The sequence below is a fragment of the Azotobacter salinestris genome, from assembly GCF_009363155.1.
Lineage (GTDB): Bacteria > Pseudomonadota > Gammaproteobacteria > Pseudomonadales > Pseudomonadaceae > Azotobacter > Azotobacter salinestris.
On sequence record NZ_CP045302.1, the window covers coordinates 2,525,001 to 2,986,373 of the forward strand.

The 461,373-nt window shown below is 67.1% G+C and carries 381 protein-coding genes and 13 pseudogenes (1 of these 394 cut by a window edge); 229 read left to right on the forward strand and 165 right to left on the reverse strand.

Annotation, left to right across the window (positions count from 1 at the left end):
* On the reverse strand, positions 1 to 1,165 hold the 5' portion of the coding sequence (locus tag GCU53_RS11810; RefSeq protein WP_152387786.1) for a CaiB/BaiF CoA transferase family protein. The gene continues 56 nt to the left of window position 1, outside the view; only the first 1,165 of its 1,221 coding nucleotides appear in the window; the start codon lies at positions 1,163 to 1,165; its stop codon lies beyond the left edge, outside the window.
* Between the two features lie 337 nt (positions 1,166 to 1,502).
* Here GCU53_RS11810 and GCU53_RS11815 point away from each other — a divergent pair, with 337 nt between their 5' ends.
* The 12 genes from GCU53_RS11815 to GCU53_RS11870 all read left to right on the forward strand — a co-directional run bounded on the left by GCU53_RS11815 (position 1,503) and on the right by GCU53_RS11870 (position 13,184).
* Positions 1,503 to 2,675: a Re/Si-specific NAD(P)(+) transhydrogenase subunit alpha gene (locus tag GCU53_RS11815; RefSeq protein ID WP_152389874.1), complete on the forward strand. Its 1,173-nt coding sequence runs from the start codon at positions 1,503 to 1,505 to the stop codon at positions 2,673 to 2,675.
* Between the two features lie 10 nt (positions 2,676 to 2,685).
* Positions 2,686 to 2,994 carry an NAD(P) transhydrogenase subunit alpha part 2 gene (locus GCU53_RS11820; protein ID WP_039800922.1) on the forward strand — a complete coding sequence of 103 codons (309 nt, stop codon included), beginning with the start codon at positions 2,686 to 2,688 and terminating at the stop codon, positions 2,992 to 2,994.
* Positions 2,995 to 4,428: an NAD(P)(+) transhydrogenase (Re/Si-specific) subunit beta gene (locus tag GCU53_RS11825; RefSeq protein WP_152387787.1), complete on the forward strand. Its 1,434-nt coding sequence runs from the start codon at positions 2,995 to 2,997 to the stop codon at positions 4,426 to 4,428.
* Between the two features lie 235 nt (positions 4,429 to 4,663).
* Positions 4,664 to 4,972, forward strand: coding sequence for a DUF2388 domain-containing protein (locus GCU53_RS11830; protein ID WP_152387788.1), 309 nt, complete (start codon positions 4,664 to 4,666; stop codon positions 4,970 to 4,972).
* A gap of 247 nt (positions 4,973 to 5,219) precedes the next feature.
* Positions 5,220 to 5,534, forward strand: a complete 315-nt coding sequence (locus GCU53_RS11835) for a DUF2388 domain-containing protein (protein WP_152387789.1) — start codon at positions 5,220 to 5,222, stop codon at positions 5,532 to 5,534.
* Positions 5,531 to 7,525 carry a DUF7844 domain-containing protein gene (locus GCU53_RS11840; protein WP_152387790.1) on the forward strand — a complete coding sequence of 665 codons (1,995 nt, stop codon included), beginning with the start codon at positions 5,531 to 5,533 and terminating at the stop codon, positions 7,523 to 7,525. The genes GCU53_RS11835 and GCU53_RS11840 overlap by 4 nt, the downstream gene beginning before the upstream one ends.
* Positions 7,526 to 7,556: 31 nt before the next feature.
* Positions 7,557 to 7,982: an OsmC family protein gene (locus GCU53_RS11845; RefSeq protein WP_152387791.1), complete on the forward strand. Its 426-nt coding sequence runs from the start codon at positions 7,557 to 7,559 to the stop codon at positions 7,980 to 7,982.
* A 176-nt stretch (positions 7,983 to 8,158) separates the two neighbouring features.
* Positions 8,159 to 9,061 carry an AEC family transporter gene (locus GCU53_RS11850; protein WP_152389875.1) on the forward strand — a complete coding sequence of 301 codons (903 nt, stop codon included), beginning with the start codon at positions 8,159 to 8,161 and terminating at the stop codon, positions 9,059 to 9,061.
* A gap of 177 nt (positions 9,062 to 9,238) precedes the next feature.
* Positions 9,239 to 10,954, forward strand: a complete 1,716-nt coding sequence (locus GCU53_RS11855) for a Na/Pi cotransporter family protein (RefSeq protein WP_152387792.1) — start codon at positions 9,239 to 9,241, stop codon at positions 10,952 to 10,954.
* 96 nt (positions 10,955 to 11,050) lie between these two features.
* Entirely contained in the window at positions 11,051 to 12,064 is a 1,014-nt protein-coding gene (locus GCU53_RS11860; protein ID WP_152387793.1) for a DUF5924 family protein, read from the forward strand.
* Between the two features lie 147 nt (positions 12,065 to 12,211).
* Positions 12,212 to 12,697 (forward strand): acyl-CoA thioesterase, encoded by a 486-nt coding sequence (locus GCU53_RS11865; RefSeq protein WP_152387794.1) that lies wholly within the window; start codon positions 12,212 to 12,214, stop codon positions 12,695 to 12,697.
* Between the two features lie 79 nt (positions 12,698 to 12,776).
* Positions 12,777 to 13,184: a DUF3301 domain-containing protein gene (locus GCU53_RS11870; RefSeq protein WP_152387795.1), complete on the forward strand. Its 408-nt coding sequence runs from the start codon at positions 12,777 to 12,779 to the stop codon at positions 13,182 to 13,184.
* 43 nt (positions 13,185 to 13,227) lie between these two features.
* Here GCU53_RS11870 and GCU53_RS11875 read toward each other — a convergent pair whose 3' ends face one another.
* Both GCU53_RS11875 and GCU53_RS11880 read right to left on the reverse strand, forming a co-directional pair.
* Positions 13,228 to 14,109, reverse strand: a complete 882-nt coding sequence (locus GCU53_RS11875) for an alpha/beta fold hydrolase (protein ID WP_152387796.1) — start codon at positions 14,107 to 14,109, stop codon at positions 13,228 to 13,230.
* Positions 14,110 to 14,180: 71 nt separating this feature from the next.
* Positions 14,181 to 15,155, reverse strand: coding sequence for a CobW family GTP-binding protein (locus tag GCU53_RS11880; protein WP_152387797.1), 975 nt, complete (start codon positions 15,153 to 15,155; stop codon positions 14,181 to 14,183).
* Positions 15,156 to 15,264: 109 nt separating this feature from the next.
* Between GCU53_RS11880 and GCU53_RS11885 the strand changes: the two genes are divergently transcribed.
* The 4 genes from GCU53_RS11885 (at position 15,265) to GCU53_RS11900 (ending at position 17,710) form a co-directional block, all read left to right on the forward strand.
* Positions 15,265 to 15,618, forward strand: a complete 354-nt coding sequence (locus tag GCU53_RS11885) for an NADH:ubiquinone oxidoreductase (RefSeq protein ID WP_152387798.1) — start codon at positions 15,265 to 15,267, stop codon at positions 15,616 to 15,618.
* Between the two features lie 21 nt (positions 15,619 to 15,639).
* Complete coding sequence (locus GCU53_RS11890) at positions 15,640 to 16,101, forward strand: hypothetical protein (RefSeq protein ID WP_208845224.1); 462 nt, start codon at positions 15,640 to 15,642, stop codon at positions 16,099 to 16,101.
* 335 nt (positions 16,102 to 16,436) lie between these two features.
* Positions 16,437 to 16,826 (forward strand): hypothetical protein, encoded by a 390-nt coding sequence (locus GCU53_RS11895; protein ID WP_152387799.1) that lies wholly within the window; start codon positions 16,437 to 16,439, stop codon positions 16,824 to 16,826.
* A 503-nt stretch (positions 16,827 to 17,329) separates the two neighbouring features.
* Complete coding sequence (locus GCU53_RS11900; RefSeq protein ID WP_152387800.1) at positions 17,330 to 17,710, forward strand: hypothetical protein; 381 nt, start codon at positions 17,330 to 17,332, stop codon at positions 17,708 to 17,710.
* 354 nt (positions 17,711 to 18,064) lie between these two features.
* Here the strand turns inward: GCU53_RS11900 and GCU53_RS11905 are convergent, their stop codons facing one another.
* The 12 genes from GCU53_RS11905 to GCU53_RS11960 form a co-directional block, all read right to left on the reverse strand.
* Positions 18,065 to 18,607, reverse strand: a complete 543-nt coding sequence (locus GCU53_RS11905) for a flavodoxin (protein ID WP_152387801.1) — start codon at positions 18,605 to 18,607, stop codon at positions 18,065 to 18,067.
* 230 nt (positions 18,608 to 18,837) lie between these two features.
* Entirely contained in the window at positions 18,838 to 20,160 is a 1,323-nt protein-coding gene (clpX, locus tag GCU53_RS11910; RefSeq protein WP_152387802.1) for an ATP-dependent Clp protease ATP-binding subunit ClpX, read from the reverse strand.
* Positions 20,153 to 21,034, reverse strand: coding sequence for a nitrogen fixation protein NifM (gene nifM / locus GCU53_RS11915; protein ID WP_152387803.1), 882 nt, complete (start codon positions 21,032 to 21,034; stop codon positions 20,153 to 20,155). The genes clpX and nifM overlap by 8 nt, the downstream gene beginning before the upstream one ends.
* Positions 21,024 to 21,500 carry a nitrogen fixation protein NifZ gene (locus GCU53_RS11920; RefSeq protein ID WP_152387804.1) on the reverse strand — a complete coding sequence of 159 codons (477 nt, stop codon included), beginning with the start codon at positions 21,498 to 21,500 and terminating at the stop codon, positions 21,024 to 21,026. Before GCU53_RS11920 ends, nifM begins: the two co-directional genes overlap by 11 nt.
* A 19-nt stretch (positions 21,501 to 21,519) precedes the next feature.
* Complete coding sequence (gene nifW, locus GCU53_RS11925) at positions 21,520 to 21,867, reverse strand: nitrogenase-stabilizing/protective protein NifW (protein WP_039800887.1); 348 nt, start codon at positions 21,865 to 21,867, stop codon at positions 21,520 to 21,522.
* Complete coding sequence (locus GCU53_RS11930) at positions 21,864 to 22,403, reverse strand: tetratricopeptide repeat protein (protein WP_152387805.1); 540 nt, start codon at positions 22,401 to 22,403, stop codon at positions 21,864 to 21,866. Before GCU53_RS11930 ends, nifW begins: the two co-directional genes overlap by 4 nt.
* A gap of 28 nt (positions 22,404 to 22,431) precedes the next feature.
* Positions 22,432 to 23,229, reverse strand: coding sequence for a serine O-acetyltransferase (gene cysE / locus GCU53_RS11935; protein ID WP_152387806.1), 798 nt, complete (start codon positions 23,227 to 23,229; stop codon positions 22,432 to 22,434).
* Positions 23,226 to 24,380 carry a homocitrate synthase gene (gene nifV, locus GCU53_RS11940; protein WP_152387807.1) on the reverse strand — a complete coding sequence of 385 codons (1,155 nt, stop codon included), beginning with the start codon at positions 24,378 to 24,380 and terminating at the stop codon, positions 23,226 to 23,228. Before nifV ends, cysE begins: the two co-directional genes overlap by 4 nt.
* A gap of 69 nt (positions 24,381 to 24,449) precedes the next feature.
* Positions 24,450 to 25,658 carry a cysteine desulfurase NifS gene (gene nifS / locus GCU53_RS11945; RefSeq protein WP_152387808.1) on the reverse strand — a complete coding sequence of 403 codons (1,209 nt, stop codon included), beginning with the start codon at positions 25,656 to 25,658 and terminating at the stop codon, positions 24,450 to 24,452.
* Between the two features lies 1 nt (position 25,659).
* On the reverse strand, positions 25,660 to 26,601 hold the full coding sequence (gene nifU / locus GCU53_RS11950; protein WP_152387809.1) for a Fe-S cluster assembly protein NifU: 942 nt from the start codon (positions 26,599 to 26,601) through the stop codon (positions 25,660 to 25,662).
* A gap of 64 nt (positions 26,602 to 26,665) precedes the next feature.
* Complete coding sequence (locus GCU53_RS11955; protein ID WP_039800873.1) at positions 26,666 to 26,989, reverse strand: HesB/IscA family protein; 324 nt, start codon at positions 26,987 to 26,989, stop codon at positions 26,666 to 26,668.
* Positions 26,990 to 27,230: 241 nt separating this feature from the next.
* A complete protein-coding gene (locus tag GCU53_RS11960) occupies positions 27,231 to 27,992 on the reverse strand; it encodes a hypothetical protein (RefSeq protein ID WP_152387810.1) in 762 nt (253 codons plus the stop codon).
* Between the two features lie 373 nt (positions 27,993 to 28,365).
* Between GCU53_RS11960 and modC (GCU53_RS11965) the strand changes: the two genes are divergently transcribed.
* On the forward strand, positions 28,366 to 29,442 hold the full coding sequence (gene modC / locus GCU53_RS11965) for a molybdenum ABC transporter ATP-binding protein (RefSeq protein ID WP_152387811.1): 1,077 nt from the start codon (positions 28,366 to 28,368) through the stop codon (positions 29,440 to 29,442).
* 178 nt (positions 29,443 to 29,620) lie between these two features.
* Positions 29,621 to 29,839 carry a Nif11-like leader peptide family natural product precursor gene (locus GCU53_RS11970; RefSeq protein WP_152387812.1) on the forward strand — a complete coding sequence of 73 codons (219 nt, stop codon included), beginning with the start codon at positions 29,621 to 29,623 and terminating at the stop codon, positions 29,837 to 29,839.
* Between the two features lie 48 nt (positions 29,840 to 29,887).
* On the opposite strand, the gene GCU53_RS11975 is transcribed toward GCU53_RS11970, so the two are convergent.
* The 18 genes from GCU53_RS11975 to nifH all read right to left on the reverse strand — a co-directional run bounded on the left by GCU53_RS11975 (position 29,888) and on the right by nifH (position 43,416).
* The gene (locus GCU53_RS11975) at positions 29,888 to 30,319 is read right to left on the reverse strand and encodes a hypothetical protein (RefSeq protein ID WP_244306735.1); all 432 of its coding nucleotides are present in this window, start codon (positions 30,317 to 30,319) and stop codon (positions 29,888 to 29,890) included.
* A complete protein-coding gene (locus tag GCU53_RS11980) occupies positions 30,316 to 31,074 on the reverse strand; it encodes a DUF364 domain-containing protein (RefSeq protein WP_208845226.1) in 759 nt (252 codons plus the stop codon). Before GCU53_RS11980 ends, GCU53_RS11975 begins: the two co-directional genes overlap by 4 nt.
* A complete protein-coding gene (locus GCU53_RS11985; RefSeq protein ID WP_152387813.1) occupies positions 31,071 to 31,448 on the reverse strand; it encodes a hypothetical protein in 378 nt (125 codons plus the stop codon). Before GCU53_RS11985 ends, GCU53_RS11980 begins: the two co-directional genes overlap by 4 nt.
* On the reverse strand, positions 31,445 to 31,945 hold the full coding sequence (locus GCU53_RS11990) for a hypothetical protein (protein WP_152387814.1): 501 nt from the start codon (positions 31,943 to 31,945) through the stop codon (positions 31,445 to 31,447). The genes GCU53_RS11985 and GCU53_RS11990 overlap by 4 nt, the downstream gene beginning before the upstream one ends.
* Before the next feature lie 5 nt (positions 31,946 to 31,950).
* A complete protein-coding gene (locus tag GCU53_RS11995; protein WP_152387815.1) occupies positions 31,951 to 32,274 on the reverse strand; it encodes a 2Fe-2S ferredoxin in 324 nt (107 codons plus the stop codon).
* A 12-nt stretch (positions 32,275 to 32,286) separates the two neighbouring features.
* Complete coding sequence (fdxB, locus tag GCU53_RS12000; protein ID WP_152387816.1) at positions 32,287 to 32,577, reverse strand: ferredoxin III, nif-specific; 291 nt, start codon at positions 32,575 to 32,577, stop codon at positions 32,287 to 32,289.
* 286 nt (positions 32,578 to 32,863) lie between these two features.
* On the reverse strand, positions 32,864 to 33,073 hold the full coding sequence (locus GCU53_RS12005) for a CCE_0567 family metalloprotein (RefSeq protein ID WP_152387817.1): 210 nt from the start codon (positions 33,071 to 33,073) through the stop codon (positions 32,864 to 32,866).
* Between the two features lie 15 nt (positions 33,074 to 33,088).
* Positions 33,089 to 33,571, reverse strand: coding sequence for a NifX-associated nitrogen fixation protein (locus GCU53_RS12010; RefSeq protein ID WP_152387818.1), 483 nt, complete (start codon positions 33,569 to 33,571; stop codon positions 33,089 to 33,091).
* Positions 33,572 to 33,602: 31 nt separating this feature from the next.
* Positions 33,603 to 34,079 (reverse strand): NifB/NifX family molybdenum-iron cluster-binding protein, encoded by a 477-nt coding sequence (locus GCU53_RS12015; RefSeq protein ID WP_152387819.1) that lies wholly within the window; start codon positions 34,077 to 34,079, stop codon positions 33,603 to 33,605.
* A 3-nt stretch (positions 34,080 to 34,082) separates the two neighbouring features.
* Positions 34,083 to 35,459: a nitrogenase iron-molybdenum cofactor biosynthesis protein NifN gene (nifN, locus tag GCU53_RS12020; protein WP_152387820.1), complete on the reverse strand. Its 1,377-nt coding sequence runs from the start codon at positions 35,457 to 35,459 to the stop codon at positions 34,083 to 34,085.
* A gap of 10 nt (positions 35,460 to 35,469) precedes the next feature.
* Positions 35,470 to 36,879, reverse strand: a complete 1,410-nt coding sequence (nifE, locus tag GCU53_RS12025) for a nitrogenase iron-molybdenum cofactor biosynthesis protein NifE (RefSeq protein WP_152387821.1) — start codon at positions 36,877 to 36,879, stop codon at positions 35,470 to 35,472.
* Between the two features lie 264 nt (positions 36,880 to 37,143).
* Positions 37,144 to 37,878, reverse strand: coding sequence for a 4Fe4S-binding leucine-rich repeat protein (locus tag GCU53_RS12030; protein WP_152387822.1), 735 nt, complete (start codon positions 37,876 to 37,878; stop codon positions 37,144 to 37,146).
* Between the two features lie 8 nt (positions 37,879 to 37,886).
* Complete coding sequence (locus GCU53_RS12035) at positions 37,887 to 38,156, reverse strand: DUF6129 family protein (protein WP_152387823.1); 270 nt, start codon at positions 38,154 to 38,156, stop codon at positions 37,887 to 37,889.
* Positions 38,157 to 38,179: 23 nt separating this feature from the next.
* The gene (locus GCU53_RS12040; protein WP_152387824.1) at positions 38,180 to 38,908 is read right to left on the reverse strand and encodes a dinitrogenase iron-molybdenum cofactor biosynthesis protein; all 729 of its coding nucleotides are present in this window, start codon (positions 38,906 to 38,908) and stop codon (positions 38,180 to 38,182) included.
* 4 nt (positions 38,909 to 38,912) lie between these two features.
* Entirely contained in the window at positions 38,913 to 39,131 is a 219-nt protein-coding gene (gene nifT / locus GCU53_RS12045) for a putative nitrogen fixation protein NifT (protein ID WP_152387825.1), read from the reverse strand.
* 130 nt (positions 39,132 to 39,261) lie between these two features.
* Positions 39,262 to 40,833, reverse strand: coding sequence for a nitrogenase molybdenum-iron protein subunit beta (gene nifK, locus GCU53_RS12050; RefSeq protein ID WP_152387826.1), 1,572 nt, complete (start codon positions 40,831 to 40,833; stop codon positions 39,262 to 39,264).
* 101 nt (positions 40,834 to 40,934) lie between these two features.
* Positions 40,935 to 42,413 carry a nitrogenase molybdenum-iron protein alpha chain gene (gene nifD, locus GCU53_RS12055; RefSeq protein WP_152387827.1) on the reverse strand — a complete coding sequence of 493 codons (1,479 nt, stop codon included), beginning with the start codon at positions 42,411 to 42,413 and terminating at the stop codon, positions 40,935 to 40,937.
* 130 nt (positions 42,414 to 42,543) lie between these two features.
* Entirely contained in the window at positions 42,544 to 43,416 is an 873-nt protein-coding gene (nifH, locus tag GCU53_RS12060; protein WP_089166737.1) for a nitrogenase iron protein, read from the reverse strand.
* A gap of 454 nt (positions 43,417 to 43,870) precedes the next feature.
* Here nifH and GCU53_RS12065 point away from each other — a divergent pair, with 454 nt between their 5' ends.
* Both GCU53_RS12065 and GCU53_RS12070 read left to right on the forward strand, forming a co-directional pair.
* Positions 43,871 to 44,734, forward strand: coding sequence for an SIR2 family protein (locus tag GCU53_RS12065; protein ID WP_152387828.1), 864 nt, complete (start codon positions 43,871 to 43,873; stop codon positions 44,732 to 44,734).
* A gap of 33 nt (positions 44,735 to 44,767) precedes the next feature.
* A complete protein-coding gene (locus GCU53_RS12070) occupies positions 44,768 to 45,331 on the forward strand; it encodes a hypothetical protein (protein WP_152387829.1) in 564 nt (187 codons plus the stop codon).
* Positions 45,332 to 45,479: 148 nt separating this feature from the next.
* On the opposite strand, the gene GCU53_RS12075 is transcribed toward GCU53_RS12070, so the two are convergent.
* On the reverse strand, positions 45,480 to 46,217 hold the full coding sequence (locus tag GCU53_RS12075) for a helix-turn-helix domain-containing protein (RefSeq protein ID WP_152387830.1): 738 nt from the start codon (positions 46,215 to 46,217) through the stop codon (positions 45,480 to 45,482).
* A gap of 119 nt (positions 46,218 to 46,336) precedes the next feature.
* Between GCU53_RS12075 and aas the strand changes: the two genes are divergently transcribed.
* Genes aas through GCU53_RS12090 form a run of 3 tightly spaced genes read left to right on the forward strand, consistent with a single transcriptional unit; the run spans position 46,337 to position 50,204 of the window.
* Complete coding sequence (gene aas / locus GCU53_RS12080) at positions 46,337 to 48,469, forward strand: bifunctional acyl-ACP--phospholipid O-acyltransferase/long-chain-fatty-acid--ACP ligase (protein WP_152387831.1); 2,133 nt, start codon at positions 46,337 to 46,339, stop codon at positions 48,467 to 48,469.
* Entirely contained in the window at positions 48,466 to 49,839 is a 1,374-nt protein-coding gene (locus tag GCU53_RS12085; RefSeq protein WP_152387832.1) for an MFS transporter, read from the forward strand. Before aas ends, GCU53_RS12085 begins: the two co-directional genes overlap by 4 nt.
* The gene (locus GCU53_RS12090) at positions 49,836 to 50,204 is read left to right on the forward strand and encodes a cupin domain-containing protein (protein ID WP_152387833.1); all 369 of its coding nucleotides are present in this window, start codon (positions 49,836 to 49,838) and stop codon (positions 50,202 to 50,204) included. Before GCU53_RS12085 ends, GCU53_RS12090 begins: the two co-directional genes overlap by 4 nt.
* Positions 50,205 to 50,696: 492 nt before the next feature.
* Here the strand turns inward: GCU53_RS12090 and GCU53_RS12095 are convergent, their stop codons facing one another.
* The gene (locus GCU53_RS12095; protein ID WP_152387834.1) at positions 50,697 to 51,101 is read right to left on the reverse strand and encodes a bacteriohemerythrin; all 405 of its coding nucleotides are present in this window, start codon (positions 51,099 to 51,101) and stop codon (positions 50,697 to 50,699) included.
* Positions 51,102 to 51,881: 780 nt separating this feature from the next.
* On the opposite strand from GCU53_RS12095, the gene GCU53_RS12100 reads away from it, so the two are divergent.
* Positions 51,882 to 53,228 (forward strand): OprD family porin, encoded by a 1,347-nt coding sequence (locus GCU53_RS12100; RefSeq protein ID WP_152387835.1) that lies wholly within the window; start codon positions 51,882 to 51,884, stop codon positions 53,226 to 53,228.
* Positions 53,229 to 53,316: 88 nt separating this feature from the next.
* Here the strand turns inward: GCU53_RS12100 and GCU53_RS12105 are convergent, their stop codons facing one another.
* Positions 53,317 to 53,856: a DUF3299 domain-containing protein gene (locus tag GCU53_RS12105; RefSeq protein WP_152387836.1), complete on the reverse strand. Its 540-nt coding sequence runs from the start codon at positions 53,854 to 53,856 to the stop codon at positions 53,317 to 53,319.
* 213 nt (positions 53,857 to 54,069) lie between these two features.
* On the opposite strand from GCU53_RS12105, the gene pbpG reads away from it, so the two are divergent.
* The gene (gene pbpG, locus GCU53_RS12110; RefSeq protein WP_152387837.1) at positions 54,070 to 55,026 is read left to right on the forward strand and encodes a D-alanyl-D-alanine endopeptidase; all 957 of its coding nucleotides are present in this window, start codon (positions 54,070 to 54,072) and stop codon (positions 55,024 to 55,026) included.
* Here the strand turns inward: pbpG and GCU53_RS12115 are convergent.
* The 3 genes from GCU53_RS12115 to purE all read right to left on the reverse strand — a co-directional run bounded on the left by GCU53_RS12115 (position 55,008) and on the right by purE (position 56,935).
* Positions 55,008 to 55,253 (reverse strand): GlsB/YeaQ/YmgE family stress response membrane protein, encoded by a 246-nt coding sequence (locus GCU53_RS12115; RefSeq protein WP_152387838.1) that lies wholly within the window; start codon positions 55,251 to 55,253, stop codon positions 55,008 to 55,010. The two genes, pbpG and GCU53_RS12115, sit on opposite strands and share 19 nt — an antisense overlap.
* 88 nt (positions 55,254 to 55,341) lie before the next feature.
* The gene (locus tag GCU53_RS12120; RefSeq protein ID WP_152387839.1) at positions 55,342 to 56,427 is read right to left on the reverse strand and encodes a 5-(carboxyamino)imidazole ribonucleotide synthase; all 1,086 of its coding nucleotides are present in this window, start codon (positions 56,425 to 56,427) and stop codon (positions 55,342 to 55,344) included.
* 16 nt (positions 56,428 to 56,443) lie between these two features.
* Positions 56,444 to 56,935 (reverse strand): 5-(carboxyamino)imidazole ribonucleotide mutase, encoded by a 492-nt coding sequence (gene purE, locus GCU53_RS12125; RefSeq protein ID WP_152387840.1) that lies wholly within the window; start codon positions 56,933 to 56,935, stop codon positions 56,444 to 56,446.
* A gap of 217 nt (positions 56,936 to 57,152) precedes the next feature.
* Here purE and GCU53_RS12130 point away from each other — a divergent pair, with 217 nt between their 5' ends.
* On the forward strand, positions 57,153 to 58,145 hold the full coding sequence (locus tag GCU53_RS12130) for an asparaginase (protein WP_152387841.1): 993 nt from the start codon (positions 57,153 to 57,155) through the stop codon (positions 58,143 to 58,145).
* A gap of 82 nt (positions 58,146 to 58,227) precedes the next feature.
* On the opposite strand, the gene GCU53_RS12135 is transcribed toward GCU53_RS12130, so the two are convergent.
* Together GCU53_RS12135 and GCU53_RS12140 are read right to left on the reverse strand one after the other, a co-directional pair.
* The gene (locus tag GCU53_RS12135; protein ID WP_152387842.1) at positions 58,228 to 58,644 is read right to left on the reverse strand and encodes a PA0061/PA0062 family lipoprotein; all 417 of its coding nucleotides are present in this window, start codon (positions 58,642 to 58,644) and stop codon (positions 58,228 to 58,230) included.
* Positions 58,645 to 58,676: 32 nt separating this feature from the next.
* Positions 58,677 to 59,096, reverse strand: coding sequence for a PA0061/PA0062 family lipoprotein (locus tag GCU53_RS12140; RefSeq protein WP_152387843.1), 420 nt, complete (start codon positions 59,094 to 59,096; stop codon positions 58,677 to 58,679).
* A 177-nt stretch (positions 59,097 to 59,273) separates the two neighbouring features.
* On the opposite strand from GCU53_RS12140, the gene GCU53_RS12145 reads away from it, so the two are divergent.
* Both GCU53_RS12145 and GCU53_RS12150 read left to right on the forward strand, forming a co-directional pair.
* The gene (locus GCU53_RS12145; RefSeq protein WP_208845228.1) at positions 59,274 to 60,374 is read left to right on the forward strand and encodes an aminopeptidase; all 1,101 of its coding nucleotides are present in this window, start codon (positions 59,274 to 59,276) and stop codon (positions 60,372 to 60,374) included.
* Positions 60,371 to 60,598 (forward strand): annotated as a pseudogene (locus GCU53_RS12150) (DUF1161 domain-containing protein); the annotation flags it as partial. The gene GCU53_RS12145 and the pseudogene GCU53_RS12150, both read left to right, overlap by 4 nt.
* A 540-nt stretch (positions 60,599 to 61,138) precedes the next feature.
* Here the strand turns inward: GCU53_RS12150 and GCU53_RS12155 are convergent.
* The 4 genes from GCU53_RS12155 to GCU53_RS12170 form a co-directional block, all read right to left on the reverse strand.
* Positions 61,139 to 61,717 (reverse strand): gamma carbonic anhydrase family protein, encoded by a 579-nt coding sequence (locus GCU53_RS12155; RefSeq protein ID WP_152387845.1) that lies wholly within the window; start codon positions 61,715 to 61,717, stop codon positions 61,139 to 61,141.
* Between the two features lie 71 nt (positions 61,718 to 61,788).
* Positions 61,789 to 64,188, reverse strand: coding sequence for a TonB-dependent siderophore receptor (locus tag GCU53_RS12160; protein WP_152387846.1), 2,400 nt, complete (start codon positions 64,186 to 64,188; stop codon positions 61,789 to 61,791).
* Positions 64,189 to 64,395: 207 nt separating this feature from the next.
* The gene (locus GCU53_RS12165) at positions 64,396 to 65,379 is read right to left on the reverse strand and encodes a FecR domain-containing protein (protein ID WP_244306736.1); all 984 of its coding nucleotides are present in this window, start codon (positions 65,377 to 65,379) and stop codon (positions 64,396 to 64,398) included.
* Complete coding sequence (locus GCU53_RS12170; protein WP_152387847.1) at positions 65,363 to 65,893, reverse strand: sigma-70 family RNA polymerase sigma factor; 531 nt, start codon at positions 65,891 to 65,893, stop codon at positions 65,363 to 65,365. Before GCU53_RS12170 ends, GCU53_RS12165 begins: the two co-directional genes overlap by 17 nt.
* A gap of 423 nt (positions 65,894 to 66,316) precedes the next feature.
* On the opposite strand from GCU53_RS12170, the gene prlC reads away from it, so the two are divergent.
* Entirely contained in the window at positions 66,317 to 68,398 is a 2,082-nt protein-coding gene (gene prlC, locus GCU53_RS12175; protein WP_208845230.1) for an oligopeptidase A, read from the forward strand.
* A gap of 9 nt (positions 68,399 to 68,407) precedes the next feature.
* A complete protein-coding gene (locus GCU53_RS12180) occupies positions 68,408 to 68,689 on the forward strand; it encodes a YheV family putative zinc ribbon protein (RefSeq protein ID WP_152387849.1) in 282 nt (93 codons plus the stop codon).
* A gap of 43 nt (positions 68,690 to 68,732) precedes the next feature.
* On the opposite strand, the gene GCU53_RS12185 is transcribed toward GCU53_RS12180, so the two are convergent.
* Positions 68,733 to 69,047 carry a hypothetical protein gene (locus GCU53_RS12185; protein WP_152387850.1) on the reverse strand — a complete coding sequence of 105 codons (315 nt, stop codon included), beginning with the start codon at positions 69,045 to 69,047 and terminating at the stop codon, positions 68,733 to 68,735.
* A 175-nt stretch (positions 69,048 to 69,222) separates the two neighbouring features.
* Here GCU53_RS12185 and GCU53_RS12190 point away from each other — a divergent pair, with 175 nt between their 5' ends.
* From GCU53_RS12190 to GCU53_RS12200, 3 genes are all read left to right on the forward strand, one after another.
* On the forward strand, positions 69,223 to 70,005 hold the full coding sequence (locus GCU53_RS12190; RefSeq protein ID WP_341873498.1) for a DUF3658 domain-containing protein: 783 nt from the start codon (positions 69,223 to 69,225) through the stop codon (positions 70,003 to 70,005).
* Between the two features lie 523 nt (positions 70,006 to 70,528).
* On the forward strand, positions 70,529 to 71,275 hold the full coding sequence (locus tag GCU53_RS12195; RefSeq protein WP_152387851.1) for a carbonic anhydrase: 747 nt from the start codon (positions 70,529 to 70,531) through the stop codon (positions 71,273 to 71,275).
* Positions 71,276 to 71,377: 102 nt separating this feature from the next.
* Positions 71,378 to 72,952: a SulP family inorganic anion transporter gene (locus GCU53_RS12200; RefSeq protein ID WP_152387852.1), complete on the forward strand. Its 1,575-nt coding sequence runs from the start codon at positions 71,378 to 71,380 to the stop codon at positions 72,950 to 72,952.
* A gap of 145 nt (positions 72,953 to 73,097) precedes the next feature.
* Here the strand turns inward: GCU53_RS12200 and GCU53_RS12205 are convergent, their stop codons facing one another.
* Positions 73,098 to 73,775: a hypothetical protein gene (locus GCU53_RS12205; protein WP_152387853.1), complete on the reverse strand. Its 678-nt coding sequence runs from the start codon at positions 73,773 to 73,775 to the stop codon at positions 73,098 to 73,100.
* A 472-nt stretch (positions 73,776 to 74,247) separates the two neighbouring features.
* Here GCU53_RS12205 and coxB point away from each other — a divergent pair, with 472 nt between their 5' ends.
* From coxB to GCU53_RS12230, 4 genes are read left to right on the forward strand one after another with little or no spacing between them, the layout of a single operon-like run.
* The gene (gene coxB / locus GCU53_RS12215; RefSeq protein ID WP_152387855.1) at positions 74,248 to 75,423 is read left to right on the forward strand and encodes a cytochrome c oxidase subunit II; all 1,176 of its coding nucleotides are present in this window, start codon (positions 74,248 to 74,250) and stop codon (positions 75,421 to 75,423) included.
* Positions 75,424 to 75,436: 13 nt separating this feature from the next.
* Complete coding sequence (gene ctaD, locus GCU53_RS12220; protein WP_152387856.1) at positions 75,437 to 77,029, forward strand: cytochrome c oxidase subunit I; 1,593 nt, start codon at positions 75,437 to 75,439, stop codon at positions 77,027 to 77,029.
* Position 77,030: 1 nt separating this feature from the next.
* Complete coding sequence (locus tag GCU53_RS12225) at positions 77,031 to 77,579, forward strand: cytochrome c oxidase assembly protein (RefSeq protein ID WP_152387857.1); 549 nt, start codon at positions 77,031 to 77,033, stop codon at positions 77,577 to 77,579.
* Between the two features lie 14 nt (positions 77,580 to 77,593).
* Positions 77,594 to 78,484, forward strand: a complete 891-nt coding sequence (locus tag GCU53_RS12230; RefSeq protein WP_152387858.1) for a cytochrome c oxidase subunit 3 — start codon at positions 77,594 to 77,596, stop codon at positions 78,482 to 78,484.
* A gap of 163 nt (positions 78,485 to 78,647) precedes the next feature.
* On the opposite strand, the gene GCU53_RS12235 is transcribed toward GCU53_RS12230, so the two are convergent.
* Positions 78,648 to 78,851 carry a twin transmembrane helix small protein gene (locus tag GCU53_RS12235; protein ID WP_167520112.1) on the reverse strand — a complete coding sequence of 68 codons (204 nt, stop codon included), beginning with the start codon at positions 78,849 to 78,851 and terminating at the stop codon, positions 78,648 to 78,650.
* Between the two features lie 33 nt (positions 78,852 to 78,884).
* Between GCU53_RS12235 and GCU53_RS12240 the strand changes: the two genes are divergently transcribed.
* The 7 genes from GCU53_RS12240 (at position 78,885) to GCU53_RS12270 (ending at position 85,897) form a co-directional block, all read left to right on the forward strand.
* Entirely contained in the window at positions 78,885 to 79,652 is a 768-nt protein-coding gene (locus GCU53_RS12240) for an SURF1 family protein (protein ID WP_152387860.1), read from the forward strand.
* Positions 79,627 to 80,214 (forward strand): hypothetical protein, encoded by a 588-nt coding sequence (locus GCU53_RS12245; protein ID WP_152387861.1) that lies wholly within the window; start codon positions 79,627 to 79,629, stop codon positions 80,212 to 80,214. Before GCU53_RS12240 ends, GCU53_RS12245 begins: the two co-directional genes overlap by 26 nt.
* A 48-nt stretch (positions 80,215 to 80,262) precedes the next feature.
* Positions 80,263 to 81,333, forward strand: coding sequence for a COX15/CtaA family protein (locus GCU53_RS12250; protein WP_152387862.1), 1,071 nt, complete (start codon positions 80,263 to 80,265; stop codon positions 81,331 to 81,333).
* Positions 81,334 to 81,422: 89 nt separating this feature from the next.
* On the forward strand, positions 81,423 to 82,322 hold the full coding sequence (gene cyoE, locus GCU53_RS12255; protein WP_152387863.1) for a heme o synthase: 900 nt from the start codon (positions 81,423 to 81,425) through the stop codon (positions 82,320 to 82,322).
* A gap of 17 nt (positions 82,323 to 82,339) precedes the next feature.
* Positions 82,340 to 82,972 (forward strand): SCO family protein, encoded by a 633-nt coding sequence (locus GCU53_RS12260; RefSeq protein ID WP_152387864.1) that lies wholly within the window; start codon positions 82,340 to 82,342, stop codon positions 82,970 to 82,972.
* Positions 82,973 to 83,060: 88 nt separating this feature from the next.
* Positions 83,061 to 84,044: a zinc-dependent alcohol dehydrogenase family protein gene (locus GCU53_RS12265; RefSeq protein ID WP_152387865.1), complete on the forward strand. Its 984-nt coding sequence runs from the start codon at positions 83,061 to 83,063 to the stop codon at positions 84,042 to 84,044.
* Positions 84,045 to 84,184: 140 nt separating this feature from the next.
* A complete protein-coding gene (locus tag GCU53_RS12270) occupies positions 84,185 to 85,897 on the forward strand; it encodes a bifunctional metallophosphatase/5'-nucleotidase (protein WP_152389881.1) in 1,713 nt (570 codons plus the stop codon).
* Positions 85,898 to 86,034: 137 nt separating this feature from the next.
* Here the strand turns inward: GCU53_RS12270 and GCU53_RS12275 are convergent, their stop codons facing one another.
* From GCU53_RS12275 to GCU53_RS12290, 4 genes are all read right to left on the reverse strand, one after another.
* Positions 86,035 to 86,421 (reverse strand): hypothetical protein, encoded by a 387-nt coding sequence (locus tag GCU53_RS12275; RefSeq protein WP_152387866.1) that lies wholly within the window; start codon positions 86,419 to 86,421, stop codon positions 86,035 to 86,037.
* Between the two features lie 85 nt (positions 86,422 to 86,506).
* Positions 86,507 to 87,295, reverse strand: a complete 789-nt coding sequence (gene znuB, locus GCU53_RS12280) for a zinc ABC transporter permease subunit ZnuB (RefSeq protein ID WP_152387867.1) — start codon at positions 87,293 to 87,295, stop codon at positions 86,507 to 86,509.
* Complete coding sequence (gene znuC, locus GCU53_RS12285) at positions 87,288 to 88,058, reverse strand: zinc ABC transporter ATP-binding protein ZnuC (RefSeq protein ID WP_152387868.1); 771 nt, start codon at positions 88,056 to 88,058, stop codon at positions 87,288 to 87,290. The genes znuB and znuC overlap by 8 nt, the downstream gene beginning before the upstream one ends.
* Positions 88,055 to 88,540, reverse strand: coding sequence for a Fur family transcriptional regulator (locus tag GCU53_RS12290; RefSeq protein ID WP_152387869.1), 486 nt, complete (start codon positions 88,538 to 88,540; stop codon positions 88,055 to 88,057). The genes znuC and GCU53_RS12290 overlap by 4 nt, the downstream gene beginning before the upstream one ends.
* 62 nt (positions 88,541 to 88,602) lie before the next feature.
* Between GCU53_RS12290 and GCU53_RS12295 the strand changes: the two genes are divergently transcribed.
* From GCU53_RS12295 to GCU53_RS12310, 4 genes are all read left to right on the forward strand, one after another.
* On the forward strand, positions 88,603 to 89,502 hold the full coding sequence (locus GCU53_RS12295; RefSeq protein ID WP_152387870.1) for a zinc ABC transporter substrate-binding protein: 900 nt from the start codon (positions 88,603 to 88,605) through the stop codon (positions 89,500 to 89,502).
* Positions 89,503 to 89,622: 120 nt separating this feature from the next.
* Positions 89,623 to 90,558 carry a transglutaminase family protein gene (locus GCU53_RS12300; RefSeq protein WP_152387871.1) on the forward strand — a complete coding sequence of 312 codons (936 nt, stop codon included), beginning with the start codon at positions 89,623 to 89,625 and terminating at the stop codon, positions 90,556 to 90,558.
* 30 nt (positions 90,559 to 90,588) lie between these two features.
* Positions 90,589 to 93,852, forward strand: coding sequence for an LAGLIDADG family homing endonuclease (locus GCU53_RS12305; RefSeq protein ID WP_152387872.1), 3,264 nt, complete (start codon positions 90,589 to 90,591; stop codon positions 93,850 to 93,852).
* A gap of 257 nt (positions 93,853 to 94,109) precedes the next feature.
* Positions 94,110 to 94,793, forward strand: a complete 684-nt coding sequence (locus GCU53_RS12310) for a TSCPD domain-containing protein (protein WP_152387873.1) — start codon at positions 94,110 to 94,112, stop codon at positions 94,791 to 94,793.
* Between the two features lie 63 nt (positions 94,794 to 94,856).
* Here the strand turns inward: GCU53_RS12310 and GCU53_RS12315 are convergent, their stop codons facing one another.
* Positions 94,857 to 95,822: an integron integrase gene (locus tag GCU53_RS12315; RefSeq protein ID WP_152387874.1), complete on the reverse strand. Its 966-nt coding sequence runs from the start codon at positions 95,820 to 95,822 to the stop codon at positions 94,857 to 94,859.
* Between the two features lie 162 nt (positions 95,823 to 95,984).
* Here GCU53_RS12315 and GCU53_RS26675 point away from each other — a divergent pair, with 162 nt between their 5' ends.
* The 6 genes from GCU53_RS26675 (at position 95,985) to GCU53_RS12345 (ending at position 101,287) form a co-directional block, all read left to right on the forward strand.
* Positions 95,985 to 96,449: a DUF6882 domain-containing protein gene (locus GCU53_RS26675; RefSeq protein ID WP_341873499.1), complete on the forward strand. Its 465-nt coding sequence runs from the start codon at positions 95,985 to 95,987 to the stop codon at positions 96,447 to 96,449.
* Positions 96,450 to 96,527: 78 nt separating this feature from the next.
* Positions 96,528 to 96,899, forward strand: a complete 372-nt coding sequence (locus GCU53_RS12325) for an SMI1/KNR4 family protein (protein ID WP_152387875.1) — start codon at positions 96,528 to 96,530, stop codon at positions 96,897 to 96,899.
* Positions 96,871 to 97,548: a hypothetical protein gene (locus tag GCU53_RS12330; RefSeq protein WP_152387876.1), complete on the forward strand. Its 678-nt coding sequence runs from the start codon at positions 96,871 to 96,873 to the stop codon at positions 97,546 to 97,548. Before GCU53_RS12325 ends, GCU53_RS12330 begins: the two co-directional genes overlap by 29 nt.
* Before the next feature lie 335 nt (positions 97,549 to 97,883).
* The gene (locus GCU53_RS12335) at positions 97,884 to 99,410 is read left to right on the forward strand and encodes a transposase (protein ID WP_152387877.1); all 1,527 of its coding nucleotides are present in this window, start codon (positions 97,884 to 97,886) and stop codon (positions 99,408 to 99,410) included.
* Between the two features lie 208 nt (positions 99,411 to 99,618).
* Positions 99,619 to 100,143: a hypothetical protein gene (locus GCU53_RS12340; RefSeq protein WP_152387878.1), complete on the forward strand. Its 525-nt coding sequence runs from the start codon at positions 99,619 to 99,621 to the stop codon at positions 100,141 to 100,143.
* A gap of 46 nt (positions 100,144 to 100,189) precedes the next feature.
* Complete coding sequence (locus GCU53_RS12345) at positions 100,190 to 101,287, forward strand: IS630 family transposase (RefSeq protein WP_152386010.1); 1,098 nt, start codon at positions 100,190 to 100,192, stop codon at positions 101,285 to 101,287.
* Positions 101,288 to 101,296: 9 nt separating this feature from the next.
* On the opposite strand, the gene GCU53_RS26105 is transcribed toward GCU53_RS12345, so the two are convergent.
* The 3 genes from GCU53_RS26105 to GCU53_RS12360 form a co-directional block, all read right to left on the reverse strand.
* Positions 101,297 to 102,150, reverse strand: a protein-coding gene (locus GCU53_RS26105; RefSeq protein ID WP_152386036.1) for an IS5 family transposase whose coding sequence is annotated in 2 segments (ribosomal slippage) — positions 101,297 to 101,796 and positions 101,796 to 102,150 — 855 coding nt in all. Because the reading frame shifts where the segments join, the coding sequence is not laid out codon by codon here.
* 341 nt (positions 102,151 to 102,491) lie between these two features.
* Positions 102,492 to 103,472, reverse strand: coding sequence for an IS5 family transposase (locus GCU53_RS12355; RefSeq protein ID WP_152385832.1), 981 nt, complete (start codon positions 103,470 to 103,472; stop codon positions 102,492 to 102,494).
* 176 nt (positions 103,473 to 103,648) lie between these two features.
* Positions 103,649 to 104,740 (reverse strand): IS630 family transposase, encoded by a 1,092-nt coding sequence (locus GCU53_RS12360; protein ID WP_152387879.1) that lies wholly within the window; start codon positions 104,738 to 104,740, stop codon positions 103,649 to 103,651.
* Positions 104,741 to 104,834: 94 nt separating this feature from the next.
* On the opposite strand from GCU53_RS12360, the gene GCU53_RS12365 reads away from it, so the two are divergent.
* Entirely contained in the window at positions 104,835 to 105,116 is a 282-nt protein-coding gene (locus GCU53_RS12365; protein ID WP_208845234.1) for a hypothetical protein, read from the forward strand.
* A gap of 71 nt (positions 105,117 to 105,187) precedes the next feature.
* On the opposite strand, the gene GCU53_RS12370 is transcribed toward GCU53_RS12365, so the two are convergent.
* Complete coding sequence (locus GCU53_RS12370) at positions 105,188 to 106,336, reverse strand: hypothetical protein (protein WP_244306741.1); 1,149 nt, start codon at positions 106,334 to 106,336, stop codon at positions 105,188 to 105,190.
* Positions 106,337 to 106,916: 580 nt separating this feature from the next.
* Between GCU53_RS12370 and GCU53_RS25485 the strand changes: the two genes are divergently transcribed.
* Both GCU53_RS25485 and GCU53_RS12380 read left to right on the forward strand, forming a co-directional pair.
* Positions 106,917 to 107,375, forward strand: coding sequence for a lysozyme inhibitor LprI family protein (locus GCU53_RS25485; RefSeq protein ID WP_167520064.1), 459 nt, complete (start codon positions 106,917 to 106,919; stop codon positions 107,373 to 107,375).
* A 123-nt stretch (positions 107,376 to 107,498) separates the two neighbouring features.
* Positions 107,499 to 108,341 (forward strand): alpha/beta fold hydrolase, encoded by an 843-nt coding sequence (locus GCU53_RS12380; RefSeq protein WP_152387881.1) that lies wholly within the window; start codon positions 107,499 to 107,501, stop codon positions 108,339 to 108,341.
* A 221-nt stretch (positions 108,342 to 108,562) separates the two neighbouring features.
* Here GCU53_RS12380 and GCU53_RS12385 read toward each other — a convergent pair whose 3' ends face one another.
* Together GCU53_RS12385 and GCU53_RS12390 are read right to left on the reverse strand one after the other, a co-directional pair.
* On the reverse strand, positions 108,563 to 109,513 hold the full coding sequence (locus tag GCU53_RS12385) for a homoserine kinase (protein WP_152387882.1): 951 nt from the start codon (positions 109,511 to 109,513) through the stop codon (positions 108,563 to 108,565).
* A gap of 16 nt (positions 109,514 to 109,529) precedes the next feature.
* Positions 109,530 to 109,817, reverse strand: coding sequence for a DUF2782 domain-containing protein (locus tag GCU53_RS12390; RefSeq protein ID WP_152387883.1), 288 nt, complete (start codon positions 109,815 to 109,817; stop codon positions 109,530 to 109,532).
* Between the two features lie 73 nt (positions 109,818 to 109,890).
* On the opposite strand from GCU53_RS12390, the gene polA reads away from it, so the two are divergent.
* A complete protein-coding gene (polA, locus tag GCU53_RS12395) occupies positions 109,891 to 112,617 on the forward strand; it encodes a DNA polymerase I (protein ID WP_152387884.1) in 2,727 nt (908 codons plus the stop codon).
* A 514-nt stretch (positions 112,618 to 113,131) separates the two neighbouring features.
* Here the strand turns inward: polA and GCU53_RS12400 are convergent.
* From GCU53_RS12400 to GCU53_RS12410, 3 genes are all read right to left on the reverse strand, one after another.
* Positions 113,132 to 113,533: a hypothetical protein gene (locus GCU53_RS12400; RefSeq protein ID WP_152387885.1), complete on the reverse strand. Its 402-nt coding sequence runs from the start codon at positions 113,531 to 113,533 to the stop codon at positions 113,132 to 113,134.
* A gap of 430 nt (positions 113,534 to 113,963) precedes the next feature.
* A complete protein-coding gene (locus GCU53_RS12405; RefSeq protein WP_244306744.1) occupies positions 113,964 to 114,251 on the reverse strand; it encodes a hypothetical protein in 288 nt (95 codons plus the stop codon).
* Between the two features lie 76 nt (positions 114,252 to 114,327).
* Positions 114,328 to 114,639 carry a hypothetical protein gene (locus GCU53_RS12410; RefSeq protein ID WP_152387887.1) on the reverse strand — a complete coding sequence of 104 codons (312 nt, stop codon included), beginning with the start codon at positions 114,637 to 114,639 and terminating at the stop codon, positions 114,328 to 114,330.
* Between GCU53_RS12410 and trhP the strand changes: the two genes are divergently transcribed.
* Positions 114,638 to 115,999 (forward strand): prephenate-dependent tRNA uridine(34) hydroxylase TrhP, encoded by a 1,362-nt coding sequence (gene trhP, locus GCU53_RS12415; protein ID WP_152387888.1) that lies wholly within the window; start codon positions 114,638 to 114,640, stop codon positions 115,997 to 115,999. The two genes, GCU53_RS12410 and trhP, sit on opposite strands and share 2 nt — an antisense overlap.
* 3 nt (positions 116,000 to 116,002) lie before the next feature.
* On the opposite strand, the gene GCU53_RS12420 is transcribed toward trhP, so the two are convergent.
* A complete protein-coding gene (locus tag GCU53_RS12420; RefSeq protein ID WP_425278152.1) occupies positions 116,003 to 118,168 on the reverse strand; it encodes a putative bifunctional diguanylate cyclase/phosphodiesterase in 2,166 nt (721 codons plus the stop codon).
* A 123-nt stretch (positions 118,169 to 118,291) separates the two neighbouring features.
* On the opposite strand from GCU53_RS12420, the gene uvrD reads away from it, so the two are divergent.
* From uvrD to GCU53_RS12435, 3 genes are all read left to right on the forward strand, one after another.
* Positions 118,292 to 120,472, forward strand: coding sequence for a DNA helicase II (gene uvrD / locus GCU53_RS12425; protein ID WP_152387890.1), 2,181 nt, complete (start codon positions 118,292 to 118,294; stop codon positions 120,470 to 120,472).
* Between the two features lie 101 nt (positions 120,473 to 120,573).
* Positions 120,574 to 121,140, forward strand: a complete 567-nt coding sequence (locus GCU53_RS12430) for a TetR/AcrR family transcriptional regulator (RefSeq protein ID WP_152387891.1) — start codon at positions 120,574 to 120,576, stop codon at positions 121,138 to 121,140.
* 156 nt (positions 121,141 to 121,296) lie between these two features.
* Positions 121,297 to 122,151: a Tim44 domain-containing protein gene (locus tag GCU53_RS12435; RefSeq protein WP_152387892.1), complete on the forward strand. Its 855-nt coding sequence runs from the start codon at positions 121,297 to 121,299 to the stop codon at positions 122,149 to 122,151.
* Positions 122,152 to 122,198: 47 nt separating this feature from the next.
* Here GCU53_RS12435 and GCU53_RS12440 read toward each other — a convergent pair whose 3' ends face one another.
* On the reverse strand, positions 122,199 to 123,593 hold the full coding sequence (locus GCU53_RS12440) for a diguanylate cyclase (protein ID WP_152387893.1): 1,395 nt from the start codon (positions 123,591 to 123,593) through the stop codon (positions 122,199 to 122,201).
* Positions 123,594 to 124,111: 518 nt separating this feature from the next.
* Positions 124,112 to 124,441 carry a four-helix bundle copper-binding protein gene (locus tag GCU53_RS12445; protein ID WP_152387894.1) on the reverse strand — a complete coding sequence of 110 codons (330 nt, stop codon included), beginning with the start codon at positions 124,439 to 124,441 and terminating at the stop codon, positions 124,112 to 124,114.
* A 218-nt stretch (positions 124,442 to 124,659) separates the two neighbouring features.
* Here GCU53_RS12445 and GCU53_RS12450 point away from each other — a divergent pair, with 218 nt between their 5' ends.
* Positions 124,660 to 125,067 carry an SMI1/KNR4 family protein gene (locus GCU53_RS12450; RefSeq protein WP_152387895.1) on the forward strand — a complete coding sequence of 136 codons (408 nt, stop codon included), beginning with the start codon at positions 124,660 to 124,662 and terminating at the stop codon, positions 125,065 to 125,067.
* A gap of 16 nt (positions 125,068 to 125,083) precedes the next feature.
* On the opposite strand, the gene GCU53_RS12455 is transcribed toward GCU53_RS12450, so the two are convergent.
* Positions 125,084 to 126,313, reverse strand: coding sequence for a nucleoside recognition domain-containing protein (locus GCU53_RS12455; RefSeq protein WP_152389884.1), 1,230 nt, complete (start codon positions 126,311 to 126,313; stop codon positions 125,084 to 125,086).
* 107 nt (positions 126,314 to 126,420) lie between these two features.
* Here GCU53_RS12455 and wrbA point away from each other — a divergent pair, with 107 nt between their 5' ends.
* Positions 126,421 to 127,017: an NAD(P)H:quinone oxidoreductase gene (wrbA, locus tag GCU53_RS12460; RefSeq protein WP_152387896.1), complete on the forward strand. Its 597-nt coding sequence runs from the start codon at positions 126,421 to 126,423 to the stop codon at positions 127,015 to 127,017.
* 295 nt (positions 127,018 to 127,312) lie between these two features.
* Positions 127,313 to 128,866, forward strand: coding sequence for a sensor domain-containing diguanylate cyclase (locus GCU53_RS12465; RefSeq protein WP_152387897.1), 1,554 nt, complete (start codon positions 127,313 to 127,315; stop codon positions 128,864 to 128,866).
* A gap of 92 nt (positions 128,867 to 128,958) precedes the next feature.
* Here the strand turns inward: GCU53_RS12465 and GCU53_RS12470 are convergent, their stop codons facing one another.
* A complete protein-coding gene (locus tag GCU53_RS12470; RefSeq protein WP_152387898.1) occupies positions 128,959 to 129,273 on the reverse strand; it encodes a c-type cytochrome in 315 nt (104 codons plus the stop codon).
* A gap of 261 nt (positions 129,274 to 129,534) precedes the next feature.
* On the opposite strand from GCU53_RS12470, the gene GCU53_RS12475 reads away from it, so the two are divergent.
* Positions 129,535 to 129,969 carry a hypothetical protein gene (locus GCU53_RS12475; protein WP_152387899.1) on the forward strand — a complete coding sequence of 145 codons (435 nt, stop codon included), beginning with the start codon at positions 129,535 to 129,537 and terminating at the stop codon, positions 129,967 to 129,969.
* A gap of 36 nt (positions 129,970 to 130,005) precedes the next feature.
* On the opposite strand, the gene treF is transcribed toward GCU53_RS12475, so the two are convergent.
* The 3 genes and pseudogenes from treF to GCU53_RS12485 form a co-directional block, all read right to left on the reverse strand.
* Positions 130,006 to 131,604 (reverse strand): alpha,alpha-trehalase TreF, encoded by a 1,599-nt coding sequence (gene treF / locus GCU53_RS12480; protein WP_152387900.1) that lies wholly within the window; start codon positions 131,602 to 131,604, stop codon positions 130,006 to 130,008.
* 1 nt (position 131,605) lies between these two features.
* The gene (locus GCU53_RS26115) at positions 131,606 to 131,797 is read right to left on the reverse strand and encodes an SDR family oxidoreductase (protein ID WP_244307178.1); all 192 of its coding nucleotides are present in this window, start codon (positions 131,795 to 131,797) and stop codon (positions 131,606 to 131,608) included.
* A gap of 73 nt (positions 131,798 to 131,870) precedes the next feature.
* Positions 131,871 to 132,530, reverse strand: a pseudogene (locus GCU53_RS12485) (SDR family NAD(P)-dependent oxidoreductase); the annotation flags it as partial.
* On the opposite strand from GCU53_RS12485, the gene GCU53_RS12490 reads away from it, so the two are divergent.
* Positions 132,531 to 133,607 carry a DUF748 domain-containing protein gene (locus GCU53_RS12490; protein WP_152387901.1) on the forward strand — a complete coding sequence of 359 codons (1,077 nt, stop codon included), beginning with the start codon at positions 132,531 to 132,533 and terminating at the stop codon, positions 133,605 to 133,607.
* A gap of 12 nt (positions 133,608 to 133,619) precedes the next feature.
* Here GCU53_RS12490 and GCU53_RS12495 read toward each other — a convergent pair whose 3' ends face one another.
* Positions 133,620 to 134,375, reverse strand: coding sequence for an alpha/beta hydrolase family protein (locus GCU53_RS12495; RefSeq protein WP_152387902.1), 756 nt, complete (start codon positions 134,373 to 134,375; stop codon positions 133,620 to 133,622).
* Positions 134,362 to 135,489, reverse strand: a complete 1,128-nt coding sequence (locus tag GCU53_RS12500) for a DUF3182 family protein (protein ID WP_208845236.1) — start codon at positions 135,487 to 135,489, stop codon at positions 134,362 to 134,364. The genes GCU53_RS12495 and GCU53_RS12500 overlap by 14 nt, the downstream gene beginning before the upstream one ends.
* Before the next feature lie 199 nt (positions 135,490 to 135,688).
* Here GCU53_RS12500 and GCU53_RS12505 point away from each other — a divergent pair, with 199 nt between their 5' ends.
* Positions 135,689 to 136,162 carry a hemerythrin domain-containing protein gene (locus GCU53_RS12505; protein WP_152387903.1) on the forward strand — a complete coding sequence of 158 codons (474 nt, stop codon included), beginning with the start codon at positions 135,689 to 135,691 and terminating at the stop codon, positions 136,160 to 136,162.
* A gap of 94 nt (positions 136,163 to 136,256) precedes the next feature.
* Here GCU53_RS12505 and GCU53_RS12510 read toward each other — a convergent pair whose 3' ends face one another.
* A complete protein-coding gene (locus tag GCU53_RS12510) occupies positions 136,257 to 136,481 on the reverse strand; it encodes a hypothetical protein (protein WP_152387904.1) in 225 nt (74 codons plus the stop codon).
* 159 nt (positions 136,482 to 136,640) lie between these two features.
* Between GCU53_RS12510 and GCU53_RS12515 the strand changes: the two genes are divergently transcribed.
* The gene (locus tag GCU53_RS12515; protein WP_152387905.1) at positions 136,641 to 137,135 is read left to right on the forward strand and encodes an MgtC/SapB family protein; all 495 of its coding nucleotides are present in this window, start codon (positions 136,641 to 136,643) and stop codon (positions 137,133 to 137,135) included.
* Positions 137,136 to 137,140: 5 nt separating this feature from the next.
* Here GCU53_RS12515 and GCU53_RS12520 read toward each other — a convergent pair whose 3' ends face one another.
* Positions 137,141 to 138,091, reverse strand: a complete 951-nt coding sequence (locus GCU53_RS12520; RefSeq protein ID WP_425278173.1) for a copper resistance protein B — start codon at positions 138,089 to 138,091, stop codon at positions 137,141 to 137,143.
* 2 nt (positions 138,092 to 138,093) lie between these two features.
* A complete protein-coding gene (locus GCU53_RS12525; RefSeq protein ID WP_152387907.1) occupies positions 138,094 to 140,001 on the reverse strand; it encodes a copper resistance system multicopper oxidase in 1,908 nt (635 codons plus the stop codon).
* 227 nt (positions 140,002 to 140,228) lie between these two features.
* Between GCU53_RS12525 and GCU53_RS12530 the strand changes: the two genes are divergently transcribed.
* Positions 140,229 to 140,564, forward strand: coding sequence for an ElaB/YgaM/YqjD family protein (locus GCU53_RS12530; protein ID WP_152387908.1), 336 nt, complete (start codon positions 140,229 to 140,231; stop codon positions 140,562 to 140,564).
* A gap of 6 nt (positions 140,565 to 140,570) precedes the next feature.
* Here the strand turns inward: GCU53_RS12530 and aroE are convergent, their stop codons facing one another.
* Both aroE and hemF read right to left on the reverse strand, forming a co-directional pair.
* The gene (aroE, locus tag GCU53_RS12535) at positions 140,571 to 141,383 is read right to left on the reverse strand and encodes a shikimate dehydrogenase (protein WP_152387909.1); all 813 of its coding nucleotides are present in this window, start codon (positions 141,381 to 141,383) and stop codon (positions 140,571 to 140,573) included.
* Between the two features lie 197 nt (positions 141,384 to 141,580).
* A complete protein-coding gene (gene hemF, locus GCU53_RS12540) occupies positions 141,581 to 142,495 on the reverse strand; it encodes an oxygen-dependent coproporphyrinogen oxidase (protein WP_152387910.1) in 915 nt (304 codons plus the stop codon).
* A 171-nt stretch (positions 142,496 to 142,666) separates the two neighbouring features.
* Here hemF and GCU53_RS12545 point away from each other — a divergent pair, with 171 nt between their 5' ends.
* The gene (locus GCU53_RS12545) at positions 142,667 to 143,644 is read left to right on the forward strand and encodes an NADPH:quinone reductase (RefSeq protein WP_152387911.1); all 978 of its coding nucleotides are present in this window, start codon (positions 142,667 to 142,669) and stop codon (positions 143,642 to 143,644) included.
* 41 nt (positions 143,645 to 143,685) lie between these two features.
* Here the strand turns inward: GCU53_RS12545 and tsaC are convergent, their stop codons facing one another.
* The 3 genes from tsaC to GCU53_RS12560 form a co-directional block, all read right to left on the reverse strand.
* Positions 143,686 to 144,243, reverse strand: coding sequence for an L-threonylcarbamoyladenylate synthase type 1 TsaC (gene tsaC, locus GCU53_RS12550; protein WP_152387912.1), 558 nt, complete (start codon positions 144,241 to 144,243; stop codon positions 143,686 to 143,688).
* Positions 144,244 to 144,305: 62 nt separating this feature from the next.
* The gene (gene dprA / locus GCU53_RS12555) at positions 144,306 to 145,406 is read right to left on the reverse strand and encodes a DNA-processing protein DprA (protein ID WP_152387913.1); all 1,101 of its coding nucleotides are present in this window, start codon (positions 145,404 to 145,406) and stop codon (positions 144,306 to 144,308) included.
* A 115-nt stretch (positions 145,407 to 145,521) separates the two neighbouring features.
* A complete protein-coding gene (locus tag GCU53_RS12560) occupies positions 145,522 to 146,550 on the reverse strand; it encodes a LysM peptidoglycan-binding domain-containing protein (RefSeq protein ID WP_152387914.1) in 1,029 nt (342 codons plus the stop codon).
* A 152-nt stretch (positions 146,551 to 146,702) separates the two neighbouring features.
* On the opposite strand from GCU53_RS12560, the gene def reads away from it, so the two are divergent.
* Genes def through trkA form a run of 4 tightly spaced genes read left to right on the forward strand, consistent with a single transcriptional unit; the run spans position 146,703 to position 150,924 of the window.
* On the forward strand, positions 146,703 to 147,209 hold the full coding sequence (gene def, locus GCU53_RS12565; protein ID WP_152387915.1) for a peptide deformylase: 507 nt from the start codon (positions 146,703 to 146,705) through the stop codon (positions 147,207 to 147,209).
* Between the two features lie 57 nt (positions 147,210 to 147,266).
* Positions 147,267 to 148,211 carry a methionyl-tRNA formyltransferase gene (gene fmt / locus GCU53_RS12570; protein WP_152387916.1) on the forward strand — a complete coding sequence of 315 codons (945 nt, stop codon included), beginning with the start codon at positions 147,267 to 147,269 and terminating at the stop codon, positions 148,209 to 148,211.
* Between the two features lie 2 nt (positions 148,212 to 148,213).
* The gene (gene rsmB, locus GCU53_RS12575) at positions 148,214 to 149,539 is read left to right on the forward strand and encodes a 16S rRNA (cytosine(967)-C(5))-methyltransferase RsmB (protein WP_208845513.1); all 1,326 of its coding nucleotides are present in this window, start codon (positions 148,214 to 148,216) and stop codon (positions 149,537 to 149,539) included.
* A gap of 11 nt (positions 149,540 to 149,550) precedes the next feature.
* The gene (gene trkA, locus GCU53_RS12580) at positions 149,551 to 150,924 is read left to right on the forward strand and encodes a Trk system potassium transporter TrkA (protein ID WP_152387918.1); all 1,374 of its coding nucleotides are present in this window, start codon (positions 149,551 to 149,553) and stop codon (positions 150,922 to 150,924) included.
* Between the two features lie 22 nt (positions 150,925 to 150,946).
* Here trkA and GCU53_RS12585 read toward each other — a convergent pair whose 3' ends face one another.
* Together GCU53_RS12585 and GCU53_RS12590 are read right to left on the reverse strand one after the other, a co-directional pair.
* Complete coding sequence (locus tag GCU53_RS12585) at positions 150,947 to 151,834, reverse strand: lysophospholipid acyltransferase (protein WP_152387919.1); 888 nt, start codon at positions 151,832 to 151,834, stop codon at positions 150,947 to 150,949.
* A 245-nt stretch (positions 151,835 to 152,079) separates the two neighbouring features.
* On the reverse strand, positions 152,080 to 152,664 hold the full coding sequence (locus GCU53_RS12590; protein WP_152387920.1) for a DNA-3-methyladenine glycosylase I: 585 nt from the start codon (positions 152,662 to 152,664) through the stop codon (positions 152,080 to 152,082).
* A gap of 85 nt (positions 152,665 to 152,749) precedes the next feature.
* Between GCU53_RS12590 and glyQ the strand changes: the two genes are divergently transcribed.
* From glyQ to GCU53_RS12635, 9 genes and pseudogenes are all read left to right on the forward strand, one after another.
* On the forward strand, positions 152,750 to 153,697 hold the full coding sequence (gene glyQ, locus GCU53_RS12595) for a glycine--tRNA ligase subunit alpha (protein ID WP_152387921.1): 948 nt from the start codon (positions 152,750 to 152,752) through the stop codon (positions 153,695 to 153,697).
* Positions 153,694 to 155,751 (forward strand): glycine--tRNA ligase subunit beta, encoded by a 2,058-nt coding sequence (glyS, locus tag GCU53_RS12600; RefSeq protein ID WP_152387922.1) that lies wholly within the window; start codon positions 153,694 to 153,696, stop codon positions 155,749 to 155,751. The genes glyQ and glyS overlap by 4 nt, the downstream gene beginning before the upstream one ends.
* Before the next feature lie 2 nt (positions 155,752 to 155,753).
* Entirely contained in the window at positions 155,754 to 156,296 is a 543-nt protein-coding gene (gmhB, locus tag GCU53_RS12605; protein ID WP_152387923.1) for a D-glycero-beta-D-manno-heptose 1,7-bisphosphate 7-phosphatase, read from the forward strand.
* A 6-nt stretch (positions 156,297 to 156,302) separates the two neighbouring features.
* On the forward strand, positions 156,303 to 157,064 hold the full coding sequence (locus tag GCU53_RS12610) for a lysophospholipid acyltransferase family protein (RefSeq protein ID WP_208845240.1): 762 nt from the start codon (positions 156,303 to 156,305) through the stop codon (positions 157,062 to 157,064).
* A gap of 238 nt (positions 157,065 to 157,302) precedes the next feature.
* Positions 157,303 to 158,316 (forward strand): hypothetical protein, encoded by a 1,014-nt coding sequence (locus GCU53_RS12615; protein ID WP_244306747.1) that lies wholly within the window; start codon positions 157,303 to 157,305, stop codon positions 158,314 to 158,316.
* Between the two features lie 318 nt (positions 158,317 to 158,634).
* Entirely contained in the window at positions 158,635 to 160,053 is a 1,419-nt protein-coding gene (locus GCU53_RS12620) for an IS4 family transposase (RefSeq protein WP_152387924.1), read from the forward strand.
* 83 nt (positions 160,054 to 160,136) lie between these two features.
* Positions 160,137 to 160,484 carry an IS66 family insertion sequence element accessory protein TnpB gene (gene tnpB, locus GCU53_RS12625; RefSeq protein WP_244306749.1) on the forward strand — a complete coding sequence of 116 codons (348 nt, stop codon included), beginning with the start codon at positions 160,137 to 160,139 and terminating at the stop codon, positions 160,482 to 160,484.
* Positions 160,485 to 160,503: 19 nt separating this feature from the next.
* A pseudogene (gene tnpC, locus GCU53_RS12630) lies at positions 160,504 to 162,079 on the forward strand (IS66 family transposase).
* Positions 162,080 to 162,111: 32 nt separating this feature from the next.
* A complete protein-coding gene (locus tag GCU53_RS12635; protein ID WP_152389889.1) occupies positions 162,112 to 162,951 on the forward strand; it encodes a Dyp-type peroxidase in 840 nt (279 codons plus the stop codon).
* Between the two features lie 182 nt (positions 162,952 to 163,133).
* Here the strand turns inward: GCU53_RS12635 and hmuQ are convergent, their stop codons facing one another.
* From hmuQ to GCU53_RS12665, 6 genes are all read right to left on the reverse strand, one after another.
* Entirely contained in the window at positions 163,134 to 163,439 is a 306-nt protein-coding gene (gene hmuQ / locus GCU53_RS12640; RefSeq protein ID WP_152387925.1) for a heme-degrading protein HmuQ, read from the reverse strand.
* A gap of 196 nt (positions 163,440 to 163,635) precedes the next feature.
* The gene (gene gyrB / locus GCU53_RS12645; protein WP_152387926.1) at positions 163,636 to 166,056 is read right to left on the reverse strand and encodes a DNA topoisomerase (ATP-hydrolyzing) subunit B; all 2,421 of its coding nucleotides are present in this window, start codon (positions 166,054 to 166,056) and stop codon (positions 163,636 to 163,638) included.
* A gap of 5 nt (positions 166,057 to 166,061) precedes the next feature.
* Positions 166,062 to 167,162: a DNA replication/repair protein RecF gene (gene recF / locus GCU53_RS12650; RefSeq protein WP_152387927.1), complete on the reverse strand. Its 1,101-nt coding sequence runs from the start codon at positions 167,160 to 167,162 to the stop codon at positions 166,062 to 166,064.
* Between the two features lie 18 nt (positions 167,163 to 167,180).
* On the reverse strand, positions 167,181 to 168,284 hold the full coding sequence (gene dnaN / locus GCU53_RS12655) for a DNA polymerase III subunit beta (RefSeq protein ID WP_152387928.1): 1,104 nt from the start codon (positions 168,282 to 168,284) through the stop codon (positions 167,181 to 167,183).
* A gap of 29 nt (positions 168,285 to 168,313) precedes the next feature.
* Complete coding sequence (gene dnaA / locus GCU53_RS12660) at positions 168,314 to 169,762, reverse strand: chromosomal replication initiator protein DnaA (protein ID WP_152387929.1); 1,449 nt, start codon at positions 169,760 to 169,762, stop codon at positions 168,314 to 168,316.
* A 346-nt stretch (positions 169,763 to 170,108) separates the two neighbouring features.
* Positions 170,109 to 170,357, reverse strand: a complete 249-nt coding sequence (locus tag GCU53_RS12665; protein ID WP_152387930.1) for a hypothetical protein — start codon at positions 170,355 to 170,357, stop codon at positions 170,109 to 170,111.
* Between GCU53_RS12665 and rpmH the strand changes: the two genes are divergently transcribed.
* From rpmH to glmS, 32 genes are all read left to right on the forward strand, one after another.
* On the forward strand, positions 170,356 to 170,490 hold the full coding sequence (gene rpmH, locus GCU53_RS12670) for a 50S ribosomal protein L34 (protein WP_003458028.1): 135 nt from the start codon (positions 170,356 to 170,358) through the stop codon (positions 170,488 to 170,490). The genes GCU53_RS12665 and rpmH overlap by 2 nt on opposite strands.
* A gap of 17 nt (positions 170,491 to 170,507) precedes the next feature.
* A complete protein-coding gene (gene rnpA, locus GCU53_RS12675; RefSeq protein ID WP_152387931.1) occupies positions 170,508 to 170,897 on the forward strand; it encodes a ribonuclease P protein component in 390 nt (129 codons plus the stop codon).
* Complete coding sequence (gene yidD, locus GCU53_RS12680; RefSeq protein WP_152387932.1) at positions 170,890 to 171,135, forward strand: membrane protein insertion efficiency factor YidD; 246 nt, start codon at positions 170,890 to 170,892, stop codon at positions 171,133 to 171,135. The genes rnpA and yidD overlap by 8 nt, the downstream gene beginning before the upstream one ends.
* 2 nt (positions 171,136 to 171,137) lie before the next feature.
* A complete protein-coding gene (gene yidC / locus GCU53_RS12685; RefSeq protein WP_152387933.1) occupies positions 171,138 to 172,811 on the forward strand; it encodes a membrane protein insertase YidC in 1,674 nt (557 codons plus the stop codon).
* 66 nt (positions 172,812 to 172,877) lie between these two features.
* Positions 172,878 to 174,245: a tRNA uridine-5-carboxymethylaminomethyl(34) synthesis GTPase MnmE gene (gene mnmE / locus GCU53_RS12690; RefSeq protein WP_152387934.1), complete on the forward strand. Its 1,368-nt coding sequence runs from the start codon at positions 172,878 to 172,880 to the stop codon at positions 174,243 to 174,245.
* Positions 174,246 to 174,767: 522 nt separating this feature from the next.
* Positions 174,768 to 176,660: a tRNA uridine-5-carboxymethylaminomethyl(34) synthesis enzyme MnmG gene (gene mnmG / locus GCU53_RS12695; RefSeq protein WP_152387935.1), complete on the forward strand. Its 1,893-nt coding sequence runs from the start codon at positions 174,768 to 174,770 to the stop codon at positions 176,658 to 176,660.
* The gene (gene rsmG, locus GCU53_RS12700; RefSeq protein WP_152387936.1) at positions 176,660 to 177,307 is read left to right on the forward strand and encodes a 16S rRNA (guanine(527)-N(7))-methyltransferase RsmG; all 648 of its coding nucleotides are present in this window, start codon (positions 176,660 to 176,662) and stop codon (positions 177,305 to 177,307) included. Before mnmG ends, rsmG begins: the two co-directional genes overlap by 1 nt.
* 18 nt (positions 177,308 to 177,325) lie before the next feature.
* Positions 177,326 to 178,114: a ParA family protein gene (locus GCU53_RS12705; RefSeq protein ID WP_152387937.1), complete on the forward strand. Its 789-nt coding sequence runs from the start codon at positions 177,326 to 177,328 to the stop codon at positions 178,112 to 178,114.
* Between the two features lie 9 nt (positions 178,115 to 178,123).
* Complete coding sequence (locus GCU53_RS12710; RefSeq protein ID WP_152387938.1) at positions 178,124 to 179,002, forward strand: ParB/RepB/Spo0J family partition protein; 879 nt, start codon at positions 178,124 to 178,126, stop codon at positions 179,000 to 179,002.
* A 132-nt stretch (positions 179,003 to 179,134) separates the two neighbouring features.
* Complete coding sequence (locus GCU53_RS12715) at positions 179,135 to 179,533, forward strand: F0F1 ATP synthase subunit I (protein WP_152387939.1); 399 nt, start codon at positions 179,135 to 179,137, stop codon at positions 179,531 to 179,533.
* A 15-nt stretch (positions 179,534 to 179,548) separates the two neighbouring features.
* On the forward strand, positions 179,549 to 180,367 hold the full coding sequence (gene atpB, locus GCU53_RS12720) for a F0F1 ATP synthase subunit A (RefSeq protein ID WP_152387940.1): 819 nt from the start codon (positions 179,549 to 179,551) through the stop codon (positions 180,365 to 180,367).
* A 53-nt stretch (positions 180,368 to 180,420) separates the two neighbouring features.
* The gene (gene atpE, locus GCU53_RS12725; protein WP_012703649.1) at positions 180,421 to 180,657 is read left to right on the forward strand and encodes a F0F1 ATP synthase subunit C; all 237 of its coding nucleotides are present in this window, start codon (positions 180,421 to 180,423) and stop codon (positions 180,655 to 180,657) included.
* 93 nt (positions 180,658 to 180,750) lie between these two features.
* A complete protein-coding gene (locus GCU53_RS12730) occupies positions 180,751 to 181,221 on the forward strand; it encodes a F0F1 ATP synthase subunit B (protein WP_152387941.1) in 471 nt (156 codons plus the stop codon).
* 12 nt (positions 181,222 to 181,233) lie between these two features.
* Positions 181,234 to 181,770, forward strand: coding sequence for a F0F1 ATP synthase subunit delta (locus tag GCU53_RS12735; RefSeq protein WP_152387942.1), 537 nt, complete (start codon positions 181,234 to 181,236; stop codon positions 181,768 to 181,770).
* A 15-nt stretch (positions 181,771 to 181,785) separates the two neighbouring features.
* Positions 181,786 to 183,330, forward strand: a complete 1,545-nt coding sequence (gene atpA / locus GCU53_RS12740; RefSeq protein WP_152387943.1) for a F0F1 ATP synthase subunit alpha — start codon at positions 181,786 to 181,788, stop codon at positions 183,328 to 183,330.
* 50 nt (positions 183,331 to 183,380) lie between these two features.
* Positions 183,381 to 184,244 carry a F0F1 ATP synthase subunit gamma gene (gene atpG / locus GCU53_RS12745; RefSeq protein ID WP_152387944.1) on the forward strand — a complete coding sequence of 288 codons (864 nt, stop codon included), beginning with the start codon at positions 183,381 to 183,383 and terminating at the stop codon, positions 184,242 to 184,244.
* A 31-nt stretch (positions 184,245 to 184,275) separates the two neighbouring features.
* Positions 184,276 to 185,652 carry a F0F1 ATP synthase subunit beta gene (gene atpD, locus GCU53_RS12750; protein WP_152387945.1) on the forward strand — a complete coding sequence of 459 codons (1,377 nt, stop codon included), beginning with the start codon at positions 184,276 to 184,278 and terminating at the stop codon, positions 185,650 to 185,652.
* Positions 185,653 to 185,729: 77 nt separating this feature from the next.
* Positions 185,730 to 186,158: a F0F1 ATP synthase subunit epsilon gene (locus GCU53_RS12755; RefSeq protein WP_152387946.1), complete on the forward strand. Its 429-nt coding sequence runs from the start codon at positions 185,730 to 185,732 to the stop codon at positions 186,156 to 186,158.
* Positions 186,159 to 186,712: 554 nt separating this feature from the next.
* Positions 186,713 to 188,158: an SrfA family protein gene (locus GCU53_RS12760; protein WP_152387947.1), complete on the forward strand. Its 1,446-nt coding sequence runs from the start codon at positions 186,713 to 186,715 to the stop codon at positions 188,156 to 188,158.
* Between the two features lie 16 nt (positions 188,159 to 188,174).
* Positions 188,175 to 191,153, forward strand: a complete 2,979-nt coding sequence (locus tag GCU53_RS12765; RefSeq protein WP_152387948.1) for a virulence factor SrfB — start codon at positions 188,175 to 188,177, stop codon at positions 191,151 to 191,153.
* Between the two features lie 765 nt (positions 191,154 to 191,918).
* Positions 191,919 to 194,648, forward strand: coding sequence for a putative virulence factor (locus GCU53_RS12780; protein ID WP_152387949.1), 2,730 nt, complete (start codon positions 191,919 to 191,921; stop codon positions 194,646 to 194,648).
* Positions 194,649 to 194,651: 3 nt separating this feature from the next.
* The gene (locus GCU53_RS12785) at positions 194,652 to 195,698 is read left to right on the forward strand and encodes a hypothetical protein (RefSeq protein ID WP_152387950.1); all 1,047 of its coding nucleotides are present in this window, start codon (positions 194,652 to 194,654) and stop codon (positions 195,696 to 195,698) included.
* Between the two features lie 17 nt (positions 195,699 to 195,715).
* The gene (locus tag GCU53_RS12790; RefSeq protein ID WP_152387951.1) at positions 195,716 to 197,677 is read left to right on the forward strand and encodes a vWA domain-containing protein; all 1,962 of its coding nucleotides are present in this window, start codon (positions 195,716 to 195,718) and stop codon (positions 197,675 to 197,677) included.
* A 729-nt stretch (positions 197,678 to 198,406) separates the two neighbouring features.
* Positions 198,407 to 199,114 carry an ABC transporter ATP-binding protein gene (locus tag GCU53_RS12800; RefSeq protein WP_208845243.1) on the forward strand — a complete coding sequence of 236 codons (708 nt, stop codon included), beginning with the start codon at positions 198,407 to 198,409 and terminating at the stop codon, positions 199,112 to 199,114.
* Positions 199,104 to 200,327 (forward strand): ABC transporter permease, encoded by a 1,224-nt coding sequence (locus GCU53_RS12805; protein WP_152387953.1) that lies wholly within the window; start codon positions 199,104 to 199,106, stop codon positions 200,325 to 200,327. Before GCU53_RS12800 ends, GCU53_RS12805 begins: the two co-directional genes overlap by 11 nt.
* A gap of 25 nt (positions 200,328 to 200,352) precedes the next feature.
* On the forward strand, positions 200,353 to 201,891 hold the full coding sequence (locus GCU53_RS12810) for a formylglycine-generating enzyme family protein (protein ID WP_208845514.1): 1,539 nt from the start codon (positions 200,353 to 200,355) through the stop codon (positions 201,889 to 201,891).
* 21 nt (positions 201,892 to 201,912) lie between these two features.
* Positions 201,913 to 202,632 (forward strand): hypothetical protein, encoded by a 720-nt coding sequence (locus GCU53_RS12815; protein WP_152387954.1) that lies wholly within the window; start codon positions 201,913 to 201,915, stop codon positions 202,630 to 202,632.
* A gap of 3 nt (positions 202,633 to 202,635) precedes the next feature.
* Positions 202,636 to 203,133 (forward strand): ATP-binding protein, encoded by a 498-nt coding sequence (locus GCU53_RS12820; RefSeq protein ID WP_152387955.1) that lies wholly within the window; start codon positions 202,636 to 202,638, stop codon positions 203,131 to 203,133.
* A gap of 18 nt (positions 203,134 to 203,151) precedes the next feature.
* Complete coding sequence (locus tag GCU53_RS12825) at positions 203,152 to 204,930, forward strand: VWA domain-containing protein (protein WP_152387956.1); 1,779 nt, start codon at positions 203,152 to 203,154, stop codon at positions 204,928 to 204,930.
* A 169-nt stretch (positions 204,931 to 205,099) separates the two neighbouring features.
* Positions 205,100 to 206,464 carry a bifunctional UDP-N-acetylglucosamine diphosphorylase/glucosamine-1-phosphate N-acetyltransferase GlmU gene (glmU, locus tag GCU53_RS12830; RefSeq protein WP_152387957.1) on the forward strand — a complete coding sequence of 455 codons (1,365 nt, stop codon included), beginning with the start codon at positions 205,100 to 205,102 and terminating at the stop codon, positions 206,462 to 206,464.
* Between the two features lie 173 nt (positions 206,465 to 206,637).
* Complete coding sequence (locus GCU53_RS12835) at positions 206,638 to 207,402, forward strand: DeoR/GlpR family DNA-binding transcription regulator (RefSeq protein WP_152387958.1); 765 nt, start codon at positions 206,638 to 206,640, stop codon at positions 207,400 to 207,402.
* Between the two features lie 13 nt (positions 207,403 to 207,415).
* Positions 207,416 to 209,251, forward strand: coding sequence for a glutamine--fructose-6-phosphate transaminase (isomerizing) (gene glmS / locus GCU53_RS12840; protein ID WP_152387959.1), 1,836 nt, complete (start codon positions 207,416 to 207,418; stop codon positions 209,249 to 209,251).
* An 84-nt stretch (positions 209,252 to 209,335) separates the two neighbouring features.
* Here the strand turns inward: glmS and GCU53_RS12845 are convergent, their stop codons facing one another.
* Positions 209,336 to 209,995, reverse strand: coding sequence for a glutathione S-transferase family protein (locus GCU53_RS12845; protein ID WP_152387960.1), 660 nt, complete (start codon positions 209,993 to 209,995; stop codon positions 209,336 to 209,338).
* A gap of 119 nt (positions 209,996 to 210,114) precedes the next feature.
* On the opposite strand from GCU53_RS12845, the gene GCU53_RS12850 reads away from it, so the two are divergent.
* Positions 210,115 to 210,675 (forward strand): TetR/AcrR family transcriptional regulator, encoded by a 561-nt coding sequence (locus GCU53_RS12850; protein ID WP_152387961.1) that lies wholly within the window; start codon positions 210,115 to 210,117, stop codon positions 210,673 to 210,675.
* A 268-nt stretch (positions 210,676 to 210,943) separates the two neighbouring features.
* On the opposite strand, the gene GCU53_RS12855 is transcribed toward GCU53_RS12850, so the two are convergent.
* From GCU53_RS12855 to GCU53_RS12885, 7 genes are all read right to left on the reverse strand, one after another.
* Positions 210,944 to 212,569, reverse strand: coding sequence for a glycoside hydrolase family 32 protein (locus GCU53_RS12855; RefSeq protein ID WP_152387962.1), 1,626 nt, complete (start codon positions 212,567 to 212,569; stop codon positions 210,944 to 210,946).
* Positions 212,570 to 212,768: 199 nt separating this feature from the next.
* A complete protein-coding gene (locus GCU53_RS12860) occupies positions 212,769 to 214,157 on the reverse strand; it encodes a C69 family dipeptidase (RefSeq protein ID WP_152387963.1) in 1,389 nt (462 codons plus the stop codon).
* Positions 214,158 to 214,470: 313 nt separating this feature from the next.
* Entirely contained in the window at positions 214,471 to 215,193 is a 723-nt protein-coding gene (locus GCU53_RS12865) for an aspartate/glutamate racemase family protein (RefSeq protein ID WP_152387964.1), read from the reverse strand.
* Entirely contained in the window at positions 215,190 to 216,410 is a 1,221-nt protein-coding gene (locus tag GCU53_RS12870; protein ID WP_152387965.1) for an S-methyl thiohydantoin desulfurase domain-containing protein, read from the reverse strand. Before GCU53_RS12870 ends, GCU53_RS12865 begins: the two co-directional genes overlap by 4 nt.
* A 39-nt stretch (positions 216,411 to 216,449) precedes the next feature.
* Entirely contained in the window at positions 216,450 to 218,708 is a 2,259-nt protein-coding gene (locus GCU53_RS12875; protein ID WP_152387966.1) for a sigma-54-dependent transcriptional regulator, read from the reverse strand.
* A 292-nt stretch (positions 218,709 to 219,000) separates the two neighbouring features.
* A complete protein-coding gene (locus tag GCU53_RS12880) occupies positions 219,001 to 219,999 on the reverse strand; it encodes a LacI family DNA-binding transcriptional regulator (RefSeq protein ID WP_152387967.1) in 999 nt (332 codons plus the stop codon).
* Between the two features lie 129 nt (positions 220,000 to 220,128).
* Positions 220,129 to 221,778, reverse strand: a complete 1,650-nt coding sequence (locus GCU53_RS12885; RefSeq protein ID WP_152387968.1) for a glycoside hydrolase family 13 protein — start codon at positions 221,776 to 221,778, stop codon at positions 220,129 to 220,131.
* Positions 221,779 to 221,907: 129 nt separating this feature from the next.
* On the opposite strand from GCU53_RS12885, the gene GCU53_RS12890 reads away from it, so the two are divergent.
* Together GCU53_RS12890 and GCU53_RS12895 are read left to right on the forward strand one after the other, a co-directional pair.
* Positions 221,908 to 223,047: a substrate-binding domain-containing protein gene (locus tag GCU53_RS12890; RefSeq protein ID WP_208845245.1), complete on the forward strand. Its 1,140-nt coding sequence runs from the start codon at positions 221,908 to 221,910 to the stop codon at positions 223,045 to 223,047.
* A gap of 37 nt (positions 223,048 to 223,084) precedes the next feature.
* Positions 223,085 to 224,125, forward strand: a complete 1,041-nt coding sequence (locus GCU53_RS12895) for an IS630 family transposase (protein WP_152385914.1) — start codon at positions 223,085 to 223,087, stop codon at positions 224,123 to 224,125.
* A gap of 177 nt (positions 224,126 to 224,302) precedes the next feature.
* Here GCU53_RS12895 and GCU53_RS12900 read toward each other — a convergent pair whose 3' ends face one another.
* Both GCU53_RS12900 and GCU53_RS12905 read right to left on the reverse strand, forming a co-directional pair.
* The gene (locus GCU53_RS12900) at positions 224,303 to 225,781 is read right to left on the reverse strand and encodes a glycoside hydrolase family 32 protein (protein ID WP_152387969.1); all 1,479 of its coding nucleotides are present in this window, start codon (positions 225,779 to 225,781) and stop codon (positions 224,303 to 224,305) included.
* Between the two features lie 98 nt (positions 225,782 to 225,879).
* Positions 225,880 to 227,163 carry an MFS transporter gene (locus GCU53_RS12905; protein WP_152387970.1) on the reverse strand — a complete coding sequence of 428 codons (1,284 nt, stop codon included), beginning with the start codon at positions 227,161 to 227,163 and terminating at the stop codon, positions 225,880 to 225,882.
* Positions 227,164 to 227,427: 264 nt separating this feature from the next.
* Between GCU53_RS12905 and GCU53_RS12910 the strand changes: the two genes are divergently transcribed.
* Entirely contained in the window at positions 227,428 to 229,047 is a 1,620-nt protein-coding gene (locus GCU53_RS12910) for a carbohydrate porin (RefSeq protein WP_152387971.1), read from the forward strand.
* Positions 229,048 to 229,620: 573 nt separating this feature from the next.
* Positions 229,621 to 231,642: a glycoside hydrolase family 97 protein gene (locus tag GCU53_RS12915; RefSeq protein ID WP_152387972.1), complete on the forward strand. Its 2,022-nt coding sequence runs from the start codon at positions 229,621 to 229,623 to the stop codon at positions 231,640 to 231,642.
* A 256-nt stretch (positions 231,643 to 231,898) separates the two neighbouring features.
* Here the strand turns inward: GCU53_RS12915 and trhA are convergent, their stop codons facing one another.
* The gene (gene trhA, locus GCU53_RS12920; RefSeq protein WP_152387973.1) at positions 231,899 to 232,516 is read right to left on the reverse strand and encodes a PAQR family membrane homeostasis protein TrhA; all 618 of its coding nucleotides are present in this window, start codon (positions 232,514 to 232,516) and stop codon (positions 231,899 to 231,901) included.
* A gap of 284 nt (positions 232,517 to 232,800) precedes the next feature.
* Here trhA and GCU53_RS12925 point away from each other — a divergent pair, with 284 nt between their 5' ends.
* From GCU53_RS12925 to GCU53_RS26550, 6 genes and pseudogenes are all read left to right on the forward strand, one after another.
* Positions 232,801 to 233,124: an Arc family DNA-binding protein gene (locus GCU53_RS12925; RefSeq protein ID WP_152387974.1), complete on the forward strand. Its 324-nt coding sequence runs from the start codon at positions 232,801 to 232,803 to the stop codon at positions 233,122 to 233,124.
* A gap of 183 nt (positions 233,125 to 233,307) precedes the next feature.
* Positions 233,308 to 234,642, forward strand: coding sequence for a Na+/H+ antiporter NhaA (gene nhaA / locus GCU53_RS12930; RefSeq protein WP_152387975.1), 1,335 nt, complete (start codon positions 233,308 to 233,310; stop codon positions 234,640 to 234,642).
* Between the two features lie 133 nt (positions 234,643 to 234,775).
* Positions 234,776 to 238,231: an exodeoxyribonuclease V subunit gamma gene (recC, locus tag GCU53_RS12935; RefSeq protein ID WP_152387976.1), complete on the forward strand. Its 3,456-nt coding sequence runs from the start codon at positions 234,776 to 234,778 to the stop codon at positions 238,229 to 238,231.
* A complete protein-coding gene (gene recB, locus GCU53_RS12940; protein ID WP_152387977.1) occupies positions 238,228 to 241,902 on the forward strand; it encodes an exodeoxyribonuclease V subunit beta in 3,675 nt (1,224 codons plus the stop codon). Before recC ends, recB begins: the two co-directional genes overlap by 4 nt.
* Positions 241,899 to 243,974 carry an exodeoxyribonuclease V subunit alpha gene (gene recD, locus GCU53_RS12945; RefSeq protein ID WP_152387978.1) on the forward strand — a complete coding sequence of 692 codons (2,076 nt, stop codon included), beginning with the start codon at positions 241,899 to 241,901 and terminating at the stop codon, positions 243,972 to 243,974. Before recB ends, recD begins: the two co-directional genes overlap by 4 nt.
* 55 nt (positions 243,975 to 244,029) lie before the next feature.
* Positions 244,030 to 244,140, forward strand: a pseudogene (locus GCU53_RS26550) (DUF559 domain-containing protein); the annotation flags it as partial.
* Between the two features lie 88 nt (positions 244,141 to 244,228).
* Here the strand turns inward: GCU53_RS26550 and GCU53_RS12955 are convergent.
* Positions 244,229 to 244,642: a hypothetical protein gene (locus tag GCU53_RS12955; protein WP_244306752.1), complete on the reverse strand. Its 414-nt coding sequence runs from the start codon at positions 244,640 to 244,642 to the stop codon at positions 244,229 to 244,231.
* 317 nt (positions 244,643 to 244,959) lie between these two features.
* Between GCU53_RS12955 and GCU53_RS12960 the strand changes: the two genes are divergently transcribed.
* The gene (locus GCU53_RS12960) at positions 244,960 to 247,197 is read left to right on the forward strand and encodes a GGDEF domain-containing protein (RefSeq protein WP_167520065.1); all 2,238 of its coding nucleotides are present in this window, start codon (positions 244,960 to 244,962) and stop codon (positions 247,195 to 247,197) included.
* Between the two features lie 216 nt (positions 247,198 to 247,413).
* On the opposite strand, the gene GCU53_RS12965 is transcribed toward GCU53_RS12960, so the two are convergent.
* Together GCU53_RS12965 and GCU53_RS12970 are read right to left on the reverse strand one after the other, a co-directional pair.
* Positions 247,414 to 247,923 (reverse strand): hypothetical protein, encoded by a 510-nt coding sequence (locus GCU53_RS12965; RefSeq protein ID WP_152387980.1) that lies wholly within the window; start codon positions 247,921 to 247,923, stop codon positions 247,414 to 247,416.
* Positions 247,920 to 249,203, reverse strand: a complete 1,284-nt coding sequence (locus GCU53_RS12970) for an AAA family ATPase (RefSeq protein ID WP_152387981.1) — start codon at positions 249,201 to 249,203, stop codon at positions 247,920 to 247,922. Before GCU53_RS12970 ends, GCU53_RS12965 begins: the two co-directional genes overlap by 4 nt.
* Positions 249,204 to 249,627: 424 nt before the next feature.
* On the opposite strand from GCU53_RS12970, the gene GCU53_RS12975 reads away from it, so the two are divergent.
* The 10 genes and pseudogenes from GCU53_RS12975 (at position 249,628) to GCU53_RS13020 (ending at position 256,747) form a co-directional block, all read left to right on the forward strand.
* Complete coding sequence (locus GCU53_RS12975; protein WP_244307180.1) at positions 249,628 to 250,209, forward strand: YjfI family protein; 582 nt, start codon at positions 249,628 to 249,630, stop codon at positions 250,207 to 250,209.
* Between the two features lie 15 nt (positions 250,210 to 250,224).
* Entirely contained in the window at positions 250,225 to 250,926 is a 702-nt protein-coding gene (locus GCU53_RS12980; protein WP_152387983.1) for a PspA/IM30 family protein, read from the forward strand.
* Positions 250,927 to 250,984: 58 nt separating this feature from the next.
* A complete protein-coding gene (locus tag GCU53_RS12985) occupies positions 250,985 to 251,317 on the forward strand; it encodes a rhomboid family intramembrane serine protease (protein ID WP_152387984.1) in 333 nt (110 codons plus the stop codon).
* A gap of 40 nt (positions 251,318 to 251,357) precedes the next feature.
* Positions 251,358 to 252,395: an IS630 family transposase gene (locus tag GCU53_RS12990; protein ID WP_152387985.1), complete on the forward strand. Its 1,038-nt coding sequence runs from the start codon at positions 251,358 to 251,360 to the stop codon at positions 252,393 to 252,395.
* 35 nt (positions 252,396 to 252,430) lie between these two features.
* Positions 252,431 to 252,700, forward strand: a pseudogene (locus GCU53_RS12995) (rhomboid family intramembrane serine protease); the annotation flags it as partial.
* 58 nt (positions 252,701 to 252,758) lie between these two features.
* On the forward strand, positions 252,759 to 253,793 hold the full coding sequence (locus GCU53_RS13000) for an ion channel (RefSeq protein ID WP_152387987.1): 1,035 nt from the start codon (positions 252,759 to 252,761) through the stop codon (positions 253,791 to 253,793).
* Entirely contained in the window at positions 253,780 to 254,433 is a 654-nt protein-coding gene (locus GCU53_RS13005; protein ID WP_152387988.1) for a DUF2491 family protein, read from the forward strand. Before GCU53_RS13000 ends, GCU53_RS13005 begins: the two co-directional genes overlap by 14 nt.
* Positions 254,434 to 254,447: 14 nt before the next feature.
* Entirely contained in the window at positions 254,448 to 254,870 is a 423-nt protein-coding gene (locus GCU53_RS13010) for a DUF350 domain-containing protein (protein ID WP_152387989.1), read from the forward strand.
* A 20-nt stretch (positions 254,871 to 254,890) separates the two neighbouring features.
* Positions 254,891 to 255,580, forward strand: a complete 690-nt coding sequence (locus GCU53_RS13015; RefSeq protein ID WP_152387990.1) for a DUF1190 domain-containing protein — start codon at positions 254,891 to 254,893, stop codon at positions 255,578 to 255,580.
* Positions 255,581 to 255,589: 9 nt separating this feature from the next.
* Entirely contained in the window at positions 255,590 to 256,747 is a 1,158-nt protein-coding gene (locus GCU53_RS13020; RefSeq protein WP_152387991.1) for a glutathionylspermidine synthase family protein, read from the forward strand.
* Between the two features lie 95 nt (positions 256,748 to 256,842).
* Here the strand turns inward: GCU53_RS13020 and GCU53_RS13025 are convergent, their stop codons facing one another.
* Positions 256,843 to 257,001 (reverse strand): hypothetical protein, encoded by a 159-nt coding sequence (locus GCU53_RS13025; RefSeq protein WP_167520001.1) that lies wholly within the window; start codon positions 256,999 to 257,001, stop codon positions 256,843 to 256,845.
* A 149-nt stretch (positions 257,002 to 257,150) separates the two neighbouring features.
* Between GCU53_RS13025 and GCU53_RS13030 the strand changes: the two genes are divergently transcribed.
* Both GCU53_RS13030 and GCU53_RS13035 read left to right on the forward strand, forming a co-directional pair.
* Positions 257,151 to 258,131, forward strand: coding sequence for an IS5 family transposase (locus tag GCU53_RS13030; protein ID WP_152385958.1), 981 nt, complete (start codon positions 257,151 to 257,153; stop codon positions 258,129 to 258,131).
* Between the two features lie 486 nt (positions 258,132 to 258,617).
* Positions 258,618 to 259,574 carry a CsbD family protein gene (locus GCU53_RS13035; protein ID WP_152387993.1) on the forward strand — a complete coding sequence of 319 codons (957 nt, stop codon included), beginning with the start codon at positions 258,618 to 258,620 and terminating at the stop codon, positions 259,572 to 259,574.
* A 411-nt stretch (positions 259,575 to 259,985) separates the two neighbouring features.
* Here GCU53_RS13035 and GCU53_RS13040 read toward each other — a convergent pair whose 3' ends face one another.
* From GCU53_RS13040 to GCU53_RS13050, 3 genes are all read right to left on the reverse strand, one after another.
* Positions 259,986 to 261,689, reverse strand: coding sequence for a methyl-accepting chemotaxis protein (locus GCU53_RS13040; RefSeq protein ID WP_152387994.1), 1,704 nt, complete (start codon positions 261,687 to 261,689; stop codon positions 259,986 to 259,988).
* A gap of 123 nt (positions 261,690 to 261,812) precedes the next feature.
* Complete coding sequence (locus GCU53_RS13045; RefSeq protein WP_152387995.1) at positions 261,813 to 263,618, reverse strand: bifunctional diguanylate cyclase/phosphodiesterase; 1,806 nt, start codon at positions 263,616 to 263,618, stop codon at positions 261,813 to 261,815.
* Positions 263,619 to 263,738: 120 nt separating this feature from the next.
* Positions 263,739 to 264,359, reverse strand: a complete 621-nt coding sequence (locus GCU53_RS13050; RefSeq protein WP_152387996.1) for a phosphoesterase — start codon at positions 264,357 to 264,359, stop codon at positions 263,739 to 263,741.
* Positions 264,360 to 264,488: 129 nt separating this feature from the next.
* Between GCU53_RS13050 and lpxO the strand changes: the two genes are divergently transcribed.
* Entirely contained in the window at positions 264,489 to 265,388 is a 900-nt protein-coding gene (gene lpxO / locus GCU53_RS13055; protein WP_152387997.1) for a lipid A hydroxylase LpxO, read from the forward strand.
* A 102-nt stretch (positions 265,389 to 265,490) separates the two neighbouring features.
* On the opposite strand, the gene GCU53_RS13060 is transcribed toward lpxO, so the two are convergent.
* Together GCU53_RS13060 and GCU53_RS13065 are read right to left on the reverse strand one after the other, a co-directional pair.
* Positions 265,491 to 266,546, reverse strand: coding sequence for a substrate-binding domain-containing protein (locus tag GCU53_RS13060; protein WP_152387998.1), 1,056 nt, complete (start codon positions 266,544 to 266,546; stop codon positions 265,491 to 265,493).
* 178 nt (positions 266,547 to 266,724) lie between these two features.
* A complete protein-coding gene (locus GCU53_RS13065) occupies positions 266,725 to 267,630 on the reverse strand; it encodes a LysR family transcriptional regulator (RefSeq protein WP_152387999.1) in 906 nt (301 codons plus the stop codon).
* Positions 267,631 to 267,764: 134 nt separating this feature from the next.
* On the opposite strand from GCU53_RS13065, the gene GCU53_RS13070 reads away from it, so the two are divergent.
* The 4 genes from GCU53_RS13070 to GCU53_RS13085 are packed head-to-tail and all read left to right on the forward strand — an operon-like array spanning position 267,765 to position 271,058.
* On the forward strand, positions 267,765 to 268,463 hold the full coding sequence (locus GCU53_RS13070) for a CoA transferase subunit A (protein WP_152388000.1): 699 nt from the start codon (positions 267,765 to 267,767) through the stop codon (positions 268,461 to 268,463).
* A 33-nt stretch (positions 268,464 to 268,496) separates the two neighbouring features.
* On the forward strand, positions 268,497 to 269,153 hold the full coding sequence (locus tag GCU53_RS13075; RefSeq protein WP_152388001.1) for a CoA transferase subunit B: 657 nt from the start codon (positions 268,497 to 268,499) through the stop codon (positions 269,151 to 269,153).
* 33 nt (positions 269,154 to 269,186) lie between these two features.
* Positions 269,187 to 270,377, forward strand: coding sequence for an acetyl-CoA C-acetyltransferase (locus GCU53_RS13080; RefSeq protein ID WP_152388002.1), 1,191 nt, complete (start codon positions 269,187 to 269,189; stop codon positions 270,375 to 270,377).
* A 45-nt stretch (positions 270,378 to 270,422) separates the two neighbouring features.
* Positions 270,423 to 271,058 (forward strand): 3-hydroxyacyl-CoA dehydrogenase family protein, encoded by a 636-nt coding sequence (locus GCU53_RS13085; protein ID WP_152388003.1) that lies wholly within the window; start codon positions 270,423 to 270,425, stop codon positions 271,056 to 271,058.
* Between the two features lie 57 nt (positions 271,059 to 271,115).
* Here the strand turns inward: GCU53_RS13085 and GCU53_RS13090 are convergent, their stop codons facing one another.
* Genes GCU53_RS13090 through GCU53_RS13100 form a run of 3 tightly spaced genes read right to left on the reverse strand, consistent with a single transcriptional unit; the run spans position 271,116 to position 276,931 of the window.
* On the reverse strand, positions 271,116 to 272,648 hold the full coding sequence (locus GCU53_RS13090; protein WP_152388004.1) for an efflux transporter outer membrane subunit: 1,533 nt from the start codon (positions 272,646 to 272,648) through the stop codon (positions 271,116 to 271,118).
* Positions 272,645 to 275,776 (reverse strand): efflux RND transporter permease subunit, encoded by a 3,132-nt coding sequence (locus tag GCU53_RS13095; protein ID WP_152388005.1) that lies wholly within the window; start codon positions 275,774 to 275,776, stop codon positions 272,645 to 272,647. Before GCU53_RS13095 ends, GCU53_RS13090 begins: the two co-directional genes overlap by 4 nt.
* Positions 275,777 to 275,779: 3 nt before the next feature.
* Entirely contained in the window at positions 275,780 to 276,931 is a 1,152-nt protein-coding gene (locus tag GCU53_RS13100; RefSeq protein WP_152388006.1) for an efflux RND transporter periplasmic adaptor subunit, read from the reverse strand.
* 212 nt (positions 276,932 to 277,143) lie between these two features.
* Here GCU53_RS13100 and GCU53_RS13105 point away from each other — a divergent pair, with 212 nt between their 5' ends.
* Entirely contained in the window at positions 277,144 to 277,929 is a 786-nt protein-coding gene (locus GCU53_RS13105; RefSeq protein ID WP_152388007.1) for an IclR family transcriptional regulator, read from the forward strand.
* A 34-nt stretch (positions 277,930 to 277,963) separates the two neighbouring features.
* Here GCU53_RS13105 and mgrA read toward each other — a convergent pair whose 3' ends face one another.
* From mgrA to melA, 13 genes are all read right to left on the reverse strand, one after another.
* Positions 277,964 to 279,007 carry an L-glyceraldehyde 3-phosphate reductase gene (gene mgrA, locus GCU53_RS13110; protein ID WP_152388008.1) on the reverse strand — a complete coding sequence of 348 codons (1,044 nt, stop codon included), beginning with the start codon at positions 279,005 to 279,007 and terminating at the stop codon, positions 277,964 to 277,966.
* A gap of 579 nt (positions 279,008 to 279,586) precedes the next feature.
* On the reverse strand, positions 279,587 to 281,305 hold the full coding sequence (locus GCU53_RS13120) for a carbohydrate porin (protein ID WP_152388009.1): 1,719 nt from the start codon (positions 281,303 to 281,305) through the stop codon (positions 279,587 to 279,589).
* A 217-nt stretch (positions 281,306 to 281,522) separates the two neighbouring features.
* Entirely contained in the window at positions 281,523 to 281,870 is a 348-nt protein-coding gene (locus GCU53_RS13125) for a hypothetical protein (protein WP_152388010.1), read from the reverse strand.
* 1,194 nt (positions 281,871 to 283,064) lie between these two features.
* Positions 283,065 to 284,045, reverse strand: a complete 981-nt coding sequence (locus tag GCU53_RS13130) for an IS5 family transposase (protein ID WP_152385958.1) — start codon at positions 284,043 to 284,045, stop codon at positions 283,065 to 283,067.
* Between the two features lie 65 nt (positions 284,046 to 284,110).
* Positions 284,111 to 285,148 carry an IS630 family transposase gene (locus GCU53_RS13135; protein WP_152388011.1) on the reverse strand — a complete coding sequence of 346 codons (1,038 nt, stop codon included), beginning with the start codon at positions 285,146 to 285,148 and terminating at the stop codon, positions 284,111 to 284,113.
* Positions 285,149 to 285,309: 161 nt separating this feature from the next.
* On the reverse strand, positions 285,310 to 285,471 hold the full coding sequence (locus GCU53_RS26775; protein ID WP_425278174.1) for a hypothetical protein: 162 nt from the start codon (positions 285,469 to 285,471) through the stop codon (positions 285,310 to 285,312).
* A gap of 23 nt (positions 285,472 to 285,494) precedes the next feature.
* Positions 285,495 to 286,124, reverse strand: a complete 630-nt coding sequence (locus GCU53_RS13140) for an LbetaH domain-containing protein (protein ID WP_152388012.1) — start codon at positions 286,122 to 286,124, stop codon at positions 285,495 to 285,497.
* A 226-nt stretch (positions 286,125 to 286,350) separates the two neighbouring features.
* Positions 286,351 to 288,045, reverse strand: coding sequence for a glycoside hydrolase family 13 protein (locus GCU53_RS13145; protein WP_152388013.1), 1,695 nt, complete (start codon positions 288,043 to 288,045; stop codon positions 286,351 to 286,353).
* Positions 288,046 to 288,171: 126 nt separating this feature from the next.
* Positions 288,172 to 289,029, reverse strand: a complete 858-nt coding sequence (locus GCU53_RS13150; protein ID WP_152388014.1) for an aldose 1-epimerase — start codon at positions 289,027 to 289,029, stop codon at positions 288,172 to 288,174.
* Positions 289,030 to 289,043: 14 nt separating this feature from the next.
* Positions 289,044 to 289,898, reverse strand: a complete 855-nt coding sequence (locus GCU53_RS13155) for an SMP-30/gluconolactonase/LRE family protein (protein ID WP_152388015.1) — start codon at positions 289,896 to 289,898, stop codon at positions 289,044 to 289,046.
* Between the two features lie 148 nt (positions 289,899 to 290,046).
* Positions 290,047 to 290,811, reverse strand: a complete 765-nt coding sequence (locus GCU53_RS13160) for an SDR family NAD(P)-dependent oxidoreductase (protein ID WP_208845247.1) — start codon at positions 290,809 to 290,811, stop codon at positions 290,047 to 290,049.
* 152 nt (positions 290,812 to 290,963) lie between these two features.
* Entirely contained in the window at positions 290,964 to 292,283 is a 1,320-nt protein-coding gene (locus GCU53_RS13165) for an oligosaccharide MFS transporter (protein WP_152388017.1), read from the reverse strand.
* A gap of 201 nt (positions 292,284 to 292,484) precedes the next feature.
* Positions 292,485 to 293,810 carry an alpha-glucosidase/alpha-galactosidase gene (melA, locus tag GCU53_RS13170; RefSeq protein WP_152388018.1) on the reverse strand — a complete coding sequence of 442 codons (1,326 nt, stop codon included), beginning with the start codon at positions 293,808 to 293,810 and terminating at the stop codon, positions 292,485 to 292,487.
* Positions 293,811 to 294,327: 517 nt separating this feature from the next.
* On the opposite strand from melA, the gene GCU53_RS13175 reads away from it, so the two are divergent.
* From GCU53_RS13175 to GCU53_RS13185, 3 genes are all read left to right on the forward strand, one after another.
* Positions 294,328 to 296,529, forward strand: a complete 2,202-nt coding sequence (locus GCU53_RS13175) for an alpha-galactosidase (RefSeq protein WP_152388019.1) — start codon at positions 294,328 to 294,330, stop codon at positions 296,527 to 296,529.
* 387 nt (positions 296,530 to 296,916) lie between these two features.
* A complete protein-coding gene (locus tag GCU53_RS13180) occupies positions 296,917 to 297,801 on the forward strand; it encodes a helix-turn-helix transcriptional regulator (RefSeq protein WP_244306754.1) in 885 nt (294 codons plus the stop codon).
* Between the two features lie 145 nt (positions 297,802 to 297,946).
* A complete protein-coding gene (locus tag GCU53_RS13185; RefSeq protein WP_152388021.1) occupies positions 297,947 to 298,144 on the forward strand; it encodes a hypothetical protein in 198 nt (65 codons plus the stop codon).
* Positions 298,145 to 298,195: 51 nt separating this feature from the next.
* On the opposite strand, the gene GCU53_RS13190 is transcribed toward GCU53_RS13185, so the two are convergent.
* Positions 298,196 to 299,434 (reverse strand): maltoporin, encoded by a 1,239-nt coding sequence (locus GCU53_RS13190; protein WP_152388022.1) that lies wholly within the window; start codon positions 299,432 to 299,434, stop codon positions 298,196 to 298,198.
* Positions 299,435 to 300,274: 840 nt separating this feature from the next.
* On the opposite strand from GCU53_RS13190, the gene GCU53_RS13200 reads away from it, so the two are divergent.
* From GCU53_RS13200 to GCU53_RS13220, 5 genes are all read left to right on the forward strand, one after another.
* Positions 300,275 to 301,060, forward strand: a complete 786-nt coding sequence (locus tag GCU53_RS13200; protein ID WP_152388024.1) for an IclR family transcriptional regulator — start codon at positions 300,275 to 300,277, stop codon at positions 301,058 to 301,060.
* A complete protein-coding gene (locus GCU53_RS13205; protein WP_152388025.1) occupies positions 301,057 to 302,022 on the forward strand; it encodes a 2-dehydro-3-deoxygalactonokinase in 966 nt (321 codons plus the stop codon). Before GCU53_RS13200 ends, GCU53_RS13205 begins: the two co-directional genes overlap by 4 nt.
* Positions 302,015 to 302,638 carry a 2-dehydro-3-deoxy-6-phosphogalactonate aldolase gene (locus GCU53_RS13210; RefSeq protein ID WP_152388026.1) on the forward strand — a complete coding sequence of 208 codons (624 nt, stop codon included), beginning with the start codon at positions 302,015 to 302,017 and terminating at the stop codon, positions 302,636 to 302,638. The genes GCU53_RS13205 and GCU53_RS13210 overlap by 8 nt, the downstream gene beginning before the upstream one ends.
* A 72-nt stretch (positions 302,639 to 302,710) precedes the next feature.
* Positions 302,711 to 303,859 carry a galactonate dehydratase gene (dgoD, locus tag GCU53_RS13215; RefSeq protein ID WP_131341830.1) on the forward strand — a complete coding sequence of 383 codons (1,149 nt, stop codon included), beginning with the start codon at positions 302,711 to 302,713 and terminating at the stop codon, positions 303,857 to 303,859.
* Positions 303,860 to 303,966: 107 nt separating this feature from the next.
* Positions 303,967 to 305,271, forward strand: coding sequence for an MFS transporter (locus GCU53_RS13220; protein WP_152388027.1), 1,305 nt, complete (start codon positions 303,967 to 303,969; stop codon positions 305,269 to 305,271).
* Positions 305,272 to 305,326: 55 nt separating this feature from the next.
* Here the strand turns inward: GCU53_RS13220 and GCU53_RS13225 are convergent, their stop codons facing one another.
* The gene (locus tag GCU53_RS13225; RefSeq protein WP_152388028.1) at positions 305,327 to 307,915 is read right to left on the reverse strand and encodes a M10 family metallopeptidase C-terminal domain-containing protein; all 2,589 of its coding nucleotides are present in this window, start codon (positions 307,913 to 307,915) and stop codon (positions 305,327 to 305,329) included.
* A gap of 107 nt (positions 307,916 to 308,022) precedes the next feature.
* Positions 308,023 to 308,292, reverse strand: a complete 270-nt coding sequence (locus GCU53_RS13230) for a hypothetical protein (RefSeq protein ID WP_152388029.1) — start codon at positions 308,290 to 308,292, stop codon at positions 308,023 to 308,025.
* 316 nt (positions 308,293 to 308,608) lie between these two features.
* On the opposite strand from GCU53_RS13230, the gene GCU53_RS13235 reads away from it, so the two are divergent.
* The 8 genes from GCU53_RS13235 to GCU53_RS13275 all read left to right on the forward strand — a co-directional run bounded on the left by GCU53_RS13235 (position 308,609) and on the right by GCU53_RS13275 (position 330,097).
* The gene (locus GCU53_RS13235) at positions 308,609 to 311,179 is read left to right on the forward strand and encodes a M10 family metallopeptidase C-terminal domain-containing protein (protein ID WP_152388030.1); all 2,571 of its coding nucleotides are present in this window, start codon (positions 308,609 to 308,611) and stop codon (positions 311,177 to 311,179) included.
* A 943-nt stretch (positions 311,180 to 312,122) separates the two neighbouring features.
* Positions 312,123 to 315,050, forward strand: coding sequence for a M10 family metallopeptidase C-terminal domain-containing protein (locus GCU53_RS13240; RefSeq protein WP_244306756.1), 2,928 nt, complete (start codon positions 312,123 to 312,125; stop codon positions 315,048 to 315,050).
* Positions 315,051 to 315,285: 235 nt separating this feature from the next.
* Positions 315,286 to 317,907, forward strand: a complete 2,622-nt coding sequence (locus GCU53_RS13245) for a M10 family metallopeptidase C-terminal domain-containing protein (protein WP_152388031.1) — start codon at positions 315,286 to 315,288, stop codon at positions 317,905 to 317,907.
* 270 nt (positions 317,908 to 318,177) lie between these two features.
* A complete protein-coding gene (locus GCU53_RS13250) occupies positions 318,178 to 319,863 on the forward strand; it encodes a glycosyl hydrolase family 28-related protein (protein WP_152388032.1) in 1,686 nt (561 codons plus the stop codon).
* A 300-nt stretch (positions 319,864 to 320,163) separates the two neighbouring features.
* The gene (locus tag GCU53_RS13255) at positions 320,164 to 323,925 is read left to right on the forward strand and encodes a glycosyl hydrolase family 28-related protein (RefSeq protein WP_152388033.1); all 3,762 of its coding nucleotides are present in this window, start codon (positions 320,164 to 320,166) and stop codon (positions 323,923 to 323,925) included.
* A gap of 264 nt (positions 323,926 to 324,189) precedes the next feature.
* On the forward strand, positions 324,190 to 327,177 hold the full coding sequence (locus GCU53_RS26555; protein WP_152388034.1) for a M10 family metallopeptidase C-terminal domain-containing protein: 2,988 nt from the start codon (positions 324,190 to 324,192) through the stop codon (positions 327,175 to 327,177).
* Between the two features lie 225 nt (positions 327,178 to 327,402).
* Positions 327,403 to 328,251, forward strand: a complete 849-nt coding sequence (locus tag GCU53_RS13265; protein ID WP_152388035.1) for a LysR family transcriptional regulator — start codon at positions 327,403 to 327,405, stop codon at positions 328,249 to 328,251.
* A 526-nt stretch (positions 328,252 to 328,777) separates the two neighbouring features.
* Complete coding sequence (locus tag GCU53_RS13275; protein ID WP_152388036.1) at positions 328,778 to 330,097, forward strand: MFS transporter; 1,320 nt, start codon at positions 328,778 to 328,780, stop codon at positions 330,095 to 330,097.
* Positions 330,098 to 330,162: 65 nt separating this feature from the next.
* On the opposite strand, the gene GCU53_RS13280 is transcribed toward GCU53_RS13275, so the two are convergent.
* From GCU53_RS13280 to hmpA (GCU53_RS13295), 4 genes are all read right to left on the reverse strand, one after another.
* Positions 330,163 to 330,984, reverse strand: a complete 822-nt coding sequence (locus tag GCU53_RS13280) for a formate/nitrite transporter family protein (protein ID WP_152388037.1) — start codon at positions 330,982 to 330,984, stop codon at positions 330,163 to 330,165.
* Positions 330,985 to 331,074: 90 nt separating this feature from the next.
* A complete protein-coding gene (hmpA, locus tag GCU53_RS13285) occupies positions 331,075 to 332,289 on the reverse strand; it encodes an NO-inducible flavohemoprotein (protein ID WP_152388038.1) in 1,215 nt (404 codons plus the stop codon).
* A gap of 111 nt (positions 332,290 to 332,400) precedes the next feature.
* The gene (locus GCU53_RS13290; RefSeq protein WP_152388039.1) at positions 332,401 to 333,528 is read right to left on the reverse strand and encodes a CBS domain-containing protein; all 1,128 of its coding nucleotides are present in this window, start codon (positions 333,526 to 333,528) and stop codon (positions 332,401 to 332,403) included.
* Between the two features lie 190 nt (positions 333,529 to 333,718).
* Entirely contained in the window at positions 333,719 to 334,900 is a 1,182-nt protein-coding gene (gene hmpA / locus GCU53_RS13295; protein ID WP_152388040.1) for an NO-inducible flavohemoprotein, read from the reverse strand.
* Positions 334,901 to 335,069: 169 nt separating this feature from the next.
* Between hmpA (GCU53_RS13295) and norR the strand changes: the two genes are divergently transcribed.
* Positions 335,070 to 336,614, forward strand: a complete 1,545-nt coding sequence (norR, locus tag GCU53_RS13300) for a nitric oxide reductase transcriptional regulator NorR (protein WP_152388041.1) — start codon at positions 335,070 to 335,072, stop codon at positions 336,612 to 336,614.
* A gap of 86 nt (positions 336,615 to 336,700) precedes the next feature.
* On the opposite strand, the gene grxD is transcribed toward norR, so the two are convergent.
* The 8 genes from grxD to nifL all read right to left on the reverse strand — a co-directional run bounded on the left by grxD (position 336,701) and on the right by nifL (position 343,707).
* Positions 336,701 to 337,030 carry a Grx4 family monothiol glutaredoxin gene (gene grxD, locus GCU53_RS13305; RefSeq protein ID WP_152388042.1) on the reverse strand — a complete coding sequence of 110 codons (330 nt, stop codon included), beginning with the start codon at positions 337,028 to 337,030 and terminating at the stop codon, positions 336,701 to 336,703.
* Positions 337,031 to 337,039: 9 nt separating this feature from the next.
* Positions 337,040 to 337,402, reverse strand: coding sequence for a rhodanese-like domain-containing protein (locus GCU53_RS13310; protein ID WP_152388043.1), 363 nt, complete (start codon positions 337,400 to 337,402; stop codon positions 337,040 to 337,042).
* A complete protein-coding gene (locus GCU53_RS13315; RefSeq protein WP_152388044.1) occupies positions 337,399 to 337,986 on the reverse strand; it encodes a nitrogen fixation protein NifQ in 588 nt (195 codons plus the stop codon). Before GCU53_RS13315 ends, GCU53_RS13310 begins: the two co-directional genes overlap by 4 nt.
* Positions 337,986 to 338,429, reverse strand: a complete 444-nt coding sequence (locus GCU53_RS13320; RefSeq protein WP_152388045.1) for an ArsC/Spx/MgsR family protein — start codon at positions 338,427 to 338,429, stop codon at positions 337,986 to 337,988. Before GCU53_RS13320 ends, GCU53_RS13315 begins: the two co-directional genes overlap by 1 nt.
* A 12-nt stretch (positions 338,430 to 338,441) precedes the next feature.
* A complete protein-coding gene (locus tag GCU53_RS13325; RefSeq protein WP_152388046.1) occupies positions 338,442 to 338,720 on the reverse strand; it encodes a 4Fe-4S binding protein in 279 nt (92 codons plus the stop codon).
* 41 nt (positions 338,721 to 338,761) lie between these two features.
* Positions 338,762 to 340,174, reverse strand: coding sequence for a nitrogenase cofactor biosynthesis protein NifB (gene nifB, locus GCU53_RS13330; protein ID WP_244306758.1), 1,413 nt, complete (start codon positions 340,172 to 340,174; stop codon positions 338,762 to 338,764).
* 385 nt (positions 340,175 to 340,559) lie between these two features.
* Entirely contained in the window at positions 340,560 to 342,128 is a 1,569-nt protein-coding gene (gene nifA, locus GCU53_RS13335) for a nif-specific transcriptional activator NifA (protein ID WP_152388048.1), read from the reverse strand.
* A 19-nt stretch (positions 342,129 to 342,147) separates the two neighbouring features.
* Entirely contained in the window at positions 342,148 to 343,707 is a 1,560-nt protein-coding gene (nifL, locus tag GCU53_RS13340; RefSeq protein ID WP_152388049.1) for a nitrogen fixation negative regulator NifL, read from the reverse strand.
* A 429-nt stretch (positions 343,708 to 344,136) separates the two neighbouring features.
* On the opposite strand from nifL, the gene rsxA reads away from it, so the two are divergent.
* The 9 genes from rsxA to GCU53_RS13385 are packed head-to-tail and all read left to right on the forward strand — an operon-like array spanning position 344,137 to position 350,768.
* Positions 344,137 to 344,709 carry an electron transport complex subunit RsxA gene (rsxA, locus tag GCU53_RS13345; RefSeq protein WP_152388050.1) on the forward strand — a complete coding sequence of 191 codons (573 nt, stop codon included), beginning with the start codon at positions 344,137 to 344,139 and terminating at the stop codon, positions 344,707 to 344,709.
* 49 nt (positions 344,710 to 344,758) lie between these two features.
* Positions 344,759 to 345,283: an RnfABCDGE type electron transport complex subunit B gene (locus GCU53_RS13350; RefSeq protein ID WP_152388051.1), complete on the forward strand. Its 525-nt coding sequence runs from the start codon at positions 344,759 to 344,761 to the stop codon at positions 345,281 to 345,283.
* Positions 345,284 to 345,303: 20 nt separating this feature from the next.
* Positions 345,304 to 346,818 carry an electron transport complex subunit RsxC gene (rsxC, locus tag GCU53_RS13355; RefSeq protein WP_152388052.1) on the forward strand — a complete coding sequence of 505 codons (1,515 nt, stop codon included), beginning with the start codon at positions 345,304 to 345,306 and terminating at the stop codon, positions 346,816 to 346,818.
* Positions 346,815 to 347,915, forward strand: coding sequence for an RnfABCDGE type electron transport complex subunit D (locus GCU53_RS13360; protein WP_152388053.1), 1,101 nt, complete (start codon positions 346,815 to 346,817; stop codon positions 347,913 to 347,915). The genes rsxC and GCU53_RS13360 overlap by 4 nt, the downstream gene beginning before the upstream one ends.
* The gene (gene rsxG, locus GCU53_RS13365) at positions 347,912 to 348,601 is read left to right on the forward strand and encodes an electron transport complex subunit RsxG (RefSeq protein WP_152388054.1); all 690 of its coding nucleotides are present in this window, start codon (positions 347,912 to 347,914) and stop codon (positions 348,599 to 348,601) included. Before GCU53_RS13360 ends, rsxG begins: the two co-directional genes overlap by 4 nt.
* A gap of 13 nt (positions 348,602 to 348,614) precedes the next feature.
* Positions 348,615 to 349,334 carry an electron transport complex subunit E gene (locus GCU53_RS13370; protein WP_152388055.1) on the forward strand — a complete coding sequence of 240 codons (720 nt, stop codon included), beginning with the start codon at positions 348,615 to 348,617 and terminating at the stop codon, positions 349,332 to 349,334.
* Positions 349,335 to 349,356: 22 nt separating this feature from the next.
* Positions 349,357 to 349,620: an RnfH family protein gene (locus GCU53_RS13375; RefSeq protein ID WP_152388056.1), complete on the forward strand. Its 264-nt coding sequence runs from the start codon at positions 349,357 to 349,359 to the stop codon at positions 349,618 to 349,620.
* A 24-nt stretch (positions 349,621 to 349,644) separates the two neighbouring features.
* The gene (locus GCU53_RS13380; RefSeq protein ID WP_152388057.1) at positions 349,645 to 350,376 is read left to right on the forward strand and encodes a dinitrogenase iron-molybdenum cofactor biosynthesis protein; all 732 of its coding nucleotides are present in this window, start codon (positions 349,645 to 349,647) and stop codon (positions 350,374 to 350,376) included.
* Positions 350,373 to 350,768, forward strand: a complete 396-nt coding sequence (locus tag GCU53_RS13385) for a NifB/NifX family molybdenum-iron cluster-binding protein (RefSeq protein WP_152388058.1) — start codon at positions 350,373 to 350,375, stop codon at positions 350,766 to 350,768. Before GCU53_RS13380 ends, GCU53_RS13385 begins: the two co-directional genes overlap by 4 nt.
* Positions 350,769 to 351,018: 250 nt before the next feature.
* Here the strand turns inward: GCU53_RS13385 and GCU53_RS13390 are convergent, their stop codons facing one another.
* Complete coding sequence (locus tag GCU53_RS13390) at positions 351,019 to 351,717, reverse strand: potassium channel family protein (RefSeq protein ID WP_208845249.1); 699 nt, start codon at positions 351,715 to 351,717, stop codon at positions 351,019 to 351,021.
* Complete coding sequence (locus GCU53_RS13395; protein WP_152388060.1) at positions 351,707 to 353,035, reverse strand: TrkH family potassium uptake protein; 1,329 nt, start codon at positions 353,033 to 353,035, stop codon at positions 351,707 to 351,709. Before GCU53_RS13395 ends, GCU53_RS13390 begins: the two co-directional genes overlap by 11 nt.
* Before the next feature lie 362 nt (positions 353,036 to 353,397).
* Between GCU53_RS13395 and modA (GCU53_RS13400) the strand changes: the two genes are divergently transcribed.
* The 6 genes and pseudogenes from modA (GCU53_RS13400) to GCU53_RS13425 all read left to right on the forward strand — a co-directional run bounded on the left by modA (GCU53_RS13400) (position 353,398) and on the right by GCU53_RS13425 (position 358,120).
* Positions 353,398 to 354,186 (forward strand): molybdate ABC transporter substrate-binding protein, encoded by a 789-nt coding sequence (modA, locus tag GCU53_RS13400; protein ID WP_152388061.1) that lies wholly within the window; start codon positions 353,398 to 353,400, stop codon positions 354,184 to 354,186.
* The gene (locus tag GCU53_RS13405; protein WP_152388062.1) at positions 354,183 to 354,878 is read left to right on the forward strand and encodes a molybdate ABC transporter permease subunit; all 696 of its coding nucleotides are present in this window, start codon (positions 354,183 to 354,185) and stop codon (positions 354,876 to 354,878) included. Before modA (GCU53_RS13400) ends, GCU53_RS13405 begins: the two co-directional genes overlap by 4 nt.
* A gap of 88 nt (positions 354,879 to 354,966) precedes the next feature.
* Positions 354,967 to 356,364 (forward strand): TonB-dependent receptor, encoded by a 1,398-nt coding sequence (locus GCU53_RS13410; protein ID WP_152388063.1) that lies wholly within the window; start codon positions 354,967 to 354,969, stop codon positions 356,362 to 356,364.
* A 30-nt stretch (positions 356,365 to 356,394) separates the two neighbouring features.
* A pseudogene (locus GCU53_RS26780) lies at positions 356,395 to 356,835 on the forward strand (TonB-dependent receptor domain-containing protein); the annotation flags it as partial.
* 31 nt (positions 356,836 to 356,866) lie between these two features.
* Positions 356,867 to 357,214, forward strand: a complete 348-nt coding sequence (locus GCU53_RS26560) for a TonB-dependent receptor domain-containing protein (protein ID WP_280115882.1) — start codon at positions 356,867 to 356,869, stop codon at positions 357,212 to 357,214.
* Positions 357,215 to 357,226: 12 nt separating this feature from the next.
* Positions 357,227 to 358,120, forward strand: a complete 894-nt coding sequence (locus GCU53_RS13425) for a substrate-binding domain-containing protein (protein ID WP_152388065.1) — start codon at positions 357,227 to 357,229, stop codon at positions 358,118 to 358,120.
* Here GCU53_RS13425 and GCU53_RS13430 read toward each other — a convergent pair.
* Together GCU53_RS13430 and GCU53_RS13435 are read right to left on the reverse strand one after the other, a co-directional pair.
* Complete coding sequence (locus GCU53_RS13430; RefSeq protein WP_152388066.1) at positions 358,074 to 359,024, reverse strand: ATP-binding cassette domain-containing protein; 951 nt, start codon at positions 359,022 to 359,024, stop codon at positions 358,074 to 358,076. The genes GCU53_RS13425 and GCU53_RS13430 overlap by 47 nt on opposite strands.
* 70 nt (positions 359,025 to 359,094) lie before the next feature.
* Positions 359,095 to 359,523, reverse strand: coding sequence for a TOBE domain-containing protein (locus GCU53_RS13435; protein ID WP_152388067.1), 429 nt, complete (start codon positions 359,521 to 359,523; stop codon positions 359,095 to 359,097).
* A gap of 203 nt (positions 359,524 to 359,726) precedes the next feature.
* On the opposite strand from GCU53_RS13435, the gene GCU53_RS13440 reads away from it, so the two are divergent.
* The 4 genes from GCU53_RS13440 to modC (GCU53_RS13455) are packed head-to-tail and all read left to right on the forward strand — an operon-like array spanning position 359,727 to position 363,200.
* Complete coding sequence (locus GCU53_RS13440; protein WP_152388068.1) at positions 359,727 to 360,539, forward strand: TOBE domain-containing protein; 813 nt, start codon at positions 359,727 to 359,729, stop codon at positions 360,537 to 360,539.
* Between the two features lie 41 nt (positions 360,540 to 360,580).
* Positions 360,581 to 361,336, forward strand: coding sequence for a molybdate ABC transporter substrate-binding protein (modA, locus tag GCU53_RS13445; protein WP_152388069.1), 756 nt, complete (start codon positions 360,581 to 360,583; stop codon positions 361,334 to 361,336).
* A gap of 24 nt (positions 361,337 to 361,360) precedes the next feature.
* On the forward strand, positions 361,361 to 362,041 hold the full coding sequence (gene modB, locus GCU53_RS13450; RefSeq protein ID WP_152388070.1) for a molybdate ABC transporter permease subunit: 681 nt from the start codon (positions 361,361 to 361,363) through the stop codon (positions 362,039 to 362,041).
* A gap of 16 nt (positions 362,042 to 362,057) precedes the next feature.
* A complete protein-coding gene (gene modC, locus GCU53_RS13455) occupies positions 362,058 to 363,200 on the forward strand; it encodes a molybdenum ABC transporter ATP-binding protein (RefSeq protein WP_152388071.1) in 1,143 nt (380 codons plus the stop codon).
* A 6-nt stretch (positions 363,201 to 363,206) separates the two neighbouring features.
* Here the strand turns inward: modC (GCU53_RS13455) and GCU53_RS13460 are convergent, their stop codons facing one another.
* The 3 genes from GCU53_RS13460 to GCU53_RS13470 all read right to left on the reverse strand — a co-directional run bounded on the left by GCU53_RS13460 (position 363,207) and on the right by GCU53_RS13470 (position 369,192).
* Positions 363,207 to 364,169: an NAD(P)/FAD-dependent oxidoreductase gene (locus GCU53_RS13460; RefSeq protein ID WP_152388072.1), complete on the reverse strand. Its 963-nt coding sequence runs from the start codon at positions 364,167 to 364,169 to the stop codon at positions 363,207 to 363,209.
* A 136-nt stretch (positions 364,170 to 364,305) separates the two neighbouring features.
* A complete protein-coding gene (locus GCU53_RS13465; RefSeq protein WP_152388073.1) occupies positions 364,306 to 365,349 on the reverse strand; it encodes an HD-GYP domain-containing protein in 1,044 nt (347 codons plus the stop codon).
* Positions 365,350 to 365,382: 33 nt separating this feature from the next.
* Positions 365,383 to 369,192: a response regulator gene (locus GCU53_RS13470; protein ID WP_208845251.1), complete on the reverse strand. Its 3,810-nt coding sequence runs from the start codon at positions 369,190 to 369,192 to the stop codon at positions 365,383 to 365,385.
* Between the two features lie 391 nt (positions 369,193 to 369,583).
* On the opposite strand from GCU53_RS13470, the gene GCU53_RS13475 reads away from it, so the two are divergent.
* The 17 genes from GCU53_RS13475 (at position 369,584) to hypE (ending at position 384,832) form a co-directional block, all read left to right on the forward strand.
* Positions 369,584 to 370,876, forward strand: a complete 1,293-nt coding sequence (locus GCU53_RS13475; RefSeq protein ID WP_152388075.1) for an Nramp family divalent metal transporter — start codon at positions 369,584 to 369,586, stop codon at positions 370,874 to 370,876.
* A 198-nt stretch (positions 370,877 to 371,074) separates the two neighbouring features.
* On the forward strand, positions 371,075 to 372,151 hold the full coding sequence (locus GCU53_RS13480; protein WP_152388076.1) for a hydrogenase small subunit: 1,077 nt from the start codon (positions 371,075 to 371,077) through the stop codon (positions 372,149 to 372,151).
* Positions 372,148 to 373,956: a nickel-dependent hydrogenase large subunit gene (locus tag GCU53_RS13485; protein WP_152388077.1), complete on the forward strand. Its 1,809-nt coding sequence runs from the start codon at positions 372,148 to 372,150 to the stop codon at positions 373,954 to 373,956. The genes GCU53_RS13480 and GCU53_RS13485 overlap by 4 nt, the downstream gene beginning before the upstream one ends.
* 16 nt (positions 373,957 to 373,972) lie before the next feature.
* Positions 373,973 to 374,695 (forward strand): Ni/Fe-hydrogenase, b-type cytochrome subunit, encoded by a 723-nt coding sequence (gene cybH / locus GCU53_RS13490; protein WP_152388078.1) that lies wholly within the window; start codon positions 373,973 to 373,975, stop codon positions 374,693 to 374,695.
* A 149-nt stretch (positions 374,696 to 374,844) separates the two neighbouring features.
* A complete protein-coding gene (locus GCU53_RS13495; RefSeq protein ID WP_152388079.1) occupies positions 374,845 to 375,474 on the forward strand; it encodes a HyaD/HybD family hydrogenase maturation endopeptidase in 630 nt (209 codons plus the stop codon).
* Positions 375,475 to 375,476: 2 nt separating this feature from the next.
* Entirely contained in the window at positions 375,477 to 375,803 is a 327-nt protein-coding gene (gene hypC, locus GCU53_RS13500) for a HypC/HybG/HupF family hydrogenase formation chaperone (protein WP_152388080.1), read from the forward strand.
* Positions 375,800 to 376,246 carry a thioredoxin domain-containing protein gene (locus GCU53_RS13505; protein ID WP_152388081.1) on the forward strand — a complete coding sequence of 149 codons (447 nt, stop codon included), beginning with the start codon at positions 375,800 to 375,802 and terminating at the stop codon, positions 376,244 to 376,246. Before hypC ends, GCU53_RS13505 begins: the two co-directional genes overlap by 4 nt.
* A complete protein-coding gene (locus GCU53_RS13510; protein ID WP_152388082.1) occupies positions 376,243 to 377,094 on the forward strand; it encodes a hydrogenase expression/formation protein in 852 nt (283 codons plus the stop codon). The genes GCU53_RS13505 and GCU53_RS13510 overlap by 4 nt, the downstream gene beginning before the upstream one ends.
* Positions 377,091 to 377,309 carry a rubredoxin gene (locus tag GCU53_RS13515; protein WP_152388083.1) on the forward strand — a complete coding sequence of 73 codons (219 nt, stop codon included), beginning with the start codon at positions 377,091 to 377,093 and terminating at the stop codon, positions 377,307 to 377,309. The genes GCU53_RS13510 and GCU53_RS13515 overlap by 4 nt, the downstream gene beginning before the upstream one ends.
* Positions 377,310 to 377,313: 4 nt before the next feature.
* On the forward strand, positions 377,314 to 377,763 hold the full coding sequence (gene hybE / locus GCU53_RS13520) for a [NiFe]-hydrogenase assembly chaperone HybE (protein WP_152388084.1): 450 nt from the start codon (positions 377,314 to 377,316) through the stop codon (positions 377,761 to 377,763).
* Positions 377,760 to 378,809 (forward strand): nickel-dependent hydrogenase large subunit, encoded by a 1,050-nt coding sequence (locus tag GCU53_RS13525; protein ID WP_152388085.1) that lies wholly within the window; start codon positions 377,760 to 377,762, stop codon positions 378,807 to 378,809. The genes hybE and GCU53_RS13525 overlap by 4 nt, the downstream gene beginning before the upstream one ends.
* Positions 378,802 to 379,143: a hydrogenase maturation nickel metallochaperone HypA gene (hypA, locus tag GCU53_RS13530; protein ID WP_244306761.1), complete on the forward strand. Its 342-nt coding sequence runs from the start codon at positions 378,802 to 378,804 to the stop codon at positions 379,141 to 379,143. Before GCU53_RS13525 ends, hypA begins: the two co-directional genes overlap by 8 nt.
* A 2-nt stretch (positions 379,144 to 379,145) precedes the next feature.
* Entirely contained in the window at positions 379,146 to 380,093 is a 948-nt protein-coding gene (hypB, locus tag GCU53_RS13535; RefSeq protein WP_152388086.1) for a hydrogenase nickel incorporation protein HypB, read from the forward strand.
* Positions 380,094 to 380,113: 20 nt separating this feature from the next.
* The gene (hypF, locus tag GCU53_RS13540) at positions 380,114 to 382,420 is read left to right on the forward strand and encodes a carbamoyltransferase HypF (RefSeq protein WP_152388087.1); all 2,307 of its coding nucleotides are present in this window, start codon (positions 380,114 to 380,116) and stop codon (positions 382,418 to 382,420) included.
* The gene (locus GCU53_RS13545) at positions 382,420 to 382,674 is read left to right on the forward strand and encodes a HypC/HybG/HupF family hydrogenase formation chaperone (RefSeq protein WP_090621515.1); all 255 of its coding nucleotides are present in this window, start codon (positions 382,420 to 382,422) and stop codon (positions 382,672 to 382,674) included. Before hypF ends, GCU53_RS13545 begins: the two co-directional genes overlap by 1 nt.
* Positions 382,671 to 383,810 (forward strand): hydrogenase formation protein HypD, encoded by a 1,140-nt coding sequence (gene hypD, locus GCU53_RS13550; RefSeq protein WP_152388088.1) that lies wholly within the window; start codon positions 382,671 to 382,673, stop codon positions 383,808 to 383,810. The genes GCU53_RS13545 and hypD overlap by 4 nt, the downstream gene beginning before the upstream one ends.
* Positions 383,807 to 384,832 carry a hydrogenase expression/formation protein HypE gene (gene hypE / locus GCU53_RS13555; RefSeq protein WP_152388089.1) on the forward strand — a complete coding sequence of 342 codons (1,026 nt, stop codon included), beginning with the start codon at positions 383,807 to 383,809 and terminating at the stop codon, positions 384,830 to 384,832. Before hypD ends, hypE begins: the two co-directional genes overlap by 4 nt.
* An 815-nt stretch (positions 384,833 to 385,647) precedes the next feature.
* Here the strand turns inward: hypE and GCU53_RS13565 are convergent.
* The 4 genes from GCU53_RS13565 to GCU53_RS13580 all read right to left on the reverse strand — a co-directional run bounded on the left by GCU53_RS13565 (position 385,648) and on the right by GCU53_RS13580 (position 388,499).
* Positions 385,648 to 386,043, reverse strand: a complete 396-nt coding sequence (locus GCU53_RS13565) for a hypothetical protein (RefSeq protein ID WP_152388090.1) — start codon at positions 386,041 to 386,043, stop codon at positions 385,648 to 385,650.
* Between the two features lie 321 nt (positions 386,044 to 386,364).
* Complete coding sequence (locus GCU53_RS13570) at positions 386,365 to 386,754, reverse strand: hypothetical protein (protein WP_152389894.1); 390 nt, start codon at positions 386,752 to 386,754, stop codon at positions 386,365 to 386,367.
* 294 nt (positions 386,755 to 387,048) lie between these two features.
* Positions 387,049 to 387,612: a HupE/UreJ family protein gene (locus GCU53_RS13575; protein WP_152388091.1), complete on the reverse strand. Its 564-nt coding sequence runs from the start codon at positions 387,610 to 387,612 to the stop codon at positions 387,049 to 387,051.
* A 146-nt stretch (positions 387,613 to 387,758) separates the two neighbouring features.
* Positions 387,759 to 388,499: a sulfite exporter TauE/SafE family protein gene (locus GCU53_RS13580; protein WP_152388092.1), complete on the reverse strand. Its 741-nt coding sequence runs from the start codon at positions 388,497 to 388,499 to the stop codon at positions 387,759 to 387,761.
* A 236-nt stretch (positions 388,500 to 388,735) separates the two neighbouring features.
* Between GCU53_RS13580 and GCU53_RS13585 the strand changes: the two genes are divergently transcribed.
* From GCU53_RS13585 to GCU53_RS13600, 4 genes and pseudogenes are all read left to right on the forward strand, one after another.
* The gene (locus GCU53_RS13585) at positions 388,736 to 388,939 is read left to right on the forward strand and encodes an MbtH family protein (RefSeq protein WP_152388093.1); all 204 of its coding nucleotides are present in this window, start codon (positions 388,736 to 388,738) and stop codon (positions 388,937 to 388,939) included.
* Between the two features lie 181 nt (positions 388,940 to 389,120).
* Positions 389,121 to 391,112, forward strand: coding sequence for a condensation domain-containing protein (locus GCU53_RS25500; RefSeq protein WP_244306763.1), 1,992 nt, complete (start codon positions 389,121 to 389,123; stop codon positions 391,110 to 391,112).
* A 359-nt stretch (positions 391,113 to 391,471) separates the two neighbouring features.
* Positions 391,472 to 392,083, forward strand: a pseudogene (locus tag GCU53_RS13595) (GNAT family N-acetyltransferase); the annotation flags it as partial.
* Between the two features lie 128 nt (positions 392,084 to 392,211).
* Entirely contained in the window at positions 392,212 to 393,516 is a 1,305-nt protein-coding gene (locus GCU53_RS13600; protein ID WP_152388095.1) for a lysine N(6)-hydroxylase/L-ornithine N(5)-oxygenase family protein, read from the forward strand.
* 287 nt (positions 393,517 to 393,803) lie between these two features.
* Here the strand turns inward: GCU53_RS13600 and GCU53_RS13605 are convergent, their stop codons facing one another.
* The 5 genes from GCU53_RS13605 to GCU53_RS13625 all read right to left on the reverse strand — a co-directional run bounded on the left by GCU53_RS13605 (position 393,804) and on the right by GCU53_RS13625 (position 399,252).
* Positions 393,804 to 395,024 (reverse strand): DUF3500 domain-containing protein, encoded by a 1,221-nt coding sequence (locus GCU53_RS13605; RefSeq protein ID WP_208845253.1) that lies wholly within the window; start codon positions 395,022 to 395,024, stop codon positions 393,804 to 393,806.
* A 165-nt stretch (positions 395,025 to 395,189) separates the two neighbouring features.
* A complete protein-coding gene (locus tag GCU53_RS13610; protein ID WP_152389896.1) occupies positions 395,190 to 395,735 on the reverse strand; it encodes an RNA polymerase factor sigma-70 in 546 nt (181 codons plus the stop codon).
* A gap of 228 nt (positions 395,736 to 395,963) precedes the next feature.
* Positions 395,964 to 397,397, reverse strand: a complete 1,434-nt coding sequence (locus GCU53_RS13615; RefSeq protein ID WP_152388096.1) for an efflux transporter outer membrane subunit — start codon at positions 397,395 to 397,397, stop codon at positions 395,964 to 395,966.
* Between the two features lie 152 nt (positions 397,398 to 397,549).
* On the reverse strand, positions 397,550 to 398,695 hold the full coding sequence (locus tag GCU53_RS13620; protein WP_152388097.1) for an efflux RND transporter periplasmic adaptor subunit: 1,146 nt from the start codon (positions 398,693 to 398,695) through the stop codon (positions 397,550 to 397,552).
* 155 nt (positions 398,696 to 398,850) lie between these two features.
* A complete protein-coding gene (locus GCU53_RS13625; protein ID WP_152388098.1) occupies positions 398,851 to 399,252 on the reverse strand; it encodes a FecR/PupR family sigma factor regulator in 402 nt (133 codons plus the stop codon).
* Positions 399,253 to 399,538: 286 nt separating this feature from the next.
* Between GCU53_RS13625 and GCU53_RS13630 the strand changes: the two genes are divergently transcribed.
* The 9 genes from GCU53_RS13630 (at position 399,539) to GCU53_RS13670 (ending at position 427,739) form a co-directional block, all read left to right on the forward strand.
* Positions 399,539 to 399,784, forward strand: coding sequence for an MbtH family protein (locus tag GCU53_RS13630; protein WP_152388099.1), 246 nt, complete (start codon positions 399,539 to 399,541; stop codon positions 399,782 to 399,784).
* 8 nt (positions 399,785 to 399,792) lie between these two features.
* Positions 399,793 to 400,533 carry a thioesterase II family protein gene (locus tag GCU53_RS13635; protein WP_152388100.1) on the forward strand — a complete coding sequence of 247 codons (741 nt, stop codon included), beginning with the start codon at positions 399,793 to 399,795 and terminating at the stop codon, positions 400,531 to 400,533.
* Positions 400,511 to 401,218: a 4'-phosphopantetheinyl transferase family protein gene (locus tag GCU53_RS13640; RefSeq protein WP_152388101.1), complete on the forward strand. Its 708-nt coding sequence runs from the start codon at positions 400,511 to 400,513 to the stop codon at positions 401,216 to 401,218. Before GCU53_RS13635 ends, GCU53_RS13640 begins: the two co-directional genes overlap by 23 nt.
* Positions 401,215 to 402,192: a TauD/TfdA family dioxygenase gene (locus GCU53_RS13645; RefSeq protein WP_152388102.1), complete on the forward strand. Its 978-nt coding sequence runs from the start codon at positions 401,215 to 401,217 to the stop codon at positions 402,190 to 402,192. Before GCU53_RS13640 ends, GCU53_RS13645 begins: the two co-directional genes overlap by 4 nt.
* A gap of 37 nt (positions 402,193 to 402,229) precedes the next feature.
* Positions 402,230 to 407,518: a non-ribosomal peptide synthetase gene (locus tag GCU53_RS13650; protein WP_208845255.1), complete on the forward strand. Its 5,289-nt coding sequence runs from the start codon at positions 402,230 to 402,232 to the stop codon at positions 407,516 to 407,518.
* Positions 407,515 to 412,059 (forward strand): type I polyketide synthase, encoded by a 4,545-nt coding sequence (locus GCU53_RS13655; RefSeq protein ID WP_152388104.1) that lies wholly within the window; start codon positions 407,515 to 407,517, stop codon positions 412,057 to 412,059. Before GCU53_RS13650 ends, GCU53_RS13655 begins: the two co-directional genes overlap by 4 nt.
* A 447-nt stretch (positions 412,060 to 412,506) precedes the next feature.
* Positions 412,507 to 415,854, forward strand: a complete 3,348-nt coding sequence (locus GCU53_RS13660) for a non-ribosomal peptide synthetase (protein WP_152388105.1) — start codon at positions 412,507 to 412,509, stop codon at positions 415,852 to 415,854.
* 3 nt (positions 415,855 to 415,857) lie between these two features.
* Entirely contained in the window at positions 415,858 to 423,648 is a 7,791-nt protein-coding gene (locus tag GCU53_RS13665; protein ID WP_152388106.1) for a non-ribosomal peptide synthetase, read from the forward strand.
* Positions 423,648 to 427,739, forward strand: a complete 4,092-nt coding sequence (locus GCU53_RS13670) for a non-ribosomal peptide synthetase (RefSeq protein ID WP_152388107.1) — start codon at positions 423,648 to 423,650, stop codon at positions 427,737 to 427,739. The genes GCU53_RS13665 and GCU53_RS13670 overlap by 1 nt, the downstream gene beginning before the upstream one ends.
* A gap of 421 nt (positions 427,740 to 428,160) precedes the next feature.
* Here the strand turns inward: GCU53_RS13670 and GCU53_RS13675 are convergent, their stop codons facing one another.
* Complete coding sequence (locus GCU53_RS13675; RefSeq protein WP_152388108.1) at positions 428,161 to 430,419, reverse strand: TonB-dependent siderophore receptor; 2,259 nt, start codon at positions 430,417 to 430,419, stop codon at positions 428,161 to 428,163.
* 512 nt (positions 430,420 to 430,931) lie between these two features.
* On the opposite strand from GCU53_RS13675, the gene GCU53_RS13680 reads away from it, so the two are divergent.
* The 5 genes from GCU53_RS13680 to GCU53_RS13700 all read left to right on the forward strand — a co-directional run bounded on the left by GCU53_RS13680 (position 430,932) and on the right by GCU53_RS13700 (position 438,495).
* Positions 430,932 to 431,756, forward strand: coding sequence for a formyl transferase (locus GCU53_RS13680; RefSeq protein WP_152388109.1), 825 nt, complete (start codon positions 430,932 to 430,934; stop codon positions 431,754 to 431,756).
* A gap of 12 nt (positions 431,757 to 431,768) precedes the next feature.
* Entirely contained in the window at positions 431,769 to 432,812 is a 1,044-nt protein-coding gene (locus GCU53_RS13685) for a histone deacetylase family protein (RefSeq protein ID WP_152388110.1), read from the forward strand.
* Between the two features lie 115 nt (positions 432,813 to 432,927).
* Entirely contained in the window at positions 432,928 to 435,408 is a 2,481-nt protein-coding gene (locus GCU53_RS13690; RefSeq protein WP_152388111.1) for a penicillin acylase family protein, read from the forward strand.
* 67 nt (positions 435,409 to 435,475) lie between these two features.
* Positions 435,476 to 437,176, forward strand: coding sequence for a cyclic peptide export ABC transporter (locus tag GCU53_RS13695; RefSeq protein WP_280115883.1), 1,701 nt, complete (start codon positions 435,476 to 435,478; stop codon positions 437,174 to 437,176).
* The gene (locus GCU53_RS13700; protein ID WP_208845257.1) at positions 437,173 to 438,495 is read left to right on the forward strand and encodes a PepSY-associated TM helix domain-containing protein; all 1,323 of its coding nucleotides are present in this window, start codon (positions 437,173 to 437,175) and stop codon (positions 438,493 to 438,495) included. The genes GCU53_RS13695 and GCU53_RS13700 overlap by 4 nt, the downstream gene beginning before the upstream one ends.
* A gap of 239 nt (positions 438,496 to 438,734) precedes the next feature.
* Here GCU53_RS13700 and GCU53_RS13705 read toward each other — a convergent pair whose 3' ends face one another.
* The gene (locus GCU53_RS13705; protein ID WP_152388113.1) at positions 438,735 to 439,502 is read right to left on the reverse strand and encodes an ABC transporter ATP-binding protein; all 768 of its coding nucleotides are present in this window, start codon (positions 439,500 to 439,502) and stop codon (positions 438,735 to 438,737) included.
* A 185-nt stretch (positions 439,503 to 439,687) separates the two neighbouring features.
* On the opposite strand from GCU53_RS13705, the pseudogene GCU53_RS26145 reads away from it, so the two are divergent.
* Positions 439,688 to 439,807, forward strand: a pseudogene (locus GCU53_RS26145) (IS630 family transposase); the annotation flags it as partial.
* On the opposite strand, the pseudogene GCU53_RS13710 reads toward GCU53_RS26145, so the two are convergent.
* Positions 439,781 to 440,461, reverse strand: a pseudogene (locus GCU53_RS13710) (TolC family protein); the annotation flags it as partial. The pseudogenes GCU53_RS26145 and GCU53_RS13710 overlap by 27 nt on opposite strands.
* Positions 440,462 to 440,565: 104 nt before the next feature.
* Between GCU53_RS13710 and GCU53_RS13715 the strand changes: the two are divergent.
* From GCU53_RS13715 to GCU53_RS13740, 6 genes are all read left to right on the forward strand, one after another.
* On the forward strand, positions 440,566 to 441,183 hold the full coding sequence (locus GCU53_RS13715; protein ID WP_152388114.1) for a TetR/AcrR family transcriptional regulator: 618 nt from the start codon (positions 440,566 to 440,568) through the stop codon (positions 441,181 to 441,183).
* Positions 441,184 to 441,265: 82 nt separating this feature from the next.
* Complete coding sequence (locus GCU53_RS13720; RefSeq protein ID WP_152388115.1) at positions 441,266 to 442,384, forward strand: efflux RND transporter periplasmic adaptor subunit; 1,119 nt, start codon at positions 441,266 to 441,268, stop codon at positions 442,382 to 442,384.
* Complete coding sequence (locus GCU53_RS13725; protein ID WP_152388116.1) at positions 442,381 to 445,470, forward strand: efflux RND transporter permease subunit; 3,090 nt, start codon at positions 442,381 to 442,383, stop codon at positions 445,468 to 445,470. The genes GCU53_RS13720 and GCU53_RS13725 overlap by 4 nt, the downstream gene beginning before the upstream one ends.
* Before the next feature lie 138 nt (positions 445,471 to 445,608).
* A complete protein-coding gene (locus GCU53_RS13730; protein WP_152386010.1) occupies positions 445,609 to 446,706 on the forward strand; it encodes an IS630 family transposase in 1,098 nt (365 codons plus the stop codon).
* 87 nt (positions 446,707 to 446,793) lie between these two features.
* Positions 446,794 to 447,891: an IS630 family transposase gene (locus GCU53_RS13735; RefSeq protein WP_152388117.1), complete on the forward strand. Its 1,098-nt coding sequence runs from the start codon at positions 446,794 to 446,796 to the stop codon at positions 447,889 to 447,891.
* Between the two features lie 87 nt (positions 447,892 to 447,978).
* Positions 447,979 to 449,076 (forward strand): IS630 family transposase, encoded by a 1,098-nt coding sequence (locus tag GCU53_RS13740; RefSeq protein WP_152388118.1) that lies wholly within the window; start codon positions 447,979 to 447,981, stop codon positions 449,074 to 449,076.
* Between the two features lie 12 nt (positions 449,077 to 449,088).
* On the opposite strand, the pseudogene GCU53_RS26150 reads toward GCU53_RS13740, so the two are convergent.
* Positions 449,089 to 449,762, reverse strand: a pseudogene (locus tag GCU53_RS26150) (IS5 family transposase); the annotation flags it as partial.
* A gap of 103 nt (positions 449,763 to 449,865) precedes the next feature.
* Here GCU53_RS26150 and GCU53_RS13755 point away from each other — a divergent pair.
* Both GCU53_RS13755 and GCU53_RS13760 read left to right on the forward strand, forming a co-directional pair.
* The gene (locus GCU53_RS13755; RefSeq protein ID WP_152388121.1) at positions 449,866 to 450,903 is read left to right on the forward strand and encodes an IS630 family transposase; all 1,038 of its coding nucleotides are present in this window, start codon (positions 449,866 to 449,868) and stop codon (positions 450,901 to 450,903) included.
* A gap of 652 nt (positions 450,904 to 451,555) precedes the next feature.
* Positions 451,556 to 452,401, forward strand: coding sequence for a calcium-binding protein (locus tag GCU53_RS13760; protein ID WP_152388122.1), 846 nt, complete (start codon positions 451,556 to 451,558; stop codon positions 452,399 to 452,401).
* A 99-nt stretch (positions 452,402 to 452,500) separates the two neighbouring features.
* Here the strand turns inward: GCU53_RS13760 and GCU53_RS13765 are convergent, their stop codons facing one another.
* Entirely contained in the window at positions 452,501 to 453,430 is a 930-nt protein-coding gene (locus GCU53_RS13765) for a MurR/RpiR family transcriptional regulator (RefSeq protein WP_152388123.1), read from the reverse strand.
* 218 nt (positions 453,431 to 453,648) lie between these two features.
* Between GCU53_RS13765 and GCU53_RS13770 the strand changes: the two are divergent.
* The 3 genes and pseudogenes from GCU53_RS13770 to GCU53_RS13780 all read left to right on the forward strand — a co-directional run.
* Positions 453,649 to 454,029: pseudogene (locus GCU53_RS13770) on the forward strand (aldehyde dehydrogenase family protein); the annotation flags it as partial.
* A gap of 38 nt (positions 454,030 to 454,067) precedes the next feature.
* Entirely contained in the window at positions 454,068 to 454,910 is an 843-nt protein-coding gene (locus GCU53_RS13775; RefSeq protein WP_152388124.1) for a TIM barrel protein, read from the forward strand.
* A gap of 102 nt (positions 454,911 to 455,012) precedes the next feature.
* Positions 455,013 to 456,024: pseudogene (locus GCU53_RS13780) on the forward strand (IS110 family RNA-guided transposase).
* 283 nt (positions 456,025 to 456,307) lie between these two features.
* On the opposite strand, the pseudogene GCU53_RS13785 reads toward GCU53_RS13780, so the two are convergent.
* From GCU53_RS13785 to GCU53_RS13805, 5 genes and pseudogenes are all read right to left on the reverse strand, one after another.
* Positions 456,308 to 456,553, reverse strand: a pseudogene (locus GCU53_RS13785) (IS4 family transposase); the annotation flags it as partial.
* Positions 456,554 to 456,771: 218 nt separating this feature from the next.
* Complete coding sequence (locus GCU53_RS13790) at positions 456,772 to 457,191, reverse strand: Csu type fimbrial protein (protein WP_167520067.1); 420 nt, start codon at positions 457,189 to 457,191, stop codon at positions 456,772 to 456,774.
* An 83-nt stretch (positions 457,192 to 457,274) separates the two neighbouring features.
* Positions 457,275 to 459,674 carry a fimbria/pilus outer membrane usher protein gene (locus GCU53_RS13795; RefSeq protein ID WP_167520068.1) on the reverse strand — a complete coding sequence of 800 codons (2,400 nt, stop codon included), beginning with the start codon at positions 459,672 to 459,674 and terminating at the stop codon, positions 457,275 to 457,277.
* Positions 459,646 to 460,392: a fimbria/pilus periplasmic chaperone gene (locus tag GCU53_RS13800; protein WP_152388127.1), complete on the reverse strand. Its 747-nt coding sequence runs from the start codon at positions 460,390 to 460,392 to the stop codon at positions 459,646 to 459,648. Before GCU53_RS13800 ends, GCU53_RS13795 begins: the two co-directional genes overlap by 29 nt.
* Positions 460,392 to 460,925: a Csu type fimbrial protein gene (locus GCU53_RS13805; protein ID WP_167520070.1), complete on the reverse strand. Its 534-nt coding sequence runs from the start codon at positions 460,923 to 460,925 to the stop codon at positions 460,392 to 460,394. Before GCU53_RS13805 ends, GCU53_RS13800 begins: the two co-directional genes overlap by 1 nt.
* Positions 460,926 to 461,373 lie beyond the last annotated feature (448 nt).

A 461,373-nucleotide genomic window follows, 5' to 3' on the forward strand; every position in this document is an offset into this window, starting at 1 on the left:
CAGTGAGCACTTGTTCTGTGTGTTCTCCGAGCAACGGAGGAGCCTGTCGATATGAGACCGGTGTACCGGATAACCGGATTGGACTGGCCACCTGCGGCACCATACCAGCCAAGGGATGCGGCAGTTCCATTTGGAGCCTGCGAGCCACGATTTGTGGGTCGGCGAACACTTGAGCCAAGTCATTGATCGGCCCACAGGGAACGCCAACTGTCTCCAGCGCAGCCAGCCAATCGGCGGTGGTACGGAACACCGTGGTCTGTCGGATCAACGGAATCAGCTTGTCGCGATGAGCAACGCGTGCCTGATTGCTCGCAAAGCGCTCATCCAAGGACCACTCTGGATGCCCGGCCACCTCACAGAAACTATGAAACTGCTCGTCGTTACCCACGGTAAGAATGAAGCTTCCATCCGCCGTAGGGAAATCCTGATACGGCACTATGTTCGGATGGGCGTTGCCGAGCCGGCGCGGCGGCTGACCCGTAGTCAGATAGTTCAGCGTCTGATTGGCCAGACAGGCCACCTGCACGTCCATGAGAGCCAGGTCGATGTACTGACCGATGCCACTCTGCTTGCAGTGATACAGGGCTGCCAGCACAGCAACGGCGGCATAAAGCCCGGTAAGAACGTCGGTCACTGCCACTCCGACCTTGAGCGGGCCAGCCCCCACCTCGCCGTCCGCACGCCCGGTCAGGCTCATCAGCCCCCCCATGGCCTGGATCATGAAGTCGTAACCAGGACGTTCGGCATAGGGTCCGGTCTGGCCAAAACCGGTGATGGAGCAGTAGACCAATCGCGGATTGATGGACCTGAGCGACGCATAGTCAAGACCATAGGCAGCCAATCCGCCTACCTTGAAGTTCTCCAGCAGCACATCGGAGCGGCAGGCCAAATCGCGGATCAGCCGCTGGCCTTCGGGCCGCCTCAGATCAACAGTGATGGAGCGCTTGTTGCGGTTGGCCGAGAGGAAGTAGGCCGCCTCGGAGGTCTCCTTGCCTTGGGCATCTTTGAGAAAGGGCGGCCCCCAGTGGCGGGTATCGTCCCCCACTCCGGGGCGCTCGACCTTTATGACCTCAGCGCCAAGGTCGGCCAGAATCTGTCCAGCCCAAGGCCCGGCAAGCACCCTAGAAAGCTCAAGCACACGGATCGAGGAGAGCGCGCCGGACATGGGAACTCATCAACAAGTAACGCAGATAGCCAAAGCCTAGCCCAGCGGATCGCTGCTCGCCGCAAGAGGAAGCATGCAACCTTTTTGCTTCCATCCACTCTGATAGCGCGGGTATTTTAGACTAAAGTAGGGAGTGGTAATTTCATTACGCGGAATGAGGCAGCCCCCTCAAATTCATCCGCTAGCCCAAGCGACAGCGACAGGCCGGCCCCGTCGACCCGGATTGGCACCGACAGCCCGCCTCTGGTCTAGGCCACCAATGTTTCGCTGTGGCCGAACAAGACTTCTTCGAGTTTTGGCCCAGGGAAGAGTTACGAAATCAAACAAGGAGAAAAACGTGCATATTGGCGTTCCACTAGAAACCCATATCGGGGAGACAAGGGTTGCCGCTACGCCGGAAACGGTAAAGAAGCTGGTCAATCAAGGTCACACTGTCACCGTGCAAAGCGGGGCCGGCCTCAATGCCAGCCTTCCGGATGGTGCATTCGAAACAGCTGGTGCGAAGGTTGGCGATGCAGCAGCGGCCCTCGGTGCCGACATCGTGCTCAAGGTCGTGGCCCCCAGCTCGGCCGAATTGGCCCAGATGAAGACCGGCGCAGTGCTGATCGGCATGCTCAACCCATTCGACGATGACAACATCGCACGCATGGCCGAATGCGGCATCACCGCCTTCGCCCTGGAGGCAGCGCCGCGCACCTCACGGGCGCAAAGCCTCGACGTGTTGTCCTCGCAGGCCAACATTGCCGGCTACAAGGCGGTCATCCTCGCAGCCAACCACTACCCGCGCTTCATGCCGATGCTGATGACTGCCGCCGGCACCGTGAAAGCGGCCCGCGTGTTGATCCTTGGTGCCGGCGTCGCCGGTCTGCAGGCGATCGCCACAGCCAAGCGTCTGGGTGCGGTGATCGAGGCCTCCGACGTGCGTCCGGCGGTGAAGGAGCAGATCGAATCCCTCGGTGCCAAGTTCGTCGATGTCGCTTTCGAAACCGAGGAAGAGCGCCAATGCGCCGAGGGTGTGGGCGGCTATGCCCGGCCGATGCCGGCATCCTGGATGGAGCGCCAGGCCAAGGCTGTGCATGAGCGCGCCAAGCAGGCCGATATCGTCATTACCACGGCGCTGATTCCCGGGCGCAAGGCGCCGACCCTGCTGCACGAAGCCACCGTACAGGAAATGAAGCCGGGCTCGGTGGTCGTCGATCTCGCCGCCGCACAGGGCGGCAACTGTCCGCTGACGGTGCCCGACGAGGTGGTGGTCCGTCACGGCGTAACCATCGTCGGCCACAGCAACCTGCCGGCCCTGGTGCCGGCCGACGCCTCCGCGCTTTACGCGCGCAACCTGCTGGACTTCCTCAAGCTGGTGATCGACAAGGACGGCCACTTCCACCTCGACCTGGAAGACGACATCGTCAAGGCCTGCCTGATGTGTGAAGGCGGTCGGGTCGCGCGGATCAACGGCGGAACCTCCAGCCCGTCGGCCTCCGCAGCGCAGGCAACGAAAGAAAAGGCATAAGGATAAGAACATGGACCTGATTTCCGACGGGCTTTACAACCTGATCATTTTTGTACTGGCGATCTACGTCGGCTACCACGTGGTGTGGAACGTCACACCCGCCCTGCACACTCCGCTGATGGCGGTAACCAACGCCATATCCGCGATCGTCATCGTCGGCGCCATGCTCGCTGCCGCACTCACCGAAACCGGCCTGGGCAAGCTGATGGGCACCCTCGCCGTGGCCCTGGCCGCCGTCAACGTGTTCGGCGGCTTCCTAGTCACCCGGCGCATGCTGGAAATGTTCAAGAAAAAAGCGGCGAAGGCGGAGGCCAAATAAATGAGCATGAACCAGATCACCCTCCTTTACCTGATTGCCTCGGTGTGCTTCATCCAGGCGCTGAAGGGGCTCTCGCATCCGACCAGCTCGCAGCGCGGCAACCTGTTCGGCATGGTCGGCATGGCCATTGCCGTGCTCACCACGCTGGCCCTGGTGTTCAAGCTGAATGCCGAAGTCGCGGGCAGCGGCATTGCCTTCATCATCCTCGGCCTGTTGCTCGGTGGTGGCGTTGGCACCCTGATGGCCAAGCGCGTCGAGATGACCAAGATGCCCGAGCTGGTCGCCTTCATGCACAGCATGATCGGTCTGGCCGCAGTATTTATCGCCATTGCCGCCGTAGTGGAGCCGCAGTCGCTGGGTATCGTGCAGACCATGGATGCGCCGATCCCGGCTGGCAACCGCCTGGAGCTGTTCCTCGGCGCGGCGATCGGTGCCATTACCTTCTCCGGCTCGGTGATCGCCTTCGGCAAGCTGTCGGGCAAGTACAAGTTCCGTCTGTTCCAGGGCGCACCGGTGCGCTTCCAGGGCCAGCACCTGATCAACCTGCTGGTTGGTCTGCTCATTCTCGCCCTCGGCCTGGCCTTCACCTTCAATGGCAGTACCAGCGCCTTCACCCTGCTGTTGCTGCTGTCCTTCGCCATCGGCGTGCTGCTGATCATTCCCATCGGCGGCGCCGACATGCCGGTCGTGGTGTCGATGCTCAACAGCTACTCGGGCTGGGCCGCGGCCGGCATCGGCTTCTCGCTGAACAACTCGATGCTGATCGTCGCAGGTTCGCTGGTCGGCTCGAGTGGCGCGATCCTCTCCTACATCATGTGCAAGGCCATGAACCGGTCGTTCGTCAACGTGCTGCTCGGCGGCTTCGGTGCCGATGCCAGCGCCGGCGGCGAAACCGTCCAGGAGCAGCGCAGCGTCAAGTCCGGCTCGGCGGACGATGCGACCTTCCTGCTGTCCAATGCCGATAGTGTGATCATCGTCCCCGGCTATGGCCTGGCGGTGGCCCGCGCCCAGCATGCGCTGAAGGAGCTGGCGGAAAAGCTCACCGAGCACGGCGTCGACGTGAAGTTCGCCATCCACCCGGTCGCCGGTCGCATGCCCGGGCACATGAACGTGCTGCTGGCCGAGGCCGAGCTGCCCTACGAGCAGGTCTACGAGATGGAGGACATCAACTCCGAATTCGGCCAGACCGACGTGGTGCTGGTGCTGGGCGCCAACGACGTGGTCAACCCGGCGGCGAAGAACGATCCCAAGTCGCCGATCGCCGGCATGCCGATCCTGGAGGCCTTCAAGGCCAAGACCATCATCGTCAACAAGCGCTCCATGGCCAGCGGCTATGCGGGGCTCGACAACGAGCTGTTCTACCTGGACAAGACCATGATGGTCTTCGGCGACGCCAAGAAGGTGCTCGAGGACATGGTCAAGGCCGTGGCCTGAAGCATCCACACCTTCCCCTCCGACCGGTCCGCAAGCGCGGACCGGCAAACGCCCCGGCCTGTTCGGGGCGTTTGCCTTTAACGATGCATGAAAACTCGAACGGTTCCGGACGGACGGCGCTGCCGGCCTGGCCGGCACCGCAGGGCTTGAACTAAACTGCGCCGACCAGCGAAGGAGCTCTCACGATCCGAGCTCTGCATGCCCCCATCACCTGCCAGGTTGGAAGGAGTTGCCCATGTCTCGTTTGCACCTGTTCGGCGCAGCCGTACTGCTGCTCGCAGCCACCAGCGCCCCAGCCACCAGCTTTGTGGTCACCACCGACACCACTGTCGACGCCCTGGATGCCACTACCGACGTCACGTCCTCGCCCTTCAGGGACGACAAGATCGTCCGTGCCGCCCATGCCGATGCCGCCAGCTTCGTAGCCAGCGACGGCGCCATTCGTGGTGCGCGCCTGGAAGCAGCACTCGCGCATATCCGTAGCCAGCTGCCGCAGCTGAACGCCAGCGACATGCAACTGGCGCAGGCCATCCTCGCCCTCTGAGCCGGCGCCCGAAGCCTCCCGCCGCTGCCTGTGCAGGATGGCGGCACGCTCCAGCCTGCGCCCGAGTCTGCCTGCAGAGGTCGCACTCGTCTCTCCACCTGTCCCAAGATACTGGTCCGGCCGGATCGATTCCGTTACTTTCTCGCTCCCGACTACCGGCTGTCGCCCAGGCATGTACCCGGCCGCTGACATCGCCCTGAACGTCCAGCCCGTCGAAACGCTTCCAGCCGTAACCGAGATATCCGTCATGCGTCATTCCCTGCTCGCCATCACCCTGCTGCTGCTCAGCGCCGCCACTCAGGCCCAGACCCTGAAGGCCACCAGCAACATCGTCGTGCGCGCCCTCGATCGCTCCATCGATTTCACTTCCGACACCACCACCTCGATCCGTGACATGAAGGTGGTGCTCGATGCTCGCGACGATGCCGCCAGTTTTGTCGCCAGCGCCGGCGCGATCCGCGGCGCGCAACTGGAAGCCGCTCTCGGCGCGATTCGCGAGCGCCTGCCGGAAGCCCGCGAAGTCAGCGACCAGGCCCTGGCCGAAGCCATCCTCGCCCGGTGACCAGACACGGCGCCGGGCTGCTCGCTGCAGCCCTGCTGCTGGCCAGCACCAGCCTGCATGCCGAGCTGCGCCTCGCCCTGCATACCGACGGCCTGAGCGCGGCCCAACGCCAGGCCAGCCAGACCCTGCTCGACGAAGCCCGGGCCCTCCTGCCGCCCCGCCTGCGCAGCCAGCTGGATCGCACCGTGGAGGTGCGCTGGAGCCGGCACCTGCCGGAAAACGGCTACGGCCGGGCCAGCCGTCCCGATCGCCTCGAACTCAACGCCCGCCTGCTGCCGGGACTGGCCGACGGCACGGCGGCCAGCGCCAGGACCGGTCGCCCCCATGGCACGGTGCGCCGCGAACTGCTGGCCACCGTGCTGCATGAGCTGACCCACCTCTACGACCGCAGCCGCGCCTGGCCGGCGGAACATCGGGTGCTGCTGCAGCGCTGTCGCCAGCAGGCCGGCAGCCTCGGCCCGGTCGGTCTCGCTGAGCGCTGTCGCGGCCAGACCGAGCGCCGCTTCACCCTCTCCGACGACCCGCGCCTGCTGGATCTGGCCGGCTGGCAACAGGCCGTCGGCCGCCGCGGCGAGCGCGAGCGCGACAACGGCCAGGTGGCGCGCAGCCCGGACCTCTACGAATTGAGCAACCCGCGCGAATTCGTCGCGGTGAATCTCGAATACTTCCTGCTCGATCCCGCCTACGCCTGTCGGCGCCCGTCGCTGTACCGCTACTTCAGGGAGCACTTCGGCTGGGCACCTGCAGAGCCCGCCGAGTGCCCGTCGACCTACCCCTACCTCAACGCCGGCCGCGACTTCGCCCGCCAGCCCCTCGGCCAGCTCGATCCCGAGCGGGTCTACGAAGTCGACTACCTGTTCGCCGAGGCCAACGACAACTGGGTCAGCCGCTGGGGCCACAGCATGCTGCGCCTGGTGATCTGCGCCCCCGGCCGGCCGCGCGGACCGGCCTGCCGACTGGATCTCGACCAGCATCTGGTGCTTTCCTACCGGGCCTTCGTCGGCGATGTGCAGCTCTCCAGCTGGGACGGCCTGACCGGCAACTACCCTTCGCGGCTGTTCGTCCTGCCACTCAATCAGGTGATCGACGAGTACACCAAGGTCGAGCTGCGCAGTTTGGCCTCGGTGCCGCTCAGACTCAGCGACGAGGAGCGCCGCAGCCTGTTCGAGCGCGCCGCCGAGCAGCACTGGAGCTATGACGGCGACTACTGGTTCCTGTCCAACAACTGCGCGGTGGAGACCCTCAAGCTGCTGCGCGCCGGCACGGCCCGCGCAGAGCTGGAGAGTCTCGACAGCATCATGCCCAACGGCCTGCTCGACCTGCTGGTCGGCCGCGGCCTGGCCGATCGCAGCCGGTTGGACGATCCGCAGGAGGCGCTGCGCCTGGGCTACCGCTTCGACTCCTTCCGCGAACGTTACCAGGCGATGTTCGCGATCCTGCGCCAGCGCCTGAGCGTGCCCCAGGAAAGCGTCGAGGACTGGCTCGCGCTGCCCGCCGACGAGCGCCGGCCCTGGCTTGCCCGTGCCGATCTGCGCGCCAGTGCTGCTCTGCTGCTGCTCGAACAGGCAGCCATGCGACGTCAGCTGCTGCTCGCCCAGGAAGAGCTCAAGCAGCGTTATCTGAGCGGCCGCGAGGAGGATCGCCGCACCCCCGAGTTGGCCCGGGCCGGCGCCACCCTGGACAAGATTCTCGCCAACAGCGGCTTCCTGAGCCGCCCGGCGGAGTTGCTCGACGGTGGCTACGGCCTGCCGCAGGCCGGCGAGTGGCCACGCCTCGAACAGCAGAGTGCCGCTCGCCAGCAGGGCCTGCGCCAGCTCAACGACGACCTCGACCGGGAGTTGCGCGCCCTGCTGCTGCCGCGGCGCCTGGCCGAGCTGCAGGCCGTCGAGACCAACCTCCGCCAGCTCGGCGAGCACCTGCGCATGCTGCACAGGGCTGCCGAGGGCCTGCAACTGCCCGGCGCCGAACTTGTCCGTCCCGCACCGCTCTGATGAGAACACCCCACTCGACGGAGGACACCTCATGAAAAGGACAGGATCGGCCGTCTGGCAAGGCAACCTGAAGGAAGGCAAAGGCAGCGTCAGCACCCAGAGCGGCGCGCTCAAGGAGCAACCCTATGGTTTCAACACCCGCTTCGAGGACCAACCCGGTACCAACCCCGAGGAGCTGATCGGCGCAGCCCACGCCGGCTGTTTCTCCATGGCGCTGTCCAAGATGCTGGGCGATGCGGGCCTGACCCCGGAGCGCTTGGAGACCCGGGCCGACGTCACCCTGGAAAAGCAGGGCGAGGGCTTCGCAATCACGGTCATCGACCTGACCCTCAAGGCCCGGGTGCCAGGGGCCACGCCCGAGCAGTTCGATGAGCTCGCCAACAAGGCGAAGGAGGGCTGTCCGGTCTCCAAGCTGCTGAATGCGCAGATCAACCTGAAGGCCACGCTGGAAGGCTGAAGCCGCAGGCGGCCTTGAGCACAGCGCATCTCCGTCTTGGATGACGTGTGGGCAAGGCCGCGCTTTCTCGTATCTCCAGCATTCCCCAGCAGGGCTTCGCCTGTACCTATCAAGCGCTTGCCTCACAGGGCGGCCCCTGTCCAAGATGACCGGTCTCGGGAAGTCTGGGGATGCTCATGCCCGCCCTGCTGTTGGCCCTCTGGCCGCTGTTCGCGCTGATCGTCGGCGGCTACCTGCTGCGCCGCCGGAACTTCCTCGGTGAAGGCTTCTGGCCCGGTGCCGAGCGGCTGAACTACTTCGTCCTGTTCCCCGCCCTGCTGTTTCACAGCCTCGCCAAGGCACCGCTGGACAACCCGGCCCTGCCGCGCCTGGCAGCAGCCGTGCTTCTGGGACTCGCGCTGGCCTGGAGCACCCTGCTGCTGGGACGGCTACTGTACGGCTGGCCTGCTGCGCGCTTCGGCGCCCTCGTCCAGGGCCTGCTGCGCTTCAATACCTACCTCGGCCTGGCCGCGATCGGCAGTCTGTTCGGCCCGCCGGGTCTGGCCCTCGCTGCGCTGATGCTGGCGCTGCTGGTACCGGCGGTGAACCTGCTGTCGGTCTGGGCGCTGACCGCCGAGCGCGGACTCAATATCGGCCTGCTCCTGCCCATCGTGAAGAACCCGCTGATCCTCGCCTGCCTGGCCGGGGCACTGATCAATCTGACGGGATTGCCCCTGCCCGCCGGCAGCGAACGCCTGCTGTCCCTGCTCGCGGCGGCCAGCCTGCCGCTCGGCCTGCTTTGCGTCGGCGCTGCCCTGCAGCCGCGAGAGCTCGCCGGCGAGCTGCCGGCCCTCGCCTGGAACTGTGCCCTGCGGCTGCTCGCCATGCCGCTGCTGGCCTGGACCGTGGCCCGCCTGCTCGCCCTGCCGGCCCTGGAAAGCACCGTGCTGGTGCTGTTCTTCGCCCTGCCCACCGCCCCCACCGCCTACGTGCTGACCCGCCAACTGGGCGGCGACGGCCACCTGATGGCCGGTCTCATCACCCTGCAGACCCTGCTGGCAGCCGCCAGCCTGCCGCTGGTGCTGACACTGCTACCCTGATCCGGACGGGCGCCAAGCGTGGCCCCGTCGCCGGCAGCGCCCCCCCCTTTTAGGCGAAGTGGAGCTCTTTTGTGACAGAAATATGATATGAATCAAAAAAGCGCTCCGGGCATGATCACCGCGACGGTGAACACGCCGGCGCTCCCCATTGTCCCAACTGCTCAGGGGGGCCTCAGCATGCTAACGCTGCTTCACCTGCTGTCTGCCATCGCCCTGCTCGTGTGGGGCACACATATCGTCCGTACCGGCATCCTGCGCGTCTACGGCATGCAACTGCGCCAGCTGCTCAGCCACAGCATGCGGCGGACGCCCCTGGCCTTTCTCACCGGCATCGGCGTCACCGCTCTGGTGCAAAGCAGCAACGCCACGGCCATGCTGGCCAGCGCCTTCGTCGCCGAGGGGCTGATGGCTCTGGCCCCGGCGCTGGCGGCCATGCTCGGCGCGGACGTCGGCACGGCCGTGATGGCGCGGGTGCTGACCCTGAATCTGTCCTGGCTGTCGCCGCTGCTGCTGCTGTGCGGCGTCAGCCTGTTCCTGTCGCAGAAGCGGAACCGCGCCGGCCAGCTCGGCCGGGTGGCGATCGGCCTCGGCCTGATCATGCTCGCCCTCGAACTGATCGTCGCGGCCAGCGAGCCCATCACCCATGCCCAGGGACTGGGCCTGCTGTTCGCCTCGCTGACCGGCGACCCGCTGCTCGCTGCAGTGATCGGTGCCCTGTTCGCCATGCTCACCTATTCCAGCCTGGCCACGGTGCTGCTCACCGCCACCCTGGCCGGTGCCGGGCTGATCGATCTGCCGCTGGCCATCGGCCTGGTGATCGGCGCCAACATCGGCAGCGGCATGCTCGCCTATCTCAACAGCAGCCTGCTGGCCGCCGCCGGACGCCGGGTCGCCCTCGGCAACCTGCTGTACAAGCTGCTCGGACTGCTGGTGCTGCCGCTGCTCGATCCGCTGGCGACCTGGATGCGGACGCTGCCGCTCAGCCTGCAGGACCAGGTGATCGGTTTCCATCTGGCCTACAACAGCCTGCGCTGCCTGCTGCTGCTGCCCAGCGTCACGCCGATGGCGCACCTGTGCACCCGCCTGCTGCCGGAGCGGGTGACGGAAAGGAATAGCACGGCCCAGCCGCGCTATCTCGACCCCGATGCCCTGCCCACACCGACCCTGGCGCTTGCCAACGCGGTGCGCGAGACCCTGCGCATCGGCGATCTGGTCGAGCAGATGCTCGGCCATCTGCAGGACGTGCTGCTGGAGCACCGGGCCGAGGCGGGCCATGAGCTCCGCCGGCTCGAGGACGAGCTGGACAAGCTCTACGGAGCGGTGAAGCTGTATCTGGCCAAGCTGCCGCGGCAGGCGCTGGACGAGGCGGAAGACCGCCGTTGGGCGGAAATCATCGAACTGGCGGTCAACCTGCGGCAGGCCGGCTACATCCTCGCCAAGATGCAGCGCAGGGCCGAGCGGCGCAGCATCACTCGCCCCGATCTCGAGGAGCTGGCGGAGCTGCATGCCGAACTGCTGGCCAACCTGCGCCTGGGACTGAGCGTGTTCCTTTCCGGCGACCCGCGCAGCGCACGCCAGCTGCTGCGCCAGAAGCGCCGCTTCCGCGCCCTCGAGCGGCGCCTGGCGCACGCTCATGTCGACCGCCTGCATCGCCAGATCCTGCACAGCCCCGAAGTCGGCTCGGCCCATCTGGAGCTGCTGGAGGACATGAAGCGCCTCAACTCGCTGTTCTGCTGCAGCGCCTATGTGGTGCTGGAGGCCGAGGCCCAGAATGCCGACCGGCCGAACGAGAAGTCCGAACACGACCGGCAGGATGGCGAGCTGCATTGCCTGCTGGCCGATGACGCGGCGAACAGGCCGCCCGGCCGGACAGCGGGAGGCTCAGCCGGCTGAACGCGGAGCGGGCCGGCCCCCGGCAGGTGCGGCAAAGCCCGTGCGCATGCGTGCCTTGCCGCTAGAATCCGCCTTCCGCGTTCCGATGATGTCGTCATGCAGTCCTGGCAAAACCGCCTCCAGCAATTGATCGCCCTGACCAGCCGCCATCCCCGCCTGCTCGCCCTGTTCGGCTTCGTGTCCGGCCTCGCCAGCTTCCTCCTGGTCGAGCGCAAGGAAAATCTGGCCAGCCTCATCGCCGTGGTGATGCTGGTGAGCTGGGCCTGGCTGCTGCTGGAAAACCTGCTGAACCGCCGCCTGAGTCGCTGGTTCGGGCTGAAGCTGCCTCCGCCGCTGCTGCGCTACGCGACGCAGATGGTCCATCAGGAAAGCCTGTTCTTCGTCCTGCCCTTCTTCTTCACCACCACCACCTGGAACAGCGGCCAGGCAGCCTTCACCGGCCTGCTCGGCCTGGCCGCACTGGTATCGATCATCGACCCGCTGTACTACCGCTGGCTGGCGCCGAAGCGCTGGGCATTCATGGCCTTCCACTGCCTGACCCTGTTCGCTGTGCTGCTCACCACCCTGCCGCTGATCTACCAGCTGGCGACGCCGCAGAGCTACCGGCTGGCCCTGGCCAGCGCGGTGCTGCTGGCTTTCCCCAGCCTGCTCGGAGCCTTGAACGGGCAGAGCTGGCGGCGCCGGCTGCTCCTGATCGGCCTGCTCACCGCCCTCGGCGGTGCCGGCTGGTGGGCCCGCACTTGGGTACCGCCGGCCACCCTGTGGCTGAACGCGGTGGCGGTGACCCAAGAAATCGACGGACGCAACCGCAAGCCCGGCACCAGCCTCAAGCGCATCGAACTCGCGCGGCTGCAGGCCCAAGGTCTCTATGCCTACACTGCGATCCACGCCCCGCGCGGCCTGAACGAGCGCATCTATCACGTCTGGCGGCGTGCCGGCCGGGAGGTGGACCGCATCCCCCTGGAGATCCGCGGCGGCCGCCAGGAAGGCTACCGTGCCTGGAGTCACAAGCGGCGCTTCCCCGCAGATGCCCTCGGCCGCTGGGAAGTCCGCGTGCAGACAGAAGCCGGCCAGTTGATCGGCGTGCTGCGCTTTCGGGTCGTCGAATAGATTGATGGCTATCTGGAGCACTCGTCCCAGACGGTCTGGCAGTATATTTTACCGGTGCATGGCAATTAGCTGCAGGCAAATCCGCTCAATTCGGTTATCGTTGCGGCATTACGTCTCACCCAACATTAGGCTACTAGGAGGCCACTGATGGAATATGGTAATGCCCAGCTGACCATGACCGTGCTGATGACGCCGGACATGGCCAACTTTTCCGGCAACGTACATGGCGGCACGCTGCTCAAACTGCTCGACGAAGTCGCCTACGCCTGTGCCAGCCGCTATGCCGGCTGCTATGCAGTGACCCTCTCGGTGGACCAGGTGACCTTCCGCCAGCCGGTCCACGTCGGCGAGCTGGTGACCTTCCTCGCCTCGGTCAACTATACTGGCAGTACATCCATGGAGATCGGCATTCGGGTCGTCACCGAGAACATCCGCGAGCGCACCGTACGCCACACCAACAGCTGCTTCTTCACCATGGTGGCCCTCGACGAGAATCGCAAGCCCACCCAGGTACCGCCGCTGCAGCCCACCACGGAACAGGAAATTCGCCGCTACGAACAGGCCAAGCGGCGCCGCGAACTGCGCCAGGAACTGGAAACACGCTACAGGCAGATCAAGAACAAGGCCTCCTGATCCAGACGACGAATGCACAGGCGTCGACCGACGGATCAACTAAGCTGGGCTCGACGTCACAGGTAGAACAACAACAATCATGCTGACTCTCGCCAACCTGTCCATTCTGTTGCTGCTGGCCGGCATTGGTGCCTGGCTGTGGCATACCCATGGTCTGCGTGAGCGGGCCCTGGCCGCAGTCAGGCAGCACTGCGCGAAGACGGGCGTCGAACTGCTCGACGACAACGTCGCCCTACGCAGTTTCGGCCCGCACCCTGATGCCCGTGGTCGCCAGCGCATGGCCCGCATCTACGATTTCGAATTCACCGTCACCGGCGAACAACGCTATAACGGCAGCATCGTCATGTTCGGCCGGCATGTCGCCCGCATCGAATTGGGCGCCCATCCCTTTCCCGCACCGCCACATTCCTCTCGCCAGTCCGCCGAGGTGATCCAGTTCGATCAGTGGCGCCGCAAGCACCCCCCGCACAAGCAACACCATCACTGAACGCCTGCACGACACCCGAACGCCAAGCCGCGGCTCTCGCCTCTCACCCCCGCCGTAGCAGAAATCCGGCTACCCGCTCGGCACTCTCCTCGGGCCGCTCCTGCATGAAACAGTGCCCGCCAGGCAGCGTATGGACCGTAATCCGGGAATTCATGGCGCACCAGCGTGCCGCCGAGCGGGCGACGAAGGAAAAACTGTGCCGGCCGTTGAGCAGCAGGGTCGGCGTGCGCACTCCGGCCAGCGCCGACCAGAGCCGGCGGGGGCAGGAGTTGAAGATCTCGACCTCCCGGCTGGGCCGACATTTCAGCTCGATGCCGCCATCTGCCGCCGCCTTCAGAGCGTGCTGCACATAGGCATGCAGCGCCGCATCGCTCCAGCCCCTGAATACGCCGCGCCCATGCAGGCAGGCATAGGCGGTGGCGCGATCCGGCCAGTGCCGGCGGCGCCCGGCCGCCTGGCGCGCCAAGGTATTGAAACGCTGTAGCCCGAAGAATTCGGAAATCCCCAGCACACCGATCATCGCCCGCCCGAACAGCACCGGGTCGAGCAGCACCGCGCGCTGGAACAGGGTCGGCTCGCCAGCCAGAATCAGGCAGCTCAGAACCCCGCCGAAGCTGTGCCCGCAGGCGTGGCGTGGCACGCCACCGAAGCGCCCGCGGCCGGCCTGGAATGCTTCCAGGGCCAGCTCGGCGGTACGGTTCCAGCCCAGGAAAAGGCCACCGTGATCGCTGTCGCCATGCCCCTGGACATCGCAGAGCCAGAGGTCGAAGTCCGCGGCCAGCAGGCGCAGCAGCGGCTCGTAGGCCCTGCCGCAGAAACCGTTGCCATGCAGGAAGTGCAGCAGCGGCCTGCCAGTCGGCGCACTGTGCCAGCCACGCAGGGTAAAGCCGGCCGAGGTGGTGTGGGACCAGGGATACAGGATCATGCGCACCCTCCATGGATGACCAGCGTAATCATCTGTCTCGAGGCGCGGCCGCGCGCCATTGGCCGGACAGCTCAGCCGGGCAAACGACAGGCCTCCATCCCGGCCTTGAGCGCGACCTCGTCCTGAACCTCGGCAAAAATCAGCTCGAGCCGCGAATCCCGACGCCACTCGCTGGGCTGCCAGCGGATCGGCTCGCTGCCCAGCGCATTGCCGGACCACCAGCCCGTCTCGGCGTGCAGAATCAGCTTGGCGCGCCGCCAGGGCAGGCCGGACAGCCAGCACTGGATGCGCGACAGTTCGAAACGTTGACTGGCATGCCAGCGCCAGCCGATGCTCCAGCCTTCGGCCCGGGCCTGACTGGCGCAGACCGGGCGCTCCGGATCCAGCCAGACCTCTCCCGGTGCCGGTGCCGCAGCCGGCAATTCGGTGCCCGACGATCCGTCGCCCGGCCTGGCGTGCGCGCCCACCCCCGGCAACAGCGCCAGCGGCAGAGCCCCCTGGCAGGTCCAGTACAGCGGACGCGGCGGCAGTCGCTCCGCCAATTGCACACGGGCCGATCCGCCCAGCGATTCCGCCTTGTTCATGACCAGCAGCCCGGCCATGGCCAGCGCCTCCGCCTGACTCGGCGGCAGCGCCTGGCCACCAGCCAGGGCGGCAGCGTCCAACACCAGCACGACCGGCTGCAGCGCCAGCACGCCAGCCCAGGGCGGAGCGCCGAGCTGGCGCCACAGCTCGGCCGGATGACCGAGCCCGGAGGGCTCGATCAGCAGACGGTCGGGCCGGGCCTTGCGCAGCAGGCGTGCCAGACCGACCTGGAAGGGCGCACCGTTGACGCAACAAAGGCAGCCGCCGGCGACTTCGGCGAAAGCGATGCCGTCCGCGCCGGTATCCAGCAGAGCGGTATCCAGGCCGATCCGACCGAATTCGTTGATCAGCACTGCCCAGCGCTCGGCAACCGGCTTCTGTGCCAGCAGCTGGCGGATCAGGCTGGTCTTGCCTGCGCCGAGGGGGCCGGCAATCAGGTGGGTGGGAATATTCTTCAGCATTCGTGCATGGTGGAGCTTTTTGCACGGTGCGGGAAGCCCGTCGCGGCAGTGCGGCCCGATGGCAACTGCGGCGTGCTAGAGTCGCGCGCTCATTCCGGAGGAATTCTCCATGCGCCTACTCCTGCTGTTCCTGTCGCTCACCCTGTCCGGCCAGGCCCTGGCCGATGCCTGCATGGTGCATAGCCGCAGCGAGCGGGTCGAAGTGCGGATCTGCCAGGAGAACCGCAGCATTCCGGCCAAGCTGTTCCGCGAAGGCTTCTGCCAGCCGCAACTGGCCGGTCAGCAGGTCGAGGTGTGCTTCGTCGAGCATTGCCCCGAGGGCAGCTTCGGCATCTGCCGCGAAGCCAAGGTCGAAGGCACTCCTTACCGGCAGGATATCCACTACTACGGGGTGGCCGGCGATGCCCGTTATCTCAAGCCCTCCTGCGAAACTCGCAGCGACGGTCGCTGGATCGCGCCCTGAGCGCACCCTCTCCAGAGCCAAATGGTTGATTTTGCATGGCCGGCCGTCTGGCATGTTTCGTGGAGCAAGCTGGATGAAGCCCACCGAAACGTCTCCGCAGGAACCGCCACGAAAAAACTCGACATCCCGGCCCTGACCCTCGGCCTGCTCGGCGCAGGCGGCATCAACGCTGCCGAGATGTTCGAGGAACCCCAGGAGCGGACTTCCGGCAAGGCAGTGGGCGGCATGGGCATCGGCACCGCAGCCGGCGCCAGCTATCCTGCCGATCAGGCGCGGACCGGGCAGCGGCAAGGTGAAGACTGTGCGCCCCCCCCAACCGCCGCTTCGCCATCGGGGGCCAGGTCGAGATCCGCGGCAACCGCCCGCACCCCAAGGTTCTTGACGCCGCCCTGGCCGATGCCAACAACGGATGCCCGCATCCTGCGCCGAGGACTGTTCCGGCCCGGAGCCTCCGACCGGGCCGTCATCTCCCCTTCGTCTTGAACGCCAGCCGCCCCTTCCCGAGCCCCCCCCGCCAGGCTCTCCGGATCAGCTCCTGACTCTCGCAAAGGCGCCCCACGGACAATGAGCACAGCTCGGCCCGATATCCAACGCCTGGCTGCAGACGCACGAATCAGGCGCGGCCGACCTGAGCTGGACCAGAAAATGCGCCTCTTCTGGCGGGATCCCGACAAAGCTCCAGTCGCCATCGCAACACTTTGTCGGCTGCCCGAGCAACCATATTCGCCAAGTACTTGATTTTTGGAACATCACCGACTGGCATGCTTCGTGGATGGACATGGGCAGAGAATTCGATACGCCCCCATGGAGGAAGCCGCATGAAAAGATTCGCCACCCTCACCCTAACCCTCGCCTTGCTGGCCACTGGCAGCGTACAGGCCGCCGAGGTTCTCGAGGAAGCCAAGGACCAGACTGCCGGCAAGTCGGTCGGCGGCATGAGCGGCATGATGATCGGCGCCATCGGCGGCCCGATCGGTGCCTTGGTTGGCGCCGGGATCGGCGCGCTGTTCGGCGGTGAGGCTCAGGATACCGCCGGCCTCAGCGAGCGGGCCTACAAGGTCCGCACTGCCGGCGGCAAGGAAAAGGTGCTGCGCTCCCCGGACAACGAACTGGCGATCGGCGAGAAAGTCGAGACTCGCGGCAACCGTGCCTATCCCGAGAACACCACCCTGGCCGACGCCCGCGAAACCCTGCGCACCGTCCACTGAAATACGATCCCCTCCCTCCCTGGCGGGCCCTCTGCAGGGCCCCAGCCACTTCCGGGCACCTTTCAGCAAACCAGGGAGCCGGCGCCAGCTGCGCTTTCCAGCCCTCCTTCTGGCGACGATCAGACACCCAGGCGATCGACTGACAGACCGCTGCGGCAATACCGGCCCGCATCCGCTGCTCGACCAAGCGCGCGGAGTGCCCCCGGAGCGCAAGGGACAAGTCGCCCCCCACCTGCATCCTCTCTCGAGGGGATACGACGCTAGCTATTGGCCACCCACAACAGCCGAAGCATAAAATCACGAAAGCTTTCTTGATCCTGATCAACTAAAGCGCATGTTTTTGTACGAAAGCAGACAATGCCTTGTCGGCATCGCCACACTTTGTCGCTTAACAGGTTCTCCATTGAAATATAAGCAATTGATTCTTAAGGAATATTCATCTGGCACGCTTCGTGGATAGCTAAAGAGCAAAGACTGCTGAACGCTTCCTCGGAGGACCCGCCATGAAAAAGCTCGGCACCCTGGCCCTGACCCTCACCCTGCTGGCCGCCGGCGGTGCACATGCCGCCGAAGTCCTCGAGGAAACCAAGGACCAGACCTCCGGCAAGTCGGTCGGCGGCATGAGCGGCATGATGGTCGGCGCCATCGGCGGACCGATCGGCATGCTGGTCGGTGCCGGCATCGGCGCGCTGTTCGGCGGCGAAGCCCAGGATGCCGCCGGCCTCAGCGAACGGGCCTACAAGGTCCGTACCGCCGACGGCGAGGAGAGGGTGCTGCGCTCCCCGGACAACGAACTGGCCATCGGCGAGAAGGTCGAAACCCGTGGCAACCGCGTGTATCGCGAGGCCACCACCCTGGCCGATGCCGGCGTCAGCTACCGCTGAGTTCGCCTTCGCAACCCTTTAAGTCGTCGGGTCTGTCCGTCCTCCCATCCGGGCAGACCTGACGCATTTCCACCCCCAGGCCTCGTTCGCCATCGGCAGCGAGGCCTCCTGACAGACAAGCGGATCTGTCCGGCAGGCATGCCGATACGGGACACCATATGGTGCCGAAGCCCTGATCGAACAAGAGACGGTAGACCAGATGCGGGAGCAGAATCCGGCCGAAAGAGCCGGCAGCCCTGCAGTGCGGCAGCATGCGCCGGACGGCGCACGGACAGGAAAGCGAGGGAAAGGCGAAGGATGACGATGCCGATCAATCACCGGTCATGCAGCGAAGCTGCATGACCGGATCGACCCTTACAGGGACAGCCCGAACTCGGGAGCGATCTGTGCCAGCCAGGCGGCGACGCGCTCGTCGGTCTTGCCGCTCTGGTTGTCCAGGTCCAGCGCCAGACCGACGAACTTGTCATCGACCACAGCCGTGGAGCTTTCGAACTCGTAGCCGTCGGTCGGCCAGGAGCCTACGACCTTGGCACCGCGCTCGGTGAAGAAGGCGTGCAGTTCGCCCATGGCATCGAGGAAGTTCTCGGGATAGCCGACCTGGTCGCCCAGACCGAACAGAGCCACGGTCTTGCCACTGAAGTCCACGCCTTCGATCTTCGGCAGGAACTCTTCCCAGCTCTCGTTCTCGCAGTCGGAGGACAGACCGGGGAGCTCGCCTTCGCCGAGGGTCGGAGTACCCAGGATCAGGAACTGGTACTGGGCGAAGTCTTCAGCAGAGACGCGGTTGACGTTCACTGCATCGGACATGGTTTCGTCGTCGAAACGCTTCTTGATCGACTTGGCGACCTTGCGGGTTTTACCGGTGTTGCTACCGAAGAAGAGTCCAATCTTGGCCATAACTTAACCTCTGGCTGCGTGCATGAGATTCGTGGTCGGGGCGCCAGGCTCCGGGCTTGCACACCTGGCTGACCGGTGAGTAGTAGCAAGAAGCAGACCACTCGCCAAACCCCGAACGCATTTACCAACTTATTGATTTAAAAGCTTTTTTTCTGACAACAAAAAGTCCTGTCGCAAATGCGACGATATGGGTGCGGCAGGCAAGCAGGCCTTGTCGTTTTTACAACACCTCAAAGATCGGCCGACAGTGCGGATTTTTCCTCCACGATGGGGGACGAACCGGGCTGGATCCGCTCGCTGCCGTCCTCGGCCATCCGGCTCAAGACCTCCAGCGAACGGCCGCCATCCCCGCGCTCGACCAGGTCCAGCGTGCAACCGCGCAGCTGCGGCTGCGAGGGCATGTTGAACATGGTCTGCTGCAGGGCCGCCTCCAGTACCGCGCGCAGGCCACGGGCCCCGGTCTTGCGGGCCAGCGCCTGGTCGGCGATGTAACTGAGGGCCGCATCGGTGATCACCAGCTCGATGCCCTGATAGGCGAACAGCTGCTTGTACTGCTTGACCAGCGCATTGCGCGGCTCGGTGAGAATGCGCAGCAGGGTGGCGTGGTCGAGCTCCTGCAGGAAGGTGATGATCGGGAAACGGCCGATGAATTCGGGAATCAGGCCGAACTCGTGCAGGTCGTCCGGCAGCAGCGAGGCCATCAGCTCGTTGATCGACGGCGTCTCCCGGCGCGGCTGGGCATGGAAACCGATGCCGGTATTCTTCGGCTGGATGCGGCTGGAGACCATCGCCTCCAGGCCCGGGAAAGCGCCGCCGGCGATGAACAGGATGTTGCGGGTGTCGACCACCTGCTCTTCGCTGTGCTCGTTGCGCCGCCCGGACTTGCTGATGCGCACCTCGGTGCCCTCGACCATCTTCAGCAGGGCCTGCTGCACGCCTTCGCCGGAGATGTCGCGCACCGCAGTACCGCCACCGCTGCGCTTGGCCAGCTTGTCCACCTCGTCGATGTAGACGATGCCCCACTGCGCCAGCTGCACGTCGCCGCCGGCCGCATCGAGCAGACGGGTGATGATGCTGTCGACGTCGTCACCGACATAGCCGGCCTGGGTCAGGGTGGTGGCGTCGGCCATGGCGAAGGGCACCCCGAGGATGCGCGCCAGGGTGCGCACCAACAGGGTCTTGCCGGTGCCCGAGGGACCGGCCATGAGGATGTTGGACTTCTCCAGCTCGACCTGCTCGCCGAGCTGGCAGACCGGTTCGCGGTCGCAGTTGAGCAGCCGCAGGTAATGGTTGTAGACCGCGACCGCCAGGGTCTCCTTGGCCGCCTCCTGGCCGATCACCGACTCGTCCAGGTGCTTCTTGTATTCCGCAGGGGTACGCAGCTGCGGGGCCATCTGCTGGTTCTTGCGCCGCTGCCCCCAGCTGCTGACCACCTGATGGGCCAGCTTGACGCAGGCCTCGCAGATCCGCCCGTCGTTGCCGGCGATCAGCGGGACGCTGGGACTCTTCTCCGCACCGCAGAACGAGCAGCAGGGTTTGTCCGTTTTATCCATGGGCGAGGTTCTCCAAAGTGGCGTTTTGTTGGAGCAGGCTTTCCAGCCATTTGCGCTGATACGCCTTGCGCTGCCGGAGCTGCAGCCTGTCGCGCAGACGCGGCAGGATCTCCTCGTGGGTGAGCTGCCGGGCGGGGCTCACGCTTTCGCAGTACAGCACGTGAAAACCGATCGGCGACTCCAGCACCGGGCTCAGTTCTCCCCGCGCCATCTGGAACAGGCAGGCGTCCAGCTCGGGATACAGAGTCCCCGGGACCACCTCGCCGAGCAGCCCGCCCTGCATCGCGGTGGGGCATTCGGAGTGCTTCATCGCCTGCTCGGCGAAGCGCTCCGGCTTGCCGCGCAGCCGCTTGAGGATGCCCTCGATGCGCGTCCGGGCAGCGTCGCGGGTATTCTCCGGAAAGTCCTCGTTGATGGTGATCAGGATGTGCCGGGCCTTGTGCCGGGCGGGCACCTTGAACTGCTCGGCATGGTTGAAGTAGTAGAGGCTCACGTCGGTGTCGCTGATCTCCGGCAGACCGGCGCAGACGCAGTCGAGCACGGCCTGGACCTTGAGCTCCCGGGCCAGCATGGTGCGCATGCCGACGGCATCCAGGCCCTGGGCATCGAGGCCCTGCTGCAGGGCCTCAGGACTCTCGTAGCGGTTGGCGATGTGCGTCCAGGCCTCCTCGACCTGAGACGGCGGGATCACCACACCGGCCGCGTCGGGGCTGCGCAGCACCGCATCCTCGATGTGCCGCTGCCGGCCGATGATGCGCTCGGCCTGCTGGAGCTGTTCCTCGCTGAGCTCGCCGGGCGCGCAGCCGAACTGCTCGTGGGCGATCTTCAACAGGTAGTAACGGCTGTCGCCATCGGCAGGACGCTCAAAGCTCATCGAGCACCTCCATCGCCGCCTCGGTCTCGGCCATCACCAGACTCTGCTCGGGCACCTGCAGCACCAGGCCGTCGCCGAAATGCACGTGGTACTGGATACCGAGTTCGGACTCATCGCGCAGCACCTTCATGATACTGCCGAGCTGGCCACGCTTAACCAGCACCTGACCGCGCACGGCGAGGCTGCGGGTAGCGATCACGTTGTCACGGAACTCGAACAGGTTGGGAATCCACGGGGCCGAGGCGAGGATCAACTCCTCCTCGCGGCAACCGACGGTGCGCCCCTCGTTGAGGAAATGCACGCGATAGATCAGCTGGTCCTGCAGGTAGGTGCCGACGTCGTACACGCAGCCCACCGCACCGCGGCGAATGAGCAGAGCGCCGGTATCCATGCCCGGATAGGTGCCGTCGTTACGCACGTTGCGGATCAGGCGTACCTCATCACCATATTCAAACTGCGGCAGCATGGCGCCTCCCCTTCTGTGCTCAGCTCAACAGCTGGTCGATGGAAACGAAGGTCTTCTGCGGTTCGTGCATGCGGAAGACCTTGAACACCTTCTCGGTCAGGGCGTCGGACTCGACGAAGTCCAGGTAGGCGCGCGCCAGCAGCTGCTGGAACACCGCATAGCGGGCCTGATCGTCATGCTCGTCCAGATCGCCGGCCTTGGTCAGGTAGTCGTGGTAGCGCTGCATGATGTGCAGGCGGTTGACGTGCACGACCGTCTGATCGAAGGGCACGCCGAAAAACTCCAGGAAGTCTTCGGCCGAGACCAGCTCGTCCATGGCCTCGTCCAGGGTCAGGTCGGAATCCGGGGAAAAGGGTTGCACGGTCATGGTCGTATCTCCGCGTTGGCCGCAGTGGGGAAAATCAGGATTTCAGCGCTGTGCTCGGCCAGCACGTCCAACAGCAGCCTGGCTCCCAGGCGGTTTTCCGTGTCCAGCTCGACGACCTTGGCGAGCATGGCCTTGCCCTGCTCGAACCGGCCCAGACGCAGGCTCAGATAGCCGGCGCCCTTGAGCGCCAGCAGGTAGAAACGCAGGAGCGCGATGCCCCGCTCGACCGCCACCACGAGGTGGTCGGCATTGATCGTGCGCCAGTCCGCGGGCAGCAGCAGCCGGGGACCGACCACCTCCAGCGCCCGCCAGGCGACCTGCAGGGCGTCCTGGTAGCGATGCTGGTAGTAGTAGAAGCGGTAGAGGCCGACCAGCACCGTCAGATCGTCCGGCGCAAGCGCCTGCGCCTCGAGGAGCGGCTGCTCGGCAGTGCCCTCGGCGTACTGCTCGGCGGCCGCGACCAGGCGGGCCGCCACCTCCGGGGCGAGCGGCTCGTCGTAGTACAGGTTGTCGCTGTCGAAGTCCTGCAGATCCATGGTCAATCGCTCCCCGTAAACCTGCCGCTCATTCGGTCACCGGCGTAGGCGCGGCCCGCCGGCGTCCGCTCGGCTGCTGGGCCAGTGCGTTGGCGCCGCCGGAGCAATCGCTCTCGCAGATACTGTTGTCGGGAGCACAGCCCTGATAGAACTGCTGCTGGTTGCCGGCGGCGACCAGCCCGCCCGCCTCGACCTTCTTCTCCAGCACGTCGATGCGCTCCAGCAGGCAGGCGATGGCCTTGCCCACCGGGTCGGGAATCAGGTGATGGTCGAGGTCGATGCCGTAGGGATTCGGACGGCCGGCTTCGCGCACCTTGACCACCTTGCCGGGAATGCCGACCACCGTGCAGCCCTCGGGCACATCCTGGACCACCACCGAGTTGGCGCCGACCCGGGCATTGGCGCCCACGGTGATGGGACCGAGGATCTTGGCCCCGGCCCCCACCAGCACGCCGTCGCTCAGCGTCGGATGGCGCTTGCCCTTGTTCCAGCTGGTGCCGCCGAGAGTCACGCCATGGTAGAGGGTCACGTCGTTGCCGATCTCGGCGGTCTCGCCGATCACCACACAGGCGCCATGGTCGATGAAGAAACGCTCGCCGATGGTGGCTCCCGGGTGGATGTCCACGTTGCTCAGCATGCGGGCGACGAACGACAGCAGGCGTGCCGGGTAGCGCCAGCCAGCCCGCCACAGGCGATTGGCCAGCCGGTAGCTCATGATCGCGTGCACGCCCGGATAGGTGGTGAGCACCTCGAAGGTAGTGCGTGCCGCCGGATCGCGCTCGAATACGCAGCGGATGTCTTCACGCCATTGCGCAAGCAGACTCATGCCATTCCTCCTGCAGCCAGTTCGGGGGTGCCCTGCTCGCACAGCTGACGATAGAAATCCTGCAGCTCGGCGGACTGCGGGCTGCGCTTGGTGCAGGTGGAGAAGGCACGGATGCGGCCGAGCAGCGCCTGGCTCTGCCAGTCCGCCAGCTCGATGCCCAGCTCGCGGTAAGTGTTGCGCACCATGTGCGCGCCGGAATGCTTGCCCAGCACCAGGCTGTGGCTGCGGCCAAGCTCGTCGGGATTGAGCCCTTCGTAGTTGCGCCGGTGCTTGAGCAGTCCGTCGACGTGAATGCCGGCCTCGTGGGTGAACACCCCGGCGCCGACCACGCTCTTCTGCCAGGCCACCTGACGCCCGGAAGCCCGCTCGACCAGCGCCGAGATGGCCGGGATGCCACGGGTGTCGATACCGGTGTCGATGCCGTGGAGGTTCTTGAGCGCCAGCACGCACTCCTCCAGCGCAGCGTTGCCGGCACGCTCGCCGAGCCCGTTGACCGTGGTGTTGATGTGGGTCGCCCCGCCCATCACCGCGGCCAGGGTGTTGGCGGTGGCCAGGCCGAAGTCGTCGTGGGCGTGCACCTCCAGCTCCATGTCCAGGCGCTGGCGGAGGAAGCGGAAGCGGTCGAGCATGCCGAACGGCTCCATCACCCCGACGGTATCGGCGAAGCGCAGGCGGCGGGCACCGGCGGCCTGCGCCACTACCCCCACCCGCACGATGAACTCCAGATCCGCCCGCGAGGCGTCCTCGCAGCCCAGGCACACCTCGAGCCCGGCCATGCGCGCCTCGCCGACCAGGCGGGACACCTCGCGCAAGGCCCAGTCGCGGTCGCGGTTGAGCTTGTGGCGCAGCATCAGGTCGGACACCGGCAGCGAGAGGTCGACCATGCTCACCCCCGTGGAGCGCGCCGCCGCGAGATCGACGTCGCACAGCCGGCACCAGGCCAGCAGGCGCGACGGCAGACCGAGACCGGCGATGGCCCGCATCACCTCACGCTCCTCCTCGCCCATGCTGGGAATGCCGATCTCCAGCTCCGGCACGCCCAGCTCGGCGAGCGCCCACGCGATGGCGATCTTCTCGTCGGCATTGAAGGCGACCCCGGCACTCTGTTCACCGTCACGCAGGGTGGTGTCGTCGATGATCACGCTAGCCATGGCTTTCTCCAACAACTCGGGCGGGATGGGGGCGATTGCCTGCGGGATGCGCTCCCGCAGGACGGCGGCTCAGCCGTAGACCGGCGCGAAGGCCTTGCCCGGATCGTCCACCGGACCGTTGCCGCTCCAGTAGGGCGACAACTTGCGCAGCTGGGCCACGATCGGCGGTACCTCGCGGATCACCCGGTCGATCTCCTCCTCGGTGGTGTAGCGCGACAGGGAGAAGCGCACGGTGCCGTGGGCGGCGGTGTAGGGAATATCCATGGCGCGCATCACGTGGGAGGGCTCCAGGGAGCCGGAGGTGCAGGCCGAGCCGCTGGAGGCGGCGATGCCGACCTTGTTCAACAGCAGCAGGATGGCCTCGCCCTCGATGTACTCGAACGCGATGTTGGCGGTGTTGGGCAGGCGGTTGTCCGGGTCGCCGGTGACGAAGGCATGCGGCACGGCGGCGAGGATGCCGGCCTCCAGCTTATCGCGCAGGCGCTTGACCTCGGTGTTCTCGTGCTCCAGGAACTCGAGCGCGCGCTCGGCGGCGACGCCCATGGCGATGATGGAGGCGGCATTCTCGGTGCCGGCCCGGCGGCCGCGCTCCTGGTGGCCACCGCGCAGCAGCGGGCGGAAGCGGGTGCCGCGGCGCAGGTAGAGCACGCCGACGCCCTTGGGCGCGTGCAGCTTGTGACCCGACAGCGAGAGCATGTGGATCGCCGAGCTCTTCAGGTCGATCGGCACCTTGCCGACGGCCTGCACGGCATCGGTGTGGAACATGATGCCGGCGTCGTCGGCCATGCGCGCCATTTCCTCGACCGGGAACAGGGTGCCGGTCTCGTTGTTGGCCCACATCACCGACACCACGGCGACGTCGTCGCTCAGCAGGCTGGCATAGTGGTCCAGATCCAGGCGGCCCTTCTTGTCCACCGGCAGCTTGTGCACGGTGTAGCCCTCGCTGGCGAGGTAGTCGCACAGGCTCAGCACCGCCGGGTGCTCGACCACGGTGGTGATCACGGTCTTGCGCTCGGGCTGGGCCTTGAGCGCCGAGAGGATCGCAGTGGAGTCCGACTCGGTGCCACAGGAGGTGAAGATGATTTCCGAGTCGTGCTCGGCGCCGAGCAGCTTCTGCACGCTCTGACGGGCCTTCTTCAGCGCCAGGCCGACCTGGTTGCCGAAGCTGTGCAGCGACGAGGGGTTGCCGAACTGCTCGGTGAAGAACGGCAGCATGGCCTGGACGACTTCGTCGTCCACGCGGGTGGTGGCGTTGTTGTCGAGATAGATGTCGGCCATGTCACACCTCCATCTGGGCGTGAGCCGTGGCGCTGACCGGGATCACCTTGACGAACTCGCCGAGCTCCTCGATCAGGCGCTGCTGAATGCCGCCGAGAGTCATGGAGGCCATCTGGCAGCCGGTGCAGGCGCCGGTGAGCTTGACGTAGATGTTCTTGCCGTCGACATCGATCAGCTCGACGTCGCCCTTGTCGCGCTGCAGGGTCGGACGGATCGCTGCCAGCACGGTCTCGATGCGGCGGATGCGCTGCAGGTTGCTCAGCTTCGGCGGAGCTGCCGGAGTCTCCTCGGCCACCGGAGCGGGAGCCGGCTCGGGAGCGAGAACCTTGACCTTCTTCTTCGCCTTGGTCGGCGCGGCGACGAAGACTTCACCACGAGCGGCCAGCTCTTCGGTCAGCACGCGCTCGATGCCCTCGTGGCAAGCCGAGCAGCCGCCGCCGGCCTTGGTGTAGTTGGTCACGTCCTCAACGGTGGACAGCTTGTTGGCACGGATGGTGTCGCGGACCATCACCTCGTCGATGGCGAAGCACTTGCAGATCAGCGCGCCCTCTTCGTGGTCGTCCTCGAGCACTTCGCCGCGGTAGTTGGCCACGGCGGCCTGCAGAGCTTCGCGGCCCATCACCGAGCAATGCATCTTTTCCGGCGGCAGGCCGTCGAGGTAGTCGGCGATGTCCTGGTTGCTGATCTTCAGCGCATCGTCCAGGGTCAGCCCCTTGACCATCTCGGTCAGCGCCGAGGAGGAGGCGATGGCGGAGCCACAGCCGAAGGTCTGGAAGCCGGCATCCAGGATCACGTCGGTTTCCGGATCCACCTTCAGGGTCAGACGCAGCGCGTCACCGCAGCTCAGCGATCCGACGTCGCCGATGGCGTTGGCGCCTTCCACGGCTCCGGCATTCTTGGGGTTGTAGAAATGCTCTTTGACTTTTTCCGAATAATCCCACATGTCGGCTTCATCTCCCGGTGAGTCTTTGGGGGCCGGCCCAGCCGGCGACCTCAGGGTTGCCTAATCAGCAAGCAAAAGACTTGCCACAACCACAGCTGTTGCTGGCATTCGGATTGACGAAGGTGAAACCGCTACCTTCCATGCTTTCCACAAAGTCCATGGTCACGCCGTTGAGCAGAGGAGCGCTGGCATCGTCGACCAGCAGGGTGATGCCGTCGCAGTCGATCAGCTGATCGCCTTCCGCACCTGCCTCCTCTAGCTTCAGGCTGTATTTCAGACCGGAGCAGCCGCCACCCTCGACCCGGATGCGCAAACCGGCGACCGGCTTGCCAGTGCTGCTGATGAAGCGGGTAACCGCGCTCTTGGCGCTCTCTGTCAGGGTAATCATCGGCTTGTCTCCTCAAAACTTGGCGGTTGCATGCTCAACCTGTCACAACTCATTGCTGCAACCGGCATGCCACGCCGAACTCACAAAAATTAATCTTTAAAATCAATATGTTATCTTTTAGAGGGCCAGCCTTTGGGTGTAGCGAACAATACCTGTGGCAATGAATGTCTGATTTCCGACAAGGCTTGTCGACCTAATGCGCAACGGCATGCCCGACAGCCCGCGCCGCGCGCCGCAACGCTCAGTCGCCGGCCAGGGCCGCTTCGCTGAAATAGGGGGTGCGGTGCAGCTGCGCCGCACCATAACGGACCACCAGGCAGCTGTTGCGCTCCACCCGCTCGGCCGCCCCGAGCAGCCCCTGCTGACGAATCAGCACGTCACCCTTGCGCAGCGCCAGCAGGCGCATGGCCTGCCCGGCCGACGACTCCTGGGCGCGCGTCCGCTGCAGGCGCACCTCGAGCTGGCGCCACTGCTCCAGACTCGCACCCTCCTCGTGCATCCGCTGCAGCTGGGCGGCCAGTGCCGGATTGCCGGCCAGCAGTCGCCGCAGGGAGCGACGGCTGTCCAGATGACTGCCCGGCTGAACCTTGAGTCCGGCCTCGAGAGGAACCGAGCGCAGGGCGATCAGGACGCTCAGGTGCGGCGCATCGCCCGTGCAGGCACCGCAGGCGAGCGATACCGGCGCGCTTTCGAAGGCATCGATGCCGAGCAGATAGCTTCTCTCGCCGGCCAGCATGTTCAGCGGCGCGAGCAGTCGCTCGTGCAGCACCAGACCGAGGATGCCGGCCGCCTGCAGGCGGAAGGCGCTGCGCTGGCGCAACGCCTGCGGATGGGCCTGGGGCTGCCTGCCGGACGGCTTGCAGCGCAGACGGTAGGCCGCCACCGCGGCGGCATGCCGGTCGACCAGGCTTTCGGGAAGGCAGTCGCGCAGCAGGATGAAGCCGTCGCGAGCGAACGCGAAGCTGTCGGGCAGCAGTGCGGTTGCGCGGCTTGCTTCCAGCATGGTCCAGGACCTCCTGCAGTGACGGCATGACGGACCGACAGCGGGCAGCCCCGTGCTGACAGACATGCGTTATATAAAGACAGACACCAATAATTGCTGACTGTGTGTGGTGCAATGAATCTGCCAATGCGTTAAATTTAGGCAAAACATGGGGTTGCGCCGCATTCCGGCTTGTCTACTTATACACAAAGCTACATATATAAATCGACCTTGTCCCCTAGCCGACAAGCCCTCCGGGGAGCCCCCCCCCGCAAGCCGGAGCGCGAGATGCGGGCAGGCGGCATGCCCGGATCATTCCGGCGCGACAGCAGGGCACTCGCGCCCTGCCCACCGTCCTTTACCTTTTCCGGCCTCCGGGCACGGGAGACTTCAGATGCCAGAACAAGGGATAGAGGTGCAGCTGCGCCTGGAGCGAGGGGCCTTCCGGCTCGATGCCCGCCTGCAACTGCCGGGCAACGGTATCAGCGTGCTGCTCGGCCGCTCCGGCAGCGGCAAGACTACGCTGTTGCGCGCCATCGCCGGACTGGAGCGGGCCGAAGGCTTTCTCCAGGTCCGCGGGCAGCTCTGGCAGGACGCCATCCGCTTCCGTCCCAGCCACCAGCGTGCGCTGGGCTATGTCGGCCAGACCAGCGAGCTGCTCCCGCACCTGAGCGTGCGGGCCAACCTTGAATTCGGCTACCGGCGTACACCCTGCGCCCGACGGCGCCTCGGCCTCGACGAGGCGATCGGCCGGTTCGGCCTTGAGGATCTGCTCGACCAGCGGGCCGGGCGGCTTCCCAACGGCCCACGCCAGCGCGTGGCGATCGCCTGCGCCCTGCTGACCAGCCCCGACCTGCTGTTGCTGGATGCTCCGCTGGCCTGTCTGGACCGTCATAGCCGGGCGGAGATCCTCCCCGTTCTCGAGCAGCTGCGCGCGCGGCTGCAGCTTCCTCTGCTTTACGTCACCCACAGCCAGGACGAAGTTACCCGACTGGCCGATCATCTGGTTCTGCTGGACAAGGGCAAGACACTCGCCAGCGGCTCGCCGGAATTGTTGCTGAGCGATCCGCGCCTGCCGCTCGGCCATCCGGACGAAGCCGCAGTGGTGCTCATCGGCCAAGTGGAGCGCCACGATCTGCATTACCGGCTGAGCACCGTCCGGGTGCCCGGCGGCATCCTCAGCGTCGCCCTCAGCCGCCTGCCGCCGGGGGCGGAGACGCGGGTGCGCATCTTCGCCCGGGACGTGAGCCTTTCCCTCGATCTGCCCCACAACAGCAGCATTCTCAACATCCTCCAGGCCCGCATCGTCGACCTGTTCCACGAGCACGACTCGGCACGGGTCATGGTGCGCCTGGACCTGAACAGCGCCTGCATCCTGGCGCGGATCACCCGCCTGTCGGCCGACCGGCTGGGGCTGATGCCGGGCCGGCGGGTGTATGCGCAGATCAAGTCGGTGGCGGTGATGGAGTGAGTCGAACCGCTGTCGCGATTGCGCCAAGGCACCTTGGCGATTGTCGTCAATGCAACAATCATAAAAAGCTAATTCATTGATTTAAATAGGAAAATTCACACAGGCACTCTGGTTGCATAAGGCCTGCACCCGCGGATTCGACGATCCGGGGTTGTGCAACCAACAAAGAGAGAAGTGCATGTCAATCAAGGAAATCCAAGCCTTCGCCGAGAAGGCCAAGGCCGACCCGGCCCTTGCCGAGAAGCTGAAAGCCTGCGAAAAGGTCCGCGACATCCTCGCCCTGATCAAGGAATCCGGCTTCAACGTCATCGAGGATGCGCTGTATCCGCCAAACGAACCGCAGTTCAGCAAGGACCAGCTGTCGCCGAAGATGGCCAAGGCCCTGCTGCCTGCCTGAGCCCGTCCGCCGGGGCGCCACGCCCCGGCACCCGTTTCGGCCCGGCGATCAGCCGAAGCCGATCAGCGACTCGTAGACGCGCCGCAGCAGTTCGCGGTCGAGCCAGGGCATGCCGATGCTCTGCGTCAGCTCGATCCAGCGGGTGCCTTCCGGCGGCGAAGGAAGTTCGTGCCCGGACACGGCGGCCAGATAGACCGGCATAATCTGCCCCGGCACCTCCATGTTCAGATGGAACTCGCCGATCAGCTCCAGTTGCCAGTCGAGCACCATCGTCTCCTGCAGGCTGCGCAGCGCACTGGCCGGATGGCACTGCACGGGCGCCTCCTGATCCTCGGCGATCACCGCCAGCCTGGGCAGGGCCTGCGGCAGCACCACGCCACCCTCGGTCGGGATCAGAAAGCGCAGGCGCGCGCTCACCGGATGCTTGTGACAGAGCAGGATCCGCCATGCCAAATCTTCACTGGTTTGTCGTTCGTTCATGAGTCCAGACCCAACAGGGCATATTCCACCGGCCCGGCGAACAGCCGGGTACCGCCTCCTTCGGCGACCACCTGGCGCACGGCGCGGGCATCGCGCACCTGCACGCCCGCCAGGTAGTTCACCCCGAATCGTCGCCAGTCGTAGATCCACGGCAGACTCGGCCCCATCAGCACCACCTGGGCGTGCGACGACAGCTCCAGCAGGCGCGGCAGGGTCTTGTTGGCCAGGCTGCTGGCGGTGATGAATACCCATTCGGCCTCGGGCAGCAGGTGCTCGACGGCCGTGTCGGGCAAATCGCCCTCCCGCGGCTCGCGCTCGAAGCAGCGGTACGGCAGGTCCCTCCACAGCTGCGCGAGCCCCGGATAGTGGCCGATCACCGCGACCTTCTGCCCTTCCAGGCGCGGCCGGAAATGCTCGAACACGCTCAGGTTGCCGGGCGCCTCGCCACGCAGCGGCTGGGCCTGGCGCAGACAGGGCGAGGCGCGGTTGATCACCGCATTGACCACCGCCAGCCCCACGGCCGACTCGGCAGCGTTCCAGGACAGCAGCCAGGGGTAGAGGCGCTCCGCCGCCTGGCCGCCCAGGGTGCCGGCCCAGCTCAGGGTGCGCGGCACCTGGCGCGGGCCGAAGGCGAAGCCGAGCCCGTCGCCGACCTCCGCCAAGGTCCAGCTGAGGCCGAGACAGACCCGCTCGACGGGCTCGTCGCGGGTGACGCCGGCGGCATGCTCCAGCAGCCAGTCGTACAGGCCGTTCATGAGTCGAGCGCCGGCAGCAGGCGGAGTTCGCTCTTCAGCGCACCCCGATAGCCCCAGGCGGTAGCCGCCTCGATCACCCACTTCGGTTTGCCTGGGTGCGGCAGCAGCACGTCGAACTCGGCGAAGGCCTGGCCATCGCCATGGATCAGCACGCTGCCCAGATAGCCGCCGCCCGGCGTGCGCCATTCGGCATACAGGGACTGGCTGCGATCGTAGGAGTCCTCGCGCAGCTCGACGCGCGCAGGCGACGTGCCGGACACCGCCAGGCCCTGGTCGAGTCCGGCCTCGCACAGGCTGTCGGCCAGCCTCTGCCAGATTTCCGCGAACAGCGGCCGGGCATCTTCCAGACGCTTCTCAAGCATCGCATTGGTCAAGCGGCATCCTCCTCGAAGGAACGGGCGATGTGCAGGAAGGCACCGCCGCCGATCTCGTCGCCGGGGTCGAGCTCCAGCAGCTTTTCCAGCACCTGCCGGGCCATCGCCACCTTGGCGCGGCGCAGGCGGATCACCCCCAGCGCCTTGAGGCTGAACAGGTACAGCCGCTCGGCGCCCTGGCGCCGACTCCAGTCGGCACTGCCCGGGTGCAGGCGACGGTAGTTGCGGTCGAAGCCGGCCACCCCGGCGGCTGCACGCAGCGCCGCCCAGACGGCTGCCTCGGCCTCTTCGTAGCGCTTGCTGACGAAGTAGAATTTGTACAGGCCGATGTGCGCGTCCGGCTCCTCCGGCCAGCGCCGCCGCGCCTCCAGCAACAGCGCCTCGACGGCATCGGGAGTCCCGGCGCAGAGGGCGTTGTTGAGCAGATAGCGCAGCGGCTGGGGCGTGTTGTCGGAGAAGAACGCCCGCTCGCCGGCGAACAGCAGCACATCGGCCATGTCGGTTACCAGATCTCGGCAGGGGTGAGCTTGTCCGCGTAGGGCTCGCCGCCCAGCAGATGCTGCTCGACGATGGTCGCGGCGTCGGCGGGCTCCACCCAGCTGTACATGACCGCCCCGGGGTAGATCAGCACGTTGGCGCCGGCCTGGCACGGGCCGAGGCAGCCGGTGGTGGTCAGGGCGATGCGATTGGTCAGGTTCTTCTGGATCAGCACCTGGGCGAAGGCGTTGTAGACGCCTTCGGCACCCTTGGCGCCGCAGCTGCCGCGCGGATGGCCGGCGGGACGGTTCTGACCGCAGATGAAGATGTGGAACTCAGGCTTGGCCATGATGCTGTCTCCTCAAGCCGCCGCGGCTTCGTGGGTGTGGCACTGCTTGGGGCAGACCTTGGCGCACGAGGTGCAGCCGATGCAGTCCTGGCCATCCTTGACGGCCATGACCATCATTTCATCGTCGTCGTCATGGTCGTCGTCGGCTTCCATGACGTCGGCGCGGTCGACCAGTTCGAACACGTCGCGCGGACAGACCTTGTAGCAGCGGCCGCAGCCGATGCAGGTCTGCGGATTCACTGCGCTAATAAACTGCGGAACCCACTCGGCGCCGCCACGGGTACGCCCGGTAATCATAGCCATCTACTTTCTCCTGCCCGCCCCTTCACGGTGGCGGAGGCCAAACGGTTGTCGAAATCGATAAACGATAAAGGCGGTTCGAAGCCCGCTCTCAGGTTGTGTTCGTTGCTGCCCGACTGGATCGGACACCGCCCGGCTTCGTGGGCATGGGCGGCAGCTGCCCGCCGCCAGGGACGGGCTGCAGGGGTTCGGGCCGACAAGGCCCTGGTGTAGAGGAGCCGGGCCTCGTGAGCCCGGGTCCGGGCACGCCGCGCGGACGTGCCGTTCTGCGGCGAAAGCCGCCGCCCGGCTAGGCGGCGCCGGTCGCGTCGAGACGCGCCTTGGCTTCGGCCCACTCGACACAGGCCTGGTGCGCCTGGCGGGCCAGCTCCGGCAGCGAGTCGTAATCATTGAACAGGCGATCCTCGACCAGGTCGTGGATCTGCGAAGCCCACTCGGTCGCGATGCGCTTCTTCTGGCTGACCTCTTTCTTCAAGGCCTTGATGTCTTCTTCGGTCATCGGTGTCCTCTCGAATCAAAGCTCGGCGACGGTACGGTGCTCGTTGACCAGCGCGGTCGCCTTGCCCAGCTGCTTGTTGGCCTCGATGACCAGCGCCTCGAGGGAGTCGAACCCGAAGCGGTGAACGTCACGCAGAACCTTGTCCAGGGCAACCAGCTTGCCGACCAGGATCAGGGCGCGGCCGAAACCTTCGTGGGTGATGTTGATCACCGGCACGGCGAGCAGCCCGGTCTCGCGCTCGATCATCTGGGCAAGGGCGTTGTAGTAGGCCTTGACCCGGGAAATGGTGGTCTCGTCCGGATCGCCGACCACCGGGATGGCCTTGCGGCGCGCCTTGGTCAGCACCAGCGGATCGAGCACGCGGGCATCGCTCCAGGTGTCGTAGGTGCCATAGCTGTCCATGGAGCGCAGCTGGATCACCATCTGGCGGATAAGAGGATCTTGCAGGAACTTGTCGTCTTCCTGCACCACGGGTTCTTGTTGGTCTTCGTAGTACATGTACGCTTCCTCGCTGAAAAAATGATCGGACCTACTCGTCCCAGCCTTCGGCGGCCATGGCGTCGAAGCGGTTCATATCGGAGCCACGGGTGCGCTGGATGGCCTTGGCCAGCCAGACCGACGGGCCTTCGCGCAGCTCGGCCTGGAGAGCCTCGACGAGTTCGGCGATGCGTGCGCCTTCGCTCACCTTGACCGGCTGCACGCCAATCGACATCAGCTGGCGCACCGCCGAGGCGCCGCAGGCACAGCAGTACACGGCGACGCAGCCGTCGAGCAGCTCGATCTTGCGGACCAGCTTGTCCTCGTTGCCGTCCTGCTCCAGCTCGCCGAACTCGACGACCGAGAGCAGTTGGGAGCGCTCGGGATTGACCCCGTAGATGGCGAAGGAACGTGAAGAGCCGAAATGCTGGTCGATCAGCTCGCGATCGGACGAGGCGAAGGCGACCTTCAGCAGAGTGCCGTCGTCCTCGCTATCCAGTACCTGCAATTGTCGGGTCGGGCTGGACATTGCTCAGTGTCTCCATTGAGGCTGTTCGTTTGCGGGTTTCTGCGCATAGATCGAGTGATGGGGCTGAATACCCTGATGGTGCTCGACCAGCAGGTTGGCCATGTCGAACAGGGCCTGGGTGGTGCCGCGATAGCCGCACCAGCAACGCTGGAAACCGCCGATCAGGTCGTACTGCGGGAAGCCGACGCGCAGCAGCGGCACGCCCAGACGCTTGGCCGGCTGCAGCGCATGGCTGTTGCCCAGCACCAGCTCGGCACCCTCGGCGCGTGCGCTGTTTTCCAGGTCTTCCAGATCACCGATCTGGATGGTGGCCAGCGGCGAGTCTTCCAGCGCCGGGGCACGAGCCGGCACCACCGCAGTCACGGTGCGCGAGCCGACGCTGCGCAGCAGGCGGTCGTAGGCCAGCAGCAGGTCGGGGTCTGCGGCGATGGCCACCCGGCTGTCACCCAGCATGAAATGGGTATCCAGCATGGCGTCCTGCAGCTGCTGACGCTGGCGCTGCAGACGCGGCGGCACCGGGTTGCCGCTCAGGTCCGACAGAGTGATCAGCCACTGGTCCACGGCTTCCAGACCCATCAGCAGGCCGAAGCGGTGATCCGGCACCCCGGTGCGCTCCTTCAGCAGGTCGGCGGCCGGGAACAGGCTCTCGCCCACCACCAGGGTGGCGATACTCTGGTTGCAGCTCTTCAGCTCGTCCACGGTCAGGCCGCCAGTGGTCAGCGAGTTGAGGCGCGACTCTTCCAGGTGGCCGTCCAGCGAGCCGGACAGGTCCGGGATCAACACCGGACGCAGGCCGAAGCCCTCGATGCTCTCGCTGATGAACTCCAGGTCGCCGGGAGTCAGGCTGGAGGAGCACAGCACGTTGACCTGGCGCTGACGCTGGCCGACCTTGCTGCGGTCTTCCGGCACCAGGGTGTCGATGATCGCCGTCACCGTGAGGGCATAGCCACTCTCGAAGCTGCCGGAGAAGTCCGGGGTGTTGACGGTCACCACCGGCACGTTGTCGAACTGCGGGAACTTGCTGCGGAACTCGTGCAGCGCCGAGTGCAGGTCACAGCCCTGGGTTTCCGACAGGCCGGTGGTGACCAGGCCGATCAGGCCGGGCTTGTTCTTTTCGCTGATGACCTTCAGCGCTTCGACGATGTTGTCGTCGGCGCCCATGATCGAGGTCACCTGATCCATCGCGGTGGTCTGCAGCGGGATCGGCTCACGGAAGTGACGGACGAAGAACACCTTGGCAAAGGCGGTGCAGCCCTGGGAACCATGCATGACAGGCATGCTGCGTGCCATGCCGAGGATGGCAAGCACGCCACCCATGGTCTGGCTGGCCTTCAGCGGACTGACGGCCAGCGCCTTCTTGCGATTGATGATCTCGGCCATGTCTCTCTCCTCAGGCGCCGGTCTTCGCCGGATGCGGGTAACCGTTGCTGTCCCACGGTGCCGGGCTGCGGGTAGCCTCCCAGACCGGGCTCTCGATGGTCAGGCACAGCTGACGCACCAGTTCGATCATGCCGTCGTAGCCGGCATAGCCGAACTCACGCTCCTGGTTGATGTCGAGGAAGGGCACGCGACCCTTGAGCGAGGTGTACAGGTTGCGGCCGCCGGCAATCAGGATGTCGGCCTTGTAGTCCTCGACGGTCTGCAGCAGGATCTTCGGGCTGCCCTCGTCCAGCATGCGGACGTCATCGCCCATCAGCTCGCGGATGCGCGCCTTGTCTTCCTCGGTGGACTTGCGGGTGCCGGTGGCCACCACCTTCATGCCCAGATCCTGCAGGGCGGAGATCACCGACCAGGATTTCACGCCGCCGGTGTACAGCAGCACGCGCTTGCCGCTCAGGCGCTCGCGCCACGGCTCCAGCGCGGCACGCACCTTGGCCTCTTCGCGCGCGATCAGCGCTTCGGTGCGGGCGATCAGGTCTTCGTCACCGATCAGGCGGGCGAAGTCGCGCAGGGCCTGGGAGGTGTCGGTGATACCGTAGAAGCTGCCCTCGAACCACGGAGTGCCGTAGCGCTCCTGCAGCTTGCGGGCGACGTTGAGCATGGCCTTGGAGCAGACCATCATGTTCACTTCGGCGCGGTGCATGGTCTGCACCTCGCGGTAGCGTGCATCGCCGGCCAGGGTGCAGAGCACGCGGATGCCCAGCTCATCGAGCAGCGGCAACACGTGCCAGAACTCGCCGGCGATGTTGTATTCGCCGATCAGATTGACGTCGTGCACCTTGATGCCGGGGCGCTCGCAGCCCTCCGGCAGCGGATCGGGCTCGCGGGTGCCGATCACGTGCTTGAGCATGGCCTCGCCGGCGATGCGGTTGCCGAGGTTCTTGGTGCCATAGAAGCCGGCACAGTCCACCGGAACCACCGGGGTGCTGAAACGCTCGGCAGCGGCCTTGCACACCGCGTCGAGGTCGTCGCCGATCAGCGCCGGTACGCAGGTGTTGTAGACGAACACCGCCGGTGGCGCGTAGGTCTCCACGGCCTGCCGGATCGAATGGAACAGGCGCTTCTCCGCACGCCCCATGATCACGTCGTTCTCGGTGAGATCGGTGGTCATGCCGATGCGGTACAGGTCCGGCCCGCTGGAGCGGGTGCCGCGATTGTCCCAGGAGCTGCCGGCACAGGCGATCGGGCCGTGCACGATATGCGCGACATCCACGATCGGCAGCAGAGCGATCTGCGCACCGTCAAAGGCACAGCCACCGGCAGTGGCGCCGGGCTTGGGCTTGGAACAGCCGGACTTTTCCTTCTTGTTGTGCTCGCATGCAGGCTCGTCGAGCAGCTCGGCAATGTCCTTGGCTTTCATCGCTTACCCCTCTGGTCGTTGATGCAGCGTGTGCAATGGATCACTGCAATGCCTGTACCACAACGCAATGCATTGATTTTAAAGGGCTTGCTATGAAAAACCTTTGTCACAAACGCGCCTTCCTGTCGGGTTTGCAACAAGCGGAGGGCGCGCAACGGGCATTCCCGCCAACGCCGGGCGGAAGACGACAAGAAGGGAGGGCGAGCCGGCACGGGGGCGGCCGGCGAACCGCCCCGCCCGCCAGGGACGGGGCGACAGCGGGGATCAGGCGGTGCCGAGCCGCTCGGTGATCGCCAGGCGAACTTCCGGATCGGCCTCTTCGAGCTTGTGCAGCGCCTCCAGCGGCGCGTGCTCCACGGCGGCCAGGCGCACCGTCCAGTCCGGGTCGTGGAGCAGCTCGAGCAGGTCGTCGCCGCGCAGGCGCGAGGCGATGATGCGCCGGACCTCGGGCTCCGGGTCCTGACTCATGAGCCCCAGACTTTCCTCGGGCAGACGCTTGGCCACCAGCTTGCGCACCTGGCGGTCCTCGTCGCGCATGAAGCGGAACAGGCGGCCCTGGGGGATGCGCTGAACCACGTAGGCACGCACCAGGTAGTCCTTGTCGGCGGCCATCCGCTCCAGCTGCTCCAGCGGCAGGCGGTCGGCCACGGTGATGCGCACTTCGCGGTCCTCGTCGTGCATCAGCGCCCCCAACTGCTCGCGGGGCAGGCGGTAGGCGACGGCACGGCGAACCACCTCGTCGCTGTCGCGGATCAGCGGGGTCAGTGCCTCCACCGGCGAATAGCGTACGGCGATGGCGCGACGCTCCCAGAAGGAGTCGGCCAGATACTGCACGGCCAGATGCGGATTGTTGCGGAAGAAGCGGTCGATCTGCCGCCCGCTGTCCACCGCCACGCAGGCATCACCCGGCGTGCAGCGGCCGGTCAGCAGCAGATTCATGCGAAAACTGCAGGCCCGGCAGTCGCCGATGGGGGTGATGTCGCCTTGATCGTCAGCCATGCCTCACCTCAATCCTCGATGATTTCCGCCAGGACGATGCCGGAGGCGGAGTCCAGATCGTTGCTCAGCACCGAGCAGTGGTCGCTGGAGTTGACCAGGTAGACGTTGAAACCCGGGCGCTCGGCGACCGGCTTGGCGTTGACCACGATGTCGTCGTCCATGCAGCAGGTGAAGTGCACACCCGGATGGGCAGCGCGCAAGCTGGCGAGCAGGCTTTCGCCCAGCCCCCCCTGTTCGGCCTGGCGGATGACATCGTCGAGAAGTGTTTGGCTGATCATGGCTATGTCCTCATCCGGAGCAGTTACTGGGTGAAACGTACGCGCTGGTCGGGCCCGGCGCCCATGGCCTTGGCCAGCCAGGGAGGCGGCGCGGTGGCCAGCACCCGCTGCAGCTCCTCGACGATCTCGCGGGCCGGCCGGGCACGGGCCAGACGCACCGGATGGATGCCGGCACGCACCACCTTGGCCGCCGCCGGACCGCCGATGCTCAGGGTGTAGAGCAGCTGGCAGTCGGCGAGCAATTCTGCCCGGCGCGCATGACGGTCTTCATCGTCGCGGCCGGGACCGGGCTCGCGCAGATCGACCAGGCGAGTCTCGCGGGGCGAAATCTGGTAGATGAGAAAGCGCGCGCAGTTGCTGAAGATGCCGTCCAGGCGCTCGCCGCTGTCGGAGGCGCAGGCGATACGCACCGAGTAGGGGAATTCGCCCTCGCGATAGGGCTCGGGGATCGGCAGGGGATCTTCCGGCATGCGTACGCCGCGGCCCTTGAGCAGGCCGAGCGCGCTGTGCAGCTGACGATCGGTCAGCGTCAGCGGCGCCCCGCTCCCGCACGCCTCGAGCAGACGGGCACGCAGGCGGGAAGCACGCAGTTTGCGCAGACGCGCTTCCGTGATGGGTTCGCCAACGGCGGCAATCAGGGCGCGCAGCAGGTGGGCGGTGTCCACCCCCTTGAGCGAGCGTGCCGCCAGGGCAATGCGCAGGGCCAGATGGGCCGGCAGGGGGGCCTGGCCGTACGGCGGTTGCGCACTCATGGAATCAGGCCTCGCCGGCTCGCTTGGCGCGCACGGTGATCGGCAGCTTGGGTTGCGGGATCGGCTCGATGTAGTAGCTCGAACCGTCGCCAAGCGTGACTTCGCCGCCCCATTGCTCGGGACTGTCATGCTCCAGGGACACCACGATTTCTTCCTGGTCTTTCTTGGCGATATAGAAGGTCAGTTGACCTGCGTCGTTGCGGCGGATCATGACACTGGGCATGGGCTTGCTCCTTAGACAGATTTGGCGGTTGCCGCAGGCCGAGGATACTGAAGACCCACCACCTGCAGCCGCCGCCAAGGAAGTACCGGAGCGGCGCATGCCGCTCCGGCCAGGACCACTGAACTACGACTTAGCGAACCAGGTCGTGGTTGTAGTCGGTGGCCTGCATACCGCGGGTTTCCTCGTCCAGACGATCCAGGATCGAGTTCACCAGGGTGGTCAGGATCTGCATGGCGCCTTCGTAGCCCATGGTGGTCTGACGGTGCAGGTGGTGACGGTCGAAGATCGGGAAGCCGATACGGATCAGCGGAACTTCGAACTCTTTGCCCTTGTGCAGGGTGTCGCGCTGGATGAACTTGCCGTAGCTGTTGCCGATCATGAAGTCAGGCTTGTCGGTGAAGACCAGCGAGCGCAGGTGCCACAGGTCCTTTCCGACGTAGACGGTGGCGTTCTTGCCGTAGGGCGAAGCTTCGAGGATGGCGTCGACCGCCTTCTTCCAGCGCTTGCTGCCGTTGTTGCACAGGATGTGCACCGGCTCGCAGCCCAGTTCCAGCAGGAACTTGACCATGCCCATGACGAAGTCCGGGTCACCCCACAGGGCGAAACGCTTGCCGTGCAGCCAGGTGTGGGAGTCGGTCATCATGTCGACCAGACGGCCACGCTCCTTGGTCAGGCTTGCCGGAATCGGCTGGCCGCTGATTTCGCTGACTTTCATCAGGAATTCGTCGGTCCAGTCCAGACCCATCGGGATGTTCAGCTTCGGAACTTCGTGCTTCCAGGTGCCTTCGACCAGTTTCTTGGTCTTCTCCAACTGCCAGGGTTGCAGCAGAACGGTGCTGAGAGCGTTCGGCGCGTCCTTCATCTCTTCCTGGGTGGTGCCGCCCGCGTACATGCGGAACTGACCGTCAGCCGGGGTATCCAGCACTTCTTCCGGATCGGAGAGCAGGCTGTAGCCCACGCCCATTTCCGAGAGCATGCGCTTGATCACGCGGAAGTTGCCCAGGTAGGTTTCGAAGCCGGGGACGATGTTGAGCTTGCCGTTGCTGCCAACCACCTTGTCGTCCATGGACTTCACGGTGAAGTAGCGAGCAATGCCTTCGAACATGTTGTCCCAGCCGGTCACGTGGCTGCCCACGAAGCTCGGGGTGTGAGCGAACGGCACCGGGTACTCGTCAGGAATGAAACCTTCCTTCTTCGAGTTGTTGATGAAGGCGTTGAGGTCGTCACCGATGACCTCGGCCATGCAGGTGGTGGACACTGCGATCATGTCGGGCTTGTAGGTAGCCTTACAGTTCTGCAGACCGTCCTTCATGTTCTGCTGGCCGCCGAACACCGCCGCGTCTTCGGTCATGGAGTCGGAAACGCAGGAAACCGGCTCGCGGAAGTGACGGTTGAAGTAGGAGCGGAAATAGGCCACGCAACCCTGGGAACCGTGCACGTAGGGCATGGTCTTCTCGAAGCCCAGTGCGCACAGGACAGCGCCCAGCGGCTGGCAAGCCTTGGCCGGGTTGATGGTCAGCGCTTCACGCTGGAAGTTCAGTTCCTTGTATTCTTCAGTGGTGGTCCACTGGAATACTTCGTCGATCTTCTCTTGCGGATGCTTTTCCTCGAAGCCGTCGCGCTTCTTGGCAAGCATGTCCTTGTAATCTTCGTCGAGGAACAGCGGGTAGCTGGCTTTGATGTTATCGACTTGCTGGCTCATGACTCTCTCCTACGCCCCACTCATCTGTGGACGGCGATAGCGGATGTCGGCTGCGGGCGGGCGGCCCTCCCACAGCGGACGTTGCGTACGATTGCGGACTATCAGGCGCTGGCGGCGACTTTCTCGGCAGCTTCGGAAGCTTCCCAAGGAGCCTGCAGCTTCTTCCAGCACGGATTGTTCAGGGTCATGTCCATGTCACGGGCGAAGATGGCGAAGCCGTCGAAGCCGTGGTACGGGCCGGAATAATCCCAGGAGTGCATCTGACGGAAGGGGATGCCCATCTTCTGGAAGATGAACTTTTCCTTGATGCCGGAGCCAATCAGATCGGGCTTGATCTTCTTGACGAATTCTTCGAATTCATAGCCGGTCACGTCATCGTACAGCAGGGTGGAGTCACCCATTTCCTTGATGGTACGGTCGTAGTCGTCGTTGTGAGCGAACTCGTAGCCGGTACCCACCACTTCCATGCCCAGATCTTCGTAGGCGCCGATCACGTGACGCGGACGCAGGCCACCGATGTAGAGCATGACGCGCTTGCCTTCCAGGCGCGGACGGTACTTGGCGACCACCGCTTCCCACTCAGGCTTGTACTTGGCGATGACTTCTTCGCACTTCTTCTGGATGCTCTCGTCGAACTTGGCGGCGATGGCACGCAGCGACTCGATGGTCTTGGTCGGGCCGAAGAAGTTGTACTCCATCCATGGGATACCGTACTTCTCTTCCATGTGACGGGAGATGTAGTTCATCGAGCGGTAGCAGTGAACCAGGTTCAGCTTGACCTTCGGGGTCAGCTCGATTTCGGCGATGGAGCCGTCGCCGGACCACTGGGCGACGCAACGCAGGCCCATTTCTTCCAGCAGGATGCGCGAGGACCAGGCGTCACCACCGATGTTGTAGTCACCGATGATGGCTACGTCGTACGGAGTGGTTTCGAAGCTGTTGTCGTCGTCGCGGTTGCCCAGGACCCAGTCACGGACTGCGTCGTTGGCGATGTGGTGACCCAGGGACTGGGAAACGCCGCGGAAGCCTTCGCAACGCACCGGAACCACGGTGGTGTTGTGCTCGGCGCCCTTCACCTTGGACACGGATTCGATGTCGTCGCCGATCAGGCCGATCGGGCACTCGGACTGAATGGAGATGCCCTTGTTCAGCGGGAACAGGGTTTCCACTTCGTCGATCAGCTTGGCGAGCTTCTTGTCGCCGCCGAACACGATGTCCTTCTCCTGGAAGTCCGAGGTGAAGTTCATGGTGACGAAAGCGTTCACACCGGTGGTGCCGATGTAGTAGTTACGACGGCCGGCACGCGAATACTGGCCGCAACCCACCGGGCCGTGGGAAATGTGGATCATGTCCTTGATCGGACCCCAGACCACGCCCTTGGAGCCGGCGTAGGCACAGCCACGGATGGTCATCAGACCGGGCTGGGACTTCTTGTTGGAAGTGATGCACTTCTTCGACTGGGTCACCGACTGGTCGTTGACGGCCAGGTGCTTGGCGCGGTCTTTACGGGCTTTCTCGGGGTAAACTTCCAGGACTTCCTGGATGAGGGATTCGACCTCTTCGCGCGACATACCGGTCATGGGTATGACTCCTCATTGCTTTGCGTTCATTTGCGGGTAACGGATGGGCCGCACTGCGCACTGCGCAGTGCGCAGTGCGACGCTCCGGCAGGGCCCATCTGCCCTGCCCCGTCCTACTGAAGCGGAGCTATCACTCTTCGGCAGCGGCCTTGCCGACGATGGACTCGTCTTCTTCTTCCATAACGCCGAATTCCATCAGCAGAGCTTCGAGCTCGTCCATGGTGATCGGGTTCGGGATGACCAGCATCTTGTTGTCGACAACCTTGCGAGCCAGGGTGCGGTACTCGTCGGCTTGCTTGGCGGCCGGATCGTATTCGATCACGGTCATACGACGGATTTCGGCGCGCTGTACAACGTTGTCGCGCGGTACGAAGTGGATCATCTGGGTGCCCAGCTTGGCAGCCAGGGCGATGATCAGCTCGTCTTCGCGGTCGGTGTTACGGCTGTTGCAGATCAGGCCGCCCAGACGCACGCTACCGGAGTTGGCGTACTTCACGATGCCCTTGGAGATGTTGTTGGCGGCGTACATGGCCATCATCTCGCCGGAGCAAACGATGTAGATTTCCTGAGCCTTGTTTTCGCGGATCGGCATGGCGAAGCCACCGCACACCACGTCGCCCAGTACGTCGTAGAATACGAAGTCCAGGTCGTCTTCGTAGGCGCCTTCCTCTTCCAGGAAGTTGATCGCGGTGATAACACCACGGCCAGCGCAACCAACGCCCGGCTCCGGACCACCGGACTCAACGCACTTGACGCCGCCGTAGCCGACCTTCAGCACGTCTTCCAGCTCCAGATCTTCCACGGTGCCGGCTTCGGCAGCCATTTCCATGATGGTGTTCTGGGCCTTGGAGTGCAGGATCAGGCGAGTGGAGTCAGCTTTCGGGTCACAACCAACGATCATGACCTTCTTGCCCATCTCGGCCAGGGCCGCCACGAGGTTCTGAGTGGTGGTGGATTTACCGATACCGCCCTTGCCGTAGATGGCGCATTGACGCATAGCCATAGTTAAGTTCCTCAGGTTGCATTTCCACTTGAAAGTTCGGCTTGTCAGCCTGAACAAGTCCGCGCCCTGATCACAATGCAGTGTCTGTGCCAGCACCCACCAGAAAACAATAAATAGTTGATTTTTAATGATAAATTTCTTGGAGGCAGGCCTGCCAGGCGGTTTGATACATAACAATCCCCCTACAATCCCCCTACTCCGACTGTTGTAATTGCTACAACCGAACAATGTCCCGACACCCGACCACCCGCCCCTACCTCCCCCCACCCGGTGCCTGTGACAAAACCGACAATTGTCGCGAAGCTGCGCCCCATCCTGGCCCACGGACACGACAAGCCCCCCTGCAATGCGCAGTAAATTCCTTATTTTTCATGTATTTAGATCGAAAAGATGATTAGGCGCGGATATTGCAAAGGCTTATCGATTCTTGCCCTTCCCTCAGCAGGAGAGTCCAGTGACCGACAGCTTATTAAAGGAAATCTTCGCCCAGCTCGGCTCGGGCGACATCGTTCCCTACCTGGGCCCGGGCGTCCTGCGTGGAGTCGTTGATTGCAACACGGGCAAGCCGATTCCCGCCGACAGCGACAGCCTGATCCTCGCTATGACCGGCGGTCAGCCGATGTCGCCACGTCTCATGTATGAGTTTCCCCGGGCCGCCATGCACCTGGAGAACAAGAAGGGCCGCAGCTTCATCGAGCGCTTTCTGACCCAGGTCTACGGCGGCAACAACTGGACCCCGTCCCCGGTCCACCAGTGGCTGGCCAGCCTCGATCTGCCCTATATCATCGACTGCAACCGCGACACCCAGCTGCAGCGCTGCTATATCGATGCCGGGCGCAAACATACCCTGGTAGTCGGCGCCGCGCGCATCGCCGCGACGCCCTACCGCTTCGACCTGTACCAGTTCGAGGACGGCAAGTACCGCAAGGTCGCGCTGGAAGAGGTCGACACCGCCCTGCCGGTGCTGTTCAAGCCGCTCGGCACGCCGCTGCCCAAGCCGGGCTACGTGGCCTCGGATGCCGACTTCGTCGACTACATCACCGAGCTGATGGGCGGCTTCGCCATTCCCGACTGGGTCAAGCTGTGCCGCAAGAACAAGCGCTACCTGTTCCTTGGCCAGCACTTCAACCGTGACACCGAGCGCATGGTGATGAGCGATCTGATCTACGATGCCGCCGAGCCGGCCGGCTGGGTCCTGATCGATCAGCCAAGCGACAAAGAACGCAAGGTCTGCGAGCGCAAGAACCTGCAACTGATCGAGGCCGACTGGAGCAGTCTCCTCGCCCTCGCCAACCCCAGTGCCACGGAAGTGGCCTGACCTCTCTTCCTTCATCTAGACGAGAAGCCAACCATGCTGTTGAAAAGCTACGAAGACCAATCCCTGCTGTGCAACCTCAGCGTCAAGGGCGCAACCACCGAAGCCGGCGTCGAAGCCTTCCGTGGCGACCTGGTCGTGATCGAAGGCGAAATCGCCGACGACGCCGGCCGCCGCCTGCCGCCGAAAGCCGTGCTGAAGCAAGCCGGCCTGCTGTTCAAGAACGACAAGCTGAGCATGGTTTCCGGTGGCCTGGATCAACTGGCCCACATCCAGCCCTTCTTCGACCGCTACAAGGGCGACCTGGCTGCCGACGTACAAGTGATCTTCTACGTGGGCAACCTGAGCAAGCCGGTTTACACCGAGCTCGACGGCGTCAAGATGATTCTTCAGCCGCACGAAGAAGGCGCCATCTGGAACACCATGATGGACGACCTGCGCCTGGACAAAGAAGACTTCAAAGGCCAGAGCGCCGAAGACAAGGTCATCACCATGGCCCAGGGCCTGGCCGACTACAAGCCGAAGTACGAGACCGCCGCCTTCGCCGACGCCCTCGGCTTCGTCTCCACCGTCGTGCGTGAGCACCGCGGTCCGGTTTAATCGACTGCTCGATCTTCCCCTTTCTTTGGCAAGGATGCTCCACTAGGCCTTGTTCGCCACTCCCCCTTCCCGCAGGGGGAGTTTTCTTTTCGGGCCCCGCCTTTTCCCGCCGGCCGCTTCGGCAACGGGACGATCGCCCGCCCTCCCCTCAAGCCATGCGCCGCAGCCGGGTGAAGGCTCCCAGCTCCCACTCGCGCAGCGCCAGCAGCATTCCCGTGCCATGCCGCTTCGCCAGGGGCGCGACCAGACTCTCCTCGTGCAGTTCGGCAAAGCGCCGGCGCAGCGTGCGGATCTCCGCCTGCAGCTTGGCCAGCGCCGACTCGGTGAGCATGCCGTGGGAAAAGGCCATGACCTCGTCCGTGCCGGCGAAATCGCCATGCAGGAAATCCCCCAACCCCTGGCGGCGGAAGAAGCTGCGGATCGGCCCGCCGGGCAGCCAGTCGAAATCCCGCGCGATGTTGAGGCGGACGCGATTGCCCGGCAGCAGATCGAGCAGGCGCAGACGGTCCAGCCGCGCCAGGCGCCGGATGCACTCCGCCTCGCTGAGCCGGTAGACCTCGAGGATCTCGCCGACCGTCCATTGGTTCAGCACGCAGACGGCCACCAGCAGCAGCTTCTCGTCGGAGACCAGCTCGCGCTCCTGGCTTTCGCTCAGGGTGTGCAGGCGCATTCCGCTCAGCGCCGCCTCCTGGGCCAGCTCGGCGAGACTGAAGCCGAGCAGATGGCTGATCTCGAGCAACCGGTCGAGACTGAAACGTCGGGTTGCGAACATGCGCTTGACGCTCGCCTCGGACAGGCCGAGGCGCGTGCCCAGCTCGCGATAGGTGATGCCCTGGGCTTTCAGGCGCTGCTTGAGGGTGCCAATCAGGCGGTCGAGTTCACTCATCGGACAAAGGTATCGTTTTTCGCTACTTACCCGCTAATTGTGCACGACTTTTTCCGACAAGGTTTCGCTTCAATCCACGAGTCGCCATGCTGGCGACTCCCCCATGCCAGAGATCGATCATGCTCAAGTCCTTTCTGCGCCTGCTCCTCAAGACCCTGTTCCGGGTCGAACTCCAGGGCGACCGCAACGTCTTCGGCGATCCGCGCACGCTGATCGTCGCCAACCACGAATCCTTCCTCGACGGCCTGCTGCTCGGCGTGTTCCTGCCAGTGGACGCGGTGTTCGCAGTGCACACGCAGATCGCCGGCCATCCGCTGCTCCGTGTCCTGCTGCGCTTCGTGCCGCACCTCACGATCGACTCGAGCAGCCCGCTGGCGGTCAAACAGATCGTCAGGCTGGTGGAAAGCGGACAGCCGGTGGTGGTCTTCCCAGAAGGCCGGATCACCCGCACCGGTTCGCTGATGAAGATCTACGACGGCGCGGCCCTCGTCGCCGCCAAGACCGGCGCCACCGTCGTGCCGGTGCGCATCGAAGGCGCCGCACAAAGCTATTTCGGCCGCCTGGCCGGAGTCTTCCCGCGCAAGGCGTTTCCCAGGGTGCGCATCTCGATTCGCCCGCCACAGCGCATTCCCATGCCCGACCTGCCCTCGGCACGACTGCGCCGCCGCCGTGCCGGCGAGCTGCTGCGCCACATCCTGCTCGACATGCTGGTCGCCACCCGCCCGCAGCGCACCCTGTACGAGGCCTTCCTCGACGCCAAGGCAACCTTCGGCACCCACTACCACCTGGTCGAAGACATCCGCCTGCAGGAGGAATCCTACGGTTCGCTGCTGAAGATGGCGCTGGCCCTCGCCCGCCTGACCTCGCGCCTGAGCGCGCCGGGCGAGACGGTCGGGGTGCTCGCCCCCAACGCCGCACCGACCCTCGGCCTGCTGCTCGGCCTGTCGCTCGGCCGGCGCATCCCCGCCCTGCTCAACTACACGGCCGGCCCCGAAGGGCTGCGCGCCGCCTGCATTGCCGCCGACATCAAGACCCTCTTCGCCTCGCGCACCTTCGTCGAGAAGGCGCATCTCGGCCCGCTGCTCGCCGCCGTGCCGGAGCTCCGCGTGCACTACCTGGAGGATCTGAAGGCCGATTTCGGCCTCACCGACCGGCTGTGGGTCCTCTGGCACCTGGCCTTTCCGCGTAGCGCCGCGCTGCCGCAGGCACCCGAGGATGCCGCCGTGGTGCTGTTCACCTCGGGCTCGGAAGGCAAGCCCAAGGGCGTGGTCCACTCCCACGCCGCATTGCTGGCCAATATCGCGCAGATCCGCGCGGTGGCCGACTTCACCCCGCAGGACAAGCTCATGATGGCCCTGCCGATGTTCCACGCCTTCGGCCTGACCTGCGGCGCGCTACTGCCGCTGGTCTCCGGCTGCCAAGTGTTCCTCTATCCCAACCCGCTGCACTACCGGGTCATCCCCGAGCTGGTCTACGACCGCAACTGCACCGTGCTGTTCGGCACCTCGACCTTTCTCGGCAACTACGCCAAGTTCGCCCATCCCTACGACTTCGGTCGGCTACGCTACGTGGTCGCCGGCGCCGAGCGGCTGGCCGAGAGCGTGCGCGAGCAGTGGCTCGACAAGTTCGGCATCCGCATCCTCGAGGGCTACGGCGTCACCGAGTGCGCCCCGGTGGTAGCGGTCAACGTGCCAATGGCCTGCCGAAACGGCAGCGTCGGCCAGCTGCTGCCCGGCATCGACTACGAACTGGAGCCGGTGCCCGGCATCGCCGAGGGTGGTGCCCTGCATCTGACAGGGCCGAACCTGCTCAAGGGCTACCTGCTGTTCGACCGGCCCGGGGTCATCCAGCCGCCGCCGGCGATCCGCCCCGGCTGGTATGCCACCGGCGACATCGCCAGCGTCGATGCCGACGGCTTCCTCTACATCCGCGGCCGCCTCAAGCGCTTCGCCAAGATCGCCGGCGAGATGATCTCGCTGGAGGCGGTGGAAAGCCTCGCTGCACACGCCGCCCCGGACTTCGCCCACGCCGCCGCGACCCGCAGCGACACCAGCCGCGGCGAAGCGCTGGTACTCTTCACCACCGCCCCGGAACTCGGCCGCGAACGTCTGCTCGCCGCCGCCCGGGCGCTCGGCCTGCCGGAGCTGGCAGTGCCGCGGGTGATCCGCCGGGTCGATGCGCTGCCCCTGCTCGGCACCGGCAAGACCGACTACCAGAGCCTCAAGCGCATGGCCGAGGAGATTCCCGCATGAGTTCGCCCTTCGCCCTGCTCGGCGCCCGCCGCTTCGGACCGCTGTTCGTCACCCAGTTCCTCGGCGCCTTCAACGACAACCTGTTCAAGAACGCCCTGGTCGTGCTGCTGACCTTCCAGACCGCACAGTGGACCAGCCTGTCCCCCGGCCTGCTGGCCAACCTGGCGGCGGGCCTGTTCATCCTGCCGTTCTTCCTGTTCTCGGCGAGCGCCGGTCAACTGGCCGACAAATACGACAAGGCCCTGCTGGCGCGCCGGGTCAAGCTGCTGGAGATCGTCATCGTGCTGCTCGCCGGCGCCGGCTTCTGGCTGCACAGCCTGGAAATCCTGCTGGCCAGCCTGTTCCTCCTCGGCCTGCAGTCGACCCTGTTCGGCCCGGTGAAATACGCCATCCTGCCGCAGCACCTGGGCGAGGCCGAGCTGGTCGCCGGCAACGCCCTGATCGAGGCCGGCACCTTCGTCGCCATCCTGATCGGCACCCTGTCCGGCGGCCTGCTCGCCGGCATCCAGGGTGGCACCCTGTGGATCACCGCCGGCTGCCTGCTCGTCGCCGTGCTCGGCTACCTCGGCAGCCGGCGCATCCCGGTGGCGGCCCCGCCGGAGCCCGGCCTGTGCCTCAACCCCAATCCGCTCGAGGAAACCCGGCGCAGCCTCGGCTTCGCCCGCGAAGACCGCAGTGTGTTTCTGGCGATCCTCGGCATCTCCTGGTTCTGGCTGTACGGCGCGCTGCTGCTCGCCCAGTTCCCGGCCTACACCAAGGACGTGCTCGGTGCCGGGGAAAGCGGCGTGACCCTGCTGCTCACCGTCTTCACCCTGGGGATCGGCAGCGGCTCGCTGCTCTGCGAGCGCCTCTCGAAGCGGCCTGGGGAGATCGGCCTGGTACAGCTGGGCGCCCTCGGCCTCAGCCTGTTCGGCCTCGACCTGGCCCTCGCCTCCCCGGCCGCGGTGCCGGACCTCGCGCGGGACCTCGCCACGCTGCTGGCGGCACCGGGCACCCTGCGCGTGCTCGCCGACCTGTTCGCCCTCGGCCTGTCCGGCGGCCTCTTCATCGTCCCGCTGTACACCCTGATGCAGCTGCGCTCGGCTGCTGCGCACCGGGCGCGGATCGTCGCCGCCAACAACATCCTCAACGCCCTGTTCATGGTGGCAGGCGCCCTCGCGGCAGCGGTTCTGCTGGCGGCGGGACTGTCCATCCCCGCGCTGTTCGGCGTTGCCGCGCTGGCCAACGCCGGCGTGGCGCTCTGCCTCATGCGCCTGCAACCAGAACGCCTGCGACGCCTCGCCACCCGACTGCCGCTCCTGGGCGGCCTGCTGCGGCGCGGTACGCCAGGCTCGACGACGACATCGGAAAAATCGGAGGAACATCCATGAAACCGACCATCCTGCGCCCCGATCCCGCTGCGGCCTTTCCGACCGCGGAGCGCTGCCGCATCCTCGAACTGTGCAACAGCGCCGACGATCCGGCGCTGTCCATCGCACTGGCCACGGTGGCGCCGGGCGAGACCACCCAGCTACACCGCCTGCATGGGGTGGACGAGCGCTATCTGATCCTCCACGGCCAGGGCCTCGTCACCCTCGGCGCCGAGCCGCCCGCGCCGGTCGGCCCCGGCGATCTGGTCGTCATCCCGGCGGGCGTGACGCAGAAGATCGCCAACACCGGCGATAGCGAACTGGCCTTCTACTGCCTCTGCACGCCATGCTTCACGCCTGAGTGTTATGAGACGTTGGGGGATTGAGCCTTAGTCCCTCTAACAGTGAGCCTTCGCAAGAAGCTCCGCCCACGCCCATACGTCTTTCCCTGGAACGTGCGTGCCCCCCATGGGTTCTTCCTCGGATTACCCGTTTCACGTGGAACAACCATGTCGCAGGGTTGCTCCGGCCGATAATGCAGGGATATTTCCTGGCCACGTTCTGGCGGGCAATGGGATGGGGAACAGGAAACCAGGGGCTGACAACCGCCGCCGACGGTCGGTCTACGATCCCGTCCTCATTGAGGATCGATCCGGCAACCCGCGAGGACGACTGGGCGAACACACCGGCATCCCACCGCTATCGGTCCGGCCGGCTCACTCATCCTCCGATATAGCCAGGTGGCACAGGCCGGTTTCGTCTTGCGTCAAGACGCCAGGCATCCGTGCATCGCCCATGGGGCCTTGGCAGTGCCAGGGCTCATAGCCCGTGTGATCGAGCCCCCCAAAAAGCAAGCCCCTCTGGGAAAGGAGGGCACCTCAACTCTGCTGACGGAGGTGGGCCACCAGGGCGCTGTCCATGGTCTTGGCGTGCAGGTCGAACCAGGCCGGCAGGCTGTCGTTCAGCCAGGCACGGGCCATCTGTGCGCGGCCGGCGGCGGCGCGCTGGCAGAGGCGGTCCATGTCGCCGAGGATGCGCTGGTGGTTGGCGCGGTGCTCGCCGAAGGCGGGGTAGCCGGAGGCCTGCATCTTCGCCTCCTCGTCGGCGAAGTGGCGGCTGGTGTGCTCGAACAGCGCCTTGAAGGCGTCGGCGAACTCCGGCCCCCTGGCGTTCGCGGCGGCCAGGCAGAGTTCGAGGAATTCGCGGTGGGTATGGTCGATCGCCTCGTCGCCCAGGGCGTAGCTGTCCTGGAAGCGCTCCAGCATTTCTTGGGGGGTGGGCATGGCGGATGGTCCTTCTGTGGCAGGGCGCACGAAGGATACGGCAAGCCTGCGATCGGCGGTACGACTTACCCGTTATCAAAAAGCCAGCGCCGACGGCCGCAGGCCATGCCTTGGCCGCCCCGACTCCCTCGGGAGGACAACCCGTTTTTCCGGCCTGCACCACAGCCAGCCCCTGTTGCACCCTTGTGCGCCCAAGGAAAACACATCGAAACAGAACCGGCCTTCGGCCACGGGAAAGACGGCCATCACCGAATACCATGGAGCATCGCCAGCAACCAGCCGCCATCCGTTGTAGCGTTGTATACAAAACAACATATCGTAACGACAGACCGAAGCATAGACGACAAGCCAACAGGCTGGGCCATCTATGAATAACTCATTGTTATTATTAATATTTATTTATAAGATCGGATACAGGCACATGCATTGCAAAAGCGCCGAACAGCAATGCGCAGAAGAATATAGAAAAGGGGATTCCGGCCCCGGCGGCCACTTCAGAAGACTTCATCCGCTTGCTGCATGGACTGTTTCAGATCGAGCGACCGGGCAACCAATTCCGAGTGCAGCGCTCGGGATGCATTTAGCTTGCCGCTAAGGCTGCATGCCGCCTTAGCACAAGTGACTCAGATCAAGGGAAGACATCATTTCGGGCGGAAGGCGCCGATCTCAATTTTCAAATCGACACACAAATGTCATGTTCCGCCGCCCGGCACGCCGCAGCCCCCCGGACCGGACCGGCTCATGGACAACATGCACTACACACCTGGAGAAAAGGAACTGATGAACAAGTCCACTCTGACTCTGGCCGTGACGGCAGCCATTCTGGGTCAGACCCTGTCGCAACAGGCGAGCGCTGCGGGCTTCTTCGAAGACAGCAAGGCTACGCTCAGCATGCGTAACTTTTATTACAACCAGGACATCCGCAACGAGGATCGCGCCGGTTCCGAGGAGTGGGGCCAGGGCTTCGTGCTCGACTATCAGTCCGGCTTCACCGAAGGCCCCGTCGGCTTCGGCCTCGATCTGCTGGGCTCCTACGGCTTGCGCCTGGATGCCGGCGGCGATGCCGACAAGTCGCTCACCGAGGTCGATCGCGTTCCGGGACAGGTCTTCCCGCTGGAGAGCAACGGCAAGGCCAAACGCGACTTCGGCCGGCTCGGCGTGACCGGCAAGATGCGCTTCTCCCAGACCCTGGTGCAGTACGGCACCCTGCGCCCGCGCCTGCCGGTGGTGATCGCCAACGACGGCCGCCTGCTGCCGCAGACCTACGAGGGCGGGCAGGTCACCGTCAACGAGCTGAAGGACTTCACCTTCATCGCCGGCAAGCTGGAGCACTCCACCGAGCGTAACTCCAGCAACAGCGACAGCCTGTCCATCGAGGGCTCGAACAACGCCAAGACCGGCCAGTTCAGCAACGAGTTCTACTACGGCGGCGTCGACTACAAGGTCAACAAGGACCTGTTGCTGCAGTACTACTACGGCAACCTGCGCGACTTCTACAAGCAGCACTTCCTCGGTCTGACCCACAACTGGGCGCTGCCGGTCGGCGCGCTGAAGACCGACCTGCGCTACTTCGACAGCGACTCCGACGGCGAGAACGCCAGCGCCTCCGGCCGTGCCGAGGGCTATCGCGCCAACGGCTACTGGGGCGCCGGAAGCTCCAATCGCTTTGAGGTGGACAACCGTGTTTGGAGCGCCATGTTCACCTACAGCCTGAGCGGCCACTCGCTGGGCGCCGGCTACCAGAAGATCACCGGCAACAGCGACTTCCCGCACCTCAACCAGGGCGCGGGCCGGGTGCTCTACCTGATCACCGATGCCCAGGTGCACAAGTTCCACAACGCCGGCGAGAACACCTGGGTGGTCAAGTACGCCTACGATTTCGCCAAGGTTGGCGTGCCGGGCCTGAAGGCCGGCCTGAACTACTTCAGCGGCGACGACATCGATGCCGACGGCAGCGACCGTCGCGAGTGGGAACGCGACTTCCGCCTCGACTACACCGTACAGGACGGCATGTTCAAAGGCCTCGGCCTCACCTGGATGAGCGCCATGTGGCGCGGCAACGACGTCAACCAGCGGGACGTGGACGAGAACCGCCTGATCGTCAACTACAGCATTCCGCTGCTCTGAGCCCTCCGCCGCTGAAATCGCAGGGACGCGATTTCGCCCGGACAGCCATCGGCGTAATGCCGCCCTCCGCCAGGACGCTCCGCCGTCCCTACAGCGCCTCCTCCTCGACCGGCTCGACCTTGCTCGCCTCGATGGCATAGGCGGCATCCGCCAGCTCGTTGCTGACCTTCTCGACCCGCAGCGTGCCGTCCACCCACAGCGGGATGGAGATGTCCTCCACGCGAAAGCCCTTCGGATAGCGGACCAGGACGATCTGGTTGGGCGGCGGCGGCGGCAGATGGATGCAGGCGCCCGGATAGGGCACCAGGAAGAAGGTGGTGCTGTATCCCTTGCCGTCGCTCTCCAGCGGCACCGGATAGCCTCCCAGGCGAATCTCCCGGCCGTTCAGCGCCGGGACCGTCTTCGCCGAGTACATCACGGCCGGCAGGTTCCGGGACTTCTGCTTGAGGCCGCCCTTGGCACTGAAGTCGCCATCGGCTTCCGGCGTGTCGTGGGTGATGTCCGGCATCTCTTCCAGTGCCTGGCGATCGTCTTCGGGCATCAGTTCCAGCCAGTCCAGTTCCGGCGGTTCGGCATGCGACAGGGAACTGGCGAGAAGCAGGGTGAGGAGGAACGATGATCGGCGCATGGAATCGAATCGGCGGTTGAGGAAGAGATAAGGAACGCGAGCGGCATGATGTCATCGACCGAAGCGCCGATAAAGAGCAGCATAGTGGGGCCTGACGGCCAGCCATGGGCTTTCCTGCCTGGCAGCATTGAAAAGCGCCGGCAATTGGCTATACCGCATAAAATGGCTTGTTAGCAGCACCAGCCTCCACGCAATCCACGGCGAGTCATGCGCATGAAAACCCGTTCCCCTTTCCTAGCCCTCCTGCTGGCCTGCGCATGTGTCGTCGCCATGCCCGGCGTGCAGGCCGTCGACAAGACTCCGCCGCCCCGCACGCCACCGTCTCTGGAGCTGGCTTCGGCCAGTGCCCTGGTGGTCGACCTGAACAGCGGCAAGGAGCTGTTCACCAGCCACCCGGACGTGGTCGTGCCGATCGCCTCGATCAGCAAGCTGATGACCGCCGTGGTGGCCCTGGACGCCCATCAACCGCTCGACGAGGTGATCCCGGTGCTGATCCACGACACCCGCGAGCTGCGCGGCGTCTACTCGCGGGTGCGGGTCAACAGCCGCATCAGCCGCAGGGAGATGCTGCGCCTGGCGCTGATGTCCTCGGAGAACCGCGCGGCGGCGAGCCTGGCGCACAACTACCCGGGCGGCCACGCGCGCTTCGTCGCGGCGATGAATGCCAAGGCGCGCGCGCTGGGCATGCACAGCACCCGCTTCGTCGAGCCGACCGGCCTGTCGGAGAAGAACGTCTCCACTGCCCGCGATCTGGTGAAGCTGCTCAGGGCCGCCCGGCAGTACCCGCTGATCCGCGAGCTGAGCACCACGCCGAGCCGCAGTGCGCACTTCCAGAAGCCGAGCTACGTGCAGAACTTCAACAACACCAACCCGCTGGTGCGCAATGCCGCCTGGCGCATCGAGGTCACCAAGACCGGCTTCATCAACGAGGCAGGCCACTGCCTGGCCATGCTCGCGATGGTGCAGAACCGCCCGGTGGCCATGGTGCTGCTGAACACCCTCGGCAAGCACACCCATGTCGGCGACGCCACCCGCGTGCGGCGCTGGCTGGAAACCGGCAAGAGTTCTCCGATCCCGCTGGTGGCCCAGCGTCACAAGCAGCAGAAGCACCTGGAATGGCGGAAGACCCAGGCCACCGCCACGGCTACCGCTCAGGATTTGCGCAGATAGCCGTAGATCACCAGCAGGAGAATGGCGCCGATCACCGCGCCGATGAAGCCGGCGGCTTCGCCGGCGCGGTAGATGCCCAGCGCCTGGCCGCCGTAGGTGGCCAGGAGCGAGCCGCCGATGCCGAGCAGGATGGTTATGATCCAGCCCATGGACTGCCTGCCGGGTATGAGGAAACGCGCGACCACGCCGATCAGCAGGCCGATGAGGATGGTGCCGAGGATGCCCATCGCAGAGCCCTCCCAGAAGTCCTTGACCCCCTCAGCCTAGTCGTGCCCCGGCATGCCCGCCATCCGGGCAGCGGGCTAGGGGCCTCGCTCAGCCCCTGGCAATCAGCGCCTCGACCTCTTTGACCCGTGCCTCGAGGGTCGGCAGGTCCCTGCTGCGCAGGGTGGCATGGCCGACCTTGCGCCCGGCCTTGAAGGCCTTGCCGTAGTGATGCAGGTGGCAGTCGGCGATGGCCGCCACCCTGTCCACCGGCGGCACCTCGCCGATGAAGTTGAGCATGGCGCTCTCGCCGACCTTGGCGGTCGAGCCCAGCGGCAGGCCGGCCACCGCGCGCAGGTGGTTCTCGAACTGGCTGCACTCGGCGCCCTCGATGGTCCAGTGCCCGGAGTTGTGCACCCTGGGGGCGATCTCGTTGGCCTTGAGGCCGCCGTCCACCTCGAAGAACTCGAAGGCCAGCACGCCGACGTAGTCCAGCTTCTCCAGCACGCGGCCGACATAGTCCTCGGCCAGCGCCTGCAGCGGATGTCCGCTGCTGGCCACCGACAGGCGCAGGATGCCGCTCTCGTGGGTATTGTGCACCAAGGGGTAGAAGCGCGCCTCGCCGTCGCGGCTGCGCACGGCGATCAGCGACACCTCGCCGGTGAAGGGCACGAAGCCCTCGAGGATGCAGGGCACGCTGCCCAGTTCGGCGAAGGCGCCGACGACGTCTTCGGGCTTGCGCAAAACCTTCTGGCCCTTGCCGTCGTAGCCCAGGGTGCGGGTCTTGAGCACCGCCGGCAGGCCGATCTCGGCCACGGCGGCGTCCAGGTCGACCTGCGAGTGGATGTTGGCGAACTCCGGCGTGGGGATGCCCAGGCTTCTGAACAGGCTCTTCTCGAACCAGCGGTCGCGGGCGATGCGCAGGGCCTCGGCGGAGGGGTAGACGGGGACGAACTGGGAGAGGAAGGCCACGGTTTCGGCCGGCACGCTCTCGAACTCGAAGGTGACCAGATCGACCTCGTCGGCCAGTTGGCGCAGGTGATCCTGATCGCCGTAGTCGGCGCGGATGTGCTCGCCGAGGGCGGCTGCGCAGGCATCCGGTGCCGGGTCGAGGAAGGCGAAGTTCATGCCCAGCGGAGTGCCCGCCAGAGCCAGCATGCGGCCCAGCTGGCCGCCACCGATCACGCCGATCTTCATCTTGAGGCCTCCTTTCTCACGCGTCGCGCGGGTCCGGATTGTCGAGCACGGTACGGGTCTGCTCGTCGCGAAAACGCTTGAGCGCCTCGTGGAACTGCGGGTGCTGGCCGCCGAGGATGCCGGCGGCGAGCAGCGCGGCGTTGATCGCGCCGGCCCGGCCGATGGCCAGGGTGGCGACCGGCACGCCGGCCGGCATCTGCACGATGGAGAGCAGCGAATCGACCCCGGAGAGCATCGACGACTGCACCGGCACGCCGAGCACCGGCAGGTGGGTCTTGGCCGCGCACATGCCCGGCAGGTGGGCGGCGCCGCCGGCCCCGGCGATGATCACCTGGATGCCGCGGGACTCCGCCTGCTCGGCGTACTGGAAGAGCAGATCCGGAGTGCGGTGGGCGGAAACCACCTTGACTTCGTTGGGGATGCCCAGCTTGTCCAGCATCTCCACGGTGTGACAGAGGGTGCTCCAGTCCGACTTGGAACCCATGATCACGCCTACCAGTGCGCTCATCGTCGTGCCTCTTCGTTGGCGCCCGCAGGCGCGTCAAAAAACAACAAGCCACGCTGGCAGGGCGTGGCTTGGCAGGAAGTGCGCACCTTCCCGGATTGCGAGAGGGTCGCATTATCAAGCGGCCGAGTATAACCCAAAGCCGAACGCGGAAGTGCAGACGCGTGCACCTCCCGTCCGGGTTACCATGAATGCTTCACCCCTCCTCCGAGATCAGGCCATGTCCGCGATCAACCACCTCATGGTCCTCTACAGCGGCGGTACCATCGGCATGCAGGCCAGCCCCCGCGGTTTGGTGCCGGCCGCCGGTTTCGATGCCCGCCTCAACGAACGGCTGGCCGCCGAGCCGCCGCGCCGCATGCCCCCCTGGCGGTACCGCGAGCTGACCCCGCCGATCGACAGCGCCAACATGCACCAGGGCCACTGGCTGGCCCTGCGCGACGCCATCGTCGCCGCGGTCGAGGAGGACGGCTGCGACGCCGTGCTGCTGCTGCACGGTACCGACACCCTGGCCTACAGCGCCGCAGCGCTGAGCTTCCTGCTGCTCGGCCTGGGCGTGCCGGTCGTGCTGACCGGCGCCATGCTGCCGGCGGGCGTCCCGGGCAGCGACGCCTGGGACAATCTGTTCGGCGCCGTGGACGCGCTCGACCAGGGCCTGGCCCCCGGCGTGCATCTCTACTTCGCCGGCTGCCTGCTGCACGGCGCGCGGGCCAGCAAGCTGGGCAGCGCGACCTTCGGGGCCTTCGCCGAGCTGCCGCGCCAGCGCCACGGCAGGCGCGCCGCCGCCCTGCCCGCCGAACTCGACTACCGCCGCCTTCGCCAGCCGGTGAACCTCGCCGTGCTGCCGCTGTTCCCCGGCCTGCAGGCGGCGCAGCTGCGCGCCCTGCTCGAGAGCGGCGTGCAGGGCCTGGTGCTGGAGTGCTACGGCAGCGGCACCGGCCCCTCGGGCGACGCCGCGCTACTCGAAACGCTGCGCGAGGCCCGCCGGCGCGGCGTGGTGCTGCTCGGTATCAGCCAGTGCCCGCACGGCCATGTGGCATTCGACACCTATGCCGCCGGCAGTGCCCTGCGCGAGGCCGGGCTGGTCAGCGGCGACGGCATGACCCGCGAGGCGGCGCTCGGCAAGCTGTTCGCCCTGCTCGGCGCCGGCCTGGCGGCGGACGAGACGGAATACTGGCTGGCGCAGGACCTGTGCGGCGAGTGCGCCGACTAGGCTCCTTCCACGCGGTACTACCCGATCCCGGCCCTGCCCCGCGCAACGGGATCGGCGCGGGCAGCCCGCGAGCCTCCGGGATCTAGAACTGCCCACACCCCAACACCTCGGCCTCGGCCAGCTCCCGTCCGGCGCTGTCGTAGAGCACGGCGTAGACCTGGGTGGCCATGGCCCAGGCCTCCAGCCGGTAGCGCTGCCCGGCGGCGAAGTCCGGATAGCGCAGGCGCAGCCAGCAGCTGGTGGGCAGCGGGTTGCGGCCCATCGGGTTGCCCTGATAGTAGTAGCGGAACGTCGCCTCCAGCTCATGGGCGCCGGGGGTGACCTGGAAATAGCGGCCATCGCGCAGCCGCTTGCCATCCTGCCAGTCCGCCATCAGCAGGCTGGTCACCTCGCGGGCCTCCAGTTCGACCCAGGCCATCCGCGGGTCCGGCTCGGGCAACGGACTGGCGCAGCCGGCCAGCAGCAGGGGAAGGATCAGCCAGGGAAATCGTCCATGCATGGGCGGCCTCGCACAAGAAAACGGGCGAGGCGTCAGACGCCGCTGCTGCAGCCGCTCTCCCGTCCGCTCGCCACCATGCGGCGCTGGTCGTCATAGAGCCTGGCCCAGGCACGGAAACCGACCTCGCCGACCTCCAGACTATACCGCTGACCGGGTGCGAACTCCTCGTAGTTCAGGCGGATCAGGCAATTGCGCTCGTGGGGCTCGCTGTTCGGGCCGATGTTGCTGGCCGCCACCTCGAAGCGGTAACGCATACCCAGCTCGTGGGCACCGGGACTGACCTGGAAGAAGCGGTGGTCGTCCAGCGCCTTGCGGTCCACCTCGGCGGCGCGCAGCGAATGGGGCACCCGGGGATTCAGCTCGATCCAGGCATGACCGGGATCGTGTCGCGGCAGCAGCAGGTTGCAGCCGCCAAGGGCCAGCAGACAGGGAAGCAGAATAAGGACTCGCATGAGAAGCTCCGGAGTGTCGTGGTCATGGAACCGGTGGCGCTGGAAAAACCGGGCCGGCTTCCACCACATCGAAGCGCGCGATTGTCCGTCCGCTGCCTGTACACTCCGTGATGCACGGGCGAGCGAACCGCCCGCCTTCCCTTCCTTGAACGCCTGCAAGGCCACCGGGTTCACCGGATGAAAGTTTTCAGCTCACTCGACAACCTTACCGTGCGAGGGGTTCCCTTGTTGCTAGCCGTCTGTCTGAACGGCTGTACCACGCTCGACTATTACGCGCACCTGGCCGGCGGCCAGCTCGAGCTCTTGCGCCGGCGCGAACCGGTCGCCACGGTGATCGCCGATCCGGTCCGCGACCCCGCGCTGCGCCAGCGTCTCGCCCAGGCCCAGGCGGTCCGCCGCTTCGCCAGCGCCCGGCTCGGCCTGCCGGACAACGCCAGCTACCGTCTCTACGCCGACCTGGGACGGCCCTACGTGGTGTGGAATCTCTTCGCCACCGAAGAATTCTCGGTGGCGCCGGTCACCCACTGCTTCCCGATCGCCGGCTGCGTCGCCTATCGCGGCTTCTACGAACTCGGCCGGGCGCGCGGCGCGGCGGCGCTGCTGAACCGCCAGGGTCTGGACACCTTCGTCGGCGGCGTGGAGGCCTATTCCACCCTCGGCTGGTTCGCCGACCCGATCCTCGCCGGCATGCTGCGCCACGGCGACGACGCCCTGGCCGCGCTGATCTTCCACGAGCTGGCGCACCAAAGGCTCTACGTGCCGAACGACACCGCCTTCAACGAATCCTTCGCCAGCTTCGTCGAGCGCGAGGGCCTGCGCCAGTGGCGCGCCAGCCGCGGCCTGCCGCCGCCCGACGAGCGCCGTGCGCACCGGAGCGAGCAGTTCGCCCGCCTGGTGCTGGAGACCCGCGAACAGCTGCGCCAGCTCTATGCCAGCGGCCTGCCGGCGGACGAGCTGCGCCGGCGCAAGGCGGCCGAATTCGAACGCCTGCGTCAGCGCTACCGGGCGCTGCGCGACGTCGAGTGGCAGGGCGACCGGCGCTACGACGCCTGGGTCGAGGGGCCGCTGAACAACGCCAAGCTGCTGCCGTTCGGCCTGTATGATGGCTGGGTGCCGGCCTTTGCGGAAATATTCCGCCGCGCCGGCCGGGATTGGCCACGCTTCTACGAACAAGCCGAGCGCCTGACACGGCTGCCGGCCGCCGCGCGCGAACGGCGCCTGGCGGAGCTGCAGGCAGGCGCGCCACCCACCCTCGCCACCCAGGAGGACACCCCATGAACCGAAGCTGTCTTGCCCTCTCGCTGTGCCTGCTGAGCGCCCCGCTGCTGGCGGCGGTCAAGCCCTGCGAGGAACTCAGGGAGGAGATCGAGGTGAAGATCCAGGCCGCCGGCGTGACTTCCTACACCCTGGAGATCGTGCCCAACGCGGACGTCACCGACCCCGGCATGGTGGTCGGCAGCTGCGACGGCGGCCGCAGGAAGATCCTCTATCAGCGCAACGACGGCAGCGGCCGGCGCAGCGAGGCGCCGACATCCAGCCCTGCGCCCGCCCCCGCGCCCGCCGAAGCCCCGTTCGCGGACTGAGCCGCATCTTCGGCCATTCCGGATTGGCGCACGATGCGCCGTGGGGAAGACGCAGCCAGGGAGCCGCCCAGGAACCCTTCGATTGCCTGGCCAATCCGGAGAACCGACGAGCGGCGGACGCCGAGCACCTGCCGAGGTGTGCCACCCGGGTAGGCGGAGTCTTGCACCGAGCGCGGCGCCTGCCGCCTTGCATGCGGCCGCTGGTCGTCGAACGGAACGCAAATAAAAAACGGCGAGAGGATCGCTCTCGCCGTTTTCGGAATAGCTACTTCTTCCGTTGAGTCATCATCCTGATGAAATCGCTCTCCTGCGAAGTCCTTGGCCGCCATCCTGGTCAGCCGGTGCCGATCCGTCGGCACAGGGGCAATAGTAGGGAGGGGGCCTGCGGCCGGTAAGTGGACAAGCACCTGAATCCATGTAAGCGATAACCTACACGGCACGCCGGCCTGCCGAAGGGCTTCAGTCCTCGTGGTCGGCGAGCAGGTGCGGCTCCTTCAGCGGCAGGTAGCCCTCGGCCAGGTGCTGATCCTTCAGGCGCACGTAGTTGTCGGCGCTGTAGCGGAAGAAGTTGCGCTCCTTGTCGTTCAGCGGGCGCACCTGCTTCACCGGGCTGCCGACGTACAGGAAGCCGCTCTCCAGCGTCTTGCCGGGCGGCACCAGGCTGCCGGCGCCGATGATCACCTCGTCCTCGACCAGCGCACCGTCCAGCACGATGGCGCCCATGCCGACCAGCACGCGATTGCCGATGCGGCAGCCGTGCAGGGTCACCTGGTGGCCGACGGTCACGTCGTCGCCGATCTCCAGCGGGTAGCCGTCCGGGTTGAACGGCCCGGCGTGGGTGACGTGCAGCACGCTGCAATCCTGGATGCTGGTGCGCGCGCCGATGCGGATGCGGTGCACGTCGCCGCGGATCGCCACCTGCGGCCAGATCGAGCTGTCGTCGCCGACCGCCACGTCGCCGAGGACCACGGCGGTGGGGTCGACGAAGACCCGCTCGCCCAGTGTCGGGGTGATGCCCTGGAAGGTTCTGATGCTCATGCTGAAGACTCCATGTGGGGTTCCGTATCGTCCCGAACTGGCCCGGCGGGCGCAATAGCGCGGGCCGCCGCTCAGAAGTCCACGGTCGCCGACAGTGTGGCGGTGCGCGCCGCGCCCCAGGACACCCGGTTGCTGGTGCCGCCGCTGGAGATGAAGTATTCCTTGTCGGTCAGGTTGTCGACGTTCAGCTGCAGCTCGGTCTTCTTGCCGATCAGGTTCGGCAGCGTCCAGGTGACGAAGGCGTCGTAGGTGGTATAGCCGGACAGCTCGAAGCTGTTCGCCGTGTCGCCCTCGCGCGAGCCGACATGGCGGGCGCCGCCGCCGAGTCGGAGGGTGCCGGGCAGGACGCTCTGCGGCAGGTCGTAGGAAAGGAACAGGCCGGCGACGTTGTGGGCGACGTTGAGCAGTTCGTTGCCCTCGTTGGCCGGCGTGTCCTCGAGCACCTCGGTATCGGTGTAGGCGTAGTTGGCGATGAGGTTCCAGCGCTCGCCCAGCTGGCCGTTGAGGCTGGCCTCCAGGCCCCGCGAGCGCGCCTCGCCCACCGCGCGGGTGACCTGCTCGCCGTTGATGGTCTCGGTGGTCTGGATGTTCTCCTTGCGGATGTCGAACAGCGCGACCAGCCCCGACAGCCAGCCGTTGTCGTAGCGCAGGCCGATCTCGTACTGGCGGCCCTCCTCCGGGTCGCTGCCGCTTTCCACCAGCGTGCCGGAGGCGATGACGTTCGGCTTGTAGGATTCGCTGTAGTTGGCGTACAGCGAGAACTCGTCGTCCAGCTTGTAGACCAGGCCGACGAAGGGCAGGTTCTTGCTCTTGTTCAGGTTGGTGCCGATCTGGCTGGGGATGCCCGCCCAGTCCCGCTGGCGGAAGCGCTGGTGGCGCAGGCCCAGGGACAGGATCCAGTGCTCGCCGACATGGATGTTGTCCTTGACGTAGGCGGACAGCATGCGCACCCGCGAGCGCTGCTGGCTGTTGCCGGGGTTGACCACCTCGACCTGTTTCAGATCGCCATAATGGGGCGACTCCGGATCGAAGCCCCACACATTGGGCCCCTGGTGGAAGAAGCCGTTCGACTCATCGTGGCGCTCGTGGTCGGCGCCGAGGGTCAGTTCGTGGCGCATGCCGCCCAGCTCCAGGTCGTTGAGCCAGTCGAGGGACGCATAGTTGCGGGTCCGCTCGACGTCCGGGTTGCTGCGAAAACGCCGGCGCAGCTCTCCGGTCGCCGGATCGTAGGCGTTCGGGTCGGCCTGGTAGTCGCTGTAGGCATTCTCGTTCCAGCCATAGTTGAAGCGCAGCCGCGAGCTGTCGGAGAAGCGGTACTCCATGGCCAGGCTGGCGTACTGGCGCTGGCCGTCGATCCGCGTCCAGTGCTCGTCGAGCCGGTGGTCGCGGTCGCCGACCGCATGGCCGTTGTAGAAGAAGGCGCCGCGGTCGAGGACCGAGGTGTAGTCGGAATACTCGTAGGACAGGGTGGCCGAGAACGCCTCGCTCTCGAAGGCCAGCGACGGCGCAACCAGCTTGTCGCGGTTGACGCCGTAGTTGCGCCAGTAGTCCTCGTCCTTGTGCTGGCCGATCAGGCGGAACGCGAAGCCGCTCTCGCCCAGGGGGCCGGACACATCGAAATAGCCGCTGCCGCCGCCTTCGCTGGACAGCTGTCCGCCCAGAGTGCTGCGCCACTGGTAGGTGGGCTTCTTGCTGATGACGTTGATCACCCCGCCCGGCTCCTGCATGCCGTAGAGCAGCGAGGCCGGGCCCTTGAGCACCTCGACCCGCTCGGTGGTGACGCTGTTGTAGTTGCGCCCCTCGCTGGTGCGGATGCCGTCGCGCAGGACCCCGCCGTCGCTGCCGTTGCCGAAGCCGCGCTTGACCAGGGAGTCCTGGGTGCCGCCGAAGCTGTTGCCGATGGTGATGCCGGGGACGAACTTGATGGTTTCCTCCAGATCGCTCACCGCGAAGTCGTCCAGCACCTGCCGGTTGACGCTGTAGGCAGTCTGCGACTGCTCGAGGAAGAGCGTCTCGAACTTGTCGCCGATGGCGCTCTCCGCGCCCCGGTAGGTCCGCTCGTCCGTCATGGCGCTGACCGTGACCGCATCCAGCTCCAGCGCACTCCCGTCATCCGGCAGGGCCTGCACCTCATAGCCACCGGAACGGGTCGGCACCGCCTGCAGGCCACTGCCGCCGAGCAGGATGCGCAGCGCTTCCCCGACCTCGTAGCGGCCCTTGAGCGGCTGGCTCCGCTTGCCGGCGGTGAGGGCGGCATCGCCGGCCAGGTAGATGCCGGCCTGGGCGGCGAACTGGTTGAGCCGCTCGGCCAGCGGGCCGGCGGGAATGTCGTAGTGCTGTGTCTGCAGCTGCTCGGCGGCCTGGCTGGCGCCGGCATGGAGCAAGGCGGGCGCGCCGCACAGGAGGCACGGAACGGCCAGCGTCAGTGGGGCGAGCGGAAAGCGGAGGCGGCGAGCGTGGCGTGGTGACATGGGATTTCCCTTACTGCATTTCGGTCGGCGCGAGGCCGTTGTCACCAGTCAATTCGGATGAGCAGGAAAAACCGGAAGCGAAAATGAGAATTTTTATTAACTTTCTCGGCGGACGACCGCCGGCAGAGGGAGGCGCCGCAGCGGGCGCCGCTGAGAAAGCGCGCGGTTACGCCAGAACAGGCGCATTGGGAGAAGGACGGACACGGCTCACGGACGGGCGCCGATGCTCGTCCACCAGGGCAGCGGGCGGTGAACGGCGATCGGCAGGGCGCTTTCCAGCATGGCCAGGATCTGCTCGGGGTCATGCAGGGGATAGGCGCCCATGACCCGCAGCTGGGCGACTTCCGGGGCGACCCCCAGGTAGCCGCGGTGGTAGCGCGACAGCTCCTCGACGAACGCCGCCAGGGGCATGTCGCCGACCAGCAGGATGCCCCTGGCCCAGGCCTGGCGCGTCGCTGCGGCCGGCTCCGGGATGCCGATGGCGTGCCGGCCGAAGCGCAGCTGCTCGCCGGCCCGGACGAGGCGCACGGCACCCGTGCCGGCGGTGCGCACCTCCACCGCGCCCTCGAAGACCGCCAGCCGGGTGCCTCCGTCCTGCTGGGTCACGCTGAAACGCGTCCCCAGGGCCCGCAGCCGGCCTTCGGCAGTGTCGACGATGAAGGGGCGGGCCTCCTCGGCGGTATCGATCAGCACTTCGCCGGCGAGCAGCCGCAGGCGCCGCCACTCGGGCCGATAGTCGGCATCCAGGGCGCTGGCGCCGTTGAGCCAGATGTGCGTGCCGTCGGCCAGCAGGAAGTCGCGCACCTCCCCGGTCGCCGTGCGGTAGTCGGCCTGCCAGGCCATGAGCAGCTGCGGCAGGGGCGTGGCGCGCCAGCCGATCCAGCCGAGCAGGGCGCCGCCCGACAACAGCGCCAGGCTGCGCACCGCGTGGCGGCGGGAAAGGTTCGTGCGGCGTGCCGTGCGCAGGGTCTGCGCGGTCGCGTCGACGTCGCCCTGCAAAGAGGCGAAACGCCGGCTGACGCGTTCCACGTACTGCCAGGCCTGGCGATGCGCCTCGCTCTGCCCGTGCCAGCGCCGCCAGGCCTCGCCAGTGGTGTCGTCGTGCGGATCGGCGTGCAGCCGGGCGAACCACTCGGCCGCCTGCTGCAGGGTGGCGTGGTCGGGCTTGCCGGCCTCAGGCGAGGGCTTCATCGAGTTCGGCCTCGAGCAGCAGGCACTGGTACATCGCCTGGGACATGTAGGTGGTCACGGTGCGCTCGGAAACCCCCAGGCGCTCGCCGATGGCCTTGTAGCCGAGCCCCTCGAGCTGGGCCAGGAGAAAGGCCTCGGCAACCCTCTCCGGCAGGCGGGAAAGCATCGCATGTACCTGCTGCAGGGCTTCCAGCACCAGGGCGCGGTGCTCCTCCGAGGGCGCCAAGGCTTCGGGGCGGCCGGCCATGACCTCCAGCCAGGCCAGCTCGACCTGCCGTCGGCGCCAGAAATCCACGCAGACGTTGCGGGACATGCCATGCAGGTAGGCGCGGGCATGGCTGTCGCTGTCGAAGCGGCGCGGCCGGGCCAGCAGGCGCAGGAACACGTCGTGGGCCAGGTCGGCGGAGTCGCAGGCATTGCCCAGCTTCCGGTAAAGCCAGGCGCGTATCCAGCCATGATGCTCGGCATAGTAGTGCGCTACCTGCTGCTGATAGGTCGTGTCGGGGATCGACATGGCCGGTTACCGTCCGCTTGTCTGGGTCGTGCAAATAAGATGAATTCTCATCTTATGTCGACTAATACTTAGCTAGCAATGCATGTATCGACGTACGGTAATGCTCCGGCAGGCGCCGGAACAGGCCGGCGGCCGTCGTTCCTGCCCTGCAGAGTGGCAACAGAAACCCCGAGCAAACATGTCAAGACAGCAGTCCGGCAGCGCTTCGCATGCGTAGAGGCGGGCGCCGAGAACAGCGCCCATGATGGCGCAAGGCGTGGCGGCATCCGGAGAACCGTTCCTCAGGCACTCTGCCGCGCCGCTTGCTGACCCGGATTGACCAGGTCCCGGACGCTGGCCGCCCGGCGACCGTCGTCGCCGCTGCGAACCGGCGATGCGCCGACAGTAGTATCCTTGCTGCACCGTCGGAAATTTCTCATTAACATGGTCGGCGAACCTACCGATTCAGGGGCAACCGCCGTGACTGCCAGCAATCCTCTCCTGCAAGCCTTCGATCTGCCGCCCTACTCGCAGATTCGTCCGGAGCATGTCGAGCCGGCCATCGACCGGATCCTCGCCGACAACCGCGCCGCCATCGCGCAGATCCTCGCCGAGCAGGCCGGCGCACCGAGTTGGAGCGGCCTGGTGCTGGCGCTGGACGAGCTGGGCGAGCGTCTCGGCCGGGCCTGGAGTCCGGTCAGTCATCTCAATGCGGTGCGCAACAGCCCCGAGCTGCGCGCCGCCTACGAGGCCTGCCTGCCCAAGCTGTCCGCCTACTGGACCGAGATGGGCCAGAACCGCGCCCTCTGCGACGCCTACAAGGCCTTGGCCGCCAGCCCCGAGGCTGCCGGCTTCGACGTGGCGCAGAAGACCATCCTCGAGCACACCCTGCGCGACTTCCACCTGTCCGGCATCGACCTGCCGGAAGACCGGCAGAAGCGCTACGGCGAGATCCAGATGCGCCTGTCCGAGCTGACCAGCCGCTTCTCCAACCAATTGCTCGACGCCACCCAGGCCTGGACCAAGCACGTCACCGACGAGGCCGCGCTGGCCGGCCTGACCGACTCGGCCAGGGCGCAGATGGCCCAGGCCGCCCAGGCCAAGGGGCTCGACGGCTGGCTGATCACCCTGGAGTTCCCCAGCTACTACGCGGTGATGACCTACGCCGACGACCGCGCCCTGCGCGAGGAGCTCTACGCCGCCTACTGCACCCGCGCTTCCGACCAGGGGCCGAACGCCGGGCAGTTCGACAACGGCCCGCTGATGGAGCAGATCCTCGACCTGCGCCGCGAGCTGGCCCAGTTGCTCGGCTACCCGAGCTACGCCGAGCTGTCGCTGGCGACCAAGATGGCCGACTCCGGCGAGCAGGTGCTGACCTTCCTGCGCGATCTGGCCGCGCGCAGCCGGCCGTTCGCCGAGCAGGACCTGGCCGAGCTGCGCGCCTTCGCCTTTGATCAGGGCTGCAGCGACCTCGCCAGCTGGGACGTCGGCTACTACAGCGAGAAGCTACGCCAGGCGCGCTACAGCATCTCCCAGGAGCAGTTGCGTGCCTACTTCCCGATCGACAAGGTGCTGACCGGCCTGTTCGCCATGGTCCAGCGCCTGTACGGCATCGAGATCCGCGAGCTTGCGGACTTCGACACCTGGCATCCGGACGTGCGCCTGTTCGAGATTCGCGAGAACGGCAAGCACGTCGGGCGCTTCTTCTTCGACCTCTACGCGCGGGCCAACAAGCGCGGCGGCGCCTGGATGGACGGCGCCCGCGACAAGCGCCGCAACGCCGCGGGCGAGCTGGTCAGCCCGGTGGCCAACCTGGTGTGCAACTTCACCCCGGCGGTGGGCGGCAAGCCGGCGCTGCTCACCCACGACGAGGTGACCACCCTGTTCCACGAGTTCGGCCACGGCCTGCACCACCTGCTGACGCGCATCGAGCATGCCGGCGCCTCCGGCATCAGCGGGGTGCCCTGGGACGCGGTGGAGCTGCCCAGCCAGTTCATGGAGAACTGGTGCTGGGAGCCGGAAGGCCTGGCGCTGATCTCCGCTCACTACGAGACCGGCGAGCCCCTGCCCGCCGACCTGCTGGAGAAGATGCTGGCGGCGAAGAACTTCCAGTCCGGCATGATGATGGCGCGCCAGCTGGAGTTCTCGCTGTTCGACTTCGAGCTGCACGTCCACCATGGCGACGGGCGCAGCGTGCTCGAGGTGCTCAAGGGCATCCGCGACGAGGTCTCGGTGATGCAGCCGCCGGCTTACAACCGCTTCCCCAACAGCTTCTCGCACATCTTCGCCGGCGGTTACGCGGCCGGTTACTACAGCTACAAGTGGGCGGAAGTGCTCTCCGCCGACGCCTTCTCCCGCTTCGAGGAGGATGGCGTGTTCAACCCCGTCACCGGCCAGGCCTTCCGCGAGGCGATTCTGGCCCGTGGCGGTTCGCAGGACCCCATGGTGCTGTTCGTCGATTTCCGCGGCCGCGAGCCGTCCATCGACGCCCTGCTCCGTCACCTTGGCCTGAGCGCGGCGGCCTGAGAGAAGATCATGAGCGGACACAAGAAGCAGTTCATCGCCGGCGCCGTGTGCCCGGCCTGCGAAACCATGGACACCGTGCGCATGTGGAACGTCGACGGCGTGCCGCACCGCGAGTGCGTGTCCTGTTCCTTCGCCGACATCCTCAATGCTCAGGGCCTGTCGGTGCCCCTCGAACTCGGCACCCGGGTGAACAAGGCCGAGGCGGCCCCGGCCGCCCCCGCCCCCGCCCCCGCCGCGCCCAAGGTGCACACCGCGCAGTTCTTTCCCAATCCGAAGCTGAAGAAGCCATAGGATCAGGCAGGCAGCGCTCCCTCGAGCGCGCGGGGCGTCTGACCTAGGCCAGGCGCACCTCGAACGCATGGCAGCCCCAGGCCGGCAGGTCGAGGTAGAGGCCGCGGGCGGCGAGTTCCGTGCCGTCGCGCTCGTACCGCGCAGAACCCAGCCGGTCGCGCAGTTGCCAGCTGCGCCCGGCGAGGTCGCGCCACGGCAGCCTGACGAACCCCTGGCTCGGATGGTCGGCGTAGTTCACCGCGACCAGCCGGCGCCGTCCGCCCGGGCCGCTCCAGGCGAAGGCGATCAGCGCGTCGTGGCTGGGGTTGCCCGCCCAGGCGGGATCGGCGTCGAGCAGTTGCCAGTGACCGTCGCGCATGGCCGAATCCTTCAGACGGCTAAAAGGATTATCGTAGAAGGCGGCAAGCGCACCGTCCCGCCCGGACCGGCCCTTGGCGGGCTGCGGGCGGGTGCTTGACCAGGAACAATGAGCCTTTGCGGCTGCCCGACGCGGCCGTGCCCGGCGTTAACCGACCGAACATGGAGTCCTGCCAATGACGATGAACCATGGCTGGCAGCTGGTCTGCGGCGACCTCGCCGCCGAGGCCATCCGCCCGCTGCTCGGCGAGACGGCGCGGATCGCGGTGCTGCACGACGACCTGGCGGTCGGCCCGCTGCTGGATGTGGACGAGCCGCCCTGCGCGGTACGTGCGGCCTTCTGGCAAAGCGTCTGGCCACCCGGCCAGGCGCAGCCGCCGTTCGCCGAGCAGCTCGCCGGGGAAGCCCGCTGGCTGATGGATCTGGCCGGCCAGGGCGGGCCGGTGACGCTCTGGCACGGCGACAGCACATCCGAGCAGCTGCTGCTGGCGCGAGTCGCCGCACTGCTCGGCGAGGCGCCGCTGGAGCTGCGTGAAGTCGCCTGCGGCACGGGCGACAGCGGGGTGCGCCGGCGCCGTGCGGTTTCCCAGTGCTCGCCGCAGCAGCTGCGCGACTTCCAGCGCCAGGCCCGGCCGCTGTCGGCCGAACGCCGTGACGGGCTGGCCGGCCAGTGGCGGCAGGCGCTGGCGGAAAACGGCAGCGTGCGCCGCTGGCGGGCCGGCGCCTTCCACTCCGAGGACTACCGGCTGGTCGACGGCATGCTGCTGTGCCTGTGCAGCCACGACTGGCAGCCGCTGGTACCGCTGCTGTCCCAGGCGATGCGCTGCTGCAGCGGCTTCTTCGCCACCGACCTGTTCCTCGCCTGGCGCCTGCGCGAGCTGGCCCGTCAGGGCCGCGTCGATCTCGAAGCCGGGCAGACCGACCTCGCCGGCATGCGCGTGCGGCGGCTGGCCGATTAATATTCCAGCCCCCTTGTCCCGCCAACGGGAAACAACTTCCCACAAAGTTACTTATCGGACATTAGTCAATAAAGCGTTATGTAAGAAAATATGTGAGCCGCTATAGATAAGGCGAATGCTGGCAGTTGCCTATATGTAAAAAAATGTGTGTCGCAGCCTGCCCGTCACGCAAGTCAATTTTTCCGCAACAGCCCTGCCAGACGCCCGAGCGTTGCTCTGGAAGGCAGACACGACGCCGCATGTGGCTTATTGACATCAATCATGGAAAGAGCTTGCCGGGGCAGTCGGCGGACACAAATTTTGTTGCATTCGGTTTCATTTAAGTTGTGTAGCCCGCTATTCAGTTTCACTTAACTTATTGGTACTGCGCATTCAGCTTTATTTAAGTTGAATGACGCAGGCTGATTTCATCGAGGGCATCCAGTGCCCCGCGCCCGCCTGTGCCGAATCGGTCGTCCCGACTCGTCACAGCGAGGGCGACTATCGAGCCTTGCCACTTTCCGCTACCCAGGGAGGTTATGCCATGAACCATTTCATCTCGGGACAGAGCCCGTCGCAGGGAACGACCGAGGCCCGGACCGAATCCGAAAACGCCGAGGTGGCCCTGAAGAACATCGTCGAGGGCTTCCACCGCTTCCGCACCGAGGTCTTTCCCCAGCAGCGGGAGTTCTACCGCGCCCTGGCCAGTGCCCAGCGCCCACGAGCGATGTTCATCACCTGCGCCGACTCGCGCATCGTCCCCGAACTGATCACCCAGAGCGCGCCGGGCGACCTGTTCGTCACCCGCAACGTCGGCAACGTGGTGCCGCCCTACGGGCAGATCAACGGCGGCGTGTCCACCGCCATCGAATATGCGGTGATGGCGCTCGGCGTGCATCACATCATCGTCTGTGGCCATTCCGACTGCGGCGCCATGAAGGCGGTGATGGACCCGCCGACCCTGGAGAGCATGCCCACCGTCAAGGCCTGGCTGCGCCATGCCGAGGTGGCCAAGACCGTGGTGGAGCAGAACCGCTGCAGCTGCGCCGGCCGCGACACCCTGGAAGTGCTCACCGAGGAGAACGTGGTCGCCCAGCTCGACCACCTGCGCACCCATCCCTCGGTGGCGGCACGCCTGGCCAACGGCCAGTTGTTCATCCACGGCTGGGTCTACTCCATCGAGACGTCCGAGATCAAGGCCTACGATGCCGAGCAGGGCTGCTTCCGCCCCCTCGACAGCGAAGGCTCGGTTCCCATGGCTACCCCGCGCCCGCGCTTCCACCAGCGCTAGCGCCGCGGCAAGTCCGCCAGGCCGATCCCCGTGATCGGCCTTGTTTTTTACTTTCGCCCGGTCTTCCGGTGCGGGGCTGCCGCCCTGCGCCGCGGGCGGGTCATGTCCGATTCGCACATGGAAGGAGCCTCCATGAACCTTGAAACCCTGAAATCCACCCTGCCACGGGACGCCATGGCCTCCGTGGTGGTCTTTCTCGTCGCCCTGCCGCTGTGCATGGGCGTCGCCATCGCCTCCGGCATGCCGCCGGCCAAGGGCCTGATCACCGGCATCATCGGCGGCCTGGTGGTCGGCGCTCTGGCCGGTGCGCCGCTGCAGGTCAGCGGTCCGGCTGCGGGCCTCGCCGTGCTGGTCTTCGAGCTGGTGCGCCAGCACGGCATCGCCATGCTCGGACCGATCCTGCTGCTCGCCGGCCTGATCCAGCTGCTCGCCGGACGCCTGCGCCTGGGCTGCTGGTTCCGCGTCACCGCGCCGGCGGTGGTCTACGGCATGCTGGCGGGGATCGGCATCCTGATCATCCTGTCGCAGCTGCACGTGATGCTCGACGCTTCGCCGCAGGCCTCCGGCCTGAACAACCTGCAGGCCTTCCCGGCGGCGCTGGTCGATGCCCTGCCGTTCGGCGCCGGCGACGGCTGGAGCGCCGGCCTGCTCGGCCTGCTGACCATCGGCACGATGTGGCTGTGGGACAAGCGCAAGCCGGCCAAGCTGCGTTTCCTGCCCGGCGCGCTGCTCGGCGTGAGCCTGGCGACGCTGCTCAGCCTGATCTTCTCGATGGACGTGCGCCGGGTCGAGGTGCCGGCCAACCTGGGCGATGCCATCGACTGGGTGCAGCCGGCCGACCTGCTGCGCCTGCTGACCGATCCCACCCTGCTGATCGCGGCGCTGACCCTGGCCTTCATCGCCAGCGCCGAGACCCTGCTGTCGGCCGCCGCGGTGGACCGCATGCACCAGGGCAAGCGCGCCGACTTCGACCGCGAGCTGACTTCCCAGGGCGTCGGCAACATGCTCTGCGGCCTGCTCGGCGCCCTGCCGATGACCGGGGTGATCGTGCGCAGCTCGGCCAACGTGCAGGCCGGCGCCGTCACCCGCATGTCCGCCATCCTCCACGGCCTCTGGCTGCTGGCCTTCGTCCTGCTGCTGACCGCGGTGCTGCAGAGCATTCCGGTGGCCAGCCTGGCCGGGGTGCTGGTCTACACCGGGGTCAAGCTGGTCGACATCAAGGCCCTGCGCGGTCTGGGCCGCTACGGCCGCATGCCGATGTTCGTCTACGGCGCCACGGCGCTGGCGATCGTCTTCACCGACCTGCTGACCGGGGTGATGATCGGTTTCGCCCTGACCCTGGGCAAGCTCGCCTGGCGCGCCTCGCGGCTGAAGATCAACCTGGTCTATGACGAGGGCGGGCGCACCGCGGAACTGCGCATGGTCGGCTCCGCGACCTTCCTCAAGGTGCCGGAACTGTCCCGCGTGCTGGCCTCGGTCCGCCCGGGCACCCAGCTGCACGTACCGCTGGATCACCTGAACTATATCGACCACGCCTGCATGGAGCTGCTCGACGAATGGCGCGCCGCCAGCGCGGCCAACGGCTCCGAGCTGGTGCTCGAGTCCCGTGCGGTGAAGCGCCGCCTGGAAGGCCGGGTGCGCACCACCGTCGGCATCGGCGGCGCCGGCTCGGCCTGAAAATCCGCTCAGGCCCCGGCCATCCGCCCTCCCGCAACCGCGAGGGCGGATGGCTCGGTGAAACCCCCTCAGCTTCCCGCCGCCCCGATGCCCCTGAGAAGGCGCGCAGGCAATCTCCGGGAACCGGAAACGCCGTCTCCTGCGCCTATCGACCGGCGCGCAGCGCCACCGGCATGGTCCCCAGCCGGCTCAGCTGCAACTCCACCCCGAACTGCCGTGACAGGCAGGGCCAGGCCAGCCAGGCGGCGACGGTCTTCGGATTGCTCAGGCGGGCGCGGTAGGCGTCCAGGGACACCTGCTCGGACAGGGTGTTGCCGAGCAGGCCGTTCACCGCGAGCGCCACGGCCTCGTCCAGCCGGTTGGCGAAGTCCTCGCCGATCAGCCGGTGGGCGATCAGGTTGGCCACCGTGGTATCCAGGGGGATCAGCGGCTGGCCGATGAAGGCGATGTAGCGATCGTTCACCTCCTCGACCAGCCGATGCGCCAGATAGGCCTCGTCGAGCAGGCCGGCGAGGCCTTCCTGCCCCTCCAGCATCTCCGGCGGGCTGAGGAAGAAGTGTTCGGCCACCTTCAGCACCGGCTTGATCTGCGCCTCGATGCCGGCTTCGCAGGCGACCGCGTGGGCCGCCTCGAGCAGTTCCGGCACCTGCTCCAGATATCCATCGACAAACTTCGTCAGCACCCCCAGCGCATCCTCCTCGGGCAGGCAGATGGCGGGGTGCAGGTACTGCATCCGGCTTTCCAGCTGGCGAGTGAGCGTGCCGTGACGGGCTTCGTGCAGGCGGGCGCTCTCGATCAGCTGGCGCAAGGCTGGAATATTCAAAGGCGGTACTCCTCGGGTTTCTGCGGTAAGGCAGCCTCCCTGGCCACTGGATAGACCTGCCTAGCTTAGACGCCCGTACCGCGTGCCGCTATTGGCCAGTGGCCGCCCGGGCTGCAAAAACCATCCCCCTCCTCGCCGCTGTCTATACTCGACTCGAAACACGCTTACCGGAGTAAGGCCCGACTGCGCCGCGCAGGCCGGGGTTCTGCGGTAGCGGGTCGCGGGAATAGGGAAGGCCGGCATGCAGGCCATGTGGGAGCGCAGCGGGCAAGGCCAGGCAAGGCGGGAGCGAACAGGGACGACGAGCGCGCGCTCCGGTCCGGCTCCGCGCGGCATGGTCGAGCACGGCGATTTCACAGGGACTGCTCCGGCGGTTTCCGGTGACCCGTCCGAGCCGGAGAAGGCCCGGCAGCAGCACCCTGCGTCGACGGTTCCGCCAGCGGGATTAAAAGAACGATAAGGGGAACCCGCAATGATGCGACATCCACGACTCTGGATGGGTCTTCTGTCGTGCTCGGCCCTGTCCCAGGCGCAGGCCGCCTGGGATGTGAACATGCGGCCGGGAGTCACGGAAGTCAGCCGTTCCGTCTTCGACCTGCACATGACCATCTTCTGGATCTGCGTGGCCATCGGCGTGCTGGTGTTCGGCGTGATGTTCTGGTCGATGTTCGCCCACCGCCGCTCACGGCACCCACAGCCCGCGCACTTCCACGAGAACACCAAGGTCGAGGTGCTGTGGACGGTGATCCCGCTCCTGATCCTGATCGCCATGGCGGTGCCGGCGACCCGCACCCTGCTGCACATCTACGACCCGTCCGAGCCCGACCTGGACATCCAGGTCACCGGCTACCAGTGGAAGTGGCACTACAAGTACCTGGGCGAGGACGTCGAGTTCTTCAGCAACATGTCCACCGCGCGCGAGGCCATCGGCGATCAGGCGCCGAAGAACGACCACTACCTGCTGGAAGTGGACGAGCCGCTGGTGATCCCGGCCGGCGCCAAGGTGCGCTTTCTGGTCACCGCGGCGGACGTCATCCATTCCTGGTGGGTGCCGGAGCTGGCGGTGAAGAAGGACGCCATTCCCGGCTTCATCAACGAGACCTGGACCCGCGTCGGCGAGCCGGGCCTCTACCGCGGCCAGTGCACCGAGCTGTGCGGCAAGGATCATGGCTTCATGCCGGTGGTGGTGGAGGTCAAGGCGCCCGCCGACTACAGCGCCTGGCTGGCCGGCCGCAAGGCCGCCGCCGCCGAGCGCGCGGCGCAGGCCGCCCGGGAGTGGACCCGCGAGGAGCTGATCGCCCAGGGCGAGCAGGTCTACCGGACCGCCTGCGCCGCCTGCCACCAGCTCGGCGGCCAGGGCGTGCCGCCGGCGTTCCCGGCCCTCACCGGCTCGGCGATCGCCACCGGGCCGAAGGAAGGCCACATCGACATCGTCGTCAACGGCAAGCCGGGCACCGCCATGGCCGCCTTCGGCAAGCAGTTCTCCGACGTCGATCTGGCCGCGGTGATCACCTACGAGCGCAACGCCCTGGGCAACGCAGTCGGCGACAGCGTCACCCCGCAGGACATTCACACCTTCCGGCAAGCCCAGGAGGCCGGCCAGGGTATGCAGCCCGGCCAATCCCAACCCCAGTCCCAGCCCCAATAGAGGAGAGGCCACGATGAGCGCAGTGATCGAGCCGGGCCACGCCGGCCATGACGAACACCCTCACGGTCCGGCCAGGGGCCTGATGCGCTGGGTGCTGACCACCAACCACAAGGACATCGGCACCCTGTACCTGTGGTTCAGCTTCACCGCCTTCCTGCTCGGCGGCAGCATGGCCATGATCATCCGCGCCGAGCTGTTCCAGCCGGGACTGCAGATCGTCCAGCCGGAATTCTTCAACCAGATGACCACCATGCACGGCCTGATCATGGTCTTCGGCGCGGTGATGCCGGCCTTCGTCGGCCTGGCCAACTGGATGATCCCGCTGATGATCGGCGCGCCGGACATGGCCTTGCCGAGGATGAACAACTTCAGCTTCTGGCTGCTGCCGGCGGCCTTCAGCCTGCTGGTCAGCACCCTGTTCATGGAGGGCGGCGGGCCGAACTTCGGCTGGACCTTCTACGCGCCGCTGTCCACCACCTTCGCGCCGGAGAGCGTGACCTTCTTCATCTTCGCCATCCACCTGATGGGCATCAGCTCGATCATGGGCGCGATCAACGTGATCGCCACGGTGCTCAACCTGCGCGCCCCCGGCATGACCCTGATGAAGATGCCGCTGTTCTGCTGGACCTGGCTGATCACCGCCTTCCTCCTCATCGCGGTGATGCCGGTGCTGGCCGGGGTGGTGACCATGATGCTGATGGACATCCACTTCGGCACCAGCTTCTTCAATGCCGCCGGCGGCGGCGACCCGGTGCTGTTCCAGCACGTGTTCTGGTTCTTCGGCCACCCCGAGGTATACATCATGATCCTGCCGGCCTTCGGCGCGGTCAGCTCGATCATTCCGACCTTCAGCCGCAAGCCGCTGTTCGGCTACACCTCGATGGTCTACGCCACCGGCGCCATCGCCTTCCTGTCCTTCATCGTCTGGGCCCACCACATGTTCACCGTGGGCATGCCGGTGGCCGGCGAGCTGTTCTTCATGTACGCCACCATGCTGATCGCCGTGCCCACCGGGGTGAAGGTGTTCAACTGGGTGAGCACCATGTGGCGCGGCTCGCTGACCTTCGAGGCGCCGATGCTGTTCGCCGTGGCCTTCGTCATCCTCTTCACCATCGGCGGCTTCTCCGGGCTGATGCTGTCCATCGCCCCGGCCGACTTCCAGTACCACGACACCTACTTCGTGGTGGCGCACTTCCACTACGTGCTGGTGCCCGGGGCGATCTTCGGCATCTTCGCCTCGGCCTACTACTGGCTGCCCAAGTGGACCGGGCACATGTACGACGAAACCCTGGCCAGGTGGCATTTCTGGCTGTCCTTCGTCGGCATGAACCTGGCCTTCTTCCCCATGCACTTCGTCGGCCTGGCCGGCATGCCGCGGCGCATCCCCGACTACAACCTGCAGTTCGCCGACTTCAACATGCTCTCCAGCATCGGCGCCTTCCTGTTCGGCGCCACCCAGCTGCTGTTCCTGTACCTGGTCATCAAGTGCATCCGCGGCGGCGAGCCGGCCTCGGCCAAGCCCTGGGACGGCGCCCACGGCCTCGAGTGGTCGGTGCCCTCCCCGGCGCCCTACCACACCTTCAGCATCCCGCCGGAGGTGAAGTGACATGAACGACGGCCTGCCGACTGCCCGCCTGGTCCGCCGCCTGCTGCTGGTGGTGGCGGCCATGTTCGCCTTCGGCTTCGCCCTGGTGCCCCTGTACGACGTGATGTGCCAGGCCTTCGGCATCAACGGCAAGACCGCCGGCGCCTGGCAGGGCACGCAGGCGGTGGACGAATCGCGCACCGTGCGCGTGCAGTTCCTCGCCAGCAACGCCGCCGGCATGACCTGGGAATTCCAGCCGCTGCAGGACGAGCTGGTGGTGCATCCCGGCGCCAGCAACCAGATGCTGTTCGTCGCCCATAACCCCAGCGACCGGCCGATGACCGCCCAGGCCATCCCCAGCGTCGCCCCGGCGCGGGCGGCGGCCTGGTTCCACAAGACCGAGTGCTTCTGCTTCACCCAGCAGGTCCTCATGCCGGGCGAGCGCATCGAGATGCCGGTGCGCTTCGTCGTCGACCGCGACCTGCCGGACGACGTGCGGCACCTGACCCTCGGCTACACGCTGTTCGACATCACCGAGCGCCAGGGGCCGCCGGCCCAGGCCGCCCGTTAAGGAGAAGAACGACCATGTCGACGCCCCACGAGCACTATTACGTTCCCGCCCAGAGCAAGTGGCCGATCATCGCCACCCTCGGCCTGCTGATCACCGTCTTCGGGCTCGGCAGCTGGTTCAACGACCTCAAGGCCGGACGCGACGAGATCTCCGGGCCGGTGATCTTCTTCGTCGGCGCCCTGCTGATCGCCTGGATGCTGTTCGGCTGGTTCGGCAACGTGATCCGCGAAGGCCGCGCCGGGCTCTACAGCGCGCAGATGGACCGCTCGTTCCGCTGGGGCATGAGTTGGTTCATCTTCTCCGAGGTGATGTTCTTCCTGGCCTTCTTCGGCACCCTCTTCTACATCCGCTACTGGACCGGCCCCTGGCTCGCCGGCGAGGGCGACAAGGGCATCAGCCACATGCTCTGGCCGGACTTCCAGTACACCTGGCCGCTGCTGGAGAACCCCGATCCGAAGCAGTACCCGGCACCGAGCGGGACCATCAGCCCCTGGTCGCTGCCGCTGGTCAACACCATCCTGCTGGTGTCCTCCAGCTTCACCGTGACCTTCGCCCACCACGCGCTGAAGAACGGCAATCGCCAGAAGCTGAAGCTCTGGCTGGCGCTGACCGTCGGGCTCGGGGTGACCTTCCTGATCCTGCAGGCCGAGGAATACGTGCACGCCTACCAGGAGCTGGGGCTGACCCTGGGCTCGGGCATTTACGGCGCCACCTTCTTCATGCTCACCGGCTTCCACGGCGCCCACGTGACCATCGGCGCGATCATCCTCACGGTGATGCTGTTCCGCGTGCTGCGCGGCCACTTCACCCCCCAGGAGCACTTCGGCTTCGAGGCGGCGAGCTGGTACTGGCACTTCGTCGACGTGGTGTGGATCGGCCTGTTCATCTTCGTCTACGTGCTGTGAACAGGAAGCGGGACAGGGCGCAGGGTGGGTAACGGCGCAGCCTTGCCCACCAGAACCAAGGTGCTTGGTGGAAAACTCGCACAGCGATTTTCCACCGCACGGAACACCCACGGCGGGAAAGACCTGCGGTCGTTTCCCACCCTACGAAACTACGAAACGGCGGCTACCAGGTCACATGGGAAACGAGCTGGCCGCTGTAGAAGCCCCAGGCGACCAGCGCCAGGGTCAGCGCGGCCAGACAGACCCGAACGTACAGCGCCTGCAGCACCCGGCGGGTACGGCCGGCGTCGTGGACCAGGAAGAACAGGCCGCTGAACAGGCTGGCCAGCATCGCCAGCAGCGACAGGACAATCGCCACCTTGAGCAGCATGGACGGCTCCGGGGGGGTTAAGGGGGATGCGTGCAGTATAGTCCGCCGTCGAGAACGCCCGGCCGCCTGCCGTGGCGCCGCTTCCGCCCCGGCTGGGCGCCGAGCTTGCTGGTCGCGCTGCTGCTGCCGGTGCTGATCGGCCTGGGCTTCTGGCAGCTGTCGCGGGCCGAGGACAAGCGCGCCCTGCTCGACCAGTTCGAGGCCCGCCGCCAGGCCGAACCGCTCGCCCCGCCGGCGCTGAACGCCGCCGGTGCGCCGGCCTGGCAGCGGGTACGCCTGCACGGCCGCTTCGACCCGCAGCACAGCCTGCTGCTGGACAGCCGCACCCGCGCCGGCCGGCCCGGCGTCGAGCTGCTGCAACCCTTCCGGGACGACAGCGGCCAGTGGCTGCTGGTCAACCGCGGCTGGCTGCCCTGGCCCGACCGCCGCGTGATGCCGGCCTTCGCAACGCCGGACGAAGCTTTGTCACTGACCGCCTGGGTCTACCGCTCGCCCGGCAATCCCTTCCTGCTCGAGCACACCAGCGGCGACGCCTGGCCGCGGCTGGTCAACCGGGTCGACGCCGCCGCCCTCTGGCGCGAGCTGGGCCGCGACGGCCTGCCCGTCGAGCTGCGCCTGGAACCCGGTCCGGCCGCCTACGCGGTGGACTGGCCGCTGCTCGCCATGGCCCCGGAGAAGCACCTGGGCTACGCCGTGCAATGGTTCGCCCTGGCCGCCGCCCTGCTCGTCCTGTTCATCTACCTCGGCATCCACCGCGCACGGGAGACCTCGCATGCCCTCACTCACCGCCCGGACTGAACCCCGCCTCTCGCCCCGGCGCGGCCGCCTGCAGCTGCTGGCGCTCCTCGCCGTGGTGCTCGGCCCCATGCTGCTGGCCGGCGCCATGTACCAGTGGCGCTTCTGGGTGCCGGAAGGCCGCACCTACCACGGCACGCTGATCGGCACCGGCCAGAGCCGCGCCGAGCTGGGCATCGCGCCGACCGGGGGCGCCGAGTCGCGCTGGCAGCTGCTGGTCACCGCCCCGGAGGAATGCGCCGCCGACTGCCGGCGCCTGGTCTATCTGGCCCGGCAGATCCATATCGGCCTCGGCCGTGAGGCCGAGCGCGGCGCCCATGCCCTGGCCGTGGGCCAGCCGCTGACCGTCGAGGAGACGCGGCGGCTGGAACGGGAATACCCGCAGCTCGGTCATTACCGCCTGGAACCCGCGCTCTACGAGCATGCGGCGCCGGGACTGTCCGGGGCGCAGCTGTGGATCGTCGACCCGCTCGGCAACCTGGTGCTGCGCTACGGCGCCGAGGCCGACGGCAAGGGCGTGCTGGAAGATCTGCGCCTGCTGCTCAAGCTGTCGAAGATCGGCTGAGCCTGCGCAAACGGCGCCGAACGGATCGACGATGAAAGGGAGATCGCCATGCCGACACCTCGCAAGCCGGGCTTCCGCCTGGCCCTGTTCGCCACCCTGCTGGCCTTCGCGGTGGTGCTGCTGGGAGCCTACACCCGCCTGACCCACGCCGGGCTCGGCTGCCCGGACTGGCCGGGCTGCTACGGCTTCCTCGCGGTGCCGACCAGCGAGGCGCAGCTGGCCCATGCCGAACGGCACTTCCCCGATGCGCCGGTGGAGGCACAGAAGGGCTGGAACGAGATGATCCACCGCTACTTCGCCGGCACCCTGGGGCTGGTCATCCTCGCCCTGGCGCTGCAGGCGCTGCGCCGCCGGACCGACGCCGGGCAGCCGCGCGCCCTGCCGCTGGCGCTGCTCGGGGTGGTCGTCGCCCAGGCGCTGTTCGGCATGTGGACCGTGACCCTCAAGCTCTGGCCGCAGGTGGTGGTCGCCCACCTGCTCGGCGGCATGACCACCCTCGCCCTGCTGTTTCTGCTCGGCCTGCGCCTGTCCGGCGCCGTCCCTGCCCTGCCCTCCCCGGTGCCGGGGCTGCGCGCCCTGGCCGGCGGCGCCCTGGCGCTGAGCGTCGGGCAGATCGCCCTGGGCGGCTGGGTCAGCAGCAACTACGCGGCGGTGGCCTGCCTCGACCTGCCGACCTGCCACGGCCAGTGGTGGCCGGAAGGCATGGATTTCGCCAACGCCTTCCACCTGACCCAGGAAATCGGCCCCAACTACCTGGGCGGCATGCTCGACGGCCCGGCGCGCACCGCCATCCACCTGAGCCACCGCCTCGGCGCCCTGGCCGTCGCCCTGACGCTCATGGCGCTGGCCTGGCGGCTGTGGCGCCACGGCCTCGGCCGGTTCGCCGCCCTGCTGCTCGCCGCACTTCTGCTTCAGGCCGGGCTGGGCATCGGCAACGTGCTCTGGCAGCTGCCGCTGCCGCTGGCGGTCGCCCACAACGGCGGCGCCGCCCTGCTGCTGCTGAGCCTGGTGCTGGTCAACTACCGGCTGCGCGTGCAGCCGGTGCGTGATTTCGATGGCGCCCGCGCTCCTGCGTGGGAGCCCCGGACAGGACGCTCCGCGTCTGCAGACCTGGGGTGAGGAGCGCGGAGTGTCCCGGGTTGCGTTCCCACGCGGGAGCGTAGGAGCGATCCATCGCAGGACAAGAACGACGACAAGGAGAAACGACCATGGCCACCCTACTCGCCACCCGCAGCCAGCGGGCCACCTGGCGCGACTATCTGGAGCTGACCAAGCCCAAGGTGGTGGTGCTGATGCTGATCACCTCGCTGGTCGGCATGTTCCTCGCCTCCCGCGCCGGCGTGCCCTGGACGGTGCTGGTCTTCGGCAACCTCGGCATCGGCCTCTGCGCCGGGGCGGCGGCGGCGGTCAACCACGTGGTGGACCGGCGCATCGACGCGCTCATGGCGCGCACCCGCCGCCGGCCGCTGGCCGAGGGCCGCGTCGCGCCGCGCGCCGCGCTGGGCTTCGCGCTGCTGCTGGCGCTGACCGGCATGGCCCTGCTGCTGACCTTCACCAATCCGCTGGCGGCCTGGCTGACCCTGGCCTCGCTGCTCGGCTACGCGGTGATCTACACCGGCTTTCTCAAGCGCGCCACGCCGCAGAACATCGTCATCGGCGGCCTGGCCGGCGCCGCCCCGCCGCTGCTCGGCTGGGTCGCGGTGAGCGGCCAGCTGTCCGCCGAGCCGCTGCTGCTGGTGCTGATCGTCTTCACCTGGACCCCGCCGCACTTCTGGGCGCTGGCCATCCACCGCAAGGCCGAATACGCCAAGGCCGAGATCCCCATGCTGCCGGTGACCCACGGCGAGGCCTACACCAAGCTGCACATCCTGCTCTACACCCTGGCGCTGCTGGCAGTGACCCTGCTGCCCTACGCCATCCACATGAGCGGCCCGCTCTATCTGGCCGGCGCCCTGCTCCTCGGCGGACGCTTCCTGCACTGGGCCTGGGCGCTGTATCGCGACAGCAAGCCCCATGCGGCGATCGGCACCTTCAAGTTCAGCATCAAGTACCTGTTCCTGCTGTTCATCGCCCTGCTGGTGGATCACTATCTGCCGCTGCCACTCTGACATACGCAGGACAATCCATGACCCGCATCCAGAAGACCGTTCTCATCCTCGTCGCCCTGATCGCCGTCGTGCTCGGCCTGACCTTTTCCAAGGTCCTGAACGGCTCGCGCCAGACCGACCCGGCACAGCTTCTGGAAGCGGGCATCGTCCTGCTGCCGCAGGCCCGCGGCCTGCCGCCCGTCACCCTGACCGACCAGGACGGCCAGGCGGTCGCGCTGCAATCGCTCACCGGCAAGTGGAGCCTGGTGTTCTTCGGCTACACCTTCTGTCCGGACATCTGTCCGACCACCCTCGCCCAGCTGCGCCAGCTCGAAGGCCGGCTGCCGCCGGCGATCCGCGAGCGCCTGCAGGTGGTGATGGTCAGCGTCGATCCGGGGCGCGACACCCCGGCGCAGCTCAAGCAGTACCTGGCCTTCTTCGATCCGGACTACCGCGGCCTGACCGGCGAGCTGGACAGCATCCAGCAGTTGGCCAATACCCTCGGCATCCCCTTCATCCCCGGCGACCCCAGCCGGGAAAACTACACCGTGGACCACAGCGGCAACCTCGCCCTGCTCGGCCCGGACGGCACCCAGCGCGGTTTCATCCGCGCTCCGCTGGACGTCGCCAGGCTGGCCGAGCGCCTGCCGCAGCTGGTCGAGCAGCCCTGAGACGGTTGGTGAGCGGCGAAGGCTTGTCGTTCCTGTAGAGGCATACCGCTGGCCGGGGTTTTCCACCTTCGACGAGAGGAGAAACGCGATGCGCGCCATGGTGCTCGAAGCGCTCGGCCACCCCCTGGTGCTGCGCGAGCTGCCCGACCCGCAGCCGGGACCGGGCGAGCTGCGGGTGCGGGTCAGCGCCTGCGGGGTATGCCGCACCGACCTGCACGTGGTCGACGGCGAGCTGCCGGCGGTGGCCCCGCCGGTCATCCCCGGCCACGAGATCGTCGGCCGGGTGGACGCCATTGGTCCGGGCGTCGAGGGCTTCGTGCCCGGCCAGCGGGTCGGCATTCCCTGGCTGGGGCACACCTGCGGGCAGTGCTGGTACTGCCGGCACGCGGCGGAGAACCTCTGCGACGCGCCGCAGTTCACCGGCTACACCCGCCCCGGCGGCTACGCCGAGTGCGTGGTGGCCGACGCCCGTTTCGTCTTCGCCCTGGGCGAGGACGGCGACGACGTGGCCCTGGCGCCGCTGCTCTGCGCCGGGCTGATCGGCTGGCGTTCGCTGGTCAAGGCAGGCCCGGCCCGGCGCCTCGGTCTCTACGGCTTCGGCGCCGCGGCGCACATCGTCATGCAGGTGGCGCGCTGGCAGGGCCGCGACGTGTACGCCTTCAGCCGACCCGGCGATGTCGCCGCCCAGGACTTCGCCCGCTCGCTCGGCGCGGTCTGGGCCGGTCCCTCCGACCAACTGCCGCCGGAGCCGCTGGATGCGGCGATCCTCTACGCGCCGGCCGGCGAGCTGGTGCCGGCGGCCCTGCGCGCGCTGCGCAAGGGTGGCCGGGTGGTCTGCGCCGGCATCCACATGAGCGACATCCCGAGCTTTCCCTACGACATCCTCTGGGAGGAACGCGAGGTGGTGTCGGTGGCCAATCTGACCCGCCAGGACGGCCTCGACTTCTTCGCCGTCGCCGCGCAGGCCGGCATCCGCACGGAAACCCACCGCTATGCCCTGGAGGATGCCAACCGGGCGCTGGACGACCTGCGCCACGGGCGCTTCCAGGGAGCGGCGGTGCTGGTGCCCTGAGCGGCAGAAGCTCAGGCATACTGCAGTAACATTGCCGTGCCAGCCTGCGGGGCGGGCCGATTCCATAGGGGAGGCATCTGCGCCGCCCCCCGGCGGAGTGTCCCGCCCCCATGAACCGTCACCGTCCGCGAATCCAGGGCATGCCGATCCTCCACTCCCTCGCCCGCTCCGTGGGCCTGCCGCTCGCGCTGGCGCTGGGCGGCTGCAGCCTGGGCGCCTCGCCCGCCCCGGCGCCGCTCGAAGTCAATCTGGCGGTGATCAACGACCTGCACGGCCATGTCCGCAGCGGCCCCTTCAGCTACCGGCTTCCGGCCGGCGGCGAGATCACCCTCGCGGCTGGCGGCATCGATGCCCTGAGCGGCGTGCTGGCCGAGCTGCGCCGGCAGGACCCGGAGCTGCTGTTCGTCGCCGCTGGCGACCTGATCGGCGGCAGTCCGCCGCTCTCCGGCCTGTGGGCCGACGAGCCGACCCTGGAGGCGCTGAATCTCATGGGCCTGGATGTCTCCGCGGTCGGCAACCACGAGCTGGACAACGGCAGGCAGGAGCTGCTGCGGCAGATCCACGGTGGCTGCGCCTCGCCGCGGCCGGACAAGGCCTGCCGCTTCGACGGCAGGCACCGTGGCACGCGCTTTCCCTACATCGCCGCCAACCTGATCGACAGCGCCAGCGGCCAGCCGCTGTTCGCCCCCTACCACATCGAGGAGGTGCGCGGACTGAAGATCGCCTTCGTCGGTGCGGTGACCGCGGATTTGCCCTATCTGGTTCCCCGCAGCAGCATGCAAGGGCTGCACACCCTGGACGAGGCCGAGGCGATCAACGCGCAGATTCCCGCGCTCGAGCGGCATGGCGTCGATGCCATCATTGCCGTGGTGCACAGCGGCGGCCGCACGGCCGCGGCCTTCGACCGGCCGGACTGCAACAACCTGAGCGGCGACATCGTCGGGGTGGCCCGGCGACTCGATTCCCGGATCGGACTGCTGATCAGCGCCCATACCCACGAGGGCTATCTCTGCCGGGTCGGCAGCCTGCCGGTGACCCAGGCGGCGTCCTACGGCCGCCTGCTCACCCACCTGACCCTGCGCATCGACCCGGTCAGCCGCCGGGTGCTGGGGGTGGAGGCGCGCAATCTCGTGGTCGATCCGCAGCGCTACCCCGGCAGCGCCGAGGTGACGGCGCTGAAGCAGGCGATCGAGCAGCGCGGCCGGGAAACCCTCGAGCGGCCGATGGCGCGCCTGGGCGCCAAGCGTGTTCCCCGCCGGCCCGATGCCGCCGGCGAATCGCCCATGGGCGACCTCGTCGCCGATGCGCAGCTGGCCGCTACCCGGCACCTGGGCGCCCGGGCGGCACTGACCAACCTGGGCGGCATCCGTGGCGAGCTGGCGCTGGAGCCGGGCCAGAGCCAGGTCAGTTTCGGCCAGCTGGTCACGGCACAGCCGTTCGACAACCATCTGGTCGTGCTGTCCCTGAGCGGCGCCCAATTGCGCGAGCTGCTCGAGCAGCAGTGGCACGACGGCGCGTTCCGCCCGCTGCAGGTATCCGCCTCGCTGAGCTACCGCTGGGACGCCTCCCGGCCTCCCGGCCAGCGCGTGCTGCCGGGCAGCCTGCGGATCGACGGCAGGCCGGTTCGCGATCAGGAGTCCTACCGGATCACGGTCAATTCCTTCCTGGCCGGCGGCGGTGATCATTTCGAGGTGCTGACCCGCGGCGCAGAGCGACTGGATACCCACCTCAGGGATCGCCAGGCGCTGATCGACTACCTCCAGGCGCACGACCGCGGCGGCGAGCCGGCCGGACGCAGCGAATCGGCCCGGCGCATCGGCAGGGCCGATGCGGCAGTCGCCACAGGGCGGTAGCCGCGGGCCGGCAATGCGCGAGCGTCCAGGGGAAGGAGGCTGGTGCCCCAAGAAAGGGAGAGGATTTGTCGTCGCTGCAGGAGCCGCCGGGCTCCTGCGGGATCGGCTGCGGAGGAGCGGCTACGGCAGAGCCTGCCTCAGGGCTTGGCAGTGGAGCCGTTCTGGCGCGGCAGGTTCAGCGACGGGGCTCTGGGCATCAGCGCGCGGGCGTTGCCCAGGGCGGTGGCCGCGGCGCTCATGTCGCCGCGCTCCAGGGCCTGTTCGCCGCGCTTCAGCCAGGCTTCGGACAGGCGGCGCTGGTAGGTCTCCAGCGCGGGGCCGGGCTGCTCGATCTGCAGGCGCTTGAAGCTGGCGGTGGCGGCGGGCAGGTCGCCTTCCTGCAGCTGCTGCTCGAGCTCCTGGCTGAGACTCGGCGGTGACGGCGGCGGGGCGGTGTCGGCGGGCTCCGTCGCCCGATGCTGGCAGGCGGCGAGCAACAGCGGCAGCAACAGCGGGGAAAGGTAGCGAAGGAGCGGCGCGGGCATGACAGGATTCTCTAGCCATTATCTCCTACCACTCTACACCTGCCGCCGGTCCATCAGGAAGCAGACCCCGGAACGGCGACCGAGTTCAACCGGCGCGCCGCGGCAGGAGCAGGCTGGCGAGGAACAGCGAGGCCGCCGAAACCACGATGGACGGCCCGGCCGGGGTGTCCTGAAACCACGACAGCGAGAGCCCGGCGCAGACCGCGACCACCCCCAGGACACTGGCGCCGGCGGCCATCTGCTCGGGGGTGCGCGCATGCCGCTGGGCGCTCGCGGCCGGGATGATCAGCAGCGAGGTGATCAGCAGCACGCCGACGATCTTCATCGCCACCGCGATCACCAGGGCGATCAGCAGCATCAGCGCCAGGCGGATGCCGGCCACCGGCAAGCCTTCCACCCGCGCCAGCTCCTCGTGCACGGTGATCGCCAGAAGCGGCCGCCACAGCGGCACCAGCAGCAGCAGGACCAGCGCGCTGCCGCCGAGAATCCACGCCAGATCGGCCGGGCCGACCGCCAGCAGATCGCCGAACAGGTAGCTCATCAGGTCGATGCGCACGTCGTCCATGAAGCTCAGCACCACCAGGCCGAGCGACAGAGTGCTCGGCGCGAGGATACCGAGCAGGGTGTCCGAGGCCAGCGCCTGGCGCTGCTGCAGGGCCACCAGCAGCACGGCGAGCAGCAGGCAGCCGGCGATCACCGCCAGGGTCGGACTGACGTCGAGCAGCAGGCCGACGGCCACGCCGAGCAGCGCGGCATGGGACAGGGTGTCGCCGAAGTAGGCCATGCGCCGCCAGACCACGAAGGAGCCCAGCGGCCCGGCGACCAGCGCCAGGGCGAGCCCGGCGAGCAGGGCGTTGAGCAGGAAATCAGCCATGGTTGCAATCGGGGCCGTGTACGTGGGGTTTCAGCACCACGCCGCCGTGCAGGTCGTGGGCGTGGTCGTGATGGTGCTGGTAGAGCGCCAGGCTGCGCGCCGCCTGGCCGAACAGCGCGACGAAGGCCGGGTCGCCGCTGACCTGTTCGGGCCGTCCGGAGCAGCAGATGTGATGGTTCAGGCAGACCACCTGGTCGGTGGTGCTCATCACCACGTTGAGGTCGTGGGAGACCATCAGCACGCCGCAGCCGTGGCGCTCGCGCAGCCGGGTGATCAGCCGGTACAGCTCGGCCTGGCCGGCCACGTCGACGCCCTGCACCGGCTCGTCGAGCACCAGCAGCTCGGGCTTGCGCAGCAGCGCGCGGGCCAGCAGCACGCGCTGCAGCTCGCCGCCGGAGATGTTCTGCAGCGGGCTGTCGATGACCTGGGTGGCGCCGACCTCGGCCAGCGCGGCGGCGGCAGCGGTGCGGTCGACGCCGGGCACCAGGCGCAGGAAGCGCAGCACCGTCAGCGGCAGGCTGGGATTGACCTGCAGTTTCTGCGGCATGTAGCCGATGCGCAGCTGCGGGCGGCGCCAGACCGTGCCGGCATCGGGGGTCAGCAGGCCGAGCACGACGCGCACCAGGGTGGTCTTGCCGGCGCCGTTGGGACCGATGAGGGTGACGATCTCGCCGGGCTGCACGCACAGGTGCACGTCACGCAGCATCTCCCGGCCGGCGAAGGCCACGCGCACGCCGTCGAGACGGATCAGGCTGTCGCTCATGGCGCGCCCTGGCAGCGGGCGCAGAGGCCGACCACCTCCACGGTCTGACCCTCGACCCGGAAACCCAGGCCCCTGGCGCTGTCGAGGATGCTGTCGCTGATCGTCGAGCGCTCCAGCTCGATGGCCGCATGGCACTGCCGGCAGATGAAGAACTGGCCCTGATGGGCGTGACCCGGATGGTTGCAGCCGACGAAGGCGTTGAGCGAGGCGATGCGGTGCACCAGGCCGTGCTCGAGGAGGAAGTCCAGTGCCCGGTAGACGGTCGGCGGTGCCGCGCGGCGGCCGTCCTGCTCGCTCAGCACGGCGAGGATGTCGTAGGCGCCGAGCGGCCTGTGGCTCTGCCAGACCAGCTCCAGCACGCGCCGGCGCAGGGCGGTCAGGCGCAGGCCGTGCCGGGAGCAGAGCGTTTCGGCCTCGGCCAGGGCCTGTTCGATGCAGTGACGGTGGTCGTGGGGCTGACAGGCCAGGGGCGGAGTGGTCATGGGCGACGTCCGATTATGGGGACGTTATTCTATTACATTTTAGACTCGGGGGATTGCTCGCCATGTTCCGTCCACTCGTCGCCCTGCTGTTCGCCGGCTGCATGGCCTCGGCAGCGGCCGAAGTGCGCCTGCTGACCAGCGTCAAACCCCTGCAGCTGATCGCCGCCGCCGTGCAGGACGGCGCCGGCAGCCCGGCGGCGCTGCTGCCGCCCGGCGCCTCGCCGCACCACTATGCGCTGCGCCCCTCCGACGTGCGCGCACTGCGCGAGGCGGCCCTGTTCTACTGGATCGGCCCGGATCTGGAGGGCTTCCTGCCCAAGGTGCTGGCAGGACGTCAGGGGCCGAGCCTGGCCGTGCAGGAACTGCCCGGCCTGCAGCTGCGCCACTTCGCCAGCGATCCCGAGGCGCACGGAGACGAGCACGACCATGCCCACCGCCCCGGCACCCTGGATGCCCACCTCTGGCTGCTGCCGGCCAACGCCCGGCTGATCGCCGAGCGGATGGCCGCCGACCTGGCCGCCGCCGACCCGGACAACGCCGCCCGCTACCAGGCCAACCTGGCCACCTTCCAGGCGCGCCTGGATGCACTCGACGGGCGCCTGAGAGCGCGTCTGGAAAGGCTCGCCGGCAAGCCCTACTTCGTCTTCCACGAGGCCTACGACTACTTCGAGGCCGCCTACGGCCTCGACCACGCCGGGGTGTTCAGCGTCTCCCCGGACGTCCAGCCCGGCGCCCGCCAGGTCGCCCGCATGCGCCAGCGCCTGCAGGAGGCCGGGCCGACCTGCGTGTTCAGCGAGCCGCCGCTGCAGCCGCGCCTGGCGCGGACCCTGAGCGCCGGCCTGCCGGTGCGTCTGGCCGAGCTCGATCCGCTGGGCAGCGGCGTGCCGGTCGGGCCGCAGGGCTACGAGCAGCTGCTCGAACGTCTCGGCGAGGGACTGGCCGGCTGCCTGGAGTCCCTGTAGGCCTTCCCCCCACCGCAGGTCGTCCCCGGAGCGCCAGTCAGGACACCGGAACCGCCATGCCCGCCGGCAGTCCCACCAGAAACGACAGGCCGCCGCCGGTGGCGGCCAAGGAGGGGGGACATGCAGCGCTACAAGATCGTTCACCGCACCCATTACGGCTTTACCGCGCCCGTCGAGCTGGGGCCGCACTCCCTGCTGCTGCGCCCGCGCGAGGGACATGAACTGCGCATCGAATCCTCGAAACTGGACATCACGCCCACGCCGGACAGCCTAAACTGGTACCGCGACGTGCAGGACAACTCGGTGGCCATCGTCACCTTCAGGGAGCCCACCGACAAGCTGACCATCGAGAGCGAGATCCTCATCCAGCAGTACAACGAGTCGCCGCTGGACTTCATGGTGGCCGACTATGCGGTGAACTACCCTTTCGTCTACAAGCCTGAGGACCGGCTGGTGCTCTCGCCCTACATGAACTCCGCCGAGCACACCGGCAACGACCAGCTCAGCGAGTGGCTCGGTCAGCTCTGGCAGCCGGGCGAACCGATCCAGACCTACGCCCTGCTGCAGCGGATCAACGAGCACATCCCCAAGACGCTGACCTACCAGATGCGCGAGGAGCCCGGGGTGCAGGGCGCCGGGGAAACACTCACGCTCGGCACGGGCTCCTGCCGCGACTTCGCCAACCTGTTCATGGAGGCGGCCCGGTTGCTCGGCCTGCCGGCCCGCTTCGTCAGCGGCTACCTGCATGTCGAGCCGGGCGGACTGCAGGGCGGCTCGACCCATGCCTGGGCCGAGGTCTACCTGCCGGGCGCCGGCTGGAAGGGCTTCGATCCCACCCACGGGGAGGTGGTCGGCACCAACTACATCGCCGTGGCCGTGGCGCACCTGCCCGAATCGGTGCCGCCGGTGGCCGGCTCGTTCGTCGGGCCGCTGGGCGCGGGGCGGCTCGAGGTGGGCGTCTGGGTGACCCGGGAGCCGCTCTCCGGAGAGCAAGAGCAGGAGCTGAAGAAAGCCGAGCCGCCCCAGCTCAAGGATATGGAAAAGGCGAAAAAATAAGGAAACCCCCGCCCGCACGAGAGGCCGAGCATGGCGAAGCACGGCGAACCCCTGTCGCAGGACCTGGGTGGCATCCCCCTGCAGGCCGCCTCCGAGGACATCTGGGCGCAGAAGTACCGGCTGGTCGGACCCGACGGCACGCCGGTCGACGCCGACATCGACGCCACCTGGCAGCGGGTCGCCCGCGCCCTCGCCGACATCGAGCGCGAAGACCTTCGCGAGCACTGGTACTGGCAATTCCTCTGGGCCCTGCGCAACGGCGCCATCCCCGCCGGACGGATCGTCGCCAACGCCGGCGCCCAGACCTGGCGGCCGGCCACCTCGACGATCAACTGCACCGTCTCCGGGACCATCCACGACTCGATGGACGACATCCTCGCCAAGGTCCAGGAGGCCGGGCTAACGCTGAAGGCGGGCAGTGGCATCGGCTACGAATTCTCCACCCTGCGCCCGTGCAACGCCTTCGTCTCCGGTGCCGGCGCGCGCACCAGCGGGCCGCTGTCATTCATGGATATCTTCGACAAGATGTGCTTCACGGTCAGCTCCGCGGGCGGGCGGCGCGGCGCACAGATGGCCACCTTCGACGTGGCCCACCCGGACGTGCGCGAGTTCATCCGCGCCAAGCGCGAGAACGGCCGCCTGCGCCAGTTCAACCTGAGCCTCCTGATCACCGACGAATTCATGCAGGCGGTGGAGAACGATGCCGAGTGGCTGCTGGTGTTCCCGGTGCATCCCAGGGAGGTGGCCGAGCTGGACCTCGACGACCCGAACCAGGTGCTCTGGCGCGACTGGCCGCTGCACGAGGGCTACCCCGTGCGCGACGACGGCAAGGTGGCCTGCAAGGTCTACGGCAAGGTCCGCGCCCGCCACCTGTGGGACATGCTGATGGCCTCCACCTACGACTTCGCCGAGCCGGGCTTCATCCTCATCGACCGGGTCAACCAGCTGAACAACAACTGGTGGTGCGAGGAGATACGGGCGACCAACCCGTGCGTGACCGCCGATACCTGGGTACAGACCGCGGCGGGGCCGCGTCAGGTACGCGACCTGCTCGGGCGCGCTTTCCTGGCCCGCATCGACGGGCGGGAGCATGCCAGCGGCAGCGACGGCTTCTTCCGCACGTCCACCCGGCAAGTGCTCGCGCTGCAGACCGAGGAAGGCTATTGCCTGCGCCTCACCGTGGACCACCTCGTGCGGCGCGTGGCGCGTCTCAGCCGCTGGAGCCTGGAAACCGAATGGTGCGCCGCCGGGCGGCTGCGCCCGGGCGATCAGGTGCTGCTCAACGATCACCGTGCCAACGCCCAGTGGGCCGGCGCGCTCAGCGCCGAACAGGGCTACCTGCTCGGCCTGCTGGTCGGCGACGGCACGCTCAAGGGCGATGCCGCGATCCTCTCGGCCTGGCCGCGGGCTGCAGAAGTGAACGCGCCTGATGACTGCGGCGTGCGCGCGTTGATGGCCGAGGCACTGCGCTGCGCACGAACGCTGCCACACCGTGCCGACTTCGCCGGCTGGTCGGAGGTACGCGGCCGCAGCGAATGGCGCCTCAAGTCCGCCGCGCTGCGCGACCTGGCTTTCGCGCTGGGCATGGCCCCCGGCGACAAGCGCATCACCCCTGCGCTCGAGCAGGCATCCAGCGATGCCTGCCGCGGTTTCCTGCGCGGTTTCTTCGATGCCGACGGTTCGGTGCAAGGCAACCAAGCCAAAGGCGTTTCCGTGCGGCTGGCGCAGTCGAACCTGGCGTGCCTGCAGGCCGTACAGCGCATGCTGCTGCGCCTGGGCATCAGGTCGCGCATCTATCGTGAGCGCCGGCCCGCAGGCCTTTCGGTATTGCCGGACGGCTGCGGCGGTCGGCAGACCTACCCCATCCGGGCGCAGCATGAACTGGCCATCGCCGGCGAGTCGCTGCACCGCTTCGCCGAACTGGTCGGCTTCGCCGACAGCGACAAGGCTGCCCGCCTCGCTGCAGCGCTGGCCGCTTACTGGCGCAGCCCCAACCGCGAACGCTTCGTCGCCACGGTAGCCACACTGCATGCCGACGGCATCGAGGACGTCTACGACGTGCAGATACCGGGTATCAACGCCTTCGACGCCAACGGCCTGCATGCCCACAACTGCGGCGAACAACCGCTTCCCCCTTACGGCTCCTGCCTGCTCGGCTCGGTCAACCTGACCGCCTTCGTCGAGGAGCCGTTTTCCGTCAGGGCGCGTTTCGACTGGGAGCGCTTCCGCCAGGTGGTGCGCATCTTCACCCGCCTCTTGGACAACGTGGTGGAGATCAACAACCTGCCGCTGGAGGCGCAGCGCCGCGAGATTCTCGACAAGCGCCGCCACGGCATGGGCTTTCTCGGCCTCGGCTCGGCGCTGACCCTGCTCCGGCTGCGCTACGGCAGCCCCGAGGCCTGCGTGTTCACCGAGGAGGTGGCCCGCGAAATGGCCCTGGTCGGCTGGCAGGTGGCGCTGGAGCTGGCCAGGGAGAAGGGCCCGGCGCCGCTGCTGGCGCAGGAGTTCGAGGTCACCGCGAAGATGCTCCGCCAGCGCCCGGAGATGGCCACCGACGGCTACAAGGTCGGCGACCGGGTGCCGGGCCGCGTGCTGCACGCACGCTACTCGCGCTACCTGCAGCGCCTGGCCGAATTCGTCCCCGAACTGGTCGCCGCGCTGGCCGAGCAGGGCGCGCGCTTCACCCACCACAGCTCCATCGCGCCGACCGGCACCATCAGCCTGAGCCTGGCCAACAACGCCTCCAACGGCATCGAGCCGAGCTTCGCCCACCAGTACTCGCGCAACCTGATCCGCCCCGGCCGCAAGGCCAAGGAAAAGGTCGAGGTGTTCAGCTACGAGCTGCTCGCCTACCGCGCCCTGGTCGATCCGCAGGCGCAGCCGGGCGGCGACGACCCGGCGCACCGGCTGCCCGACTGGTTCGTCAGCGCCGACGACATCGGCCCGACCCAGCACGTGGACATCCAGGCGGCGGCGCAGAAGTGGGTGGACTCGTCGATCTCCAAGACCGCCAACGTGCCCACCGACTACCCCTTCGAGGCGTTCAAGGATATCTACCGCTACGCCTGGCGCCAGGGCCTCAAGGGCTGCACCACCTTCCGCTTCAACCCGGCGGCCTTCCAGGGCGTGCTGGTCCGAGAGGCGGATCTTGCGAACACCCTGTACCGCTTCGAGCTGGAGGACGGCAGCATGGTCGAGCTCAAGGGCAACGAACTGGTGGAGTACGACGGCGAGGTGAACACCGCCGCCAACCTGTTCGATGCGCTGAAGGAGGGCTATTACGGCAAGTACTGAATGCCTGCGGCGATGCCCGTGTTTGCGTAGGGTGGGTTAGGCCGCAGGCCGTAACCCACCGACCGGCCGCCACGCCGGCAATGGGGATGCCTGTCGGCATCTGTGGTGGGTTACGCCGCTATGCGGCTAACCCCACCCTACGGAAAAGCCTTTACCGACAACGGGTTGCAAGCTCAGTAGGGTGGATGGCCACCCCGTGGAAAACCGCGCAGCGTTTTCCACCACAGCCCGCATCGGGGAGAAAAGGGAGAACACCCATGACCGTCAGGATCACGCAGCGCATCAAGAGCTTCCAGGTGGTCGACGAACGCCTGCGTCCCGCCGCCGAGACCGAGGCCGGCAAGCCGCCCGAGCAACTGGACGAGCACCTGGAACGCCCGGAGATGCTGATCGGCGTGACCTACAAGATCAAATCGCCGCTGTTCGAGCATGCCCTCTACGTGACCATCAACGACATCCTGCTCAACGCCGGCACCCGCTTCGAACAGCGCCGTCCCTTCGAGATTTTCATCAACTCGAAGAACATGGACCACTTCCAGTGGATCGTCGCCCTCACCCGGATCATGTCCGCCGTGCTGCGCAAGGGCGGCGACTGCACCTTCCTGGTCGAGGAGCTCAAGGCGGTGTTCGACCCGCGCGGCGGCTACCTGAAGAAGGGCGGCATCTACATGCCCTCGATCGTCGCCGAGATCGGTGCGGTGCTGGAGCGCCATCTGATCGCCATCGGTCTGCTGCACGGCCACGCGCCGGACGAGGCCCAGCGCCGCTACCTGGCCGAAAAGCGCGCCGCCTACGAAGCCAGCCAGGGCGCCGCCGCCCTGGAACCCGGCGAAGGCTTCCCGCCCGGTGCGCAGCTTTGCGGCCAGTGCCATACCCAGGCAGTGGTGCAACTGGAAGGGTGCACGAGTTGCCTGAATTGCGGGCATTCGAAGTGTGGATGAGGAAGACGGACGGGTAGGGTGGATGACGCTCTGCTCATCCACCACGAAAAAAGCGCGACGCCTTCAAGGCCGGTCCAGCGGACTCAACACGCCCAAACCGCCCCGGTTGAGCACATGGGTGTAGATCATGGTGGTTTTCACGTCCGCATGACCCAGCAGCTCCTGCACGGTCCGAATGTCCTGCCCGCTTTCCAGCAGATGGGTGGCGAAACAGTGACGCAGGGTGTGCGGCGTGGCCGGCTTGACGATTCCCGTCTCCCGCACGGCGCTCTTGAAGGCCCGCTGCACTCGCTTCTCGTCCATATGGTGACGGCGCTTGATGCCGGAACGAGGATCGACCGAGCGGCCGGGAGCCGGAAAAGCGTATTGCCAGCCCCATTCCTTCGCGGCGTTCGGATACTTGCGCGCCAGGGCGAACGGCAGATAGACCTCGCCGAAACCCTCGGCAAGATCGCGCTCGTGCAAGGCCTTCACACAGTCGAGGTGCCGTTTCAGCGGCTGACTCAACCGGCCCGGCAGCAAGGTGACGCGGTCCTTCATGCCCTTGCCGTCCCGGACCAGAATTTCGCTGCGCACGAAATCCATGTCCTTCACCCGCAGACGCATCGCTTCCATGAGGCGCAGACCGGAGCCGTACAGCAACCCCGTGACCAAAGCCAGCTCGCCCTCGAAGCAGGCCAGCAGCCGCTGCGTTTCCTCGCGGGACAGGACGACCGGCAAGCGCTCGGGCCGCCTGGCGCGCACCACGTCGTTCAGCCAGGGAAGATCGATGGCCAGGACATGCCTGTAGAGAAACAACAGGGCAGCCAGCGCCTGATTCTGCGTGGAGGCCGCCATATTCAAGTCCATCGCGAGATGTGACAGAAATCGCTCCACCTCAGGAGCGCCCATTTCTGCCGGATGACGCAAGTTATGGTAACGGATAAAATCCCGCACCCACTTGATACAAGCGGTTTCAGTACGGATTGAATAATGACGAATACGGATTTGTTCGCGCAGCCGATCCAACAACCTGGGCTTGCCGTCCATGGTGTATAACTCCCTGAAAGAACACCAGCCTCCTGCTGGAGGCCGCAGGCTACAAGGGAGCTGCTAGCAGCGGCAAGGGAATGTTATGCACCAAATGGTGTGTTTGTTCACACCATTTGGTGTCGAATAGTAGTTGGGCGGCGTGTCTAGAGAGGTGTTGAATTGGAAGTAACGGAAGCTTACCGGTCTCTTGTTACCGAGGCTCACCAGTACATAACGGAATGCCAGGATCGTCTGCGCTCCGAATATCAGTTGGATGCTTGGCCGAGATATGACTGGGAACAAGAATCCGCCAGTCTCGTGTTTTCAGATGAAACCGGCCCTAGAGTTCGCGCGTCGATTCAATTTGTTGGGTCAATATCGACAAGATCGAATACGTGGCTTTGGTCGTGGGCTAATGACTCTCTGCTGCATCAGGTAACGTGCCTGATGTCTCGTGTCAAAGAGCACGGTGAGCAGAAGGAAATCAAACAACTAGCAACGGATTACTGGCCTGCAGACGAGATTGACGGGTGGGAGATGACATCAATCGCTGGCTATCTGCTAGGCGCTAAAGGAGCTTACCGAACACCGGATGAAAAAGGCTTCACCTACATGGTCATCATGGATGTCAGCTGGGTGTCTTAGTGAGCCGCCGCCCAACCATTCGCTCCAGCGGACGTCCCTGACGGGCCGCCGCTGAGCTCTACGTTAGCGGAAAGAGGCATGGACATACTGACGCGGTATCTAGAAGCCTACGAATCCGTAATCCGCGGGCCAGTTGATGCCGAGGTAGCGGACGCGATCTTGACGCGCCACGGAGTTTCAAATGGCAGCTACCGCAGTTGGTTACTTGCGAGCGGTGGCGGCCCCATCGGTCCGGATTGGTACGATGGAGTGGAAGAGTTGCAGCAGAGCCAAGAGAAATTCAAAGAAGAGAAGTGGAATGTAGCGGGGTTCGTCATTGGTTGGGATGGTGCGGGGAACCCAATCGTGCTTAGCAACGGCGGCAAGATATTGATCGAAGACCACAACTTCGGTGGAATTCACGAACTAGCGGAGAGCTTTGATGAGTTGCTTGCAGCCAACATCCGCTAACAACCGCTTCGAGTCCGACGGCTTACCCTTCCGCTGCGCTCCAGGGCAAGCCGCGGCTCAAGCGGAACGTTATGGCTGTTTAATCAAACGAGGGTATATGGAAATAATAAAAAGTGTGGGCATTAGTGCTGCGTTTAACGGATTTATTATATTCTTTGTGTATGGGCTTCTAACCACTTTGGCTATAGGAGCCTTCTATGGCCTAGATTCCGAACTGCCTAATGAAATGGTGGCGACTCTCGAAGGACCGATTTCTATTTACACGTTTGGCTGGCTAGCTTTGTTCGGCTTGATTGCACTGGCAGCTGTAACAAGATTTGGAAAAATCGAGTGCAATTTTAATATCAACAGACCCAAAAGAGTGTTCTATTTTGCATTGCCAGTGTGTGAGGCAGCCATTGCTCTAGGGGTTGTCATCGGAGGTACTCTGCTAGGCGTGGCTGTATGTGCGCATCTCCTTTTTGCTTGCTCTTTTACTAGTGTGGCTATCTACCCACAGTTTTATGGTCTATCTGCATTTATGTTTCTCATTACATATCCTGTTGCATACTTCACAATCGCACTGATTGATACGAATAAAACAACATTCTTTTGGATAAACGCTACTGCAATAATATATACAGTGTTTATTGCATCTACCTTCTATTAATCCGGCAATACAATAGGGCACTTTCTGTATTTTGGTTTCTCCTTGAAAATCAAGGATATATGCCGATACTGGTATGAGCCTTATTTGTGCTTTCGTATTGCCGGATTAATATTTCACACTGCCCGTAGAAAATGCAACGGCGGTTGGTGCGCAAGCTGTGGTCGCCATTATTGGGTACGCCATTTGGCAAGCCATAACGATACGCTCCAACCGACGTGGTCTGCTGCGCAGCCCACGCGGCTGAGCTAAGCGTTGAGGCTGTAGAAAAACCTGCTATCGGTCCGTGTCGGGCCTGATACCCTTCGACCCATCCATTCGCAGGAAGGCGCGAGGCGATGCCTCGGTTCAAGTGCGTTCACAAGGGGTTAAAGCTGCTCCCCGTGGATTTCGACAAGCAGTTGCTGCCCGGCAGCTTCGAGCATGCCCTGTGTTACCTGGTCGACCACGAACTGGATCTCTCCGGCTTCCACGCCCGCTACCGCAACGACGTCGAAGGCGCTCCGGCCTTCGATCCGGCCGTGCTGCTGAAGATCGTTCTGCTGGCCTACAGCCGCGGCATCGTCAGCAGCCGCAAGATGGAAGCCGCCTGCCGCGAGCATGTGCTGTTCATGGCCGTATCCGGCGACAGCCAGCCGCACTTCACCACCCTGGCCGCGTTCGTCTCCAACATGGGCGACCTGGCCGCCAAGCTGTTCGCCCAGGTGCTCGCCGTCTGTGACCGCCAGGGCCTGATTGGCCGCGAGATGTTCGCCATCGATGGCGTGAAGCTGCCGAGCAACGCCAGCAAGGCCCGCAAGGCCCGCAGCGGCACCCGTGCCGACTTCCTGCGTCAAGCCGAGAAAATGGAAAAGGCCGCCCGGGCGATGATCGAGCGGCAGCGTCAGAGCGACCATAGTCCGGAGGGCGAGGATCAGCGTGCTGCACGCCAGCTCGAGCGCCTGCAAGCCAGTGCCCGGCAACTGCGTGCCTGGCTGAATGACAATCCGGAGGACCACAAGGGCGTGACCGGACGGGTCAACCTGTCCAATCGCACCGACAACGAGTCGGCCAAGATGGCCACCGGCAAGGGCGTGATCCAGGGCTACACCGGGGTCGCGGCGGTGGACGAGAAGGCACAGATCATCGTCGAAGCCCAGGCCCATGGCACCGGCGCAGAGCAGGCGTTGCTCGGCCCGGCGGTCGAGGCTACGGCCCATGTCCGCTCCCCCGACACCTGCTACACCGCCGATGCCGGCTACCACAGCCGAGCCGGACTCGAACAACTGAGCGCAGCCGGCATCCCGGCCTATATCCCCGACAACGGCTATCGTCAGCGCGACCCGCGCTATGCCGGGCAGGAGCTGCACCTGAGCAAGCCCGACCCGCTCTGGGACAAAAACCCCAAGCCACGTGCTTCCAAACTGTATACGCCCGCCGATTTCCGCTTCGATCCGGAGCAGAAAACTTGCGTGTGTCCGGCCGGTAAGTCGCTGTACGGCAACGGCAGCCACTGTTTGATCAAGGGCCTGCGGGCCATCAAGTTCCAGGGCGCCATGCGCGACTGCCTGGCCTGCCTGCAGCGCGCGAAATGCCTGCGTAACCCGGAGAAAACCGCGGCACGGCAGGTGGCGTTTTTCCTGCCCAGGGCTCAGCGGGAGGACGATGTGCTGGAGCAGATGCGTCAGCGCATCGACAGCCCGCAGGGGCGCGAGATGATCGGCCGGCGCTTCGCCACGGTGGAACCGGTGTTCGGCAACCTGCGCTACAACAAGCGCCTGGACCGCTTCACCCTGCGGGGCCGGGAGCGCGTGGACGGGCAGTGGAAGCTCTATTGCCTGATTCACAACATCGAGAAACTGGCGACCCACGGGGCCTGGCAATGAGTGCCGGCCCCTGCAGCCGCCCCAACCGGGCGCCTCGTCAGGGCTTGCCTGTCCGACATGGACGCCCACTGGGCGGGTATCCGCTCAAAACATCCTCGAATGCCCTGCTGACCATGCAATCCGGCCGTGCGCAAAAAACGCGGCGCTGGGGCGTGCGTGGCGGCAGTGTTTTTGGGGTTTTTCTACAGCTTCGTTAGGTCGCTCAAACATGACTCCTTGGGATCTCCACGAAACATACCGACTTGTGCAACGTGTGTTTGGCCGCGACCAAGAGAAACTCACCCGCGAGAGTGCGAGGTCGGTAACAGACCGGCAGGCTTTTTCTTCTTATCACTTTGCTGAAGCGATGCGTCTTTCGAAAGACTTTGAGAGAAAGCATCTCGGCGGCAACACAAGAACTATCCTTGAAATTCACGTGCAGGGTGCAGAGAAGAAGGAGCGAGCGTTTCAGGTCTTTATGGTGCAAGCCGGGGCGCATTCGTTAGCGGCAGTGCAAAGCCTGCACGCCATTCCAGACATATTTGCGCATGCAATCTACTTTGCTGCAGGCCAGAACTTGCAGTCATACGCATTGGATGATTCGAAAGTTGCAGTTCAAAGTGTCGTTTCATGCCTCAAAAAAGATAGCCAGTTCGCACGTCTTTCCTCGGCACTGCACTCAATGCAATCAGGCCCCGGTTGGCAGCATTTGGCTGCCGTTTCTAGTGTGGTGAATCACAACTACTCAGGATAAGACTTGTCTACCGCGGAGCTGACAGAGTTTTTTCGGAGGGCATGCGATGAAAACAGGCCGCCCAGCCGTTCGGATCGAACTGACCGAACACGAGCATGCCGAACTCACCCGCCGCCGAGCCAGGCACAAGGGGCCTGCCGATATGCAGCTGCGCGCCGAGATCATTCTGTCCTGCGCTCGAGGCGAGTCCGGCTCTTCCATTGCTCGACGGCTCGGCATTACGGCGCAAACCGTTTCGAGGTGGCGCCTTCGCTTCGCCCGTTTGGGCCTGCAAGGCCTCAATGACGAGCCGCGCTCAGGCCGCCCACGCAGCATCAGCGATGAAAAGGTCCAGGAAGTGGTCGACCGGGTGCGGCAGACCCGGCCCGACGATGCCAGTCATTGGAGCTCGCGCCGGATGAGCAAGGCCACCCATATTTCACCGGCGAGCGTACAGCGTATCTGGCGAGCCTTCGGGCTCAAGCCTCACCTGGAGCACACCTTCAAGCTGTCCACCGATCCCGCCTTTGTCGACAAAGTGCAGGATATCGTAGGGCTCTACCTGAATCCGCCGGATAAAGCGCTGGTACTGTGCGTCGATGAGAAAAGCCAGATCCAGGCGCTCAATCGAACACAGCCGGGGCTGCCGCTGGAGCCTGGGTATCCGGCGACCCGTACCCATGATTATCAGCGCCATGGCACGACGTCCTTGTTTGCCGCCCTGGATGTGGCCACCGGCGAGGTGATCGGACGTCTCAAGCGCCGTCACCGCAGCGCAGAATTCCTGGAGTTTCTCAGGGCCATCGAGGAAACGGTCGAGAGCGACAAGGCCATCCACCTGATCATGGATAACTATGCCGTGCACAAGACCGACAAGGTGCGTGCCTGGCTTGTCGCGCACCCGCGTTATCACGTGCATTTCACCCCGACGTCTGCGTCATGGCTGAATCTGGTGGAGCGCTTTTTCTCGATGCTCACCCAGAAGTGGATAAAGCGCCAGGCCCATACCAGCGTGAAGGATCTCGAGCAGTCCATCGAGTATTACCTGGCGACCTACAACCAGAATCCAAGGCCTTTCCGCTGGAGTAAGGGAGCAGGTGAAATCCTGGCCTCTGTCGGCAGGGCTGCTCGAGCCTTGCAAAGAAATAATGAAGCGAACTTGTGATTCACCACACTAGGGTTTGTCTGAAAAGTCGGCACGTAAGCATTTTTCGATGCAGGCCAGCGTGACCATGGCCTTGAAACTGCTGGCCAGCTTGTCATAACGGGTGCAAAGACGGCGCTTTTCCTTGAGCCAACTGAACAGTCGTTCAATGGCGTTGCGCTTTTGGTACTGCGGTCTGTCAAATAGGCGAGGCAAGCCCGGTCGAGGCTTACGGTGCATCTTGCGTAAGGGAATGATGGGCTTCATGCCATACCGGTCGCAGTATTGGCGCAGGCTTTCGCTGTCGTAGCCTTTGTCAGCCAGTACATACCGGCAGCGCTTGCGCGGACGACCCTGGCTGCCAGGCAGGCTGATCTGCTCAAGCAAGGGCATGAAATAGCGCGAGTCGGCGTCCTGCCCGGGTGAAAGCATCACTGCCAGCGGATACCCGTTGCTGTCACAGGCCAGATGAAGCTTGGTGGTCAGCCCACCACGGCTTCGGCCGAGACATTGGTGCTGCGGCTCTTGCAGGCCCCTTTTTTTCTCGCACCGCTGGCGGCTCTGGTGGCCCGAATCGACGTTGAGTCGACCATCCAGGTATCCAGGTCGATAAAGCCGTCCTCACGCAGACGCAGATGCAGATGCCGCAGCACCTGCTCGAAGGTGCCGTTGTCACGCCACAGCCTGAAGCGCTGATATACCGTCTTCCAGGGGCCATAACGCTCGGGAAGATCGCGCCACTTGGCCCCTGAGCACAGAATCCAGAAGATGCCGTTGAGCATCTGGCGGTCATCTCGCCGGGGGCGGCCCATGCGTTGAGGGGGAGAAACGATGGCTTCGATCATCGCCCAGCGCTGGGCAGAAATCTCGTAACGGCCTGACATGGCTGCGCTCGGAACAACGGAGGCGGCATTTTAGCCAAATCGACTTTTCAGACAAACCCTAATATGAGCAAGCATCGAAGTGTGGTGTGCGCCGCGTATAACGAGGACTGGACAGGGGAACGACAGACTCTCCGAGAACTTCATGTATCCGCATTCGAGCGAAATGGAAAGAGCTATCCTGCTGTGTCGCTTAGGATGGTCTGAAGTAGTCATGTATTTCTGGCTGACTTCAGCCCCCCGCCGACTTTGAAAGCGGAGAATCGATCAAAAACGATCAGATCACCCGCTCGTTTCTGCGTTTTTTAGCTGCCGCGAGCACGTCGCAGCAACCGTTTCCCGCATTACAGGCGCACCTCTCCTGCATTCGCCAGTAAATATCGGCGCGCCATCCACAGATTCGACAAGGCGAACAGCGTCACCAACTGTGACGTGTTTTTGGCCAATCCCCGGAAGCGCACCTTGGTGTAGCCAAACTGGCGCTTGATCACGCGGAACGGATGTTCGACCTTGGCTCGTACCTGGGCCTTGGCCTTCTCGATCTTGTGGATCGCTTTGTATAAGGCGCTACGCTTGCCATGCTTCTTGTAGGTACTGCGCCGGGCCGCGACCTGCCAGATGACCTGCCGACCTTCATGCTCGGGGCGCTTCTCTACGCCGGTATAGCCCGCATCGGCACTCACTACGTTTTCCTCGCCATGCAGCAGTTGGTCGACTTGGGTGACATCTGCCACGTTGGCTGCCGTGACCACCACGCTGTGCACCAGACCCGACTCAGCGTCGGCACCAATGTGAGCTTTTGCGCCGAAGTAGTACTGGTTGCCCTTCTTCGTCGAGTGCATTTCCGGGTCGCGCTTGCCGTCCTTGTTCTTCGTCGAGCTCGGCGCATGGATCAGGGTGGCGTCGACAATGGTGCCCTGGCGCAGCGACAGTCCGCGCTCGCCCAGATAGCCGTTGATCACCTCCAGTATTCCCCCGGCCAGTTCGTGCTTCTCCAGCAGGCGACGGAAGTTGAGGAGGGTCGTTTCGTCCGGGATGCGCTCCAGGCTCAGGCCGGCGAACTGGCGCAGGAGAGTGGTTTCGTACAGCGCTTCCTCCATCGCCGGATCGCTGTAGCCGAACCAGTTCTGCATCAGGTGCACGCGCAGCATGGCTGCCAGCGGGTAGGCGGGCCGACCGCCTTCGCCCTTGGGATAGTAGGGCTCGATCAGGGCGATCAGCCCCTGCCACGGCACCACCTGGTCCATCTCGAGCAGGAAGCGCTCGCGGCGGGTCTGCTTGCGCTTGCCGGCATACTCGGCATCGGCGAAGGACAGTTGCTTCATCGGGAAACTCGGACAAGGGAGCGGGTGTATTTCACCAGAATCGGGAAGTCTTTTTCAGGATTTCCCTTAGAGAGCTTCTGGAGCCCGAATACGAGCGAATAATGAGCACTGTCATCACGGTCGGGAACGAGCTCAATGCCTGTTTGCGCTCTGCAGCTGCCTAATGGACTGTCTGGTTAATCCAATAACTCATTCCGAATAACTGCCAGCTTTGCTCGATGCACCGAGCCGATAATCGACTCAGCCGTTTTGTTCCAGCGGAACGGCTTGGCCGAATGTTCGTTATGAGCCTCGATGAACCGACGAATAGCCGCTCTCAGATCAGCCACGCTGCTGAAGGTGTCACGATAAAGCGCCCGTCTTTCCAGCTGAGCGAACCAGCCCTCCACGGCGTTCAGCCATGAGGCGCTGGTCGGCGTGAAGTGCAGCTTGAAACGGGGATGCTTTCCCAGCCACTCCTTGACGGCCACCGTCTTGTGAGTCGAGCCATTGTCCAGAATCACATGCAGGTCCAGCTCGGACGGGGTGCTACGGTCGATCTGTCGCAGGAACTCGAGAAACTCCCTGGCCCTGTGTCGCTGAGTGATACGGCCCATGACCTTGCCCGTCAGGATGTCGAAGGCGACATACAAGCTGGCCGTCCCATGACGCTTGTAGTCATGCGTCCGCCGCTCAACCTGCCCGGATTTGAGCGGCAGCATGGACTGCGTGCGATCCAGCGCCTGGATCTGCGTTTTTTCATCAACAGACAGCACAAGGGCGTTGTCGGGCGGATTCAAGTACAGCCCGACGACATCGACCACTTTGTCTGCAAAGTGCGGATCGTTACTGATCTTGAAGGTTTTCAACCGGTGCGGTTTAAGATCGGCAGCCGCCCACACCTGTGCGACTTGCCAGAGGCTGACCCCAGCGTACCTGGCCATCAATCGCAGGCTCCAGTGGGTAGCCTCGTGCGGCACCCGCTGGGTCGTCAGCGTCAGGATTTCCTTGATCTTCGCCTCGTCGAGCTTGCGCGGTGCTCCACTGCGCCGCAGGTCGCTCAGTCCCTCAAGGCCAGCCTCCTGATAGCGCTTGCGCCATTTGAAGATCACTGGCGCGGAGACGTGCAGCTGCTCGCTGATCTCCCTGGGCGTGAGGCCATTGGCCAGCAGCAACAGGATTCTGGCTCGCTGGCCGATGCTCTGAGGCAGCGCCCCCATGCGCAGCCAGCCTTGCAGCTTATCGGCATCACCGGGGTTCAAGAGAAAAGGAGCTGCTGGCCGGGCCATATGAATGCTCAATCCAGGGCGATAGAGCGCACAGTATACTGGCCTGGCATTGGATTAACGAACTTTACAGACAGTCCACTAGTACACCGGCACCGTGACGCTGGAACTCGTTCGCGCGCAGAGCTTCGATCAGTACGGGGCCTACAACTTCAAGCTGGAAGTGCCGGGCTATGGCACATACCTCGGGCAGGCTGCCGCGCAGGGCACCCATATGGGGGTCTACTTCGCCCTTACCGATCAGAGCACCCGGGACAATGGCACGGGGATCGCGTCACTCGTCCGGAACGAGGCCGGGAAATGGACCTTCGACAAGTATTACTACGAGCCCGAATTCAAGGGCGGCAACTTCGGGACCGAGAAATGCGTGCAGCGCTGAAGTAGTTTTTGAGACTTTATTGAGTCGCGCCTACGGGCCCGAAGAGCCGCAAGCCCGTGGCTATCAGGCCTTCACTGGCAAGGAAAGCGACGAAGGAAGGACTCGAACTGCGATTCCGATCCTTTTCCCGCACGAGGCAATTGGGCAGGCCAGCCACGACTCAAGTCATACCCCTGAGCCCTGAGCAGATCCCGCCGCGCCGAATCCCACCAGACATCGCGACATGCCTGCGCGTAGCCGCTTGAAGGCAGGAAGCTGCCATACATGAGCTTCTTGCCGATCTGGCGCAGTTCCGGATTCACGCCCTTGAGTCGCCATTTGATCTGCAGACGGCGCAGCACTGACGGACAGGGTCTTTGCCTCGGTACTTCCCGGCTCAGGGAAACCAGCTTCCGGCTGAAGTCTTCACCGTACCGCGCAAAGAAGACTTCCTGCATGGCATGGAAGAAGGCCTTTTGCGCATAGTAGTGATGAATGATGCCGCGCCCTTCGCTGACCACCCTGTCCCGGAGGGCGAACGACAGTGCGATCTGCTCGACCGTATGCAGCCGGGAGGCATGCTCGCCCCATTGATCGATCCTTGCGATGACCTCTTCGATCAGAGGCGCATCCTGTCTCGAGATTCCGCACAGGCCGCTGTTGTAGAGCCTCAGCTCGTCGGGCGGGCGCTGGCCGCTGGCTTCCAGGGCTGTCGCCAGTTGCGAATAGGCGGGGCGAGTGACTGCTTCCTTCCAGTGCCACTCGAATTCGTCGACGAGATACCTTCCAGGCCCGACCTTGCCGAAGAGGCTGCCGGGCGCAGCCAGGAAAAGGGTGTCGCAATCGATGAATACGGTCTTCTCCGCCCAGCCTGCGGCCAGGGCAATCGCGCAGGCCTTGCGTCTATGGACATAGCCGAAGTTTCCGGCCCATTTATCCAGGGTTATCGAGTCCAGCGGAATGATATCCACAGGCCAGCCTTCGAACGCCTGTGGATCATCGGTCATCAGCCGGATAACGAAACCGTTCGGTTTGTCATGCCTGGCCAGGGCGGTGAGTATGCTGAACTTGGCTTCGTACCTGTAGGCCGGTTTCTTCCCGTAGAGCAGGTACAGCAATTGATTGGCTGGCTGCATCATGGCGGTGACGAAATCGGGGAGGCTGCCTTGGCACCTTGCCGAAAGGGCTTTTCGAGGGCCGATCCGGTTATGCCCGACCGGCGAAGTTTCGGAGACGAACATGCACATATCGCCTCCCAAACGGGATCAAGTCGAATGAGCAAGATGGGAAAGATACCCACAGACCGTGGACGGTTTGCATCCACAGTCGAAACATGCTGGGCATCTAAGACAGCAGTGTCAGACATGGCTTTCCCTGACCTCCCTCCTCGTCGGTGGATCCGGTCGGCGTGCAGAAAGCCCCCCGAATCCTGGCCACAAGAGTAGCCTTGCCCGAGCAGTCGGCCAGTCGGCGGCGCCGGGACACGCCGAGGGGCATCCCATGTGCTGCAGGAGTGCCTTTCCAGATTCACGAGTGCCCTTCGGTCACTTGGGGAAACGCTGTTTCAGACGATGCTCTGGTGGATCCGGCTTCCTCATCGGAACGCTTCAGGCAGCGCCTCGTTATATGAGCCGGCTTCAACCGGCATGCTCTTCTTTCCGGCCTCGTCATGGCACTCTCCTTGGATCGACCTCTGGCGCCGTTCTGGGGCTTCCGTTCGGCGCCATCCTGCTGGTGCCGGCCCTGTGTGTCGGACACACACACGGGATTCGCCAGATACGCAAAGCTCCTTTCATGGATCGCAACCCTCGGAGATTTGTCATGAAGTTCCGCCATCGCCGCCAGCCGCCTTCCTCTCGCGTCCGGCTGGCGGGATACCCTCTGTGGCTGTGCCTGCCGGCTCTCGCTCTTTGCCTGTCCGCAACGCTGCCGAGCGCGGCATCGGAAGCCCCCATCGATTGCGGGGCGGCCGTTTCCACGCCGGATCTCAATCACTGCGCCGCCCTCGAACAGGCGAAGGTCGAGCGCAAGCTCAATGCCGCCTACCAGAAGCTGGTGCAGCAGTTGTCCCAGCCGGACACGGAACTCGATGACTACACCGCAATGCGTCAGAAGCTGCTCGAGGCCCAGCGGGCATGGATCAGGTTCCGCGAAGCCGACTGCGCCGTGCAGTACGCCATGCACGCCTCGGGTACGATCCGCACCCTGGTCCATATCGGCTGCATGCAGGAGCGGGCGGAGCAGCGCATCAAGGAGCTGGAGAACTATGTGCCCTATTGACCGGCAACCGTCGCACCGCCGGCTTCGGGCTCCCGTGGATCGCCCGGCTATCCTCTGAAAATCGAAGGCGAGCCTTTCCGGCAGCCTTCACCCGTCACTGCCCGCTATCGGAGGAAGCAGCCCATGGAGCGGTTCGTACAGACCAACGGCCTTCGACTGCACTGTCTGGATCATCCCGGCGGCGAGCCGCCGCTGGTGCTGATGCCCGGCCTGACCGCCAATGCCCATGCCTTTGATGGCCTGATCGCGGCGGGGCTGAGTCCGGCGCTGCGGGTGCTGGCCGTGGATCTGCGCGGGCGCGGGCTGAGCGATAAGCCGGACCGCGGCTACGGCATGGCCGAGCATGCCGCCGACGTGGTCGGCCTGCTGGATGCGCTGGGCTTGGCGCAGGTGGTGCTGGGCGGGCATTCGTTCGGCGGCCTGCTGGCCCTGTACATGGCGGCGCATTACCCCGGGAGGGTCGGCAGGCTGGTAGTGCTCGATGCGGCCTGCTCCTTCCATCCGCAGGTGCGCGAGCTGATCCAGCCGTCCCTGGACCGTCTGGGTACGGTGCATCCCTCGTGGGATGAGTATCTGGCGACGATCAAGCGGATGCCGTTCTACGCGGGCTGGTGGGACCCGGCCATCGAAAGCGCCTACCGCGCCGACGTGGAAACCCGCGACGACGGCACGCTCAGGCCGCGCTCGCGCCCCGAGGCGATCGGCGAGGCGCTCGACGGGCTGCTCGCCGAGGACTGGCCGGGCCATCTGGCCGCCGTCCGCCAGCCCATGCTGCTGGTCAATGCCCCGGGCGCCTACGGGCCGCCGGGCACGCCGCCGGTGCTGCCGCGCGAGCAGGCGCTGGAGACGGTCGCGGCGGTGGCCGACGGACGTTACGTCGAGGTGCCCGGCAACCACATGACCATGCTCTTCGGGGAAGGCGCCGCGCGGACGGTGGAGGCGATTCTGGATTTCGTGCGCCCATAGCCGGGCAGGTGGTGGAAAAGCGCTGCGCGCGTTTTCCACCCTACCGTCCGGTACCAGGCCAAGCGGCGGTGCCAGCGTTGCGTAGGGCGGGTTAGCCGCCATGCGGCGTAACCCGCCAAGGATGCCGGCAGGCATCCCCATTGCCGGCCTCGCGGCCGGTCGGTGGGTTACAGCCTGCGGCCTAACCCACCCTACGTGGGACTGGGGTTTTACGACGGGGATTACAGGGCGAAGGGCAGGGCGACCTGGACGTGGCGGCGCGCCTGCAGGCGGCAGCGGAACACTTCGGGGTCGTGGATCAGCACCTGCTGGCCGGCGAAGGCCTGGGCGGCGATCAGCCGGGACAGCCAGAAGCGCAGGCAGGCGATGCGCAGCATGGCCGGCCAGAGTTCGGCCTCGGCGGCGCGGAACGGGCGTTTGGCCGAGTAGGCGGCGAGCATGGCCTGGGTGAGCTGCGGATCGAGGGGGCCGTCTTCCCGGGAGCACCAGTCGTTCACGGCGATCGCCAGGTCGTAGAGCATCGGGCCGGAGAAGGCGTTGTAGAAGTCGATCACCCCGGTCAGATGCGCACCGTCGAACAGCACATTGTCGCGGAACAGGTCGGCGTGCAGGTTGGCCGCAGGCAGAGCGAGCAGGCGGGCCTTCAGCCGGGCGACCTCGGCCAGCGCCTCGCGCAGCAGCGGCAGCTGCTCGTCCGGCAGCGACAGGGCGAGTTCCGGGCCCTTTTCCTGCATCCATTCCAAGCCGCGGTCGCTGGGCCGCGGCAGCGGGTTCTTGCAGGTCGCGAGGTGCAGGCGGGCGAGCAGGCTGCCGACTTCGCGACAGTGGTGCGCGTTGGGCTCCTGCACGTGCCTGCCGGGCAGGCGCGGCTGCAGCAGCGCCGGCTTCTCGGCCAGCTTGCGCAGGGCCTGGCCGTCGGTGGTGCGCAGGGCGTAGGGCACCGGCAGGTCGGCCGTGTGCAGCACGTCGAGCAGTTCGATGAAGAACGGCAGATCGTCCATCTGGCCGCGTTCGACCAGGGTCAGGACGTACTCGCCCTGTTCCATGCTGACGAAGAAGTTGCTGTTCTCGCTGCCTTCGGCAATGCCTTGGAAATCCAGCAGCCGGCCGAGCCCGTAGGGCGCGACGAAGGTTTCCAGCTCGTGGCGTTCGAGAGGGGTAAAAACCGACATGTTCAGGAGGGCTCACTTACCATTCGAAGATTTTCCAGGCGGGGATCCGCATGGTCGGCTCGTCGGAGCGCACGAAGTTGGCATCGTTGCCGTCGGCGCGCACCAGGAAATAGGGTTTGCCAAACTTGGGGGTGACCTTGATGGCATAGAGGAAGCCATTGACGCGGTATTCCTCGATGGTCTTGTCGTCCTCCTCGCGGATGGTCACGTCGGGCTCGCCGGACGGTGCATCCTGCTGAGCGAAGACGCCAACCGCACCGAAGGCCAGCAGACCGGCCAGCAGCAGGCGAGGGAAGGTGTGCATGGTAACCTTGTCCTTTCGTCGTCAAGTCTTGTCATTCTAGCGCCGCACCCGCGGAAAAGGTTGATTCTTCGTCATGGCCCAGACCCCTCTCGTCCTGGTGGACGGCTCCTCCTACCTGTACCGCGCCTTCCACGCCCTGCCGCCGCTGACCACCTCCGCTGGCCTGCCCACCGGGGCGGTGAAGGGCGTGCTGAACATGCTGCTCAGCCTGCGCAGGCAGTATCCGGACAGCCCCTTCGCGGTGGTGTTCGACGCCAAGGGGCCGACCTTCCGCGACGAACTGTTCGAGCACTACAAGTCGCACCGCCCGCCGATGCCCGACGACCTGCGGGTGCAGATCGAGGCGCTGCACGCCTGCGTGCGGGCGCTCGGCCTGCCGCTCCTGTGCATCGACGGGGTGGAGGCCGACGACGTGATCGGCACCCTGGCCTGCTCGAGCGCTGCCGTTGATCGGCCGGTAGTGATCTCCACCGGCGACAAGGACATGGCGCAGCTGGTCGACGGCCACATCAGCCTGGTCAACACCATGACCGGCAGCCGGCTGGACCGTGCCGGGGTGGTGGAGAAGTTCGGCGTCGGCCCGGAGCTGATCATCGACTTCCTGGCGCTGATGGGCGACAAGGTGGACAACATCCCCGGCGTGCCGGGGGTCGGCGAGAAGACCGCGCTCGGCCTGCTGCAGGGGCTGGGCGGTGGCCTCGACACCATCTATGCCAGTCTCGACAAGGTGGCGGAACTGCCGATCCGCGGCGCCAGGTCGCTGGCCGCCAGGCTCGAGGAGCACCGCGAGATGGCCTACCTGTCCTACCAGCTGGCGACCATCAAGACCGACGTGGCGCTGGATATCGAGGTTGAGGCGCTGCACCCGGCGGCGGCGGACCGCACGGCGCTGATCGAGCTGTACCGCGAGCTGGAGTTCAAGAGCTGGCTGGACGAGCTGCTGCGCGAGGCCGGCGCGGACGGCCCCGCGGCGGACCCGGCGGCGCCCCAGGCGCACTACGAGACCGTGCTCGACCGGGAGCGCTTCGCGGCCTGGCTGGGCAAGCTGGCGCAGGCCGAGCTGATCGCCTTCGACAGCGAAACCACCAGCCTGGACGCCCAGCAGGCGGAGCTGGTCGGCCTGTCCTTCGCCGTCTCCCCTCACGAGGCGGCCTATATCCCGCTGGCGCACAGCTACATGGGCGTGCCCGAGCAGCTCGACCGCGACGCCGTGCTGGCCGCGCTCAAGCCGCTGCTCGAGGACCCGGCCCGGGCCAAGGTCGGCCAGCACGCCAAGTACGACATGAACGTGCTGGCGCACTACGGCATCGAGGTGCGCGGCGTGGCCTACGACACCATGCTGGAATCCTACGTGCTGGACTCCACGGCGACCCGTCACGACATGGACAGCCTGGCGCTGAAGTACCTCGGCCACGGCACCATCCGCTTCGAGGACATCGCCGGCAAGGGCGCCAAGCAGCTGACCTTCGACCAGATCGCCCTGGAGCAGGCCGGCCCCTACGCGGCCGAGGACGCCGACGTGACCCTGCGCCTGCACCAGTGCCTGTGGCAGAAGCTCGAGGCCATCCCGGCGCTGGCGAAGGTGCTGACCGAGATCGAGATGCCGCTGGTGCCGGTGCTGGCGCGCATCGAGCGCCACGGCGCGCTGGTCGACGCCAAACTGCTCGGCGAGCAGAGCCTGGAGCTGGGCGGGAAGCTGCAGCAGCTGGAGCGCGAGGCCTTTGATCTGGCCGGCGAGGCGTTCAACCTGGCCTCGCCCAAGCAGCTCTGCGCCATCCTCTACGAAAAACTCGGCCTGCCGGTCCTGTCCAAGACCGCCAAGGGCCAGCCGTCCACCGCCGAGAGCGTGCTCGCCGAGCTGGCCGAGCAGGGCTACCCGCTGCCCCAGGTGATCATGCAGCACCGCAGCCTCAGCAAGCTCAAGGGCACCTACACCGACAAGCTGCCGCAGCAGATCAACCCGCGCACCGGACGCATCCACACCAGCTACCACCAGGCGGTGACCGCCACCGGGCGGCTGTCCTCCTCGGACCCGAACCTGCAGAACATCCCGATCCGCACTCCCGAAGGCCGGCGCATCCGCCAGGCCTTCGTCGCACCGCCGGGCTACAAGCTGGTGGCCGCCGACTACTCGCAGATCGAGCTGCGCATCATGGCCCACCTGGCCCGGGACGAGGGCCTGCTGGACGCCTTCCGCCACGACCGCGACGTGCACCGCGCCACCGCCGCCGAGGTGTTCGGCGTCGAGCTGGAGCAGGTCACCCATGATCAGCGGCGCAGCGCCAAGGCGATCAACTTCGGGCTGATCTACGGGATGAGCGCCTTCGGCCTGGCCAAGCAGATCGGCGTCGACCGCAAGCAGGCCCAGGCCTACATCGACCGCTACTTCGCCAGATACCCCGGCGTGCTCGCCTACATGGAGCGCACCCGGGCGCAGGCCGCCGAGCAGGGCTACGTGGAGACCCTGTTCGGCCGCCGCCTGTACCTGCCGGAGATCCAGTCGAAGAACGGCGCCCTGCGCAAGGCCGCCGAGCGCACGGCGATCAACGCGCCGATGCAGGGCAGCGCGGCGGACATCATCAAGCGCGCCATGGTGACGGTGGACGCCTGGCTGCTGGAGAGCGGGCTGGATGCGCGGATGATCCTGCAGGTGCACGACGAACTGGTGCTGGAGGTGCGCGAGGACCAGGTCGAGGCGCTCAAGGCCGGCTTGCTGCCGCGCATGAGCGGCGCCGCCGCGCTGGACGTGCCGCTGCTGGTGGAGGCCGGGGTCGGCGGCAACTGGGACGAGGCGCACTGAGCCGCGCCGCCTCAACGCCATCGAGAAGACGGAAATTCCCCCTGGAAAGCTGCATTTTCCGCTGAAAATGTTTTTCGGTCCGACTGAACTTTTGGAGCAACCGTGCAGTCAGACCCGTACGACTGGCTGAAAAGCCTCTCGATGCTCCTTGTTGTGTTAAGTGTTGGCAGATATTCGGACTCCCTGGAGTCCGAAGTTAAACCCCGGACTTCTCCCTCCCCCACATGAAGTCCGGGGTTTTTTTTGCTTCATTGCCTCGGCCCGGGCATCGCGGTCCGGCGGAGCGGTTCGCCCGGGAAACCTGAAACCGGGGAAAAAGACGGCACAGCCGGCCGGAAAACGGAAACGGAAAGGCGCCGATACGGCCCCGGTTGCGCGGGAGAGGCCGACGGCGTGGCATTGGCGTAGGGAGTGAGGGCGGCTCTCCCGCCGCTTCGATCGCCAGGGGGGGGGCAGGGGAGCGGGAGAGCCTAACGCGGTAACGGCCCGGTCGGAGGTCCGGGCCGGAAAATGCTTAGCGGATGGTGCGCAGCGCGTCGCTGGCGTCGGCCAGGGCGGTGGTCTTGGGCTTCTTCGGATGCGGACGGTTGCCGCGGATCTCGACCTTGTCGCCGGCGGCGAAGACGCGGTTCGGCGAGCGCACCGTCTTCAGCTCGCCACTGTCGGTGCGGACCACGTAGGCACGGTCGCTGCCACCAGTTGCGTCCTGGGCGGAGCCGCCGAACAGCGCACCGATGCCGGCACCGACCAGGGCGCCGATCGGCCCGCCAACGGCGCCGACCATCATGCCGGTCATGCCACCTGTTGCCTTGCCGGAGGTCTGATCCTTCACTTCACGAACGATCTCGTCTGCGTTGACGGTGCCGATGGTGGTCAGCAGGCCAAAGGTCAGAGCCAGGATGCCGAGCTTTTTCATGGCGGTTCCTCCGAGGAACTTTCAGTGGGCTACATCATGGTTATTCCACGAAACATGCCAGAGGGGTTGGCACGTAGAATCAATGACTTAGCTTCCTTTCCCCGGGCCGATTCGCGACAAAATGTCACGTCACGGACAAGCGCTTGTCGGAACTCCTCCCAAAAAATGAACTTTCATTGATCCAGGTCAAGAAATCGTAGCCGCGCTTGTGCTTGCCCGCCTTGTGGGCGACGGATGGAGTTGCCGGACGGACAGGTTTGATACAGGACAGAGGAGGAGCGGCACGGCCACGGCGCAGCGCTGGCGATGGTCGCTGGCAAGGTGGGCGCGCTCGTGCGGCGTGCGGCGTGTGGCGTGTGGCGTGTGGCGGGCGGGGAGGGAAAGGCGCTCCCGGCAGAGGGCGGCGAGGCAGCGGCCGGGAGCGGTCCGCTCAGTTGGGCGCGCGCAGCGCCTTGCTCTCGCCGTCGCTGCCCCCGGTCTCGTAGCTGCGCTCGCTGAGACCGGCAGCCTCCTGGGCGGTGCCGCCGAACAGCGCGCCGATGCCGGCACCGATCAGCATGCCGAGCGGGCCGCCGATGGCGCCGATCATCATGCCGTTCATGCCACCCAGCGACCTGCCGGTGGTCTGGTCTTCGGTTTCCTTGACCGCCTCGGCGGCATGGGCGCTGCCGAGCGCCGACAGGCTGAGGATCAGGGTCAGGATCGCGAAGTTCTTCATGGACATTCCTCCGTGGAACATTTCAGGTTTCTGCTGCTTCCTTGACCCGCCCGACTCACATCGCCGTCCTGAGGTGTCAGGAACCGGAAGTGGCGGGCGGCACCCGGGCGCTGCGCTGTTGGCGTCGCCCGTCGAAACAAAAAGCAATGGTTTTGTTGATCCAGATCAATGCGCGACGGGCGATTTTCTGCCTTTGAGTAGCCAATCGCTGCCTGATCACGTCCGTAAAGCCCCATGATACGTGGGTTTTTAATTTATGCAGAATTCGTACCGCATAAAATAAATGGAAATGGTGGCCCTTGCCCACATCCATCGGAAAGGGCGCACATCCCGGCAAAGCGCAGTAGAATCCTTCGCCCTTTTGCTGCCCCGCGAGTCGCTGCGCCATGACCGCCTCCGTCTTCCGTCCCGAACTGCTGTCCCCCGCCGGCACCCTCAAGTCCATGCGCTATGCCTTCGCCTACGGCGCCGATGCGGTGTATGCCGGGCAGCCGCGCTACAGCCTGCGGGTGCGCAACAACGAGTTCGATCATGCCCACCTGGCGCTCGGCATCGACGAGGCCCACGCCCAGGGCAAGCAGTTCTACGTGGTGGTCAACATCGCCCCGCACAACGCCAAGCTGAAGACCTTCCTCAAGGACCTGCAGCCGGTGATCGACATGCAGCCGGATGCGCTGATCATGTCCGACCCGGGGCTGATCATGCTGGTGCGCGAGCACTTTCCGGAGATGGCCATCCACCTCTCGGTGCAGGCCAACGCGGTGAACTGGGCCAGCGTGGAGTTCTGGCGCCGTCAGGGGCTGACCCGGACGATTCTCTCCCGCGAGCTGTCGCTGGAGGAAATCGGCGAGATGCGCGAGCGGGTGCCGGGCATGGAGCTTGAGGTGTTCGTCCACGGCGCGCTGTGCATGGCCTATTCCGGACGCTGCCTGCTGTCCGGCTACATCAATCACCGCGACCCCAACCAGGGCACCTGCACCAACGCCTGCCGCTGGGAGTACAAGGCCCACGAGGGCAAGGAAGACGAGCTGGGCAACATCGTCCACGTCCAGGAGCCGGTCCGGGTGCAGCCGGGCGAGCCGACCCTCGGCAGCGGCGCGCCCACCGAGCGGCTGATGCTGCTCGAGGAAAGCAAGCGACCGGGCGAGTACATGGAGGCCTTCGAGGACGAGCACGGCACCTACATCATGAACTCCAAGGACCTGCGCGCCGTGCAGCACGTCGAGCGGCTGGTGCAGATGGGCGTGCATTCGCTGAAGATCGAGGGCCGCACCAAGAGCCACTACTATGTGGCGCGCACCGCCCAGGTCTACCGCAAGGCGATCGACGACGCGGTGGCCGGCCGGCCGTTCGACAAGTCCTTGATGGACACCCTGGAGTCGCTGGCCCACCGCGGCTACACCGAGGGCTTCCTGCGCCGCCACGTGCACGACGAGTACCAGAACTACGCCTACGGCTATTCGCTGTCCGAGCGCCAGCAGTTCGTCGGCGAGCTGACCGGCGAGCGTCGCAACGGTCTGGCCGAGGTGCAGGTGAAGAATCGCTTCGCCCTCGGCGACCGCCTGGAGCTGATGACCCCCCAGGGCAACCTGAACTTCCGTCTGGAAGCCCTGGAGAACAAGCGCGGCGAGCGTACCGAGGTAGCGCCGGGCGACGGCCACACCCTCTACCTGCCGGTGCCGGAGGGCGTGGACCTCGGCTATGCCCTCCTGATGCGCGAGCTGGACGGCGCCACCACCCGCGGCTGAGGCTCAGTTGACCGCACAGGACAGTTGCGCGGCCTGCTCGCGCAGCTGGCTCGCCAGGGTCGCCGCCTCCACCGGCCGGCCGATCAGATAGCCCTGGATCTCGTCGCAGCCGTGCTCACGCAGGAATTCGAGCTGCGCCGGCTCCTCGACCCCCTCGGCGACCACCTCCAGGCCCAGGCTGTGGGCCATGACGATGATCGCCCGGGTGATCGCCGCGTCGCCGCCGCGGCCGGAGCCATCCAGGCTGCGGATGAAGGTCTGGTCGATCTTCACCACGTTGACCGGCAGGTGCTTGAGATAGCCGAGCGACGAATAGCCGGTGCCGAAATCGTCGATCGCCAGGCGCACGCCCAGCGCGCGCAGCTTGCCGAACACCTGGGCCAGGTGTTCGACGTCGTCCGACAGCTGGCTTTCGGTCAGCTCCAGCTCCAGCAGGTGCGCCGGCAGGCCGGTCCTGGCCAGCACGGCGCCGACCCGCTCGACGAAGTCGCCCTGGCGCAGCTGGCCCATGGAGATGTTCACCGCCACGCGCAGCTCGGCGATGCCTGCCTGTTGCCAGGCGCGCGCCTGGGCACAGGCCTGGTCCAGGACGAAGTCGCCGATGGCGTCGATCTGCCCGGTTTCCTCGGCCAGGGGGATGAACTGGGCCGGCGACACCAGGCCGCGCTGGGGATGGCGCCAGCGCACCAGCGCCTCGGCGCCCTGCAGACGGTTCGCCGCAAAATTCAGCTTCGGCTGGTAGAACACCTCCAATTCGCCGCGCACCAGCGCCTTGTCCAGCTGCGCCTCGAGCAGCAGGCGCTCGCGGCTGCTGCTCTGCAGGCTGTCGCGGTAGAACTGCACGGTGTTGCAGCCGAGCTGCTTGGCATGGCGCATGGCCATGGCCGCCTGGCAGAGCAGCGTCGCCGGATCGCCGCCGGCCGCGGACAGCAGACCGATCCCCAGCGAAGCGCTGACCACCACCTCGTGCTCGTCCACCGACACGCCGTGGCGCAGCAGGGTGAGCAGGCGCCGCCCGAGCTGCTCCACCTCCTCAAGGGACTTGTCGGTTTCCAGCAGCACGGCGAATTCGTCGACGGCGATCCGCGCGACGATGTCGGCCCGGCGCAGGCTGCCGCCGAGGCGCCGGGCCAGCTCGCAGATGATCTGGTCGGCGACCTGATGGCCGAGGCTCTCGTTGAGCCGCTTGAAGCGATCCAGGTTGAAATGCATCAGCACCAGTTCGCGGCCGAGTACCCGCGGGCGCCCGATCAGGAGTTTCAGGCGGCGCAGCAGCAGGCTGCGGTTGGCCAGGCCGGTCATCGGGTCGTGGCTGGACAGGTAGCGGCGCAACGCCTTTTCCTCGCGGCGCGCCTGCTCGCTGGCGGTCAGCGCCCGGGTGCGCTCGTTGACCCGCTCCTCCAGCGCCCGCTGCGCGCTGCGCAGCTCCTCCTCGACCTGGCGGCGCAGTTGCACCTCGCGCGCCAGCTCGTCGTTCAGTTGGACGGTGGCCTGTCGCGTCTGCTTCTCGAATTCCAGCAGCGAGCGGTTCTGGAAGCACTGCAGCAGGTTGCGGCGAGTCGCCCGGTTGATCTGCCAGGCACTGAGCACGAGGGCCGCCAGCAGGATCAGGCCGAGGATGCCCCAGCCCTGCAGCTCGCCATTGTCGAGGCTGAGCAGATACAGGCTGGAGGGCAGCAGGGCGGGCAGGGCGAAGGCGAGGAAGGCGCCCAGGCTGGCCGCATAGGCCATGCTGGCGCAGATGGTCGCCGCCGCCAGCAGGCCATGGATCAGCGCCTGCTGCAGCGGCGTGGCCAGCGGCATGAGAAAGATGCCGATCTGGGTCAGGGTCGCACCCGAAACGGCTGCGCCGAGCAGGAAGCTGTGCCGCCAGGCCGCATCGGCCTGGCGCTCCTTCGGCGCCCGGTGGAAGGCCAGGATGCGCCACAGGCTCAGGCCGATCAGCAGGCCCAGCCAGAGCGCCAGCCAGGCCAGGGTGCTCGGGCTGTGCTGTTCCCAGCGCAGCAGCACGCAGCTCAGGCCGCCGCTCAGCATCAGCATGATCGGCAGCGGCGCGGCACGGTACAGGCGGCGGTTCAGGGCCGCCTCCATCTGTACGCCGTAACGCTCCCGGATGCTCTCCGGCGCGATGGCCGGCGGCATGACGTTGGCAGAAAAAACGAAATTCATGTCCATGATTCTGGTTATACGCGTCCTGTCCCAAGGTAAGCGGTCGAACGTTCTTCCTCGGTGTGGCATCGGCAAGGTCACCCGAGTTTGCCCCGTCTTCGCAGCCGCCGCTAGAATGCCGTGATGCGCGAAGACCTATCCTTTCTGCTAAGTGCACTCAACGCCGCCCAGCGCCAAGCTGTAGCTGCCCCATTGGGTCCACACCTGGTGCTGGCCGGCGCCGGCTCGGGCAAGACCCGCGTGCTGGTGCACCGTATCGCCTGGCTGATCGAGGTGGAAAACGCCTCGCCCCACTCGATTCTCGCCGTGACCTTCACCAACAAGGCCGCCGCCGAAATGCGCGCGCGCATCGAGCAGTTGCTCGGGATGAGCCCGATGGGCATGTGGGTCGGCACCTTCCACGGCCTGGCCCACCGCCTGCTGCGCGCCCACTGGCAGGAGGCGGGGCTGGCCGAGAACTTCCAGATCCTCGATTCCGACGACCAGCAGCGGCTGGTCAAGCGGGTGATCCGCGAGCTGGGCCTCGACGAGCAGCGCTGGCCGGCCCGCCAGGCGCAGTGGTTCATCAACGCGAAGAAGGACGAAGGCCTGCGCCCGCAGCACATCCAGCCGGGCGGCGACCTGTTCCTCGCCACCCAGGTGAAGATCTACGCGGCCTACGAGGCGGCCTGCGCGCGCGCCGGGGTGATCGACTTCGCCGAGCTGCTGCTGCGCGCCCTCGATCTGTGGCGCGACCGGCCGGGCCTTCTGGAGCACTACCAGCGGCGCTTCCGCCATGTGCTGGTGGACGAGTTCCAGGACACCAACGCGGTGCAGTACGCCTGGCTGCGCCTGCTGGCGCAGGGCGGCGCCAGCCTGATGGCGGTGGGCGACGACGACCAGTCGATCTACGGCTGGCGCGGCGCGCGGATCGAGAACATCCAGCAGTTCTGCCAGGACTTCCCCGCCGCCGAGACCATCCGCCTGGAGCAGAACTACCGCTCCACCGGCAGCATCCTCAAGGCCGCCAATGCGCTGATCGCCAACAACCAGGGCCGCCTCGGCAAGGAGCTGTGGACCGAGGGCGCGGACGGCGAGCCGATCGGCCTCTATGCCGCCTTCAACGAGCACGACGAAGCGCGCTACGTGGTGGACAGCATCCGCCAGGCGCTCAAGGACGGCCTGGCGCACGGCGAGATCGCCATCCTCTACCGCTCCAACGCCCAGTCGCGGGTGCTCGAGGAAGCGCTGCTGCGGGAGAAGATCCCCTACCGCATTTACGGCGGCCAGCGCTTCTTCGAGCGCGCCGAGATCAGGAACGCGGTAGCCTACCTGCGGCTGATCCATACCCGCCACAACGACGCGGCGCTGGAGCGGGTCATCAACCTGCCGGCCCGCGGCATCGGCGAGAAGACCGTCGAGACCCTGCGCCAGCTGGCCCGCGAGGCCGACCTCTCGCTGTGGAGCGTGCTGCATCAGGCGGTCGGCGGCAAGCTGGTTTCCGGCCGCGCCGCCAGCGCGCTGAACGCCTTCGTCGAGCTGATCGACACCCTGGCCCTGAAGGTCGAGCAGCTGCCGCTGGCGCAGACGATCCAGGTGGTGATCGAGGATTCCGGGCTGCGCGCCTACCACGGTGCGGAAAAGGGCGAGAAGGCCCAGGCCCGGGTGGAGAACCTCGAAGAGCTGGTCAGCGCCGCCCGCGCCTTCGAGCACCACGAGGACGAGGGCCTGCAGACACCGCTGGCGGCCTTCCTCGACCACGCCTCGCTGGAAGCCGGCGAGCAGCAGGCCGGCGACTTCGAGGACAGCGTGCAGCTGATGACCCTGCACAGCGCCAAGGGCCTGGAATTCCCGCTGGTATTCCTGGTCGGCATGGAGGAGGGCCTGTTCCCCCACAAGATGAGCCTGGAGGAACCCGGCCGCCTCGAAGAGGAGCGCCGCCTGGCCTATGTCGGCATCACCCGCGCCATGCAGCGCCTGGTGGTGAGCTATGCCGAGACCCGCCGCCTGTACGGCAGCGAGACCTACAACAGGATCTCGCGCTTCGTCCGCGAACTGCCCCCGGCGCTGATCCGCGAGGTGCGCCTGACCAACACCGTCAGCCGCCCTGTCGCCGCCCGCCCCGGCCACGCCGCGGTGCTCGCTGGCGCCGCCGTGCCGGACACCCCCTTCGCCCTCGGCCAGCGCGTGCGTCATCCGCTGTTCGGCGAGGGCACCATCCTCAACTTCGAGGGCGCCGGCGCCCAGGCGCGGGTGCAGGTGAACTTCGAGGATGAAGGCAGCAAGTGGCTGATGCTCGGCTACGCCAAGCTGGAGGCGGTGTAGCCGGATCGCCCCGGCCAGCCCGGCCCAAATTCTTCCGCCACCGGTCGCCGCCACCGGCAGCCGCTGCGGCAGCGGCCATACTCAAAAGCGGAGGTGAGTCCATGACCGGTTCCGCGCAGATCCTCGACACCGCCCTGCAAATCGCCGAGCGTAGCGGCTGGGAGCGCCTGCGCCTGTTCGACGTGGCCGCCACGCTGGACATCGGGCTGGACGAGATCGCCCGCCACTATCGGGACAAGGACGCCCTGGTGGAAGCCTGGTTCGACCGCGCCGACGCCGCCCTGCTGGCCCGTGCCCGGGACACCGCCCTGGCGGCGATGGCCCCTGCCGGACGGCTGGAGGAGTTGATGGTGGCCTGGTTCGCCACTCTGGCCCCGCACCGGACCCTGACCGGGGAGATGCTGTGCTACAAGCTCGAGTTGGGCCACCTCCATCTGCAGGCGCAGGGACTGATGCGCATCAGCCGCACCGTGCAGTGGTGGCGCGAGGCGGCCGGACGGAACAACGCCTACTTCTCGCGCATCGGCGAGGAGTGCGCGCTCAGCGCCGTCTACCTGTGCACCCTCTCCCACTGGCTGCGCCATCGCCGGGACGACGAGGCGGCGCTGCGCGCCTACCTGCGCCGGCGCCTGCACGGCCTGCCGCTGGCCTGCCTGCTGCGGCCCTGAGCCGGCACGGCACGGGCGCAAAAGCTCGAAACATTTTTTCGCGGGCGCGGTCCGGCGACCGGCCACCATCGCTTCCAGCTTGGGAAATAATGAATGACAGGCCCCGGCACTGCTGGGCAAGATGAAATGCGTGACATCAACTACGGGAACTCCCACATGCGCCGTTTTCTCAGTCTTTTCATGGCATGTTGCGTGGCCATGACCCTCAGCCTCGACGCCAACGCCAAGCGTTTCGGCGGCGGCAAGTCGTCCGGCAGTGCGCCGATCCACCAGAGCCGCCAGGCCCAGCCGCAGCAGCCGGCCGGCAGCACCGCCACGGCGCCGAACGCGGCCGCGCCGACCCCCGCCCGTCCGGCCAGCGGCGCTTCGCGCTGGCTCGGTCCGCTGGCCGGCATCGCCGCCGGCGGCCTGCTCGCCTCGATGTTCATGGGCGACGGCTTCGATGGCATCCAACTGCTCGACATCCTGATCCTCGCGCTGATCGCCTTCCTGGTGTACCGCCTGATCGCCGCCCGCCGGCGCAAGCTGCACCCGGCCATGGCCGGCCACGCGCCGATGCAGCGGGAAATGCCGGCCCAGCCGCGTCCGACCGCCAGCGCCGCGCCGGCTGCCGCCCAGCGTCGGGCTCCGATCCAGGCGCCGGCTTGGTTCAACGAGCAGCGCTTCCTGGAAGCCGCACGCCAGCATTTCATGTCCCTGCAGCAGCACTGGGACGCCAACGAGATGGACAAGATCGCCGAGTTCGTCACCCCGCAGATGCTCGAGTTCATTCGCAAGGAACGCGCCGAGCTGGGCGACGGCTTCCAGTCCACCTACGTCGACAACCTGCAGGTGCAGCTGGACGGCCTGGACGATCTGGCCGACAAGACCGTCGCCACCCTGACCTTCAGCGGCGTGTCGAAGAACTCCCGCTTCGAGCAGGGCGAGGCCTTCAGCGAGAGCTGGCGCATGGAGCGCCGCCATGGCGAGAACCAGCCCTGGCTGATCGCCGGCATCCGCCAGAACGGCTGAGCCAGGCTCCAGAGACAGGAAACCCGGGCTTGCCCGGGTTTCCTTTTTCAGCTTCCCATTTCCCGGGCCAGTGCCACCCGGTTGCGCCCGCCATGCTTGGCGTCGTACAGCGCACGGTCGGCCTGGCGCAACAGGCGCTGATAGTCCGGGTGGCTGTCGTGCAGGGCCACGCCGATGCTCACGGTCAGCTGCAGGTCATGCTCGCCCGACAGGCGGAAGCGCTCCTTCTCGGCCTGCTGGCGCAGCTTCTCGGCCACCCCGAGCGCATGCCCCTGGTTGACGTCGACCAGCAGCACGAGAAACTCCTCGCCGCCCATGCGGAACACGTAGTCGCCGCCGCGGCAATTGTTGCTGAGCAGGGCGGCGAGCTGTTGCAGGACCAGATCGCCGGCTTCGTGGCCGAACTCGTCGTTGATGTGCTTGAAATGGTCGATATCCACGGCCAGCACGGCGAAGGAGCGCTCGTTCTGCCGCGCATAGGCCACCTCCTTGGCCAGGATCACCGGCAGGAACTTGCGGTTGAGCATGCGCGTCAGCACGTCGCGGCCGCTCTCCAGCACATTGGCCTGCTCGAACAGGTTGTCGAGGTGGAAGACGATGCCCTTGGCCTGTTCGCGCAACGTTCGCAGGGTATGCAGGCGCTGCTCCACGCTCGGCTCGGCCGCCGGCTGCTCGAACAGCGGCAGCAGTACCTCGTCGATCTGCCGCATGCCCTCCAGGATCAGCTCGGTTTCCCGGGAACCCTGGAAGGCATGGGCCCCCTTGTGGCGGAACCAGAGGCCGAACTCCGAGCCGGACAGCCGCGGTAGTTGCGTGAAGGGCTGGCCGACCGCCAGGTCGAACATCAACTGATTTTCCCAGTCGAGCAGGGCGGAGCGCTGGCGCTCCTGCTCGACGCCGATGTTCTGCGCCACCGAGAACAGCCGATAGCCTTCCTCGCTGCGCGAATTGCGGTCATGGGCGTCGGAGAAGGCTCGGCTCATGACCTCCATGGCCAGATCGACGGTCTCGCCGATCAGGCGCTGGCCGAGGAGCTTGTGCTCGGGATCGAGGGGCTGCCGGCAGAGCAGCGCGAACAGCCGCTCGCGCAGATGGCGGGCGCCGCGCAGCACCAGATGGATGGGGATCTTGATGCGCGCATGGATCTCGCCGATCTGCTTTTGCTGGGTGATCAGCGTTTGCAGCGCAGCATCGTCGTCGCCCGCGGAAAACACCGAGACGATCCATTGCTGCAGGGTGCCATGCAGACGGCTCTTCACCTGCTCGTGGGTGAGGAAGAGCGTGGCCTGTTCGTCCTGCAGCATCTGCTCGTAGAAATACCCGGCCAGCTCGGCCTGGTGGGTAGTGGTCAGCTCCCTGACCTGGACGACGACCGACGCAGGAAATTGCGCGAGCAATAGTTTCCATTCAACGGCCTGTTGTTCTGGGGAAGTACCGGGCATAGAAGATCCTGCTCTGTTCTGGAGTGTCGCACTGGGGGCTGTGATCGAAGCGATCGTTGGTCCACCGTCGCCCGCCGCGGCCGGACGAATGCTTCGTCGCCGGCGGGCCATCAGGAGGGAAGCCGTCAAGGTGTATTCTCAACCATCGCAGTCGAAGCGACCTTGACCGGATGCAACACCTTGAAGGCAACCGTCGTGCATCCGGCTTCGTCGTCCTGCCCCCGTCTCCGCTGGCAGGGGCAACCAGCGCCCGAGGTCTGGCCACCGTGAGGTACGGGCTTGGCGTGCGATCAGCAGGCAGTATCGCGGAGCACCGGGGGGGAGTCCAGATTGTCGTCGACCGCTCGGAAGGCTTCCAAGCGGTGCATTCTGCGACATTATGGCGCACCCCTTGACAAGCGCCAGAGCCCAGTCATTTTTGGGCGTCGTTATATTGACGCCCGTCTGCGCAGCGGTCGGCGCACCTGCTGCCGGCCGTCCTCCCGCCGCATGAACAGACCCTGGCGGCCGCCTGAGTATCAGGCGGCCATCCGTTCGCACTCCTCGGCACATGCCCGGCAGGCCTGAGCGCAGCGCTGGCAGTGCTCGGCCTCGTGCCGGGCGCATTCCTCGCCGCAGGCACGGCAGACCTGCGCGCATTGCCGGCAGAAGGCCTGGGCATAGTCGCTGCCCCGCGCCATCAGGGTGGCCGCCATCTTGCAGAAGTCGGCGCAATCCATGTCCAGGGCGATGCAGCGCGCCATCATCTGCACGTTGTCCTCGCGCAGACAGGACGCCGCACAGGTCTCGCAGGCCCAGGCGCAGTGGCTGCAGGCCTGGATGCAGGATTCGTACATGGAAGCATTCATGTTCGTTCTCCTTCGCGGGGTAATGGACCGGAACGGCTGCGAAAACCACAGCCTTCCGGTGGACTTTGCGCCATCGGAGGAGGTTTCTGCAGAGGAGACGAATGGTCCGCAACAGAACGGCCGGGGCCGGGCTATACAGTGCCTGCGACCCGGCGCGATTCTGCTTGTCCGGATGCTGGGGTATAAAGCGCGCATCATTGCCTGAGGACGAACGAGCCGTGGAAGACGTCATCGACCAACTGCGCGAGCTGAACGAGCCCGTGCCGGTACCCCTGGAGCTGCCCGACGAAGACCTGCTGGTGGAGATCGAGGAGCAGCTTCTGATCAACCTGCCCTTCGAGCTGCGCGAGTTCCTGCTCAAGGTCAGCGACGTGGTCTACGGCGGCCTGGAGCCGGTGACCGTGACCGATCCCCAGTCGCACACCTACCTGCCGGAAGTCGCCGCGGTCGCCTGGGACCAGGGCGTGCCGCGCGACCTGGTGCCGCTGTGCCAGGCCGGCGACGACTACTACGTGGTGGACATCGAGGGCCAGGTGCTGCTGTGGAGCGGCGACAGCGGCGAGCTGACCGACGAGAGCTGGGATTCGGTGTGGCACTGGGTGAAGGACGTCTGGCTCGAGAGCTGAGCCTGCGCCGTCCGCCTCAGCCGAAGAACCAGTAGCACACGCCGATCGCCGCCAGCACGCCGCAGAAGTCCGCCAGCAGGGCGCAGCCGACCGCGTGGCGGGCACGCTGGATGCCGACCGCGCCGAAGTACACGGCGAGCACGTAGAAGGTGGTCTCGGTGCTGCCCTGCACGGTGGCGGCGACCAGCGCGGGGAAGCTGTCCACACCGTGGGTCTGCATGGTCTCGATCAGCATGGCGCGTGCCGCGCTGCCGGAGAACGGCTTGACCAGCGCGGTGGGCAGGGCATCGATGAAGCGCACGTCCCAGCCGGCCGCCCCGGCCAGCCAGCGCAGGCCCTCCAGCGCGTAGTCCAGCGCCCCCGAGGCGCGCAGCACGCCCACCGCGCAGAGCATGGCGACCAGATAGGGCAGAAGGCTCCTCGCCACCTCGAAGCCCTCCCTGGCGCCCTCGACGAAGTGCTCGTAGACCGCCACCTTGCGCAGCGCCCCCAGCACCAGGAACAGCAGGATCAGGCTGAACAGCACCAGGTTGCCGAGCAGCGAGGACAGCGCGGACAGCGCCGTGGACGAGAGCCCGGCGAGCACAGTCATGAAGGCGCCGAGCAGCAGTGCGCCGGGCAGCAGGTAGGCGAGCACCACCGGGTCGCGCAGCTTCAGCCGCTGCATGAAGGCCACGGCGAGCAGGCCGGCCAGGCTCGAGGCACTGGTCGCCAGCAGGATCGGCAGGAACACCAGGGTCGGGTCGTCGGCGCCCTGCTGGGCGCGGTACATGAAGATCGACACCGGCAGCAGGGTCAGCGAGGAGGCGTTGAGCACCAGAAAGAGGATCTGCGCGTTGCTCGCCGTGTTGCCGCTCGGGTTGAGCTCCTGCAGGGCGCGCATCGCCTTGAGGCCGATCGGCGTGGCGGCGTTGTCCAGGCCCAGGCCGTTGGCGGCGAAGTTGAGGGTGATCAGCCCGAGCGCCGGATGACCGGGCGGCACCTCCGGCATCAGCCGGCGGAACAGCGGGCCGAGCAGCCGCGCCAGGCGCTCCACCAGCCCGGCCTGTTCGGCGATGCGCAGAAAGCCCAGCCAGAGGGTGAGGGTGCCGAACAGCAGGATCATCACTTCCACCGCCAGCCTGGCCATGGCGAACAGGCTGTCGACCATGGCGGCGAACACCGCAGGCTCGCCACCCAGCAGCCAGCGCCCGAAGGCGGTCAGCGCGGCGATCAGGAAAAAACCCAGCCAGAGGCCGTTGAGCATCTCGATCTCCCGGAAAGCGTGACCGCGCATGATAGCGGCTCGACCGCAGCGCTGTCCGGGCACTGCTATACCTGTCTGATTCGCTCAGCAAACAGGAAGACAGTGCCATGAAGAAGATTCTCGTCCTCTATTACTCCATGTACGGTCACATCGAGCGCATGGCCGAAGCGGTGGCCGAGGGCGCGCGCAGCGTGCCGGGGGTGGAGGTGACCCTCAAGCGGGTGCCCGAGACCATGCCCGAGGAGGTGGCGCGCAAGGCCGGCGCCAAGCTGGACCAGGCGGCGCCGGTGGCCGACCCGAAGGAGCTGGCCGACTACGACGCCATCCTGTTCGGCACGCCGACACGCTTCGGCAACATGGCCGGGCAGATGCGCAACTTCCTCGACCAGACCGGCGGCCTGTGGGTCAGCGGCGCCCTGGTCGGCAAGTTCGCCAGCGTGTTCACCAGCACCGGCAGCGGCGGCGGCTCGGAAACCACCATCACCTCGTTCTGGCACACCCTGGCGCACCAGGGCATGGTGATCGTCGGCCTGCCCTACGTGCTGCCGGAACTGAGCGACATCAGCGAGCTGCGCGGCGGCTCGCCCTACGGCGCGGCGACCATCGCCGGGGCGGACGGCTCGCGCCAGCCGAGCGAGAAGGAACTGATCCTGGCCAGCTTCCAGGGCGCCCACGTGGCGCGCCTGACGGTGCGCATGCAATAGCGCGGATCGGTACCTTCGAAGGCCCGATTTCCGACCATTGACACGCCACAGAGCCTGATAGGCTTTTCCGCAGAGACTCTTTGCCACCACAATCCTGATCGATACGCAACGGCGCCCTGCGCGGACAGGGACGCCGTTGCGTTCGGCTGTCCGGCGGCCTCATGCCGAATCCGCGTGAGCTCCCGAGGGGTGACAAACGGCGTCCTGCGCATTCTCACGGATCGAGGGTAGGCACCTGTCTGCCACCGGCATTCGACAAGGGAATCTGCCGGTGGTCATTTTTCCCAGAGACCTTATGCATCACCTCGATCTGCGCCGACTGATCCTGCTGTTGACGATCACCGCCACCCTGCTGACCTTCCTCAACAGCTTTCACGCCAGCTACCAGACCCTGCACCGCCAGCTGATCGCCCAGACCCTGGAGGCCAACCGGGCCTATGCCGCCAAGCTGGCGCACAGCACGGACAACTTCCTCCAGGCCGCGCAGCAGCAGCTCGCCTACAGTGCCGGCCTGCTGCCGGGGGTGCTCGACCGGGAGGAACGCCTCGATGCCGAGGTCGCGCGCCTGAAGGAGCAGACCGGCACCTTCAACGGGATCTTCGTCGTAAACACCGATGGCCGGGTGCTGGCCACCGCGCCGAGCGGCCTGGGGCTGGCCGGCAGCGTGCTGAAGACCCGGGAAGCGCAGGCGGCCCTGAACGCGCGCCAGCCCCGGATCAGCGCGCCCTATGTCGGCGCCCGCGGGCATCTGCTGGTCTTCCTGTCGCAGCCGATCTTCGCCCGGGACGGCCGCTACCTGGGCTATGTCGGCGGCGCCATCCACCTGGGCGAGAACGACGGCAGCCTGCAGGCACTGCTCGGCGACCACTACTACAAGGACGGTTCGCAGCTGTATGTGGTGGACCAGAACCGCCACCGTATCCATCACCAGAATCCGTCGCAGATCGGCGAGGTCGTCACCGGCAATCCGGCGGTCGAGGCCGTGCTCCGCGGCGAGGAGGGCAGCCGGCAGCTGCTCGACTCGAAGGGCGTCGACATGCTCGCCGGCTATGCCCCGGTCGCCAGCACCGGCTGGGGCGTGGTCGCCCAGCGGCCCAGCGCGGCCACGCTGGCGGCGCTGGACGGCCTGATGCTGGAGATCCTGCTCAATGCGCTGCTCTTCTTCGTTCCGATGCTGGCAGCCATCTGGTGGCTGTCGAAGCTGATCGTGCGCCCGCTGCGCCAGCTGGCCATCACCGCCCGGCACTGGGAGTTCTCCGCCGCCCAGGAGCAGATCCGCCAGGTGCGCGCCTGGTATTTCGAGGCCGAGCAGCTCAAGCTCGCCATGCTGGGCGGCCTCGCGCTGCTGCACGGCAAGCTCGGCCGGCTCAACCAGGAGAACATCACCGATCCTCTGACCGGGCTGGTCAACCGACGCGGCCAGCAGCTCGCCCTGGAGCGCTGGCAGGCGCAGCGGCGGCCCTTCGCGGTGATCACCCTGGATATCGACCATTTCAAGCAGGTCAACGACACCTACGGCCACGATATCGGCGACCAGGTGCTGCAGCACGTGAGCCAACTGATGGACAGCGTCTCGCGCAGCAGCGACCTGGCCTGCCGGAGCGGCGGCGAGGAGTTCGCCCTGCTGCTGCCCGAAGCCAGCTTGGAGGCGGCCGCACAGGTCGCCGAACGGCTGCGCGGCCTGATCAGCCACACACAGAGTCCCACCGGCTCCTTCGTCACCATCTCCGCCGGCATCGCCCACTGGCCGGACAGCGCCACTTCCGTGCCGGCGGTGCTCAAGCTGGCCGACGAGGCGCTGTACCGGGCCAAGCGGGACGGCCGCAACCGCATCGTGGTGGCCGGGTAGAAGGAGGTTGGGAGCGAGGATGCGCCGGTGGGTTGACGACGGCGCGAGGCGGGCAGGGGGAAGGACGCCGGACCGGCCGGCGTCCGGAACGCTTACTTGTGGGTCATGACCCACTCGGCGAGGGTCTTGGCCTCTTCCTCGGTGACCGCGTTCGGCGGCATGGGGATCTGCCCCCAGTTGCCCGACCCGCCGTTCTTGATCTTGGCGGCGAGCATGTCGGCGATATCGGCCTGGCCGGCGTACTTGGCGGCGACCTCCTTGAAGGCGGGGCCGACCAGCTTGCTGTCGATGGCATGACAAACCGTGCAGCCCTTGGTCTTGTACAGCTCCTCGCCGGTCTCGGCCAGGGCGGGCTGCAGGGCCAGCGCACCACCGAAGGCGAGCAACGGGATCAGAATCTTCTTCATGTTTTTGACTTCCTCAAGGCTAACGAAGACTGGGTGACGCATGCCCGGCTCGAGTCTGGCAATGGCCAGGAACATACCGAGCGCCCCCCTGTTCACGTTAGAGCCAGGGAGGAGGCAAATCAATGTCCCTGGCCCGGCGGCGGTACGGGCACGCCGGGCGCCGCCGGTCCTCCCGGGACGAACTCTCGCCGGGAAACGCCAGTCCCACGCGAAAGGGCCGCATTCGCGCCGGAACTCTCACGCCGCCTCCAGGAGCCTCCCATGAAGCGCCTACTCTGCATCGGGGTTTTTCTCTTCGCCGGTCTTTCCAGTCCGCTGCTGCTCGCCGAGGCCTGCCATGTCACCGAGCAACTGGCGGTGGCCGGGACCGCGAGCGACGTCATGGAGTCCTGCTTCGAGCACCGCGGCATGCCGGCCGGCTCGCTCGACTGGTCCTGCAGCACGGACAAGAGCCCCGTGGCCGGGGTGCACAAGGAAAAGCGCGCGAACTGCCCGAGCGGCTATTTCGGCAAGTGCACCGCGGCCCTGACCCAGGAAGCCCTGGCCAACGAGGAGGCCACCGGCCAGTACGGCGGGGGCACCTGGCCGGACCCGTTGCCGGAGGATGCGCAGATCGTCACCTACTACTACCGGGTGCAGGATCAGAAGCAGACCCGCATCGACTGCGAGAGCGGCGGCGGGCAGTGGAGCCAGTGAGCGCAGCGCTGTCCCACCCGCCCCGAACGGCCGGCGTCAGAACCCCAGACGCCCCGCCCGGCAGCGGTTCGCCGCGTGCTGCGGATCCTCCTGCAGCAGTTTGAGGGTGACGCCGTTGGTCCAGCCGAAGCCGTCCTGCAAGGGATACTCGCCGCCCCCGGCATGCCCGGCCCCGGGCCGCAGGACGTACTTTTCCACCAGCTTGTTCTCCCGCTCGAACAGCTCGCCAACGGTCCGCAGCCAGCGCCTCCTGATCTCGCCGGCGAGTTCGGTCTGGCCGTACTCCTCGAGGCCGCGGATGCCGATCCACTGCAGCGGCGCCCAGCCGTTGGGACGGTCCCACTGCTGGCCGCTGTCGCCGACCTCGGTGGTGGCCAGTCCGCCGGGCGCCAGCAGCCGGCCGCGCACGGTGTCGGCCACCCGTCGCGCCTGCTGCGGACCGGCCAGGCGAACGAACAGCGGAGTGAGCATGGCGGCGGTGAGATCCCCGCGCTGCCGTTCCAGCTGCCAGTCGTAATCCAGGTAGGCGCCGGCGCTTTCGCTCCACAGGTACCTGTCGATCGCCATGCGCCGCGCCTCGGCGCGGATGCGGTACTCCTCGGCGCAGGCGGCGTCACCCCAGACCTGGCTGAGCAGGGCGATCTGCCTCTCGAGCCTGAACAGCAGGCTGTTAAGATCGACCGGCAGGATCGCCGTGGTGCGGATGCTGGACAGCCGGCTGTGATCGCCCAGCCAGCGGGAACTGTAATCCCAGCCGGATTCGGCGCCGGCGCGCAGGTCGCGGTAGACGTCATGGACCGGCCGGTCGGACTCGCGGGCGGTCAGCACATCCTCCAGGTAGGATTCCTCCCGCGGCGTGTCGCGGTCGTCCCAGTAGCGGTTCAGCACCTCCCCGCCGGCCAAGCGCACGCAGCGCCGGTGGCACTCGCCCGGACGCAGGCAGTCGGCGCCATCCATCCAGAAGGCGTATTCCTTGCGCAGCTGCGGCAGGTAATCGCTGGCGCGGCAGATGCTCTTCTCCTCGAACAGGTCGATCATCAGGGCGAACACCGGCGGCTGCGAACGGCTCAGGTAGTAGGTGCGGTTGCCGTTGGGCACGTGTCCGTAGGTGTCGATCAGGTAGGCGAAGTTGTCCGCCATCGAACGCAGCAGATGGCTCTGGCCGCTCTGGTCCAGCCCCAGCATGATGAAGTAGGCATCCCAGTAGTACTGCTCGATGAAGCGTCCGCCCGGCACCACGTAGTCGTGGGGCAGCGGCAGCAGCGAGGAACGCGGCGGATGTTCCTGGGGCCGGCGGGTCAGCACCGGCCAGAGCCGGTCGATATGCTGCGCCAGCGTGCAGTCCGGATCGGCGACGAAATCGCTCGGCGGGATTTCATAGCGGCGAAAATGCTCGGCGACGAACGCCGCCAGATCGAAGCCGGGGAGCCTGCAGCGGCTGCGGTAGGCCTCCAGAATCCGCTCCGGATGCAGGCGCGGCGCGCAGTCGACGAAGGTCTTGCTGTCGGCGAACACCCGGTTCATCTGGACTTCGACGAACAGCTCCTGGTAACGGTCCGCCGGGGTCAGCGGGTCGGCCGGGGAAACCGCCGCCACGTGCTTCTCGAAGGGATCGGGCAACCCGCTGCCGTTCATGTCACTGCTCGGCGTACTGGCGCAGCAGGCCGCCGTCGACCACCAGGGCCTCGCCGGTGATGTAGTCGGCATCGCTTGAGGCCAGGAAGGCCGCTATGCCGGCGATGTCCTGCGGCTGGCCCAGGCGCCGCAGGGGAATCTTGCCGAGCAGCTTGGCGAGTTTGTCCGGCTGGTGCAGCAGGGCGCTGTTCATCGGCGTATCGATGGCGCCGGGGGGCGATGTTGTTGATGGTGATGCCCAGCGGCGCCAGTTCCACCGCCAGGCTGCGTGTCATCATGCGCATGCCGCCCTTGCTCATGTAGTAGCTGGTGAAGTCGGGGAAGGCCAGCTCCTCGTGCCCCGAACTGGTCTTGATGATCCTGCCGCCGCGCCGACCATCGGCCAGGTGCCGGACGAAGGCCTAGGTGACGAAGAAGGCGCCGCGCAGGTTCACCTGCATGACCCGGTCGTAGTCCTCCCCGCGCACTTCGAGGAAGGGCGCGCGGATCTGCATGCCGGCATTGTTGGCCAGGATGTCGAGATGCCCAATCTGCTCGATGCTTTCGCGTACCAGGCGCCGGCAATCGTCCAGCCGCCCGAGGTCCGCCGCCACCAGGCAGACGCGCCGGCCCAGGGCACGGATCTGCTCGGCCGTCTGGCAAGCCTGATCGTCCAGCGCGGGGCCGGTCACCACGATGTCCGCACCCTCCGCGGCCAGCCTCTCGGCGATGCCGCGGCCGATGCCCTGCGAGCTGCCGGTGACCAGGGCGATCTTGTTTGCCAGTCTCATGGGTTCCTCCGGACCTTCTGCGCCAGAACCGACGGCTGTGCCGTCCCTGTAATTCCTGAGTGGCGAGGGTCCTGGAAAATTCCCGGCCTCCTGTCGCCTGCTGCCGCTCTTCGCCATGGCCGGAACTGCGGTGGCCGCGGCGCAGTCATCCTCCATATGAAAAGACGCTACCGCACGCCGCTGGTCATTCTCGGCGGCCTCGCCCTGTTCCTGCTGGCGCTGCACCTGGCCCTGCCTTCTCTGGTACGCGACTACCTGAACGACAGGCTGGCGACCATGGGTGACTACCGCGGCCAGCTCGATCGGGTGGAGCTGGCCTGGTGGCGCGGCGCCTACCGCATCGAGGGGCTGAAGATCGTCAAGCAGGAAGGCCGCATCCCGGTGCCCTTTCTCGAGGCGCCCGGTATCGATCTGGCGGTGAGCTGGCATGCGCTCTGGCACGAGCGCACCGTGGTCGCCCGGGCGGTCTTCGAGCAGCCGCAGCTGAACTTCGTCGACGGCGACAGCCGGGAAGACTCCCAGAGCGGCGAGGGGGTCGACTGGCGCGAGCAACTGGAGCGGCTGCTGCCGATCACCCTGAACGAGGTACGCATCGAGGACGGCCGCCTAGCCTTCCGCAACTTCGAGGCCGATCCGCCGGTGAACCTGCAGGCCACCGCGGTGAACGCCACCCTGCACAACCTGACCAATGTCGGCGGCGCCGGCCAGGGCCGGGCCGCCCGCCTCGAAGCCACCGCCCAGGTGCTCGGCCAGGCGCCGCTGGAGACCAGCGCGCGCTTCGACCCCTTCGACGAGTGGCGCGACTTCGAGTGGCGCCTGCGCATCACCGGCATCGAGCTGCGTCGGCTGAATGCCTTTTCCCGCGCCTACGGGCGCTTCGACTTCAATGCCGGCCGCGGCGACTTGGTACTCGAGGTGGAGGCCGACGATTTCCGCCTCGACGGCTACGTCAAGCCGCTGTTGAAGGACGTCGACGTGTTCGACTGGCAGCAGGACGTGGAAAAGGAGGAGAAGGGCTTTTTGCGCGGCCTCTGGGAGGCGCTGGTCGGCGGCGGGCAGACGGCGCTGAAGAACCAGCGCAAGGACCAGTTCGCCACCCGCATCGAGCTGTCCGGCACCCTCGAGCAGCAGGACATCAGCCCGCTACAGGCCTTCGTGGCCATCCTGCGCAACGCCTTCGTGCAGGCCTTCACCCCGCGCTTCGAGCGGGCGCTGGAGGAGGAGCGGGATTGACCCCACGCGCCCTCAGTCCCGGTAGATGTTGCCGACCCGCGACTTGACCACCATCTCGGTCACCCAGTGCACCAGGATCGAGGTGTAGGCCTGCTGGCAGAGGTCATCGCTCAGCGCGTGGTCGGCACCGTCGATGATCCGGTGGGTCAGCGAATGGGCACGAACGAAGGCGCTGCGGTAGTTCATGATGGTGGTGTGCGGGATCAGGTGGTCGCTCTCCGACTCGACGATCAGCACGTCGCCGCGAAACGCCGCGCAGGCCGCCAGCGCCCGGTTGTCGGCAGGCGCCAGCGGCGAGTGCCGGTACAGCTGCAGATCCTGGCGGTCGAGCTCGCGCTTGGGGCGGCCCCACTCGGCGTCCCGGTACAGCGCCGGCACGCGCAGGCCGAGCCAGCGTACCGGGCGCAGGGAGCTGAGGATCGCCGCCAGGTAGCCGCCGTAGCTGCTGCCGATCACCGCGATGGCCTCGCGGTCGATGGCCGGATGCCGGGCCAGCAGGTCGTAGGCGGCGACCAGATCGCGCAGGTTGTCCTCCCGCGTCACCCCCTGCTGCTGCGCCAGGGTGCCGCCGTGGCCGCGCATGTCGAAGGTCAGGCAGACGCAGCCGAGGCCGGCGATGCCGCGCGCGCGCTTCAGGTCGCGCTCCTGGCTGCCGCCCCAGCCGTGCACGAACAGCAGGCCCGGCATCTGGGTGTCCGGGGTGAGAAAGGTGCCGGCGAGCCGCTCGCTCTCCACCAGCAGTTCGATGCTTTCGCTACGGGTTGCCATAGTCCGTTATCACCACGCATTTGGTCATGTAGCCGAGTTCCGGGTCTTCGCCGCGGAACAGTACACAGGCCCCGGCGGGCGCGACCTTGTCCTCGCCGAACAGCTCCAGGGAGGACGCCCGCACCGCCTGCGCGCCGGCACGGAACGCCTCCAGCGCGGCGATCTCCGCGCTGCTGGCGCCGCCGATGCGCCAGGACTGCTCGAGCACCCCGGAGCGGGTGCATCCCCGGCTGTCCAGGCCGCGGGCGATGTCGTAATTGCGTCGCGAGGCGAAGAAGCCGTCGAAGCTGGCCAGGGCGGCGGCGTCGTAGCGCCGCGCCTGCTGCACGGCCAGGCGGACCGGGTCGTCCAGCTCGAGGGCGAGCAGCGCCTCGAAGCCGCCGGCCACCACCAGCAGATCCGAGCCGCCGTAGACCTCCTCGCCCTGGTTGTCGACGGTCAGCCGCTGGGTGCCGCAGTAGGTCGCCAGCAGGTCGCCGACCTGCACCTGGCCGACGCTGTAGGTCGACACCTCCTCCAGCTGTTCCTCCAGCACCAGGCCGAAGCGGCCCAGTTCATCCTCGTCCAGCGCCGCCAGCTGCCGGTCCAGTTCGGCCGGGTCCTCGACCAGGCACTGCCCGCGGCCGCCGGTGGCCAGCACCGGCTTGATCCGCAGCGGCCCCCCGGCCAGCAGCTGGCGGCCGGCCTCGCCGGCCTCTTCCCGGCTGAACACGGTGAAGCCGCGCAGCACCGCGTCCGCCACCCGCCGGGCGAAGTTGCGCGACCAGCCGGGCGGCGCCTGGGCGCCGCTGCGCAGCAGCCCGTGGGTGATCGCCTTGGTCGCCATGAAGGGCTGCGGCACCACCCCGCCGAACAGGTCCGCGGCGCTGCGCATGCCGAGGCGCTGGGCGTTCTGCCGGCCGATCACCGTGCCGGTGGGCACGAAGTACAAAAATCCCGGATAGGCGGTGCCCGGGTCGTACTCGCCGCCGAACTCCAGCCCCTGCAGCCGCGCCAGCCGGTGCCCCAGGTCGAGGTGCACGGCCCGTTCGTGCAGGGCCTCGCGGCCGCGGTTGCTGTAGATCACCACGGTGCCGGAGCCGCTCCGTCCTTCCCGCTCCACGTCTGTCTTCATCGCTGTTCTCCTGCCTGTCCGCCTGTGCCGGAGCGACCGAGACGCCGACGCTCATACCGGTATGGACTGCCGCTGGGCCAGGAACATTCCCCCGATGTGAGCAAAGCGCCGGAGAGACGAACGGAGGCACGGAAACATCGAACCCATGGACCGGAAGGGGAGTCAGCTTAGAGGCGACACCACTCCAAGGAGATTGACGATGAACGCTGTCGAACTGCTGAAGCACGATCACGAGACGGTCAAGCAACTCTTCGAGCGCCTGTGCAAAACCACCGAGCGCGGAGTCAAGACGCGCGAGGAGCTGATGCGCCACCTGCACGAGGAGCTGATGGCCCACACCCGGCTCGAGGAGGAGATCTTCTACCCGGCCTTCAGGGCGGCGAGCGGCAAGGAAGGCGAGGTCCTGTTCCACGAGGCGACCGAGGAGCACCGCGCGGTGGAGGCGCTGATCCTGCCCGACCTGGAGAAGACCGATCCGTCCAGCGCCGAATTCGCCGGCCGGGTGAAGGTGCTCAAGGACGTGGTCGAGCACCATATCGAGGAGGAAGAGCAGGAGATGCTGCCCAAGGCCAGCGAGCTGCTGGGCGAGGATCGCCTCGAGGAGCTGGGCGCGCAGATGGAGAGCCGCAAGAAGGAACTCAGGAAACAACTGTCCGGGGAACGCGCCGCCTGATCCGCCTGGCCTGCACCGCCGCCGGCGGGCAGGCCTTCTCCATTGCCTTCATTCCACTCCCTGCAAACGATCTCCGCCTGGTGCGGATGGCCGTTCACGGCTGCTGGTAGTGCCCGGGGGTGGTGCCCGGCTCCTTGGGGTGGAGGATCCTGGTCACCTGCACGTCGGTGATGTTTGCCGGCTTCTGTGCGCTGTGCAGGGCGGCGATGTGGGCGTGCGCCTGGTCGACGGAGAGGGTTTCCGCTTCCGACTCGATTTCGGTCGATTGCGGCTGGTTGTCGAGGATGTAGCTGACGAGGAAGAGGTGCTTCTGGGCCACGGGAGACTCCTCCATGCTGGACAAACACGGGCTTTAGACCTCACGCGCCAGGGCACTGGTTCCCCCGCCGCGGTTCGCGCGTCCAGCGCGACGGACCTGCTTTACTGATAGCGTTTTCCGGTCATTTCGTACCCACCCAGGACTTGCCGGAGGGAGAGTGTGACTGCATGGGACGTATTCGTGGCGACCTTGGCCCAGGAGTTCTCCGATCTGTCCGAGCTGGAGCAGACCATCCGGGTCGGCCTGCGCCTGCTCCTGGCCGTCCTGCTCGGCGGTCTGCTGGGTTTCGAGCGCGAGCATCACGGTCATGCCGCCGGCGTGCGCACGCACATGCTGGTGGCCCTGGGCGCCGCGCTGTTCGTGCTGATCCCGGAGCAGGACGGCGCCCATAACGACGCCCTGAGCCGGGTGATCCAGGGCATCGTGGCCGGCATCGGTTTCCTCTGCGCCGGCACCATCCTGAAGAGCCGCGACCTGACCCACGTGAAGGGCCTGACCACCTCGGCCGGCCTCTGGCTCACCACCGCCATCGGCGTGGCGGTCGGTCTCGGCCACCAGGCCACGGCGGTGCTCGGCACCCTGCTGGGCCTGTTCACCCTGAACGTCGTGTCCTGGCTGATCAACCGCCTGGAGAAGGACCGCAACAGGGCATAGGGCGCTCAGAACCAGAGGCGGATGCCGGCGACGAAGCGGGCTTCCTCCTCGTCCTCGCCCGCGTCGCGGGCCAGGTCCTCGCTGTTGCCGTACAGGCGGCCCCAGGTGACGCCGAGGTAGGGCGCGAACTGGCGGGTGATCTCGTAGCGCAGGCGCAGTCCGGCCTCGATCTCGCCCAATCCGGAGCCGGCCCCGCGTTCGCGATCGTTGCGGCCGTAGAAGTTGGCCTCCACGGTCGGCTCGAGGATCAGCCGGTTGGTCAGCAGGAGCTCGTAGTCGGCCTCCAGGCGCAGGGAGGTCTGGCCGCCCTCGCCGTAGTAGGCGGTGATTTCCGTCTCCAGGCCGTAGAAGGGCGTACCCTGGATACCAAAGGCGGCCCAGGTCTGCGCCGAAGCGGGCTTGAAGTCCTGGCGCACGCCGCCGACCAGCTCCCACCAAGGGCCGATGGCATGGCCCCAGAGCGCCTGGAGTTCGGCCTGCTCGGTATGCCCGTTGGTGCGCTCGCCCTCCGAGCGCAGCCACAGCCGGTCGACATCGCCGCCGATCCAGGCATTGGCGTCCCAGACCAGGGCGCTGCCGTCGTCGGCGTCCTGGTATTCGAGCTTCTCGAACAGCAGCAGGCTGTTGAGCGAGCGGCCATGGGGGGCATGGCCGGACAGCGGGGGAAAGGCGGCGGCGCGGTCGGCGGCGGTGGGAACCGGAATGCCCGGCATCTGGTAGGCGTCGTCATGGCCGCCATGCTCCTCGCCATGCCCGTCGTGATTGCCGTGATCCCGGTCGCCATGCTGGCCGTGGTCCATGCTGCCGTGGTCCATCGCGCCATGCTCCGCGGCGGCCGGATGCCGGGCGTGACCGGCATGCCCGTCGGCGGCCAGCACCGGCAGGGGCGCGGCGGCCAGGGCGGCGGCCAGGGCGGCGGCGCGGGGCAAGCGGACCGGCAATCCCTGCAGTGTGATCATCATTCCTCCACCCGCACTTCGCGGAACATGCCCGTTTCCATGTGGAACATGAGATGGCAATGATAGGCCCAGCGCCCCAGGGCGTCGGCGGTGACGCGGTAGCTGCGCCTCGATCCGGGCGGCATGTCGAGGGTGTGCTTGCGCACCAGGAAGTTGCCCTGCTCGTCCTCCAGGTCGCTCCACATGCCGTGCAGGTGGATGGGATGGGTCATCATGGTGTCGTTGACCAGCACGATGCGCAGCCGTTCGCCGTACTTGAGCCGCAGCGGCTCGGCGTCGGCGAAGGGGATGCCGTCGAACGACCAGGCGAATTTCTCCATGTGGCCGGTCAGGTGCAGTTCGAGGGTGCGGCTCGGCTCGCGGCCGTCCGGGTCGGCGAAGGCACTCCGCAGGTCGGCGTAGGTCAGCACCCGGCGGCCGTTGTCGCGCAGGCCGATGCCGGGATCGTCCAGCTTGGCCGTGGGGGTCATGGTCTGCATGTCGACCAGCGGATTGCCGGCCTCCGAGGCCGGATGCGCCTGCATGGCCCCGCCCGAAGCGGCATGCTCCATCCCGGCATGGCCGCCATGGCTCATGGCGCCATGGTCCATGCCCGCGTGGCCACTATGGTCCATGCTTCCTTGAGGCAGGCCGCCGTGACCGCTGTGGTCCATGCCACCCGGCTTCATGCCTGTCATGTCGTCATGACCGGCATGCGCGCCCCCGTGCCCATCGTGGTCCATGCCGGCATGCCCGGCCGGCTTGCCGCCTGCCGGCGCCGCCGCTCCGTGCGCCGCGTGCTCCATGCCGCCGTGGCCCATGTCGGCCATGCTCAGCAGCGGGCGCGGATCGGGCGTGGGCACCGGTGCGCTCAGGCCCTCGCGCAGCGCCAGGGTGCCGCGCGCGTAGCCGCTGCGATCCAGGGACTGGGCGAACAGGGTGTAGGCCTCGGCGTCCTGCGGCTCGACGATCACGTCATAGGTCTCGGCCACGGCGATGCGCAGTTCGTCGACGCTCACCGGCTCGATGTACTGTCCGTCGGCGGCGACCACGGTCATCTTCAGGCCGGGAATGCGCACGTCGAAGTAGGTCATCGCCGAGGCGTTGATCAGGCGCAGACGGATCCGCTCGCCGGGGCGGAACAGGCCGGTCCAGTTGCCGGCCGGGGACTGGCCGTTCATCAGGTAGGTGTAGGTGTGGGCGCTGACGTCGGCCAGGTCGGTGGGCGTCATGTTCATCGCCGCCCAGGCCTTGCGTTCGGCGACGGTCGCCGCCCAGCCGTGCTCGCCGACGTCGCGGATGAAGTCGCCGAGGGTGCGCTTGTGGAAGTTGTAGTAGTCCGACTGCTTCTTGAGCTTCTTCAGCACCCGCGCCGGGTTCTCGTCGGTCCAGTCGCTGAGCATCACCACGTAGTCGCGCTCGTAGCGGAAGGGCTCCGGTTCGCGCGGATCGATGATCAGCGCGCCGTAGACGCCGGTCTGCTCCTGGAAGCCGGAGTGGCTGTGGTACCAGTAGGTGCCGCTCTGCTTCACCCTGAAGCGGTATTCGTACAAGCCGCCCGGGGCGATGCCGTCGAAGCTCAGGCCCGGCACGCCGTCCATGTTGGCCGGCAGGAGGATGCCGTGCCAGTGGATCGAGGTGTCCTCGTCCAGGCGGTTGCGCACGCGCAGGGTGACGGTGTCGCCCTCGCGCCAGCGCAGGGTGGGGCCGGGCAGGGAGCCGTTGATGACGGTGGCGGTGCGCGGCTTGCCGGTGATGTTCACCGGGATTTCGCCGATGGCGAGATCGAATTCGCTGCCGGAAAGCAGCATGGGGCGGGGCGGGTTGCCCAGCGCCCAGACCGGCGCTCGCCAGAGGCCGAGACCGGCGAGGAGACCGCCGGCGGCGAGGCCCTTGACGAAAGTCCGCCGCGAGGTTTTGCAATGCATGCCGTTCATGTCCAGTCGATCGGAAAACAGGCCGCGCAAGGCGGCGTTCCGAAAAAACTGCCATATCCGGCGAAGGCGGGTGATTACAATTCCGTAAGGTGGGACGGCTCCGGCGAATGCCCCTGCCCGCGGTCGAGACGCCGGGCACACTGGTCTATGCTTGCTCGACGGCGCGGCACGCCGGAGCCTGCCGCGGCACATCCATGACCACCGGAATGGAGTTGCCCATGTCGCTGTTCAAGACCCCCCGCACGTCCCTGGCCGAGGAACGCCTCGAGAAGGAGATCCACGACCTGATGCATGCCCTGGAGCATCTCAGGAGCAGCGCCTCGCGCGATACCCGCAGCAACTACGAGCGACTTAGGGAGCGTGCCGAAGATCTGCTGCAGCAATCTCGCCACCACTATCATGACACCCGCCACAGCCTGACCCACCAGTGTCATCAGGTCGGTCAGTGCACCCGCGACTGTGTCCGTGCCCATCCCTGGGCCAGCCTGGCGGTGGGAGTGGGCGCCGCCGCGCTGTTCGGCCTGCTGTTCGCCCGCGACCGCCACCGCCACTGAGCAGCCTCAGAGTGCGCGGCGCAGCGCCTCCAGCACGCTGGCGGTGTCCGGGCGCACGCCGCGCCACAGCTGGAAGGATTCGGCCGCCTGCTCGACCAGCATGCCCAGGCCGTCGCGGGTCCGCGCCGCGCCCTGCTGCTGGGCCCAGCGGCAGAAGGGCGTGGCCTCGCGGCCGTACATCATGTCGTAGCAGAAACCGCGGCCCGGCTGGACCAGGCCGGCGGGCAGCGGCGGCAGCTCGCCGGCCAGGCTCGCCGAGGTGCCGTTGACGATCAGATCGAACGGCCCGTGCAGCGCGGCGAAGCCGCAGGCTCTCAGCGGACCGAGTTCGGCGAACTCGCCGACCAGTTGCTCGGCCTTGTCCTCGCTGCGATTGGCGATCACCAGCGCGGCCGGACGCTCCGCCAGCAGCGGCTCGAGCACCCCGCGCACCGCGCCGCCGGCGCCGAGCAGCAGGATGCGCAGCCCCTGCAGGGCCAGGCCGGCCTGCTTGAGGTCGCGTACCAGTCCGGCGCCGTCGGTGTTGTCGCCGAGCAGCGCGCCGTCCTCGAGCTTCATCAGGGTGTTCACCGCCCCGGCGCGCCGGGCACGCGGGGTGAGCTCGTCGGCCAGACGGAAGGCATCCTCCTTGAAGGGCACGGTGACATTGGCGCCCCTGCCGTCGACGAAGAAGGCGCGGGCCGCCCCGGCGAAGTCATCCAAAGGCGCCAGCAGGGGCTCGTAGCTGAGCGCCTGGCCAGTCTGCTCGGCGAACAGGCGATGGATCTGCGGCGACTTGCTGTGGCCGATGGGATTGCCGAACACGACGTAGCGGTCCATGGGAAGAAGATCCTCCGGCAACGAGGGAACGCCTGCGGCGTCCGCCTCAAAGGGTGTGTGGTCTGTCCATGCTGAAGGGCTCGTCCTGACTTGCGGGGTGGAAGGCGCACGCAGCAACTTCCACCGCTGGCGGGAAGGGCTCGCGGCCGCTCCCGCCCTAAGTTACTACTCCACGGGGCCTCGCGGCACGCGCCGGCTCAGGCCTGGGCCAGCCAGTCGCGGTCGGTGAGGAAGTACTCGGTCAGGCGCGCCTCGGGCGTGCCCGGCTCCGGCTTCCAGTCGTAGCCCCAGCGCACCTGCGCCGGCAGCGACATGAGGATCGACTCGGTGCGCCCGCCGGACTGCAGGCCGAACAGGGTGCCGCGGTCGTAGACCAGGTTGAACTCCACGTAGCGGCCGCGGCGATAGGCCTGGAACTCGCGCTCGCGCTCGCCGTAGGGGATGGCCTTGCGCTTCTGCACGATGGGCAGGTAGGCCTTGATGTAGGCATCGCCGACGGCGCGCAGGAAGGCGAAGCAGGTGTCGAAATCCCACGCGTTGAGGTCGTCGAAGAACAGACCGCCGATGCCGCGCGGCTCGTTGCGGTGCTTGAGGTGGAAGTAGCGGTCGCACCACGCCTTGAAGCGCGGGTAGACGTCGGCGCCGAAGGGCGCGCAGGCGTCGCGGGCGACCTCGTGCCAGAACACGCAGTCTTCCTCGAAGGCGTAGTAGGGGGTCAGGTCGAAGCCGCCGCCGAACCACCAGACCGGCGCCTCGCCCTCCTTCTCGGCGACGAACAGCCGCACATTGGCGTGGGAGGTCGGCACGTAGGGATTGCGCGGGTGGATCACCAGGGACACGCCAAGGGCCTGGAAGCCGCGCCCGGCCAGTTCCGGACGATGCGCGCTGGCCGACGGCGGCAGGCCGGCGCCGTACACGTGGGAAAAGTTGACGCCACCCTTCTCGATCAGCGCGCCGTTCTCCAGCACCCGGGTGCGGCCACCGCCGCCGCCCTCGCGCAGCCAGGCGTCCTCGCGAAAGCGCGCGCCGCCGTCCTCGGCCTCGAGGGCGGCGCAGATACGGTCTTGCAGGTCGAGCAGGTAGGCCTTCACGGCCTCGATTTGATCGTTCACGGCATTTCCCATGTTGAAAACGGCACTGGACAGGCGGCCGACCCGGCCGGGCCGCTAGCATAGCACTGCGCAATCCCTTGCCGAAGTTGACGGGATGGAGGGCTTGGCGCTTGGATAGCCCCCTCGGCGCGCATGCGGCGCCATCTACCGCGATCCCGGAGGAACAGAGACATGGCCAAGCGCATCCAGATCAGCCGCCACGGCGGCCCCGAAGTCCTCGAATGGGTCGACTGCACGCCGCCGGAGCCGGGGCCGCACGAGGTCCGGGTGCGCAACCGGGCGATCGGCCTGAACTTCATCGACACCTACTACCGCAGCGGCCTCTATGCCCCGCCGCGACTGCCCTCCAGCCTCGGCACCGAGGGCGCAGGGGAGGTCGAGGCGGTCGGCAGCGCGGTCGAGCGCTTCCGGGTCGGCGACCGGGTCGCCTACGCCACCGGGCCACTGGGCGCCTACGGCGAGTTCCACGTGCTGCCGGCGGGCAATCTGGTCAGGCTGCCGGATTCGATCGATTTCGAGCAGGCCGCCGCGGCGATGCTCAAGGGCCTCACCGTGCAGTACCTGCTGCGCCAGATCGGCCGTTTCCAGGGCGGCGAGATCATCCTCTTCCATGCCGCGGCCGGTGGCGTCGGCAGCCTCGCCTGCCAATGGGCCAGGGCGCTCGGCCTCCGGCTGATCGGCACCGTCGGCTCGCCGGAGAAGGCCGGACGGGCCAGGGCCCTGGGCGCCTGGGCGACCATCGACTACAGCCGCGAGAACGTGGCGCAGCGGGTGCTGGAGCTGACCGACGGGCGCAAGTGCCCAGTGGTCTACGACTCGATCGGCAAGGACACCTGGGAAACCTCGCTGGACTGCGTCGCCCCGCGCGGCCTGCTGGTCAGCTTCGGCAACGCTTCCGGGCCGGTGAGCGGAGTCAATCTCGGGGTGCTGGCGCAGAAGGGCTCGCTGTTCGTCACCCGCCCCCAGTTGGCCGGCTATGCCGATACCCCGGAGCGCCTGCAGGCGATGGCCGACGAGCTGTTCGCCGTGCTCGCCAGCGGCCAGGTACAGGTCGAGATCGGCCAGCGCTTTCCCCTCGCCGAGGCCGCCCGGGCCCACGAGGCGCTGGCCTCGCGCCAGACCGTCGGCTCGACTGTCCTGCTGCCGTGATAGGGGCTGTTGATGTTTTGGCGTAGGCCGCGGCGGCAGCCCTAAGCCGGGCGGATCACCTGGCCGCTGGCCAGGTCGCGGATCAGGCTGGGATTGCGCCGCCCGCCCAGGGCGCCGCCGAGCACGGCGTCCAGTTGGTGCGGGAAGTACTGCTCGACGCGCAGCCGCGAGCGCGCGGCGGGGCGGCCGGCAGGGTTGGCCGAGGTGGACACCAGCGGGCCGGCGAGGCGGCACAGCGCGCGCACCAGCGGATGGTCGCTGACGCGCAGGGCGACGCTCGCGTGGCGGCCGGTGATCCACACCGGCAGGCGGCCCCGGTGCGGCACCAGCCAGGTGTTCGGCCCCGGCCAGGTTGCGGCCAGGCGCTCGAGCCAGGCCGGCGGCAGATCCTCGAGCAGGAAGTCGAACTGGCCGATGTCGGCGGCGACCAGGATCAGCCCCTTCTCCTGCGGCCTTTGCTTGAGCGCCAGCAGGCGGCGCACGGCATCCGCGCTCCATGGATCGCAGCCCAGGCCCCAGACCGCCTCGGTCGGATAGGCGATCACCCCGCCCCGGCGCACCACCTGCGCCACCTGTCGCACCCGCCAACTGCCGTGCATCGCTTGTCTCCGAAAAATGAATCGACGCAGTGTACCCAAGGCGCCGGCAGCGACGTAGCCCGTCAGCCGGCGCGTCCCAGCCAGCGCCCGCCCTCGCAGGCCACCATGCCGTCCAGTTCCAGCTCGGTGAGCGCCGCCAGTACCCGGGCGAGCGGCCAGCCGCTGGCCAGGGCCAGCTCCTCGCTGGTCTGCGGCGCGGCATGCAGCAGCGCCAGCAGCGGGTGCCGCTCGTCGGCCTGAACCGGCCCGGCTTGCGGCTCGGGCGGCGGCGCCAGGTTCTGCCAGCCGCGTAGCGCTTCCAGGATGTGCTCGATGCTTTCCACCAGGGTCGCGCCGTCGCGGATTAACTGGTGGCAGCCGCGGGCGCCGGGGTGGTGGATGGAGCCGGGAATCGCGTAGACCTCGCGGCCCTGCTCGGCGGCCAGCCGGGCGGTGATCAGCGAGCCGCTGGAGGGGCTGGCCTCGACCACCAGCACGCCGAGGGACAGGCCGCTGATGATGCGGTTGCGGCGCGGGAAATTGCCCGCCTGGGGCGGACAGTCCAGCGGCAGTTCGGAGATCAGCGCACCGCCGCCGGCGAGGAGATCCGCCGCCAGGGACGCGTGCCGTGCCGGATAGAGGCGCTGCAGGCCGGTACCGAGCACAGCCAGCGTCCGCCCGCCGGCCTCCAGCGCGCCCCGGTGGGCGGCGCCGTCGATGCCCAGGGCCAGCCCGCTGGTGATGACGAAGCCGGCGCCGGCAAGCTGCCGGGCGAAGGCGCGGGCGGTGTCGAGCCCGGGTTTCGAGGCGCGCCGGCTGCCGACCATGGCCAGCTGCGGCTGCTCGAGGAGCGCCGCATCGCCTTCGACGAAGAGCAGCGGCGGGGCATCCTCCAGCTCGGCCAGCAGGGCCGGATAGCCGGGCTTGCCGAGCAGCAGCAGCTGCCGTTGCGGCTTTTCCAGCCAGGCCAGCGCCTGCGCGGCCTGCTGGCGGACCTCGGCGCTGCGCCGCGCCTCGGCGCAGCCGGCCGGCAGTCCCAGCGCGCGCCAGGCGGCGGCCGGTGCGCTGAGCGCCGCCGAGGCACTGGCGAAGGCCTCGAGCAGGCGGCGATGGCGGCGCGGCCCGAAGCCGGGCAGGGCATGCAGGCGCAGGCGCGCCTCCAGTTCGGCGGGCGAAAGGGGCATGGGGGCGATCATCCTTGATCCATGGAACGAAAAGCCCGGGCCGAAGCGGGGGAATCCCTCTCGGCCCGTCGTCCCCCTCGGCGGAAGGGGACATGCAGCGGAATCGGTCCGGGCGTTACGGGTTGCGCACCTTGTCCAGCACCGCCAGCTGGCGGCTGGCGGTGAGGATCAGGCCGTAGCTGAGCCGCTCATAGGTACGGAACACCATCAGCAGACCGGAGCGCTCGTCGGGAATCTTCACCGGCTCGCCGGTGATGCGGTCGCGCACGGTTTCGCCGGTCTTGTACACCGCCAGCACGTCGCCTTCGGCCAGCCCGTCCCGGCTGCCCTTGTTCAGGGTGACCACGTCGAAGTTGCCGATCTGGGTCACGCCGCGCGGCACGTCGAGGATCACCCCGTCGACCGGGACGCTCGGCTCGTTGGGCATGAAGGTCGAGTTGACGGCCCGCTCCTCGGTGGGGAACAGGCGGTCGCCGATGCGCACTTCCTGGGTCGAGCGGCTGAGCAGCAGGGTGGCGATGTCGCCTTCCTCGGCGACCACCTCGCCGGTGCCGATGTCGTCGGCGTTGATGCCGAGCACTTCCCTGGTTTCCGGATCGATGTAGGTCTTGCCCTGGCGGAAGATGCCGTAGGCCGCCTCGCCGGCGGCAAAGTCGCCGCGTGCGTAGACCCGGTCGCCGGCGCCGCTGACCACCCGCTCGGCATTGCCGGCAACCACGTAGGGCGCGCCCTGGAACTGCACGGCGTCGTCGATGATGCGGTTGCTGAGCAGGAAGCTGTTGATCTTCTCCAGCGGAATGGTCGGGATGGCCTGGACCATCGGCGTGCGGCGGATCTGCGGCGACAGCTTGATGGTGCCGCGGCTGGCGCCACGGTTGAGCATCAGGCGCGGCTGGCCGTCGATGTAGACCAGGCTCAGCACGTCGCCCGGGTAGATCAGGTGGGGGTTCTCGATCTGCGGGTTGACGTGCCAGAGCTGCGGCCACTGCCAGGGCGCGCGAAGGAACTTGCCGGAGATATCCCACAGGGTGTCGCCCTGGACGACCGTGTAGCTCTGCGGATGACCCTCGCGGAGCTGCACCTCGGCCTGCGCCAGAGTGCTGCCGGCAGCCAGCAGCAGCAGGGCGAGTAGTGATTTCCTCATGCGGTGAATCCCTTTATGATGTGCCTTCGCGTGAAACGTCGAGCGCCGCCGGATTTCCTTTCGGGATCGCGGCGTAAAGCCGTTTTTTCAATGCTGCTCAGCATCTTAGCAGCAGCCGTTTCGATCAATTCCCAAGTGCATCACAAACGCATATGGCGATACTGAACATCCTCGAATTCCCCGACCCGCGCCTGCGCACCGTCGCCAAGCCCATCGAGGCGGTGGACGACGACCTGCGCCGGCTGATCGACGACATGTTCGAGACCATGTACGCCGCGCCCGGCATCGGCCTGGCGGCGACCCAGGTGAACGTGCACAAGCGCCTGGTGGTGATGGATCTGTCCGAGGACAAGAGCGAGCCGTGGGTGTTCATCAACCCGGAGTTCGAGTCGCTCACCGAGGAACTGGAGCCCTACCAGGAAGGCTGCCTGTCGGTACCCGGCTTCTACGAGAACGTCGATCGCCCGCAGAAGGTCCGCGTCCGCGCCCTGGACCGCGACGGCCAGCCCTTCGAGCTGATCGCCGAAGGGCTGCTGGCGGTGTGCATCCAGCACGAATGCGATCATCTGAACGGCAAGCTGTTCGTCGACTACCTTTCGACACTCAAGCGTGATCGCATTCGCAAGAAGCTGGAGAAGCAACACCGCCAGCACGGCTGAGGCCGCCCTTGCGAAGGCTTGCCGTGGCAAGCCTTTTTCTTTTTCGAGCGAGAGACCATGACCCAGCCTTTGCGCCTCGTCTTCGCCGGCACCCCCGAATTCGCCGCCGAGCACCTCCAGGCCCTGCTGACCGCCGGCCAGCGGCCGATCGCCGTCTACACCCAGCCGGACCGCCCCGCCGGACGCGGGCAGAAGCTGATGCCCAGCCCGGTGAAGCAGCTCGCCCTGCAGCATGCCATTCCCGTCCTGCAGCCTGCGAGCCTGCGCGATCCCGCCGCCCAGGCGGAACTGGCGGCGCTCGAACCCGACCTGCTGCTGGTGGTCGCCTACGGGCTGATCCTGCCGCAGGCGGTGCTGGACATCCCGCGTCTCGGCTGCGTCAACAGCCATGCCTCGCTGCTGCCGCGCTGGCGCGGCGCGGCGCCGATCCAGCGGGCGATCGAGGCCGGCGACCGCGAGTCCGGGGTCACCGTGATGCGCATGGAAGCCGGCCTGGACACCGGGCCGATGCTGCTCAAGGTCGCCACGCCGATCCGCCCCGACGAGACCGGCGGCAGCCTGCACGACCGCCTGGCCGGGCTGGGCGCGCAGGCCCTGGTCGAGGCCGTCGGCGCTCTGGCCGCCGGCGGACTCGCCGGCGAAGTGCAGGACGACGCCCTGGCCACCTACGCGCACAAGCTGAACAAGGATGAGGCGCGGCTCGACTGGAACCGCCCGGCGGACGAGCTGGAGCGGCGGATCCGCGCCTTCGATCCCTGGCCGGTCTGCCACAGCAGTCTGAACGGCACGCCGCTGAAGGTGTTCGGCGCGGCCGTCGAACAGGGCAGGGGGGCGCCGGGAACCATCCTCGCCGCCAGCCGCGACGGCCTGACCGTGGCCTGCGGCAGCGGCGCCCTGCGCCTGACCCGCCTGCAGTTGCCGGGCGGCAGGCCGCTGGCCTTCGCCGAGCTGTACAACAGCCGCCGCGAGCAGTTCGCCGTCGGCCAGGTGCTGGGGGCATGAGCCTGAATCCGCGTCTGGCCGCCGCCCGCGCCCTTGCCGCCGTGCTCGCCGGCAAGGCCTCGCTCGCCGCCCTGCCGGCACAGCTGGAGCAGGTCGAGCCACGCGACCGCGCACTGGCCCAGGAGCTGGCCTTCGGCACCGCCCGCTGGCAGCCGCGCCTGGCGCTGCTCGCCGAAAAGCTGCTGCGCAAGCCGTTCAAGGCCGCCGACCGGGATATCGAGGCGCTGCTGCTGATCGGCCTTTACCAGCTGCTGCACACCCGCATCCCCGCCCATGCGGCGATCGGCGAAACCGTGGCCTGTGCCGAACAACTGAGAAAGCCCTGGGCCAAGGCCCTGCTGAACGCCGTGCTGCGCCGTGTGCAGCGCGAAGGCGAGGCGCTGCTCGGCGCGCTGGAGAACGATCCGGTGGCGCGCACCGCCCATCCGCGCTGGCTGCAGCAGGCCCTGGCGAAGCACTGGCCGGAGCACTGGGAAGCCATCTGCGCCGCCAACAACGAGCACCCGCCGCTGACCCTGCGGGTCAACCGCCGGCTGACCTCGCGCGATATCTACCTCGCCGAGCTGGAGGCCGCCGGCATCCCGGCCAGCGCCTGCCGCTTCAGCCGCGACGGCATCCTGCTCGGCGAGCCGCGCGACGTGCGCAGCCTGCCGGGCTTCGCCGAGGGCCGCATCAGCGTGCAGGACGAGGCCGCCCAGCTGGCCGCCTACCTGCTCGAACTGATGCCCGGCCAGCGCGTGCTGGATGCCTGCTGCGCGCCCGGCGGCAAGACCTGCCACCTGCTGGAGACCGAGCCGCGGCTGGCCGAGCTGGTCGCTCTCGATGCGGAGGAGAAGCGTCTGGCGCGGGTCCGCGAAAACCTCGACCGGCTGGGCCTCGAGGCCCGGCTGATCGCCGCCGATGCACGGGCCACCGACGCCTGGTGGGACGGTCGCCGCTTCCAGCGCATCCTGCTCGATGCGCCCTGTTCCGCCACTGGGGTGATCCGCCGCCATCCGGACATCAAGCTGACCCGCCAGGCCAGCGACATCCCCGCGCTCGCCGTCCTGCAAGGCGAGTTGCTGGACGCCCTGTGGCCGACTCTCGAGGTCGGCGGCATCCTGCTCTATGCCACCTGCTCGATCCTGCCGGCGGAGAACAGCGACACCATCGCCGCCTTTCTCGCCCGCACGCCCGGCGCCCGCGAACTGGACATCGCCTCCAGCTTCGTCGGCGTCAAACCGGGCCTGGCACAGCGCCACGGCCGCCAGCTGCTGCCGCAGCCGCACGGCCATGACGGCTTCTACTACGCCAAGTTGATCAAGATCGCCGCCGGTCCGCGCGGCTGAGGAAAGAGTCGATGAAGATCATCATTCTCGGCGCCGGCCAGGTCGGCGGCACCCTGGCCGAGCACCTGGCCAGCGAGGCCAACGACATCACCGTGGTGGACACCGACAGCGACCGCCTGCGCGATCTCGGCGACCGCCTGGACATCCGCACCATCCTCGGCAAGGGCTCCTTCCCCACCGTGCTGCGCCAGGCCGGTGCGGACGACGCCGACATGCTGGTGGCGGTGACCAACAGCGACGAAACCAACATGGTCGCCTGCCAGGTCGCCTACACCCTGTTCCACACCCCGACGCGGATCGCCCGGGTGCGCGAATCGGCCTACCTGACCCGCGCCGGGCTGTTCAGCAACGAGGCGATTCCGGTGGACGTGCTGATCAGCCCGGAGCAGGTGGTGACCAACCACATCAAGCGCCTGATCGAATACCCCGGCGCCCTGCAGGTGATCGACTTCGCCGACGGCAAGGCCCAGCTGGTCGCGGTACGCGCCTACTACGGCGGCCCGCTGGTCGGCCAGCAGCTCAGGCAGATCCGCGAGCACATGCCCACCGTGGACGCCCGGGTGGCGGCGATCTTCCGCCGCAACCGGGCGATCCTGCCCAAGGGCGACACGGTGATCGAGGCCGACGACGAGGTGTTCTTCATCGCCGCGAGGACCCATATCCGCGCGGTGATGAGCGAGCTGCGGCGCCTCGAGATCAGCAACAAGCGCATCGTCATCGCCGGCGGCGGGCACATCGGCGAGCGTCTGGCCGAGGCCATCGAGAGCCGCTACCAGGTGAAGATCATCGAGTCCAATCCGGCGCGCTGCCGCTACCTCTCGGACACCCTGGACAGCAGCATCGTGCTGCAGGGCAACGCCTCGGACAAGGACCTGCTGGTCGAGGAGAATATCAACGAGGCCGACATCTTCCTCGCCCTGACCAACGATGACGAGGCCAACATCATGTCCTCGCTGCTGGCCAAGCGCCTCGGCGCGCGCAAGGTGATGAGCATCATCAACAACCCGGCCTACGTCGACCTGGTGCAGGGCGGCGAGATCGACATCGCCATCAGCCCGCAACTGGCCACCATCGGCACCCTGCTGACCCACGTGCGCCGCGGCGACATCGTCAGCGTGCACTCGCTGCGCCGTGGCGCGGCGGAGGCCATCGAGGCCATCGCCCACGGCGACTCGAAGTCGAGCAAGGTGGTCGGGCGCATGATCGGCGAGATCGAGCTGCCCCCGGGCACCACCATCGGCGCGGTGATCCGCGACGAGCAGGTGCTGATCGCCCACGACGACACCCTGATCGAATCCGGCGACCACGTGATCCTGTTCCTGGTCGACAAGAAGTACATCCGCGACGTGGAGCGGCTGTTCCAGGTGGGGCTGACCTTCTTCTGAAGGCGGGTGCCGCACGGCGTCTTCAATACCATGCCCGCTCGCCCGGCGGGCGCCGCTTGAAGCGCTTCATGGTCCACATGTACTGGCTGGGATAGGCGCGCACGTACCTGCCGATCACCCTGCTCATCGCCGTCACGGCGGCTTCCGTGTCCTCGCTGTACATCTCCGGTGGCGCCGCCTCGAGGATCACCCGGTAGCCCGAGCCGTCGTCCAGGCGCACCGCGTGCAGGAAAACGCCGACCGCCTTGCCTCCGGCGAGCATGTTCGGCACGAATTTGCTGGTCAGCGCCCGGGTGCCGAGGAAGGGCACGAAGAGACCGCTGCCCTGGGCCGGCTCCGGATCGGCCGGAATCCCCACCGCGCCGCCCCGGCGCACTTCGTGGAGTACGCAGAGGATGCCTTCGCGGGTCGAGGGCGCGATGCGGTTTCCTAGCTGCACGCGCTGGCGCTGCAGCAGCTCGTCCACCGCCCGGAGCTTCGACGGCCGGTAGAAGATGACCGGTTTGCACTGGCTGCAATAGAAGTGGTTGAGCACTTCCCAATTGCCCAGGTGGCTGGTGATGCCGACCACGCCCTTGCCGGAGGCCAGCGCCTGCTCGAGAACCTCCAGACCCTCCACCTCGCGCACCCGGGCGAGGGACTTGCGCGCCGGCCAGATCCAGGCGCAGGCGCTTTCGGTGAGGGTCCTGCCGGTGTCCCGCAGGCTCTGCCGCACCAGACGCGCGCGCGCGCCGGCATCGAGTTCGGGAAAGCAGTGTTCGATGTTGATTCGCACCACCTCGAGCGAACGGTTCGGCACATGCGCCATCAACCAGCCGATGCCGGCACCGACGCCCTGCACGGCACGCCACGGCAGCAGAGCGAAGAGGCGCAGCGAGGCGACCACCACTGCACCCTTGAACTTTTCCACCAGTGGCCCTCCGAGTCGAAAAAGAAAGCCCTGAAATCCGCAAAGGCCGGCCCCCATCGGCTGGAGAGCCGGCCGGTCCGCCAGGAACGCCAGGACGACGCAAGCCCCCTCAGGCGCGCCCCGTTCGTCCGGCCCACCCTGGGGGAGGGGATTATAGGGACTCCCACACCGGGGATGGGGAACATGGGGAAAGTCGTTCAGCAGCCGTTCAGGCAGCAGGGAAGGGGATTGCCGCCTGCGACGCCTCAGCATCCGCCGGCAGGTGCCTGCCGGGCAGGCCGGCCGGCCAGCGCGGCATGGCGATCGCAGTCGATAGTGTGGTCCATGACCATTCCGCACGCCTGCATGAAGGCATAGCAGATGGTCGGCCCGACGAAGACGAAGCCGGCCTTCTTCAGTGCCCGGCTGAGCGCCTCGGCCGCAGGCGTCGTCGTCGGCACCTCGGCCGGTGTACGGAAGCGGTTGATCCGCGGCACGCCGCCGACGAAGGACCACAGCCAGCCGGCCGGATCCTCGAGCCGCAGCCAGGCCCTGGCGTTCTGCCGGGCCGCTTCGAGCTTGCGGCGGTTGCGGATGATGCCGGGATCCTGCAGCAGCCGTTCGATCTGGGCATCGTCCAGAACCGCCAGGCGCTTCGCATCGAAACCGAACAGCACCCGGCGGTAGTGCTCGCGCTTCTTCAGCACGGTGAACCAGGACAATCCGGCCTGGAATCCCTCCAGGAGCAGCAGTTCGAACAGGCGCTGCGGATCGTGCAGGGGCACGCCCCATTCCGCGTCGTGATAGGCCTGGTACAGCGGGTCGTCGGAGCACCAGAAGCAGCGTGGCATGGGCGTTCGCATCAGGGTGGAGGCCGCCGGGAATCGGGTATACTCGCAGCCCTTTACGTCGCAGCCTCAGGACAGGGTGATTTTTGTGAGCCAGACTACGCCTGCCGTGCGCACCTTCCAAGACCTGATTCTCGCCCTGCAAAACTACTGGGCCGAACAGGGTTGCGTGGTGCTGCAGCCCTACGATATGGAAGTGGGCGCCGGCACCTTCCACACCGCCACCTTTCTGCGCGCCATCGGCCCGGAAACCTGGAACGCCGCCTACGTACAGCCCTCGCGCCGCCCGGCCGACGGCCGCTATGGCGAGAACCCCAACCGCCTGCAGCACTACTACCAGTTCCAGGTGGTCCTGAAGCCCAACCCGGACGACATCCAGGAGCTCTACCTCGAATCCCTGCGCCGCATCGGCATCGACACCCGGGTGCACGACGTGCGCTTCGTCGAGGACAACTGGGAGTCGCCGACCCTGGGCGCCTGGGGCCTGGGCTGGGAAGTCTGGCTGAACGGCATGGAAGTCACCCAGTTCACCTACTTCCAGCAGGTCGGCGGCATCGAGTGCTATCCGGTCACCGGCGAGATCACCTACGGCCTGGAGCGTCTGGCCATGTATCTGCAGGGCGTCGACTCGGTGTACGACCTGGTCTGGACCGACGGCCCGTTCGGCAAGGTCACCTACGGCGACGTGTTCCACCAGAACGAGGTGGAGCAGTCGACCTACAATTTCGAACACGCCAACGTGGCCAAGCTGTTCGAACTGTTCGATTTCTACGAGTCCGAGGCCAACCGCCTGATCGAACTGGAGCTGCCGCTGCCAACCTACGAGATGGTCCTCAAGGCCTCGCACACCTTCAACCTGCTGGACGCCCGCCGCGCCATCTCGGTGACCGAGCGCCAGCGCTACATCCTGCGCGTGCGGACCCTGGCCCGCGCCGTGGCGCAGAGTTACCTGCAGGCGCGTGCCAAGCTCGGCTTCCCCATGGCCCCCCCCGAACTGCGTGACGAAGTCCTGGCCAAGCTGGAGGCTGCAGAATGAGTGCACAAGATTTCCTGGTCGAACTGGGCAGCGAAGAGCTGCCGCCGAAAGCCCTGAAGAACCTGGCCGCCGCCTTCCTCGCCAGCGTCGAGAAGGGTCTGGCCAACGCCGGCCTCGAGTATCGGGTCGCCCGCGTCTATGCCGCGCCGCGCCGCCTGGCGGTGCAGGTCGAGCAGCTGGCCACCCAGCAGCCGGACCGCACCGTCAACCTGGACGGCCCGCCGGTCGTCGCCGCCTTCGACGCCGAGGGCACCCCGACCCAGGCCGCCCTGGGCTTCGCCCGCAAGTGCGGCGTGGAGCTGCACGAGATCGACAGCAGCGGCGCCAAGCTGCGCTACAGCCGCCACATTCCCGGCCAGCCGGCCACTGCGCTGCTGCCGGCGATCGTCCAGGCCGCCCTCGACGAGCTGCCGATTCCCAAGCGCATGCGCTGGGGCGCGCGCAAGGAGGAATTCGTCCGGCCGAGCCAGTGGCTGGTGATGCTGCTGGGCACCCAGGTGATCGACTGCGAGATCCTCGCCCAGAAGGCCGGCCGCGAATCCATGGGCCACCGCTTCCACCACCCGGACGCGGTGCGCATCAGCCAGCCGTCCAGCTACTTGGAAGACCTGCGCAGCGCCTACGTGCTGGCCGACTTCGCCGAGCGCCGCGAGCTGATCGCCGGCCGCGTCGCCGAGCTGGCCGCGCAACAGCAGGGCAGCGCCATCGTCCCCGAGGACCTGCTCGACGAGGTGACCGCGCTGGTCGAGTGGCCGGTGCCGCTGGTCTGCTCTTTCGAGGAGCGCTTCCTCGCGGTGCCCCAGGAGGCGCTGATCTCCACCATGCAGGACAACCAGAAGTACTTCTGCCTGCTGGACTCCACCGGCAAGCTGCTGCCGCGCTTCATCACCGTGGCCAACATCGAGAGCAAGGACCCGGCGCAGATCGTCGCCGGCAACGAGAAGGTGGTGCGCCCGCGCCTGACCGACGCCGAGTTCTTCTTCAACCAGGACAAGCGGCAGCCGCTGGAGAGCTTCAACCAGCGCCTGGCCAACGTGGTCTTCCAGGCCCAGCTCGGCAGCGTGCTGGACAAGGCCGAGCGCGTCTCCCGGCTGGCCGGCTTCATTGCCGAGCGCATCGGCGCCAATCCGGAGCACGCCATCCGCGCCGGCATCCTGTCGAAGGCCGACCTGGCCAGCGAGATGGTCGGCGAATTCCCCGAACTGCAGGGCATCGCCGGCTACCACTACGCCCTCAACGACAGCGAGCCGGAGGATGTCGCCCGCGCCCTCGACGAGCAGTACATGCCGCGCGGCGCCGGCGCCGAGCTGCCGTCGACCCTGACCGGCGCCGCCGTGGCGATGGCCGACAAGCTCGACACCCTGGTCGGCATCTTCGGCATCGGCATGCCGCCGACCGGCAGCAAGGACCCCTATGCCCTGCGCCGGGCTGCCCTGGGTATCCTGCGCATCCTCATCGAGAAACAGCTGGACCTGAATCTCGAGGAGGCCAGCCACTTCGCGGTCGCCCAGTACGGCAGCAAGGTCAAGGCCGCCGGCCTTGCCGAGCAGGTCAGCGAGTTCGTCTTCGACCGCCTGCGCGCGCGCTACGAGGACGAAGGCATCGACGTTTCCAGCTATCTGGCGGTACGCACCCTGCAGCCGGCCTCGGCCTACGACCTGGACCTGCGCGTACAGGCGGTGCAGGCCTTCCGCCGCCTGCCGGAAGCCGAAGCACTGGCCGCGGTGAACAAGCGCGTTTCCAATCTGCTCGGCAAGTACGAGGGCAAGCTGCCGACCGCCATCGAGGCCCGCTACTTCGACAACGCCAGCGAGTTCTCCCTGTACTCGGCACTGCAGCAGGCTCAGCACGCGGTCCGGCCGCTGGCCGCCGAACGCCGCTATCGCGAGGCGCTGGAGCGTCTGGCCAGCCTGCGCGGTCCGGTGGACGCCTACTTCGAGGCAGTGCTGGTCAACGCCGAGGACCCGGCGATCCGCGCCAACCGCCATGCCATGCTGGCGCAGCTGCGCGGCCTGTTCCTCTGCGTCGCCGACATCTCGGTACTGGGACAATAAGGATGAAGCTGATCGTGCTCGATCGCGACGGGGTCATCAACGAGGACTCCGACGCCTTCGTCAAATCCGCGGAGGAATGGATTCCCATCCCCGGCTCTATCGAGGCGATCGCCCGCCTGAGCAAGGCCGGCTGGAAGGTGGCGGTCGCCACCAACCAGTCGGGCCTGGCCCGCGGCCTGTTCGACATGACGGCCCTCACCGACATGCACCTGAAGATGCAGCAGCTGGTGATGGAGCAGGGCGGGCAGATCGATCTGATCGTGCACTGTCCGCATGGCCCGCAGGACGGCTGCACCTGCCGCAAGCCGCTGCCCGGCATGTTCCGCAGCATCGCCGAACATTTCCGGCTTCCCGACCTCAAGGGCGTACCGGTGGTCGGCGACAGCCACCGCGACCTGCACGCCGGCCTGGTGCTCGGCGGCAGCCCCTACCTGGTGAAGACCGGCAAGGGCCAGCGCACCCTGCAAAACATCCTGCCGCCCGGCACCCAGGTGTTCGATGACCTGGCGGCCGTCGTCGATCATCTTCTCAAGGCCGCAGGCTGAGCCCTCATGCAATCCCTTCGCATTCCGATCTTCTATCTGCTGCTGTCCCTGAGCACCGTCATCTGGTGCCTGATCAGTCTGGTGGTCGCGGTCTTCCTGCCGTTCCGTGCCCGCTACCGCTTCGTCGTGCAGACCTGGTGCCGCTGCGCCGTCTGGCTGGCCTGGCACATCGTCGGCATCCGCTATGAACTGCACGGCGTGGAGAACATCCCTCAGCGGCCCTGCGTGATTCTCGCCAAGCACCAGAGCACCTGGGAAACCTTCTTCCTCTCGGCGTACTTCGAGCCGCTCAGCCAGGTGCTCAAGCGCGAGCTGCTGCGCATCCCCTTCTTCGGCTGGGCAATCGCCCTGCTCAAGCCGATCGCCATCGACCGCAGCAATCCCAAGGCGGCACTCAAGCAACTGGCCGAGCAGGGCCGCAAGCGGCTGGGGCAGGGTGCCTGGGTACTGATCTTCCCCGAGGGCACCCGCGTGCCGATCGGCCAGATCGGCAGGTTCTCCCGTGGCGGCGCCGCCCTCGCGGCGAATGCCGGACTGCCGGTGCTACCGGTTGCCCATGACGCCGGTCGCTACTGGCCCAAGGATGGCTGGGGCAAGACGCCCGGCACCATCCGGGTGGTCTTCGGTCCGCCGATGCAGGCCGAGGGCGAAGGTCCGCGCGCCATTGCCGAACTCAACGACCGCGCCTTCGCCTGGGTCGAGCAGACCCAGCGACAGCTCGGCACCCTGGCCGACAACCCAGTGGTCGATGGAGCAGCCAAGGTTTAACATCCGGGCATGAGCTCCCAGACAAAGCCGGCCTCCATGCCGGCTTTCCTGTGGATCCGTCCGGCGCCGCCGGGCCATGTTCCACGTGGAACCCACGCACGGCATGCCGCCCGATAGATCTTCTCGCCAGACCAGACGTAGCCGGAACCCTTCCCATGGATTACACCGCCCAATGCCGTCGCCACAGCCTCCTCAACCACCGAGCCGGCAGGAGCTCCGCGAGCGGGATGCCCTCGTCATGACGGCCGAAACCGTCCCGCTGCAGGAGGCGATGATCGAAGGCACGCTGTTCTTCCTGCCCCTGCCGCAGCTGCTGGAACTGCTCAACCTGCCCGTGCAGAACCCGGACAAATTGCCGGAAGCACTCGGCGATCATGGCTACTGGTCTTGCCATGCCCAGTGGCAGCAGTTGCTCGATGGCGGCCTGCTCACCCATTCGGTAGCCCGCGCGTACTGGCGGCAGCGCCTGGAGGAGGAGCGCGCGCTGGCTTGCCAGATCCTGACGCAGCAGGACTCCGGCCTCGGACGGCTCCATTGTCTGGTGCACAGCCCCCTGGCCGGCGAGCTCGGCTGCCCGCCGGCCGGCGAGCGCCTGCGACGCCAGCTGCAGGATACCGACGAGACCGACGCCTTGTTGGAGAGCGAGCTGCTGCTCGAGACGCGACTCGCCGACGTGTTCGCCCTGGCGTTGCGCCTGGCCGCCTGGCGGGTGGTCGACCTCAGCCTGCAGCACTGGGAGTTGCTGACGGAAGGCGGCGAGCAGGACGAGGTGCTGCTCGAGCGCTTTCTGCCGGCCTTCGATGACATGAGCGGGCACTGGAACAACCCCGTGGAGGACTACCTCGCCCATCTCGCCACTCTAGCCGGCTGTGCGGAGCAGGAGGGCGAGTTCAGCGGCCTGGCCAGACTCTGGGCAGGGGAGGGCATGGATGTCCGGACCAGAGAGTACCTGCTCGGCGCCTGGTGCCAGGGTCACCGCCGGGCGGATGCGCGGGCTGTTACCGGGCTGATGGACGCCGTCCTGCGCCGGCTGCTCGGCGCCGGCGAGGCGCCAGACGACCTCGCCCTCAATCGTCAGCTGCTCTGCGAATCCTTCCGCTTCGTGGAAAGCTGCGCCTACCTGCAGCGGACCCTGAGCCGGCTGGGCATGGCGGACGGGGCGATCGGCGAAATCTTTGCCGTCTACCGCAGCGAATACCGCCGGGCACGGGCCGCACTGGGCAGGCCGCTGGCAGAAGACGGCGGGCGCTGAAGCCCGCCGCTCCGCCCCACGGGGGAAGGGCGACCCCTTCCTGAGAACGCCCTCCTGCAAGCCCGGCTCGCTTCGAGACCGGCAGGAATTCCGGCACAATGGCCTTTCGGAATAATCCCTTTCCAGAAAGGAGCATTCATGACCTATTCCCAGCCGGGCATCCTGGCCGGCGTACCGTCGCAGGCACGCCATCTGTTCTTCGAAAGCGCTCCATGAACCTTTCAATTACCCATATCTGCGAGCGGTCCATATGAGCTTGTGACAAGAGGTCGCCCCATGATTCATTGGAGGCACCGAAACGCATAGCCGAGGTGTCCCATGGACCGCTCTGTTTTGGCTGACGCCTCCTGGGTTGAACAGGAACTCGCCGGCTCGACGTTCCGGGACGAACGCCTTGGCCGGCGGCTGCGCAAGCTGCTGCTGCAAATGGCGAATGCCGTGGGAGAACCCATCCCGCTGGCCTGCCAGGACTGGGCGAATACCAAGGCGGCCTACCGCTTCCTTTCCAACACGGCAGTAGACGAGGCGCGGATTCTGGCCGGGCACTTCCAGTCGACGCGTATTCGCGCTGCTGCCGTCGACGGTCCCCTGCTGGTCCTTCAGGATACGACCGAGTTTTCGTACAAGCGGGCGCACCCCGAGCAGATCGGCACGCTTACCACCATCCCCGGCCGGAAAACCGATGGCCGCAGGCCCATGCATACGCTCTGTGGCCTGCTGATGCATTCCAGCCTGGTCGTCACGCCGGAGGGGCTCCCCCTGGGACTGGCCGCAATCCGCTTCTGGACACGCTCGAAGTTCAGGGGAGTGACGGCTCTCAAGCGCCGGATCAATCCGACCCGCGTGCCGATCGAGCACAAGGAGAGCGTCCGCTGGCTGGAAAACCTGCGCGATGCCACCGCGCTGCTCGGCGATCCGGCACGGCTGGTCCATGTCGGGGACCGGGAAAACGATATCTATGAGTTCTTCTGTGCGGCACGCTCTGCCGGTACCCATTTCCTTGTCAGGACCTGTGTCGACCGCCTGGCCGGCAGCGGCAAACAGACGATTGCCGACCAGATGAGCGAGGTTGCCGTCCAGGGACTTCATGACGTCCTGGTCGAAGAGGGCAGGAAAACCACCCGAGCCATCGTCGAGCTTCGTTATCGTCGTATCCACGTGCTACCGCCGATCGGCAAGCAGAGACATTATTCAGCCATCGACCTGACCGTGATCCAGGCGCGGGAGCGTGGGGAGCCGAGCGGCAGGCCGGCCATCGACTGGCAGCTCATCACCGACTTGCCGGTCACCTCGCCGCAGGAGGCGATCGAGAAGCTTGACTGGTATGCCCTGCGCTGGAAGATCGAGTCGTTCCACAAGATCCTGAAATCCGGCTGCCGTGCGGAGGAGGCCAGGCTCAGGACGGCCGAGCGTCTGGTCAATCTCATAGCCTTGTTCTGCATCATTGCCTGGCGTCTGTTCTGGATGACCATGCTCAACCGCACCGAGCCCGAGGCCTCTCCCCGCATTGCCTTGACCCGGGACGAAATTGGCCTGCTTGACCGGATGATCGACGCCACCGGCCAACCTCCTCCATCGAGGGCACTTTCCGACTACCTGATTCACATTGCGAGGCTTGGCGGCTATCTCGCCCGTGCCTCGGATCCGCCACCCGGCAATGTCGTTCTCTGGAGAGGCTGGTGCCGTCTCATGGACATCAAGCTGGGAGCACTACTCGTCGCTTCCCGCTATGGGTAATTGAAAGTCCATGAACCCCATCTTCAACCGAGGTAAAGGCCCGCCGATGCTGTGCTCCCGATTTCTTTCTGGAGCCAGCCACCATGATGCGACCCGACGCCAAGGTCGAAAAGATCTACCTCTATCCCAAGCCTGTCGATTTCCGAAAATCCATCGACGGCCTCGCCGCCCTGGTCGAGCTGGACATCCAGGTGGCGGTGTTCGATCCGGTGCTGTTCGTGTTTCTCAACCGGGCGCGCAATCGGGTGAAGATCCTGTACGGCTTCTGTCTCTGGCTCAAGCGCCTGGAGGCCGAGCGCTTCAAGGTGCCGCCAGAGCCCGGCGACGAGGCCATCGTCCTCAGCGCCGAGGAGTTGAACTGGCTGCTGGATGGCTTCGACCTCTGGCGCAACCGCCCGCACCGGGTGTTGAGGCCGCGCTATGTGGCCTGAGCCGGTATAATCCGGCTCCATGACTTTTGTGCCCGACACCTTTCCCGACGATCCGCTTTTGCTCAAGCAGTTATTGCTGTCGGCGAACGAGCAGATGTCGGCAAAGGATGCTCGCATAGAACAGCTTCAGGAACAGGTCGCCCTGCTGCGTCAACGCCTGTTCGGCCCGAAATCCGAGCGCAGTATCGATCCGGACTCACCGCAACTGGCGATGTTCAACGAAGCCGAGCAGTTGGCCGAAGAGCCGGCGCCTGCCGTTGAAGCCGAAGCACGAGAGATCGCCGAGGCCGAAGAAGGCGTCGCCCCGATCAAGCGCCGTGGCAAACGCAAACCGCTGCCGGCCGAACTGCCACGGATCGAGGTCGTCCACGAACTGCCCGAGCACGGAACTGAGCTGCGCCTGCGGCTGCCGCAAGCAGGCCATCGGCGAGGAAGTCAGCGAGCAGCTCGACATCGTGCCGATGCAGGTCCGGGTGATCCGGCACATCCGCAAGGTCTACGCCTGCCGGGGCTGCGAAAGCGCACCGGCCACCGCCGACAAGCCGGCGCAACCGATCGAGAAAAGCCTGGCCAGTCCCGGCGTGCTGGCGATGCTGCTGACCACCAAGTACGTCGACGGCCTGCCGCTGCACCGCTTCGAGAGGGTGCTCGCCCGCCACGGCGTCGAGATCCCCCGGCAGACCCTGGCGCGCTGGGCGATCCAGTGCGCCGGGCAGCTGCAACCCTTGCTCAACCTGATGCGCGACCGGCTGCTGGAAAGCCCGGTGATCCACTGCGACGAGACGCGGGTGCAGGTGCTCAAGGAGCCGGACCGGGATCCCTCCAGCCAGTCCTGGATGTGGGTGCAGACCGGCGGCCCGCCGGAGCAGCCGGTCGTCCTCTTCGACTACAGCCCCAGCCGGGCACAGGAGGTGCCCTTGCGCCTGCTCGCCGGCTACCGCGGCTACCTGATGACCGGGTCGCGCCAGACCGACGACTACGCCGGCTACAACGCCCTGGCCGCGCAACCGGGCATCGAGCGCCAGGGCTGCTGGGCCCATGCCCGGCGCAAGTTCGTCGAGGCGCAGCAGGTGCAGCCCAAAGGCAAGACCGGGCGCGCCGACCAGGCATTGGCCTGGATCAACCGGCTCTACGCTATCGAGCGCGACCTCCGACAGGCCGGCGATGCCGAGCGCCTGGAGGCGCGCCGGCAACACAGCCTGCCGGTCCTCGCCCAGCTCAAGGCCTGGCTGGACAAGACCCAGCCGCAGGTCACGGCGCAGAATGCGCTGGGCAAGGCGGTGAACTACCTGGCCAGCAACTGGAGCCGGCTCATCCGCTATACCGAGGCGGGCTACCTGCCGATCGACAACAACCGTGCCGAACGGGCCATTCGCCCGTTCGTCATCGGGCGCAAGAACTGGCTGTTCAGCGACACGCCCAAAGGCGCGACGGCCAGCGCGCAGCTCTACAGCCTGGTGGAAACCGCCAGGGTCAACGGGCAGGAGCCCTACGCCTGGCTGCGCCACGTCCTCGAACGCCTGCCGGCAGCGCAAGGCGTCGAAGACTACGAGGCGCTGCTGCCGTGGAACTGCACGCCGACGGCGCCACTGTAAACGACCGGCTCGGCCGTCAACAGGTGGGGTTTATGGATCGCTTTCTGTTCTTCTCCCTCGAATCGGCGCAAGACCTGCCCACTGCCCTCGACCGGCTCGCCAGCCTGGCCGATGGCGAGACGATCGTCGTCGGCCTCGGCGAGTCGCTGCTGCAGGCGCAGGGCCGTCGACTCGCCAGCCTGCGTGTGTTCCCAGCACTGAGCGGCACCGCCGTGGATATCCCCTCGACCCAGCACGCCCTGTGGTGCTGGCTGCGAGGCGAGGATCGCGGCGAGCTGCTGCAGCTCAGTCGCGCGCTCGCCGCCGCCCTGGCCCCGGCCCTGCGCCTGGTGCAGAGCACCGACGCCTTCCGCTACCGGGAAGGCCGCGATCTGACCGGCTACGAGGACGGCACCGAGAATCCCCAAGGAGAAGCGGCCATTGCCGCCGCACTCGTCGGCGAAGGCTCCGAGGGCGAACGGGGTGGCAGCTTCGCCGCCGTGCAGCACTGGGTACACGACCTCGACCGCTTCGGCGCCCTGTCGCCGGACGAACAGGACCATATCGTCGGCCGGCGCAAGCGCGACAACGAGGAGCTGGAGGACGCGCCGGCCTCCGCCCACGTCAAGCGCACCGCCCAGGAAAGCTTCAGCCCGGAGGCCTTCGTCCTGCGCCGCTCGATGCCCTGGAACGACGGCCAGCAGGCCGGCCTGCTGTTCCTCGCCTTTGGCCACAGCCTGGATGCCTTCGAAGCCCAGCTGCGCCGCATGGCCGGCCTGGAGGACGGCATCGTCGATGCCCTGTTCCGCTTCAGCAAGCCGGTCAGCGGAGGCTATTACTGGTGCCCGCCGGTGCGCGCGGGCAGGGTGGATCTGCAGAAGGTACAGGGATAAGGCCGCGATATGCTGCCTCCGGAAAAACATCGGAGCAGGGGAAGCATGTGCGGACCGGCGGGCGCGCTGGACAGCCTCGTACTTATCCAGGGCGCCCCGGAAATGCCGCTCGAGGCAGGCGAATTCGACGGAAAGCCCGGGCAAGACGCTGCCCGGGAAAGGCAAGGCAGGTACGGCGACCGCTACAGCACGGCTTCGAACAACTCCAGCTGCGGCGGCCCCAGGTAAAGTTCACGCGGGCTGCTACCGGCGTTGGCATGCGCCTTGCGGAAGGCTTCGGAACGCGTCCAGTCCTCGAAGGCCTGCGCGGATTCCCATTCGGTATAGGAACTGAACAGGGTGGATTCCTCACCCTGCGGTCCCTGCAGAAGGTGGAAACGGACAAAGCCGGGCACCTCGTGAAGATAGCTTTCGCGCTCGCGCCAGTGGGCGATGAAGGCTTCCTCGTGTCCTCGGGCAATCTTGAAACGGTTCATGGCAAGGAACATGTCTTGGACTCCGCGTGGTCGACAAACGGCCATTCTAGACAAGAACCTCGGCTTTCACAGAATCGAGCCTCCCCTTATCAGGTAAGGGCCGCCCCGGGTGGATAACCCAGCGCTCGACGAAAAACCCCCTGGCAGATGTGCATCCGCCAGGGGGCCTCTTGTGTCTGTGGATATTTTTCTTATCCACACCTGCTACTCACACGTCCAGATTCGCCACCGCCAGGGCGTTGTTCTCGATGAATTCGCGGCGCGGTTCGACGGCATCGCCCATCAGGGTGTTGAAGATCAGGTCGGTGGCGATGGCGTCCTCGATGGTGACCTTGAGCATGCGCCGCACGCTCGGGTCCATGGTGGTTTCCCACAGCTGCTCGGGGTTCATCTCGCCGAGGCCCTTGTAGCGCTGGATGCTGTGGCGCTTGGTGCTTTCCGCCATCAGCCAGGCGAGGGCTTCCTTGAAGCTGGATACCGGTTTCCTGCGCTCGCCGCGCTGCACGTAGGCGCCGTCTTCCAGCAGGCTGTTCAGCTGTTCGCCGAGGGCGGTGACGGTGCGGTAGTCGTTGCTGGCGAAGAAGTCGCGGTTGAAGGTGACATAGCTGGACAGCCCGTGGGCGACCATCTCCACCTCCGGCAGCCAGAGGTGGCGCTCGCGATCCTCGCGCAGGCTGGCCCGGTAGGCCAGCCCGGATTTCTCGCTGGCCTTCAGGCGGGTCTGGAACCGCTCCAGCCAGGCCTGCATGGCCGCCTGGTCACCCAGCAGTTCGAGACCGACGCGCGGCAGGTAGACGAAGTGCTCGGTGATCTCCTGGGGATAAAGCCGCGACAGGCGGGCAAGGGTCTTCATCACCGTGCGGTAGTCGTTGACCAGTCTTTCCAAAGCCGGCCCGCCCAGCCCCGGAGCGCTCTCGTTGACGTGCAGGCTGGCGTCCTCGAGGGCCGACTGGGTCATGTATTCCTCCATGGCCTCGTCGTCCTTGATGTACTGCTCCTGCTTGCCCTTCTTCACCTTGTACAGCGGCGGCTGGGCGATGTAGACGTAGCCGCGCTCGATCAGCTCGGGCATCTGGCGGAAGAAGAAGGTCAGCAGAAGGGTGCGGATGTGCGAGCCGTCGACGTCGGCATCGGTCATGATGATGATGTTGTGATAGCGCAGCTTGTCGATGTTGTACTCCTCGCGGCCAATTCCGCAGCCCAGCGCGGTGATCAGGGTGCCGACCTCGGCGGAGGAGAGCATCTTGTCGAAGCGCGCCTTCTCGACGTTGAGGATCTTGCCCTTGAGCGGCAGGATCGCCTGGGTCCGCCGGTTGCGGCCCTGCTTGGCCGAGCCGCCGGCGGAGTCGCCCTCGACGATGTAGAGCTCGGAAAGGGCCGGATCCTTCTCCTGGCAGTCGGCCAGCTTGCCAGGCAGGCCGGCGATGTCCAGCGCGCCCTTGCGGCGGGTCATTTCGCGGGCCTTGCGGGCGGCCTCGCGGGCACGGGCGGCATCGATCATCTTGCCGACCACCGCCCTGGCCTCGTTGGGATTCTCCAGCAGGAAGTCGCCGAAGTACTTGCCCATCTCCTGCTCGACAGCGGTCTTCACCTCGCTGGAGACCAGCTTGTCCTTGGTCTGCGAGCTGAACTTGGGATCCGGCACCTTGACCGAGATGATCGCGGTCAGGCCCTCGCGGGCGTCGTCGCCGGTGGTTGCCACCTTGTGCTTCTTGGCCAGACCTTCCTGTTCGATATAGGCGTTCAGGTTGCGCGTCAGCGCCGAGCGGAATCCGGCCAGATGGGTGCCGCCGTCACGCTGGGGAATGTTGTTGGTGAAGCAGAGGATGTTCTCGTTGAACCCATCGTTCCATTGCAGGGCGACCTCCACGCCGACGCCGTCCTCCTCGCGCTGCACGCTGAAGTGGAACACCTGGCTGACCGCGTTCTTGTTGGTGTTCAGGTAGTCGACAAAAGCCTTCAGGCCGCCTTCGTACTTGAACAGCTCCTCCTTGCCGCTGCGCTCGTCCTTGAGGACGATACCGACGCCGGAATTGAGGAAGGACAGTTCGCGCAGGCGTTTGGCGAGGATGTCCCAACTGAAGTGGATGTTGTGGAAGGTTTCCGCGGAGGGCTTGAAGTGGATCTGCGTGCCGGTGCCCTCGGTATCGCCGACCGCGGCCAGCGGTGCCTGCGGCACGCCGTGCACGTAGGTCTGCTCCCACACCTTGCCGTCGCGGCGAATGGTCAACACCAATTCCTCGGAGAGCGCATTGACTACCGAAACGCCCACGCCGTGCAGGCCGCCGGACACCTTGTAACTGTTGTCGTCGAATTTGCCGCCGGCATGCAGCACGGTCATGATGACCTCGGCGGCGGAGACGCCTTCTTCCTTGTGCAGATCGACCGGAATGCCCCGGCCGTTGTCGCGCACGGTGATGGACTCGTCGGTGTGAATGGTGATGCTGATATCGTTGCAGTAGCCGGCCAGCGCCTCGTCAATCGAGTTGTCGACCACCTCGAACACCATGTGGTGCAGACCGGTACCGTCATCGGTATCACCGATGTACATGCCGGGGCGTTTGCGTACGGCATCCAGGCCCTTCAGGACTTTGATGCTGGACGAGTCGTACGTCTGGTTTTCGCTCATTACCTTCACTCCCGATCGTGGGTCTGGGTGATACGGCCCTGTTCCACGTGGAACAGGGCAACTGGCGTATCCGTGCGCCAGCCTTCACGCAATGCTTCTAGGTCTACGCAGGTGATGAATACCTGGCAATGCAGTTCTTCGAGCAGACGGCAGAGGGCACGACGGTGCTGCTCGTCCAGTTCGGAGGGCAGGTCGTCGACCAGATAGATGCACTGGCCGCGCCTGGTGCGCTCGACGAGATGCCCCTGGGCGATCTTCAGCGCACAGACCACCAGCTTCTGCTGACCACGCGACAGCAGGTCCGCGGCGTTGTGCGCCGCCAGGCGAAGGCGCAGGTCGGCCCGCTGGGGACCTGCGTGGGTATGTCCCAGCAACTGATCGCGCGGGAGGGACGCAGCAAGAACCTCGCCGAGCGAGCGCTCCCGATCCCAGCCGCGGTAGTAGCTCAGGGTCAGACCGTCCAGCTCCACCAACTCGCCCAGGACGCTCTCGAAGACCGGCTTCAGCGCCTGAATGTAGCTGCGTCGATAACTGTCGATTTCCTCGCTCGCCAGGCACAGTTCCCGGTCCCAGGCGGCCTGCGAAACAGGGTCGATTCTACCATGGCGTAGCCAGGAGTTCCGCTGGCGCAGGGCCGTCTGCAGGCGTTGCCAGGCCGGAAGGAAGCGGTGTTCCACGTGGAACACGCCCCAATCGAGGAACTGCCGGCGCACCTTGGGCGCCCCCTCGAGCAGGCGGAAACTGTCCGGATTGATCAGCTGCATCGGCAGGGATTCGGCAAGCTGCGCAGCGCTGCGCACGTTCTGCCCGTCGATGCGGATCTGCAGTTCGCCCAGCCGGTTGCGGGACACGCCAAGATTGCGCACCCGACCGTCGCTCCACTGCACCTGGCCGAATACCGTGCAGGCCGGCTGCTCGTGCTGGATCACCGGCGACAGGCGCTGGCTGCGGAAGGAGCGCGCCAGGCCGAGCAGGTGGATCGCCTCCAGCAGGCTGGTCTTGCCGCTGCCGTTGGGACCGTAGAGGATGTTGATGCGGGGCGAGGGAGTGAGGGTCACCGGGTGCAGGTTGCGCACCGCGGTGACGGTCACGCGGCCGAGGGACATCGAGGCAAGACGGCAGGCTTACAGGCGCATCGGCATGACGACATAGGCAGAGTCGTCATTGTCCGCTTCCTGCAGCAGGGCACTGCTGTTGGAGTCGGACAGGGTCAGGCGCACCTGCTCGGCACTCATCACCCCCAACACGTCGAGCAGATAGCTGACGTTGAAACCGATCTCCAGGGCTTCGCCGCTGTAGTCCACCGCCACTTCCTCTTCGGCTTCCTCCTGCTCCGGGTTGTTCGCCTGGATCTTCAGCAGGCCGCTGGCCAGTTGCAGGCGGATGCCGCGGTACTTCTCGTTAGAGAGGATGGCCGTACGGCTGAAGGCCTCGCGCAGCAGTTGGCGATCGCCAAGCACCTTCTTGTCGCCACCGCGCGGCAACACCCGCTCATAGTCGGGGAACTTGCCGTCGACCAGCTTGGAGGTGAAAGTGAACTCGCCGGTGGTGGCACGGATGTGATGCTGGCCGAGAACGATGCTGACTTCGCCGTCCTGGTCGGTGAGCAGGCGCGCCAGCTCCAGAATGCCCTTGCGCGGCACGATGACCTGGTGACGGTCGGCATGCTCGATACCGGCCTGCATGGCACACAGCGCCAGACGGTGACCGTCGGTGGCGACCGCGCGCAGCACGCCCGCGTTCATCTCCAGCAGCATGCCGTTCAGATAGTAACGTACGTCCTGCTGGGCCATGGCGAAGCTGGTGCGCTCGATCAGCCGGCGCAGCTTGCTCTGTACCAGGGAAAAGGTCAGCGAGCCCTGGCCTTCCTCGGCGGTGGGAAAATCGCTGGCCGGCAGAGTGGACAGGGTGAAACGGCTGCGGCCGGCCTTGATCAGCAGCTTCTGCTCGTCCAGACGAATGTCGATCAGCGTGTCGTTCGGCAGGCTCTTGCAGATGTCCATCAGCTTGCGCGCCGGCACGGTGATCTCGCCGGACTCGGCGCTTTCTTCCAGCGGCACGCGGCCGACCAGCTCGACCTCCAGGTCGGTGCCGGTGAGCGACAGCTGCTGTTTCTCGACGACCAGCAGCACGTTGGAGAGCACCGGCAGGGTCTGCCGGCGTTCGACGACGCCGGCGACCAGTTGCAGTGGTTTCAGCAGGGCTTCGCGTTGAATGGTGAAATGCATGGTCCAGTCCCCAGTCGGTTGCGTCTGGCTCAGGTGGTCAGGGTGCGCAGCAGGTTCTTGTAGTCCTCGCGAATGTCCGCATCGGTTTCGCGCAGCTCGGCGATCTTGCGGCAAGCATGGAGGACGGTGGTGTGATCGCGGCCGCCAAAGGAATCGCCGATCTCCGGCAGGCTGTGGTTGGTCAGCTCCTTGGACAGCGCCATGGCGACCTGCCGCGGGCGGGCCACCGAACGCGAGCGACGCTTGGAAAGCAGATCGGCGATCTTGATCTTGTAGTACTCGGCGACGGTGCGCTGGATGTTGTCGACGCTGACCAGCTTGTCCTGCAGCGCCAGCAGATCCTTCAGCGATTCGCGGATCAGTTCGATGGTGATCGGGTGGTTGGTGAAGTGCGAGTGGGCGATGACCCTCTTGAGCGCGCCTTCCAGTTCGCGCACGTTGGAGCGGATACGCTGTGCAATGAAGAAGGCGGCGTCGTGGGGCAGCTCGACCTTGGTCTGCTCGGCCTTCTTCATCAGGATCGCTACTCGGGTTTCCAGCTCCGGTGGCTCCACGGCCACGGTCAGGCCCCAGCCGAAACGCGACTTCAGCCGCTCCTCGAGCCCCTCGATCTCCTTTGGATAGCGGTCGCTGGTGAGAATTACCTGCTGCCCGCCTTCGAGCAGGGCGTTGAAGGTATGGAAGAACTCCTCCTGGGAGCGCTCCTTCTTGGCGAAGAACTGGATATCGTCGATCAGCAGCGCGTCCACGGAACGGTAGAAGCGCTTGAACTCGTTGATCGCGTTGAGCTGCAGGGCCTTCACCATGTCGGCGACGAAGCGTTCCGAATGCAGGTAGACCACCTTGGCATTGGGGTTCTTCTTCAGCAGGTGGTTGCCCACGGCATGCATCAGATGGGTCTTGCCGAGACCGACGCCTCCATAGAGGAACAGCGGGTTGTAACCGTGCTTGGGATTGTCCGCCACCTGCCAGGCGGCGGCACGCGCCAACTGGTTGGACTTGCCCTCGACGAAATTTTCGAAGGTGAAGGCCCGGTTCAGATAGCTGGTGTGCTTGAGGGCTCCCTCGACCTGCACCGAACGCTCGGTACGCACCGCGGCCGGGTTCGCCGCCGGCTGTGGCTGTACATCCACAGGACGAGCAGTCGATACCTCGTCGATCGCCGCCGGTGCTGGCGCCTGCACCACCGGCGGCGGCGGAGAGGCCGGCTGCGCCGCGCGGGGAGCCGGGCTGCGCTTGCTGCCGATCAGCAGGGAAACGGAGGGCGTGACGTCCTCGCTTCGCTCGCCGAGCAGTTCGAGCAACCGGCCGAGGTACTTCTCGTTGACCCAGTCGAGCACGAAACGATTGGGCGCATAGACGCGCAGCTCGTCGCCATCGGCTTCCACCTGCAGAGGACGAATCCAGGTATTGAATTGCTGGGCGGGCAGTTCGTCGCGCAGCAGCTCGACGCACTGCTGCCAAAGTTCCACGGACACGTATCTCCCCCCGCCGCCCGAACGGCTGGCAAAAAAACAGTCTGCCATTGTATCCGCCCGGCACAAGGTTATCCACATGGATTGTGCAACCACCGTTCGCGACCAGGCCAAAGCGATCGCAAAAAGTCCCTGACGCCCCTCCAGAGACCTGTTGATAACTACTCATGAACGCCGTGCACAAGCTGACGGAAAAATCAGTGGATAAAATCCCTGTGCATAAAGCCTGCATCCATGCCCAGCTTATCCGTAGGCTCCACACAGACAGGCCACTCGCAATCGACAGGTTTGTCCTTCCCGGAAAGGCATGCCCTGCCGGACCCTGGATAAGTTTTCCACAGACTGGCAGTCAGCCAGTCACTACATAAACAATCAGCTCTTCAAAGAATTTTCCACCTTGATCTATTTGTGGAAGACTTTTCCACAGAGGCTCGGATATTCGTCTGTAGACGGAACGGCTCCTCGCAACCGATACCTGAGCGCTCGACCGTATCGCTGGTTGGAAATTGACCTGTCCTGCGGCTTTCTCTAGAATCGCCGGTCTCTTTAAAACGGGGGCCACTTCCGGCCCGTTAGTGACCACCAGGTAGAGCATCATGAAACGCACTTTCCAACCCAGCACCCTCAAGCGCGCTCGCACCCACGGTTTCCGCGCTCGCATGGCTACCAAGAACGGCCGTCAAGTCCTGTCGCGTCGCCGCGCCAAGGGCCGCAAGCGCCTGACCGTCTGACTCAGCCGGAACGGACGGTGAGTCGAGACTTCGGTCGGGAAAAGCGCCTGCTGATTCCCCGCCAGTTCAAGGCCGTCTTCGACTCCCCGACCGCCAAGGTTCCGGGCAAGCACGTCCTGCTCCTCGCGCGTCCCAACGATCTGGACCATCCCCGCCTCGGGCTGGTGATCGGCAAGAAGAGCGTCAAGCTCTCCGTCGGGCGCAACCGCCTGAAACGTCTGATACGCGAATCCTTCCGCCTGAATCAGGATAGCCTGGCCGGCTGGGATGTCGTGGTGGTCGCACGCAAGGGCCTCGGCGAGCTGGAAAACGCCGAAGTGACGCAACAATTCGGCAAGCTCTGGAAACGACTCGCCCGCAGCCGGCCGCAGACCGCTGCCGAGGCGGCTGGAAACTCCCATGCGTAAACTGGCCCTCGCCGCGATCCAGTTCTACCGCTATGCGATCAGTCCGCTGATGGCCAACCATTGTCGTTTCCATCCCAGCTGCTCCTGCTATGCGCACGAGGCCATCTCCACTCATGGCCTGCTGCGCGGCGGCTGGTTGAGCCTGCGTCGTCTAGGGCGCTGCCACCCCTGGAATCCGGGTGGCTACGACCCCGTTCCCCCGATCAAAACCTCCCGACCCTCTTCGATGGCCGAGTAACCATGGATATCAAACGCTCGATCCTGCTCGTCGCCCTGGCAGTCGTGTCCTATCTGCTGGTTTTGCAGTGGAACCAGGATTACGGCCAGGCGGCACTACCGCCCCAGAACGCCGTGGCCCAAAGCGCCCCGTCGGCCCAGCCGGAAGCCGTGCCCGCCGCTCCCTCGGCCAGTGCGGACGTTCCCACCGCCGGCAGCGAGAACCGGGTGCCGGACACCGTGGCGAGCACCGTCGGTGCCGATCTGATCCAGGTCCGCACCGATGTATTGGAAGTGGCCATCGATCCGCGCGGTGGCGACGTCGTGCAGCTCAAGCTGCCCAAGTTTCCACGCCGCCAGGATCATCCGGAGATACCCTTCCAGCTGTTCGACAACGGCAGCGAGCGCCTGTATCTGGCACAGAGTGGCTTGACCGGTGCCAACGGCCCGGATGCCCGCACCAGCGGTCGCCCGCTGTACGTCAGCGAGCAACGCAGCTACCAGTTGGCCGATGGGCAAGACAGCCTGGTGGTCGAGCTAAAATTCAGCGAAGGCGGCGTCGACTACGTCAAGCGCTTCACCTTCAAGCGCGGGGCGTACGATCTGGAAGTCCGCCACCTGATCGCCAACAACAGCGACCAGTCCTGGAGCGGCAACCTGTTCGCCCAGCTCAAGCGCGATGCCAGCGCCGACCCGTCCTCGACCACCGCGACCGGTACCGCCACCTATCTGGGCGCCGCCCTGTGGACCGCCGACGAGCCGTACAAGAAGGTGTCCATGGGCGACATGGACGACAAGAGCCTGCGCGAGACCGTGCAGGGCGGCTGGATCGCCTGGTTGCAGCACTACTTCGTGACCGCCTGGGTTCCCAACAAGGACGACACCAACCTGGTCACCACCCGCAAGGACAGCCAGGGCAACTACATCATCGGCTTCACCGGACCGACCCTGAACATCCCGGCCGGCGCCAGCGGCGAAACCGTCAGCCGCCTGTATGCCGGTCCGAAGGACCAGGACCAGCTGGAGGCCGTCTCGCCCGGCCTGGAGCTGACCGTCGACTACGGCTTCCTGTGGTTCATCGCCCAGCCGATCTTCTGGCTGCTGGAGCTGATCCATGCGCTGCTGGGCAACTGGGGCTGGTCGATCATCGTGCTGACCATCATCATCAAGCTGGCCTTCTTCCCGCTCTCGGCGGCCAGCTACCGTTCGATGGGCCGCATGCGCGCGGTCGCCCCCAAGCTGCAGGCGCTTAAGGAGCAGTACGGCGAGGATCGCCAGAAGCTGTCTCAGGCGATGATGGAGCTGTACAAGAAGGAGAAGATCAACCCGCTCGGCGGCTGCCTGCCGATTCTGGTGCAGATGCCGGTGTTCCTCGCCCTCTACTGGGTGCTGCTGGAAAGCGTGGAGATGCGCCAGGCGCCCTGGCTGGGTTGGATCACCGACCTGTCGATCAAGGACCCGTACTTCATCCTGCCGATCATCATGGGCGCGACCATGTTCTTCCAGCAGACGCTCAACCCGACGCCGCCGGATCCCATGCAGGCCAGGGTGATGAAGCTGATGCCGATCATCTTCACCTTCTTCTTCCTCTGGTTCCCGGCCGGCCTGGTGCTGTACTGGGTGGTCAACAACGTCCTCTCCATCGGTCAGCAGTGGTACATTACCCGGCAGATCGAGAAGGCCGCCCAGCCGGCCTGATCCTTGCCGCTGCCAGCCCGACCTCGACGCCCCCGCAGTGGGGCGTCTTGCTATCCGGAGTCCGCAATGCACAGCGCACGCGAAACCATCGCCGCCATCGCCACCGCCCAAGGCCGGGGTGGGGTCGGCATCGTGCGGGTTTCAGGCCCCTTGGCCGGGGTAGTCGCCGCGGGCATCTGCGAACGCCCGCTCAAGCCGCGGCATGCCCACTATGGCAGCTTCCGTGATGGATCGGGCCAGGTGCTCGACGAGGGCATCGCGCTGTTCTTTCCCGGTCCCCATTCCTTCACTGGCGAGGACGTGCTCGAGCTGCAGGGCCATGGCGGCCCGCTGGTGCTCGACCTGCTGCTGCGCCGCTGCCTGGAGCTGGGGGCGCGCATGGCACGGCCGGGCGAATTCAGCGAGCAGGCCTTTCTCAACGACAAGCTGGACCTGGCCCAGGCCGAGGCGATCGCCGACCTGATCGAGGCCAGTTCGGCACAGGCGGCACGCAATGCGCTGCGCTCGCTGCAGGGCGAGTTTTCCCGGCGCGTGAACGCACTCGCCGAGCGGCTGATCGAGCTGCGCCTCTACGTCGAGGCCGCCATCGACTTTCCCGAAGAGGAAATCGACTTCCTCGCCGATGGCCGCGTGCTCGAGCTGCTCGAAGGCCTGCGCACCGACTTGTCCACAGTGCTGCGCGAGGCGGGTCAGGGTGCGCTCCTGCGCGACGGCATGACCGTGGTCATCGCCGGCCGGCCGAATGCCGGCAAATCCAGCCTGCTCAACGCCCTGGCCGGCCGCGAATCGGCGATCGTCACCGACATCGCCGGCACCACCCGGGACCTGCTGCGCGAACATATCCACATCGACGGCATGCCGCTGCATGTCGTGGATACCGCCGGGCTCAGGGAAACCGCCGACCAAGTCGAACGGATCGGTGTCGAACGCGCCCTCCAGGCCATCCGCGAAGCCGACCGGGTGTTGTTGGTAGTCGATGCCAGCGCTCCGGAAGCGGCCGATCCCTTCGCCCTCTGGCCGGAATTCCTCGACCTGCGCCCGGAGCCGGGCAAGGTCACCCTGATCCGTAACAAGGTCGACCTGTCCGGCGAGCCGGTCGTCCAGGAGCAGGGCAGCGACGGCCACGTCGTCCTCGGCCTGTCGGCCCGCACCGGTGAAGGCCTGGATCTGCTGCGCGAGCATCTGAAGGCCTGCATGGGCTTCGAGCAGACCATCGAGAGCAGCTTCAGCGCCCGTCGTCGCCATCTTGAAGCCCTGCGCCAGGCTGCCGCCTGTCTCGACCACGGGCACGCCCAGCTCATCGGCTGCGGGGCCGGCGAACTGCTTGCCGAGGACCTGCGCCAGGCCCAGCAGGCGCTCGGAGAAATCACTGGCACCTTCACACCGGACGATCTGCTCGGCCGCATCTTTTCCAGCTTCTGCATCGGCAAATAGTCGAATCCTTCCTGTCCCGCCTGTCTTTGCCTCCTGGCTCGATGGGCCGACCCTGTGCGCTGTCTCGTTATCCACACGCATGTCCGATTTTTTCCCGAACACCGGGCCGACAGCGCTCCGGCGCATGCCAATCAGCCCTGTGGAAAACCCTCGATGAGCTTCGTCAATAAGCCGGTGGCGAAAAGGCGGACAATTTCTCCTGTGGATAAATGCTAGATCAATGCACAGGCCGTCGACAGCCTACCCCATATCCACAGGCAGGATCGTCACAGGCTTATCCTGAGTGGAAAAGTCGATGGGAAACAGCTTCCCATTGGTTATCCACAGAAATTGGCCTGATTAGACATAAACACAAGAACAGGCTTTTAAAAGAATTCATTCCTTTTATCTCTGTTTGAAACCTGCAAACCAAGTGCTCGGGACATACTGGTTATTTTTTGTGCATGACCTTCATTCGCTCCGCCTAACTCTCTATACTTGCCGCCCTTCCTTTTCCCCCTACGAACAGGCACGAGGTGCGTGGTGGACTTCCCTTCCCGTTTTGACGTGATCGTGATCGGCGGCGGCCATGCCGGTACCGAAGCCGCACTCGCGGCTGCGCGCATGGGTGCGAAGACCCTGCTGCTTTCCCACAATGTGGAAACCCTCGGGCACATGAGTTGCAACCCGGCCATCGGTGGGATCGGCAAGAGTCATCTGGTCAAGGAAATCGATGCGCTCGGCGGCGCCATGGCCCAAGCCACCGATGTGGCCGGTATCCAGTTCCGCGTTCTCAACAGCCGCAAGGGACCGGCGGTACGCGCCACGCGCGCCCAGGCCGACCGCGCGCTGTACAAGGCGGAGATCCGCCGCATCCTGGAAAACCAGCCCAACCTGTGGATTTTCCAGCAGTCTGCCGACGACCTGATCGTCGAGGGCGAGCAGGTGCGTGGCGTGGTCACCCAGATGGGCCTGAAATTCCGTGCCGACAACGTGGTCCTCACGGCCGGCACCTTCCTCGGCGGACTTATCCACATAGGTCTGGAGAATTATTCAGGCGGCCGTGCTGGCGATCCGCCGTCACTGGCGCTGGCCCGTCGCCTGCGCGAGCTGCCGTTGCGCGTCGGTCGCCTGAAGACCGGCACGCCGCCGCGCATCGACGGCCGCTCCATCGACTTCTCGGCGATGACCGAACAGCCGGGCGATATGCCCGTGCCGGTGATGTCCTTCCTCGGCTCGCGCGAGCAGCATCCGCGGCAGGTCAGCTGCTGGATCACCCACACCAATGCGCGCACCCATGAAATCATTGCCGGCAACCTGGACCGCTCGCCGATGTACTCGGGGGTGATCGAGGGCATCGGCCCGCGTTACTGCCCGTCGATCGAGGACAAGATCCACCGCTTCGCCGACAAGGACAGCCACCAGGTGTTTCTCGAGCCAGAAGGCCTGTCGACCCACGAGATCTATCCCAACGGCATCTCCACCTCGCTGCCGTTCGACGTGCAGCTCGAGATCGTCCGCTCCATCCGCGGTCTGGAGAACGCCCACATCGTCCGTCCGGGCTACGCCATCGAGTACGACTTCTTCGATCCACGCGATCTCAGGTACTCGCTGGAAACCAAGGTGATCGGCGGCCTGTTCTTCGCGGGGCAGATCAACGGCACCACCGGCTACGAGGAGGCCGGCGCCCAGGGCCTGCTCGCCGGCACCAACGCCGCGCTGCGCGCCCAGGGCCGCGAGGCCTGGTGTCCGCGCCGCGACGAGGCCTATCTCGGCGTGCTGGTCGACGACCTGATCACCCTCGGCACCCAGGAGCCGTACCGCATGTTCACCTCGCGCGCCGAGTACCGGTTGATCCTGCGCGAAGACAACGCCGACCTGCGCCTGACCGAGCAGGGCCGTGCGCTGGGCCTGGTCGGCGACGACCGCTGGGCGGCGTTCTGTGCCAAGCGCGAAGGCATCGAGCGCGAAGAGCAGCGCCTGAGCACGACCTGGGTGCGCCCCGGCACGCCGGAGGGCGAGGCGGTCGCTGCGCGTTTCGGCAGCCCGTTGACCCGCGAGTACAACCTGCTCAGCCTGCTGACGCGGCCGGAAGTCGATTACGCCGGTCTGGTCGAGCTGACCGGCGGCGGCGCCGAAGACGAGCAGGTGGCCGAGCAGGTGGAGATCAAGACCAAGTACGCCGGCTACATCGATCGCCAGCAGGACGAGATCGCCCGCCTGCGTGCCAGTGAAAGCACGCGCCTGCCGGACGATCTGGACTACGCGTCGATTTCCGGACTGTCCAAGGAGATCCAGCACAAGCTCGGCCAGGCCCGCCCGCAGACGCTCGGTCAGGCCTCGCGGATTCCGGGGGTTACCCCTGCGGCGATTTCCCTGCTGCTGATCCATCTGAAGAAGCGCGACGCCGGCCGGAACCTGGAGCGGAGCGCCTGATGTCCACGGTCACCTCCCGTCACGCCGAGGAACTGCTCAGTGGTGCTCGCGAACTGGGCGTCGAACTGTCCGGCCGCCAGCAGGAACGGCTGCTGACCTACCTGGCGCTGTTGATCAAGTGGAACAAGGCCTACAATCTCACCGCCGTGCGCGATCCGGACGAGATGGTCTCGCGTCATCTGCTCGACAGCCTCAGCGTGGCGCCGCAGGTCGCCGAGGCTGGGGATGACTGGCTGGATGTCGGCAGCGGGGGCGGCATGCCGGGTATTCCGCTGGCCATCCTGTTTCCCGAACGACGCTTCACCCTGCTGGATTCCAACGGCAAGAAGACCCGTTTCCTTACCCAGGTGAAACTGGAACTGCAATTGCAAAACCTGGAAGTTGTTCACAGTCGGGTCGAGGCATTCAAACCCGTGCAGCCGTTTTCCGGCATCTGTTCGCGGGCGTTCAGTTCGCTGGCGGATTTCGCCAACTGGACCCGTCATCTGGGCGACGCAGGCACCCGCTGGCTGGCCATGAAGGGCGTGCAGCCGGACGACGAACTGCAGGCCCTGCCGGACGATTTTCGACTGGAACGTACCTATGAGCTCAAGGTTCCCGGTTGTCAGGGTCAGCGCCATCTGCTGATACTGCGCCGCACTCCATGATCCGGACAGACGCTGACCATGGCTAAAGTACTCGCCATCGCCAACCAGAAGGGCGGTGTGGCCAAGACCACCACTTGCATCAACCTGGCCGCCTCGCTGGTGGCCACGCGCAGACGCGTGCTGCTGATCGATCTCGATCCCCAGGGCAACGCCACCACCGGCAGCGGTGTGGACAAGCTGAGCCTGGAGCATTCGGTCTACGACGTGCTGACCGGCGACTGCAGCTTCGCCGAGGCCATGCATTTCTCCGAGCACGGCGGCTACCAGCTGCTGCCGGCCAACCGCGATCTCACCGCGGCCGAGGTCGTCCTGCTCGACAAGCCGGGCAAGGAGCACCGCCTGCGCGAGGCACTGGCGCCGATCCGCGAGAACTACGACTACATCCTGATCGACTGCCCGCCGTCGTTGTCCATGCTGACCGTCAATGCCCTGGCCGCCGCCGACGGGGTGATCATCCCCATGCAGTGCGAGTACTACGCCTTGGAGGGATTGAGCGATCTGGTCAACTCGATCCAGCGCATCGGCCAGGCGCTCAATCCGAACCTGCAGATCGAGGGCCTGCTGCGCACCATGTACGATCCGCGCATCAGCCTGACCAACGAGGTGTCCGACCAACTCCAGGCGCACTTCGGCGACAAGCTCTACGAAACCGTCATTCCGCGCAACGTACGACTCGCCGAGGCACCCAGCCACGGCATGCCGGCGCTGGTCTACGACAAGCAATCCAAGGGTGCCCAGGCCTATCTGGCGCTGGCCAGCGAGCTGTCGCGTCGCCAGCGCAAGGCTGCGCGCGGGGCCAGAGCATAAGGAGCTTCCATGGCGATCAAGAAACGAGGCCTGGGCCGCGGGCTGGATGCCTTGCTGGGCGGTACCGGTGGCGTGGCCGCCCTGCAGAAGGAGGTCGAGCAGAAGCTCGATGGCCATGAGCTGCAACACCTGCCGCTGGAGCTGATCCAGCGCGGCAAATACCAGCCGCGCCGCGACATGGACCCGGTGGCGCTGGAGGAGCTGGCGCAATCGATCCTGGCCCAGGGGGTAATGCAGCCGATCGTGGTGCGCCCGGTCGACGGCCAGCGCTACGAGATCATCGCCGGCGAGCGGCGCTGGCGGGCCAGTCAGCAGGCCGGACTGGAGAGGATTCCGGCCATCGTCCGCGAGGTGCCGGACGAGGCCGCCATCGCCATGGCGCTGATCGAGAACATCCAGCGCGAGAACCTCAACCCCATCGAGGAGGCTTTCGCCCTTCAACGCCTGCAGCAGGAGTTCCAGCTGACCCAGCAGCAGGTCGCCGATGCGGTGGGCAAGTCGCGGGTCAGCATCAGCAATCTGTTGCGGCTGATTTCCCTGCCGGAGGAGATCAAGACCCTGCTTTCCCATGGCGATCTGGAAATGGGCCACGCCCGTGCATTGCTCGGACTTCCCGCCGAACGGCAGGTGGAAGGCGCGCGACATGTTGTCGCACGAGGCCTGACCGTCCGTCAGACCGAAGCGTTGGTGCGCCAATGGCTGAGCGACCAGCCGCAAGCGGAGAAAACCCCTACGGAGGATCCGGACATAACCCGTCTGGAACAGCGGCTGGCCGAGCGTTTGGGCTCTCCGGTCGAGATCAGGCACAGCCAGAAAGGCAAGGGCCAACTTGTGATCCGCTACAACTCTCTGGACGAACTTCAAGGCGTCCTGGCCCATATCCGTTGAGATTCGGGCGTGTAGCGGGCGATCGGAAAAGACTACCCGAAGGTTGAACCGACTTGGAAGCGACCCTATACTCGCCGCGCATTTTGATAGCGGTAGGCTCGTTGAACGCTCCGCCATGGCGACGGGGATCGTGTGAATATACGTAATCGAACACCTTTCCATCGCCTTCCCGTGTTTCGTGTATTGGTCGTGCAGGCCCTGACCGGACTTGCCACGGCCTTTGCGTGCGGTGTGTTTTTTGGGTTGGTCGCAGGGTATTCGGCCCTGCTGGGGGGCCTGATCGCCTGGCTGGCCAACCTGTATTTCGCCCACAAGGCCTTTCGCTACTTCGGCGCGCGTTCGGCCAGAGCCGTGGTCCAGTCCCTCTGGGCCGGTGAGATGGGAAAACTAATTCTGACAGCGGCGCTCTTCGCGCTGGTGTTTGTGGGGGTGCAGCCTCTCGAGCCGCTGGCGCTGTTCGGCGGCTACCTGCTGGTGCTCGGCGTCGGAGCGAGCGCACTCCTGCTGATGAGAAACAAACCGAAGCATTGAGCATTTGAGGCGTTTATGGCGAACACTCCAGTCGAATATATACAGCACCACCTACAGAATCTGGTCTTCGGGGCGCATCCGGAAAAGGGCTGGATCATCGCGAGTACGGCAGAAGAGGCGGGACAGATGGGCTTCTGGTCCATCCACCTGGATACCCTCGGTTGGTCGATCGCCATGGGCGTGCTGTTCCTGTGGCTGTTCCGCAAGGCCGCCCTCACTGCTACCACCAAGGTGCCGGGCCCCCTGCAGAACATCGCCGAGATGTGCATCGAGTTCGTCGAGGGCATGGTTCGCGACACCTTCCATGGCCGCAACCCGCTGATCGCTCCCCTGGCCCTGACCATCTTCGTCTGGGTGTTCCTGATGAACAGCCTGAAGTGGATTCCGGTCGACTTCATCCCCGGACTGGCCCATCTGCTGGGTGCGCCCTACTTCAAGATCGTGCCGACCGCCGATCCGAATGGCACCTTCGGTATCTCGATCGGCGTGTTCCTCCTGATCATCTACTACAGCATCAAGGTTAAGGGTGTGGGGGGATTCGCCAAAGAACTCTCGCTGACCCCGTTCAATCATTGGGCGTTGATTCCGTTCAACCTGTTCCTTGAAATCCTGGGTCTGCTGACCAAGCCGCTGACCCTGGCTCTGCGTCTGTTCGGCAACATGTATGCCGGTGAAGTGGTGTTCATCCTCATCGCCTTGCTGCCGTTCTGGGCCCAGTGGACCCTGAATCTGCCTTGGGCAATCTTCCATATCCTGGTGATTCCGCTTCAGGCATTCATCTTCATGGTGCTGACCATCGTGTACCTGAGCGCTGCCCATGAAGACCACCATTGACCGGCAATAACGCTTCCCCTAAACCAACCTACCCTTAGCTTCAGGAGCTTTACATGGAACTTGTCATCATCGCCGCCTCCATCATGATCGGTCTGGGTGCACTGAGCACCGGTATCGGCTTCGCCCTGCTGGGTGGCAAGCTGCTGGAATCCACCGCTCGTCAGCCCGAGCTGGCTCCCCAGCTGCAAACCAAGACCTTCCTGATGGCGGGTCTGCTCGACGCCGTTCCGATGATCGGCGTTGGTATCGCGATGTACCTCATCTTCGTTGTCGCTCCCTCTGCTGCTTAAGCATTTCCCGGTTTAAGAAGGGGTTCGCCCAGCGAGCCCCCTCGTCCCGGAAATGGCAAGCACGCCGAACGAGATAGCACGAGGTAAATCGCTGTGAACATAAATTTGACGCTATTTGGTCAAACGATCGCCTTCGCTATTTTCGTCTGGTTCTGCATGAAGTACGTTTGGCCGCCACTCACCCAGGCCATGCAGGAACGCCAGAAGAAAATCGCCGAAGGCTTGGATGCTGCAGGCCGTGCCCAGCAGGATCTGAAGCTGGCCCAGGAAAAGGTTTCCAACACCCTGCGTGAATCCCGCGAGCAGGCTACCCAGATCATCGAGCAGGCGAACAAGCAAGCCAATGCGATCATCGAAGACGCCAAGCAGCAGGCACATGCCGAGGGCGAGCGACTGATTGCCGGGGCCAAGGCCGAGATCGAGCAGGAAGTGAACCGTGCCAGGGAAGAACTGCGCACTCAGGTGGCAGCTCTGGCCATCCTGGGCGCGGAGAAGATCCTGGAGTCCAAAGTGGACACCAAGGCACACAACAAGCTGGTCGAAAAACTGGCCTCCCAACTCTAAGCGAGGCAAGCGATGATCAATAACCAGACGCTTGCTCGGCCTTACGCAAAAGCCGCTTTCGAGTATGCCAGCGCGGCCAATAGCAGCGACGCTTGGTCGGGCATGTTGGGCCTGGCCGCCGCTGTCGTTGAAGCCCCCGAAGTCGCCGAACTGCTGCGCAACCCGCGCCTGACCCGCGAAAGCAAGGTCGAGGCCGTGCTGCGTCTGTTCGCCGCCGACGTCGATGAGGCGTTCCGCAACTTCATCGCCAACATGGGCGAGCACGATCGCCTGTTCGTGTTGCCGACTGTGCGCGAACTGTTCGAGACATACAAGGCAGAAGCCGAGAAGACGCTCGACGTCGAACTCGAAACGGCCTACGAGCTTTCCGCTGAGCAACTCGAAACCTTGGCTGCCGCCCTGTCGAAGCGGCTAGATCGTTCCGTCAACCCCAGGCAGGTAGTGAATCCTGCTCTGATCGGTGGCCTGGTCATCCGCGCCGGCGACCTGGTTGTCGACGGTTCGGTCCGCGGCAAACTGAGCCAGTTGGCCGAATCGTTGAAATCCTGATTTGAGGGTCATGGCATGCAGCAACTGAATCCTGCTGAGATTAGTGAAATCATCAAGCAGCGCATCGCGAACACCGATGTGACTGCTCAAGCCCGCAACGAGGGCACCGTCGTCAGCGTATCTGACGGTATCGTTCGCATCTACGGTCTGGCCGACGTCATGTACGGCGAGATGATCGAGTTCCCCGGCGGCATCTATGGCATGGCGCTGAACCTGGAGCAAGATTCCGTCGGTGCCGTGGTTCTGGGTAGCTACCTGGGCCTGACCGAAGGCATGAGCGCCAAGTGCACCGGCCGTATCCTGGAAGTCCCGGTCGGTCCGGAACTGCTGGGCCGCGTGGTCGACGCCCTGGGCAACCCGATCGACGGCAAGGGCCCGATCGGCGCCAAGCTCACCGATGCGGTCGAGAAAGTGGCGCCGGGCGTGATCTGGCGTAAGTCGGTCGACCAGCCGGTGCAGACCGGCTACAAGTCGGTCGATGCCATGATCCCGGTCGGCCGGGGCCAGCGCGAGCTGATCATCGGCGACCGCCAGATCGGCAAGACCGCGATGGCCATCGACGCCATCATCAACCAGAAGAACAGCGGCATCCGCTGCGTGTACGTAGCCATCGGTCAGAAGCAGTCGACCATCGCCAACGTGGTGCGCAAGCTGGAAGAGCACGGCGCTCTGGCCAACACCATTGTGGTGGCAGCGTCCGCTTCCGAATCCGCTGCCCTGCAGTACCTGGCTCCCTACGCTGGCTGCACCATGGGCGAGTACTTCCGTGATCGCGGCGAAGACGCGCTGATCGTCTACGATGACCTGTCCAAGCAGGCCGTCGCCTATCGCCAGATCTCCCTGCTGCTGCGCCGTCCGCCGGGCCGCGAAGCCTATCCGGGCGACGTGTTCTATCTCCACAGCCGTCTGCTGGAGCGCGCTTCCCGCGTCTCCGAAGAGTACGTGGAGCAGTTCACCAAGGGCGAAGTGAAGGGCCAGACCGGTTCGCTGACTGCGCTGCCGATCATCGAAACCCAGGCCGGCGACGTGTCCGCCTTCGTTCCGACCAACGTGATCTCCATCACCGACGGTCAGATCTTCCTGGAATCCTCCATGTTCAACTCGGGCATCCGTCCGGCGGTCAACGCCGGTATTTCGGTATCCCGCGTCGGTGGTGCGGCCCAGACCAAGATCATCAAGAAGCTGTCCGGCGGTATCCGTACCGCTCTGGCCCAGTACCGTGAACTGGCGGCCTTCGCCCAGTTCGCCTCGGACCTCGACGAAGCTACCCGCAAGCAGCTCGAGCACGGTCAGCGTGTGACCGAGCTGATGAAGCAGAAGCAGTATGCGCCGATGTCCATCGCCGAAATGTCGCTGTCCCTGTATGCCGCCGAGCGCGGTTTCCTGCAGGACGTCGCAGTGGCCAAAATTGGCGCCTTCGAGCAGGCGTTGATCGGTTACTTCCAGCGTGAGAATGCAGATCTGCTGGCGAAGATCAACGAGAAGGGTGATTTCAACGACGAAATCGACGCAGGCCTCAAGGCTGGCATCGAGAAGTTCAAGGCCACCCAGTCCTGGTAAGCCGCAGCGGGAGCCGCAAGGCTCCCGCCTGCTAACCCGAAAGGTGTCAAATGGCAGGCGCAAAAGAGATTCGCAGCAAGATTGCGAGCATCAAGAGCACGCAGAAGATCACCAGCGCCATGGAAAAGGTGGCGGTCAGCAAGATGCGCAAGGCCCAGATGCGCATGGCTGCCAGCCGTCCCTATGCGGAGCGGATCCGTCAGGTCATCGGCCATCTGGCCAAGGCCAACCCGGAGTACAAGCATCCGTTCATGGTCGAGCGCCCGGTCAAGCGCGTCGGTTACATCCTCGTCTCCACCGACCGCGGTCTGTGCGGTGGCCTGAACATCAACCTGTTCAAGGCCCTGATCAAGAGCATGAAGGAGTGGCACGACAAGGGCGTCGAAGCCGACTTCTGCGTGATTGGCAACAAGGGTGCCAGTTTCTTCCGCAGCTACGGCGGCAATGTGGTCGCGGCGATCGGCAACCTGGGTGAAGAGCCCTCGATCAACAGTCTGATCGGCAGCATCAAGGTGATGCTGGACGCCTTCCACGAAGGCCGTGTGGACCGTCTGTACCTGGCGTCGAACAAGTTCATCAACACCATGACCCAGAAGCCCGTCGTCGAGCAGCTGCTGCCGCTGGCCGCAAGCGACGACGAAGGTGTCCAGAAGGGCACCTGGGACTATCTGTACGAGCCCAATGCCCAGCAACTGCTGGACGCCCTGCTGGTTCGCTACATGGAGTCGCAGGTCTATCAGGCCGTGGTGGAGAACGGCGCGGCCGAGCAGGCGGCGCGGATGATCGCGATGAAGAACGCGACCGACAACGCCGGCGAGCTGATCAGCGATCTGCAGCTGGTCTACAACAAGGCCCGTCAGGCGGCGATCACCCAGGAAATTTCGGAAATCGTCGGCGGCGCTGCCGCGGTTTAAGAACGGTTCATAAGGTTAGAGGAACCAAGTAATGAGTAGCGGACGTATCGTTCAAATCATCGGCGCCGTTATCGACGTGGAATTCCCGCGCGATCAGGTGCCGAACGTCTATGACGCGCTGAAAGTCGAAGGCGCGCAGACCACCCTGGAAGTCCAGCAGCAACTGGGCGACGGCATCGTTCGTTCGATCGCCATGGGTTCCACCGAAGGCCTCAAGCGCGGCCTGAACGTGAACAACACCGGTGCCGGCATCGCCGTGCCGGTCGGCACGGCCACTCTGGGCCGCATCATGGATGTGCTGGGCAACCCGATCGACGAAGCGGGTCCCATCGGCGAGGAAGAGCGCTGGACCATCCACCGCGCTGCTCCGTCCTATGCCGAGCAGGCTGGCGGCAACGACCTGCTGGAAACCGGCATCAAGGTAATCGACCTGGTATGCCCGTTCGCCAAGGGCGGTAAAGTGGGTCTGTTCGGCGGCGCCGGCGTGGGCAAGACCGTGAACATGATGGAGCTGATCCGCAACATCGCCATGGAGCACAGCGGTTACTCCGTGTTCGCCGGCGTGGGTGAGCGTACTCGTGAAGGTAACGACTTCTATCACGAGATGAAGGACTCCAACGTTCTGGACAAGGTGGCTCTGGTCTACGGCCAGATGAACGAGCCGCCGGGCAACCGTCTGCGCGTGGCCCTGACCGGCCTGACCATGGCCGAGAAGTTCCGTGACGAAGGCCGCGACGTTCTGCTGTTCGTCGACAACATCTACCGTTACACCCTGGCCGGTACCGAAGTGTCCGCGCTGCTGGGCCGTATGCCGTCCGCCGTGGGCTACCAGCCGACCCTGGCCGAGGAAATGGGCGTTCTGCAGGAGCGCATCACCTCTACCAAGACCGGCTCGATCACCTCCGTGCAGGCCGTGTACGTTCCCGCGGACGACCTGACCGACCCGAGCCCGGCGACCACCTTCGCCCACCTGGACGCCACCGTGGTACTGTCCCGCGACATCGCCTCCCTGGGTATCTACCCGGCAGTCGATCCGCTGGACTCCACCTCCCGCCAGCTGGATCCGCTGGTGATCGGCCAGGAGCACTACGACACCGCCCGCGGCGTCCAGTACGTGCTGCAGCGCTACAAGGAGCTGAAGGACATCATCGCGATCCTCGGCATGGACGAACTGTCCGAATCCGACAAGCAGCTGGTATCCCGCGCTCGTAAGATCCAGCGCTTCCTGTCCCAGCCGTTCTTCGTGGCCGAAGTCTTCACCGGCTCCCCGGGCAAGTACGTTCCGCTGAAGGAAACCATCCGCGGCTTCGCCGGCATCCTCAATGGCGACTACGACCACCTGCCGGAGCAGGCGTTCTACATGGTGGGCGGCATCGACGAAGCCATCGAGAAGGCCAAGAAACTGTAACCTGGCGCGCCCGCTAGCGGGCGCTCGACCAGGCGGTCGCCACCTCGGTGGCGCCGCCTGCTAACCGAGGCATGAATATGGCTATGTCAGTCCATTGCGACATCGTCAGCGCGGAAGAAGAGCTGTTCTCGGGTCTGGTGGAAATGGTCATCGCCCACGCCAATATGGGTGACGTCGGTATCCTCCCGGGCCACATGCCGCTGCTGACCGATCTCAAGCCCGGTCCGGTGCGGGTGATCAAGCAGGGTGGCGACGAGGAAATCTTCTACATCTCCGGCGGCTTCCTCGAAGTGCAGCCAAGCATGGTGAAGGTCCTCGCCGATACCGCGACCCGCGCCAAGGATCTGGACGAGGTCGCCGCCCAGGAAGCCGTCAAGGCTGCCCAGAAGGCCCTCAACGAGAAGGGTGCGGAGTTCGACTACGGTTCCGCCGCCGCCCGTCTGGCAGAGGCTGCCGCTCAGCTGCGCACCATCAACGAGCTGCGCAAGAAGTACGGTCGTCACTGACTTCGACGCAGCTTCGCTCGACGAAAAAAGGGTAGCCTTGGCTACCCTTTTTCTTTTCCGGCCCGTCGGGCCGGATGCGTCCTGGCCCTATCTTTTCCTGAGGCCCGGGTGTGCTTTCGCTCCGATGGCGCTGCTCGCCAGAGCATGCCTGTACTGGCCTCCCCACGACCTGAGGCGGTGCTGCTGCCGGTCTTTGCCGTGCAACTTCCGCCGCGCCCCGCTGTCCGACAGGCCCCGGCGCGCACCGGACGGGGCGGGTTTGCTTCCGAAGCGGCGACCGGGCGAAAATGAGCCGCGCCGCACGCTTTCCAGGTGGCCCTCCTTGTCTACAGCGGCTGCGCCGCCTGCGGCGTTCCGGACCCTGGCAGTTTCTGGCCGACGCGGCCACGGCCTGGCCATCCGTTCTCTGCCCGACTGCTTGCCGCGGGGACGGCCGATCCGGCGGAGCGCGGCGTGGCCTGGGCAGTGGCTCAGGGCGCTGCCCGTGTCTGGGGGGCGATATCGTTCAGCAAGGCCGGACTGCTACCGACCGGCCGGGAGAAAGGATAACCAGGATGCCGGGTGCATTGCTTCGTACGGGAACGCTGCGGGAGTTCAGGGCGCTCGGCGTCGATGGTCAGCCAGTCCATGGCGTGGCGCTGCAGTTGCGCGAGGCCATTCGCCTGAAGATGCATCGCGAGGCGGCCGACTGTCTGGCCATCCCGCAGTCCAACGAGACCGGCGATCGCATCGACTGGTACGCGCCATTCGAAGGGGATGTGGTGCCCTGGTCGGCGGCGACCCCGGAAGAGCGTCAACAGGCCCATGCCCGGCTCGAGGCGATGCAGGCGCAGCTGCGCACCACCGGTGAGAGCATGCGCAACGATGCGCAGAACCGCGAGAAGCAGGTCTTCGGCCGCCTGCTGGAAAAGGCCCTGCATTTTCCCGATGCCAACCATGTCTATCTGGTCAACGGCAGACCGGTGGTCACCTTCTGGGGCTTCACCCATCAACAGGCCGGCCAGCTGTCCGACCCCCTGGCCTGCCTGCAGACGGCCAGGCCGGCTGCGGCTGCCGTGGCGGACGCCGCGCTGCCGCCGCCCGTGGCGCCTGCGGTCGCGGCAAGATCCGGCTGGCGGCGCTGGCTGTGGCTGCTGCTTCTGCCGCTGCTCCTGCTGCTGGCGTTGTTCGTCATGCGCGCCTGCGCACCGAGTGTCGAGCTGCCGTTCGAGCTGTCCCATGTCGATCTGCCCGGCCTGCCGGCCAAGGAAACGACTCCGGAGGATGTCCGGCTGCGCGAGGAGGTCGTGGCGCTGGACAGGACCCTCGGCAATGCCGGAGTCGTCGGAGTGGAGGCTGGACCCGTGGAGGACGTGCAGGTGCCAGGCAAGGAGACGACCGTCGAGGATGTGCCGATCGAGGAAGTGTTGAGCAGCGAACCCGAAGCCGGCGAACCCACGGCGGAGGAGCCCGCGGCCGACGAACCCGTGGCGGAGGATCGGCAACCGCCCGCCGAGGAAGGGGAGCCCGAGCCGAAACCCGAAGACGCACAGGAGCCGCCGGTTCCGCCGCAGCTCGATGAGGAAAAGGCGGCCGACGAGCCGAAGGCCGTCCAGGAAGACTCGGCCAGGGCGCAGGAGGTGGCCAAGCCCATGAGCATCCCGCCCGAGGCGCAAAAGACGGGGTCGACCCGCTTCCTCGACGGCAACTGGCAGGCCGGCGCCGGCATCCAGGACGCCAGGACCGGCAAGCCGCTGCAGCTCGGCTACGACTTCAAGGACGGCCAGGGTCGGGTCAGTATCCGACGCGACGATGGCGTGCAATGCTCAGGTGTGGTGAACGCCTCGATGCAGGGCGGCAACCTGGCGATCGCCAGCCAGGGACAGGCGACCTGCAGCGACGGCAGCCGCTACCGCATGCCGGAAGTGACCTGCAAGCCGGATGCGCGCAGCGCGGCCGACTGCACCGGCCGCTACGGCGACCAGCAATTCCCCATGTCGATCCGCCAGGGCGGCAACTGAGGCGAGCACGAGCAGCATGTTTCCGGAAAAGACCGATTACGAAGACAGGATCACCCTGATCATGGGCAGCGGCATCCAGTTCCTGGATTTCGCCGTCAAACTGGAGTTGCGCCGCGAGCCGGCCGGCGAGTTCGTCCGGCCGCGCAGCGACGGTCCCCTGGTCCGGCTGCTGTTCGATCCGCGCAGCAACGGCTTCCATCATCCGGGCGAGCCGGGCAGGGCGGTGACGCCGGCCTTCAGCGTGGCGCCCGAGGATTCGCTGCGCCTGCTCAAGGGGCTCTGGCTGCCCCTGCCGTTCTTCCGCTGCAGCCCGCCGCGGCGTTTCGACGACGGCCCGAGCAACTGGTCGCGGGTGCGCATCGTCGAACTCGCCGAGGGCGAGGACCCGGACGGCAACACCCACCGCATCACCTTCGCCTTCGACACCAAGGTCTTCGACAGCCGCGAGGCCACCACCTACCTGGCGCCGACCCGCGAGGACGTCCGCGCCGGCGCCAGCTTCGCCCTGGCCCATCGAGCCGACGAGATGGGCTGGTTCCTCGACCTCGGCTGGATCGACGGCTGGCTGCGCGAGGTGTTCAGCGAGCAGGCGCGGCTGCCGCCGCTGCGCATGCAGCCCGACGACATCCAGGCCGAGTGCGAGCAGCTCCAGCATCAGGCGCACTACCTCAACTTGCTGCACCTGCTGGGCAGCCACCTGCCGGTGCCGGAACTCAAGGTGGTGTCCAACCGCGACAGCGACGTGCACAAGGCGATCCCGGTGGACATGGTGCTGGACGTCGGCAACTCGCGCACCTGCGGCATCCTGATCGAGGACCATCCGCAGGAGAACGACGGCCTGAGCAAGCGCTACGAACTGGAGCTGCGCGACCTGACCCGCCCCGAGCAGGTCTATCCGGAGCCCTTCGAGAGCCGCGTCGAGTTCGCCCAGGCGATGTTTGGCAAGGACCACTTCTCGGTGCAGAGCGGCCGCCGCGAGGCCTTCCTGTGGCCGACCATCGCCCGCGTCGGCCGCGAGGCCGGGCGCCTGGCCGGGCGCCGGCGCGGCACCGAAGGCTCGACCGGGCTGTCGAGTCCCAAGCGCTACCTGTGGGACGAGGACGGCTACGAGCCGGGCTGGCGCTTCAACTGCGCCGCGCTGCGTACCGAGAGCGAGCCGCACGCCACCGCCGCGCCGGTCGCCGGGCTGATCAACGAGAAGGGCCAGGCGCTCTACACGCTGCCCTTCGACGAGCGCATGCCGGTGTTCCACCCGCACTATTCGCGCAGCTCGCTGATGACCTTCATGCTCTCCGAGGTCCTCGGCCAGGCGCTGATGCAAATCAACAGCCCGTCGCAGCGCCTGCGCATGAGCCACTCGCGGGTGCCGCGCCACCTGCGCTCGATCATCCTCACCGTGCCGCCGTCAATGCCCAAGCCCGAGCGCGAGATCTTCGCCAAGTGCATGGAGCAGGCCATCGGCCTGGTCTGGAAGAGCCTCGGCTGGCATCCCGAGGACGATTCCGTCGACCTCAAGGACCCGAAGAGCCGCGAGAGCGCCTGGCCCTGGTTCCCCGAGGTCCATGTGCAGTGGGACGAGGCCACCTGCGGCCAGGTGGTCTACCTGTTCAACGAAACCCAGAACAACTTCGCCGGACGCTCGGAGGAATTCTTCGCCGCCATGGCGCGTCCGGACCAGCCGCACCGGGACCGCCTGACCATTGCCTCGATCGACATCGGCGGCGGCACCACGGATCTGGTGATCACCGAATACCGCCTCGACGACGGGGTCGGCGGCAACGTCTACATCAGCCCGGAGCAGCGCTTTCGCGACGGCTTCAAGGTCGCCGGCGACGACATCCTGCTCGACGTGATCCGCCAGTTCGTCCTGCCGGCGCTGCGCGAGGCACTGTCTCGCGCCGGCATCGCCGTGCCCGAGGCGCTGCTGTCGCGCTTGATCGGCAGCGAGCCCTTGGCCGTGCAGGAGGCCGTGCTGCGCCAGCAACTGAGCCTGCAGGTATTCGGTCCCATCGGCCTGCGTCTGCTCAAGGCCTACGAACAGTACGACCCGCTGGAGCCGGGCAGCCGGGTCAGCGCCACCTTCGGCGAGCTGCTCGGCGAGCGCCCGACCGAGGACGTGCTCGACTACGTCGCCGGCGCCGTGCGCCGCCAGCTGGGCAATGAGGCCGTGCCCTTCGACATCCTCGCCACCCCGCTGGACGTCAGCCTGCGGCGCATCCACGAAGCCTTCATCGGCGACCGCATGAGCATCGGCAAGACCATCCAGGCGCTCTGCGAGGTGGTCAACGCCTATCCCTGCGACGTGCTCCTGCTCACCGGCCGGCCCTCGTGCCTGCCCGGCGTGCAGGCGCTGTTCCGCGAACTGCTGCCGCTGCCGCCGGGGCGCATCCTGTCGCTCAACCAGTACCGCACCGGCGGCTGGTACCCCTTCAACAAGCTCGACCGCATCGAGGACCCGAAGACCACCGCGGCGGTTGGCGCCATGCTCTGCCTGCTGAGCCGCAGCCTGCGCCTGCCGAACTTCTACTTCCGCGTGGCGGCCTTCAAGTCCTACTCGACGCTCAGGCACCTGGGGCTGATCGACAACAACAACGTCCTCAAGGACAGCAACGTCTACTACCGCGACATCGACCTGGACGATCCCGACTACCGCCTGCCCGACACCCCCTTCGACATGCGCGGCACCATGCGCCTGGGCTTCCGCCAACTGGCCTGCGAGCGCTGGTCGGCCGCGCCGCTGTACATCCTCGGTATCGAGAACCCGAAACTGCGCGAGGAAATGGCCTCCAAGGGACTGGTGCTCAAGGTGCGCCTGGGCATCAAGCCGTCGCGCAACCCGGCCGAGGGCAGCGAGCGTTTCGAACTGCTCGGGGTGGAGTCGGACAACGGGGCGGTCAGTCGGGCGCATGTGCGGCTGAAGCTCAACACCCTGCCCGATGCCGGGCTGGGCGAGTCACAGTACTGGCTCGACAGTGGGAGTGTGTTTCGGAAATGAGTGTGGGAAGAGGGGTGTTTGGGGGGGCGGTCATGGTGCCGGGCCGGGCACTTTCCTCGGCTGACGCGACAGGTTTCGCCTTGCACGGCGAGTCACTTTTTCTTGCTTGGCCAAGAAAAAGTAACCAAAAAGAAGGCCACCCCCGTCGTCAGGCCCTGCGCTTCGCTCCGGGTTCCCTCGCTCCATCGCCGCTCCAGGGGGCCGGCCCGAAGGGCCATCCATGGCCCACGGGCCTTTCGCCGCATCCCTGCGGCTCAACCCCTTGCGCGGCGATTCCGTTCGGCCTGACGAAGGGGGAATGGGTGCAGTCCTCACCTCCGCGAATGAAAAGCAAAGAGCGAAAAGGCTTTTTCAGGATCGATCCCGAGCTTGCAGGCAACGCCCCAATCCCGTTCAGAAGGCCGAACGCAGGCGTCGTGGAGGGGGACGCGAGGCAGGACGCCGAGCAAGTCGCGAAGGGACAGGGACGTCCCTTCGTGACGTGCCCCCGGAGCGGCGCCGGAGGGAGGGAACCCCGGCGCAGCCGGGGCCGGATGATCGGGCGCGCTTTCTCTTTGGTTACTTTCTCTTTGCGCGCGCAAAGAGAAAGTGACTCGCCGTGCAAGGCGAAACCTGTCGCGTCAGCCGAGGAAAGCGCCCGGCTTGACACCAAACCTTCCCGCCAGCATCCCAAAACACCCCAGCTCCAGGCAGGAAGAGCGCCCGGCTCGGCACCGAAGCCCCAGACCACCAACGCCTCGCCCGCCCCACAGGGAACCCCGACCGATGACCTACCCTGACCAATCCCCCGAACGCCTGTCCCAGCGCTGGTCCGCCGTCCACGGCGGGGCGGGCGAGGCGATCCGCTGGATCGACGAGGTGCGCCACTTTGCGCCGCGTCTGGACAACGAGGCGGACGACCTGATCCTCAGCCTGCGCCGCGTGCGCAATACCGCGCGGCGCCTCGGCGCGGTTTCCGCGCTGCCGATGACCGTGGGCTTCTTCGGCCTGTCCCAGGCCGGCAAGTCCTACCTGATCTCCACCCTGGCGGCCGGCGCCAACGGCAAGCTGGAAACCGACCTGGGCGGCGACCGTCTGGACTTCCTCACCCACGTCAACCCGCCGGGCGGCGGCAAGGAGGCCACCGGCCTGGTGACGCGCTTCAGCCGCACCGCCCGCTCGGGACCGGCGGAATTCCCGCTGGAGCTCAAGCTGTTCGCCGAGATCGAGCTGGCCAAGGTCCTGGCCAACTCCTTCTTCAACGACTTCAACACCGAGAAGGTGCGCTACAGCTTCGACGAAACGGCGATCCGCCAGCTGCTCCGCGACCTGGAGCGGCGCCGCCAGCCGTACCCGGTGCCGGGCGTCGACGCCGACGCCGTGGTGGACCTGTGGGACTACCTGCAGGGCAGCTTCCCGGGTTCGCTGGGCGCGCTGGCGGCCTACTACTGGCCGACCGCGGTCGAGCTGGCGCCGAACCTGGCGCTGGAGGACCGCGCCCGGCTGTTCTCGATCTTCTGGGGCGAGATCCCCGAGCTGAGCGACACCTACCTGGCCTTTGCCCGCACCCTGGCCGGCCTGGGCCATGCCGAGCGGGTCTTCGCGCCGCTGACCGCGCTGGTGCGGCCGACGGCGCAGGGCGGGCTGTCGCAGGCCGACAGCATCATGAATGTGGACATGCTCGAGCGCCTGGGCAAGGACAGCGACCAGCGCATCGCCGTGCGGCCCTGGCGCGACGGCATGCTGCGCGGCGAGGTCGAGCTGAGCCTGGCGCAGCTGGCGGCGCTCACCGCCGAGCTGGTCTTCCCGCTGGTCGAGCCGACCAGCGAGCCCCTCTTCGAAGAGGTCGACCTGCTCGACTTCCCCGGCTACCGCGGCCGTCTCGGCGTCGAGTCGCTGGACGAGGTGCGCCGCGCGGTGAACAGCGAGGACAGCAACCCGGTGGCGCAGCTCATCCTGCGCGGCAAGGTCGCCTACCTGTTCGAGCGCTACACCGACAGCCAGGAAATGAACGTGCTGATCGTCTGCACGCCGTCCAACAAGCAGTCCGACGTCACCAGCGTCGGCCCGGTGCTGAGCCGCTGGATCGACCGCACCCAGGGCGAGACGCCGGCCGAGCGGGCGCGGCGCAAGCCGGGCCTGCTGTGGGCGATCACCATGTTCGACATGCGCATCGGCAGCGACCTGGACAAGGGCGAGGACCTCCTGCGCCTGGGCTGGGGCAGCGGCGGCATGATGAAGATGACCATGCTCGAGCGCTTCGGCCAGTACGCCTGGCTGCAGGACTGGGCCGGCGGTCGGCCGTTCGACAACAGCTTCCTGGTGCGCAAGCCGCGCCTGAAGGTGACCTTCCTCGACCTGGAGGACGGTCAGGAGGTGGCGATCCACGAAGCCGCGCGCGAACCGCTGGCGCTGATGCGCCGGACCTTCTGCGAGGACGAGACGGTCAACCGCCATATCCACGCCCCGGAAGACGCCTGGGACGCCATGCTGGCGCTGAACGACGGCGGCATGGGACGGATCGGCCGCTACCTGCGCCAGGTCGCCCTGCGCGAGGTCAAGCTGGGGCGCATCCGCGAACAGCTGGACGCCGTCCTGCACCTGCTGGAAAGCCGCCTCGGCCACTGGTTTCAGGCCGAGGGCGCCGGCGAGCTGGAGCGCAAGCGGCGCATCGCCCGGCAGATCTCCGACGCCCTGTGGCCGCGGCGCCTGCTGCTCGGCGAGCTGCTGCAGCGCATGCAGCTGCCCGACGACCTGCTGCGCGCCCTCTACCTGCGCGCCGGCGACGAGGACGACACGCCGGCGCCGGCCGGCAGCCCCCGGCTGCTCGGCGTTACGCCGCCGGCGGGGGCACTCAACCTCGGCCTCGACCTGGACCGCGACGACACCTTCGACCCCTTCGGCGACAGCGAGCCGCCGGCCGCCAGCGCGGCGACGCCGGCACGGCAGGCGCGCGGCAGCGATGCGCGTTTCGCCCAGGCGGTGCTGCGCGAATGGATCGGCCACCTGCGCCACCTGCCCGAGGACGTGCGGCTGATGACCTACCTGGGCTTCGCCAAGCCGGCGGTCGAGGCCCTGGTCGACGAGCTGGTCACCGGCGCCAGCCGGCTCGGCCTGGAACAACGCCTGCTGCAGGCCATCGTCAGCACCGAGCAGGTCGGCACCAAGCGCGAGCAGCTGGCCGGCCGCCAGGTGCTCACCGCCAAGACGGTGCTCGGCGACTTCATCGGCTGGCTGGGTTTCCTCGAGCAGCCCCTCGAGCAGCGCCCGGACAGCCGCATCGAGCGCGGCGCCAGGCTGTTCCAGCCGGCGCCGCCGGTCGCCTACGGTCAGCTGCCGCGCCTGGCGGAGCAACCCCAGGACTACACCCGGCGCTACGTCGGCGACTGGCTGGTGGCCCTGGCGCGGATCGCCGAGGAAAATGCCGGCCACAGCGCCGGCCGGGAAATCACCCTCGAACAGAACGAAGCGCTGGGGCGGATCCTCGCCACCTTCCAATCGGCACGGGCAGACTGACGCATGCTGAGAATCGAACTGACGGCCGCCGCCGGCGGCCAACCCGGCTATGGCGAACTGACCGTGCGCGGCTGGCCGGGCGGCACCGACGGCCTGGAGCTGAGCGTGCTGCGCAACCAGGACAGCCTCTATCTGGATGCCGGCGGCGGCTGGGACAGCCTGCCGGTCTGGCATGCCATCGACGGTCTGGAGCGGCGCGGCGAGCTGCTAGCCGGCCGCGTCGGCCCCTGGCTGGTCGATCCTCTGGTCCGCGACCCGAAGATGGTCTACCGGCTGCAATTGCGCGATGCCGGGCAGAGCGACGGCGGTGTGCTGCGCATCGTCGGCAACCTGCTGTCCTCGCCGGCGGTCGGCCATCCGCAGCCGGAAGAGCCGGCGCCCAGGCCGGTGGTCGCGCCGCCAGAACCGCAACCCGAGCCGGAACCCGAGCCTCTGCTCGTCGAGCCGCCGCCGGTCGAGAAGCCGCGCGCCGACCGGCCGCTGTTCGCCGAGCGCGACGAGGAGTTCCGTGCCGCGCCGGCGCCGAAGCCGCGCAAACCGGTGCGCTGGCTGCCGCTGGCCCTCGGCCTGGTGCTGCTGCTCGGCATCGGGCTGGGGGCCTACTGGTACTTCGTGCTGCGCCCGCAGACGCAAACGCCCGTGGCGGCCGCCCCGGCCCCGGCCCCGACGCCAGCGCCTGCCGCCGCGGCCGGCGGCGAAGAGAATCCCTGCGGCGAGACGGCCCTGGAAGGCGTCGGCGACGACCTGGCATTCATCCAGGCCTGCCTGCGCTCGAATCCGTCCAGCACCCAGGTGCTGGAGGTGATCGACGCCGCCAAGCAGTCCAGGCGCTGCGGCGTGGTCCAGCGCCTCTACGCACACAAGGCCCAGGCCGGCGACGCCGCCATCGCGCTCGCCTACGCCCGCGAGTACGACCCGCAGACCTTCAAGGCCGGCGGCTGCGTGCAGTCCGCCGATGCCGAGACCGCCGCCTACTGGTACGAGATCGCCCTGGCCAACGATCCCGCCAACGCCGACGCCAAGAAGCGCCTGGAGGCCCTGAAACCATGAATCCGTGCGGAAGGAAGATGACGATGATGGCCCTGCTCGGCGGCCTGCTGCTGGCGGCCGGCCCGGTGCTGGCGGCCGACGACAAGCCCCTGCTGCAGGCCGGCAAGAAGAGCCTCTACCAGCGCGTGCTGACCACCCCGAGTTGCCGCCTCGGCGACCAGCCCGGCGCGGCCGGCGGCCAGCCGCAGCCGGCCTTCACCCGCTTCTACGTGTACCAGAGGCAGCAGGTCGGCGGCGCCGAATGGCTCAAGGTGGGCCCGGACAGCTACGGCAAGACCCTCGGCTGGATCGACGCCGGCTGCGCAGTGGAGTGGAAGATGCAGATGACCCTGGCGCTGACCAACCCGGCCGGGCGCGAACCGCTGCTGTTCTTCCGCCAGCGCGAGACCCTCGACAAGCTGTTCGCCGCGGGCGACCCCGGCAAGCTGCTCAAGCCGATCCGCGCCAACCTGGCCAGCCAGGGCCGCGATTCCGCCGTGGTCGCCCGCGAGCCGGACTACGCCGTCGACCTGGCCAAGCGCTTCTACCTGCTGCCGGTGCTGAACGCCCGGGAAATCATGACCGAGAAGGGCTTCCAGGTGCGCGAGCTGGAAGTCGCCTCGGTGACCGCTGCCGAGCAGAAGAGCGCCGAGCAGACCGCCCAGGACAAGGCCGGCGAGGTGAACACCCTGAAGGGCTTCAGTGCCGCGGTGGTGTTCGTCATCGACTCGACCATCTCCATGGGCCCGTACATCGACCGCACCCGCGAAGCGATCAGGAAGATCTACCAGCACATCGAGCAGGAAAAGCTGCTCGACCAGGTCAAGTTCGGCCTGGTCGCCTACCGCTCCAACATCAAGGCAGTGCCGGCGCTGGAGTACGTCAGCAAGCTGTACGTCGACCCGACCCAGGTGAAGGGCGGCGAGGATTTCCTCGCCAGGATGGCGGCGCTGAAGCCGGCCACGGTGTCCAGCAGCCGCTTCGACGAGGACGCCTACGCCGGGGTCATGAAGGCTCTGGACGGCATCGACTGGACCCAGTTCGGTGCCCGCTACATCGTGCTGGTCAGCGATGCCGGCGCGCTGGACGGCAGCGACCCGCTGTCCGCCACCGGCCTCGACGCCGCCCAGGTGCGCCTGGAGGCCAAGCACCGCGGCGTGGCCATCTACAGCCTGCACCTGAAGACCCCGAGCGGGGCGAAAAACCACGCCTCCGCCGAGGCGCAGTACCGCGACCTGTCGAACAACCCGATCCTCAACAAGCCGCTGTACTACCCGGTGAACGCCGGCGACGTGGACAGCTTCGGCCGCAAGATCGACGCCCTGGCCGCCGCCATCACCGGCCAGGTCAAGGCCGCCTACCGCGGCGAAATGGCCGCCGGCAGCGCCCTCGGCGCCGACGCCGACTACGGCAAGCCGGCCGACGACGCCCTGCTGGAAGACACCGCCAAGCTCGGCCACGCCATGCGCCTGGCCTACCTCGGCGAAGTCACCGGCGCCAGCGCGCCGCCAGTGTTCCACGCCTGGATCAGCGACCGTGACTTCGTCAAGCAGAACGTGCCGACCACCGAGGTCCGCGTGCTGCTGACCAAGGCCCAGCTCAGCGATCTCGCCGAGGTGGTCAAGAAGATCGCCGACGCCGCCAACGAGGGCCTGATCTCGCCCAACGAGATGTTCGAGCGCCTGCGCTCGGTGGCCGCGACCATGGGCAAGGACCCCAGCCAGCTGCAGAAGGGCGGCAAGTCCGCCACCCTGGCCGAGATGGGCCTGATGGCCGAGTACCTGGAGAGCCTGCCATACCTCAGCGAAGTGCTCAGCCTCGACGAGGAGACCTGGAAGGGCATGGAGGGACTGGAGCAGGAGAAGTTCATCCGCCGGCTGAACACCAAGCTCAAGTACTACCAGAAGTACAACGCCGACGCCGACCGCTGGGTGTCCCTGGCCGAGGGGAGCGATCCGCGGGATCATGTGTATCCGGTGCCGTTGGAGGCGTTGCCTTGAGGAGTGGTTTTTGGTGGCCTTGTCGGTGGAGTGAGGACGAGGCGCTTTCCTCGGCCCGGCCTACAGGTTTCGCCTTGTACGGCGAGTCACTTTTTCTTGTTTGGCCAAGAAAAAGTAACCAAAAAGAAGGCCACCCCCATCGTCAGGCCCCGGCTGCGCCGGGGTTCCCTCCCTCCGTCGTCATTCCAGGGGTACGCCACGAAGGGCCATCCATGGCCCTCGCGGCTCTCGCGGCATCCATGCCGCTCGGCCCCTTCCATGCCGACTCCGCTCGGCCTGATGAAGGGGGAATGGGTGTTGTACCCACCTCCGCGAACGAAAAGCAAAGCGAAGAGCGAAGAAGCTTTTTCAGGACTGACCCTGTACCTGCAGGCAACACCTCCGTCCCGTTCAGGAGGCCGAGCGCAGGCGCCGCAGAGGGGGCGAGCCGCATGGATGCGGCGAGAGCCGTAAAGGGGCATGGATGCCCCTTGTACGGCGGCCTCCGGAGCGGCGCCGGAGCGAGGGAACCCCGGCCGCGCAGCGACTGGGGCCGGATGACCGGGCGTGTTTTCTCTTTGGTTACTTTCTCTTTGCACGAGCAAAGAGAAAGTGACTCGCCGTACAAGGCGAAACCTGTCGCATCAGCCGAGGAAAGCGCCCCGGCCCGGCACCAAAACCCTTTGCCAGCCCCCATAGACAACCCAGTCGCGTTTGCTTGGAGCATGTGAACAGACCATGACTCCCCCCATGCTCCACATCGAAAACCTCGCCATCCACCGCGGCACTTACCGCATCCTCCTGCCGCGCCTGTCGCTGACGCGCGGCGAGGTGGCGGCGATCACCGGCGCCAGCGGCTGCGGCAAGAGCACCCTCCTGGAAATGATCGGCCTGATCCTGCGCCCCGAGCGCCTCGACCGCTACGAGCTGACCGGCGGGGAGGGCGCCGCGCCGCTGGACATCGCCGCCCTGCTGCGCGAGGACCGCCAGGCGCGCCTGGCCGACCTGCGCGCCCAGCGCCTCGGCTTCGTCCCGCAGAGCGGCGGCCTGCTGCCGTTTCTCGACGTGCGCCGCAACATCGAACTGCCGCGGCGCATGCTCGGCCTGCCGGCCACGGGCGAGCGGGTGGAGGAGGCCATCGAGCGCCTGGGGCTGCAGCTGCTGCTGCACAAGAAGCCCGCCCAGCTGTCGATCGGCGAGCGCCAGCGCGCCTCCTTCGTCCGCGCCATCGCCCACGAGCCGGACCTGCTGCTGGCCGACGAGCCCACCGCCGCGCTGGATCCGCTGCAGGCGCGCCGGCTGTTCGAGCTGATCGTCGAGACCAGCCAGCGCCTGCGCATCGCCACCCTCTTGGTCAGCCACGACTGGGGACTGCTGCGCGCCTGCGCGATCCGCCGGCTGGTGGGCGTGGCGGACGCCGATAACAACGGTGGCACGGTGTTTCGCGATGCGGCCTGACGCGCGCCCCGGCTGGGGCCTGCTCGCCGCTCTGGCAACCCGCGACCTGTGGCACGACCGCAAGGTGTCGCTGTGCATCGTCGCCTCGCTGGTGGCGGTGATCGCGCCGCTCCTGCTGCTGTTCGGCCTCAAGCACGGCGTGGTCTCGCAGCTGCGCGGCGAACTGCTCGACGATCCGCGCAACCTGGAGATCCGCCTGCTCGGCAACCACGACCTGGACCGCGCCTGGCTCGCGCAGCTGGCCGCGCAGCCGGGGGTCGGCTTCGTCATGCCGCTGACCCGTTCGCTGAACACCCAGGCCGATCTGGCGCGCGACGGCCAGCATTTTGTCGCCGATGCCGAGGTCATCCCCAGCGGCCTCGGCGATCCCTTGCTCGGCAATCGTCTCGCGCCGCCGGAGGGCGACCGGGTAATGCTCAGCGCCAGTGCGGCGCGCCGGCTGGAGGTGGGCGCCGGCGAGCGCATCCGCCTCTCGGTGCTGCGCAAGCTGGACGGCAACAACGAACGCGGCCAGCGCGAGCTGACGGTCGCCGGGGTCTTGCCGGAGACGGCCTTCCCGCGCCCGGCGCTGCTGGTACCACTGGATCTCTTGGTGGCCATGGAGGACTTTCGCGACGGTTTCGCGGTGCCCGCGCTCGGTTTTGCCAGCGGCCGGACGGCGCCGCCGCGCGAGCGCTATGCCCGCGCCCGGGTCTACGCCAGCACTCTGGACGCGGTCGCCCCGGTCGCCGCCTGGCTGGAGGGGCAGCGCATCGAGACCGGCACCCGGCTGCGCGAGATCGAGTCGGTGAAGGCCATCGACCGGGTGCTCGGGCTGATCTTCGCGGTGATCGCCTGGACCGCGGCGATCGGTTGCATCGCCTCGCTGGCCGGCGCCTTCCTCGCCAACATCGACCGCAAGCGCAAGGACCTGGCCCTGCTGCGCCTGCTTGGCTTTCGCCGCGCCGCGGTCGGCGTCTACGTGATGGTGCAGGCGGCGCTGCTCACCTGCCTGGCCTTCGGCCTGGGCTATGCGGCCTATCTGGCCGGCAGCACGGTGTTCAACCGCGCCCTGGGCGCCAACCTGGCCGCCGACGCCTTCGTCTGCCGGCTGGAAAACCTGCATATTCTGCTGGCCTTCGCCAGTGCGTTGCTGATCGCCATCCTGGTGGCGGCGGTAGGAGGGTATCGTGCGATTCACATTCAACCGGCGGAAAGCCTGCGGGATCTCTGAGCGGCGCCGTGCGCCGGCCGCGGCGCTGGGACTGGCGGCGGCGCTGGCCAGCCTGCCGGCCGCCGCGGCCTGGGACGCGAAGTACTACAACCCCCAGCCGCAGAAGGACGACGTGCTGTTGCCGATGCCCTGCGGCGGCTTCATGGCCTGGCGCCAGGTGCGCGTGCCGATGGCCAGCCCGCTGGACGACTACGCCATCACCCTGGGTCAGGACAGCGAGGAGTGGGGCTATCTGGAGCAGGCGCGGCCGACCCACATCGCCGGCAGCTTCAGCGTCGGCAAGCCCGAGCCGGGGCGCTACTACCTGCTGGCCAAGTACGAGGTCAGCGAGCTGCAGTACCGCGCGGTGATGGACGGCCAGTGCCCCGAGCCCGCGGCCCAGTTGCGCCTGCCGAAGACCGGGCTGAGCTGGTTCGACGCCGTCGCCTTCACCGACCGCTACAACCTCTGGCTGCGCCAGAACGCCCCGGACAAGCTGCCCAGGGAAGACGGCGTGGCCGGCTTCCTGCGCCTGCCCACCGAGGTCGAGTGGGAGTTCGCCGCGCGCGGCGGCCTGGCGGTGTCCCAGGCGGAGTTCCGCGACACCCGCTTCCCGATGCCGGAGGGCATCGAGGCCTACGCCTGGTTCGCCGGCGCGCAGTCGGCCAACGGCAAGCTGCAGCTGGCCGGCCTGCTCAAGCCCAACCCGCTCGGCCTGCACGACGTGCTCGGCAACGTCGACGAGATGCTCTTCGAACCCTTCCACCTGAACAAGCTGGACCGCCAGCACGGCCAGGCCGGCGGCTACATCCTGCGCGGCGGCAACTACCTGACCCCGCAGGCCGAGCTGCGCACCGCGCTGCGCCAGGAGCAGCCCTACTACGCCGCCGACGGCAGCGCGCAGAATCGCCTGAAGACCGGCGGCTTCCGCCCGGCCCTGGTGGCGCCGGCGCTGACCTCCCGCGAGCGGATCAGGCAGGTCGAGGCCGACTGGAAGAAGCTCGGCGTGACCCGCCCCGAGACCCGGGACGAAGCCGGCGCGCGGCCGGCCGGCCGGGACCCGGCGAGCGAGATCGCCAGCATTGCCAAAGACGTGCAGGACGACGCGCTCAAGCAGCAGCTGGAGAAGCTGCGCAGCGACCTGCGCGCCAACACCCAGGCGCGCGACGAGCAGCGCGACCAGGCGATCCGCTCCGAGCTGCAGCTGGGCGCCTTCCTGTGCACCAAGCTCAAGGACGACGGGCTCTTCCTCGACACCCTCGAAGGCAATTACAGTCGCAGCTGCGGCACCGGCGGCACGGAGCCCAAGGCCCGCTGCGAGGCGCGCCGGGAGCAGCTGGACGGTCATCGCAAGGTGCTCGATTTCATGCTCAACTACTACGCCGACAGCGTGGTCGGCACGGCCCTGAACTATAGCCAGGCGACCGTCGAACCCCAGATCGGCCTGGTCGCGCAACAGCTGGCCGCACGCGGCAAGAGCAACCTGCGCGGCTACCTCGATACCCACTGGAACAACCTGCGCACCTACCTGAAAGACGGCAAGGTGGCGCGTGCCCACTGGCTGCAATCCTGCAAATCCCTCTGATCGGAGACAGCGAGACTAGACATGAAGGTGGCCTCGTTCACGGCTAAACGGATCGCTTGGGCGGCGCTCGCCCTGTTGCTGGCGGGCTGCGAGACCCTGGACGGTCCCGGCATGGGCATGGGACAGACCGACCCGCGGCTGTCCAACAGCAGCTCGGCGCGCTTTTTCAGCAAGTCCGGCTGGCAGGCCTGCGCCGGCGGCGCGGTGGTCGGCGTGCTGGCCTGCCAGCTGGCCAACCCGGACAAGAAGGGCGAGTGCATGGCTGCCGCGGCGGTGGTCGGCTGCGGGGCCGGCATGGGCGCCAACTACTACCTCGACCAGCGTCGCAGTCAGTACGCCAACGCCGAACAGCGCCTCGACGTGGCCATCGCCGACGTGCGCAAGGACAACCGCGAGCTGCAGGACCTGAGCCGCACCGCACGCAACGTGATTGCCGACGACCGCCAGAGCATCGCCATGATCCAGCGCGATATCGCTGCCAACCGGGTGCAGAGGGCCCATGCCCAGCAGCGCCTGGCCAAGGTCGACGCCAACCTGGGGTTCCTGCGCGACAAGCTGGCCAACGCCCGCACCCGGCAGCAGGAATGGCGCAAGGTGGCCGCCGCCGAACGCGGCACCGCCAGCGCCGCGCGCATCGACACCCTGAACGCCGAGATCAACAGCATGCAGCGGCAGATTAATGCCCTCGAAGCCGAGATCGACCAGCTCTACCGACAACGTTCCGCCATCCGCCTGGGTTGAGCCATGCACCGATTTTTCCGAGTCCTGTCCCTTTCCGTCGCCAGCCTGTCGCTCGGCGCCTGCGCGGTGAGCCCGCAGGAATGCGACCCGCGCAACGTCGACGCCGGCTTCGCCACCAAGTTCGGCTGCAACATGCACGGCGGCTACGCCCAGCGCATCGAGCAGAAGGAGAAGATCCTGCTCGACGAGCGCCGGACCAACCAGCTGTTCCGCGACACCTACGCCGCCCTCGACAAGGAGCGCAGCGAGGTCGGCCGCGAGCTGGACCGCCAGCGCAGCGAATACGCCGCGCTCAACAAGGCGATGAACGCGCTGCTCGCCGAGCTCAAGCAGAAGACCGGCAACAATCAGCGCATGCAGAACGAGATCGCCGCGCTGGAAAAGGACATGGCCAGCCTCAACCGCCAGAACGACAACGCGGCCGTGGCGCAGAAGCAGTACGAGCTGCAGAAGCTGCGCACCCGGCTGGCCGGCCTGGAAAGCGACCTGGGCCTGCGCTAGGGCTGGATAGAGGCGACCATGAAGCGAATCACCCGTTTATCCAGCGCCGGGCGCAGCGCGGCCGACGCCCTGGCCGGCCACGCGGAACTGGCGGCCATCCTGCGCCGCCACCTGCCGCCGAGCACGGCGGCCCTGTTCGCCAAACCCAGGCAGGCCGAAGGCGACGTCATCGAGTGGTACTCGGACCTCGGCGGCCAGCCGGTACCCTTTGACGAACTGGCGCCGCAGGAGGCGCGGCAGGTCCGCCAGCTGCTGGAGGAGCGCCTGGCTTCCATCACGGAGCTGGCCGGGCGTCTCGAAGGGCAGGGCGAGGAGGGCCGTCGCCAGGCCGAACTGCTGCGCCAGGCCGCGCGCTATCCGGACACCACCACCCTCTACGCGCTGAACGGCCAGCCGCTGGTGACCTTCTGGGGCGGCGGCGAGCCGCCCGCCGCGCCGCTCCCGCCGGGCACCTTGCCGGGACCGGCGGCGGTTGCGGCGGCCGGCGCCGCGGCGCCCCTGCTGGCGGCCGAGGCGCCGCAGCGCCGCTGGTGGCCCTGGCTGCTCCTGCTGCTGCTGCTCCTGGCCCTGCTCGCCGGCCTCTGGTGGTGGCTGCTCGGCCGCGAGGAGCCGCCGCTTGAGCCGCTCGCCGCGACCGAGCCGCCGGCCGTCCAGGAAGAACCCAGGCCGCCGGTCGAGGAGCCGAAAAAGCCCGAGGAGCCGCCCGCGCCGGAAGTCCCGCCGCCGGCCGAAGAGCCCAAGCCCGAGCCTGCGGTGCCGGCCGAGGAAAAACCGGAACCCGAACCTGTGGTCCCGCCGGTGCCTGTTGTGAAGCCCGAGCCCAAGGTCGAGGCGGTGGCGCCGCCCAAGCCCGAACCCAAGGTGGAGCCCAAGCCCGAGCCGAAGCCGGCACCCAAGCCGGAACCGAAACCGGAGCCCAAGCCGGACCCGGTCGAGCTGGCGCACAAGCGCATCGTCGCCGCGGGCAGCAACTGCAACGCCCTGCAGCAGCTGCTCAGCCAGGACCCGCAGGTCAAGCAGAACCCGACGCTGCGCGCCGAGGTCGAGGCGAAGCTCAAGCAGCAGTGCCGCCAGCAGCTGATCGCCAACGCCAAGAACCTCTGCCCGGAGGAGCGGCCCAAGGAGCTGGCGCCGGAGCTGGCCATCGTCTTCGACGCCTCCGGCTCGATGGACATCAGCCTGCTGGCGACCAAGCAGGAGATCGACCGGGCGGTGATGATGCAGGGCATGACCGACATCGCCGCGCGCGTGCTGCTGGGCGGCAACCCGGGGATCGACACCACCGGCCACCTGTACCGCGAGCCCAAGCGCATCACCGCGGCCAAGCAGGCGACCACCGCGGTTGTGCAGCGCCTGCCCAGCGACGTCAGCGCCGGCCTGGTACTGATCGAACGCTGCCCCAGTTCGCGCAGCATGGGCTTCTTCACCCCGGCCCAGCGCGGCGGCCTGCTGGCGCGGCTGAACTCCATCGAGCCGGTGGAAGGCACGCCGCTGGCCGACGGCGTCGCCAAGGCCGGACAGATGCTCGACGGCGTCAACCGCGAGTCGGTGATGGTGGTGGTTTCCGACGGCGAGGAGAGCTGCCACCAGGACCCCTGCGCGGTGGCCCGCGACCTGGCGCGGCGCAAGCCGCACCTGAAGATCAACGTGGTCGACATCGCCGGCACCGGCGCCGGCAACTGCCTAGCCCAGGCCACCGGCGGTCGGGTGTTCAATGCGAGGAACGCCGGCGAACTGGCCGCGATGACCCGCCAGGCCGCCCAGGACGTGCTGCCGCCGGCGCACTGCCGGCAGTGAGCGCTGTCTGAGCCGTACAGCGCCGCGTTTCGGGCGGCGCTCGCGGCTTTGTGCCCGGGTGTCTTGAAAGCGCCGGCCGCACTGGGCACAGTCGGAGCCCGGTCGCCCTTGCCCGTGCGCCGGGTTTCGCCGAGGCTTCATTCACTCCGTCCATGTCAGGATCCTTTCCATGTCCCTCGATATCGTCATCCTCGCCGCCGGCCAGGGCACGCGCATGCGTTCCGCCCTGCCGAAAGTCCTGCACCCGGTCGCCGGCAACTCGATGCTCGGCCATGTCGTCGCCACGGCTCGCCAGCTGGCGCCGCAGGGCATCCACGTGGTGATCGGGCACGGTGCCGAACGGGTGCGCGAGCGACTGGCGGCGGACGACCTGAACTTCGTCCTGCAGGCCGAACAGCTGGGCACCGGGCATGCCGTGGCCCAGGCGCTGCCGGCGCTGTCCGCCGAGCGGGTGCTGATCCTCTACGGTGACGTGCCGCTGATCGAGGCGGACACCCTGCAGCGCCTGCTGGCGCAGGTCGGCCCCGACCGCCTGGCCCTGCTCACCGTGGACCTGGTCGACCCCACCGGCTACGGGCGGATCATCCGCGATGCCGCCGGGCAGGTCGTCGCCATCGTCGAGCACAAGGACGCCAGCCCCGAGCAGCGCGCCATCTGCGAAGGCAACACCGGCATCCTCGCGGTGCCCGGCGCGCGCCTGGCCGACTGGCTGGGGCGGCTGTCCAACGACAACGCCCAGGGCGAGTACTACCTCACCGACGTGATCGCCATGGCGGTGGCCGACGGCCTGACGATCGCCACCGAGCAGCCGCAGGACGCCATGGAGGTGCAGGGCGCCAACGACCGCCTGCAGCTCGCCCAGCTCGAGCGCCACTACCAGCTGCGCGCCGCGCGGAGGCTGATGGCCCAGGGCGTGACCCTGCGCGATCCGGCGCGTTTCGATGTGCGCGGCGAGGTTAGCGTCGGCCGCGACGTGCTGATCGACGTCAACGTGATTCTCGAGGGCAGGGTGACGATCGAGGACGGCGTGGAGATCGGCCCGAACTGCGTGATCAAGGACAGCACCCTGCGCCGGGGCGCCCAGGTCAAGGCCAACAGCCACCTGGAGGGCGCCGAGCTGGGCGAGGGCGCCGACTGCGGCCCCTTCGCCCGCCTGCGCCCGGGTGCGGTGCTGGGCGCCAAGGCCCACGTCGGCAACTTCGTCGAGCTGAAGAACGCCGTGCTGGGCGAGGGCGCCAAGGCCGGGCACCTGTCCTACCTGGGCGATGCCGAGATCGGCGCGCGCACCAACATCGGTGCCGGCACCATCACCTGCAACTACGACGGCGCCAACAAGTTCAGGACGCTGATGGGCGAGGACGTGTTCATCGGCTCGAACAGCGCGCTGGTCGCCCCGGTCACCCTCGGCGACCGCGCCACCACCGGCGCCGGCTCGGTGATCACCGAGGACGTGCCGGCCGACAACCTGGCCTTGGGGCGCGGCCGCCAGCGCAACATCGAAGGCTGGAAGCGCCCGGAAAAGATCAAGAAGTAACGCTCCGTCCCCCCGCCGTGCGGGTCCTCGCGCGTCGGCGCGAGAACCCGCGACGGTCCCGCCGGTCTCATTTTCCCTCCCGCACGCCGTTCCGCTTGGCGGTTTCCGCTTGACCTGCAGGCGCTGGCGGGCTTTCATTCGATCATCCGTTATTTCGAAACGAAAGTTTTTAGATGTCGAAGCGAAACACACCGCAACGCCGCCATGCCATTCTCGCCCTGCTCGCCGAACGGGGCGAGGTCAGCGTGGATGAGCTGTCCCGACGTTTCGAGACCTCGGAAGTCACCATCCGCAAGGACCTCGCCGCCCTGGAGAAGAACGGCCTGCTGCTGCGCCGCTACGGCGGCGCGGTGCCGCTGCCGCAGGAGCTGGCCGAAGACCGACCGCTGTCCGCCTGCAAGCAGGCGATCGCCAAAGCCGCCGCGGCGCGCATCCGCGAGCATGCGCGGATCGTCGTCGACAGCGGCAGCACCACCGCGGCGCTGATCCCCGAGCTGGCCCACAAGCGCGGCCTGGTGGTGATGACCAATTCCCTCGACGTCGCCAACGCCCTGCGCGAGCTGGAGAACGAGCCGGTGCTGCTGATGACCGGCGGCACCTGGGACCCGCATTCCGAGTCCTTCCAGGGCCAGGTCGCCGAGCAGGTGCTGCGCTCCTACGACTTCGACCAGCTGTTCGTCGGCGCCGACGGCATCGACCTGGCGCGCGGCACCACCACCTTCAACGAACTGCTCGGCCTGTCCAGGGTCATGGCCGAGGTCGCCCGGGAAGTCGTCGTCATGCTTGAGTCCGACAAGGTCGGCCGGCGGATGCCCAACCTGGAGCTGCCCTGGCGCAGCATCCACACCCTGATCACCGACGAGCGCCTCCTGCCCGAGGCGCGCGAACAGATTGCGGCGCATGGCGTGGAGCTGGTCTGCGTCGCCGTACCCGCCTGAAGGAGAACCGACCATGTGCGGAATCGTTGGCGCCATCGCCGAACGCAACATCACCCCCATCCTGCTGGAAGGCCTCAAGCGCCTGGAGTACCGGGGCTACGACAGCGCCGGCGTGGCGGTGATCGACGGTGCGGGCAAGCTCGCCCGCTGCCGGCGTTCGGGCAAGATCGCCGAGCTGGAGCAGGCCCTGCAGGTCGAGCCGCTGAGCGGGCGCCTGGGCATCGCCCATACCCGCTGGGCCACCCACGGCGCGCCGCTGGAGCGCAACGCCCACCCGCACTGTTCCGCCGACGAGGTGGCAGTGGTGCACAATGGCATCATCGAGAACTACCTGCAGCTGCGCGAGCGCCTGCAGGGCCTCGGCTACCGCTTCGAGTCGGATACCGACACCGAGGTCATCGTCCACCTGCTGCACCACAAGCTGCAGGAAACCGCCGACCTCACCGCCGCGCTCAAGGCCGTCATTCCCGAGCTGCACGGCGCCTACGGCCTGGCGGTGGTCGGCGCCGGGCAGCCGGACCGCCTGCTCGCCGCGCGCAGCGGCAGCCCGCTGGTGATCGGCCTCGGCCACGGCGAGAACTTCCTCGCCTCCGATCAGCTCGCCCTGCGCCAGGTGACCGACCGTTTCGTCTACCTGGAGGAGGGCGACATCGCCGAGATCCGCTGCGACGGCGTGCGGATCTGGGACGTGCATGGCAATCCCGTGCAGCGCGAGGCGGTGCAGTACCGCGACGGCGCCGAAGCCGCCGACAAGGGCGAGTTCCGCCACTTCATGCTCAAGGAGATCCACGAGCAGCCGACCGTGGTGCGCCGTACCCTGGAGAACCGCCTGGCGGCCAACCACGTGCTGGTCGAGGCCTTCGGCCCGCAGGCCGCCGAGCTGTTCGGCCGGGTGAGGAACGTGCAGATCGTCGCCTGCGGCACCAGCTTCCACGCCGGCATGGTCGCCCGCTACTGGCTGGAAGGGCTGGCCGGGATTCCCTGCCAGGTCGAGGTGGCCAGCGAGTTCCGCTATCGCAAGGTGGTGGTGCAGCCGGACAGCCTGTTCGTCACCATCTCCCAGTCCGGCGAGACCGCCGACACCCTGGCCGCCCTGCGCAGCGCCAGGGACCTCGGCTATCTGGCCAGCCTGGCGATCTGCAACGTCGGCACCAGTTCGCTGGTGCGCGAGTCCGACCTCAGCCTGCTGACTCAGGCCGGCCCGGAGATCGGCGTCGCCTCGACCAAGGCCTTCACCACCCAGCTGGTCGCCCTGCTGCTCTTGACCCTGGCCCTCGGCCAGGCGCGCAGCAGCCTCGCCGCCGGCGTCGAGGCCGGGCTGGTCGAGGAGCTGCGCCGCCTGCCGGCGCGCCTCGACGAGGCGCTGGCGATGGACGCCACCATCCAGCAGATCGCCGAATTCTTCGCCGACAAGAACAACTGCCTGTTTCTCGGCCGCGGCGCCCAGTATCCGGTGGCGATGGAGGGCGCGCTCAAGCTCAAGGAGATCTCCTACATCCACGCCGAGGCCTACCCGGCAGGCGAGCTCAAGCACGGCCCGCTGGCGCTGGTCGACGCGAGCATGCCGGTGGTCACCGTGGCGCCGAACAACGAGCTCTTGGAGAAGCTCAAGTCCAACCTGCAGGAGGTTCGCGCCCGCGGCGGCGAGCTGATCGTCTTCGCCGACGGCGAGGCCGGCATCCACAACGGCGAGGGCACCCGCCTGGTGAAGATGCCGCACATCCACCACCAGCTCGCGCCGATCCTCTACACCCTGCCGCTGCAGCTGCTCTCCTACCATGTCGCGGTGCTCAAGGGCACCGACGTCGACCAGCCGCGCAACCTGGCCAAGAGCGTGACGGTGGAGTGAGAAGGGTGGGGATGGCGCGAGGCGCCATCCCGGCCAGTGCCGTACCGCCGAGCGCAGTGGCAGGCGGCGCGGGTCGCGCCGGCTTCACGCCAGGTCGCGATCCCTGTCGGGTCGCCCCAGGACCGCCTGCCCCGAGGGGCGCAGGCGCATGCGCTGCAGGTAGGCATGCAGGTTCTGCTGCTGCTCCAGCCAGACGGCCGAGTGGGGCAGCTGCTGCAGATAGTCCAGCATGGGCGTGAGCAGAGCATCCGCCATGCTGTACTGTGCGCCGCAGAAGAACGCACGCTCGCCGAGTTGCCGGGCGAGCAGGTCCAGGGTCTGGATGACCGCCGGCTCGGCCGCGGCCAGCGCGGCCGGATCGACCGGACGGGGCGGGGAAAGCGGCGAGGCGACCAGCAGCAGGTAGCGGCGGATCAGCCGGTCGTCGACGTACAGGGCGAGCGCGGCCGACCACTGGTCGACCTCGCTGCGGTGCGCCAGGTCGTGCGGCTGCAGCGAGGATTGCGGAAAGGCCGCGTCGAGGTAGCGGCAGATGCTGGTGGTTTCGAAAATCCGCCGTTCGCCGTGCAGCAGCACGGGCACCTTGCCGAAGGGGTGCAGGGCCAGGTGTTCGGCGCCGTGCAGGGCGATGGGCCTGCCGTCCACCTGCAGGCCATGGGTGTATTCCAGCGTCTTTTCCTCGCAGTACAGCCGGACGCTGCGCACGAAGGTGCTGAAGCCTGGGCCGAGTATGTGCAGCTTCATGGGGCGCTCCCTGGGGGTGAAGAGACCCGCATATTGACGGCCACGACCTTATGTTCAAGAACATAGGGTGCGCTTTTGGCAGACTGCCTGCCCGCGTTCCATTGCAAGGAGAAATGCCCATGTCCTGGCCTGTCACGCAGCGTGCAGCGACCCGCCAGCGGATTCTGGAGAGTGCAGCCCGGCTGTTCGCCCTGGAAGGCTTCGAGCAGGTCAGCATCGAGGCGATCATGCGCGAGGCCGGCCTGACCCGCGGGGCCTTCTATCATCACTTCGCCTCCAAGACCGAGCTGTACGGCGAGGCGATCCAGGTCGCGGCCCACCAGGGCGGACTGCTGCTCGAGCAGGCGGGCAGCGGCGGCCTGCAGCGGCTGGTGGAGAACTATCTGCGCATGGATCACCGCGACGGCAGCCGGATGCAATGCCCCTTGGCCTTCCTGGTGACCGATGCCGCCCGCCAGGATACGTCGATCCGCGGCAGCTATACCCGCATGCTCGGGGCATTCGTGGCCCGCCTGGAGGCCGGCATGCCGGAGACGGCGGCCGGCGCGCGGCTGCGCGCCCTGCAGGTCACGGTGGGCATGATCGGCGGGCTGGCCCTGGCCCGTGCGGTCGACGATGCCGGGCTGGCCGAGGAGATCCTGGCGGCCTGCCAGGCCGGCTGTCTGTCCCTGCTGGAATAGGCCCCAGGTGTTCGGTCCCGGAAAGTAATGGCCAGGATCGTCTTTGAAGTGCTGCGGATCCTTATGCCACTGTTATGGGCGCATCCTCGGCCGTGTCGCGGCTGCGCCATTTGCGAACCGTCCTGGAGGCCCGCCTGGGGGGTTGAGGTGGTAGCGCCTGCTCTACGCGCTTCATCGAGGTATGTGAGATCGGCGAGGTCGAACAGACTCTGGAGCAGACCCTACTACGCTGGAGGCCTCGGAATCTCGCCGCTTGACCGTACAGACCTCATTGCTGACTATCACCCTGGCGCGCCGGCGGGGCGGGCGCGAGCGGGGCGACGCTCATCGAGCGGATGATGGCGAGCCCGTCGAACGCCTCGGCGGTGACGCCGTTCGCGTCGTTCGCGCCGTACACGACCGCGCTCAGCGCGTGCTCGTCGCCGTTCACGAACATCTCGACCGAAGTGCGATCGACGATGAGGTCGAGATCGACGACGCCATCGCGTGGCCGGACGCGGATCGTGCGCCCGCTCCGGTATACTTCAGTCAGTTGTTCGGCGATCGCATCGTGATCGCGGACGATGAATGCCGTTTCGGTGGCGAAGTCATAGCCGATGGTCGCGAAGCGCGTGCCATCGGTCTTGAGCTTCAAGCGCACCTCCCGGGCCGGCTGGAGCGGGTCCTGCGCAATCGAGGCGCGCAACCGATACGCGGCACTCATTGGCTGCGGCACCGCCCAGGTCTCGCCGTGGCCGATCCACAATTGCTCGATGCGGGCCTGTTCGCCCTCGAGCGTGCCGATCGTGTCGATCGGGCGTGAGCTGAGCGTGAGCCGGCCGTCGATGTTCTTCAGGTGCAGCTCGCGCACGAGCGAGAGGTGGCTGCCGCCCCACTCACCGGCGGGAAGCCGGCGGGCGTAGTCCCAGTTGTTCGCCCAGCCGATGGCATACCGGGTATGCAGCTGCTCTTCGGCGGTCTGCCGTGGGTCGGTCCAGGTGACGGCGGCATAGAAGTCCGATCCGTTGTCGAGCCACTGGGGTTCGGCCTGATCGGGGTGGAAGTTGGTTCCATCCCATTCGCCGGTCCAGTAGGCATACCCGGAATTCATGCCGTAGTTGAAGCCGTTCGCGCCGGTCGCCAGCACCCAGGTCGTGCGCGACGGGGCGCCCTCGACCGACATGCGAAACAGCTCCGGGCACTCCATGATGCCCAGGTCATCGCGCTCGAACCCCGACAGGTAGCTCCATTCCTTCAGGTTCGCGGAAGTGTAGAAACCGATCTTGTGCGGCTCGGAGATGAGCATCAGCCAGCGCGAATGCTCCGCGTCCCAGGTGATCTTCGGATCGCGAAAGTCCCCGCCGCCCGCCGGGTTGCGCATGATGGGGTTGCTTTCATATTGCTCGAAGGTGTGGCCGCCATCGATGGAGTAGAACAGCGACTGGGTCTGCACGGTATCCAGTTGCTGCGTCGCGACGGCGACGATCGCGCCGGCACCGAATCCGGCCGTGTCGTTCACGTCGATGATGGCGCTGCCGGACTGGATATCGCCATCGCCGCGCGTGTACTTGTGGATCGCCACACCCTCGTCGGACCAGTGCACCAGGTCGGTCGAGGTGACGTGGTACCACTCGGTACCGTTCCCGTTCGGGTAGTCCTCGTTGTAGAGGTAGTACAGGTGCCAGCGGCCATCGAGGAAAAACGGCCGCTGCGGGTCGTTCATCCAGCCGCTCGCCGACGTCAGGTGCACCTCGGGGCGCAGTTCGCCAAGCCCCTCGGCGCTCACCTGTGAGGCGACGACGGAGTTGCTCTCTTCAGCAGCCGCGAGCGCGGCGATGCCGGCGGTGAGCACGGCTGCGACAACGATGTGCAGCAATCCTCGGGGCACGGTGAGTCGGAGTCGCTCGGTGGTCATGGGGAATGCTCTTTTCACTCTTTCTGTTCGTCATGCCGGGACGGCAGAGGGGGCTGGAACGCCTCCGGTCCAGTCCGTATCGTACCGCACATCGAAATATCCAGCGGGATCGAGATCTGTTTCGCATCGTGCCGAGCGTGCAGATACCCGCCTGTAGCCATGACGCCAGGGACGGTTTGCCCCTGTGGAGCGGAGCTTCCTACGCGTTGTCCCGCTTCTCCGTGGAGTTCGTCATCAGGCGCTGGCATTCGCGCTGTGCCTTTTCCACCATCTGCAGGACGCTGCCCGTGCTGTAGTGCTGGGCGAAGGCGAGGGCGCTCTGCGGCGACTGCTGGTACATGGAGATCAGCATCGTCTTCAGGTGGTATTGCTGGAAGATGAACTCCTGCTCCTGGGCGTGCCACATGGCCTGCAGGCTGCGAAGAGCCCCGGACGTTTCGCTGCCGGCCTGCGAAAGGAGCGCCTTGAAGGCCCGGTAGGCGGAGTTGCCGCCCTGCGGATCCGAGCCACGGCTCAGCTCGTGGGGAATCTCCTGCAGCGCGTGGTAGAGCGGCAGGTAGGGCGTGCCCAGCGGAGAGCCCAGGGTCTGCCAGATCAGCCCCTGCAGTTCGGTGGGCATTTCCCCGTTCAGGCAGATGATGTGGCTGGCTTCGACCTGGTCGTGGCCGCTCGGTCGTTCCCTCCTGCCTTCGAACACCCGCCATGTGCTGGTGCTCCGCAAGACCGTCATGACGTCGGTGACGCAGAGCGGGCTGTCCGGCTTGAGGAACAGGGGATGTCGTGTCCGCCGCGGCCTCTGTCGCAGCGAGGGGGTCAGATGCTTCTGGGCGAGCCAGATCCGCTCGGCATCGTGGGCGCTGCCGGGGACGCCGAATGCCTGGGCGAAATCGAAGCGCTGGCGGTTGGGACAGACGAGGAGCCGCTGGTCCCGGACGAATTCGAACAGGCCGGGCGAGTGCAGCACGTCGTCCCCGTCGAAGTCGACGTCGTGGACGCGCATGCCGCCGGCCACGACCAGGTAGCTGTCGGCGGGAACCCTCACCGCGATCCAGTGATGTGCCGAGCCGGTCTCCAGGTACCAGGCCTCGAAGGGGTCGGCGACGATCACACCGCTGGCTTCGCTGGCGCCATGGACGGCGATGTAGCCGCCCAGCAGCTCTATGCCGTGGCGGGCGCTCAGGGCCTGGGGCAGCAGCAGGGTGGGGATGACGGCTTCCGAGACGCCGCCTTCGACCAGCAGGGGATCGGCCGCCCTGGCCAAGAGATTCATGGCCCGGCCGCTCGTCGTCGAGACGGCGACATTGTTCTCGTTGATCCCGCGCCCCTCGTGCAGGTGGCGCTCGGCTTCCCCGGCGCCGGCGGCGTTCGGCATGACGCTGTAGGCGAACCGGCTGGCCGGGACAGGAACGCTCAGGCCATTGCCCAGGGTCCATTTCCCATCGCGCACGACGAGGGGGTTGGCGTACTCCGGAGCGTGCCGATAGGCGAGATACCTGTTCCAGCGATGTCTGCTGCCATCTTCGTTACGGCAGATCATGGTCTGGTTGTCCGTGCTTGCTTCCCTGCCGATAGCGATGTTGATGCACATGAAACGACTCTCCTGTTGTGCCGGAAATCACGGGGCACCCATGGGAGGAAAACACCCGGCGGACAGAGCCATGCGCCGCAGGCGCTTGCATATCTGTCCGCGCTCCAGGAAGCAAGGTCTGTTCCATATTTATAAGTGATTGGTTTATAAGTATTTTTTTGAAATTTCGAGGCGGAGCGGAAAGCAGTGGTCGATTTCGTCCACTCGAACGCCGACTGGATGGACAGGATCGTCCGCGAGGAGGAGGCGCCCCGGAGCGGGGCGCCAGTCGAGGTTTCCGGGGCGGGGAGGCCATGGCAGCCTCCCCGACAGGCTAGAGAGCCGAGACCTTGCTGTAGGTCAGCCGGCTGGGGCGCAGCCGCATGCGCACCAGGGAGACCAGGAAGCCGAAACCGGCCTGGTTGGGATCGATGACCGGGACGTAGGTGCCCAGGCTCTCCTCCAACAGGGCGGCGACCCGGCCGGCCACGTCGACGAAGCCGGTGCAGCCCAGCAGCAGGGACTGCGCGCCGTCCTCGCGGACGGCCTTCAGGGCCTGCTCGAAGGTTCTGGCGACCACCACGTCGAGGTCGGCGAGCTCGGCCACGCTGCAGTCCACGGCGCGGATCGAGGCGAAGGAATTCTCCAGGCCGTAGGTCAGGACATGGCCGCGCTGCATGGCCAGCGTGCTCTGCAGCACGGTGAGGATGGAAAAGCGCTGGCTCAGGCTCAGGGCGGCGAAGGCCGAGGGCGGGAAACCGCCGACGATGGGGATGTCGACGACCTCGCGGGCCTCCTCGACGCCGCACATGTCGAAGTCGGTCAGCCAGATGCCGTCGAAGCCCTCCTGCTCCAGGCGGCGCGCCAGCGCCACCACCGGCATGCCGTTGCGCAGCCAGTGGGTGCGGTTCTCGATGCAGGGATAGCCTTCGGCGAGGTGGCGGATCTCCACCCGCACGTCGGCCGGCACCACCGGATCGATGGCCTGCAGGATGCGCTCGTCGTAGGCGCCGGTCGCCGCCGGGACCAGCACGCAGATGCGGATCGGCGCGCTCATGCCGCGGCCTCCGCGGCGCGGCGCTGCAGCCTGGCGACCGGCACGTAGGGCCCCAGGTAGCCCAGGTTCGCCAGCAACTGCCGGAAGGACTCGAAGATCAGCCCGCCCGGCTTGCGCAGCTCGGCATCGGCCTGCCAGGCGAGCAGGGTCACGGTGCGGTGCCTGACGCCGGGGGCGAGCTGGCCATCGGCCTGCAGCAGATCGCCGTTGGAATACACCGCCTGGTCCGGGCCCTCGAAGAAGTAGGCCAGACTGTCGGGGGCCAGCAGGATGGGCTGGGGACTCTCGCTGTCCCAGGCCAGCAGCGATTCGTTCTGGTAGACCACGGTGTAGCGGTGCTGTCCGGCCTGGATATGGACCTTGCCCAGATCGAAGCCGCCGACGGTGTCCGCCTCGGCCGCCACCAGCTCGCCCGGCTGGGAAACCGCATGGGCGACGATGCCGAGCTGGGTGTCCAGGTAGTCGATCATGGCCGCCGCGCTGCCGATCTGCCCGGATTCCAGGGCCCGTCCCAGCTTCAGCGCGCGGGACAGGGTGGCGCGGATCGGCAGGGCGACGGCCAGCTGGGCCGGGGTCATGACCCACATGGCCAGGCCGCCGAACTCGCCGAACTGCGGGGCGGCGACGATGGGCCGGGTCATCTGCTCGACGATCACCGACACGTCGTGCTGGTGCGTCGGATCGCCGGCGCCGCTGCCGCGCGGCGTCACGTCCAGCTCCACGCACAGCTCGTTCTGGCTGACCAGGAAGGCCGGCCGCGGGTTTATCCCGGCGGCGGCATAGGTGAGCATCGGCAGCGACGGCACGGCGCGCCCGGCACCGTCGGCGTCGATCACCGCCAGCCCCAGCCTGGCGGCCACCAGGCAGGCGACGACGAAGCCGAGGGCCCCGCTTTCCGGGGGCGCCACGTAGGCCAGCCGGCGCCCCTGGGCGGCCAGGCGTTCCTGCACCTGGCGGGCGGCCGCCACGGGGCCGATGGGGTAGGTCGTGGTGTTGATCGCCTCGGGTGCGCCCATGTAGGCGACCATCACGGTGTCTCCGGCGGTGGCCTCTTCCACCGACACCACCTGGACGCGCTCGGTGGGGTAGTAGTCGCCTTCGCGGAACTGCTCCGCCAGACGGCGGGCGGAGATGACGGTGCCGCCGCCTCCGCTGCCGAAGAAGGCGCCCCCCAGCAGCAGGGCTTCCATGTCCTGAGGACCGAGTTCGTACGCCATGGTGTTACTCCTTGTAATGCATGGTTGGGTAGTACGTGATCAGCGGCTGTTTTCGAGCTCCTCAAGCAACTGTAGCGCCCTGGCCAGCATCGGGCTGGGTGTCTGCTGCGACGCGACGCCGCGCAGCGCCCGGCCGAGCGGCTCGGCGGCCTGCGCCGCGCGCCGGGTCTGGCGCAGGAGCCGGGCGAGCTGGGTGGCGGCGGCGATGCGCGCCGACACCGAGCCCAGCGCCAGGGCGGTGGACAGGGCGCTGCGCAGTTCCTGCTCGGCACCGTCCTGATCGCCCTGTGCCCAGCGGGCCCGCGCCTTGAGGGTCAGCAGCTCGCCCAGGTAGGCGCGTTCCTGGCGCTCCAGGGCCAGGTCCAGCGCTTCGGCGAGCAGGCTCTCGCATTCGGCGGGACGTCCGGCCTGCAGCAGCAGCTCGCCGCGCTGCCAGGCCTGGAAGGAATGGAGCAGGCGGCCGCCGTGGTTCAGCATGTGGCTCTGGTAGCCCTCCAGCATGAGCCGCTCGGCCTCGTCGAAGGCGCCCAGCGAGCCCATGTGACAGCCGCGGAAGACCTGGCCGAGGCCCCGGTAGAAGGTGAAGCCGTGAGCCTCGGCGAGGGATTCCAGGTCCGCCGCCAGCGGCCCCAGGCGCTCCCGGTCCTCGAACAGGCAGGCCAGCCAGACGGCGCCCTGCAGGGCCAGGGCCCGGTTGAAGGGATGCGGGTTGTCCTCCCCGCAGCGCAGCAGCAGGCGCTGCATGGCCTGCCGCGCCTGCACGAAGGCACCCAGCTGGAAGGCCGCCAGGCCCTCGAAGGTCAGCGCCAGGGCACTCAGGTCGAAGCCCTGCAGGCCGTTGCGCGCCTCGCCCTCGCCGCCCTGCAGCAGCCCGCCGCGCGCCAGGCAGGCCAGGGCCTCCTCGTAGTCGCCCAGCCAGAACAGGGTGTTGGCCATGGCCACCTGGGCCTCGTCCAGGGCGGCCGGGCTGCCGATGTCGCGGGCGCGCTGCAGCATGTCCTGAGCCGTGGCGCGGGCCCGGCCCAGCTCCAGGGTCATCAGCTGGGCGACCCAGATGCCGAACTGCATGGAGACCAGCTCGGCATCCCGGTTCAGCCCCTCGCCCGCCTGCAGGGCCGCCTCATGGCAGGCGCAGGCCTCGGCGCACAACCAGCCGTTCACGCCGCGCAGGGCGATTCCCAGCAGGCGGTAAACCTCGAACCGCAAGGCGCGCGCATCGTTGCGTCGACCCAGCTTTCCCAGGCAGCGGCGCAACAGCGTGATCGCCTCGCGGAACTTCGCCACCTCGATCCGCTGGCGGGCGTTCTCCAGCAGGAGTTCGGCCTCCTGGCCGCGGGCCTCGCGGGACTTCAGGCGGCGCTCGACCACCTTGCGGCCGATGCCCAGCAACTGGGCGGCCGCGCTCTTGTTGCCGCCGCTGAGTTGCAGCGCCCGGTCGATCAGCAGTTGCTCGGCCGCCTGCAGCTTGTTGTCGCCTTCCAGCGCCAGCAGGGCGTCGGCCAGGCTGGCGCGCCCGGCGGCGGCCGGCTCGGCCGGGGCGAGGAAGGGCTCCAGTTCGGCGATGCCGATCCGCTCGGAGAGGGCTAGTACCCCCAGGCGGTCGATCAGGTTGCGCAGCTGGCGCACATGGCCCGGCCAGGGCGCCTGGCACAGCCGCTCCAGCGCCGCCTCGGAGAACGACAGCGGCCGCGGCTGGCGGGCGGCGAAGTGCGCGACCAGCGCCGGAATGTCCTCGCGGCGCTGGTCGAGGCCGGGGACTTCGAGCACGAACACCGTCAGGCGGTGATACAGGTCCTCGCGGAAGCGGCCTTCGCGGACCATGGCCGGTAGATCCCGGTGGGTGGCGGCGATCACCCGGCCCTCGAAGCGCAGGGGCTCGTTCGAGCCGATCGGACGGAAGCTGCGGGTTTCCAGCACCCGCAGCAGGCGGGTCTGCAGCGCCAGCGGCAGCTCGCCGATCTCGTCGAGAAACAGCGTGCCGCGACCCACCTGCCGGAAGTGGCCGGGACGCTGGCTGGTCGCGCCGGTGAAGGCGCCGCGGGCATGGCCGAACAGCTCGGATTCGATCAGGTTCTCCGGAATCGCCCCGCAGTTGACGTCGACGAACGGCTGCTCGGGATGCAGGCTCCTGGCATGCACCCGCCGCGCCACCACCTCCTTGCCCGAGCCGGTCGGTCCGCAGATCAGCAGGGTGTGGGTGGTGGGCGCGATGCGGTCGACCAGATTCAGCAGGCTGCGGAGCGCGGCCGACTTGCCGACGGTTTCCGTCGGTATGCCGAATGAGGAGGGCTCGTACATCGTACCGTTCCTTGGCGGGGAGGAATAAGGCGGGAGGAGAGGCGGGAGCGGCAGCTTGCAGCGATTTGGAGCGTTCGTCCAGATTTCTCTGCCCGCAATATAGCGTGCTTGACGCGTTGCGGCTTGAGCGGATCGCCTTGTCCAGCTTGCCATGAGCCTTGTCGGGAGGCCTGGAGCAGCCGGAGGACAGGGGGCTTGGCCGGGGCCCCGTCCTTTGCGGGGGCATGATCCTAGGGGGAGGCGATCCGAGGTGCAGCGTTTCGAGATCTGGATCCGCACGATCCGGCTTCGTTCACCAGGACTGGCGAGCCACGACGGGGCAGGGTACCCAGTGGGTGAAGGGCTCGTCGCGCTCCTCGATCAGGTGCTGCGCGGCGCGGCGGCCCAGCTCGTAGTAGGGGAGCTGCACGGTGCTCAGTGGCGGATAGAACAGCTCGGCGACGCCCACCATGTTGTCGTAGCCGAGCACCGCCACGTCGGCCGGGATGCGCAGGCCGCGGCTGAGCAGGTACTGGTAGGCGACCAGGGCGATGCGGTCGTTGCCACAGACCAGCAGGTCGAAGGCCGGTTTGCCGTGCGACTCGCTCAGCTGGCGCTCCAGCTCGGCGATGGTTTCCCCGTAGGCGTCGTCGGTCGACAGGTCGTACTGGCGGACGCTCTCCGGGGCGATGCCGGCCTCCGCAAGGGCGCGCGACAGGCCCTGCTGGCGCAGCTTCCAGGCCAGGCTGTGGCGCGGCAGGTTGATGCACAGCGGGCGGCGATAGCCGCGTTGCAGCGCCTGGCGCACGGCCTGGTACTGGCCGTCCTCGTCGTCGGGCACGTAGCAGGCCACGCCGGGCTCGGTGCTCATACAGCCGCTCAGCACCAGCGGCTTGCTGCGCAGCGCCGGGGGAATCTCCAGTTCACGCAGCTGCATGGCGCTGAACACGATGCCGTCCGGCCGGTGCGACAGCATCAGGTCGATGGTTTGCGGGTTCAGCGGGATTTCGAACACGTTGAGGATGAACACGTTCCAGCCGTGTTCCCGGGCGGTGCGTTCCACCGAGAGCAGCATTTCCACGGCGAAGGGGGTGGTCGCCGTGTCGAGCGCGAAGACGCCGATGGTCTTGCCGCTGGAATGGCCGCCGCGGATCTTGCGGGCGGAAAGACTGGGCACGTAGTTCAGGGCTTCGATGGCCTGGCGGACCTTCGCCAGGGTTTCCGGGTTGAGCTTTTCCGGGGTGTTGATCGCTCGGGACACGGTCATCGGGGAGACCCCCGCCAACCGTGCGACATCTTTGACCGAAGCCATGTGCGGGTGCCATTGCCTGTATGGCCGGGCATGATGTCATGCCCGGCGAAAGCATGACAACACGACGGCAGGCGGCACGGGCGGGGCAAGAAGGATCGCTCGAGGCTGAGGAGCCGGCGCTGGCGGGCGTCAAGTCGCCTGTGTGTCCAGCGCGATGGCAAAGGACTCGTAGGGCTGCAGCGCTAGGTCCTGCCCGAGCACGTTGCGGGGCCCGTAGTTACTCACCAGGCTTTCGCCCGCGAGGTCGCGCAGATCGGCCGGCAGCTCAAGCTCGACCAGTTGCCCGGAAAAGTTGTTGATGACCACGATGCGCTGGTCGCCAAGCTGGCGCTCGTAGGCGAAGACCTGCGGATGCGCGTCCAGAAGCGGCCGGTAGTCGCCGTGGACGATCACCGGGCGCTCCTTGCGCAGCCGGATCAGCGTGCGGTAGTGGTGAAGGATCGACCCCGGATCGTCGAGCGCGGCGGCGACATTGATCTCGCGATAATTGGGATTGATCCTCATCCACGGCTTGCCGTGCGAAAAGCCGGCATGCTCGCTCGCATCCCAGTGCATTGGCGTACGTGCGTTGCCACGGCTGTTGGCGTAGATGCCTTCCATCATCGCCTCATGTGACACGCCCGCCGCAATGCGCTCGCGGTATAGGCCCAGCGATTCGGCATCCTGGTAATCCTCGACCGACTCAAAGCGCACGTTGGTCATGCCGATTTCCTCGCCCTGATAGATGTAGGGCGTGCCCTTCAGAAAATGCAGCGCAGTGGCGAGCATCTTCGCCGACTCGACCCGGTAGCGGCCGGGATCGCCGTAGCTCGACACCGCCCGCGGCAGGTCATGGTTGTTCCAGAACAGCGAGTTCCAGCCAGTGTCGCCAAGAGCGCTCTGCCACTTGCCGATGACCCCCTTGAATTCGCGCAGGTCGAAGGCGCGCGGCGTCCATTTGCCGTCCTGCTGGTCCCAGGTCAGGGTGATGTGCTCGAACTGGAACACCATTGACAACTCGCGGCGGGCGGGCTCCGAATACAGCTTGGCGATCTCCGGCGTCACGCCCCAGGTCTCGCCGACCGTCAGCACGTCGCGTTCGCCGAAGGTCGCGGCGTTCATCTCCTGCAGCAACTGGTGCAGGTGCGGGCCGTTGGTCGTGATGCCGCGATCGATGTCCTTGCCGATCAGGTCGATGACGTCCATGCGGAAGCCGCCGATGCCCTTGTCCAGCCACCAGTTCATCATCTGGTGTACTTCCTGCTGCACCTGTGGATTGGCCCAGTTCAGGTCCGGCTGACGCTTCGAGAACAGGTGGAAGAAGTACTCGCCGGTCGTCGCGTCGAATTCCCAGGCGCTGCCGCCGAAGTTCGAGCGCTGTTCGTCCGGCGCGGAGCCATCAGCGCGGGGGGCACGCCATATGTAGTAGTCGCGGTAAGGGTTGTCCCTGGATTTGCGCGCCTCGATGAACCAGGGATGCTCATCGGAAGTGTGGTTGACAACCAGGTCCATGAGGATACGGATGTCGCGCCGCGCGGCCTCGGCGATCAGCGCTTCCATCTCCGCGAGCGTGCCGAACTCCGGCGCGATGTCGCAATAGTCCGAGATGTCGTAGCCGTGGTCGTCCATCGGCGAGCGGAACACCGGCGACAGCCAGATCACATTGATGCCCAGCGTCTGCAAATAGTCGAGCTTGCCGATGATGCCCGCGAGGTCGCCGATGCCGTCGCCATTGGCGTCGGCGAAAGAGCGTGGGTAGATCTGATACACCACGGCGTTATGCCACCACTTCGTTTCCACGATGAGAACCCTCGTTAATTTTTTTGTTCGTCCCAAAGATTCGACGGAATCGTGAAGCATCTCTGGTGATGAATTTGCTGATGAGCACGATATCCAAAGCGATTTGGATATTAATTAAAAGCGCTTTGGATGAAAAAATTTTTTCAGCGCCAGGATGAGGTCCCTTGGAAATCATTAAACCTTGCGCATTCGGCAGATCGGCGTATGTCGGTCGATCAGCGCCAGGAACAGGCGGAAGAAGGGCATATGAAAGTAAATCTGAAGATGTTGTCCGAGTCGCTCGGACTGTCGCAAACGACTGTAAGCCGGGCGCTCAATGGCTACTCGGAAGTCAGCGAAAGGACACGCCAGCGGGTCATGGAGGCGGCGGAAAGGCTCGGTTATCAGCCCAACTCGCAAGCACGCCAGCTCGCTACCGGCCGCACTGACACAATCGGTATCGTTTTTCCATTCAGCGTAAGCACTATCGGCGACATCCGTTTCGGTGAGGTCGTGTCCGGCATCACCGAGCGGCTTGCCGAGCATAACCTTGACTTGCTGATTCATTCGGCGCGGCCCGACGCCGAGCTCGAAACCTACCGCCGTCTGATCGACAGCCGACGCGTCGATGCGTTGATCGTGACACGCACGCGGGTCGATGATCCGCGCATAGGCCTTCTGCAGGAGCGGAACTTCCCCTTCGTCGCCTATGGCCGCACGCAGAGCCGCATCCCCTACGCCTGGTTCGACTTCGACAACGAAACTGGCGGCCGCCTGGCAGCCGAGCGCCTGCTTGCGCTCGGCCACCGCCGCATCGCCTTGGTTCACGCGCCGCTGGAGATGAACTTCGCGATGCAGCGTCATGCGGGCTTCGTCGCGGCCCTGTGCGCAGCCGGAATCGAACCCGATCCCGAATTGATCGTCGAGGCGCCGGCTGACCGTACCGGTGGTTACCAGGCGGTTCGCAAACTGCTTGCCATGCAACAGCCGCCCACGGCCCTGCTCGTCGACAACAATGCGATTGGCGCTCTTCGAGCGCTTGGCGACTGTGGCTGGAAGCCGGGTAGCGGCCCGTCGCTGATCGTATACGACAGCATTCCCTTCGAAATTCCGTTGACCTACAAGGTCACCTCAGTGATGCAGCCGACCGGCGAATCGACCGGCCAGGCGCTGGCCGATCTGGTTGTCGACGTGCTGGCGGGCAAGCCGCTCGACCAGTTGCACCAGCTCAAGGTGCCATACATCGACCCCGGTGAGACCGACGGTCCTCCCATCGTTTTCGGTTATTAAGGTGGCCCTTAAATAGACGTCTAGTTAGACTTCAGGCATGGAAAAGATCGACGCCCGCAAACTGACCGCAGAGAGTCGCAAGCTGCTTCGCCAGATAGTGATTCGCCTGCGCCAGCAGTCCAACATGAAAGTCGAGGAGTTGGCCTCGGTCACCGGTGTGCATCCGACCACCATCAAGACTTGGCTGACCCGTGCCAACCGCGAGGGCGCGCAAGCCCTGGAGGAAAAGCGTCGGGGGCGCCCGGCGGGCGCCTGCCGCAAGCTGACGCCGGCCGACGAGCAGTGGCTGCGCGAGCAAATCGTCGAGCAACCCCCGCAGCAGCTGCAGTTGCCGTTTGCCCTGTGGACGCGCCCGGCCATCAAGGCGCTGGCCAGGGAACGCCTCGGGATCGAGCTGCAGGACCGGTTGATCGGCAAGTATCTCAAGCGCTGGGGGTTTACGCCTCAGCGTCCCGTGAAGCGGGCGCAGGAGCAGCGGCCGGAGGACATCGAGCGCTGGCTGAAGCAGACCTACCCCCAGGTCAAGGCGCGCGCCGCTGCCGAAGGAGCGGTGATTCACTGGGGGGACGAAACCGCAGTCAAGGAGGATGCGAACTGGATACGCGGCTACGCCCCCAGGGGCCAGACGCCAGTGCTGGCGACGCCCACTCGCTGGCACAAGCTGTCGATGATCTCCGCAATTTCGCCCCGTGGCGAGGTGGCCTTCCAGATCGTCGAAGGCAGTATCAACGCGCTGCGTTTCATCGACTTCCTGAGCCGCCTCGTTGAAGGGACACCGCAGAAGATCTTCCTGGTGGTCGATAACCTGCGCGTCCACCATGCCAAGGTGGTCAGCGAGTGGCTCAGTGACAAGCAGGACAGGATCGAACTGGTGTTCCTACCACCCTATGCGCCCGAGTCCAATCCCGACGAGTACCTGAATCGGGATTTCAAGACGGCGCTGCGCAGCGGCCCGGTCAGCCATGACAAGGCCAGCCTGCTGGACAAGGCGATGGCTTTCATGAACACACTCGGCAGCTTGCCCGACAAGGTCATGGCCTATTTCCAGCATCCTGCAGCACGCTATGCCATGGCGTGAATTTAAGGGCCTGATTAATAGCATGCAAGCGGCGGCGATAGCCGCGCTCGAACGCCTGGCGCACGGCCCGGTACTGGTGGCCGTCCTCGTCGTCGGGCACGTAGCAGGCCACCCCGGGCTCCGTGTCCATGCAGCCAACACGACGGCCGGCGGCACGGACGACGCCAGGGAGACCGTTCAGAGCCTGAGGTCGGCCAGGCTCCAGGCCGTACCCTCGCCGAACACCCCGCGCCCGTTGACGGCGAAGGCGCCCACGCCCAGGCTGTCGGGACGCGGATAGATGCGGCTGCTCAGGGTGTAGGCGCCGTCGTCGACGAACACCTCGATGGACGAACGATCGAGGAAGATCCGCAGGGCGATCCGCGCCTGTCCCGGCGCGATCGGCACGCTGCGCACGCCGCTCACGCCGGCCCCCGAGTGCTGCCGGTCGAGCACCAGGCGCCGGGCCATGGCGTCGAAATACAGCAGGGTGCGCTCCCGTTCGTCGTCGCTGCAGCGCAGGGCCAGCCCGAAGCGCTCGGCCGTGCTGCTGGTCAGCTCCAGTTCCAGTTCGAGCTCCAGCAGGGCGCCGCGCACCTCGAGCCTGCGGCTCTGCGCCTCGAGCGTGCCGATCGCCAGCGCCTGCCGGGACTGGCGCAGCGCCGTCAGCTCGCGGGCCGGGCGCATGCGCAGCCGGTCGCCGTCGCGGCTCAGCTCGCGCGGCAGGGACAGCGCGCCGCACCAGTGGTGGGCCTGGCTCGGCATCGGGCTTTGCCACATGTCCATCCACGCCCAGAGCAGGCGGCGCCCATCCGGCGCCAGCAGGGTCTGCGCCGCGTAGAAGTCGTGGCCGTGGTCGATCTCGCGCAGTTCGGTCTCCGCGACGAAGCGCGCGTTCTCGCCCAGCCGGCCGAGGAGATAGCTGTTCTGGAACAGGTTCCAGCGCTCGTAGCCGTCGGGCTCCAGGCCCTGCGGCGAGAACAGGAAGACGTCGCGCCCCTCCAGCTCGAACAGGTCCGGGCACTCCCACATGTAGCCGTCGGGCTGCCGCCGGCCCTCCAGGGCGCGGCCGAGGCATTCCCATTGGCGCAGGTCCCGGGAGCGATAGAGCAGCAGCTGCGGGTCGTCGCCCTGGCGGGCGCCGAGCGCCATCCACCAGTGGTCGCCGCGCCGCCAGACCTTGGGATCGCGGAAATGGATGATGTCCGGATGCGGCGCCGCCTCGATCACCACCCCGTGCTTGGTGAAGGTGATGCCGTCCGTGCTGCTGGCCAGGCACTGGACTTGGTGCATGCCGTGCTCGTCATTGCCCGGCTCGCCCAGCCAGCGGTGCCCGGTGTAGATCAGGTACAGGGTGTCGCCCTCCACCACGGCCGACCCGGAAAAGCAGCCGTCCCGGTCATAGGCGTCGCCGGGGGCCAGGGCGATGGGCAGATGCTCCCAGTGGACCAGGTCCGCGCTCCTGGCATGCCCCCAGTACATCGGTCCCCACTGGGGCGAATACGGATGGTGCTGGTAGAAGACATGGTACTCGCCGCGGAAATACACCAGTCCGTTCGGGTCGTTCATCCAGCCGGCCGGGGGCGACAGATGGTAGCCGAGGCGGTAGTCGTCGCCGCGCTCGGGCAGGGTTGTTTCAAGGGCGCGCTGCGCCTCGTCCAGTAGATCAACCGGCATGTCGTGATCCTTGAGGGTGCGTGGGAAGGTCTTGAGCGGGCCTCATCCCCGCCGGGACGGGGATGAGGCGAAATGGCTTTTTCGGGAGCCTTTCCCCACTAGGGTTCGTAGTGGTTGGCCGCCTGGGCGATGGCCGGCAGCTCCAGGGAGCTGTCCGCCACCCGGGAGGCCTTGCGCGACGGGTCGGCGCGCAGCAGCGACCAGGACAGCAGCAGGCAGACGCCGACCAGGCCGGCCAGCAGCAGGTAGACGCTGGCGAAGCCGATCCTGTCGTAGCCGTAGCCCACCGCCGGCGACAGCAGCATGGCGGTCAGCTGCTGGGCGAACTGGAAACTGACCAGATAGAGCGTGGCCGACAGCCGCGCGTCGAAGTTGACGGAGATGTACTTGAACACCGCGACCAGCAGGATCGGCACCTCGATGGCATGCAGCATCTTGCAGGCGCCGACGGTCCAGGCCTCGGTGGCCAGCCCGGAGCCGAGGATGCGCACGAACATGATGGCGCCGGCCAGCAGCAGGCCGTACTTGGCGCCGGTGCGGGCGACCACCCAGGGCGCGAACAGCATGAGCACGGCCTCGACCAGCACCTGCGAGGAGTTCAGGTAGCCGTAGGCGCGGGTGCCTTCCTCCGGGGTGGGGAAGAAGGAGGCGAAGTACACCGGGAACTGCTGCTCGTAGATCATGTAGACCCCGGCGACCCCGGTCAGGAACAGGCTGAACGCCCAGAAGCGCGGCAGGCGCAGCAGCTGCAGGATGTCGGCGGTGCGTACCGGCGTGGACTCGCCGCCCTGCGCCTCATGGTTCCTGAAGGCGTCCATGTCCAGCCGGGAGAGGATCAGCAGGAACGCCAGGCCGGCGGCGCTGCTCATGTAGAAGGCGATGTCCGGGTCGATGTTGAACACCACGCCGACCACGCCCGTCGCGGCCGCCCAGCCCAGCGAGCCCCACATCCGGGTGGTGCCGAACTCGAAGCCGGCATGCCGCGACAGCCGCTCGGTGTAGGACTCGATGACGCCCACGCCGGCGAGCATGGCGAAGGCCAGGAAGGCGGCGCCGACCAGGGCGCCGAGCACCACGTTGTGCGCTAGCAGTCCGGCATAGACGTGGATCGCGAAGGGCGCTGCGCAGGCGAGCAGCACGCCGATCCAGACCAGCAGCTTGCGGGATAGGCCAAGGCGATCCTGCAGGGCGCCGTAGAACGGCTGGATGAGCAGCGCGGCGATGGCGTTGGCGGCGAAGATGAAGCCGGTTTCCGTGCCGCTCAGGCCGATGACCCGGTGCAGCCAGATCGAGAACAGCGAATAGCTCGACGACCAGGCGAAGAAGAAGAAGAACAGCAGGCCACTGACCAGCCAATACTCGCGCTTGAAGGGGAAATGCATGAAAAAACCCTCTTGTTTTTATTGGAGGTAACGTTAACATCGAGATCTATTACGCTACTCCCGCCGGCTTTCTGTCAAGCGTAATCGTTCGGTCGGAGAGCGTGAGCAGGCGTTGAGGATGTCGCGAAGGGCCGCTTTCCGTTGCCCGTCGCGCTAGCGGGAATTCTACCGATCCGAGCCTTACGGGTCGCCCGCGGTGCGCGAGGGAACGGCCGGTTCGAAGGCGTCCTGGCAGTACCTACTACAAGAACAAGAGGTTTACCCATGCATTCCGCGGCCTGTCGCCCCTGGGCTGGCTTGTCCCTGCTTTTCTTCTCCACCCATCTCCTTGCTGCACCGGCGCTGAGCGTCGAGGAGCGTCTCGCCCGGCTCGAGGCCAGAACCGTCGCCGCCGAGAGGCGGGCGGTGGCAGCCGAGGCCGATGCCGCTCGATTGCGCAGGGAGGTCGAGCGGCTCGATAGGCAGTTCGCCATCAATTCCTCACTGCCCACACAATTACAGCTCTCGCTCAGCGAGCGAGTCGCCCAGATCGAGGCGCGCCAGCAGTCCCTGGAGACCCGCACCTCGACGCTGGCGTCTTCGGTGGATTCGATAGAGGACCTGACGGAGGGCTTCTCCTTTGGCGCCTATGCCCGTTCCGGCATGATGACCGATGGAATCGGCGGCGGTCGCGGTGGACCCAACGTGACCCCCGCCGGCTCGATAGGTGGATCCGTCGGCCGGCTCGGCAATGAGGTCGACACCTACGTGGAGGCGAAATTCTCGAAGGAAACTCAGGCCAGCAACGGCACGCGCTCGAAGTACATGTTTGCGATCGCCGATGGGGTGGAAACCCCCAATGACTGGACCTCGGGCGACAGTTCGCTCAACGTGCGCCAGGTATATGCCGAGCTCAGCCATCTGGCATCGTTCCAGGACATTCCCATGCTGCGCGACGCCACCATCTGGGCCGGCAAGCGCTTCGACCGGGACAACTACGACATCCACTGGCTCGACCGGGGCATCGTGTTCCTGGCCGGAACTGGTGGTGGCATCTACGACGTGCGGCCGACCGACGGCTGGCGCCTCAATGCCTCGCTGATGAGTCGCTCCTACGGCGATTTCGGCACGGAGACGAACAAGGACATCAGGACTTATGTCGCCACCCTCAATCAGTATTTCGATGACGATCGCTGGCAACTCATGCTGAGCGCGATTTCTTCGGGCCAGAACAATGACAAGCTGAACGGTGACAAGAGGAAGCTATCCGACGAGGACAGCCGGGTGAACAAGGCGGGGTTCAGTCCCGGTGAAAAGGGCTGGCATGGCATGTTCGCCTATCACCGGCCGGATTTTTTCGGTGGTGAAGGCTTCTTCAAGACCGCGCTGCTGTACGGCAAGGGGCTGGGAGGGGAGGTCAATACCATCGGCGGCGATGGCGAACTGCTCGATGAGGCCGAAACGCTGCGCCTGGCGATTTATGGCCATACCCGTCTGAACGACGATTGGCGCATCGCGCCGGCCCTGATTGCCGAAAAGAGCAAGAACCGATATGTGCCCGACGACGATTACAACTATCTGACCTTCAATGTACGGCTGGCCAACGAGCTGAGCAGCAACTTCGAAATGCTCTACGAGTTTACCTGGCAGACCATGGACCTCGATGCGCGTGATTACGATGGCCGGCAAACGGCCAACGGCGACTTCTGGAAGATCACCTTCGCACCGACCTTCAAGGCAGAGACCGGAGATTTCTTCACGCGCCCGGAACTGCGCCTGTTCGCCACCTATATGAATTGGAGCAAGGATCTAGATAATTTCAGCACAAAAGACGATTTCGGGCAGAAGGGTTTCAAATCCGGTGGTGTTTGGCAGCTTGGAGTGCAAATGGAGACCTGGTTCTAATCATGCGAATTGAAAGTTCAATTTGTGATGCCACGGCTCTGCAGTGTGGCATGGCTGGCCTTTTCCCTACTCAGGAAGCAAGTCTGGCACGGGTGCCCGATGAAAACCGGTTGGCAAACAAATTTGCAAGTGCTAAGTTAACGTTAACTTAATTGGTGAAGAATCATGCTGGCCACAGCTTTATCAAGGCCTCTATGGCCGGTAAGGTTCAAAAATAACAAGAAGCGGCGACAGACCAGACTTTTGAGAATTATAGACCCTACAGCTGAACGCGCTGTCTCCGCGCCGAGATTTCCATGGCTTTACCTACCGGTGCGTGCAGAGTCAGGGAAAATTTCACTTCTAGTTTCCACTCTGGAAGTATTCGCACGCTCTCGTTTCGGTCCAGAAAGAAGGGCAATGGCGTACCAGTCAGCAAAGTCACCCCTAACTTGCAAGTTCGATTTCTGATGCACGTATTACAACTTTTGTTTTTCGGTTTGTTTTGGCTCTGAGATTGAGTTCTGTGTTGGAGAGTAATGCGAAAGGAAGCAGGCATATTGCAACCAATAATGTTAACAATAGGAAGTCAAGATGTTTTCACGCCATAAGCTATTAGCGTTTTTCTTGTTGTCCACTACGTTTGGTGCCTTTGCCGAACAGGTTGATCAGCAACAATTGTCGTCGCCGGATGGTCGCATTCGGGTGAGTGTGAATAACCAGCCTGCTGGCCTGGAGTACTCCATCAGTTTTAACGACAAAATTATTATCAAACCATCCAGGCTTGGCTTTGCGATAAAGGGCCAGCCCGACCTGGCAGGTGATTTGGAGCTTGTAAAAGCAGACAAGGAGACAGTGCGAAAGCAGTGGCAACCAGTCTGGGGCGAGCGTGCCGCCGTGAGCGACGAGCACAATGAGCTACACCTCTACTTGACTGAAAAAACAGGGCTGAAGCGCAAGTTTGAATTGGTTTTTCGCGCGTTTGATGACGGTGTCGGTTTCCGGTATGTCATACCCAAGCAAGAGGAGCTGGATAAATTTTCCATTGAGGATGAGTTGACCGAATTTGCCTTTGCACGGAATTTCAATGCCTGGTGGATCCCTGCACACCGTGAACAGGACTATGAGTATCAATATCTAAAGTCTGCGCTCAGCAGTATCGATGTGGCGCATACACCGTTAACTCTAACCGGAGTCGAGGATAATGTAGCTATCGCTGTGCACGAAGCAGCGCTTATCGACTACGCCGGCATGACACTGCGCAATACCGCCGAAAATCACATTACCCTCAAGGCAGATTTGGTTCCTTGGGCTGATGGAACCCGTGTCTATGCGCAAACACCGCTGGAGACACCATGGCGCACGATCCAAATCGCCGATAGCGCTGCCGATTTGCTCGATTCTGATTTGGTATTGAATCTGAACGAGCCGAACAAGCTCGGTGACGTTTCATCCTATGTGAAGCCGGGCAAATACATGGGTGTTTGGTGGGAGATGCACATCGGTAACAAGTCGTGGAGTCCTGGCGAGGATCAAGGTGCGACTACGGAGCGCGTCAAGCAGTATATAGATTTTGCCGCCAAGCATGATATCGACGGTGTGCTGGTCGAAGGCTGGAATAAGGGCTGGGAAGGCGAGTGGTGGAAGCGCAAACCAACCTTCGTGTTTGATGAGCCTGTGGTCGGCTTCGATATCGACGCCGCGACCGAGTATGCCCAGTCAAAGGGCTTGCGCTTGATTGGCCATCATGAAACTGCAGCGGGTGTAGCGCATTACGAGGCGCAGATGGAACGAGCCTTTGCCTACTATAAAAAGCTGGGAATTCAATCTGTGAAAATGGGCTATGTAGGTCCTCGCTTGGATGGCAAGGAATCGCATCAAGGGCAATTTATGGTGCGCCACTTCCAGAAAGTTATCGAGACGGCAGCCAAGTACAACATCATGGTGAATGCGCACGAAACCGTTAAAGATACCGGGCTGCGTCGCACCTACCCCAACCTGATGACACGCGAGGGCGTGCGCGGTATGGAATACAACGGCGGCAGCCCCGATACGGGCAACCTGCCAAATCACACGGTGATTATTCCCTTTACCCGCGGTCTGTCTGGCCCTACCGACTTTACCCCGGGTATTTTCAATTTCGACTACAAAAAGCATCGACCCAATAATCGCGTGCCCAGCACTTTGGCCAATCAGTTGGCATTGTATGTTACCATTTACAGCCCATTGCAAATGGCGGCAGACCTGCCAGAAAATTATGAAGGCAAACCTGCTTTCAAATTTATCGATGACGTACCAACGGACTGGTCAGACAGTAAGGCACTTGCCGGTGAGATCGGGCAGTACTTGGTTATGGCGCGCCGGGATAAACACAGCAGCGATTGGTACCTAGGTGCAATCACAAATGAAGATGCTAGAGTGCTGCCGGTGGATCTGTCGTTCCTGGAGCCTGCTGCACAATACCGTGCCGAGATCTACCGCGACGCTGCCAACGCGGATTGGCACGATAATCCCGAGGCGATCGAAATCGTTTCCCAGACCGTTAGTCGAGATACTGTGCTCAGCCTGGATCTGAAGCCTGGCGGTGGTACCGCTATCCGTTTCATCAAACTTTAACTCCATATATGGGCAAGCCCGGGGTGACTCGGGCTTGCAATTCCCTCCTGAATTATTCACCCACGGAATTGTTCAAGCTGCCTCTCTCCGAACGGGATCGTCGGCGTGAATGCGAGTGACCTCGGTGCAAATGCGAGTGACCTTCCCGAGCCCCTGCTGGCCGCGATTGCAGCGTTGTCACCCAAGCCGCGCCGGGACAGACTCTGGCCAGTGATTCTCCGGCTGAACATGGAAACCGACCGGATCAGCCTGCCCTTCACACCACATAAAAGAAGATCGTCACGAAGTGCAGCAAACTGCCGGCCATGACGAACAGGTGCCAGATGCCGTGCCAGTGGCGGAAGCGGCTGTCGAAGGCGAAGAAGACGATCCCCACGGTGTAGGCGATCCCGCCCGCCAGCAGCCAGGTGAAGCCGTCGCTGCCCAGGGCGGCGAGCAGCGGCTTGACCGCCACCAGGATCAGCCAGCCCATCACCGCGTAGATCACCAGCGAGAGAATCCGCGCCTCGGACTGCTGCTTGAACTCCTGCAGCATGCCGAACAGCGCCAGGCTCCAGATGACCGCCAGCAGCGACCAGCCCCAGGGTTCGGGCAGGGTGACCAGGCAGAAGGGCGTGTAGCTGCCGGCGATCAGCAGGTAGATGGAGAGGTGATCGAGCTTGCGCAGGATCGTCTTCGCCCGTCCGCGCAGGCTGTGGTAGATGGTCGAGATGCAGTAGAGCGAGAGCAGGGTGGCGCCGTAGATCGCGCTGGCGACGATCTTGTGCGGCTCGCCGTCCAGACTCGCCATCACCAGCAGCCAGATCATGCCGACCAGGGCCAGGACCGCACCGACCAGATGAGTCCAGGCGTTGAATCTTTCACCGTGATACATACCGTGCACCTCAGTGGTGATGCATTCAGCAATCGGTATCCGCTTGAGTTGGACATCAACAGTGGCCCTTGTGCACAGGATAGTGCAACCACAAGCCTTCGGCCTCGCCTGACCGCCAGCCAGGCGGCACTGCACGCGCTCTGCCCCATGGCCCGGACCGTGGGTCAGCCCGGCCGCATTTCCTTGCACGGGTTGCCATACTGAACTGGACGGCCAGGGAGGAGAGGTGGCAGCCAGTTCTAGGGAGTAGTCCCACCAACACTATCCAGATCGAGGCCCCCCGCATGAGCCACACAGACTCGCACTTCAATCTCCGTCTTCCGGAGGGGCTGAAAGCCAAGCTCACGGCGGCTGCCAGAGAGAACAATCGATCAACCACGGCCGAGGCCATCGCCCGGCTGGAAGAAACCTTCGCCCGTCAGGATATTGTCGAAGCCAAGGCCACCCGGGACGCGCTGATGGTCGAGCTGAGCGCCGTGCTGCAAGCCGGCCTTAGCGCCGCCGAAGATCTTGACGAGGTGCAAAGCGCCCTTCAGGAGGCGCAAAAGATCCTGGATGCGAAGCTGGCTGCACCTCGCCCCTCGGAAGAAAACGAGCCCAGGCAATAACCCTCGCCTGGATCAGCCTCTTGGCGATGGCCGCAACCGCTGTGTTGGCAGCGATCCGCAGCGCGTTGAGATGCCGTCGGTGCAAACCCAAAAGCGATGCCCGAGCCGGCTGTACCGCTCCAGTCAGGCGAAAGAGTTCCGGCAGATTGCAACTGCCTGAGCCAACATCCGAGGACGCGCGCCATGCCCGAAGAGCAGCAGGGAAGCTCCGATTTCGCCCAACTGCCGCATGAGTCCGTACACCGACTGACCAGACCGCTGGCTCGCTTCCTGCGCATCGAGGCCGTCGCCGCTGCCATTCTGTTGTTTTTCACCATCGCTGCCGTGGGGTTTGCCAATTCGCCCTGGGCCGAGTCCTTTCTGGGCATATGGGAAACTCCGCTGGGACTCCGGATCGGCTCGCTGGAGTTTGTCCGCTCCATGAAAGACTGGATCGGTGACGGGCTGATGACGCTGTTCTTCTTCCTCGTCGCCGTGGAGCTCAAGCGGGAGCTGGTCCTGGGCGAGTTGCGCCATCCGCGCATGGCCGCCTTGTCGGTTTCGGCGGCGCTGGGGGGCATGGCGGTACCGGCGGTGCTATATCTGCTCCTGCAGTCGGGGCAGCCCGGCGAGGCGGGCTGGGGCGTGGTCATGTCCACCGACACCGCCTTCGTGATCGGCTGCCTGGCGCTGCTGAAGTCGCGCATTCCGCAAAGCCTGCGGGTATTCATGCTGTCGCTGGCGATCGTCGACGACATCGGCGCCATCCTGGTGGTCGCCATCGGCTATGGCCATGACCTGTCCTGGAATGCGCTGGCTTTCGCCGTCGTGGGTCTCGCGGTGGTTCGCCTGATGGCCCACGTCGGTATTCGCAGCATTGCGCTCTACATCCTGGCGGGCGTCTTCATCTGGTTCGCCGTCGACCGCTCCGGAGTCCATGCGACGATCAGCGGCGTGCTCCTGGGGTTGATGACACCCACCGGCCGGTGGGTCAGCGACGAGCGCCTGTATGGCATTCTGGATCGAGTCATCGCGTATCCGGCCGGCAACGAGGGGAGCGGGGCAACCCGGGACCGGCAGTCCTTGCGTCTGGCGGAAACCGCGGCGCGCGAAACCCTGGCGCCGGCCGAACGGATCCAGATCGCCCTGCATCCGTGGGTAGCCTATCTCGTCATGCCGCTCTTCGCCTTCGCCAACGCCGGGGTGTCGCTGTCCCCGGGCGATCTCGGCAACTCCGTCACCGTTGCGGTGTTCGTCGGCTTCGCGCTCGGCAAGCCCGCTGGCATCCTGGCCTTCACCTGGCTGGCGCTGCGCCTGGGCGCGCTGAAGCCTGCGGAGCTTGACTGGAGTCTGCTGGCCGGTGGCGGCATCCTCGCCGGGATCGGCTTCACCATGGCGCTGTTCATCAGCAACCTGGCGTTCGACGAAAGCCTGATCAATCAAGCCAAGCTGGGCATCTTCCTCGCCTCGCTCTTTTCCGCCGCCGCAGGCCTCATGCTCCTGTTCCGAGTGACCCGCCCGAAAAACCAACCCCTGTAACGCACCCGGAGAACGGTCGCGGACCCGGCGCGCGGCTGCCTGCTTGCCACCTCGCCGGCGGCGGTCGGACGCGACACCCACTGTCGCCCTCGAATGGCACAATGGCGCCCTTCTTTGCGCAAGGGAGCAGGGCATGCAGGGTGACGAGGGGCTGACTGCGGGGTTGATGGTGGTGCACGGCAACCGCCTGGAGGAGCTGCGCGAGCTGGTGGTGGAGTGGATGCGCCTGCATCCGCTGGCGCCGCTGGAGAACGAGGTGGTGCTGGTGCAGAGCAACGGCATCGCCCAGTGGCTGAAGCTGGCGCTGGCCGGGCAGGACAGCTGCGGCATCGCCGCGGCGATCCAGGTCGAGCTGCCGGCGCGCTTTCTCTGGCAGAGCTACCGCACCGTGCTGGGCAATGCCGACATCCCCCGGGAATCGCCGCTCGACAAGGCGCCGCTGACCTGGCGACTGATGCGCCTGCTGCCGAATCTCCTGGAAGGCGAGGCTTTCGCCCCGCTGCGCCGCTTCCTCGAAGGCGACGCCGACCTGCGCAAGCGCCACCAGTTGGCCGAGCGTCTGGCCGACCTGTTCGACCAGTACCAGGTGTACCGCGCCGACTGGCTGGCCGACTGGGCCGAGGGCCGCGACCGGCTGCGCACCTCGCGCCAGGGCGCGAGGCCCCTCGACGAGGCGGCGCGCTGGCAGCCGGCGCTGTGGCGCGCGCTGCTCGAGGACGTCGGCCGGGACGCGGTGGCCGCCAGCCGCGCCGGCGTGCACCTGCGCTTCGTCGAGCGCCTGCGCGGCCTCGACGCGCCGCCGCTCGGCCTGCCACGGCGGGTCATCGTGTTCGGCATCTCTGCGCTGCCGGCGCAGGCCCTCGAGGCGCTGGCCACCCTGGCGCGCTTCAGCCAGGTGCTGCTCTGCGTGCACAACCCCTGCCGGTACCACTGGGGCGACATCGTTCCCGACCAGGACCTGCTGCGCCACCAGTACCGCCGCCAGCAGCGCAAGGGCGGCATGGCGCCGGGGCTGTCCGCCGAGGACCTGCACCAGCACGCCCATCCGCTCCTGGCCGCCTGGGGCAAGCAGGGCCGCGACTACATCAACCTGCTGGACATGTACGACGATCCCGAACACTACCGCGAGCGCTTCGCCATTTTCGGCGGGCGCATCGACCTGTTCGACGAGGAGGATTGCCCCAAGCCCGAGCACCTGCTCGGCCAGCTGCAGGGCGACATCCTCCATCTGCGCACCCTGGAGGAAACCCGCCAGGCGTGGCCGCCGGTCGATCCGAAGGCCGACCGCTCGCTGCGCTTCCACATCGCCCACAGCGCCCAGCGCGAGGTCGAGATCCTTCACGACCAGCTGCTGGCGCGCTTCGCCGCCGACCCGAGCCTGCGCCCGCGCGAGGTGATCATCATGGTCCCGGACGTCAACGCCTACGCGCCGCACATCCAGGCGGTGTTCGGCCAGTACGCCCAGGACGACGACCGCTACATCCCCTTCACCCTAGCCGACCAGGGGCAGCGCGGCTGCGATCCGCTGCCGATCGCCGTCGAACAGCTGCTGAAACTGCCGGAAGGCCGGCTGACCGTCAGCGAGGTGCTCGACCTGCTCGACGTGCCGGCGCTGCGCGCGCGCTTCGCCATCGAGGCGAGCGAGCTGCCGACCCTGCGCCGCTGGATCGAGGGTGCCGGCATCCGCTGGGGCCTGGACGCCGAGCGCCGCGCCGGCCTCGGCCTGCCGGCCGATCTGGAGCAGAACACCTGGCGCTTCGGCCTGCGCCGCATGCTGCTCGGCTATGCGGTAGGCCGCGGCGCGCCCTGCGCCGGCATCGAGCCCTACGACGAGATCGGCGGCCTGGACGCCGCGCTGATCGGCCCGCTGGTGCGGCTGCTCGACGCCCTCGACGCCCTGCACCGGCGCCTGGCCCGGCCCGCCGCGCCGGCCGAGTGGGGGTGCATCCTGCAGGCCATGCTGGGCGACTTCTTCCTGGCACAGAGCGAGCGCGACGAGACCCTGCTCGGCCAGCTCGGCGAGGCGCTGGAGGAATGGCTGGAGCTGTGCGCCGGGGTCGCTCTGACTGAGCCGCTGCCGCTCGGCGTGGTGCGCGAGGCCTGGCTCGGCCTGCTGGACCAGGGCCGCCTGAGCCAGCGCTTTCTCGCCGGCGCAGTGAACTTCTGCACCCTGATGCCGATGCGCGCCATCCCGTTCCGCGTGGTCTGCCTGCTCGGCATGAACGACGGCGACTACCCGCGCAGCGTGACGCCTTTGGACTTCGACCTGATGGCCGGCGACTACCGCCCCGGCGATCGCTCGCGTCGCGAGGACGACCGCTACCTGCTGCTCGAGGCGCTGCTCGCCGCCCGCGAGCAGCTCTACGTCAGCTGGGTGGGACGCAGCATTCGCGACAACTGCGAGCGGCCGGCATCGGTGCTGCTCGGCCAGCTGCGCGACCATCTGGCCAGCGGCTGGACCCTCGCCGGCGGCGGCGACCTGCTGGCGGCGCTGACCACCGAACACCCGCTGCAGCCGTTCAGCCGCCGCTACTTCGCGGGCGACGGCGCGCTGTTCAGCTACGCCCGCGAATGGGCTGCGCTGCACCGCCAGGACGTGCCGGCCGCGGCGGCGCAGGCGCTGCCGCCGTTCGAGCCGGACGGCGCGCTGGCCCTGGAGACCCTGCAGAACTTCCTGCGCGATCCGGTCAAGCACTTCTTCACCCAGCGCCTCAAGGTGCACCTCGACGAGGAGCTGCAGGCGCAGCTCGACGAGGAGCCCTTTGGCCTCGCCGGCCTGGAGCTGCACCAGCTGCGCCAGACCCTGCTGGACGCCGCCAGCCTGGCCCTGGAGGACGACCCGGCGCAGGTCGGGCCGGCGCTCGAGGCCGCCGCCCTGCGTCTGCAGCGCAGCGGCCGGCTGCCGCTGGCCGGTTTCGGCGAGCGCCTGCGCGAGCAGCTGCTGAAGCCGCTACCGGCGCAGATGCAGCGCTATCAGGACCTCTGCGCCCTTTGGCCGGCGCGGCTGGAGTCGCCCAGGCCGCTGCAGTTCGCGCATGCCGGCATCGAGCTGGCCGGCTGGCTCGGCGGCCTGCGCGAAGGTGCCGACGGCGCGCTGGCGCGCATCGAGCTGCAGCCCGGCGACCTCCGGCGCGGCAAGGACGGCTGGAAATGGCACCGCCTGCTCAGGCCCTGGGTGGCGCATGTCGCCGCCGCGGCCTGCGCCGTGCCGCTGACCACCCTGCTGGTCGGCGAGGATGCCAGCCTCGAATTCGCCCCACTCGAGCAGCCGAAGGCGCAGGCGATCCTCCGCCTGTGGCTGGAGGCCTGGCGCGCCGGGCTGGAGGCGCCGCTGCCGGTGGCGCTGAACACCGCCATCGCCTGGCTGGGCGCGGACGACGAGAACAAGGCCGCCGAGGCCGCGCGCAAGGCCTACGAGGGCGGCTACAACCACGGCGGCGAGGCGGCCGGCAGCGCCAGCCTGGCGCGCCAGTACCCGACCTTCGACACGCTCATCGCCGATGGCGATTTCTACGAATGGAGCCGCGACCTGTACCAGTCGCTCCTCGACCACCCGCCCGCAGAACTCACGGAGGAGGGCCGCGCATGAACCTGCCGATGACCGCCGCACGCCCGCTGGCGCTGCGTTTCCCGCTGCACGGCAGCCGGCTGATCGAGGCCAGCGCCGGCACCGGCAAGACCTTCACCATCTCCGCCCTGTACCTGCGCCTGGTGCTCGGCCACGGCGGCGAGGCGGGCTTTGCCCGCGAGCTGCTGCCGCCGGAGATCCTCGTGGTGACCTTTACCGACGCCGCCACCCGCGAGCTGCGCGACCGCATCCGCGCGCGGCTGGTCGAGGCGGCCGGGGTGTTTCGCGAGGAGGCGCCGGGCGATGCGCTGCTGCAGCAGTTGCGCGCCGACTTTTCCCCCGAGCGCTGGCCGGCCTGCGCGCGCCGCCTGGACATCGCCGCGCAGTGGATGGACGAGGCGGCGGTGTCGACCATCCACGGCTGGTGCCAGCGCATGCTGCGCGAGCACGCCTTCGACAGCGGCAGCCTGTTCACCCAGACCCTGGAGACCGACCACGGCGAGCTGATGGCCGAGGTGGTGCGCGACTACTGGCGCCAGCACTGCTACCCGCTTTCCGGCGCGGCGCTGGGCTGGGTGATGGAGCACTGGCAGCACCCCGATGCGCTGCTCAGGGACAAGTTGCGCCCGCTGCTCGGCGAGCCGCAGCCGCAGCCCGCCGAGCCGCTCGGCGCGCTGCTGGAGCGGGCGCTGGCCGAGCAGGCCGGCACGCTGGCCCGGCTGAAGGAGGGCTGGGACGCCTGGGCCGACGAGCTGGAGGCGCTGCTCGATGCGGCGGTGAAGGCCAGGCAGGTGGACGGGCGCAAGATCCAGGCGCGCTACTACCAGCCCTGGTGCGAGAAGCTGCGCGCCTGGGCCACCGGCGATGCGGCCAGCCTCGATCTCGGCACCGGCTTCGCCCGCCTGACCCCCGAGGGCCTGGCCGAGGCCTGGAAGGGCGAGCCGCCACGGCACGCGGCGCTGGAGGCCCTGCGCGAGCTGCCGGCGCGCCTGAAGGCGCTGCCCGACCCCGACGAGCCGGCCCGCCGCCACGCCGCCGCCTGGGTCTGCCGGCGCTTCGAGCAGGAGAAGCGCCGCCGCGCCGAGATGGGCTTCGACGACATGCTGACCCGCCTCGACGCCGCCCTGCAGGGCGACAACGGCGAGCGTCTGGCCGGGGTGATCCGCGGCCAGTTCCCGGTGGCGCTGATCGACGAATTCCAGGACACCGACCCCCTGCAGTACCGCATCTTCGACCGCATCTACGCCATCGAGAGCAACCGCGCCGACGGCGGCCTGTTTTTGATCGGCGACCCCAAGCAGGCGATCTACGCCTTCCGCGGCGCCGACATCCATACCTACCTGCGCGCCCGCCAGGCCACCACCGGCCGCCACTACGACCTGGAGACCAACTTCCGCTCCAGCCATGCGCTGGTCGCCGCGGTCAACCGGGTGTTCCGCCTGGCCGAGCAGCGCGAGGCCGGGCACGGCGCCTTCCTGTTCCGCGATGGCGCGGCCAACCCGTTGCCCTTTCTCGAAGTGGGCGCGAAGGGCCGCGAGGAAGTCTGGCAGGTCGAGGGCAGCGTGCCGCCGGCGCTGAACCTCTGGCATCTGGCGAGCGAGGCGCCGCTGCCCGGCGGCGCCTACCGCACGCAGATGGCCGAGCGCGCCGCCACCGAGATCGCCCGGCTGCTGACCCTCGGTCAGCAGGGCAAGGCGGGCTTCGCCCGGGACGGGCGGCTGCAGCCGCTGTGCCCCAGCGACATCGCCATCCTGGTGCGCGACTTCAAGGAGGCCGAGGCGATCCGCGACGAGCTGGCCGAGCGCGGGGTGCGCAGCGTCTACCTGTCGGACAAGGACTCGGTGTTCGCCAGCCCCGAGGCGCGCGACCTGTTGCTCTGGCTGCGCGCCTGCGCCGAGCCGGACGTCGACCGCCCGCTGCGCGCCGCGCTGGCCAGCCGCAGCCTGGGCCTCGCGCTGGCCGAGCTGGAAGAACTCAACCAGGACGAGCGCATCTGGGAGCGGCGCGTCATGCAGTTCCGCGGTTACCGCCAGCGCTGGCAGCGCCAGGGCGTGCTGCCGATGCTGCACCAGCTGTTGCACGACTTCGACCTGCCGCAGCGGCTGATGGCGCGCCCCGACGGCGAGCGCGCGCTGACCAACCTGCTGCACCTGGCCGAACTGCTGCAGCGCGCCGCCGCCGAGCTGGACGGCGAGCAGGCGCTGATCCGCCACCTGTCCGAGCTGCTGGCCGGCGAGATCCAGGCCGCCGAGGAGCAGATCCTGCGCCTGGAGAGCGACGCGGCGCTGGTGCGGGTGGTGACCATCCACAAGTCCAAGGGCCTGGAATACCCGCTGGTGTTCCTGCCGTTCGTCTGCGCCTTCCGCGCGGTGGAGGGCGGCAGGCCGCTGCAGGTGCACGACGGCGAGCGCCGCCGGCTGGTGCTGAACCCGGGCGAAGAGGAGGTGGCGCGCGCCGACCGCGAACGCCTCGGCGAGGAGCTGCGCCTGCTCTACGTGGCCCTGACCCGCGCCCGCCACGCCTGCTGGCTGGGCATCGCCGACCTTTGCGTCGGCAACGCCAAAAGTTCGCGCCTGCACCACTCGGCGCTCGGCTACCTGCTCGGCGGTGGCGCGGTGCTGGCGAGCAGCGCCGCCCTGGCCGACTGGCTCGCGCCGCTGGCGGTGGCCGGCGAGAGCTGCGTGCTGCCGGCGCCGGAGCCCGAGAGCCTGCGCTTCGTCGAGCAGGCCGCCGGCCACAGCAAGCCGCACTGGCGCACGCCCGGACGGCGTGCCGCCGAGCACTGGTGGATCGCCTCCTACAGCGCCCTGCGTACCGACGCCGGCGAGGAAGCGATCGCCGTACCGGCCAGCCGCTTCGACGACGCCGCGCCGGACAGCCCGGCGGCGCAGAAGGCCGCCGACGACGAGCGGGTGAGCGTCTTCGTGCCGTTGTGCGCGGGCGAAGCGCCGACCCTGCACCGTTTCCCGCGCGGCCCCAACCCCGGCACCTTCCTCCACGGCCTTTTGGAAATGGCTGGGCGCGAGGGCTTCGCCGCGCTGGCCGAAAACCCTGCGCGGCTGCGCGAGCTGATCGCCCGGCGCTGCCAGCTGCGCGGCATGAGCGAATGGATCGAGCCTTTGGCCGACTGGCTGCTCGATCTCTTGACCACGCCCCTGGCGCTCGGCGGGGACGCGCGCGCGGCGCTGGCCGGGCTCGGCCAGTACCAGCCGGAGCTGGAGTTCTGGTTCGAGGTGCGCGGCGTCGACGTGCGCCGCATCGACGCGCTGGTCCGGCATCAGGTGCTGCCCGGCCTGCCGCGCCCGGCGCTGGCCAAGGACCGGCTCAACGGCATGTTCAAGGGCTTCATCGACCTGGTGTTCGAGCACGGCGGGCGCTACTACCTGCTCGACTACAAGTCCAACTGGCTGGGCGAGGGCGATGCCGCCTACACCGTCGAGGCGATGGCGGCGGCAATCGTCGGCCAGCGCTACGACCTGCAATCGGTGCTCTACCTGCTGGCGCTGCACCGCCAGCTGCAGGCGCGCCTGCCCGGCTACGACTATGACGAGCACCTGGGCGGCGCGCTCTATCTGTTCCTGCGCGGCAGCCGCACGGCGGGGCAGGGCATCCACCACGTTCGCCCGCCGCGCGCACTGATCGAGACGCTGGATGCGTTGTTCAAGGGGGAAAAAGTGGAGGTTCCGGCATGAGCGAACAACTGTCCCTGGAGTTGGAAAGCGCGGCGCCGTCGGGCGCCCTGCAGGACGCCGCCGGCCTGCTGGCGCTGCTCGACGCCTGGGTCGAGCGCGGCTGGCTGCGCGCCCTGGACCGTGCCCTGGCCGGCTTCTTCGGCGAGCTGGACGAGAGCTGCCCGCCGCTGGCGCTGCTCGCTGCCGCCCTGGCCAGCCACCAGCTCGGCCACGGCCACGTCTGCCTGGACCTGGCGGCGACCCTGGCCAGCCCGGACTTCGCCCTGTCGCTGCCGCCGGAAGGCGAGGACGCCGCGCGCGCGACCCTGCTGCCCTCGGAGATCCTCGCCGGCGTCGGGCTGGCGCAGTGGCGGGCGGCGCTGGCCGGCAGCCGGCTGGTGGCGCTCGACGGCGCGGGCGAGGAGGCGCCGCTGGTGCTCGCCGGCGAGCGCCTCTACCTGCGCCGCTACTGGAACTACGAGCGCGCGGTGGCCGCGGCGATCGGCGCGCGGCTGCAGGATGCGCCGGCACTGCCGGAAGATCTTCCCGCCCGCCTGGGCCAGCTCTTCCCCGAGCCGCTCGCGGTCGACGGCGTGCGCCAGACCGACTGGCAGAAGCTCGCCTGCGCCCTGGCCGCGCGCGGCAGCTTCAGCCTGATCACCGGCGGCCCCGGCACCGGCAAGACCACCACCGTGGTGCGCCTGCTCGCGCTGCTGCAGGCCTCGGCGCTGGCCGCCGGCCAGACGCTGCGCATCCGCCTCGCCGCGCCGACCGGCAAGGCCGCCGCGCGGCTCACCGAGTCCATCGGCGCCCAGATCGCCTCGCTGAAGGTGGACGAGGAGGTGAAGAAGGCCATTCCCAGCGAGGTCACCACCCTGCACCGGCTGCTCGGCAGCCTGCCGGACAGCCGCCACTTCCGCCATCATGCCGGCAACCTGCTGCCGCTGGACGTGCTGGTGGTCGACGAGGCGTCGATGATCGACCTGGAGATGATGGCCTGCCTGCTCGACGCCCTGCCGCGCCACTCCCGGCTGATCCTCCTGGGCGACAAGGACCAGCTCGCCTCGGTGGAGGCCGGCGCGCTGCTCGGCGACCTGTGCCGCGACGCCGAGGGCGGTTTCTACAGCGCCGAGACCCGCGCCTGGCTGGAGGAGGCCGGCGGCGCACCCCTCGCCGACCCCGCCCTGCGCGAAGGTGACGCCGGGAGCCGGCCGCTGGCCCAGCGCACCGTGATGCTGCGCCACTCGCGGCGCTTCGGCAGCGGCTCGGGCATCGGCCGCCTGGCCCGCGCGGTCAATGCCCGCGATGCGGCGCAGGCCCGCTCGATCCTCGCCGAAGGCGGCCGCGACCTGCACGTGCTGCGCCTGCGCACCGAGCAGGACCGGGCCTTCGAGCGCCTGGCGCTCGACGGCCTGCCGGCGCAGGGCGAGAGCAAGCCGCAGGGCTACGCCCATTACCTCGGATTGCTGCGCGGCTCGCGCCCGGCCGACGATTGCCCGCCCGACCATGCGGATTGGAAGAACTGGGCAGCAGCGGTGCTCAAGGCCTTCGGCGAGTTCCAGCTGCTCTGCGCCGTGCGCAAGGGGCCCTGGGGCGTGGAGGGGCTGAACCCGCGCATCGCCGCGGCCCTGCGCCAGCGTGGCCTGCTCGAGGGCGACCAGGGCTGGTACGAAGGCCGTCCGGTGCTGATGACCCGCAACGACTACAGCCTGGGCCTGATGAACGGCGACATCGGCATCGCCCTGCGCCTGCCCGAGCCCGACGCGCCGGCGCAGAAGGTGCTGCGCGTGGTCTTTCCGCGCAACGACGGCTCGGACGGGCTGCGCCACATCCTGCCCAGCCGCCTGAGCGCGGTGGAGACGGTGTTCGCCATGACCGTGCACAAGTCCCAGGGTTCGGAGTTCGCCCACACCGCGCTGATCCTGCCCGACACCCTCAACCCGGTGCTGACCAAGGAGCTGGTCTACACCGGCATCACCCGCGCGCGGCACTGGTTCAGCCTGATCGAAACCCGGCGCGGCGTGTTCGACGAGGCGGTCAGGCGGCAGGTGGAGCGGCGCAGCGGGCTGGTCGAGGCGCTGGTGGGCGGGTAGCGTCCCTCCCCCCCGGCCCCTCTCCCGCCTGCCCGAGCAGCGCCTCGGGTACCACCTGCGTGCCCATCGCCGGCTCCGGGACGACTGGCTGCGGGAGCAGGGCTTTGCGGTGCTGCGCTTCTGGAATCATGAAGCGCTGCAGCAGACGGAGGCTGTGCTGGAGCGGATTCGTCTGTGGCTGGAACGGGAGCGGCCGGGCACGAACAGCTCCTCTCCCGCGTGCGGGAGAGGGCGACAGCCCGCGCCTTCGCGCGCTACGGATTTTTGCGTTTGGGCGTGGAAACCATGCTCTGGGCATTCTCTTGTTCCGCAGCCGACAGGTCAACGGCCCGGGCGAAGCAGTTGGCCAGCAGGTCGAGATCCTGGATGCTGCTGCAGGACTTGAACCAGGCGTCGAGCGCCAGGGCCTTGCGCAGTTCCGCCGGGTCGAGCATGCGCTCTTCGCAGGCCAGATAGCGGCGGATGCCTTCGTCGCCGGGGCGCCCGTCGAACTCCAGGTCGCAGGCCCTGGCCATCTGGGCGTTCCAGATCAGGCCGTCATGCCGGGCCACCATGCTGGCCGCGAACCGCTCGTGCAGTTCCCGGCTTGCCTGGCGGCCCTGTTCGTGCAGGTAGATGCCACCGACGGCGACGAGCAGTCCTACAGCGCTGACAACGAGGATTCTCACGGTACAACCTCCCTGTTTCCTGTTCGATACGGCTGGATGTGCGCACCGGCCCCCTCGCAGGCAGACAGCCATCAACGCGGCGGGCAATCGGTGGTTTGTCCCCGAATTCCGCGTTTGGTTCGCTTCAATTCCACGTTCAATATCAGGTTATTCTCTGCAGCGGGATGGCGAAGCCGCTGGTGGGGCCGGTCGGCGTCTCCCGCCTGCGAGAGAGGGAAGACAGCATGCTCCCGGGCGGAGCGGTAAACTCTCCGGCATCGCGCAGGCCCTGCGCATTGGTCCGAGCCCTCCCGAGCAGCAGTGGCGAAACCGTCCCGATGGCCCAGTCCGCAGTCCGATCACCGTTTGGCCTTCGCAACCTGGCATCCCTGCCGGCATTCCTCGCCGTCGCCGTGCTGTTGCTGCTGCCCGGCCTCGCGCAGGCCGCGTCGGTCGACTTGAGGCAGGGCTGGGAATACCGCTGGGGCGATTCGCCCTTCAGCGCGGACGGGGTGCCGCTCTGGACCCTGGAGCCCGACAGCCGGGCCTGGAAGGCGATCGACTTCCCCTCCAATCCGCCGGGCCGCGAGGGGCGGGAGAACGTCTGGTACCGCATCACCCTGCCGGCGGGCGAGTGGCGCGATCCGGTCTTGTACATCTACAGCGTCGACCTGATCGTCGAGGCCTACCTGGACGGCCGCCGGATCTACCGGTTCGGCCGGTTCGATGCGCAGGGCAGGGGGCAGTTCGCCGGCTGGCCCTGGCACATGATCACGCTGCCCGCGGAAAGCGTCGGCAAGACCCTCTACTTCCGCATCTATTCCAACTACTACGACATCGGGCTGTGGGGCGAGGTCCGGCTGATGGAGCGCATGGAGCTGATCGGCGACATCCTCCAGCACTCGGCCAGCGAGCTGGCGACAGGCAGCTTCAGCCTCTGCCTCGCGCTGCTGTCCCTGCTCTTCGCGCTGTTGCAGGCGCAGCGCAGGCTCTTCCTGGCGATCGCGCTGCATGCCCTCGCCTCCGGCGGCATGGCCATCGGCAACAGCCAGGCCAGGCTGCTGCTGCTGAACCAGCCTTTGCTCTGGGAATACGTGGCGGCCGGCAGCTACTTCCTGGTTCCCGTGGCGATGGCCATGCTGCTGGAGCAGTGGCTGTCGGGCGCGCTCGGGCGGCTGTTCCGCGCCTTCTGGCGGTTCTACCTGCTCTACCTGGTTGGCGCGCTGGCGCTCTCGCTGACGGGCCTGGTCGCCCTGTCGGACACCTATCCGGTCTTCGACCTGCTGTTCGTGCTCAGCCTGCCGCTTCTGCTGGTGCCGGCATGGCGCTACCGGAAGCGGGCCAGCACCGAGCAGCGCGCCATCCTGGCGGCCAATGCGCTGCTGACCCTGCTGCTGCTGATCAGCATGGCCGTGGCCCATGGCGTGCTGCCCTGGAGCCGGGTGCCGCTGAGCTGGGGCGCCTTCGCGTTCACCCTGGCCATAGTGGCGATCTCCCTGCGCCATTACATCCGTACCCAGCGGGCGCTGCAGACACTGAACGCCTCCCTGGAAGCCAAGGTCAGGGCCCGCACGGCGGAGCTGGAGACGCTGGCCGCCCGCGAGAGCGGCCGTGCCCGTGCGCTGGAGTTCTGCAGCCGGAAGAACGGCATTCTCGAGGGGCTGGTCGCGGCGCTGCAGGGCTGCCGCCGGCTGCAGGACACCCATCGGCTGCTCGGCGCGGGCCTGGCCGAACTGTGCCGGCCGATCCGCGGCTGCCTCTACCTGCACGACGACGGCGCCGGCTATCGGCTGGCCGACTGCTGGGACTATCCGGACGCCGAACGGCCCGCCGCGCGGATCGCCTCCGAGCGGGAGCTGCACGGGGCCGACCGCCGCTACTGGTGCTTTCCGCTGGCCTTCGAGCATCTGCGCCTGGGCAGGCGGCCGCTGGGCCTGCTGGCGCTGCAGGTGGGCGATGCCGGGCTGGCGATCGATGCCGAGTTCAGCCACGGCATGCTGCACAACCTGCTCGAGCGCGGCGTCGAGAGGATCAACCTGGCGCTGTCGATGCTGAGCCTGCAGGAGGAGCTCGGGCGGTTCTCCTACGAGGATGCGCTGACCGGCCTGAAGAACCGGCGCTTCCTCGACGACCTGCTCGCCCGCGAGATCCGGCTGGCGCAACGCCGGCAGGCGCCGCTGTCGGTCATCCTCTGCGACATCGACCACTTCAAGCGCTTCAACGACACCCACGGCCATGCCGCCGGCGACGAGGCGCTGCGGGTGGTCGCCCGGCAACTGGGCGGCCTGCTCCGCCAGACCGACATCGCCTGCCGCTACGGCGGCGAGGAGTTCGTGATCGTCATGCCGGCGGCCGGCCTGGAGGACTGCCGCCAGCGCGCGGAAGCCCTGCGCCGGGCGGTGGCCGCCGCGCCGTTCCAGTTCGAGGGAAGCGCGCTGGGCCCGATCACCCTCTCGGCCGGGGTCGCGTGCTGGCCCGATTCGGCCGGCGATCCGCACCAACTGCTGGCCAGCGCGGACAAGGCGCTGTATCTGGCCAAGCAGCGCGGGCGCGACCGCGTCGAGTGCGTCGTTTGAGGCGACTGCACAGCGCAGGTGGGTGTGCGGCAATGCGCCTGATGCGATCTGTCCTGCATCCTCACGCCGATGCTGAGCGGGGCATTGGTCTACATCGATATCACCACGCCCGGCATTGGTTCAGTCTGATCGAAACCCGCTCCGGTGCGTTCGATGAAGCACTGCACCGGCTGGCGGAGGGGTGCAGCGGGTTGGTGAGGTAGAGGAAACTCTCGATCAGCGCCGCCGCCGGGGTATAGGGACCGGCTGAATAGGTTCAGAAGCCTTCAAGCCGGCATCCCCGGTCAGAATTTCAACCTCGAAACCGGCCTTGGCATAGTGCTCGGCAACATCCTTGATGGTGGCATCGCCGATCGACAGCTTTTGCGCTGCCTGGGCCGGCCAGCTGTCAGCAAGGCGGAGAAGGTTATCAGCTTGCCAGAGTTCGGTCTGATCGGTGAATGCTGCCCATGGAGACTGTGCATTTGCAGCCTCACGAAGATATTGCGCGAGTTCCTGGGCTCGCTCGAAGCGTTGGTCGGCAGCTTGAGCGATGTGATTGCCGGTTTCGATCAGCGTTGCCAGGGGCAGCACCAGAGTACTTCGCTTCTTTTGCTCTTCTTCCAGCAGCTGACTGATCCGCGCATGGTTCCAGCGGTCACCTGTTGGGCCAGCTTCTTCCTTGCCGGGGACCAGCAACCAGCAGCACAACACCGAGGTGTCCAGAATCAGCACGCGCCTGCTCACCGAGCGACTCCTTCCGCCGTTGCCACTTGCTCGTTGGCCAGGCTTTGCTCGATTAATCCTTGGCTGGAAAGCCGGCCAATCGGCCCTTGGGCCAGCAGTTTCGGCAGTTGATCGAGTTCCTCCAGCAGGGTCAGCATGCTATGCCCGGTGACGGGATCGCGATTGGCCACGGTGATGAAGGGGACCATTTCGGTTCCCATGGCATCCAACAAGGCTGGGTTATGGGTAGTCACCAGAACATCCACGCCTCGCTGGGCTCCCACGGTTTTGAGCATGTCCAGCAGAAGGCGGGCCCGGGAGGGATGCAGGCCGTTGTCCACTTCTTCGATGACCAGCAGACTGGATTTCGGGCGTGTCAGCAGTGCCGTGAGGATGGCGAGGAATCGGAGGGTGCCATCGGACATGCCTCGGGCATCCACTGTGGGTGTTTCACCTTCGTCCAGCCAATGCTCTTCGCAATAGAGCATGGCGTCCGAGTTGAATTTTCCGACCGTTTCCGCGTAGACCCTGCGAATGTCCCGCTCGGGCAGTTGGCTTGCGTAGCGAGTCAGAACGGCTTCGATTTCCCACTGCTTTTCGTCCGGCAGCGCAGCCAGCACTCCGGCGATATTGCGGGCATCGGACTCCAGACGCTCCGCCAGCGGCGAATAATCGCGCATATGTGAGGGGATGGGGTCGAGAATGAAAATGTCGCGCAGAGCGGAAACAACCGTATTCACACCATCCTGAATCTCCTGGCGTAGCTTCTGTCCGACCAGTTGGAACAGGACCGAATGCGCTCGGCTCAACTGACGTGGCGAGCCCTGCTTTTCGTTGTAGAGGCGGGCAACGATGGTGGGCGAGTCTTCCGCGCAGGGGTCGGTACGAAACAGCTTGATACTGCCAGCCTGCGACTTTCTGGAGCCGTCCTTGCCCGGCCGGTACTTGATGCGGGTCAACTGTTCGGCATGCAGGTCGCAGCGATTTTCCCGGATCGAACCTTCGAGACGGTATTGGTAGTCGGTCAGATCGTCGGCCCGGCAGGTCACGCCCAAAGCAAAGTTCGAGCCAGGACGCCTGGCTGCCCATTCCACGCCGCCCCTCAGCGGAACCTGGACGCCATCGCCTTTCAGGGCCGAGGTCAGCATGACGCCCGAAGCCACCCGGTTGAGCATCAGCAGAGCATCCAGGGCATTCGACTTGCCGCTGGCATTGGTGCCGATCAATACCGAAAGCGGGTCGATATGCAGGGTGGCCCGTTCGTAGCTCTTCCAATTCTCCAGCAGCAGTTCGGTAATCATGGGGGCTCCATGCAGGCACGATCCATGGGGGGAAGGCATCATACAGCCAACCTTCCGTTCATGCGGTAAGGCTGATGGCTCCACCGGTGGGCGGAGGGCATGGTGTGGCCTGATCGTAGTGCGGCAGATGCCTCGAACCGTAGTGAATACATCGTTCCAAATAGGTGGCGGATCCTGTTTTCAGTCCCGCAGGCGGCTACAACATCCTTCTGTTTGCCAACCGCGTCGCGATTCGCGGATGTCGTCCGAATATCTCACGTGTGAGATATTGTCTGTATCGAACCCTTGTTCTAACTTTTCTCACATGTGATGGATTCGAGCCATGCCAAGCAGAAAATCCACCCCGAACGGGACTGCGCAGCCGGGCGCCCCCCAGGCCGGGGCGAAGAAGCCGGGTGCGGCGAAGAAGCCGTCCAGCTTCTACATGAAGCGCATGCGCGGCGCCCTGGCCGAGGCCGGCTACGTGAAGCACGAGGCCTGGGTGCTGCCCGAGAACCGGGAGCTGCTCAAGCGGCTCGAGAAGCGACTACGCCAGCCGGTGTTGGCCGGCACATTCAGACTGGAGGAATACATGAGCGCAGGGGAAAGCTGGACCATCGACCGCCTCTACGGCGCCTTGCAGGCGCTGGACGAGGTGACCTCCGGGGAGATCGGCATCGCCCTGGTCCAGGGCGCCGAGCCGAGCATCAGGCTGGCGATGAACGAGTACGGCGGCCTGCCGATCTACCTCGCGGTGGTCGGCGAGCAGATCGTCGTCGACTCGGTGCTGGTCGACATGGAGGCCGTCGCCGATGTCGCCCGCTTCAACGATGCCGTGCTGCGCAGCCGGGAGCTGTTCCCGCTGTCCTCGATCGGCATCGAGACCATGCCCAACGGGCAGACCGTCTACAACATGTTCGGCGCGCTCAGCGCCGGCTCCAGCCTGACCAACGTGGTGACCGAGGTGTTCACCCTGGTCGACAACCTTCAGCGCGCCGCCGAGGCGTTCGAAGACTTCTTCAAGTAACAGGGGAGTATCCGCATGTCAGGCACGTCCATCTGGAGCAAGCTGTTCACCGCCATCCGCGGCGGCGCCAGCGAAGTCGGCGAAGCCATCGTCGACCAGCAGGCGCTGCGCATCCTCGACCAGGAGATCCGCGACGCCGATGCCGCACTGGCCAGCGCCCGTCAGGAACTGGCCGCGATCATGGCCAAGCACAGCCTGGCGACCCGCCGCGTGGCCGAGCACGAGGCCAAGATCCAGGACCTCGAGGCCAAGGCCCTGGCGGCGCTGAAGGCCAACCGCGAGGATCTGGCGACCGAGATCGCGCAGCTGATCGCCAACCTGACCAACGAGCGCGACGCCGAGCACCGGCAGGCCGGCGAGTTCGGCGCCTACGTCGAGAAGATGCGCAAGGACGTGGCCAAGGCCGAGGCGCGCATCAGGAGCCTGCGCCAGCAGGTGGACATGGCCCGCGCCCGCGAGAGCGTGCAGAAGGCCCAGGTCAGCGCTTCCATTGCCAGCGGCGGGGCCAACGGCAAGCTGGAGACCGCGGTCGGCACCCTGAATCGCCTGAAGGCCAGGCAGGACCAGCGCGCCGCCGAGCTGGAAGCCCGGGAGCAACTGGCCGAGGCTTCCACCGGCAGCGACTTGGAGCGCCGTCTGAAGGAGGCCGGTATCGTGCCGGATGCCGACAGCGCCAGTGCGGTGCTGGAGCGCCTGCGCAAGCAGGCTGCCGAGTGAGCTGACGCCGGGAGCGGGGAGAAGCCGCTGTCGGCGGGCCGCAGGGCAGGGACGGGCCATGAGTTTCGTCGGCGGATTCGGGGTGGTGCTCGCGGCGGCCGGGCTGATGCTCGCGCTGCAGGTGATCAACGCGCTCAGCGGCTACAGCCTCAACGGCTTCGGCCTGCTGCCGCAGTCGCCCGCCGGGCTGGCGGGCATCATCGTCGCGCCCTTCCTGCATGGCTCGTTCCTGCACCTGGCCGGCAACCTGCTGCCCTTTCTGGTGCTCGGCACCCTGGTGGCCGCCGACGGCGCGCGGCGCTTCGTGGCCGTCAGCCTGGTCGTCGTCCTGCTCGGCGGCCTAGGGCCTGTTAACGCTACTCCACGCGGCAACGCGGTTCGCGGAGAGTAGTGTTATTAACGCGGCAATCAAATTCACGATATAAAGAGGCATGAAAAAGATCGATGCCCGAAAGCTCTCTCGAGAAACTCAGGACCAGATGCGGCGCCTGGCCATGAATCTGCGTGAGCAGCGCGAACTGACTTGGCAAGAGGTTGCCGACGCATTGGGCGTACATCTGAGTACCGTACTAGCCTGGTCCAAACGCTACAGCGAGCAAGGCAGCGAAGGTCTGAAATCCAGGACACGAGGTCGGCGCCAGGCAAGCGGACGGACCTTGACGCTCGCACAGGAGTGGCAGTTGCGCTCGATTCTGGTGGGCCAGACCCCGAACCAGTTGCAACTCGACTTTGCCCTGTGGAACCGCCGGGCCGTCATGCAGTTGATCAAGCACTTGTATGGCGTCGAGATGCCGATCCGGACGGTGGGTCAGTACCTTCAGCGCTGGGGATATACCCCACAGCGGCCGACCCGGCAGGCGCTGGAGCAGAACCCGGAGGCGGTCGAGCACTGGCTCGAAGAGACCTATCCGACCGTTGTGGCACGCGCCAAGGCCGAAAACGCGACGATCTACTGGGGTGATGAAACGGCCGTAGCTGAAGATGGGCATTGGATTCGAGGCTATGCGCCGGCAGGCGTCACGCCGGTGCTGGTGGCGCCGACTCGGCGTCATGGCCTGAGCATGGTCTCAGCGATCAGCAACCAGGGACTGGTACGGTTCGAGTTCCTGGAGGGGGCCATGAATACCGAGCGGATGATCGGTTTCATGTCGAGGCTGGTGGCGGACAGTGACAGGAAGATCTTTCTGATCCTGGACAACCTGCGTGTCCATCATGCGCGTCTGGTCAGGGAATGGCTCGAAGGGCACAAGGAAGAAATCGAAGCGTTCTACCTGCCACCCTATTCGCCTGAGTGTAATCCGGACGAGTATTTGAACCGCGACCTCAAGACACGCTTGCGCACCAGTGACCGGGCGCGAAACAAGTCGGAATTGCTGGAGAAGGCCGAGGCATTCATGAGCTGGTTGGCCAAAACCCCGGAGCGGGTAGTTGCCTACTTCCAGCATGCGTCGGTGCGTTATGCCACTTAGATTGGGTATTTGATTGCCGGGTTAATAACAGGCCCTTAGTCTGGCTGTTCGGCCGCGAGGGGCTGCACATCGGCGCCAGCGGCTGGGTGTTCGGCCTGTGGACCTGGCTGCTGGCGCGGGCCTGCTACCGGCGCAGCGCAAGGAACCTGCTGGCGGCCGGCCTCGCGCTCTTTCTCTACGGCGGCCTGGTCTTCGGCCTCCTGCCGTGGCGGGGGACCTCGTTCGAGTCGCACATCGCCGGGGCGCTCGCCGGTCTGGTCGCGGCGCGGCTGCTGCCGCCCGCAGGACGCGGCGCCCGCGCATGATGGGCAAGGTTTGGGGAGGGCGCGGCGGCCCGCACCCTTCGATGGAATTCAGGAACCCATGTCGATTCTCGTATTGCTGCGTTACCACGCGGTCGCCTTCCTGGAGCGCTTCGGCTGGGCCGGGCTGGGCCTGGCCACCGCGCTGCACGCCCTGTTCGCCTACGCGGGCCTGCTGGCGCTGGGCGAGTCGCATCTGACGGACCCGGCGACCTATGCGTACTTCTATCTGACCACGGCGCTGACCGTCGGCTACGGGGACCTGGCGCCGCTGTCGCCGGCCGGGCGCATCTTCGTCGCGGTCTGGGTGATGCTCGGCGGCATCGCCCTGCTCAGCGCGGCGATCGGCAAGGCAACCAATCTGGTGATCGAACTCTGGAGAACAGGCATGAAGGGCAAGGGGGACTATTCCGAGCGCACGGCCCATACGGTGCTGATCGGCTGGGAGGGGCGGGTCAGCGAGCGGGTCGTCGAGCTGCTGCTGCAGGACGAAACCTCCAACGACGACCTGATCGTGATCTGCGATGCGGAGCTGGAGGAGAACCCGCTGCCGGGCAAGGCCGCCTTCGTCCGCGGCGACAGCCTGTCCTCGGCCGCCCTGCTGCGCCGCGCCGGGGTGCCCGGCGCCGAGCGGGTGCTGGTGCGCACCGGCTCGGACGACCTGACCCTGGCCACGGTGCTGGCGGTCAACCGGCTGGAGCCGGCGGGCCATGTCGTGGCGCACTTCAACGACAGCGAAATCGCCGCCCTGGCCCGCGCCTACGCGCCCAGGCTGGAGTGCACCTCCGGCATGGCCATCGAGATGCTGGTGCGTTCCTCCCAGGATCCGGGCTCCTCGGAGGTGATCAACGAGCTGCTCAGCGTCGGCCACGGCGCCACCCAGTACCGGATGAGGCTGCCGGAGGACTTCGAGGGACGCTTCGGCGAACTCTACCAGCATTTCAAGCAGCGTCACAACGCGACCCTCATCGGCTACCGCGCCAGCGGCGCGCACCAGCCGGCGGTCAACCCGCCCGGCGACACCCGCATCCGCGGCGGCGAGCTGTTCTACATCGCCGCCGCCCGTCTCCGGGAGGACTGCCATGAGCTGGCTTAAGCGCGTACTGGGCCTCGCGGCGCCGAAGGGCGCGGACACGGCGCCGGCGGCCGGTCCGCTGGGCCTCGCCCGCGGCCGGGCGGTGCGCTTCGACCCCAGCCTGGGCCTGCTGCTCGAGGGCCATTCCCGGGTCTGCGTGCCCGCCAGCCAGTCGATCTGGAGCGAGGGGGTGATCGATCTCGGCCAGTCCCACTGGCTGTCGCGCTACTATCTGGACGACCAGGACTTCTGGCTGCAGGTGCACACCACCGGCGCGCGGGACGGGCAGGTCGAGTCGCTGATCCTGTTCAACTACCTCGACTGCGTCGGCATCTCCAGTGAGGCGGAACTGCGCCGCCTGGCCGGGCCGGACAGCCCCATCGGCCTGCCGCGCTACAGCCTCGACGGCGTCGAGTTCGCCCGCGAGTGGGGCAGCGAGGCGGGCCAGACCAAATTGGTGGATTTCTTCGAGCGGGTGCGCAGCATGAACGACGAAGCCTACGGCATCGGCCACTACGCCATGCTCTACGCCCGCGACACCGGGCTCACCGCGCGGCGCGAATTCCTGCTCTTTTCGGTCGAGGAGGACGCCGCGGGCGCGGTCAGCCTCAGCACCGCGCTGGGCGTCTCGCTCTACACCACCGATCTGCACCTCATCTGAAACAGGAAATACCCATGCTCGACGCACTGCAAATGTCGCTCAACAAGGCGGCCGTGTCCGGCTTCCTTGCCTACATGCTGGGCGCGGCGGTCCTCTTCGTGCTCTTCCAGCTGGTCTACACGCGGCTCACCCCGCACCGCGAGTTCAGCCTGATCCGCGAGGGCAACGTGGCGGCGGCGATCGCCCTGGCCGGGGCGGTCATCGGCTTCGCCCTCCCGGCCAGCAACGTGATCGCCTATTCTGTCGGCCTGCTCGACTTCGTGGTCTGGGCGCTGATCGCCGCCGTCGTCCAGCTGCTGGCCTTCTTCGCCGTCCATCTGGCGCTGCGCGACCTGGCGGCGCGCATCCAGAAGGGCGAGATCGCCGCCGGCATCTACGTGGCGGCGGTGGCGGTCGGCGTCGGCCTGCTCAACGCGGCCTGCATGACCCCGAACTGAGCGGCCGACGGGAGGCCCCGATGAAGCGCAGCAGTTACGTCCAACTGTCCCTGGCCACCTCGATCAGCCTGGCGATCGCCGGCTGCGACGACGGGCGGCAGAACCTCTACAACCTCGAGCAGAAGTTCCGCTTCCAGTCGGTGCAGGAATGCGTGAACCAGCAGTTTCCGGTCGACGTCTGCTCCGACGCCTACATGGCCGCGCTGGCCGAGCACCGGCGCATCGCGCCGGTGTACGAGCGCCAGGCCGACTGCGAGGCCGACTTCGTGCCCGGCTACTGCCAGACCGATTCCGCCGGCCGCTACGTGCCGCAGCCGGGCGGCTTCGAGCTGACCGCCAGCGGCGCCGTCACCCAGAAGCAGATGGACAGCGCCCGCGCCCAGGCGGCCGCCTCGGGCGGCTCCCTGGACGGCCTGCTGATGGGCATGCTGATCGGCAACCTGATGAGCGGCGTCGGCGGCGGGCGCTATTACAGCGAGCCGGTGTACCGCTACCGCGACGGCCGCGGCGCCTTCTCCAGCTCGACCCTGGGCCGGCGCATCGAGCAGGGTGCGACCTTCCCGAACTCGCAGCAGAGCCGCTACGGCCAGGGCTACAGCCGCTCCACCGGCAAGCCGATCTCGACTTCCGCGGCCACCTCGCGCGGCGGCTTCGGCAGCCAGTCCAGCGCGCGCAGCGGCTGGGGCGGCAGCAGCAGCGTCGGCGGCTGAGGAGGCCTCATGCAGAGAATCGCGATCGACGAACGGCCGGACTGGCGGCGAACCGCCGAACGGCTCGGCTTCCACTTCCACACCATCGACGGCGAGGCCTACTGGGACGAGCGCGCCTACTACCGCTTCAGCCTCGCCCAGGTCGAGCAGGACATCGAGGCGCCGACCAACGAGCTGCACGCGATGTGCATGGATCTGGTCGACCGGGTGGTGCACAGCGAGGAGCTGCTCGCGCGCCTGGCGATCCCGCCGGCGTTCCACGAGCTGATCCGCACCTCCTGGGTCGAGGGCCATCCGCACCTCTACGGGCGCATGGACTTCTCCTACGACGGGCGCGGGCCGGCCAGGCTGCTCGAGCTGAACTACGATACCCCGACCAGCCTCTACGAGAGCGCCGCCTTCCAGTGGGGCTGGCTGGAGGAGTGCATGGCCCTCGGCAGGCTGCCGCGCCACGCCGACCAGTTCAACAGCATCGAGGACCAGCTGCGCCAGGCGCTCTCCGAGCTGGGCATCCGCCGGCCCTTCTACTTCGCCTCGATCCGCGGCTCGGCCGAGGACCGCGGCACCACCGACTACCTGCGCGGGATCGCCGAGCAGGTGGGCATCGCGACCCGGCACATCGACCTCGAGGACATCGGCCTGAACGCTGCCGGCCGCTTCGTCGACCTGGAGGAGCGCTGGATTCCCCACCTGTTCAAGCTGCATCCCTGGGAGTTCGTCTTCCACGAGCCGTTCGGCGCGGCGCTGGCCGATTGCGACACGCAGTTCTTCGAGCCGCCCTGGAAGGCGGTGCTCTCCAACAAGGGCATCCTGCCGCTGCTCTGGGAGTTCCACGAAGGCCATCCGAACCTGCTGCCCTGCCATCTGGACACGGATGCCGCGAAGCCGGTGCCCAAAGGCTGGGTGCGCAAGCCCTTCTTCTCCCGCGAGGGGGCCAACGTGGAGCTGTGCACGGCGGCGGGCGAGACCTTCCGGGTCGATGGTCCCTACACCGACGCGCCCTACATCCTGCAGGCCTGCGCGCCGCTGCCGCGCTTCGCCGGCGGCTACACCCTGATCGGCTCCTGGGTGATCGGCGACAACGCCGCGGGCATGGGCATCCGCGAGGACGACGGCCCGATCACCCGCGATTCCAGCCGCTTCCTGCCGCACGTCATCCTCGACTGAAGGCCCGGCGCCGCAGGCCTGCAGTGCGGCGTCCAGTGGTAACAGGTGCCCGAACCGAAGTGGCCGGATAGCGTCACAGCACGGTTACGCTGGATTCATCGCCTTGTTGCCCTGTGTGCAGGGAGATGATGCGGGGCCTGCAATCGCGCCTGTAACTGCGCGATGAACACCTCCGCTTTGATCTGGTTTGGGAAATGCACCTGGTATTGATTCAACCAGACTGTGCAGCCGGTTTCGCCATTGATCTTTTCCATTCTTATTATCATTTTCGGAGCCCGGAACAATTGAAGTAAATCGAAATGCCCTTGCAATCGAATGCTTGGCTTTCAAGTACTCAGGGAAATCCTGAAAAAGACTTCCCGATTCTGGTGAAATACACCCGCTCCCTTGTCCGAGTTTCCCGATGAAGCAACTGTCCTTCGCCGATGCCGAGTATGCCGGCAAGCGCAAGCAGACCCGCCGCGAGCGCTTCCTGCTCGAGATGGACCAGGTGGTGCCGTGGCAGGGGCTGATCGCCCTGATCGAGCCCTACTATCCCAAGGGCGAAGGCGGTCGGCCCGCCTACCCGCTGGCAGCCATGCTGCGCGTGCACCTGATGCAGAACTGGTTCGGCTACAGCGATCCGGCGATGGAGGAAGCGCTGTACGAAACCACTCTCCTGCGCCAGTTCGCCGGCCTGAGCCTGGAGCGCATCCCGGACGAAACGACCCTCCTCAACTTCCGTCGCCTGCTGGAGAAGCACGAACTGGCCGGGGGAATACTGGAGGTGATCAACGGCTATCTGGGCGAGCGCGGACTGTCGCTGCGCCAGGGCACCATTGTCGACGCCACCCTGATCCATGCGCCGAGCTCGACGAAGAACAAGGACGGCAAGCGCGACCCGGAAATGCACTCGACGAAGAAGGGCAACCAGTACTACTTCGGCGCAAAAGCTCACATTGGTGCCGACGCTGAGTCGGGTCTGGTGCACAGCGTGGTGGTCACGGCAGCCAACGTGGCAGATGTCACCCAAGTCGACCAACTGCTGCATGGCGAGGAAAACGTAGTGAGTGCCGATGCGGGCTATACCGGCGTAGAGAAGCGCCCCGAGCATGAAGGTCGGCAGGTCATCTGGCAGGTCGCGGCCCGGCGCAGTACCTACAAGAAGCATGGCAAGCGTAGCGCCTTATACAAAGCGATCCGCAAGATCGAGAAGGCCAAGGCCCAGGTACGAGCCAAGGTCGAACATCCGTTCCGCGTGATCAAGCGCCAGTTTGGCTACACCAAGGTGCGCTTCCGGGGATTGGCCAAAAACACGTCACAGTTGGTGACGCTGTTCGCCTTGTCGAATCTGTGGATGGCGCGCCGATATTTACTGGCGAATGCAGGAGAGGTGCGCCTGTAATGCGGGAAACGGTTGCTGCGACGTGCTCGCGGCAGCTAAAAAACGCAGAAACGAGCGGGTGATCTGATCGTTTTTGATCGATTCTCCGCTTTCAAAGTCGGCGGGGGGCTGAAGTCAGCCAGAAATACATGACTACTTCAGACCATCCTCAGGCGATAATGACCATGAGCCATGATTTCGGCATTTATTCAATGCCGGCATGACACCTATGGCCCGGCAGTTCTCTTGCAAAGTTGCAAAACCCAGCATGCCCACTTTCATGGCCGTCATTGAAGTATTCATCGGCGAGGTCTTCACCTCCTAGCATGAAAAAGGCGCTGACCATGTCGCTTCGGCTCATGGTGTTACTGATCAGCGCCAATGCTGAACATATTTACACTGAATATATTTACCTTGTGCATTTCATCGAAAGATGGGGTATGGCCTGCTGAATGTAATCTAGCATGAAAAAGTTCAACTCCTCCTTCCAAATAAGGAATATTCCTTATGGCTAACTTACCCGTCGATTCCCCCGCAGCCTTACAGCAGTCCACCTCGGCTTCCGGCGTTTCCTGGGGCGCCATACTGGCTGGCGCAGCGGGGGCAGCCGCACTGTCACTGATCCTGACGTTGCTGGGCGCGGGCCTCGGATTTTCGGTCGCGTCGCCATGGGTAGGCCGGGGCATGAGCGCTGAAGGAATAGGCGTCTCGACCATTATCTGGCTCGCGCTTACCCAGATTCTTGCTTCTGGGTTGGGCGGCTACATCGCCGGTCGTCTACGGGTGAAATGGGCGAACATGCACGGCGACGAGGTGTATTTTCGCGATACGGCGCATGGCTTCCTTGCCTGGGCAGTGGCCACACTGGTGACGGCCGCCCTTTTGGTCGGCACGGTGAGCCATATTGTGAGTAGCGGCGTACAAGCCGGCGCCACCGTCGCATCGGGTGCCGCCACTGCGGCGACCCAGGCGGCAGGCAGCATGGCGCGTGATACTAGCAGCCAGGATTATGGTTATTTCGTCGATAGCCTGTTCCGCAGCGATCGCCCCGTTAGCGATGACGCTGCCGCTCATACCGTTGTGGTGCGCATTTTTGCCAAAAGCTTGAGCAGCGGCGGGCAAATGACCGGCCAAGACCGTGCCTATCTGGCACAACTGATTTCTCAACGCACCGGCCTCAGCCAGGCAGAAGCCGAGCAACGGGTCGATCAGGTCTATGCACAAACCCGCCAAGCGGTGGAGGACGCCAAAGTCGCCGCGAAAAAAGCCGTCGACACCGCGGCTACCATTGCCGCCTGGACCTCGCTCTGGATGTTCGTTGTGCTGCTATGCGGCGCCTTCTTCGCCAGCTTCGCCGCAACCTTCGGCGGGCGCCAACGGGATGCCGTGGTTTACCACGATGACCTGACGCGTCCCTCTGAAACGGCCTATGTCGCTTCCACCACTCCACCCATTCGTAATTAGGAGAATAACGATGCGCTCGATACTGCTGTGGCTCCTCGGTGTTCCGATCCCGCTCATCATCCTGATCGCGTTGTTTTTGTAGTGGTCGGATAAGGCAGGATAACCTTTCTTGCTGGCCCTGGCGTGGCGAACAAGAAATAGCGGGTTCGTGGCACCTCCAGCCTTTCAGCCTGTTCGGAAGAGTTGCCCCGTCCTCTGGGCGGCGCGGCCGGAACGGCACACCGCACGCGGCTGGCGGCCCGTTGCCGAAGGCCGCATCCCTGAACGCATCGACTCAAGGTAGATCAGCGCCGGTTGCTTGCAGGCGGGTTTCCAGAAGGTCTGTGAAGTGGGAACCCCTCTCGCGGGAAGGAGAGGGGGATGACGAACACGGGCGCTGAAGAAAGGAAACGCTCCCGCGCGTCGTGGCGGTCAGAAGGCTTCCCACTGCTCCTCGGCAACGATCGGCGCGGGCCTGGCGCGTTTTTTAGCCAGCTCCGGCCGGCGCTGCTGGTGCGCCGCGTCGTTTCGCTCCCGAATTTCCTGTGGCGCTGCGCGTGGCGGCTCCGCGCCCAGCTGGAACACCGCCACCGCCTCCTCCAGCTGCCGCGCCTGCCCGGCCAGCGAGGCCGAGGCCGCCGAGGCCTCCTGCACCAGCGCCGCGTTCTGCTGGGTCACCTCGTCCATCTGCGCGACCGCCGTGTTCACCTGGGCGATCCCCTCGCTCTGCTCGTGCGAGGCCGCCGAGATCTCGTCGATGATGTCGGTCACCCGGTGCACCGAACGCACCACCTCCTCCATGGTCCGGCCGGCCTGCTCGGCCAGCTGCGCGCCGTCGCCGACCCGCTGGGTGGAGGCCTCGATCAGCGCCTTGATCTCCCGCGCCGCCTCCGCCGAACGCCCGGCCAGGTTGCGCACCTCGCCGGCCACCACCGCGAAGCCGCGACCCTGCTCGCCGGCGCGTGCCGCCTCCACCGAGGCATTCAGGGCGAGGATGTTGGTCTGGAAGGCGATCGAGTCGATCACCCCGACGATCTTGGCGATCTGCTGCGAGCTGTCGCTGATCTCGCGCATGGTCTCCACCACCCGGCCGACCACTGCGCGGCCCTGCCCGGCGGTGCCCGACGCGTCGTTGGCCAGCGCGCTGGCCTGGCGGGCGTTGTCGGCGTTCTGCCTCACCGTGGCGGTCAGCTCCTCCATGCTCGCCGCGGTTTCCTCCAGCGAGGCCGCCTGCTGCTCGGTGCGCGAGGACAGGTCGGCGTTGCCGCTGGCGATCTGCTGCGCGCCGACCAGGATCGAGCCGCTGCCGGCGCGCACGCTGCCGACGATGCGCACCAGGCTTTCCTGCATCTCGCGCAGCGCGCCCAGCAACTGGCCGATCTCGTTGCGCGAGGTGACCGGGATCGCCTGCGAGAGATCCGCCTGGGCCAGGCGCTGCACATGGCCCACCGCCTCGTGCACCGGGCGGACCACGAAGCCCATCAGCATCGCCCGCAGGGCCAGCATCAGCAGCAGGGCGACGGCCAGGGCGATAGTGCCGACGATGGCGAAATCCCGGAGGCTCGCGTGATAGTCGTCCAGCTGCCGTGCGCCATGGGTTTCGAGGGAGGTCATGGCTTCCGCCAGGTCCTGGGCGACCTGCGGGCCGCGCTTGAAGATCATGTCGTCCTCGAGCTGGTCGAAGGCGGCGGTGTCGTCCTCCTTCCAGGCCAGCAGCTGCTTGTCGAGCGCCGCCAGGGATTCGTCCAGATCGGCGGCCACCCTTTCCAGCAACTGGCGCACGTCTTCCCGGGAGGCGGGCGGCATGGCCTTGAAGTCCGCCAGGGACTGGCCGGCCTGGCCGAGCAGCTGCTTGAGCTCGTCCTCCTGCTTCTGCCGCTCGACCATGCCGACCAGGCCGACGGAACTCATCTTGCCGTAGGCCTCCAGGTGGGCGAAGACCTTCAGGCGCAGCGTGTCGATCTGGCGCAGCAGGTCGATGCGCGTGGTGGTCCGCGTGCGCTCCTCGAGGGCCTGGTTGGCCATGGTGGTGCCGGTGTAGCCCAGCGCGGCGACGATGCCGAGCAGGAGCGCGAAACAGGCCAGGGTGGTGGTGACGATGGCTCTGATGCTCAGACTGCGTAGAAAACCCTGCATGGAACTCTCCGTAAGACTGGTGCGCAGCGCCGGCTCGGGCCGGCGCCGCCTCGAATCGCCCGGTCGGTCCGGCTCGGGCCGGGACCAGGCTCGCTCGCATGTGCCCTGAAGCGCACCGCGGTATCAGGTCGGGCCTTCGGGCCCCCGCGCCTGGCCGACCGCTTCTCCCCGCCGCGCCAGCCGGCGGGTGTCGACCACCCGCAGGCTGTTGCCGGGCAGGGCCTTGGCCTGCTGCTTGGCCTGCGAGGCCAGCTCGGCGAGCTGCGCGGCGTCCAGGTGCGCGCAGGCTTCGGGAAACAGGTGGACGGCGCCCAGCGACAGGCTGAGCAGCGGGAACGCGCGCTGCTGGCCCTGGCGGTCGTGGCTGCCGAAGTGGCCGGCCTCCAGGTGCTCGCGCTTGTAGTGGCGCCGGCAGTGCGCCGGGAATGCCTCCTGCAGGCGGGTCAGGCGCTGCCGCCAGTCGGGGGAGGTCAGCACCAGCAGGAAGTCGTCGCCGCCGATGTGGCCGAGGAAGTCGCACTGCGGGTCGATCTGGTTGCTCAGGCACTGGGCCAGGTCGAGCAGCACCTCGTCGCCCTTGGCGTAGCCGTAGCAGTCGTTGAATGGCTTGAAGTGGTCGATATCCACGTAGCAGACCAGCGCCTCGCGCGAGTTCTGCAGCAGGCGGGTCAGGCACTGCTGGATCGGCACGTTGCCCGGCAGCAGGGTCAGCGGGTTGGCGTGGCGGGCCTGCTGCAGCTTCTGTTCGGTGATCAGCCTGAGCACGTCGATGGCCCGGCCGATGCCCCGGTAGCGGCCGTCCTGGGTAATCACGAAGTCTTCCTCGATGCGCTGGCGGGCGCGGCCGGTCAGCAGGCGGCTGACCTGCTGCAGGGAATGGCTCTGGTCGACGGCGAGGAAGTCCTCGCTCATCAGCCGCTCGATCGCCTTGCGCGCGAACAGCTCGGGGCCGAAGGGCTTGAGCAGGGCATCGGAGAGCGCGTGGCGGTGTACCACACCGACCGGCCGCTGCCCGGCATCGAGGACCGCCAGCAGGTTCAGCGAGGCCTGGCGGCGGAACAGCTCGAGGACTTCGGCGACCGGCGTGCTGTCGGCCACCCCCGGCTGCTCGGTGAGCAGCGCGGCGAGGCCGGCGTCCTCCTCGGCGAGCAGCGCGCTGGACGGCCTGGGCTGCGGCAGGCAGGCGCGGACCTGTCTGGCCGGGCGCTCTTCGGGCCGGGCGAACAGGTAGCCCTGCAGCAGGTCGACGCCCATCTCGACCAGGGTGGCCAGCTCCTCCGGGCGCTCGATGCCCTCGGCGATGATCCGCGCCTGGGAGGCCCGCGCCATGCGCAGGATGGAGTCGACGAATTCGCGCTTGAGCGGATCGCGGTCGATGCCGTCGATGAAGTGGCGGTCGATCTTCACGTAGTCCGGGCGCAGCTCGGACCACAGGCGCAGGCTGGCGTAGCCGGCGCCGAGGTCGTCGAGGGCGATGGAGAAGCCCATGGCGCGGTAGTAGCACAGCGCTGTGTCGAGCAGGGCGAAGTCCTCGATGGGGGTCTGCTCGGTCAGCTCGATCACCACCTTGTGCGGCGGGATGCCCAGCGCGTTGAGCAGCTCCAGGGTGTGCCCGGTGCGCCGCTCCGGTTCCAGCAGCACCTCCGGCGAGACGTTGAGGAACAGCCGGCCATCCAGGTCGAGTTCGTGGAAGCGCCGGCAGGCGTTCTTGCGGCACAGGGCTTCGAGTTCGCTGAGGCGGCCGGCGTGGCGGGCGGCGCCGAACAGCGGCACGGGCGCGTGCAGCGGGCTGTTGGAGGGGCCGCGGCTGAGCGCCTCGTAGCCGTGGACGCACTGTTCGGAGAGGCTGAGGATGGGCTGGAACAGGGTATTCAGGGTGCCGCGGGCAAGGATCAGGTCCAGGGCGCTCAGCTGCTCGGTGACGGTCATGGAGGGACCCCCGCTGGGGTAAGGCAAATTGCCATGATTTCGATACGCGGCTATTGCACGACAAATCCATGACGGTTGTATGACGTGCGTGCCAGATACGCCGAAAAGCGTTCCGTCCGCTCAGGGCGTCGGTCCGGGATCGCGCCAGTCGGACGGGGCGAGGGCCATCGACCGGCCGGACAGGGACAGCGCCAGGCGATCCAGCCAGGCCTCGATCGGCAGCCTCGGCGCCTGGGTGGCAGTACCGATGGCGAGCAGGCCGAGGATCAGGACGCCGGCCGGGATGCGCCGCAGCGCGAGCCGTTCGAGATGGCGCAAAAAGAGCAGGGCGCCGGCCATGCCGAGCAGGCAGCCGGCGATGGCTTCGGAGCGCGGGTGCGAGGCGGCGGCGACCTGGAACAGGCCGTACCACCAGGCCACGGCCAGGGCCGCCAGGGCGGCCGGCCAGCGCCAGGCGGAGCGGATCTGGCGGGCCAGCAGGCTGCCCAGGACCACCAGCATCAGGGTCGCGTTCATCGCCTGGCCACTGATGACCGTGATATCCAGCCAGCGGATGCCGAGACCCCAGCCCTTGAAGGCGAGCTTGCTCAGGGCGACCGGCAGGTAGCAGGCGAGCAGGGTGGCCAGCCAGGCGCCCAGCGCCCGCGGGGATCTGGCCGCCAGCAGCCAGAGGGCGATCACCGCGGCGGCGGGCAGCATGACCGACAGGTCGGAGTAGCGGGTCAGCCCCTCGGGCAGCATGCCGCTTCCGCGTCCGGGCAGCGTCGGTGACCGGCCGGCACAGGCGCATGGCTGCCTGGCTGATGGCATCTCGGTGCCGTCCGGCGTAGCATGGGTTCTCTTCTTTTTCCAGTCATGATCCTAAGTGCCGTGAAATACCTCATCCTTGCAGTCCTGGTCTTTTCCGTCGGCTATGTGCATCTGCGCGGCCGGGTCCGTCACAAGCTCACCCGCCAGCTCACCGATCATTCGAGCTTCCTGGCACCGCTGAACACCCTCCTGTACCTGACCTCCAGCGTCCCCAACAAGCCCTACCTGTCCCCCGACGACTTCCCCGAGATGAAGCGCTTCCAGGACAACTGGGAAACCATCCGCGAGGAGGCGCAGGCGCTGTTTCAGGCCGGCGAGATCAAGCGCTCCGACACCTACAACGATGCCGGCTTCAACTCCTTCTTCAAGAGCGGCTGGAAGCGCTTCTACCTGAAGTGGTACGGCGACAGCCATCCCTCGGCCAGCAAGCTGTGCCCGAAGACCATCGCGCTGCTGCAGGAGGTCGGCTCGGTCAAGGCGGCGATGTTCACCGTGATGCCGGCGCACTCCAAGCTGGTGCGCCACCGCGACCCCTACGCCGGTTCGCTGCGCTACCACCTGGGCCTGTCCACCCCCAACGATCCGGGCTGCTTCATCAGCGTCGACGGGCAGAGCTATGCCTGGAAGGACGGCGAGGCGGTGGTGTTCGACGAGACCTACATCCACCATGTGGAGAACACCACCGACAAGGATCGCCTGATCTTCTTCTGCGACATGGAGCGTCCTCTGAAATACGCCTGGGCGACCGCGCTGAACCGCTGGTTCAGCCGCACCGTGATGGCCGCCGCCAGCTCGCCCAACGACGCCGGCGACAAGACCGGCGGGGTCAACCGGGCCTTCAAGTACCTGTACTGGCTGCGTCTGCAGGGCAAGGCATTGAAGAAGCGTAGCCGCAACCTCTACTACACGCTGAAGTGGGGCACCCTGGGCAGTCTGTTCGGAATGTTCCTGCTCAGCTGAGACCTTTCCGGAATGCCGAAACCGGGCCACCTTGGGTGGCCCGTTTCGTTTGCGGCGGGGCCGGACATCGCCCCCGCGGCCCGTGACGGCCGCCAGGCCCTCTCAAGGCGCTGTACGGGTTTCCGGTGACGAGCGGGGTAGATAGACCTCGAAATGGTCGACGAGCACCCGCTCGGGAACGCTCTCGCCCTGCACCAGGCGCTTGAGCATCCAGTAGCTTTGGCGACCGATCTCGCGGCTGTTCATGTCCACGTAGGCCTGTACCAGACCCTCGTCGAGCAGGGCATGCTGCGCCGCGTCGGGCTCGGACGTGGCAATGATGATGACCGGACGCCTTCCTGCTTTCTCGAGCTCGGCGAGCGCCGGGCCGATGTGCCGGCGATAGGCATCGACCTTGTAAACGGGCCACATGCCCAGGCTTATGATGACGTCGAATTGGCCGGTGCTCAGCAGGTCGGCCAGCTGCAGCACGGCGTTCTCGGGCGTCTCCGCGCGATTCAGCGGGCAGCGGTGGGGTTCGCTCCAGCCGTTCTCTCCATGCAACTGGTCGGTGACCCCGGTGCCCGCGACACCGCCGAGCTGCCGGCGGATTCCCTGGAGGCGTTCGTGCTGATTGGTGCTCCAGAGGTTGTCCTGCAGGATGCACAGTCTGCCGCCCTGGGGTCTCAATTGCTGGGCGAGTTCGCCCAGGCGATGGCCGAAGGCCAGGTTGTCGAGCCCGACGTAGCCCTTGCGCAAATGCCGTTCCGCCGGCTCCAGATCCGTTTCGAAGGTGACCAGGGGCACCCGTCCTATTCCCTGCAAGGCGTGTTCGGCCAGCCATTTCGAGTGAGTCACCGCCAGGGCGATACCGTCCAGGTCACGGGTGAGGGTCTGTTCCAGGGCCTTGTTCTGGCGCCGGAAATGCGGCGATCCCGGGGCCCCCAGAAACAGGCAGGTATCGCCCTGGGTCTGGGCGGCCTCGGCACACCCCTTCCCGCTCAGGATGCAGTGGTGCTGGTCGTTGCGCTTGGCGACCAGGGCGAACTGCAAGGGCTCGGCCTGGGTGGGAAGGGAGATCAGCAGCCCATGGAGCAGAGCCGCCATGGCGAGGCGGAGCACGGCTTTCGCCGCACTCCGGTGACCCGATGCGGAAGGCGCCGGCTTGGAGAGCGTCATGAGAACATCCTGTCTGCGATTCCCTATATATGTGACTTTATAATATGGTCAGTCACGGGAGTCTGCATCGCTCGCGAAGGCCGGACCGGCCGGCTTCCCCACCCTCGGTTCCATTCTCCTGCATCCATGCGGTCGTTGCCCTGGCCGGGACGGGGAAGGCATCCAATGGCTGTGGCGTTCAGGGCGGGTCGCCCAGCCTGTGGGCATCGATGGTTTCCAGCAGCACCTCGCGCAGCGCCTGCGCCGCGGTCGACAGCTCGTGGTCGGCCTGGGTCAAGAGGCCGATGCGCCGCTCGATGACCGGCGTGTGCAGGGCCACGCAGCGGGCGCCCAGCTCCTGCATCTGGCGGATGCACAGCGAGGGCACCGCGCTCACTCCCAGGCCGCTGGCGACCAGGCGCCCCACCGTGGCCAACTGATGACTCTCGAAGGCGACCGGCAGCTTTTCGCCGTGGGCCGCCAGGTGCCGCTCCAGCAGCAGGCGCACGGTGGACGGGCGCTGCAGGGCGATGAAGTCCTCGCCGAGCAGCTCGGCCCAGCTCAGCCGCGGCCGTCCGGCCAGCGGCGCGTCGGGCGGCAGCACGGCGACGAAGCGGTCGGTGTACAGCGCGTCGAACGCCAGGTGGCTGGAGGCCTCCGGCTCGAAGCCGATGCCCAGCTCGACCCGCCGGGTGCGCACCATCTCGATCACCTGCTCGTGGATGACGTCGTGCACCGCGACGTTCACCTGCGGGTAGCGGCCGCGGAACACCTTGAGCGCCGCCGGCAACAGGTTGCCGGCGAAGGACGGCATGGCCGCCACGCACACCTTGCCGAGCTGCAGGGTGAAGCGCTGGCGGAGCATTTCCTCGGCGTTGTCCCAGTCGGCCAAGAGCTGCCGGGCCAGCGGCAGCAGGCTCTCGCCTTCCGGGGTCAGGGTCACGCTACGGGTGGTGCGGCTGAGCAGGCGGCCGCCCAGGGATTCTTCCAGGCCCTTGATCGTCAGGCTCAGCGCCGGCTGGGACAGGTGCAGGCGCTCGCCGGCCTGGGCGAAGCTGCGGGTCTGCGCCACGGCGAGGAAGGCGCGCAGCTGCTTGAGGGTCATTTATTTAATTTCCAAATCAATGCATTGGTAAAACAAACTTAACAAATAAGTCATGGCGCACGACACTGCCCGCCATCGAAGACGTCGCCCCGGCGAGCGCCGCGGGACAGGACAACAACAAGAGGCAGAGCAACATGGCTGGACTCGACAAGCGCGTGAACACCTACGAAGAAGCCCTGGCCGGGCTCACCGACGGCATGACCGTCCTGGCCGGCGGCTTCGGCCTGTGTGGCATTCCGGAAAACCTGATCGCCGAGATCCGCCGCCGCCAGGTCAAGGGGCTGACCGTGGTCTCCAACAATTGCGGTATCGACGGCTTCGGCCTGGGCGTGCTGCTCGAGGACCGGCAGATCCGCAAGATGATCGCCTCCTACGTCGGCGAGAACGCCCTGTTCGAGCGCCAGCTGCTCGACGGCGAGCTCGAGGTCGAGCTGACCCCGCAGGGCACCCTGGCCGAGAAGCTGCGCGCCGGCGGCGCGGGCATTCCCGCCTTCTACACCGCGACCGGCTACGGCACCCCGGTCGCCGAGGGCAAGGAAGTGCGCGAGTTCAACGGCCGGCGCTACATCCTCGAAGAGGCGATCACCGGCGACTTCGCCATCGTCAAGGGCTGGAAGGCCGACCACTTCGGCAATGTCGTCTACCGCCACACCGCGCAGAACTTCAACCCGGTGGTGGCCAGCGCCGGGCGGATCACCGTGGTCGAGGTGGAGGAGATCGTCGCGCCGGGCGAGCTGGAGCCCAGCCAGATCCACACCCCCGGCATCTACGTCGACCGCGTCATCCTCGGCCGCTTCGAGAAGCGCATCGAAAAGCGCACCGTGCGCGCCTGATCCTGCCCACCCGACCGAACAAGAGAGACTGCCATGGCACTTTCCCGCGAACAGATGGCCCAGCGCGTGGCGCGCGAGCTGAAGGACGGCTACTACGTCAACCTGGGGATCGGCATCCCCACCCTGGTGGCCAACTACGTGCCCGAGGGCATGGACGTGATGCTGCAGTCGGAGAACGGCCTGCTCGGCATGGGCGCCTTCCCCACCGAGGCCGAGGTCGACGCCGACATGATCAACGCCGGCAAGCAGACGGTGACCGCGCGGCCCGGCGCCTCGATTTTCTCCTCGGCCGAATCCTTCGCGATGATCCGCGGCGGCCACGTCGACCTGACGGTGCTCGGCGCCTTCGAGGTGGACGTCGAGGGCAACATCGCCTCCTGGATGATCCCCGGCAAGCTGGTCAAGGGCATGGGCGGCGCCATGGACCTGGTGGCCGGCGCCGACAACATCATCGTCACCATGACCCACGCCTCCAAGGATGGCGAGTCCAAGCTGCTGGCGCGCTGCTCGCTGCCGCTGACCGGCGCCGGCTGCATCCGCAAGGTGCTCACCGACCTGGCCTACCTGGAGATCGAGAACGGCGCCTTCGTGCTCAGGGAGCGCGCGCCGGGGGTGAGCGTCGAGGAAATCGTCGCCAGGACCGCCGGCAGGCTGGTGGTGCCCGAGCACGTGCCGGAAATGTCCTTCTAAGGCCCGCCGCGTCCCCCGATCCGGAGATCAGCCATGCACGAACAACCAGAAGTCGTCATCGTCGCCGCCACCCGCACCGCCATCGGCAGCTTCCAGGGCAGCCTGGCGCAGCTGTCGGCGGTGGAGCTGGGCACCGTGGTCGTCCGCGCGCTGCTCGAGCGCAGCGGACTGGCGCCGGCCGAGGTGGACGAAGTCATCCTCGGCCAGGTGCTGACCGCCGGGGCCGGACAGAACCCCGCCCGGCAGACCGCGCTGAAGGCGGGCCTGCCGCAGAGCGTGCCGGCGATAACCATCAACAAGGTCTGCGGCTCCGGCCTCAAGGCCCTGCACCTGGCGGCCCAGGCGATCCGCTGCGGCGACGCGGAGGTGGTCATCGCCGGCGGCCAGGAGAACATGAGCCTGGCGCCCCATGTCCTGCCGGGCGCACGCACCGGCTTGCGCCTGGGCCACGCCAGCCTGGTCGACAGCATGATCAGCGACGGCCTGTGGGATGCCTTCAACGACTACCACATGGGCATCACCGCGGAGAACCTGGCGGACAAGTACGGCATCGGCCGCGAGGCGCAGGACGCCTTCGCCGCCGCCTCGCAGCGCAAGGCCCTGGCCGCCATCGAGGGCGGGCGCTTCCGCGACGAGATCACCCCGGTCATGATCCCGCAGCGCAAGGGCGAGCCGCTGCGCTTCGACAGCGACGAGCAGCCGCGTCCCGGCACCACTGCCGAAGCCCTGGCCAAGCTGAAGCCGGCCTTCCGCAAGGACGGCAGCGTCACCGCCGGCAACGCCTCGACCCTCAACGACGGGGCCGCCGCCGTGCTCTTGATGAGCGGCGCCAGGGCGCGCGCCCTGGGGATGCCAGTGCTGGCGCGGATCAAGGCCTGCGCCAGTGCCGGCGTCGATCCGGCGATCATGGGCATCGGCCCGGTGGCGGCTGCCCGCCGCTGTCTGGAACGGGCCGGCTGGACGCTCGACCAGCTCGACCTGATCGAGGCCAACGAGGCGTTCGCCGCCCAGGCACTGGCGGTTGGCCAGGAGCTGTGCTGGAATTCCGAGCTGGTCAACGTGAACGGCGGCGCCATCGCCCTGGGGCATCCGATCGGAGCCTCGGGCTGTCGCGTGCTGGTCACGTTGCTGCATGAAATGATCCGGCGAGAGTCGCACAAGGGATTGGCCACCCTGTGCATCGGGGGTGGACAGGGCGTGGCCCTGGCGATCGAACGCGACTGAAGTCCTGCCGGGCCAACCAATAACAACAAAAAACGGGACCCCTACATGACTTCACCTTGCATCGCCATCCTCGGCTCCGGCTCGATGGGCATCGGCATCGCCACCCATCTGGCGCGCCATGGCCATGAGGTGCTGCTGATCTACCCGTCGGTGGAGCAACTCGCCGAGGTTCCCGCCATGGCGCGAACCATTCTGGCGGAGCTGGCCGCTGCCGGCCGCTTCGCTCCCGAACAGGTGGCGGCGACCCTGACGCGGCTGCGCACCAGCGTGCGGCTCAAGGACGTCGCCGAGGCGCGGCTGCTCATCGAGACCCTTCCCGAGCGGATCGACCTCAAGCGGGCGCTCTATGCCGAGCTGGAGCGCATCGTCGATGCCGAGGCGGTCATCGCCAGCAACACCGGCGGCCTGTCCCCGGGCCGGCTGGCCGAGGGCATGCGCCATCCCGGCCGGCTGCTGATCGCCCATTTCCGCAGTGCGCCGCACCGTGTCCCGCTGGTGGAGATCGTTCCGGGCCGCCTGACCCGGGCCGAGCACCTGGCGTACCTCCAGACGCTGCTGGCGGGAACGAGCCTGGAAGTCATGGTGCCGGACGGGGCGCGTGCCGAGGTCGCCGGCAGTTGCCTGCCGCCCGACCCCGCCCTCAGGAAGAGCCGGCCGGTGCCGGACCGGCCGGCGGGCTGACGGGGATTCCCGGTACCCGACGATGCCGCTCCGGCATCCCGGTCGCGCCCGCGGGGATTACGGCGTGGCGGCCGCGGCCGTGGTGGCCGCGCCGCCGACGCCGTTGCGTTCCCAGCCACCGCCGAGCGCCTTGTACAGGCCGACTTCGCTGTTGAGCTGCAGCAGGCGGTCGTTGAGCAGCTGCTGCTGGGCGGCGAAGAGTTCGCGCTGGGCGTCGAGCACCGACAGGTAGTTGTCGACGCCCTCCTCGTAGCGTTGACGGGCCAGTTCGTAGTAGGCCTGGTTGTTGTCGACCAGGTCGCCCTGGGCCTTGAGCTGGTCATCGTAGGTGCCGCGCGCGGCCAGGCCGTCGGCGACCTCGCGGAAGGCGGTCTGGATGCTGTACTCGTAGGCGGCGACGTTGATTTCCTTCTGCAGCTTGGCGTACTCCAGGTTCCCCTTGAGCTGGCCGAAGGTGAAGATCGGAATGTTGATCGTCGGCACGGCGTTCCAGGTGCCGGAACCGGAATCGAACAGACCGGACAGTTCGCGGCTGGCGGTGCCCGCCCGGGCGGTCAGGCTGACGCTCGGGAAGAACGCCGCGCGCGCCGCGCCGATGCTGGCGTTGGCGGCCAGCAGGCGGTGCTCGGCGGCGCGGATGTCCGGCCGGCGCAGCAGCAGGTCGGAAGGCAGCCCGGCGGGGAAGCTGGCGAGCATGGCATCGCTGACCTCGAGACCGGCCGGCAGGTCGGTCGGGAAGGAGCCGCCGATCAGCAGGCGCAGGGCGTTGACGTCCTCGGCGATCTGCCGGGTGTAGAGCGCCTTCTGCGCGCGCGCCTGGTCCACCAGGGTGTGTGCCTGGCGCACGTCGAGCTGCGAGGCGACGCCGACTTCCTCGCTGGCCTCGATCAGTTTCAGGCTCTCCTCGTAGCTGGCCAGGGTCGACTCGGTCAGCCGGAGCTGGGCCTGGTCGGTGCGCCAGGCGAAGTAGGCGGTGGCCACGTCGCCGACCAAGGCGATGTGCACGTTGCGCCGGTTCTCCTCGATCGCCAGGTAGTCTTCCTGGGCCTGCTCGGTGAGGCTGCGGATGCGTCCGAAGAAGTCCATTTCCCAGGCGCTGGTGCCGAGAGTCACCGCGTGGTGGGTCTGGATGAAGGCCTCGGGCTCGGCAGTGGTCGTCGTGCTGCCGCCCGACTGGCCGCCGCCGCTGCCGTTGCCACCGCCGCCGGTACCGCCGCCGCCGCCGCTGCGGTAGTCGGCCGGCCAGCGCTGCCGGCTTTGGGTGGCTTCCACGCCGATCTTCGGGAACAGATCGGAGCGCTGCACGCGGTACAGCGCCCGGTAGGCCTCGATGTTGAGCATCGCCTGGCGCAGGTTGCGGTTGTTGTCCAGGGCCAGCTCGACCATCCGCTGGAGCGCCGGGTCGCGGAAGAACTCCGCCCAGCCCAGGTCCGCGGCCGGCGCGGCGGCCGGCTGCTCCGGCGCGTAGGCGGCGCCCTCTGGCCAGGTGGCATCGACCGGCGCGGCCGGGCGCAGGTAGTCGGGGATCATGGTGCAGCCCGGCAGCGCCAGGGCGCAGGCCACGGCCAGGGTCAGGTATCCGCGCCTCATGCCATCACTCCTTCGGTGTCGACCGTCTTTTCTTTCCTTTCGAACAATCTGACCACCACGACGTAGAACAGCGGCACGAAGAAGATCGCCAGGAAGGTCGCCGCCAGGGTGCCGCCGAGCACGCCGGTGCCGATCGAGTGCTGGCTGCCGCTGCCCGGGCCGGTGGCGATGGCCAGCGGCAGCACGCCGAGGGCGAAGGCGATCGAGGTCATGATGATCGGTCGCAGACGCAGGCGCGCGGCCTCGCTGGCGGCCTGCAGCAGCGTGCGACCCTGGTGTTCGTGGAGGTCCTTGGCGAACTCGACGATGAGGATCGCGTTCTTCGCCGCGAGACCCATGGTGGTGAGCATGCCGACCTGGAAGAACACGTCGTTGGACAGCCCGCGCAAGAGCGTGGCGGCCACCGCGCCGAGTACCCCGAGCGGCACCACCAGCATCACCGAGAAGGGCACCGACCAGCTTTCGTACAGCGCCGCCAGGCAGAGGAACACGATCAGCAGCGACAACGCGTAGAGCGCCGGTGCCTGCGAGCCGGCGGCGCGCTCCTCGTAGGATAGCCCGGTCCAGGCGATGCCGATGCCCGGCGGCAGCTGGGCGGCGATGCGGTTCACCGCCGCCATGGCGTCGCCGGTGCTGTAGCCGGGGGCCGGCTGGCCGAGGATCTCCACCGAGGAGATGCCGTTGTAGCGCTCCAGCTTGGGCGAGCCGTAGATCCACTGGCCGCTGGCGAAGGCGGAGAAGGGCACCATCCGGCCTTCGGCGTTGCGCACGTACCACTTGTCGAAGTCTTCCGGCGCCGAGCGCGCCTCCTGCTTGCCCTGGACGTAGACCCGCTTCACCCGGCCGCGGTCGATGAAGTCGTTGACGTAGGCCGAGCCCCAGGCCACCGACATGGTGTTGTTGATTTCCTCGATCGACACCTGCAGGGCGCGGGCCTTCTCGTCGTCGATGGTCACCTGGTACTGCGCCTCGTCGTCCTTGCCGTTCGGGCGCACCATGGTCAGCACCGGCTCCTGCGCGGCCAGCCCGAGGAACTGGTTGCGCGCCGCCATCAGCGCTTCGTGGCCGAGGCCGGCGTAGTCCTGCAGGAAGAGGTCGAAGCCGGTGGCGTTACCCATCTCGCGTACCGCCGGCGGCACCACCGGAATCACCATGGCGTCCTTGATCTGCGCGAAGCGTGCGGCCGCCCGACCGGCCAGGGCGAAGACGTCCTGGCCGGGACGCTCGCTGAAAGGCTTCAGGCTGACGAACAGCAGGCCCGAGCTCTGGCCGCGGCCGGCGAAGTTGAAGCCGTTGACGGTGAACGCCGAGGCCACGGTCGCGCTTTCCTCGTTGAGCAGGTAGTCGCGGGCCTCGGCCAGCACCGCCTCGGTACGCTCGGCGCTGGAGTTCGGCGGCAGCTGCACCTGCACGAACAGCGTGCCCTGGTCCTCGTTGGGCAGGAAGGAGCCGGGCAGCTTCTGGAACAGGAAGGCGACGCCGCCGATCAGCAGCAGGTAGATCAGCATGAAGCGCCAGCGCCGCTGGATGATGCCGCCCACGCCGCGCTGGTAGCCGTCGGCACCGCGCTCGAAGGTGCGGTTGAACCAGCCGAAGAAGCCGCGCTTCTCGTGGTGCTCGCCCTTGGCCACCGGCTTGAGCAGGGTGGCGCACAGCGCCGGGGTGAAGACCAGCGCGATCAGCACCGAGAAGGACATCGCCGAGATGATGGTGATGGCGAACTGCCGGTAGATGACCCCCGCGGAGCCGCCGAAGAAGGCCATCGGCAGGAACACCGCGGAGATCACCAGGCCGATGCCGACCAGCGCGCCGGAGATCTGTCCCATCGACTTGCGTGTCGCCTCGCGCGGCGACAGGCCTTCCTCGACCATGATCCGCTCGACGTTCTCCACCACCACGATGGCGTCGTCCACCAGCAGGCCGATGGCCAGCACCATGGCGAACATGGTCATGACGTTGATGGTGAAGCCGCAGGCGAACAGCACGCCGAAGGTGGCCAGCAGCACCACCGGCACCGCCAGGGTGGGGATCAGGGTGGCGCGGAAGTTCTGCAGGAACAGGTACATCACCAGGAACACCAGCACGATGGCCTCGAACAGGGTGTGCACCACCGCCTCGATGGAGGCGGAGACCATCGGCGCGGTCTCGTAGGGGTAGACCACCTCGACGCCTTCGGGCAGGTAGGGCTTGAGGCTTTCCACCGTTTCGCGCACCGCCTGCACGCTGTCCAGCAGGTTGGCGCCGGGCGCCAGGCGCAGGGCCATGCCGGCCGCCGGCATGCCGTTGAACCTGGAGGCGATGGAGAAGTTCTCGGCGCTCAGGCCGACTTCGGCGACGTGCTTGAGGCGGATCTGCGAGCCGTCGCGGTTGACCTTGAGGAGGATTTCCTTGAACTCGTCGGCGCTGCGCATGCGCGTCTTGCCGACCACCGTGGCGTTGAGCTGCACGCCACGGCTCGCCGGTAGGCCGCCGAGCTGGCCGGAAGACACCTGCACGTTCTGCGCGCTGACCGCGCTGACCACGTCCTGCGGGGTGAGCTGGTAGCTGTTGAGCTTCTCCGGGTCGAGCCAGATGCGCATCGCGTACTGCGAGCCGAACACCTGGAAGTCGCCGACCCCCTTGGTCCGCGAGATCGGGTCCTGCAGATTGGAAGTGATGTAGTTGCCCATGTCGAAGCCGGACATGCGCCCGTCGGTGGACACCAGGCCGAGGATCATCATGAAGTTGACCTGGTACTTCACCACCCGGATGCCCTGGCGCTGCACTTCCTCGGGCAGCATCGGCGTGGCCAGCTGCAGCTTGTTCTGCACCTGGACCTGGGCGATGTCGGGGTCGGTGCCCTGCTCGAAGGTCACGGTGATCTGCAGGCTGCCGTCAGCATTGCTGACCGAGGAAATGTAGCGCAGGCCGTCAAGGCCGTTGAGCTGCTGCTCGATCACCTGCACCACGGTGTCCTGCACCGTCTGCGTCGAGGCGCCGGGATAGGTGACGCTGATCTGGATCGCCGGCGGGGCGATGTTCGGGTACTGGGTGATCGGCAGCTTGAGGATGGCCAGGGCGCCGCCGAGCATGATCACCAGAGCGATCACCCAGGCGAAGATCGGCCGGTCGATGAAAAAGCGCGACATGAATCAGCGTCCTCCTCGGCTGGCGCCGGACGCGAAGTCGGCGACCAGGTTGATGTTGCCGGCCTCGACCGGCCTGACCGTGACGCCGCCGCGCACCCGGTGGGTGCCCTCGACGACCACCCGTTCGCCGTCGGCCAGGCCCTTGCCGATCAGCCAGGCGTTGCCCACGGTGCGCAGGGCTTCCACCTCGCGCAGCTCGACGCTGTTGTCCGGCTTGACCACCCAGGCGGTGGCGACGCCGCGGACATCGCGGATGATCGCCTGCTGCGGGACCAGGATGGCGTCCTGCTGCACGCCTTCCTTGAGCTGGGCATGGACGAACATGCCGGGCAGCAGCTTGCGCTCGGGGTTGGGGAACACCGCGCGCAGGGTCACCGAGCCGGTGCTCTGGTCGACGTTGACCTCGGAGAACTTCAGGGTGCCGGCCAGCGGATAGACGCTGCCGTCCTCCAGGGTCAGGCTGACCTCGGCCTGGTCGGGACCGGCGCTCTGCAGGCGGCCGGATTCCATCGCACCGCGCAGCTCGAGGAGGCGGACGATCGGCTGGGTGACGTCGACGTAAATCGGGTCGAGCTGGTGCACCGTGGCCAGCGCCTGGGTCTGGCCGCTGGTGACCAGCGCGCCCTCGGTGACCACCGAGCGGCCGATGCGGCCGCTGATCGGCGCCAGCACCTTGGTGTACTGCACGTCGATGCGCCGTACCCGCACCTCGGCCTGGGCCTGCTTCAGGGCAGAGATGGCGTCGTCGTACTGCTGGCGGCTGACCGCGCTGGTCTTCAGCAGCCGCTCGTAGCGCCGGGCCAGGTTCTCCGCGTTGGCCAGGTTGGCCTCGCTGCGGGCCAGCTCCGCCTCGTAGGTGCGCGGGTCGATCTGGTAGAGCTGCTGGCCCTTCTTGACCTCGCTGCCCTCGGTGAACAGGCGCTCCTGGAGGATGCCGTTGACCTGCGGGCGCACTTCGGCGACGCGGAAGGCCGAGGTACGGCCCGGCAGGTCGGTGGTCAGCGTCAGCGGCTGCGCCTGTACGGTATAGACCCCGACTTCGGCGGGCGGCAGCGCGGGGGCGGCCGCCTGCTCGGCCTCCTTGCAGGCGGCCAGCGACAGGATCAGGGCCAGCGGCAGGCTGTGGATGAAGGGGAACGGAGCTCTGCGTTTCACGGGCGCGCCTCCTGGCAATGAGAGGAAAGGGGGACAGTGTATCGAATCGTGGTTCAGTGTACCATTAGGTGGTTTTCGTGGGGCATGCCGGATTCGTAAAAAACCTGTGACGGGAGGGAAAATGCCGGCTGGTCCCGGAAGAGGGCGGCACGGATACTCCGTGCCGGTGAGATGGGCAGAAAGCCCGCGACGATTGTGACGAGTAGCCAGTTATGACCAGAGAAGCGCCGGAAACCGGCGAAGAGAGCAAGGCAGGCGGCATCCAGGTGATCGCCCGTGCCGCGGCGATCATGCGTACCCTGAGCGAGCATCCCCAGGGGCTCAGCCTGGCGGCCATCGCCCAGGCGGTGAAGCTGCCGCGCTCCACCGTGCAGCGCATCGTCTGCGCGCTGGAGACCGAGTATCTGGTCGAGGCCATGGGGCCCAGCGGCGGCTTTCGCCTGGGCGCGGCGGTGGGCCAGTTGGTCTACCAGACCCAGACCGACATCATTTCCCTGGTGCGGCCCTATCTGGAATGCCTGTCGAACCGGCTGCAGGAGTCGGTGGCCCTGGCCAAGCGGGCCGGCGAGAAGATTCAGGTGATCGACCGCATCGTCGCCGAGCGCGACCTGCGCGTGGTCTTTCCCATCGGCGCCTTCGCGCCGATACATTCGACCTCGGCCGGCAAGGTGCTGCTGGCCGGCCTCGGCGACGACGAAGTGCGTGCGCTGCTGCCCGATCCGCTGCCGCAGATGACCCGCAACACCCGCGATCTGCCGGCCCTGCTGGCCGAACTGGCGGAGATCCGCAAGGCTGGCTTCACCTTCGACCACGAGGAGTGCAGCGAAGGCATCAGCGCCGGTTCGGTGGCCCTGGACACCTACCTGGGCCGCTACGCCATCTCCGTGGTGCTGCCCTCCGCGCGCGCCGCCCGGCACGTCGAGGCCATCCAGGAGGCGCTACTGGCCTGCAAGCGCGACATCGAGCGGGCGATCGGCAGCGCCGCCTGCCGGCGCTGAGCATCCCGGCCGCCGCGCCGGCAGCCGGATGCCCTCACGCCGGCCAGTCGGTGTAGGGCCTGTCCCAGAGATTGACGCCGCTTGCGGCGGCATGGCGGTCGATCTCCGCCAGTTCCTCGATACCGAACGCCGGGTTGTCCAGGGCGGCGACATTCTCGATAAGCTGCTCCGGGCGGCTGGCGCCGATCAGCGCCGAGGTCACCCGCGCATCGCGCAGCAGCCAGGCCAGGGCCAGCTGGGCCAGGCTCTGCCCGCGCCGGCGGGCGATCTCGGCGAGCGCCCGGGCACGCCGAATGTTCGCCTCGGACAGGTGCTCGGGGCGCAGCGAGGCGCCGCCGGGACGGTTGATCCGCGCATCGGCGGGGATGCTGTCCAGGTACTTGTCGGTGAGCAGTCCCTGAGCCAGGGGGGTGAAGGCGATCACCCCGGCACCGAGCTCCTCAGTTGTACTCAGCAGGTCCTTTTCCACCCAGCGGTTGAACAGGTTGTAAGCCGGCTGGTGGATCAGCAGCGGCACCCTGTGCTCACGCAGCAGGGCGGCCATTTCCCGGGTCTTGGCTTCCGAATAGGCGGAGATGCCCACGTACAGCGCCTTGCCTTGGCGCACGGCGTCGGCCAGGGCGCCGGCAGTCTCCTCCAGCGGCGTGTGCGGATCGAAGCGGTGCGAGTAGAAGATGTCCACGTAGTCGACGCTCATGCGCCGGAGGCTCTGGTCGAGGCTGGCGAGTACGTATTTGCGCGAACCGCCGCCCTGGCCGTAGGGGCCGGGCCACATGTCCCAGCCGGCCTTGGTGGAGAGGATCAGCTCGTCGCGATGGGCACGGAAATCCTCGCGCAGCAGGCGGCCGAAGTTGATCTCGGCGCTGCCGTAGGGCGGCCCGTAGTTGTTGGCCAGGTCGAAGTGGTTGATGCCGAGGTCGAAGGCGGTGCGCAGCAGGGCGCGCTGGGTGTCGAGCGGGGTGCTGTCGCCGAAGTTGTGCCACAGTCCCAGGGACAGGGCCGGCAGCACCAGGCCGCTGCGGCCGACGCGGCGGTAGGGGATGCGCTCGTAGCGGTTCGGCGCGGCGCTATAGCTCATGGGGGATTCCTTTTCGCAGAGGCACAAGTGAGAAATCGGCTACGGCGTCGATCCAGTGCAAGGACTCGATGAGACCGATCGAGCCCCAGCATAGAAAGCGGTGCATCACACGGATAGAAGAGACTTATGCTGCAACAGGTAATTTTGTGCTCTGTCGTGAAGGTGCCTGCGGCCGATGAAAGGATGGCCGGTACGGTACCGTGCCGGCCATCCCGATTGAGGCGAACCGTAGCGTTGGCGGCTGGTGCTCTCCCTGCTTCAATGCTTATCCGCAGCCACCGGGAGCGACCGACGGATCCTAGGGCCTGTTGACGTTTTGGCGTAGGCCGCGACGGCGGCCCGTTTGGCGCAGAACAAGGAACGAGGAGAGAAGTTTGGTCATTCCAAATGAACGACGAGCGACGCCGTGCTGCCCCAAACGGGCCCCGCCCCTGCGGGTGGGGCCGCCGAGGCTGCGCGTCAAATGCCGCCATGCGGCGTTGCGGGTCTTGGCAAGGGAATGACCATTGCCGGCGACCCGCGCCTAACCTGGCGGCATTTGACGCGGCAACGCGGCTCACGCCAAAACGTCAACAGGCCCTAGAACCAGGTCTCCATCTGCGTGCCGAATTGCCAGACACCGCCGGACTTGAAGCCTTTCTGGCCGAAATCGTCTTTCGTGCTGAAATTGTCGAGTTCCTTGGACCAATCCATATAGGTGGCGAACAGGCGCAATTCGGGGCGCTTGAAGAAGTCTCCGGACTCCGCCTTGAAGGTCGGCGCCAGGGTGATTTTCCAGAAGTCGCCGCTGACCGCTTGCCGGCCGTCATAGCCGAGCGGATCGAGGTCCATTGTCTGCCAGCTGAATTCGTAGACCATTTCGAAGTTGCTGGTCAGCTCGTTGGCCAGGCGCATGTTGAAGGTCAACCAGCGGTAGTCGTCGCCGGGCACATAACGATCCTTGCTGCGCTCGGCAACCAGGGCCGGGGCGATGCGCCAATGATCGCTCAGGCGGGTGTGGCCATACATGGCCAGGCGCAACGCCCGGGCCTCGTCGATCAGCTCGCCGTCGGAGCCGATGCTCTTGAGTTCCGCGCCAAGCCCCAGGCCATACAGCAGCGCGGCCTTGAACATGCCTTCCTGGCCGAAAAAGTCCGGCCGGTGATAGGCCAGCAGGCCATGCCAGCCGCTTCCGGCCGGGCTGAAGCCTGCCTTGTTCAACCGGTTGCCGCTGTCGTCGACGTCGTACTCCTTGTGGCTCAGCCACTTATCGTGACCCTCAGGCTTGGGGAAACTTTGAACAAGCTCCAGCAAATCTGCTGGAATAAGGCCTTCCCATTTATCGGGCCCCTCAGGCTTGGATTCCTTCTTGTTCAGTCTGGCATCGTTCTGATCCGAGTAGATCCCGCTGAGCATGAATTGCCAGCGCCCGTCGTCGAAGAACTGATTGAGAGTGCCGATATAGCTTCTGATGTCCTTGTTGGTCTCGACGTCGAAGTCGCCATAGGAACGGCTCATGAAAGAAGCATTGAGGCTCCAGTCGTCGGTCAGTCGCACGTCGTAGATACCGGCACCGGTTCCGTCAAGGGAAACCACATCCATGTCGAGCCAATGGATATCGAAATTATCCCGATCGCTGCGTTTGCCCGCCCACAGGCGCGCATCGCGCAGCATGGGAATGTCCCGGAACGACGCCAGCTCGTAGAGCTCACTGTATGCCTGCTGCACGTGGATCTTGCTTTCATCCGCCGCCCAGGGGTTGGGCGTCTCCATGCCATCGGCGATTTTCACCGTGAACTTCGCGTGCGTGCCGTTGCTGGCCTGGCTTTCCTTCATGAAGGTCACGCTCGCATAGGTATCGATTTCATTGCCCAGCCGGCCAACGGAGCCACCTACCGAGCCGGCGGGGGTCATGTAGGGACTGCCACGACCCGCACCGGACTCGTGTGAGTTCACGCTCATGCCGGAGCGCGCATACCCGGCGAAGGAGAAGCCCTCCGTCAGACCCTCGATCGGGTCGACCGAAGATGCCAGCTCCGAAGTGCGGCCCTCCAGGGATTGCTGGCGTGCTTCGACCTGGGCAACGCGCTCGCTGAGCGACAATTGCAGTTGTGTAGGCAGCGAGGAGTTAATGGCGAACTGCCTGTTGAGGTGCTCGACCTCCCTGCGCAGTCGCGCGGCGTCGGCTTCGGCCGCCAGGGCACGCGCCTCGAGCCGGGCGAGGCGCTCCTCGACGCTTGGCGCCGGTGCGGCAAGCAGGTTGGTGGAGAGGAAAAGCAGAGAAAAGCCGGCCCAAGGGCGATAGGCTGCAGAATTCATGGGTAATCTCTTCTTGTTTTTGTATTGGCTTGCCAGCGGCTGGTCACACAGGCCGGCGCCCGGAGCTATCGCCCGTGCCGGGCCGCCAGACGTCGCGACGTCGGGACAAAGCGGATGAGCCTGTGTCGACGCAGGCAGGTCGTCTCCTGCGCCATGCATAGGGGCTGGCGAGTTGCTATCTGTCCTGGTTCATGGACGAGCGGGGGAAAACCTCTCGTCAGGCCGTCGATGTGCCCAGCGAGGGCTGCAGCGCCAGGTGTCGCCTGAGTGCGTTGCGGGGCGCGTAGTTGCTCACCACGGCTTCGCCCGCGATATTGCGCAGACCGACCGGCGGCTCGAGCTCGGCCGGCTGCCCGGAAAAATTGTTGATGCCTGCGAGATCGCCGATGGCGTTGCCATGGGCGTTGGCGAAAGAGCGTGGGTAAACCTGATGGATCACCGCATTGCACCACCCATCCTGTCCCGTCTGGGCGCTGGTGGCATATATGCCGTCCTGCAGCGACAGCCAGAGCAGACCTGCAGTAGGGAGGGCAGTGGTTTTCAAAAAGTTACGACGCGAATACATATGGCTTCTCTATTGTTGGGATTGTTGATAAGCAAGGAGGCATCGCCCGCGATTACTTGTTTGTCAGTAAGTGGAGCCATCCATGAAAAACTTTGGCCTGTAGACAGCACCTTCTTTGCAGGGATGTCCCCCGCAAAGAAGACAATGCCTGCCGCCCTCTTGTTGTTCTTGTTGATCGTCACTAAGTATTTGGTCCCGCCAGGAGAGGGTTGGGGGATTTTTAAGGGGGCCGTTGTTGCGTATGCCTCTGTCCCGGAATAAGTCGGATCAACATATGGCCCTTCCTGCAGAATCGGCTCGGGAAGTTTGATGATGCTGTTTCCGAAATGGCGGTGAAGCAGCCATGGACTATAAAATTGCCCAGCTTGGTGACGAGGGGAAGGGCAGTTCCATGAGGATGAGGTAATGGAGGAGAAAGATCATGGCGTACTGTACATATGGCATGAGCACGACTAACTGCCATATCAAGCGTTAACTTCATAGGTCCACCCTGGACTCATTGTTCTTATAGGGAAGCTTTCATCCCGGTTTGCCGGCCATGGGAGGCCGTCTGATCGGCAGCGCTCGGCCTTTCCGAGGCGCAGCGGCTGGAGCGTAATTGCAGTGAAGCTCACTTTGCTTCGGTTCAATCAAGGTCATTTTCACAATGCGCTTCCAAGCGAGCGATTGTCGATTCGGTTTGATCGCCAGATAATGTCAGATCGATTGCATTGCCCGTGGTCAGCAGAAATATGGGTTGATGGATGTCACTTGCTTTCTCGCCATAATAAGAGGCGAATTGTTTCGCGAATAGGGGAAAGTTATGCCTTGATGGGTGACTCTGTGCTCCGTTATAAGTCAGGATAAAGTGTGGCGTATTGGTATTGTTTGGCGCGCGTCAAAGTGGTTCAAGAGCTTGCTCATGAAAGTTGTTTGGACGGATGGCGCCTTCAATATCAACCGGAGTCGTGGTGTTGAATTAATCGTTCAGTAAGGCCGTGCGTATAAAGTATGCGCCGGAAATATTTGTTCGGATTATTAACCCGGCAATCAAATATCCAATCTAAGGATGGTCTGAAGTAGTCATGTATTTCTGGCTGACTTCAGCCCCCCGCCGACTTTGAAAGCGGAGAATCGATCAAAAACGATCAGATCACCCGCTCGTTTCTGCGTTTTTTAGCTGCCGCGAGCACGTCGCAGCAACCGTTTCCCGCATTACAGGCGCACCTCTCCTGCATTCGCCAGTAAATATCGGCGCGCCATCCACAGATTCGACAAGGCGAACAGCGTCACCAACTGTGACGTGTTTTTGGCCAATCCCCGGAAGCGCACCTTGGTGTAGCCAAACTGGCGCTTGATCACGCGGAACGGATGTTCGACCTTGGCTCGTACCTGGGCCTTGGCCTTCTCGATCTTGCGGATCGCTTTGTATAAGGCGCTACGCTTGCCATGCTTCTTGTAGGTACTGCGCCGGGCCGCGACCTGCCAGATGACCTGCCGACCTTCATGCTCGGGGCGCTTCTCTACGCCGGTATAGCCCGCATCGGCACTCACTACGTTTTCCTCGCCATGCAGCAGTTGGTCGACTTGGGTGACATCTGCCACGTTGGCTGCCGTGACCACCACGCTGTGCACCAGACCCGACTCAGCGTCGGCACCAATGTGAGCTTTTGCGCCGAAGTAGTACTGGTTGCCCTTCTTCGTCGAGTGCATTTCCGGGTCGCGCTTGCCGTCCTTGTTCTTCGTCGAGCTCGGCGCATGGATCAGGGTGGCGTCGACAATGGTGCCCTGGCGCAGCGACAGTCCGCGCTCGCCCAGATAGCCGTTGATCACCTCCAGTATTCCCCCGGCCAGTTCGTGCTTCTCCAGCAGGCGACGGAAGTTGAGGAGGGTCGTTTCGTCCGGGATGCGCTCCAGGCTCAGGCCGGCGAACTGGCGCAGGAGAGTGGTTTCGTACAGCGCTTCCTCCATCGCCGGATCGCTGTAGCCGAACCAGTTCTGCATCAGGTGCACGCGCAGCATGGCTGCCAGCGGGTAGGCGGGCCGACCGCCTTCGCCCTTGGGATAGTAGGGCTCGATCAGGGCGATCAGCCCCTGCCACGGCACCACCTGGTCCATCTCGAGCAGGAAGCGCTCGCGGCGGGTCTGCTTGCGCTTGCCGGCATACTCGGCATCGGCGAAGGACAGTTGCTTTATCGGGAAACTCGGACAAGGGAGCGGGTGTATTTCACCAGAATCGGGAAGTCTTTTTCAGGATTTCCCTAAGTGGCATAACGCACTGACGCATGCTGGAAATAGGCAACTACCCGCTCCGGGGTTTTGGCCAGCCAGCTCATGAATGCCTCGGCCTTCTCCAGCAATTCCGACTTGTTTCGCGCCCGGTCACTGGTGCGCAAGCGTGTCTTGAGGTCGCGGTTCAAATACTCGTCCGGATTACACTCAGGCGAATAGGGTGGCAGGTAGAACGCTTCGATTTCTTCCTTGTGCCCTTCAAGCCATTCCCTGACCTGACGCGCATGATGGACACGCAGGTTGTCCAGGATCAGAAAGATCTTCCTGTCACTATCCGCCACCAGCCTCGACATGAAACCGATCATCCGCTCGGTATTCATGGCCCCCTCCAGGAACTCGAACCGTACCAGTCCCTGGTTGCTGATCGCCGAGACCATGCTCAGGCCATGACGGCGGGTCGGCGCCACCAGCACCGGTGTGACTCCTGCCGGCGCATAGCCTCGAATCCAATGCCCATCTTCAGCTACGGCCGTTTCATCACCCCAGTAGATCGTCGCGTTTTCGGCCTTGGCGCGTGCCACAACGGTCGGATAGGTCTCTTCGAGCCAGTGCTCGACCGCCTCCGGGTTCTGCTCCAGCGCCTGCCGGGTCGGCCGCTGTGGGGTATACCCCCAGCGCTGAAGGTACTGACCCACCGTCCGGATCGGCATCTCGACGCCATACAAGTGCTTGATCAACTGCATGACGGCCCGGCGGTTCCACAGGGCAAAGTCGAGTTGCAACTGGTTCGGGGTCTGGCCCACCAGAATCGAGCACAACTGCCACTCCTGAGCGAGCGTCAAGGTCCGTCCGCTTGCCTGGCGCCGACCTCGTGTCCTGGATTTCAAACCTTCGCTGCCTTGCTCGCTATAGCGTTTGGACCAGGCTAGTACGGTACTCAGATGTACGCCCAATACGTCGGCAACCTCTTGCCAAGTCAGTTCGCGCTGCTCACGCAGATTCATGGCCAGGCGTCGCATCTGGTCCTGAGTTTCTCGAGAGAGCTTTCGGGCATCGATCTTTTTCATGTCCCTTTATATCGTGAATTTGATTGCCGCGTTAATAAGTCTGAGACGTCGGCACATAAGCGTTTTCCGATGCAGGCCAGCGTGGCCATGGCCTTGAAGCTGCTGGCCGGCTTGTCATAACGGGTGCAAAGACGGCGCTTTTCCTTGAGCCAACTGGACAGTCACTCAATCACATTGTGCTTTTTGTACTGAGGTCTGCCAAACAGGCGAGCCAAGCCCGCTCGAGGCTTACGGTGCATCTTGCGTAAGGGAATGATGGGCTTCATGCCATACCGGTCGCAGTAGTGGCGCAGGCTTTCGCTGTCATAGCCTTTGTCAGCCAGTAGTACATACCGGCAACGTTTGCCTAGATGCCTACTTCATCGTCGTGCAGCGAAGCGCGATGTACAACCGAGCCAGGCGGCAAGATCGCACCGGGCGCCAAGACGGCGTTGGCGCCAATGCGGCAATGATCGCCGACAACAGCGCCGAACTTGTGGCAGCCGGTCGGATGCAGTGTCTCGCCGGCACGAATGCGAATCTCTTTGTCGACGCGCTCGTTGTGGTAGTTGCAGATGATGCTACCGGCCTCAAGGTTCACGTCGCTGCCGAGGATGGAGTCACCGACGAAGTTGAAGTGAGCGAGCCTGGTGCCTGCAAAGACAAACGAGGACTTCAGCTCGGCGCCTGGCCCAAAGGCACAACGCTCGGCAATCCAGTTGCCGCCACGCAGGTAGGCACCGGAGGCGACGAAGCACCGAGGCCCAAGGATCAACGGCCCCTTGAGCACTGCACCAGGTTCCACAATTGCCGTGATGTGAATGGCGATCTCGTTCGAAATGGTGAATTCGGAAGCGTCAAGGGTGCCGAGCAGGTGCCGGACTATCGCTTCGGACTGGCTTGTCAGTGCCCAGGGCGCAGACGATGCCCAAGGCTCCAGGGAGGATGCCGAAAGCGCGGCAACGAAGCTGCCGAGAGGAATAATGGGGGTGGGCATGTGTAGGTGTCTCCAGAGATAACCGGCGCGAAGCGGTTGACTCGGGCCTGTCGACACCACTCTCCGCGAGTCGTGTTGCTGAGCCAAATGGCGCCAGGCCGGGCCGCACTCGGCGAGGCGCGGGACTCAGGGAGTGGCATTCCCTTGCCAGGTTCCGCAACGACGCATGGCGCCATTTGCCGAACAACCCGCAGGGACGGGGCCCGTTATCAGGTACGCTGACGCTTCAAGTTGAGGAGCGGCACGGTCCCGCCAGCCAGACCGCCGTGTTGCCGGGCAGCCTGCCCGGCTCCTCCAGCGGTTCGCTGGACAGCAGTACCTGGCCGCCCGCCGGCAGCTCGGCGGGCTCGGTTCCGAAATTGATCAGGACGCGGATGTCGCCGTTGTCGAAGGCCAGCACATCCCGGCCGGCGTCGACCCAGCGCAGCCGGCCTTTGCCAAGTGCATGTTCGCGGCGCAGCTGCAAGATCTGCCGGTACAGCTCCAGGGTGGAGCCGGCCACGCTCTCTTGGCGATCCACGGCGTAATGCGCGTACGTGGCCGGCTGCGGCAGCCAGCTCCGGTCGCCAGGGCCGAAGCCGAGAGACGGGGCATCCGCCTTCCAGGGCAGTGGCACCCGGCAGCCGTCGCGGCCGATGTCCGCGCCCCGGGTGCGGATGAACATGGGGTCCTGGCGGTAGCGGGCCTCCAGGGTGGTGTGTTCGGGCAGGCCCAGTTCCTCGCCCTGGTAGAGGTAGGCCGAGCCGGGCAGGGCCAGGGTCAGCAGGGCCAGGGCGCGGGCGCGGCGCAGCCCCAGCACCTCGTTCGGCTGTTCGCCGGCCGCGTCGATACCCTTGGGGTGGGCGCCGGGCCGGCTCAGGCCATAGCGCGAAGGCGCGCGCACGACGTCGTGGTTGGAGGTCACCCAGGTGGTCGTCGCGCCCACTGCGGCCGACAGGGCCAGCGAGGCGTCGATGACGTTCCTGAAGGGCGCCGTCTCCCAGCCTTCGAGCAGCAGGTAGTCGAAATTGAACGCCTGCTGCATCTCGTCGGGGCGGATGTAGTTCGGCCGGGAGTGGGAGCCGACCACGGCCTCGGCCACCATCATGCGCTCGCCCGGGTATTCGTCGAGAATGCGGCGCCAGGCGCGGTAGATCTCGTGCACGCCGTCCTGATCCCACATAGGGCCGACCAGCACGCCGTTTTCCTTGCGGTGCTCCGCATCGGGCAGCTCCGAGTCCTTGATCAGGCCGTGCGCCACGTCGACCCGAAAGCCGTCCACGCCCAGGTCCAGCCAGAAGCGCAGCACGTGCTCGAACTCGGCGCGGACCTGCGGGTTGTCCCAGTTGAGGTCGGGCTGCTTGCCGTCGAACAGGTGCAGATACCACTGCCGGTCTCCCGGCGCCCGCGACCAGGCCTGGCCGCCGAACACGCTCTGCCAGTTGTTGGGCGGCAGCTCGCCGTTTTCGCCGCGGCCGTCGCGGAACAGGTAGCGGGCGCGCTCGGCGCTGCCCGGCGGCGACTTGAGCGCTGCCTGGAACCAGGCGTGCTCGTCGGAGGTGTGGTTGGGCACCAGGTCGACGATCACCTTGATGCCCAGGCCATGGGCCTCGTGTAACAGCCGATCGAAATCCTCCAGCGTGCCGAACAGCGGATCGACCGCCTGGTAGTCGGCCACGTCATAGCCGGCGTCGGCCTGGGGCGATTGATAGAAGGGTGACAGCCACAGCGCGTCCACGCCCAGGCGCTTCAGGTAGGGCAGCCGCAAGGTGACGCCCGGCAGGTCGCCGATGCCGTCGCCGTTGGCGTCGGCGAAGGAGCGCGGGTAGATCTGATAGATGATCGCATCGGTCCACCAGGCCAGCCCGGCCTCGGCTGCCTGGAGGCTGGCGGCGGATGCGCCGCCCTGGACGGTCTCCAGGGACGGATCCACTGCGCTCATGAGGGTAGTGCTTGAACATGGACGACGAAACATACGCGCTTCCTGTTGTCGGGCCTGTCGACGGGCGACAGGCGCATTTCCTTGTGCATTGTGCTTTTCGGGGTCGAGCCACGATCAGAGGCGTCGCTACAGCGCCCGGTACTTCATGACCATGCGCATGTCGAGCTTCTGGTTGCGTTGCAGCAGCCGCAGTCCCGGCCGGCCTTCCAGGTGATGGGCATTGATGGGATGGGAAACCGGCTCGAAGCAGAAGAAATCCTTGCCCGGCGGGGTATAGAGCACGAAGAACCTGGCGTTCGTGGCCGAACACTCCAGCTGGTAACCGGCATCCGGCTGGCTGATCAGAAAGCTGCCGTCCCAGCCGGAAAAGGCATGGTCTATCAGGGCCTTCGGCAGGGCGTTGCCATCGGCGAAACGCCAGTCGCCCTCGATAGCCCGCTCGACACGCGGCAGGCGCTGGTTTTCCTCGAACCAGACGGCCTCGGCACAGGCCTGAAGGCGCGTGTTCTCCCAGCGGGGGAAAAAGGGGTGGAGCCCGAGGCCGTACCAGGCCGGGTGCTGGTCCAGGTGCTCCACGGACAGCTCCACCACGAGACTGTCACCGGCCAGGATGATTCGCTGCTCGGCCCTGTAGGCGTAGGGGGTCTGGGAGACGAGCCGGAGCAGCGCCTCCTGTGCGGAACGAGCGGCGACTTCCCAGGGCTGATGCCAGGCCGTGCCATGGATGGGATAGGGCTCATCCTCCTGGAAACAGGACAGATGAAGCCATCCTTGGGCGGTTTCGTAGCCGCCTTGTCCTATCCGGTTCGACCAGGGCACCAATGGAAAGCAGGCAAGTTTCCCCCAACTATAAGGAGTGTGTTTATTGTCGACCGGACTTTGGAGAAGCGGCTGGCCCGAATTCAGGGCAACCCAACTCGCAATGCCGCCGCCGAGTTCGGGGAGCAATTCAAGACGCGTCGATTCGTTCTGCAGGGTGATCATGAAAACCCACCAAACTAGAGGATGACTTGATATTCGGGCAGACCTTGAATCCCGAGTTCGAAACTGAAGGTCGATCCGGCATGCCGCGACACCGGATCGGACGGCTCTTGCTGTGCGGAGGTGGCAAACAAGGTGGACAGGTTCTCGCCGCCGAACGCCACGCAGGTCATGTTTTTCGCCGGACAGTCGAGGATGCTCTCCAGCATGCCGTTTGGCGTATAGCGGACAATGATTCCCGCACCCCAGGTGGCATTCCAGAGATGGCCAAAGTTGTCCACGGTTGCACCGTCCGGGTTATAGCCAAGATCCCGGCAGTCTATGAACAATTCGGGCTCGCCCACCGGCCAGCCATCATGCTCCGCCAGAGGTTGGCGCCAGATCATGCCTTCGGCGGTATCTGCGAAATATCCATAGCGGCGGTCCGGCGAAAAGCAGATGGCATTGGAGATGGTGATGGCGGGGAACAGGAGCCGGAGTTCTCCCTTGAAGTATCGATAGATGGCCCCGGCCTTGTACTGCGCCTGTTTGCCCATGGTGCCGATCCAGAATCCGCCCCAGGGATCGGCACGACCGTCATTCGACCGGGTGAGCGGATTGTCGGTCTCCAAGGGGATAACCTGGCATTGTTTGCCGGTCTCGATATCGAAGGTAAACAGTGCCCTCTCGCCGGCGATCAGCAGCGTGCTTGAATCCACCCATCCGGCGGCCGATACGCAATCATCGAAGTTCCACTCCTGCTGGCGGCCAGCAAAGTTGGAGAGCAACTTGTGGCCAAGAATATCGAACCAGAACAGCTGTTTCCGCTCGGGATGCCAGATTACACCTTCGCCCAAGATACAGCTTCGTGCATCGAACACATCATGAATCATGAACACTATCCTGAGTTTTGCACGGTATCGTCCGGCGACTTTCAAGTTATAAAGTCGAGCCTCTGCAGAAACCGCAAGGAGTGGAGCCGGCAACCAACCCCGAGGCAGAATAAAAACACTCCAGGGCTGATTATTTTGTCGAGCAGACTTATACCCAACCGCCATCGACGACGAAGTTCTGCGCGGAACACATGGCCGCTGCGTCGGACGCGAGAAAAAGCGCCATGTTGGCGATATGCGCCGGCTCCAGACTGCCCGGCAGGCACTGGCTACGCTTGATCAGCTCCCTGGCCGCGTCGTCGACCCAGAGTGCGAGTTGCTTGTCGGTCATCACCCAGCCCGGAACCAGGGTATTGACCCGGATACGGTGGGGTCCCAGCTCGCGCGCCAGGGTCTTGGTCAGGCCGTGGGTGGCCGCCTTGCTGGCCGCGTAGACCGGATAGCCGCTGGAGCCCATCATCCAGCCGATGGAACCGAAGTTGACGATCGAGCCGCCGCCGGCCTCCTTCATCATCGGCGCCACCGCCTGGATGGCGAAGAAGGCGTGCTTGAGGTTCACGGCGATCAACTGATCGAACCTGTCGGAACCGACCTCTTCCAGGGTGTGGCGGGTGTCGCTGGCGGCATTGTTGATCAGGACGGTGATCGGCCCCAGGGCCTTGGCGAGGCCCTCGATGGCCTCCCGATAGGTGCTTTCCCGGGTGATGTCGCAGCAGCAAAAACCGACCTCGTGTCCCTCGGCGCGCAGTTCGGCTTCCAGCTTTTCGCCGGCCTCCCGGGCGATGTCGACGAAGGCGACCCGGGCGCCCTGTCGGGCGAAGGCGCGGACCATGGCCTCGCCGATCCCCGATCCGCCGCCCGAAATCAGCACGGTCTTGCCCTTGAGATCCGGATAGACGGGGTGCAGGTCCATTTTATTGCTCGATACCATATCAACCTCTCAATGTGTCTCTTGTTGTTCACGGCCATCGCATGGCTTGGCCGGCTCGCCGATCTGCAAGGTTTCATGTTGATTTCCTGCACATCGGCTGGCCGGTTGCTTTCAGGCGATTGATTCAGTTGTCGCTATTTCGAGAGCAGCGCCGGGGACAGCGCCGGGGCGTCGATCACGGCAGGGCCGTCCTCGCGGGTGTCCGCCGAGTAGGCACTTTTATGCTTGCCCCGATCGAGGCTGAAGATCGAAACGACGGTGAACAGAAGGGCCAGGCCGCCCAGGAGCAGATACCCTTCCCGGAAGCCGAAGGCCCCGTACATATAGCCGGCCAGGGGAGAAATGAGGCTGACGCCGATGCCCTTGGCGAAGATGAAGCCCATCATGTAGATGGTCGCGGACAGCCGGGTGTCGAAGACGTCTTCGATGTACTTGAACATGCCGACATAGATCAAGGGCACTTCCAGGGCATGCAGCATCTTCAAGGCAACCACTTCGGCAGGACTCGACGCGAAGGCGGAACCGATGATGCGTATCGCCATCACGACTCCGGCAACGATCAAGGCATTCTTTCCGCCGATACGGGTCAACACCCAGGGAACGCAGAACATCATGAGTGCGACTCCGCCTTCGGTCAGCGTGGTCACGAAGCCGAACACCTGGGTGCCCTGCTGTGGCGAGGCGAAGAAGTTGCGGAAGAAGTTCGCGAATTGCTGGTCGAACACATCGTAGAGACAGGCGACGCCCACGACATACAGCACCAGGGACCAGAAACGTCGATCGGACACCAGATCCTTGACCGCCGCATAGGAAACGGGCGCCGGCTTTTCCTGCAGGTCATCGGTCTGGGCGACGGTCGAGCCCGGCTGGACTCTCCAGAACAGCAGGGCCAGCACCAGGGCGCAGCCCGAGCCGATCCAGAAAATCGTTTCGGGATTCTCGCTGACCAGCATTCCCGAGAGGGCCGCGGAACTGCCGTAGCCGATGGCGCCGAACATGCGTACTCGGCCATAGGTGATATCACCGGCCCGGCAGGCCTTCTCGAGATAGGTCTCCAGTGTCCCGCCGCCGGCGGCGAAGATGATGCCCAGATAGAGACCGCCAGCCAGAACGCCCACCAGCAGGTTCTCTGTCAGCAATGGCATGAATACCCACTGCATGTAGGGGGCCAGTAGGGTCAGCAGGGCGACGATGCACCAGATCAGGTGCTTGCGATTGTCCAGACGGTCGGTCAGCACGCCGAACAGCGGCTGAAGCATCATGGCGATGATCGCCTTGCAGCCGAACAGCAGACCGATGGCGCCGGCATCCAGCTTGGCCGCGTCGCCCAGCCAGATAACGAGGAAGGGGACCGTTCCACCGGCGATGAAGTAATAGAGGAAGAAGATCATGCCGTATTTGAAATAGGGAAGGGCACGACCCGCTGCAGTATCAGTATCGAGCGTCAAGTTCATTTGGTATATCCCGGCTCATTGTTCTTATCGAGAAATCTTTCGTTTTGATTTGACTGGCCGTCAGACTCCGTCTGACCAGCAGCGCTTGTGCTTTTTCAGGGCACCAAGCGAGCGTGAAGGCCTGACGGCGGTCAAGTCCGCTCTATGTCTCGTTGAAAAGCCAACCCTCGAGACAGGGTTTTCGCTCAGCCAGGAGGGCGGTCAGCTCAGGTGCGGCAGCCAGCCCTGGTGGGCCTCGATCAGCTCGTCGACCAAGGTGTCGATCTCGTCGAGGCTGAGTTCGGCAGCGGTGTGCGGGTCGAGCATCGCCGCCTGCTTGACGTGCTCGCGGCGGCCGCTGGCCAGGGCTTCCACGGTCAGGGTCTGCACGTTGATGTTGGTCTGCATCAGAGCGGCGAGGCCGGCCGGCAGGTTGCCGATGCGGGTCGGCTGGATGCCGTTGTGGTCGACCACGCAGGGCACCTCGACGCAGGCGCTTTCCGGCAGGTTGGCGATCAGCCCGGTATTCATGACGTTGCCGTTGATCAGGGTCGGCTTGCCGGTCAGTTCGGCCTCGATGATCTGCGAGGCGTATTCGTGGCTGCGGCAGATCTTGAGGCCTTCGCCTGCCAGCAGGGCTTGCTCCTGCTGTCCCCATTCACCGATCTGTTTCTCGCAGCGGCGGATGTATTCGTCGAGCGGGATGTTGAACTGCTCGATCAGGTCGGGGCGATGGCGCTTGATGAACCAGGGCACGTACTCGGCGAAGTGCTCGGAGGATTCGGTGACGAAATGGCCGAAGTGCTTGAACACCTCGTAGCGGACCCGGTTCCAGTCGGGCACTTTGCCCGTCTCGAGCACCGAGCGGATGCGCGGGTACAGGTCCTCGGTGCGGCCGTCCGGCAGCAGGCGCTCGAAGGACAGGTAGAAGGCCATGTGGTTGATACCCGCGCAGCGATAGCGGATCTCTTCGATCGGTACGCCGATATCCTCGGCCAGCTCCTTGGCAGTGCCCTGCACGGAATGGCAGAGCCCGACGGTGCGAACTTCCGGGGCGAAACGATTCAGCGCCAGGCAATTGATGGCCATCGGATTGACGTATTGCAGCATCAGCGCATTCGGGCAGAGTTCGCGCATGTCCTTGGCGATGTCGACCAGCACGGGCGCGGTGCGCAGGCCGCGCATGATGCCGCCGATGCCCAGGGTGTCGCCGATGGTCTGACGCAGGCCATGGCGCTTCGGCACCTCGAAGTCGGTGACGGTGCCGGGCTTGTAGCCGGCCACCTGGATCATGGTGATCACGTAGTCGGCGCCATCCAGGGCGCGCCGCCGGTCGGTGGTGGCCTCGAAGGTGGGCGAGGCGCCGACCGCCTCGGCGATTTTGCCGGCGACCAGTTGCGAGGTTTCCAGCCGGTGCGGGTCGATGTCCATCAGGGCGATATGGGCGTTGCGCAGCTTCTCGACCTGCAACAGATCGCCCAGCAGGTTCTTCATGAATACCGTCGAACCGGCACCGATCAGGGCGATCTTGGTGGCTTTGAGCGTCATCTGCTTCTCCTCTTGTTTTACTTGTAATAAGCACTGTCGGTTCAGGACAAGGACGTCTTGGCAAGAACCGTTGAATTCCATGGTAGGAGTCGGTTCACCCCCCGAATAGAAGAGATTCATGCCATGACGGGTAATTCTGTGCTCTGCATTGTTCGGACAGGAAAACCCTGGGTATCCCGATATGTGGGATTTGGTTTCATATGTTGAAACGGGCGGGAATCCGGTTTAGTGTCTTTCCACAGCGGGTGCGACGCCGGCGGCGCCATCGTCGCGGTGCTCAAGTCCCGGCGGGGTCTCCGCCGCTGTGCCGGGCGGCGACAGGACACCGTGCCGGTGCCCTCACGAACCGATCCTGGCTTCTCGCCGGGCCTTGTTGATGGGGCTTGGTGGTGTTTGCAGAAGCCAGGATCCACGCCATTCAGGAAGGCGCCAACAGCAACCACCCAATCGCTTCCTGCCCTTCTCGCGGGTGGGCAATTCTTCGGCCAAACAGTCGATAAAAATGACAGGACAGCCTATGACCCAAGCACCTATCACTCCTCCATGCATTCCGGAAATCGAAACGGCTGGCCAGGGGGGCAGCCATCCTGAAGCATTGATCCGGCTGGATGGTACGAACGCTACTTTATTGCTGATCCGTCGCCGGGAAGGGTTGCCGGAAATCGCGTATTGGGGGCGGCGCCTGCCGCAGGACATCGCGGAGGCCGAGATCTTCGCCGTGCGTGCCCCGGACAGCCCCAATAACGGGCCGGACCAGTGGCGCCCGTTGATCACGCTGCTCGATACGATCGGCAGCTGGAATTTCGATATGCCCGGCCTGATCGCGGCGCGTCCCGATGGAAGCGGCTGGACTGCGAATTTCGAGACCGAACAGGTTGCACGAGAGGGCCAGCGGCTTGTGGTGCGGGGGAAAGACAGCGTATCCGGGCTTGCGATAGAGCTGAATCTGGAACTCGGCCCCGATGACGTGCTGACCAGCCAGGCGCGGCTGAGCAATACCGGCACGCAGACCCTGCGGGTCGAGCGGCTTGTCTCGGGTACCTATCTGCTGCCCGAGTCGGTCGATACCGCGCATGTGCTGTCCGGCGAGTGGGGGAATGAATTCGGCATCGAGCCGATGAACCTGACCCGTGGCGGGATCGTGGTGGAGAGCCGCCGCAACCGCACGCACGACCACTTCCCCGGCATGCTGCTCTCGCCGGCCAACACTTCGGAGAACGCGGGCGAAGCCTGGGCCGTACAGCTTGGCTGGAGCGGCGGTCATCGTCTCTGCGTGGAGCGGATGGAGGACGGACGCGTCCGTTTGTCGTGCGGCGAATATCTTTATTCGGGCGAGGGAGATCTCGCGCCTGGCGCCGAGCTGGTCACACCGGTTGCCTATGCCACCTATTCGTCCGCCGGGTTTTCCGGATGCGCCCGGGCCTTCCAGGCCCATGCGCGTCGCCACGTCCTGCACTGGCCGGGCGGCAGGATGAAACCGCGCCCGGTCCTCTTGAACTCCTGGGAAGGGAGCGGGTTCGACCTGCATGAGGATCAACTGATGCGCCAGGTGGACGCGGCGGCCGCACTCGGCATCGAACGGTTCGTGCTGGATGACGGCTGGTTCGGGGCGCGACGCGATTGCGATGCCGGGCTTGGCGACTGGTTCTCGGCCGCTTCGGTCTTTCCGAATGGCCTGCGTCCACTGTCCGACAGGATTCACGGGCACGGCATGGAATTCGGGCTCTGGTACGAGCCGGAGATGGTCAATCCGGACAGCGACCTGTATCGCGCGCATCCGGACTGGGTGCTGCAGACGCGCGGCTACCCTCTGTGGACGTCCCGCAACCAGCTGGTGCTGGACATTTCGCGGCCCGAGGTCTCGAATTACCTGTTCGAGGCGATCTCGGAGCAGGTCGCCAGCGTGCGGATCGATTACATCAAGTGGGATTTCAATCGCGATCTGGTCGAGGCATCCGATGCACAAGGCCGCGCGGCCTACCGCCGCCAGGTCCTGGCGCTCTATGCGCTGTGGGAGCGGCTGCACAAGGCGCATCCCGACCTGGAGATCGAGAGCTGCGCATCCGGCGGCGGCCGCGCGGACTGGGGCGCGCTGGCACATACGCAGCGCGTCTGGACTTCGGACGACACCGACGCGCTGGAGCGTCTGGCGATCCAGGGCGCGGCATGGCATTTCCTGCCGCCGGAAGTGACGGGGTGCCATATCTCGGAGGTTCCGAACGGGATCACCGGCCGGACGACGACGCTGGATTTCCGGGCTTGCGTGGCCATTTTCGGGCATCTGGGGGTGGAGCTGGATCCGACGCACCTGCCCGCCGAGGAGTCCACGCGGCTCAAGGCGTGGATCGCGCTCCACAAGCGGCTGCGCGGCCTGCTCCATCACGGGCAGGCACAGTTCTGCACGGCGGACCCGGCCCGGGTCGTGCGCGGGGTCGTCTCCGACGATGCACGGTCGGGGGTCTTCCTGGTGGCCCAGCGCGACTGGGTTTCCGCCCGCAGGCCTTCGCCCATCAGGCTGAGCGGTCTCGACCCCGCGAAAACCTATCGCATCACGCTTCCTGAGCCGCAAAACTTGCCAGGGTACCGGCCGTCCGAGGCACAAAAGGCGATATTTTCCGGAAAAGTCCCGGTCAGCGGAGCGACGTTGATGGATGTCGGGGTTTTCCCGCCTTTCATGCCGCCATTGTCCGCCATGGTCGTGGAGTTGCAGGCCGTGTAGGGTTTCGGTCTCGGGCCGGAACATGACGATGCGCAGCCGACAGCCGCTCTGATCGGTTGCGCACCCTGCGTTCCGGGATCCGGTCGGTTGCCGGAGGCACCAGATACCGTTTGCTGGAATTGGTTCGTCCTGGACGTTCCTTAGGGCCTGTTGACGTTTGACGCGGCAACGCGGCTCACGCCCAAACGTCAACAGGCCCTAGTACCGGCAAGCTTTCCGTGGCCACGCCAGTGTTGCTTCTCGCGAACGTTATCAACGGAAACGAAGGGTTCTGGAGTTACCTCAACAGACCCTGATAGAGGCGCATCTCGACAAGTCGAATAAAAAGAGATTCATGCCATGACGGGTAATTCTGTGCTCTGCGATATGCGGGCGAGGGGGCCGGCCATGAAGGTCATATCCCTGCCACGCGGCAGGCATCAGTTGCACACCATGCCGACCAATGCCGGCTATGACCGGGTACAGGACTGCACCTACTGCTGGGATGGCCGTCGACGTGGCAACACGCCTTTCGCCATCGTGCAGCATACCCTGGCGGGGGAGGGCAACCTGCGCTTCGAGGGGCGTCACCATCGACTGCGCGCCGGCGACACCATGCTGGTGCTGGTCCCGCACGACCATTGTTACTGGCTGGAGACCGGGGGTTCCTGGGAGTTCTTCTGGATCGCCATGTACGGCAAGGAAGCTCTCCGCCTGCAACGGGCCTTGCTGGACGAGCGTGGTCCGGTATTGCGCCTGAGCGACAAGACCATCGAATGCCTGGCCGAAAACGTCGATGCCCTGATCCGTTCGCCGGAGCTGACCGCCGGCCGGGCGTCGGCCCTGGCCTACGAGTCGCTCATGGCGCTGCACGACGACCTGCTTGTGCAGGATGTCGCCTTGGATGCGACGCGAACGGGGGTGATCGCCTCCATCCAGAATCACATCCATGCCTGCCTGCGTTGCAAGCCCGATACCCTATCCCCGCAGACGGAGGACGACGAACTGGATGTGGCGAGCCTGGCCCAGTTGGCCGGTCTGAGCCGTTCCCATTTTTCCCGGTTGTTCACCCGCACGGTGGGCATGTCCCCGGCGCAATATGTCCTGAATGAACGCATGAAACGCGCGGCCCACCTGCTCGAAGCGACCGACTTGTCGGTCAAGGCCATTGCGCTGTCGGTGGGCATCCACGATCCGAACTACTTTTCGAAGCTGTTCCGCCACGCCTTCTCCCTGTCCCCCAGCGAGTTCCGCCTCAGCGGCCTGTACGTGAACAGCCGGGGCCGCCTCTGAGCCGGGCGCCCCGTCGGCAGTGATCTTGCCCTGCACTCTTGGACACAGGGCAATCGCATGAACGTGGAGCGAATTCATTCGCGACCCGCGCCATGGGTGCGGCAAATCGTTGAACCTCTACGCCCCACAGGCGGGGCGGTCGCGGATGAATCCGCTCCTGCAGGGGCGTATGCATGCCGACATTTCGCTTCATGCGATTGCCCTGCCTTTTCACAGCCGCCCGGCGACCCCAGCGTCATCGATCCAACTCGATCACGACCTTGTGCTGGCTGATCGCCCAGACGGCTGGCGAGCCGTCTGGATTGCTGTCCGTGCGGCGGACGGAAAAATAGCGAACAAATGAATGTTCAATTTGATGCCACCGCCCCAGTAAGAAAGCTCGCTGCCAAGGACCCTATTTCCACCAGTACTCCACCTGCACGCCGAAGTTGCTGCCGTGGCGGTCGGTACCGAAGGCGCCGGTCTCGGACAGCGCGGAATCGGGGTTCATTTCGGTGGCCGCGCGCTGCGCCGCCTCGTTCCAGGTGGCGTAGGTGTAGTAGACGCGCAGCTCCGGCCGCGCCCAGAAGCCCGGACCGCCCGGCGACCAGGTCGGCGCGATGCTGAACTTGGTCAGCTTGCGGGTGCCGTCGGTCGCCTTGATCTGGTCGTGGCCGATCTCGGCGCTCAGCTTGAACGTCTCGGTGAAGGCGTAGACCGGCCGCACGCCGAACGACAGCCAGCGCGAGTTGTCGCCATCGGGTCGGACGTCCTTCTGGTAGACCACCTGGAACTGGCCGCCGAAGCGCTCCGTGGTTTGCCAGTCGAAGTACTCGACCAGACGCCAGCTCTTGTTCTCCTTGTCCAGGTTAGAATCTCCGGTGTAGCCCAGGCCCGTGCCCGGCCCCTCGCCGTATTGCAGGGCGAAGGTGTTGTAGTTGCCGCCGAGAAAGCCTTCCTGCTTGTGCTGCACGGCCACCGACCAGCCGCTGTGTTTGTCGCTACCGCCTGCCTCCTGCAGATAACTGACCCCCAACTGCACCTCGCCACCCGGGTTGGTCTTGAAGCCGTCGACGTTGAAATCATGACGGGTAACGTAGGGGTCTTGGTTCTGGTTGTCCTTGCGCGAGAAGACGTAGCTGTAGCGCAGGTCGCCGATCGGCACTTCGTCGAAACCGAAACCGGTGGCGCTCTGGTTCCAGTAGTAGAGGTCGGTCATGTGGATGTCGTTCCGCTTGTAGTAGCGGCGCCCGACCCAGAAGTTGCCGCCGTTGAGCACCGCGGCGTTCTTCCATTCGACGAACATCTGCTGGATCCGCGAGAAGCCACCGCCATGCTCGTTGGAGTCCTTGAACTTCGGCTTGTGCCCGATGGGGTTGTAGAAGCCGCCCATGACCATGCCGGAGAGCGTCGACCCATCGGCAAGGGCGATATCGTGGTCCCAGGCCAGTTCGCTCCACTGCTCGCACTCGTTGCCGAGCCGGTATTTCGTGGGCGCGCCGGGCAACTGGAAGCAGGATTGCGTACCGCCTTTGCTGTTGCCGCCAATCCCGAGGCGGTAATAGCCGCTGAAATTGACCGCCTGGGCCGTCAAGGGCAACACAAAAAAGGCGCACAAGGGGAAAAGTGCCTTTTTCACGGTAATTCTTTTCATATCCGCTCCGATTCTTGTTGTTTTCTGGTCGGTAAAGCCCTGTACCCAGGGCTGTCGCCGGTTACCGCCAGGAATTCGCACTCGTCCAGACAGCGCTGTCTTCGCAGCCGTCATGGCACGCACAGGCTCCAGCAGGGCTATCCGGTCGTGGGTGATGAAGGGCTTTTACCCTCGCCCGCGCGTCTTCGCAGGTGGTCAGAAGCCAGGCGTGGGCAAGGGGCAGCGTGCCGGCGTGGAGGAACGCATCCGCACGGCGTCGCTCGGGCGGGCGCAGATAGCCAGGGCACGGACAAGGGAGGAGAAGCGAGAGAATTCCGAAGACAAGGATGGGCAATACAGCATGTCAGTGAACCTTCTTATATTTATTCGAAGCCCTGAGGGGGTATTCCTCAGGCTTATTTCAAGGTAGAGCCGGACCAGCTCGGTCGACCGACGGGGCTCAGCGGCTGCAGCAGCGGCGCTTCAGGAGCGACTCCGCGCTATAGGCGCCTTGCCCTGCAGCGCTTCCTCGATGCGCAGCAGCTGGTTGTACTGGCCAACCCGGTCCGATTTCCCTTCTTGATCGCAGCCAGTCTGCGGAACAGCGCCTGGGCGCCCGGGGGAATGCTGTTGCCATGTCCTGGCATGAAAGCCTCGGGTGGATAAAACCTTAAACCAGCCATCAACATGTTTCAATATGTGAGATAAAATCCCATATATTGGGATATGGCATTCGGTTTTGCCCAGCGCCTCGACTATCCATTGACGTGTCTTTCAGATTTCCCAAAATATGGGATACACTCTCACATATTGAAATGATCAAAAATCCGGTTTAGTGTTTTCCCCATCAGGAGGCTTTCCATGCCCGAACACGACAACAGCATTCCCCCGGGCGCCCAGGCGCTGTTCCGCGGCCTGGCCGTGATCGACGCGGTGGCCCAGGGCGACACCAGTCTGCCGGCGATCGGCGCGCGGATCGGCTGCACCCGCAGCACCACGCACCGTCTGGCCGCGGCGCTGGTGCAGGCCGGCTATCTGCGCAGCACCCCGAACGGCTACCTGCTCGGCGCGCGGCTGATCGAGCTGGGCTTCAAGGCCCGCGAGCAGCTGCCCCTGGTCAAGCTCGCCCAGCCCCATCTGGAGCGTCTGTCGCAGCTGACTCAGGACACCATCCACCTCGGCGTGCGCGAGGGCGGCGACGTGCTCTACATCGAGAAGTTGCCCGGTACCCGAGGCCTGGAAATGCGCTCGCGGGTCGGCCTGCGCATGCCGCTGGCCCTCACCGGGGTCGGCAAGGCGCTGATGCTCGACCTGGACGAGGCCGCGTGGCACGCGCTGTACGAGGAAGGCTTGGCGCGCCGCGCCGGCCAGCCGGGGCTGCGCGAGCAGTTCACGCCCTGGGACGAGTACCGCGTGCAGATGCGCGAGTACGCCGCCGCCGGCAGCAGCTTCGACCTCGAGGAAAACGAACTGGGCGTGCGCTGCGTGGCGGCGCCGATCCGCGATGCCGGCGGCGCCATCGTCGCTGCGCTCAGCGTGACCGGTGCCATTCCCTTCATGCCGGAGGCGCGCCTGCGCGACCTGCGACCCGAGGCGATCGCCTGCGCCCGGGCCATCTCCCACGAACTGGGTTGGAGCCAACCATGAGCGACTCCGAAATTCCGCGTCTGATCGGCCTCGACTGGGGCACCTCCTCGCTGCGCGCCTACCTGCTGGGCGAGGGCGGCCGCGTGCTGGACCGCCGCGCCGAGCCCTGGGGCATCCAGCATGTGCCGGACGGCGACTTCGCCCGCGCCTTCGCCGCCCTGACCGGCGACTGGCGCGCCCGCTGGCCCGGCCTGCCGGCGCTGGCCGCCGGCATGATCGGCAGCGCCCAGGGCTGGCAGGAGGTGCCCTACGTGGAGTGCCCGGCCGATGCCGCGCGACTGGTCGGCGGCCTGCGGCGGATCGACAGCGGCGACGGCGGCAGCCTGCACCTGGTGCCCGGGGTGCTGGACGCCGGCGCACTGCCGAACGTCCTGCGCGGCGAGGAAACCCAGGTGTTCGGCGCCCTGCAGCTGGCCCCGGAACTGTCCGCCAGGGCCCTGCTGGTGCTGCCGGGCACCCACTCGAAATGGGCGGCCGTCGAAGACAGCGCTATCCGCCATTTCTCCACGTATATGACCGGTGAGCTGTTCGCCGTGCTGCGCGACCACTCGATCCTCGGCCGGCCGGCCCGGGCGCAGGGCAGCCGGCCGGCGCCGGACGCCTTCGCCCGCGGTCTCGAACTGGCCCGCGAGGGTGCCGTCGCCGGCCGCCTGTTCAGCGCCCGCAGCCTGGTGCTGACCGGCCGCCTGGCCGCCGAAGAAAGCCTCGACTACCTCTCCGGCCTGCTGATCGGCGAGGAGCTGCGCTGCGCCCTCGCCAGCCTCGACGGCGCCTGCCCGCCGCTGGTGCTGATCGGTGACGGGGCGCTGTGCCGGCGCTACCGCGAGGCCCTGCGACAGTTCGGCGTGGAGGACGTGCGCCTCCTCGAGGAGTCCGGCAGCGCCGGGCTCTGGCGGATCGCCGAGGCCGCCGGCCTGCTCGCCACCCCCGCCATCCCCACCTGGAGTACCGACTATGTTTGACGCCTGCATGCGCCAGCTGCCGCTGGTGGCCATCCTCCGCGGCATCACCCCCGAGGAGATCCTGCCGGTCGGGCAGGCCCTGTATGACGCCGGCTTTCGCCTGATCGAGGTCCCCCTGAACTCGCCGCAACCGCTGGAGAGCATCCGCCGGCTGGCCGCCGCGCTGGGCGAGCGCTGTCTGGTCGGCGCCGGCACCGTGCTCGAGGTGGCCCAGATCGAGGCGGTTGCCGCTGCCGGCGGCCGGCTGATCGTGATGCCGCACAGCGATGCGCGGCTGATCCGTGCGGCCAAGGCCGCCGGGCTGTTCTGCGCCCCCGGCGTGGCCACCCCGACCGAGGGCTTCGCCGCGCGGGAGGCCGGCGCCGACGCGCTCAAGCTGTTCCCCGCCGAGCAGTTCGGCCCGGCGGTGGTCAAGGCCTGGCGCGCGGTGTTCGCCCGCGACATCGTCCTGCTGCCGGTCGGCGGCATCGCTCCGGACAGCCTGCAGCCCTACCTCGACGCCGGCGCCAGCGGTTTCGGCCTGGGCTCGGCGCTGTACCAGCCGGGCCTGGGCGCCGCCGAGGTCGGGCAGCGGGCTGCGGCCTTCGTCGCCGCCTGGCGGCAGACGCAGGCCTGAAGCGATACCTCATACCCGGAATTTCCCGATCCCCCGGCAGGCCTGGCCTGCCCGCACAACAAGAGGCAAGTCATGAAGATCACCCGACTGACCACCCATATCGTGCCGCCGCGCTGGCTGTTCCTGAAGGTCGAGACCGACGAGGGCATCGTCGGCTGGGGCGAGCCGATCGTCGAAGGCCGCGCGCACAGCGTGGCGGCAGCCGTCGCGGAACTGGCCGACTACCTGGTCGGCAAGGACCCGCGGCTGATCGAGGACCACTGGAACGTGCTCTACCGCGCCGGCTTCTACCGCGGCGGCCCGATCCACATGAGCGCCCTGGCCGGTATCGACCAGGCCCTCTGGGACATCAAGGGCAAGGCGCTCGGCGTGCCGGTGCATGCGCTGCTCGGCGGCCAGTGCCGCGAGCGCATCAAGGTGTATTCGTGGATCGGCGGCGACCGCCCGGCCGACGTCGCCCGCGCCGCCCGCGAGGTGGTCGGCCGCGGCTTCACCGCCGTGAAGATGAACGGCACCGAGGAGCTGCAGTTCGTCGACTCCTACGCCAAGATCGACGCGGCGGTGGCCAACGTGGCGGCGGTGCGCGAGGCGGTGGGGCCGGACATCGGCATCGGCGTGGACTTCCACGGCCGGGTGCACAAGCCGATGGCCAAGATCCTGGCCAGGGAGCTGGAGCCGTACCGGCTGATGTTCATCGAGGAGCCGGTGCTCAGCGAGAACTACGAGGCGCTGCGCGACATCCGCGAGCACACCTCGACGCCCATCGCCCTCGGCGAGCGGCTGTTCTCGCGCTGGGACTTCAAGCGGGTGCTGGCCGACGGCTTCGTCGACATCATCCAGCCCGACCCCTCGCATTCCGGCGGCATCACCGAGACGCGCAAGATCGCCGCCATGGCCGAGGCCTACGACGTCGCCCTGGCGCTGCACTGCCCGCTGGGACCGATCGCCCTGGCCGCCAACCTGCAACTGGACGCGGTCTGCTACAACGCCTTCATCCAGGAGCAGAGCCTGGGCATCCACTACAACGAGAGCAACGACATCCTCGACTACCTGGCCAAGCCGGAAGTCTTCGCCTACCGCGACGGCTTCGTCGACATCCCCCAGGGGCCGGGGCTCGGCATCGAGGTCAACGAGGACTACGTGCGCGAGCGCGCGGAGGTCGGCCACCGCTGGCGCAACCCGGTCTGGCGCCACGCCGACGGCAGCGTCGCCGAGTGGTAAGTCCGGTCGCGGCGCGCCGGCGCGTCTGAGACCACCGGCGGCCGCCGCTTTCCCTCACTGCAAGGACGCTCTCCGGCGCTTGCCGCCGGGAGTGCAGGTCAAACGCCATGCATAACAACAATACGGCCGTGGCCTACGGCCAGGCTCCGTCGCGCTCGCGTTTCTTCATCATGCTGCTGCTGTTCGTCACCGTGGTGATCAACTACCTGGACCGCAGCAACCTCGCCATCGCCGCACCGCTGTTGTCCCGCGACCTGGGCATCGACCCGGTGCAGATGGGTCTGGTGCTCTCCGCCTTCGGCTGGACCTACGCCGCCATGCAGATCCCCGGCGGCTGGCTGGTCGACCGAGTGCCGCCGCGGGCACTCTACGCCCTGGCCATCGGCCTGTGGTCGCTGGCCACCCTGTTGCTCGGCTGGGTCGGCAGCTTCGTCGGCCTGTTCTTCCTGCGTCTGGCGGTCGGCGCGCTGGAGGCGCCGTCCTACCCGATCAACAATCGCGTGGTCACCACCTGGTTTCCGGAAAGCGAGCGGGCCTCGGCAATCGGCTTCTACACCTCCGGGCAGTTCGTCGGCCTGGCCTTTCTTACCCCGCTGCTGATCTACCTGCAGCAGACCTTCGGCTGGCAGATGGTGTTCTTCATCACCGGCGGCATCGGCGTCATTTGGGCGCTGGTCTGGTATGCGGTCTACCGCGAGCCCGCCGATTTCCGTGCCACCAATGATGCTGAATTGGCGCTGATCCGCGAGGGCGGCGGTCTGGTCGACCTGGGGCAGCGCAAGCCCCGGGACCGACGCTTCGACTGGGGGGATCTGCGGTTTGTGCTGAGCAAGCGCAAGCTTTGGGGCCTGTACCTCGGCCAGTACGCGCTGACCTCGACCCTGTGGTTCTTCCTCACCTGGTTCCCCACCTACCTGGTGCAGTACCGCGGACTGGACTTCATCAAGGCCGGCGTCCTCGGCTCGCTGCCGTTCCTCGCCGCCTTCTGCGGGGTGATCTGCTCGGGCCTCGTCTCCGACTGGCTGGTGCGCCGCGGCCTATCCCTGGGCCTGGCGCGCAAGATGCCGATCATCGGCGGCCTCTTGATCTCCACCAGTATCATCGGCGCCAACTACGTGGAATCGCCTGGCGCGATCATCTTCTTCCTCGCCTTGGCGTTCTTCGGCAACGGCCTGGCCTCGATCACCTGGTCGCTGGTCTCGGCACTGGCGCCGGAGCGGCTGCTCGGTCTGACCGGCGGGGTGTTCAACTTCATCGGCAACCTGTCCGCGGTCAGCGTGCCGATCGTCATCGGCCTTCTGGTGCAGGGTGACGACTTCACCCCGGCGATCACCTACATCGCCGCCATGGCCCTCTTGGGCGCGCTCTGCTACGGCGTGGTGGTCGGCAAGGTCGAGCGGATTCGCGAGTAGGGCCATCGGGCCGGCTGCCGGAGGGCAGCCGGTCGATGGCCTCCGTGAAGGGCGGTCAGGCCGCCTGGTCGGTCTGCAGCTCGGTGGTGCCGAGCAGTTCGAGCTGGAGGGCGTCGAAGGCGATGTCGGTCGCGGAGAGGCGGTCGACGAGGTTGCCGTCCAGGGCGATCTCGAAGTGGTTGCCCTCGGCGCCGGCCTCGCGGTCCTTGAGATAGGTCTTGGTGCCATCCTCGTTCAGCAGCAGGGCGAGGGTGCCGTTGTAGCCGTTGCCCAGGCCGCTGTAGCCGAGGGTGGAAAGGTCGAGCAGATCTTCACCGTGGGTGAAGTCGGTGATGTCGTCGACCCGGCTCACCCCGGTCTCGTAGTTGCGGAAGCTGTCCAGCCGCTCGCTGAAGCGGAACAGGTCCGCGCCGCTGCCGCCGGTCAGGCTGTCGCGCCCGGCGCCGCCGTCGAGCAGATCGTCGCCGTCGCCGCCGTCGAGCAGATCGCGTCCCGCTCCGCCGAGCAGCTCCTCGTTCATGGCGCTGCCGGACAGCTGGTCGTTGCCGCTGCTGCCCTGCAGTGCCTGGCGCTCGAGGATCAGCTGCGTCTCGCCGAGGCTCGCGAAATTCCCCTTCAGGGCGATCTCGAAGCGCCGGCCGTCGGCATCCGTGTCGAAGTTCTTGAGATAGGTGCGGCTGCCTTCGTCGTTGGTCCACAGCAGCAGGGTGCCGTTGTGGCCGTCGCCCAGGCCGCTGAAGCCCAGGGCTCCGAGATCGATGCGGTCCTCACTCGGGTCGAAGTCGGTGATCAGGTCGGAAAAGTTGTCGTCGGCGTTCTGGTAGCTGTCGGTCAGGCTGGTGAAGCGGAACACGTCGGCGCCCTCGCCGCCGCCGAGCTGGTCGCGCCCCTGGCCACCGACCAGCGTGTCGCTGCCGACGCCGCCGTTCAGCAGGTCGTTGCCCAGGCCACCGGTGAGGTTGTCGCTGCCGCTGCCGCCGTCGAGGCTTTCCGTCGCCGCGCTGCCGAGCAGGTTGTCGTCGCCCTCGCTGCCGGTGACGGCCTTAGGCTTGAAGGTCAGGTTGCTGCCGTCGAGCCGGCCGACGAGGTTGCCTTCCAGGGCAAGCATGAAGGAGCGGCCGTCGGCATCCGTCTCATGGCTTCTCAGGTAGGTGCGGCTGCCGTCGCTGCTGGTCATCACCGCCAGGGTGCCGCCGTAGCCGTCGCCCAGGCCGCTGAAGCCGAGCCCGGCGAGGTCGATACGATCCTGCGCGGCATCGAAGTCGAGGAGCAGGTCGGTGAGGTTGCTGCTGGCGGTGTAGTAGCTGTCCTGGATCGCCGCGAAGCGGAAGGTGTCGGCGCCCGCGCCGCCGCTCAGGTGATCGCTGCCGATGCCGCCCTCGAGGAGGTCGTTGCCGGCATCGCCGGCCAGCAGGTCGTGGCCGCTGCCGCCCAGCAGCAGGTCGGCGACCGGCGTGCCGAACAACTGGTCATGGCCGGTGCCGCCCTCGATCAGCTGATAGGCGTCGCCGGCGCTGCCGGAGAATTTCGAATAGGTTCCCGAGAGCTGCACGATCCCGCGCTGGATGCCGCTGACAGCGTTGTCGCCGACGATGCTGTAGTCGGTGCCATCGGCGCGCTCCAGCACACCGAAGGTGGAGTTGGCCGAGCCGACGATGGTGTTGCCTTCGACCGTGACGTGCTGCGTCTCGTAGTAGTGGCCGGACGCCCCGGTGGTGTCGTCGTAGGCATCCAGGAGGATTTCCGCGTTGATGCCGGCCTGCGCGTTGTCGTGGATATGGTTGTCGAGGATCTGCACATTCTCGGCGCCCTGCACGCGCACCCCCGCCGCGCCGTTGTTGTAGATCTCCGCTTCCTGCAGGGTGACGTCGGTGCTCATCTTGATCAGCACGCCTTCCATGCCGTTGTCATGGAAGGCGCCGCCTTCGATCAGGATGTTGTAGGGCAGCGCCCGGTCTTCCGAGTTGCGCTGGACCACCAGGCCGTTGGCGCCGTTGCCGTAGGCCACGTTGTTGCGGAACACGATGTCATGGCTGCTGGTGGTGATGTTGAAGCCATGACGGCCGTTGTTGTAGGAGAGGTTGTTCTCGAAGGTGCTGTCGATCTGGAAGTCGGCGACGAAGCCGTCCTTGCCGTTGCCGTGGGCGACACTGTCGCGGATCGTCAGGTTGATGGTCTGCTCGTGGGGATCGAAAGCATAGCGCGACACCTCGCGGATCTCCACCCGCTCGACCATGACGTTGTAGTCCGCACCGTCCTCCTCGGGGATATAGCCGGTATAGAAGCCGTCGACCTCGTCCGAGGTGTTGTCCTGGTTGCCGTCGATGGTCAGGTCGCTGATGCCGTAATCGTGGGTCTGCTCGCCGTTGGCCGAGCGGATGATGCCGGTGAGCTTCTGGTCCCAGCCGTCGACCAGCTTGATGACCGTCTGGCCCATGCCGGCGCCGGCCATATAAACGTTGCTCTTGATCATCAGGGCGCCGTCCGAGGCCTCGTCGCCGCCGCTGACCCGGTATTCGCCGGCCGGCAGGTAGACGGTGCCGCCCCCTGCCTTGTAGGCAGCATCGATTGCCGCCTGGATGGCATCCGTATCGTCGGTATTGCCATCGCCTTTTGCTCCGTACTCCTTGACGTTGAATTCCACCTACTTCGCTTCCGTATGCAAATTGCGCAGCCGAGCGCGGTTGAGGAAGTGAGGCAGGGAAGGCCGGCTGCCCGAACAGGCCATCCCCGCCTCCGGCATCGTCACGGCTATTCGACCGTGCACTCGAAGGCGCGTCCGAAGACGTCCTGTTCCTGAATGAGCATGGAAAACGCTTCGGTGAAGCGAGTCGATGAGATGCCGGGAATTGGGACTAACGTACAAAAAATTAGTTCGCAAACGAACAATAAGGAGGCTTTGAGCCGGGTATTCACTCCTTCGGCAGGCAGTTGGGCAGAGGCGATGATGTGCTGGCGATCCGGCTCCAGGCCTGATCGTACAAGGGACGGGCCGGAGCGCGTCTGGCTGGCGCTGCTCACGGGCGGCTCCTGCAGCCGGGACAGGGTTTAAAAAGCCTATTGGTGAACCAGTTCTCATATTAAAAATGCATCTTTAATTCCATAAAGAACTAAAAAACACTTCAATAGTCGGAGGCGCACGGCAACGCGTCGACCAGTGTCGCTGGAGTTCCTTCCACGCCCACTCAGGGAGGGGCCAGCCGCGCTTTTCAAGCGCAGGGGTCGAGTAGTCGCGACGATGCCGGAGGCAGGGATGGCTTGTTCGGGCAGTCGGCTTTTCCTGCCTCACTTCCTCAAAAGCGCTCGGCTGCGCAATTTGCATACGGAAGCGAAATAGATGGAATTCAACGTTAAGGACTTTGGTGCGAAGGGAGATGGAAGAACGGATGACACGGATGCCATCCAGGCGGCAATCAATGCCGCTTACAAGGCCGGTGGCGGGACGGTGTACCTGCCGGCCGGCGAATACCGGGTCAGCGGGGGGGACGAGGCCTCGGACGGCGCCCTGATGATCAAAAGCAACGTTTATATGGCCGGCGCCGGCATGGGCCAGACCGTCATCAAGCTGGTCGACGGCTGGGACCAGAAGCTCACCGGCATCATCCGCTCGGCCAACGGCGAGGAAACCCACAACTACGGCATCAGCGACCTGACCATCGACGGCAACCAGGACAACACCTCGGGCGAAGTCGACGGCTTCTATACCGGTTATATCCCCGAGGAGGATGGTGCGGACTACAACGTCACCGTCGAGCGGGTGGAGATCCGCGAGGTGTCCCGCTACGGCTTCGACCCCCACGAGCAGACCATCAACCTGACGATCCGCGACAGCGTCGCCCACGACAACGGCAAGGACGGCTTCGTCGCCGACTTCCAGATCGACAGCACCTTCGAGAACAACGTCTCCTACAACAACGGTCGCCACGGCTTCAACGTCGTCACCAGCAGCCACGACATCGTCCTGCGCAACAACGTCGCCTACGGCAACGGCGCCAACGGTCTGGTGGTCCAGCGCGGTTCGGAAGACCGCAGCTTCGTCTACAACGTCCAGATCGAGGGCGGTTCCTACTACGGCAACGGCCAGGAAGGCGTGCTCATCAAGATGAGCAACAACGTCAGCCTGCAGGGCGCCGAAATCTACGACAACGGTACTGCCGGGGTGCGCGTGCAGGGCGGCGTGAACGTGCAGATCCTCGACAACTACATCCACGACAACGCGCAGAGCGGCATCAACGCGGAAGTCCTCCTGGAAGCCTACGACGACTTCGACGGCGCCTCCGGCGACCATTACGTCTCGAAGTACATCACGGTCCAGGGCAACACCATCGTCGGTTCGGCCAACTCCACCTTCGGCGTACTGGAGCGCGCCGACGGCACCGACTACAGCACCGTCGCCAACAACGGCGTCAGCGGCATCCAGCGCGGGATCGTGCAGCTCTCGGGGACGCACTCGAAATTCTCCGGCAGCGCCGGCGACGCGTATCAGCTGATCGACGGCGGCAGCGGCCACGACCTGCTGCTCGGCACACCGATCGCCGACCTGCTGCTGGGCGGCAGCGGTAACGACCTCCTGGTCGGCGATGCCGGCAACGACATCCTCGAGGGCGGCATCGGCAGCGACCGGCTGAGCGGCGGCGAGGGCGCCGACACCTTCCGCTTCGCGGCGATCCAGGACAGCTACTACACCGCCAGCAGCAACCTCACCGACCTGCTCCTCGACTTCGACGCCGGGCAGGACCGCATCGATCTCGCCGGGCTCGGCTTCAGCGGCCTGGGCAACGGCTACGGCGGCACCCTGGCGGTGGTGACCAACAGCGACGGCAGCCGCACCTACCTGAAGAGCTACGAGAGGGACGCCGATGGCCGCTCCTTCTCGCTCACCCTGGAAGGCAACCTCGTCGGCCGGCTCGACGGCAGCAACCTGACCTTCAAGCTCAAGGCCGTCACCGGCAGCGAGGGCGACGACAGCCTGCTCGGCAGCGCGGCGGCGGAAACCCTCGACGGCGGCAGCGGCAGCGACAACCTCGTCGGTGGCCTGGGCAACGACCTGCTGAACGGCGGCGCCGGCAACGACATTCTGAGCGGCGGTCAGGGACGCGACCAGCTCAGCGGCGGCGAGGGCGCGGACGTGTTCCGCTTCACCAGCCTGACCGACAGCTACCAGAACGCGGGGGACAACTTCGCCGACCTGATCACCGACTTCGATCCGAGCGAGGACCGCATCGACCTCGGCGGACTGGGCTTCAGCGGCCTGGGCGACGGCCACAACGGCACCCTGCTGCTGTGGGTCAACAGCGAAGGCACCCGCACCTATCTCAAGAACTTCGACACGGATGCCGACGGCCGGCGCTTCGAGATCGCCCTGGAAGGAAACTTCTCCTCCCTGAGCGAGACGCAGCTGATCCTCGAGCGCCAGGCGCTGAAAGGCAGCAGCGACAACGACCAACTGTCCGGCAGCGCCATGGACGAGGAGTTGCTCGGCGGCGAGGGGCGCGACCTCCTCGACGGCGGCGACGGAGACGATCTGCTCGACGGCGGCGCCGGGCGCGACAACCTGACCGGCGGCAGCGGCGCGGACGTGTTCCGCTTCAGCGAGCGGCTGGACAGCTTCCGCAACTACGAGACCGGGGTGAGCCAAGTCGACTACATCACCGACTTCACCCCCGGTGAAGATCTGATCGACCTTTCCGCGCTCGGCTACAGTGGTCTGGGCAACGGCTATAATGGCACCCTGATGGTACTGGTGAACACGGAGGGAACCAGGACCTACCTCAAGGATCGCGAGAGCGATGCGGACGGCAACCGTTTCGAGATCACCCTGGAAGGCAACCATCTCGATCAGCTCTCCAGCGACGACTTCATCTTCACCAACCTCGAAGTGATCGGCAGCAGCTCGCAGGCTGCCTGACACGGTCTGGCCTGGGCGTGCCCAGGCCAGACATCCACCCAGCCGTCGGCAGCCATGCCAGTTGCCGACGACTGGACGAACCGATCTGCTCTTCCTCCAGTCTGACCCCTTGAAACGCGTGGGTCGTTTCAATCGAGCGCCCTCCGTCCCTGCAACAGGGCCGGACAGTCGCGTTGACACCAGAGACGGGAAAAGCTTGTTCGGGTAGTCGTCTCTTCCTACTCCATTCCGGATAGGCAGCGTTCCGCTGCGTATCACTGGGTCAGGAAGTGGATCTATGGATTGCATGGTCAAGGATTTCGCAGTACCGGGGGATCGCGCCACCGACGATCGGGTGGCCAGGCAGGCGGCGTCCGACGCCGCCCGGGTGACGGGAGACATCCACACGCCACCTGGCGGATGCCGTAGCGCCCGGCCAATCGAGGCCCGGGCACTGCCGACTTTCACGACTCCGTCGCGCACAACGAGGCCTCCTGCGGCAGGACCGCGGCTGCGGCGGCCGTGCGTGGTCCGGAAAGTCCCACTCATCCGAACGACACCCCGATCGAGGGCGGCGCCGCCGACGAGGACGCGCCGAGTCTGAACCACTCGCGTCACGACAATGCGCAGGACGGGCCTGCCGAGCATCGGCCCGCGGCCTCGTGCCGCCTGTGCCCGGGCATCCGGCCATTGCCGCACGCAACCGAACGGCCGGGTCGCCGACCCGGCCAGCTTCCACCGCGATTACCACAGGAGCGCATCAACGACAGGAGCGACTACAGCAAACGGCATCAGTAGTACGCAGGCACACCCGCGCTGCTCCAGGGATTCGAAATCGGCAGTGACCAGCAGCGGACGTCGAGGGGGCCGAAGGCAACACGGCAGTTTCCGAAGTACCCGGTAGCGGACAACCACACCCGGTTGGGGCTACTGCGACACCAACGACAACACGAGGGATTCCGAGATGGCTACCGAAGGCAACGACCTGCTGTATGGCACCGAAGTCGGCGAGGAGATCACCGGCGGAGGCGGCGACGACCGCCTGTACGGCTTTGGCGGCAACGATGTACTTGACGGCGGCGCCGGACGCGACCGCCTGACCGGCGGCCTGGATGCCGACATCTTCCGCTTCAGCCTGCGCGAGGACAGCCACCGCTCGGCGGCGGGCACCTTCAGCGACCAGATCCTCGACTTCGACCCGACCCAGGACAAGATCGACGTCTCGGCGCTCGGCTTCACCGGACTGGGCAACGGCTACGCCGGCACCCTGGCGGTGACCACCAGCGCCGACGGCACCCGCACCTACCTCAAGAGCTACGAGGTGGACGCCCAGGGCCGCTCCTTCGAGATCAGCCTGCAGGGCAACCATGCCGCCGCGCTGTCGGCCGACAACATCATCTTCGGCGCGGCCATTCCGGTCGACCCCAACACCCAGGGGCAGCCGGTCGTGGGCACCGATCTCGGCGAGGAACTGCACGGCACCCTGGGCGGCGAGGAGATCCTCGGCGCAGGCGGCGACGACCGCCTGTTCGGCTACGCCGGCAACGATGTGCTCGACGGCGGCGCCGGGCGCGACAAGCTGACCGGCGGCGAGGGCGGCGACACCTTCCGCTTCGGCCTGCGCGAGGACAGCCACCGCTCGGCGGCGGGGACCTTCAGCGACCAGATCCTCGACTTCGATCCGACCCAGGACCGGATCGACGTCTCGGCGCTCGGCTTCACCGGGCTGGGCAACGGCTACGCCGGCACCCTGGCGGTGACCACCAACGCCGACGGCTCGCGCACCTACCTCAAGAGCTACGAGGCCGATGCCCAGGGGCGGACCTTCGAGGTCAGCCTGAACGGCAATCATGCCGCCACCCTGTCCGCCGGCAACATCGTCTTCGGGGCGGCCCTGCCGGTCGATCCCAACGTCGAGGGAACGCCGGTGGTCGGCACGGATCTCGACGACGAGCTGCACGGCACCCTGGCCGGCGAGCAGATCCTCGGCGGCGGCGGCGCCGACCGCCTGTACGGCTACGCCGGCAACGATGTGCTCGACGGCGGCGCCGGACGCGACAAGCTGAGCGGCGGCGAGGGCGCCGACACCTTCCGCTTCGGCCTGCGCGAGGACAGCCACCGCTCGCCGACGGGCACTCTCAGCGACCAGATCCTCGACTTCGACCCCAATCAGGACAGGATCGATGTCTCGGCGCTGGGCTTCATCGGCCTGGGCAACGGCTACGCCGGCACCCTGGTGGTCTCGACCAATGCCGCCGGCACGCGCACCTACCTCAAGAGCTACGAGGCGGACGCCCAGGGGCGGACCTTCGAGGTGGCCCTGGACGGCAACCATACCGCCACGCTGTCTGCGGCCAACATCGTCTTCGCCGCGCCCACCCCGGTCGATCCCAGCGTCGAAGGGACGCCCATCGTCGGCACCGATCTCGACGAGGATCTGCACGGCACCCTGGTCGGCGAGGAAATCAGCGGCGCAGGCGGGGCCGACCGCCTGTACGGCTATGGCGGCGCCGACGTACTCGACGGCGGCGCCGGGCGCGACAAGCTGAGCGGCGGCGAGGGCGCCGACACCTTCCGCTTCGGCCTGCGCGAGGACAGCCACCGCTCGGCGGCGGGCACCTTCAGCGACCAGATCCTCGACTTCGATCCGACCCAGGACAAGATCGACGTCTCGGCACTGGGCTTCACCGGACTGGGCAACGGCTACGCCGGCACCCTGGCGGTGACCACCAACGCCGACGGCTCGCGCACCTACCTCAAGAGCTACGAGGCGGACGCCCAGGGGCGGACCTTCGAGGTCAGCCTGCAGGGCAACCATACCGCCGCGCTGTCGGCCGACAACGTCATCTTCGGCGCGCCCCTGCCGGTCGATCCCAACGTCGAGGGGGCGCCGGTGGTCGGCAGCGATCTCAACGACGAGCTGCACGGCACCCTGGCCGGCGAGCAGATCCTCGGCGGCGGCGGCGCCGACCGCCTGTTCGGCTACGCCGGCAACGACCTGCTCGACGGCGGCGCCGGGCGCGACAAGCTGAGCGGCGGCGAGGGCGCCGACACCTTCCGCTTCGGCCTGCGCGAGGACAGCCACCGCTCGGCGGCGGGCACCTTCAGCGACCAGATCCTCGACTTCGATCCGACCCAGGACAAGATCGACGTCTCGGCGCTGGGCTTCACCGGGCTGGGCAACGGCTACGCCGGCACCCTGGCGGTGACCACCAACGCCGACGGCTCGCGTACCTACCTCAAGAGCTACGAGGCCGATGCCGAGGGGCGGACCTTCGAGGTCAGCCTGGACGGCAACCATGCCGCCACCCTGTCCGCCGGCAACATCGTCTTCGGGGCGGCCCTGCCGGTCGATCCCAACGTCGAGGGGGCACCGGTGATCGGCACGGATCTCGACGACGAGCTGCACGGCACCCTGGGCAGCGAGCAGATCCTCGGCGGCGGCGGGGCCGACCGGCTGTACGGCTATGCCGGCAACGACGTGCTCGATGGCGGCGCCGGGCGCGACAAGCTGAGCGGCGGCGAGGGCGCCGACACCTTCCGTTTCAGCCTGCGCGAGGACAGTCACCGCTCGCCGACGGGGACCTTCAGCGACCAGATCCTCGACTTCGATGCCAGCCAGGACAGGATCGACGTGTCGGCGCTGGGCTTCACCGGCCTGGGCAACGGCTACGGCGGCACCCTGGTGGTCTCGACCAGTGCCGACGCCACCCGCACCTACCTCAAGAGCTACGATGCGGACGCCCAGGGCCGGACCTTCGAGGTGGCCCTGGACGGCAACCATAGCGCCACGCTCTCGGCCGGCAACATCGTCTTCGCCGGAGCGGCCCCGGTGGCCACCGAGCTCGAGGTGATCGGCAGCAGCGGTGTGCCGGACGACCAGATCGTCTGAGACGGCGGCTCCCGCGAACGGCAACCCCGCCGTTCGCGGGATGAATCCTTCCAACCCTTATCCACGGCAACGCATGGAACGTTTTGCTCGAGCGCCTTCGCGGAGCTGGTCCGGAAATCGCCGCAGGCGCCATGCGCAAGGACCGGGCAATCGCATCAGAGGCCGGAGCGGGGGCTTTCCCCGTTCCACTTTCCAAGCGGCTTCGGCTGCCTCATACGGGATCGGGAAGCGAAACATGGATTACAACGTCAAGGATTTCGGAGCACTGGGCGATGGCGTCACCGACGATCGGGTCGCCATCCAGGCGGCGATCGACGCCGCTTACGCATCGGGCGGCGGCACCGTCCACCTGCCACCCGGCGAGTACCGGGTCAGCGCCGCCGGGGAGCCTTCCGACGGCTGCCTGCTGCTCAGGGACGGCGTCTACCTGGCCGGCGCCGGCATGGGCGAAACGGTGATCAAGCTGGTCGACGGCTCGGCTGCGAAGATCACCGGCATGGTCCGCTCGGCCTTTGCCGAGGAAACCCACAATTTCGGCATGCGCGACCTGACCCTCGACGGCAACCGCGCCAGCACCACCGGCAAGGTCGACGGCTGGTTCAACGGCTATGCCCCCGGTCAGCCGGGAGTCAACACCAACGTCACCATCGAGCGGGTCGAGGTCCGCGAGATGTCCGGCTACGGCTTCGACCCCCACGAGCAGACCATCAACCTGGTGCTGCGCGACAGCGTGGCCCACCACAACGGTCTCGACGGTTTCGTCGCCGACTACCAGATCGACGGGATCTTCGAGAACAACGTCGCCTACGCCAACGACCGCCACGGCTTCAACATCGTCACCAGCACCAACGACTTCGTCATGCGCAACAACGTCGCCTACGGCAACGGCGGCAACGGCGTGGTGCTGCAGCGGGGTTCGGAAAACCTTCCTCATCCCAACAATATCCTGATCGAGGGCGGCGCCTACTACGACAACGCCCTGGAAGGCGTGCTGATCAAGATGAGCAACAACGTCACCCTGCAGGGTGCCGACATCTACGGCAACGGCTCCGCCGGGGTGCGCGCCTACGGTGCCGAGGGGACACAGATCCTCAACAACCAGATCCACGACAATGCGCAGACCGTCGCCGCCCCGGAAGTGCTCCTGCAGTCCTACGACGATACCCTCGGCGTGTCCGGCAACTACTACACGACGCTGAACAGCCGGGTCGAGGGCAACACCATCACCGGCTCGGCCAACGCCACCTACGGCGTGCAGGAGCGCAACGACGGCACCAACTTCAGCAGCGTCGTCAACAACACCATCAACGGCGTGCAGAAGCCCATCCAGCTGTACGGCGCGAACTCGACGGTGTCCGGCACCTCCAGCGAGCCGCCGCAGGGAACCGCCGGCAACGACGTGCTGGTCGGCAGCGACGCCGGCGAGCAGATCAGCGGCGGGGCCGGTGCCGACCGCCTGGACGGCGGCGCCGGCGACGACGTGCTCAACGGTGGCGCCGACCGCGACCGGCTGACCGGCGGGGCCGGTGCCGACACCTTCGTCTTCTCCGCCCGCGAGGACAGCCACCGCTCGCCGCTGGGCACCTTCAGCGACCAGATCCTCGACTTCGACCCGACCCAGGACAGGATCGACGTCTCGGCGCTCGGCTTCACCGGGCTGGGCAACGGCTACGCCGGCACCCTGGCGGTGACCACCAGCGCCGACGGCATGCGCACCTACCTCAAGAGCTACGAGGCGGACGCCCAGGGCCGCTCCTTCGAGATCAGCCTGCAGGGCAACCATGCCGCCGCGCTCTCTGCGGGCAACATCCTGTTCGCCGCGCCCACTCCGGTCGATCCCAGCGTCGAAGGGACGCCAATCGTCGGCACCGAGCTCGACGACCAACTGCACGGTACCCTGGTCGGTGAGGAGATCCTCGGCGCGGGCGGCGCCGACCGCCTGTACGGCTATGGCGGCGCCGACCTGCTCGACGGCGGCGCCGGACGCGACAAGCTGAGCGGCGGCGAGGGCGCCGACACCTTCCGCTTCGGCCTGCGCGAGGACAGCCACCGCTCGGCGGCAGGCACCTTCAGCGACCGGATCCTCGACTTCGATGCCAGCCAGGACAAGATCGACGTCTCGGCGCTCGGCTTCAGCGGGCTGGGCAACGGCTACGCCGGTACCCTGGCGGTGACCACCAATGCCGACGGCTCGCGCACCTATCTCAAGAGCTACGAGGTCGATGCCGAGGGGCGGACCTTCGAGGTGGCCCTGGACGGCAACCACGCCGCCACGCTGTCGGCCGACAACATCATCTTCGGTGCGCCCGTCCCGGTCGATCCCAATGTCGAGGGGACGCCGGTGATCGGCACGGATCTCGACGACCAGTTGCACGGCACCAGCGCCAGCGAGCAGATCCTCGGCGGGAGCGGGGCCGACCGGCTATACGGCTACGCCGGCAACGACGTGCTCGACGGCGGCGCCGGACGCGACAAGCTGAGTGGCGGCGAGGGCGCCGACACCTTCGTCTTCTCCGCCCGCGAGGACAGCCACCGCTCGCCGCTGGGCACCTTCAGCGACCAGATCCTCGACTTCGATGCCGGCCAGGACCGGCTCGACGTGTCGGCACTGGGCTTCACCGGCCTGGGCAACGGCTATGGCGGCACCCTGATGGTCTCGACCAACGCCGAGGGCAGCCGCACCTACCTCAAGAGCTACGATGCGGACGCCCAGGGCCGGACCTTCGAGGTGGCCCTGGACGGCAACCATGCGGCCACGCTCTCGGCCGACAACATCGTCTTCGCCGGGGATGTCCCGGTGGCCACCGAGCTCGAGGTGATCGGCAGCAGCGGCGTGCCGGACGATCAGATCGTCTGATGCGGCGCTCCCGACCGTCGGCAAGTGCACCGCTCGCCGACGGCCGGGCGAACCGACGGAGGTTGTCCCACTCTCACCGACAGAGGCGTGTGGGCCGTTTCTCTTGAGTGTCTTCCCGGCGTTTCGGAAGACCGCCACAGGTGTACTGAGCTACGGCCAGGCAGTCGCATCGAGACCGGAGACGGGAAAGGCCTGCTCGAGCAGTCGTCTCTTCCCGCTCCACTTTCCAGGCAGCTGCGGCTGCTCCACTTGGAATCGGGAAGCGGATTCATGGATTACAACGTCAAGGATTTCGGGGCACTGGGCGATGGCGTCAACGACGACCGGGTCGCCATCCAAGCGGCGATCGACGCCGCTTATGCATCGGGCGGCGGCACCGTCCACCTGCCGCCCGGCGAATACCGGGTCAGCGCCGCCGGCGAGCCGGGCGACGGCTGCCTGATGCTCAAGGACGGCGTCTACCTGGCCGGCGCCGGCATGGGCCAGACGGTGATCAAGCTGGTCGACGGCTCGGACCAGAAGATCACCGGCATGGTCCGCTCGGCCTACGGCGAGGAGACCAGCAACTTCGGCATGCGCGACCTGACCCTCGACGGCAACCGCGACAACACCGGCGGCAAGGTCGACGGCTGGTTCAACGGCTACATCCCCGGCCAGGACGGCGCCGACCGCAACGTCACCCTCGAGCGGGTCGAGGTCCGCGAGATGTCCGGCTACGGCTTCGACCCCCACGAGCAGACCATCAACCTGGTGCTGCGCGACAGCGTGGCCCACGACAACGGCCTCGACGGCTTCGTCGCCGACTACCTGATCGACAGCGTGTTCGAGAACAACGTCGCCTACAACAACGACCGCCACGGCTTCAACGTGGTCACCAGCACCCAGAACTTCACCATGAGCAACAACGTCGCCTACGGCAACGGCAGTGCCGGTCTGGTGGTGCAGCGTGGCCTGGAAGACCTGGCGCTGCCCAGCAACATCCTGATCGACGGCGGCGCCTTCTACGACAACGCCCGCGAAGGCGTGCTGCTCAAGATGACCAGCGACATCACCCTGCAGAACGCCGAGATTCACGGCAACGGCTCCTCCGGGGTGCGCCTCTACGGTGCCGAAGGCGTGCAGATCCTCAACAACCAGATCCACGACAACGCGCAGACGGCCGCTGTTCCCGAGGTGCTCCTGCAGTCCTTCGACGACACCCGCGGAGCGTCCGGGACCTACTACACGACGCTGAACACCCGGATCGAGGGCAACACCATCGCCGGCTCGGCCAACTCCACCTACGGCGTGCAGGAGCGCAACGACGGCACCGACTACAGCACCCTGATCGACAACGCCATCAGTGGCGTGCAGAAGCCCATCCAGCTGTACGGCGCCCATTCGACGGTGTCCGGCGCGCCCGGCGCCACGCCGCAGCAGCCGCCCGCGGAAACCGACGGCGACGATCTGCTGGTCGGCAGCGATGCCGACGACCAGCTGCATGGCGGTGCCGGCGCCGATCGCCTGGACGGCAGGGGCGGCGACGATCTGCTCGACGGCGGCGCCGGCCGCGACCGGCTGACCGGCGGCGCGGGCGCCGACACCTTCGTCTTCGCCGCACGCACGGACAGCTACCGCACCGCCAGCGCCAGCTTCAACGACCTGATCCTCGACTTCGACGCCGGCGAGGATCGAATCGACCTGTCCGCCCTGGGCTTTTCCGGCCTGGGCAACGGCCGCAACGGCACCCTGGCGGTCACCCTCAACGCCGAGGGCACGCGCACCTATCTGAAGAGCTTCGAGGCGGATGCCGAGGGGCGGCGCTTCGAGGTCGCCCTGGACGGCAACCATGCCGGCGATCTTTCCGCCGCCAACCTGGTCTTCGCCACGGCCGGCACCGCTGACGCGGCCGGCGTGGCGACCACCGAGCTCGAAGTGCTCGGTGTCAGCGGCACGCAGAACGAGGCGATCACCTAGGCAGCCAGCCTGGCGCGTCTTGGACTGACGTACAGCCGACCGTCGGCAAGGCTGTTCGCCGTCGGCTACCCGCCGAACCAAAAAAAACCACTTTGATCTCACCTAACAGACAGCTGTATTCCATTACACCCGCGCCTTTTCCCAGGTCGCCTCCAGGGACGACCTGGGGTGCGCTGCGCGCAAGAGTGGGCTGTCGCGTTGGAAGCCAGAGACAGGGAAGACCCATTCCGGCCGTCGTCTCTTCCTTCTTCATTCTCCAGGCAGCCCTGGGCTGCACAACACGGGATTAGGAAGCGAGATATGGATTACAACGTCAAGGATTTCGGGGCACTGGGCGATGGTGTCAGCGACGATACCGCCGCCATCCAGGCGGCGATCGACGCCGCCCACGCGGCCGGGGGCGGCACCGTCTACCTGCCGGCCGGCGAGTATCGGGTCAGCGGCGGGGAGGAGCCCTCCGATGGCGCGCTGACCATCAAGAGCAACGTCTACCTGGTCGGCGCCGGCATGGGCGAGACGGTCATCAAGATGGTCGATGGCTGGGAGCAGAACGTCACCGGCATGGTCCGCTCGGCCTACGGCGAGGAGACCAGCAACTTCGGTATGAGCGACCTGACCCTCGACGGCAACCGCGACAACGTCTTCGCCAAGGTCGACGGCTGGTTCAACGGCTACATCCCCGGCCAGGACGGCGCCGACCGCGACGTCACCCTCGAGCGGGTCGAGATCCGCGAGATGTCCGGCTACGGCTTCGACCCCCACGAGCAGACCATCAACCTGGTGATCCGCGATAGCGTTTCCCACGACAACGGCCTCGACGGCTTCGTCGCCGACTACCAGATCAATGGCGTGTTCGAGAACAACGTCGCCTACAACAACGATCGCCACGGCTTCAACATCGTCAGCAGCACCCACGACTTCACCCTGACCAACAACGTGGCCTACGGCAACGGCGGCGCCGGCGTGGTGGTGCAGCGCGGCTCCTACGATGTGCCCCATCCCTACAATATCCTGATCGACGGCGGCGCCTACTACGACAACGGCCAGGAGGGCGTGCAGATCAAGATGAGCCACGACGTCACCCTGCAGAACGCCGAGGTCTACGGCAACGGCACCTACGGGGTGCGCGTCTACGGCGCCCAGGACGTGGACATCCTCGACAACCGGATCCACGACAACGCACAGAGCGGCGCCTACCCGGAAGTACTCCTGCAGTCCTACAACGATACCGCCGGGGTATCCGGCAACTACTACACCACGACCGGCACCTGGATCGCCGGCAACGTCATCAGCGGTTCGGCCAACTCCACCTACGGCATTCAGGAGCGCAACGACGGCACCGACTACAGCAGCCTCAACGCCAACACCATCAGCGGCGGGCAGATCGCGCCGGTACGGCTGTACGGCGCCAACTCGACGGTTTCCGGCTCTTCCTCCGGCCAGACGCCCGAGGGAACAGACGGCAACGACGTGCTGATCGGTACCGACGCCGGTGAGACACTCATCGGCCGTGGCGGCAACGACAGCCTCGACGGCGCCGGCGGCGACGACATCCTGATCGGCGGCGCCGGGCGCGACAGCCTCGCCGGCGGCGCCGGGGCGGACATCTTCCGCTTCGAGGCGCTGTCCGACAGCCAGCGCAACTACACCACCGGCGACAACCAGGCCGACCGCATCACCGACTTCACCCTGGGCGAGGACAGGATCGACGTGTCGGCCCTGGGCTTCACCGGCCTGGGCAACGGCCGCAACGGCACTCTCGCCATGGTGCTCAACGCCGCCGGCGACCGCACCGATCTCAAGAGCTACGACACCGACGCCAACGGCTACAGCTTCGAGCTTTCCCTCGCCGGCAACTACCAAGGCCAGCTCAGCGCTGAGAATTTCATTTTCGCGACCCCGCAGGGACAGGTGACGACCATCGAGGGCAGCGACGCCGACGAAGCGCTGCAGGGCACCGCGGCCGACGAACTGCTCCTCGGCCGGGGCGGCCAGGACAGCCTGGATGGCGGGGCCGGCGACGACATCCTCGACGGCGGCGCCGGGCGCGACACCCTGAGAGGCGGGGAGGGGGCCGACGTCTTCCGCTTCTCCGCGCGCAGCGACAGCTCCCTCGCCGAAAACGGCACGGCCAGCGACCTGATCCTCGACTTCGACCCCGGCCAGGACCGCATCGACATCTCCACGCTGGGCTTTTCCGGCTTCGGCGACGGCTACAACGGCACCCTGCTGCTTGAGGTCAGCGCCGACGGCAGCCGCACCTACCTCAGGAGCTTCGAGGCCGATGACGCGGGTCAGCGCTTCGAGATCGCTCTGGACGGCGACTTCAGCGGCCAGCTGGACAGCGGCAACGTGCTCTTCGAGCCCGGCGTGTTCAATGCCAGGGACTTCGGCGCGCTGGGCGATGGCGTCAGCGACGACCGGGCGGCCATCCAGGCGGCGATCGATGCCGCCCACGCGTCGGGCGGCGGCACCGTCTACCTGCCGCCCGGCGAGTACCGGGTCAGCGCCGCCGGCGAGCCGGGGGAGGGGTGCCTGATGCTCAAGGACGGCGTCTACCTGGTCGGCGCCGGCATGGGCGAGACGGTGATCAAGCTGGTCGACGGCTCGGACCAGAAGATCACCGGCATGGTCCGCTCGGCCTACGGCGAGGAAACCAGCAACTTCGGCATGAGCGACCTGACCCTCGACGGCAACCGCGCCAACACCGGCGGCAAGGTCGACGGCTGGTTCAACGGCTACATTCCCGGCCAGAACGGCGCCGACCGCAACGTCACCCTCGAGCGGGTCGAGATCCGCGAGATGTCCGGCTACGGCTTCGACCCCCACGAGCAGACCATCAACCTGACGATCCGCGACAGCGTGGCCCACGACAACGGTCTCGATGGCTTCGTCGCCGACTACCTGATCGACAGCGTGTTCGAGAACAACGTCGCCTACAACAACGACCGCCACGGCTTCAACGTGGTCACCAGCACCCAGAACTTCACCATGAGCAACAACGTCGCCTACGGCAACGGCGGCGCCGGGCTGACCATCCAGCGGGGGGCGGAGGACCTGGCCCAGCCGACCAACATCCTGATCGACGGTGGCGCCTTCTACGACAACGCCATGGAAGGCGTGCTGCTCAAGATGACCAACAACGTCACCCTGCAGAACGCCGAGATCCACGGCAACGGCTCCTCCGGCGTGCGCCTGTATGGCACGGAGGACGTGCAGATCCTCGACAACCAGATCCACGACAACTCGCAGAACGGCAGCTACCCCGAGGTCCTGCTGCAGGCCTTCAACGATGCCGGCGTCACGGGGAATGTCTACGAAGCGCTGAACACCCGGATCGAGGGCAACGTCATCGGCGCCGTCAATGCCAACTATGCCGTGCAGGAGCGCAACGACGGCAGCGACTACACCACCCTCCAGGACAACGACATCAGCGGCGGGCAGATCGCCTCGGTACGCCTCTCCGGTGCCCATTCGAGCGCTTCCGATTCGCCCGGCGCAGAGCCGCAACAGCCGCCCCAGGGCACCGACGGCAACGACCTGCTGGTCGGCGGCGATGGCGACGACCAGCTCCTGGGCGGTGCTGGCGACGACCGCCTGGACGGCGGAGCCGGCAACGATGTGCTCGATGGCGGGGCCGGGCGCGACCGGCTGACCGGCGGCGCGGGCGTCGACACCTTCGTCTTCGCCGCCCGCGAGGACAGCTACCGCACCGACACGGCGGTGTTCAACGACCTGATCCTCGACTTCGACGCCGGCGAGGACCGCATCGACCTGTCCGCCCTGGGCTTCAGCGGTCTGGGCGACGGTTACAACGGCACCCTGGCGGTCACCCTCAACGCCGAGGGCACCCGCACCTATCTGAAGAGTTACGAGGCGGACGCCGCGGGCCAGCGCTTCGAGATCGCCCTGGACGGCGATCATTCCAGCGATCTTTCCGGCGCCACTATCGCCTTCGCCGACAGCCAGGGCGGCACGACCGGTATGGCGGACAGCGACCCTGCCGCCACCCAGCTGGAAGTGATCGGCAGCAGCGGCACCCAGACCGATCAGCTGGTCTGATCTCCCTCCGCCCGGCCCGCAGCGGCCGGGCGAACCAACGGCCCTTTGACCAGTCTCAGGCACAGAAACGCACGAGCCGTTTCGCTTGTTCGCCTGCCTGGCTGCCTTGCGTAAAGACAGCCAGAGGCGCTTCGAGCGCACGGGAAAACATCGTCGCGTTCAAAGCCGGGGACGGGAAAGGCTTGTTCAGTAGTCGACTCTTCCTTCTCCACCCTCCCGAGCAGCGTTCCGCTGCGCATCAATGGAACAGGAAGCAGAAGTAGCATGGATTTCAACGTCAAAGATTTTGGGGCACTGGGCGATGGCATCAGCGACGATACCGCCGCCATTCAGGCGGCGATCGATGCCGCCCACGCAGCCGGCGGCGGCACCGTCTACCTGCCGGCCGGCGAGTATCGGGTCAGCGGCGGCGAGGAGCCGTCGGACGGCTGCCTGATGCTCAAGAGCAACGTCTACCTGGCCGGTGCCGGCATGGGCGAGACGGTCATCAAGCTGGTCGATGGCTGGGAGCAGAAGGTCACCGGCATGGTCCGCTCGGCCTATGGCGAGGAGACCTACAACTTCGGCATGCGCGACCTGACCCTGGACGGCAACCGCGACAACGTGTCCGCCAAGGTCGACGGCTGGTTCAACGGCTACATCCCCGGGCAGGAGGGGGCCGACCGCGACGTCACCCTGGAGCGGGTGGAGATCCGCGAGATGTCCGGCTACGGCTTCGACCCCCACGAGCAGACCATCAACCTGGTGATCCGCGACAGCGTTTCCCACGACAACGGCCTCGACGGCTTCGTCGCCGACTACCTGATCGACAGCGTGTTCGAGAACAACGTCGCCTACAACAACGACCGCCACGGCTTCAACGTGGTCACCAGCACCCATGATTTCACGATGACCAACAACGTCGCCTACGGCAACGGCGGCTCCGGCCTGGTGGTGCAGCGCGGCTCGTACGACATGCCGCATCCCTACAACATCCTGATCGACGGCGGCGCCTACTACGACAACGCGCTCGAGGGCGTGCTGCTCAAGATGACCCACGACGTCACCCTGCAGAACGCCGACATCTACGGCAACGGCACGGCCGGGGTGCGCGTCTACGGCACCCAGGACGTGCAGATCCTCGACAACCAGATCCACGACAACGCGCAGAACGGCCCCTACGCGGAAATCCTCGTGCAGTCCTACGACGATACCGCCGGCGTCTCCGGCAATTTCTACGCGACGGCCAATACCTGGATCGAAGGCAACCTCATCACCGGCTCGGCCAATTCCACCTTCGGCGTGCAGGAGCGCAACGACGGCACCGACGCCAGCAGTCTCTACGCCAACAGCATCGACGGCACCCAGCGCACCGTGCTGCTCTATGGCCCCAACTCCACGGTCTCCGACCAGTCCGGCACCGGCCAGCAGGCGACTCTCGAGGGCACCGGAGGCAACGACGTGCTGACCGGCGGCAACGCCCATGAGACGATCCTCGGCGGTGCCGGCAACGACCGTCTGAACGGCGGGGCCGGCAACGACATCCTCGACAGCGGCGCCGGCCGTGACAACCTGACCGGTGGCGAGGGGGCCGACGTGTTCCGCTTCGCCGCCCGCGAGGACAGCTACCGCACCGCCAGCGCCAGCTTCACCGACCTGATCACCGACTTCGATCCCGGCCAGGACCGCATCGATCTTTCGATGCTGGGCTTTTCCGGCCTGGGCAACGGCTACAACGGCACCCTGCTGCTGCAGGTCACTGCCGACGGCAGCCGCACCTACCTGAAGAGCCTCGAGGCGGACGCCGAGGGCCGGCGCTTCGAAATCGCCCTGGACGGCAATTTCGCTGGCCGGCTCGATGGCGGCAACCTGTTCTTCGAGCGCGTCGCCATCGAGGGCGGCGCGGGCGACGACGCGCTGCTCGGCACCTCGGCCGCCGAGACGCTGCTCGGCCATGCCGGACACGACAGCCTCAATGGCGCCGGCGGCAACGACATCCTGGTCGGCGGGGCCGGGCGCGACAGCCTCACCGGCGGCGCCGGAGCCGACGTGTTCCGCTTCGACGCGCTGTCCGACAGCCTGCGCAACTACGACACCGGCGACAACCAAGGCGACCGCATCACCGACTTCACCCTGGGCGAAGACAAGATCGACGTGTCGGCGCTGGGCCTCACCGGCCTGGGCGACGGCTACAACGGCACCCTCGCCGTGGTGCTCAACGGTGCCGGCGACCGCACCTACCTGAAGAGCTACGACAGCGGCGCCAACGGCTACCGCTTCGAGTTCTCCCTCGACGGCAACTACCAGGGCCTGCTCGGCGCCGAGCACTTCATCTTCGCCACGCCCACGGGACAGCGAATCCTCGAGGGCACCGCCGACAACGACAGGCTGGCCGGCACCAGCGCCGACGAGATCATCCACGGCGGCGCTGGCCGCGATACCCTGAGCGGCGGCGGCGGGGCCGACGTGTTCCGCTTCAGCGAACTGACCGACAGCCACCGCACGGCGAGCAGCAGCTTCGCCGACCTGATCACCGACTTCGACCTGGCCAACGACCGCATCGACCTGTCCGGGCTCGGCTTCAGCGGCCTGGGCGACGGCTACAACGGCACCCTGGCCGTACAGGTGAACAGCGCCGGTACCCGCACCTACCTGAAGAGCTTCGAGAGCAACGCCGCGGGCGAGCGCCTCGAGATCGCCCTGGAGGGCAACCTCGGTGGACTCGGCGAGGCCCACCTCATCCTCGACGGGCGCCTCGTGCTGGAGGGCAGCGACGGCAACGACACGCTCGCCGGCAGCAGCGCGGCCGAGGAACTGCTCGGCAAGGCCGGGCAGGACGACCTGAGCGGCGGGGCCGGCAACGACCTCCTCGACGGCGGAGCGGGGCGCGATACCCTGACCGGCGGCAGCGGCAGCGACATCTTCCGCTTCAGCGAGCAGCTCGACAGCTTCCGCAACTACACCACCGGGGCGAGCGGCGCCGACACCATCGCCGACTTCACCCACGGTGCCGACCTCATCGACTTCTCGGCGCTCGGCTACACCGGTCTGGGGTCGGGTCATGACGGCACCCTGGCGATCGTCCTGAACGATGCCGGCACCAAGACCTACCTCAAGGACCTCGGCGCCGACGCCGAAGGAAACCGCTTCGAGATCGCCCTGGAGGGCAACCATGCCGGCCAGCTCGACACGGGCGACTTCATCTTCGCCCCGGCGGCCGCGACCACCGAGCTCCAGGTGATCGGCAGCACACCGGCCGAACCGGTCGTCTGAAGCAGCGCGGGACGCCGTCCGGCAGCGACGGAGGGCGTCCCGCATCTGCCGTCCATCCTGCGGGTTCTCCTGCCCGTCTCCACGGCCAGCCTCCCCTTGGGCGGTCGCTAAGCTATCCTCCTGCTCGTCCGGCCTGAGCGCGGTGATCCACCGTTTCACGTGAAACATGCGCCCTGGCGGCCGCGCGTCTCCCGCCCTGGCGCCAACTGCCGAACCAAGGCCCCCATGGATATCGATCTTGCCCGTACCTTCCTGGAAATCGTGCGTGGCGGCAGCCTCGTCGCCGCTGCCGAGCGCCTGCATCTCACCCAGACCGCGGTCACCGCGCGCGTCCACAACCTGGAGAGCCAGCTGGGCTGCCGGCTGTTCGTGCGCAACCGTGCCGGTGCGCGGCTGACCGCCGACGGCGAGCGCTTCGTCGGCTACGCCAGCCAGTTGGTGCAGACCTGGGAGGCGGCCCGCCGCGACCTGCCGCTGCCGGAGGGTTATGACAACCTGCTGACCCTGGGGGCGGATGTCAGCCTGTCCAGCCCGCTGCTGCTGGCCTGGGTGCAGCGCCTGCGCCAGGCGATCCCCTCCCATGCGCTGCGCAGCGAGGTGGGCGCGGGCGATCTGCTGCAGGAGCGCCTCGATCTCGGCGTGCTCGACGCCGCCCTGGTCTACCAGCCGGAGTACTGGCCGGGCCTGCAGGTGGAGCAGTTGCTCGAGGAGAAGCTGATCCAGGTCGCCCTGCAGGCCAATCCCGAGCCCTACATCTACGTCGACTGGGGGAAGGCGTTCCGCCGGCAGCACGATGCGGCGCTGCCGGAGCTGGCCAGGGCGCCCCTGTATTTCAGCCTCGGTCCGCTGGCCCTGCAGTACCTGTTGCAGGAGGGCGGGCGCGGCTACTTCCGTAGCCGGGTGGTGCAGCGCTATCTGGACGAGGGTCTGCTGCGGCGCGTGGAGAAGGCGCCGGAATTCGCCTATCCGGTCTACCTCGTCTACTCGCGGGCCAAGGATTCGCCCATCCTGCAGCAGGCCCTGGCACTGCTGCGCGAGGTGGCCGCCGGGCAGACCGACTGGTCGCGGCGCTGAGAGGCGGATTAGAGGCTTTCCGGTGATAAAATGTACCAGTTGGTTAGTTCTGTTCGATTATCGACCAGAAGCCCGGCTGGTCGATTGACGCTTTTTTGAGCACTGGCCAAGATGGTCGCCAGGTTGCAGGCACGCCTGCCGGGCAACCGGAGCCCGTTATAACAACTTCAAGATCGGTAGACGCTCATGTGCATACTTCCACCCCGCCAAGCCTGCGTGCTTTCCCATCCCTCCCGTGCGGGTGCTTCTCGCCTGCGGCCTGCGCAGTCGGCCCTCGTCCGCCTGCGCCATCCGGTCTAGACACGGCCGGCTTTCCGCTGAACCCGTTGCGCTGAACCGGCGCCATTAACCGCAACCAGTAACAGGGGCATTCCCGCCAGTCGGCAGGAGGGCCCGCCACACGCCCGAAAAGGGACGTTCCACTTCGGCGGCGTTACTGGGGCACGAAAGAGGCCCGACCGGACTGTTGCATCTCCGGTCCTCGAACGGATGGCTACTGAAAATGTTCACTTCGCAAGGTACTTCCATGGCCGTACCCACGACCGCCGAATCCCCTGCCGCGGCCCACGCGTCGGTCGGCAGCAAGGTCCGCGCCGCCCTGGCCGTCGGCAAGGTGCGCTGGGGCATGTTGGCCCTGGTGTTCTTCGCCACCACCCTGAACTACATCGACCGCGCCGCGCTGGGCGTGATGCAGCCGATCCTGGCCAAGGAGATGAGCTGGTCCACCATGGACTACGCCAACATCAACTTCTGGTTCCAGGTCGGCTACGCCGTCGGCTTCCTGCTGCAGGGCCGCTTCATCGACAAGGTCGGCGTCAAGCGCGCCTTCTTCCTCGCCGTGCTGCTGTGGAGCCTGGCCACCGGCGCCCACGGTCTGGCGACCTCGACGGTCGGCTTCATGATCTGCCGCTTCATCCTCGGCCTGACCGAGGCGGCCAACTATCCGGCCTGCGTGAAGACCACCCGCCTGTGGTTCCCGGCCGGCGAGCGTGCGCTGGCCACCGGCATCTTCAACGCCGGCACCAACGTCGGCGCCATGGTCACCCCGGCGCTGCTGCCGCTGATCCTCAGCGTCTGGGGCTGGCAGGCAGCCTTCATCGGCATGGGGCTGCTGGGCCTGGTCTGGCTGGTGTTCTGGGCCCTCAACTACTACAACCCCGAGGAGCATCCGCGGGTCAGGCAGAGCGAGCTGGAGTACATCAGCAAGGAAGCCGAACCCGAGCCGGTCAAGGTGCCGTTCTCGCGCATCCTGCGCATGCGCGGCACCTGGGCCTTCGCCGTGGCCTACATGATCACCGCGCCGGTGTTCTGGTTCTACCTGTACTGGCTGCCGCCGTTCCTCAACCAGCAGTACAACCTGGGCATCAGCGTGACCCAGATGGGCATTCCGCTCATGCTGATCTGGCTGACCGCCGACTTCGGCAGCATCGGCGGCGGCATCCTCTCGTCCTTCCTGATCGGCCGCGGGATGCAGCCGATCCGCGCGCGCCTGGTATCGATGCTGATCTTCGCCACCTGCATCTGCTCGGTGATCTTCGCCGCCAACGCCAGCGGCCTGTGGGGCGCGGTGCTGGCCATCTCCCTGGCGGTCGGCGCGCACCAGGCCTGGACCGCCAACATCTGGAGCCTGGTGATGGACTACACGCCCAAGCACCTGATCAGCACCGTGTTCGGCTTCGGCGGCATGTGCGCGGCGATCGGCGGCATGTTCATGACCCAGATCGTCGGCTACGTGCTGACCGCCACCGACAACAACTACGCCGTGCTGTTCGTCATCATCCCGAGCATGTACTTCCTGGCGCTGACCTGGATGTACTTCATGGCGCCGCGCAGGATCGAAGGCTGAAAGCCATTCGCCACGCAGAAGAAGGGGGCCGTTCGGCCCCCTTCGCTTTTCTGGAGAATGCCGGCTCAGGACGGCCGCTTCTGCGCGCCGCTGCCGCCGCGCAGGTAGGCCAGCCAGTACATGCCGCCGACCAGCAGGGTGCCGCCGACCAGGTTGCCGGCGGTCACCGCGAGCAGGTTGCCGGCCACGCCGGCGAGCGGCAGCGCGCCCTGGCCGTCGAGCACCAGCCCGTACGGCAGGAAGAACCAGTTGGCGATCGAGTGCTCGAAGCCGAGGGCGACGAAGGCGGTGATCGGAAAGAGGATGGCGAGGATCTTGTCGGTCACGCTGCGCCCGGCCATCGCCAGCCAGGTCGCCAGGCAGACCAGGGCGTTGCACAGGACGCCGCGGGCGAAGGCCGCACCCAGGGTCAGCTCGGCCTTGGCGCGGGCGATCTTCAGCGTTGTCTCGCCGACCGCACCGTCGTTCAGGCCGGCGCTGCCCGCCCAGACCACCAGCAGCACGGTGCCCAGGCAGCCGACCACGTTGCCCAGGTAGACCAGCAGCCAGTTGCGCAGCACCTCGCGGCCGCCGATCAGCCGGCTGGCCCAGGCCATCGCCAGCAGGTTGTTGCCGGTGAACAGCTCGGCGCCGCCGATCACCACCAGCACCAGTCCCAGGCAGAAGCTCAGGCCGCCGAGCAGCCGGGTCGGGCCGAAGCCCAGCTCGCTGCCGGTGAGCACCACGGTGTAGAGGAAGGCGGCCAGGGAGATGAAGGCGCCGGCGAGCACGGCGAGCACCAGCAGGGTGGGGGTGTCGACGCGGGCCTTGGCGACGCCCATGTCTTCGATCCGCCGGGCGATCTGCGCCGGCTGGCAGCTGTCGCCGAGAAAGGGTTGTTGAGTCATGGAAAGAGTCCGCTGCACCGACCGGGCGTCGGCAAAGGGGCACTCTAGAGGGCAGGGCTCGGCCCTGTCCACCGGCGCCCCGGCGCCGGGCTATTCGGCGAACAGGTCCGGGCCGAACACCTCGTAGTGGATGCGCGGCTCGCGGATGCCGAGGTTCATCAGGGCGTCGTGCTGCATGCGCATGAAGGGGATCGGCCCGCACAGGTAGTAGTCGGCATCGGGCAGCAGGATGGCGTCGCCGAGCAGGCGCAGGTCGACCAGGCCCGGATGATCGTAGTCGCGCCCTTGCACGTCCTGTTCCCGCGGTTCGCTGTAGAACACCCACAGCTTGAAGTTGGGGTGCTCCGCCGCCGTCTGGCGCAGGTGGTTCTTCATGGCCTGGACCGCGCCGTTGCGCGCCCCGTGCACGAACAGGATCTGCCGCCCGGGGCTCTGCAGCACCCGCGCGAGCATGCTGACCATGGGCGTCAGGCCGACCCCGCCGCTGATCAGCACCACGGGCGTGGTCGCCTGCACGTCGACGTAGAAGTTGCCGTAGGGTGGCGCCAGGCGGAGCCGGTCGCCGACCTCGACATGGTCGTGCAGCAGGTTGGAGACGTGGCCGGGTGGCTGGGTCTCGCTGCCCGCCTCGCGCTTGACCGAGATGCGGTAGCTGCGCCCGTTGGGGGCGTCGGACAGGCTGTACTGGCGGATCTGCTGCAGGCCGAGCGCCGGCACCTCGACGGCGAGGCCGATGTACTGGCCGGGCTCGAAATCCTCCACCGGGCCGCCATCGGCCGGCTCCAGCACGAAGGAGGTGATCTCCTCGCTTTCCGGGGTCTTGTCGCGCACCACGAACTCGCGCCAGCCGGTCCAGCCGCCGGGCGCCTCGGCGCTGCGCTCGTACAGCCGGCTTTCCATGCCCATCAGCAGGTCGGCCAGGTTGCCGTAGGCCTGCGCCCAGGCGGAAACGATCTCGTCGGTGGCGGCCTCGCCGAGCACCTCCCTGATCGCCGCCAGCAGGTGCTCGCCGACGATCGGGTAGTGCTCGGGACGCACGCCGAGGCTGGCGTGCTTGTTGGCGATGGTCTCGAGCACGGCGCTCAGGCTCTGCGGGTCGTCGATGTTGGCGGCATAGGCGTAGACGGCGCGGGCCAGCGCCTCCTGCTGCTGACCCTTGGCCTGGTGGGCCATGTTGAAGATGTTCTTCAGCTCGGGATGGGCCTGGAACATGCGTTCGTAGAAGCGCCGGATGATCGCGTTGCCGTACTGGGCAAGCACCGGCGCCGTGGCCTTGACCGTGTCTTTGGTTTTCTGCGTCAGCATGGCGCGTACCTCGCTGCAGGCGGCGCACATCCCTGTCGTCGGCTTGGGGTCGTTCAAAAACGCTAGTTCGCGGCCGCAGGCCGGTCAACGCGGCTGGGCCCGGCGTCCGCCTCAGGCCGGCAGCTGCTGCAGCCAGAGCCGGTACAGCGCGGCGATCAGGTCGGTCTGGGTGACCAGGCCGACCAGGCGCGCGCCGTCGTTCACCACCGGCAGGCAATGCAGGCCCTGCTCGGAGAGCGGCAGCACCAGCTCGGCCAGGTGGGTGTCCTGACGCACCAGGATCGGCGGCGCGCTCATGACCGCGCCGATGCCGGTCTGGCCGGAGCGCCCGAAGGCCGGCCAGGGGCGCCCGGGGCGGGCGCGCTTGAGCAGGTCGCTGCGGCTGACGATGCCGAGCAGGCGCTGGGAGGCGCCGTCGATCACCGGCAGCTGCTGCAGGCGGTGCTCGCGCAGGAGGCTCCAGGCCTCCTCGAGGGAGGTGTCCGGGGTGGCCCAGCGCAGGTCGCGGGACATGATGTCCGCCGCGACGACCTGGCCCAGGCTGTGGCGGAAACCGTGCCGCTCCAGCAGGCGGACCAGCCGCTCCAGGTCCTCGCGGGTGATGTCGAGGTATTCGCCGAAATCCTCCAGGGCGGCGTCGAGGGCCGCGCGGCGCGGCTCGAGGCGCTCCGTGGGCAGCGGGTCGCGGGTCTGGTGAATGTTCTCCCGGGGCGGCTCGTGGCGCGGCGGGCGGGTCAGGCGGTTGAAGCCGCGCGCCAGGCCGAGCAGCATCAGCGAGTTGAAGGCGACCGGCAGCAGAATGGCCGGGCCGTGGGACGCCAGCTCCGGCCAGTTGAAGATGACCGCCAGGGCCAGGGCGCAGCTCGGCGGGTGCAGACAGCGCAGGGCGAACATGCCGGCCAGCGCCAGGGCGGCGCCGAGCCCGGCGGCCGGGACCGTGGCCAGTTCGCTCGAGCCCAGCAGGATGCCGATCGACGCGCACAGCAGGTTGCCGGCGAGCACCGACCAGGGGCGGGCGAAGGGGCTGGAGGCAGCGGCGAGCAGCAGCACCGAACTCGCGGCGAGCGGCGGCGCCAGGTGCAGGACGAGATCGGGATCGAACAGCCAGAGATCGCCGGCGAGGGTCAGCGCCACGACCAGGCAGATGCCGGCCGCGCTGCGCAGCCATTCCTGCGGTGCGGCGAGCGGCAGGGCGGGCAGCAGGGTTTTCAGCCAGGGCGTGGAGGTCTTGTCGGGCATGCGGCAGCGCGTGTCGGAGCAGGGCAGGGGCGCTGCATTGTCGAAGCCGGAATCGCTCAAGACAAATGCATAATTTTGCTGGTTTGCGGCAATTTTCTTGCAGTAAGTGGGGCGATTTGCCAGTTTGACGCCCGGCGCAGCCCCCGGGCCGCCCGTTCGGTGCGGCCCGGGTCGCTGCGCGGGCGACGGATCAGCCCTCCAGCACCTGTGCCGGGCCGAAGAACTCGTAGTGGCACTGCTCCTGCGGCACGCCGAGCTCGCTCAGCTGGCGCTTCACCTGGGCCATGAAGGCCTGCGGACCGAGGAAATAGGCCTCAAGGTCGCGCTCTTCCGGCAGCCAGGCGGCCAGGCGCTGGGCATCCAGCCGGCCACTGGCGTCGGCGTGGTCCTCGGCGCGCGGCGCGCTGTAGCAGAAGAACGGCTTGAGCTGCGGGTGCTGCCCGGCCAGCGCCTCGACCTGCTGGCGGAAGGCCTGCACGCCGCCGTGCCGTGCGCAGTGGATGAAGCGGACCGGCCGGCCGCTGGGCAGCGCCGCCTCCAGCATGGCCAGCAGCGGGGTGACGCCGACGCCGGCGCCGATCAGCACCAGCGGCTTGTCCGAGGCATCCAGGACGAACTCGCCGGCCGGCGGGAACAGCACGAGGCGGTCGCCTTCGCCCACCTGGTCGTGCAGGTGGCGGGAGACCCGGCCTTCGGCGTGGCGCTTGACGCTGATGCGGTATTCCTCGCCGTTCGACGCCGCCGACAGCGAGTAGTTGCGGCGCACCTCCTCGCCGTCGAGCACCAGGCGCAGGCCGATGTACTGGCCGGGCTGGAAGGGCGGCAGCGCGCCGCCGTCCTCCGGGCGCAGGTGGAAGGAGACGATCTCCTCGCTCTCCACCACCCGGCGCGCCACGCGGAACGCCCGTCCCCCGCGCCAGCCGCCCGGGGCCGCGGCCGTGGCGGCGTAGGCGGCCTCCTCGGCGCCGATCAGCAGCTCGGCGAGCATTCCGTAGGCCGCGCCCCAGGCGTCGAGCACCGCGTCGGTAGCGATCTCCTCGCCGAGCACCTCGCGGATGGCGCGCAGCAGGCAGGTGCCGACGATCGGGTAGTGTTCCGGCAGCACCTGCAGCGCCACGTGCTTGTTGACGATCTGCGCCACCAGCGGGCCGAGCGCTTCCAGGCGGTCGATGTGCCGGGCGTACATCAGCACCGCGTTGGCCAGCGCCCGCGGCTGCTCGCCGCTGGCCTGGTGGGCCTGGTTGAACAGCGGGCGCACCTCCGGGTACTCGGTGAGCATGATGCCGTAGAAGTGCCGGGTCAGGGCTTCGCCGCCGGTTTCCAGCAGCGGGATGGTGGCCTTGACGATGGCGCGTTGTTGCTCGGTCAGCATGGGCGACTCCTGTAGCGTGCAATGGGCGCGGCCGCTCGGCCGCGAGGGTTGTGCAATCATCTTCAGGTTTCGTGCCAGGTGCGCAGGCCCCGCAAATGGCCGGCCTGTTGCCCCTTGCTGTCCTTTCGACTACGGTAGTCCGCAGTCGATATGACACAGTGTTATCCAGATGACTACACCTCCGCTGCTCGACGCCTTCCTCCCGCTGGTCGCCGACCTGACCCGCGAACTGCCCGAGGCCGAACGCTACCGGCGCCTGCTCGGCGCCCTGCGCCGGCTGCTGCCGGCCGATGCCGCGGCGCTGCTGCGCCTGGACGGCGACACCCTGGTGCCGCTGGCGGTGGACGGGCTGAGCGCGGACACCCTGGGCCGGCGCTTCCGTCTCGACGAACAGCCGCGCCTGCGCGCGCTGCTGGCACAGCGCGGCGCCACCCGCTTCGCCAGCGACTGCAGCCTGCCGGACCCCTATGACGGCCTGGTCGAGGGGCTCTCCAGCCAGCTGCAGGTCCACGACTGCCTCGGCTGCCCGCTGTACCTGGACGAGCGCCCCTGGGGCCTGCTGACCCTCGACGCCCTGGACCCGGCGCGCTTCGACGGCATCGACCTGGCCACCCTGGAGGCCTTCGCCAGTCTGGCCGCCGCCACCGTGCAGGCCGGCGAGCGGATCAGCGCACTGACCCGCCGCGCCGAGCGCGACGAGCGGCTGATGCAGGCCTATCGCGAGGCCGCCGACCGTCAGGGCAACCACGAGCTGATCGGCCAGAGCCGCGCCCACCGGCGCCTGCTGCAGGAGATCGCGGTGGTCGCCGGCAGCGACCTGAGCGTGCTGGTCAGCGGCGAGACCGGGGTCGGCAAGGAGCTGGTGGCGCAGGCCATCCACGCCGCCTCGGCGCGCGCCCACAAGCCGTTGATCAGCCTGAACTGCGCGGCACTGCCCGACACCCTGGTGGAAAGCGAGCTGTTCGGCCATGTGCGCGGCGCCTTCTCCGGGGCGGTGACCGAGCGCAGCGGCAAGTTCGAGCTGGCCGACGGCGGCACGCTGTTCCTCGACGAGGTCGGCGAGCTGCCGCTGGCGGTGCAGGCCAAGCTGCTGCGCGTGCTGCAGAGCGGCCAGCTGCAGCGGGTCGGCTCCGACCGCGAGCACCGGGTGGACGTGCGGGTGATCGCCGCCACCAACCGCGACCTGGCCGGCGAGGTGCGCGCCGGGCGCTTTCGCGCCGACCTCTACCACCGCCTCAGCGTCTATCCGCTGCCGGTGCCGCCGCTGCGCGAGCGCGGCCGCGACGTGCTGCTGCTGGCCGGGTACTTCCTCGAGGAGAACCGCGCCCGCCTCGGCCTGCGCGGCCTGCGCCTGAGCGCCGAGGCCCAGGCGGCGCTGCTCGCCTACGACTGGCCGGGCAACGTGCGCGAGCTCGAGCACCTGATCGGCCGCGCCGCGCTCAGGGCCATGGCCGGCGGCGAGCAGCGGCGGATTCTCAGCATCGGCGCGGAGCTGCTGGATCTGCCGGCCGCGACGGACAGTGAGGCGCCGGCGGCCGCCGCCGCCCTGGCGCCAGCGATCGATGACCTGCGCCAGGCGGTGGAGCGGTTCCAGCGCGAGCGGATTCTCGCCGCCCTCGAGGCCCACGGCCACAACTGGGCCGCTGCGGCCCGTGCGCTCGGCGTGGACCGCGCCAACCTGCATCGCCTGGCCAGGCGTCTGGGGCTGCGTTGAGACGTAGAGGGGGGAGGGCGCGTAAAGACAGCGCCCGACGCCCGCCACCGTGGGGATCGGTGGGGACGCCGGGCGCTGAGAACGGGTCAGGCCTGGGCGGTGGCCTTTTCCAGCAGCTCCTTCAGGCTGCCGTCGGCTTCCATCTCGAGGATGATATCGCAGCCGCCGATCAGCTCGCCGTTGACGAACAGCTGGGGAAAGGTGGGCCACTGGAAGAGCTTCGGCAGCTTCTCGCGGATGTGCGGGGCGGTCAGCACGTTGACGTAGGCGAAGGGCTTGCCGATCTTGCTGAGGGCGCCGACGGCCGCGCGGGAAAAGCCGCATTCCGGCGCCGCGGGGGTGCCTTTCATGTAGAGGATCACCGGGTTCTCGGCGATCTGCTTGCGAATGCGTGCTTCAGTGTCCAGTACTTGCATGGTTCTCTCCTATCCCAGCAGGGCTGCGGCTTGCCGCGCGCGGAGGGCGCGCGTCTTGGCCGCTTGCTGCGGCCTGGCCTTCCAGGCGGCATAGCCACCTTCCAGGCTGTAGCAGTTGATGAAGCCGAATTCGGCGAACAGGTGTGCCATGTCCGGGCTGGAGGCGCCATCGGCACAGCAGAAGATCAGGTGCACCTGCTTCGGGGTGACCTTCAGCAGGGTGCGCAGATTCAGGTCGTTGAGATGGATGGCGCGCGGATCGTGGCCCTGGCAATAGGCGCGGGCGTCGCGGGTGTCCAGCAGCATGACGCTGTCCTGGCCGGCCAGCAGGGCTTCGGCCTGCTCGGCGGCGATACGGGCGAATCGAGTCATACTTCTGCTCCAAAACAGTCGTGATGAGAAGGGCACTGCGCGCAGCTGGGGGCGCGGCAGACGTAGCCGCCGTCCTGCTCGCACAGCTGCTTGTAGAGAAATTTCTTCCAGCGCATGTTGTTCACGTTGCGCTCGGCGAGGCTGGGGAAATTGTGCGTCAGCAGGGTCCTCAGGCTCTCGCGGGTCTCGAGCCCCAGGTCGCGCCACAGGTGGTCGCCGCCGAGGCAGGCGGCGGCGACGATGCTCGCCATCCAGGCCTCCTCCGGGGCGTCGCCGCAGCGGCTGCCCAGCAGCAGGTTGCGCAGCTCCTCCCATTCGTCGCGGCGCATCTCCAGCAGGTCTTCGCGCAGCTCGCTGCATTCGTGGGCCAGCGAGCCCAGGCTGGCGCTGGTCTGGTCGGCCAGCGCGGGAAAATGGGTCCGGATCAGCTCGGCGTAGCTCTGCTCGTCGAGGCCCAGATGAAACGGCAGGCAGCTCAGTCCGCTGCGCTGCGACTGAACGATGCGCTCCAGCCAGAGACGGTTGGCTTCTTCATGGCGCACGGCTTGCGGGGCGGCCTCCTGACGGGCCACGGCATCGCTCATTACTGGCTCCCTGCCGCCAGGCAGCCGATCGAATTCTGGCCGACCGCGCACTTCTCCAGGTCGTTGTCGGCGTCGGGCAGGTCGTTCTTGGCGGGCAGGTGGGTGCACAGCTTGACCAGATCGAAGCCGGCCATGTACTGCGCACCGTAGCGGATCAGCGGGCGACGGATCAGGGCCGGGTGGGCCAGCATCAGCTCGAGCGCCTGGCTGGCGCTCAGCTGCGTGGGGTCCAGCTCGCCGTACTTGATCGCCGGCGCCGAGCGGTTGAACCACTCGGCCACCGGCCGATCGCCGAAGAAGGGCCGCAGGCGCTCGGGCGTCCAAGGCTCGCTGAGCAGGTTGCGGACCTCCAGCTGCAGGCCAGCCGAACGCAGCAGTTGTCTCTGCAGGCGGTTGGTGGCACAGCCGGGTTTCTCGTAGAAGACGATGCTGGTGCTGGTCATGGCTTGCTCTCCTTAGCGGGCCTGGATTTCGCGCATGGCCTCGGCCAGGCGCTCCGGGGGAATCCCGGTCAGCGAACCCGGCGGGTTGGCCGGCGTACCGTCGGCGAGCAGGATAGCGCCCTCGATCGGACAGATGCTCGCGCACTGCTTCTCTTCGTAGTCCCCGTCGCACTCGGTGCACTTGCTCGCACTGATCTTGAAATGCGTGCTACCCAGGGAGATCGCTTCGCTCGGACAGACATCGACACACGCCCAGCAATTGACACAGGATTCCACAATTTTCAGCGCCATCACGCACCTCCACGCAATCCTCGAACTGTCTCGTACCCTGCTCAGGCCTTGGCCTGCAGCAGGGCTCCGTCATTCTCCAGCCGACCCGACTCGATCATCTCCAGATAGACCGCCATGACCGCCTCCTCGATCGGCTCCATGGCGTGTTCGCCATTGGGCTGGATGCCGGCGGCTTCCAGATCGCCCCAGGGCTCGAAGCCGACCTTCGAGCAGAGCACCGCCTCGCACCCCTTCAGGGCGCGGATGCTGCCGGCGAGCGCACTTTCCTTCTCGCCGCAGGTGTCGTTGCCGACGCAGTACTGGTCGACCCGGCGGTGGCCGATGAAGCGCACCCCGGACGGCGAGGCTTCGTACACCAGGAACTCGGTGGCATGGCCGAAGTGCTGGTTGATCAGGCCGCCGCCGCTGGTGGCCACGGCCATCAGTACCGAACGGTAGCGGCCGGTCGTGCCGTTCTGGACAGATGCAACAGACAGGCCAGCCAGCCGTGCCTTCTTCGCGGACTTCTCATCCAGCTCTTCCTTGATCGCTGCGTGGATGGCGGCGCGCTTGACCATCGCCGCCTCGTAGTCGATCTCCATCGACTCGATCTTGTCCAGGGTGAACTCGTCGCCGCGGTCCTCGCCGAGCATGCCGACCGCGTCGGCGCGGCACTGACGGCAATGGCGCATCATGTTCATGTCGCCGGCGCAGGCGTCCTGCAGGTCCTGCAGCTCTTCCGGCTCGGGGCTGCGCTGGCCCATCACGCCGTAGAAGGTGCCGTGTTCGGCCTCGGCGATCAGCGGCATGACGTTGTGCAGGAAGGCGCCCTTGGCCTTGACGATCTTGCTCACTTCCTTCAGGTGCTCGTCGTTGACCCCGGGGATCATCACCGAGTTGACCTTCACCAGGATGCCGCGCGCGACCAGCATCTCCAGACCCTTCTGCTGCTGCTCGATGAGGATCCTGGCTGCCTTGACGCCGCGGATGCGCTTGTTGTTCCAGTAGATCCACGGATAGATCTTGGCGCCGATCTCCGGGTCCACGCAGTTGATGGTGATGGTGACGTGGTCGATGTTGTGCTTGGCCAGCTCCTCGACGCACTCCGGCAGGGCCAGACCGTTGGTGGAAACGCACAGCTTGATGTCCGGGGCCTGCTCGCTGAGCATGCGGAAAGTCTCGAGGGTGCGCTGCGGGTTGGCCAGGGGGTCGCCGGGGCCGGCGATGCCGAGCACGGTCATCTGCGGGATGGTAGCGGCCACGGCCTTGACCTTCTTGACCGCCTGCTCGGGGCTCAGCACTTCGGACACCACACCCGGACGCGACTCGTTGGCGCAGTCGTACTTGCGGTTGCAGTAGTGGCACTGGATGTTGCAGGCAGGCGCCACCGCCACGTGCATGCGCGCGAAGTAGTGGTGCGCGTCTTCCGAATAGCACGGATGGTTGTGCACCTTCTCGCGAATGTGTTCCGGCAAGTGGGAGAGCTGATCGTTCGTGCTGCCGCAGCCACTTGAGGAACAGCCGCCAGCGCTGTGCTGCCCCCCATTGTTTTGCCCAAGTACGCTCAGTTCCATGTTCTGTCTCCGGCTGAGAGAGTCTTTACCCCAAAAGCCGAGCAATACCCGTGCCGATTATTTAAGTGATTGTTTATGAAGGATTTATTTGAAAATGTGGGGCTCGGTTTGTCGCGCAACGGACAAATCCGCACGGTCCTTCGCGCGCTTCTGTACGACAAGCGACAAGTGCGGCGGGCGGGGAAGAGGGGGCGATGTCCGTCATGGGCAGGCGCCCGTGCCGGATCAGGGGAGAGGCGGGGAAAGGGGAGGGGAGAAGCCGGCCATCCATTGCCGGAGGTTCCCGTCAGATCTTGCGCATGTGGATGTTGAGGGTCTGGATGCGGTAGGCGATCTGCCGCGGCGTCATGCCCAGCAGCCGCGCGGCCTTGGCCTGTACCCAGCCGGCCTGCTCGAGGGCGGCGATCACCCGTTCGCGGTCGTCCAGGCTCTCGTCGGCCAGGTTGACCTCGGGCAGCGGCGCGGCGAGCGGCGGGCTCTCGTTGTCGACCCCGGTCAGCGAGACCACGTCGCGGGTGATGGTGCCGTCCTCGCTCATGATCGCCGAGCGCTCCAGGCAGTTCTCCAGCTCGCGCACGTTGCCCGGCCAGCGGTGGCTCATCAGCAGGCGGATGGCGCTGTCGGTGACGGTCAGCGGGCGGCCCTGCTGGCGGCCGATCTTGGTGAGCAAAAATTCCGCCAGCTCGGGAATGTCGGCGGTGCGTTCGCGCAGCGGCGGAATGCGGATGGCCATGACGTTCAGGCGGTAGTAGAGGTCCTCGCGGAACTTGCCCTTCTCCACCTCGCTTTCCAGATCGCGGTTGGTGGCGGCGACGATCCGCACGTTGACCCGCACCGTCTGGTTGCCGCCGACCCGCTCGAACTCGCCCTCCTGCAGCACGCGCAGCAGCTTGGCCTGGAACATCGGCGAGATCTCGCCGATCTCGTCGAGGAACAGGGTGCCGCCGTCGGCCTGCTCGAAGCGTCCCTTGCGTTGCTTCACCGCGCCGGTGAAGGCGCCCTTCTCGTGGCCGAAGAGTTCGGACTCGAGCAGGGTTTCCGGCAGCGCGGCGCAGTTCAGGCGCACGAAGGGGCGGTGCGCACGCGGCGAGTTGTAGTGGATGGCGCTGGCGATCAGCTCCTTGCCGGTGCCGGATTCGCCGAGCACCAGCACGGTGCTGTTCCACTTGGCGACCCGGCGGATCTGGTCGAACACCCGGCGCATGGTGGGGGTGTGGCCCACCACCATGTTCTCGAAGCCGTACTTGCCGCGCACCTCGCGGCGCAGCTCGTCGCGCTCGTCGGCGGCCTCGCGGCCGTCCTCGATGTTCACCACCAGGCGCACGGTCTGCGCCAGCAGGTTGGCGACGATCTCCAGGAAGCGCGTGCGCGCCGGCATGTGCTCGTCGGCGCGGCAGTCCGGCTGGGCCGCCAGCACGCCGATGGTGTTGCCCTCGGGGTTCTTGATCGGCACCGCGATGAACGGCATTTCCAGGTCGTACAGCGCCAGGCGGTCGAGAAAGCGCGGGTCGGCGGAGATGCGGCCGAGCACCACGCTGTTGCCGTGCTTGAGGACGTTGCCGATCACGCCTTCGCCGCTTCGGTAGCGCACGCCTTCGCAGGCCTGGGCCACCGCTTCGGAGTCGGTGTGGATGGCGCCGATCTGCAGGGCGCTGTGCTCCGGGTCGGAGATGGTCACCAGACCGTGCAGCAGGCCGAGGTCGTTGTGCAGCACGGCCAGGACCTGCTCGAGCAGCTCGTCGATCTGCTGTTCGCGGCTGAGCGTGCGGGCGATGCTCGCCAGGGCCTGCAATTGGAGGTCATAGAGTTCGACCGGGGTCTGTTTGGCCGAGCGCTGAGGGATGGTTGCATTCATGGGCATTCCCTGTCGCTGTTCAGGTGGAGGCCGAGAAGGGCAGCTCGACGACGATCCGGCAGCCCTCGCGATAGTCGGTGTCTACGTGCACCATGCCGGCGTGCTTGGCGACGATCTCCTGCACCACCGGCAAACCCATGCCGCGTCCGACGCGATGCGGCGGCTTGGTGCTGAAGAACGGCTCGAACACCTTGAGCACCAGCTCGGGCGGAATGCCCGGGCCGCTGTCGGTGATCTCCATGCGCACCAGGTGGTTTTCCACGCGAGTGCTGATGAACAGCTCGCGGCGGCTGACCTGGTTCTGGCTCATGGACTCGATGGCGTTCTCGACCAGGTGCTTGATCATGCTGCGCAGGCTGCTTTCGCCGCCCATCACCCAGGGCAGGCGCAGCGCCGGCTGCCAGTCGACGACGATGCCCTGCGCCAGCAACTGGTCGGTGCACAGGGTGATCACCTCGCGGATCAGCTGGTTGAGGTTGACCGGCATCTTGGACTCGGCCATGCGCACCGGAATGGAGCCGCTGAGGTTCTCCAGTGCCTCCATACCGGCCGCGCTGGCCTCGCGCATGGCGCTCAGCACCGGATCGTTCTCGGCCTTGTCGCCGAGACGCCGCTCGAGCATGCGCATCGCCGCGCTGATCAGGTTGACCGGGCCCTGCAGGCGGTGGATGGCGGCATTGAAGGTCTCGCGCATGCCCTCCAGCAGCTCCTCCTCGGCCATCAGCGCCTTCAGCGCGTTGAGCCGCGAGTCCTGCTGCTTCTGGCGCAGCTCGGAGATGTCGTTGATGGTCAGCAGCAGGTAGCGCTCCTCGGTGGGGGTGAAGAACACGTGGGCCTGCTCGTCCTCGATGTGGATGGCCCGGCCGTGGCAGGACAGCCAGCGCGGCGAGCGGCCGCCCAGGTCGAAGGAGATCTCCTTGCCGGAGAAGGCGGTGCCCTGGTTCTCCAGCTTCTCGAAGGGGGTGGCGAGGTTTTCCCGCAGCAGCGCCACCAGGCTCTCGCTGGCGCCGTCCTCGACCAGGTCGCGGGCCAGGCGGCAGAAGCTCGGGTTGGACAGCACCACCCGATGCTGGCGGTCGAGCACCACCATCGCCGCCGGGGCGGCGTTGACCACCGCCTCGATCATCAGACGCTGGTTGTTGACGCGCTGCTCCAGCTCGTGCAGCTCGCTGGTGTCGCGGTGCATGCCCAGGTAGTAGATGGTCTCGCCGGTCTCGTCGAGCACCGGCGCCACGGTCAGTTCGGCCAGGTACAGGCTCTGGTCCTTGCGCCGGTTGACCAGCACGCCTGACCAGGGCTTCTTCTGCGCCAGCCGGCCCCACAGCGCCTGGTAGACCAGGCGCGGCGTGGTGCCGTTGGAGAGGATCGATTCGTTCTTGCCGAGCACTTCCTCGCTGTCGTAGCCGGTGATGCTGCGGAAGGCGCGGTTGGCGTAAAGGATGTTGGCCTTGAGGTCGGTGATGGAAATGGCGATGGGCGCATGCTCCACCGTCTGGCGAAAGATCTCGGGGAGCAGCTCGTCGCTCTCGGCATGAGGCTCTTGCGGCTCGTTGCTCAGGGTCGGGTTGGCCGGGGTCATGCTGTGCCTCGTCTATCCAAGGGAACCGGCGAGCGCAGGGTGCGCGTCGGCCGGCATGGCGCGTTGGGCCTGAAAAAAATTAGCAAATCCTGTGCCGCATATCGAACGCCCGCACCCGCCGGATTGCTCGAAAACGCCGCGGAACAGGGGATCTTCGGGGTGGTTGCCCGCTAGCTGTGCGAAAGCGCACAAGCCGGGCGGCAGGCTCCGTAACGAGCTGTCACAAACCTTACAAAACCGGGTGCGTCGGGTGGATAGGCGGTCGGTGTCGCGAAGCTCTTTATTGATTTAGGTCAATTTTCTTGGGGCCTGCAAGGCGGAGCTGCGCAAAGTTTGAGCGCTGGCATGCTTGATGCAAAAAGCTCTCGGCAAAAGAGTGCGCCCGACAAAGGTGCATCGCCGAGATTCAGCCGAGTAGGTGAGGTCGCTATGGAGTACGTTTTGTTTCTGTTGGGCACCGTGCTGGTTCACAACGTGGTGCTGGTGAGCTTTCTGGGCCTCTGTCCGTTCATGGGCGTGTCGAGCAAGCTCGAGCCCTCGATCGGCATGGCCGTGGCCACCACCCTGGTCATGACCCTCGGCGGCGCCAGCAGCTGGCTGCTCGAACACTACGTGCTGCTGCCGCTGGGCATCGGCTTCATCCGCATCCTCGCCTACATCGTGGTCATCGCCGGCATGGTGCAGCTGATCGAGCTGATCATCCGCAAGGTCAGCCCGCCGCTGCACCGCTCGCTGGGCATCTATCTGCCGCTGATCACCAGCAACTGCGCCGTGCTCGGCGTGCCGCTGCTCAGCGTGCGCGAAGGCCACGACCTGACCATGGCCGCGCTGTTCGGCCTGGGCTCGGGCCTGGGCTTCTCGCTGATCATGATCATCTTCGCCGGCCTGCGCGAGCGCCTGGCCCTGGCCAACGTGCCGGCCGCCTTTTCCGGCCCGCCGATCGCCTTCGTCACCGCCGGCCTGCTGGCCCTGGCCTTCATGGGCTTCGGCGGCCTGATCTGATTCTGACACTGGACGGCCGGCACGACCGGCGACGAGAGGAGGGCAAATTATGGTAGTGGCAACTCTGGCGCTGGCAGCGATGGGCGTGCTCCTGGGCGGTGGCCTGGGCTTCGCGGCCCGCAAGTTCGCGGTGACCGACGAGAACCCCCTGATCAAGGAGGTCAACGAGCTGCTGCCGGGCAGCCAGTGCGGGCAGTGCGGCTTCCCCGGCTGCGGCGCCGCCGCCGTGGCGATGGTCGAGGGGACCGCCTCGGTCACCTGCTGCCCGCCCGGCGGCGCGGCCCTGGCCGAGCGGCTCGCCGAGATGCTCGGCGTGAGCGTGGATACCAGCCAGATGGCCGCCCCCCTGCTGGCCAAGGTGGTGGCTTCGGAGTGCATCGGCTGCACCCGCTGCTACCGCGCCTGCCCCACCGACGCCATCGTCGGCGCCAGCGGACAGATCCACGTGGTGCTGGAGGATGCCTGCACCGGTTGCGGCAAATGCCGCGACGCCTGTCCGGAAGACTGCGTCCTGATGGTCCCGCAGGAGCAGACCCTGGACACCTGGCGCTGGGACAAGCCCGCCGCCGCCTGAGCCGATTACGGAGCCTTCGCATGTACTTCAATCTTTCCAGTATCCGTGGCGGCATCCATCCGGCCGCCCACAAGGATCTCTCGGCGGCGCTGCCCATCGGCAGCCTGCCGCTGCCGCCGCGCCTCTACCTGCCGCTGCGCCAGCATGCCGGGGCCGAGGCCCTGCCGCTGGTCAAGGTCGGCGACACGGTGCTCAAGGGCCAATTGCTGGCCTTCCCGCCCTCGGAAGTCTCCGCACCGGTACACGCGCCCACTTCGGGACGCATCGTCGCCGTGGGGCCGATCACCGCGCCGCATCCGTCCGGCCTGACCGCCAACGGCATCGTTCTCGAGAGCGACGGCGAGGATCGCTGGATCGAGCTGGAGGTGCCTGCCGATCCCTTCGCCGAAGACCCGCTGGTGCTCGCCGACCGCGTCGCCCAGGCCGGCATCGTCGGCCTCGGCGGGGCGATCTTCCCGGCGGCGGTCAAGCTCAAGCAGGGCACCCGCCACGAGATCAAGACCGTGGTGGTCAACGGCAGCGAGTGCGAACCCTACCTGACCTGCGACGACCGCATCATGCGCGAGCGCGCCGAGGCCATCGTCGACGGCGCCCGGCTGATCCAGCACATCCTGCGCGCCTACAGCGTGGTCATCGCCATCGAGGACAACAAGCCCGAGGCGCTGGCCGCCATGCGCGCCGCCGCCGAGCACTTCGGCGCCGTCGAGGTGCTGGCGGTGCCGGCGCTCTATCCCATGGGCTCGGCCAAGCAGCTGATCCAGGCGGTCACCGGCCGTGAGGTGCCGGCCGGCGGGCGCAGCACCGACGTCGGCGTGCTGGTGCACAATGCCGGCACCGTGTACGCCATCCAGCAGGCCCTGCGCTTCGGCCGCCCGCTGATCTCGCGGGTGGTCACGGTGTCCGGCGCCTGCGTGAAGACCCCGCAGAACCTCGACGTGCTGATCGGCACCCCGGCCCAGGCGCTGATCGACGCCTGCGGCGGCCTGACCGCCACCCCCGAGCGGCTGCTGCTCGGCGGGCCGATGATGGGCACGGTGCTGCCCTCCACCCAGGTGCCGGTGATCAAGGGCGCCACCGGCCTGCTGGCGCTGGCCGGGCACGAACTGCCGAACAAGGACCCGGCGCCCTGCATCCGCTGCGCCAGCTGCGTGGACGCCTGCCCGATGGGCCTGACCCCGCTGGACATGGCCCTGCACGCCCGTGTCGACGACTACGACAGCGCCAGCGAATACGGCCTGCGCGACTGCATCCTCTGCGGCTGCTGCTCCTACGTCTGCCCCTCGCACATCCCGCTGGTGCACTACTTCCAGTACGCCAAGGGCCAGCAGGACGAGCGCCGCAGCGCCGCGCGCAAGACCGAGCACATCAAGCGCCAGACCGAGGCCCGCGCCGCGCGTCTGGCAGAAGAAGAGGCCGCCAAGGCCGCCGCCAAAGCCGCCAAGGAGGCGGCCAAGGCGGCCAAGGAAGCCGCCAGGGCCGCCAAGGCGAAAGACACCAAGCCGGCTGGCGAGCCGAACAGTGAGGTAGAGTCATGAGCACCATCAGCGTCGCGGCGGGGCCGTTCGCCCACGACCGCTCCTCGGTCAACCGCATCATGCTGGACGTGTGTCTGGCGCTCGCGCCGGCCACCCTGTTCGGCCTGGTGATGTTCGGCTGGCCGGCGATCAACCTGTGGCTGGTCACCTGCATCAGCGCCGTGGCGACCGAGGCCGCCTGCCTGCGCCTGCTCGGCCAGCCCATGCGCCGCCTGCTGGACGGCTCGGCCCTGCTCACCGGCTGGCTGCTGGCGATCTCCCTGCCGCCGTGGGCGCCCTGGTGGATCGGCGTCGGCGGCAGCCTGTTCGCCATCGGCATCGGCAAGCAGCTCTACGGCGGCATCGGCCAGAACATCTTCAACCCGGCCATGCTGGCGCGCGTCGCCCTGCTGATCGCCTTCCCGTTGCAGATGACCACCTGGGCGCTGCCCCATCCGCTGTTCTCGTCCGCGGCGCCGGGCTTCATCGACAGCCTGGCGATCACCTTCGCCGGCGCCCCGCTGGCCGACGGCATGACCGGCGCCACCGCGCTGGGCAACCTGAAGACCGAGCTGACCCTCAACCGCACTGCCCAGGACATCCTTGGCGAAAGCTTCAACGTGATCTCGGCGCTGTTCGGCAGCACGGCCGGCAGTCTCGGCGAAACCTCGGAACTGCTGCTGCTGGTCGGCGGCGTGTGGCTGGTGCTGCGCCGCATCATCCACTGGGAAATCCCGGTGGCCATGCTGGCCAGCGTGTTCGTGATGGCGGTCTTCGCCTATCTGATCGACCCCGAGCGCTATGCGGGCGGGCTCTATCACCTGACCTCCGGCGGCCTGATCCTGTGCGCCTTCTTCATCGCCACCGACCCGGTCACCTCGCCGATCAGCCGCGTCGGCCGGCTGATCTTCGGCGCCGGCTGCGGCGTGCTGATCTACGTGATCCGCACCTGGGGCAGCTTCCCCGAGGCGGCCGCCTTCGCGGTGCTCTTCATGAACTCGCTGACCCCGCTGATCGACCGCTACTGGCGGCCGCGCGCCTACGGCCGCAACGCCCGGGGCAAGCCGCTGGTCGCCGCCAAGTGGACCAGCCAGGTTAAAGAGGTGGACAAGGTATGAACGACACGACTATCACCCCGGCCGAGGAGGCCGCCGCGTCCGCCGAGACGGTCGCGGGCAAGCCCACGCTCCTCGAACGCCTGGAAAAGTGGCGTCCGATGGTGGCCTACCAGAGCCTGTCGCTGGGTGTGGTCTGCGGCCTGGTGGCCATGGCCCTGCTGATCGCCAACTTCCTGACCCACGACACCATCGAGGCGCAGATGCTCGAGGACCGGCTGGCCACCCTGCGCCAGGTGGTGCCCGACGAGCTGTACGACAACAACCCGCTGGCCGACGGCTTCAAGGTGCAGGATGCGGAACTCGGCGAGGTCGAGGTCTACCCGGTGCGCCTGCAGGGCAAGCTCACCGCGGTGGTCTTCCAGGGCAGCAACATCGGCTATGGCGGCCCCATCGAGCAGATGATGGCCGTCGACGCCCAAGGCAGGATCCTCGGCGTGCGGGTGCTGGCCCACAAGGAAACCCCCGGCCTGGCCGACAAGATCGAGGCCTCGCGCAGCGACTGGATCAAGGTCTTCGACGGCCTGTCGCTGGACAACACGGCGCTGGACAAGTGGAAAGTGAAGAAGGACGGCGGCCAGTTCGACCAGTTCGCCGGCGCCACCATCACCCCGCGCGCGGTGGTCAAGACCGTGCTCCAGGGCCTGCAGTTCCAGGCCCGGCATGCCGATCAGCTGAAAGCCGAGTAAGAGGAGCCCAACCATGAGTGAATGTGCAGCACCCGCCGCCGGCGCACCTGAAAAGAAGAAGGTGCCGTGGCACTACTTCAACTCGGCCCTGTGGGATTACAACGTCGCCCTGGTGCAGATGCTCGCGCTCTGCCCGGCGCTGGCGGTGACCACCACCGCCACCAACGGCCTGGGCATGGGCCTGGCCACCACCCTGGTGCTGATCTGCACCAACGCGATCATCTCCTCGATGCGCCACACCATCTCCCCGGAGGTGCGCAACCCGGTGATGATCGGCGTGATCGCCGGCGTGGTAACCCTGATCGACATGGCGATGAACGCCTGGATGCACGAGATGTACAAGGTGCTCGGCCTGTTCATCGCGCTGATCGTGACCAACTGCGCGGTGCTCGGCCGGGCCGAGTCCTTCAGCACCAAGAACGCGGTGCTCCCCTCGGTGCTCGACGGCGCCGGCATGGGCATCGGCTTCACCTGGGTGCTGGTGGTGATCGGCGGCATCCGCGAGATCCTCGGCAGCGGCACTCTGTTCGCCCAGGCGTCCTCGCTGCTCGGCCCGCATTTCGCATGGCTGGAGATCACCGTGATCCCCGACTTCCAGGGCATCCTGCTGGCCATCCTGCCGCCGGGCGCCTTCATCGTCCTGGGCTTTTTGCTGGCCGCCAAGCGGGTGATCGACCGCAAGCGTGCCGAACGCCGGCAGAAGACCCACGGCGAGCTGGTGGTCCTGCAGTAACCGGCCGAGGAGTGAGAGCAAGATGAGAGTTTCAGTGGTATACGCCGATCCGGCCAAGCCCCTCCAGCTCAGCTGCAAGGTCGAGGACGGCTGCAGTGTGGAGCAGGCGATCGAGCAGTCCGGCGTACTGCGCTGCTGCCCGGAGATCGACCTGAAGAAGCAGAAGGTCGGAGTGTTCGGCAAGTTCGTCAAGCTGGACAGTGCGCTCAAGGATGGCGACCGTGTGGAGATCTACCAGCGCATCACGCGGGTGGATGACGATGACGACGACGATGATGACGATTGAGTTCTGTCGCCCAGGAGGCCGCTTATGGTAACCCCCGTGAACATGAGTCGCGAAACCGCGCTGCGCATCGCCCTGGCTGCCAGGGCTCTGCCCGGTACCACGGTCGGCCAGTTGCTGGAGATCCTGCACCAGCAGATCGACGGTCCGCTGACCGAGGAGAGCCTGCAGGGCGTGAGCGTCACCGACCTGAAGATCGGCCTGGCCGGCTCCGAGGAAGACGTCGACATGCTCGACACTCCGATGACGGCGCTCAAGGATGCGGTGCGCATCCTCTGGGGCGAGGCCGAGGTCGACAGCCTGCCCCAGCCGGTGAGGCTGGAGCGCATGCCGGAAGGCTCGATCCGCGTGGCCATCGCCTCCAACAACGGCGAGCAGCTGGACGGGCACTTCGGCTCCTGCCTGCGCTTTCTCGTCTACCAGGTGAGCGCCAAGGAGGCCACGCTGATCGACATCCGCTCCACCCTGGACGTGGCGCTGGCCGAGGACAAGAACGCCTGGCGCGTCGAGCAGATCCAGGACTGCCAGGTGCTCTACGTGGTGTCCATCGGCGGCCCGGCGGCGGCCAAGGTGGTCCGCGCCGGCATCCATCCGCTGAAGAAGCCCAAGGGCTGCGCGGCGCAGGAGGCCGTTGCCGAGCTGCAGTCGGTCATGGCCGGCTCGCCGCCGCCGTGGCTGGCCAAGCTGGTCGGCGTCGGCGCCGAGGAGCGGGTGCGCTTCGCCGTGTCCGACGATGAGGAAGAGGGGAGCAGGGCATGAGCGAGGAACGCCGACTGATCGCCGTGGCGGTCGATCGCCAGGGCCGCGTGGCCGACCATGCCGGACGCGCCCAGCGCTGGGAGGTGTTCGACGTCTGGCCGGGCCAGGCGCCGGTGAACATCTATGCCATCGAGCTGGCGGAGAAAGCCGTCCTGCACAACTGGCACGTCACCGACTACCCCGAGCGCCATCCGCTGCACGGCATGGACCTGGCCATCGCCGCGACCGCCGGCGAGGGGGTCATCCGCCGTCTCGGTGAGCGCGGGGTGACCCTGCTCACCACCGGCGAGAGCGACCCGGAGCGGGCGGTCAAGGCCTGGCTGGCCAACGAGCTGCCGCCCGGCAAGCCTCACGACGAGCACTCCTGCGGTGGCGAAGGGCACCAGCACTAGGTGCCGACTCCCGGGGGCGGCGGTCACGCCGCCCCTTGCCGAACATCCTCCTTCCCTCGCTCTCCGACACCTCGTCCACTGGAATCGGTCGGGCCGCGCAGGTCGGACACGCCTCGTGCTCGCGCTGGCCAACAACCTGTCGGTCCTCTTGGATTCCAGACGCAACGTCCACCGTGCTGCTGGGCGACCGCCCGCCGCGTATCGCCGGGCGCAGGCGCCCTGGGAGCGGGCAGCAGCGCGCCCGGCGGCCTCAGGGCCTGGTCTGGCCCGCGAATGCCTGGATCTGGTGCGTCGAGCCGGACACGATCAGAAGATCCCCGGGCAGGATCAGGGTGTCGGGCTTCGCATGCTGGAAATTCTCATTGGCGCGCTTGAGGCCCACGACCGTCACACCGTATTTCCCGCGCACGCTGGACTCGGCGAGCCGCAGGTTGTGGGTCGGCGCCGGGGCGTGGATCTTGGCGATCGCGAAGCCGTCGTCGAATTCGATGAAGTCCACCATCCGCCCGGAGATGAGGTGCGCCACGCGCTCGCCCATGTCCGCTTCCGGATAGACCACATGGTGTGCGCCGATGCGCTGCGCGATCTGGCCGTGCTCGGCGGTCAGCGCCTTGGCCCAGATATCCTTGATGCCCAGTTCGCTCAACGCCATGATCGTCATCAGGCTGGCCGCCAGATCGGTGCCGATGCCGACGATCGCATGGGAGAAGTCCGCCACGCCCAGCTGGCGCAGGACCATGGTGTTGGTGGAGTCGGCCTGCACCGCGTGGGTCAGCAGGTCCGCCCAGGCATGCACCGGCTCGGGATCGCGGTCGATGCCCATCACGTCGTGGCCCAGCCGCATCAGCGAGCGGGCCACGGAACTGCCGAAGCGGCCCAGGCCGATCACCACCACGCTGTCGCCCTTGGAGAAGGCGAATTGCTCGGTAAACAACAACTTAGCCAACAATGGGATGTTCCTCTGGATAGCGGTAGGGCATGCGGTGCTCGCCGAGCGCCAGCGAGGCCGCAAGGGTGATGGTGCCGACCCGTCCGGCGTACATCAGCAGCGTCAGCATGAGCTGGCTCGACTCGGGGAGGTCGGCGGTGATCCCGGTGGACAGGCCGACGGTGCCGAAGGCGGAAATCACCTCGAAGATGACCTGGTCGGTGGGCAGGTCGGTTTCCCGCAGGATGACCAGCGTGCCCAGCACGATCAGCGCGCTGCCGAGCACCAGCACCGTGATCGCCTGGCGCTGCGCCGAGCTGCTGAAGCGCCGCCCGAAGGCCTCGCTGTCGGTGCGTCCGCGCACCTCGGCGATGACCAGCAGGGCCAGGATGGCGGCGGTGCCGACCTTCACCCCGCCCGCGGTTCCCGCGCTGCCGCCGCCGATGAACATCAGGAAGTAATGCAGTGCCCAGCTCTCCTGGGTGAGCGCGCCGATGTCAAGCGCGTTGAACCCGGCCGTGCGTGCCGAGACCGAGGCGAAGAGCGCGGAAAGCAGCTTGTCCGGCAGCGCCATGGGCCCCAGGGTCCCCGGGTTCGTCCACTCGAACAGGAGCAGGCCCAGAAAGCCGCCGAGCAGCAGGATGCCGCTGCCGGCGAGGGTGAGCTTGGTGTGCAGCGACCAGTGGCGGGGATCGCGGAACCTGTTGCGCAGGTCGCTGAGGGCCGGAAAGCCGATGCCGCCGATGACGATCGCGGCCATGATCGGCAGCAGGATCAACACATCCGTGGCATAGCCCATCAGGCTGTCGGCATGGATGGAAAAGCCGGCGTTGTTGAACGCCGAGACGGCATGGAACAGGCCGCTCCACGCGGCCTCGCCCCAGGACAGGCCGTAGGCCTGATGCAGCCTGAGCGTCAGCAGCAGGGTCACCGCCAGCTCCAGGGCGAAGGTCACCACCAGCACCAGCCGGGCCACGCTGGAAATGCTGCCCAGCCCCAGCGAGCGGGATTCGGCCTGGGCGACCAGCTTGGTGCGCAGCCGGAAGGAGCGGTTGACCAGCAGGCCGAGCAGGGTCGCCACGGTCATCATGCCGAAACCGCCGAGCTGGAACAGCACGAGGATCACCACCTGGCCGAAGGTCGACCAGTAGGTGCCTGTGTCCACCACGACCAGTCCGGTCACGCAGACGGCCGACACGGCGGTGAAGAAGGCCGTCGTCCAAGGTGCGGAAATGCCCTCGGCATGGGCCGCGGGCAGCATCAGGAGGGCGGTGCCGGCGAGGATCGCGGCCAGAAATACCAGCGCCACGGCCCTGGCTGGATGCAGCAGGGCTTTCATTTGCTGGTTGCCGATAGGGTCGGGGGAGCAGGCGTGCGTTTCATCTCGTGGAGGGGGGTTTCCCGGAGAAGGACGCGAGGGTACGCCCGGAAGAAAGCCGATTCAACCCGGGGCGGCGGTACCCGGCTGGGCCATCGATGCAGGCGCGCTGTTTCCGGGCTGGATGGCTGTCGGCTTTCCGACATCCTGTTTATATGTATTGTTATGCATATAACAATTTTCGTGATTCGAGCGAAATCAGGTTTTTATCCTTATTAAGTATTTGATTTTTAGAGTGATAAATTTCGTCTGGTAATGGCTACTGGCTGGCATTGTGCGTGCTTTCTATTTTTTTTATATATAGAAACAGGAGCCATAGCCGCATGTACCTGCCCACCTTTTCCCTGCCCGACCTGTGCCGCGGGGGTCGCCGTCATGTGCAGGCCCTGCGTCTCTGGTTGGCGCTTGTCTGTCTGCTCGTTGCCGGCGCCCTGCCGGCCTCTGCCGCCGAGTCGCTGACCATCGCCGCCGGGGCCGGCTACAAGCGCCCGGTGAGCGAGCTGGCCGCCGCCTTCGAGCGCCGCAGCGGCATCCGCGTCGAGCCCTTCTTCGGCAACATGGGCCAGGTATTGGCGCAGGCCCGCCAGAGCGACCGGGTGGCCGTGGTGTTCGGCGACCAGGCCTTCCTCGAGGGCGCTGGACAGCCCGCCTTCGTCCGCTACCTGCCGGCCGGAAAGGGCCGGCTGGTACTGGTCTGGCCGACCGGCCGGACGCTGACCGGGCCGGAGGATCTGCTCGGCCCGGCTTTCGCCCGCATCGCCCTGCCGGACGAGCGCCATGCGGTGTACGGCAAGGCCGCCAGCCAGTTCCTCGCGCGCAGTGCCCTGGCCGGGAGGCTCGAGGGCCGGCTGATCAGGGTGGCCAATGTGCCGCAGGTCTCGGCCTATCTGGCCAGCGGCGAAGTCGATGCCGGCTTCGTCAACCTCACCGATGCCCTCGGCGTGCGCGAGCGCATCGGCGGTTTCCTCGAGATCGACCCGCGTCTGTACGACGAGATCCGCATCGTCGCCGGCGTCGTAGAGGGGCGCGAGAGTCTGCCCGGCGTCGCGGCGCTGGCCGAGTACCTGGCCAGCCCCGAGGCCCGGGCGATCCTGACCCGGCACGGCCTGTGAGCGAGCCGCTGCGGTCGCTGGCCGGCGTGCTCGCCGAGCCGCTGGTCGCCGATGCCCTGCGGCTGACCGCCGAGGTGGCGCTGGCCAGCCTGGCGCTGCATCTGCTGCTCGGCTTGGCGCTGGGCTATGCCCTGGCTCGGCCGGGCTGGGCCGGGCGCGGTCTGGTCGATGCGCTGGTGACCCTGCCGCTGGTGTTCCCGCCGGTCGCCACCGGCTTCCTGCTGCTGATGCTGCTCGGCCGGCACGGCCCGCTCGGCGCCTGGCTGGGCGAGGCTTGGGGCGTGGAGGTGGTGTTCTCCTTCTGGGGCGTGCTGATCGCCTCGCTGATCGCCGGCCTGCCGCTGGTGGTCAAGCCGGTGCATTCGGCGCTGGAAAGTCTCTCCGCTCGTCTAGGCGAAGCGGCCCGGGTGCTCGGCAAGGGCGAGCTGGAAATCTTCCTGCGCGTGCTGCTGCCGAACATCCGCGGGCCGCTGGTCGCCGGCCTGGTGCTCGGCCTGGGGCGCTCGCTGGGCGAGGTGGGCATCACCCTGATGCTCGGCGGCAACGTTTCCGGGCGCACCACCACGGTGTCGCTGGAGATCTTCAACGCGGTCGGCGGCGGCGAGTTCGAGCGCGCCGCCGTGCTGTCGCTGCTGCTCGGCCTGGTCTCTTTCGCCCTGTTCGCCGTGCTGCGCCGGCTGGGGGCCCTGTAGCGGCCGACGGCCTTTGCGTTTCCCGAGCCTTTTCGATTGCGGCGCCGAGCGGTGCCGAGACGTTTCGTACTACCAGAGAACGACTCCCATGAAGCAGTTTCCCGTCCATGCGCCGTCCGGCCGGCGCCCCGCGTTCCCGCGCTGCTGCGCCGCCCTGCTGTCGGCACTCGCCTGCGGCGCCGTGCCGGCCGAAGAGACGCTGCCGCCGATGCTGGTGACCGGCGAGGCGGACGCATCGCAGGCGCCCTGGTTCGACTCGGACCCCGACTCGCCCTCGACGCTGTACCGGGTCGGCCGCGAGGGCATAGAGCTGTTCGGCGGCAAGGGCGGCAGCAATCCCTATTCGATGGTGTCGCGGCTGCCGGCGGTGCAGATGCACAGCACCGATGCCTGGGGGCTGGTCAACCAGCAGGGCGGCAACAAGGGCCTGCGGGTGCGCGGGGAGATGGCCACCCACGGTGCCAACGGCACGGTCGAGGGCATGCCGCTCAACGGGCCGGGACCGGGGCCGGGCTACCTGTTCCTGCTCGATGCCGAGAACATCGCCGGCGTCTCCCTCGCCCAGGGCCCGGTAGCGCCCGACCGCTTCTCCCTCTACGACAGCGCCGGCCAGCTCGACACGCGCATCCTCTGGCCCAGGGCCGAGGCGGGCGGCGTGGTGTCCCTCGGGGTGGGCGAGGAGGATTTCCGCCGGCGCTTCGTGCGCCTCGACAGCGGTCGGCTGGCCAGCGACACCGCGCTGTTCGTCTCGGCCTCCAAGACCGGCGCCGACAAGTGGCGCAGCAGCGGGCAGTCGCCCAAGCGCCGCGACACCTTCGCCCTGGGCCTGACCCAGGGACTCGGTCCGCTGGACATGAAGTTCTTCGCCGCCCACAACGAGATGGCCGCGGACAACTACAAGGGCCTGACCTACGAGCAGTCGAAGGACCAGTCGCTCTACGACGAGATCGACTACGACGCCAGCCCCACCGGCAGGAGCGCCGCGCAGCTGGCCAACTGGCAGGGCTACAACCGCCAGGCGTTCAAGACCACCGCCGCCTTCGCCGAGTTCGACTATGCGCTGGGCGCCGACACCCATCTGGTGTTCAAGCCCTTCTACAGCAAGGAGGACGGCGAGTACCTGTATGCCAGCGGCAACGTCGTGCGCAAGTGGCGGATCGACCAGAAGACCTACGGGGCGATCGCCGAGCTGCACACCAGGCTGGCCGGCACCGGGCTGACCTTCGGCTACGGCTGGGTGTCCAGCGAGCCGCCGGCGCCGGCGACGCGCTGGAAGGACTACACGCCGAACGCCTCCGGCGGCCTGACCTTCTCCAGATGGAGCATGCTGGCTGACGTCGACCACCGTCACGATCTGCACAACCTGTTCGCCGTTGCCGAGCGCGATTTCGGCGCCCTCGACGTCAAGGCCGGGGTGCGCTACGTGCGCGACGTGCTGCCCTCGATCAAGTACTACGACCCCGCGGGCGTCGGCGATCTCTCCTAAGAGGACGCCCTCGGCCGGTCGCGGGGCGAGGTGGCCTCGCGCAGCGTCGACAGCAGCACCATCGAGGAGTGGGCGCCTTACCTGGCGCTGCGCTACCGGCTGAGTCCGATGATCGAATTGCGCGCCTCGGCCGGGCGCAACCTGGGCACGCCGGCCTTCGACGCCTTCCATTCGCCGGTGGTCCCCGGCGTGTCGAAGCAGCAGCTGTGGAGCGACAGCGAAATGGAAGTCGCCGACGGCGTCGACCTCGCCGTGCGCTTCAACTTCGCCCGCGGCTATCTGGAGCCGCTGCTCTTCTACACCCGCTACAGGAACAAGGGCGTTTCGCTCTACGACCCGCAGTACAAGGCCTCCTACACCCAGAGCATCGCCGACGCGCGGCGCTTCGGCCTGGTGCTGGCCGGCGGCTGGGAGGCGCTGCCCGGGCTCAACCTGTTCGGCAACCTGAGCTGGATCCGCGCCGAGTTCGAGGACGATCTGCAGACCGGCGCGAACGCCCCCCCTGGAGACCGAGGGCGAGCAGTTGCCCGACGTGCCGCGGCGCATGGCCACCCTCGGCGCCGCCTGGACCCGTGGCCGCTTCACCCTGTCGCCGGTGCTGCACTACATGGGCCGGCGCTACGCCAACGTCGAGCACACCCAGACCATGGCCGCCTACAGCGTGACCAACCTCGACCTCGCCTACCGCGTGCCGGTCAGCCGGGGCCGGCTGCAGGCGAACCTGGCGGTGATCAACCTGTTCGACAAGCGCTACATCGGCTTCAACAACGCCAACGAGACCAACAACGGCAGCAGCTTCTTCCCGGGTGCGCCGCGCACCCTGATGGCCAAGCTCGCCTACGAGTTCTGAGGAGAAAAACGCATGCAGATGAGGAACATGAGGGGGCTGGCCCGCTGCGCGCCCCTGCTGCTCGGCCTGCTGCTGGGGCTGGCGCCGGGCGCGCGGGCCGGGGAGTCGCTGCGCCTGGCCATGGTCGGCGGCATCCAGTTGAGCGGTGTCGGCGAGCGGCTGCGGGCGCGCCTGGAGACGGCCACCAGCGTTCGCCTGGAGCTGGTCGCGGTGGCGAACAAGGAAGCCATCGTGCCGCGCTTCGTGCGCGGTGAGGCCGATCTGCTGCTGATCCACGGCGGCAGCGAGACCTTCGCCCTGCAGGCTTCGGGGCTGGGCGGGCGGATGCAGGTGTGGGGCTTCAACGAGCACGTGCTGGTCGGGCCCGCCGAGGACCCGGCCGGGGTACGCGGCGCAGCGAACGGCGCCGAGGCCTTGCGGCGCATCGCCGCGGCGCGCGCGCCCTTCATTGCCTTCCGCGATGCCGGCAGCCACGAGATCGTCCAGCGCCTGTGGAAGCGGGCCGGCATCCGTCCGGAGCCGGACTGGGTGCTGCTCGACCAGGGCGAGCAGCCGCAGGCGATCCTCGCCCAGGCTGCCCGGCAGCGGGCCTACGTGGTGGTCGGCGGCATTCCGGCGGCCTTCGGCAAGCTGCGCGGCGAGGGGCTGGAGATCCTCCTGCGCGGCGACCGGCGGATGCGCCGGGCCTATGTCGCGCTGGAGCCGGGGCCGGCCCATCCGGCCTCCGCCGCGGCGCGCGAGGGCGCCCGGCGGGTGGTCGACTACCTGGTCTCGCCGGCCGGGCAGGCCGCGCTGGCCGCCGCCGATGCCGAGGCCGGGGGCCCCTGGATCTACGGCCTGGCGGAGGCGCCGCCGGCGCTCAGTGCAGGCCGTGGAGCGGCGTCGCCAGCCAGTCCCCGGCACTGACCAGCACGCTGTCGCCCGGCTCCATGCGGGCGCGCTCGGCCGGACGGGCGAGGCAGGTGCGGCCCTCGGCCTCGATGCGGTAGAGCGGGCTGCCGTCGGCGGCAGCGATGCGTTCGACCACCCGGCCGGCGAGGATCAGGCGGCTCTCGGCATCGACGAAGCGCCCGGCGCCGAACAGCCGGGCTGGCGTCGTGTCGGCGACTACCCGGCCGGCCTCCAGCAGCACCGCGCGCTCGCACAGGCGCAGGGCTTCGCTCGGATCGTGGGTGACCAGCACCAGGGTGGTGCGCCGGCGCTCGCGCAGGGCGGCCAGGGCATCCTGCAGGTCGCGGCGCAGGGCGCCGTCGAGGGCCGAGAGCGGTTCGTCGAGCAGCAGCAGGTCCGGTTCCGCGGCCAGGGCGCGGGCCAGCGCCAGGCGCTGCTGCTGGCCGCCGGACAGGCGCGCCGGCCGCTCGTTGGCGAGGCCGGCGAGGCCGACCAGCTCCAGCAGCTCGTCGGCGCGCCGGGCGGGCATGCCGGCGGGCAGGGCGAAGCGCACGTTGCCCTGCACGCTCATGTTGGGGAACAGCGCGTAGTCCTGGAACACCAGCCCGGCGCGGCGCCGGCGGGGCGGACGGTCGATGCCGCTGGCGCTGTCCAGCCAGATCCGCCCGAAGGCGGCGATGAAGCCGCTGTCGGCCGGCTGCAGGCCGGCGAGCAGGCGCAGCAGGCTGGTCTTGCCGCTGCCGGAGGGGCCGAGCAGGGCGAGGCTCTCGCCGCGGGCGATGTCCAGTTCGATGTCGAGTTCGAGGGGGCCGGTAGCGCAGACCAGCTGCTTGCGCAGATGGAAGTGCAGGCGTTCCGGCGGAGCCGGACGGTTGAGGCGGGGGCGGCGAAGAAAATTCGGCAGGGTGAAGACGGGCATGGCGGAGACTCGTGACGAGGCGTGCCTCTTGCAAGCACGCCTCATGCCATCCGTGAGCGGGAGTCTTGCCTCAGGCCGGCACGCCGAGGATCACGTTCGAGGCCTTGATCACCGCGCTGGCGCTGCCGCCCGGCTTCAGGCCCAGTTCGGCGACGGCTTCCTTGGTGACCATGGCGGTGATCTCGGTACCGCCCGGCAGGCTCAGGGTGACTTCGGCGTTGACCGCGCCGGTCTCGATGGTCTTGACGGTGCCGGTCAGGATGTTGCGGGCGGACAGGCGATAGCCGCTGCCGTCGGTCATCAGCAGGACCCAGGGCGCCTTGACCACGGCGACCACCGGCTTGCCGGCGGCCAGTTGCAGGGCCTTGGCGCTTTCCATGGTCACCACGGCGGCGAGCTTGTCGCCGCCGCCCAGGATGATGTCGACCTCGGCGTTGACCGCGCCTTCCTTCAGGGCGCTGACGGTGCCGGTGAAGACGTTGCGGGCACTGATTTTCATGCTGTGTTCCTCATTCGATGGCGTGCAGGGTTTGCCACAACCGCTATATCATCTACACCATAAATTGTCGTAAGCCTGACAACTCATGCGGGGCGAAGTATAGGCAAGCCCTTTGTAGACATGGAACAATAACAAAGTGCCATTTGGCATGTGAATTGCTTTATATAAACTCAGGTAGATAGATAAGTTACAGGCCCCCGACGATGACTGCCACCCGCTTTCTTGCCCGCATGTCCCTGGACACCGATGTCGGTACTGCGCTGTCCGACACCCGCATCCGCCTGCTCGAACAGATCGAGCGCGAGGGCTCGATCAATCGCGCGGCCAAGGCCGTGCCGCTGTCCTACAAGGCGGCCTGGGATGCCATCGACACCATGAACAACCTCGCCCCCGAGCCCCTGGTGGTGCGGGTCGCCGGCGGCCGCCAGGGCGGCGGCACCCGGCTCACCGACTACGGCCGGCGCATCGTGGCCATGTACCGGGCCCTGGAGATCGAGTACCAGCAGGCCCTCGACCGCCTCTCCGAGCGCCTCAACGAGGTGACCGGCGGCGACATCCAGTCCTTCCAGCGCCTCATGCACTCGATGAGCCTGAAGACCAGCGCGCGCAACCAGTTCGCCGGCACCGTCACCGGCCTGCGCGTCGGCGGGGTCGACTACGAGGTGCGCATCCGCCTGGATGCCGACAACGAGATCGCCGCGATCATCACCAAGGCCAGCGCGGAGAACCTGGAGCTGGCCATCGGCAAGGAGGTCTTCGCCCTGATCAAGTCCTCCTCGGTGATGCTCACCACCGAGCGCTCGCTCAAGCTCACCGCGCGCAACCAGCTGTGGGGCAAGGTCGTCGAGGTTCACGAGGGGCCGGTGAACAACGAGGTGACTCTGGCCCTGCCGTCCGGACGCAGCGTGACCTGCGTGGTCACCGCCGACAGCTGCGAGGCCCTCGGCCTGGCCCCGGGCGTGGAGGCCTGCGCCCTCTTCAAGTCGTCCAGCGTGATCCTCGCCTCCTACGGCTGAGCGGTTTTCCTGTTCCGTTTTCTTCAACATGGAGTAGTGTCATGAGTCTTTCGCTGTCCCGCCTGTTCGTCGCCCTGGGCGCCGGTCTGCTCGCCTGCGCCGCCCAGGCCGGCGAGGTACAGGTTGCCGCCGCCGCCAACTTCACCGCGCCGATGAAGGAGATCGCCACCCGCTTCGAGCAGGAGACCGGCCACAAGCTGATTGCCTCCTTCGGGCCGACCGGCGGCTTCTACAGCCAGATCCGCAACGGCGCCCCCTTCGAGGTCTTCCTCTCCGCCGACGACACCACGCCGGAAAGGCTGGAAAAGGAGGGCGTCACCGTCCCCGGCTCGCGCTTCACCTATGCCATCGGCAAGCTGGTGCTCTGGTCGGCCAAGCCGGGCTACGTGGACGACAAGGGCGAGGTGCTGCAAAAGAATGCATTCAGGCATCTTGCCATCGCCAACCCGAAGACCGCACCCTATGGCGCCGCCGCCAACCAGGTGCTGGCCAAGCTCGGCCTGGCCGAGGCGGTCAGGCCGAAGCTGGTCGAGGGCGCCAACATCGGCCAGGCGCATCAGTTCGTCGCCACCGGCAATGCCGAGCTGGGCTTCGTCGCCCTGTCGCAGGTGTCCAAGGACGGCAAGCTCAGCGAGGGCTCCGGCTGGAGCGTGCCGGCCGAGCTGTACGAGCCGATCCGTCAGGATGGGGTGATCCTGGCCAAGGGCAAGGACAATCCGGCGGCCCGGGCGTTGATCGACTACCTCAAGGGGCCCGAGGCCGCCGAGGTGATCAAGGCCTACGGTTACGATTTGTAAGTTGAAGAGCAGGAGGCTCAGGCAATGCCACTGTCCGAACTCGACCTCGCCGCCATCCGGCTGACCCTGGAGCTGGCGTCGCTGACCACCGTGCTGCTGCTGCTGGTCGGCACGCCGATCGCATGGTGGCTGGCGCGCACCCGCTCGCGCCTGAAGGGGGCGATAGGTGCGGTGGTGGCTTTGCCGCTGGTGCTGCCGCCGACCGTGCTCGGCTTCTACCTGCTGGTGACCATGGGGCCGCACGGCCCCGTCGGCCAGCTGACCCAGGCCTTGGGCCTCGGTACGCTGCCTTTCACCTTCGCCGGCCTGGTGGTGGCGTCGGTGTTCTATTCGCTGCCCTTCGTCGTGCAACCCTTGCAGAACGCCTTCGAGGCGATCGGCGAACGCCCGCTGGAGGTGGCCTCGACGCTGCGCGCCGGCCCCTGGGATACCTTCTTCACCGTGGTGCTGCCGCTGGCGCGGCCCGGCTTCGTCACTGCCGCCATCCTCGGCTTCGCGCATACCGTGGGCGAGTTCGGCGTGGTGCTGATGATCGGCGGCAACATCCCGGAAAAGACCCGCACCGTGGCGGTGCAGATCTTCGACCACGTCGAGGCGATGGAGTACACCCAGGCCCACTGGCTTTCCGGCGGCATGGTGCTGTTCTCCTTCCTCGTGCTGCTTGCACTCTATTCCAGCCGTCGCTTCAAGGCGGGGCTGAGCTGATCCGGGAGGATCCTCGATGAGCACCATCTTCGAGCTCGGCGCCAAGGACGTGAATGCCGTCCGTCCGGCCCGCGTGCCGGCGGACAGCATCCGCGCCCGTTTCCGGGTGGCCTATGCGGGCTTCGTGCTGGATGTCGACCTGACGCTGCCGGGGCACGGCGTGACCGCGCTGTTCGGCCACTCCGGCTCCGGCAAGACCACCCTGCTGCGCTGCGTCGCCGGCCTAGAGCGGGCCGCCGAGGCGCGTCTGGAGATCAACGACGAGCTCTGGCAGGACAGCGCCGCCGGCGTGTTCCTGCCGACCCACAGGCGCGCCCTCGGCTACGTGTTTCAGGAGTCCAGCCTGTTTCCCCACCTGACGGTGCGGCGCAACCTGGAATACGGCATGAAGCGCGTCGATGCCGCCACTCGCCGGGTATCCTGGGAGCGGGTGCTCGAACTGCTCGGCATCGGTCATCTGCTCGACCGCCTGCCCGGTCGCCTGTCCGGCGGCGAGCGCCAGCGCGTCGGCATCGCCCGCGCGCTGCTCACCAGTCCGCGTCTGTTGCTGATGGACGAGCCGCTGGCGGCGCTCGACCTCAAGCGCAAGAACGAGATCCTGCCCTATCTGGAGCGCCTGCACGACGAGCTGGACATCCCGGTGCTGTTCGTCAGCCACTCGCCGGACGAGGTGGCGCGCCTGGCCGACCACGTGGTGCTGCTCGACCAGGGCCGGGTGGTCGCCCAGGGCGGGCTGCAGGAAACCCTGGCGCGGCTCGATCTGCCCACCGCCTTCAGCGAGGACGCCGGGGTGGTCATCGAGTCGGTGGTGGCCGAGCACGACGACCATTACCACCTCACCCGTCTCGAATTTCCCGGCGGCGCGGTGCTGGTCGCGCGGCGTCCGGAAGAGCCCGGCCAGCACCTGCGCCTGCGCGTGCATGCCCGCGACGTCAGCCTGGCGAGCAGCCACGCCGAGGATTCCAGCATCACCAACGTGCTGCCGGCCACGGTCCGCGAGGTGGTCGAGGCCGACACCCCGGCCCACGTGCTGGTGCGCCTGGAGGCCGAGGGCACCCCGCTGATCGCCCGCATCACCCGCCGCTCCTGCGATCAGCTCGAGATCGTCCCCGGCAAGCGGATGTGGGCGCAGATCAAGGCGGTGGCGCTGCTCGGCTGAGGTCGTTCAAAGGGCGGGACGCGTCCAGGGATTGGCTTCCAGGCTGTTGTGCAGCGTCGTCGCCGCCTGGGCCGCCTGGCCGACTGCCACGCTGATCTGCCGCAGTCCGCTGGTCACGTCGCCGATGGCGTACAGCCCCGGGATCGAGGTGCGCTGGTGATCGTCGACCAGCAGGCCGCCCTTGTCGTCGCAGGCGGCGCCCAGCCGGCAGGCCAGCTCGGCGCGCACCCGGGCGCCGAGGCTGGGGTAGAGGATGTCGAAGACATGCCGCCGGCCATCCGTGTCGATCAGCTCGATGCCCTGGCCGGGCAGGTAGCGCAGGCTCCGCGCGCCGGGCAGCACCGCGATGCCGTAGTGGCCGGCCAGGGCCTGCGCCTCTGTGCCGGGCGCGCGGTCGTCCGCGACGACCGCCGTGACCTGGTCGCTGAAGGTGCGCAGGAAGGCCGCATGGCGGATCGCCTCCTCGGCCGTGCCGAGCACCGCCACCGCATCGCCCCGGACCTCGTAGCCGTCGCAGATCACGCACAGGCGCAGCGCCCCGGCGGCGATCGCCGCCTCGGCGCCGTCCATCTCCGGCAGGGCGTCCTCGATGCCGGTGGCCAGGATCACCCCGCGGGCGATGCAACGGCGCCCGCCGAGATCCACCGCAAAGCCCAGGGCATGCGGGCGGATGTCCTCGACCACGCCGTGCTCCAGGCGCACCCCGTAGCCGGTGGCCTGCTCGCGCAGCCGGGCGAGCAGCTCGTGGCCGGAGATCCCCGGCGGAAAGCCCGGGTAGTTGTGCGAGCGCGGGATCAGCGCCGCCCGGCTGCAGCCGGCGTCCATCACCAGGCAGCTGCGGTGGAAGCGCGCCAGGTAGATGGCCGCGGTCAGCCCGGCCGGCCCGCCGCCCACCACCAGGCAATCGAGGTCGGCGCACGGCCCGTCGTCAGGCTTCGGCAGGCTGGTGTTGTCGGAGATCTCGTGCATGGTCCTGGCCCTCGCTGCCGGCGGGCCCTGTGCGGAGGCCCTTGGCAGTAGAAGGGGTGGAGCCGGGGAAGTTCGCCGCCGGCCGATGGAACACCGCTGCTGCGGATGAAACGACCAAGGCGTGCCGGGCGCGGCCTTACAGGTCGATATCCAGCAGCTCTCCCCGATTGTCGGCATAGCGCTCGACGATCTGCGCGATCTCCCCGAGCGCCCGGCGGAAGGGTCCGATCAGGCCCGGATCGAAATGCGCGCCGGCCTGCGCCTCGATGTGGCCGGCCGCATCCGCGATGGTCCAGGCCTTCTTGTAGGGGCGCGTCGAGGTCAGGGCGTCGAATACGTCGGCGATGGCGGCGATTCGCGCCATCAGCGGGATTTCCTCGTCCTTCAGGCCTTGGGGATAGCCGCTGCCGTCCCATTTCTCGTGGTGGTGCAGGGCGATGTCGTGGGCGGCCTTGAGCAGGTCGTCGTCGTGCCGGCCGATGATCTTCGCGCCGATCTCGGCGTGCTGGCGCATGACGGCCCATTCCGCCGCGTCCAGCTTGCCCGGCTTGAACAGGATGCTGTCGGGGATGCCGATCTTGCCGACGTCGTGCATTGGCGCGGCGTTGAAGAGGATCTCCACCGATTCCGCGCCCATGCCGGCGGCCTGGCCGATCAGCCGGGCGATGTGGCTCATGCGCACAATGTGGTTGCCCGTCTCGTTGTCGCGGAATTCCGCGGCGCGGCTCAGGCGGCGGACGATCTGCTGGCGGGTCCTGAGCAACTCGGCGGTGCGCTCCTCCACCAGCCGGGCCAGCTCCCGGCGCTGCCGATAGAGCGCCAGGTGGGTCCGGACCCGGGCCAGCACGATCGGCGGGCTGACCGGCTTGGTGAGGTAGTCCACCGCGCCCAGCTCCAGGCCGTGGCGCTCGTCGGCCACCTCGCTCATGGCGGTGACGAAGATCACCGGAATGGCCCGGGTGTCCGGATCGGCCTTGAGCTGCTCGCAGACCTGATAGCCGCTCAGGCCCGGCATCATCACGTCGAGCAGGATGAGGTCCGGCGGGCTGTCCGAGCGGGCGATCTTCAATGCCCGCTCGCCGTTCAGGGCGACCCTGGTGCGGTAATGCGGTGCGAGGATCTCGACGAGGATGTCGATGTTCTCCGGCACGTCGTCCACGACGAGGATGGTGTTTGTCATCGGCTCGGTCTCTGCAAGAGGAAGGCTCGGCATTCAGGCCAGGGTCGGGGCGAGGGTCCGCTGGATGGCCTCGAGGCTGGCCAGGGCGGCCTCGAAGTCGTAGCGGGCGATCAGCGCCTGCAGCTCGCCGGCTTGCGCGCCGAGGCCGAGGGCGGTCAGCCGGGCGCTCAGGGCGCGCAGTTGCGCCGCGGCGCCGGCATCGTCGTCGCGCAGCAGGGCTTCCAGGGCCTGGAGTCCTTCGCTCAGGCCAGACAGGTCCAGCGGCTCGGCGTCTGGCGCGGGAGCCGCCTCGCCGGCGGGCAGGGCCGCGACGATGGCCTCGCACAGGCTGCCGAGCGCCTGGTCCAGATCGTCCAGCGCCCCGGCAGGCAGCTCCCGGTCCTGCCTGAGGCATTGCTCGAGGGCCGCGGCCCGGGCCGCCAGCGCCGTGGCGCCGATGTTGCCGGCCAGGCCCTTGAGGGTATGGGCGATGCGCAGGGCGTCCTCCCGGTCGCCGGCCGCGAGGGCGGCGCCGAGACGGGCGGCGGTGTCGCCCTGGCTGGCGGCGAAGCGTGCCAGCAGCCGGCGGAGCAGGGCCTGGTTGCCGCCCAGCCGGCTCAGCGCCTCGGCCTGCTCCAGGCCGGCGATCGCCGGCAGTCCGGCCGTCGCCGCGGCGCTGCGGGCCGGGGGGAGGGCTGCGCGTGGCTGTCTGACCCGGATCTGCTGGTTGAGGGTGATGAACAGCTGGGCGACGTCGATGGGCTTGGCGATGTGCGCGTTCATCCCGGCGTCCAGGCAGCGCTCGCGGTCGCCGGCCATGGCGTTGGCGGTCATGGCCAGGATCGGCAGCTCGGCGAAGCCCTCCTGGCGGATCCGTCGGGTGGCCTCGAAACCGTCCATCACCGGCATCTGGCAGTCCATCAGCACGCCGTCGTAGGCTTGCGCGACGACCCTGTCGACGGCCTCGGCGCCGTTGCTGGCGACATCCACGCGGATGCCCGCGGTGCCGAGGATCTCCACGGTCATTTCCTGGTTGATCGGGTTGTCCTCGACCAGCAGCAGATGGGCGCCCTGCAGGGCCTTCTGAGCCTGTTCGGCCTCGCTTTCCAGCTCCTGCCGGCTGCGCGGCATGGCCATCATCCTGCGGCTGAAGGCGTTGAGGATGCCGTCGAGCAGGCCGGACGGGGTGACCGGCTTGACCAGCAGGCCCTCCACCGCGACGTTGCCGAGCCGCTCGAGCAGTTCGTCGCGGCTGTACGAGGTGACCATCACGAACAGCGGGGTCTCGGCGATCCGCGGGTCGTTGCGGATCGCGCCGACCGCCTGGACGCCATCCATGCCCGGCATCAGCCAGTCCATGATCACCAGGCGGTAGGGGTTGCCCTCCTGCTGGGCCCGGTCCAGCAGGCGGATCGCCTGCGGCGCGTTGTCCACCGTGGTCACCGCGAAGCGCAGCGCGCTCAGCATGCTGGCGAAGATCTCCAGGGCGCTGGCGTTGTCGTCCACCATCAGCACGCGCATGCCGAGGAGGTCGGCGCTGTCCACCCGCAGTTCGCGCTGGCTTTCCTGGCGGCCGAAGCGGGCGTCGAAGTGGAAGGTGCTGCCCTCGCCGAGCTTCGAGTCGACGCCGATCCCGCCGCCCATCATCTCCACCAGGCGCTTGCTGATGGCCAGGCCCAGGCCGGTGCCGCCGTACTTGCGCGAGGTCGAGGAGTCGGCTTGGGTGAAGGCCTGGAACAGCCGGTTGCGCTGTGCCTCGCCGAGGCCGATGCCGGTGTCGCTCACCTCGAAGCGCAGCCGGACGCCCTGGCCGTCGTCGTGCTCCTTGCGGATGCGCAGGGTGATCTCGCCCCGCTCGGTGAACTTGATCGCGTTGCTGAGCAGGTTGCTCAGCACCTGGCTGAGGCGCAGCGGGTCGCCGACCAGCGCGGTGGGCACGTCGGTGGCGACGTCGAAGAGCAGCTCCAGGCCCTTTTCCTGGGCCTTGAGGATCGACAGGTCGGCCAGGCTGGCCAGCACGCTCTCGAGGTGGAAGTCGACGTGCTCGAAATGCATCTTGCCGGCCTCGATCTTCGAGAAGTCGAGGATGTCGTTGATGATGCCCAGCAGGCCCTGGGCCGCGTCGTGGGCCTTCTCGACGAAGTTGCGCTGGCGGTCGTCGAGGTCGGTGCCCAGGGCCAGGTGGGTCATGCCGATGATCACGTTCATCGGCGTGCGGATCTCATGGCTCATGTTGGCGAGGAAGTCCGACTTCATGCGCGTCGCCTCCTCGGCCAGCTCCTTGGCCTCGGCCAGGGCCCGCTCGGACTCCTTCTGCGCCGAGATGTCGATGAACATGCCGACCAGGCCGGCCGGGCGGCCGTCGCCGCTGTTGTAGCTGGCCAGGGTGTAGATGGCCGAGTGCAGGCGGCCGTCGCCGAAGGGGACCTGCCGTTCGGCGCTGAACAGGCCGCCCTCGCGCAGCACCTGGTCGTTGGCGGCCTGGTAGCCGGGACGCTCCGCGGCAGGCAGCGCCCGGAAATCCAGCACGGTCTTGCCGGCCAGCTCCTCGGGGCGGACCCCGAAGGTGTCCAGGAACGCCTGGTTGAAGCGGATGTAGCGGCCCTCGCGGTCCTTGACGAAGAGTGGGAAGGGAATGGTGTCGAACAGCACCCGCTGGAATTCCAGCTGGTCGGCGTTGGCCTGCTCCAGGGCCTTGCGCTCGCTGATGTCGCGCACCGCGACGCAGGCGCAGTCGGGCTTGTCCTCGAGCGGCGGCATGCGCGTCAGGTTCAGCTCGATGGGGAACTCCCGACCGCGCCTGTCCAGCCCGTGGAGGTCGCCGTTGCGGCCGATCAGCCGCAGCGGGCCGTTCTGGGCCATGAACTTCTCGCGCATCTGCGCGTGCAGGTCGCGAATGCACGACGGTACCAGCCGGTCGACGTTCAGGCCGGGCAGCTCGCCCGGCGCATAGCCGAAGGTTTCGTGGGCCCTGGCGTTGGCGATCAGGATGGTGCCCCGGCGGTCGACCACCAGCATCCCCTCCGGGGAAAACTCGATGATGTGCCGGTACCAGGCCTCGGCCATGCGGAAGCGGCTGTGCTGGGCGTCCAGTTCGGTCATCGCATTCTGGTAGTGCTGCAGGGCGCGGGCCAGATCGCCCAGCTCGCTGCCGTCGGCCGCGGCGGCGAAGCTGAGGCCGCGCTCGCCCGCGACGATCCGCCGGGTCTTCTCGGTCAGCTCGACGAGGGGCTGCAGCAGCCGGCGGTGATAGAAGCCGCGCAGGGTGAAGGCGACCAGCAGCAGGCTGAGCAGCAGGGTGGTCACGGTGACGTACATGGCCGAGTCGACCTGCGCGTCGAGCGCCGCGACCCGGGCCTCGAAGCGCTGGTGGATGCTTTCCTCGGTCCTGCGGATGGCCGCCATGATCGACTGCTTGGCGGCCAGGTAGGCTTCGCTGAACAGCAGGGCGATGACCTTTTCCCGCCCGCCCTGCTCGAAGCTCGCGAAGGCCTGGCGCTTGCGCTCGAGCAGGGCGTCGGACTCGCCCTTGGCCTGCTCCAGCCAGGCGCGCTCCTCCGTGCTCAGGCCGATGGCGGCGAGCTGTTCCAGGGCCTTCTCGCGGGAGCGGGTGATGTCCTTCTCGGTCAGGAAGGCCTCGAGGTAGTGCTTGTCCCCGGTCACCGCATAGCCGCGGGCGGCGGTGGTCAGGGTGTCGGCGCCGCGGGCCAGCAGGTTCAGCGCATCGCTCATCCGGTGCAGGTGCTGCAGGGCGTCGCCACGCTCCTGGGCGAGCAGGAAGGTGCGTACCACGTTCAGCGAGGAGAACGCCAGCAGCAGTACGATGAGCAGCGAGGCGAGGCTGCTGAGCTTTCCGAGTTTCACGCTTGCTCCGGTTTTCTGGTGATTCGCTGGGGGGCCGTTCCGTTGGTCTTGCCGGGCGGCGATGCGCGGCCGGCGCTGCCCGGGATGGCTCCGTTCGAAAGGCTTGTGGCTTGTGGCCATTATGCGTGCGGCGCGGCGTGCCGGATAACGCGAATAAAGGGGAAGTTTCGTCTTTGCCTCCGTTCCCGAGGCAATCGCATGAAGCGAAATGTCGGCATGCATACGCCCCTACATGCTCATGCGCTTGCCCTGCCTCCGTCCCGGATCGTCGTGCCGCCTGCTTGCCGGCCTGCTAAGATAGACGCCCTTCGATCTGTGGCCGTGCGCCGGGCGTTCCGTCCCGCGGCGGGGCGGCGACAGTGCCCTGCCGCCTCCATTCCCGGACCTTCCGATGCGCAATTCCACCGCTGCCGGCGCGCCTGCCGGCCGTTCGCCCCAGCCTTCCCGCAATCCCCTCCGGCGCCTGCTCGCGGTGCTGGGCCCTGGCCTGATGATGGCCGGAGCGGCCATCGGCGTCTCGCACCTGGTGCAGTCGACCCGTGCCGGGGCCGACTACGGCTTCACCCTGATGTGGGTGATCCTCCTGGCCAACGTCCTCAAGTATCCGTTCTTCGAGTATGGCCACCGCTTCACCGCGGCTACCGGGCAGAACCTGCTGGAGGGCTACCTGAGGCAGGGCCGCTGGGTGCTGGGGCTGTTCTTCGCGCTGAACCTGGTCACCGCCGTGACCAGCATCGCCGGCGTGACCTTCGTCACCGCGGCGCTGGCGGAAAACCTGTTCGGCTTCGGCTTCTCCAATGCCGTCTGGAGCGCCGGTCTGCTGCTGTTCTGCGTCGCCCTGACGGTGCTCGGCCACTACCGCTACGTGGAAGGGGCGATCAAGGCGATGCTCGCGGTGCTGTTCCTCGCCACCGTCTCGGCCACGCTCGCTGCGGCGATCAAGGGGCCGGTGGCGGCGCCGGGCACCCCGGTGCCGGCCCTGAGCATCGCCTTCCTGGTCGCGCTGCTCGGCTGGATGCCGGCGCCGATCGAGGTCTCGGTGTGGAACTCGCTGTGGGTCCAGGCCAAGGAGCGCGCCCTCGGCCGGCGCATCTCCCTGGCCGAGGCACGCTGGGACTTCAACCTCGGCTACGTGCTGACCATCCTCCTCGCCCTGATCTTCACCGCCCTCGGCGCGCTGGTGATGTTCGGCTCGGGCGAGAGCCTGTCGGGCAACGCCAGTGTCTTTTCCAAGCAGTTGGTGCAGTTGTACGGTGCGACCCTCGGCGAGCTGTGGATGCCGGTGGTGGCCGCCGCCGCCTTCTCGGCGATGCTCTCCACCGTGCTGACGGTGGTCGAGGCCTATCCGCGCTCGCTCGCCGAGGCCCTGCATCTGCTGGCGCCGGGCCTGAGAATCCGCCACCACGCCCACCACAGCCTGTGGATGGTCGGCACCAGCCTGCTCGGCTGGCTGATCGTGCAGGCCTTCCTCGACGACCTGACCCGGCTGATCGACCTGGTCACCAGCATCGCCTTCCTGTCGGCGCCGGTCTTCGCGGTGATGAACTACCGGCTGATCTTCTCGGACCAGGTCGGTGCCGAGGCGCGGCCCGGCCTGGCGCTGCGCCTGTTGAGCCGGGCCGGCATCCTGTTCCTCACCGGCTTCAGCCTGTTCTTCCTCTACAGCCGGTATTTCGCCGCTTGATCGCCAGGCCCGGGCCAGAGCGGCCTGGCCCCCGGCCCGACGAGTACCCCGGTGCCAAGTCATGACAAAACCATGGCATTGGCGCATGATTCGCGGGGTTTTTCACTCAGCAACCGTGGGCAATCTCGCCGGCGCGCCGTCATAGCCGAAGGACGATGCGCAGGAGCGCCGAAACGACCTGGCCACAAGGGTAACGGCATGTCTCAACTCGAAACCTTCTATGACGTGATGCGGCGTCAGGGCATCACCCGCCGCAGTTTCCTCAAGTACTGCAGCCTGACGGCCGCGGCCCTGGGCCTCGGCCCGACCTTCGCCCCACAGATCGCCCACGCGATGGAAACCAAGCCGCGCACCCCGGTGCTCTGGCTGCACGGCCTGGAGTGCACCTGCTGCTCCGAGTCGTTCATCCGCTCGGCCCACCCGCTGGTCAAGGACGTGGTGCTGTCGATGATCTCGCTGGACTACGACGACACCCTGATGGCCGCCGCCGGCCACCAGGCCGAGGCGGCCCTCGAAGAGACCATGAGGAAGTACAAGGGCGAATACATCCTCGCCGTGGAGGGCAACCCGCCGCTCAACGAGGACGGCATGTTCTGCATCGTCGGCGGCAAGCCGTTCCTCGACCAGCTCAAGCACGCCGCCAAGGACGCCAAGGCGGTGATCGCCTGGGGCAGCTGCGCCAGCTGGGGCTGCGTGCAGGCGGCCAAACCGAACCCGACCCAGGCGGTGCCGATCCACAAGGTGATCACTGACAAGCCGATCATCAAGGTGCCGGGCTGCCCGCCGATCGCCGAGGTGATGACCGGGGTGATCACCTACATGCTGACCTTCGGCAAGCTCCCCGAACTGGACCGCCAGGGCCGGCCGAAGATGTTCTACGGCCAGCGCATCCACGACAAATGCTACCGCCGCCCGCACTTCGACGCCGGCCAGTTCGTCGAGCACTGGGACGACGAGGGCGCGCGCAAGGGCTACTGCCTGTACAAGGTCGGCTGCAAGGGGCCGACCAGCTACAACGCCTGCTCCACGGTGCGCTGGAACGAGGGCACCTCCTTCCCGATCCAGGCCGGCCACGGCTGCATCGGCTGCTCGGAGGACGGCTTCTGGGACAAGGGCTCGTTCTATGAGCGGCTGAGCACCATCCCGCAGTTCGGCATCGAGAAGAACGCCGACGAGATCGGAGCCGCCGTCGCCGGCGGCGTCGGTGCCGCCATCGCCGCCCACGCCGCGGTCACTGCCATCAAGCGTCTGCAGAACAAGGGGGATCAGGCATGAGCAGCCTGCCGAACGCCAGCCAGCTCGACAAATCCGGCCGGCGCATCGTCGTCGATCCGGTGACCCGCATCGAGGGCCACATGCGCTGCGAGGTCAACGTCGACGCCAACAACGTGATCACCAACGCGGTGTCCACCGGCACCATGTGGCGCGGCCTCGAGGTCATCCTCAAGGGCCGCGACCCGCGTGATGCCTGGGCCTTCGTCGAGCGCATCTGCGGCGTCTGCACCGGCACCCACGCGTTGACCTCGGTGCGCGCGGTGGAGGATGCCCTGGGCATCCGCATCCCCTACAACGCGCACCTGATCCGCAACCTGATGGACAAGACGCTGCAGGTGCACGACCACATCGTGCACTTCTACCACCTGCACGCGCTGGACTGGGTCAACCCGGTCAACGCCCTGAAGGCCGACCCCAAGGCCACCTCCGCCCTGCAGCAGGCGGTCTCGCCGGCCCACGCCAAGTCCAGCCCCGGCTACTTCCGCGACGTGCAGACGCGCCTGAAGAAGTTCGTCGAGAGCGGCCAGCTCGGCCTGTTCGCCAACGGCTACTGGGACAACCCGGCCTACAAGCTGCCGCCCGAGGCGGACCTGATGGCCGTGGCCCACTACCTGGAGGCGCTGGACCTGCAGAAGGACATCGTCAAGATCCACACCATCTTCGGCGGCAAGAACCCGCACCCGAACTACATGGTCGGCGGTGTGGCCTGCGCCATCAACCTGGACGACGTCGGCGCCGCCGGCGCGCCGGTCAACATGACCAGCCTGAACTTCGTCCTCGAGCGCATCCACGAGGCCCGCGAGTTCACCAAGAACGTCTACCTGCCGGACGTCCTGGCGGTCGCCGGGATCTACAAGGACTGGCTGTACGGCGGCGGCCTGGCCGGGCACAACCTGCTCTCCTACGGCACCTTCACCAAGGTTCCGTACGACAAGTCCAGCGACCTCCTGCCGGCCGGCGCCATCGTCGGCGGCAACTGGGACGAGGTGCTGCCGGTCGACGTGCGCGATCCCGAGGAGATCCAGGAGTTCGTCAGCCACTCCTGGTACAGCTACGCCGACGAAACCCGTGGCCTGCACCCCTGGGACGGCGTCACCGAGCCGAAATTCGAGCTCGGCCCGAACACCAAGGGCACCCGCACGAACATCAAGGAGCTGGACGAGGCGCACAAGTACAGCTGGATCAAGGCGCCGCGCTGGCGCGGCCACGCCATGGAGGTCGGCCCGCTGGCGCGCTACATCATCGCCTACGCCTCCGGCCGCGAATACGTGAAGGAGCAGGTCGACCGCTCGCTGGCCGCCTTCAACCAGAGCACCGGCCTTGACCTCGGCCTCAAGCAGTTCCTGCCCTCGACCCTCGGCCGCACCCTGGCGCGCGCCCTGGAGTGCGAGCTGGCGGTGGACAGCATGCTCGACGACTGGCAGGCCCTGGTCGGCAACATCAAGGCCGGCGACCGCGCCACCGCCAACGTCGAGAAGTGGGACCCGAGCACCTGGCCGAAGGAGGCCAAGGGGGTCGGCATCAACGAGGCGCCGCGCGGCGCCCTGGGCCACTGGATCAAGATCAGGGACGGCAAGATCGAGAACTACCAGGCGATCGTGCCGACCACCTGGAACGGCACTCCGCGCGACCATCTGGGCAACATCGGCGCCTACGAGGCCGCGCTGCTCAACACGAAGATGGAGCGTCCGGACGAGCCGGTGGAGATCCTGCGCACCCTGCACAGCTTCGACCCCTGTCTGGCCTGCTCGACCCACGTGATGTCGCCGGACGGCCAGGAGCTGACCCGGGTGAAGGTCCGCTGAACCGGAGGATTGCGCGATGGCACTGGAAAAATCCCTGGAGGCCGGCGACGGCCAGGAGAAGGTCCGCAAGCAGACCGCGGTGTACGTCTACGAGGCGCCGCTGCGCCTCTGGCACTGGCTCACGGCGCTGTCGATCGTCGTGCTTGGCGTGACCGGCTACTTCATCGGCGCGCCGCTGCCGACGATGCCCGGCGAGGCGATGGACAACTACCTGATGGGCTACATCCGCTTCGCTCACTTCGCCGCCGGCTACGTGCTGGCCATCGGCTTCGTCGGCCGGGTCTACTGGGCCTTCGTCGGCAACCACCACGCCCGCGAGCTGTTCCTCGTGCCGGTGCACCGCAAGGCCTGGTGGAAGGAGCTGTGGCACGAGGTGCGCTGGTACCTGTTCCTCGAGAAGACCCCGAAGAAGTACATCGGCCACAACCCGCTGGGCCAACTGGCGATGTTCTGCTTCTTCGTGATCGGCGCGGTGTTCATGAGCGTCACCGGCTTCGCCCTCTACGCCGAGGGGCTGGGGCAGGGCAGCTGGGCCGACCGGCTGTTCGGCTGGGTGATCCCGCTGTTCGGCCAGAGCCAGGACGTGCACACCTGGCATCATCTTGGCATGTGGTACCTCGTCGTCTTCGTCATGATCCACGTCTATCTGGCCGTGCGCGAAGACATCGTGTCCCGGCAGTCGCTGATCTCCACCATGGTCGGCGGCTGGCGGATGTTCAAGGACGACCGGCCGGACTGACCGCCGCTGGCGCACCGCCAGGGGGCGCAGGCAGTCTGCGCCGCACCGTTTTTCACCACCCGGGTCGCTGTGTCGCCCCGGGTTTTCGCCATCAGGGACGTGCGAGTTGACCCACGGTCCGGGCCACAACGCCCGGTGGTAAACGATCCATGACAGGCTCCAGCCCCAACATCCTCATTCTCGGCATCGGCAATCTGCTCTGGGCGGACGAAGGCTTCGGCGTGCGCTGTGTCGAGCTGCTCAACGAGCGCTACCGCTTCCCCGACAGCGTGCGGCTGATGGACGGCGGCACCCAGGGCATCTATCTGGTGCAGCACGTCCAGCAGGCCGACTGCCTGATCGTCTTCGACGCCGTCGACTACGGCCTGGCACCCGGCACCCTGAAGCTCGTGCGCGACGACGAGGTGCCCAGGTTCATGGGCGCCAAGCGCATGAGCCTGCACCAGACCGGCTTCCAGGACGTGCTGGCGCTGGCCGCGTTCACCGGTGCCTATCCGCGCGAGCTGCTGCTGATCGGCGTGCAGCCCGAGGAACTGGAGGACTTCGGCGGCAGCCTGCGCGAGCCGGTACGTGCCCAGCTGGAGCCGGCGCTGCAGGTCGCCCTGGCCTTCCTCGCCGAGCGCGGGGTGTTCGCCGCGCCGCGCGACGGCGACGCCGAGCAACTGGCGCCGGCGCAGCTGGCCCTCGGCCGCTACGAGGCCGAGCGTCCGGCCGAGGACGTGGCCTACCGTCACGGCGACATCCGCTTCATCGCGCAGCCGGGCCGGGAGGAGGACTGAGCATGTGCATCGGTATTCCCCTGCAGGTGCTGGAGTGCGCGCCGGGCCGCGCCCTGTGCGGCGACGAGCGCGGCGCGCGCTGGATCGACACGCGGCTGATCGAGCCGCCGGCGCCCGGCGACTGGCTGCTGGTGTTCCTCGATGCCGCCCGCGAAGCCCTCGATGCCGGGCGCGCCGCGCAGATCCGCGAGGCCCTGCGCGCGCTGCAGGCCGTGCAGGCGGGCGACCTGGCCGCCCTCGACGGCCTGTTCGCCGACCTCGACCGTGAGCCGCAACTGCCGCCCCACCTGCAGGCGCAACTGCCCCCCAAGGAGCCGAATAGCCCATGAGCCACCCCCTGATCGAGCGTCTGACCGCGACGCTCGGCTACCCCCTGCTGGACGCCGCCGGTCTCGACCGCCAGGTGCAGGCGCAGCCGTTCTCCGTGCTGTTCTTCGCCGGCGACCCCAAGCGCTTTCCCGAGTCGCTCGACGTCGCGGTGATCCTGCCGGAGCTGGTCAAGGCCTTCCCGCAGCTCAGTCCGGCGCTGATCGCCGGTGAAGACGAGGCCGGCCTGCAGGGGCGCTACGGTTTTTCCGTCTGGCCGAGCCTGGTGTTCCTCAAGGAGGGGCGTTACCTGGGCAGCCTGTCGCGGGTGCTGAACTGGGGCGAATACCTCGAGCGCATCCCGGCGATCCTCGCCGGCGAACCCGAGGACCTGCCACGCATTCCCGTGCTGTCGCTGGATGGCGGCGCACCTTCCTGTAGCCAAATGGAGATTAGCGAACCATGACCGGCGATCTGCCCCTTCTCCCACCCGGCTTCGGCCCCGGCTCGCACGGCGAAAAGGACCGGCTCGACTACCTGCCGATGCCGCGCGAGATGCACACCTTCGAGCGTCCTGCGCTGCCGGAGCCCGGGCAACTGGGCGCGCACCCCATCGCCCTGGCGCTGCTGGAGCGGCTGCAGGAGGCGCTGGGCGCCTACCGGATCGGCGAGCAGAGCCGGGTGATCGGCCTCGACCGCCAGCCCAAGGCCGACCTGAAGCTGCTCCAGCAGATCCTCGGCGAGGGCGAGGTGGCGATCCAGGTCGGCGGCCAGCGCCCGGCGCGCATCCAGGAGACCGTGCTGGCCGGGGTCTGGTGGGTGCAGCTGCAGGTCGGCCTGGGCGAGGTCGTCGGCCAATGGCTGGAAGTGGCCGACGTTCCCGCGCTGGTGCGCCGTCGGGCCTTCGCCGAAGCCCGCTGGCCGCGCCTCGGCGCCCTGCCGGACGACCTGCTCAACGCCGGCCCGGTGCTGGTGGAGCTGCTCGACGCGGCGAAGCGGCATGCCGAGCGCCAGCTGGCCACGCCCCACGTGATCAACCTGTCGCTGCTGCCGTTCTCCCCCGAGGACCAGCGCTTCCTCGCCGAGCAGCTCGGCGAGGGCCCGGTGACCGTGCTGTCGCGCGGCTACGGCAACTGCCGCATCGCCGCCACCGCGACCCCCGGCATCTGGCGCGTGCAGTACTTCAACAGCACCGACCGGCTGATCCTCGACACCTTGGAGGTGACCAGCATCCCGCAGGTGGCCTGCGCCGCCCGGGAGGACATCGACGACTCCGCCGAACGGCTGCGCGAGATCCGCGAGGCGCTGGAGTGATCGCGCGCTTCGAGGGCAGCTACCTGGGCGACGCCACGCGCCTGGCCGACGATGCCGTGCTCGAATGCAAGATCTGCTGGCACCGCTACGACCCCGCCGAGGGCGACGAGGTCTGGCAGATCCCGGCGGGCACGCCCTTCGCCGCGCTGCCGGCGCACTGGCGCTGCCCGCAGTGCGATGGCGACCGCGAGCAGTTCATGGTCGTGGACGACTGAGTCGATGCTCTCGGTGGCGGATATCGAGGCCTACTACCGGGCGGTCGGCACGCGCATGGCCGGTCTGCCGGTGTACAACCCGGCGCTCGTCGTGGAGCTGCTCGGCTGGCGCGCGGTCGAGGACGTCGGTGCGCTCGGCGTGCTGATCACGCCCTGGTGCATGAACCTGTTCTGGCAACCGCCGGCCGACGCCGCACTGCCGGCCAAGGGCGAGCGCGCGGTCTTGGCGCTGCCCTCCGGCGACTACGAATGCACCCTGCACGAGGACGAGCGCCTCGGCCGCTACGCCAGCGCCTCGCTGTGCTCGCCGATGCAGGACTTCCCCGGCCAGGCCGAGGCGCGGGCGATGGCCGAGGAGGTGCTGCGGCTGATCTGCGCCGTGCCGGAGCCCGAGCCGCCGCCTCGGCTCGGCCGCCGTGCCCTGCTACGTCGCGCTTTGGGCGGTGCGCCGTGAGCGGTCCGGACAGCCTGGCTGGACGCCTGCGGGTGGAGGTGCGGCTGCAGGAGGGCATCATCCGCAGCGTCGACACCCGGTTGCAGCGCCCGCTGGCGCAGCTTTCCCGCCTGTTCGTCGGGCAGACGGCGGAGGCGGCCCTGGCGTGCCTGCCGCTGCTGTTCAGCCTGTGCGCCGCGGCCCAGCAGATGGCGGCGCTGCGGGCGCTGGAGCGGGCCGCCGGCTGGACGGCGATTCCCGAGGTGGAAGAGGGCCGCACCCGGCTCGCCGAGCTGGAACTGATCCGCGAATCCCTGCTGCGTCTGGTGCAGGTCTGGGCGCTGCCGCTGCCCCTGGAGCGGCTCAAGGCGCTGCTCGCCCTGTGCCGGCAGGCCGCCAGCCGCCTGCAGCCGCTGAGCGCCTTTCGCGCTGAGCCGCAGCCGGCCGATCCGCAGCTGGAGGAGACCCTGGCCGCGCTGGTCGCCGCCTGGACCGCTCTGCAGTTGCCGGCACCGGTCGACTGGCTGGGCGCGCGGCTGAAGCCCTGGCAAGCGGTCGCGCTCGGCGGAGCGCTGCCGGAAAGCGTCGATCCGGCGAATCTGCCGGCACTGCTGACGCAGCTGCGTGCGGGCGACGTCCGGGCGGAAATCGCCGGTGCGCCGCGAATCACCGGCCCGGCCGCCATCGCCGGGATGCAGGCGACGGCCGCCGCGCAGATCGAGCAGCACGTCGGCGCGCTGCTGCGGCGCACGGCGCAGGCGATAGACTCGCTGCAGCAGCAGCCGCCGCTGCCGCCGGCGGTGGCCGGGCTGCAGGCGGGGGAGGGCGTCGGCCTGGCGCAGACCGCCCGCGGCGCTCTGCTGCACCGGGTGTGTCTGGACGAGGGGACGGTCGGCGCCTGGCAGCTGCTGGCGCCGACCGACTGGAATTTCCATGCCGACGGCCCGCTGCGCCGCCGGCTGTGCGGCGTGCGGGTGGCCGAAGGAGATTGCGAGGCGCTGCTGCGCGAGCTGATCCTTGCGCTCGATCCCTGCGTCGCGTTCGAGGTGAAGATCATTCATGCATGAGATGTCGATCGCCGAGGGCATCGTCCAGCTGCTGGAGGAGCAGGCCGCGGCGCAGCGCTTCGAGCGGGTCAAGGCGGTGTGGCTGGAGATCGGCCCGCTGGCCGCGGTCGAGGTCGAGTCGCTGCGCTTCTGCTTCGAGGCGGTGACCCGCGGCAGTCTCGCCGAGGGCGCGCGCCTGGAGATCGTCGAGCTGCCGGGGCGCGCCTGGTGCCTCGGCTGCAACGCCAGCGTGGCGATCCGCCGACGCTACGACGCCTGCCCGCAGTGCGGCAGTTACCGATTGCAGGTCACCCAGGGCGACGAGCTGCGGGTCAAGGAACTGGAGGTAGAATAAGCATGTGTACCGTTTGCGGCTGCGCCGAGGGCGAAACCCGGATCGAGGGCGAGCACCATCATCACGGGCATGACCATGCCCACCCCCACACTCACCCCCATGATCATGGCTATTCCCACCACGAGCACGTTTTCGTGCGCCGCCCAGCACCGGCCGAGGCCGCGCCGCTGGTGGTCGAGGGTTTGAACCTGCACTTCGGCCAGGGCCCGGCCCGCGCCCACGCGCCGGGCCTCAGCCAGAGCCGCATGGTGCAGATCGAGCAGGACATCCTCGGCAAGAACGACCGCTACGCCGCCGAGAACCGCGCGCGCTTCGACGCCCTGTCGCTGTTCGTCCTCAACCTGGTGTCCAGCCCCGGCTCGGGCAAGACCACCCTGCTCACCAAAACCATCGAGCTGCTCGGCCGGCGCCGGCCGCTGGCGGTGATCGAGGGCGACCAGCAGACCGACCACGACGCCGCGCGCATCCGCGCCACCGGCGTGCCGGCGGTGCAGGTCAACACCGGCAAGGGCTGCCACCTGGATGCGCACATGGTCGGCCACGCCCTGGCGCGGCTGGACGACCTCGAAGGCGGCCTGCTGTTCATCGAGAACGTCGGCAACCTGGTCTGCCCGGCGGCCTTCGACCTGGGCGAGGCGCACAAGGTGGCGATCCTCTCGGTCACCGAGGGCGAGGACAAGCCGCTCAAGTACCCGGACATGTTCCACGCCGCCGACCTCATGCTGCTCAACAAGACCGACCTGCTGCCGCACCTGGACTTCGACGTCGAGGCCTGCATCGCCTACGCCCGGCGGGTCAACCCGGACATCGAGGTGATCCGCGTCTCGGCGCGCAGCGGCGAGGGCATGGACGACTGGCTGGCCTGGATCGAGCGCCAGCGCGGCGCCCGCCTGCGCGCCCGGATCGACGCCCTCAGGGCCCAGGCGCAGGCCCTGGAGGCGCTGCTCTGAATCAGCCGGCGGAAGCGGGCGTGCGCCTGCTGCTGCGCGGCCGGGTGCAGGGGGTCGGCATGCGCCCCGGCGTGCACCGTCTGGCCACCGCGCTCGGCCTGGCCGGCGAGGTGTGCAACACCGGCGAGGGCGTGCGCATCGACCTGCAGGGCCCACCGGCGGTGCTCGCCGAATTCGAGCGCCGCCTGCCCGCCGAGCTGCCGCCGCTGGCGCGCCTCGATGCCCTCGAGCGCACGGCGCTGCCCGGCGGGGCGCGCTTTTCCGGCTTCGCCATCGCAGCGAGCCGCGACGAGAGGAGCGGGGCGCTGGCACCGCCGCCGGATGCCGCGGTCTGCCCGGCCTGCCTGGAAGAACTCTGCGATCCGCAAAGCCGCCGCTGGCGCCATCCCTTCATCAACTGCACCCACTGCGGCCCGCGCTACAGCCTGATCCGTCGTCTGCCCTACGACCGCGCGCAGACCAGCCTGGCCGGTTTCGAACTCTGCCCGGACTGCCGGCGCGAGTACCAAGATCCGGTCGACCGGCGCTTCCACGCCCAGCCGATCGCCTGCCCGGCCTGCGGCCCACGGCTGTGGTGCGAGGACGGCGAGGGCCGGCGCCTGCCCGGAGATCCCGTCGCCCTGGCGCTGGCAGCCCTGCGCCGCGGCGAAGTTGTCGCCCTGCGCGGGGTCGGCGGCTTCCACCTGGCCTGCGATGCGCGCAATGCCAAGGCGGTGGCCGAACTGCGCCGGCGCAAGCGCCGCCCGGGCAAGCCCTTCGCGCTGATGGCCGCCAACCCGGCTTCGCTGGAAGCCTTGGTCGAGCTGAACGCGAGCGGCCTGGACGAGCTGACCGGCCCGGCCGCGCCGGTGGTGCTGCTGCGCAGGCGGCCCGCCACCGATGGCTTGCTCGCCGCCGAAGTGGCGCCGGATCTCGCCTGGCTCGGCGTGATGCTGCCGCACAGCCCGCTGCACTGGCTGCTGTTCCACGAGGCCGCCGGGCGGCCGGCCGGCACGGCCTGGACCGCCGCGCCCCAGGACCTGGTACTGGTGATGACCAGCGCCAACCTGAGCGGCGAGCCGCTGATCACCGGCAACGGCGAGGCGCGCGAGAAGCTCGCCGGCATCGCCGACCTCTGGCTGCTGCACGACCGCGAGATCCTCAACCGCTGCGACGACTCGGTGATCAATGCCCTGGGCCATGCACCCGTGGTGGTCCGCAGCGGCCGCGGCCTGGCGCCCCTGGAAATCCGCCTGGCCCGCAGTGGTCCATCGGTATTGGCCCTGGGCGGCCAGTTGAAGAACGCCATCTGCCTGACCCGGGGCGACCGCGCCTGGCTGTCGCCGCACATCGGCGACCTGCACAGCGCCGACGCCTGCCGCGCCCTGGAGCGCACGGTGGCGCAGTTCGGCGAGCTGCTCGGCGTCCGTCCCGAGCGTATCGCCTGCGACCTGCACCCGGATTTCTACGCCAGCCGCCTCGCCCGCGATCATGCCGAGCGCCACGGCCTGACGCTGCACCCCGTTCAGCACCACCACGCCCACATCGCCGCGGTGATGGCCGAGCACGGCCTCGCCGAGCCGGTGCTCGGCCTGGCGCTGGACGGCTTCGGCCTCGGCGCCGACGGCCGGCTGCGCGGCGGCGAACTGTTGAAGGTGGCGGCGGACGGCTGCGCCTGGCTCGGCGAGCTGAGTCCGCTGCCGCTGCCCGGCGGCGACCAGGCATCGCGCGAGCCCTGGCGCATGGCCGCCGGCGCCCTGCATGCGCTGGGCCGCGGCGACGAGATCGCCATGCGCTTCGCCATCGAGCCGGGCAGCGCGGCCATTGCGCGGATGCTCGAACGCGGCTTCAATTGTCCGCCGAGCAGCAGCGCCGGCCGGCTGTTCGATGCCGCCGCGGGCCTCCTGGGCCTGGGCGAACGGCAGCGCTACGAGGCCGAAGCGGCGCTGCGCCTGGAGTCGCGGGTGGTCGGCCTGCCGGAGGCGGTTCCCGCACTCTGGCGGATCGGCGACGACAATCGCCTGGACCTCTCGCCGCTGCTCGCGCAACTGGCGGACCTGCACGATACGCGGACCGGCGCCGGGCTGTTCCACGGCGTGCTGATCGAGGCCCTGGCCATCTGGGCGGCGCGCGCCGCCGAGACCACCGGCCTGCGGCGGATCGCCCTGGGCGGCGGCTGCCTCCTGAACACCTGGTTGCGCGACGGGCTCTGCGCACGCCTGCGCGCCGCCGGCCTGACGCCGCTGCTGGCGCGGCGGGCGCCGGTCAACGACGGCGGTCTGGCCCTCGGCCAGGCCTGGGCGACGTTGCTGGCGCCGGACATCCCATCGACACGAGGACAAGCGTGATGTGCCTGGCCATTCCGGTCCGCATCGAGGAACTGCTCGACGAGCAGAGCGCGGTCGCCTGCATCGGCGGCCTGCGCAAGACCATCAACGTCGCCCTGCTCGACGACCTGAAGGTGGGCGACTACGTGATCCTGCACGTCGGCTTCGCCCTGCAGAAGCTCGACGAGGCCGAGGCGCAGCGCACCTTGGCGCTGCTCGCCGAACTGGGCCAACTGGCCGAGGCCGAGCAAGCCGCGCAGGGAGAGGCGCCATGAAGTACGTCGACGAATTCCGCGACGGCGCCACCGCGCGCCAGCTCGCCGCGCGCATCGCCGCCGAGGCCGATCCCGCGCGTGCGTACCGGCTGATGGAGTTCTGCGGCGGGCACACCCACGCGATCTTCCGCTATGGCATCCCCGACCTGCTGCCGGCCAACGTGCGGCTGATCCACGGCCCCGGCTGCCCGGTCTGCGTGATGCCGATCGGCCGGCTGGACATGGCCATCGAACTGGCGCGCCGCCCGCAGGTGATCCTCTGCACCTACGGCGACATGCTGCGCGTGCCCGCCTCCGGGCGCATCAGCCTGCTCAAGGCGCGCGCCGAGGGCGCCGCGGTGCGCATGCTCTACTCGCCGGCCGAGGCGCTGAAGCTGGCGCAGGACAACCCGAATAAAGAGGTGGTGTTCTTCGCCATCGGTTTCGAGACCACCACCCCGCCTACCGCGCTGGTGATCGAGCAGGCGCAGAAACTCGGCCTGACGAATTTCTCGGTGTTCTGCAACCACGTGCTGACCCCGGCGGCGATGCACGCCATCCTCGCCACCCCGGAAGCGCTCGCCGGCACGTTGCAGCTGGACGGCTTCATCGGCCCGGCCCACGTCAGCACGGTGATCGGCAGCGACGCCTACGCACCCTTCCCCGCGCAGTACGGCACGCCGCTGGTGATCGCCGGCTTCGAGCCGCTGGACCTGCTGCAGGCCCTGCTGATGCTGGTGCGCCAGCTCAACGAGGGGCGCGCCGAGGTGGAGAACCAGTTCACCCGCGCGGTCACTCGGGACGGCAACCTCAAGGCCAAGGCGCTGACCGAGCGGGTCTTCGAGCTGCGCGAGAGCTTCGAATGGCGCGGCCTGGGCGCCGTGCCGCACAGCGCCCTGCAGATCCGCGAGGCCTTCGCCGGATTCGACGCCGAGCGGCGCTTCGCCATCGAGCCGCGCACCGGGCTGGAGAACAAGGCCTGCGAATGCCCGGCGATCCTCCGCGGGGCGAAGAGCCCGCGCGACTGCCGGCTGTTCGGCAATCCCTGCACCCCGGACAACCCGCTGGGTTCCTGCATGGTCTCCTCCGAAGGCGCCTGCGCCGCCTGGTACGCTTATGGCCGCCAGCGCCAGGGCGCCGTGGAGGTGGCCCGATGAGCCGGCTCGATCTCAGGAACGGCAGCGTGGAGATGGTCCACGGCAGCGGCGGCCGCGCCATGGGCCAACTGATCGAGGAGCTGTTCGCCCGCGCCCTGCGCAACCAGTGGCTGGACCAGCGCAACGACCAGGCGCAGTTCGAGCTGCCGCCCGGGCGGGTGGTGATGGCCACCGACAGCCACGTGATCTCGCCGCTGTTCTTCCCCGGCGGCGACATCGGTAGCCTCGCCGTGCACGGCACCATCAACGACGTGGCCATGGCCGGCGCCCGGCCCTGCTACCTGGCCGCCGGCTTCATCCTCGAGGAAGGCTTCCCGCTGGCCGACCTGGCGCGCATCGTCGAGTCGATGGCCGCCGCCGCCCGCGAGGCGGGCGTGCCGGTGGTCACCGGCGACACCAAGGTGGTCGAGCGCGGCAAGGGCGACGGGGTGTTCATCACCACCACCGGGGTCGGCGTGGTGCCGCCGGGGCTCTACCTCTCCGGGGATCGGGCCCGGCCGGGCGACCGCATCCTGCTCTCCGGCAGCATCGGCGATCACGGCGTGACCATCCTCTCGCTGCGCGAGGGCCTCGGCTTCGAGGCCGACATCGGCTCCGACTCCCAGGCTCTGCACCACCTGGTCGCCGCCATGGTCGAGGCGGTGCCGGAGATCCGCTGCCTGCGCGACCCGACCCGCGGCGGCCTGGGCAACACCCTCAACGAACTGGCCCGCCAGTCGGGCGTCGGCATGCAGCTCGTCGAACAGGCCATCCCGGTGCGCGAGCCGGTGCGCGCCGCCTGCGAATTCCTCGGCCTCGATCCCTTGTACGTGGCCAACGAGGGCAAGCTGATCGCCATCTGCCCGGCCGAACGGGCCGAGCGCCTGCTGGCGGTCATGCGCGAGCATCCGCAGGGGCGCGAGGCGGCGATCATCGGCACCGTGGTGGCCGACGAGCGCTGCTTCGTGCAGATGGAGACGCTGTTCGGCGGGAGTCGGATGGTGGATTGGTTGAATGGGGAGCAGTTGCCGAGGATCTGCTGATAAGTAAGAAGGTCGGTGTTGGCCCTGCCTTGGGTTATTCAAGCCGTCTGCTTTCCTCGGCGCGACCGACAGATTTCGCCCTGCACGGCGAGTTCCTTTCTTCTTGCTTGCCCAAGAAGAAAGGAACCAAAGAAGAAGGGCACCCGACATCCGGCCCTCCACTGCGCTGCGCTTCGTTACGGGTCCCCTCGCTCCGGCACTGCTCCGGGGGCACGCCACGAAGGGACGTCCCTGTCCCTTCGTGCCTCGCTCGGCGTCCATGCCTCGCGTCCCCCTCCACTGCGCCTGCGCTCGGCCTTCTGTACGGGGCTGGGCAGTGGGCTGAGGGTTGAGCGGAATGTTTACAAAGTACGCTGGCTGCAGATTAGCCTTTGCTCTTTATGCAGAGCCTATCAGGCAGCGCCGAGTGCCCCTTTCAGGAGGCCGAGTGGAGTCGTTGCGCAAGGGGTTGAGCCGCATGGATGCGGCGAGAGGCCCGCGGGCCATGGATGGCCCTGCGGGCCGGGCCCCTGGAGCAACGACGGAGGGAGGGGATCCGGAGCGCAGCGCAGGGCCGGATGAAGGGGCAAGCGGTTTTGGTTACTTTTGTCCCGGCCGGGCAGGCGCCACTGACAAAAGTGACTCGCCGTGCGAGGCGAAACCTGTCGGTCGGGCAGCGGAAAGCGCTTCGTCATAACGATGGAGAGCGGGCCTGTGCCTGCTTGTAGCCGAAAAGCACATGGGACTTGCGCACAAGACCCGATGCTTATGCCAATCCAACTGAACCCAGAAAGCAAAAGCCCGGCTGAAGAGCCGGGCTTTTGATCTGGAGTCAATCACTCGCGATAGCTGAGCGCACTGTCGTACAGCCGGTCATCGGCCATCGCCGGATCGCTGAACACCCGGTTGCCGCGGGTTTCCACCTTGTCGCCGACGGCGAAGGCCTCGGCCGGGGAGCGCACGACCTTCTCTGCGCCATCGGCGGTGCGGACCTTGTAGGCGCGGTCGCTGAGGCCGGCGGCCTCCTGGGCCTCGCCACCGAACAGGGCGCCGATGCCGGCGCCGATCAGCATGCCGATCGGACCGCCGATCGCACCGATCATCATGCCGTTCATGCCACCGACCGACTTGCCGGTGGTCTGATCCCTGGTTTCCTCGAGAACTTCGGCGGCATGTACGCTACCGGCGGCCAGCAGGGCGAGAGTCAGGGCCAGGGTGCCGAGCTTTTTCATGGCAGTTCCTCCGAGGAAACATTCCAGCGATCTTGGTCGAATCGGTTGGTCGGGACGCAGCGCGCTGCTTGTGGCAGGCCTCCGTCTCCGTTGAGATAGAAAATACCCCTTCTATTGATGTGGATCAAGAAAATGATGGCAATTTAATGCTTAAGGAGGGGGTACCGCTTGTGCAGCCTGGTGCGGGACGGACCGTGGCGGTCTTTAGCGGGCTGCGGATGGCGATCCAGCGCACGGTAATCAAGGGGCGCGCGGCCGGCCACCGTGACGCCCGGGGGCGCCGGGGTCGTGCGGAAAGCCCGGTGAGAGCCGCCGGACCGCTCAGCGCAGGGGGCGCGTGCCGCCGTTGTCGGCCAGGGCGGCGGACTTGCCGGCGGATTTGGGGTAGGGGCGGTTGCCGCGGATCTCGACCTGGTCGCCGACCGCGAAGCGGCGGTTGGCGGAGCGCACCGTCTTCACCGTGCCACTGTCGGTGCGAACCTGATAGCTATGCTCGCCGCCCTCGGAGGCCTCCTGACCGGAACTGCCGACCAGGGCGCCGACGCCGGCGCCGATCAGCGCGCCGATCGGGCCGCCGATGGCGCCGACCATCATGCCGGTCATGCCGCCGCCCGCCGCCCGGTCTTCGGTTTCCCCGATGATCTCGTCGGCCTGTACGTTGCTCAGAGCCAGCAGGCTGAAGGTCAGGGTCAGAATGCCGAACGCTTGCATGTTCATGGCGGTTCCTCCGAGGAGCATTTCAGTGGGCTTCGCTTTTCTTGCATTCACGAACCATGCCATTCGTGACTCTTTCCAAGGAATCAATTGGTTACGTGTTAATGCGAACGTCTCGCGCGACAAAGTGTCGCGATAGCGACAGAGGTTTTGTCGTAATTCCTGCAGAAAAATGTGGCTTTTGTTGACTTGAGTCATGGAAGGGTGATCGGCCTTGTGCCTGCTTGTGCGGCCACCCAAAAAAAGACCGGGCACCTGGCCCGGTCCGGAAGCCGATCGTCGCCGGGGCGATCAGATCATCATCAGTGCGCCGCTGGCGGCGATGGCCGCGCCGGCGCCGCGGGCCAGCAGGGGCAGGCGCTGCTGCACGGCGGCGGTGAGCAGGCCGCCGCCCAGGTGCAGGCTCAGGCTGGCGGCGAGGAAGCCGGCGGCGAAGGCGGCGAGGCCGCCGCTGGCTTCCAGGCCGTGGGCATGGCCGTGGAACAGGGCGAATACCGCGGTCAGGCCCAGCGCCAGCGGTGCCGGCAGGCGGGCGGCGCCGGCGATCAGCAGGCCGCTCAGCAGCACGGAGAGGGCGATGCCGGTTTCCACCAGCGGCAGGCCGACACCGGCCACGGCCAGGGCGAAGCCGCCGAGCAGCGCGGCGAGGAAGGCGGCCGGCACGGCGAGCTTCAGGGGGCGCGATTGCTGCGCGGCCCAGATGCCGATGGCCAGCATCGCCAGCAGGTGATCCAGGCCGCCGAAGGGGTGCAGCAGGCCGGCGATCAGGCCGTTCTCGCCATGCCCGGGATGGGCGAAGGCGGCGCCGGGCAGCAGGGTCAGGGCAAGCAGGGGAAGAACGTGGCGTGTTTTCATGTCGGGGTCCTGGGACGAGGCCGGGGGCGGCGATGGTCTTCGAAGTGCCAAGCGAAGCGGCTGGCTGTGCAGCTTAAGACAAAAGGGCCATAGGTTGCAGCGCCCAGGCTGCGGCCCGCGCCATCGGGACGCTGCCGGTCTCAGGCTCAGAGGTTCTGCACGATCAGTTGGATGCCGGCCAGCAGCAGACCGGCGCGGGCGATACGGTAGAACCACTGGTGATTGACCCGCTCCTGCAGCCAGAGGCCGGTCCACACGCCCAGCGGCACGAGCGGCGCGAGGGCGAGGCTGGTCAGCAGGTTGTCGCTGGAGAACTGCCCGAGCAGCGCGTAGGGCAGCAGCTTGACCGCATTGGTCAGCAGGAAGAATACGTTGATGGTGGCGACGTAGCGCACCTTGTCCAGCTGCTGCGGCAGCAGGTGCATCATCACCGGCGGGCCGCCGGCGTGGGCGACGAAGCTGGTGAAGCCGGCCAGCGCGGAGAGCGCGGTGCCCTTGCCGCGCGCCGGCGGCAGCCCGGCCGTGCTGGCCGGCGGGCGCAGCAGGTTGAGCAGCACGAAGGTCACGGCGATGCAGCCGATCAGCAGGGCGATGACCCGCTCGTCGAGCATGCCGAAGGTCAGCGCGCCGAGCAGCACGCCGAGCAGCGCGCCGGGCAGCATGATCTTCAGGTTCGCCAGGTCCCACTTGCCGTAGTAGGCGCGCAGGCCGACCAGATCGGCGGTGCAGAGAATCGGCAGCATGATCGCCGCAGCCTGGGTGGGCGGCACGGCGAGCGCCAGCAGGGGCACGGCGATGCCGCCGAAGGCGCCGCCGAAGCCGCCCTTGGACAGGCCGGTCAGCAGCACCGCCGGTATGGCGACGAGCAAGAGTTCCGTGGACAGCATGGGCGAATCGGTCCTGATCGGGAAACGGGGGGCGGCGAGGTCGGGAAGAGGCGCACAGCTGTACCCGTTTCGCCGGGCCGGGGCAATGCTGGCAGCCGCCTGATTGCTCGTCTGTCGTATCTGCAGGCGACCGGTCAGCCGGCCGACTTGACAGGTAACAATGAAAATTATTCTCATTATTGCCTGCGGCGATCAGCGACGCAGCCCCGTCGCGCCGAACGACAAGGAGCCAAGCCATGAATTACGACCAAGCCGATACCCAGTTCCACGTGGTGGTCAATGCCGAGCAGCAGTACTCGATCTGGCCGGAGTACAAGACAATGCCGGCCGGCTGGCAGGAGAGCGGCATCAGCGGCGACCGCCAGTCCTGCCTGGCCTACGTCTCCGGAATCTGGACCGACATGCCCCGGCGCAGCCTGCGCGACGCCATGGCCGAGTGAGGCCGCCGCTCGCCCCCGTCACATTCCCGGCCGCCGTCCGCTGCCCGGGCCGCCCAGTCTGCGAGGTGCCGCCATGACTGCCCGTTCTTCACGTTCTTCCCTGCTCCCGCCCGGGGCAGCCAGGCAGCCGCCACCGCAAGATGTCTCCTGCGGCCCGACTCCGGATGGTGAGAGCGGCGCCGTGCCGCTATTGCCGCTCCAGGCGTGCCTGCTCGAAGACCTGGGGGTGGCGCCGTGCAACCGGTACCTGCTGTGCGAGCTGGCCGAGGGCCTGGAGCCGTTCCTCCTGGAACAGGCCCTGCAGGCCCTGGTGGCGCAGCACGACGCGCTGCGCCTGCGCTTCGCCGGGGAGGACGGCGCCTGGCGTCAGGCATGTGCGAAGGGCGTCGAGCCCCGGGAGCTGCTCCGGTTCTGCGAGGTGCGCGGCGAGGCCGAGGTCGCGACGCGCTGCGCGGAACTCCAGCGCAGCCTGGACCCGCGCAACGGCCCGCTGCTGCGGGGCCTGTACCTGCGCCAGGCGGGCCGCGCCGACCGCCTGCTGCTGGCGATCCATCAGTTGGCGGCGGACGAGCTCTCCTGGCAGGTCCTGCTGGAGGACCTGCAGCAGGCCTGTGGGCAGCTCGCCGCCGGCCGGCGCGTCGGGCTGCCGGCCGGAAGCGTCTCCTTCAAGGCCTGGGCCGAGCGCCTGGAGGCCTGGGCCGCCGCACCGGCAGTGCAGGCCCAGCGCGACTTCTGGCTGGCCCAGGAGCGTGCCTGCACGCAGTTGCCGCTGCTGGCGCGGGAGCCGGCCCGCGAGGGGCAGCGCCAGCGCCTGGAGCTTTCCCTCTGCGCCGAATTCAGCCGCGAACTGCTGCAGGCCGCCCGCCAGGCGTACCGGCTGCGCGCCGACGAGGTGCTGCTGTGCGCGTTGAGCCGGGTGCTCTGCGCCTGGAGCGAGCAGGACGGCATCTGCCTGCATCTGGAAAGTGATGGCCGTGCGCCGTTGTTCGACGGGCTCGACCCCGGCCGCACGGTCGGCTGCTTCACCAGTCGCTACCCGCTGCGCCTGCAGCCGACGGCCGACCTGCCCGGCAACCTCCGGGCGATCCGCGAACAGCTGGGCAGCGTCGCCGACGGCGGCCTGGCCTACGGCCTGCTGCTGCGCCGCGGCGCACTGGCCGGGGCCGCTGCGCAGGTGCTGTTCAGGTACCTGGAACCGTTCGGGGGCAGGCGCGACGGGCCGCTGCGTCTGCTCGACGCCGGCCGCTGGCGCGAGGCGGATGCGCTTCTGGAGGCTCCCCTCTGCATTGAGGTCGAGCAGCGCGGCGGCGCCCTGCACCTGCGTCTCGACTTCAGCCCCAGCCAGTGGCAGCGCTCGACCCTCGAGGGCCTGCTGCAGCGCCTGCAGGAAGAGCTGCGGGCGATCCGCGCCCACTGCCTGCACGCGCCGCGCACCCGGCTCTCCGGCGCAGCCCCGGCGGCCGGCCCCGCCCACACCTGCGCCTTGCCCGAGCCGGCCCGGCGCCATCCGGAGCCCATCGCCCTGGCGCACGGCGACCTGCGGCTCGCTCAGGTCGTGCTGGAGACGCGCAGCAACCGCCTGGCCCGCCATCTGATCGAATGCGGCGTCGGCCCCGGCATGCGGGTCGGTCTCTGTCTGGCGCACGGCATGGCGATGATCGAAGGCCTGCTGGCGATCCTCAAGGCCGGCGGCGCCTTCGTGCCGCTGGACCCCGACTGTCCCCGCGAGCAGCTGGCCTGCATGGTCGAGGATTCGGGGCTGCAGTGGCTGCTCACCAGCACGGCGCTGTGCAGCCGGGTGCCACTGCGCGAGGAGGTGGAGGCGATCTGCCTGGACCTGCTCGACGCCGGCGGTTACAGCAGCGAGCCGCCGAACCTGGCCCTCCGGCCTCAGGATCCCGCCTGCCTGCTCCATGCCGGCGGGGCGCCGGGGCGGCCCGGGGCGGTGACGATCGGGCATGCCGACCTGTCCAGGCACATGCAGGCCATCGGCCGAAGCTACGGCATGACACCGGCGGACGCGGCGCTGCCGTGCGCTGCCGCCGACGGCGCGCTCGAGCGCTGGGCGGCGGACCTGGCGGCGCAGATGTTGCGTGGCCTGTGCCGTCGCCGGGTGGACTTTTTCGCGGCCTTTCTAAATTTCTTCCAGAGCCATCCGTCCTTACCGATATGAGAGCAAAACGAGACGTCCTCTCGTTTCTTCGGGGTAATGGAGTGCGGGCATGCTGTCGCCGAATCATCCGCTGGGACCGGTTGTCCCCTTCACACGGGGCCGTGCGGGCCTGAAGCCGGCCGGCGGGACTGCGCGACAGGTTCCCGCCCGTACCCCGCGCCACGCCATGGCTAGCCACAGCCATCACTGCCGGTATGGAGAGCAGCGCCATGTCTGCGCATTCCTCGCCGCTTGCCGATAGTGCCGGGCTGCCCGATGGGCAAGGGCTTGCCGGCACCGACAGGCTTCCGCCCCGCCACGGCGGCCCGCTGCCCGAGTACGGCGCCGATTCCGGACCGGTGCGCATGCATGCCTCCGACCGCCCCCACCCATTGCGCCAGCCCAAGCCGCAGGGCGAGGTCTACCGATGCCTCGACGCCGCCCTGGGGGCCTGGGTGTCGCTGCGCACCCTCGACATCGAGGCGGATCTGGCGCGCTTCAACCGCTGGCAGAACCAGCCGCGGGTGGCCGCCTTCTGGGAGGAGGAGGGCGACCTGGCGCGGCACCGCCGCTACCTCGAGGCACGGGCCGCCGATCCGCGGGTGCTGTCGCTGATCGGCGCCTTCGACGACGAGCCCTTCGCCTACTACGAGGCCTACTGGGCCAGGGAGGACCGCATCGCGCCCTTCTACGCGGTCGACGACTACGACCGTGGCATCCACATGCTGGTCGGCGAGGAGCACCACCGCGGCCCGCACAAGGTCGCCGCCTGGCTGGCTGCGCTGGCCCGTTATCTGTTTCTCGACGAGCCGCGCACCCGGCGCATCGTCTGCGAGCCGCGCGCCGACAACGCGCGGATGATCCGGCACCTGCAGGCACTGGGCTTCGCCCGGCTCAGGGAGATCGAGTTACCCCGCAAGCGCGCCGCCCTGATGGTGCTGGAGCACGAGGCCTTCTTCGCCCGCTGTCCGGCTGGCGTGAGCAATTCCTAAAAAAGCGAGTCGCGACCCATGCGGCCACCACCACTGATGAGGTCAGGCAGGGACCCGGCCCCCCTGCGCCCGCGGCGCGGAGCAACGGTCACCCTTGGTACGTCTAGAAGACAGGATCGACATTGCACATGAGCATAGAAACGCTGGAATACGATGTGATCGGCGTGGGCTTCGGCCCGGCCAACCTGGCCATCGCCATTGCCCTGGAGGAGGATTCCAGGACCCGCGAATCCGGTCTGCGCTATTGCTTCCTGGACAGCAAGCCGGCCTTCGAATGGCATGGCGGCATGCTGCTGGAGAACAGCCGCATGCAGATCTCCTATCTCAAGGACCTGGCGACCCTGCGCAACCCGGCGAGCCGCTTCACCTTCGTCAACTATCTGCACGAGCAGCAGCGTCTGCTGCCCTTCATCAACCTCGGCACCTGCAATCCGTCGCGCATCGAGTACAACGACTACCTGCGCTGGGCCGCCGGGCACTTCGCCGAGCGCGTGCACTACGGCGAGCAGGTGGTCGCCGTGGAGGGCGTCGAGGAGCGCGGCGAGGTGCAGCGCCTGCGGGTGGTCTCGCAGTTGGCCGACGGTCGCACGCGTACCCGGCTGACCCGCAACCTGGTGGTCGGCATCGGCGCCCAGGCGGCGATCCCCGAGCTGTTCGCCGGCCTCAAGGGCGAGCCGCGACTGATCCATTCCTCCCAGTACCTGGAGCGCATCGGCCAGTGCTGCCCCGAGCGCGAGGGACGCTACCGGGTGGCGGTGATCGGTTCCGGGCAGAGCGCCGCGGAGATCTACACCGACCTGGCGGGGCGCTACCCCCGGGCCGAGATCAGCCTGGTGATGCGCGCCCAGGCGATGCGCCCGGCCGACGACAGTCCCTTCGTCAACGAGATCTTCGACCCGGCCTTCACCGACGTGGTCTACCGCCAGCCACGCGCCGCGCGCCAGCAACTGATCCGCTCGCTCAGCCACACCAACTATTCGGTGGTCAACCTGGATCTGATCGAGAGCATTTACCAGGACCTCTACCAGCAGAAGGTGATCGGCGCCGAGCAGCGCCGCCTGCTCGCCAACCGGCAGATCCAGGCCGTGGCGGCCAGCGCCGGAGGCATGCGCCTGAGCCTGCGCGACAGCCAGGACGGCGGCGAGGAGCTCCATGAGTTCGACCTGCTGGTGCTCGCCACCGGCTACCGCCGCGACGCCCACTGGAGCCTGCTGGAAGGGGTCGAGCGCCATCTGCAGAGGGACGCCGAGCTGGAGCGCAGCTACCGCCTGCCGACCCGTCCGGGATTCCAGCCGAACATCTTCCTGCAGGGCTGCTGCGAGGACAGCCACGGGCTCAGCGACACCCTGCTGTCGGTAGTCGCGGTGCGCTCCCAGGAAGTTGTGGATGCGTTGCTTGCGGCCTGTCGCCAGCCGCAGGCGGCCTGTGCCTGAGTGATCGCGCCGCTCGCGCCCCTGTTCCAGGGCGCCTTCGCCGCTTGCCGCGACGTGCCGCCGGCGTAGAAGCCATTGCCGCCTATGGTGGGAAAGGCCTGCGGCCGTTTCCCACCCTGCGGATTCGCACCCGGCCGTAGGGTGGAAAACGCGCGTAGCGCTTTTCCACCGATGCCGCTCCGGCGGAAACAGGAAGCAGGCCCCGCCGGCCAGCGCTTGCCGTCCGCACCGGCCGCGCCTGGCTGGCGCATCTTCGCCAGACGGTGCCCGGCGACCGACAAAACCGTTCAATGTTCGTGCGGGTGCGGATGCCGCTCGTAGTGCTGGCGGAGCAGATCCTTGCCGTAATCGTTGCCGTTCGGCGTGCGGATCACCGTGTGGATGTGCTCGCGGGTCGGCTTGCCGCGCTCCAGATGGCGCAGGGCGACCGGTGCCTGATGATCGAACTCGATCAGGACCACCGGGCTGTGGATGCGGTAGTAGAAGACGCTGTCCGGCTGCGTGCCGCCGATCCAGGCGAAGCGGGTCTCGTCCAGATGCCGCCGCACCTCGTCCATCTTCACGCTCGCGTGTTCGTCGCGCATGTTCCGCACGTATTCGCCGATCAGGTCGAGCAACTGCGCCTTCTGCGCGGCCGTGAGCTCGCTGGCGCGGATTCCCGCGTAGTCGAGGACGAGGTTGTCCCTGAACGCCTCGCCCACGGCGAGGTTGCCCGTCTTGGCCGTCTCGATGATCGCCTTCCGGCGCTGCACCGCGTCGAGCGCGTCGATCAGTGCCAGGCCCTTGGCCTGTTCGTCCTGCAGTACCGTGGTGCCCTGGTATCTGCCGGAGGTCGCCGTCACCGGCTCGGAGCCCATGAAGGTGGGCGTCATCACCACCTGATCGCCCAGCACGAAGTAGTTGATGACCAGATGGTGGCCGTCGAGCTGCCAGCCCCAGGGCTCCTGCTCCGCAGGCGTGCCCATCAGCGTGATCCAGTAGAGCCCCTCGTCGTATTCGGCGAAGTTGTCGTCATTGAGTTCGCCCAGCCGCTGATTGAGCCGCATGATGTCGCGCGACTGCTGCAAGCCCTTGGCGCTGAGCGAGGCGCGCAGCAGCTCGAAGGCCGCCTCGCGCTGGGCCCCGGTCATCTCCTTGAAGCCCGTGCCCTGGCGGATATAGAAGTGCTGGTTCATCCACTTGCGCCATTCCGGATCCTCGACCGGAAACAGCGTCCTGGCATGCTGCTCCGGGGTCAAGGTGGCGAGAAACGCCTCGGCGGCCTGGCGAACCGGCGCGGTGGACACCCCGGTCGAGCGGAGGGGAAAGAGGCCGCGGACGACCTCGCCGTCCGTCGTGACGCCCCTGAACGGCTCGGCCAGCCCGCGCGCCTCGGCCTCCGCCGACAGGCGCCGGGCGCGCTCGCTTGGCGGCTGCTGAGCGAGGGCGGCGTCGCCAGGCGCCAGGGCGCCGAGGAGGAGGGCGCAGAGCGCAGGGATGAGGGGGCCGTGTCCATCCGCCATTTCCATATCGCCTCGCATGCCGCCTGGGGTCGGTTGACCTGTCAGCGTAGCCGCGCCAGGCGTTCTCCGGCCGCCCCGTCCCTGCCTGCCCGCGCACCGTCAGGCTTTCCGTGGGCGTCCATGCGCCGCTTCGGCCCGCCGTCGCGGCCTACGCCAAAACGTCAACAGACCCTAGACATGGCGCCCGGCGGCTTCGAGGTGCTTGCGGCAATGCACCATGGCGTCGCGGATCATGAAGTTCACCAGGGTCGGCGAGACGCCGAGTTCGCGGGCGATTTCCCGCTGCTGCCGGCCGTGGATGCGGTACATCTCGAAGGCGTAGCGGGTGCGCTCCGGGAGCTGCTCCAGCGCCTCGGCGATCAGTTCGAGGGTTTCCTGGCACTGGTGCAGGCTTTCCGGCGATGCGCCTTCCTGCTGCTCGACCGTCATCCCTTCCTCCTCGCTGCCCCGGTGACGCTGCTCGAACGCCTGCTTGCGGTAATAGTCGATCGCCAGGTTGCGTACGGTCCGAAACATGTAACTCAATTGCGCTTTTATTGAGTGGCTGGGCAAGTGGGCGGACTCCAGCCGAAAGAAAGCATCCTGAACGACGTCCTCGGCCCTGGAGCGACATCCGGTGATATTCGCCGCGATCTTGATCAGGGCGGTGCGGTGGTCGATGAAGGATTGGATCTGGGGAGCAAGGGACGGTCTGCTCAGGAGACGGTCGGCAAGCATTCCTTGGTGCGACATACGGCGTTCCTGTGCGCGAGAGTTGACGAAAGTTTCGAGGCCTCGTGAAGTTATCGCTGGCAATGATCTTTGTCAAATAAGAATCATTATCATTGTTTGTCTGAGCGAATGTAAATGCAAAAGTTCCGTCAATGGCTCGACATTTTTTCGCTCCGCCCTGCGAGTGCGTCAGGAAACGGCGGGAATACTGGCGCGCCGATGCCTGTCCAGCGCTCACTCGCTCCGTCCGTCGTCGCCGCCGGATCCGCTCTGCCAGCCGCCGCCGAGGGCCTTGAACAGGCTGACCGATGCCTGCAGGCGGGCGAGGCGCAGCTGGATTTCCTGGTCCTGCGCCTGGAACAGCGTGCGCTGGGCCTCGAGGCTGTCGAGCAGGGTGTCGGCGCCCGCCCTATAGCGTATCTCGGCCAGGGCGAAGCTCTGCCGGGCCTGCTCCAGCTCCTCGCGCTGCCAGTGCAATTGGCGCTCGGTGCCGGCGAGTGCATTGAGGGCCTTCTCCACGTCGGCCAGCCCGTCGACGATCGCCCGGCGATAGTCGTGCAGCAGCTCCTCCTGCTTGGCCAGGGCCTGCTCGCGTTCGGCACGCAGCCGCCCGGCGTTGAAGATCGGCGCGCTCAGGCCGGCTTCGAGCACGAGGAAGGGAAAGGGATTGTCGGCGAGCACGCTGGCGCGCTCGGCCCCGCCGCCCAGGCCGATCTCCAGGTCGAGGGTCGGCAGCAGCGCGGCGCGCGCCACCCGCACGTCGCCCTCGGCGGCGGCGAGTTCGGCCTCGGCCCGGGCGATGTCCGGACGACGGACCAGCAGTTCGCCGGGTAGACCGGCCCGGATGTCCGGCGCGCGCAGGGCGCCGAACTCGCCGCGGATCCGCAGCTGCTGCACGGGAACGCCGAGCAGCGTCGCCAGGACGATGGTCGCTTCCCGCTCCTCTTGCTCCAGCCGAGGAATCTGCCAGCGCTGGTTGGCGGTCAGGCTGCGCTGCTGGGCCAGCTCCAGGGCATGGCTGGCGCCGGCGGCATGACGGGCCTCGACCAGTTTCAGCACCTGTTCGGCGTTGCTCAGGTTGAGCCGGGCGATGCGGATCTGTTCGCGCAGCGCCAGCACCTGCAGATAGGTGCCGGCGACGCTGGCCGTGACCGTCAGCTCGACCGCCGCCCGATCCCGCTCGCTGGCCTCGACCCGCTTGCGCGCGGCGGCCCGCCGTGAGCGGTTGGCGCTCCACAGGTCCAACTCGTAGCTGACGCTGAGCAGGGTGTCGAAATGATCCATGCGCCGGTCCTCCTCGGTGGCGCCCAGCTCGTTGCTGTAGCCGTCGGTGCTGCCGATCAGCCGGTCGTGGTTGGCGTTCGCCTCGCCGTTCAGTTCGGGCAGGACCGGCGCGCCCTCGACCGTCGCCGTGGCCCGCGCCTGGCGCAGCCGGGCGAGCGCTGCGGCGATGTCGTGGCTGGAGGTGTGGGCCCGCTCGATCAGCCGGTCCAGCTCCTCGCTGCCGAAGCTGCGCCACCAGTCGGCGTCGGGCATTGCCGTGGCCGTCGCCGGCGGGTGCTGCCACTGCCCGGGAATGGCCAGGCCGCTGTCCGGCTGCGGCAGCGGGCCGCTGCAGGCGGGCAGGAGCAGGTACAGGCCGAGCAGGGCGAGCGGCTTTCGTCTCACTGCGGCCTCATGCAGCAGCCGGCGCCAGCCGCATGGTTTGGGGCGATGGTCGGTGTCCGGGGTTCATGCCGGCCGCTGCCCGGCGGACCGCGGCGCCGGGGCTGGCAGGCGGCCCGGAAGTGCGGCAGTGGCCCGATCGCTGGCTGTCATGCTCATTGCTCGTGGCGGCTGGCGGCGTTGACGAGCAGCCGCTCGCCCTCGGCGAGCCCTTCGAGCACTTCGATACGCTGCTGGTCGCGGATGCCGGTACGGACTTCGCGCAGATCCGGCTCGCCGTCCTGCCGCAGCACCTGCACCCGATGGACGTCCGGCTTGTCGGCACTCTCCTGCAGGGCGGCGAGCGGCGCGATGAGCGCATCCCGGACGTGGCTGTCGACGAAGAACACCCGGGCGGTCATTTCCGCCATCAGCGCCCGGTCCTCGTTGTCGACGTCGAGCAGCACGCTGTACAGCACCCCCGGGCCCTGGCCGGCTGCCTGCCCGGCCGGCTCGCCGGCGTCGGGGCCCAACTGCTCCAGCGGCTTCGGCGGCACCGGCAGTATCTGCCGGACGCGCGCCTGCCAGCGCCGGCCGCCGCCGCCGAGGGTGGTGAACCAGGCCGGCATGCCGGGCCTCACCCGGTTGATGTCGGCCTCGGGAACCAGAGCCCGGACGGTCATCGACGTCAGTCTGGCGATGCGGATCAGGGGTGTTCGCTTCTGGATGTCGAGCGTCTGGCCGACGGCGATCACGGTGCCGTCCAGCGGTGCATGAAGGCGCGTGTGGGCCAGTCCGGCTTCTTCGCTGCGCAGGCTGGCCTCGGCCTGCCTGAGCTGGACGTCGGTGCTCTTCAGGCGCGCCTCGGCCACCCGCAGCTCGGCGTGGGTGGTCTGCACGTCCTCCTGGCGCGCCGCGCCGCTTCTGGCCAGGGTCCGTTGCCGTTCGTACTGCTGGCCGGCCAGGTCGCGCTGGGCCAGTTGCTCCTCGCGCAAGGCCCGGAGGGTTTCGAGCTGCGCCCGGCTGGCATCCACCACGGCCCGCTGCTCGGACGGGTCGATCTCGGCGACCAGCTGCCCCGCCTGCACGCTGTCGCCGACCCCGACATGCAGGCGCAGCAGCCGTCCGGAGGTCTGGGCGACGACGTCCGTGTAGTGGCGGGGTTGCAGGATGCCCGACGCCGCGATGCCGCTCTCGATGTCGCCGCGCTCGACGGGCACGGCGTCGTAGGCCGGCACGGGCGGCGCGAAGCGCTGCCAGCCGGTCAGGGCCAGGGCGCAGCCGAGCAGGGTCAGGAGCAGGGGCCAGCGGAGGTATGTCATGTCGTGGTCCGGCAGATCGACTCGATGCGCCGGCCGTGCCCGGCGCGCCTGTGAGGGTCAGAGGTGCAGGACGAGTGGGCGGGGAAGGAATTTAGGGGGCGGGCGCAACGGCCCTGCCCCGGGTGGCGGGACCCGGAGCGCGCCTGGGGCCGGCTTCAGTGATGGACGTGCGCGGAGAGCGGATGCGCCAGGTCGTGGATCAGGCCCTGGATGTAGCTGCCCGGAATCCAGCCCATCCGCCAGCCGCCGTAGCCGGCCGGGAGCAGAACGAGCGCCGCCAGACCGGCCGCCAGTCCCATCCGGCGCAGGCAGCTGTGGCGGCGCGGGCGGGCGGGGGCGGCCGCGCGGGGACCGAACGCGGGCGGAAGATCGGCGGAGAGCTCCCAGATCTCCAGCATCGCCGCGAACTCGCGGGCGTGCTCGGGGCTCGCGTCGAGCCAACGCTGGAAGGCCTGCCGCTCGTCTTCGCTGCAGTCGTCTTCGTGCAGCCGCATGCACCAGTAGGCGGCCTCCTCGGCAGGCGAAGTGCCGGGAGCGGGAGGAAGGGGACCGTTCATGTGCTCGTTACCGTGGCGTGTTGTCCGCGATTGTGGCCGATCCCTTGCCCATGGCTTCGCATCCTCGCCAAGAGTCTATGGCATCGAAGGCGCTCCAGACAAACGCCAGGCCGGCGACGGCCTGCTTCCGGCGGCAGCCGCTCCCTCCGCGAAAGCCTGCGCGGCGGGCGTTTCCGGCAGGCGCCTAAACAAACCGCCGGCTGCTTCGTCATTGAAGGCAGACGACCCCCTGTGCCGGCATCCGGCCGGCAGGGGCCGCTTCCCTTCAACCCGTACGAGGATGCCCATGTCTACCAGCTGCTTCGACCGCGAGGACGAAACCTTCATCGTGCTCGTCAACCACGAAGGACAGTACTCCATCTGGCCCCACTGGAAGGCCGTCCCCGGCGGCTGGAGCGCCGTCGACGGCGTGCGGGGCGACAAGAAGACCGTGCTCGACTACGTCGAGAAGACCTGGACCGACATGCGTCCGCTGTCGCTGCGCCAATGGATGGACGAGCAGGCCGCCGCGCCGGCCGCGACCTGCCAGTGACCCGTTCCATGCGGCCGCCCCTGATCGACCTGCTGGTCCTGCCGTGTGCCGGCGCCAGCGCGACCATGTACCTGCGCTGGCGCCGCCTGCTGCCGGCATGGGTGCGCCTCGTCCCGGTGGAGCTGCCGGGGCGCGGCGCCCGGCTGGGCGAGCCCTGCGTCGAGGACTTCGAGCGGCTCGTCGCGCAGCTCTGCGACGAGCAGGCCGGGGTCATGGACGGCTGCTACGCCCTGCTCGGACACAGCATGGGCGCCCTGCTCGCGTATGGCATCGCCCAGCGCCAGCGCGCCCTGTCGAGGCCGCTGCCGCGGGCCCTGTTCGTCTCGGCGAGCGCCGCACCGTCGCGGCGCGATCCGGAGCGCTTCGCCGGCAAGGACGACGACGCGGCCCTGGTCGCCGACCTGCGCAGGCAGGGCGGCACGCCGGAGGAGGTCTTCGGCTGCGCCGAGCTGCTGCGTCTCACGCTGGACACCCTGGGGGCCGACTACCGGGTGTGCGAGAGCTTTCGCGACACGGCGCCGGCGCCCCTGCCCGTGGCGCTCCACGCCTTCGGCGGGCGGCGCGACGACATCGCCGCCGAGCGCATGGAGGCGTGGCGGCGCGAGGCCGGCGGCGCCTTCTCCCTCGACTGGTTCGATGGCGGCCACTTCTTCATTCGCGAGCGGGAGCCGCAGGTGCTGGCGGTCATCGTGCGCGAACTGGAGCGCCAGTTCTCTGGGGTGGACCATGCAGCCATTGCACGTGCCTGAGGCCCTGGCCGCGGACGTCGGCGTCTGGCGCCTCGACCTGGACCTGGCCGCGCCGCTGGCCGACGCCGACCGCAGCGTTCTCGACGCGGCCGAGGGCGCGCGGGCGCTGTGCTTTCGCCGCCACGAGGACCGGGTCCGCTTCGTCGCCACCCGCGCCGCGCTGCGCCGCCTGCTGGCCGCCCGACTCTGCTGCGCGCCCCGGGCGCTGCGCTTCGCGACCAACCCGCACGGCAAGCCGCGCCTGTGCCCGAGCGGCGGATGGGCGGGCGAGCCGGCGATCGATTTCAACGTTTCCCACGCGGGCAGCTTCGCGCTGATCGCCATTTCCCGGCGCGGCGCGGTCGGCGTTGACATCGAGCGTTGCAGCCCGGACCTCGACACCGCGGGCCTCGAGCCCTGGCTGCTCTCGCCGCTCGAGCGGCAGCTGGAGGCCGGCCGGCGGCCGGACTTCTTCGAGCGCTGGGTGGTGAAGGAGGCGGTGTTCAAGGCCCTGGGGCTGGGAATCGCCGGACGCCTCCAGCAGCTCTCGGTCCTCACACCCGGGCAGGCCGACGGGCGCCGCTACGGCCTGCGCCATGCCCGCCCCGAATGGTCGTCCGTGGACGCCTGGCGTCTGGACGCGCCGCCCGGATACGCCGCCGCCCTGGCGCGGACGCCCGCATGCCCAACCAAGGAATTGCCATGAACGAACTGCTGACCCGCTTCGAGCGCAGCGCCCCGGAAGGGTCCGAGCTGCCGGTCCTGATCACCCCGGCCGAGGCCGGGGAACCGCTGCTGGACGCCTTCCCGCGCCTGCGCGCGCAGATCGAAAGCCACCTCGCCACGGTGGGCGGCGTGCTGCTGCGCGGCTTCGCGGTGCCGTCGCTGGATGCCTTCCGCGAATTCGCGGCCGCCTTCGGCCATCCGCTGCTCAGCTACGAGTTCGGCTCGACGCCGCGCACTGCGGTGGGCGGCGGCGTCTACACCTCCACCGAATACCCGGCCCACCAGTCCATTCCGCTGCACAACGAGCAGGCCTACACGCGCGAATGGCCGATGAAGCTCTGGCTGCACTGCGTGACGGCCGCCGCCGAAGGCGGCGAGACGCCGATCGCCGACAGCCGGGCCGTCTACCGGCGCATGCCGGCGGCCATCCGCGAGCGCTTCGCTCCCGGCGTCCTCTACGTGCGCAACTACGGCGACTTCGACGTGCCCTGGCAGAAGGTCTTCAACACCGAGAGCCGTGCCGAGGTCGAGGCCTTCTGCCGCCGGGCCGGCATCCGCTGGGAGTGGAAGCCGGACGGCGAACTGCGCACCACCCAGCTGTGCCAGGCCATCGAAGTCCATCCGCTGACCGGCGAGACGGTGTGGTTCAACCAGGCCCACCTGTTCCACGTCTCCAACCTGCAGCCCGAGGTGCGCGAGTCGCTGGAGGAGCTGCTGGGCATCGAGAACGTGCCGCGCAACACCTACTTCGCCGACGGCTCGCCCATTCCCGATGCGATCTTCGACGAGGTGCGCGCCGTGCTCGACGCCGAGACGGTGTCGTTCCGCTGGCAGGAGGGCGACGTGATGATGCTCGACAACATGCTGGCGGCCCACGCCCGCGCGCCGTTCAAGGGTGCGCGCAAGGTGGTCGTGGCGATGTCCGAACCGCACGGCAACCTGGACAAGTTCTGAGAACCGATTCGAGAACGAGAGACGCGAGATGAACAGCATGCCGCCGTCAGTACCCCGCTATCCCCGCAATTTCGTCGAGCACCTGCGGCACCTGGCCGCCGAGCGGCCGACCGACACCGCCCTGATCGTGGTCCGCGAGCAGGACGGCGCGCCCGCCGACACCCTCGTCTCCTACGCCGCGCTGGACCGGCGCGTCAGGGCCCTGGCCGCGCAGCTGCAGGAGCGCTTCGGCCCCGGCGAGCGCGCCCTGCTGCTGCTCGACAACGACGACCACTACGCCGTCGCCTTCTTCGCCTGCCTGTATGCCGGGCTGACCGCGGTGCCGGTGTTCCCGCCCGAGTCGGCCCGCCCGCAGCATCTGGCGCGGCTGACCGGCATCGCCGAGGATGCGCAGGCCCGCTGCCTGCTCACCACGGGCGCGATCCTCGCGCTGCTCGGCACGGCGGTCGACGGCTTCGCCGGCTGCGCGGCCATCGCCGTCGACACGGTCGATGCCGCCGGCGCCGATGCCTGGCGGCCGCACGCGCCGGCCGACGACGACATCGCCTTCCTGCAGTACACCTCCGGCTCGACCTCGGCACCCAAGGGCGTCATGGTCAGCCACGGCAACCTGATGGCCAACGAGCGCGCCATCGAGGAAGGCCTGGCGGTCGGCGCGGACGACGTCTTCGTCTCCTGGCTGCCGCTCTACCACGACATGGGGCTGATCGGCGGCCTGCTGCAGCCCGTGCACCGCGGCATCCCCGTCGCACTGATGACCCCGCAGTTCTTCCTGGAGCGGCCGATCCGCTGGCTGGAGGCGATCTCCCGGCATCGCGGCAGCATCAGCGGCGGCCCGGACTTCGCCTACCGCCTGTGCCTGGAGCGGGTCAAGGACGCGCAGCTGGCGCAGCTCGACCTGTCGAGCTGGCGGTTGGCCTTCTCCGGTGCCGAGCCGGTGCGCCACGACACCCTCGAGGCCTTCATCGAGCGCTTCGCGCCGGCCGGCTTGCAGGCCGGCGCGGTCTTTCCCTGCTACGGCCTGGCCGAGGCGACGCTGTTCGTCACCGGCGGCCGGCGCGGCACCGGCATGGTCACCCGGGCCTTCTCGGCCGAGTCCCTGGGCCAGGGCCGGGCGCAGCGCGACGACGGCGGCAATATCCATGTCGGCTGCGGCCACACGCCCTCGGCGCACGAGGTGCGGATCGTCGATCCGCAGTCCCTGGCCCCCCTGGGCGAGGGCGCGGTGGGCGAGATCTGGGCGAGCGGCCCGAGCATCGCGCAGGGCTACTGGCAGCGGCCGGAAGAGACCGCGCAGAGCTTCGTCGAGCACGACGGCCGGCGCTGGCTGCGCACCGGCGACCTGGGCTTCGTGCACGAGGACGAGCTCTACATCACCGGGCGCATCAAGGATCTGATCATCCTGCGCGGGCAGAACGTCTATCCGCAGGACATCGAGCGGGCCATCGAGGCCGAGGTCGAGGTGGTGCGCAAGGGCCGCGTGGCGGCCTTCGCGGTGCCCCTACCGGCGGGCGGCGAAGGGGTGGGGGTGGCGGTGGAGGTCTCGCGTGGCCTGCAGAGCCTCGTGCGCGTCGAGGCGCTGGTCGAGGCCCTGAGCCGGGCCGCCGCCGGCGTGTGCCGCGAGCCGGTGTCGGTCGCCGTGCTGCTCAACCCGGGCGCGCTGCCCAAGACTTCCAGCGGCAAGCTGCAGCGCAGCGCCTGCCGCCGCGGCTGGGAGCGCGGCAGGCTCGACGCCTATGCGCTCTACGAGCACGGCCGCTTCGTGCTCGACGCCGGGCAGCAGGCGGCCGATCCCGTAGCCGCGCAGCCGCCCTTCGACGAACTGGAAGCCGCCCTGGCGCAGCTCTGGCAGCAGGTACTCGGCGGGGGCGGCGCACCGGACCGCCAGGCGCACTTCTTCGCCGGCGGCGGCAATTCGCTGGCGGCGGTGCGGCTGGCCGCCCTCGTCGGCGAGCGCTGGGCGATCGACTTCCCCGTGCGCCTGCTGTTCGAGCGGCCGCGCTTCGAGGAGCTCGCCGCGGAGATCCGCAACGCCCAGGCCCGCGGCGGCGGCCAGCCGAAGGCGGCGATTCCCGTCCTGCCGGCCGGGCGCCGTGGCGAACCCCTGCCGCTGTCGCACGCCCAGGAGCGCCAATGGTTCCTCTGGCAGCTCGACCCCAAGAGCAGCGCCTATCACGTGAGCCTGGTCCTGCGCCTTTCCGGGCCGCTGCGGGTCGATGCCCTGCGCGCCGCCTTCGACGGCCTGGTCGCCCGGCACGAGTCCCTGCGCACGGTGTTCCGCCCGGCTGCCGACGGCACGCCCGCACAGTGGATCCAGAACGCCGTCGAGGTCGATCTGCCGGTCATCGACCTGCGCGAGGTGGCGGCCGGCGAGCGCGAGGCCCGTGCGGCAGAGGAGGCGCGCCGCCTCGTCGAGACGCCCTTCGACCTGACTTGCGGACCGCTGCTGCGGGTGGCGCTGATCCGCACCGCCGACGAGGCGCAGCGGCTGGTGCTGGTGATGCACCACATCGTCTCCGACGGTGCCTCGATGCAGGTGCTGATCGACGAACTCGCCGCGCGCTATGCCGCCCATCTGCAGGGCAGGGCCGCCGAGCTGGCCGCGCCGGCCATCCAGTACGCCGACTACGCCCTCTGGCAGCGCGACTGGCTGGCCGCCGGCGAGGGCGCGCGCCAGCTCGCCTGGTGGCGTGCGCAGCTCGGCGACGAGCATCCGCTCCTGAGCCTGCCCAGCGACCATCCGCGCCAGGCGCGGGCCGACTACCGCGCCGCGCGCCATGCCGTCGAGCTGCCGGCCGAGCTGTCGGCCCGCCTGCGCCAGCTGGCCGAGGCGCGCGGCGCGACCCTGTTCATGGTGCTGCTGGCCGGCTTCCAGGTGCTGCTGCACCGCTACACCGGCCAGGCGGACATCCGCGTCGGCGTGCCAGTGGCCAATCGCCGGCGCACGGAGGCCGCGGGGCTGATCGGTTTCTTCGTCAACACCCTGGTGATGCGCAACCTCGTGCACGGGCGCACCCGCCTGGACGAGGTGCTGGCGCAGACCCGCGAGATGGCGCTGGGCGCCCAGGCGCACCAGGACCTGCCCTTCGAGCAACTGGTCGAGGCGCTGCAGCCGGAGCGCAGCCTGAGCCACAGCCCGCTGTTCCAGGTGCTGTTCAACCATCTGCACGAGGACTGGCGGGCGCTGCGGCAACTGCCGGGGCTGGTCCCGGAGCCCGAGGAGACGGGCGAGCGGGCTGCGCAGTTCGAGCTGACGCTGGACATCCGCGAGCGCTCGGACGGGCAGATCCGCGCCAGCTTCGAATATGCCGCCGAGCTGTTCGAGGCGCAGACCATCGAGCGTCTGGCCGGACACTACCTGACCGTGCTGCGCGCGCTGGCCGAGCGGCCGGAGCAGGCGGTGGGCGACCTCGCGCTGCTGGACGAAGCCGAGCGCGGCCGCCTGCGCCAGTGGGGCGAGGATCCGCAGCCCTACCCGGACGCCGAGCCGGTGCACCGCCTGTTCGAGCGGCAGGTGCGCGAGCGTCCGGACGCGGTGGCGCTGCTCTTCGGCGAGACCCAATTGAGCTATGCCGAGCTCAACCGCCGGGCCAACCGTCTGGCGCACCGGCTGATCGGGATGGGCGTCGCGCCCGAGAGCCGGGTGGGCATCGCGGCGGAGCGCTCGGTCGAGATGGTGGTGGGCCTTTTGGCCATCCTCAAGGCCGGCGGCGCCTACGTGCCGCTGGATCCGGAGTATCCGGCCGAGCGTCTGGCCTACATGGTCGAGGACAGCGGCATCGGCCTGCTGCTCACGCAGAGCCATCTGGCCGAAGGCATTCCGGGCAGCGGAGCGCTGACCGTGCTGGAGCTGGATACCCTCGACCTCGACGACGAGCCCGAATACGACCCGCAGGTCGCGCTGCACGGCGACAACCTGGTCTACGTGATCTACACCTCCGGCTCCACCGGCCGGCCCAAGGGCGCGGCCAACCGGCATCGCTCGCTCTGCAACCGCCTGGTCTGGGGCCAGCAGCAGCAGCCGCTCGGCCATGAGGATACGGTGCTGCAGAAGACCCCGTTCAGCTTCGACATCTCCTTCTGGGAGTTCTTCTGGCCGCTCACTGTAGGGGCCCGGCTGGCGCTCGCCGGTCCCGGCGAGCACCGCGACCCGGAGCGGCTGGCTCGACTGATCCAGCAGCACCGGATCACGACCATCCATTTCGTCCCGTCGATGCTGCAGGCCTTCGTCGCCCATGACGGCAGCCGTGCCTGCCAGGGCCTGAAGCGCATCATCTGCAGCGGCGAGGCCCTGCCCGCGGACCTGCAGGCGCGGCTGTTCGCGGCGCTGCCGCAGGTCGAGTTGCGCAATCTCTACGGCCCGACCGAGGCGGCGATCGAAGTGACCTGGTGGCGCTGCCGCGACGACGGCGCGCTGACGGTGCCGATCGGCGGCCCCGTCGGCAACCTGAGCCTGCATGTGCTGGATGCCGAACTCAACGCCGTGCCGCGCGGGGTGGCGGGCGAGCTCCATCTGGGCGGCCTCGGCCTGGCGCGCGGCTACCTGAACCGGCCGGGCCTGACCGCCGAGCGCTTCGTGGCCGACCCCTGCGATCCGCAGGGCGGCCGGCTGTACCGCACCGGCGACCTGGTGCGCTGGAACACCGAAGGCCAATTGGAATACCTGGGACGCATCGACCATCAGGTGAAGGTGCGCGGCTTCCGCATCGAGCTGGGCGAGATCGAGGCGCAGCTGCTGGCCCAGCCGGAGGTGCGCGAGGCGCTGGTGCTGGCCAAGGAGGGGCCGGGCGGGGCATGGCTGGTGGGTTACGTATCGGCGCAGGCGGGGCAGACCCTCGACGGCGCGCTGCTGCGCGAGCGGCTCGGCCGGGTGCTGCCGGACTACATGGTGCCGAGCGCCCTGGTGGTGCTGGAGAGCCTGCCGCTGAACCCCAACGGCAAGGTCGACCGCAAGGCCCTGCCCGAGCCGGAGCTGGCCAGCGAGCGGGCCTACGAGGCGCCGCAGGGCGAGATCGAGGAGCGGCTGGCCGAGGTCTGGGCCGAGGTGCTGGGCATGCAGCGCGTGGGCCGCCGCGACAGCTTCTTCGAGGTCGGCGGCCACTCGCTGCTGCTGCTCAGGGTCCACCATCGCCTGAAGGAACGCCTCGAGGTCTGTCCCTCGGTCGTCGAGCTCTTCAAATACCCGACCATCAAGTCCCTGGCGGCCTTCCTCGGCGAGGGCGGCCCGCACGACGGCGCCTCGCTGCAGCGCGCCGAGGACCGGGCCAGGCGCCAGCGCGGCGCCTTTCTGCAACGCCGGCCGGCCAGCGAGAGGACGCCGACATGAGTGATGCCATGGACAACGAAATGACCGGCGTCGAGATCGCCATCGTCGGCATGGCCGGCCGCTTCCCGGATGCCCCGGACGTCGAGGCGTTCTGGCGCAACATCCGCGACGGCGTCGAGTCGGTCAAAACCTTCGACGACGAGGCGCTGCGTGCCCGGGGGGTGCCCGCCGACCTGCTCGCCGATCCCGGCTACGTCAGGGCGGGGATCGTGCTGGAGGACATGGACCGCTTCGATGCCGGCTTCTTCGGCTACTCGCCGCGCGACGCCGAGCAGCTCGATCCGCAGCACCGCCTGTTCCTGGAAACCGCCTGGCAGGCCCTGGAGCACGCCGGCTACGGCGGCGCCGCACCGATGCTCACCGGCGTCTACGCGGGCAGCGGCGCCAGCCTCTACCTGCTGCGCCACCTGCTGCCGACGGTGGACTGGCGGGCCAGCGACGTCTCCTCCCTGCTGGGCCTGATGAACGGCAACGACAAGGACTCGCTCGCCACCCGCGTCGCCTACAAGCTCGACCTGCGCGGGCCGGCGGTGTCGGTGCAGACGGCCTGTTCCACCTCGCTGGTGGCGGTGCACCTGGCCTGCCGGGGCCTTCTGAACTACGAGGCGGACATGGCCCTGGCCGGCGGGGTGTGGCTCAACCTGCTGCAGGAGGGCGGCTACCGCTACCAGCCCGGGGCGATCCTCTCTCCCGACGGGCACTGCCGCGCCTTCGACGCCGAGGCGGCCGGCACCGTGCTCGGCAGCGGCGCCGGCATCGTGGTGCTCAAGCGCCTGGCCGACGCCCTCGCCGACGGCGACACTATCCACGCGGTGATCAAGGGCTCCGCGCTCAACAACGACGGCGCGGCGAAGGTGGGCTACACCGCCCCCAGCGTCGACGGTCAGGCGGAAGCGATCCTCGCCGCCCAGGCGATGGCCGGGGTGTCGGCCGACAGCATCGGCTACGTGGAGACCCACGGCACCGGCACCAGCCTCGGCGATCCGATCGAGATCGCCGCGCTGACCCAGGCCTTCCGCGCGAGCACCCAGCGACGCGGCTACTGCGCCATCGGCTCGGTGAAGACCAACATCGGCCATCTTGATGCCGCAGCCGGCGTCACCGGCCTGATCAAGGCGGCGCTGGCGCTCGGGCACAGGACCCTGCCGCCCAGCCTGAACTTCCGGGAGCCCAACCCGCAGATCGACTTCGCGGAAAGCCCCTTCTACGTGAACACCGAGGCCCGGCCCTGGCCGGCCTGCGAAGGGCCGCGGCGCGCCGGCGTCAGCTCGTTCGGCATGGGCGGCACCAACGTGCACGTCATCCTCGAGGAAGCCCCGGCGCCCGCCGTCGCCCGGCAGGGCGACGGCCTCAAGCTGCTCGCCCTCTCGGCGCGCAGCGAGGCGGCGCTGGACGCCGCGGTCGGGCGGCTCGCCGCCCACCTGAAGCAGCACCCGGAGCAGGCCCTGGCCGACGTGGCGCATACCCTGCACGCGGGACGCGAGCGCTTCGCCCATCGCGCCGTCGCGCTCGCCCGCGACCCGGCGGAGGCCGTGCGCGTCCTGGAGGCGCGCGCGCCGGACGCCTTCTTCAGCGGCCGGGTTCTGTCGGAGCGGCCGACGCTGGCCTTCCTGTTCCCCGGCCAGGGCGCGCAGCACCTGGACATGGGCCGCGCCCTGTACGAGCGCGAGCCGGTGTTCCGGGAAACCCTGGACCGCTGCTGCGCTCTGCTTGAGCCGCACCTGGGGCTGGATCTGCGCGAGCTGCTGTTCGCCGCGGCGGCGGACGAATCCGCGGCGGCCGCGCGCCTGGAGCAGACCGCGATCACCCAGCCGGCGCTGTTCGCCGTCGAGTACGCGATGGCGCAGCTGTGGATCAGCTGGGGCGTGCAGCCGGATGCGCTGCTCGGCCACAGCATCGGCGAATACGTGGCGGCCTGCCTCGCCGGCGTGTTCGTCCTGGAGGACGCCCTCGCGCTGGTCGCCGCGCGCGGCCGCCTGCTGCAGGCGACCGAGGCCGGCGCCATGCTGGCTGTCAGCCTGCCGGAGGCCGAGCTGTGCGCCCGGATGCCGGCCGGCTGCGATCTGGCGGCGGTCAATGCGGCCGACCTGTGCGTGCTTGCCGGCCCGAGCGCGGCCATCGAGGCCGCCGAGCGGGAGCTGGCGGAGCGCGGCGTCGCCGTGCGCCGCCTGCACGTCTCCCGCGCCTTCCACTCCGCCCTGGTCGAGCCGATGCTCGGCGAGTTCGAGAGCCTCTTGTCGCGGATCGCGCTCGGCGCGCCGCGGATTCCCTTCGTCTCCAACCTGAGCGGACGCTGGATCAGCGCCGAGGAGGCCTGCAGCCCGGACTACTGGGTGCGCCACGTGCGCGGCACGGTGCGCTTCGCCGACGGTCTGGACGAGATGCTCGGCAAGCCCGACCGCATCCTCCTTGAGGTCGGGCCGGGCGAGACCCTCAGCGCCCTGGCGCGGCGCCATCGGCAGGCCGGCACGCGGCCCGTCCTCGCCACCCAGTGCCATCCGCAGCGCCGCGCGCTGAACGCCGAACAGCCGGCGCGCTGCCTGGCGCAGCTCTGGCTGGCCGGCGTCGCGATCGACGCCCCCGGCCTGTTCGGCGGCGACCGGGCGCACCGGGTACCCCTGCCGACCTATCCGTTCGAGCGGCAGTCCTACTGGATCGCCGCGCCGAGCGGGGAGCCCGGCCGGGCGGCACCGGCGACGGGCCGGCGCGATGCCGCCGACTGGTTCCATGTGCCGGCCTGGAAGCGCAGCGAGGCCACCGGGCCGACGCAGCGGGACGGCAGCGTGCTGCTGCTGAGCGACGCGCACGGTCTGGGCGAGCGGCTGGCCCGGCGCCTGCAGGCCGCGCAGCGGCCGGTGATCCGGGTGGAGCGGGGCGCGGAGTTCGCCCGGCTCGGCGAGCGCCACTACGCGCTGCGCCCCGCCGAGCGGGACGATTTCGAGCGGCTGCTGCGCGCCGTCGAGGCCGAGAGCGGCCCGCTGGCCGACATCTGCCACCTGTGGAGCCTCGATCCGGCCGGCCTGCCGGCGCCGGACGAGGCGCTGGAGCGCGGCTTCCACAGCCTGCTCGCCCTGGCGCAGGCTCTGGATGCGACGGCTCCGGCGGACGGCCGGCGCAGCGTCGTGCTCAGCGTGGTGGCCAACCAGCTGGAGGACGTCGCCGGCAGCGAGCCGCTCTGTGCGGAGAAGGCGACCCTGCACGGCCCGTGCAAGGTCATTCCGCTGGAGTACCCGCACATCGCCTGCCGCCTGATCGACGTCGTCCTGCCGCCTGCCGGGGGCGCGGCAGAGGAGCGGCTCGCGGGGCAGCTCGCCGCGGAGCTGGCGACGCGGATCGAGCCGGAGGACGGCACACCCGTGCTGGCCTACCGGGGACCGCACCGCTGGCGCAAGACCTTCGAGCCCGTGCGCCGCGACGGCGCGGCCAGCCCGCGCTTGCGCCGGCAGGGCGTCTATCTGATCAGCGGCGGTCTGGGCGGCATCGGCCTGGCGCTGGCGCGCCACCTGGCCGAGAACTGGCAGGCGCGGCTGGTGCTGCTCGGCCGCAGCGCGCTGCCGCCGCGGGACGAGTGGCCTGCGCGCATCGCCGCGGCCGACCGGGACGCCGCCATGGCGGCCCGGCTGCAGCAGCTGCTGGAACTGGAAGCCCTCGGCGCCGAGGTTCTGGTCCTGCAGGCGGACGTCGCCGCGCCGGAGCAGCTGCGCCAGGCCGTCGACGCGGCGCGGCGGCGCTTCGGCGCCCTGCACGGGGTGGTTCACGCCGCCGGCGCGGCCGGCGGTGGGCTGCTCGCCGGCAGGACCCGGGCGGAGGTCGAGCGGGTCTTCGTGCCGAAGCTCGCGGGCGCCCGCCATCTGCTGGCGGCCCTCGCGGACGAGGCGCCGGATTTCGTGCTGCTGTGCTCCTCGCTCACGGCGATCACCGGCGCCTTCGGCCAGGCCGACTACTGCGCCGCCAACTGCTTCCTGGACGCGCTGGCGGCCGAGGCCTCCCGGCAGGGCGAGGGCTTCGTGCTGTCGGTCAACTGGGATACCTGGCGGGAGACCGGCATGGCGGCCGGGCAGCGGCTGCCGGAGGACGTCGGCATCGCGCCGGAGCGGGGCGGGCGGCTGCTCGAGGTGCTGCTGGCCGGTCCGCAGGCGGCGCAGGTCCTGGTCTCCACCCTGGATCTCGAGCGCCAGTTCGCGCAGGTGCACACCTCCGAGCTCGCCGAGCGCCTGCTGCCCGAGCCGGTGGCCAGGCGCCAGCGGCATGCGCGCCCGGCGCTGCAGACCGCATACGTGGCCCCGGAGGGCGAGCTGGAAGAGGATCTGGCGGCGCTGTGGAGCGAATTCCTCGGAATTTCGCCGATCGGTGTCGACGACAACCTGTTCGAGCTGGGCGGCGACTCCCTGCTGGCGATCCAGCTGCTGGCCAGGGTGCGCAGCACCTACGGCGTGGAGCTGCACCCGGCCGCGCTGTTCAAGACGCCGACGGTCGCCGCGCTGGCGATGCTGGTCGAGACCCGCCTGATCGAAGAGATCGAGAACGCCGAAACCGCCTGAGCGGCGCCCGCAGGGGCGGGACCGCTCTGCCGGTCCCGCCCCGTCGCCAGCAGGTCGATGGCCTGCTAAACAAACCGCCGGCTGCTTCGTCTTTGAAGGCAGACGACCCGCGTGTCGGTTCCCGGACCGACAGGGGCGGATCCGCCTTCCTCCGACTGCACGAGGCTGCCCATGTCCACCAGCTGCTTTGATCGCGAAGACGAGACGCTCGGCGCTCTCGTCGGCCCCGAACAACAGATCCTCCGCCCGTCCCGGCGGCAGGCTGCCCCGCTGTCGCCCCGGCGGTGACGGCGGCTCCTGCCGGCCAACTGGCCACCCCTCTTCAGGAACCCCGGCGGTCGCCGCGCTGGCGCTGCCCGCAGAACCCCGACCGATCGAAGAACTCGAGAGCGCCGATCCGCCCGCCGCGGCCCGATCGCGCGCCCGCAACCGCTTGAGAGGCTCGTCATGCCCGACCCGCAAGATCTTTCCGAACGTCGTGCCAAGCTCACCCCCGAGCAGCGCGCCAAGCTGCAGGCACGCCTGCGCGGCGGGCCTGCCGCCGCCGCGGTGCAGCATGCCATCCCCTGTCGTCCGCAGCGCGATCAGGCCCCCCTGTCGTTCGCCCAGCAGCGCCAGTGGTTCCTGTGGAAGCTCGATCCGGCGAGCGCGGCCTACCACCTGAGCGGCGGCCTGAAGTTCGTCGGCCGCCTCGACATTCCTGCGCTGCATGCCGGCCTCGAAGCCCTCGTCGCCCGCCACGAGTCGCTGCGAACCCTGTTCCGCGAAGGAAGCGACGGCGTGGCCGAGCAGTTCGTCCAGCCGGCGACGGGCATCGAGCTGCCCTGCATCGATCTCGCCGGCCTCGCCGCCGACGCGCGCGAGGCGCGCATCGCGGGCGAGCTGCAACGGATCTGCGCGGCGCCCTTCGACCTGGCGCAGGGACCGCTGCTGCGCGTGGCGCTGCTCCGGACCGGGGAGAACGAGCACCTGCTGCTCGTGGTGATGCATCACATCGTATCGGACGGCTGGTCCACCCAGATCATTCTCGACGAGCTGGCGGCCTTGTACCGGGCACGCCTGCAAGGCCAGCCGGCCGGGCTGCCGGATCTGCCGGTCCAGTACGCCGACTATGCCGTATGGCAGCGCCAGTGGCTCGAAGGGGCCGAGGGCGAGCGCCAGCTCGCCTGGTGGCGCGAGCAACTGGGCGGCGAGCAGCCGGTGCTGGCGCTGCACACCGACCGACCGCGCCGGGCCGACGGCAAGTATGCCGCGGCCCTGCACAGCCGGGTGCTGGCCAAGGAGCTGACCGAGCGGCTCAGGCAGCAGGCGCAGGCGCACGGCGCCACCCTGTTCATGACCCTGCTGACGGCCTTCCAGACGCTGCTGTTCCGCCATAGCGGCCAGACGCAGATCCGCGTCGGCGTACCCATCGCCAACCGCAACCGCGCGGAAACCGTCGGCATCGTCGGCTTCTTCGTCAACACCCAGGTACTGGGCGCCCGCCTCGACGGGCGGATGAGCCTGGCCGAGCTGCTGATGCAGACCCGCGACCGGGCGCTGGGCGCCCAGGCGCATCAGGACCTGCCCTTCGAGCAACTGGTCGAGGCGTTGCAGCCGGAGCGCAGCCTGAACACCCACCCGTTCTTCCAGGTGGTATTCACCCACCTGCGCCGGGACCACGGCTCCCTGGCGCAGTGGCCGGATGTCGAGGTGCAGCGGCTGGACTTCGAGGAGCAGGCCGCACAGTTCGAGCTGACCCTGGAGACCTGGGAGAGCGAGGACGGCAGGGTCGAGGTGCGCTTCCGCTACGCCCGCGAGCTGTTCGAGGCGCAGACCGTCGAGCGTCTGGCGGGGCACTACCTGGCGGTGCTGCAGGCGCTCGCCGAGCATCCGCAGCAGGCGCTGGACGATATCGAGATTCTGGGCGAGTCCGAGCAGGCCCTGCTGCAGCAGTGGGGCACCCGCACGCAGCCGCACCCGGATGCCGGGCCGATCCACCGGCTGATCGAGCGGCAGGCCCGCGAGCAGCCGGCGGCGGTGGCGCTGGCCTGCGACGACCGCGAACTGAGCTATGCCGAACTCAACCGCCGCGCCAACCGCCTGGCGCACCGGCTGATCGCCCTCGGCGTCGCGCCCGAAACCCGGGTGGGTATCGCGGTGGAGCGCTCCATCGAGATGGTGGTGGGCCTTTTGGCCATTCTCAAGGCCGGCGGCGCCTACGTGCCGCTGGACCCGGAGTATCCGGCCGAGCGCCTGGCCTGGATGGTCGAGGACAGCGGCATCGGGCTGTTGCTGACGCAGAGCCATCTCGGCGGGCGCATTCCCGGCAGCCAGGCGCTGACCATGCTGGAACTGGACCGCCTCGACCTCGACGGCGAGTCCGAGCACGACCCGCAGGTCGGGCTGCACGGCGACAACCTCGCCTACGTGATCTACACCTCGGGCTCCACCGGCCGACCCAAGGGGGCCCAGCTCTGCCATCGCAACCTGACCCGGCTGCTGGGGGCCACGGAGCCCTGGTTCGGCTTCGGCCGGGACGACGTGTGGACCATGTTCCACTCCTACGCCTTCGACTTCTCGGTCTGGGAGATCTTCGGCGCCCTGTGCACGGGCGGGAAGCTGGTGATAGTGCCGTTCTGGATCAGCCGCTCGCCGGAGGACTTCCTGAAGCTGCTGCGCAGGCAGCGGGTGACGGTGCTCAACCAGACGCCTTCGGCATTCGGCCAACTGATCCGCATACCGGACGTGTACGAAGAGCGCCTGGCGCTGCGTGCCGTGATCTTCGGCGGCGAGGCGCTGGAGCCCGAGCGGCTGCGCCCCTGGATCGAGCGGTGGGGCGACGAGCAGCCCCGGCTGATCAACATGTACGGCATCACCGAGACGACGGTTCACGTGACGTACCGGCCGGTCACCCGGAGCGACCTGGACGGGCAGCGCAGCCCGGTCGGCGTGGCCATCCCGGACCTGGGGCTGCACGTGCTGGACGGGGCCTTCAACCGTGTGCCCGTCGGCATGCCCGGCGAGCTCTACGTGGCCGGAGAGGGTCTGGCGCGCGGCTATCTGAACCGGGCCGGACTGACCGCCGAGCGCTTCGTGGCCGACCCCTTCGATCCGCAGGGCGGCCGGCTGTACCGCACCGGCGACCTGGTGCGCTGGAACACCGAAGGCCAGTTGGAGTACCTGGGGCGCATCGACCATCAGGTGAAGGTGCGCGGCTTCCGCATCGAACTGGGCGAGATCGAGGCGCAGCTGCTGGCCCAGCCGGAGGTGCGCGAGGCGGTGGTGCTGGCCAAGGAGGGGCCGGGCGGGACGCGGCTGGTGGGCTACGTATCGGCGCGCGCGGGGCAGTTCCTCGACGGCGCGCTGCTGCGCGAGCGCCTCGGCCGGACGCTGCCGGACTACATGGTGCCGGGCGCCCTGGTGGTGCTGGAGGCCCTGCCGCTGAACGCCAACGGCAAGGTCGACCGCAAGGCGCTGCCCGAGCCGGAGCTGGCGAGCGACCGGGCCTACGAGGCGCCGCAGGGCGATGCCGAGGAGGCGCTGGCGGCGATCTGGGCCGAGGTGCTGGGCATCGAGCGGGTAGGGCGCCACGACAACTTCTTCGAACTGGGCGGGCATTCCCTGCTGGCTATCCGGATCACCGCGCTGCTCGCCCAGCGGCATGCCTGCGAGCTGGCCATCCGACATTTCTTCGACGCTCCGACCGTCAAGGCGCTCGCCGCGCATCTGCCCGCCGCAGGCCTGCCGGCGCAGGGCTCCAGGGCGCAGCGGCTGTCGGAGATCGATTCCCTTCTGAGCGAATTCGAGGTTTGACTCATGGCACTTGACGATCAGCAGATTGCCCGGCGTTTTGCCGCTCTGGCGCCCGAGTCGCGGCGCGGATTCCTTGCGAAGCTCCAGGACGCCGGTCTCAGCTTCGCCGAACTGCCCATAGTGCCGGCCGAGCGCGGCGGCCCGCTGCCGCTGTCCTACGCCCAGCGCAGCCTGTGGCTGACCTGGCGGCTGGACCCGGCGAGCCCGGCCTACAACATGCCCGGGGCGCTCCACCTCGAGGGCGTTCTCGACGTCGGCGCGCTGGAGTCCGCGCTGCAGGTTCTGGTCGAACGGCACGAAGTCCTGCGCACGCTCTATCCCGCGCGCGACGACGGCGAGCCGGAGCAGCGGATTCTCGCCGGGGTGGCGATCGCGGCTCCGCTCACCGACCTGCGGGCCATGCCGGTCGAGGCGCGGCTGGGGGAGGCGCGGCGCCTGCAGCGGCTCTTCGCGCAGACGCCGTTCCAGCTCGACGCCGAGCCGCCGCTGCGGGCCGCCCTGTGGCGGCTCGCCGACGACAAGCACGTCCTCGGCCTGTCGCTGCACCACATCGCCGGCGACGGCGGCTCGATCCAGGTGCTGTTCGAGGAACTCTTCGCCCTCTACGAGGCCGCCTGCGCCGGGCGTCCGGCGCAGCTCGCGCCGCTGCCGATCCAGTTCGCCGACTATGCGCTCTGGCAGCGCAACTGGTTCGAGGCGGGCGAGCGCGAGCGTCAGCTGGCGTACTGGTGCGCCCGTCTGGGCAGCGAGCATCCGCCCACGGCGCTGCCCCTGGACCGGCCGCGCGGCCTGTCGCCCGACTCGCAGGAGGGGCGCCACGAGTTCCGCCTGCCGGCCGCGCTGAGCGATGGCCTGCGCACGCTGGCGCGCACGCAGAACGCCTCCCTGTTCATGGTGATGCTGGCGCTGCTCAAGCTGACCCTCTACCGCTTCGGCGGCCAGAGCGACCTGCGGGTCGGCGCACCGATCGCCAACCGGCAGCGCGCGGAAACCCGCGGGCTGATCGGCTACCTGACCAACGTGCAGGTGCTGCGCACCCGGCTCGAGCCCACCGGGAGCTTCCGCGCGCTGCTGGCCGCGGTGCGCGAGACGGTGCTCGATGCGCAGGCGCATCCCGACCTGCCCTTCGACCTGCTGGTCGAGGCCCTGCAGCCCGAGCGGCAGCCCGGCCTGCACCCGCTGTTCCAGGTGAAGTGCACGCAGCAGGACGCGCTGCCGGCGACGCGCAGCGTGGCCGGCCTGGAGGTCGGCCTAGAGGGCCTGTCGGGCGGGCACGCCCACTTCGACCTGAGCCTGGACTTCACCGACCAGCCGCGCGGCATCCAGGCCGTCCTGGCCTATGCGGCGGCGCTGTTCGACGCCTCGACCGTCGCCCGTTTCGCCCAGGCCTTCCAGGTCCTCGCCGAGCAGGTGGTCGCCCGGCCTGAGGGCACGCTCGCCGAGCTGGCGCTCCCCGGCCCGCTGGCGGACCTGCACGGCCCGCGGACCCGCTTTCCGCGCGCCGACGTGATCGACCTGTGGGCGGATGCCGTGGCCCGCGCCCCGCAGGGCGTGGCCGTGCGCAGTGAGGAGCGCTGCTTCACCTACGCCGAGCTGGACGCCCATGCCGAGTGCCTGGCGGCGCGGCTGATCGCCGAGGGCGCGGGCCCGGAAACCCGGGTCGGCATCCACGCCGAACGCTCCTGCGAGTTCGTCCTCGGCGTGCTGGCGGCGCTCAAGGCCGGCGCGGCCTACGTGCCGCTCGATCCGCAGCTGCCCGCCGAACGCCTGGCCTATCAACTGGCCGACAGTGGCGTGCGCTGGCTGCTGGCCGCCCGCGCGCCGGCCTGGCAACCGGCGGTGCCGGTGCTCGAGCTGGGCTTCCGGGCCGCCGGGGACCAGGCCGCCGGGGATCAGGCCGCCGGGGACGATCCGGTCGCGCTGCCCGGGCCGCATGCCCAGCAGGCGGCCTATGTCATCTACACCTCCGGCTCCACCGGCCAGCCCAAGGGCGTGGTGGTCAGCCGCGGCGCGCTGGCCAACTACGTGCAGGCGGTGCTGGCCCGGCTCGATCTGCCCGAGCTGGCCGGCAACATGGCGATGGTCTCGACCGTCGCCGCGGACCTGGGGCACACGAGCTTCTTCGGCGCGCTGTGCAGCGGACGCACCCTGCACCTGATCGACGCCGAGCGGGCCTTCGACCCGGACCGCTTCGGCCGCTACATGAGCGAGCAGCGCATCGACGTGCTGAAGATCGTGCCCAGCCATCTGCAGGCGCTGCTGCAGGCGGCCGACCCGGCCGCCGTGCTGCCCCGCCACGCGCTGGTGGTCGGCGGCGAGGCGACCCACTGGCCGTTGCTCGAGCGGGTCCGCGAACTGCAGCCGCAGTGCCGCGTGCTCAACCACTACGGGCCGACCGAGACCACCGTCGGCGTGCTGACCCAGCCGGCCGAGAGCGCCAGGCGCGGCGCCGCGACGCTGCCGCTCGGCCGGCCGCTGGCCAACCTCCGGGCGCTGGTCCTCGATCCCGAGCTCAATCCGCTGCCGCAGGGCGTGGCCGGCGAGCTGTACCTGGGCGGCGCCGGCGTGGCGCGCGGCTACCAGGGGCGTGCGGCGCAGACCGCCGAGCGCTTCGTCGCCAGCCCGTTCGCAGCGGGCGAGCGCCTGTACCGCACCGGGGACCGGGTGCGGCTGCTGGACGACGGCAGCCTGGAATTCCTGGGCCGGGTGGACGACCAGGTGAAAGTGCGCGGCTACCGGGTAGAGCTGCGCGAGGTGGCGCAGGCGCTGCAGGCGCACCCCGGCATCGCCGAGGCGGAGGTCGTCGCCCGGGACAGCGAGGACGGACGCACCCAGCTGCATGGCTATGTGGTGTCCCGTGGCGGCGCGCCGGTCGATGTCGCCCTGCTGCGCGAGGAGCTGGCGCGGACGCTGCCCGACTACATGGTGCCCGCGGCGATCGTGCAGCTCGAAGTCCTGCCGCTGACGGCCAACGGCAAGGTCGACCGCAAGGCCCTGCCCGAGCCGGAAAAGGCCGAAGCGACGCGCCACGAGGCACCCCGGGGCGAGGTCGAGCAGGCGCTGGCGGAGATCTGGGCGCAGGTGCTGCGCGTGGAGCGCGTCGGTCGCCACGACAACTTCTTCGAGCTCGGCGGCGACTCCATCCTCACCCTGCAGATCATCGCGCGGGCCAGAAAGCGCGGCCTCAGGTTCACGCCCAAGCAGTTGATGGAGCTGCAGACCGTCGCCGCGCTCGGCGCGGTCACCGCGCTCGCGGAAAGCGCGGCGCCGGCCCCGGCCCGGGAGGAGGCCGCAGGCGAGGCCTTCGAGCTGTTGCCGGTGCAGCGCTGGTTCTTCGAACAGCGCTTCGAGGCGCCGCAGCACTGGAACCAGTCGCTGCTGCTGACCGCCACCGAGGCCGTGGACACGGTGCGGCTGCGCCAGGCCGTGGAGCAGGTGGTCGCCCATCACGACGCGCTGCGCCTGCGCTTCGACGAACAGCAGGGCGCCTGGCGGCAGCGCTGCGCGGCGGCGCAGGGGGCGAGCTGCTTCGAGCGCGTCGACCTCGGCGGCGAGCCGCAGGTGGCCGAGGCCATCGGCCGGGCCGCCGACGCCGCCCAGCGCAGCCTGAGCCTGACGCAACCCTTCAAGGCCGTATGGATGGACCTGGGGCCGGGCCGTTCCGGACGGCTCCTGCTGGTGGCCCATCACCTGGTGGTCGACGGCGTCTCCTGGCGGGTGCTGCTCGAGGACCTGCAGACCGCCTACCGCCAGCTGGAGCTGCCGGCGAAGACGACATCGCTCGCCGCCTGGTCGCGGGCGCTGGGCGAGTACGCCCGGAGCGAGGCGCTCAGGGCCGAACTGCCGTACTGGCAGGCGCTGGCCGGCACGCGCGAGCCCGACCTGCCCGGCGTCGCCGGGGGCAGCAACCGCATGGCCGACGCCCGCAGCGTCGAAGTCACCCTCGACGAGGACTTCACCGAGCGCCTGCTGAGCGAGGTGCCGCAGGCCTACCGGACCCAGATCAACGACATCCTGCTCACCGCGCTGGCCCGCACCCTGTGCACCTGGGACGGCCGCGACAGCGTGCTGGTCGAGCTGGAAGGCCATGGCCGCGAGGCGCCGGACGACAGCCTCGACCTGTCGCGGACGGTGGGCTGGTTCACCAGCCTGTTCCCGGTGCGCCTGCAGCCGGGCGCGGGCGATCCGGGCGCCAGCATCAAGGCGGTCAAGGAGCAGCTGCGCCGGGTGCCGAACAAGGGGCTGGGCTACGGCGTACTGCGCTACCTGAGTGCGGAGGGACGGGCGCTGGCCGAAGGCGCCTACCCGCAGGTGACCTTCAACTACCTGGGCCAGCTCGACCAGAGCTTCGCCGCCGATGCGCTCTGGCGCCTGGCGCGCGAGAGCGCCGGCGAAGAGCGTGCGCCGTCCGCCCGGCGGCGCACCTGGCTGGAAGTCGGCGCGCTGATGCACCGCGGCAGCCTGCGCGTGCGCTGGACCTACAGCTCGGCGATCCACGACGAGGCGACGGTGCGGCGTCTCGCCGAAGGCTTCCAGCGGGAACTGGAGGAACTGATCGAGCACTGCACCGGCGGAGCCACCGGCATCACGCCCGCCGACTTCCCGCTGGCGGGCGCCAGCCAGGCGCAGCTCGACCGGCTGCCCGTGGCGCTGGAGAACCTGGCGGACCTCTATCCGCTCTCGCCGATGCAACTGGGCATGCTCTTCCACAGCACCTACGAGCCGAGCGGCACCGCCTACGTCAACCAGCTGCGCATCGACATCGACGGCCTCGATCCGGTCCGCTTCAAGGCGGCCTGGCAGGCGCTGTTCGACCGCCACGAGGTGCTGCGCACCGGCTTCGTGCAGGGCGAGCGCCCGCTGCAGTGGGTCGCCCGATCGCTGGGGGTGCCGCTGGCGATGCAGGACTGGTGCGGGCGCGCCGACCAGGCGCAGGCGCTCGACGCCCTGGCCCGGGCCGAACTCGAGCGCGGCTTCGATCTGGCCGCCCCGCCCCTGATGCGGCTGGTGCTGGTGCGGACCGCGACCGACCGGCATCACCTCGTCTGGACCCGCCACCACCTGCTGCTCGACGGCTGGAGCACCTCGCGCCTGCTGGCGGAGGTGCTCGGAGCCTACGCGGGGCTGCCCGCGCCGGCGCAGGGCGGTCGCTTCCGTGACTACATCGCCTGGCTGCAGGCGCGGAACCTTGCCGCTTCGGAACACTACTGGCGCAGCCTGACGGCGGCCATCGACGAGCCCACCCGACTGGCCGCCGCACTGCGCCAGCCCGCGGGCGGCGAGGGCCATCTGCTCCACCGTCAGGTGTTCGACAGCGCCGAGACCGCACGCCTGGCGGAGTTCGCAAGGACCCAGCGGGTGACCGTCAATACCCTGGTGCAGGCCGCCTGGGCCTTGCTGCTGCAGCGCTACACCGGACAGGAGGTGGTGTGCTTCGGGGCGACGACCGCCGGCCGGCCGGTGGACCTGCCCGGGGCCGAGCAGATGCTGGGCCTGTTCATCAACACCCTCCCGGTCGTCGCGGCAGCGCAGCCGCAGCAGCGCATCGGCCAGTGGCTGCGCGATCTGCAGGCGCAGAACACCTCCTCGCGGGAGCACGAGCACACGCCGCTGTTCGAGATCCAGCGCTGGGCCGGCGTCGGCGGCCAGGGCCTGTTCGACAGCATCGTGGTGTTCGAGAACTACCCGGTGGACGAGGCGCTGCGCCAGGCGGGCGACCGCCAGCTGCGCTTCGCCATGCGCGAGAGCCGCGAGGAAACCAACTACCCGATGACCCTGACGGTGCATCTCGGCCAGACCCTGGACATCGAGTACGCCTTCCAGGGCCAGTGCTTCTCGTCCGCGCAGGTCGGAGAACTGGCCGGACACCTGCACGGCCTGCTGCTTGCACTGGCCGGGAACGCGGAGCAGTGCCTGGGCGACCTCGATATCCTGAGCGAAGCCGAGCGGGCGCAGCTGCGCCAGTGGAGCGAGAACCCGCAGCAGCACCCGGACGCCGAGCCGGTGCACCGCCTCTTCGAGCGGCAGGTGCGCGCGCGCCCGGACGCGCCGGCGCTGGTCTTCGGCGACGAAGCGCTGAGCTACGCCGAGCTCAACCGCCGGGCCAACCGCCTGGCGCACCGGCTGATCGCCCTGGGCGTCGCCCCCGAGACGCGGGTGGGGATCTTCGTCGAGCGCTCGGTCGAGATGGTGGTGGGCCTGTTGGCCATCGTCAAGGCCGGCGGCGCCTACGTGCCGCTCGACCCGGACCACCCCGACGAGCGCCTGGCCTGGATGGTCGAGGCCAGCGGCATCGGCCTGCTGCTCGCCCAGCGCCATCTGGGCGGGCGCCTTCCCGCCAGCCAGACGCTGAGCGTGCTGGCGCTGGATAGCCTCGACCTCGCCGGCGAGCCCGAATACGACCCGCAGGTCGCGCTGCACGGCGACAACCTCGCCTACGTGATCTACACCTCCGGCTCCACCGGCCGGCCCAAGGGTGCGGCCAACCGGCACCGCGCGCTGTACAACCGGCTGGCCTGGATGCAGGAGGCCTACCGGCTCGACGCGTCGGACACCGTCTTGCAGAAGACCCCGTTCGGCTTCGACGTCTCGGTCTGGGAGTTCTTCTGGCCGCTGATGGTCGGCGCGCGGCTGGCCGTCGCCCGGCCGGGCGAGCACCGCGACCCGGGGCGGCTGGTCGAGGCGATCGGCCGCTACGGGGTGACCACGCTGCACTTCGTGCCCTCGATGCTGCAGGCGTTTCTGGCGCACGAGGGCATCGAGGCCTGCACCAGCCTCTCGCGCATCCTCTGCAGCGGCGAGGCGCTGCCGGCCGAGGCGCAGAACGCGGTGTTCCGGCGCCTGCCGCAGGCGGCGCTGTACAACCTCTACGGCCCGACCGAGGCGGCCATCGACGTCACCCACTGGAGCTGCCGCGCCGACGGGCAGAGCCAGGTGCCGATCGGCCGGCCGATCAGCGGCATCCAGACCCATGTGCTGGATGCGGCGCTGAACCCGGTGCCGCCGGGGGTGGCCGGCGAGCTGTACCTGGGCGGCATCGGCCTGGGCCGCGGCTACCTGAACCGGCCCGGGCTGAGCGCCGAGCGCTTCGTGGCCGATCCGTTCGGCACGGGCGAGCGGCTCTATCGCAGCGGCGACCTGGTGCGCTGGAACATGGAGGGCCAGCTGGAGTACCTGGGACGTCTCGACCACCAGGTGAAGATCCGCGGCCTGCGCATCGAGCTGGGCGAGATCGAGGCGCAACTGCTGGCCCAGCCGGCGGTGCGCGAGGCGGTGGTGGTGGCCCAGGAGGGGCCGGGCGGGGCGCGGCTGGTGGGCTATGTGGCGGGACAGGGCCTCGATGGCAATGTGCTGCGCGAGCGGCTCGGCCGGACGCTGCCGGACTACATGGTGCCGGGCGCCCTGGTGGTGCTGGAGGCCCTGCCGCTGAACGCCAACGGCAAGGTCGACCGCAAGGCGCTGCCGGCGCCGGAGCAGGCCGGCGAGCGGGGCTACGAGGTGCCGCAGGGCGAGGCGGAAGAGGCGCTGGCGGCGATCTGGGCCGAGGTGCTGGGCGTCGAGCGGGTGGGCCGCCACGACAACTTCTTCGAGCTGGGCGGGCATTCCCTGCTGGCGGTGCAAATGGCGGCCCGCGCGCAACGCACCCTGCATGTGCAACTGATGGTGCAGGACGTGTTCCGGCGCCCGACCGTGCAGGAGCTCGCCGCGCAGCTTGCCGAACAACCCCGGGAGGACGCCATGGCGCAGTCGTTCTCGGAGATCGATGCCTTCATCGACAGCCTGGAGAGCGCCTGATGGACAACGCACTGACCCACCGCATCGCCGAGCGCTTTTCCCAGCTGACGCCCGAGCAGCGTCGCGCGGTCTACCGGAAGATCCGCGCCGAGGGGCTCGGCATCGGTCAGTTCCCCGTGCTGGCCCGCGACGCCTCGCTCTGGAGCCGCTGTCCGCTTTCCCACGCCCAGGCGCGGCAATGGTTCCTCTGGCAACTGGACCCCGGGAGCACGGCGTACCACATCTCGGGCGCCCTGCGGCTCAAGGGGCAACTGGATGTGCAGGCGCTGAGGGCGAGCTTTGCGGCGCTGGTGGCCCGCCACGAGGCACTGCGCACCCTGTTCCGGGTCGATGCCGGGGGAGTGGCCGAGCAGCTCGTCCGCGAGGGCGCCGAGGTCGGGATCGAGACGATCGAACTCGATGGGGGCGACGCCGGCGAGCGCGAGGTCCGGCTGCGGGAGACGGCCCGGCGCCTCTGCGACACGCCCTTCGACCTGAGCGGCGGTCCGCTGCTGCGGGTGGGGCTGATCCGCGTGGCGGCCGACGAGCACGTGCTGGTGGTGGTGATGCACCACATCGTGTCGGACGAGTGGTCGCTGAAGATCATCGTCGACGAGTTCGTCGCGCACTACCGGGCCTGCCTGCGCGGCGAGGCGCCGCAACTGCCGGCGCTGGCGGTCCAGTACGCCGACTATGCGGTATGGCAGCGGAACTGGCTGGAGGCGGGCGAGCGGGAGCGGCAGCTCGAATACTGGAAGGCGCAGCTGGGCGACGAGCACCCGGCGCTGCAGTTGCCGGCCGACCATCCGCGGCGCGCCGACGGCCGCTATCGGGCGGCACGGCATGGCTTCGTGCTGCCGCCGGCGCTGGTGCAGGGTCTGCACCAGCGCGCCCGGGCCGAGGGCGCGACGCTGTTCATGGTGCTGCTGGCCGGCTTCCAGGTGCTGCTGCACCGCTACACCGGCCAGACGGACATCCGCGTCGGCGTGCCGATCGCCAACCGCCACCGGGTAGAGACCGAGGGCCTGGTTGGGGTCTTCGTGAACACCCAGGTGCTGCGCAATCGCATGCACGGCCGCATGAGTCTGGACGAGGTGCTGGCGCAGACCCGGGAGGCGGCGCTGGGCGCCCAGGCGCACCAGGACCTGCCCTTCGAGCAACTGGTCGAGGCGCTGCACCCCGAGCGCAGCCTGAGCGCCAATCCGCTGTTCCAGGTGATGTTCAACCATCTGCGCGAGGACTTCCGGGCCCTGGAGCAGTTGCCCGGACTCGGCCTGGAGGACTATGCGCTGGGCGAGCGGGCAGCACAGTTCGAGCTGACGCTGGACACCAGCGAGCGTTCCGACGGGCAGGTCCAGGCGCACTTCAACTATGCCGCGGAGCTGTTCGAGGCGCAGACCGTCGAGCGGCTGGCGGGCCACTACCTGGCGGTGCTGCAGGCGCTCGCCGAGCAACCCGGACAGGCGGTCGGCGACCTGGCCTTGCTGAATGCGGCCGAGCAGGCGCAACTGCACCAGTGGGGCGTGGACGAGCGCTGCTATCCGAACGCCGAGCCGGTGCACCGCCTGTTCGAGCGGCGGGTGCGCGAGCGGCCGCAGGCCACGGCGCTGATCTTCGACGAAACCCGGCTGAGCTATGCCGAACTCAACCGCCGGGCCAACCGCCTGGCGCACCGGCTGATCGGGATGGGTGTCGCCCCCGAGACCCGGGTAGGGATCTTCGTCGAGCGTTCGGTGGAGATGATCGTGGGCCTTCTGGCCATCCTCAAGGCCGGCGGCGCCTACGTGCCGCTCGACCCGGACTATCCCGACGAGCGCCTGGCCTGGATGGTCGAGGACAGCGGCATCGGCCTGCTGCTCACCCAGAGCCATCTGGGCGAGCGCATTCCGGACAGCCAAATGCTGAGCGTGCTGGCGCTGGATACCCTCGACTTCGCCGGCGAGCCCGAACACGACCCGCAGGTCGCGCTGCACGGCGACAGCCTGGTCTACGTGATCTACACCTCAGGCTCCACCGGCCGGCCCAAGGGCGCGGCCAACCGGCACCGCTCGCTCTACAGCTGCATGCTCTGGATGCAGGAGACCTACAAGCTGACGGAGGCCGACACCGTACTGCACAAGGCGCCGTTCGGCTTCGACGTCTCGGTCTGGGAAATCTTCTGGCCGCTGACCGCCGGCGTGTCCCTGGTGGTGGCCAGGCCGGGCGACCAGCGCGACCCGGCACGGATCGTGGAATTGATCCGCCAGCACCAGATCACCACCCTCAATTTCGTGCCCTCGATGCTGCAGGCCTTCCTCGCGCACGAGGGCATCGAAACCGAGACGCGCCTCAGGCACGTCATCTGCGGCGGAGAGGCGATGCCGGCGGCGACCCAGCACGAGGCGCTGGAGCGCCTGGAGGGCGTGAGCCTGCAGAACCTCTACGGCCCGACCGAGGCGGCCATCCATGTGACTCAGTGGACCTGCCGCGACGACGGGCAGAGCCTGGTGCCGATCGGCCGGCCGATCAGCGGCATCCGCACCCTGGTGCTGGATGCGGCGCTGAGCCCAGTGCCACCGGGGGTGGCCGGCGAGCTGTACCTAGGCGGCATCGGCCTGGGCCGTGGCTATCTGAACCGGCCCGGCCTGACCGCTGAGCGCTTCGTGGCCGACCCGTTCGGCACGGGCGAGCGGCTGTACCGCACCGGCGACCTGGTGCGCTGGAACATGGAGGGCCAGCTGGAGTACCTGGGGCGTCTCGACCACCAGGTGAAGATCCGCGGCCTGCGCATCGAACTGGGCGAGGTCGAGGCGCAACTGCTGGCCCAGCCGGAGGTGCGCGAGGCGGTGGTGGTGGCCCAGGAAGGGCCGGGCGGGGCGCGGCTGGTGGGCTACGTGGCGGGACGGGACATCGACGCCGGCACGCTGCGCGAGCGGCTCGGCCGGGGGCTGCCGGACTACATGGTGCCGGGCGCCCTGGTGGTGCTCGAGGCCCTGCCGCTGAACGCCAACGGCAAGGTCGACCGCAAGGCGTTGCCCGCGCCGGAGCTGGTGGGCGAGCGGGCCTACGAGCCACCGCAGGGGGCGGTCGAGGAGGCGCTGGCGGCGATCTGGGCCGAGGTGCTGGGCATCGGGCGCGTGGGTCGCCACGACAACTTCTTCGAGCTGGGCGGGCATTCCCTGCTGGCGCTGCGCACGATCCAGCAGATGCGCCAGCGCCTCCCCGGCGTGCCGCTCGGCCTGAAGGATCTGTACGCCCATCCCACCATCGCCTGGCTCGCCGCACGCCGCGGGCCGGTGAAGGCGGTCCGCCTGAACGCGGCGCTCGGCGCGCGCCCGCCGTTGTTTCTCATCCACGACGGCTGGGGCAGCGTGCTGGACTATACCGGGCTGGCGAAGTCCCTAGCGGGCGCCTGCACGGTGGTGGGCGTGCCGTACAGCCACGTCCGGGCGGGGGCGCAGGCGCCGCAGGACCTGCTCGACCTGGCGCGGCTGCATGCCGCGACGCTCAAGGAGTTCCAGCCCGAGGGTCCGTTCCGGATCTGCGGCTGGTCGCTGGGCGGCGCCGTCGCGCCCCTGGTGGCGGGGCTGCTGGAGCGCGAGGGGCGGGAGGTCCAATTCGTCGGGGTCGTCGATCCCTATGTACAGGCTCCCGAGCAGGCGCCGGCGACTTCCCTGGTCGACGATCTCAAGGGCTTCTTCGCGATCCTGCTGCCCGCGTCCCTGCACGACGGCATGCTGCGCGACGAAGCCGTTCGCGACAGGCTCGCGGCGTGTGTCGAGGAGACCGGTTCGCTCGAGGCGCTCGTCGACCTGGTGCTCTCCAGGGTCGACCGGGAACAGCTGCACGAGTACGGCATGCTGACCAGCGAGGAGCTGGTCGAGATGTTCGTGACGGCGCGTGCCCTGGCCCGGATCGCGGCGGCGCCGTTCGTTCCGGAGCCGCTTCGCGCGCCGGTGACGGCCTGGTGGTCCGCAGCGCGCGGGGAGGCGGAGATACGCCGCTTCTCCGCGTGGCTGGGCGTCGGGGCCCGGCACGACTGCCGGATCGAGACGGACCATCTGCGCATCGTCCGCGCGCCGAAGCTCGTCTCCGATCTGCTGGCGCAACTGCAGTCCGACCGGCAGGACTGACGCGCCATTGCCGGGCGGTTTCCTGTCCCTCTCGGGCAAGGGATCGTCCGGCCCGAAGTGGCAGACCTGCGTGGCGGGCCGGCTCTTATCCCCGCCGATTCCCTTTCTCGCACCCCGCAGCGTGCCCGCCATTCCCCATGCACGGATTGCTCCCCGCCGGGGAGAGGGCGCCGAGAGCCGCCATGCCCAAAACGCTGTAGCGGTGATCCTTAGTCCAGAAAACTTTCAGACCTTGCCGGGGCGCTGTCCGATGGCGCCCGGAGGCTTTCCGTCGCCCATGGCGAAAGCCACGCCCAGGCATCGGGGTAGCGGGTCTGTCGGATCGGGCAGGAAGGGGAGCGGGGGAGGGAGTAGGAGGGGCCGGCAGCGCGGGCGCTGCCGGATCTGGAGGGCGCGGGCCGGCTGGCGGCCCGCGGTCCGGTCAGAACCTCACGCTCACGCTGGCGCTGGCCGTGCGCGGTGCGCCGGCCACGAGGTTGGAGCTTTCTGCCTGGCTCCAGTAGTTCTTGTCGAACACGTTGTCGAGGTTCAGGCGGAGCGTGGTGTGGGCTGCGCCGATCTGGGTCTCGTAGCGGGTGCCGAAGCCGAACACGTCGTAGGACTCGGCGGATTCGCCGGTGTTTTCTTCGTTGACGTGACGGGCGCCGTTGTACGTCCAGCTGCCGGTGAAGGTCCAGCCGTTGAGCCACAGCGGGCTGTATTCGGCGATCGCCGAGAAGCGTCTGGCCGGTACGTCGGAAGGACGGTTCTCATCGGTCTCCTCGCTGCCGTCCATGAGCCTGGCATCGAGGAACATGGCGCTGGCGAAGATCGTCCACTCCGGCGAGGCCTTGCCGGTGAGCGACAGCTCCAGGCCCTGATGGCGTTGCTCGCCATCCTTCACGAGAACATCGTCGGAGTTGATGTACTGGCCGGGCTTCTCGATGCGGAACAGTGCGGCGTCGAAGTTCAGGCCCCGGGCGAGCTCGACCTTGACGCCGGCCTCCCACTGCTCGCTGAGCAGCGGGCTCAGCTGTTCGTTGCGGTTCTTCGTCCAGGCCGGCGCAGTGCGGCCCTGTTCCAGGCCCTCGATATAGCTCACGTAGAGCGAGACGTTCGACTGCGGCTTGTAGACCAGCGCGTAGCTCGGGGTGTAGACGTATTCCTTGTATTGGTCTTTCCGGTCGCCGGTGCCGGTGTTGTAGGTCCGCTCGTTGCGCATGGAATAGCGGCCGCCCAGGTGCAGCTTCCAGGATTCGCCGAGGGAGATCACGTCGTAGAGGAAGATGCCGTCCTCCTCGACGCGGCGGGCCAGTCGGGCGTCGGGGGCGTCGGGCGAGGGGTCGGCGATCGATACCGGATTGTAGATATTGGTTTTTCCGATCTCGCCCCAGAAGCCGTTGCCCCAGCGTTGCTTGAGGCGGTGCATCATGCCGCCGAAGGCCAGTTCGTGGTTGAGCGGGCCGGTGTCGAAGCGGCCGTTGACGGTCAGGCGGGCGTTGATCGGGTTGGCTTCCTGGTCCGGCGAGTAATACAGGAACATCGTGCTGTCGCCGTTGTCCTGGATGTCGCTGAGGGACCAGATCATGTTCTGTTCGCGGCGCAGCTTCGACCAGTTGCCGTCGAGGGTGAAGGACCAGTCGTCGTTGAACTGGTGCTTCAGCTTGCCGCTCACCATGGTGTATTCGGTGGGGTAGCGCGCCCAGCGCTGGCCGAGGAAGGTGCGCGGATCGAAGCCCGACGGCAGCTTGCCGTTGACGTCGGGCGACAGGAAGGGCTGGCCGTTCTGCTCGCGGCGCTCGTATTCGACGTCGAACTCGAGGATGGTGTCGGGGGTGAGCAGCGCGTCGGCGGCCAGGGCGAAGAAGCGCCGCTCGCCGTCGACGCTGCGCACGTAGGAGCGCTCCTCCTCGGTGACGGCGTTGAGCCGCAGGCCGAAGCGGCCGTCGGCGGTGCGGCGGCTGATGTCGACGTGGCTCCGGGTGTTGTCGAATTCGTTGACGTAGTAGTTGATCTCGGTGAGCGGGCCGGCCGTGGGCCGCTTGGTCACGTAGTTGATCAGGCCGCCCGGACCGGCGAAGCCGGTCTGCAGGGCGGACAGGCCCTTGAGAACCTCGACCCGCTCCTTGTTCTCCAGTCCGGTGGACTGCAGGTTGACCATCATCTGCCCGTTGTAGCGGAAGTTGACCGTGTTATCGAGGACGAAGCCGCGGATGGACGGCGAGCTGTACCAGCCGGGGTTGGCGATCGACGAGGTCACGCTGGCGTCCAGCTTGTCCAGGTCGGAAATGCTCTTGACGTTGTGGTTCCTCATCAGCTCGCTCGGCAGCACCTTGACCGAGAACGGCGTATCGAGGATGTCCTGCTCGCTGAAGCCGGCGATCGAGGAACTCTTCACCCGATAACCGCTGGCGGCCGAGCCATCGGGCTCCGAGTCGGCGGTGACGGTGAGGGTGGGCAGCATCGCCGCCGAGCCGTCCTGTTTCCCGGCTGAGTCCGTGGCGGCCTGCTCCTCGTCCTTTTCCCCGTGCTCGGCGCTGGCCGCTGCCTGGGTGGACTGGGCCCCGGCATCTTCGTCCTCCGCGCGTGCGGTACCGGCCGCGAGCGCGACGCTCAGCAGGGTGGCCTGCAGGACGACCTGGGCGATGGGCGTGAGTTGGGGGTGTGCATCGTGTTTGCAGGATGTGTTTTTGATTTTCATGATTGCGTTGGGTCGAGGAGGAAAGAACTGTCGAATCGGTTCCGGCCGCCCAGTCGGCCCGTCGTCCGGCAGGTCGGCGCCGTTGCCCCGCCATGCCTTGTCGACGGCACCGCGGGGCGCGCCGTCGGGGTGGTCGGAGATGGGTGCATCGCGAACCTCCCGGAGCAGGGGGCAGACAAGGACAAGCGCCAGATCTGCACGATGGAGACGAAGCGGCTGGTGGGACTTCCGGCGTCGGGGAGACGGGCCGGGAGGCCGGTGCCAGTGCGTACAGTCCAAGACGAGCAAGCGCAGCGGATGTTTAGGCCTGCGTCGGGCGCTCGCCCTGGCGGCTAAACGCCCGCTGCCGTCGCTCGTCTGTATCCACGAGTTCGGCGTGCGGGGTGCGCGTGGGGATGGCCCCGGGCCGTCGCGTTGCGGGCCCGCCGGCAGTCCGGCGACCGGATGTCCGAACTGCCAGCGGGCGGCAGAGGTTTTGCCGGATCTTGGAACCCACGTGTGATCGCACCGACATGCCGAAGACAAAACTCGTCTACATCTGGTCCCTGAGAAATGCCGCCGCCGACAAGGCCGGGCAGCACATCGCGTACAAGGGGGGGAGCCGCTACATGAAGTCCCCGCTCGAATACCTGGCCGAAGCGCTCGACGAAACCGCGCTGGGCGACGCCTATTCCCTGGAGGGGGTGATCTACGACGACGACGAGGGCTCGCCGCTCGACCGGGAGAAGCTCAAGGACTATGGCTTTGCGTACCGGCCGGACAGGCAGTGGTTCTATCCGCCGGAGCTGCGCGCGCAGGGGCGGCGCCTGAACGATCTGCTCTGCTCGATCCCCTCGACCTACCGGCGCCTGCCCTTGAACGCCCCCGAGCGGCCGGCCGGCAAGAGCGACTTCGAGGCGCGCCTCTTGGACAGGCTGTTCGAGCTGGAGGCCGAACTCGTCGTGCTCGACGGCCTCCTGGTCATCCTCGACGAGCTGGTACGGCCGGGCAGCCCCTTCCACCGGCGGATCGTGAACATCCATCCGGGCATCACCCGGCTCGACTCGCCCTACGAGCGCCGCGGCGCCTACGCGACGCTCGACGCCCTGCACGGCGTGCACGGCAGGAAGGTGGTCGACTGGACGACGATGGAGACCAGGGCGGTGCCGGTGGTGAACATGACCGGGGCCTCGTTCCATTATGTGGACAACGGCATCGACTCCGGCGAGGTCATCCTCGACGTGCTGAACACCGAGATCGACCCGCAGGACAGCATCCTCGAGCTGCGCTGGAACAACTTCAACAACAGCCTGTTCCCGGCGCTCCATCAGGGCCTGGCGCATCTGGCGAAAGCCTGACCGGGCCGGCCGATGATCACTTTCTACAACGACCGGCACAGCCTCCATCAGGGCCGGGTGGAGATGTTCCGCGGCGCGCTGGTGCCCTGCTTCGAGGTGGCGGCACGCGCCGACCGGGTGGCGGACGAGCTGCGCCGCCGGCGCCTCGGCGCCATCGAGCCGGCCGAGGACTTCGACGACGCGGCGCTGAGCCGCATCCATGCGCCCCGCTATGTCGAGTTCCTGCGCGGCGCCTGGGACGAATGGGTAGCCCTGGACCCGGCCAACGGCCAGCGCGACGCGCTGCCGTCGGTCTGGCCGGTGCGCGGCCATAGAAGCGACGTGCTGCCGGAGAACTTCGCGGCGCGCATGGGGCTGTTCTCCTTCGATGCCGGCACGCCCCTGACCGCCGGCACCTGGCAGGCCGCGCGCACCGGCGCCTGCTGCGCGCTGTCCGCCGCCGGCCGGGTGCTGGCCGGCGAGCGGGCGACCTTCGCGCTGACGCGCCCGCCCGGGCACCACGCCGGCCAGGACTTCTTCGGCGGCTACTGCTTTCTCAACAACGCCGCCCTCGCCGCGCAGGCCCTGCGCGACGGCGGCGCCGGCCGGGTCGCCGTGCTGGACATCGACTACCACCACGGCAACGGCACCCAGTGCATCTTCTACGACCGCGCCGACGTTCTCTATGCGAGCCTGCACGGCGATCCGCGCAGCGAATACCCGTTCTACCTCGGCCATGCCGACGAGACGGGCGCCGGGGCCGGCTGCGGCTTCAACCTGAACCTGCCGCTGCCGCGGGGCACCGGCTTCGGGACCTGGTTCGCCGCGCTGGGGCAGGCGCTGCGCGCCATCGCCGGCTACCGGGCCGAGGCCCTGGTGGTGTCGCTGGGCGTGGACACCTTCGCAGGCGACCCGATCTCCGGGTTCCGGCTGCAGAGCGACGATTATTTCCAGGTGGGCGAGGCGCTCGCCGCGGCCGGCCTGCCCTCGGTGTTCGTGTTCGAGGGGGGCTATGCGGTGGACGCGGTGGGCATCAACACGGCGAACGTGCTGGAGGGCTTCCAGCGGCGTGCCTGACCGGCTGCCGGGCCGGCCTTGCGCGCCCTGCGGCGCCTGCGGCCCGCGCAGCCCCTTCTGTCGGCCCGGTCGGCGCAACGACCGGTGACCGGCCCTCACGGATTCGGAGTGAAGTATGTACAGAACGACTCGACGAACGGCGCCGGGCGGATTCGCCCGCAAGGGATGCACGACGCTGCTGGCGCTGGGGCTGTCCGTGCTGGCGCCGGCGCTGCAGGCGCGCAGCGCGGGCGAGGCCGATCCGGTGACCGGCGGCGTCGAGATCCGCCGCACCACCGACGGCATCCCGCACCTGCGCGCCGCCAACTGGCGCGAGCTGGGCCGCGGCGTCGGTTACGTGCAGGCGCAGGACGCCCTGTGCACGCTGGCCGAGGCCTTCGTGACCTATGAGGGCCGGCGTGCCTGGTTCTTCGGCGCCGAGGCGCGGCCGGCGCGCGACGCCACCTTCGGCCGGCCGAAGAACCTGGAGCTGGACTTCTTCTTCCGCGCCTTCGCCGACGGTGCGCTGGTCGAGCGCTTGCGTGCCGAACAGCCGCCCGAGCTGAACGAACTGATCGAAGGCTTCGCGGCGGGCTACAACCGCTATCTGGCCGAGGCCCGTGGGAACCGGGAGGCTGCACGACGCACTTGTCTGGACGAGCCGTGGGTGCGCGAGATCGGTGCGGCCGATCTGTATCGGCGCATCTATGCCGCCCAGATCGCCGGCGGCTATGCGCGCTTCATTCCGGAGATCGTCAACGCCAGACCGGCGGCGCCCAGGACGGCCGGCGCCGGCGGTGCCGCGGCCCTGCGCGACAGGCTCGCCAAACGCATCGGCGAGCAGGCGGGGCTGGGCAGCAACATGCTCGCCTTCGGCCGGCAGGTCACCGGGGAGGAGGGCGCGCTGCTGTTCGGCAACCCGCACTGGTACTGGGGCGGGCCGGACCGCTTCTACCAGATGCACCTGACCATTCCCGGCCGGCTCGATGTGGCCGGCGTCGCCTTCCTCGGCGTGCCGGTGGTCATGCTCGGCTTCAACGAGCAGGTGGCCTGGAGCCACACGGTGTCGGAGGCGCGCCGCTTCGGCCTGTTCGAGCTGACGCTGGATGCGGCCGACCCGACCCGCTATCTGGTCGACGGCAAGGCCGAGCCGATGGCGGCGCACGAGGTGAGCGTGGAGGTCCGCGGCGACGACGGCGCGCCGCGCCGCGTGACGCGAACCCTCTACAGCACGCGCTTCGGGCCCGTGGTCGATCTGGGCGGGCACGATGCCGCCTTCGGCTGGAGCGCCGCCCGTGCGCTGGCGATCCGCGACGTGAACACGGAGAACTTCCGTATCTTCCGCAACTTCTTCTACTGGAACCAGGCCAGGTCGCTCGACGAGTTCATCGCCATCCAGCGCCGCGAGGCGGCGGTGCCCTGGGTCAACACGGTGGCGATCGCCCGCGGCGACGGGCGCGTCTGGTACGGCGACGTCGGCGCGGTGCCCAACGTCCCCGACGATCTGCGCGAAGCCTGTTCCACGCCGCTGGCCAAGGGCTTCGCCCGCCTGGACCCGGCGACCCCCTTCCTGGACGGCAGCCGCTCGGCATGCGCCTGGCGTGTGGACGAGGAGGCGGCGCAGCCGGGCGCCATGCCGGCCCGCGCCATGCCACAGCTGCTGCGCGAGGACTACGTCGCCAACATGAACGACAGCTACTGGCTGAGCAACGTGCACCGGCCGCTAGAGGGTTTTCCCGCCGTGCTGGGCGGGGAGCGGCAGCCCCTGTCGCTGCGCGGGCGGCTGGGGCACCGGATCGCCCGGGAACTCTCCGAAGGCGAGGCGCAGTCGGCGCAGGACCTGAGCCGCCGGCTGATGCAGGCGGTGCTCACGCCGCGCGCCTATTCCGCCGAGCTGTTCAAGGACGAGCTGCTCGCGCAGGCCTGTGCACAGTCGGTGGTGGAGCTGGACGGCGACGACCTGGAGGCCGCTGACCCCGGACGCAGCGTCAAGGTCGGTCTGGCAACCGAGAAGGTCGAGGTCGCCCAGGCCTGCGAGGTCCTGCGCCAGTGGTCCGGCAAGGGCGATCCCGACGCTCGTGGCGCCTTGCTGTGGGAGGCCTTCTGGACGCGCCTGGACAGGACGCCGGACGACACGCTCTATCGGGTGGCCTTCTCCAGTGCGGCGCCGTTGGACACTCCGCGCGCGCCGGGCACCGACGACGGCCGCGTGGCCCGGGCCCTGGCCGCCACGGTGCTGTCGCTGACCGCCAGGGGGCGGGCCCTGGATGCGCCGCTTTCCAGCGAGCGCTTCGTCGAGAGCGGCGGCGGCCGGCTGCCACTCTACGGCGGCTGCCACTCGGTCGGTTATTTCACCGTGGCGTGCAATCAGGAGGATGGCGATCGCCTGGGACCGGACGCCCTGGCCAACAGCTACCTGCAGGTGGTGCGCTTCGGTTCGGACGGCGTGGAGGCGCACACGCTGCTGGCCCACGGCCAGGACGAGGCGGCGGTCGACAACGGCCGCGGCACGGCGCCGGTGGCGCGCTATGCGCGCAAGGACTGGCTGCGCTTCCCGTTCCGCGAGGCGGACATCGCCCGCGACCCGGAGCTCGAGCGCCTCGTGCTGCAGCCCTGAGCGGGAAGGCGCGTCGCCCGGCCGCTGCCCGGCCGGCTAAACCGGGCGGCGGGCGATCCGTCTTGATCTGCAGTGCTTCTTCTTCCCTGCCAGAGGTGATCCATCCGTGCTCGTCCATCTGATCAGACAGTCCCGCCGCCTGCTGGCCGCCGCCGCCGTGGCGAGCGTCGTATCCGGGGTGTGCAGCGTGCTGCTCGTCACCCAGATCAATGCCGCGCTCACCGCAGACGGCCCGGGGCAGCGCGCCGCCCTGGCCTGGCACTTCGCGGGCATCGCCCTGGCGGCGATGCTCGCCCACATGCTCTCGTCGGTGCTGTTCGAGCGCCTGAGCCAGGGCGCGCACGCCGAGCTGCGGCGCTTCATCTCGGCGCGGGTGGTCGGCACCGATTTCCGTCGCCTGGAGGAGATCGGCGGGCCGCGGGTGCAGTCGGCGCTGTCCGAGCACAGCGCCAAGGTCGCCGAATTCTTCGTCAGCTTCCCGACCATCCTGGTCAACGCCATCGTCGTGGCCGGCTGCCTGGTCTACATGGCCTGGCTGTCCTGGCAGATATTCCTCGCCGCGGCCGTGGTCATCGGGCTGGGCTCGCTCGGCTACCACCTGGCCCATCTGCGGGCGATCCGCCACCTGGAGGTCGCCTCCAAAGAGCAGGACCGCCTGTTCGGCCATTTCCGCTCGCTGATGGAGGGCGCCAAGGAGCTGCGCCTGCATGCGCTCAAGCGCGCGCGCTTCTCGAAGGAGGTGCTCGGCGCCTCGATCGAGGACGTGCGCCGCGAGCGCACCCGCGGCATGTCGATCTTCGTCGTCTCGGCGGCCTGGGGCAATTTCCTGATCTACGCCTTCATCGGCCTGGTGCTGTTCGTGCTGGTCGGCGAGGTGCCCGACCGGGCGCGCATCATGACCGGCTTCGCGCTGGTCTTCGTCTACATGGTGGCGCCGCTGGAGAACCTGCTGCTCGCCCTGCCGAGGGCCAATCTGGCCAAGGTCTCGGCGGCGCGCATCGACGAGATCACCCGCGAGTTGCAGCCGGGCGAGGCCGAAGCCCTGCCGCAGGCGCCGGCCGCGCTCGCCAGCCTGAGCCTGGAGGGCGTCTGCCACCGCTACTACCACGAGGCGGCCGACGAGGTGTTTACCCTGGGCCCGATCGATCTGGACTTCGCGCCCGGACAGCTCAACTTCCTGGTCGGCGGCAACGGCAGCGGCAAGACCTCCCTGGCCAAGCTGCTGGTGGGCCTCTACCGGCCGGAGGCGGGCGTGATCCGGCTCGACGGCAAGGCGGTCGACGACAGCAACCGTGACGGTTATCGGCAGAATTTCTCGGCGATCTTCTCGGATTTCCACCTGTTCGAGCGCCTGCTCGATGCGCCCTCGGCCGAGCTGGACGCCCGCGGCAACGCGCTGCTCGCCAAGCTCCACCTGCAGCACAAGGTGCAGGTGCGCGACGGCGCCTTCACCACGCGCTCGCTCTCCCAGGGACAGCGCAAGCGTCTGGCGCTGGTGGTGGCCTACCTCGAGGATCGGCCCTTCCTGGTCTTCGACGAATGGGCGGCCGACCAGGATCCGGTATTCAAGGATGTGTTCTACTGCGAGCTGCTCCCCGAACTGAAGGCCATGGGCAAGACCATGCTGGTGATTTCCCACGACGACCGCTACTTCCACCTCGCCGACCGCCTGATCCGCATGGAGAACGGCCAGGTGACGGCCATCGAGACACCGCCCCGGTCGCTGGCCGCGGCGCCGCAAACGACCGCTGCCGGCGTGCCGTCGTGAGTCTGCCCGGGCTTGGCGGGGCGGCCCGCGGCGGGCGCTGGCGGATCGACCGGCCGCTGCTGGTGCTGATCCACCGCTACGTGGGCCTGACGATGGCCGGTTTCCTGCTGGTGGCGGGCCTCACCGGGAGTCTGCTGGCCTGGAACGAGGAGCTGGAGGCCGTGCTCAGCCCGGCGCTGTTCCGGGTCGCGCCGCCGGGGCCGGAGGCCAGGCCGCTCGACCCTCTGGTCCTGCGCGCGCGGGTGCAGGACCTGCACCCGCAGGCTTTCGTGGCGCGTGCGCCGCTGAAGGTGGAGCCGGGACGCTCCGTGACCTTCCGGCTCTTCGCGCTGCCCGATCCGGCTACCGGCGCGGTACCCGAGCTGGCCAACGACCAGGTCTTCGTCAATCCCTATACGGGCGAGGTGCTCGGCGCGCGCAAGTGGGGCGACATCACCCAGGGGCCGAAGAACCTGATGCCCTTCCTCTACCGCCTGCACTTTTCGCTGGCGCTGGGCAGCCTCGGCAGCTACCTCCTCGGCATCGTCGCCCTGCTGTGGACGCTGGACTGCTTCGCGGGCGCCTACCTCACCTTCCCGGCCCGCCAGCGCAACCGGGCGCAGCGCACGCCGGGCAAGGGCTGGCTGGCGCGCTGGTGGCCGGCGTGGCAGGTGCGCTGGACGGGCGGCAGCTACAAGCTGAACTTCGACCTGCACCGCGCCGGCGGCCTGTGGCCGTGGGCGATGCTGTTCGTGCTGGCTTGGAGCAGCGTGGCCTTCAACCTGTCCGAGGTCTACGACCCGGTGATGAAGACGCTGTTCGCCCATCAGCCGGACGGGCCGGCGAGCCGCAATCGCGCCGCGCCGCAGCTCGAGCCGCGCCTGGACTGGTTCGAGGCGCGCGAGACCGGCCGCCGCCTGATGGCCCGGGAGGCGCAGGCGCAGGGCTTCGCCGTGCAGTGGGAGGACGCGCTCACCTACGATCCGCGCCAGGGGCTGTACAGCTACCGGGTGCACAGCGATCGCGACCTGTCGCAGCACTGGGGCAGCACCCAGGTGAGCTTCGACGCCAACTCCGGCGCGCTCGTCCAGGTCTGGCTGCCCACCGGCGCGGCCAGCGGCGACACCCTGCGCACCTGGTTCGTCAGCCTGCACATGGCGGCGCTCTGGGGCCTGCCGTTCAGGCTCTTGGTCTGCCTGCTGGGCCTGGCCGTGGCGATGCTGTCGGTCACCGGGACGCTGATCTGGTGGAGGAAGCGCCAGGGGCGGCTCAAGATGGAAGGCAAGCGGGCGGCCGAGAACGCATCCATCGCCCATGCGGCGAGGCTGGATGGGCAATGAGGGTTGGATGATCGCAGTGTGCTGCTCGGGAATTGAGCCAGCCCTTCTGCGACGACTGCCCGCGCCCATGGCGGGAAAGGCCTGCGGCCGTTTCCCGCCCTACGGGTCCAGCCCCAGCCGTGGGGTGGATGGCCACCCCGTGGAAAACCGCGCAGCGTTTTCCACCGCTGCCATGCCCCGAAGGACCTGCCGCCATTCCCGACCGGTCGGCCAGCCGCAGCGTGGCGGGGGCGCATCCATCACTGCGCCACGGCGATCGGATGCCCGCTGTCGGGATGCTGCAGCACACGCATCGGGATGCCGTGGATCGCCTCCAGGGTGGCCGGGTTCATCAGCGCGGACGGGCTGCCGCTGACCAGCAGGCGGCCGCCGTGCAGGGCGATCAGCCGGTCGCAGTAGCGGGCGGCCAGGTTGATGTCGTGCAGCGCCACCACCACGCCGAGATCCAGCTGCCGGCTGAGTTCGCGCAGGCGGGCGAGGGTTTCCAGGCGGCGAGCCAGGTCGAGCGCCGCAACGGGCTCGTCGAGCAGCAGATAGCGGGTGTCCCGCGCCAGCAGCATGGCCAGCCAGACCCGTTGCCGTTCGCCGTCGGAGAGCCGGTCGACCCGCTGCTCGGCGAGGTCCGCGGTGTCGGTCAGCTCCAGCACGCGCTCGGCCTGCAGCCGGTCGCAGGCGGCGAAGCGCCCCAGCAGGCCGCGCCAGGGGTGGCAGCCGGAGCCGACCAGTTCGCGCACTCTCAGGGCGCACGTCGCCGGCACCCGCTGCGGCAGATAGGCGACCAGGCCGGCGAACTCGCGCGCCGACCAGGCGGCCAGCGGCCGCTCGTCCAGCCGCAGCAGGCCGCCGCTCGGCACCAACTGGCGGGCCAGCAGCCCGAGCAGGGTGGACTTGCCCGAGCCGCTGTGGCCGATCAGGCCGACCATCTGGCCGCGGGGAATCTGCAGGCTGACCGAGTGCAGCAGGGGCCAGCCTTCCAGGTGGAAGCTGACATCGTTCAGCTCGAACATCGGTCTCCGCTCTTGGTGACAGGGGTGCGGCGCTGTGTGAAGGCTTTGACTCTAATTCAGATGATAATGCTTATCAATTGTTTAATCGGCGAAACCTGTCTAGTGGCCTGAATCAGAAATTCGCATGAACTGATCGAAGCAGAGAAACCCTACTGAGAGGGTTGTCCAAGCTGCGGGAGACTGCCATGGCTGACCCTCGTGCCGTATCGATCACGCTGTCCGATAGCGACCGCGCCACCCTGACGGACTGGAAACGGCGGCGCTCGACGGCCCAGGGGCTGGCCATGCGGGCGCGCATCGTACTTATAAAGGAGATTGACCGTTGAGAGCCGTTCCTGCTGTGTCTGCACCTGCCGGTGTGCAACATCAAGGCGGGCTTGCAATCCGCGGATGCTGATGTAAATGTCGGCGGTCTGCGCCGCCACAGCCAATCGTGTTGCGGCCGCGCCTGCCTCCGAAGCCTGGTACTCTGCAAGCGCCGTTTCGCGCCCACGACGCAGGCTGCCGGATATGTCCAGTTCCCAGCTCGCGCCAAGACTGGCTTCGTAGGCATTGCCGTAGCGGTCAAATCGGGCGTCGAGTTCAGAACTTGTCCCAGCGGCGTTTCAACCGACTGGTAGGCCCTGGCTGCTTGACCGCTAATGTTGCCGGAGGGCAACAAGGCGGCCACTCGCCGCCCCGAGTCCCGCACGCGCTTGAGCGACGCGAGCGGACGCCTGCGCGAGATCGAGGTTCTGCTCCAGCGCAAGTATCACGAATCGAGTTAGTTGCGGGTCGCCGAAACCCGTCCACCATGCGGCGAGATCGGCGCTGGCAGTGGCATGCCGTTGATCTACTGCCGCCTGGCCCAGATATCGTTCCGGCAAGGGCATGTCGAGGCGAACGTAGTCTGGACCGATGGCGCAGCCTGCCGAGAGGCTGGCACTGATGAGCATGGCAAGGGTGCGCTTGGATAGCATGGGCTTCTTCCGGAGCAGGAGATATGGCGAGCAGAATTATAGTGACCATAATACATATTGGTCATATGTTTCCCCCTTTTAAGACTGGCAGTAAGCTGTAAACCATGAGCAAAGCAGTCACTAATTCAGTTTCGGCCCGCGGCCCAGCCGATCACGAGGTGCGAGATCAGATCGTTGCCGCAGCTACCGAGCACTTCAGCCGGTATGGCTACGAGAAGACGACCGTCTCTGATCTCGCCAAAGCTATCGGCTTTTCCAAGGCCTACATCTACAAGTTCTTCGAGTCCAAGCAGGCCATTGGCGAGATGATCTGCTCGAACTGTCTGCGCCAGATCGAAGCTGAGGTCAGAGCGGCTGTTGATGACGCTGATCGACCGCCGGAGAAGTTGCGGCGGATGTTCAAGGCGATCGTCGTGGCGAGCCTTCGCCTGTTTTTCCAGGACCGTAAGCTCTACGAGATTGCGGCTTCGGCGGCAACCGAGCGCTGGCAGGCGGCGCTCGCTTATGAAGAGCGCATTCGGAAGCTGCTTCAGGACATCTTGCAGGAAGGTCGGCAAACCGGAGACTTCGAGCGCAAGACGCCCCTCGATGAAACCGTGATGGCGATCTATCTGGTCATGCGTCCTTACCTCAACCCGCTGCTCTTGCAGCACAGCTTCGACTACACCGACGAAGCGCCCGCCCAGCTGTCTGGCCTGGTGCTGCGCAGCCTGTCGCCCTGAGACGAGGAGGCTTTGTGACTATTGACTATTTTGGTCACTAGATTCAGAGTGGAGTCCTGACCGATTCGTCGATGGGACTCTCATGCTCCGACGCCGCCTCCTTGCATCTACCGTCATCTGCGCCGCATTGCCGCTTGCGTTGGTCGCCTGCGGCGAAAAAACACAATTCGATCCACGCACCGAAGCGCCGCTGGTGCGTGCCGCCATCGTTCAAGGGGCAATCCCTGCGTCACGCTCCTTCACCGGGACCGTAGCTGCTCGAGTCCAGAGCGACCTGGGCTTTCGCGTCTCCGGCAAGGTGCTGGAGAGGCTTGTAGATACGGGACAAACCGTCAAACGCGGTCAGCCACTCATGCGCATCGATCCCGTCGATTTGAAGCTCGCAGCGCATGCGCAGCGGGAGGCTGTCGCTGCTGCGCGAGCGCGGGCGCAGCAAACGGCTGAGGATGAATCCCGCTACCGCAACCTGCGCGGAACCGGCGCGATATCGGCTTCGGCCTACGATCAGGTCAAGGCTGCGGCGGATGCCGCCAAGGCCCAGCTCAATGCGGCCGAGGCCCAGGCTGAAGTTGCCCTCAACGCGACACATTATGCCGAGTTGGTGGCCGATGCCGATGGCATCGTCATGGAAACGCTGGTCGAACCCGGCCAAGTCGTCAGTGCCGGACAAGTCGTGGTGCGCTTGGCTCATGCCGGACCCCGTGAAGCGGTTATCCAGTTGCCGGAAACCCTGCGCCCTGCGGTCGGTTCCGCCGCACAGGCCACGCTCTTCGGCAAAGAGGACGTTAGCGTTCCGACCAAGCTCCGGCAGCTATCGGATGCCGCAGACCGACTGACCCGCACCTTCGAGGCGCGCTATGTGCTGGAAGGGGAACTGGCCAACGCGCCGTTGGGCACCACGGTCACCCTCCGGCTCCCGGATGGGCATTCCTCCGCGCAAGGCGGCTTGCAGGTGCCGATCGGCTCCCTGTACGACGCAGGGAAGGGGCCAGGGGTATGGGTGATCCATGGCGAGCCGGCAAAAGTCTACTGGCAACCGGTCGCGGTCCAGAACCTGGACGATGAGGGTGCGTGCATCACCGGTCAGCTCAAGCAAGGCGAGCGGATAGTCACGCTCGGCGCGCACTTGCTGCACGACGGCCAGCAGGTGCGGGTGGCTGGTCAAGCCGCCGTCGCGGCGGCCGAGGGAGTCCGCCCGTGAGCGAAGGCCGTTTCAACCTGTCAGCGCTCGCCGTACGCGAGCGCTCCATCACCTTGTTCCTGATCTGTCTGATCTCGTTGGCCGGGCTCATTTCGTTCTTCAAGTTGGGCCGGGCGGAAGACCCAGCTTTCACGGTCAAGGTGATGACCATCGTGACCGCTTGGCCCGGGGCCACCGCACAGGAAATGCAGGACCAAGTCGCCGAGAAGATCGAAAAGCGCATGCAGGAGCTGCGCTGGTACGACCGCACCGAGACCTACACAAGACCCGGCTTGGCCTTCACGACCTTGACGTTGCTCGACAGCACACCGCCTTCGGAAGTGCAGGAGGAGTTCTACCAGGCCCGCAAGAAAATCGGCGACGGGACAAAGGATCTTCCGTCTGGCGTGATCGGGCCGATGGTCAACGACGAATACGCGGATGTCACCTTTGCCCTGTTCGCGCTCAAGGCCAAGGGCGAACCGCAGCGCTTGCTGGTACGCGACGCGGAGAGGCTGCGCCAGCGGCTGCTGCACGTGCCGGGCGTGAAGAAGGTCAACATCGTCGGCGAACAGTCGGAGCGCATCTATGTCGAGTTCTCACATGAACGCCTGGCAACGCTGGGTATCGGCCCGCAGGAGGTGTTCGCCGCGCTCAACGGCCAGAATGCCCTGACGCCGGCGGGCTCGGTGGAAACCAAGGGGCCGCAGGTGTTCATTCGCCTGGACGGCGCGTTCGACGAATTGCAGAAGATCCGCGACACGCCGGTTGTGGCGCAGGGCCGCACGCTGAAGCTGTCGGACATCGCCACCGTCAAGCGTGGCTATGAAGACCCGGCTACTTTCATGATCCGCAACGGCAACGAACCTGCACTGCTGCTGGGCATCGTCATGCGCGATGGTTGGAACGGTCTCGACCTGGGCAAGGCGCTGGACAGCGAGGTGAGTGCGATCAACGCCGAGATGCCGCTGGGCATGAGCCTGACCAAGGTAACGGATCAGGCTGTCAACATCAGCTCGGCGGTCGATGAGTTCATGGTCAAGTTCTTCGTCGCGCTGCTGGTCGTCATGCTGGTGAGCTTTATCAGTATGGGCTGGCGCGTGGGCGTCGTGGTCGCAGCGGCCGTGCCGCTGACGCTGGCGGTGGTCTTCGTGGTGATGGCCGCAACCGGCAAGAACTTCGACCGCATCACGTTGGGTTCCCTGATCCTGGCGCTGGGCCTGCTGGTGGATGACGCCATCATCGCCATCGAAATGATGGTGGTGAAGATGGAGGAAGGTTACAGCCGCATCGCCGCTTCCGCGTATGCCTGGAGCCACACCGCCGCACCGATGCTGTCGGGCACGCTGGTCACGGCCGTCGGCTTCATGCCCAATGGCTTCGCCCGATCCACTGCGGGCGAATACACCAGCAACATGTTCTGGATCGTCGGCATTGCACTGATCTCGTCGTGGCTGGTCGCAGTGCTGTTCACGCCCTACTTCGGCGTCAAGCTGCTGCCCGACTTCGAAAAGGCCGAAGGCGGCCACGACGCGCTCTACGATACGCCGCGCTACAACCGCTTTCGTCAGGTGCTGGCGCGTGTCATCGCACACAAGTGGCTGGTTGCTGGCGCAGTGGTTGGCCTTTTCGTCGTGGCCATACTCGGCATGGGGTTGGTCAAGAAGCAGTTCTTTCCGATCTCCGACCGCCCCGAAGTGCTAGTCGAGGTGCAGATGCCTTACGGCACCTCGATCGCACAAACCAGCGCCGCCACGGCGAAGGTGGAAGCCTGGCTGGCCGGGCAGGAAGAAGCCAGGATCGTCACGGCTTACGTCGGCCAGGGCGCGCCACGCTTCTACATGGCAATGGGGCCGGAACTGCCTGATCCGTCATTTGCCAAGATCGTGATCCGTACGGACAACCGGGAAGAGCGGGAGGCGTTGAAACAGCGATTGCGCAAGGCGATTTCCGAGGGCCTGGCCGCCGAGGCGCGCGTGCGTATCACCCAACTCGTGTTCGGCCCTTATTCGCCATTCCCGGTCGCCTACCGCGTCACTGGCCCGGACGTGGACAAGCTGCGCGATATCGCAGCTGACGTGCAACAGGTCATGAATGCCAGTCCGATGATGCGCACGGTCAACACCGACTGGGGCACGCGCACGCCCACGCTGCACTTCACCTTGCAGCAGGACCGGCTGCAGGCCGTAGGGCTGTCCTCCAGCGCCGTCGCGCAACAACTGCAGTTCTTGTTGAGCGGCATACCCATTACCGTCGTGCGTGAGGACATTCGTACGGTGCAGGTCGTGGCCCGTTCGGCTGGGGATATCCGCTTCGACCCGACCAGGGTCATGGGCTTCACATTGGCTGGCACCAACGGGCAGCGCATCCCGCTGTCGCAGGTCGGCGAGGTCGATGTGCGCATGGAGGAGCCGGTCATGCGCCGGCGCGACCGCATGCCGACGATCACCGTGCGGGGCGACATTGCCGATGGTTTGCAGCCGCCGGATGTGTCAACGGCCATCACCCGGCAGCTACAGCCCACCATGAAGAAACTGCCGAGCGGCTATCGCATCGAGCAGGCAGGCTCCATCGAAGAGTCAGGCAAGGCGACGGTGGCGATGTTGCCGCTGTTTCCCATCATGCTGGCAATCACCCTGATCATCCTCATTTTGCAGGTGCGCTCGATATCCGCGATGGTCATGGTCTTCCTGACCAGTCCGCTGGGGCTGATCGGCGTGGTGCCCACGCTGATTCTTTTTCAGCAGCCATTCGGCATCAATGCGTTGGTCGGTCTGATTGCGCTGTCAGGCATCCTGATGCGCAACACGCTGATTCTGATCGGGCAGATCCACCACAACGAACAGGCGGGATTGGACCCGTTTCGTGCAGTCGTCGAGGCAACCGTACAGCGTGCCCGCCCGGTGATCCTGACCGCATTGGCCGCGATCCTGGCCTTCATCCCGCTGACCCATTCGGTGTTCTGGGGAACGCTCGCCTACACGCTGATTGGCGGCACGTTCGCGGGAACGGTTCTGACCTTGGTGTTCCTGCCGGCCATGTATTCCATCTGGTTCAGGATCAAGTCCGACAGCGGCAGCCGATCCGTGGAGGCGGAGCTCGCATGAACAGGCACCACTGGCGGGCAGACCCTGCCGCATTCAATTCACCCATATCGAGGGGAACTGCTAGTGTGGTGAATCACAACTACTCAGGATAAGACTTGTCTACCGCGGAGCTGACAGAGTTTTTTCGGAGGGCATGCGATGAAAACAGGCCGCCCAGCCGTTCGGATCGAACTGACCGAACACGAGCATGCCGAACTCACCCGCCGCCGAGCCAGGCACAAGGGGCCTGCCGATATGCAGCTGCGCGCCGAGATCATTCTGTCCTGCGCTCGAGGCGAGTCCGGCTCTTCCATTGCTCGACGGCTCGGCATTACGGCGCAAACCGTTTCGAGGTGGCGCCTTCGCTTCGCCCGTTTGGGCCTGCAAGGCCTCAATGACGAGCCGCGCTCAGGCCGCCCACGCAGCATCAGCGATGAAAAGGTCCAGGAAGTGGTCGACCGGGTGCGGCAGACCCGGCCCGACGATGCCAGTCATTGGAGCTCGCGCCGGATGAGCAAGGCCACCCATATTTCACCGGCGAGCGTACAGCGTATCTGGCGAGCCTTCGGGCTCAAGCCTCACCTGGAGCACACCTTCAAGCTGTCCACCGATCCCGCCTTTGTCGACAAAGTGCAGGATATCGTAGGGCTCTACCTGAATCCGCCGGATAAAGCGCTGGTACTGTGCGTCGATGAGAAAAGCCAGATCCAGGCGCTCAATCGAACACAGCCGGGGCTGCCGCTGGAGCCTGGGTATCCGGCGACCCGTACCCATGATTATCAGCGCCATGGCACGACGTCCTTGTTTGCCGCCCTGGATGTGGCCACCGGCGAGGTGATCGGACGTCTCAAGCGCCGTCACCGCAGCGCAGAATTCCTGGAGTTTCTCAGGGCCATCGAGGAAACGGTCGAGAGCGACAAGGCCATCCACCTGATCATGGATAACTATGCCGTGCACAAGACCGACAAGGTGCGTGCCTGGCTTGTCGCGCACCCGCGTTATCACGTGCATTTCACCCCGACGTCTGCGTCATGGCTGAATCTGGTGGAGCGCTTTTTCTCGATGCTCACCCAGAAGTGGATAAAGCGCCAGGCCCATACCAGCGTGAAGGATCTCGAGCAGTCCATCGAGTATTACCTGGCGACCTACAACCAGAATCCAAGGCCTTTCCGCTGGAGTAAGGGAGCAGGTGAAATCCTGGCCTCTGTCGGCAGGGCTGCTCGAGCCTTGCAAAGAAATAATGAAGCGAACTTGTGATTCACCACACTAGTGTGGTGAATCACAACTACTCAGGATAAGTCTTGTCTACCGCGGAGCTGGCAGAGTTTTTTCGGAGGGCATGCGATGAAAACAGGCCGCCCAGCCGTTCGGATCGAACTGACCGAACACGAGCATGCCGAACTCACCCGCCGCCGAGCCAGGCACAAGGGGCCTGCCGATATGCAGCTGCGCGCCGAGATCATTCTGTCCTGCGCTCGAGGCGAGTCCGGCTCTTCCATTGCTCGACGGCTCGGCATTACGGCGCAAACCGTTTCGAGGTGGCGCCTTCGCTTCGCCCGTTTGGGCCTGCAAGGCCTCAATGACGAGCCGCGCTCAGGCCGCCCACGCAGCATCAGTGATGAAAAGGTCCAGGAAGTGGTCGACCGGGTGCGGCAGACCCGGCCCGACGATGCCAGCCATTGGAGCTCGCGCCGGATGAGCAAGGCCACCCATATTTCACCGGCGAGCGTACAGCGTATCTGGCGAGCCTTCGGGCTCAAGCCTCACCTGGAGCACACCTTCAAGCTGTCCACCGATCCTGCCTTTGTCGACAAGGTGCAGGATATCGTAGGGCTCTACCTGAATCCGCCGGATAAAGCGCTGGTACTGTGCGTCGATGAGAAAAGCCAGATCCAGGCGCTCAATCGAACACAGCCGGGGCTGCCGCTGGAGCCTGGGTATCCGGCGACCCGTACCCATGATTATCAGCGCCATGGCACGACGTCCTTGTTTGCCGCCCTGGATGTGGCCACCGGCGAGGTGATCGGACGTCTCAAGCGCCGTCACCGCAGCGCAGAATTCCTGGAGTTTCTCAGGGCCATCGAGGAAACGGTCGAGAGCGACAAGGCCATCCACCTGATCATGGATAACTATGCCGTGCACAAGACCGACAAGGTGCGTGCCTGGCTTGTCGCGCACCCGCGTTATCACGTGCATTTCACCCCAACGTCTGCGTCATGGCTGAATCTGGTGGAGCGCTTTTTCTCGATGCTCACCCAGAAGTGGATAAAGCGCCAGGCCCATACCCGCGTGAAGGATCTCGAGCAGTCCATCGAGTATTACCTGGCGACCTACAACCAGAATCCAAGGCCTTTCCGCTGGCGTAAGGGAGCAGGTGAAATCCTGGCCTCTGTCGGCAGGGCTGCTCGAGCCTTGCAAATAAATAATGAAGCGAACTTGTGATTCACCACACTAGTGTGGTGAATCACAACTACTCAGGATAAGACTTGTCTACCGCGGAGCTGGCAGAGTTTTTTCGGAGGGCATGCGATGAAAACAGGCCGCCCAGCCGTTCGGATCGAACTGACCGAACACGAGCATGCCGAACTCACCCGCCGCCGAGCCAGGCACAAGGGGCCTGCCGATATGCAGCTGCGCGCCGAGATCATTCTGTCCTGCGCTCGAGGCGAGTCCGGCTCTTCCATTGCTCGACGGCTCGGCATTACGGCGCAAACCGTTTCGAGGTGGCGCCTTCGCTTCGCCCGTTTGGGCCTGCAAGGCCTCAATGACGAGCCGCGCTCAGGCCGCCCACGCAGCATCAGTGATGAAAAGGTCCAGGAAGTGGTCGACCGGGTGCGGCAGACCCGGCCCGACGATGCCAGTCATTGGAGCTCGCGCCGGATGAGCAAGGCCACCCATATTTCACCGGCGAGCGTACAGCGTATCTGGCGAGCCTTCGGGCTCAAGCCTCACCTGGAGCACACCTTCAAGCTGTCCACCGATCCTGCCTTTGTCGACAAGGTGCAGGATATCGTAGGGCTCTACCTGAATCCGCCGGATAAAGCGCTGGTACTGTGCGTCGATGAGAAAAGCCAGATCCAGGCGCTCAATCGAACACAGCCGGGGCTGCCGCTGGAGCCTGGGTATCCGGCGACCCGTACCCATGATTATCAGCGCCATGGCACGACGTCCTTGTTTGCCGCCCTGGATGTGGCCACCGGCGAGGTGATCGGACGTCTCAAGCGCCGTCACCGCAGCGCAGAATTCCTGGAGTTTCTCAGGGCCATCGAGGAAACGGTCGAGAGCGACAAGGCCATACACCTGATCATGGATAACTATGCCGTGCACAAGACCGACAAGGTGCGTGCCTGGCTTGTCGCACACCCGCGTCATCATGTGCATTTCACCCCGACGTCTGCGTCATGGCTGAATCTGGTGGAGCGCTTTTTCTCGATGCTCACCCAGAAGTGGATAAAGCGCCAGGCCCATACCCGCGTGAAGGATCTCGAGCAGTCCATCGAGTATTACCTGGCGACCTACAACCAGAATCCAAGGCCCTTCCGCTGGCGTAAGGGAGCAGGTGAAATCCTGGCCTCTGTCGGCAGGGCTGCTCGAGCCTTGCAAAGAAATAATGAAGCGAACTTGTGATTCACCACACTAGGGCAAGCCCGGTCGAGGCTTACGGTGCATCTTGCGTAAGGGAATGATGGGCTTCATGCCATACCGGTCGCAGTATTGGCGCAGGCTTTCGCTGTCGTAGCCTTTGTCAGCCAGTACATACCGGCAGCGCTTGCGCGGACGACCCTGGCTGCCAGGCAGGCTGATCTGCTCAAGCAAGGGCATGAAATAGCGCGAGTCGGCGTCCTGCCCGGGTGAAAGCATCACTGCCAGCGGATACCCGTTGCTGTCACAGGCCAGATGAAGCTTGGTGGTCAGCCCACCACGGCTTCGGCCGAGACATTGGTGCTGCGGCTCTTGCAGGCCCCTTTTTTTCTCGCACCGCTGGCGGCTCTGGTGGCCCGAATCGACGTTGAGTCGACCATCCAGGTATCCAGGTCGATAAAGCCGTCCTCACGCAGACGCAGATGCAGATGCCGCAGCACCTGCTCGAAGGTGCCGTTGTCACGCCACAGCCTGAAGCGCTGATATACCGTCTTCCAGGGGCCATAACGCTCGGGAAGATCGCGCCACTTGGCCCCTGAGCACAGAATCCAGAAGATGCCGTTGAGCATCTGGCGGTCATCTCGCCGGGGGCGGCCCATGCGTTGAGGGGGAGAAACGATGGCTTCGATCATCGCCCAGCGCTGGGCAGAAATCTCGTAACGGCCTGACATGGCTGCGCTCGGAACAACGGAGGCGGCATTTTAGCCAAATCGACTTTTCAGACAAACCCTATTAATCCGGCAATCCAATAGGGCATAATCGCCATTTTTCCCGATGACCAGTGACGCTAGAAGCCTCAGCCCCTTGGAACAGCGCGAAAAACGCGCCATTGCCCTTCGCATGCGCGAGCAGGGGTATACCTACAGAGCCATCGGCGAAGCCGTTGGCGTTCATCTGCGCACCGTGGCGCACTGGGTCGAGGTGGCGCAGCACCAAGGCAAGTCGGCCGCCATTGAGGGTGGCCAGCGCGGGTCACTGCCAGGAGAGCGCCGCAGCCTCAGCCCGGAGCAGGAGGCACTGATTCGCACGCTATTGCTCGACACCATGCCAGACCAGTTGAAGCTCGCTTTCGCGCTCTGGACTCGGGATGCGGTACAAGCCCTGATCGCCCTGCACTGCGGTCTTCAGATGCCGATCCGGACAGTCGGTGAATACCTCAAGCGTTGGGGCTATACCCCACAACGGCCGCTGAAGCGCGCTTATCAGCAGCAGCCCGAGGCGATACAGCGCTGGTTGAAGAGCGAGTACCCGAAGATCGAGCGGCGCGCCAAGGCCGAGGGCGGCGAGATTCACTGGGGCGATGAAACCGGCTTGCGCAGCGATAGCCACGCGGGGCGCAGCTACGCCCCGGCAGGGCGAACGCCAGTCCGCGAGGTCAGTGGGAGCCGCTTTGCTTCGAACATGATTTCGACAGTGACCAACCGGGGCAAGCTGCGCTTCATGCTGTATCGGGAAACCATGACGGCGACCGTGCTGATCCGCTTCCTGGGGCGGCTGATCCGGGACACCCAGGGGCGCAAGGTCTTCCTGATTCTGGACAACCTGCGCGTGCATCACAGCAAGAAAGTGAAAGCCTGGCTGGATGAGCGTCGAGAGCGGATCGAAGTGTTCTTTCTGCCGGCCTACGCTCCGGAGCTTAATCCGGACGAGTACCTGAATGGCGACCTCAAGCAGCAAGTGCGCAGCGGGCCAAGCGTGAGAAGCCGGGAGGCTCTGGAAGGACGGGTTCGTTCGGTCATGCGCCGCCTGCAATCAAAGCCCGAGCGAATTCGCTCGTACTTCAGGCACCCCAAAATTGCCTATGCGGCATGATTTGAGGTATTGGATTGCCGGATTAATAACAGCTGCGCACAACTCTCAAGGCCCGCCATCAAATGCTCAACCAACAAGAGCAAGCATCAACGGGCAAGTGCTCTGCGCAACGACTCGCTGCCCTGCAGCTATTTTCGCCTCAGACTCATTCATCCGCCTGTTACCTTCTCTGCCAACCGCTTATCGAACGAGCCGGACGCAGCCTATTTTCGCTGCAGGAGGGCACTGTATCGAGGACACCGGCTTTTTGCCCTGCAACCCTATCAAGGCGTCGACAACCAAAGGATGGTCTGAAAAAGACTTTTTCTGAAAATCACAAGCCAGTAACCATGCGGCTTACAGGGCATGTGATCTCGTGAAAAATGGGGGCTTTTTCAGAGTTTCCCAAAGCGATGGCTTTCATTAACAAGCGCTCGAATTATATCTTCTGGCAATCAAATATTGCCAAAACCCCTCCCTGCCGGCCGGTCATCGGACAGGGGTCATATATATTCAATTCCTGCTGCACATTGCGACTATCTGGCTATGCTTGCTGCTTGCCGAAGAGCAACGAAGAGCCGCTGGCGGCGAACCTCTACTTCTGAAACAACCCTTAGAACAATTAGCCGACAATTAAAGCATCCCTGACATAATAAATAGGGAGAATAGAATAATGGCCATAATCAACGGCACTACTGGCAACGACACCCTCAGCGGTACCAACAGCAACGATGTCATCAATGGCTTCGCCGGTAATGACCGAGTCAACGGCCGCGACGGCAACGACTTGGTCTTTGGCGGCAACGGCAACGACAGCCTCTGCGGCGACAACGGCAACGATCGGCTCTTCGGCCAAAATGGCAAGGACTTGCTGGACGGCGGCAACGGCGAGGATTGGCTCGACGGCGGCAACGGCAACGATCGGCTTTACGGCCAAAACGGCAAGGACACCCTGGATGGCAGCAACGGCGAGGACTGGCTCGACGGCGGCAACGGTGACGACAGGCTTTATGGCGCCAATGGCGACGACAAACTCAAGGGCGGAAACGGCAAGGATCTGCTCTACGGAGAAAACGGCAAGGACAGGCTCTACGGCGGCAACGGCGACGATCTGCTCGAGGGCAATAACGGCAACGACCTGCTCGACGGCGGCCGCGGCGACGACTGGCTGGACGGCGGTGCCGGCAAGGACACGCTGATCGGGGGAGCCGGCAAGGATACCTTCGACTTCAACGCGCTCACCGACACGGGCCTGACCAGCAGCACCTGGGATGTCATCAGCGACTTCGTCCGGGGCGAAGACAAGATCGATCTGTCGACGCTGGATGCCAACACGGCCACGGGCGCCGACAATGCCTTCAGCACCCTCCTCACCGGCTCGACGGACTTCTCCGCTGCCGGGCAGCTGAAGTTCGACCAGGGCGTGCTCTACGGCAACGTGGACAACAACACTGCCGCGGACTTCGCCATCGCTCTCACCGGCGTGAACAGCCTGGCGCTGACGGACATCGTCGTCTGAGCCGGGCAGGATCACCCGCTCCTGGGGCAACCTCCTCGCCCCGACCGGCCCCGGCACCTTGCCGGGGCCTTTCTGGCTGGAAGAGCGCCGGCCGCCGTGCTACTCCAGATCGTCGAAACCGTCGTCCTCCAGACCGCCCGGCTCGTTGATCTCCTCGACCTTGAGCTCCAGGCGGTAGGCCACGGCAATGAACAGCGCCTGGCACAGGCTCAGGGTGGAGCTGAGCGAGCGGAAGGCGAAGGTGCTGCCCTCGTTCACCAGCAGCAGGGCGCTGGCGTGCTTGGCCAGCGGCGCCAGCTGGCTGTCGGTGACGATCAGCGTGTTGGCCTTGTGGTGCTGGGCGACGCGCACGCACTGCTGGGTTTCCTTGCCGTAGGGGCTGAAGCTGATGGCGATGACCAGGTCGCCCTCGCGCACGCTGCACATCTGCTCGCGGTAGCCGCCGCCCAGGCCGCTGACCAGATGAACGCGCTTTCTGGTGTGCTGCAGGCTGTAGACCAGATAGTGGGCCACGGCGAACGAGCGACGCACGCCGACCACATAGATGTTGTCGGCCTCGACCAGCAGATCCACCGCCTTGTCGAACTCGGTTTCGTCGAGCTCCTGGGCCAGCCGGTCGAGGCCGGAGCGGGTGGCGTTGATGCACTCGCGGGCCAGTTCGCCGCTGGAGGCCTTGTGCGAACGGTCGGCGATCATCCGGCGGATGCGCTGCTGGTAGTTCTGGATCGGCGTGGTCTTGTCGGTGTAGGCCTCGCGGAACAGCGCCTGCATCTCGCTGAAGCCCTTGAAGCCGAAACGCTGGGAAAAGCGCACGATGGCCGAGGGATGCACCTCGCACTGGCGGGCGATATCGCTGACCCGGTCGACCATCACCCGGTCGCTCTGCTGGCTCATGTAGCTGGCGATGCGCTTGAGCTGCCGCGGCAGGCTCTCGTACTCCTCGGTGATCAGTTGCAGCAGCCGCTCCACGCTGGCCGGCGCCTCCTGCAGCGTCTCGCCGGCGGCCTCGGGCAATTCGGAACTGGACATGCGATCTCTACCTCTTGTTGTGTTTCGTGTGGCCTGCCTGGCGACAGCATACCGGCGCAACCCCCGGAGCGCCTTCAGACTGAAAGCCTGCCTTTCAAGGTCTTCGGCTGAACGCCAATCGGCTGCTTGCCAGCAAGGCTATGGGGGCAGATTCAGCTGCGATCATTGGAAAAACCTGAAGCATCGCGCATGAATTCGCTCCGAAGCGCTATCGATCTCACTTCCCGGGTATGCCCAAGGGGAAAGTGCAAGCCCTTGAAAGGGGCGGCGCCAAGAGCCACATGATCGTGCTGCCCGACGCCAGCCTCGAGCAGGCCGCCGACGCGCTGATCGAGAAGCTGCTGCCGCGCATCGACTGCCGGCGCATCCGCAACGGCGTGAGCCCGGAGGCCGACATGGGCATGGTCGGCATCAACGTGCCGATCCCGGTGCCCATGGCCTGGCATCCCTTCGGCGGCTGGAAACGTTCGCGGTTCGGCGATCACCACGCCTATGGGGAGGAAGGCATCCGCCTCCACACCCGTTACAAAAGCGTCATGCAGTGCTGGCCGGACAACATCGCCAAGGGTCCGGAGTTCAGCATGCCGACCGCGAAGTAACCCAACCCATTGCGTGCAGCCTTACGGAGAATAACAAGATGACCCCGTCCCTCCCCTTCGCCCTCAACCGCATCGTCGCCCCGTCCCTGCCGCTGGCCGAGTTCCTCGATCTGGCGCGCGCCCTGAAGGCCGACAGCATCGAGCTGCGCAACGACCTCACCGGCAACGAGGTCGAAGACGGCACGCCGCCCGAACGAGTCTGCGAACTGTGCCGGGCCAAGGGCGTCCGCGTGCTGAGCATCAACGCGCTCTACCCCTTCGACGTGTGGAACGACGAGCGCCGCGCGCAAGCGCTCAAGCTCGCCGCCTATGCCCGCGCCTGCGGCGCCGAGGGGCTGGTGCTCTGCCCGCTGAACGACCCGGCCGACCCGCGCAGCCGCGCCGAACGGGTCCGGGGACTGCGCACCGCGCTGACTGCGCTGGCGCCGATCCTGCGCGAGCACGGCCTGCTCGGCTTCGTCGAGCCGCTGGGCTTCGAGAGCAGCGCGCTGCGCCGCAAGCACGATGCCGTGGAGGCGATCAAGGGCATCGGCGGGCTGGACGTGTTCCGCCTGGTCCACGACACCTTCCACCACCATCTGGCCGGCGAGCAGGAGTTCTTCCCCGAGCTGACCGGCATCGTGCACATCTCCGGGGTCGAGGACCGCCAGGTCGCGCTGGCCGAGATCCGCGACGGCCACCGCGTGCTGGTCGGCGAGGCCGACCTCCTCGGCAACGCCGAACAGATCCGCCGCCTGCTGGAGCTGGGCTACCGCGGCCCGTTCTCCTTCGAGCCCTTCGCCGAGAGCGTGCACGCCCTGCCCGAGATCCGCCCGGCGCTGCAGGAGAGCATGCGCCACCTGCAGGCCAGGGTGGCCGAGGCCGAAGGCTGCGCGGCGTAACGAAAAAGACGTAGGGCAATGAAATGGACTCCCCCCTCCTGCGGCGTCAACGCGCCAGACTGAAGTTGCTGGAAACAGCAGTCACCAGAGGAGGGAGTCCCCATGAAACTCAAGCGGATAGGCGTCGATTTGGCAAAGCAGGTATTCCAGATTCATGGCGTCGACAGCCACGAGCAGGCGGTCTGCCGCAAGCAGCTCAAACGCTCGCAAATGCTGGACTTCTTTCGTCGACTCGAGCCCTGCACGGTGGCGATGGCGGCCTGCGGCAGTGCCCATTACTGGGCGCGAGAACTGCGGACCCTCGGGCACGAGGTGCGTCCGATCGCGCCGCAGTTCGTCAAACCCTACGTCAAGAGCGGCAAGAACGACGCCAATGACGCCGAGGCGATCTTCAAAGCGATCTGTCGACCGAGCATGCGCTATGTCGAGGTGAAGAGCGCCGAGCAGCAGGCCAGCCAGGCGCTGCACCGGATCAGGAGCCGCCTGAGCCGGGCACGGACGGCGCTGGTCAACGAGATTCGCGGGCTGCTGGGCGAATTTGGCCTGGTCGAAGCCCGGCACGGCGTTGCCGCCACCCGCCGACTGACGCAGACGGCTCTGGATGCGCAGAACGGCTTGCCCGGGCAGATGCGCGAGCTGCTGGCGGAGTTGAGCGGCGAGTTGGACGAGCACGAGGCGCGGTTATCTCGTTTCGACGAGATGATCCAGCGCCAGGCTCGCGAGGACGAACGCGTGGGGCGCCTGCTGCAGGTCGAGGGCATCGGTCCGATCACCGCCACCGCCCTGGTGTCGGCCGTGGGCGATGCTCGCCAGTTCGACAGCGCTCGTCGGTTCGCCGCCTGGCTGGGGCTGGTCTCGCCAGCACTCCAGCGGCGGCAAGGAGCGCCTGGGGCCGATCAACAAGCGGAGCGATAGCTACTTGCGGACCCTGATGACTCACGGCGCCCAGGCAGTGCTCAGGCACTGCCAGCACAAGGCGGACCGGCGCAGCCAGTGGCTTCGGCAACTGGTATGCCGGTGCAGCCCGAACATCGCCACGGTTGCCCTGGCGAACACGAATGCCCGGATCGTCTGGGCGATCCTCAGCCGGGGCGAGGGCTATCGGCCTGGCTGAGCCCCCGGGTGGTACAGCCGGGAAGACGTTGAGCGGTAGATCCACCACGATTGCACAGTGACATGCAGCGATGACGAACCGGGCGAACCGGCATGTGTGAAACCTGCTTGCACCCCAGGCCCTCTGGTTACCAAGGCCGCCAGGGCGATCAGGCGCACATGAGCGGATATTCATCATGGCTCGGGGCAAACGGAGCCCCATCGAAAGCCGGATATACGGAAGCAGTCGTACCACGGTCGTCGACAAAGCGTTTCACTGGCAAACCGGGGGGGAGTCCATATAGGAGCATGGCCCGGTAAAACAACCCTCGCTCGGCCTGCAAGTGTCGGTTGCCAAGCAGACGGTCGATTCGCTTGATCGCATGCCTGGGCCACGACGAGCCGGGCATGGAACGCCCCAGTGCGGTCAGAGTCAGGCGGCGACCTTGCAGCAGGGCGGCCACCGACGCCATCAGGGCTTCGAGACGCCGGGCATGGATCATGGGGAGTGCCTTGGCGAAGGCATCGTGCAAGAATTGGACGGTCTGCATGGGGCTGGGGACATCGGTGTGTTTGGCGGCAACCAACGTGCCCGTCCATGCAGACATCCTCAAGCTCTACCTGACTGATTTTCCAGGAAAATTTCTGGGGATCATTCAAGATCAAATCGTTTTTGATCAACTCTCCGCTTTCAAAGTCGGTGGGAGCTGAATTCATCTAGAAACACATGACTACTTCAGACCATCCCAAGATGAAACCAATTCGGCGCTCAGAAATTGACGGTAACGATAATGCTGTCCGTGTAAATACCAACATGAGCATTCTGACGAGCAGGAATACGTCCATAAACCGTATGATTGACTGTCCCTGAAGTACTTCCCCCGATTTGGGCAGTACCGCCAGTACCATCGCCCCATATACTATTCCGGCTTGCATTGCTATAGAGGTTGTAAACAAGAATATGACCGGCACTGGTCATCTGCCGTTGACTGTAGTCTCCGGCTCCACTGCTCAGCGAGATGACATAGGAAGGGGTTTCGTCATCGCAGCTCACTTGGACATTACCAACTCCATCCAGAGGAGCAGTGTCGAAAATATCATAATTACCAAAGGCAACGCTCTGTGCCTCGACGTTGCAAGCACCGGAAGCCGCAATTGGCCGGCACACGATAAATATCAATATGAACAAATAGTGACACCGATGAAAAACCTGCCTTCCAGATATGCTGGAACCATGGAGTAAACGCATCTCATCGCCCTCTCATTCCGAAGCTATGGCTCGATGCCATGACAGAGGAAACTGCCCAGATCATGGATTGGCTCATCGCTCTCTGGAACCTCAAGCATGATCTCGCAGTGTTGTCCGCGCCACTCCACGGCGAGCCTGTTGCTAGAGTTCAGTCTGGTCAAAAAGACTTCACCACGTAGTCCAACCGGAAATACTCTTCCATCTTCCAACGTTACAACCGCTCCAAGGGGCAGTATCTCTCCATTTTCCAATTTGATTCTAAAAAATGCATTACGGCTGCGCTCGACCTCAAAGCCCAAGACCACGCCACTGCGGGCATAAGGAATAGCGATCTGTTCCAGTTTACCAATATTGGCTTCTATGGGCAGATCGGCCTGCTCGATGCGGATCTTATTCCGCTCGTAGGAGCGCAGACGTGGAAGCAATGCACGGCCATTATCATCGGTACGAGCCACTTCCTGGTTCTCGGCATAGACGCGCACATTCGAAAATCCGGGAAGCTCCACGACAGCAAAGCTGTCGCTGATTCGACGGCTGGCGAACACCCCTCCGCCCAGTAGCGCCACTCCACCGCTGGCATCGACTCTTGTGCTGCTCTGGCCATAGCTATTCGTTGTTGCCAGTTGATAGGTCCCGAAATCATTCTGATAGCTTAGACTTCCCTCACGATAATCGCTATCACCCAGACCTGCCTTCAGGCGATAACCAAAGCCACTGCCCATCGGCAAGCTCCGTTGCAGTTGCAGGGTGCCCTCGCGCCGGTCAGCACGATGACTGGCGTTGATACTGGCAGTAGTACGTTCGAAGCCATTTAGCGGCAGAGTGAAATTCAGGCTGAAACTTGTCTCGTGATTATCCAGAAAATGCAGGGCCGAAAGGCTAAAGTATCCCCATTTGCCAAACCCTTGACTGTACCCGACCGAAATAAACTCGACATCCTCTTGCTCTTGGAGGCGATAATCCTGCTGGATATAGTTCAGGCTGAAACTGCCACTACCAAATCCGGCAACACTGATGTAGGCGTTCATCTGCCGGGCAGGAAGTGGATTGCTCTCGCTGGATATGCCAAGCCGCACGAAGTGTTCGCTGGCAAATTGACCATTAATCCCGAAGTTCACATTTCTGTCCTGCTGCTGCAAGCCGAGCGTGAGTAGTTGCCCCGCTTTACCGTCAGCCCGACTGGCTGCTATCGCCGAATTGATCTCACCGCCCCAGGGCAGTAACCAGGCGCCACCGGCTCCAACGGTCTGCTGGTCTCGAAGAAACTGGCCGTGAATCTCCGAAGTAAAGTAGTTAGTTTGCCCCTGTCGGTGGGTGGCTGTTGCAACGAGGCGGCCATAATCATTGCTGGACAGGCCGTAATTTTCGCGAATGCTCCCCAGTTCGACGGTATAGTCCTGAAGGCCGGGGCGCAGTAGCCGGCTGCTGGCATAGAAGCTCTGCGTAATCACCTGTTCGCGACCGAGAATATCGCGGATCACCAGGCGTGCCTCGCCCGAGCCGGTAACCACGGGTACCTCATCGATGGTGAAGGGGCCAGGCGGGATATCACGGCGTGCGCGCAGTGCATCATTAACATACAGGTCGGCAGTGGAAGGCAGGCTTGCTTCGCCGGACATGCTCTGCAAGGGCAGGGTCACGAACTCTGGTCGAGTGCTGAAATTGGTCCCCCACTGCAGCCCCCCGAACCGCACCCCACCACTCCAACTGGTGCCATGGCTGGCGGTGTCCCCGAGCAGCAGAGTGCGCATGTTATCGGGGTCGTCCCTGCGCCAGTTGGAATCGAGACGGACAAAGGGATCGCCAACCTCCTCGCTTTGCTGCCTCGCCAGAAAGCTGCTGCCGCCACTGCCCCAGCCATTGAAGGCGCCAAGCTCAAACAGCTCGCTTGAGCTGTGGTCATTCGAAGCCTGGGTAGATGACAAGTCATAGTTGAAATAGGCGCCTAAAGGCGATGGCATGGGGCTGTTGTCGTCAAATTTATCACCGCTCAGGCGAATGGCTTCGAATAGGTTCGCCGGTGCTTGCAGGTCGAGCGTCAGCAGACTCGGATCAATGTGGTAGCGCAACCCGGCATAGGCCGCCAGCGGGTAATAGGCTTCGCCCGCATATCGGACAGGAGTGGCTTGTGGCGTATGCAGGCGCAGTTGACGCAGGTCCTCTGCACGCAACAACAACCCATTGTCAGGCTCGAGCAGAGCCAGCACCACCATGTGGCTGGATTGGCCGTTGAGTATCACCTCCAGCCAGGTTTCCTTGAGAGGGACTGCTGGCAGGCCTGTCTCGGCCGGCGGCCCCGCATCGGCCGCCTGCGCTCGGTCCGGCATCCAGATCAGGGCGACTATTCCTGAGAAAATGATTACAAATGTCTTGAATACAGCTATGGGTAAGCAGCTATTCCACCCGCAATTGGCTTGTGACATCCTTTTCATTGACCTTCGCCGACAGCTCTACCAGCTCGCCAATGGGAAGGCTGACAATGCCTTCAAGCGGCCACTCACGACGGACGCCTGCCAGTACGTAGACCGGATCCTGTAGCGTCATGATCTTGCCGTTACGCAGGAGTAGCTGCAGGCCGGACACATGGCCTTGTGCATTCCCCTGGTTGATTGTGGAAAGCACGAGCCCCTTTGACGTGCGCCGCAGACGCCATTGGAGTTGCGGCGCGGTCGGTGCCGAAGATGTAACGAAGACTGGCACGCCAAGACGCAACGCCACCTGCAAGCCTTGAAATCCCTTTGGCAGTGGCGCTGGCAGCTCCTGCAGGAAAAGACGGTAACTGAGTTCCCTCTGCGGGTCTGGCGCACGCCGCAGACCGATCCGGACAACCTGCGACTCGCCCGGCGCCACGGTAAAGATCGGTGGCATGGCCAACAACTCATTGGTTGGACTGTAGCGGTCAGCGCCCTGCTCTTGCATCCAGCTAAACAGCTCAAGCTGGATTGAAACAGGAGTTGCCCCAGAGTTGATCACTCGCAGGGCCATGATCTTTTGTCCAGCAGACAGCGTCACTCGTATTGGGCTTACCGAAAAGCTACCGGCAAGAACCGATCCACTCAGCCTCATACAGGAGAAGGCCACGAGGAGAAGAAGGCCGAGCCTTACGGCTCGGCACTCCAAAAGCTTAAGGAGCATAAGCATCAGAAGATAACGGTGGCGACAACGGTATCTGCATAGTTGCCGACGGCAACGTTCTGACCAGCCGGAATCCGGCCATATACGGTATGCACCTCCTCCAAGCCAGTACCTATGCTTTCGACATCCACCGTCGCGTCATCACCCCAAACTGTGGTACGTCCGGCATTGCTATAAAGGTCGTAAGACAGGAAGTCGCCGCCATTAGTCATTTGGCGAAGGGGAGCTGCACCGGTAGAACCGGAGTCGGCATTCAAGCCTTCGCCCAGGGTTATCTGAACCGGTGCGTCTTGAGTGCAGGTAATATTGACAGTACCTGTTGCATCGAGGTCGGCAGAGGCATGGGTTACAACGGGATCATAATCGCCAAATGCCAGCGGAGTCGTAGTGATACTACAGTTGGGAATAACGGTGGCGCTGACATCAAGGTTGGCAGTTTCCTCTGCGCGAGCGGTAATAGCCAGACCGCCGATCAAAATAACACAGACAACCCGTGTGGCTTTGCATATGACTTTTAGTGAAAAAATCTTTTTGTTCATGGTCTCTATTCCTTTAGAGAAGCAAGCTTGCATATCCACCTTTCAACAAATCACCCTTCAAAATACTCAACGCCAGCCCAGTGACACCAAAGCAAGGGCCAAGACAATGCGATCGAACTCACCGCCTGATGAAGCAGTCAAGCATATGAAGTTAGAAATCAATAACGAGCATGTTAATTACTGCCAGGCAGAGCACCTCCTTCGTCCTCATATAACCGCACACCCCTGAACTGCCCCTATTACAAGGCCAGCGCCTGCTCTATTGGATTATACTGCGGACACTGCATTACCGGACTCGGTCAAGCATCCACCATACAATACAGGTAGCTTGGTCGCTGAAAGATGCCACCCAAAAAGCTCACCCTGAAGATTACCTTCCCTAAAATTCTTTAGTTTTCTGGGCTTCTCCAACTTTCGATAAGCCAAGCACGATTCTGCTTATTTGCAA

Coding starts and splice junctions, on each gene's coding strand:
- GCU53_RS12975 (WP_244307180.1), top strand. CDS start 249,628: ATGAAGCGCATGCGCGGCGCCCTGGCCGAGGCCGGCTACGTGAAGCAC.
- GCU53_RS12190 (WP_341873498.1), top strand. CDS start 69,223: ATGACGATGAACCATGGCTGGCAGCTGGTCTGCGGCGACCTCGCCGCC.
- GCU53_RS13630 (WP_152388099.1), top strand. CDS start 399,539: ATGTCTACCAGCTGCTTCGACCGCGAGGACGAAACCTTCATCGTGCTC.
- GCU53_RS12970 (WP_152387981.1), bottom strand. CDS start 249,203: ATGATTACCGAACTGCTGCTGGAGAATTGGAAGAGCTACGAACGGGCC.
- hybE (WP_152388084.1), top strand. CDS start 377,314: ATGCTCTCGGTGGCGGATATCGAGGCCTACTACCGGGCGGTCGGCACG.
- GCU53_RS13485 (WP_152388077.1), top strand. CDS start 372,148: ATGAGCAGCCTGCCGAACGCCAGCCAGCTCGACAAATCCGGCCGGCGC.
- trhP (WP_152387888.1), top strand. CDS start 114,638: ATGACCGCCTCCGTCTTCCGTCCCGAACTGCTGTCCCCCGCCGGCACC.
- GCU53_RS12040 (WP_152387824.1), bottom strand. CDS start 38,908: ATGAGTGCGCAACCGCCGTACGGCCAGGCCCCCCTGCCGGCCCATCTG.
- GCU53_RS13350 (WP_152388051.1), top strand. CDS start 344,759: ATGGTAGTGGCAACTCTGGCGCTGGCAGCGATGGGCGTGCTCCTGGGC.
- GCU53_RS13135 (WP_152388011.1), bottom strand. CDS start 285,148: ATGAAAAAGATCGATGCCCGAAAGCTCTCTCGAGAAACTCAGGACCAG.
- pbpG (WP_152387837.1), top strand. CDS start 54,070: ATGAAAACCCGTTCCCCTTTCCTAGCCCTCCTGCTGGCCTGCGCATGT.
- GCU53_RS12990 (WP_152387985.1), top strand. CDS start 251,358: ATGAAAAAGATCGATGCCCGAAAGCTCTCTCGAGAAACTCAGGACCAG.
- GCU53_RS13375 (WP_152388056.1), top strand. CDS start 349,357: ATGAGAGTTTCAGTGGTATACGCCGATCCGGCCAAGCCCCTCCAGCTC.
- modC (WP_152388071.1), top strand. CDS start 362,058: ATGAGCACCATCTTCGAGCTCGGCGCCAAGGACGTGAATGCCGTCCGT.
- GCU53_RS12875 (WP_152387966.1), bottom strand. CDS start 218,708: ATGTACGAGCCCTCCTCATTCGGCATACCGACGGAAACCGTCGGCAAG.
- GCU53_RS12200 (WP_152387852.1), top strand. CDS start 71,378: ATGTCCGATTCGCACATGGAAGGAGCCTCCATGAACCTTGAAACCCTG.
- glmU (WP_152387957.1), top strand. CDS start 205,100: ATGTCCCTCGATATCGTCATCCTCGCCGCCGGCCAGGGCACGCGCATG.
- GCU53_RS13610 (WP_152389896.1), bottom strand. CDS start 395,735: ATGCTTGCCGACCGTCTCCTGAGCAGACCGTCCCTTGCTCCCCAGATC.
- GCU53_RS12880 (WP_152387967.1), bottom strand. CDS start 219,999: ATGGCTTCGGTCAAAGATGTCGCACGGTTGGCGGGGGTCTCCCCGATG.
- GCU53_RS12090 (WP_152387833.1), top strand. CDS start 49,836: ATGAAACCGACCATCCTGCGCCCCGATCCCGCTGCGGCCTTTCCGACC.
- GCU53_RS13755 (WP_152388121.1), top strand. CDS start 449,866: ATGACCAGTGACGCTAGAAGCCTCAGCCCCTTGGAACAGCGCGAAAAA.
- GCU53_RS12765 (WP_152387948.1), top strand. CDS start 188,175: ATGTTTCCGGAAAAGACCGATTACGAAGACAGGATCACCCTGATCATG.
- GCU53_RS12525 (WP_152387907.1), bottom strand. CDS start 140,001: ATGCATTGCAAAACCTCGCGGCGGACTTTCGTCAAGGGCCTCGCCGCC.
- GCU53_RS13120 (WP_152388009.1), bottom strand. CDS start 281,305: ATGAATTCTGCAGCCTATCGCCCTTGGGCCGGCTTTTCTCTGCTTTTC.
- modA (WP_152388069.1), top strand. CDS start 360,581: ATGAGTCTTTCGCTGTCCCGCCTGTTCGTCGCCCTGGGCGCCGGTCTG.
- GCU53_RS12835 (WP_152387958.1), top strand. CDS start 206,638: ATGTCGAAGCGAAACACACCGCAACGCCGCCATGCCATTCTCGCCCTG.
- GCU53_RS11955 (WP_039800873.1), bottom strand. CDS start 26,989: ATGATTACCCTGACAGAGAGCGCCAAGAGCGCGGTTACCCGCTTCATC.
- GCU53_RS13730 (WP_152386010.1), top strand. CDS start 445,609: ATGAAAACAGGCCGCCCAGCCGTTCGGATCGAACTGACCGAACACGAG.
- GCU53_RS13720 (WP_152388115.1), top strand. CDS start 441,266: ATGCTCCGACGCCGCCTCCTTGCATCTACCGTCATCTGCGCCGCATTG.
- GCU53_RS13085 (WP_152388003.1), top strand. CDS start 270,423: ATGACTTCACCTTGCATCGCCATCCTCGGCTCCGGCTCGATGGGCATC.
- glmS (WP_152387959.1), top strand. CDS start 207,416: ATGTGCGGAATCGTTGGCGCCATCGCCGAACGCAACATCACCCCCATC.
- GCU53_RS12160 (WP_152387846.1), bottom strand. CDS start 64,188: ATGTCACCACGCCACGCTCGCCGCCTCCGCTTTCCGCTCGCCCCACTG.
- GCU53_RS11905 (WP_152387801.1), bottom strand. CDS start 18,607: ATGGCCAAGATTGGACTCTTCTTCGGTAGCAACACCGGTAAAACCCGC.
- GCU53_RS12960 (WP_167520065.1), top strand. CDS start 244,960: ATGGCCCAGTCCGCAGTCCGATCACCGTTTGGCCTTCGCAACCTGGCA.
- GCU53_RS12635 (WP_152389889.1), top strand. CDS start 162,112: ATGGATCGCTTTCTGTTCTTCTCCCTCGAATCGGCGCAAGACCTGCCC.
- GCU53_RS12735 (WP_152387942.1), top strand. CDS start 181,234: ATGATCAATAACCAGACGCTTGCTCGGCCTTACGCAAAAGCCGCTTTC.
- GCU53_RS13030 (WP_152385958.1), top strand. CDS start 257,151: ATGAAGCAACTGTCCTTCGCCGATGCCGAGTATGCCGGCAAGCGCAAG.
- GCU53_RS11860 (WP_152387793.1), top strand. CDS start 11,051: ATGCAGTCCTGGCAAAACCGCCTCCAGCAATTGATCGCCCTGACCAGC.
- nifA (WP_152388048.1), bottom strand. CDS start 342,128: ATGAATGCAACCATCCCTCAGCGCTCGGCCAAACAGACCCCGGTCGAA.
- GCU53_RS12615 (WP_244306747.1), top strand. CDS start 157,303: ATGACGGCCGAAACCGTCCCGCTGCAGGAGGCGATGATCGAAGGCACG.
- GCU53_RS13000 (WP_152387987.1), top strand. CDS start 252,759: ATGTCGATTCTCGTATTGCTGCGTTACCACGCGGTCGCCTTCCTGGAG.
- GCU53_RS12560 (WP_152387914.1), bottom strand. CDS start 146,550: ATGAGGAAATCACTACTCGCCCTGCTGCTGCTGGCTGCCGGCAGCACT.
- atpD (WP_152387945.1), top strand. CDS start 184,276: ATGAGTAGCGGACGTATCGTTCAAATCATCGGCGCCGTTATCGACGTG.
- GCU53_RS13395 (WP_152388060.1), bottom strand. CDS start 353,035: ATGAAAGCCCTGCTGCATCCAGCCAGGGCCGTGGCGCTGGTATTTCTG.
- GCU53_RS12820 (WP_152387955.1), top strand. CDS start 202,636: ATGCACCGATTTTTCCGAGTCCTGTCCCTTTCCGTCGCCAGCCTGTCG.
- GCU53_RS12865 (WP_152387964.1), bottom strand. CDS start 215,193: ATGAGCGCGCCGATCCGCATCTGCGTGCTGGTCCCGGCGGCGACCGGC.
- GCU53_RS13070 (WP_152388000.1), top strand. CDS start 267,765: ATGGCTGGACTCGACAAGCGCGTGAACACCTACGAAGAAGCCCTGGCC.
- GCU53_RS12095 (WP_152387834.1), bottom strand. CDS start 51,101: ATGCCCACCCCCCAAGAAATGCTGGAGCGCTTCCAGGACAGCTACGCC.
- nifU (WP_152387809.1), bottom strand. CDS start 26,601: ATGTGGGATTATTCGGAAAAAGTCAAAGAGCATTTCTACAACCCCAAG.
- rsmG (WP_152387936.1), top strand. CDS start 176,660: ATGTCCACGGTCACCTCCCGTCACGCCGAGGAACTGCTCAGTGGTGCT.
- GCU53_RS12115 (WP_152387838.1), bottom strand. CDS start 55,253: ATGGGCATCCTCGGCACCATCCTCATCGGCCTGCTGATCGGCGTGGTC.
- GCU53_RS12530 (WP_152387908.1), top strand. CDS start 140,229: ATGTCGCTGTTCAAGACCCCCCGCACGTCCCTGGCCGAGGAACGCCTC.
- GCU53_RS12490 (WP_152387901.1), top strand. CDS start 132,531: ATGAAAAGACGCTACCGCACGCCGCTGGTCATTCTCGGCGGCCTCGCC.
- GCU53_RS12900 (WP_152387969.1), bottom strand. CDS start 225,781: ATGCCGGTTGATCTACTGGACGAGGCGCAGCGCGCCCTTGAAACAACC.
- modA (WP_152388061.1), top strand. CDS start 353,398: ATGTACCTGCCCACCTTTTCCCTGCCCGACCTGTGCCGCGGGGGTCGC.
- GCU53_RS12785 (WP_152387950.1), top strand. CDS start 194,652: ATGCTGAGAATCGAACTGACGGCCGCCGCCGGCGGCCAACCCGGCTAT.
- GCU53_RS13760 (WP_152388122.1), top strand. CDS start 451,556: ATGGCCATAATCAACGGCACTACTGGCAACGACACCCTCAGCGGTACC.
- GCU53_RS12505 (WP_152387903.1), top strand. CDS start 135,689: ATGAACGCTGTCGAACTGCTGAAGCACGATCACGAGACGGTCAAGCAA.
- GCU53_RS13805 (WP_167520070.1), bottom strand. CDS start 460,925: ATGAACAAAAAGATTTTTTCACTAAAAGTCATATGCAAAGCCACACGG.
- GCU53_RS13480 (WP_152388076.1), top strand. CDS start 371,075: ATGTCTCAACTCGAAACCTTCTATGACGTGATGCGGCGTCAGGGCATC.
- GCU53_RS13080 (WP_152388002.1), top strand. CDS start 269,187: ATGCACGAACAACCAGAAGTCGTCATCGTCGCCGCCACCCGCACCGCC.
- atpG (WP_152387944.1), top strand. CDS start 183,381: ATGGCAGGCGCAAAAGAGATTCGCAGCAAGATTGCGAGCATCAAGAGC.
- GCU53_RS13665 (WP_152388106.1), top strand. CDS start 415,858: ATGGCACTTGACGATCAGCAGATTGCCCGGCGTTTTGCCGCTCTGGCG.
- GCU53_RS13275 (WP_152388036.1), top strand. CDS start 328,778: ATGGCCGTACCCACGACCGCCGAATCCCCTGCCGCGGCCCACGCGTCG.
- modC (WP_152387811.1), top strand. CDS start 28,366: ATGCCAGAACAAGGGATAGAGGTGCAGCTGCGCCTGGAGCGAGGGGCC.
- atpB (WP_152387940.1), top strand. CDS start 179,549: ATGGCGAACACTCCAGTCGAATATATACAGCACCACCTACAGAATCTG.
- GCU53_RS11865 (WP_152387794.1), top strand. CDS start 12,212: ATGGAATATGGTAATGCCCAGCTGACCATGACCGTGCTGATGACGCCG.
- GCU53_RS12910 (WP_152387971.1), top strand. CDS start 227,428: ATGCATTCCGCGGCCTGTCGCCCCTGGGCTGGCTTGTCCCTGCTTTTC.
- GCU53_RS13715 (WP_152388114.1), top strand. CDS start 440,566: ATGAGCAAAGCAGTCACTAATTCAGTTTCGGCCCGCGGCCCAGCCGAT.
- hmpA (WP_152388040.1), bottom strand. CDS start 334,900: ATGCTGACCGAGCAACAACGCGCCATCGTCAAGGCCACCATCCCGCTG.
- GCU53_RS12130 (WP_152387841.1), top strand. CDS start 57,153: ATGTCCGCGATCAACCACCTCATGGTCCTCTACAGCGGCGGTACCATC.
- GCU53_RS12895 (WP_152385914.1), top strand. CDS start 223,085: ATGGAAAAGATCGACGCCCGCAAACTGACCGCAGAGAGTCGCAAGCTG.
- GCU53_RS12085 (WP_152387832.1), top strand. CDS start 48,466: ATGAGTTCGCCCTTCGCCCTGCTCGGCGCCCGCCGCTTCGGACCGCTG.
- glyS (WP_152387922.1), top strand. CDS start 153,694: ATGAGTGCACAAGATTTCCTGGTCGAACTGGGCAGCGAAGAGCTGCCG.
- GCU53_RS12260 (WP_152387864.1), top strand. CDS start 82,340: ATGACCCGCATCCAGAAGACCGTTCTCATCCTCGTCGCCCTGATCGCC.
- GCU53_RS11920 (WP_152387804.1), bottom strand. CDS start 21,500: ATGCTGCCGCAGTTTGAATATGGTGATGAGGTACGCCTGATCCGCAAC.
- GCU53_RS12925 (WP_152387974.1), top strand. CDS start 232,801: ATGAGCCACACAGACTCGCACTTCAATCTCCGTCTTCCGGAGGGGCTG.
- recC (WP_152387976.1), top strand. CDS start 234,776: ATGCAGGGTGACGAGGGGCTGACTGCGGGGTTGATGGTGGTGCACGGC.
- GCU53_RS12265 (WP_152387865.1), top strand. CDS start 83,061: ATGCGCGCCATGGTGCTCGAAGCGCTCGGCCACCCCCTGGTGCTGCGC.
- GCU53_RS13765 (WP_152388123.1), bottom strand. CDS start 453,430: ATGTCCAGTTCCGAATTGCCCGAGGCCGCCGGCGAGACGCTGCAGGAG.
- GCU53_RS13585 (WP_152388093.1), top strand. CDS start 388,736: ATGAATTACGACCAAGCCGATACCCAGTTCCACGTGGTGGTCAATGCC.
- GCU53_RS11830 (WP_152387788.1), top strand. CDS start 4,664: ATGTCTCGTTTGCACCTGTTCGGCGCAGCCGTACTGCTGCTCGCAGCC.
- GCU53_RS12915 (WP_152387972.1), top strand. CDS start 229,621: ATGTTTTCACGCCATAAGCTATTAGCGTTTTTCTTGTTGTCCACTACG.
- GCU53_RS13775 (WP_152388124.1), top strand. CDS start 454,068: ATGACCCCGTCCCTCCCCTTCGCCCTCAACCGCATCGTCGCCCCGTCC.
- melA (WP_152388018.1), bottom strand. CDS start 293,810: ATGACGCTCAAAGCCACCAAGATCGCCCTGATCGGTGCCGGTTCGACG.
- cybH (WP_152388078.1), top strand. CDS start 373,973: ATGGCACTGGAAAAATCCCTGGAGGCCGGCGACGGCCAGGAGAAGGTC.
- GCU53_RS13150 (WP_152388014.1), bottom strand. CDS start 289,029: ATGATCACCCTGCAGAACGAATCGACGCGTCTTGAATTGCTCCCCGAA.
- GCU53_RS13795 (WP_167520068.1), bottom strand. CDS start 459,674: ATGTCACAAGCCAATTGCGGGTGGAATAGCTGCTTACCCATAGCTGTA.
- GCU53_RS13190 (WP_152388022.1), bottom strand. CDS start 299,434: ATGAAAAGAATTACCGTGAAAAAGGCACTTTTCCCCTTGTGCGCCTTT.
- GCU53_RS13160 (WP_208845247.1), bottom strand. CDS start 290,811: ATGGACCTGCACCCCGTCTATCCGGATCTCAAGGGCAAGACCGTGCTG.
- GCU53_RS12185 (WP_152387850.1), bottom strand. CDS start 69,047: ATGCGCGACGGTCACTGGCAACTGCTCGACGCCGATCCCGCCTGGGCG.
- rpmH (WP_003458028.1), top strand. CDS start 170,356: ATGAAACGCACTTTCCAACCCAGCACCCTCAAGCGCGCTCGCACCCAC.
- mnmE (WP_152387934.1), top strand. CDS start 172,878: ATGCACAGCGCACGCGAAACCATCGCCGCCATCGCCACCGCCCAAGGC.
- GCU53_RS13205 (WP_152388025.1), top strand. CDS start 301,057: ATGAGCGACTCCGAAATTCCGCGTCTGATCGGCCTCGACTGGGGCACC.
- GCU53_RS13460 (WP_152388072.1), bottom strand. CDS start 364,169: ATGCACGAGATCTCCGACAACACCAGCCTGCCGAAGCCTGACGACGGG.
- GCU53_RS12815 (WP_152387954.1), top strand. CDS start 201,913: ATGAAGGTGGCCTCGTTCACGGCTAAACGGATCGCTTGGGCGGCGCTC.
- GCU53_RS11975 (WP_244306735.1), bottom strand. CDS start 30,319: ATGAACGAACGACAAACCAGTGAAGATTTGGCATGGCGGATCCTGCTC.
- GCU53_RS26555 (WP_152388034.1), top strand. CDS start 324,190: ATGGATTTCAACGTCAAAGATTTTGGGGCACTGGGCGATGGCATCAGC.
- GCU53_RS12465 (WP_152387897.1), top strand. CDS start 127,313: ATGCATCACCTCGATCTGCGCCGACTGATCCTGCTGTTGACGATCACC.
- GCU53_RS13320 (WP_152388045.1), bottom strand. CDS start 338,429: ATGACCAGCACCAGCATCGTCTTCTACGAGAAACCCGGCTGTGCCACC.
- GCU53_RS13380 (WP_152388057.1), top strand. CDS start 349,645: ATGGTAACCCCCGTGAACATGAGTCGCGAAACCGCGCTGCGCATCGCC.
- GCU53_RS13180 (WP_244306754.1), top strand. CDS start 296,917: ATGAAGGTCATATCCCTGCCACGCGGCAGGCATCAGTTGCACACCATG.
- GCU53_RS13740 (WP_152388118.1), top strand. CDS start 447,979: ATGAAAACAGGCCGCCCAGCCGTTCGGATCGAACTGACCGAACACGAG.
- hypD (WP_152388088.1), top strand. CDS start 382,671: ATGAAGTACGTCGACGAATTCCGCGACGGCGCCACCGCGCGCCAGCTC.
- GCU53_RS11825 (WP_152387787.1), top strand. CDS start 2,995: ATGAGCATGAACCAGATCACCCTCCTTTACCTGATTGCCTCGGTGTGC.
- GCU53_RS13370 (WP_152388055.1), top strand. CDS start 348,615: ATGAGTGAATGTGCAGCACCCGCCGCCGGCGCACCTGAAAAGAAGAAG.
- GCU53_RS13165 (WP_152388017.1), bottom strand. CDS start 292,283: ATGAACTTGACGCTCGATACTGATACTGCAGCGGGTCGTGCCCTTCCC.
- GCU53_RS11820 (WP_039800922.1), top strand. CDS start 2,686: ATGGACCTGATTTCCGACGGGCTTTACAACCTGATCATTTTTGTACTG.
- hypA (WP_244306761.1), top strand. CDS start 378,802: ATGCATGAGATGTCGATCGCCGAGGGCATCGTCCAGCTGCTGGAGGAG.
- GCU53_RS12315 (WP_152387874.1), bottom strand. CDS start 95,822: ATGGACGGCAAGCCCAGGTTGTTGGATCGGCTGCGCGAACAAATCCGT.
- GCU53_RS13105 (WP_152388007.1), top strand. CDS start 277,144: ATGACCAGAGAAGCGCCGGAAACCGGCGAAGAGAGCAAGGCAGGCGGC.
- GCU53_RS13050 (WP_152387996.1), bottom strand. CDS start 264,359: ATGCTGCCCGAGGGGCTGACCCGCTACTCCGACCTGTCGGTCATGCTG.
- GCU53_RS12070 (WP_152387829.1), top strand. CDS start 44,768: ATGCTGTTGAAAAGCTACGAAGACCAATCCCTGCTGTGCAACCTCAGC.
- GCU53_RS12145 (WP_208845228.1), top strand. CDS start 59,274: ATGAAAGTTTTCAGCTCACTCGACAACCTTACCGTGCGAGGGGTTCCC.
- GCU53_RS12370 (WP_244306741.1), bottom strand. CDS start 106,336: ATGTTCGTCTCCGAAACTTCGCCGGTCGGGCATAACCGGATCGGCCCT.
- hypB (WP_152388086.1), top strand. CDS start 379,146: ATGTGTACCGTTTGCGGCTGCGCCGAGGGCGAAACCCGGATCGAGGGC.
- prlC (WP_208845230.1), top strand. CDS start 66,317: ATGGTCGGCGAACCTACCGATTCAGGGGCAACCGCCGTGACTGCCAGC.
- GCU53_RS12905 (WP_152387970.1), bottom strand. CDS start 227,163: ATGCATTTCCCCTTCAAGCGCGAGTATTGGCTGGTCAGTGGCCTGCTG.
- GCU53_RS11880 (WP_152387797.1), bottom strand. CDS start 15,155: ATGCTGAAGAATATTCCCACCCACCTGATTGCCGGCCCCCTCGGCGCA.
- GCU53_RS12305 (WP_152387872.1), top strand. CDS start 90,589: ATGGCGAAGCACGGCGAACCCCTGTCGCAGGACCTGGGTGGCATCCCC.
- nifW (WP_039800887.1), bottom strand. CDS start 21,867: ATGACCGTGCAACCCTTTTCCCCGGATTCCGACCTGACCCTGGACGAG.
- GCU53_RS12385 (WP_152387882.1), bottom strand. CDS start 109,513: ATGTCGGTTTTTACCCCTCTCGAACGCCACGAGCTGGAAACCTTCGTC.
- GCU53_RS13035 (WP_152387993.1), top strand. CDS start 258,618: ATGGCTAACTTACCCGTCGATTCCCCCGCAGCCTTACAGCAGTCCACC.
- yidD (WP_152387932.1), top strand. CDS start 170,890: ATGCGTAAACTGGCCCTCGCCGCGATCCAGTTCTACCGCTATGCGATC.
- GCU53_RS12855 (WP_152387962.1), bottom strand. CDS start 212,569: ATGACCACCGAGCGACTCCGACTCACCGTGCCCCGAGGATTGCTGCAC.
- hmuQ (WP_152387925.1), bottom strand. CDS start 163,439: ATGTTCCTTGCCATGAACCGTTTCAAGATTGCCCGAGGACACGAGGAA.
- GCU53_RS13235 (WP_152388030.1), top strand. CDS start 308,609: ATGGAATTCAACGTTAAGGACTTTGGTGCGAAGGGAGATGGAAGAACG.
- GCU53_RS12165 (WP_244306736.1), bottom strand. CDS start 65,379: ATGAAGCCCTCGCCTGAGGCCGGCAAGCCCGACCACGCCACCCTGCAG.
- GCU53_RS13065 (WP_152387999.1), bottom strand. CDS start 267,630: ATGACCCTCAAGCAGCTGCGCGCCTTCCTCGCCGTGGCGCAGACCCGC.
- nhaA (WP_152387975.1), top strand. CDS start 233,308: ATGCCCGAAGAGCAGCAGGGAAGCTCCGATTTCGCCCAACTGCCGCAT.
- gyrB (WP_152387926.1), bottom strand. CDS start 166,056: ATGAGCGAAAACCAGACGTACGACTCGTCCAGCATCAAAGTCCTGAAG.
- GCU53_RS13385 (WP_152388058.1), top strand. CDS start 350,373: ATGAGCGAGGAACGCCGACTGATCGCCGTGGCGGTCGATCGCCAGGGC.
- GCU53_RS13660 (WP_152388105.1), top strand. CDS start 412,507: ATGCCCGACCCGCAAGATCTTTCCGAACGTCGTGCCAAGCTCACCCCC.
- GCU53_RS11870 (WP_152387795.1), top strand. CDS start 12,777: ATGCTGACTCTCGCCAACCTGTCCATTCTGTTGCTGCTGGCCGGCATT.
- GCU53_RS12225 (WP_152387857.1), top strand. CDS start 77,031: ATGAACGACGGCCTGCCGACTGCCCGCCTGGTCCGCCGCCTGCTGCTG.
- GCU53_RS12405 (WP_244306744.1), bottom strand. CDS start 114,251: ATGAAGAACTTCGCGATCCTGACCCTGATCCTCAGCCTGTCGGCGCTC.
- GCU53_RS12890 (WP_208845245.1), top strand. CDS start 221,908: ATGAAAAAATTTTTTCAGCGCCAGGATGAGGTCCCTTGGAAATCATTA.
- GCU53_RS12100 (WP_152387835.1), top strand. CDS start 51,882: ATGAACAAGTCCACTCTGACTCTGGCCGTGACGGCAGCCATTCTGGGT.
- GCU53_RS12860 (WP_152387963.1), bottom strand. CDS start 214,157: ATGTGCATCAACATCGCTATCGGCAGGGAAGCAAGCACGGACAACCAG.
- GCU53_RS12710 (WP_152387938.1), top strand. CDS start 178,124: ATGGCGATCAAGAAACGAGGCCTGGGCCGCGGGCTGGATGCCTTGCTG.
- GCU53_RS12790 (WP_152387951.1), top strand. CDS start 195,716: ATGACGATGATGGCCCTGCTCGGCGGCCTGCTGCTGGCGGCCGGCCCG.
- recF (WP_152387927.1), bottom strand. CDS start 167,162: ATGTCCCTCGGCCGCGTGACCGTCACCGCGGTGCGCAACCTGCACCCG.
- GCU53_RS12665 (WP_152387930.1), bottom strand. CDS start 170,357: ATGATGCTCTACCTGGTGGTCACTAACGGGCCGGAAGTGGCCCCCGTT.
- recB (WP_152387977.1), top strand. CDS start 238,228: ATGAACCTGCCGATGACCGCCGCACGCCCGCTGGCGCTGCGTTTCCCG.
- GCU53_RS13430 (WP_152388066.1), bottom strand. CDS start 359,024: ATGCCCGTCTTCACCCTGCCGAATTTTCTTCGCCGCCCCCGCCTCAAC.
- GCU53_RS13655 (WP_152388104.1), top strand. CDS start 407,515: ATGAGTGATGCCATGGACAACGAAATGACCGGCGTCGAGATCGCCATC.
- GCU53_RS13280 (WP_152388037.1), bottom strand. CDS start 330,984: ATGACTCAACAACCCTTTCTCGGCGACAGCTGCCAGCCGGCGCAGATC.
- GCU53_RS12590 (WP_152387920.1), bottom strand. CDS start 152,664: ATGCCACGCTGCTTCTGGTGCTCCGACGACCCGCTGTACCAGGCCTAT.
- aroE (WP_152387909.1), bottom strand. CDS start 141,383: ATGGACCGCTACGTCGTGTTCGGCAATCCCATCGGCCACAGCAAGTCG.
- GCU53_RS12470 (WP_152387898.1), bottom strand. CDS start 129,273: ATGAAGAAGATTCTGATCCCGTTGCTCGCCTTCGGTGGTGCGCTGGCC.
- GCU53_RS11850 (WP_152389875.1), top strand. CDS start 8,159: ATGCCCGCCCTGCTGTTGGCCCTCTGGCCGCTGTTCGCGCTGATCGTC.
- GCU53_RS12420 (WP_425278152.1), bottom strand. CDS start 118,168: ATGAATTTCGTTTTTTCTGCCAACGTCATGCCGCCGGCCATCGCGCCG.
- GCU53_RS13475 (WP_152388075.1), top strand. CDS start 369,584: ATGCGCAATTCCACCGCTGCCGGCGCGCCTGCCGGCCGTTCGCCCCAG.
- GCU53_RS12230 (WP_152387858.1), top strand. CDS start 77,594: ATGTCGACGCCCCACGAGCACTATTACGTTCCCGCCCAGAGCAAGTGG.
- GCU53_RS12105 (WP_152387836.1), bottom strand. CDS start 53,856: ATGCGCCGATCATCGTTCCTCCTCACCCTGCTTCTCGCCAGTTCCCTG.
- nifS (WP_152387808.1), bottom strand. CDS start 25,658: ATGGCCGACATCTATCTCGACAACAACGCCACCACCCGCGTGGACGAC.
- GCU53_RS13495 (WP_152388079.1), top strand. CDS start 374,845: ATGACAGGCTCCAGCCCCAACATCCTCATTCTCGGCATCGGCAATCTG.
- GCU53_RS12290 (WP_152387869.1), bottom strand. CDS start 88,540: ATGACCACTCCGCCCCTGGCCTGTCAGCCCCACGACCACCGTCACTGC.
- GCU53_RS11895 (WP_152387799.1), top strand. CDS start 16,437: ATGAAAAGATTCGCCACCCTCACCCTAACCCTCGCCTTGCTGGCCACT.
- GCU53_RS13325 (WP_152388046.1), bottom strand. CDS start 338,720: ATGGCGCTGAAAATTGTGGAATCCTGTGTCAATTGCTGGGCGTGTGTC.
- GCU53_RS12760 (WP_152387947.1), top strand. CDS start 186,713: ATGCCGGGTGCATTGCTTCGTACGGGAACGCTGCGGGAGTTCAGGGCG.
- aas (WP_152387831.1), top strand. CDS start 46,337: ATGCTCAAGTCCTTTCTGCGCCTGCTCCTCAAGACCCTGTTCCGGGTC.
- GCU53_RS13290 (WP_152388039.1), bottom strand. CDS start 333,528: ATGCCCGACAAGACCTCCACGCCCTGGCTGAAAACCCTGCTGCCCGCC.
- GCU53_RS12475 (WP_152387899.1), top strand. CDS start 129,535: ATGAAGCGCCTACTCTGCATCGGGGTTTTTCTCTTCGCCGGTCTTTCC.
- trkA (WP_152387918.1), top strand. CDS start 149,551: ATGAAGATCATCATTCTCGGCGCCGGCCAGGTCGGCGGCACCCTGGCC.
- nifN (WP_152387820.1), bottom strand. CDS start 35,459: ATGGCCGAGATCATCAATCGCAAGAAGGCGCTGGCCGTCAGTCCGCTG.
- GCU53_RS13095 (WP_152388005.1), bottom strand. CDS start 275,776: ATGTCGCGCTTTTTCATCGACCGGCCGATCTTCGCCTGGGTGATCGCT.
- coxB (WP_152387855.1), top strand. CDS start 74,248: ATGATGCGACATCCACGACTCTGGATGGGTCTTCTGTCGTGCTCGGCC.
- GCU53_RS12500 (WP_208845236.1), bottom strand. CDS start 135,489: ATGAAGACAGACGTGGAGCGGGAAGGACGGAGCGGCTCCGGCACCGTG.
- GCU53_RS13360 (WP_152388053.1), top strand. CDS start 346,815: ATGAGCACCATCAGCGTCGCGGCGGGGCCGTTCGCCCACGACCGCTCC.
- dnaN (WP_152387928.1), bottom strand. CDS start 168,284: ATGCATTTCACCATTCAACGCGAAGCCCTGCTGAAACCACTGCAACTG.
- GCU53_RS13575 (WP_152388091.1), bottom strand. CDS start 387,612: ATGAAAACACGCCACGTTCTTCCCCTGCTTGCCCTGACCCTGCTGCCC.
- atpE (WP_012703649.1), top strand. CDS start 180,421: ATGGAACTTGTCATCATCGCCGCCTCCATCATGATCGGTCTGGGTGCA.
- GCU53_RS12120 (WP_152387839.1), bottom strand. CDS start 56,427: ATGAAGATCGGCGTGATCGGTGGCGGCCAGCTGGGCCGCATGCTGGCT.
- GCU53_RS13605 (WP_208845253.1), bottom strand. CDS start 395,024: ATGGAAATGGCGGATGGACACGGCCCCCTCATCCCTGCGCTCTGCGCC.
- hypE (WP_152388089.1), top strand. CDS start 383,807: ATGAGCCGGCTCGATCTCAGGAACGGCAGCGTGGAGATGGTCCACGGC.
- GCU53_RS13040 (WP_152387994.1), bottom strand. CDS start 261,689: ATGCAGGGTTTTCTACGCAGTCTGAGCATCAGAGCCATCGTCACCACC.
- nifL (WP_152388049.1), bottom strand. CDS start 343,707: ATGACCCCGGCCAACCCGACCCTGAGCAACGAGCCGCAAGAGCCTCAT.
- dprA (WP_152387913.1), bottom strand. CDS start 145,406: ATGCCCCTTTCGCCCGCCGAACTGGAGGCGCGCCTGCGCCTGCATGCC.
- GCU53_RS12800 (WP_208845243.1), top strand. CDS start 198,407: ATGCTCCACATCGAAAACCTCGCCATCCACCGCGGCACTTACCGCATC.
- atpA (WP_152387943.1), top strand. CDS start 181,786: ATGCAGCAACTGAATCCTGCTGAGATTAGTGAAATCATCAAGCAGCGC.
- GCU53_RS13090 (WP_152388004.1), bottom strand. CDS start 272,648: ATGAGGCGCGGATACCTGACCCTGGCCGTGGCCTGCGCCCTGGCGCTG.
- GCU53_RS12430 (WP_152387891.1), top strand. CDS start 120,574: ATGACCGGTTCCGCGCAGATCCTCGACACCGCCCTGCAAATCGCCGAG.
- def (WP_152387915.1), top strand. CDS start 146,703: ATGGCGATACTGAACATCCTCGAATTCCCCGACCCGCGCCTGCGCACC.
- GCU53_RS12295 (WP_152387870.1), top strand. CDS start 88,603: ATGTTCCGTCCACTCGTCGCCCTGCTGTTCGCCGGCTGCATGGCCTCG.
- fmt (WP_152387916.1), top strand. CDS start 147,267: ATGACCCAGCCTTTGCGCCTCGTCTTCGCCGGCACCCCCGAATTCGCC.
- nifH (WP_089166737.1), bottom strand. CDS start 43,416: ATGGCTATGCGTCAATGCGCCATCTACGGCAAGGGCGGTATCGGTAAA.
- GCU53_RS13435 (WP_152388067.1), bottom strand. CDS start 359,523: ATGAAAATCAGTGCCCGCAACGTCTTCACCGGCACCGTCAGCGCCCTG.
- nifV (WP_152387807.1), bottom strand. CDS start 24,380: ATGGCTAGCGTGATCATCGACGACACCACCCTGCGTGACGGTGAACAG.
- GCU53_RS11960 (WP_152387810.1), bottom strand. CDS start 27,992: ATGCTGGAAGCAAGCCGCGCAACCGCACTGCTGCCCGACAGCTTCGCG.
- GCU53_RS13425 (WP_152388065.1), top strand. CDS start 357,227: ATGCAGATGAGGAACATGAGGGGGCTGGCCCGCTGCGCGCCCCTGCTG.
- yidC (WP_152387933.1), top strand. CDS start 171,138: ATGGATATCAAACGCTCGATCCTGCTCGTCGCCCTGGCAGTCGTGTCC.
- nifE (WP_152387821.1), bottom strand. CDS start 36,879: ATGAAAGCCAAGGACATTGCCGAGCTGCTCGACGAGCCTGCATGCGAG.
- cyoE (WP_152387863.1), top strand. CDS start 81,423: ATGGCCACCCTACTCGCCACCCGCAGCCAGCGGGCCACCTGGCGCGAC.
- GCU53_RS12340 (WP_152387878.1), top strand. CDS start 99,619: ATGACTCCTTGGGATCTCCACGAAACATACCGACTTGTGCAACGTGTG.
- GCU53_RS12380 (WP_152387881.1), top strand. CDS start 107,499: ATGGAGCGGTTCGTACAGACCAACGGCCTTCGACTGCACTGTCTGGAT.
- nifM (WP_152387803.1), bottom strand. CDS start 21,034: ATGAGCTTTGAGCGTCCTGCCGATGGCGACAGCCGTTACTACCTGTTG.
- modB (WP_152388070.1), top strand. CDS start 361,361: ATGCCACTGTCCGAACTCGACCTCGCCGCCATCCGGCTGACCCTGGAG.
- GCU53_RS13650 (WP_208845255.1), top strand. CDS start 402,230: ATGCCGCCGTCAGTACCCCGCTATCCCCGCAATTTCGTCGAGCACCTG.
- GCU53_RS12825 (WP_152387956.1), top strand. CDS start 203,152: ATGAAGCGAATCACCCGTTTATCCAGCGCCGGGCGCAGCGCGGCCGAC.
- GCU53_RS12170 (WP_152387847.1), bottom strand. CDS start 65,893: ATGTCGATCCCCGACACGACCTATCAGCAGCAGGTAGCGCACTACTAT.
- GCU53_RS13800 (WP_152388127.1), bottom strand. CDS start 460,392: ATGCTTATGCTCCTTAAGCTTTTGGAGTGCCGAGCCGTAAGGCTCGGC.
- ctaD (WP_152387856.1), top strand. CDS start 75,437: ATGAGCGCAGTGATCGAGCCGGGCCACGCCGGCCATGACGAACACCCT.
- cysE (WP_152387806.1), bottom strand. CDS start 23,229: ATGAGTCTGCTTGCGCAATGGCGTGAAGACATCCGCTGCGTATTCGAG.
- GCU53_RS13155 (WP_152388015.1), bottom strand. CDS start 289,898: ATGATTCATGATGTGTTCGATGCACGAAGCTGTATCTTGGGCGAAGGT.
- GCU53_RS12705 (WP_152387937.1), top strand. CDS start 177,326: ATGGCTAAAGTACTCGCCATCGCCAACCAGAAGGGCGGTGTGGCCAAG.
- GCU53_RS12035 (WP_152387823.1), bottom strand. CDS start 38,156: ATGATCAGCCAAACACTTCTCGACGATGTCATCCGCCAGGCCGAACAG.
- GCU53_RS11890 (WP_208845224.1), top strand. CDS start 15,640: ATGGTTGATTTTGCATGGCCGGCCGTCTGGCATGTTTCGTGGAGCAAG.
- GCU53_RS12620 (WP_152387924.1), top strand. CDS start 158,635: ATGGACCGCTCTGTTTTGGCTGACGCCTCCTGGGTTGAACAGGAACTC.
- GCU53_RS13505 (WP_152388081.1), top strand. CDS start 375,800: ATGAGCCACCCCCTGATCGAGCGTCTGACCGCGACGCTCGGCTACCCC.
- hmpA (WP_152388038.1), bottom strand. CDS start 332,289: ATGCTGACGCAGAAAACCAAAGACACGGTCAAGGCCACGGCGCCGGTG.
- GCU53_RS12445 (WP_152387894.1), bottom strand. CDS start 124,441: ATGAATGCTTCCATGTACGAATCCTGCATCCAGGCCTGCAGCCACTGC.
- GCU53_RS12390 (WP_152387883.1), bottom strand. CDS start 109,817: ATGCACACCTTCCCTCGCCTGCTGCTGGCCGGTCTGCTGGCCTTCGGT.
- GCU53_RS12985 (WP_152387984.1), top strand. CDS start 250,985: ATGAGTTTCGTCGGCGGATTCGGGGTGGTGCTCGCGGCGGCCGGGCTG.
- GCU53_RS13220 (WP_152388027.1), top strand. CDS start 303,967: ATGCATAACAACAATACGGCCGTGGCCTACGGCCAGGCTCCGTCGCGC.
- GCU53_RS13690 (WP_152388111.1), top strand. CDS start 432,928: ATGTACAGAACGACTCGACGAACGGCGCCGGGCGGATTCGCCCGCAAG.
- GCU53_RS13580 (WP_152388092.1), bottom strand. CDS start 388,499: ATGCTGTCCACGGAACTCTTGCTCGTCGCCATACCGGCGGTGCTGCTG.
- nifK (WP_152387826.1), bottom strand. CDS start 40,833: ATGAGCCAGCAAGTCGATAACATCAAAGCCAGCTACCCGCTGTTCCTC.
- GCU53_RS12300 (WP_152387871.1), top strand. CDS start 89,623: ATGCAGCGCTACAAGATCGTTCACCGCACCCATTACGGCTTTACCGCG.
- GCU53_RS12870 (WP_152387965.1), bottom strand. CDS start 216,410: ATGGCGTACGAACTCGGTCCTCAGGACATGGAAGCCCTGCTGCTGGGG.
- tsaC (WP_152387912.1), bottom strand. CDS start 144,243: ATGCACGGCAGTTGGCGGGTGCGACAGGTGGCGCAGGTGGTGCGCCGG.
- GCU53_RS11885 (WP_152387798.1), top strand. CDS start 15,265: ATGCGCCTACTCCTGCTGTTCCTGTCGCTCACCCTGTCCGGCCAGGCC.
- GCU53_RS13600 (WP_152388095.1), top strand. CDS start 392,212: ATGAGCATAGAAACGCTGGAATACGATGTGATCGGCGTGGGCTTCGGC.
- GCU53_RS12005 (WP_152387817.1), bottom strand. CDS start 33,073: ATGACCGAAGAAGACATCAAGGCCTTGAAGAAAGAGGTCAGCCAGAAG.
- GCU53_RS12015 (WP_152387819.1), bottom strand. CDS start 34,079: ATGTCCAGCCCGACCCGACAATTGCAGGTACTGGATAGCGAGGACGAC.
- GCU53_RS12180 (WP_152387849.1), top strand. CDS start 68,408: ATGAGCGGACACAAGAAGCAGTTCATCGCCGGCGCCGTGTGCCCGGCC.
- GCU53_RS13670 (WP_152388107.1), top strand. CDS start 423,648: ATGGACAACGCACTGACCCACCGCATCGCCGAGCGCTTTTCCCAGCTG.
- GCU53_RS13635 (WP_152388100.1), top strand. CDS start 399,793: ATGCGGCCGCCCCTGATCGACCTGCTGGTCCTGCCGTGTGCCGGCGCC.
- GCU53_RS12545 (WP_152387911.1), top strand. CDS start 142,667: ATGGCCAAGCGCATCCAGATCAGCCGCCACGGCGGCCCCGAAGTCCTC.
- GCU53_RS13045 (WP_152387995.1), bottom strand. CDS start 263,618: ATGACCGTCACCGAGCAGCTGAGCGCCCTGGACCTGATCCTTGCCCGC.
- znuC (WP_152387868.1), bottom strand. CDS start 88,058: ATGAGCGACAGCCTGATCCGTCTCGACGGCGTGCGCGTGGCCTTCGCC.
- GCU53_RS12275 (WP_152387866.1), bottom strand. CDS start 86,421: ATGCCCGCGCCGCTCCTTCGCTACCTTTCCCCGCTGTTGCTGCCGCTG.
- GCU53_RS13255 (WP_152388033.1), top strand. CDS start 320,164: ATGGATTACAACGTCAAGGATTTCGGGGCACTGGGCGATGGTGTCAGC.
- GCU53_RS13005 (WP_152387988.1), top strand. CDS start 253,780: ATGAGCTGGCTTAAGCGCGTACTGGGCCTCGCGGCGCCGAAGGGCGCG.
- GCU53_RS11930 (WP_152387805.1), bottom strand. CDS start 22,403: ATGGATCTGCAGGACTTCGACAGCGACAACCTGTACTACGACGAGCCG.
- GCU53_RS12980 (WP_152387983.1), top strand. CDS start 250,225: ATGTCAGGCACGTCCATCTGGAGCAAGCTGTTCACCGCCATCCGCGGC.
- GCU53_RS12330 (WP_152387876.1), top strand. CDS start 96,871: ATGAGTTGCTTGCAGCCAACATCCGCTAACAACCGCTTCGAGTCCGAC.
- GCU53_RS13565 (WP_152388090.1), bottom strand. CDS start 386,043: ATGAAAAAGCTCGGCACCCTGGCCCTGACTCTCGCCCTGCTGGCCGCC.
- GCU53_RS13645 (WP_152388102.1), top strand. CDS start 401,215: ATGAACGAACTGCTGACCCGCTTCGAGCGCAGCGCCCCGGAAGGGTCC.
- GCU53_RS12440 (WP_152387893.1), bottom strand. CDS start 123,593: ATGCCCGGTACTTCCCCAGAACAACAGGCCGTTGAATGGAAACTATTG.
- norR (WP_152388041.1), top strand. CDS start 335,070: ATGACTACACCTCCGCTGCTCGACGCCTTCCTCCCGCTGGTCGCCGAC.
- GCU53_RS13310 (WP_152388043.1), bottom strand. CDS start 337,402: ATGACTCGATTCGCCCGTATCGCCGCCGAGCAGGCCGAAGCCCTGCTG.
- rsxC (WP_152388052.1), top strand. CDS start 345,304: ATGTACTTCAATCTTTCCAGTATCCGTGGCGGCATCCATCCGGCCGCC.
- GCU53_RS12455 (WP_152389884.1), bottom strand. CDS start 126,313: ATGCTCAACGGCCTCTGGCTGGGTTTTTTCCTGATCGCCGCGCTGACC.
- dgoD (WP_131341830.1), top strand. CDS start 302,711: ATGAAGATCACCCGACTGACCACCCATATCGTGCCGCCGCGCTGGCTG.
- GCU53_RS13675 (WP_152388108.1), bottom strand. CDS start 430,419: ATGAAAATCAAAAACACATCCTGCAAACACGATGCACACCCCCAACTC.
- GCU53_RS12135 (WP_152387842.1), bottom strand. CDS start 58,644: ATGCATGGACGATTTCCCTGGCTGATCCTTCCCCTGCTGCTGGCCGGC.
- GCU53_RS12780 (WP_152387949.1), top strand. CDS start 191,919: ATGACCTACCCTGACCAATCCCCCGAACGCCTGTCCCAGCGCTGGTCC.
- hypC (WP_152388080.1), top strand. CDS start 375,477: ATGTGCATCGGTATTCCCCTGCAGGTGCTGGAGTGCGCGCCGGGCCGC.
- GCU53_RS12435 (WP_152387892.1), top strand. CDS start 121,297: ATGCGCCGTTTTCTCAGTCTTTTCATGGCATGTTGCGTGGCCATGACC.
- GCU53_RS13465 (WP_152388073.1), bottom strand. CDS start 365,349: ATGACAAACACCATCCTCGTCGTGGACGACGTGCCGGAGAACATCGAC.
- GCU53_RS13620 (WP_152388097.1), bottom strand. CDS start 398,695: ATGACATACCTCCGCTGGCCCCTGCTCCTGACCCTGCTCGGCTGCGCC.
- GCU53_RS12075 (WP_152387830.1), bottom strand. CDS start 46,217: ATGAGTGAACTCGACCGCCTGATTGGCACCCTCAAGCAGCGCCTGAAA.
- GCU53_RS12325 (WP_152387875.1), top strand. CDS start 96,528: ATGGACATACTGACGCGGTATCTAGAAGCCTACGAATCCGTAATCCGC.
- grxD (WP_152388042.1), bottom strand. CDS start 337,030: ATGCAAGTACTGGACACTGAAGCACGCATTCGCAAGCAGATCGCCGAG.
- uvrD (WP_152387890.1), top strand. CDS start 118,292: ATGCGCGAAGACCTATCCTTTCTGCTAAGTGCACTCAACGCCGCCCAG.
- GCU53_RS13315 (WP_152388044.1), bottom strand. CDS start 337,986: ATGAGCGATGCCGTGGCCCGTCAGGAGGCCGCCCCGCAAGCCGTGCGC.
- treF (WP_152387900.1), bottom strand. CDS start 131,604: ATGAACGGCAGCGGGTTGCCCGATCCCTTCGAGAAGCACGTGGCGGCG.
- GCU53_RS13015 (WP_152387990.1), top strand. CDS start 254,891: ATGAAGCGCAGCAGTTACGTCCAACTGTCCCTGGCCACCTCGATCAGC.
- GCU53_RS13125 (WP_152388010.1), bottom strand. CDS start 281,870: ATGTATTCGCGTCGTAACTTTTTGAAAACCACTGCCCTCCCTACTGCA.
- GCU53_RS12010 (WP_152387818.1), bottom strand. CDS start 33,571: ATGTACTACGAAGACCAACAAGAACCCGTGGTGCAGGAAGACGACAAG.
- GCU53_RS13175 (WP_152388019.1), top strand. CDS start 294,328: ATGACCCAAGCACCTATCACTCCTCCATGCATTCCGGAAATCGAAACG.
- recD (WP_152387978.1), top strand. CDS start 241,899: ATGAGCGAACAACTGTCCCTGGAGTTGGAAAGCGCGGCGCCGTCGGGC.
- GCU53_RS13265 (WP_152388035.1), top strand. CDS start 327,403: ATGGATATCGATCTTGCCCGTACCTTCCTGGAAATCGTGCGTGGCGGC.
- GCU53_RS13440 (WP_152388068.1), top strand. CDS start 359,727: ATGACTGCCACCCGCTTTCTTGCCCGCATGTCCCTGGACACCGATGTC.
- GCU53_RS13145 (WP_152388013.1), bottom strand. CDS start 288,045: ATGAGCGCAGTGGATCCGTCCCTGGAGACCGTCCAGGGCGGCGCATCC.
- znuB (WP_152387867.1), bottom strand. CDS start 87,295: ATGGCTGATTTCCTGCTCAACGCCCTGCTCGCCGGGCTCGCCCTGGCG.
- GCU53_RS13210 (WP_152388026.1), top strand. CDS start 302,015: ATGTTTGACGCCTGCATGCGCCAGCTGCCGCTGGTGGCCATCCTCCGC.
- GCU53_RS13250 (WP_152388032.1), top strand. CDS start 318,178: ATGGATTACAACGTCAAGGATTTCGGGGCACTGGGCGATGGCGTCAAC.
- rsxA (WP_152388050.1), top strand. CDS start 344,137: ATGGAGTACGTTTTGTTTCTGTTGGGCACCGTGCTGGTTCACAACGTG.
- GCU53_RS12360 (WP_152387879.1), bottom strand. CDS start 104,740: ATGGCCCGGCCAGCAGCTCCTTTTCTCTTGAACCCCGGTGATGCCGAT.
- GCU53_RS12250 (WP_152387862.1), top strand. CDS start 80,263: ATGCCGACACCTCGCAAGCCGGGCTTCCGCCTGGCCCTGTTCGCCACC.
- GCU53_RS13060 (WP_152387998.1), bottom strand. CDS start 266,546: ATGACGCTCTCCAAGCCGGCGCCTTCCGCATCGGGTCACCGGAGTGCG.
- GCU53_RS13185 (WP_152388021.1), top strand. CDS start 297,947: ATGAATCCGCTCCTGCAGGGGCGTATGCATGCCGACATTTCGCTTCAT.
- GCU53_RS12845 (WP_152387960.1), bottom strand. CDS start 209,995: ATGAAGCTGCACATACTCGGCCCAGGCTTCAGCACCTTCGTGCGCAGC.
- fdxB (WP_152387816.1), bottom strand. CDS start 32,577: ATGGCTATGATTACCGGGCGTACCCGTGGCGGCGCCGAGTGGGTTCCG.
- GCU53_RS13680 (WP_152388109.1), top strand. CDS start 430,932: ATGCCGAAGACAAAACTCGTCTACATCTGGTCCCTGAGAAATGCCGCC.
- GCU53_RS11990 (WP_152387814.1), bottom strand. CDS start 31,945: ATGGCCGATGTGCTGCTGTTCGCCGGCGAGCGGGCGTTCTTCTCCGAC.
- GCU53_RS12335 (WP_152387877.1), top strand. CDS start 97,884: ATGCCTCGGTTCAAGTGCGTTCACAAGGGGTTAAAGCTGCTCCCCGTG.
- GCU53_RS12850 (WP_152387961.1), top strand. CDS start 210,115: ATGTCCTGGCCTGTCACGCAGCGTGCAGCGACCCGCCAGCGGATTCTG.
- GCU53_RS12755 (WP_152387946.1), top strand. CDS start 185,730: ATGGCTATGTCAGTCCATTGCGACATCGTCAGCGCGGAAGAAGAGCTG.
- GCU53_RS13705 (WP_152388113.1), bottom strand. CDS start 439,502: ATGTTCGAGCTGAACGATGTCAGCTTCCACCTGGAAGGCTGGCCCCTG.
- wrbA (WP_152387896.1), top strand. CDS start 126,421: ATGAAGAAGATTCTCGTCCTCTATTACTCCATGTACGGTCACATCGAG.
- GCU53_RS13020 (WP_152387991.1), top strand. CDS start 255,590: ATGCAGAGAATCGCGATCGACGAACGGCCGGACTGGCGGCGAACCGCC.
- GCU53_RS13240 (WP_244306756.1), top strand. CDS start 312,123: ATGGCTACCGAAGGCAACGACCTGCTGTATGGCACCGAAGTCGGCGAG.
- GCU53_RS11845 (WP_152387791.1), top strand. CDS start 7,557: ATGAAAAGGACAGGATCGGCCGTCTGGCAAGGCAACCTGAAGGAAGGC.
- GCU53_RS13025 (WP_167520001.1), bottom strand. CDS start 257,001: ATGGAAAAGATCAATGGCGAAACCGGCTGCACAGTCTGGTTGAATCAA.
- GCU53_RS13685 (WP_152388110.1), top strand. CDS start 431,769: ATGATCACTTTCTACAACGACCGGCACAGCCTCCATCAGGGCCGGGTG.
- GCU53_RS12495 (WP_152387902.1), bottom strand. CDS start 134,375: ATGGCAACCCGTAGCGAAAGCATCGAACTGCTGGTGGAGAGCGAGCGG.
- GCU53_RS13245 (WP_152388031.1), top strand. CDS start 315,286: ATGGATTACAACGTCAAGGATTTCGGAGCACTGGGCGATGGCGTCACC.
- trhA (WP_152387973.1), bottom strand. CDS start 232,516: ATGTATCACGGTGAAAGATTCAACGCCTGGACTCATCTGGTCGGTGCG.
- GCU53_RS11995 (WP_152387815.1), bottom strand. CDS start 32,274: ATGGCCAAGCCTGAGTTCCACATCTTCATCTGCGGTCAGAACCGTCCC.
- GCU53_RS13545 (WP_090621515.1), top strand. CDS start 382,420: ATGTGCCTGGCCATTCCGGTCCGCATCGAGGAACTGCTCGACGAGCAG.
- purE (WP_152387840.1), bottom strand. CDS start 56,935: ATGAGCGCACTGGTAGGCGTGATCATGGGTTCCAAGTCGGACTGGAGC.
- GCU53_RS13010 (WP_152387989.1), top strand. CDS start 254,448: ATGCTCGACGCACTGCAAATGTCGCTCAACAAGGCGGCCGTGTCCGGC.
- mgrA (WP_152388008.1), bottom strand. CDS start 279,007: ATGAGCTATAGCGCCGCGCCGAACCGCTACGAGCGCATCCCCTACCGC.
- GCU53_RS12195 (WP_152387851.1), top strand. CDS start 70,529: ATGAACCATTTCATCTCGGGACAGAGCCCGTCGCAGGGAACGACCGAG.
- nifT (WP_152387825.1), bottom strand. CDS start 39,131: ATGCCCAGTGTCATGATCCGCCGCAACGACGCAGGTCAACTGACCTTC.
- GCU53_RS11980 (WP_208845226.1), bottom strand. CDS start 31,074: ATGAACGGCCTGTACGACTGGCTGCTGGAGCATGCCGCCGGCGTCACC.
- GCU53_RS11970 (WP_152387812.1), top strand. CDS start 29,621: ATGTCAATCAAGGAAATCCAAGCCTTCGCCGAGAAGGCCAAGGCCGAC.
- polA (WP_152387884.1), top strand. CDS start 109,891: ATGGCCCAGACCCCTCTCGTCCTGGTGGACGGCTCCTCCTACCTGTAC.
- GCU53_RS13735 (WP_152388117.1), top strand. CDS start 446,794: ATGAAAACAGGCCGCCCAGCCGTTCGGATCGAACTGACCGAACACGAG.
- GCU53_RS12400 (WP_152387885.1), bottom strand. CDS start 113,533: ATGAAAAAGCTCGGCATCCTGGCTCTGACCTTTGGCCTGCTGACCACC.
- GCU53_RS12310 (WP_152387873.1), top strand. CDS start 94,110: ATGACCGTCAGGATCACGCAGCGCATCAAGAGCTTCCAGGTGGTCGAC.
- GCU53_RS12805 (WP_152387953.1), top strand. CDS start 199,104: ATGCGGCCTGACGCGCGCCCCGGCTGGGGCCTGCTCGCCGCTCTGGCA.
- GCU53_RS13200 (WP_152388024.1), top strand. CDS start 300,275: ATGCCCGAACACGACAACAGCATTCCCCCGGGCGCCCAGGCGCTGTTC.
- GCU53_RS13410 (WP_152388063.1), top strand. CDS start 354,967: ATGAAGCAGTTTCCCGTCCATGCGCCGTCCGGCCGGCGCCCCGCGTTC.
- GCU53_RS13640 (WP_152388101.1), top strand. CDS start 400,511: ATGCAGCCATTGCACGTGCCTGAGGCCCTGGCCGCGGACGTCGGCGTC.
- GCU53_RS12355 (WP_152385832.1), bottom strand. CDS start 103,472: ATGAAGCAACTGTCCTTCGCCGATGCCGAGTATGCCGGCAAGCGCAAG.
- GCU53_RS12140 (WP_152387843.1), bottom strand. CDS start 59,096: ATGCGAGTCCTTATTCTGCTTCCCTGTCTGCTGGCCCTTGGCGGCTGC.
- clpX (WP_152387802.1), bottom strand. CDS start 20,160: ATGGATAAAACGGACAAACCCTGCTGCTCGTTCTGCGGTGCGGAGAAG.
- GCU53_RS11875 (WP_152387796.1), bottom strand. CDS start 14,109: ATGATCCTGTATCCCTGGTCCCACACCACCTCGGCCGGCTTTACCCTG.
- GCU53_RS13570 (WP_152389894.1), bottom strand. CDS start 386,754: ATGCAAGCGTTCGGCATTCTGACCCTGACCTTCAGCCTGCTGGCTCTG.
- GCU53_RS12270 (WP_152389881.1), top strand. CDS start 84,185: ATGCCGATCCTCCACTCCCTCGCCCGCTCCGTGGGCCTGCCGCTCGCG.
- GCU53_RS11900 (WP_152387800.1), top strand. CDS start 17,330: ATGAAAAAGCTCGGCACCCTGGCCCTGACCCTCACCCTGCTGGCCGCC.
- rsxG (WP_152388054.1), top strand. CDS start 347,912: ATGAACGACACGACTATCACCCCGGCCGAGGAGGCCGCCGCGTCCGCC.
- GCU53_RS12610 (WP_208845240.1), top strand. CDS start 156,303: ATGCAATCCCTTCGCATTCCGATCTTCTATCTGCTGCTGTCCCTGAGC.
- tnpB (WP_244306749.1), top strand. CDS start 160,137: ATGATGCGACCCGACGCCAAGGTCGAAAAGATCTACCTCTATCCCAAG.
- gmhB (WP_152387923.1), top strand. CDS start 155,754: ATGAAGCTGATCGTGCTCGATCGCGACGGGGTCATCAACGAGGACTCC.
- GCU53_RS26115 (WP_244307178.1), bottom strand. CDS start 131,797: ATGAACAGCGCCCTGCTGCACCAGCCGGACAAACTCGCCAAGCTGCTC.
- GCU53_RS12345 (WP_152386010.1), top strand. CDS start 100,190: ATGAAAACAGGCCGCCCAGCCGTTCGGATCGAACTGACCGAACACGAG.
- GCU53_RS13075 (WP_152388001.1), top strand. CDS start 268,497: ATGGCACTTTCCCGCGAACAGATGGCCCAGCGCGTGGCGCGCGAGCTG.
- GCU53_RS13140 (WP_152388012.1), bottom strand. CDS start 286,124: ATGCCCACCCCCATTATTCCTCTCGGCAGCTTCGTTGCCGCGCTTTCG.
- GCU53_RS13510 (WP_152388082.1), top strand. CDS start 376,243: ATGACCGGCGATCTGCCCCTTCTCCCACCCGGCTTCGGCCCCGGCTCG.
- GCU53_RS12245 (WP_152387861.1), top strand. CDS start 79,627: ATGCCCTCACTCACCGCCCGGACTGAACCCCGCCTCTCGCCCCGGCGC.
- GCU53_RS11855 (WP_152387792.1), top strand. CDS start 9,239: ATGCTAACGCTGCTTCACCTGCTGTCTGCCATCGCCCTGCTCGTGTGG.
- GCU53_RS25485 (WP_167520064.1), top strand. CDS start 106,917: ATGAAGTTCCGCCATCGCCGCCAGCCGCCTTCCTCTCGCGTCCGGCTG.
- GCU53_RS11835 (WP_152387789.1), top strand. CDS start 5,220: ATGCGTCATTCCCTGCTCGCCATCACCCTGCTGCTGCTCAGCGCCGCC.
- GCU53_RS12030 (WP_152387822.1), bottom strand. CDS start 37,878: ATGGCTGACGATCAAGGCGACATCACCCCCATCGGCGACTGCCGGGCC.
- GCU53_RS12155 (WP_152387845.1), bottom strand. CDS start 61,717: ATGAGCATCAGAACCTTCCAGGGCATCACCCCGACACTGGGCGAGCGG.
- GCU53_RS13625 (WP_152388098.1), bottom strand. CDS start 399,252: ATGAACGGTCCCCTTCCTCCCGCTCCCGGCACTTCGCCTGCCGAGGAG.
- nifD (WP_152387827.1), bottom strand. CDS start 42,413: ATGACCGGTATGTCGCGCGAAGAGGTCGAATCCCTCATCCAGGAAGTC.
- GCU53_RS12410 (WP_152387887.1), bottom strand. CDS start 114,639: ATGGCGCAGCGACTCGCGGGGCAGCAAAAGGGCGAAGGATTCTACTGC.